Origin of the sequence: Acidiphilium cryptum JF-5 (assembly GCF_000016725.1) — a bacterium.
In the GTDB taxonomy this organism is placed as follows: domain Bacteria; phylum Pseudomonadota; class Alphaproteobacteria; order Acetobacterales; family Acetobacteraceae; genus Acidiphilium; species Acidiphilium multivorum.
This window is the reverse complement of record NC_009484.1, coordinates 285308-741899: the sequence shown is the minus strand read 5'-3', so window position 1 is coordinate 741899 and position 456592 is coordinate 285308. Positions and strand designations below refer to the sequence as shown.

The 456592-nt window shown below is 67.4% G+C and carries 411 protein-coding genes, 4 tRNA genes, 5 pseudogenes and 2 riboswitches (2 of these 422 cut by a window edge); of the genes and pseudogenes, 196 read left to right on the top strand and 224 right to left on the bottom strand.

What is annotated here, in order from left to right; genetic code table 11:
* The 6 genes from rodA to ACRY_RS05715 all read right to left on the bottom strand — a co-directional run.
* Positions 1-804, bottom strand: the 5' portion of a protein-coding gene (rodA, locus tag ACRY_RS05740) for a rod shape-determining protein RodA (RefSeq protein ID WP_007422915.1). 357 nt of this gene lie to the left of the window's left edge; 804 of the gene's 1161 nt are visible here — the first part of the coding sequence; its start codon is at positions 802-804; its stop codon lies beyond the left edge, outside the window.
* Positions 801-2681 (bottom strand): penicillin-binding protein 2, encoded by a 1881-nt coding sequence (gene mrdA, locus ACRY_RS05735; RefSeq protein WP_231295352.1) that lies wholly within the window; start codon positions 2679-2681, stop codon positions 801-803. The genes rodA and mrdA (ACRY_RS05735) overlap by 4 nt, the downstream gene beginning before the upstream one ends.
* Before the next feature lie 7 nt (positions 2682-2688).
* The gene (locus ACRY_RS05730; RefSeq protein WP_007422913.1) at positions 2689-3216 is read right to left on the bottom strand and encodes a hypothetical protein; all 528 of its coding nucleotides are present in this window, start codon (positions 3214-3216) and stop codon (positions 2689-2691) included.
* A 19-nt stretch (positions 3217-3235) separates the two neighbouring features.
* Positions 3236-4093 (bottom strand): rod shape-determining protein MreC, encoded by an 858-nt coding sequence (gene mreC / locus ACRY_RS05725; RefSeq protein ID WP_007422912.1) that lies wholly within the window; start codon positions 4091-4093, stop codon positions 3236-3238.
* Between the two features lie 94 nt (positions 4094-4187).
* A complete protein-coding gene (locus tag ACRY_RS05720; RefSeq protein ID WP_011941673.1) occupies positions 4188-4604 on the bottom strand; it encodes a hypothetical protein in 417 nt (138 codons plus the stop codon).
* A gap of 30 nt (positions 4605-4634) precedes the next feature.
* Complete coding sequence (locus tag ACRY_RS05715; protein ID WP_007422910.1) at positions 4635-4994, bottom strand: DUF883 family protein; 360 nt, start codon at positions 4992-4994, stop codon at positions 4635-4637.
* Between the two features lie 157 nt (positions 4995-5151).
* Between ACRY_RS05715 and ACRY_RS05710 the strand changes: the two genes are divergently transcribed.
* Genes ACRY_RS05710 through ACRY_RS05680 form a run of 7 tightly spaced genes read left to right on the top strand, consistent with a single transcriptional unit; the run spans position 5152 to position 12392 of the window.
* On the top strand, positions 5152-6096 hold the full coding sequence (locus ACRY_RS05710; RefSeq protein WP_011941672.1) for a LysR substrate-binding domain-containing protein: 945 nt from the start codon (positions 5152-5154) through the stop codon (positions 6094-6096).
* Positions 6093-6812 carry a lysophospholipid acyltransferase family protein gene (locus tag ACRY_RS05705; protein ID WP_011941671.1) on the top strand — a complete coding sequence of 240 codons (720 nt, stop codon included), beginning with the start codon at positions 6093-6095 and terminating at the stop codon, positions 6810-6812. Before ACRY_RS05710 ends, ACRY_RS05705 begins: the two co-directional genes overlap by 4 nt.
* On the top strand, positions 6797-8035 hold the full coding sequence (locus ACRY_RS05700; protein ID WP_011941670.1) for a 3-deoxy-D-manno-octulosonic acid transferase: 1239 nt from the start codon (positions 6797-6799) through the stop codon (positions 8033-8035). Before ACRY_RS05705 ends, ACRY_RS05700 begins: the two co-directional genes overlap by 16 nt.
* Positions 8035-8982 carry a tetraacyldisaccharide 4'-kinase gene (lpxK, locus tag ACRY_RS05695; RefSeq protein ID WP_011941669.1) on the top strand — a complete coding sequence of 316 codons (948 nt, stop codon included), beginning with the start codon at positions 8035-8037 and terminating at the stop codon, positions 8980-8982. Before ACRY_RS05700 ends, lpxK begins: the two co-directional genes overlap by 1 nt.
* Positions 8979-9866 (top strand): lysophospholipid acyltransferase family protein, encoded by an 888-nt coding sequence (locus ACRY_RS05690; RefSeq protein WP_007423147.1) that lies wholly within the window; start codon positions 8979-8981, stop codon positions 9864-9866. Before lpxK ends, ACRY_RS05690 begins: the two co-directional genes overlap by 4 nt.
* 52 nt (positions 9867-9918) lie before the next feature.
* Entirely contained in the window at positions 9919-11328 is a 1410-nt protein-coding gene (locus ACRY_RS05685; protein ID WP_007423148.1) for an APC family permease, read from the top strand.
* Positions 11328-12392, top strand: a complete 1065-nt coding sequence (locus tag ACRY_RS05680) for a tartrate dehydrogenase (protein ID WP_011941668.1) — start codon at positions 11328-11330, stop codon at positions 12390-12392. Before ACRY_RS05685 ends, ACRY_RS05680 begins: the two co-directional genes overlap by 1 nt.
* A 6-nt stretch (positions 12393-12398) precedes the next feature.
* On the opposite strand, the gene ACRY_RS05675 is transcribed toward ACRY_RS05680, so the two are convergent.
* From ACRY_RS05675 to ACRY_RS05665, 3 genes are read right to left on the bottom strand one after another with little or no spacing between them, the layout of a single operon-like run.
* Positions 12399-12839 carry a GNAT family N-acetyltransferase gene (locus tag ACRY_RS05675; protein ID WP_011941667.1) on the bottom strand — a complete coding sequence of 147 codons (441 nt, stop codon included), beginning with the start codon at positions 12837-12839 and terminating at the stop codon, positions 12399-12401.
* A complete protein-coding gene (locus ACRY_RS05670; RefSeq protein ID WP_011941666.1) occupies positions 12836-13606 on the bottom strand; it encodes an inositol monophosphatase family protein in 771 nt (256 codons plus the stop codon). Before ACRY_RS05670 ends, ACRY_RS05675 begins: the two co-directional genes overlap by 4 nt.
* Complete coding sequence (locus ACRY_RS05665) at positions 13603-15027, bottom strand: c-type cytochrome (RefSeq protein ID WP_007423152.1); 1425 nt, start codon at positions 15025-15027, stop codon at positions 13603-13605. Before ACRY_RS05665 ends, ACRY_RS05670 begins: the two co-directional genes overlap by 4 nt.
* A gap of 92 nt (positions 15028-15119) precedes the next feature.
* Between ACRY_RS05665 and ACRY_RS05660 the strand changes: the two genes are divergently transcribed.
* The 4 genes from ACRY_RS05660 to ACRY_RS05645 all read left to right on the top strand — a co-directional run bounded on the left by ACRY_RS05660 (position 15120) and on the right by ACRY_RS05645 (position 19208).
* The gene (locus ACRY_RS05660) at positions 15120-15863 is read left to right on the top strand and encodes a 3-deoxy-manno-octulosonate cytidylyltransferase (RefSeq protein ID WP_007423153.1); all 744 of its coding nucleotides are present in this window, start codon (positions 15120-15122) and stop codon (positions 15861-15863) included.
* On the top strand, positions 15860-16723 hold the full coding sequence (locus ACRY_RS05655) for a prephenate dehydratase (protein ID WP_007423154.1): 864 nt from the start codon (positions 15860-15862) through the stop codon (positions 16721-16723). The genes ACRY_RS05660 and ACRY_RS05655 overlap by 4 nt, the downstream gene beginning before the upstream one ends.
* A 183-nt stretch (positions 16724-16906) precedes the next feature.
* The gene (locus ACRY_RS05650; protein WP_011941665.1) at positions 16907-18691 is read left to right on the top strand and encodes a Hint domain-containing protein; all 1785 of its coding nucleotides are present in this window, start codon (positions 16907-16909) and stop codon (positions 18689-18691) included.
* Between the two features lie 223 nt (positions 18692-18914).
* Positions 18915-19208, top strand: a complete 294-nt coding sequence (locus ACRY_RS05645; protein ID WP_007423156.1) for a hypothetical protein — start codon at positions 18915-18917, stop codon at positions 19206-19208.
* Between the two features lie 19 nt (positions 19209-19227).
* On the opposite strand, the gene ACRY_RS05640 is transcribed toward ACRY_RS05645, so the two are convergent.
* Genes ACRY_RS05640 through ACRY_RS05615 form a run of 6 tightly spaced genes read right to left on the bottom strand, consistent with a single transcriptional unit; the run spans position 19228 to position 25094 of the window.
* Positions 19228-19827, bottom strand: coding sequence for a ribonuclease HII (locus ACRY_RS05640; protein WP_011941664.1), 600 nt, complete (start codon positions 19825-19827; stop codon positions 19228-19230).
* Positions 19820-20314 carry an NADH-quinone oxidoreductase subunit B family protein gene (locus ACRY_RS05635; protein WP_007423158.1) on the bottom strand — a complete coding sequence of 165 codons (495 nt, stop codon included), beginning with the start codon at positions 20312-20314 and terminating at the stop codon, positions 19820-19822. The genes ACRY_RS05640 and ACRY_RS05635 overlap by 8 nt, the downstream gene beginning before the upstream one ends.
* Positions 20307-21590, bottom strand: a complete 1284-nt coding sequence (locus tag ACRY_RS05630) for a Ni Fe-hydrogenase III large subunit (protein ID WP_011941663.1) — start codon at positions 21588-21590, stop codon at positions 20307-20309. The genes ACRY_RS05635 and ACRY_RS05630 overlap by 8 nt, the downstream gene beginning before the upstream one ends.
* A complete protein-coding gene (locus ACRY_RS05625) occupies positions 21587-22900 on the bottom strand; it encodes a hypothetical protein (protein ID WP_011941662.1) in 1314 nt (437 codons plus the stop codon). Before ACRY_RS05625 ends, ACRY_RS05630 begins: the two co-directional genes overlap by 4 nt.
* Entirely contained in the window at positions 22897-24156 is a 1260-nt protein-coding gene (locus ACRY_RS05620) for a hypothetical protein (protein ID WP_011941661.1), read from the bottom strand. Before ACRY_RS05620 ends, ACRY_RS05625 begins: the two co-directional genes overlap by 4 nt.
* Before the next feature lie 53 nt (positions 24157-24209).
* Positions 24210-25094 (bottom strand): sulfite oxidase heme-binding subunit YedZ, encoded by an 885-nt coding sequence (locus ACRY_RS05615; protein WP_013639870.1) that lies wholly within the window; start codon positions 25092-25094, stop codon positions 24210-24212.
* 249 nt (positions 25095-25343) lie between these two features.
* Here ACRY_RS05615 and ileS point away from each other — a divergent pair, with 249 nt between their 5' ends.
* From ileS to ACRY_RS05595, 4 genes are all read left to right on the top strand, one after another.
* Entirely contained in the window at positions 25344-28172 is a 2829-nt protein-coding gene (gene ileS / locus ACRY_RS05610) for an isoleucine--tRNA ligase (RefSeq protein ID WP_011941660.1), read from the top strand.
* Positions 28169-28702, top strand: a complete 534-nt coding sequence (lspA, locus tag ACRY_RS05605; protein WP_007421835.1) for a signal peptidase II — start codon at positions 28169-28171, stop codon at positions 28700-28702. Before ileS ends, lspA begins: the two co-directional genes overlap by 4 nt.
* Positions 28699-29268: a DUF3035 domain-containing protein gene (locus tag ACRY_RS05600; RefSeq protein ID WP_011941659.1), complete on the top strand. Its 570-nt coding sequence runs from the start codon at positions 28699-28701 to the stop codon at positions 29266-29268. Before lspA ends, ACRY_RS05600 begins: the two co-directional genes overlap by 4 nt.
* Positions 29269-29359: 91 nt before the next feature.
* Entirely contained in the window at positions 29360-30589 is a 1230-nt protein-coding gene (locus ACRY_RS05595) for an MFS transporter (protein WP_007421837.1), read from the top strand.
* Here ACRY_RS05595 and ACRY_RS05590 read toward each other — a convergent pair.
* Positions 30549-31457, bottom strand: a complete 909-nt coding sequence (locus ACRY_RS05590) for an alpha/beta hydrolase (protein WP_011941658.1) — start codon at positions 31455-31457, stop codon at positions 30549-30551. The genes ACRY_RS05595 and ACRY_RS05590 overlap by 41 nt on opposite strands.
* 59 nt (positions 31458-31516) lie before the next feature.
* Between ACRY_RS05590 and mutL the strand changes: the two genes are divergently transcribed.
* Positions 31517-33265 carry a DNA mismatch repair endonuclease MutL gene (gene mutL, locus ACRY_RS05585; RefSeq protein ID WP_011941657.1) on the top strand — a complete coding sequence of 583 codons (1749 nt, stop codon included), beginning with the start codon at positions 31517-31519 and terminating at the stop codon, positions 33263-33265.
* A 145-nt stretch (positions 33266-33410) separates the two neighbouring features.
* Here mutL and ACRY_RS05580 read toward each other — a convergent pair.
* The 10 genes from ACRY_RS05580 to ACRY_RS05535 form a co-directional block, all read right to left on the bottom strand.
* Positions 33411-33485: transfer RNA gene (locus tag ACRY_RS05580), tRNA-Val, on the bottom strand.
* A gap of 62 nt (positions 33486-33547) precedes the next feature.
* Positions 33548-34315, bottom strand: coding sequence for an SDR family NAD(P)-dependent oxidoreductase (locus ACRY_RS05575; RefSeq protein WP_011941656.1), 768 nt, complete (start codon positions 34313-34315; stop codon positions 33548-33550).
* A gap of 35 nt (positions 34316-34350) precedes the next feature.
* Positions 34351-36072 (bottom strand): AMP-binding protein, encoded by a 1722-nt coding sequence (locus ACRY_RS05570; RefSeq protein ID WP_011941655.1) that lies wholly within the window; start codon positions 36070-36072, stop codon positions 34351-34353.
* 41 nt (positions 36073-36113) lie between these two features.
* Positions 36114-37013, bottom strand: coding sequence for a 3-hydroxyisobutyrate dehydrogenase (mmsB, locus tag ACRY_RS05565; protein ID WP_011941654.1), 900 nt, complete (start codon positions 37011-37013; stop codon positions 36114-36116).
* A gap of 75 nt (positions 37014-37088) precedes the next feature.
* Positions 37089-38186, bottom strand: coding sequence for an enoyl-CoA hydratase/isomerase family protein (locus tag ACRY_RS05560; protein WP_011941653.1), 1098 nt, complete (start codon positions 38184-38186; stop codon positions 37089-37091).
* Positions 38183-39358, bottom strand: coding sequence for an acyl-CoA dehydrogenase family protein (locus tag ACRY_RS05555; RefSeq protein WP_011941652.1), 1176 nt, complete (start codon positions 39356-39358; stop codon positions 38183-38185). The genes ACRY_RS05560 and ACRY_RS05555 overlap by 4 nt, the downstream gene beginning before the upstream one ends.
* 27 nt (positions 39359-39385) lie before the next feature.
* Positions 39386-40300, bottom strand: coding sequence for a methylisocitrate lyase (gene prpB / locus ACRY_RS05550; RefSeq protein ID WP_007424086.1), 915 nt, complete (start codon positions 40298-40300; stop codon positions 39386-39388).
* Between the two features lie 10 nt (positions 40301-40310).
* Positions 40311-41462, bottom strand: coding sequence for a bifunctional 2-methylcitrate synthase/citrate synthase (gene prpC / locus ACRY_RS05545; RefSeq protein WP_007424085.1), 1152 nt, complete (start codon positions 41460-41462; stop codon positions 40311-40313).
* A 19-nt stretch (positions 41463-41481) separates the two neighbouring features.
* Positions 41482-42981 carry an MmgE/PrpD family protein gene (locus ACRY_RS05540; RefSeq protein WP_007424084.1) on the bottom strand — a complete coding sequence of 500 codons (1500 nt, stop codon included), beginning with the start codon at positions 42979-42981 and terminating at the stop codon, positions 41482-41484.
* Between the two features lie 124 nt (positions 42982-43105).
* Complete coding sequence (locus tag ACRY_RS05535; protein WP_011941651.1) at positions 43106-44746, bottom strand: fatty acid--CoA ligase; 1641 nt, start codon at positions 44744-44746, stop codon at positions 43106-43108.
* 118 nt (positions 44747-44864) lie between these two features.
* On the opposite strand from ACRY_RS05535, the gene ACRY_RS05530 reads away from it, so the two are divergent.
* The gene (locus ACRY_RS05530; protein ID WP_011941650.1) at positions 44865-45641 is read left to right on the top strand and encodes an SDR family oxidoreductase; all 777 of its coding nucleotides are present in this window, start codon (positions 44865-44867) and stop codon (positions 45639-45641) included.
* Between the two features lie 7 nt (positions 45642-45648).
* Here ACRY_RS05530 and ACRY_RS05525 read toward each other — a convergent pair whose 3' ends face one another.
* On the bottom strand, positions 45649-46830 hold the full coding sequence (locus ACRY_RS05525; RefSeq protein ID WP_043509076.1) for an FAD-binding domain-containing protein: 1182 nt from the start codon (positions 46828-46830) through the stop codon (positions 45649-45651).
* Between the two features lie 74 nt (positions 46831-46904).
* On the opposite strand from ACRY_RS05525, the gene ACRY_RS05520 reads away from it, so the two are divergent.
* The 6 genes from ACRY_RS05520 (at position 46905) to rfbD (ending at position 56036) form a co-directional block, all read left to right on the top strand.
* Positions 46905-48548 (top strand): amidase, encoded by a 1644-nt coding sequence (locus ACRY_RS05520; RefSeq protein ID WP_011941648.1) that lies wholly within the window; start codon positions 46905-46907, stop codon positions 48546-48548.
* A 15-nt stretch (positions 48549-48563) separates the two neighbouring features.
* A complete protein-coding gene (locus tag ACRY_RS05515) occupies positions 48564-52307 on the top strand; it encodes a glycoside hydrolase family 99-like domain-containing protein (protein ID WP_011941647.1) in 3744 nt (1247 codons plus the stop codon).
* Positions 52308-52644: 337 nt separating this feature from the next.
* Positions 52645-53700 carry a dTDP-glucose 4,6-dehydratase gene (gene rfbB, locus ACRY_RS05510; RefSeq protein ID WP_043509074.1) on the top strand — a complete coding sequence of 352 codons (1056 nt, stop codon included), beginning with the start codon at positions 52645-52647 and terminating at the stop codon, positions 53698-53700.
* Positions 53697-54578: a glucose-1-phosphate thymidylyltransferase RfbA gene (gene rfbA / locus ACRY_RS05505; RefSeq protein ID WP_011941645.1), complete on the top strand. Its 882-nt coding sequence runs from the start codon at positions 53697-53699 to the stop codon at positions 54576-54578. Before rfbB ends, rfbA begins: the two co-directional genes overlap by 4 nt.
* On the top strand, positions 54575-55129 hold the full coding sequence (gene rfbC, locus ACRY_RS05500; protein WP_011941644.1) for a dTDP-4-dehydrorhamnose 3,5-epimerase: 555 nt from the start codon (positions 54575-54577) through the stop codon (positions 55127-55129). The genes rfbA and rfbC overlap by 4 nt, the downstream gene beginning before the upstream one ends.
* 1 nt (position 55130) lies before the next feature.
* The gene (gene rfbD, locus ACRY_RS05495; RefSeq protein ID WP_011941643.1) at positions 55131-56036 is read left to right on the top strand and encodes a dTDP-4-dehydrorhamnose reductase; all 906 of its coding nucleotides are present in this window, start codon (positions 55131-55133) and stop codon (positions 56034-56036) included.
* Between the two features lie 215 nt (positions 56037-56251).
* Here the strand turns inward: rfbD and ACRY_RS05490 are convergent, their stop codons facing one another.
* The 25 genes and pseudogenes from ACRY_RS05490 to ACRY_RS05375 form a co-directional block, all read right to left on the bottom strand.
* Positions 56252-56668 carry a DUF190 domain-containing protein gene (locus tag ACRY_RS05490; protein ID WP_007421508.1) on the bottom strand — a complete coding sequence of 139 codons (417 nt, stop codon included), beginning with the start codon at positions 56666-56668 and terminating at the stop codon, positions 56252-56254.
* A 30-nt stretch (positions 56669-56698) separates the two neighbouring features.
* A complete protein-coding gene (locus ACRY_RS05485) occupies positions 56699-57046 on the bottom strand; it encodes a DUF190 domain-containing protein (protein ID WP_011941642.1) in 348 nt (115 codons plus the stop codon).
* 121 nt (positions 57047-57167) lie between these two features.
* The gene (locus tag ACRY_RS05480) at positions 57168-59144 is read right to left on the bottom strand and encodes a hydrogenase 4 subunit B (protein WP_011941641.1); all 1977 of its coding nucleotides are present in this window, start codon (positions 59142-59144) and stop codon (positions 57168-57170) included.
* The gene (locus ACRY_RS05475; RefSeq protein ID WP_011941640.1) at positions 59134-59928 is read right to left on the bottom strand and encodes a 4Fe-4S binding protein; all 795 of its coding nucleotides are present in this window, start codon (positions 59926-59928) and stop codon (positions 59134-59136) included. Before ACRY_RS05475 ends, ACRY_RS05480 begins: the two co-directional genes overlap by 11 nt.
* 13 nt (positions 59929-59941) lie before the next feature.
* Positions 59942-61372 carry an NADH-quinone oxidoreductase subunit D gene (locus ACRY_RS05470; RefSeq protein WP_011941639.1) on the bottom strand — a complete coding sequence of 477 codons (1431 nt, stop codon included), beginning with the start codon at positions 61370-61372 and terminating at the stop codon, positions 59942-59944.
* A 2-nt stretch (positions 61373-61374) separates the two neighbouring features.
* Complete coding sequence (locus ACRY_RS05465) at positions 61375-62895, bottom strand: proton-conducting transporter membrane subunit (protein WP_011941638.1); 1521 nt, start codon at positions 62893-62895, stop codon at positions 61375-61377.
* A gap of 1 nt (position 62896) precedes the next feature.
* Positions 62897-63577, bottom strand: coding sequence for a hypothetical protein (locus ACRY_RS05460; RefSeq protein WP_007421502.1), 681 nt, complete (start codon positions 63575-63577; stop codon positions 62897-62899).
* On the bottom strand, positions 63577-64530 hold the full coding sequence (locus ACRY_RS05455) for a respiratory chain complex I subunit 1 family protein (RefSeq protein ID WP_007421501.1): 954 nt from the start codon (positions 64528-64530) through the stop codon (positions 63577-63579). Before ACRY_RS05455 ends, ACRY_RS05460 begins: the two co-directional genes overlap by 1 nt.
* A gap of 86 nt (positions 64531-64616) precedes the next feature.
* Positions 64617-64679: riboswitch (Fluoride riboswitch) on the bottom strand.
* 209 nt (positions 64680-64888) lie between these two features.
* Positions 64889-65710 carry a Coq4 family protein gene (locus ACRY_RS05450; RefSeq protein WP_011941637.1) on the bottom strand — a complete coding sequence of 274 codons (822 nt, stop codon included), beginning with the start codon at positions 65708-65710 and terminating at the stop codon, positions 64889-64891.
* Positions 65711-65758: 48 nt separating this feature from the next.
* A complete protein-coding gene (locus ACRY_RS05445; protein ID WP_231295407.1) occupies positions 65759-66496 on the bottom strand; it encodes a L,D-transpeptidase in 738 nt (245 codons plus the stop codon).
* Between the two features lie 360 nt (positions 66497-66856).
* Positions 66857-67411 (bottom strand): SCO family protein, encoded by a 555-nt coding sequence (locus ACRY_RS05440; RefSeq protein ID WP_007423979.1) that lies wholly within the window; start codon positions 67409-67411, stop codon positions 66857-66859.
* On the bottom strand, positions 67411-69024 hold the full coding sequence (locus ACRY_RS05435) for a methyl-accepting chemotaxis protein (RefSeq protein ID WP_011941635.1): 1614 nt from the start codon (positions 69022-69024) through the stop codon (positions 67411-67413). Before ACRY_RS05435 ends, ACRY_RS05440 begins: the two co-directional genes overlap by 1 nt.
* A 383-nt stretch (positions 69025-69407) precedes the next feature.
* Positions 69408-69758 (bottom strand): annotated as a pseudogene (locus tag ACRY_RS20165) (hypothetical protein); the annotation flags it as partial.
* A gap of 447 nt (positions 69759-70205) precedes the next feature.
* The gene (locus ACRY_RS05430; protein ID WP_011941634.1) at positions 70206-70976 is read right to left on the bottom strand and encodes a cephalosporin hydroxylase family protein; all 771 of its coding nucleotides are present in this window, start codon (positions 70974-70976) and stop codon (positions 70206-70208) included.
* A 126-nt stretch (positions 70977-71102) separates the two neighbouring features.
* Complete coding sequence (locus ACRY_RS05425) at positions 71103-71945, bottom strand: NAD-dependent epimerase/dehydratase family protein (protein WP_011941633.1); 843 nt, start codon at positions 71943-71945, stop codon at positions 71103-71105.
* 150 nt (positions 71946-72095) lie between these two features.
* A complete protein-coding gene (locus ACRY_RS05420; RefSeq protein WP_231295406.1) occupies positions 72096-73082 on the bottom strand; it encodes a hypothetical protein in 987 nt (328 codons plus the stop codon).
* Positions 73083-73260: 178 nt separating this feature from the next.
* Positions 73261-74484: a class I SAM-dependent methyltransferase gene (locus tag ACRY_RS05415; RefSeq protein ID WP_011941631.1), complete on the bottom strand. Its 1224-nt coding sequence runs from the start codon at positions 74482-74484 to the stop codon at positions 73261-73263.
* Positions 74481-75032: a dTDP-4-dehydrorhamnose 3,5-epimerase family protein gene (locus tag ACRY_RS05410; protein ID WP_011941630.1), complete on the bottom strand. Its 552-nt coding sequence runs from the start codon at positions 75030-75032 to the stop codon at positions 74481-74483. The genes ACRY_RS05415 and ACRY_RS05410 overlap by 4 nt, the downstream gene beginning before the upstream one ends.
* Complete coding sequence (gene rfbG, locus ACRY_RS05405) at positions 75032-76108, bottom strand: CDP-glucose 4,6-dehydratase (RefSeq protein ID WP_011941629.1); 1077 nt, start codon at positions 76106-76108, stop codon at positions 75032-75034. The genes ACRY_RS05410 and rfbG overlap by 1 nt, the downstream gene beginning before the upstream one ends.
* The gene (gene rfbF / locus ACRY_RS05400; protein WP_011941628.1) at positions 76105-76875 is read right to left on the bottom strand and encodes a glucose-1-phosphate cytidylyltransferase; all 771 of its coding nucleotides are present in this window, start codon (positions 76873-76875) and stop codon (positions 76105-76107) included. The genes rfbG and rfbF overlap by 4 nt, the downstream gene beginning before the upstream one ends.
* A 5-nt stretch (positions 76876-76880) precedes the next feature.
* On the bottom strand, positions 76881-78023 hold the full coding sequence (locus ACRY_RS05395; RefSeq protein WP_011941627.1) for a glycosyltransferase: 1143 nt from the start codon (positions 78021-78023) through the stop codon (positions 76881-76883).
* A gap of 194 nt (positions 78024-78217) precedes the next feature.
* Positions 78218-78829 carry a hypothetical protein gene (locus ACRY_RS05390; protein ID WP_011941626.1) on the bottom strand — a complete coding sequence of 204 codons (612 nt, stop codon included), beginning with the start codon at positions 78827-78829 and terminating at the stop codon, positions 78218-78220.
* A gap of 242 nt (positions 78830-79071) precedes the next feature.
* Positions 79072-80811, bottom strand: coding sequence for an ABC transporter ATP-binding protein (locus tag ACRY_RS05385; protein WP_007424207.1), 1740 nt, complete (start codon positions 80809-80811; stop codon positions 79072-79074).
* A gap of 30 nt (positions 80812-80841) precedes the next feature.
* On the bottom strand, positions 80842-82317 hold the full coding sequence (locus tag ACRY_RS05380; protein ID WP_007424209.1) for an MFS transporter: 1476 nt from the start codon (positions 82315-82317) through the stop codon (positions 80842-80844).
* 5 nt (positions 82318-82322) lie between these two features.
* Positions 82323-83498, bottom strand: a complete 1176-nt coding sequence (locus ACRY_RS05375; protein ID WP_011941625.1) for a DUF2125 domain-containing protein — start codon at positions 83496-83498, stop codon at positions 82323-82325.
* 124 nt (positions 83499-83622) lie between these two features.
* Here ACRY_RS05375 and ACRY_RS05370 point away from each other — a divergent pair, with 124 nt between their 5' ends.
* The 3 genes from ACRY_RS05370 to ACRY_RS05360 all read left to right on the top strand — a co-directional run bounded on the left by ACRY_RS05370 (position 83623) and on the right by ACRY_RS05360 (position 86004).
* On the top strand, positions 83623-84555 hold the full coding sequence (locus tag ACRY_RS05370) for a glycosyltransferase family 2 protein (RefSeq protein ID WP_007421493.1): 933 nt from the start codon (positions 83623-83625) through the stop codon (positions 84553-84555).
* 61 nt (positions 84556-84616) lie between these two features.
* Positions 84617-85078: a MaoC family dehydratase gene (locus ACRY_RS05365; RefSeq protein ID WP_007421492.1), complete on the top strand. Its 462-nt coding sequence runs from the start codon at positions 84617-84619 to the stop codon at positions 85076-85078.
* Complete coding sequence (locus ACRY_RS05360) at positions 85075-86004, top strand: bifunctional riboflavin kinase/FAD synthetase (protein ID WP_011941623.1); 930 nt, start codon at positions 85075-85077, stop codon at positions 86002-86004. The genes ACRY_RS05365 and ACRY_RS05360 overlap by 4 nt, the downstream gene beginning before the upstream one ends.
* A gap of 49 nt (positions 86005-86053) precedes the next feature.
* Here ACRY_RS05360 and recF read toward each other — a convergent pair whose 3' ends face one another.
* A complete protein-coding gene (recF, locus tag ACRY_RS05355; protein ID WP_011941622.1) occupies positions 86054-87193 on the bottom strand; it encodes a DNA replication/repair protein RecF in 1140 nt (379 codons plus the stop codon).
* Positions 87194-87236: 43 nt separating this feature from the next.
* A complete protein-coding gene (locus ACRY_RS05350; RefSeq protein WP_011941621.1) occupies positions 87237-88691 on the bottom strand; it encodes a helix-turn-helix domain-containing protein in 1455 nt (484 codons plus the stop codon).
* Positions 88692-88846: 155 nt separating this feature from the next.
* On the opposite strand from ACRY_RS05350, the gene ACRY_RS05345 reads away from it, so the two are divergent.
* Positions 88847-89668: a hypothetical protein gene (locus tag ACRY_RS05345; RefSeq protein WP_011941620.1), complete on the top strand. Its 822-nt coding sequence runs from the start codon at positions 88847-88849 to the stop codon at positions 89666-89668.
* Position 89669: 1 nt separating this feature from the next.
* Positions 89670-89849, top strand: coding sequence for a hypothetical protein (locus ACRY_RS05340; protein WP_043509070.1), 180 nt, complete (start codon positions 89670-89672; stop codon positions 89847-89849).
* 9 nt (positions 89850-89858) lie between these two features.
* Here ACRY_RS05340 and ACRY_RS05335 read toward each other — a convergent pair whose 3' ends face one another.
* Positions 89859-90320, bottom strand: coding sequence for a PH domain-containing protein (locus ACRY_RS05335; protein ID WP_011941619.1), 462 nt, complete (start codon positions 90318-90320; stop codon positions 89859-89861).
* 280 nt (positions 90321-90600) lie between these two features.
* Between ACRY_RS05335 and ACRY_RS05330 the strand changes: the two genes are divergently transcribed.
* Positions 90601-92499, top strand: coding sequence for a hybrid sensor histidine kinase/response regulator (locus tag ACRY_RS05330; RefSeq protein ID WP_011941618.1), 1899 nt, complete (start codon positions 90601-90603; stop codon positions 92497-92499).
* 15 nt (positions 92500-92514) lie between these two features.
* On the opposite strand, the gene ACRY_RS05325 is transcribed toward ACRY_RS05330, so the two are convergent.
* Complete coding sequence (locus ACRY_RS05325) at positions 92515-93237, bottom strand: response regulator (RefSeq protein ID WP_007423090.1); 723 nt, start codon at positions 93235-93237, stop codon at positions 92515-92517.
* Positions 93238-93429: 192 nt separating this feature from the next.
* Between ACRY_RS05325 and ACRY_RS05320 the strand changes: the two genes are divergently transcribed.
* Positions 93430-94137, top strand: coding sequence for a helix-turn-helix domain-containing protein (locus tag ACRY_RS05320; protein ID WP_007423091.1), 708 nt, complete (start codon positions 93430-93432; stop codon positions 94135-94137).
* 524 nt (positions 94138-94661) lie between these two features.
* The gene (locus ACRY_RS05315; RefSeq protein ID WP_011941616.1) at positions 94662-95414 is read left to right on the top strand and encodes a response regulator transcription factor; all 753 of its coding nucleotides are present in this window, start codon (positions 94662-94664) and stop codon (positions 95412-95414) included.
* Between the two features lie 121 nt (positions 95415-95535).
* Here ACRY_RS05315 and ACRY_RS05310 read toward each other — a convergent pair whose 3' ends face one another.
* Entirely contained in the window at positions 95536-95814 is a 279-nt protein-coding gene (locus ACRY_RS05310; protein ID WP_050751090.1) for a hypothetical protein, read from the bottom strand.
* 768 nt (positions 95815-96582) lie between these two features.
* On the opposite strand from ACRY_RS05310, the gene ACRY_RS05305 reads away from it, so the two are divergent.
* The 5 genes from ACRY_RS05305 to ACRY_RS05285 are packed head-to-tail and all read left to right on the top strand — an operon-like array spanning position 96583 to position 105785.
* Positions 96583-98853: a cellulose biosynthesis cyclic di-GMP-binding regulatory protein BcsB gene (locus ACRY_RS05305; protein WP_043509068.1), complete on the top strand. Its 2271-nt coding sequence runs from the start codon at positions 96583-96585 to the stop codon at positions 98851-98853.
* Positions 98850-99584 (top strand): cellulose biosynthesis protein BcsS, encoded by a 735-nt coding sequence (gene bcsS / locus ACRY_RS05300; RefSeq protein ID WP_007423095.1) that lies wholly within the window; start codon positions 98850-98852, stop codon positions 99582-99584. Before ACRY_RS05305 ends, bcsS begins: the two co-directional genes overlap by 4 nt.
* A 13-nt stretch (positions 99585-99597) precedes the next feature.
* Positions 99598-100719, top strand: a complete 1122-nt coding sequence (gene bcsZ / locus ACRY_RS05295) for a cellulose synthase complex periplasmic endoglucanase BcsZ (protein ID WP_231295349.1) — start codon at positions 99598-99600, stop codon at positions 100717-100719.
* Positions 100716-102992 carry a UDP-forming cellulose synthase catalytic subunit gene (gene bcsA / locus ACRY_RS05290; RefSeq protein WP_011941613.1) on the top strand — a complete coding sequence of 759 codons (2277 nt, stop codon included), beginning with the start codon at positions 100716-100718 and terminating at the stop codon, positions 102990-102992. Before bcsZ ends, bcsA begins: the two co-directional genes overlap by 4 nt.
* A gap of 9 nt (positions 102993-103001) precedes the next feature.
* Positions 103002-105785, top strand: coding sequence for a glycoside hydrolase family 3 C-terminal domain-containing protein (locus ACRY_RS05285; RefSeq protein ID WP_011941612.1), 2784 nt, complete (start codon positions 103002-103004; stop codon positions 105783-105785).
* Positions 105786-105858: 73 nt separating this feature from the next.
* On the opposite strand, the gene ACRY_RS05280 is transcribed toward ACRY_RS05285, so the two are convergent.
* Positions 105859-106992 (bottom strand): sensor domain-containing diguanylate cyclase, encoded by a 1134-nt coding sequence (locus ACRY_RS05280; RefSeq protein WP_011941611.1) that lies wholly within the window; start codon positions 106990-106992, stop codon positions 105859-105861.
* Positions 106993-107461: 469 nt separating this feature from the next.
* Complete coding sequence (locus ACRY_RS05275; protein WP_007423100.1) at positions 107462-108190, bottom strand: orotate phosphoribosyltransferase; 729 nt, start codon at positions 108188-108190, stop codon at positions 107462-107464.
* Positions 108191-108305: 115 nt separating this feature from the next.
* On the opposite strand from ACRY_RS05275, the gene ACRY_RS05270 reads away from it, so the two are divergent.
* Complete coding sequence (locus ACRY_RS05270; RefSeq protein WP_007423101.1) at positions 108306-109535, top strand: NADP-dependent isocitrate dehydrogenase; 1230 nt, start codon at positions 108306-108308, stop codon at positions 109533-109535.
* Positions 109536-109620: 85 nt separating this feature from the next.
* Entirely contained in the window at positions 109621-110634 is a 1014-nt protein-coding gene (locus tag ACRY_RS05265; RefSeq protein ID WP_011941610.1) for an LLM class flavin-dependent oxidoreductase, read from the top strand.
* 4 nt (positions 110635-110638) lie between these two features.
* On the opposite strand, the gene ACRY_RS05260 is transcribed toward ACRY_RS05265, so the two are convergent.
* From ACRY_RS05260 to panC, 9 genes are all read right to left on the bottom strand, one after another.
* Positions 110639-112198, bottom strand: coding sequence for an efflux transporter outer membrane subunit (locus tag ACRY_RS05260; RefSeq protein WP_011941609.1), 1560 nt, complete (start codon positions 112196-112198; stop codon positions 110639-110641).
* Positions 112188-113738, bottom strand: coding sequence for a DHA2 family efflux MFS transporter permease subunit (locus ACRY_RS05255; protein WP_011941608.1), 1551 nt, complete (start codon positions 113736-113738; stop codon positions 112188-112190). Before ACRY_RS05255 ends, ACRY_RS05260 begins: the two co-directional genes overlap by 11 nt.
* The gene (locus tag ACRY_RS05250; protein ID WP_011941607.1) at positions 113735-114781 is read right to left on the bottom strand and encodes an HlyD family secretion protein; all 1047 of its coding nucleotides are present in this window, start codon (positions 114779-114781) and stop codon (positions 113735-113737) included. The genes ACRY_RS05255 and ACRY_RS05250 overlap by 4 nt, the downstream gene beginning before the upstream one ends.
* Positions 114782-115652: 871 nt before the next feature.
* Entirely contained in the window at positions 115653-116579 is a 927-nt protein-coding gene (locus ACRY_RS05245) for a glycerophosphodiester phosphodiesterase (protein WP_011941606.1), read from the bottom strand.
* A gap of 15 nt (positions 116580-116594) precedes the next feature.
* Positions 116595-118361: an ABC transporter ATP-binding protein/permease gene (locus ACRY_RS05240; RefSeq protein WP_007421454.1), complete on the bottom strand. Its 1767-nt coding sequence runs from the start codon at positions 118359-118361 to the stop codon at positions 116595-116597.
* Positions 118358-118840 (bottom strand): DUF1499 domain-containing protein, encoded by a 483-nt coding sequence (locus ACRY_RS05235; RefSeq protein WP_007421456.1) that lies wholly within the window; start codon positions 118838-118840, stop codon positions 118358-118360. Before ACRY_RS05235 ends, ACRY_RS05240 begins: the two co-directional genes overlap by 4 nt.
* Complete coding sequence (locus tag ACRY_RS05230) at positions 118840-119172, bottom strand: DUF3253 domain-containing protein (protein ID WP_011941605.1); 333 nt, start codon at positions 119170-119172, stop codon at positions 118840-118842. The genes ACRY_RS05235 and ACRY_RS05230 overlap by 1 nt, the downstream gene beginning before the upstream one ends.
* A gap of 51 nt (positions 119173-119223) precedes the next feature.
* Positions 119224-120126 (bottom strand): EAL domain-containing protein, encoded by a 903-nt coding sequence (locus tag ACRY_RS05225; protein ID WP_158320258.1) that lies wholly within the window; start codon positions 120124-120126, stop codon positions 119224-119226.
* 114 nt (positions 120127-120240) lie between these two features.
* Positions 120241-121077 (bottom strand): pantoate--beta-alanine ligase, encoded by an 837-nt coding sequence (panC, locus tag ACRY_RS05220; protein ID WP_011941603.1) that lies wholly within the window; start codon positions 121075-121077, stop codon positions 120241-120243.
* A 201-nt stretch (positions 121078-121278) separates the two neighbouring features.
* On the opposite strand from panC, the gene cydD reads away from it, so the two are divergent.
* On the top strand, positions 121279-122961 hold the full coding sequence (gene cydD / locus ACRY_RS05215) for a thiol reductant ABC exporter subunit CydD (protein WP_043509066.1): 1683 nt from the start codon (positions 121279-121281) through the stop codon (positions 122959-122961).
* Positions 122961-124604: a thiol reductant ABC exporter subunit CydC gene (gene cydC, locus ACRY_RS05210; RefSeq protein ID WP_011941601.1), complete on the top strand. Its 1644-nt coding sequence runs from the start codon at positions 122961-122963 to the stop codon at positions 124602-124604. The genes cydD and cydC overlap by 1 nt, the downstream gene beginning before the upstream one ends.
* Before the next feature lie 40 nt (positions 124605-124644).
* On the opposite strand, the gene lpxC is transcribed toward cydC, so the two are convergent.
* A complete protein-coding gene (lpxC, locus tag ACRY_RS05205) occupies positions 124645-125595 on the bottom strand; it encodes a UDP-3-O-acyl-N-acetylglucosamine deacetylase (RefSeq protein ID WP_011941600.1) in 951 nt (316 codons plus the stop codon).
* Positions 125596-125850: 255 nt separating this feature from the next.
* Between lpxC and ispD the strand changes: the two genes are divergently transcribed.
* Entirely contained in the window at positions 125851-126546 is a 696-nt protein-coding gene (gene ispD / locus ACRY_RS05200; protein WP_007421375.1) for a 2-C-methyl-D-erythritol 4-phosphate cytidylyltransferase, read from the top strand.
* Positions 126547-126576: 30 nt separating this feature from the next.
* On the opposite strand, the gene ACRY_RS05195 is transcribed toward ispD, so the two are convergent.
* Entirely contained in the window at positions 126577-127500 is a 924-nt protein-coding gene (locus ACRY_RS05195) for an EamA family transporter (RefSeq protein WP_011941599.1), read from the bottom strand.
* A complete protein-coding gene (locus ACRY_RS05190; RefSeq protein ID WP_011941598.1) occupies positions 127497-128285 on the bottom strand; it encodes a creatininase family protein in 789 nt (262 codons plus the stop codon). The genes ACRY_RS05195 and ACRY_RS05190 overlap by 4 nt, the downstream gene beginning before the upstream one ends.
* Before the next feature lie 85 nt (positions 128286-128370).
* Between ACRY_RS05190 and ACRY_RS05185 the strand changes: the two genes are divergently transcribed.
* Positions 128371-129813 carry a mannose-1-phosphate guanylyltransferase/mannose-6-phosphate isomerase gene (locus ACRY_RS05185; protein ID WP_011941597.1) on the top strand — a complete coding sequence of 481 codons (1443 nt, stop codon included), beginning with the start codon at positions 128371-128373 and terminating at the stop codon, positions 129811-129813.
* An 88-nt stretch (positions 129814-129901) separates the two neighbouring features.
* On the top strand, positions 129902-130990 hold the full coding sequence (locus ACRY_RS05180; protein ID WP_011941596.1) for a PA0069 family radical SAM protein: 1089 nt from the start codon (positions 129902-129904) through the stop codon (positions 130988-130990).
* Between the two features lie 12 nt (positions 130991-131002).
* Here the strand turns inward: ACRY_RS05180 and ACRY_RS05175 are convergent, their stop codons facing one another.
* Genes ACRY_RS05175 through ald form a run of 5 tightly spaced genes read right to left on the bottom strand, consistent with a single transcriptional unit; the run spans position 131003 to position 135724 of the window.
* Positions 131003-132364 (bottom strand): glutamine synthetase family protein, encoded by a 1362-nt coding sequence (locus ACRY_RS05175; protein ID WP_007421370.1) that lies wholly within the window; start codon positions 132362-132364, stop codon positions 131003-131005.
* A gap of 1 nt (position 132365) precedes the next feature.
* Positions 132366-133742 carry an aspartate aminotransferase family protein gene (locus ACRY_RS05170; RefSeq protein ID WP_011941595.1) on the bottom strand — a complete coding sequence of 459 codons (1377 nt, stop codon included), beginning with the start codon at positions 133740-133742 and terminating at the stop codon, positions 132366-132368.
* A gap of 56 nt (positions 133743-133798) precedes the next feature.
* Complete coding sequence (locus ACRY_RS19615; RefSeq protein WP_138919125.1) at positions 133799-133942, bottom strand: capsid protein; 144 nt, start codon at positions 133940-133942, stop codon at positions 133799-133801.
* 52 nt (positions 133943-133994) lie between these two features.
* Entirely contained in the window at positions 133995-134606 is a 612-nt protein-coding gene (locus ACRY_RS05165; protein WP_007421368.1) for a cupin domain-containing protein, read from the bottom strand.
* Positions 134607-134608: 2 nt separating this feature from the next.
* Complete coding sequence (gene ald / locus ACRY_RS05160) at positions 134609-135724, bottom strand: alanine dehydrogenase (RefSeq protein WP_007421367.1); 1116 nt, start codon at positions 135722-135724, stop codon at positions 134609-134611.
* Positions 135725-136147: 423 nt separating this feature from the next.
* Here ald and ACRY_RS05155 point away from each other — a divergent pair, with 423 nt between their 5' ends.
* From ACRY_RS05155 to ACRY_RS05120, 8 genes are all read left to right on the top strand, one after another.
* Positions 136148-137221 (top strand): ABC transporter ATP-binding protein, encoded by a 1074-nt coding sequence (locus tag ACRY_RS05155; protein ID WP_231295348.1) that lies wholly within the window; start codon positions 136148-136150, stop codon positions 137219-137221.
* A complete protein-coding gene (locus tag ACRY_RS05150) occupies positions 137218-138150 on the top strand; it encodes an ABC transporter permease (RefSeq protein ID WP_007421365.1) in 933 nt (310 codons plus the stop codon). Before ACRY_RS05155 ends, ACRY_RS05150 begins: the two co-directional genes overlap by 4 nt.
* Positions 138151-138157: 7 nt before the next feature.
* Complete coding sequence (locus tag ACRY_RS05145) at positions 138158-139000, top strand: ABC transporter permease (protein ID WP_007421364.1); 843 nt, start codon at positions 138158-138160, stop codon at positions 138998-139000.
* 72 nt (positions 139001-139072) lie between these two features.
* Positions 139073-140149 carry a polyamine ABC transporter substrate-binding protein gene (locus ACRY_RS05140; protein WP_011941593.1) on the top strand — a complete coding sequence of 359 codons (1077 nt, stop codon included), beginning with the start codon at positions 139073-139075 and terminating at the stop codon, positions 140147-140149.
* A gap of 135 nt (positions 140150-140284) precedes the next feature.
* Positions 140285-141625: a glutamine synthetase family protein gene (locus ACRY_RS05135; RefSeq protein ID WP_007421362.1), complete on the top strand. Its 1341-nt coding sequence runs from the start codon at positions 140285-140287 to the stop codon at positions 141623-141625.
* A gap of 5 nt (positions 141626-141630) precedes the next feature.
* Positions 141631-142890, top strand: a complete 1260-nt coding sequence (locus ACRY_RS05130) for an NAD(P)/FAD-dependent oxidoreductase (protein ID WP_007421361.1) — start codon at positions 141631-141633, stop codon at positions 142888-142890.
* Between the two features lie 60 nt (positions 142891-142950).
* Positions 142951-144432, top strand: coding sequence for a glycosyltransferase family 39 protein (locus tag ACRY_RS05125; protein ID WP_043509064.1), 1482 nt, complete (start codon positions 142951-142953; stop codon positions 144430-144432).
* Positions 144429-145325, top strand: a complete 897-nt coding sequence (locus ACRY_RS05120) for an alpha/beta fold hydrolase (protein WP_011941591.1) — start codon at positions 144429-144431, stop codon at positions 145323-145325. Before ACRY_RS05125 ends, ACRY_RS05120 begins: the two co-directional genes overlap by 4 nt.
* A 110-nt stretch (positions 145326-145435) precedes the next feature.
* Here ACRY_RS05120 and ACRY_RS05115 read toward each other — a convergent pair whose 3' ends face one another.
* From ACRY_RS05115 to folK, 6 genes are all read right to left on the bottom strand, one after another.
* Complete coding sequence (locus ACRY_RS05115; protein WP_007423002.1) at positions 145436-147010, bottom strand: 2-isopropylmalate synthase; 1575 nt, start codon at positions 147008-147010, stop codon at positions 145436-145438.
* 240 nt (positions 147011-147250) lie between these two features.
* On the bottom strand, positions 147251-148339 hold the full coding sequence (locus ACRY_RS05110) for a class I SAM-dependent RNA methyltransferase (RefSeq protein WP_011941590.1): 1089 nt from the start codon (positions 148337-148339) through the stop codon (positions 147251-147253).
* 4 nt (positions 148340-148343) lie between these two features.
* Positions 148344-148748 (bottom strand): holo-ACP synthase, encoded by a 405-nt coding sequence (gene acpS, locus ACRY_RS05105; protein WP_007421787.1) that lies wholly within the window; start codon positions 148746-148748, stop codon positions 148344-148346.
* A 45-nt stretch (positions 148749-148793) separates the two neighbouring features.
* On the bottom strand, positions 148794-151043 hold the full coding sequence (locus ACRY_RS05100) for a RelA/SpoT family protein (protein WP_011941589.1): 2250 nt from the start codon (positions 151041-151043) through the stop codon (positions 148794-148796).
* A gap of 37 nt (positions 151044-151080) precedes the next feature.
* A complete protein-coding gene (rpoZ, locus tag ACRY_RS05095) occupies positions 151081-151491 on the bottom strand; it encodes a DNA-directed RNA polymerase subunit omega (protein ID WP_007421785.1) in 411 nt (136 codons plus the stop codon).
* Between the two features lie 102 nt (positions 151492-151593).
* Entirely contained in the window at positions 151594-152100 is a 507-nt protein-coding gene (folK, locus tag ACRY_RS05090) for a 2-amino-4-hydroxy-6-hydroxymethyldihydropteridine diphosphokinase (RefSeq protein ID WP_043509063.1), read from the bottom strand.
* Between the two features lie 101 nt (positions 152101-152201).
* On the opposite strand from folK, the gene ACRY_RS05085 reads away from it, so the two are divergent.
* The 5 genes from ACRY_RS05085 to ACRY_RS18955 all read left to right on the top strand — a co-directional run bounded on the left by ACRY_RS05085 (position 152202) and on the right by ACRY_RS18955 (position 158412).
* Complete coding sequence (locus ACRY_RS05085; protein WP_007421783.1) at positions 152202-152774, top strand: NYN domain-containing protein; 573 nt, start codon at positions 152202-152204, stop codon at positions 152772-152774.
* 6 nt (positions 152775-152780) lie between these two features.
* Positions 152781-153416 (top strand): uracil-DNA glycosylase, encoded by a 636-nt coding sequence (locus ACRY_RS05080; RefSeq protein WP_011941587.1) that lies wholly within the window; start codon positions 152781-152783, stop codon positions 153414-153416.
* Between the two features lie 47 nt (positions 153417-153463).
* Positions 153464-156244 (top strand): ATP-dependent DNA helicase, encoded by a 2781-nt coding sequence (locus ACRY_RS05075; protein ID WP_011941586.1) that lies wholly within the window; start codon positions 153464-153466, stop codon positions 156242-156244.
* Between the two features lie 184 nt (positions 156245-156428).
* Complete coding sequence (locus tag ACRY_RS05070; RefSeq protein ID WP_011941585.1) at positions 156429-157640, top strand: outer membrane beta-barrel protein; 1212 nt, start codon at positions 156429-156431, stop codon at positions 157638-157640.
* A 181-nt stretch (positions 157641-157821) separates the two neighbouring features.
* On the top strand, positions 157822-158412 hold the full coding sequence (locus ACRY_RS18955; RefSeq protein WP_011941584.1) for a hypothetical protein: 591 nt from the start codon (positions 157822-157824) through the stop codon (positions 158410-158412).
* A gap of 19 nt (positions 158413-158431) precedes the next feature.
* Here ACRY_RS18955 and ACRY_RS05065 read toward each other — a convergent pair whose 3' ends face one another.
* The 3 genes from ACRY_RS05065 to ACRY_RS18950 form a co-directional block, all read right to left on the bottom strand.
* A complete protein-coding gene (locus tag ACRY_RS05065; RefSeq protein WP_043509062.1) occupies positions 158432-159019 on the bottom strand; it encodes a hypothetical protein in 588 nt (195 codons plus the stop codon).
* Positions 159020-159302: 283 nt separating this feature from the next.
* Entirely contained in the window at positions 159303-162590 is a 3288-nt protein-coding gene (locus tag ACRY_RS05060; protein WP_043509060.1) for an EAL domain-containing protein, read from the bottom strand.
* Positions 162591-162805: 215 nt separating this feature from the next.
* Positions 162806-163129 (bottom strand): hypothetical protein, encoded by a 324-nt coding sequence (locus tag ACRY_RS18950; RefSeq protein ID WP_011941581.1) that lies wholly within the window; start codon positions 163127-163129, stop codon positions 162806-162808.
* A gap of 80 nt (positions 163130-163209) precedes the next feature.
* Between ACRY_RS18950 and ACRY_RS05055 the strand changes: the two genes are divergently transcribed.
* Together ACRY_RS05055 and ACRY_RS05050 are read left to right on the top strand one after the other, a co-directional pair.
* The gene (locus ACRY_RS05055) at positions 163210-165120 is read left to right on the top strand and encodes a methyl-accepting chemotaxis protein (RefSeq protein WP_011941580.1); all 1911 of its coding nucleotides are present in this window, start codon (positions 163210-163212) and stop codon (positions 165118-165120) included.
* Positions 165121-165329: 209 nt separating this feature from the next.
* Positions 165330-165860, top strand: coding sequence for a flavin reductase family protein (locus tag ACRY_RS05050; protein WP_011941579.1), 531 nt, complete (start codon positions 165330-165332; stop codon positions 165858-165860).
* Positions 165861-165929: 69 nt separating this feature from the next.
* Here the strand turns inward: ACRY_RS05050 and ACRY_RS05045 are convergent, their stop codons facing one another.
* Together ACRY_RS05045 and ACRY_RS05040 are read right to left on the bottom strand one after the other, a co-directional pair.
* Positions 165930-166325: a DUF2784 family protein gene (locus ACRY_RS05045; RefSeq protein WP_007422136.1), complete on the bottom strand. Its 396-nt coding sequence runs from the start codon at positions 166323-166325 to the stop codon at positions 165930-165932.
* Positions 166326-166457: 132 nt separating this feature from the next.
* Positions 166458-167282 carry a sulfotransferase domain-containing protein gene (locus ACRY_RS05040; RefSeq protein WP_011941578.1) on the bottom strand — a complete coding sequence of 275 codons (825 nt, stop codon included), beginning with the start codon at positions 167280-167282 and terminating at the stop codon, positions 166458-166460.
* 184 nt (positions 167283-167466) lie between these two features.
* Between ACRY_RS05040 and ACRY_RS05035 the strand changes: the two genes are divergently transcribed.
* Positions 167467-167997 (top strand): DUF488 family protein, encoded by a 531-nt coding sequence (locus ACRY_RS05035; protein ID WP_011941577.1) that lies wholly within the window; start codon positions 167467-167469, stop codon positions 167995-167997.
* Between the two features lie 165 nt (positions 167998-168162).
* Positions 168163-168777, top strand: coding sequence for a septal ring lytic transglycosylase RlpA family protein (locus tag ACRY_RS05030; protein ID WP_011941576.1), 615 nt, complete (start codon positions 168163-168165; stop codon positions 168775-168777).
* A gap of 68 nt (positions 168778-168845) precedes the next feature.
* Here ACRY_RS05030 and ACRY_RS05025 read toward each other — a convergent pair whose 3' ends face one another.
* The 3 genes from ACRY_RS05025 to ACRY_RS05015 all read right to left on the bottom strand — a co-directional run bounded on the left by ACRY_RS05025 (position 168846) and on the right by ACRY_RS05015 (position 171197).
* Positions 168846-169754: an alpha/beta fold hydrolase gene (locus tag ACRY_RS05025; protein ID WP_011941575.1), complete on the bottom strand. Its 909-nt coding sequence runs from the start codon at positions 169752-169754 to the stop codon at positions 168846-168848.
* Between the two features lie 45 nt (positions 169755-169799).
* Complete coding sequence (locus ACRY_RS05020; RefSeq protein WP_011941574.1) at positions 169800-170477, bottom strand: HAD family hydrolase; 678 nt, start codon at positions 170475-170477, stop codon at positions 169800-169802.
* Positions 170478-170609: 132 nt separating this feature from the next.
* Complete coding sequence (locus tag ACRY_RS05015; RefSeq protein WP_231295345.1) at positions 170610-171197, bottom strand: TetR/AcrR family transcriptional regulator; 588 nt, start codon at positions 171195-171197, stop codon at positions 170610-170612.
* Between the two features lie 158 nt (positions 171198-171355).
* Between ACRY_RS05015 and ACRY_RS05010 the strand changes: the two genes are divergently transcribed.
* The 5 genes from ACRY_RS05010 to ACRY_RS04990 all read left to right on the top strand — a co-directional run bounded on the left by ACRY_RS05010 (position 171356) and on the right by ACRY_RS04990 (position 177304).
* Positions 171356-171853 (top strand): (2Fe-2S)-binding protein, encoded by a 498-nt coding sequence (locus ACRY_RS05010; protein ID WP_011941572.1) that lies wholly within the window; start codon positions 171356-171358, stop codon positions 171851-171853.
* Positions 171850-172893 carry an FAD binding domain-containing protein gene (locus ACRY_RS05005; RefSeq protein WP_011941571.1) on the top strand — a complete coding sequence of 348 codons (1044 nt, stop codon included), beginning with the start codon at positions 171850-171852 and terminating at the stop codon, positions 172891-172893. Before ACRY_RS05010 ends, ACRY_RS05005 begins: the two co-directional genes overlap by 4 nt.
* A complete protein-coding gene (locus tag ACRY_RS05000; protein WP_011941570.1) occupies positions 172886-175132 on the top strand; it encodes a xanthine dehydrogenase family protein molybdopterin-binding subunit in 2247 nt (748 codons plus the stop codon). The genes ACRY_RS05005 and ACRY_RS05000 overlap by 8 nt, the downstream gene beginning before the upstream one ends.
* A 78-nt stretch (positions 175133-175210) precedes the next feature.
* Entirely contained in the window at positions 175211-176194 is a 984-nt protein-coding gene (gmd, locus tag ACRY_RS04995) for a GDP-mannose 4,6-dehydratase (protein ID WP_011941569.1), read from the top strand.
* A gap of 213 nt (positions 176195-176407) precedes the next feature.
* Complete coding sequence (locus ACRY_RS04990; protein WP_011941568.1) at positions 176408-177304, top strand: GDP-mannose 4,6-dehydratase; 897 nt, start codon at positions 176408-176410, stop codon at positions 177302-177304.
* 106 nt (positions 177305-177410) lie between these two features.
* Here the strand turns inward: ACRY_RS04990 and ACRY_RS04985 are convergent, their stop codons facing one another.
* From ACRY_RS04985 to ACRY_RS04970, 4 genes are all read right to left on the bottom strand, one after another.
* On the bottom strand, positions 177411-177680 hold the full coding sequence (locus tag ACRY_RS04985; protein ID WP_007422124.1) for an HU family DNA-binding protein: 270 nt from the start codon (positions 177678-177680) through the stop codon (positions 177411-177413).
* 131 nt (positions 177681-177811) lie between these two features.
* Positions 177812-178822 carry an ABC transporter permease gene (locus ACRY_RS04980; RefSeq protein ID WP_007422123.1) on the bottom strand — a complete coding sequence of 337 codons (1011 nt, stop codon included), beginning with the start codon at positions 178820-178822 and terminating at the stop codon, positions 177812-177814.
* A gap of 25 nt (positions 178823-178847) precedes the next feature.
* Positions 178848-180353, bottom strand: a complete 1506-nt coding sequence (locus ACRY_RS04975) for a sugar ABC transporter ATP-binding protein (protein ID WP_007422122.1) — start codon at positions 180351-180353, stop codon at positions 178848-178850.
* Complete coding sequence (locus ACRY_RS04970) at positions 180350-181447, bottom strand: substrate-binding domain-containing protein (protein WP_231295344.1); 1098 nt, start codon at positions 181445-181447, stop codon at positions 180350-180352. Before ACRY_RS04970 ends, ACRY_RS04975 begins: the two co-directional genes overlap by 4 nt.
* 254 nt (positions 181448-181701) lie before the next feature.
* On the opposite strand from ACRY_RS04970, the gene xylB reads away from it, so the two are divergent.
* Complete coding sequence (gene xylB / locus ACRY_RS04965; RefSeq protein WP_011941565.1) at positions 181702-183192, top strand: xylulokinase; 1491 nt, start codon at positions 181702-181704, stop codon at positions 183190-183192.
* 135 nt (positions 183193-183327) lie between these two features.
* A complete protein-coding gene (locus ACRY_RS04960; protein ID WP_043509056.1) occupies positions 183328-184326 on the top strand; it encodes a LacI family DNA-binding transcriptional regulator in 999 nt (332 codons plus the stop codon).
* A gap of 58 nt (positions 184327-184384) precedes the next feature.
* On the opposite strand, the gene ACRY_RS04955 is transcribed toward ACRY_RS04960, so the two are convergent.
* The 4 genes from ACRY_RS04955 to ACRY_RS19610 all read right to left on the bottom strand — a co-directional run bounded on the left by ACRY_RS04955 (position 184385) and on the right by ACRY_RS19610 (position 187697).
* Positions 184385-185326 (bottom strand): sulfurtransferase, encoded by a 942-nt coding sequence (locus ACRY_RS04955; protein WP_011941563.1) that lies wholly within the window; start codon positions 185324-185326, stop codon positions 184385-184387.
* A gap of 58 nt (positions 185327-185384) precedes the next feature.
* Positions 185385-186557, bottom strand: coding sequence for a YeeE/YedE family protein (locus ACRY_RS04950; RefSeq protein WP_011941562.1), 1173 nt, complete (start codon positions 186555-186557; stop codon positions 185385-185387).
* Positions 186558-186858: 301 nt separating this feature from the next.
* Entirely contained in the window at positions 186859-187509 is a 651-nt protein-coding gene (locus ACRY_RS04945; protein ID WP_039887739.1) for a DUF6969 family protein, read from the bottom strand.
* Positions 187473-187697 carry a hypothetical protein gene (locus ACRY_RS19610; protein ID WP_043509055.1) on the bottom strand — a complete coding sequence of 75 codons (225 nt, stop codon included), beginning with the start codon at positions 187695-187697 and terminating at the stop codon, positions 187473-187475. Before ACRY_RS19610 ends, ACRY_RS04945 begins: the two co-directional genes overlap by 37 nt.
* Positions 187698-188046: 349 nt before the next feature.
* On the opposite strand from ACRY_RS19610, the gene mrdA (ACRY_RS04935) reads away from it, so the two are divergent.
* The 4 genes from mrdA (ACRY_RS04935) (at position 188047) to ACRY_RS04920 (ending at position 193000) form a co-directional block, all read left to right on the top strand.
* Positions 188047-189885: a penicillin-binding protein 2 gene (gene mrdA / locus ACRY_RS04935; protein WP_231295343.1), complete on the top strand. Its 1839-nt coding sequence runs from the start codon at positions 188047-188049 to the stop codon at positions 189883-189885.
* Between the two features lie 388 nt (positions 189886-190273).
* Positions 190274-191422, top strand: a complete 1149-nt coding sequence (locus ACRY_RS04930) for a patatin-like phospholipase family protein (RefSeq protein ID WP_011941559.1) — start codon at positions 190274-190276, stop codon at positions 191420-191422.
* Between the two features lie 17 nt (positions 191423-191439).
* Positions 191440-192177: an acetoacetate decarboxylase gene (locus ACRY_RS04925; protein ID WP_007422113.1), complete on the top strand. Its 738-nt coding sequence runs from the start codon at positions 191440-191442 to the stop codon at positions 192175-192177.
* 40 nt (positions 192178-192217) lie between these two features.
* On the top strand, positions 192218-193000 hold the full coding sequence (locus tag ACRY_RS04920; protein WP_011941558.1) for a 3-hydroxybutyrate dehydrogenase: 783 nt from the start codon (positions 192218-192220) through the stop codon (positions 192998-193000).
* A gap of 104 nt (positions 193001-193104) precedes the next feature.
* On the opposite strand, the gene ACRY_RS04915 is transcribed toward ACRY_RS04920, so the two are convergent.
* Positions 193105-194052: a GlxA family transcriptional regulator gene (locus ACRY_RS04915; protein WP_007422111.1), complete on the bottom strand. Its 948-nt coding sequence runs from the start codon at positions 194050-194052 to the stop codon at positions 193105-193107.
* Positions 194053-194130: 78 nt separating this feature from the next.
* Between ACRY_RS04915 and ACRY_RS04910 the strand changes: the two genes are divergently transcribed.
* Positions 194131-194826: a DJ-1/PfpI family protein gene (locus ACRY_RS04910; RefSeq protein WP_007422110.1), complete on the top strand. Its 696-nt coding sequence runs from the start codon at positions 194131-194133 to the stop codon at positions 194824-194826.
* Positions 194827-195223: 397 nt separating this feature from the next.
* On the opposite strand, the gene ACRY_RS19875 is transcribed toward ACRY_RS04910, so the two are convergent.
* Both ACRY_RS19875 and ACRY_RS04900 read right to left on the bottom strand, forming a co-directional pair.
* Positions 195224-195553, bottom strand: a complete 330-nt coding sequence (locus ACRY_RS19875; protein ID WP_196796278.1) for a hypothetical protein — start codon at positions 195551-195553, stop codon at positions 195224-195226.
* Positions 195554-196048: 495 nt separating this feature from the next.
* Complete coding sequence (locus ACRY_RS04900; protein WP_011941556.1) at positions 196049-198277, bottom strand: putative bifunctional diguanylate cyclase/phosphodiesterase; 2229 nt, start codon at positions 198275-198277, stop codon at positions 196049-196051.
* A 587-nt stretch (positions 198278-198864) separates the two neighbouring features.
* Here ACRY_RS04900 and ACRY_RS04895 point away from each other — a divergent pair.
* Entirely contained in the window at positions 198865-199395 is a 531-nt protein-coding gene (locus ACRY_RS04895) for a DUF4142 domain-containing protein (RefSeq protein WP_007422107.1), read from the top strand.
* Positions 199396-199447: 52 nt separating this feature from the next.
* Here ACRY_RS04895 and ACRY_RS04890 read toward each other — a convergent pair whose 3' ends face one another.
* Positions 199448-199849 carry a hypothetical protein gene (locus ACRY_RS04890; RefSeq protein ID WP_196796277.1) on the bottom strand — a complete coding sequence of 134 codons (402 nt, stop codon included), beginning with the start codon at positions 199847-199849 and terminating at the stop codon, positions 199448-199450.
* Positions 199850-200207: 358 nt separating this feature from the next.
* On the opposite strand from ACRY_RS04890, the gene ACRY_RS04880 reads away from it, so the two are divergent.
* Positions 200208-201461 (top strand): ISL3 family transposase, encoded by a 1254-nt coding sequence (locus ACRY_RS04880; protein WP_011930454.1) that lies wholly within the window; start codon positions 200208-200210, stop codon positions 201459-201461.
* Here ACRY_RS04880 and ACRY_RS04875 read toward each other — a convergent pair.
* From ACRY_RS04875 to ACRY_RS04855, 5 genes are all read right to left on the bottom strand, one after another.
* Positions 201407-201976: a transporter gene (locus ACRY_RS04875; RefSeq protein WP_231295342.1), complete on the bottom strand. Its 570-nt coding sequence runs from the start codon at positions 201974-201976 to the stop codon at positions 201407-201409. The two genes, ACRY_RS04880 and ACRY_RS04875, sit on opposite strands and share 55 nt — an antisense overlap.
* Positions 201977-202171: 195 nt before the next feature.
* Positions 202172-203644, bottom strand: a complete 1473-nt coding sequence (locus ACRY_RS04870; RefSeq protein ID WP_007422105.1) for an ATP-binding cassette domain-containing protein — start codon at positions 203642-203644, stop codon at positions 202172-202174.
* Positions 203641-204561 (bottom strand): branched-chain amino acid ABC transporter permease, encoded by a 921-nt coding sequence (locus tag ACRY_RS04865; protein ID WP_007422104.1) that lies wholly within the window; start codon positions 204559-204561, stop codon positions 203641-203643. Before ACRY_RS04865 ends, ACRY_RS04870 begins: the two co-directional genes overlap by 4 nt.
* Complete coding sequence (locus tag ACRY_RS04860; protein WP_007422103.1) at positions 204561-205436, bottom strand: branched-chain amino acid ABC transporter permease; 876 nt, start codon at positions 205434-205436, stop codon at positions 204561-204563. Before ACRY_RS04860 ends, ACRY_RS04865 begins: the two co-directional genes overlap by 1 nt.
* A gap of 77 nt (positions 205437-205513) precedes the next feature.
* Entirely contained in the window at positions 205514-206752 is a 1239-nt protein-coding gene (locus ACRY_RS04855; protein WP_007422102.1) for an ABC transporter substrate-binding protein, read from the bottom strand.
* A 283-nt stretch (positions 206753-207035) separates the two neighbouring features.
* Here ACRY_RS04855 and ACRY_RS04850 point away from each other — a divergent pair, with 283 nt between their 5' ends.
* From ACRY_RS04850 to paaK, 5 genes are all read left to right on the top strand, one after another.
* Positions 207036-208481, top strand: a complete 1446-nt coding sequence (locus ACRY_RS04850; protein ID WP_231295341.1) for a type II and III secretion system protein family protein — start codon at positions 207036-207038, stop codon at positions 208479-208481.
* Between the two features lie 5 nt (positions 208482-208486).
* Entirely contained in the window at positions 208487-208840 is a 354-nt protein-coding gene (locus ACRY_RS04845) for a hypothetical protein (RefSeq protein WP_011941552.1), read from the top strand.
* Positions 208837-209634 carry a tetratricopeptide repeat protein gene (locus ACRY_RS04840; protein ID WP_007422099.1) on the top strand — a complete coding sequence of 266 codons (798 nt, stop codon included), beginning with the start codon at positions 208837-208839 and terminating at the stop codon, positions 209632-209634. The genes ACRY_RS04845 and ACRY_RS04840 overlap by 4 nt, the downstream gene beginning before the upstream one ends.
* Before the next feature lie 173 nt (positions 209635-209807).
* Positions 209808-210269, top strand: a complete 462-nt coding sequence (gene paaI, locus ACRY_RS04835) for a hydroxyphenylacetyl-CoA thioesterase PaaI (RefSeq protein ID WP_011941551.1) — start codon at positions 209808-209810, stop codon at positions 210267-210269.
* Positions 210270-210273: 4 nt separating this feature from the next.
* On the top strand, positions 210274-211557 hold the full coding sequence (gene paaK / locus ACRY_RS04830; RefSeq protein ID WP_011941550.1) for a phenylacetate--CoA ligase PaaK: 1284 nt from the start codon (positions 210274-210276) through the stop codon (positions 211555-211557).
* Here the strand turns inward: paaK and ACRY_RS04825 are convergent, their stop codons facing one another.
* From ACRY_RS04825 to ACRY_RS04795, 7 genes are read right to left on the bottom strand one after another with little or no spacing between them, the layout of a single operon-like run.
* Positions 211558-212517: a 2-hydroxyacid dehydrogenase gene (locus ACRY_RS04825; RefSeq protein ID WP_011941549.1), complete on the bottom strand. Its 960-nt coding sequence runs from the start codon at positions 212515-212517 to the stop codon at positions 211558-211560. It abuts the gene before it with no gap.
* Positions 212514-214133 (bottom strand): NTP transferase domain-containing protein, encoded by a 1620-nt coding sequence (locus ACRY_RS04820; protein WP_011941548.1) that lies wholly within the window; start codon positions 214131-214133, stop codon positions 212514-212516. Before ACRY_RS04820 ends, ACRY_RS04825 begins: the two co-directional genes overlap by 4 nt.
* On the bottom strand, positions 214130-214816 hold the full coding sequence (locus ACRY_RS04815) for an XdhC family protein (RefSeq protein WP_011941547.1): 687 nt from the start codon (positions 214814-214816) through the stop codon (positions 214130-214132). The genes ACRY_RS04820 and ACRY_RS04815 overlap by 4 nt, the downstream gene beginning before the upstream one ends.
* Positions 214813-215145, bottom strand: a complete 333-nt coding sequence (locus ACRY_RS04810; RefSeq protein WP_011941546.1) for an XdhC family protein — start codon at positions 215143-215145, stop codon at positions 214813-214815. The genes ACRY_RS04815 and ACRY_RS04810 overlap by 4 nt, the downstream gene beginning before the upstream one ends.
* Positions 215142-216353: a vWA domain-containing protein gene (locus ACRY_RS04805; protein ID WP_007424299.1), complete on the bottom strand. Its 1212-nt coding sequence runs from the start codon at positions 216351-216353 to the stop codon at positions 215142-215144. Before ACRY_RS04805 ends, ACRY_RS04810 begins: the two co-directional genes overlap by 4 nt.
* Positions 216350-217252 (bottom strand): AAA family ATPase, encoded by a 903-nt coding sequence (locus ACRY_RS04800; protein WP_007424298.1) that lies wholly within the window; start codon positions 217250-217252, stop codon positions 216350-216352. The genes ACRY_RS04805 and ACRY_RS04800 overlap by 4 nt, the downstream gene beginning before the upstream one ends.
* On the bottom strand, positions 217249-217890 hold the full coding sequence (locus ACRY_RS04795; RefSeq protein ID WP_011941545.1) for an SRPBCC family protein: 642 nt from the start codon (positions 217888-217890) through the stop codon (positions 217249-217251). Before ACRY_RS04795 ends, ACRY_RS04800 begins: the two co-directional genes overlap by 4 nt.
* A gap of 112 nt (positions 217891-218002) precedes the next feature.
* Here ACRY_RS04795 and ACRY_RS04790 point away from each other — a divergent pair, with 112 nt between their 5' ends.
* Positions 218003-219277 (top strand): sodium:proton antiporter, encoded by a 1275-nt coding sequence (locus tag ACRY_RS04790; protein WP_007424296.1) that lies wholly within the window; start codon positions 218003-218005, stop codon positions 219275-219277.
* Positions 219278-219284: 7 nt separating this feature from the next.
* On the opposite strand, the gene ACRY_RS04785 is transcribed toward ACRY_RS04790, so the two are convergent.
* The 10 genes from ACRY_RS04785 to ACRY_RS04740 all read right to left on the bottom strand — a co-directional run bounded on the left by ACRY_RS04785 (position 219285) and on the right by ACRY_RS04740 (position 230578).
* Positions 219285-220628 (bottom strand): sugar porter family MFS transporter, encoded by a 1344-nt coding sequence (locus ACRY_RS04785; RefSeq protein WP_007424295.1) that lies wholly within the window; start codon positions 220626-220628, stop codon positions 219285-219287.
* 56 nt (positions 220629-220684) lie between these two features.
* Positions 220685-221320: a bifunctional 4-hydroxy-2-oxoglutarate aldolase/2-dehydro-3-deoxy-phosphogluconate aldolase gene (gene eda / locus ACRY_RS04780; protein WP_007424294.1), complete on the bottom strand. Its 636-nt coding sequence runs from the start codon at positions 221318-221320 to the stop codon at positions 220685-220687.
* Positions 221317-223131, bottom strand: a complete 1815-nt coding sequence (gene edd / locus ACRY_RS04775; RefSeq protein WP_011941544.1) for a phosphogluconate dehydratase — start codon at positions 223129-223131, stop codon at positions 221317-221319. Before edd ends, eda begins: the two co-directional genes overlap by 4 nt.
* Positions 223132-223173: 42 nt before the next feature.
* Positions 223174-224673, bottom strand: a complete 1500-nt coding sequence (gene zwf, locus ACRY_RS04770; RefSeq protein ID WP_007424292.1) for a glucose-6-phosphate dehydrogenase — start codon at positions 224671-224673, stop codon at positions 223174-223176.
* An 80-nt stretch (positions 224674-224753) separates the two neighbouring features.
* Positions 224754-225527, bottom strand: coding sequence for an L-iditol 2-dehydrogenase (locus ACRY_RS04765; protein ID WP_011941543.1), 774 nt, complete (start codon positions 225525-225527; stop codon positions 224754-224756).
* A 7-nt stretch (positions 225528-225534) separates the two neighbouring features.
* On the bottom strand, positions 225535-226308 hold the full coding sequence (locus ACRY_RS04760) for an SDR family NAD(P)-dependent oxidoreductase (RefSeq protein WP_007424290.1): 774 nt from the start codon (positions 226306-226308) through the stop codon (positions 225535-225537).
* Between the two features lie 36 nt (positions 226309-226344).
* Entirely contained in the window at positions 226345-227442 is a 1098-nt protein-coding gene (locus ACRY_RS04755) for an ABC transporter ATP-binding protein (protein ID WP_011941542.1), read from the bottom strand.
* A gap of 9 nt (positions 227443-227451) precedes the next feature.
* Positions 227452-228282 (bottom strand): carbohydrate ABC transporter permease, encoded by an 831-nt coding sequence (locus ACRY_RS04750; RefSeq protein WP_373856279.1) that lies wholly within the window; start codon positions 228280-228282, stop codon positions 227452-227454.
* A gap of 1 nt (position 228283) precedes the next feature.
* Entirely contained in the window at positions 228284-229195 is a 912-nt protein-coding gene (locus ACRY_RS04745; RefSeq protein WP_011941540.1) for a carbohydrate ABC transporter permease, read from the bottom strand.
* A gap of 72 nt (positions 229196-229267) precedes the next feature.
* Positions 229268-230578, bottom strand: a complete 1311-nt coding sequence (locus ACRY_RS04740) for an ABC transporter substrate-binding protein (protein WP_011941539.1) — start codon at positions 230576-230578, stop codon at positions 229268-229270.
* Positions 230579-230959: 381 nt separating this feature from the next.
* Here ACRY_RS04740 and ACRY_RS04735 point away from each other — a divergent pair, with 381 nt between their 5' ends.
* From ACRY_RS04735 to ACRY_RS04720, 4 genes are all read left to right on the top strand, one after another.
* Positions 230960-231859 (top strand): DeoR family transcriptional regulator, encoded by a 900-nt coding sequence (locus tag ACRY_RS04735; RefSeq protein ID WP_007424285.1) that lies wholly within the window; start codon positions 230960-230962, stop codon positions 231857-231859.
* The gene (locus ACRY_RS04730; RefSeq protein WP_011941538.1) at positions 231856-232797 is read left to right on the top strand and encodes a sugar kinase; all 942 of its coding nucleotides are present in this window, start codon (positions 231856-231858) and stop codon (positions 232795-232797) included. Before ACRY_RS04735 ends, ACRY_RS04730 begins: the two co-directional genes overlap by 4 nt.
* A 27-nt stretch (positions 232798-232824) precedes the next feature.
* Positions 232825-234468 (top strand): FGGY-family carbohydrate kinase, encoded by a 1644-nt coding sequence (locus ACRY_RS04725; RefSeq protein ID WP_011941537.1) that lies wholly within the window; start codon positions 232825-232827, stop codon positions 234466-234468.
* 65 nt (positions 234469-234533) lie between these two features.
* Positions 234534-235190, top strand: coding sequence for a DUF1345 domain-containing protein (locus tag ACRY_RS04720; RefSeq protein WP_007424282.1), 657 nt, complete (start codon positions 234534-234536; stop codon positions 235188-235190).
* Positions 235191-235392: 202 nt separating this feature from the next.
* Here the strand turns inward: ACRY_RS04720 and ACRY_RS20160 are convergent.
* A pseudogene (locus ACRY_RS20160) lies at positions 235393-235768 on the bottom strand (IS21 family transposase); the annotation flags it as partial.
* Positions 235769-236440: 672 nt separating this feature from the next.
* Here ACRY_RS20160 and ACRY_RS04715 point away from each other — a divergent pair.
* Complete coding sequence (locus ACRY_RS04715) at positions 236441-239320, top strand: autotransporter domain-containing protein (RefSeq protein WP_011941536.1); 2880 nt, start codon at positions 236441-236443, stop codon at positions 239318-239320.
* Between the two features lie 15 nt (positions 239321-239335).
* Here ACRY_RS04715 and ACRY_RS04710 read toward each other — a convergent pair whose 3' ends face one another.
* The 3 genes from ACRY_RS04710 to ACRY_RS04700 all read right to left on the bottom strand — a co-directional run bounded on the left by ACRY_RS04710 (position 239336) and on the right by ACRY_RS04700 (position 242983).
* Entirely contained in the window at positions 239336-240658 is a 1323-nt protein-coding gene (locus ACRY_RS04710) for an MFS transporter (RefSeq protein WP_081432870.1), read from the bottom strand.
* 165 nt (positions 240659-240823) lie between these two features.
* A complete protein-coding gene (locus ACRY_RS04705; RefSeq protein ID WP_011941534.1) occupies positions 240824-242290 on the bottom strand; it encodes a sensor histidine kinase in 1467 nt (488 codons plus the stop codon).
* 9 nt (positions 242291-242299) lie between these two features.
* Positions 242300-242983 (bottom strand): response regulator transcription factor, encoded by a 684-nt coding sequence (locus ACRY_RS04700; RefSeq protein WP_011941533.1) that lies wholly within the window; start codon positions 242981-242983, stop codon positions 242300-242302.
* 1062 nt (positions 242984-244045) lie between these two features.
* Between ACRY_RS04700 and ACRY_RS04695 the strand changes: the two genes are divergently transcribed.
* Genes ACRY_RS04695 through ACRY_RS04680 form a run of 4 tightly spaced genes read left to right on the top strand, consistent with a single transcriptional unit; the run spans position 244046 to position 246085 of the window.
* Positions 244046-244468 (top strand): HPr kinase/phosphorylase, encoded by a 423-nt coding sequence (locus ACRY_RS04695; RefSeq protein WP_011941530.1) that lies wholly within the window; start codon positions 244046-244048, stop codon positions 244466-244468.
* Positions 244465-245376 carry an RNase adapter RapZ gene (gene rapZ, locus ACRY_RS04690; RefSeq protein WP_011941529.1) on the top strand — a complete coding sequence of 304 codons (912 nt, stop codon included), beginning with the start codon at positions 244465-244467 and terminating at the stop codon, positions 245374-245376. Before ACRY_RS04695 ends, rapZ begins: the two co-directional genes overlap by 4 nt.
* Entirely contained in the window at positions 245373-245795 is a 423-nt protein-coding gene (locus ACRY_RS04685) for a PTS sugar transporter subunit IIA (protein WP_011941528.1), read from the top strand. The genes rapZ and ACRY_RS04685 overlap by 4 nt, the downstream gene beginning before the upstream one ends.
* A complete protein-coding gene (locus ACRY_RS04680) occupies positions 245792-246085 on the top strand; it encodes an HPr family phosphocarrier protein (RefSeq protein ID WP_013639469.1) in 294 nt (97 codons plus the stop codon). Before ACRY_RS04685 ends, ACRY_RS04680 begins: the two co-directional genes overlap by 4 nt.
* 92 nt (positions 246086-246177) lie before the next feature.
* Here ACRY_RS04680 and ACRY_RS04675 read toward each other — a convergent pair whose 3' ends face one another.
* The 6 genes from ACRY_RS04675 to ACRY_RS04650 all read right to left on the bottom strand — a co-directional run bounded on the left by ACRY_RS04675 (position 246178) and on the right by ACRY_RS04650 (position 251251).
* Positions 246178-246948, bottom strand: a complete 771-nt coding sequence (locus ACRY_RS04675; protein ID WP_007422286.1) for a Bax inhibitor-1/YccA family protein — start codon at positions 246946-246948, stop codon at positions 246178-246180.
* Between the two features lie 140 nt (positions 246949-247088).
* Positions 247089-247358, bottom strand: a complete 270-nt coding sequence (gene rpsO, locus ACRY_RS04670; RefSeq protein WP_007422287.1) for a 30S ribosomal protein S15 — start codon at positions 247356-247358, stop codon at positions 247089-247091.
* Between the two features lie 23 nt (positions 247359-247381).
* Positions 247382-248317 carry a tRNA pseudouridine(55) synthase TruB gene (gene truB / locus ACRY_RS04665; protein WP_007422288.1) on the bottom strand — a complete coding sequence of 312 codons (936 nt, stop codon included), beginning with the start codon at positions 248315-248317 and terminating at the stop codon, positions 247382-247384.
* 75 nt (positions 248318-248392) lie between these two features.
* Entirely contained in the window at positions 248393-249280 is an 888-nt protein-coding gene (locus ACRY_RS04660; RefSeq protein WP_013639467.1) for a prephenate/arogenate dehydrogenase family protein, read from the bottom strand.
* Positions 249273-250367, bottom strand: a complete 1095-nt coding sequence (gene hisC / locus ACRY_RS04655; protein WP_011941526.1) for a histidinol-phosphate transaminase — start codon at positions 250365-250367, stop codon at positions 249273-249275. Before hisC ends, ACRY_RS04660 begins: the two co-directional genes overlap by 8 nt.
* On the bottom strand, positions 250364-251251 hold the full coding sequence (locus tag ACRY_RS04650; protein ID WP_011941525.1) for a chorismate mutase: 888 nt from the start codon (positions 251249-251251) through the stop codon (positions 250364-250366). Before ACRY_RS04650 ends, hisC begins: the two co-directional genes overlap by 4 nt.
* A 105-nt stretch (positions 251252-251356) precedes the next feature.
* On the opposite strand from ACRY_RS04650, the gene metX reads away from it, so the two are divergent.
* The 10 genes from metX to ACRY_RS04600 are packed head-to-tail and all read left to right on the top strand — an operon-like array spanning position 251357 to position 259039.
* The gene (metX, locus tag ACRY_RS04645; RefSeq protein WP_007422292.1) at positions 251357-252502 is read left to right on the top strand and encodes a homoserine O-acetyltransferase MetX; all 1146 of its coding nucleotides are present in this window, start codon (positions 251357-251359) and stop codon (positions 252500-252502) included.
* A 35-nt stretch (positions 252503-252537) separates the two neighbouring features.
* Positions 252538-253152 (top strand): methionine biosynthesis protein MetW, encoded by a 615-nt coding sequence (metW, locus tag ACRY_RS04640; RefSeq protein WP_035185074.1) that lies wholly within the window; start codon positions 252538-252540, stop codon positions 253150-253152.
* A gap of 22 nt (positions 253153-253174) precedes the next feature.
* Entirely contained in the window at positions 253175-253912 is a 738-nt protein-coding gene (locus ACRY_RS04635; RefSeq protein ID WP_007422294.1) for an ABC transporter ATP-binding protein, read from the top strand.
* Positions 253909-254709 (top strand): ABC transporter permease, encoded by an 801-nt coding sequence (locus ACRY_RS04630; RefSeq protein ID WP_007422295.1) that lies wholly within the window; start codon positions 253909-253911, stop codon positions 254707-254709. The genes ACRY_RS04635 and ACRY_RS04630 overlap by 4 nt, the downstream gene beginning before the upstream one ends.
* A gap of 37 nt (positions 254710-254746) precedes the next feature.
* Positions 254747-255361 carry a histidine phosphatase family protein gene (locus ACRY_RS04625; protein ID WP_231295339.1) on the top strand — a complete coding sequence of 205 codons (615 nt, stop codon included), beginning with the start codon at positions 254747-254749 and terminating at the stop codon, positions 255359-255361.
* Between the two features lie 57 nt (positions 255362-255418).
* Complete coding sequence (locus tag ACRY_RS04620) at positions 255419-256147, top strand: lipid-binding SYLF domain-containing protein (RefSeq protein WP_007422297.1); 729 nt, start codon at positions 255419-255421, stop codon at positions 256145-256147.
* A 38-nt stretch (positions 256148-256185) separates the two neighbouring features.
* On the top strand, positions 256186-256662 hold the full coding sequence (locus tag ACRY_RS04615; RefSeq protein WP_011941523.1) for a YcgN family cysteine cluster protein: 477 nt from the start codon (positions 256186-256188) through the stop codon (positions 256660-256662).
* Between the two features lie 8 nt (positions 256663-256670).
* Positions 256671-257396, top strand: a complete 726-nt coding sequence (locus ACRY_RS04610) for a M48 family metallopeptidase (RefSeq protein ID WP_011941522.1) — start codon at positions 256671-256673, stop codon at positions 257394-257396.
* A 41-nt stretch (positions 257397-257437) separates the two neighbouring features.
* Entirely contained in the window at positions 257438-258445 is a 1008-nt protein-coding gene (locus ACRY_RS04605; protein WP_007422300.1) for a zinc-binding alcohol dehydrogenase family protein, read from the top strand.
* Complete coding sequence (locus ACRY_RS04600) at positions 258446-259039, top strand: Maf family protein (RefSeq protein WP_011941521.1); 594 nt, start codon at positions 258446-258448, stop codon at positions 259037-259039.
* Here the strand turns inward: ACRY_RS04600 and ACRY_RS04595 are convergent.
* Positions 259015-259368, bottom strand: a complete 354-nt coding sequence (locus ACRY_RS04595) for an accessory factor UbiK family protein (protein ID WP_011941520.1) — start codon at positions 259366-259368, stop codon at positions 259015-259017. The genes ACRY_RS04600 and ACRY_RS04595 overlap by 25 nt on opposite strands.
* 59 nt (positions 259369-259427) lie before the next feature.
* Between ACRY_RS04595 and rfaD the strand changes: the two genes are divergently transcribed.
* The 5 genes from rfaD to ACRY_RS04570 are packed head-to-tail and all read left to right on the top strand — an operon-like array spanning position 259428 to position 263878.
* Complete coding sequence (gene rfaD / locus ACRY_RS04590; RefSeq protein WP_011941519.1) at positions 259428-260408, top strand: ADP-glyceromanno-heptose 6-epimerase; 981 nt, start codon at positions 259428-259430, stop codon at positions 260406-260408.
* Entirely contained in the window at positions 260405-261235 is an 831-nt protein-coding gene (gene lgt / locus ACRY_RS04585) for a prolipoprotein diacylglyceryl transferase (RefSeq protein WP_007422304.1), read from the top strand. The genes rfaD and lgt overlap by 4 nt, the downstream gene beginning before the upstream one ends.
* Positions 261232-262206: a class I SAM-dependent methyltransferase gene (locus ACRY_RS04580; RefSeq protein WP_007422305.1), complete on the top strand. Its 975-nt coding sequence runs from the start codon at positions 261232-261234 to the stop codon at positions 262204-262206. The genes lgt and ACRY_RS04580 overlap by 4 nt, the downstream gene beginning before the upstream one ends.
* Positions 262203-262946 (top strand): peptidoglycan editing factor PgeF, encoded by a 744-nt coding sequence (pgeF, locus tag ACRY_RS04575; RefSeq protein ID WP_011941518.1) that lies wholly within the window; start codon positions 262203-262205, stop codon positions 262944-262946. Before ACRY_RS04580 ends, pgeF begins: the two co-directional genes overlap by 4 nt.
* A complete protein-coding gene (locus tag ACRY_RS04570) occupies positions 262943-263878 on the top strand; it encodes a hypothetical protein (RefSeq protein WP_011941517.1) in 936 nt (311 codons plus the stop codon). The genes pgeF and ACRY_RS04570 overlap by 4 nt, the downstream gene beginning before the upstream one ends.
* Here the strand turns inward: ACRY_RS04570 and ACRY_RS04565 are convergent.
* Together ACRY_RS04565 and uvrC are read right to left on the bottom strand one after the other, a co-directional pair.
* Positions 263808-266024 (bottom strand): Hint domain-containing protein, encoded by a 2217-nt coding sequence (locus ACRY_RS04565; RefSeq protein WP_011941516.1) that lies wholly within the window; start codon positions 266022-266024, stop codon positions 263808-263810. The genes ACRY_RS04570 and ACRY_RS04565 overlap by 71 nt on opposite strands.
* 96 nt (positions 266025-266120) lie before the next feature.
* Positions 266121-268025 carry an excinuclease ABC subunit UvrC gene (uvrC, locus tag ACRY_RS04560; RefSeq protein WP_043509049.1) on the bottom strand — a complete coding sequence of 635 codons (1905 nt, stop codon included), beginning with the start codon at positions 268023-268025 and terminating at the stop codon, positions 266121-266123.
* Positions 268026-268418: 393 nt separating this feature from the next.
* On the opposite strand from uvrC, the gene ACRY_RS04555 reads away from it, so the two are divergent.
* From ACRY_RS04555 to ACRY_RS04530, 6 genes are all read left to right on the top strand, one after another.
* Positions 268419-269810, top strand: a complete 1392-nt coding sequence (locus ACRY_RS04555) for a M17 family metallopeptidase (protein ID WP_043509275.1) — start codon at positions 268419-268421, stop codon at positions 269808-269810.
* A 219-nt stretch (positions 269811-270029) separates the two neighbouring features.
* Complete coding sequence (locus ACRY_RS04550) at positions 270030-270419, top strand: MarR family transcriptional regulator (RefSeq protein WP_007422310.1); 390 nt, start codon at positions 270030-270032, stop codon at positions 270417-270419.
* 18 nt (positions 270420-270437) lie between these two features.
* Positions 270438-271058 carry a LolA family protein gene (locus ACRY_RS04545; protein ID WP_011941513.1) on the top strand — a complete coding sequence of 207 codons (621 nt, stop codon included), beginning with the start codon at positions 270438-270440 and terminating at the stop codon, positions 271056-271058.
* Between the two features lie 94 nt (positions 271059-271152).
* A complete protein-coding gene (locus tag ACRY_RS04540) occupies positions 271153-271908 on the top strand; it encodes a gamma-glutamyl-gamma-aminobutyrate hydrolase family protein (RefSeq protein ID WP_043509048.1) in 756 nt (251 codons plus the stop codon).
* 28 nt (positions 271909-271936) lie between these two features.
* Entirely contained in the window at positions 271937-272620 is a 684-nt protein-coding gene (locus tag ACRY_RS04535) for a fumarylacetoacetate hydrolase family protein (RefSeq protein ID WP_011941511.1), read from the top strand.
* Positions 272617-273420: an exodeoxyribonuclease III gene (locus ACRY_RS04530; RefSeq protein WP_011941510.1), complete on the top strand. Its 804-nt coding sequence runs from the start codon at positions 272617-272619 to the stop codon at positions 273418-273420. The genes ACRY_RS04535 and ACRY_RS04530 overlap by 4 nt, the downstream gene beginning before the upstream one ends.
* On the opposite strand, the gene ACRY_RS20155 is transcribed toward ACRY_RS04530, so the two are convergent.
* The 5 genes from ACRY_RS20155 to def (ACRY_RS04505) all read right to left on the bottom strand — a co-directional run bounded on the left by ACRY_RS20155 (position 273387) and on the right by def (ACRY_RS04505) (position 276938).
* Positions 273387-274043 (bottom strand): hypothetical protein, encoded by a 657-nt coding sequence (locus ACRY_RS20155; protein WP_011941509.1) that lies wholly within the window; start codon positions 274041-274043, stop codon positions 273387-273389. The two genes, ACRY_RS04530 and ACRY_RS20155, sit on opposite strands and share 34 nt — an antisense overlap.
* 16 nt (positions 274044-274059) lie before the next feature.
* The gene (gene infC / locus ACRY_RS04520; protein ID WP_035185014.1) at positions 274060-274599 is read right to left on the bottom strand and encodes a translation initiation factor IF-3; all 540 of its coding nucleotides are present in this window, start codon (positions 274597-274599) and stop codon (positions 274060-274062) included.
* 103 nt (positions 274600-274702) lie between these two features.
* Positions 274703-275470 (bottom strand): tRNA pseudouridine(38-40) synthase TruA, encoded by a 768-nt coding sequence (truA, locus tag ACRY_RS04515; RefSeq protein ID WP_007422317.1) that lies wholly within the window; start codon positions 275468-275470, stop codon positions 274703-274705.
* On the bottom strand, positions 275467-276372 hold the full coding sequence (gene fmt / locus ACRY_RS04510; RefSeq protein WP_011941507.1) for a methionyl-tRNA formyltransferase: 906 nt from the start codon (positions 276370-276372) through the stop codon (positions 275467-275469). Before fmt ends, truA begins: the two co-directional genes overlap by 4 nt.
* Positions 276372-276938: a peptide deformylase gene (def, locus tag ACRY_RS04505; protein ID WP_007422319.1), complete on the bottom strand. Its 567-nt coding sequence runs from the start codon at positions 276936-276938 to the stop codon at positions 276372-276374. The genes fmt and def (ACRY_RS04505) overlap by 1 nt, the downstream gene beginning before the upstream one ends.
* A 116-nt stretch (positions 276939-277054) precedes the next feature.
* Between def (ACRY_RS04505) and ACRY_RS04500 the strand changes: the two genes are divergently transcribed.
* Positions 277055-277558 carry an Hsp20 family protein gene (locus ACRY_RS04500; protein WP_007422320.1) on the top strand — a complete coding sequence of 168 codons (504 nt, stop codon included), beginning with the start codon at positions 277055-277057 and terminating at the stop codon, positions 277556-277558.
* 1 nt (position 277559) lies between these two features.
* Positions 277560-277817, top strand: coding sequence for a DUF1150 family protein (locus ACRY_RS04495; protein WP_007422321.1), 258 nt, complete (start codon positions 277560-277562; stop codon positions 277815-277817).
* A gap of 59 nt (positions 277818-277876) precedes the next feature.
* On the opposite strand, the gene msrA is transcribed toward ACRY_RS04495, so the two are convergent.
* From msrA to ACRY_RS04465, 6 genes are all read right to left on the bottom strand, one after another.
* Entirely contained in the window at positions 277877-278554 is a 678-nt protein-coding gene (gene msrA / locus ACRY_RS04490; protein WP_011941506.1) for a peptide-methionine (S)-S-oxide reductase MsrA, read from the bottom strand.
* Between the two features lie 24 nt (positions 278555-278578).
* A complete protein-coding gene (purF, locus tag ACRY_RS04485; RefSeq protein WP_007422323.1) occupies positions 278579-280060 on the bottom strand; it encodes an amidophosphoribosyltransferase in 1482 nt (493 codons plus the stop codon).
* Between the two features lie 80 nt (positions 280061-280140).
* Positions 280141-280704: a CvpA family protein gene (locus tag ACRY_RS04480; protein ID WP_007422324.1), complete on the bottom strand. Its 564-nt coding sequence runs from the start codon at positions 280702-280704 to the stop codon at positions 280141-280143.
* A complete protein-coding gene (gene radA, locus ACRY_RS04475) occupies positions 280704-282104 on the bottom strand; it encodes a DNA repair protein RadA (RefSeq protein WP_011941505.1) in 1401 nt (466 codons plus the stop codon). Before radA ends, ACRY_RS04480 begins: the two co-directional genes overlap by 1 nt.
* Before the next feature lie 29 nt (positions 282105-282133).
* On the bottom strand, positions 282134-283207 hold the full coding sequence (locus tag ACRY_RS04470) for a hypothetical protein (protein WP_011941504.1): 1074 nt from the start codon (positions 283205-283207) through the stop codon (positions 282134-282136).
* Positions 283208-283231: 24 nt separating this feature from the next.
* Entirely contained in the window at positions 283232-283747 is a 516-nt protein-coding gene (locus ACRY_RS04465) for an adenine phosphoribosyltransferase (protein WP_011941503.1), read from the bottom strand.
* A 225-nt stretch (positions 283748-283972) separates the two neighbouring features.
* Here ACRY_RS04465 and ACRY_RS04460 point away from each other — a divergent pair, with 225 nt between their 5' ends.
* The 10 genes from ACRY_RS04460 to kch all read left to right on the top strand — a co-directional run bounded on the left by ACRY_RS04460 (position 283973) and on the right by kch (position 293151).
* Complete coding sequence (locus tag ACRY_RS04460) at positions 283973-284578, top strand: DsbA family protein (protein ID WP_231295337.1); 606 nt, start codon at positions 283973-283975, stop codon at positions 284576-284578.
* 7 nt (positions 284579-284585) lie between these two features.
* Positions 284586-288083 carry a chromosome segregation protein SMC gene (gene smc, locus ACRY_RS04455; protein ID WP_011941501.1) on the top strand — a complete coding sequence of 1166 codons (3498 nt, stop codon included), beginning with the start codon at positions 284586-284588 and terminating at the stop codon, positions 288081-288083.
* 84 nt (positions 288084-288167) lie between these two features.
* Complete coding sequence (locus ACRY_RS04450; protein ID WP_007422331.1) at positions 288168-288485, top strand: AtpZ/AtpI family protein; 318 nt, start codon at positions 288168-288170, stop codon at positions 288483-288485.
* Between the two features lie 13 nt (positions 288486-288498).
* The gene (locus ACRY_RS04445; RefSeq protein WP_007422332.1) at positions 288499-289254 is read left to right on the top strand and encodes a F0F1 ATP synthase subunit A; all 756 of its coding nucleotides are present in this window, start codon (positions 288499-288501) and stop codon (positions 289252-289254) included.
* A 72-nt stretch (positions 289255-289326) separates the two neighbouring features.
* A complete protein-coding gene (locus tag ACRY_RS04440; RefSeq protein ID WP_007422333.1) occupies positions 289327-289560 on the top strand; it encodes an ATP synthase subunit C in 234 nt (77 codons plus the stop codon).
* Between the two features lie 25 nt (positions 289561-289585).
* Positions 289586-290155, top strand: a complete 570-nt coding sequence (locus ACRY_RS04435) for an ATP synthase subunit b 2 (protein ID WP_011941499.1) — start codon at positions 289586-289588, stop codon at positions 290153-290155.
* A gap of 6 nt (positions 290156-290161) precedes the next feature.
* Positions 290162-290683 carry an ATP synthase subunit b 1 gene (locus ACRY_RS04430; protein WP_007422335.1) on the top strand — a complete coding sequence of 174 codons (522 nt, stop codon included), beginning with the start codon at positions 290162-290164 and terminating at the stop codon, positions 290681-290683.
* Between the two features lie 129 nt (positions 290684-290812).
* On the top strand, positions 290813-291577 hold the full coding sequence (gene purC, locus ACRY_RS04425; RefSeq protein ID WP_007422336.1) for a phosphoribosylaminoimidazolesuccinocarboxamide synthase: 765 nt from the start codon (positions 290813-290815) through the stop codon (positions 291575-291577).
* On the top strand, positions 291574-291813 hold the full coding sequence (gene purS, locus ACRY_RS04420) for a phosphoribosylformylglycinamidine synthase subunit PurS (RefSeq protein ID WP_007422337.1): 240 nt from the start codon (positions 291574-291576) through the stop codon (positions 291811-291813). The genes purC and purS overlap by 4 nt, the downstream gene beginning before the upstream one ends.
* A 126-nt stretch (positions 291814-291939) precedes the next feature.
* Positions 291940-293151: a voltage-gated potassium channel protein gene (gene kch / locus ACRY_RS04415; protein ID WP_231295336.1), complete on the top strand. Its 1212-nt coding sequence runs from the start codon at positions 291940-291942 to the stop codon at positions 293149-293151.
* 203 nt (positions 293152-293354) lie between these two features.
* On the opposite strand, the pseudogene ACRY_RS20150 reads toward kch, so the two are convergent.
* Both ACRY_RS20150 and ACRY_RS04410 read right to left on the bottom strand, forming a co-directional pair.
* Positions 293355-294215 (bottom strand): annotated as a pseudogene (locus ACRY_RS20150) (transposase); the annotation flags it as partial.
* 61 nt (positions 294216-294276) lie between these two features.
* Positions 294277-296997 carry a ribonuclease E/G gene (locus ACRY_RS04410; protein WP_011941495.1) on the bottom strand — a complete coding sequence of 907 codons (2721 nt, stop codon included), beginning with the start codon at positions 296995-296997 and terminating at the stop codon, positions 294277-294279.
* A gap of 558 nt (positions 296998-297555) precedes the next feature.
* Here ACRY_RS04410 and ACRY_RS04405 point away from each other — a divergent pair.
* Positions 297556-298971, top strand: a complete 1416-nt coding sequence (locus tag ACRY_RS04405) for a glycosyltransferase (RefSeq protein WP_011941494.1) — start codon at positions 297556-297558, stop codon at positions 298969-298971.
* A 124-nt stretch (positions 298972-299095) separates the two neighbouring features.
* Here the strand turns inward: ACRY_RS04405 and ACRY_RS18935 are convergent, their stop codons facing one another.
* From ACRY_RS18935 to ACRY_RS04355, 10 genes are all read right to left on the bottom strand, one after another.
* Positions 299096-300493 carry a glycosyltransferase family 2 protein gene (locus ACRY_RS18935; RefSeq protein WP_011941493.1) on the bottom strand — a complete coding sequence of 466 codons (1398 nt, stop codon included), beginning with the start codon at positions 300491-300493 and terminating at the stop codon, positions 299096-299098.
* Between the two features lie 73 nt (positions 300494-300566).
* Positions 300567-301127 (bottom strand): hypothetical protein, encoded by a 561-nt coding sequence (locus ACRY_RS04395; RefSeq protein WP_231295335.1) that lies wholly within the window; start codon positions 301125-301127, stop codon positions 300567-300569.
* Positions 301128-301387: 260 nt separating this feature from the next.
* Positions 301388-301771 (bottom strand): hypothetical protein, encoded by a 384-nt coding sequence (locus ACRY_RS04390; RefSeq protein ID WP_007422344.1) that lies wholly within the window; start codon positions 301769-301771, stop codon positions 301388-301390.
* A gap of 241 nt (positions 301772-302012) precedes the next feature.
* Positions 302013-304016 carry a glycosyltransferase family 2 protein gene (locus tag ACRY_RS04385; RefSeq protein ID WP_011941491.1) on the bottom strand — a complete coding sequence of 668 codons (2004 nt, stop codon included), beginning with the start codon at positions 304014-304016 and terminating at the stop codon, positions 302013-302015.
* Between the two features lie 167 nt (positions 304017-304183).
* Positions 304184-306718: a glycosyltransferase 61 family protein gene (locus tag ACRY_RS04380; RefSeq protein WP_011941490.1), complete on the bottom strand. Its 2535-nt coding sequence runs from the start codon at positions 306716-306718 to the stop codon at positions 304184-304186.
* Positions 306719-306801: 83 nt separating this feature from the next.
* Positions 306802-307422, bottom strand: a complete 621-nt coding sequence (gene thiE, locus ACRY_RS04375) for a thiamine phosphate synthase (protein WP_007421324.1) — start codon at positions 307420-307422, stop codon at positions 306802-306804.
* Positions 307419-308333 (bottom strand): class I fructose-bisphosphate aldolase, encoded by a 915-nt coding sequence (locus ACRY_RS04370; protein ID WP_011941489.1) that lies wholly within the window; start codon positions 308331-308333, stop codon positions 307419-307421. Before ACRY_RS04370 ends, thiE begins: the two co-directional genes overlap by 4 nt.
* A gap of 52 nt (positions 308334-308385) precedes the next feature.
* The gene (locus ACRY_RS04365; RefSeq protein ID WP_011941488.1) at positions 308386-308796 is read right to left on the bottom strand and encodes a hypothetical protein; all 411 of its coding nucleotides are present in this window, start codon (positions 308794-308796) and stop codon (positions 308386-308388) included.
* Complete coding sequence (locus ACRY_RS04360; protein ID WP_011941487.1) at positions 308777-311206, bottom strand: DNA translocase FtsK; 2430 nt, start codon at positions 311204-311206, stop codon at positions 308777-308779. The genes ACRY_RS04365 and ACRY_RS04360 overlap by 20 nt, the downstream gene beginning before the upstream one ends.
* Positions 311207-311329: 123 nt before the next feature.
* The gene (locus ACRY_RS04355; RefSeq protein ID WP_197535788.1) at positions 311330-312604 is read right to left on the bottom strand and encodes an ammonium transporter; all 1275 of its coding nucleotides are present in this window, start codon (positions 312602-312604) and stop codon (positions 311330-311332) included.
* A gap of 294 nt (positions 312605-312898) precedes the next feature.
* On the opposite strand from ACRY_RS04355, the gene ACRY_RS04350 reads away from it, so the two are divergent.
* Complete coding sequence (locus ACRY_RS04350) at positions 312899-314089, top strand: UbiH/UbiF/VisC/COQ6 family ubiquinone biosynthesis hydroxylase (RefSeq protein WP_011941485.1); 1191 nt, start codon at positions 312899-312901, stop codon at positions 314087-314089.
* On the opposite strand, the gene ACRY_RS04345 is transcribed toward ACRY_RS04350, so the two are convergent.
* Together ACRY_RS04345 and def (ACRY_RS04340) are read right to left on the bottom strand one after the other, a co-directional pair.
* The gene (locus ACRY_RS04345; protein WP_011941484.1) at positions 314058-314714 is read right to left on the bottom strand and encodes a COQ9 family protein; all 657 of its coding nucleotides are present in this window, start codon (positions 314712-314714) and stop codon (positions 314058-314060) included. The genes ACRY_RS04350 and ACRY_RS04345 overlap by 32 nt on opposite strands.
* Positions 314714-315268 carry a peptide deformylase gene (gene def / locus ACRY_RS04340; protein ID WP_043509046.1) on the bottom strand — a complete coding sequence of 185 codons (555 nt, stop codon included), beginning with the start codon at positions 315266-315268 and terminating at the stop codon, positions 314714-314716. Before def (ACRY_RS04340) ends, ACRY_RS04345 begins: the two co-directional genes overlap by 1 nt.
* 218 nt (positions 315269-315486) lie before the next feature.
* Here def (ACRY_RS04340) and rpsU point away from each other — a divergent pair, with 218 nt between their 5' ends.
* Positions 315487-315690, top strand: coding sequence for a 30S ribosomal protein S21 (gene rpsU / locus ACRY_RS04335; protein WP_007421557.1), 204 nt, complete (start codon positions 315487-315489; stop codon positions 315688-315690).
* Positions 315691-315752: 62 nt separating this feature from the next.
* Here the strand turns inward: rpsU and ACRY_RS04330 are convergent, their stop codons facing one another.
* A complete protein-coding gene (locus ACRY_RS04330; protein ID WP_013639423.1) occupies positions 315753-316127 on the bottom strand; it encodes a DoxX family protein in 375 nt (124 codons plus the stop codon).
* Positions 316128-316248: 121 nt separating this feature from the next.
* Between ACRY_RS04330 and ACRY_RS04325 the strand changes: the two genes are divergently transcribed.
* Together ACRY_RS04325 and ACRY_RS04320 are read left to right on the top strand one after the other, a co-directional pair.
* A complete protein-coding gene (locus ACRY_RS04325; protein ID WP_011941482.1) occupies positions 316249-316890 on the top strand; it encodes a 2OG-Fe(II) oxygenase in 642 nt (213 codons plus the stop codon).
* Positions 316891-316921: 31 nt separating this feature from the next.
* On the top strand, positions 316922-318136 hold the full coding sequence (locus ACRY_RS04320; RefSeq protein WP_011941481.1) for an MFS transporter: 1215 nt from the start codon (positions 316922-316924) through the stop codon (positions 318134-318136).
* Between the two features lie 130 nt (positions 318137-318266).
* Here the strand turns inward: ACRY_RS04320 and pnp are convergent, their stop codons facing one another.
* Positions 318267-320417, bottom strand: coding sequence for a polyribonucleotide nucleotidyltransferase (gene pnp / locus ACRY_RS04315; RefSeq protein ID WP_007421553.1), 2151 nt, complete (start codon positions 320415-320417; stop codon positions 318267-318269).
* Between the two features lie 293 nt (positions 320418-320710).
* On the opposite strand from pnp, the gene ACRY_RS04310 reads away from it, so the two are divergent.
* Positions 320711-321472 (top strand): enoyl-CoA hydratase/isomerase family protein, encoded by a 762-nt coding sequence (locus tag ACRY_RS04310; protein ID WP_011941479.1) that lies wholly within the window; start codon positions 320711-320713, stop codon positions 321470-321472.
* Between the two features lie 3 nt (positions 321473-321475).
* Here ACRY_RS04310 and ACRY_RS04305 read toward each other — a convergent pair whose 3' ends face one another.
* The 6 genes from ACRY_RS04305 to ACRY_RS19590 all read right to left on the bottom strand — a co-directional run bounded on the left by ACRY_RS04305 (position 321476) and on the right by ACRY_RS19590 (position 328269).
* Positions 321476-322354 (bottom strand): NAD(P)-dependent oxidoreductase, encoded by an 879-nt coding sequence (locus ACRY_RS04305; RefSeq protein ID WP_007421551.1) that lies wholly within the window; start codon positions 322352-322354, stop codon positions 321476-321478.
* A 122-nt stretch (positions 322355-322476) separates the two neighbouring features.
* Positions 322477-324402 (bottom strand): ATP-dependent zinc metalloprotease FtsH, encoded by a 1926-nt coding sequence (gene ftsH / locus ACRY_RS04300; protein WP_007421550.1) that lies wholly within the window; start codon positions 324400-324402, stop codon positions 322477-322479.
* 189 nt (positions 324403-324591) lie between these two features.
* Positions 324592-325905 (bottom strand): tRNA lysidine(34) synthetase TilS, encoded by a 1314-nt coding sequence (tilS, locus tag ACRY_RS04295; protein WP_231295334.1) that lies wholly within the window; start codon positions 325903-325905, stop codon positions 324592-324594.
* Positions 325806-326711, bottom strand: coding sequence for a tetratricopeptide repeat protein (locus ACRY_RS04290; protein ID WP_013639418.1), 906 nt, complete (start codon positions 326709-326711; stop codon positions 325806-325808). The genes tilS and ACRY_RS04290 overlap by 100 nt, the downstream gene beginning before the upstream one ends.
* 180 nt (positions 326712-326891) lie before the next feature.
* Positions 326892-327395, bottom strand: a complete 504-nt coding sequence (locus ACRY_RS04285; RefSeq protein WP_007422749.1) for an OmpA family protein — start codon at positions 327393-327395, stop codon at positions 326892-326894.
* Positions 327396-328083: 688 nt separating this feature from the next.
* Positions 328084-328269, bottom strand: a complete 186-nt coding sequence (locus tag ACRY_RS19590; protein ID WP_148360972.1) for a hypothetical protein — start codon at positions 328267-328269, stop codon at positions 328084-328086.
* Positions 328270-328284: 15 nt separating this feature from the next.
* Here ACRY_RS19590 and pheS point away from each other — a divergent pair, with 15 nt between their 5' ends.
* Together pheS and pheT are read left to right on the top strand one after the other, a co-directional pair.
* Complete coding sequence (gene pheS, locus ACRY_RS04280; protein ID WP_007422748.1) at positions 328285-329358, top strand: phenylalanine--tRNA ligase subunit alpha; 1074 nt, start codon at positions 328285-328287, stop codon at positions 329356-329358.
* Complete coding sequence (pheT, locus tag ACRY_RS04275; RefSeq protein WP_011941476.1) at positions 329355-331838, top strand: phenylalanine--tRNA ligase subunit beta; 2484 nt, start codon at positions 329355-329357, stop codon at positions 331836-331838. The genes pheS and pheT overlap by 4 nt, the downstream gene beginning before the upstream one ends.
* Before the next feature lie 195 nt (positions 331839-332033).
* On the opposite strand, the gene ACRY_RS04270 is transcribed toward pheT, so the two are convergent.
* A tRNA-Gly gene (locus ACRY_RS04270) sits at positions 332034-332108 on the bottom strand.
* 410 nt (positions 332109-332518) lie between these two features.
* Between ACRY_RS04270 and ACRY_RS04265 the strand changes: the two genes are divergently transcribed.
* Genes ACRY_RS04265 through ACRY_RS04245 form a run of 5 tightly spaced genes read left to right on the top strand, consistent with a single transcriptional unit; the run spans position 332519 to position 337025 of the window.
* Positions 332519-333664: a branched-chain amino acid ABC transporter substrate-binding protein gene (locus ACRY_RS04265; protein ID WP_011941475.1), complete on the top strand. Its 1146-nt coding sequence runs from the start codon at positions 332519-332521 to the stop codon at positions 333662-333664.
* Positions 333665-333695: 31 nt separating this feature from the next.
* Entirely contained in the window at positions 333696-334598 is a 903-nt protein-coding gene (locus ACRY_RS04260) for a branched-chain amino acid ABC transporter permease (protein WP_011941474.1), read from the top strand.
* Positions 334598-335524: a branched-chain amino acid ABC transporter permease gene (locus ACRY_RS04255; RefSeq protein ID WP_011941473.1), complete on the top strand. Its 927-nt coding sequence runs from the start codon at positions 334598-334600 to the stop codon at positions 335522-335524. Before ACRY_RS04260 ends, ACRY_RS04255 begins: the two co-directional genes overlap by 1 nt.
* On the top strand, positions 335521-336306 hold the full coding sequence (locus ACRY_RS04250) for an ABC transporter ATP-binding protein (RefSeq protein ID WP_011941472.1): 786 nt from the start codon (positions 335521-335523) through the stop codon (positions 336304-336306). Before ACRY_RS04255 ends, ACRY_RS04250 begins: the two co-directional genes overlap by 4 nt.
* Positions 336300-337025 carry an ABC transporter ATP-binding protein gene (locus ACRY_RS04245; protein ID WP_408735332.1) on the top strand — a complete coding sequence of 242 codons (726 nt, stop codon included), beginning with the start codon at positions 336300-336302 and terminating at the stop codon, positions 337023-337025. Before ACRY_RS04250 ends, ACRY_RS04245 begins: the two co-directional genes overlap by 7 nt.
* Positions 337026-337032: 7 nt before the next feature.
* Here the strand turns inward: ACRY_RS04245 and ACRY_RS04240 are convergent, their stop codons facing one another.
* Together ACRY_RS04240 and rfaE1 are read right to left on the bottom strand one after the other, a co-directional pair.
* Positions 337033-337905, bottom strand: a complete 873-nt coding sequence (locus ACRY_RS04240; protein ID WP_007422738.1) for an ADP-polyphosphate phosphotransferase — start codon at positions 337903-337905, stop codon at positions 337033-337035.
* Between the two features lie 180 nt (positions 337906-338085).
* The gene (gene rfaE1, locus ACRY_RS04235) at positions 338086-339546 is read right to left on the bottom strand and encodes a D-glycero-beta-D-manno-heptose-7-phosphate kinase (protein WP_007422737.1); all 1461 of its coding nucleotides are present in this window, start codon (positions 339544-339546) and stop codon (positions 338086-338088) included.
* Positions 339547-339690: 144 nt separating this feature from the next.
* On the opposite strand from rfaE1, the gene ACRY_RS04230 reads away from it, so the two are divergent.
* Both ACRY_RS04230 and ACRY_RS04225 read left to right on the top strand, forming a co-directional pair.
* Entirely contained in the window at positions 339691-340653 is a 963-nt protein-coding gene (locus ACRY_RS04230; RefSeq protein ID WP_035186357.1) for an Hsp33 family molecular chaperone HslO, read from the top strand.
* On the top strand, positions 340650-341330 hold the full coding sequence (locus ACRY_RS04225) for a hypothetical protein (RefSeq protein WP_007422736.1): 681 nt from the start codon (positions 340650-340652) through the stop codon (positions 341328-341330). Before ACRY_RS04230 ends, ACRY_RS04225 begins: the two co-directional genes overlap by 4 nt.
* A gap of 118 nt (positions 341331-341448) precedes the next feature.
* Here ACRY_RS04225 and ACRY_RS04220 read toward each other — a convergent pair whose 3' ends face one another.
* Positions 341449-342021, bottom strand: a complete 573-nt coding sequence (locus ACRY_RS04220; RefSeq protein WP_043509042.1) for a hypothetical protein — start codon at positions 342019-342021, stop codon at positions 341449-341451.
* A 159-nt stretch (positions 342022-342180) separates the two neighbouring features.
* Here ACRY_RS04220 and ACRY_RS04215 point away from each other — a divergent pair, with 159 nt between their 5' ends.
* Positions 342181-343176: a HoxN/HupN/NixA family nickel/cobalt transporter gene (locus tag ACRY_RS04215; RefSeq protein WP_011941468.1), complete on the top strand. Its 996-nt coding sequence runs from the start codon at positions 342181-342183 to the stop codon at positions 343174-343176.
* Here the strand turns inward: ACRY_RS04215 and ACRY_RS04210 are convergent.
* From ACRY_RS04210 to ACRY_RS04195, 4 genes are read right to left on the bottom strand one after another with little or no spacing between them, the layout of a single operon-like run.
* Positions 343079-343771, bottom strand: coding sequence for a DUF6969 family protein (locus ACRY_RS04210; protein WP_043509041.1), 693 nt, complete (start codon positions 343769-343771; stop codon positions 343079-343081). The two genes, ACRY_RS04215 and ACRY_RS04210, sit on opposite strands and share 98 nt — an antisense overlap.
* The gene (locus tag ACRY_RS04205; RefSeq protein ID WP_011941467.1) at positions 343768-344337 is read right to left on the bottom strand and encodes a YeeE/YedE thiosulfate transporter family protein; all 570 of its coding nucleotides are present in this window, start codon (positions 344335-344337) and stop codon (positions 343768-343770) included. The genes ACRY_RS04210 and ACRY_RS04205 overlap by 4 nt, the downstream gene beginning before the upstream one ends.
* Positions 344334-344858, bottom strand: coding sequence for a YeeE/YedE thiosulfate transporter family protein (locus ACRY_RS04200; RefSeq protein WP_013639350.1), 525 nt, complete (start codon positions 344856-344858; stop codon positions 344334-344336). Before ACRY_RS04200 ends, ACRY_RS04205 begins: the two co-directional genes overlap by 4 nt.
* Before the next feature lie 14 nt (positions 344859-344872).
* Complete coding sequence (locus ACRY_RS04195) at positions 344873-345817, bottom strand: sulfurtransferase (protein ID WP_231295333.1); 945 nt, start codon at positions 345815-345817, stop codon at positions 344873-344875.
* Here ACRY_RS04195 and ACRY_RS19585 point away from each other — a divergent pair.
* The 6 genes from ACRY_RS19585 (at position 345816) to ACRY_RS04170 (ending at position 352230) form a co-directional block, all read left to right on the top strand.
* Complete coding sequence (locus ACRY_RS19585) at positions 345816-346061, top strand: hypothetical protein (RefSeq protein ID WP_196796296.1); 246 nt, start codon at positions 345816-345818, stop codon at positions 346059-346061. The genes ACRY_RS04195 and ACRY_RS19585 overlap by 2 nt on opposite strands.
* A 103-nt stretch (positions 346062-346164) precedes the next feature.
* Entirely contained in the window at positions 346165-348360 is a 2196-nt protein-coding gene (locus ACRY_RS04190) for a molybdopterin-containing oxidoreductase family protein (protein ID WP_011941465.1), read from the top strand.
* A complete protein-coding gene (locus ACRY_RS04185) occupies positions 348360-348902 on the top strand; it encodes a 4Fe-4S dicluster domain-containing protein (RefSeq protein ID WP_011941464.1) in 543 nt (180 codons plus the stop codon). Before ACRY_RS04190 ends, ACRY_RS04185 begins: the two co-directional genes overlap by 1 nt.
* A gap of 27 nt (positions 348903-348929) precedes the next feature.
* Positions 348930-349967 (top strand): NrfD/PsrC family molybdoenzyme membrane anchor subunit, encoded by a 1038-nt coding sequence (gene nrfD, locus ACRY_RS04180; protein WP_011941463.1) that lies wholly within the window; start codon positions 348930-348932, stop codon positions 349965-349967.
* A gap of 16 nt (positions 349968-349983) precedes the next feature.
* Complete coding sequence (locus ACRY_RS04175) at positions 349984-350661, top strand: rhodanese-like domain-containing protein (RefSeq protein ID WP_011941462.1); 678 nt, start codon at positions 349984-349986, stop codon at positions 350659-350661.
* Between the two features lie 30 nt (positions 350662-350691).
* Positions 350692-352230: a prenyltransferase gene (locus tag ACRY_RS04170; protein ID WP_011941461.1), complete on the top strand. Its 1539-nt coding sequence runs from the start codon at positions 350692-350694 to the stop codon at positions 352228-352230.
* Here ACRY_RS04170 and ACRY_RS04165 read toward each other — a convergent pair.
* Positions 352212-352658: a type II toxin-antitoxin system RatA family toxin gene (locus ACRY_RS04165; protein WP_007422462.1), complete on the bottom strand. Its 447-nt coding sequence runs from the start codon at positions 352656-352658 to the stop codon at positions 352212-352214. The two genes, ACRY_RS04170 and ACRY_RS04165, sit on opposite strands and share 19 nt — an antisense overlap.
* 9 nt (positions 352659-352667) lie before the next feature.
* Entirely contained in the window at positions 352668-353063 is a 396-nt protein-coding gene (locus ACRY_RS04160) for a nuclear transport factor 2 family protein (protein ID WP_011941460.1), read from the bottom strand.
* A 152-nt stretch (positions 353064-353215) separates the two neighbouring features.
* On the opposite strand from ACRY_RS04160, the gene ACRY_RS04155 reads away from it, so the two are divergent.
* From ACRY_RS04155 to hypB, 9 genes are read left to right on the top strand one after another with little or no spacing between them, the layout of a single operon-like run.
* Positions 353216-354337, top strand: a complete 1122-nt coding sequence (locus ACRY_RS04155) for a hydrogenase small subunit (protein ID WP_011941459.1) — start codon at positions 353216-353218, stop codon at positions 354335-354337.
* A gap of 50 nt (positions 354338-354387) precedes the next feature.
* Positions 354388-356130 (top strand): nickel-dependent hydrogenase large subunit, encoded by a 1743-nt coding sequence (locus ACRY_RS04150; protein ID WP_249296427.1) that lies wholly within the window; start codon positions 354388-354390, stop codon positions 356128-356130.
* 33 nt (positions 356131-356163) lie between these two features.
* The gene (cybH, locus tag ACRY_RS04145) at positions 356164-356898 is read left to right on the top strand and encodes a Ni/Fe-hydrogenase, b-type cytochrome subunit (RefSeq protein WP_011941458.1); all 735 of its coding nucleotides are present in this window, start codon (positions 356164-356166) and stop codon (positions 356896-356898) included.
* Positions 356895-357470, top strand: a complete 576-nt coding sequence (locus ACRY_RS04140) for a HyaD/HybD family hydrogenase maturation endopeptidase (RefSeq protein ID WP_011941457.1) — start codon at positions 356895-356897, stop codon at positions 357468-357470. Before cybH ends, ACRY_RS04140 begins: the two co-directional genes overlap by 4 nt.
* On the top strand, positions 357470-357868 hold the full coding sequence (locus ACRY_RS04135) for a hydrogenase (protein ID WP_011941456.1): 399 nt from the start codon (positions 357470-357472) through the stop codon (positions 357866-357868). Before ACRY_RS04140 ends, ACRY_RS04135 begins: the two co-directional genes overlap by 1 nt.
* A 2-nt stretch (positions 357869-357870) precedes the next feature.
* Entirely contained in the window at positions 357871-358701 is an 831-nt protein-coding gene (locus tag ACRY_RS04130) for a hydrogenase expression/formation protein (protein WP_011941455.1), read from the top strand.
* Positions 358698-358895, top strand: coding sequence for a rubredoxin (locus ACRY_RS04125; RefSeq protein WP_011941454.1), 198 nt, complete (start codon positions 358698-358700; stop codon positions 358893-358895). Before ACRY_RS04130 ends, ACRY_RS04125 begins: the two co-directional genes overlap by 4 nt.
* Complete coding sequence (gene hypA, locus ACRY_RS04120) at positions 358888-359229, top strand: hydrogenase maturation nickel metallochaperone HypA (RefSeq protein WP_011941453.1); 342 nt, start codon at positions 358888-358890, stop codon at positions 359227-359229. Before ACRY_RS04125 ends, hypA begins: the two co-directional genes overlap by 8 nt.
* On the top strand, positions 359226-360113 hold the full coding sequence (gene hypB, locus ACRY_RS04115) for a hydrogenase nickel incorporation protein HypB (protein ID WP_043509039.1): 888 nt from the start codon (positions 359226-359228) through the stop codon (positions 360111-360113). The genes hypA and hypB overlap by 4 nt, the downstream gene beginning before the upstream one ends.
* A 6-nt stretch (positions 360114-360119) precedes the next feature.
* Here hypB and hypE read toward each other — a convergent pair whose 3' ends face one another.
* The 10 genes from hypE to ACRY_RS04065 all read right to left on the bottom strand — a co-directional run bounded on the left by hypE (position 360120) and on the right by ACRY_RS04065 (position 369822).
* A complete protein-coding gene (gene hypE / locus ACRY_RS04110) occupies positions 360120-361136 on the bottom strand; it encodes a hydrogenase expression/formation protein HypE (RefSeq protein WP_011941451.1) in 1017 nt (338 codons plus the stop codon).
* A complete protein-coding gene (gene hypF, locus ACRY_RS04105; RefSeq protein ID WP_011941450.1) occupies positions 361133-363397 on the bottom strand; it encodes a carbamoyltransferase HypF in 2265 nt (754 codons plus the stop codon). Before hypF ends, hypE begins: the two co-directional genes overlap by 4 nt.
* Positions 363398-363407: 10 nt before the next feature.
* Positions 363408-364535, bottom strand: coding sequence for a hydrogenase formation protein HypD (gene hypD / locus ACRY_RS04100; RefSeq protein ID WP_231295332.1), 1128 nt, complete (start codon positions 364533-364535; stop codon positions 363408-363410).
* Entirely contained in the window at positions 364516-364743 is a 228-nt protein-coding gene (locus tag ACRY_RS04095) for a HypC/HybG/HupF family hydrogenase formation chaperone (RefSeq protein WP_011941448.1), read from the bottom strand. Before ACRY_RS04095 ends, hypD begins: the two co-directional genes overlap by 20 nt.
* 187 nt (positions 364744-364930) lie before the next feature.
* Entirely contained in the window at positions 364931-365770 is an 840-nt protein-coding gene (locus ACRY_RS04090; protein ID WP_011941447.1) for a PhzF family phenazine biosynthesis protein, read from the bottom strand.
* Positions 365767-366396: an NUDIX domain-containing protein gene (locus ACRY_RS04085; RefSeq protein WP_011941446.1), complete on the bottom strand. Its 630-nt coding sequence runs from the start codon at positions 366394-366396 to the stop codon at positions 365767-365769. Before ACRY_RS04085 ends, ACRY_RS04090 begins: the two co-directional genes overlap by 4 nt.
* A 66-nt stretch (positions 366397-366462) precedes the next feature.
* Positions 366463-367230 carry a pyrroloquinoline-quinone synthase PqqC gene (pqqC, locus tag ACRY_RS04080; RefSeq protein WP_007424114.1) on the bottom strand — a complete coding sequence of 256 codons (768 nt, stop codon included), beginning with the start codon at positions 367228-367230 and terminating at the stop codon, positions 366463-366465.
* 87 nt (positions 367231-367317) lie between these two features.
* A complete protein-coding gene (locus ACRY_RS04075) occupies positions 367318-368133 on the bottom strand; it encodes an alpha/beta hydrolase (protein WP_011941445.1) in 816 nt (271 codons plus the stop codon).
* Complete coding sequence (locus ACRY_RS04070; protein WP_011941444.1) at positions 368130-369374, bottom strand: flavin-dependent oxidoreductase; 1245 nt, start codon at positions 369372-369374, stop codon at positions 368130-368132. The genes ACRY_RS04075 and ACRY_RS04070 overlap by 4 nt, the downstream gene beginning before the upstream one ends.
* Before the next feature lie 7 nt (positions 369375-369381).
* A complete protein-coding gene (locus tag ACRY_RS04065; RefSeq protein WP_007423909.1) occupies positions 369382-369822 on the bottom strand; it encodes a cupin domain-containing protein in 441 nt (146 codons plus the stop codon).
* A gap of 180 nt (positions 369823-370002) precedes the next feature.
* Between ACRY_RS04065 and ACRY_RS04060 the strand changes: the two genes are divergently transcribed.
* The 3 genes from ACRY_RS04060 to ACRY_RS04050 are packed head-to-tail and all read left to right on the top strand — an operon-like array spanning position 370003 to position 372927.
* Entirely contained in the window at positions 370003-370851 is an 849-nt protein-coding gene (locus ACRY_RS04060) for an ATP-binding cassette domain-containing protein (protein WP_007423908.1), read from the top strand.
* Entirely contained in the window at positions 370848-371882 is a 1035-nt protein-coding gene (locus ACRY_RS04055; protein WP_007423907.1) for an ABC transporter permease, read from the top strand. Before ACRY_RS04060 ends, ACRY_RS04055 begins: the two co-directional genes overlap by 4 nt.
* 49 nt (positions 371883-371931) lie before the next feature.
* Positions 371932-372927 (top strand): substrate-binding domain-containing protein, encoded by a 996-nt coding sequence (locus ACRY_RS04050; RefSeq protein ID WP_011941443.1) that lies wholly within the window; start codon positions 371932-371934, stop codon positions 372925-372927.
* On the opposite strand, the gene ACRY_RS04045 is transcribed toward ACRY_RS04050, so the two are convergent.
* Both ACRY_RS04045 and ACRY_RS04040 read right to left on the bottom strand, forming a co-directional pair.
* Entirely contained in the window at positions 372921-374129 is a 1209-nt protein-coding gene (locus tag ACRY_RS04045; RefSeq protein ID WP_011941442.1) for a diaminopropionate ammonia-lyase, read from the bottom strand. The two genes, ACRY_RS04050 and ACRY_RS04045, sit on opposite strands and share 7 nt — an antisense overlap.
* A 90-nt stretch (positions 374130-374219) precedes the next feature.
* Positions 374220-376049: a chloride channel protein gene (locus ACRY_RS04040; RefSeq protein WP_007421614.1), complete on the bottom strand. Its 1830-nt coding sequence runs from the start codon at positions 376047-376049 to the stop codon at positions 374220-374222.
* A gap of 85 nt (positions 376050-376134) precedes the next feature.
* Here ACRY_RS04040 and ACRY_RS04035 point away from each other — a divergent pair, with 85 nt between their 5' ends.
* Positions 376135-376596: a MarR family winged helix-turn-helix transcriptional regulator gene (locus ACRY_RS04035; protein ID WP_011941441.1), complete on the top strand. Its 462-nt coding sequence runs from the start codon at positions 376135-376137 to the stop codon at positions 376594-376596.
* Complete coding sequence (locus ACRY_RS04030) at positions 376596-377495, top strand: helix-turn-helix transcriptional regulator (protein WP_011941440.1); 900 nt, start codon at positions 376596-376598, stop codon at positions 377493-377495. The genes ACRY_RS04035 and ACRY_RS04030 overlap by 1 nt, the downstream gene beginning before the upstream one ends.
* Positions 377496-377519: 24 nt before the next feature.
* Here ACRY_RS04030 and ACRY_RS04025 read toward each other — a convergent pair whose 3' ends face one another.
* Together ACRY_RS04025 and ACRY_RS04020 are read right to left on the bottom strand one after the other, a co-directional pair.
* Complete coding sequence (locus ACRY_RS04025; RefSeq protein WP_011941439.1) at positions 377520-378929, bottom strand: sensor histidine kinase; 1410 nt, start codon at positions 378927-378929, stop codon at positions 377520-377522.
* Entirely contained in the window at positions 378926-379660 is a 735-nt protein-coding gene (locus ACRY_RS04020) for a response regulator transcription factor (RefSeq protein ID WP_011941438.1), read from the bottom strand. Before ACRY_RS04020 ends, ACRY_RS04025 begins: the two co-directional genes overlap by 4 nt.
* 97 nt (positions 379661-379757) lie before the next feature.
* Between ACRY_RS04020 and ACRY_RS04015 the strand changes: the two genes are divergently transcribed.
* The 11 genes from ACRY_RS04015 (at position 379758) to ACRY_RS03965 (ending at position 395538) form a co-directional block, all read left to right on the top strand.
* Positions 379758-381119 carry a TolC family protein gene (locus tag ACRY_RS04015; protein ID WP_011941437.1) on the top strand — a complete coding sequence of 454 codons (1362 nt, stop codon included), beginning with the start codon at positions 379758-379760 and terminating at the stop codon, positions 381117-381119.
* A 4-nt stretch (positions 381120-381123) separates the two neighbouring features.
* Positions 381124-382173 (top strand): efflux RND transporter periplasmic adaptor subunit, encoded by a 1050-nt coding sequence (locus ACRY_RS04010; RefSeq protein WP_011941436.1) that lies wholly within the window; start codon positions 381124-381126, stop codon positions 382171-382173.
* Positions 382170-385226, top strand: coding sequence for an efflux RND transporter permease subunit (locus ACRY_RS04005; RefSeq protein ID WP_011941435.1), 3057 nt, complete (start codon positions 382170-382172; stop codon positions 385224-385226). The genes ACRY_RS04010 and ACRY_RS04005 overlap by 4 nt, the downstream gene beginning before the upstream one ends.
* A 116-nt stretch (positions 385227-385342) precedes the next feature.
* Positions 385343-386584: an efflux RND transporter periplasmic adaptor subunit gene (locus tag ACRY_RS04000; protein WP_011941434.1), complete on the top strand. Its 1242-nt coding sequence runs from the start codon at positions 385343-385345 to the stop codon at positions 386582-386584.
* Positions 386585-386597: 13 nt separating this feature from the next.
* On the top strand, positions 386598-388721 hold the full coding sequence (locus ACRY_RS03995; RefSeq protein ID WP_011941433.1) for an ABC transporter permease: 2124 nt from the start codon (positions 386598-386600) through the stop codon (positions 388719-388721).
* A 160-nt stretch (positions 388722-388881) separates the two neighbouring features.
* Complete coding sequence (locus ACRY_RS03990; RefSeq protein ID WP_011941432.1) at positions 388882-390126, top strand: anion transporter; 1245 nt, start codon at positions 388882-388884, stop codon at positions 390124-390126.
* A gap of 59 nt (positions 390127-390185) precedes the next feature.
* Positions 390186-390247: riboswitch (Fluoride riboswitch) on the top strand.
* Positions 390248-390380: 133 nt separating this feature from the next.
* Entirely contained in the window at positions 390381-390758 is a 378-nt protein-coding gene (gene crcB / locus ACRY_RS03985; protein ID WP_007424139.1) for a fluoride efflux transporter CrcB, read from the top strand.
* Between the two features lies 1 nt (position 390759).
* The gene (locus tag ACRY_RS03980) at positions 390760-391083 is read left to right on the top strand and encodes a DUF190 domain-containing protein (protein ID WP_007424138.1); all 324 of its coding nucleotides are present in this window, start codon (positions 390760-390762) and stop codon (positions 391081-391083) included.
* A gap of 102 nt (positions 391084-391185) precedes the next feature.
* Positions 391186-391938, top strand: a complete 753-nt coding sequence (locus tag ACRY_RS03975; protein WP_011941430.1) for an ABC transporter ATP-binding protein — start codon at positions 391186-391188, stop codon at positions 391936-391938.
* 6 nt (positions 391939-391944) lie between these two features.
* A complete protein-coding gene (locus ACRY_RS03970; protein WP_011941429.1) occupies positions 391945-394308 on the top strand; it encodes an ABC transporter permease in 2364 nt (787 codons plus the stop codon).
* 6 nt (positions 394309-394314) lie between these two features.
* Positions 394315-395538, top strand: coding sequence for an efflux RND transporter periplasmic adaptor subunit (locus ACRY_RS03965; RefSeq protein WP_011941428.1), 1224 nt, complete (start codon positions 394315-394317; stop codon positions 395536-395538).
* Here the strand turns inward: ACRY_RS03965 and ACRY_RS03960 are convergent, their stop codons facing one another.
* The 5 genes from ACRY_RS03960 to ACRY_RS03940 all read right to left on the bottom strand — a co-directional run bounded on the left by ACRY_RS03960 (position 395539) and on the right by ACRY_RS03940 (position 402643).
* Entirely contained in the window at positions 395539-396588 is a 1050-nt protein-coding gene (locus ACRY_RS03960; RefSeq protein WP_011941427.1) for an ABC transporter ATP-binding protein, read from the bottom strand.
* The gene (locus ACRY_RS03955; protein ID WP_011941426.1) at positions 396585-398141 is read right to left on the bottom strand and encodes an ABC transporter permease; all 1557 of its coding nucleotides are present in this window, start codon (positions 398139-398141) and stop codon (positions 396585-396587) included. The genes ACRY_RS03960 and ACRY_RS03955 overlap by 4 nt, the downstream gene beginning before the upstream one ends.
* 25 nt (positions 398142-398166) lie before the next feature.
* Positions 398167-399189, bottom strand: a complete 1023-nt coding sequence (locus ACRY_RS03950; RefSeq protein WP_011941425.1) for an ABC transporter substrate-binding protein — start codon at positions 399187-399189, stop codon at positions 398167-398169.
* Between the two features lie 166 nt (positions 399190-399355).
* Positions 399356-400081, bottom strand: coding sequence for an energy transducer TonB (locus ACRY_RS03945; protein ID WP_013639310.1), 726 nt, complete (start codon positions 400079-400081; stop codon positions 399356-399358).
* Between the two features lie 201 nt (positions 400082-400282).
* A complete protein-coding gene (locus ACRY_RS03940) occupies positions 400283-402643 on the bottom strand; it encodes a TonB-dependent receptor (protein ID WP_231295330.1) in 2361 nt (786 codons plus the stop codon).
* Positions 402644-403904: 1261 nt separating this feature from the next.
* Here ACRY_RS03940 and ACRY_RS03935 point away from each other — a divergent pair.
* From ACRY_RS03935 to ACRY_RS03910, 6 genes are read left to right on the top strand one after another with little or no spacing between them, the layout of a single operon-like run.
* Entirely contained in the window at positions 403905-405269 is a 1365-nt protein-coding gene (locus tag ACRY_RS03935) for an FkbM family methyltransferase (protein ID WP_011941422.1), read from the top strand.
* Complete coding sequence (locus ACRY_RS03930) at positions 405266-405910, top strand: acetyltransferase (RefSeq protein WP_011941421.1); 645 nt, start codon at positions 405266-405268, stop codon at positions 405908-405910. Before ACRY_RS03935 ends, ACRY_RS03930 begins: the two co-directional genes overlap by 4 nt.
* Positions 405907-406956, top strand: coding sequence for a glycosyltransferase family 4 protein (locus tag ACRY_RS03925; protein ID WP_011941420.1), 1050 nt, complete (start codon positions 405907-405909; stop codon positions 406954-406956). Before ACRY_RS03930 ends, ACRY_RS03925 begins: the two co-directional genes overlap by 4 nt.
* On the top strand, positions 406953-407990 hold the full coding sequence (locus ACRY_RS03920) for a glycosyltransferase family 4 protein (RefSeq protein ID WP_011941419.1): 1038 nt from the start codon (positions 406953-406955) through the stop codon (positions 407988-407990). Before ACRY_RS03925 ends, ACRY_RS03920 begins: the two co-directional genes overlap by 4 nt.
* Positions 407991-408001: 11 nt before the next feature.
* Positions 408002-409273, top strand: coding sequence for a glycosyltransferase (locus tag ACRY_RS03915; RefSeq protein ID WP_011941418.1), 1272 nt, complete (start codon positions 408002-408004; stop codon positions 409271-409273).
* 22 nt (positions 409274-409295) lie between these two features.
* Positions 409296-410399, top strand: a complete 1104-nt coding sequence (locus ACRY_RS03910) for a DegT/DnrJ/EryC1/StrS family aminotransferase (RefSeq protein WP_011941417.1) — start codon at positions 409296-409298, stop codon at positions 410397-410399.
* A gap of 275 nt (positions 410400-410674) precedes the next feature.
* Here the strand turns inward: ACRY_RS03910 and ACRY_RS03905 are convergent.
* A pseudogene (locus tag ACRY_RS03905) lies at positions 410675-411280 on the bottom strand (IS630 family transposase); the annotation flags it as partial.
* A gap of 84 nt (positions 411281-411364) precedes the next feature.
* Here ACRY_RS03905 and ACRY_RS03895 point away from each other — a divergent pair.
* The gene (locus ACRY_RS03895; protein WP_011941416.1) at positions 411365-412588 is read left to right on the top strand and encodes an IS256 family transposase; all 1224 of its coding nucleotides are present in this window, start codon (positions 411365-411367) and stop codon (positions 412586-412588) included.
* Here the strand turns inward: ACRY_RS03895 and ACRY_RS20565 are convergent.
* Both ACRY_RS20565 and ACRY_RS20145 read right to left on the bottom strand, forming a co-directional pair.
* Positions 412548-412889, bottom strand: coding sequence for a hypothetical protein (locus ACRY_RS20565; protein ID WP_407921941.1), 342 nt, complete (start codon positions 412887-412889; stop codon positions 412548-412550). The two genes, ACRY_RS03895 and ACRY_RS20565, sit on opposite strands and share 41 nt — an antisense overlap.
* A 7-nt stretch (positions 412890-412896) precedes the next feature.
* Entirely contained in the window at positions 412897-413094 is a 198-nt protein-coding gene (locus ACRY_RS20145) for a hypothetical protein (protein ID WP_013639299.1), read from the bottom strand.
* Positions 413095-413248: 154 nt separating this feature from the next.
* Here ACRY_RS20145 and ACRY_RS18925 point away from each other — a divergent pair, with 154 nt between their 5' ends.
* Positions 413249-414871, top strand: a complete 1623-nt coding sequence (locus ACRY_RS18925; protein WP_155856344.1) for a hypothetical protein — start codon at positions 413249-413251, stop codon at positions 414869-414871.
* 53 nt (positions 414872-414924) lie between these two features.
* Here ACRY_RS18925 and ACRY_RS03890 read toward each other — a convergent pair whose 3' ends face one another.
* Positions 414925-415467: a transposase gene (locus ACRY_RS03890; RefSeq protein ID WP_011941414.1), complete on the bottom strand. Its 543-nt coding sequence runs from the start codon at positions 415465-415467 to the stop codon at positions 414925-414927.
* Positions 415468-415533: 66 nt separating this feature from the next.
* Positions 415534-415872, bottom strand: a pseudogene (locus ACRY_RS03885) (transposase); the annotation flags it as partial.
* A 273-nt stretch (positions 415873-416145) separates the two neighbouring features.
* On the opposite strand from ACRY_RS03885, the gene istA reads away from it, so the two are divergent.
* Both istA and istB read left to right on the top strand, forming a co-directional pair.
* The gene (istA, locus tag ACRY_RS03880; protein ID WP_081432832.1) at positions 416146-417672 is read left to right on the top strand and encodes an IS21 family transposase; all 1527 of its coding nucleotides are present in this window, start codon (positions 416146-416148) and stop codon (positions 417670-417672) included.
* Between the two features lie 17 nt (positions 417673-417689).
* Positions 417690-418436: an IS21-like element helper ATPase IstB gene (gene istB, locus ACRY_RS03875; RefSeq protein ID WP_011930761.1), complete on the top strand. Its 747-nt coding sequence runs from the start codon at positions 417690-417692 to the stop codon at positions 418434-418436.
* 395 nt (positions 418437-418831) lie between these two features.
* On the opposite strand, the gene ACRY_RS03870 is transcribed toward istB, so the two are convergent.
* From ACRY_RS03870 to ACRY_RS03820, 11 genes are all read right to left on the bottom strand, one after another.
* The gene (locus ACRY_RS03870; protein ID WP_011941412.1) at positions 418832-419323 is read right to left on the bottom strand and encodes a GNAT family N-acetyltransferase; all 492 of its coding nucleotides are present in this window, start codon (positions 419321-419323) and stop codon (positions 418832-418834) included.
* A 1-nt stretch (position 419324) separates the two neighbouring features.
* The gene (locus ACRY_RS03865; protein WP_013639295.1) at positions 419325-419627 is read right to left on the bottom strand and encodes a DUF1778 domain-containing protein; all 303 of its coding nucleotides are present in this window, start codon (positions 419625-419627) and stop codon (positions 419325-419327) included.
* A 72-nt stretch (positions 419628-419699) separates the two neighbouring features.
* Positions 419700-420782: a tyrosine-type recombinase/integrase gene (locus ACRY_RS03860; protein ID WP_013639294.1), complete on the bottom strand. Its 1083-nt coding sequence runs from the start codon at positions 420780-420782 to the stop codon at positions 419700-419702.
* Positions 420783-420786: 4 nt separating this feature from the next.
* Positions 420787-422844, bottom strand: a complete 2058-nt coding sequence (locus ACRY_RS03855; protein ID WP_011941409.1) for a tyrosine-type recombinase/integrase — start codon at positions 422842-422844, stop codon at positions 420787-420789.
* Entirely contained in the window at positions 422841-423101 is a 261-nt protein-coding gene (locus tag ACRY_RS03850; protein WP_231295329.1) for a helix-turn-helix domain-containing protein, read from the bottom strand. Before ACRY_RS03850 ends, ACRY_RS03855 begins: the two co-directional genes overlap by 4 nt.
* Positions 423102-423434: 333 nt before the next feature.
* Positions 423435-424073: a hypothetical protein gene (locus ACRY_RS03845; protein WP_011941407.1), complete on the bottom strand. Its 639-nt coding sequence runs from the start codon at positions 424071-424073 to the stop codon at positions 423435-423437.
* Positions 424070-425293, bottom strand: coding sequence for a tyrosine-type recombinase/integrase (locus tag ACRY_RS03840; protein WP_011941406.1), 1224 nt, complete (start codon positions 425291-425293; stop codon positions 424070-424072). The genes ACRY_RS03845 and ACRY_RS03840 overlap by 4 nt, the downstream gene beginning before the upstream one ends.
* A gap of 144 nt (positions 425294-425437) precedes the next feature.
* A tRNA-Ser gene (locus tag ACRY_RS03835) sits at positions 425438-425527 on the bottom strand.
* A 13-nt stretch (positions 425528-425540) separates the two neighbouring features.
* A complete protein-coding gene (gene gabD / locus ACRY_RS03830) occupies positions 425541-427019 on the bottom strand; it encodes an NADP-dependent succinate-semialdehyde dehydrogenase (protein WP_011941405.1) in 1479 nt (492 codons plus the stop codon).
* Positions 427020-427080: 61 nt separating this feature from the next.
* The gene (locus ACRY_RS03825) at positions 427081-428670 is read right to left on the bottom strand and encodes a PhoX family protein (RefSeq protein WP_011941404.1); all 1590 of its coding nucleotides are present in this window, start codon (positions 428668-428670) and stop codon (positions 427081-427083) included.
* Positions 428671-428674: 4 nt separating this feature from the next.
* The gene (locus ACRY_RS03820; RefSeq protein WP_007421753.1) at positions 428675-429172 is read right to left on the bottom strand and encodes an outer membrane protein assembly factor BamE; all 498 of its coding nucleotides are present in this window, start codon (positions 429170-429172) and stop codon (positions 428675-428677) included.
* An 82-nt stretch (positions 429173-429254) separates the two neighbouring features.
* On the opposite strand from ACRY_RS03820, the gene ACRY_RS03815 reads away from it, so the two are divergent.
* The 7 genes from ACRY_RS03815 to ACRY_RS03785 all read left to right on the top strand — a co-directional run bounded on the left by ACRY_RS03815 (position 429255) and on the right by ACRY_RS03785 (position 433440).
* Positions 429255-429776 (top strand): DUF177 domain-containing protein, encoded by a 522-nt coding sequence (locus ACRY_RS03815; RefSeq protein ID WP_013639290.1) that lies wholly within the window; start codon positions 429255-429257, stop codon positions 429774-429776.
* A 155-nt stretch (positions 429777-429931) separates the two neighbouring features.
* Positions 429932-430135, top strand: a complete 204-nt coding sequence (rpmF, locus tag ACRY_RS03810; RefSeq protein WP_011941402.1) for a 50S ribosomal protein L32 — start codon at positions 429932-429934, stop codon at positions 430133-430135.
* Between the two features lie 156 nt (positions 430136-430291).
* Entirely contained in the window at positions 430292-431365 is a 1074-nt protein-coding gene (gene plsX / locus ACRY_RS03805) for a phosphate acyltransferase PlsX (RefSeq protein WP_013639289.1), read from the top strand.
* Between the two features lie 5 nt (positions 431366-431370).
* On the top strand, positions 431371-432333 hold the full coding sequence (locus tag ACRY_RS03800; RefSeq protein ID WP_011941400.1) for a beta-ketoacyl-ACP synthase III: 963 nt from the start codon (positions 431371-431373) through the stop codon (positions 432331-432333).
* Positions 432334-432414: 81 nt separating this feature from the next.
* On the top strand, positions 432415-432729 hold the full coding sequence (locus ACRY_RS03795; RefSeq protein WP_007421756.1) for an integration host factor subunit alpha: 315 nt from the start codon (positions 432415-432417) through the stop codon (positions 432727-432729).
* Positions 432726-433316, top strand: coding sequence for a MerR family transcriptional regulator (locus ACRY_RS03790; RefSeq protein ID WP_011941399.1), 591 nt, complete (start codon positions 432726-432728; stop codon positions 433314-433316). Before ACRY_RS03795 ends, ACRY_RS03790 begins: the two co-directional genes overlap by 4 nt.
* A gap of 47 nt (positions 433317-433363) precedes the next feature.
* Positions 433364-433440: transfer RNA gene (locus ACRY_RS03785), tRNA-Pro, on the top strand.
* A 525-nt stretch (positions 433441-433965) separates the two neighbouring features.
* On the opposite strand, the gene ACRY_RS03780 is transcribed toward ACRY_RS03785, so the two are convergent.
* Genes ACRY_RS03780 through ACRY_RS03765 form a run of 4 tightly spaced genes read right to left on the bottom strand, consistent with a single transcriptional unit; the run spans position 433966 to position 438954 of the window.
* On the bottom strand, positions 433966-435294 hold the full coding sequence (locus ACRY_RS03780; RefSeq protein ID WP_011941398.1) for a dihydroorotase: 1329 nt from the start codon (positions 435292-435294) through the stop codon (positions 433966-433968).
* The gene (gene asnB, locus ACRY_RS03775; RefSeq protein WP_011941397.1) at positions 435291-437036 is read right to left on the bottom strand and encodes an asparagine synthase (glutamine-hydrolyzing); all 1746 of its coding nucleotides are present in this window, start codon (positions 437034-437036) and stop codon (positions 435291-435293) included. Before asnB ends, ACRY_RS03780 begins: the two co-directional genes overlap by 4 nt.
* Positions 437036-438061 (bottom strand): glycosyltransferase, encoded by a 1026-nt coding sequence (locus ACRY_RS03770; RefSeq protein WP_011941396.1) that lies wholly within the window; start codon positions 438059-438061, stop codon positions 437036-437038. The genes asnB and ACRY_RS03770 overlap by 1 nt, the downstream gene beginning before the upstream one ends.
* Positions 438058-438954, bottom strand: a complete 897-nt coding sequence (locus tag ACRY_RS03765) for a glycosyltransferase family 9 protein (RefSeq protein ID WP_011941395.1) — start codon at positions 438952-438954, stop codon at positions 438058-438060. The genes ACRY_RS03770 and ACRY_RS03765 overlap by 4 nt, the downstream gene beginning before the upstream one ends.
* Before the next feature lie 48 nt (positions 438955-439002).
* Here ACRY_RS03765 and ACRY_RS03760 point away from each other — a divergent pair, with 48 nt between their 5' ends.
* Together ACRY_RS03760 and ACRY_RS03755 are read left to right on the top strand one after the other, a co-directional pair.
* Positions 439003-439830, top strand: a complete 828-nt coding sequence (locus tag ACRY_RS03760; protein ID WP_011941394.1) for a YgfZ/GcvT domain-containing protein — start codon at positions 439003-439005, stop codon at positions 439828-439830.
* Positions 439827-440492 carry a glutathione S-transferase gene (locus tag ACRY_RS03755; protein ID WP_007423669.1) on the top strand — a complete coding sequence of 222 codons (666 nt, stop codon included), beginning with the start codon at positions 439827-439829 and terminating at the stop codon, positions 440490-440492. The genes ACRY_RS03760 and ACRY_RS03755 overlap by 4 nt, the downstream gene beginning before the upstream one ends.
* Before the next feature lie 7 nt (positions 440493-440499).
* On the opposite strand, the gene ACRY_RS03750 is transcribed toward ACRY_RS03755, so the two are convergent.
* Both ACRY_RS03750 and mbfA read right to left on the bottom strand, forming a co-directional pair.
* Positions 440500-441456 (bottom strand): NAD(P)H-dependent flavin oxidoreductase, encoded by a 957-nt coding sequence (locus tag ACRY_RS03750; protein ID WP_011941393.1) that lies wholly within the window; start codon positions 441454-441456, stop codon positions 440500-440502.
* 31 nt (positions 441457-441487) lie between these two features.
* Positions 441488-442444, bottom strand: a complete 957-nt coding sequence (mbfA, locus tag ACRY_RS03745; RefSeq protein ID WP_011941392.1) for an iron exporter MbfA — start codon at positions 442442-442444, stop codon at positions 441488-441490.
* 131 nt (positions 442445-442575) lie between these two features.
* Here mbfA and ACRY_RS03740 point away from each other — a divergent pair, with 131 nt between their 5' ends.
* The 7 genes from ACRY_RS03740 to ACRY_RS03710 all read left to right on the top strand — a co-directional run bounded on the left by ACRY_RS03740 (position 442576) and on the right by ACRY_RS03710 (position 453162).
* On the top strand, positions 442576-444456 hold the full coding sequence (locus ACRY_RS03740) for a tetratricopeptide repeat-containing sulfotransferase family protein (protein WP_011941391.1): 1881 nt from the start codon (positions 442576-442578) through the stop codon (positions 444454-444456).
* On the top strand, positions 444453-445826 hold the full coding sequence (locus ACRY_RS03735) for a tetratricopeptide repeat protein (protein WP_011941390.1): 1374 nt from the start codon (positions 444453-444455) through the stop codon (positions 445824-445826). The genes ACRY_RS03740 and ACRY_RS03735 overlap by 4 nt, the downstream gene beginning before the upstream one ends.
* A complete protein-coding gene (locus ACRY_RS03730; RefSeq protein WP_011941389.1) occupies positions 445826-446824 on the top strand; it encodes an ABC transporter substrate-binding protein in 999 nt (332 codons plus the stop codon). The genes ACRY_RS03735 and ACRY_RS03730 overlap by 1 nt, the downstream gene beginning before the upstream one ends.
* 98 nt (positions 446825-446922) lie before the next feature.
* Positions 446923-449019, top strand: coding sequence for a 3-hydroxyacyl-CoA dehydrogenase NAD-binding domain-containing protein (locus tag ACRY_RS03725; protein WP_011941388.1), 2097 nt, complete (start codon positions 446923-446925; stop codon positions 449017-449019).
* Positions 449016-450719, top strand: coding sequence for a dicarboxylate--CoA ligase PimA (gene pimA, locus ACRY_RS03720; protein ID WP_011941387.1), 1704 nt, complete (start codon positions 449016-449018; stop codon positions 450717-450719). Before ACRY_RS03725 ends, pimA begins: the two co-directional genes overlap by 4 nt.
* Before the next feature lie 102 nt (positions 450720-450821).
* Positions 450822-452033, top strand: a complete 1212-nt coding sequence (gene pimC / locus ACRY_RS03715) for a pimeloyl-CoA dehydrogenase large subunit (RefSeq protein WP_011941386.1) — start codon at positions 450822-450824, stop codon at positions 452031-452033.
* Between the two features lie 10 nt (positions 452034-452043).
* A complete protein-coding gene (locus ACRY_RS03710) occupies positions 452044-453162 on the top strand; it encodes an acyl-CoA dehydrogenase family protein (protein ID WP_011941385.1) in 1119 nt (372 codons plus the stop codon).
* A gap of 38 nt (positions 453163-453200) precedes the next feature.
* Here ACRY_RS03710 and era read toward each other — a convergent pair whose 3' ends face one another.
* From era to lepB, 3 genes are read right to left on the bottom strand one after another with little or no spacing between them, the layout of a single operon-like run.
* Positions 453201-454088 carry a GTPase Era gene (gene era / locus ACRY_RS03705; protein ID WP_011941384.1) on the bottom strand — a complete coding sequence of 296 codons (888 nt, stop codon included), beginning with the start codon at positions 454086-454088 and terminating at the stop codon, positions 453201-453203.
* Positions 454085-454750 (bottom strand): ribonuclease III, encoded by a 666-nt coding sequence (gene rnc / locus ACRY_RS03700; protein WP_007422139.1) that lies wholly within the window; start codon positions 454748-454750, stop codon positions 454085-454087. The genes era and rnc overlap by 4 nt, the downstream gene beginning before the upstream one ends.
* Positions 454747-455505: a signal peptidase I gene (gene lepB, locus ACRY_RS03695; RefSeq protein ID WP_011941383.1), complete on the bottom strand. Its 759-nt coding sequence runs from the start codon at positions 455503-455505 to the stop codon at positions 454747-454749. Before lepB ends, rnc begins: the two co-directional genes overlap by 4 nt.
* Positions 455506-455674: 169 nt before the next feature.
* Between lepB and ACRY_RS03690 the strand changes: the two genes are divergently transcribed.
* On the top strand, positions 455675-456592 hold the 5' portion of the coding sequence (locus tag ACRY_RS03690; RefSeq protein WP_007422141.1) for a D-alanyl-D-alanine carboxypeptidase family protein. Its footprint extends 315 nt past the window's final position; 918 of the gene's 1233 nt are visible here — the first part of the coding sequence; it begins with the start codon at positions 455675-455677; its stop codon lies beyond the right edge, outside the window.

The following is a 456592-nucleotide window of genomic DNA, read 5'->3' as shown; positions in this document are numbered from 1 at the left end:
GAAGTTGAGCTGGTTCTGCGAGCCGTGCAGGAACCCCTGCCCCCACATGCCGCCCGAGCCGAGCGCGATCTTCGACTGGATGATGTTGTACCCCGCACCGAGCGGATCGCGCCCGGGATGGAGGAAGGTGAGGATCCGTTCCTTCTGGTAGCCGTGCAGGTGATGATAGGCGAAGGGCGCGATGACCGCGACGAGCCCGATCACGATCGCGAATTTCCACCAGCGCACGCCGGCGCCGAGCATCACCGCGCCGCCGATGCTCATGGTGATCACGGCGGTGCCGAGATTGGGTTCCTTGAGGATCAGCCCGGCGGGAACAAGGATCGCGAGCGCCGGGGGGATGAGGAAGAGCGGATTGCCGACCCGTTCGTGGCTGGCCCGGTGGAACCACGATGCCAGCGCCATGGCGAGGAACAGCTTCATCAGCTCGGAGGGCTGCACGTGCACGCCACCGAGGTCGAGCCAGCGCTTGGCGCCAAGCCCCACATGGCCGAATTTCCACACCGCGACCAGCAGCAGCACGCCCACCCCGTAGAGCGGCCAGGCGAGTTTCGCGATCAGCCGGATATCGACCATCGCGATCGCGATCATCATGATCAGCGCGGCGAAGAAACGCTCGATCTGCGGCGTGGCATAGGGCTGGCCGTGGCCGCCGGCCGCCGAATAGAGCGCCGCATAGCCGATCCCCGCCACCGCGCAGCATGCGAGAACGAACAGCCAGTTCACCCGCAGCAGCTTGGCGGCGATGCCGGTGCCGCGCTCGTAATAGGGCTTGTAGGTCTTGTCGGTCAGCAGCGTGTTCATGCCGGCCCCTCCACTACGAGCTTCGCCTGCGGCGCCTCGATCACGGTTCCCGGCGGTGCCGCGGTCAGGTCCCGGGTCAATGCGGCGGTGACCAGGTCACGGGCGATCGGCGCCGATGCCGACGCGCCCTCGTTGCCGTGCTCGACCGCCACCGCCACGGCGACGCGGGGGGCGTGCACGGGCGCAAAGGCGATGAAGAAGGCGTTGGGCCGGAATTTCCAGGGCAGCGTCGCGTCGTCCAGATTGGCCTTTTCCTCGGCCTGGGTATTGTCGTGCACCTGTGCCGTGCCGGTCTTGCCCGCCATGAACACGCCCGGCAGGGCGAGGCGCGAGGCATAGCCCGTGCCCTTCGGCGTGTTCACCACATCGAACATGCCCTGGCGGACCGCGGCAAGGCCACGCTCGTCAAGGCCGAGATGCGGCCAGCGATCCGGCATGTCCTCGTGCAGCAGATCATGCCCGATCCCGCGCGCGATATGCGGCTCCACCGCCCGCCCGGTGGCGATCCGCGCCGTCATGGTCGCAAGGCCAAGCGGCGTCACCTGGGTATAGCCCTGCCCGATCCCCTGGATGACGGTGTTGCCCTTGGTCCAGACCAGCCGGCGCTTCCGCGCCCAGGCGGTCGTCGGCAGAAACCCCTCGGAGACGGCGGGCAGCCCCAGCGGCAGCTTGCCGATCAGCCCGAGGCGCCGCCCCATCGCCGCGATCCGGTCGATCCCGACCGCCAGGGCGACGTGATAGAAGAACACGTCGCAACTCTGCTGCAGGGCGCTGACCACGTTGACATGGCCGTGGCCGTAATGATCCCAGCAGTAGAAGACATGATCGCCGAGCTTGAGATAGCCGGGACAGAAGAAGGTCGTGTCCGGCGTGATCGCGCCGCATTGCAGCGCCGCGAGCGCGGCGCAGGGCTTGAAGGTCGAGCCGGGCGCGTAAAGCCCCCTGGTCGCCCGGTCGCTCATCGGGTGGCGCGGGTCCGACATCCAGGATTTCCACACCGATTCGGGAACGCCCGTGTCGAAGAGCGACGGATCGAAACTCGGCTGGCTCGCCATGGCGAGGAGCTCGCCGTTGATCGTATCGATCATCACGGCCGCGCCGGACTGCCCGCTCAACCGCTGCGCCGCGATCGTCTGCAGCCCGGCGTCGAGCGTGGTCTGCACCGTCCGGCCCTGCACCCCGTTGTCGCGGTCGAGCACGCGGACGACCGATCCGTGCACGTTCACCTCGGTCTGCACGATCCCGGGCGTCCCCCGCAGCACGTCGTCGCGCACCCGCTCGACGCCGGCGCGGCCGATCCGCATCCCCGGCAGCGCGAGAACGGGATCGGAGGCGGCTTCCTTCTGGGTGGGGCGGGCGACATAGCCGATGAGATGGGCCAGCTGCGCGCCGAACGGATAGACCCGCGATGCGCCGACATCGACGAACACCCCCGGCAGATCGGTCGCGTTCACCTCGATCCGCGCCATGTCGTTCCAGTCGAGATAATCTTTCAGAAGCAACGGGATGTAATGCGGCTTTCCGACCAGATCGCGCATGATCCGGGCGGTTTCGCCCGCATCGAGGCCGACGATGCGCGAAAACCGCTCGACCACCGCCCGCGGGTCCGGCGCCTCGATCATCATGAACATCGCCCGCCAGTGCCGCTTGTTGCCGGCGAGGACGGTGCCGTAGCGATCGGTGATCAGCCCGCGCAACGGGGCGACCAGGCGTTCGTTGATCGAGTTGTGCTTGGCCAGCGTGGCGTATCGTCCATGCTCCAGCACCTGCATCCGATACAGCCGCAGGCCGAGCAGGCCGAACACGCCGAGTTCCGCCGCCCCGAGCAGCAGGGCCCGGCGGGTGAAGATCGGCCGCAACTGGCGTTCGCGCTTCATGCCCGCCTCAGGCCTGTTCCGGCGCGGCCGGGCCGGCATGCGCGCGCGACAGCGGCACCGCCACCAGCGGATAGAACAGAATGCTGATCCCCGCCTCCATCAGCGCGGGCGCGATGGGCAGCAGCGTGAGATCGAGCGTCGCGCGGATCACCCATTCCAGTGCGACGACAATCGCGACGCAGCCGGCGAAGGCCAGCCAGACCAGCATGAAACCCTGCCTGAGCAGGAGGCGGCGGGACATTCCCACCGCCGCCTGTTCCAGCAGCAGCAGGACCGACCAGACGCCGAGCGGCACGTTGCCCAGCAGCCCGAGCAGGACGCCGATCAGCGCGACCACCGGCGCCGGCAACGCGCCGGGGCGATACAGCGTCCAGAAGAATACCGACGACATGACGAACCCGGCGCGCAGTTCCGCCTGGGCGGGCAGCAGCCCCGGCAGGGCCAGCAGCACCATCACCACGACGATCGCCGCAGTCGGCAGCATGTGGCGCGCCGCCCGGTCGAGCGCGCGCCAGAGATCCATGAAGTCGATCATCGATGGACCCGCCTTCGGGTCACCGCGCCTTGGCGATCGTTGCGTTGGACGCCACATCGGTCGAGCCGCCGGTGCCGTACTCGAAAATGCGCAGGACCCGCAGACTGTCGAGCCGGGCGAACGGCACCACCTCCGGGTCGTTCCGTCCGGCGTAATGGACGATGCCGACCGGCAGCCCGTTCGGGAAAATGCCGCCGACGGCGCTGGTCAGCACGATCGCCCCCTCGCGCGGCGGCTTTCCCGGCGTCCAGTACAGCAGCCGCGGCGACGCGGTATTCTGCCCGACCATGATCGCCCGCTCGCCGTCCCGCCCGATCGCGACGGGCACCTTGCTGTTCAGGTCGGTGATCAGCAGGACGCGGGCGGAACGCGACCCGGCCTCGATCACCCGGCCGACCACGCCGGCGCCGTCCATGGCCACCGCGTCGCGGACATCGCCGGGGTGGCGCGGCAGCGTCACCATCACCGAACGCGCATAAAGCCCGCCGAGATCGGCAATGACGCGGGCGGTGAAGAAGCTCGGCGTCGGCGTCGGCACATAGTGCAACTGGGATTTCAGCGCCTCGTTCTGCGCCTCGAGCGCCAGGGCGACGGCCCGCCACCGCCGCAATTCGTGATTCTGGACCCGCAGCGCCGCGTTCCGCGCGCGCAGGTCGAACCATGTGCCGACCGCGCCGCGATCGGTCTCGACCGCGCGGACAGGCGCCGCCGCGGCCCGGTAGAGCGGCGCAAGCGCGTCATCGACCTGGGTGCGGAGGAACACGCCGAGACGGCGATCCGCCCGCCCGGCCAGAACCAGCGCAAGCGACATCATCAGCATCACGGGAAGAGTCAGCCGCGAGAGAGCTGTTCTGACAGGCATGGACAGCCGCAGCATGCGGCAAGCTCCGCTTAGCAAAGGGATACGATGCGGATCGTCTTACGCCAATCGCAGCCCGAGTCCAAGAACGGGTTTTCCCTTTCCCCGCGAATCACGAATTTTCGTCGGGTTTGTCCTCGCGTTTTTGCAGGTATTCGGCCAGCGCCCCGAGGACGAGCCCGGCGAAGACCAGTCTCGCCGGCTCACGCCGCAACAGCGCGGCGAACACCGCCAACCCCTCGCGCACCACCCCGGCCCGCGCCGCGGCGGCGAGCGGCCGCGGCCGGCTGCGCCAGGCATAGGTGCCGATCCCATACAGCAGGGCGGAGAGCAGAACACAGGCTCCTGCGAACACGAGCGGCGCGTAAACCGGACCGATCGCCGCGGCCACCGCCTGTTCGGCGGCGACAAGCAGGAACACCAGCCCGATCAGCAGCACGACGATGGCGGCAACGCCGAGCCCGACCCTCAGGCCGAGCCGCCGCATGGTCGCGCCGTCGAAGAAGAGTTCGGTCAGGAAGCGCAGCACGTCAGCGCCCCGCCGGGGGCGGCACGCGGGTCACCGCGCGCGGCGCCGGCGAAACAGATGCGCCGCGACGAACCCGAGCCCGGCGGCGACGGCCAGCGCCGCCAGCGGCTTCTCCCGCACCGACTGCCCGATCCGCCCGGTCACCGCCCCGCCCTGCAGGCGCAGGTCGCGGCTCAGCGCATCGAGTTCGCGCTCGATCACCGCCAGCCGGCCATCGAGCGCGCCGCGCAGTTCCGTCAGCTTCTGCGGTCCGTCGCCGAAATCGCGCGCGGCCTCGCCGGCAAGGCGGCCCAGCCTGGTGCGCAGATCGTCGAACTCGTGCTGGAAGCGGCCGAATTCGCTTCCCAGCATGTCCGCCGCCTCTTTCCGCCTTGCATTCCAGTCCGCCATCCCGGCCTCCTTTCGCGCTATTCGACGTGATCGATGATTCAGGAATGGGAAGCCGCGCCGGGCGCTTCAAGCGGCCAGGCCGGACTCGTCCGGCTCCCGATAGGCAATCTCGATACTCAAGCTTCCGTCATTCGGAAATTGTGATTACACGACCGCGATGGCGTCTCCGCACCCCGACCTGCCCCGATCCCTCGCCGGGCTCTCGCTCCGCGATCTCGAATATGCCCAGGCCGTCGCCGAACTCCGTCATTTCGGCCAGGCGGCGGAACGCTGCGGCGTGTCCCAGCCGGCGCTGTCCGAGCAGATCCGCAAGCTCGAGGCCATTCTCGGCGTCACCCTGTTCGAGCGGACCCGCCGCCGGGTGACGCTGACCTCGGCCGGCGTCACGCTGCTGGCCCAGATCGAACGGGTGATGGCCGAAGCGCGACATCTGCTCAGCCTTTCGCATGAACAGCCGCAGGGGCTCGCCGGCACGGTCGGCCTGGGCGCGATCGAGACGCTCGGGCCCTATTATCTCCCCTTCGTGCTCCGGCTGCTGCGCGCAACGCGGCCGGGCCTGTCGCTCCGCCTCGCCGAGGGACGCACCGCGCGCCTGCTCGACCGCCTCGCCGAGGGCGCGCTCGACATGGTGCTGCTCGCCGCCCCCGTGCCACGCGGACATTTCAGCACCGCGCCGCTCTTCTTCGAGCCATTCCAGCTCGCCGCCCCGCCCGGCCACGCGCTCGCCGGACTGCGCCGGCTGGTGCTCGACGACCTGCCGACGCAGGATCTCCTGCTGCTGGAAGAGGGCCATTGCCTGCGCGACCACGCGCTGTCGCTGTGCGACGCGAAGCCGGTGACGCGCCACGCCACCGGGCTTGAAACGCTATGGCAGATGATCGCCGCCGGCGAGGGCTATTCCCTGCTGCCGGAACTCGCCGTCTCCGCCCGCCCGGAGCTGCGCGACCTCGTCGTCTGCCGCCGGCTCGACGATCCGGATGCGGGCCGCACGATCGTGCTGGCCTGGCGGGCATCGGACCCTCGCGAGGCGGCCTTCCGCGATCTCGCCGGCCAGCTTGCCGCGAACCGGCCGCCCTGCACCCATGCCCCGGCACAAGGATGACGCACGCCCCGGCAGGTGCTACCGCCACCGCGATGATCCGCGCCTTCAAGTCCCGCACCCAGTCGCCCGCCATCCAGGCCAGGATCGGCGCGATGGTCGGCGCCGCCCTCGGCTTCAGCCTGCGGACGACGCGCTGGCGGATCGACGCCGATACCTTCATCGACGTGCTCCGCGGCGGCGCGCCGGCGATCGTCGCCTGCTGGCACGAATGCCTGCCCTCGATGCCCGCGGCGATGCACGCCCTGCGCCGCCCGGCGGATGCGCCGACGGCCTACATGCTGGCGAGCCGCCACCGCGACGGCCAGCTCGTGGTCAACGCGCTGCGCCGCTTCGGGCTCGAGGCGATCTCGGCCTCCTCGTCGCGCGGCGGCGCGGCGGGGCTGCTGGAACTCGCCCGGCTGGTGCGCGCCGGGCATCCGGTCGTGATCACGCCGGACGGCCCGCGCGGCCCGCGGCGGCGGGCGGCGGCGGGTGTCGCCCAGCTCGCGGCGCTGACCGGCGCGCCGGTCTTCTGCGCCGGTGCGGCCACCAGCCACGCCTTCCGGCTCGACAGCTGGGATTCGATGCGCCTGCCTTTGCCCTTCGGCCGCGGCGCGCTGGTCGCCTCGGCGCCGATCGCCGTCTCCCGGGACGACTGGGCAACCGCGCTGCCGCAGATCGAGGCCGAGATGAGCCGCACGCTGGACGAGGCGCTCGCGCGATGCCGGCAGGCCTGACCGCCTATCGCCTCGCCACCGCCGGCATCGCCCCGCTGCTGCCGTTCTGGCTGGCGCGGCGGGCGCGGCGCGGCAAGGAAATCGCCGCCCGCCTGCCGGAGCGCTACGGCATCGCCGGGCTGGCGCGGCCGCCGGGCCGGCTCGTCTGGGTCCATGCCGCCAGCATGGGCGAGACGATGTCCGCCCTCGGCATGATCGACGCCCTGGCCGACCGCGCAACCGTGCTGCTGACCACCGGCACCCGCACCGCCGCCGCCCTTGCCGAATCGCGGGCGCGGGCGCTGCACCAGTTCGTCCCGCTCGACGTCGCCGCCCATGCCACGCGCTTCCTCGACCATTGGCGGCCGGACGCGGCGGTGTTCCTCGAATCCGAGATCTGGCCGAACCTGCTCGCCGGGCTCGACGCGCGGCGCATCCCCCGCTTCCTGTTCAACGCCCGCCTCTCCGCCCGCAGCGCCGCGCGCTGGCGCCGCGCCCCCACCCTCGCCCGCGCCCTGTTCGGCGGGTTCCGGCTGATCGCCGCGCAATCGGCGCCGGATGCCGCTTCGCTGCGCGGCCTCGGCCTCACCCGCGTCGAGACCTGGGGCAACCTGAAATTCGCCGCCCCCGACCTGCCGGACGATCCCGCCGCCCGCGCCGCACTCGCCGCCGCCGCAGCCGGCCCGTTCATCCTCGCCGCCAGCACCCATCCGGGCGAGGATGCGCCGGTGATCGCCGCGCATCGCATTCTGCGCGAAACCCGGCCCGGCCTCGTCACCATCATCGCGCCGCGCCATCCCGAACGCGCCGACGCCATCGCCGGTCTCGCCGGCGATCTGCCCGTTTCCCGGCGCTCGCGCGGCGAGGCGCCCGCCGCCGGCGGGCTCTACATCGCCGACACGCTGGGCGAACTCGGCCTGTTCTACCGTCTCGCCGCCGTTTCCTTCATCGGCGGCTCGCTGGTCCCCATCGGCGGCCACAACATGATCGAGGCGGCGCAGCTCGGCTGCCCCGTGCTCACCGGCCCGCATCTGGCGAATTTCGCCGAGGCCGCGGCAACGCTGCGCACGGCCGGCGCCCTTGCCGATCTCGCCGGGCCGGACGACCTCGCCCCCGCCGTCGCCGCCCTGCTCGACGATCCCGCCCGCCGCGCCGCGATGGCCGCATCCGGCCGCGCCGCCTGCGCCGGGCTCGCCGGCCTGCCCGCCCGGCTGGCCCGCACCGTTCTCGACGAGGCTCCCTGATGCGCGCCCCCGCCTTCTGGACCACCGACGCCTTCCCGGCGCCGCTCCTCGCCCCGCTCGGCGCGATCACGCGCGCGCTGACCGCCCGGCGCGTCGCCCGGCCGGGATTCCGCTCCGGCGCGCGCGTCTTCTGCGCCGGCAATGCCGGGGTCGGCGGCGCCGGCAAGACCATCCTCGCGCGGCACCTGCTCGCCCGCCTCGCCGACCGGGGCGAGACGGTCTTCGCCCTCACCCGCGGGCATGGCGGGCGCCTCGCCGGGCCGCTGCGGGTCGACCCCGCCCGGCACGGTGCCGCCGAGGTGGGCGACGAGGCGCTTCTCCTCGCCGCGACCGCGCCGACCATCGTCGCCCGCGACCGCGCGGCCGGCGCCGCCTTCGCGGTCGCCGCCGGCGCGACCGCCATCGTCATGGATGACGGGCTGCAGAACCCCGATCCGGTGAAAACCGCGTCGTTCCTCGTCATCGATGGCGGGGCCGGCTTCGGCAACGGGCGGCTGCTGCCGGCAGGGCCGCTGCGCGAGCCGGTCGAAGCAGCCGCCCGGCGCTGCGCCGCGGCGGTGCTGATCGGCGCCGACCGCACCGGCGCCCGCGCCGCGCTGCCGCCATCCCTGCCGGTGCTCACCGCCCGCCTCGTCACCGATGCCGGGCAGCTCGCCGGCGCCCGCGTGCTCGGCTTCGCCGGGATCGGCCGGCCGGAGAAATTCTTCGAATCACTCAGCGATGCCGGCGCCGAGATCGCCGGCACGCTGCCCTTCCCCGACCATCACGCCTATCGCCCGGCCGATCTCGCCCGGCTCGACGCCGAGGCAAGCCGCCTCGGCGCCCGCCTCGCCACCACCGCGAAGGACGCGGTGAAACTGCCGCCGGCATTCCGCGCACGCTGCGCGGTGATCGAGGCGGGGCTTGCCTTCGACGACCCGGCCGCGCTTGATCGGTTCCTGACATGAGCCTCCTGCACAAGATCGAAACCACCGCGGCACGCGCCTTCCTCGGCATCTTCCGCGCCCTTGGCCCGCGTGCCGCGAGCAACCTCGCCGGCGCGCTCGGCCGCGGCATCGGCCCGCTGATCCCCACCTCGCGCGTCGCCGATCAGAATCTCCGCCGCGCCATGCCGGAACTCGACGAGGCCGCGCGCCGCCGCATCATCCGCGAGGTGTGGGAGAGCCTCGCCCGCACTGCCGGCGAATTCCCGCATCTCGCCGCCCTGCGCGAAACCGATGCCGGCCCCGGCTACGAGATCGTCGGCCGCGAGCATTGCCTGGCCCTCGCCGCGCAGGGCGGCCCGGCGCTCATCTTCACCGCGCATTTCGGCAACTGGGAGCTGATCCCGCCGGTGCTGCACCGGCTCGGCGTCAGGCTCGCCTTCTTCTACCGCGCCGCCGCCAACCCGGCGGTCGACCGCCTGATCCTCGACCTGCGCGAGCAGGCCACCGGCGAGCCGGTCACCATGTTCGCCAAGGGCGCCGCCGGCGCGCGCGGCTCCTATGCCCATCTGGTGCGCGGCGGCATTCTCGGCATGCTGATGGACCAGAAGCTGAACGACGGCATCGCCTCGCCGCTGTTCGGAATCGACGCGATGACCGCCCCGGCGCTGGCCGTCTTCGCCCGCAAGTTCCGCTGCCCGATCCTGCCGGTGCGCGCGGAACGCATCGGCCCGGCGCGCATCCGCATCGTCTTCGAGAAGCTGCACCGGATCGAGGTCACCGACGACCGCGAGGCCGACATCGCCGCCGGCACCGCCTGGATGAACGCGACGATCGAGCGCTGGGTGCGCCAGCGTCCCGGCCAGTGGCTCTGGCTGCACCGGCGCTGGCCAAAGCCGGTGGCCTAACGCCCCCCTGTCGGGTAAGATGAACGCACAATAATCAAAACCGGGAGCCATCATGTCTGTTCTGGGTTCGCATCATCGACTGAAGCGCGACGCGCTGGGCCTGCCCCAGATCGTCGCCTCGACGCTCGCCAACATCGCGCCGGCGATGAGTTTCTTCTTCGGCTTCGGGCTGATCGTCAGCGGTGCCGGCGTCGCCGCCCCGCTCACCATCCTGGTCGCCATGGTGGTCGTGCTGTTCCTGACCAACACCCTCGCCGAATTCTCGAAATACCGGCCCTCGACCGGCTCCTTCGTCACCTTCATCGGCATGGCGTTCGGCCCGGCGGCGGGGGCGGCGGCCTCGATCTTCGTGGTGTTCGGCTATGTCGTCGCCGCCTCCTCGGTGGTGGTGATCTCCGGCGGCTGGGCGCATGACACGCTGAAGCTGTTCCTCGGCCTGAACATTCCCTGGCAGCTGCTCAGCCTGCTCGAAACCGGCCTGGTCGGCATCCTGGTCTCGCGCGGCGTCGCCCTCTCGACCACCTGGGCCGCCGTGTTCTTCTATTTCGAGCTGGCGCTGCTACTGATCGGCGCGATCACCATGCTGGTGGTCAATGCCGGCCATCTCAGCCTCGCGCCGTTCGAGTGGAGCCACCTCTCCGGCGGGCTCAAGGGCATCGGCCTCGGCTTCCCGATCGCGATCTATCTCTTCATCGGCTGGGAGAACTCGGCAACCCTGGCCGAGGAAACCCGCGACGCGCGGCGCAACATCCCGCGCGCGCTGATCATCGGCACGCTGTCGATCGGCATCCTCTACATGTTCCTCGCCTACGCCACCGAAATCGCCTTCCACAACAACGCGACCGCGATCGGCAAGGCGGACATTCCCTTCGTCGACGCGTTCAAGGCCTCGGCGGCATCGTTCCTGATCATCGCCTATCTCGCCGGCGTCACCAGCATCTTCTCCTCGCTGCTGGGCCTGACCAACAGCCAGGCGCGCATCCTGTTCAGCTCCGGCCGCGAGGGGCTGCTGCCGCGCTTCTTCGGCAAGATCCACCCGCAGCACCGCACGCCCTTCGTCGCGATGTGGAGCTATGTGCTCGTGGCCCTCGGCATCGTCATCTTCTTCGGCTGGAACATCAAGCCGGTCGATCTCTTCGGCGAGACCGGCTCGCTCGGCACGATCCCGGTGATCCTCACCTATCTCGTCACCAACATCGCGCTGCCGGTCTACATGCTCCGCCACCACCGCAACGAGTTCAACCCGGTGAAGCACGCGCTGATCCCCATCGTCGGCACGGTCCTGATGCTGTTCCCGCTCTGGGGCCTGATCCAGCCGGGCCAGCCCTACCCCTACAACATCTATCCCTGGGCGGCGCTCGGCGTGCTGATCCTCTCGATCATCTACGGCCTGTCGCTCGCGAAGCGCGATCCCGATCTCGTGCAGAAGATCGGCTCCTACGTCGCCGACGAGGAATACTGATGTCGCGTCGCCACCGCATCGCCGTCATCGAGGGTGACGGCATCGGTCGCGAGGTGATCCCGGCGGCCCGCACGGTCCTCGACCGTGCGGCCTCCGCCTGCGGCTTCACGCTCGACTGGCGCGATTTCGACTGGAGCTGCGAAACCTGGAAGGCCACCGGGCGGATGATGCCGGAAGACGGCATCGCCCGCCTCGCCGACCATGACGCGATCTTTCTCGGCGCGGTCGGCTATCCCGGCGTGCCGGACCACATCTCCCTCTGGGGCCTGCTGATCCCGATCCGCCGCGAGTTCGACCAGTATGTGAACCTCCGCCCGGTCCGCCTGCTGCCCGGCGTGCCCTGCCCGCTCGCCAACAAGCAGCCCGGCGACATCGATTTCTGGGTGGTGCGCGAGAATGTCGAGGGCGAATACAGCCAGATCGGCGGGCGGATGTTCGCCGGCACCGAGCGCGAGTTCGTCGAGCAGACCGCGATCTTCACCCGCGCCGGCACCGACCGCATCCTGCGCTACGCCTTCGACCTCGCCCGCCGCCTCGGCCGCCCGCACGTCACCTCGGCGACCAAGTCGAACGGGATCTTCCACTCGATGCCGTTCTGGGACGAGCGCTTCGCCGCGATCGGCGCCGAATACCCCGAGATCCGCGCCGACCAGTACCATATCGACATCCTCGCGGCGCGCTTCGTGATGAGCCCGGAGCGGTTCGACGTGGTGGTCGGCTCGAACCTGTTCGGGGACATCCTTTCAGACCTCGGCCCCGGCGTGACCGGCACGATCGCCGTCGCCCCCTCGGCCAATCTCAACCCGGAGAAGAAGTTCCCCTCGATGTTCGAGCCGGTGCATGGCTCCGCCCCCGACATCTTCGGCCAGCGCATCGCCAATCCGGTGGGCGCGATCTGGGCCGGCGCGATGATGCTCGATCATCTCGGCGAGGCCGAGGCCGCGGCGCTGGTTCTCCGCGCGATCGAGACCGCCCTCGGCGATCCCGCCTCGCCGCGCACGCCCGATCTCGGCGGCACCGCGAAGATGGACGATCTCGCCGCGGCCATCACCGCCGCGGTCTGATCCCGCTCAGCGGAGCGGCTTGGCGAAGCCGAACAGGGTGATCGCGAGGCCCTCGCGGAAATAGAACCGGTGCGCCCGCTCGCGGTGGGTGCCGGATTCGAGCGTCAGGCGGTCGCAGCCGCGCTGGCGCGCCTCCGCCTCGCACCAGCCGAGCAGGGCAGCGCCATGCCCAGCGCTGCGGCAGTCGGGATCGGTGACGAGATCGTCGATATAGAACCGATACCCGTTCGCCGTGTCGTGAAAGGCGCGGAACACCGCCAGCGCGCGTGGCACCGCCGCCTCGTGCAGCAGCGCCATCTCGGCCCCCTCGGCCAGGATCGTGCGCATCGCGCCTTCGTAGTCGGCCGGAAGCTGCGGGCGAAGCACCCGGTGCAGCGTCTCGCCCCGGCCGAGCCATTCGGCCAGATCGTCCGAGCGCGCGGTGAGATGGACGATCGCCGGCGTCATCCGCCGAGCAGCGCCACGGCATCGCCGAGCAGGGCGGGATTGCCGAGCGCCAGCGCGGTGCCGTCGCTCTCCAGCGTGAGCTCAGCGCCCCGCCAGTCGGTCATCGCCCCGCCCGCCGCCTCGATCACCGGCGCCAGCGCCGACCAGTCCCAGGGCTTGAGATCGGCCTCGGCGACGACGTCGATCTGCCCGAGCGCCAGCAACCCGTAGCCATAGGCGTCGCCGCCATAGGTCACCCGCCGGCAGGCGCCGGCAAGCCGGCGAAAGCCGCCGAACTGCGGTTCGGTAAACATGTCGGGCGAGGTGCAGGACAGTTCCGCCTCCGCCAGCGACGCCACCGCCCGCGTTCCCGGCGCGCCGCCATGCGGGCCGGAAAAGCGCAGCTCGCCCTCATGGGCCAGCCACCGCTCGCCGAGCACCGGCTGGTCAATCAGGCCGAGCACCGGCCGTCCATGCTCCAGAAGCGCGATCAGCGTGGCGAAGACCGGCCGGCCGGTGATGAAGGCGCGCGTGCCATCGATCGGGTCGATCACCCAGGTGAAGCGCCCGCCTGCCTTGCCGCCCATCTCCTCGCCGATCACGGCATGGTCCGGGCAGCGTTCGGCCAGAACGCGGCGGATCGCGGCTTCGGCGCCGCGATCCGCCAGCGTCACCGGACTGGCATCCGCCTTGGTATCGACGTCGATCCGCGCGCGGAAATGCGCGCGGATCACCGCCCCCGAGGCATCCGCCGCGGCCGAGGCCACGGCGACCGGATCAAAGCTCATTTGAAGGTTTCGGGATGGTCGGACTGCTGGTTGAGATAGGCGATCATGTTGGCGCGGGCGACGTTGTTCTTGATGCCCGGATAGGCCATGTGCGTGCCCGGCACCGCCTTCATCGGATCGTAGAGCCACTCGTTCAGCTCATGCGCGGTCCAGTCGCCGGTCGCATGCTTCTTCGCGGCCGAGGAGAAGCTGTAGCCCGCCGCCGCGAACATTTTCGCGCCGACCACGCCGTAGAGATTGGGGCCGACGCCGTTGGCACCGCCCTTGTTGATCGAATGGCAGGCCGAGCACTGCTGCTGGAACATCGCCTGGCCCTTGGCCGGCGCGGCGCTGGCCAGCAGCGTCTTGACCGAAGGTGCGCTGGAATCGAGCCCGGTCGGCGCCGCACCGGCGGCCGTCGCCGTCGTCGCGGCGGGGCCCGCAGCGGCGGCGAGGTTCACCGGATGGTCGGACTGCTTGTTGAGATAGGCGATCACATCCGCCCGGGTCTGGTTGTTCTTGATGCCCGGATAGGCCATGTGCGTGCCCGGCACGGCCTTCGTCGGCGCGTAGAGCCATTCGTCGAGCTCGTGCGGCGTCCACTTGCCGTCGGCATGCTTCTTCGCCGCGCCGGAGAAGGTGTAGCCGGCCTTGGCGAACATCGGCGCGCCGACGACACCGTAAAGGTTCGGCCCGACGCCGTTCGCCCCGCCCTTGGTGACCGTGTGGCAGGCCGAGCATTGCTGCTGGAAGAAGGCCTCGCCCTTGCTGGCATCGGCGCTGGCATAAAGGGTGGTGATCACCGGCGCGCCCGAATCGAGGCCCGCTGGCGCCGCCCCCTTCGAGGCGACGGCCGAACCGCCGGCGCCCGGCTTGGGCAGCGGGATCGGGTTGTCCGAGAGGGTGCGCAGATAGGCGATCGCGTCGGCGCGGACATTGTCGTTCTTGATGCCCGTGTAGCCCATGCGGGTGCCCGGCGCGAATTTCTGCGGGTCATCCAGCCACTCGTTCATCTTCTGGTAGGTCCACACGCCGGAGGCCGCCTTCGTCACCGCGCCGGAGAAGGTATAGCCGGCCTTCTTGAACATCGGCTCGCCCATGACGCCGTAGAGATTCGGCCCCACGCCGGCCGCGCCGCCCTTGTTCAGCGTGTGGCAGGCCGCGCATTGCTGCTGCACGAAGGCCTCGCCCTTCTTCACGTCGGCCTTGACGATCAGCCCGTCGATGGAGGGAATGCCGCTGGTCTTGGCCGCGACGGGCGCCTCGGCGGTCTTGATGACCGGCTTCTTGACCTCCTTCTCGCCGGTCATCACGCCAGCGATATGGATCGCGATCCAGACCAGGAGCCCGGCCGAGAGAATGCCACCGGCAATCTTGTTCAGCAGCAGCGGGTCGCGGCCCTTGCCGCCGTGTCCGGAAGACGGGTGGTTCTGATCACTCATAAGCGCGGTCCCTCCAAAGCTTTACGGACGGATGTATAGCGATTTAGGAAAGTGCGACAAGCGATAACAGTCGCGTTCGCCATGCGACCTTCATGGAGGCAGACATTCCGGCTCCCATCGTTCTGATCCCGGCACGGCTCGGCTCGACCCGCCTGCCCGGCAAGCCCCTCGCCGATATCGGCGGAATTCCGATGATTGTCCATGTCCTCCGCCGCGCCGGGGAAGCGGCGATCGGCCCGGTCGCGGTGGCCTGCGCCGAATCCGCGATCGCCGACGCCGTCCGCGCGGCCGGCGGCACCGCGGTGCTGACCGACCCCGACCTGCCGAGCGGATCGGACCGGATCCACGCCGCCCTCGCCACGATCGACCCGGCTTGCGTTCATGACATCGTGGTGAATCTCCAGGGCGATCTTCCGGGCTTCCCTCCCGAATCGCTGCGCACCCTGATCGCCGTGCTCGACGATCCGGGCTTCGACATCGCCACCCTCGTCGCCCCCGTCACCACGGCGGAAGAGGCCGCCTCCCCCTCGGTGGTCAAGGCGGCCTGCGGCTTCGGCGAGGGGATCGCCGCCCCCGCGCTCTATTTCTCGCGCAACCCGATCCCCTCGGGGCCGGGGCCGCTCTGGCACCATGTCGGCGTCTACGCCTATCGCCGCGCCGCACTCGACCGTTTCGTCGCGGCACCGCCCTCGCCGCTCGAACTGCGCGAAAAGCTCGAACAGCTCCGCGCCCTCGAACTCGGGATGCGGATCGGCGCGGCGCGGATTGACCGGGCCCCGTTCGGGGTCGATACCCCGGAAGACCTCGACCGCGCCCGCAGGAACCTTGCCGCATGACAACCCGAATCGCCTTCCAGGGCGCGCCCGGCGCCTATTCCGACCTCGCCTGCCGCACCGCCTATCCCGGCATGGCCACCCTGCCCTGCCAGACCTTCGAGGCGGCGATCGAGGCGGTGAAGACCGGCGAGGCCGAATTCGCCATGCTGCCGACCGAGAACTCGCTCGCCGGCCGGGTGCCGGACATGCACGCCCTGCTGCCCGAGTCCGGGCTTTCGATCATCGCGGAGCATTTCCAGCGGGTGGAGCACTGCCTGCTGGCGCCGCGGGGCGCCAGCCTCGCCGGCATCCGTCAGGTGCATTCCCATGCCGTCGCCCTCGGCCAGGTGCGCGCGCTGATCCGCGAGCTCGGGGCCCAGGCCGTGGTCGAGGCGGATACCGCCGGCTCGGCCGAACTCGTCGCCCGCTGGAACGATCCCACCCGCGCCGCGATCGCCTCCTCCCTCGCGGCCGAGATCTACGGGCTCGACATCCTCCGCCGCAACGTCGAGGACGCGGCGCACAACACCACCCGCTTCTACGTCATGGCCCGCACGCCCCGCCTGCCGCCGCCGGACCAGGCGGACCTGATCACCTGTTTCGTCTTCCGCGTGCGCAACGTGCCGGCCGCGCTCTACAAGGCGCTCGGCGGCTTCGCCACCAACTCGGTGAACATGACGCGGCTGGAGAGCTACATGGTCGGCGGCCAGTTCGCCGCCACCCAGTTCCTGAGCGAGATCGACGGCCACCCCGAACAGCGCCACGTGCGCCTCGCCCTCGAGGAGCTCGATTTCTTCTCGCGCGAAATCCGCATCCTCGGCGTGTATCCGGCGGCGCCGTTCCGCCTCCAGCAGCGCGCGACCGGGCCCGCCGCGGATTGAAACCTCTGGTGGAAAAATCGGAAAATATTCGTCAATTTCAGGATTTTTCCGAAAATCGAGCCATATTTCGTTTGTCATGACGGAACAGTTCTGCTAACGCGCCTTTAAATTCGGGCGTAAAAACCACGCCTCCTTGGCGGCCGCCGGCTCATGATGACCGGGCCGGGCCGTTGGAGATGCGCGATGGCGGACCACCCGACGACAGAGTTCTTCCGGCCGGACACCACCCCGTCCGCCGACTGGGGCGCGGCCGGCAACTGGAGCGGCGGCACCGTTCCCTCCGCCGGCGTCACCGCCGAGATCGTCGGGCTCTTCGCCTCGATCGACCCGACCATGACGATCGAGACCGCCATCCGCCTGGAGGGTGGCGCGGACGCGGCCGGGCTGGTCGGCAACGGCGGCGCGGTTGCCCTGGGGCGAAACTCCTGGCTCGACGTCGCCGCCGCCGCCGACCTGTTCGCCTATGATTCCGCCGTCGGCATGGGGACCATCTCGCTCGCCTGCGACGCGACGCTCAATGTCGTGGTCGATCTCGGCGCCCTGACCGGGTTGCCCGGCGCGGCCCCGCCCAGCTTCGGCAATGACGGCACGATCGATATCGGCGCCGGCGCGCTGGTCGAGATCGGCGGCACGGCATTCGACAATCGGGGCACCGTCGATATTGCCGCGGGCACGCTCGCCGTCGAGGGCGGCGCCGTGCAAGGCGGCGGGCTGATCGCCCTGAGCGGCGGCGCCTCCGCCCTGCTGGCCGACGGCGTCGCCGGCCAGACCTTCCTGTTCGGCCCCGGCGGCGGGACGCTGACGCTCGAAGATCCCTATCTCGGCCGTGGCGTCACGATCGCCGACCTCGCGCCCGGCGACACGATCGTCCTGCCGACGCTGCGCAACGGCGAGGTCCGCGAGACCGGCGATGCCGTGAGCCTCATCGACGCCGCCGGCCATGTCGACGGGCAGTTCGTGCTCCGGGACGCGGCCGGCTTCCATGTCGAGACCGGCTCCGGCGGAACGACGATCAGCGGCGGCGCCTACGATCCCCCCTGTTTCGCGCGCGGCACCCTTATCCTGACCCGCGAAGGGCTTCGCCCGGTCGAAACCCTCGCCGCCGGCGACGAGGTCGTCACGGCCGACGGAAAGCTCGTGCCCGTCATCTGGACCGGTTCGCGCACGCTCGATCTCGCGATGCACCCGGCGCCCGAGAAGGTGAAACCCGTCTGCTTCGCGCCCGGATCGATGGCCGACGGCGTCCCCGCCCGCCGCCTGCGGCTTTCGCCCGATCACGCGGTCTGGTTCGACAACCTCCTGATTCCCGCCAAGTTCCTCGTCAACGGCGCGACCATCACGCAGGACGAGGCCTGCCTCGCCATCACCTACTACCATGTCGAGCTGGCCCGGCACGACGTGATCCTGGCCGAGGGCGCGCCATGCGAGAGCTACCTCGACACCGGCAACCGCGCCGGCTTCACCACGGCGCAGGCCTGGCCGGTCCGCGATCTCCGCTGGGACCGGGATGCCTGCGCGCCGCTCTGCACCGGCGGGCCGGCGCTCCTCGCGGTGCGGCAGCAGCTGCATCATCGCGCGCTGTCCGAAGGCTTCCGGGTCGGCACCGTCCGGGACGCCGCGCTGTGGACAGGAGGCGTGATCCTGCCCGTCGAAACCGCAGACTGGCTGTCCCTCCCTTCCGGGCATGACGGCAGGGCCATTCTCCGGTCATCGTGTTTCGTGCCGGCCTGCGTCGATCCCGCGTCCGATGACCGGCGCACCCTCGGCGTCGCCCTCGCCGCGCTGCAGACCGACCTCGGCGAGATTCAGCTCGACAACTGTGCCGTCCAGGGTTTCCACAATCGTGCGTCAGGCGACGCGGCAAGATGGACCAATGGCCGTGGCGAAATCATGCTGCCACGCCAGGCTCGGCGCATCCGTGTCTGCCTCGAAGCCTTCCCGCGCCTCTGGCAGCGGGCCGGCGGATAGCATAGGAATCGTCGCAGCCGGTGAGATGTTCAATCTTTAATGTAATATTAACTTTTTCGGAGACCGCCTCGTCCAAATTTCAGCTTCGCAACCTGCTGATTCTCGCTTACGAACATCACAAAGGGTGAATTTTTTTTACTCAATTTGATTTAGATCATAAAAAAGTTTTGAATTTCGATTACTATTTGGTAATATACTCTTAGGAATGACAGGAATCGCTGCAATGGCCCTCACCGACACCGACGCCCCCGATTTGACCACGGAAGATGCCGGTAAGACCGAGCGTTCGCCGACGCGGTACAGCCGCCGCCTGTCGGACAAGATTCTCATCGCCTTTCACCATGCCTGCGACCAGGACGATTACGAGATCGCCGAGGATCTGCTGGCGATCCTGGAGCGGTTGCTGACCCGGCGCTCGATCCATCCGGACGCGAACCGGCGCAAGAGCATCGAAAGCCTCGTCGCCGCGCATGAGCGGCTCTGGCACCTGCGCCACCCGGAGCGGAAATACGGCTGACCGGGCCCGCCCGCGCCGCTCAGGCCGGCGGCAGCAGCGGTCCGAATCCCCGCCGGTGATGCGGGGTAATGCCGAGACCCAGGATGGCGTCTCGATGCGTCTTCGTTCCATACCCTGAATTCCGCGCCCACCCATATCCCGGATAGCGCCGGTCGAGCCGGCTCATCGCCCGGTCGCGCACCAGTTTCGCCGCGATCGAGGCCGCCGCGATCGAGAGCGAAAGCCCGTCGCCGCCTACCACCGGCGTGCAAGGCATCGGCAGATCCGGCGCCACCTGCCCGTCGACCAGCACATGATCCGGCCGAACCGCCAGGCGCGCCACCGCCCGCCGCATCGCCAGCAGGCTCGCCTGCAGGATATTGAGCCGCGCGATCTCCGCGACGGAGGCCGCCGCCGCCGAGATCGCGGCGCCGGACTCGATCAGCGCGGCCAGCGCCGCCTCCCGCTGCGCCGGCGAAAGACGTTTCGAATCATCGATCAGTGCCGCGATCTCCGGCGGCAGGTCGGCGGGCAGGATCGCCGCCGCCGCCACGACCGGCCCGGCGAGCGGCCCGCGCCCCACCTCGTCCACGCCGGCCACCACGCCGCCCAGCGCAAGCTCGCGGCTGAAATCAGGCATGCGGCTCGACCCGCGCCCGGCGAGGTTCGCGCGCATTCGCCTCGACCAGCGCAACCAGCCCCGCGAGAATCTGCCGTGGCGCGGGCGGGCAGCCGGCAATCAGCAGATCCACCGGAATCACCGCCTGCACACCGCCGAGAACCGCCGGCACGCCCTTGAACACGCCGCCATCGAGCGCGCAGTCGCCGGCAGCGACGACGAAGCGCGGCGGCGCCATCCCGGCGAGGCTCTTGCGCACCGCCTCGGCCAGGTTGCGCGTCGCCACCCCGGTGACGAGCAGGATATCGGCGGCGCGAAGATCCTCCACCATCGCGATTCCGTGCGCCGCCATGCCGCCGCGCAGCCGGCGGCAGGCCGCGATCTCGATCTCGCAGCCGCCGCAACTGCCGGCATCGACATGCCGCACCGCAAGGCTGCGGCCGAGCAGCGCCTGGCCGGAGGCCGCCAGCCGGGCGCTCAGCACCCGGACGGGATCATCCTCATCCATCGATCGCCCCCGGCGGCAGCGCGTAACATTCGGCCAGCATGGCGAACGCCTCCATTTCCAGCCCGACGGCCGCATCCTCCAGCGCGCGGAACCGCCCCGCGGCGGGATCGATCAGCGCGGCGGCGGCAATCTGCCCGTCATGCAGCTTCACCCAGTGATGCACCATGCCCCGGGCGCAAGCGGCGGAGCCGAGTCCGCGGGCGCTCACCGGCGGCAGCGGCGCGACGATTTCCCCCGCCGGCGCGGCGTCGATCGCGGGCGCGATGCCGGGCGCGAGGGCGATGATGGCCCGCGCCCGCTCCCGCGCCAGCGCCGAAGCCGGCCCGAGGGCGTGGCGCACCCCGAACCCGCCGATCCGCCGCGCCGCCGCCGCCGCATCGTTCAGGGCCGAGGCCAGCGCCGGCAGCGCCTCCATCCGGGCATCGACATCGATCCCGCCGGGAATGACGACATCCATCATCAGCCGGTGGCCGAACAGCACCGCGACGGCGGCGGCGATATCGTCCCGCGCCCGGCCCAGCCGCGCGGCAAGGCCGGCATGACCGGCGATGTCCAGCGTCCCCGCCAGCGCGAGCAGATGCGCCGTCACCTGCTCGATCTCCAGCATCGCGGCGCGCAACGCCGCGGCGCGGGGCGGGGCGGCGCCGTCGCCCGCCGCCTCGGCCGCGCGGGCGAAGGCGAGCGCGTGCGCGACCACGGCATCGCCGGCCAGGCGCGCCGCGAAACGCGCGGCCGCGCGCGGCGACTTGCCGTGCAGCAGCGCGGCGACATCGCGATGGGCATAGCCGTGCCGATGCTCGAGCCGGGCGATCCGTCCCGCCTCGATGGTGAAGCGGCGATGAACCGGCCGGGCGATCAGCCCCGAAACCGGCCCCTGCCCGACCTGAAACGCCCCCTCGCCCGCCGGTTCGGCGAAGCGCGGCCAGGCGGCGTCGCCCTCGCCGTGGCGGACGGCCGGGCGCGTGTCGGCCGCGCCCGTCGCAATCGCGCCATCGCGCTCGGCGGCCAGCCGCTCGAACCAGGAAGCGGCGGGAATGGACGGGGACAGGGCGGGAAACGCCTTGTCCGCCAGCGTCACCGCGACCAGCAGCGGCGCGGCGCGGAAGAACAGCGCATGGGCGCGGCCATCGGCCACGAACAGGCCGGCGAAATCCGCCGGATCCACCAGCGTCGCCAGGTGCTGCCAGTCCGCCGGCGTCAGCAGATGCAGCGCCGCCCCGCCGCAGGGCTCGACCGTGGATGCGGCCAGCAGGCCGGCGATCTCGGCGTCCCTCATCGCAGCCCCGCCACCGGCGCCGCCCCGAGCACCACCATCAGGAGGAGCAGGCCGAGCACGGCCGCCCCGCGCATCGGCACGCTCTCCGCGCCGGGTGGCGCGGGTGCCGTCAGCGCGCGCGCGCCGCCCGCGCCGATCAGCGCGACGAGGGAGGCGGCCAGCAGCGGCGACAGGGAAGCGGCCGCGCCAACGATGCGGAAATCGCCGGCGAACACGCCGAAGGGCGGCAGGCCGGCCAGCGCCGCGATCGCCCAGATCCGCAACCCGCCCGCGCCGGATAGCGCGACGGCGACCCGCCCGAGCGCCACACCCACGAGAATCGCGATCGCCCCCTTCACATCGCCCAGCCCGAACCCGACCATCGCCGCGCCGCCCTGCAGCAGCGCGAGCGCCTCCTCCGCCGGCCAGCGCCGCCAGAGCAGGGCCGCACCTCCGATCACGCCGAGCAGCCCCGCCGCGAGGCCGAGCCGATCCGGCGCCACCCCACCCAGCAGGGCCACCCCCAGCGCCGCCAGCGCGAGGACGATCCCGGTCCGCGGCGCGCCGCGCGGCAGGACCAGCCGCAGCGCCCCCAGGACCGCCGCCGCGATCAGGAGCTTCGCGGCATAGACCGCGATACCCTCCGGCCAGCCCAGCGGTGCCGTGGCATGCGCGAGGCCGGGCGGCGCGACGAGGGCGACCAGCAGCGCAAGGGCAGCGGCCCGGCGCAGCATGGCTTCGACAACGAAGACCGCGCGGTCCGGCCCCGCATAATCGCCCGGCACCGGCGCGGAACCGGGCCAGGTCAGCAACACCCCGAGCACCGCGAGAACGGCTTCCGGCGTCGCCCCGCGCGGCGCGGCGGCGAGCGCGGCAAAGGCGAGCAGCCAGGCGAGATCGGCGCCGAGACCGGATGCGGCCAGCCGGGCGGCGGCGAGGCCGGGCATGGCCGCCCCGGCGTCGATCCCCGCCATCACCCGCATCGCCCGCCCGAGCGCGAGCAGGCCGATGAACAGCGCCGGGCCGGCGCGCCCGGCGGTCAGTTGCCCGGCCGCGAAACCGGGGATGACGACGATCAGCATGACCGTCGCCGCCAAGGCGGCCAGCGGCCAGATGCCGTGCAGCGGCGAGGCAAAGGCAGGGCGGATGCGGCGCTTTCGCGCAAGGCGGCGGAGATCGCGCAAGGGCTGCGCGAAGGTGACACCTGGCGCCCCGGCCAGCTGCCCCGCCAGCCGGGCGCGGGCGCATTCGAGCAGCACCGCGAACCCCGCCAGCAGCGCCATGTTCATCCCGGTCGCGATGGTCCGGCTTGCGAGCAGCGCCGGGCTCATGGCCGCCGCCAGCCCCGGCGCGAGATCCGGACCCGCCGGACGAACCACGATGCGGCCCCCCGCAGCGGCGCGGCAAATCCCGTCGCGTTGATCTGCGTGACCGGATCGCCGAACGGCAACCATGCGGGCGGCCGGGCGAACCCGTCCTCGAAGGCCGGCGCCTCGATCGGCCCGGCGCGCAGGCTCCAGCGCCACAGCCCCAGCAGCACGCCGAGCGGGATCAGGAGCAGGAACGGCGCGGTGACGAGGGCAAGCGCGGCGACGGCGGCGGCCGGCAGGCCGAGCGCGACGAGATCACGGCGCGGCAGATCCTCGGCGGCGGCGGCGCGCAGGCTGCGCGGCCGGCCGAGGCAGACCAGCGCGAAGAGCCCCACCGAACCGAACCCGGCCAGCGCGAAACCGCCGGCAAGGGCGATGGCGGCCAGCGCGCCCGGCCAGCCGGCCCGCAGCGCTGCCGCGAACACGCCCTGAAACGCGACGAAGCCCGGCCCCGGCGGCAGCAGGCTCGCCCAGAAGGCCGCACCGCCGAAACACAGCGCGAAGCCGGGCATGCCGCGCGCGAGCCCGCCCAGCCAGTCCGGCGCGCGCGAACCCGTCACGTCCTCGATCCGCGACGCCGCAAGCGCCAGCGCCGGCGCCGCCAGCGCGCCGGTCTCCAGCGCAAGCCGCATCGCCCCGGCATCGCCGAGCCCGGCCGCCATCAGCGCCAGCCCGGCAAGGCCAAGCGCCGCGCCCTGGGCGAAGCGGAGCAGATCCCCGCCCAGCGCGGCGAGGAGATAGCCGGCCGGGAACAGCGCCGCTCCGGCCGCCAGCAGGATGCCGGGCTGCCCGAGCGTCTCCGCCACCGCGAGCAGCGTCGCCGGCAGCACCGCCAGCGCAGCGGGCGCCGCGGCGCGGTGGCGAGCGGCCAGGAAACCCACGATCAATGCCGCAAAAACAAGCGTGTAGAGATTATTGGCGAGAATTGCGATGAGGCCGGCGAGCATCAGCACCGCGGAAACGCCCAGACCCGGCGCCGCCAGCAGGCCGGCGGCGCCCCCCGCCAGCACGGCGGCGATGAGGCCCGCCCGGCCCGGATCGACGGCCAGCGCCAGCCCGCCCGCCGGACCGAGTTCCGGCACCGAGACCGCCAGCCGGCCGGTCAGCACAACCGCGCCCCCCAGCGCCAGCACCGCCCCGGCCAGCGCCAGGCCGGCAGCAGGAACGGGCGCGATCGACGACAGTCGCGCGAGCGGACGGGGCGCGGGGCGTGCCATGTCCCCTTGCTAGCAGGGCCCGGCCGAGTCGGGTATGTCGTGGATGTGACCGTTCAGCCCGGAGCCGCGTGGCGCTGCAACCGCCGCGCGGCCACCAGCACCGCCAGCAGCGCGAGATCGGCCGCGACGAAGGCCGCCGGGCTGATCCGCGCGGTCGAGAGATTGGCATCGAGCACGCGCCACGGATCGATCCCGGAATTGAGCGCATACCATCCCGCCTCGCCGCCGGCGGTGATCGCCACGGCGCCAAGGGCAAGGACGAGAATGCCGGCCAGCGAGCGCCGGAACCCCGGCGGCGCCAGCCGCCAGAGCATCAGCCAGACGAACAGGCCGAACGGCACCATCGCCGCCGAGACGTCGATCTTCTGGGTGAGGAAGAAATGCCAGATCGAGAGCGCGGCGATCGGATAGACCAGCCGGTGCAGCGCCTTCCACCGCCGCCCCAGCCGCGCCATCGCCGCATCGGTCGAGGTCGCGGCCAGCGCCACAAGCCCGATCGTCGCGATGGTACCGAGGATGAGGTAAAACACCGTAAACATCTGATTCAAAACGAATCCGATGGCATATCCCTCATCCGCCGCGTACAGGATCACATGCGCGAAGGTGTAGAATGCCGCCGCGAGGCCCAGCATTCGCCGCAACATCGCCAGCCGCATCCAGTCGAACACCGCCCGCGCCGGTGTGATGGCGAGGCCGAGCAGCAGGAAACGGATCGCCCAGAAGCCGGTCTGCAGCATCAGCTCATGCGTCGGCCGTCCGCCGAGATGTCCGGTTTGCCGCTCCCACAGCATATAGGCCGCCGGCGCGGTGCAGAGCGCGAGGGCAATCGTCTTCAGCCAGGAAAACCGCCCGGCCGGCGTGCGCCAGGGCGCGCCGAAGACGCGGGCCTGGCGTTTCGGGCGAACGCGGACTTCAGCTTGCGGGGCGGCATTCGGCATGGCGGCTCGGATTCCGGTGTGGGAGCAGAAATATGCCCTGAATTCGCCTCGCCACCCCCATCCGGATGCGGATGAGAGCAAAATTCCGTTCAACATTCCGCGCTTGACCGTTCGGGGTGGCGGCTCGCATAACCTCTCGCCATGACATCCGCACGGCGCGCCGCCTGCCTGGTCCCGCGAATTCGCCGCCCGGTCCTGATCTAGGGCCGGGATCGCACGCCTGTCCTTTCCTCCGCCGGAGCCTTTTCGATGAACGACCTGCCGTCCAGCCCGCGTGACTACCGCGCCACCGTCTTCCTGCCGCGAACCGGCTTTCCGATGCGCGGGGACCTGCCGAAGCGCGAGCCCGAGGCGCTGGCCCGCTGGGAGGCGATGGGCCTGTTCGGCCGGCTGCGCGCCGATGCCGCCGGCCGCCCGCCCTTCATCCTGCATGACGGCCCGCCCTATGCGAACGGCAACCTGCATATCGGCCACGCGCTGAACAAGATCCACAAGGACCTGATCAACCGCGCCCGCCAGATGGCCGGGTTCGACGCCAACTACGTCCCCGGCTGGGACTGCCACGGCCTGCCGATCGAGTGGAAGGTCGAGGAAGGCTACCGCAAGGCTGGCAAGAACAAGGACGAGGTGCCGATCCTCGAATTCCGCCGCGAATGCCGCGACTACGCCCAGCACTGGCTCGACGTGCAGGCCGAGGAGTTCAAGCGCCTCGGCGTCGAGGGCGACTGGGCGAACCGCTACGCCACGATGGATTTCGCCTCCGAAGCGGCGATCGCCGCGGAAATCCACAAATTCGCCGCCTCCGGCGCGCTCTATCGCGGGCTGCGGCCGGTGATGTGGAGCCCGGTCGAGAAGACCGCTTTGGCCGAGGCCGAGGTCGAGTATCAGGACCGGCGGGATACCGCGATCTGGGTCCGCTTCCCCGTCGTCGGCGGCGATCTCGACGGTGCCGCGATCGTGATCTGGACCACGACCCCCTGGACCATCCCCGGCAACCGCGCCCTCGCCGCCGGGCCGGAATTCGACTATGTCGTGATCCGCATCGCCGATGCCACCGAGCACAGCCTCGCCCGCAAGGGCGAGCGCCTCGTCGTCGCCGCCGAACTGCTCGACGCCTTCGCCGCCGAAACCGGCATCACCGCGCACGAGGTCGAGCAGACGCTGCGCGGCAAGGATCTCGGCGCCCTCGTCTGCGCCCACCCGCTGCGCGGCCAGGGCTATGACTACGATGTCCCGCTCCTGCTCGGCGACTTCGTCACCACCGAGGCCGGCACCGGCTTCGTCCACATGGCGCCCGCGCATGGCGAGGACGATTTCTTCCTCTGCCGCGCCCACGGCATCGCGGTGCCGGAAACGGTGAACGACGACGGCACCTACGCCGCCGACGTGCCGCTCTTCGCCGGCCTGCACGTCTACAAGGCGGCGGACCCGGTCTGCGCCGCGCTCACCGCGGCCGGCGCCCTGCTCCGGCGCGAGGAATTCCTCCACTCCTATCCGCATTCCTGGCGCTCCAAGGCGCCGCTGATCTATCTCGCCCGGCCCAACTGGTTCATCCGGATGGACGGCGAGGAGGCGATCCGCGCCCACGCGCTGGAGGCGCTCGACCGCACCGCCTTCGTCCCCGACCAGGGCCGCAACCGCATCCGCTCGATGGTCGAGGCGCGGCCGGACTGGTGCATCTCCCGCCAGCGCGCCTGGGGCGTGCCGATCGCGATCTTCGTCCGCCGCGACGACAAGTCGATCCTGACCGATCCGGCGGTCTTCGCCCGCACCCGCGCCCTGTTCGAGGCCGAGGGCGCCGATGCCTGGTACGCCCGCCCCGCCGCCGACTTCCTCGGGCCGGACCACGACCCCGCCGATTTCGAGCAGGTCTTCGACATCGTCGATGTCTGGTTCGAGAGCGGCTCGACCCACGCCTTCGTGCTGGAGGCGCGCGGCATGCCCTGGCCGGCGGATCTCTATCTCGAAGGCTCGGACCAGCATCGCGGCTGGTTCCAGGCCTCGCTGCTGGAGGCGGTCGGCACCCGCGGCACCGCGCCGTTCAAGGCCATCGTCACCGACGGCTTCGTGCTCGACGAGCAGGGCCGCAAGATGTCGAAATCCCTCGGCAACGTCACCGCGCCGCAGCAGGTGATCGACCAGTACGGCGCCGACATCCTGCGCCTGTGGGTGATGAACTCCGACATCCACAACGACCTGCGCATCGGCAAGGACATCCTCAAGCAGCAGGCCGATCTCTACCGCCGCATCCGCAACACGCTGCGCTGGGTCCTCGGCGGGCTGGACGGCTTCACCGAGGCCGAGGCGATGCCGGCCGCCGACATGCCCGACCTCGAGCGCTACGTGCTGCACCGCCTCTCCCGGCTCGACGCGATGCTGCGCCGCGCGGTCGAGACGCATGACTGGACCGGCGTCTATCCGGCGATCCACCAGTTCTGCAACAACGACCTCTCCGCCTTCTATTTCGACATCCGCAAGGACGCCCTCTATTGCGACGTCCGGCTCGATGCCGAGGGACGGCTCGTCGCCCAGAGCGAGACGCGGCGCGCCTGCCGCACCGTGCTCGACATCCTGTTCCGCTGCCTCGCCACCTGGCTCGCCCCCGTCCTGCCCTTCACCGCCGACGAGGCCTGGCGCGCCCGCCATGGCGAGGAGGCCTGCGTGCATCTCGCGCAGTTCCCCGAGCTTCCCGCCGCCTGGCGCGACGACGCGCTGGACGAGGCCTGGACCGGGATCCGCGCGGTGCGCCGCATCGCCAATGCGCGGATCGAGGAGGCCCGCCGCAACGGCGACATCGCCGCCTCGCTGCAGGCGAAGATCGTCCTGACCTTCGCGGTCGATGCGCCGGAAGCCCTGCGCGCGGCGGACTGGGCGGAGATCATGATCACCTCGGCGGCGGAAACCGAGATCGCCGCCGAGCCCGCAGGCGCCGGCGCCAGCGCCCCGCTGCGCGCCGAGCCGGTGGTGGAGATCGCCCCCGGGGAGAAATGCGAGCGCTGCTGGAAGGTGCTGCCCGAGGTCGGCGGCAACCCCGCGCATCCCGGCCTGTGCCGCCGCTGCTGCACGTATGTCGAATGACCGGCGCATCTCGCGGTAACGCAAGCCGCCGCACGCTCGGCGCGCTGATGGCGCTGGCGGTGCTGGCCATCGACCAGGCCTCGAAGGCCTGGATCCTCTACGGACTCGACCTGCCGCGGAAGGGCAGCGTGCCGGTCCTGCCGGTGCTGAACTTCACCATGGTCTGGAACCACGGCGTCACCTTCGGCATCCTGGCCGGCGACGACGCGCGGCTGCTGCTGATCGCGGTCGCGATCGCCGCCATCGCCGGGCTCTCGGTCTGGCTCTGGCGCACCCCCTCGCTGCTCGCGGCGCTCGGCCTCGGCGCCATCATCGGCGGCGCCGCCGGCAACGTCATCTCGCGAATCGCCTACGGCGCGGTGGTCGATTTCGTCGATGTCCATGTCGGCAACCTGCATTGGTACGTCTTCAACCTCGCCGACGCAGCGATCGATGGCGGCGTCGCCGCGCTGATCATCGAAAGCCTGTTCAGCCGCGACCGCGCCGGTCACTTGCCGCCTCCCGCGCGCGAGGATAAGGAAGCGCCATGATCCGTTCATCGCGCGCGACCCTTCCGTTCCTGCTGCTCGGCCCGCTGCTGCTGGCCGGATGCAGCAATCCGTCGAAGACCTTCGGGCTGACGGTCACGCCCCCCAACGCGTTCGATGTCGGTACCGAGGCTCCGCTGTCGATGCCGCCGGATCTCCAGGCCCTGCCCACCCCCGTGCCCGGCGAGCCGCGGCCCCAGCAGGTCTCCTCCTCGACCGAGGCGCAGAGCATCCTCTCGCCGCAGAGCGCCCTGCAGAACGCCAGCACCACGATGGGCCCGGCGCAGCAGGCGCTGCTCGAACAGGCCGGGCCGACGCCGCCGGCCAATATCCGCGCGACGATCAACCATGACGCCGAACAGGAAAGCCGCAGCCCCGGTTTCGTCGGCTCGCTGATGTCCTTCGGCAGCTCGTCGAAGGGCGCCAAGGTGGTGAACGCGCCGGCCGAGCAGAAGCGCCTGCAGGAAAACGCCGCCCTCGGCGAGCCGGCAACGAAGGGCACGACGCCGGCGACCGCGCCGGGCCAGGCGCAGAAGGGCGTTGTCGGCCGGTTCCTCGACCTGTTCTGAGTCGGCGGCGCCGGCAAGGGGCTGGCGCTCATGGCTGGCCGGCATCGCCTCGGCGGTTGAACACAGGCCTGCGAAGGGCATATCGGCTTCCATGTCGGAATGTATCACCGCGTCCCCGGCCGCCGTCGCGAAGACCGATGCCGCCCCCTCCTCCGCGCTGACCACGCTGTTCGCGGTCGCGACCGGCGCGGTCGTCGCCAACATCTATTACGTCCAGCCTCTGGTCGGCACGATCGCGCCGGATATCGGCCTGCCGGCGCAGGTCGCGAGCCTGCTGGTGACGCTGACGCAGCTCGGCTACGCCGCCGGCCTGCTGCTGCTGGTGCCGCTGGGCGACCTGCTGGAGAACCGCAAGCTGATCGCGCGCATGGTCGGCGCCTCCGCCATCGCCCTCGGCCTCGCCGCCATCGCCTGGAACGGCACGAGCTTCCTCGCCGCCTCGCTGCTGATCGGCGTCAGCTCCGCGGCGGTGCAGATCATGGTGCCGATGATCGCCTCGCTGACGCCCGATGCCATCCGCGGCCGCGTGGTGGGCAATGTGATGGCCGGGCTGCTGCTCGGCATCCTGCTCGCCCGGCCGATGGCGAGCTTCGTCGCCTGGCTCGCCGGCTGGCGGGCGGTGTTCGGCATTTCGGCGGCGGGCATCGCGCTGCTGGCGGTCCTGCTGCGGCTCAAGCTGCCGCGCGTCACGCCGAAGCTCGATCATCGCTATGGCGAGCTGATCGTCTCGATGCTCGGCCTCTACCGCACCGAGCCGACGCTGCGCCGCCGCGCCGCCTACCAGACCTGCGCCTTCGCCGCCTTCACCCTGTACTGGACGGCGGCGCCGCTGCTGCTGCTGCATGAATTCCACTACACCCAGTTCGGCATCGCGATCTTCGCCCTGGTCGGCGCCGCCGGCGCCGCCGCCGCGCCGATCGCCGGGCGGCTGGCCGATGCCGGATACGGCCGCCCCGGCACCGCGACCGCGCTGGCGCTGATCGCCCTCTCCTTCCTGATCTCGGGCTACGGTGCCGCCATCCACAGCGTCGTCCTGCTCGCCGGCGCCGGCGTGCTGCTCGATTTCGGCGTGCAGGCCAACAACCTGTTCGGCCAGCGGGCGATCTACGCCCTCGCCCCCGAGCGGCGGGCCCGGCTGAACGGCGCCTACATGACCGCCTTCTTCCTCGGCGGCGCCGCCGGCTCGGCGGTGGCGAGCGACCTGCTGATCCGCGGCGGCTGGACGCTGGTCGCCATCGTCGGCGGGGTGCTGCCGCTGCTCGCCCTGACCTATTTCGGCATCAACGAAGTGCGGCGGGCGGCGGCGCGGCACCACGGATGAAGGCGGCGCTCTCGTCGAGCGCCGCGCGCCCCTCGGGCAGGATCGCCTGGAAGATCGGCCAGGCATGCGGCACGACGGGCCAGATCCGGAGCAGGCTATCGACGCCGGCGGCCAGCGCCTTCTCGTGCAGCCGCACCGAATCGTCGAGCAGCACCTCCCGCGCGCCGACATGGACCAGCATCGGCGGCAGGCCGGCGAGATCGGCGTAGAGCGGCGAGGCGAACGGATTGTACGGATCGGTGCCGGCGAGATAGGGGCGCGCGCCCTCGGCGATCCGGCCGCCCTGGATCATCGGGTCGCACCGCCGGTTCTCGACCGCGCTGCGGCCGGTGCCGGCAAGGTCGGTCCAGGGCGAGAACAGCACCAGCCGCGCCGGCATCGCCATGCCCGCCTCGCGGACCCGCAACGCCACCGCGAGCGCGAGGCCGCCGCCCGCCGAATCGCCGGCGATGGCGAGGCTCGCCGGATCGTGCCCCTGCGCGACGAGCCCGCGGAAGGCGGCGAAGCCGTCATCGACGGCGGCGGGAAAGGGATGCGCCGGGGCGAGGCGGTAATCGGCGGCGAAGACACGCAGGCCCCGGCGCGCGAGGCCGCCGGTGACCGGGCGGTGCGACTCGGCGGAGCAGACGACATAGCCGCCGCCATGCAGGTAAAGCACGGTCATCGCCGGCGGGGCGCCGAAGGCGGGCTCGACCCATTCGCCCGGCACGCCGCCGATGATCGAGGGGGTGTACCGCACGCCGCGTGGGGTCGGCATCGGCGAGCGGAACGCCTTGCGGAGCGACTCGGCGTCGGTCGCGCGGGCGAGCTTGCGCTTGACCTGCACACGCAGGACCGGATTGATCAGGTGGGCTGCGAGGCTGGCCATGGGTCTGTGTCGGGCTCCGGGTGCATGGCGGAAGAGGCTTGTTGCTGTAAGATGGGGCCATGCCGATCCGCCGCCTAGACCCGACCACGATCAACCGGATTGCCGCCGGCGAGGTCATCGAACGGCCGGCCGCCGCGGTCAAGGAACTGGTCGAGAACGCGCTCGATGCCGGGGCGCGGCGGATCGGGGTGACGATCGAGGGCGGCGGGATCGGCCGGATCGAGGTGACCGATGACGGTCACGGGATTCCCGAGGCCGAACTGCCGCTGGCGATCGAACGGCACGCCACGTCGAAACTGACCGACGAGGCGCTGGTCCGGATCGCCACGCTGGGGTTCCGGGGCGAGGCGTTGCCGTCGATCGGGGCGGCCGGACGGCTGACCGTAACGTCCCGCCCGGCGGGGCAGGATTCGGCGGCCAGGATCGTGGTCGATGGCGGGGCCGTCCGCGAGGTCGAGCCGGTGGCCGGGCCGGTCGGGACCTGCGTGACCGTCGAGGACCTGTTCCACGCGACGCCGGCGCGGCGCAAATTCCTGCGCAGTGCCGGTTCGGAGGCGGGGTCCTGCGCCGATGCGGTCCGGCACCTGGCGCTGGCGGCGCCTGCGGTGGGGTTTTCGCTGACGATCGACGGGGCGGCGAGTTTCGACCTGCCGCCGCAGGACCGGCGGGAGCGGGTGGCGGCGATCTATGGGCGGGCGGATGCGGAGAAGCTGCTGGAGATCGAGGCGGTTCGCGAAGAGGTGGCGCTGCGGGGGTTCATCTCGCCGGCGAGCCTGACGCGGGCGGCGGCGCGGCACCAGCACATGGTGGTGAACGGGCGGCCGGTGCGGGACCCGCTGCTGCGGATGGCGCTGCGGCTCGCGTATCGGGAGCGGATTCCGGCGGGGCGGCATCCGCTGGCGGCGCTGTGGCTGGAGATTCCGGCGGAGATGCTGGATGTGAACGTGCATCCGGCGAAGGCGGAGCTGCGGTTCGCGACGCCGGACGCGGTGCGGTCGCTGATGATCGGGGCGGTGCAGCGGGCGCTGGCGACGCCGGCAGACCTGGCGGCGGCCCCCTCGGTGTCGATGCCGCGGACGAGCTGGGCGGCTTCCTCGCCGATGCCGCGGTATCCGCAGGCGGAGAGCCGGGCGGCGCGGGGGTTCGCGGAGGCGGAGTTGCGCGGGCTGGATTTGCCGCCGGCGCGGGTGGCGCCGGAGGTTCTGCCCGAATCGCGGCCGGACTATCCGCTGGGGACGCCGATCGCGCAGGTGTTCGACACGTATATTCTCGCGCAGAGCGGGGACGGGACGCTGGTGCTGGTGGACCAGCACGCGGCGCATGAGCGGCTGACCGAGATCAGGCTGCGGGCGGAGCGGGATTCGGGGGCGATTCCGGCGCAGGCGCTGCTGGCGCCTTCGGTGGTGGAGCTGCCGGCGGAGGATATCGCGCGGCTGCTGGGGGCGGCGGAGCGGCTGGCGGGGCTGGGGCTGGAGATCGAGGCGTTCGGGCCGGGGGCGGTGCTGGTGCGGGCGGTGCCGGCCGCGCTGGCCAAGGCCGACCCGGCCGCGCTGGCGCGGGATGTGGCGGACACGCTGGCGGAGAGCGGGACGGCGATGGCGCTGGAAGCGAAGCTGGACGCGGTGCTGATCCGCATGGCGTGCCACCGTTCGGTGCGGGCGGGGCGGCGGCTGGCGTTCGCCGAGATGGAGGCGCTGTTGCGGGCGATGGAGACGACCCCCCTCGCCCAGACCTGCCCGCACGGGCGGCCCACGGTGCTGCGGCTGAGCCGGGGCGATCTGGAACGGATGTTCGGCCGGGCCGGCTGAGACCATCCAGATCGTTCTTCCCGAACGGCCCGCACCCGCTGAAAACGTGGCTTTGTCCGGTAGCTGTCTGGTTGCTACGAGGCCCAAGCCCACGGTTCATCACCGTGATGCCACTCAAAAAACGGTGTGATTTCAGGGATTTGAGTGGTGGGCGCGACAGGGATTGAACCTGTGACCCCTGCCATGTCAAGGCAGTGCTCTCCCGCTGAGCTACGCGCCCGCCGTTGCGGTGCGACGGGTATTACAGGCCGCCGCCCCGCGATGCAAGAGGGCCGGAGCCGGTCAGCGCGGCGCCATCCGCAGCGCGCCGTCGAGCCGGATCGTCTCGCCGTTCAGCATGGTGTTCCCGATGATATGGCACACCAGCGCGGCGTATTCCGCCGGCCGCCCGAGCCGCGGCGGAAACGGCACGGCGGCGCCGAGCGCGCGCTGCGCCTCGTCCGGCAGGCCGGCCATCATCGGGGTTTCGAACACGCCGGGCGCGATCGTCATCACCCGGATGCCGCTGCGCGCCAGTTCCCGCGCCAGCGGCAGCGTCATGCCGGCCACCCCGGCCTTCGAGGCGGCATAGGCGGCCTGGCCGATCTGGCCGTCGAACGCCGCGATCGAGGCGGTGTTCACGATCACCCCGCGCTCGCCGCCCTCATCCGGCGCCCCCTCCGCCATCGCCGCGGCGGCGAGCCGGATCATGTTGAACGTGCCGATGAGGTTCACCGAAATCACCCGCGCGAACCGCTCGAGCGAGGCCGGTCTCTCGCGCCCCAGCACCTTCTCGCCGAGCACGATTCCGGCGCAGTTCACCAGCCCGTGCAGCCCGCCGAACGCCGCCCGCGCCGCCGCCACCGCGGCCTCCGCCTGGCCGGCATCCGTCACATCGGTCCGCACGAAGCGCGCGGCGGCGCCGAGTTCGGCCGCGAGCGCCATGCCCGGCGCCTCGGCCACATCCGCCAGCACCACGCGCCCGCCCTCCGCCACCAGCGCCCGCGCCGCGGCGGCGCCAAGCCCGGAGCCGCCGCCGGTGATCAGAAACACCCTGTCGCGAATGTCCATTTTTGCTCCGCCCCGTCAGATTGCCCGGCGCGCCATCACGCCGGGCCGCCGCCCTCGCCCGAGGCCAGCTCGGGAAACGCGCTCTCGGCGAAGCGCACCACCTCGCCCGCCAGCCCGGCCTCGCCGCCCGCCTCGCCGCGCCGCAGCTGCACGCGCCGGATCTTCCCCGAAATCGTCTTCGGCAGGTCGGTGACGAACACGATCTCGCGGATGCGCTTGAACGGCGCCAGCCGCGCCCGCGCATGCCGGAAGATCGACAGCGCCGTGGCCCGGTCCGCCGCCGTCCCCGGCACCAGCGCGACATAGGCCACCGGCACCGAAAGGCGGATCTCGTCCGGCTTCGGCACCACCGCCGCCTCGGCGACGCTTCCGTGCTCGATCAGCACGCTCTCCAGCTCGAACGGGCTGATCCGGTAATCCGACGACTTGAACACGTCATCCGCCCGGCCGACGAAGGTGAGATAGCCGTCGGCGTCGATCTGCGCGACATCGCCGGTCCGGTAATAGGCGCCGTCGGTGCCGCGCAGCGCGCCGGTCTCGGCGTCGACATAGCCGCGCATCAGCCCGGCCGGCCGCGCCGCGCCGAGCGGCAGCGCCACCTCGCCCTCGGTCACCGAATCGTTCGCCTGGTCGAGTATGGCGATGCGGTAGCCCGGCAGCGGCCGGCCCATCGACCCCGGCTTCACCGCCTGGCCGGGCGAATTGCCGATCTGCGCGGTCGTCTCGGTCTGGCCGTAGCCGTCGCGGATCGTCAGCCCCCACATCGCCCGCACCCGGTCGATGATCTCGGCGTTCAGCGGCTCGCCGGCGCAGGCCAGCTCGCGCAGCGCCACCTTCCATTGCGCGAGATCGTTCTGGATCAGCAGCCGCCAGACCGTCGGCGGCGCGCACAGCGTCGTCACCCCGCAGCGGACCAGCGTATCGAGCAGCGCCTTCGCCTCGAAGCGCGGCTGGTTGACGATGAACACCGTCGCCCCCGCGTTCCAGGGCGCGAAGAAACTGCTCCAGGCATGCTTCGCCCAGCCCGGCGAGGAAATGTTCAGATGCACATCCCCCGGCCGCAACCCGATCCAGTACATCGTCGAGAGACTGCCGACCGGATAGGAATAATGCGAATGCAGAACGAGTTTCGGCTTCGCCGTGGTGCCCGAGGTGAAATAGAGCAGCAGCGGATCATCCGCCCGGGTCGGCCCGTCCGGCGCGAAATCGTCACTCTCGCCCTCGGGCGCGTAGGGCGTCCACCCATCGGGCGCGCCGCCGATCGCGATCCGCTGGAACGTGCCGGCCACCGCGTCGAACTTCGCCGCCTGGTCCGCCGTCGTCACCACGAAACGCGCCGCCCCGCGCTCCACCCGGTCCTGCAACTCCTCGGGCGTCAGCAGCGTCGTTGCCGGAATCACCACCGCGCCGAGCTTGATCGCCGCCAGCATCACCTCCCACAACGGCACGATATTGCCGAGCAGCAGGATCAGCCGGTCGCCCCGCCGCACGCCCCGGGCGCGCAGGAAATTCGCCGTCCGGTTCGACCGGGCGGACAATTCAGCGAAGCTCAGCCGCACATCCTCCCCGCCCGCCGGATCGGCGATCCACAGCGCCGGGCGCCGCGCGCTGCCGGCATCGCGGGCGAGATGCGCATCGAACCAGTCGAGCGCCCAGTTGAAATCCCGCGCCTCCGGCCAGCGGAATCCGGCGGAGGCGGCGGCAAGATCGGTCCGGTGGTCGAGAAGGAACTGCCGCGCGGCGATGAAGTCGGTCATGGACGTTTCCTTTTTTTCTGGTTCCGCGCCTCCCGCGCCGCTCAGGCGGGTTTCGACGCCGCCGAGATCGCCCGGAAGATCGCGGAAAAATCCTCGCCGCCATGCCCTGATTCGGCGAACGCGGCGTAGATGTCGCGCGCATGGCGGCCGAGCGCGGTCTCGGTGCCGGTCGCCGCCGCCGCCTCCATCGCGAGACCGAGATCCTTCAGCATCAGCGCGGCGGCGAAGCCCGGCCGGTATTCGTGATTGGCCGGGCTCGCCGGCACCGGTCCCGGCACCGGGCAATACGAGGTCAGCGACCAGCACTGGCCCGAGGCGGTGGAGGCCACGTCGAACAGTTTCTGCCGGTCGAGCCCCAGCCGGTCGGCCAGCGCGAAGGCCTCGCTCACCGCGATCATCGAGATGCCGAGGATCATGTTGTTGCAGATCTTCGCCGCCTGCCCGGCCCCGGCGCCGCCGCAATGCACGATGCGCCGGCCCATCGCCGCCAGCAGCGGCTCGCCGCGCTCGAACGCCTCGGCGCTGCCGCCGGCCATGAAGGTCAGCGTCCCGGCGCTGGCACCGCCCACCCCGCCGGAGACCGGCGCATCGAGCGCAAGCATCCCCCGTCCCGCCGCCATCGCATGCGCGGCGCGGGCGGAGTCGACATCGATGGTCGAGCAGTCGATGAACAGCGTGCCGGCCCGCGCCGCCGGCAGGATGCCGTCCGCCGCCTCATAGACCGCGCGGACGATCGGGCCGGAGGGCAACATGGTGATCACCGCATCCGCGTCGCGCGCCGCCTCGGCGGCAAGCTCCACGATCGTCACACCCGCCGCCGCCGCCGCCTCGCGCGCCGCCGGCACGGTGTCGAAGCCGAGCACCGCATGGCCCGCGCGGACCAGATTGGCGGCCATCGGGCCGCCCATGTTGCCCAGGCCGATGAATCCGATCCGTGCCATGCGTATCCTCCTGTCAGTGCGTTAGAGCATCATCCGATCGGATAAAGATGCTCTAATTATCAATATGATAGAGCACTACATCCGATCCGAAAGGATCGGAAAGTGCTCTAGTGCGTCGAGCCCCAGCTCATCGGCGCCGAGCGGCGCGAAATAGGCATCGAGCGCTTCATCATCCACGCCATCGAGCGTCGCCGGCTGCCAGCGCGGATTGCGGTCCTTGTCGACGAGCTGCGCCCGCACGCCCTCGACGAAATCATGCGCGGCGACGCAGCGCACCGCGACGCGGAACTCGCGGTCGATCGCGGTCTCCACCTTCGCATCGCCCCGCGCCGCGCGCACGAGGCGCAGGCTGAGCTTCACCGAGGTCGGCGACATCCGCCTGATCGTCGCCGCCGCCTCGCGCGCCGCCGGTTCGGCATGCGCCTCCAGCGCCGCGACGATCGCCTCGGCCGTCGGCGCCTTGTAGCAATCGTCGATCCAGGCGCGCTCGGCGAGCAGCGGCGAGTCCGGCGCCGGCGTCGCGAAGGCGGCGATGCAGTCATCGACATCCGCGCCATCCACCAGCGCCGCCAGCGCCGCCGTCAGCGCCGGCAGATGCCGGCTTTCCACGTAATGATCGGCGATGCCGCAGGACACCGCATCGGCGCCGGTCATCCGGTGCGCGGTGAGTGCGGCGTGAATGCCGGTCTCGCCCGGCATCCGCCCGAGCAGGAAAGTGCCGCCGACATCCGGCACGAAGCCGATGCCGACCTCCGGCATCGCCAGCATCGTCCGCTCGGTGACGATGCGGTGCGACCCGTGCGCCGAAATGCCGACGCCGCCGCCCATCACGATCCCGTCCATCAGCGCGACGAAGGGCTTCGGATAATTCGCGATATGCGCGTTCATCCTGTATTCGTCGCCAAAGAATGGAAACGCCAGGCGTTCGCCGCCGCTCTTCGCCGCGTCGTACAGCGCGCGGATATCGCCGCCCGCGCACAGCCCGCGCTCGCCGCGCCCGTCCACCATCACGAAGGCGACGGAAGGATCGTCCGCCCAGCGCAGCAGCGCCGCGTCGATCGCCACTTCCATGTCGTGCGTCAGCGCGTTCAGCGCCCGCGGCCGGTTCAGGCTGATCCGGCCGACCCTGCCCTCGATCCGGATCTCGACATCCGCGGTCGTCTCCCCGCTCATGCGTTCCGCCCGATGAGGCCGCGCGCGACGATCAGTCTCATGATTTCGTTCGTCCCTTCCAGAATCTGATGCACCCGCAGATCGCGCACGATCTTCTCGATGCCGTATTCGGCGAGATAGCCATAGCCGCCGAACAGTTGCAGCGCATTGTTGGCAACGTTGAAACCGGTATCGGTGGCGATCCGCTTCGCCATCGCGCAGCGCCGCGTCGCGTCCGCCTCGCCGCGGTCGAGCGCTGCCGCCGCGGACCACAGGAAGAGCCGCGCCGCCTCCAGCTCGGTCGCCATGTCGGCAAGCCGGAACTGCAACGCCTGGAAATCCTCCAGCCGCCGGCCGAACGCCTCGCGCTCGCCCATGTAGCGCTGCGCCTTCTCCAGCGCCGCCTGCGCGCCGCCGAGCGAACAGGCGCCGATATTCACCCGCCCGCCATCGAGCCCGCTCATCGCGATGCGGAACCCCTCGCCTTCCGCGCCGAGCCGGAACCGTGCGGGAATGCGGCAGGATTCGAACACCACCTGGCGCGTCGGCTGCGCGTTCCAGCCCATCTTCCGCTCGTTGGCGCCAAAGCCCAGGCCCTTCGCATCCTTCGGCACCAGGAACGAGGAAATCCCGCGCGGCCCGGCGCCGCCGCTGCGCGCCATCACCAGATAAAGGTCGGTCGCCCCCGCGCCCGAGATGAACTGCTTGACGCCGTCGAGCACGTAATCGTCGCCATCGCGCACGGCCTTCGTCTTCAGCGCCGCCGCGTCCGATCCCGCCCCCGGCTCGGTCAGGCAATAGCTGGCGAGATGCTCCATGCTCACCAGCGCCGGCAACACGTCCCGGCGCTGCGCGTCGTCACCGAACCGGTCGACCATCCAGGCCACCATGTTGTGGATCGACATGTAGGCCGAAACCGCCGGGCAGCCGGTCGCCAGCGCCTCGAAGATCAGCGCCGCGTCGAGCCGCGTCAGCCCCGACCCGCCGCTCTCCTCGCGCACATAGATCCCGCCCATGCCGAGGGCTGCGCCCTCGCGGATCACGTCGAGAGGAAAGTGCCGCGCCGCGTCCCACTCCAGCGCGTGCGGCGCCAGCCGCTCGTCGGCGAAGCCGCGCGCCATCTCGGCAATCGCGCGCTGCGCCTCGTCGAGCGCGAATTGCGGCGTTGCGTCGGATGGCGTCGTGGCGTTCATCTCTTCCTCCCGAAAGCGGCGTCTCCGTCAGCCGATCGGCGCCGGCACGACGGTCTTGACGATCGTCGCATCCAGCGCCTCGAACCCGGCATAGTCGATGGTCTCGTAGAGCTCGGCGCGCGTCTGCATCGCCTCGACGCAATTCTGCGCACCGCCATCGCGCCGGATCGCGGCGTAGAGATTTTCCACCGCCTTCGCCGAAACCCGCAGCGAGGTCACCGGCCAGATCACCATCCGGTAGCCCATCTCCTGGAACTCGGCGGCGGTGAAGAACGGCGTGCGGCCGAACTCGGTCATGTTGGCGAGCAGCGGCACGCCCGGCATCCGACGGGCGAATTCGCGGAACATCTCGGCGTTGTAGAGCGCTTCGGGGAAAATCGCGTCGGCCCCGGCCTCGACATACATCTTCGCCCGCGCCACCGCGCCGTCCATCCCCTCGCTCGCCGCGGCATCGGTGCGCGCGATGATGTAGAGGTTCCGCCGCGCATGCGCCGCCGCCGCCACCTTCGCCGCCATGTCGCGCGCATCGGCGAGCTTCTTGTCGTTCAGGTGGCCGCATTTCTTCGGCAGCAGCTGGTCCTCGATATGCACGGCACCCGCCCCGGCATCCTCGAAGCTGCGCACCATGTGCATCACGTTGAGCGCCTCGCCATAGCCGGTATCGCCATCGACCAGCACCGGCAGGCCCGAGGCCCGCGCCACCTGGCGGACGAAGAAGCACACCTCGTCGACGGTGATGATGCCGAGATCCGGCAGCCCCATCGAGGCGGTCATCGCCGCCCCGGAAAGGTAGCACGCCTCGAACCCGGCCCGCATCGCCTGCCGCCCGGCGAGCCCGTTATGCGCGCCCGGAATCTGCACGATCGGCCCACGTTCCACCAGTTCGCGAAAGCGCAGCCCGGCGGGTCGATCCGGCAGGCCGGATGCTTGCAGATAGCTCATCGAACCCTCCTCAGCCGCGCTTGTCGAGCGGCACGAACTTGCGATCCTCCGGCCCCACGTAGCTGGCCGAGGGACGGATGATCTTGTTGTCGGCGCGCTGCTCCATCACATGCGCGCTCCAGCCGGTGGTCCGCGCGATCACGAAGAGCGGCGTGAACATCGCGGTCGGCACGCCCATCATGTGGTACGACACGGCCGAGAACCAGTCGAGATTCGGGAACATGCGCTTCGCGTCGTGCATGACGCTCTCGATCCGCTCGGCGATGTTGAACATCTTCATCGATCCCGCCTGCTCCGAGAGCGAGCGGGCGACGCGCTTGATCACCACGTTGCGCGGATCGGCGATGGTATAGACCGGATGGCCGAAACCGATGATCACCTCGCGCGCCTCGATCCGCCGGCGGATATCCGCCTCCGCCTCGTCGGGGTCGGCATAGCGCTTCTGCACCTCGAAGGCGAACTCGTTGGCGCCGCCATGCTTCGGCCCGCGCAGCGCGCCGATGCCGGCGGTGATCGCCGAGTAGATGTCCGAACCCGTGCCGGCGACGACGCGCGAAGCGAAAGTCGAGGCGTTGAATTCATGTTCCGCGTACAGAATGAGCGAGGTGTGCATCGCCCGCACCCAGGCATCCACCGGCCGGCGCCCGTGCAGCAGGTGCAGGAAATGCGCGCCGATCGACTCGTCGTCGGTCTCGACATCGATGCGCCGCCCGTTGGCGCTGTAGTGATGCCAGTAGAGCAGCATCGAGCCGAGCGAGGCGATCAGCCGGTCCGCCACGTCGCGCGCGCCGGCCGGGTTGTGGTCGTGCGCCTCCGGCAGCACGCAGCCCAGGGCGGAGACGCCGCTGCGCATCACGTCCATCGGGTGCGCGGCGGCCGGCAGCGCCTCCAGCACCTTGCGCACCGCATCCGGCAGCCCGCGCAGCGCCTGCAGCTTCGCGAGATAGGCCGAAAGCTCCGCCGCGTTCGGCAGCGTGCCGTGGATCAGCAGATGCGCGATTTCCTCGAAGCTGCACGTCTCGGCGATATCGAGAATGTCGTAGCCGCGGTAATGCAGGTCGTTGCCGCTGCGGCCGACGCTGCACAGCGCCGTGTTCCCCGCGGCAACCCCCGAAAGGGCGACCGACTTCTTCGGCTTCGGCGCCGTCGTGGTCTCGCTCATGCTGTCTGCTCCTTGCGTCTCAGAAGATGCCCGGCTTGCCCTCGAGCAGCGCGCCCGCGGGCAGGGCGACGTTCAGCCGGTCGAGCTCGCCGGCCGGCAGGCGCGGCAGTTCCTGCACCGCCTCGAGGAAGCGGGCGGCCTCGCGCGGCGAGATGATGCCGTCGGTCAGCGTCTCGAACTTGCGGATGTAATCGGCCCGCTCGAACGGATGCGCGCCCAGCGAATGCGCGTTCGCCACCGCCAGCTCGTCGACCAGCGTGCTGCCATCCTTGAACCGGATCTCGACGCGCCCGCCGAACGCCTTCTCGGCCGGATCGGTGGCGTGGTAGCGGCGCGTCCACTCCGGGTCCTCGGCGGTCTCGATCTTGTGCCACAGCGCCACCGTGTCCGCCCGCCGCGCCCGCTTCGGCGCGTAGCTGTCGACATGGTGCCAGGTGCCGTCCTGCAGCGCGACCGCGAAGATGTACATGATCGAATGGTCGAGCGTCTCGCGGCTCGCCTTCGGGTCCATCTTCTGCGGGTCGTTCGCCCCCGTTCCGATCACGTAATGGGTGTGGTGCGAGGTGTGGATGGTGATCTTCTCGATCGCGTCGAAATTCTCGATCTGCTCGCGCATCCGGAAGGCGAGGTCGATCAGCGCCTGGCTCTGGTATTCGGCCGAGTGCTCCTTGGTGTAGCTGTCCATGATCGCGCGCTTGGCCTCGCCCTTGCCCGGCAGCGGCACGTGATAGACGGCATCCTTGCCGCCCAGCATCCAGGCGATCACGCTGTCCTCGCCCTCATAGATCGGGCTCGGCGCGCCCTCGCCGCGCATCGCCCGGTCCACCGCCTCGATCGCGAGCTTGCCGGCATGGGCGGGCGCGAACGCCTTCCACGAGCTGATCTCGCCCTTGCGGCTCTGCCGCGTGGTGAAGCTGACATGCACCGCCTGCTGCACCGCCTGGAAGATCGTCTCCTGCTTCAGCCCGAGCAGCGCGCCGATGCCCGCCGCCTGCGCCGGGGCGAGATGCGCGATGTGGTCCTTCTTCCATTCATGCAGGCAGATCGCCCGCACGAGGTTGATCTGGATCTCATACCCCGTCGCGATGCCGCGGATCAGGTCGCGCCCGGAGCGCTCCATCACCTGGCCCACCGCGAGGATCGGCGGAATGTTGTCGCCCGGGTGCGAATAGTCGGCGGCGAGGAAGGTGTCGTGGTAATCGAGCTCGCGCACCGCCGTGCCGTTCGCCCAGGCCGCCCATTCCGGGCTCACCGTCTTGCGCGCCGGCAGGCCGAACACCGTCGCCCCGCCGCGCTTCGCATGGCCGAGCGCCATCGCCCGGGCCGAGACCACCGGCCCGCGATTGACCGAGGCCACCGCCACCGCCGCGTTGTCGATGATCCGGTTGATGATCATCGCCGTCACGTCCTTGTCGACGGCCACCTTGTCCGCCGCCACGCCGGCGATCTTCCACGCCAGCTGGTCGTCGCGCTTGAGCAGGGATTTGGATGGATGAACACGGACTTCGTGAAGTTTCATGGCGGTTGCGCTCGTGGTTGCTGAAGGTGGTTTGGCCCCGCAATAGCCGCTGGACTTCGCAGTCACAAGCGAATTGCGGCAAGTTGGATCGAAGCCGGGACGGTGAATTGCGAAGTCTGCGAACTCACGCCGCCCCTCCGGTGGCGCGCGCGCGCATCGCCTTCTTGTCCAGCTTGCCGACCGAGGTCTTGTCAAGGGTCTCGACCAGATGCACCCGGTCCGGCACCGCGTAGCGCGAGATCGCGCCGGCATCCGCCCGCGCCTGCACATGGCCGCGCAGCGCCTCCTCGTCGGCCTCCATGCCCGCGCGCAGCACGACGAAGGCCACCGGCCGCTCGCCCCAGCGCTCGTCCGCGACCCCCACCACCGCCGCCTCCGACACCGCCGGATGGGTGAGCAGGATCTCCTCCAGCCCGATCGAGGAGATCCACTCGCCGCCGGTCTTGATCACGTCCTTCACCCGGTCGACGATGCGCAGATACCCGTCGGCGTCGATCGTGCCGATATCCCCGGTATGCAGCCACCCGCCCCGCCAGAGCGCCGCCGAGGCCTCCGGGTTGCCGGCATAGCCCGGCGTCAGCGCCGGGGTGCGCGTCACCACCTCCCCGACCGACTTGCCGTCATGCGGCACATCGTTCATCGCCTCGTCCACGATCCGGACCTCGACCAGCGGCCCCGGCAGGCCAGCCGCCATCCGGTAGCCGATCTCCGCCTCGGCGCGATCGGGCAGCCCGTCGAGAATGTCGCCGCGCAGCTGCGCCAGCGTCATCACCGGGCAGGTCTCCGACATGCCGTAGCCGGCGAAGATGTCGATCCCCCGCGCCAGCGCCTGCTCGCAGAGCGGCCGCGGCAGCGCCGAGCCGCCGATCACCACCCGCCAGCGCGACAGGTCGATCGCCTTCGCCGCCGGCGCGTTCAGGATCATGTGCATGATCGTCGGCACGCAGTGCGACACCGTCACCCGCTCCTCGACCAGCAGCCGCAGCACCACCTCCGGCAGGAACCGCCCGACATAGACCTGCTGCATCCCCAGCATCGTCGCCGCGTAGGGAAAGCCCCAGGCGTGAACGTGGAACATCGGCGTCAGCGGCATGTAGACGTCCTCGCGCGACAGCCCGCCATTCAGCCCGGACATGTTGATACCGGTCAGCACCATCAGCGTGTGCAGCACGAGCTGCCGGTGGGTGAACATCACCCCCTTGGGCAGGCCCGTCGTCCCCGTCGTGTAGAAGGTCGTCGCCAGCGTGTCCTCGTCGAATTCCGGAAACGCGTCGAGCGGCGCCGTCGCCGCCAGCATCGTTTCATACTCCCCGCCGAAGCCCTCCGGCACCGCCGTCTCGTCGTCGCGGATCAGCACCACCTGGCGCAGCTTCGGCAGCCGCTCGCGGATCGCCGCCAGCACCGGCAGGAAATCCGCGTGCACGAACAGGATTTCCGCGCCGGAATGATCGATCGTGTAGGCGATCTGCTCCGGGCTGAGGCGGATGTTCACCATCATCAGCACGGCGCCCGCCATCGGCACCGCGAAATAGGCCTCGAGGTAGCGGTGGCTGTCCCAGTCCATGAAGGCGACGCGCGTGCCCATCCCGGCGCCGAGGTCGCGCAGCACGCCGCCGAAGCGGTGCACGCGGGCGGCAAATTGCGGATAGGTCAGCCGCGTGTCGCCGCGATAGACGATCTCCCGCCGGCTCGCCTGCGCGATCGGCATCTTCAGCAGCTGCCCGATCAGCAGCCGGTAGCGGAACGGTTCCGTCACCTCGGTCATGTCTCGTCTCCTCCAGGTCGCGTCCCCGTTGGCACGGGGGCTTGTGCACCATAGGATAGGCGCGTATCGCGCCCGTCAACCCCGCCCGGAACGGGCCAGCAACGATGAGGAAACCCGAATGACCGCGTTGAAATCCCTGTTCGACCTGACCGGCAAGCGCGCCCTGATCACCGGCGGCTCGCGCGGCCTCGGCCTGCAGATCGCCGAGGCGCTCGGCGAGTTCGGCGCCACCATCGCGATCTCCGCCCGCAAGGAGGACGAGCTGGACGAGGCGGTGAAGCACCTCGCCGGCCTCGGCATCGCCGCCACCGCCCATGTCAGCGACCTCGGCAAGGACGACGGCCCGAAGACGCTGGCCGACGCCGTGCTGGCCTCAGGCCCGGTCGACATCCTGGTGAACAATGCCGGCGCCACCTGGGGTGCCCCGGCGGTCGACGTCACGCCCGAGGCCTGGGCGCGGGTGATGAACCTCAACGTCAACAACCTGTTCTTCCTCACCCAGGCGATCGCCGCGCGCTCGATGATCCCCCGCAAGTCCGGCAAGGTGCTCAACATCGCCTCGATCGCCGGGCTGCGCGGCCATCACCCGGACATCACCGGCACCATCCCCTACAACACCTCGAAGGGCGCGGTGGTGAACATGACCCGCGCGCTCGCCGCCGAATGGGGCCCGCACAACATCACGGTGAACGCGCTCGCCCCCGGCTTCTTCCCCTCGAAGATGACGCGCGGCATCCTCGGCCAGTTCGAGGAAAAGATCCTGGCGAAGACGCCGATGAACAAGCTCGGCAACGACGCCGACCTGAAGGGCGCCGCCCTGCTCTTCTGCTCCGCCGCCTCCGGCCACATCACCGGCCAGATCCTCGCGGTCGATGGCGGCTCCGGCGTGATCTGACCCGCGCTCAGCCCCCGGACGCGGCGGCCACCGCGTCGCCGATCCGGGGGCGGAAGCCGAAGAACCCGCGCCCCGCATGCGGCCACAAGGCGCGGTCCCAGGCGCGGGCAACCCGCACCGCCCCCACATCCGCCGCCGCCAGCGCCTGCGCGACCGGCCCGATGGGCGGATGCGCGGTCACCACCTTCAGCCGGTGCGCCGCCGCCCAGCCGGCGAGATCGTCCACTTCCAGCAGCACCGGCCGGACGCCGAACCGCGCCGCCGCCCGTCCCATCGCATCCACCAGCGCGCCATGGGCGAAGCCCGCCACCGCCGGCGCCACGCCGCCGCGCGCCCGCGCCTCCGGCATCGCCACCGCCGCCACCGCCCGCACCGTGCAGCCGGCAAGATCGAGCGTCTCCACCGCGCAATCCTCCTCATGCAGCAGCAGCACGACCTCGCCCGAAGGCGGCGGATCGAATTGCGGCGGAAGCGCCGGCCCCGGCCGCACCGCCTCGGTGAGCGGTTCCGCCGCCTCGTCGAGCAGCCCGCGCGGATCGAACCGCCCGCCGGTGAAGCGCGCGATGTTCTCCGCCCGCGCGAGATAGTGCTTGCCCGGCGTGTGCAGCCCCGCCACCCACCGCCACGACAACGTGTTGGAGGCGATGTCGCCATCCAGCAGGTGGCGGAGAAAGAAATCCGCCCCGAGTTCCCAGGGCAGCCGCAGCGTGAAGATCCAGATCGAGGCGAACCACATCCGCGCATGGTTGTGCAGGTAGTTCCGCGCGACGATCTCCCGCGCCCAGGAATCGAAACAGTCGATCCCGGTCTGCCCGGCGCAGGCATCGTGAAACGCGCGCCGCAGCCCCTCCTCGGTCGCGAGCCGGTTCTCCGCCCGCCGCAGCCCGGCGCGATAGAGATCGTACACGCCGGGCCGCTGCTCCAGCCAGCCCTTCCAGTAGGTCCGCCAGCCGACCTCCTCGATGAATTTCGCGGCCGCCTCGCCATGCGCCGCGAACGCCGCCCGCGCCACCTCCGCCTCGGTCAGCAGCCGGTGCCGCAGCCAGGGCGACAGGCGCGAGACCGCCCCTTTCCGCTCCGGTCCGGGATCGGTATTCCGCCCCGCCGCGTAAGCCGCCCCGGCGCGCGGCAGGAAGGCGGCAAGGCGGTCGAGCCCGGCGTCGCGGGTGGGAATCGGTTCGGCATCCATGCCCCGCAAATGGCGCCTCGGCCGCTCTTGGCAATGCCCGCCGGATCGGCCAAACAGACTGACAGGAGGTTTGGGTGGACAAACAGGCCGTGACCAGCGCCGACATCGCCGCCGCCGAGCGCGTTCTCGGCATCGCCCAGACCAGGCCGGAACGCGACCTGCTCGCCGGCGCCCTCGCGGCGCAGATCGACCTGGCCCGCGCCCGCCGCGCCGTCCCGCTCGACGAGCAGCTGGCCCCCGCCTGCGTGTTCGACCCGCGCCTCCCCGGCTTCGCGCCGCCGCCGGCGGCACCGCTGCGCCTGCCCGCCGCCGACGCCCCGTTTCCCGGCGACGACGATGCGGCGATCGCCTTCGCCCCCGCCCGCCTTCAGGCGGCGTGGGTCCGCGCCGGGCACCTCACCGCGACCCGCCTGGCCGCGATCTGCCTCGACCGCATCGCCCGGCTCGATCCCGCGATCGGCGCCTTCGCCCGCCTCAACCCCGCCGCGCTGGACGAGGCCGCCGAACTCGACGCCCGCGCCGCCCGCGGCGACTGGGCCGGCCCGCTGCACGGCGTGCCCTGGGGCTGCAAGGACCTGATCGACACCGCCGGCCTCGTCACCGATCGCGGCGCCGAACCCTTTCTCGGCCGCCTGCCGGAACAGGATGCCGTCGCGGTCCGCCGCCTGCGCGCCGCCGGCGCCGTGCTGCTCGGCAAGACCACCGTCGGCGCGCTCGGCTACGGCGATGTCTGGCATGGCGGGCGCACCCGCAACCCGTGGAACACGGACGAGGGCGCCTCCGGCTCCTCCGCCGGTTCCGCCGCCGCCGCCGCCGCCGGGCTTTGCGGTTTCGCCCTCGGCACCGAAACCCTCGGCTCGATCGTCGCCCCCGCCGCGCGCTGCGGCGCCGTCGGCCTGCGCCCGAGCTTCGGCCGCATCGCCCGCACCGGCACGATGCCGCTCTGCCCGAGCCTCGACCGTCTCGGCCCGCTCTGCCGCGATGCCGGCGACGCCGCGCTGATCCTCGCCATCCTCAACGGCGCCGACCCCGACGATCCCTCCAGCCTCGACATCCCCTTCGGCGGCGATGCCGGGCGCGACCCCGAAGGCCTGCGGCTCGGCATCCTGGCGGCGGATTTCGCCGACCCCTCGGCGGAAGCCGCCCGCGCCGCGATCGAGCATTGCCGCGCCCTCGGCGTCGTCCCGGTGCCGGTCGAACTGCCCGCGCTGCCTTGGGAAAGCCTGGTCTCCCTGCTGATGGCCGAGGCGGCGGCGAGCTTCGAGCCGCTCACCCTCTCCGGCGCCGACGACCTGCTCGCCCGCCAGGACGAATCCGCCTGGCCCAACCAGTTCCGCCTCGCCCGCTTCCTCTCGGCGGTCGACCACATCCAGCTCGACCGGCTGCGCCGCCGCGGCATGATGGCGATGCGCGACCTCCTCGCCGGGGTCGATCTCCTCGCCGCGCCCTTCGGCGTCGGCGCGCTGCCGACGCTGGCCGCCTTCACCGGCCATCCCTGCCTCTGCCTGCCGGTCGGCTTCACCCTCTCGCCGCCGCGCCCCTCCGCCGGCATCGCCGCCGACGCCCCGGCCGACGCCCCGGCGCGCCGCGTCCCCGCCGCGCTCTGCCTCTGGGGCAGGCTGTTCGACGAGGCGCCGATGCTCGCCCTCGGCCACGCCCTCGCCCGGCGCTGCGCGCTCGACCTCCGCCCGCCGCACGGCCTGACCGGCGCCACATAAGGACAAACGCGCCGCATGACCCGGACCCATCCCCCCGCCGAAGACCCCGACCTCGCCGGCGACATCGCCGCGATCCGCCCGAGCGGCCTGTTCGATCCCGGCCATTACGCGCTGCAGGCGCAGGACATGCCGGCCGGCACCGACCCGCTCACCGATTTCTGCCGCCGCGGCTGGCGCGCCGGGCATCGCCCCAACCCCTATTTCGACCCCGCCTTCTACCTCGCCCGCAACCCCGACATCGCCGCCTCCGGCGCCAACCCGCTGCGCCACTACATCGATTTCGGCGACCGCGAGGGCCGCGACCCCTCGCCGCTGTTCCACGCCGGCTGGTATCGCGAGACCTATGGCATCCCCGATGGCGCCAACGCGCTGGCCGATTTCCTCTCCCGCCGCCGCACCGGCAAGGTCAGCCCGGTCCCGCTGTTCGACCCGCAATGGTATCTCGACAACAACCCCGACGTCGCCGCCGCCGGCAGCGATCCGTTCGAGCATTTCTGCGCCTTCGGCGCCGCCGAGCGGCGCGACCCGAGCCCGGATTTCGACATCGGCTTCTACGCCGCCCGCTATGCCGACGAGATCGCCGGCGGCAATCCGTTCCTGCACTATCTCGCCCATCGCGGCGGCGGCTTCCACCCGCGCCGGCCGGCCGGCGAGCGGCTGATCGCCGGCGCCATCCGCGCCGCCACGCGCCCCGCCCCCGCCTTCGAGCCGCGCCAGCCCCTGCCGCCCGGCGCGCCCCGCCTCGCCACCGTGCTCGCCTATTACCTGCCGCAATTCCACCGCATCCCCGAGAACGACGCCTGGTGGGGCACCGGCTTCACCGAATGGACCAACCTCGTCCGCGCCACCCCGCGCTTCGCCGGCCACTACCAGCCCCGCGCCCCGCGCGATCTCGGCTTCTACTCGCTCGACGATCCCGCGGTGATGCCCCGCCAGATCGCGATGGCGAAGGAGGCCGGGCTCGGCGGCTTCGTCTTCTATTACTACTGGTTCAACCGCCGCCGCCTGCTGGAGCGGCCGGTCGAGCGCTTCCTCGCCGATCCCGCGCTCGACATGCCCTTCTGCCTGATGTGGGCGAACGAGAACTGGACCCGGCGGTGGGACGGGCTGGAACGCGAGATCCTCCTCGCCCAGGACTACCGGCCGGAGGACGACGCCGCGCTGGTCGACGACTTCGCCCGCCATTTCGCCGATCCGCGCTACATCCGGCTCGATGGCCGGCCGCTGCTGATGATCTACCGCGCCGCCCTGATCCCCGACCCGCCCGCGACCATCGCCCGCTGGCGCCGCCTCTTCGCCGAGCGGCACGGCGAAACCCCGCTGCTCTTCATGGCCCAGAGCTTCCACGACTACGACCCCCGCCGCCACGGGCTCGACGGCGCGGTGGAATTCCCGCCGCACAAGCTGGTGGTCGGCGCCCCCAAGCTCGACACCGCGCTCGACCTGTTCGACCCCGCGTTCTCGGCCGATGTCTACCGCTATGACGACATCGTCGCCGCCTCCCTCGCCGACCCCGACCCCGCCTATCCGCTGATCCGCACCGCCGTCCCCGGCTGGGACAACGACCCGCGGCGCGAGGGGGCCGGCGTCGTGCTGCACGAGGCGACGCCCGCCGCCTACCAGGCCTGGCTCGCGGCGCTGATCGAGCGCGCCCGCCGCGCCCCGGTCCATGGCGAGCCGATCGTCTGCATCAACGCCTGGAACGAATGGGCCGAGGGCGCCTATCTCGAACCCGACCTGCATTTCGGCGCCGCCTTCCTCAACGCCACCGCCCGCGCCATCACCGGCCGCGCCGATGCGGCGGACGCGCAGAACCTCCTCCTCGTCGGGCACGACGCCCTGCCCCACGGCGCGCAGATGCTGCTGCTCCACCTCGCCCGCACCCTGCGCCGCCAGCATGGCATCGTGCCGCGCATCCTGCTGCTCGGCGGCGGCGATCTGGTCCCCGACTACGAGGCCGAGGGCATCGTCGACCTCGCCCCCAACGAACCCGCGCTGCAGCACCATGTCGCGACCTACCGCGCCCAGGGCATCACCGCGGCGATCGTCAACAGCCTCGCCTCGGCGCGGGCCTGCGCGCCGCTCGCCGAGGCCGGGCTGCGCAGCATCCTTCTGGTCCACGAGATGCCCCGCCTCGTCGATGAGCGCGCCCTGCGCGGCGTCGCCCGCCAGGGGATGCGCGCCGCCGCCGCCACCGTGTTTTCCTCGGCCCATGTGCGCGACGCGCTGTGCGCCGCGCTCGAGGCCACGCCGGCGGCCCATGTCATCCCCCAGGGGAACTACCAGGGCGTGCGCTTCGATGCCGCCGCCCGCCGCCGCTTCCGCGCCCGGCTCGGCCTCGCGGTGGATGCCTTCGCCGTGCTCGGCGTCGGCTTCGGCGACCTGCGCAAGGGGTTCGACCTCTTCCTCCAGGCCTTCCGCCTGCTCGCCGCCGCCCGGCCGGACATCCATTTCGTCTGGCTCGGCGAGACCCATCTCTGGATCCGCGACTATCTCGGCGCCGAGATCGAGGCCGCCCGCGCCACCGGCCGCTTCCACCTGCTGCCCTTCGACGAGGATGTCGCCCCCGCCTATTGCGGCGCCGACCTCTACGCCCTCACCTCGCGCGAGGACCCGCTGCCCACCACGGTGATCGAGGCAATGGCCGCCGGCCTGCCCGCCATCGCCTTCGCCGGCTCCGGCGGCATCCCCGACCTGCTGCGCGAGACCGGCGCGGGCGAGAGCGTCCCCGCCGGCGACGTCGCCGCCTTCGCCGCCGCGATCGCCGCCCGGCTCGACCATGAAGCACTCGCCGCCGCCCGCCCCCGCATCGCCGCCGAGGCCGCAACCCGCTTCGATTTCGCCGCCTATGCCCGCCGCCTGCTCGCCCTCGCCAGCCCCGGGCTGATCGGCGTCTCCTGCTTCGTCACCAACTACAATTACGAGCGCCACCTGCCCCGCCGCCTCGCCGGCATTTTCGGCCAGACCTACCCGCTCGAGGAGGTGACGCTGCTCGACGACGCCTCGACCGACGGTTCGGTGGCGGTGGCCAGGGAAACCGCCGCCGGCTGGCGGCGCAGTCTCGCGGTGCGCCGCGCCCGGCGCAACAGCGGCTCGCCCTTCGGCCAGTGGCGCCGCGCCGCCGAGTCCGCGCGCGGCGACTTCGTCTGGATCGCCGAGGCCGATGACGACACCACCCCCCGCTTCGTCGCCCGCCTCGCCGCCGCCCTCGCCGCGGCGCCCGGCGCGGTGATGGCGATCGCCGATTCCCGCGCGGTGGACGACGAGGGCCGCACCCTGATGCCGGACTACCGGCGCTATTATGCCGAATCCGGCGCCGCCGACCTCGCGACGACGATGACCCTCGATGCGCGCGACTTCGCCACCCGCTTCCTCGCCACCCGCAACCTCATCCTCAATGTCAGCGCCGTGCTGTTCCGGCGCGACGCGCTGCGCGCGAGCCTCGCCCGCCTCGGCGACGAGCTGGCCACCTTCCGCCTCGCCGGCGACTGGCGGCTCTATATCGACCTGCTCGCCCATGCCGCCGGCCCGGTCGTCTGGGTCGCCGAGCCGCTGAACGTCCACCGCCGGCACGAGGGCGGAGCGACCGCCTCGCTCGACGGGCGGACCCATCTCGCCGAGATCGCCCGGGTGCAGGCGATCGCCGCCGACACCCTCGGCCTCGACGATGCCGCCCGCGCCGCCCAGCGCGCCTGGCGCGACGACCTCGCCGCCCGGCTCGGCCTGTCTCACGCCCCGCGCACCCGTAAAAAGATCTGAGCCGAACTCGGCGAACGTCTTTATTTTCCAATCGATTCTTCGTTCGTGAAATTTTATCAGGAAAATACTATCTAACATCATTTATATTGTTAGTTCTAGTTTCTAATAAAAAACTCACCGTTTACGAAAAACCCTGTAAATACCTATGAAATAAATCTGTTTTGATGCCGATTCATGAGATGATTCCGGCTATCAAAGCTGTTATATTACTTTGGCGTTAGGGGCCGCATCCGTCCCCGTCGCATCACGACACGATTCCGACGTTCCGCATTTGCAAACATCTTGCGCGAAGCAGATTTCCTGATCCGCTCTTTTTGAGATTATGCCTGATCCAACCTTGCGATTTCTGATCACCGGGGGCTGCGGCTTCATTGGTTCTGCGGTTGTCCGTCGGCTTGTGGCGAGCACGCCGCACGAGGTCGTCACCGTCGACAAGATGACCTACGCCGCCTCGGAGGACGCGCTGGGCGCTGCGCTGGGGCATCCGCGCCATCGCCTGATCCGCGCCGACATCACCGATGCAGCGGCGATGCGCGCCGCCTTCGAGGCGCACCGGCCCGACATCGTCATGCATCTCGCCGCCGAATCCCATGTCGACCGCTCGATCGACGGGCCGCGCGATTTCATCGACACCAACATCACCGGCACCTTCGTCCTGCTCGAGGCCGCCCGCGCCTGGTTCGCCACCCTGGACGAGCCCGCCCGCCGCCGCTTCCGCTTCCACCACATCTCCACCGACGAGGTGTTCGGCGCCCTCGAACAAGGCGATCCCCCCTTCACCGAAACCACCCCCTACGACCCCCGCAGCCCCTACGCCGCCAGCAAGGCCGCCTCGGACCATCTCGTCCGCGCCTGGCGGCACACCTACGGCCTGCCCGCCATCGTCTCCAACACCACCAACAATTACGGCCCCTGGCAGTTCCCCGAGAAACTCATCCCGCTGGTGCTCATCAACGCCCTCGAGGGCCGCCCCCTGCCCGTCTATGGCGACGGCTCCAACCTGCGCGACTGGCTCTTCGTCGAGGATCACGCCGAGGCGCTCCTCGCCATCGCCCTCACCGGCACGCCCGGCGAGACCTACGCCATCGGCGCCCGCCAGCCCCGCTCCAATCTCGACGTCGTCCGCGCCATCTGCCGCCTGCTCGATGCCCGCCGCCCCGATCCCGCCGGCCCGCGCGAGCGGCTGATCACCTTCGTCGCCGACCGCCCCGGCCACGATTTCCGCTACGAGATCGACCCCGCCCGCAGCGAGGCCGCCCTCGCCTGGCGCGCCGCCCACGATTTCGAGGCCGGACTCGCCCGCACCGTCGACTGGTATCTCGCCAACGAGCCCTGGTGGCGCGCCATCCGCGCCCGCCGCTATGCCGGCCAGCGCCTCGGTACCGCCGCATGATCCGCAAGGGCATCATCCTCGCCGGCGGCTCCGGCACCCGCCTGCACCCCTCCACCCTCGCCGCCTCGAAGCAGCTCCTCCCCGTCTACGACAAGCCGATGGTCTACTATCCGCTGTCGACCCTGCTGCTCGCCGGCATCCGCGACCTGCTGCTGATCTCCACCCCGCAGGACCTGCCCCAGTTCCGCCGCCTGCTCGGCGACGGCGGCCAATACGGCATCCGCATCGGCTATGCCGCCCAGCCCTCGCCCGACGGTCTCGCCCAGGCCTTCCTGATCGGCGCGGACTGGCTCGCCGGCGAGGCCTGCGCCCTCGCCCTCGGCGACAACCTCATCCACGCCGATCATCTCTCGCTCGCGCTGCGCCAGGCCGCCGGCCGGGAGGCCGGCGCCACCGTCTTCGCCTACCAGGTGCGCGATCCCGAGCGCTACGGCGTCGTCACCTTCGACAGCGCCGGCCGCGCCATCGACATCGTCGAGAAACCCGCCGCCCCCGCCTCCAGCTGGGCGGTCACCGGCCTCTATTTCTACGACCGCCGGGTCACCGAATTCGCCCGCCGCATCCGACCCTCCGCCCGCGGCGAGCTCGAGATCACCGATCTCAACCGCCTCTATCTCGACGACGGCTCCCTCGCCGTCGAGCGCCTCGGCCGCGGCACCGCCTGGCTCGACGCCGGAACCCCCGACTCCCTGCTCCAGGCCGCAACCTTCGTGCAGACCATCCAGGCCCGCCAGGGGCAGCTCGTCGGCTGCCCCGAGGAAGTCGCCTTCCGCATGGGCTTCATCGACGCCGACACCCTGCGCCGCCACGCCGCCCGCCTCGGCAAGACCGAGCTCGGCCGCGTCCTGCGCGAACTCGCCGACGGAGAGGCCGCATGATCGAGCCGCTCGACCTGCCCGGCGTCATGCTCATCACCCCGCCCCGCTTCGCCGATTCCCGCGGCTGGTTCAGCGAAACCTGGAACCAGGCAAGGCTCGCCGCCCTCGGCTTCACCGAAACCTTCGTGCAGGACAACCACTCCTCCTCCACCCGCCCCGGAACCATCCGCGGCCTGCACTGCCAGCTCGCCCCCTTCGCCCAGGGCAAGCTCGTCCGCTGCATCCGCGGCGCGATCTGGGACGCCGCCGTCGACATCCGCCACGGCTCGCCCAGCTTCGGCCGCCACGCCGCCGCCGAGCTCTCCGCCGCCAACGGGCGCCAGCTCTGGATCCCGCCCGGCTTCCTGCACGGCTTCTGCACCACCGAGCCCGATACCGAGGTCGTCTACAAGGTCACCGCCCCCTACGACAAAGCCTCCGAACGCGGCGTCATCTGGAACGATCCCGATCTCGCCCTGCCCTGGCCCGTCCCCGCCGGCACCGCCCTCCTCTCCGACAAGGACAATCTCCTGCCCCGCCTGGCCGAGGCCGAACCCTGGTTCAGGCTCTGACATGCCGCCCCGCCCGATCCTGATCACCGGGGCGAGCGGCCAGCTCGGCCACGCCCTCGCCGCCCGCGCGCCCGCCGCCGGGCTCCCCGCCCGCGCCATCGGCCGCCCCGGCTTCGACTTCGACGCCCCGGAAACGATCGCCAGGGCCCTCGCCGCCGCCGATCCCGCCCTCGTCGTCAACGCCGCCGCCTGGACCGCCGTCGACGCCGCCGAGACCAGCGCCGACGCCGCCTTCCGCGCCAACCGCGACGGCCCCGCAACCCTCGCCACCCTCTGCCGCGCCCGCGGCATCCCCCTCATCCACGTCTCGACCGACTATGTCTTCGACGGCACCAAGGGCGCGCCCTACACCGAAACCGACCCGATCGCCCCGCTCGGCGTCTACGGCCACAGCAAGGCCGCCGGCGAGGAAGCCATCCTCGCCGCCGGCGCCGACGCCATCATCCTCCGCACCGCCTGGGTCTTCTCCGCCACCGGCAAGAACTTCGCCCGCACCATGATCGCCGCCGCCCGCCGCCTGCCGGCGCTGCGCGTCGTCGCCGACCAGCGCGGCACCCCCACCGCCGCCGAAGACCTCGCCGACGCCATCCTCGCCATCGCCGCTCGCATCCTCGCCGAAGGCTGGCAGCCCGGCTTCGCCGGCATCTTCCACGCCACCAGCGCCGGCGACACCTCATGGCACGGCTTCGCCACCGAAATCCTCGCCCTCGCCGCTCGCCACGGCACACCACACCCCGACATCATCCCCATCGCCACCGCAGACTGGCCCACCCCAGCCCGCCGACCCGCCGACTCCCGCCTCGACACCACAAAACTCAGCCAAACCTTCGCCCTCGCCCTCCCACACTGGAAAGACGCCACCGCCCGCATCGTCCCCGCAATCCTCGCGCAGGACGAAACACCGTGATCACCATCCTCGACAGACCGTATTGTTCGGCGCGGCGCGACTCTCGGAATGCCCGCCGGCACCGAAATTCCGTGCCGTCATTCACGCGTTTCAGCCCGTGCGCCGGCAACCGACATTCCATCCGCGGGCGCGCGTAGGCTGCCTCCGCGATACCGGCAGAAAGGATCGCGCGGCCCTGATCCTGCGTTGCGGGCGCGGGCGCGAGACGCCGGAGGTCAGTTCAGCCCGACCCGCGCCTGTGCCGCCGGCGGGGGAGAGGCCGGGAAGAACTGCTGGCGGACACGTTCAAGCCAGCCCGGCCTGTGGCGCCCGTATTGCAGGACGCGCGCGCGTTCGATGGTGACCAGGCCGCTCTGCATCATCGAATCCAGAACCGGCAGGAAGGCCTCGATCCTGTCGGTGGCATCGACAATCTCGATGATGACGGGATGATCGTCGGAGAACGGCAGAAGATGCCCCTCATGCAGGCGCCCCGTATGGCCGAAGCCGAGCGGGCCGCGCAGCACGGTGGCGCCGGCAAGCCCGTGATCCCGCGCCGCGTGAACGATCGCGATGAACAGCGGCGTCCCGCCATGGCGGTCGGCCGAGCTGGTATAGATCCGCAGCAGTGAAGCCTCGTGTGGAACATCCATCGCCGTGTCCTCCTCGCTTTCTCGTCCGCCTCAGGCCTGGGCCGGCGAACCGGGAACGATCTTCCGCATCTTGAGTGCCTCCAGCGTGACCACGCCCGACGGAATCATCGGCTCGATCAGCGGCAGGAACGCCTCGATCCGGTCCGGCCGGTCGATGATCTCGACGACGATGGGCTGATGCGCCCCGGCATCGACGTTGATGCCCGTCCTGATTCCGCGCGAGCCGCCAAAGCCCATCGGGGCCGGCAGCGCCGTGCCGCCGGCCAGCCCGGCCCGCATCGCCGCCTCGAGGATCGCGCGATAGAGAGGCTGGCCGCCGGCCATGTCGTCCTCGCCCAGGAAAACCCTGAGCAGCAGGGCATCTTCCATGATGCGCATCGAGGTCCTCCTCGGCGTTCGGGTCGAACCGGCCCGGACAACGACGCTACACCGAGACTAGCGCCGATCCGCCGGCCCTGTCAGCAAGAAATGACATCCTCCCGATCGTGCGAGCCGCCGGTCAGAACAGGGCGACAACGAGAATGGCGACGAGCAACAGGCCGATGATGCCGAGATAGAGATTGAGGGAGCCGGACTGCAAAACCCGGCCCCGCCGGGCGAGGCCATGCACCAGCCGCACCACCGGGCCGAACAGGGCGGGGCCGAAGATCGGGGCAACATCGTGCTCGAAACGCAGATGCTTCACGAAATACGGCGACAGGCTGGTTTCCACGCCGGTTTCCGCGCGCGGACGATAGACGAAGCTGTAGAACGTCCTGAGCGAATTCGAGAAGGTCAGGGCCGTGGTCGCATTTCGCCGGTCGAGGCGCGGCGAGCCGCCATACCAGACGGGAACGCGCCGCGCGGGCCGGCGTCTGCACAGCAGGATCGCCGCCACCGGCACCAGGGCCAGCAGCGGCATCACGATGACCAGCTTCGACGGCGAGATGAAGGCGAAGCCGGCGCTCAGCGGCACCAGGATCCATCCGTCGGTCATGTGCGCCGCGGCGTCGATGGCGTCGTGCGCGGGCCAGGCGCGGGCAAGCGCGCCGAGCCAGACCGGCATGCCCACGGCCAGCGCGAGCACGGCCAGGCCGAGCGCGCCGACCGCGGATTGATGCCGCGCGGGAAGCCGCGCGCCGCCGTCTGCCGCGCGCCCCTGCAGGCCGACGCCGAACAGCTTGACGAAGGTGGCGAAGGCGATCGCCGCCGTCAGCGCAAGCCCCGCGCCGGTCAGCACAAGCGTGAGGCGCTCCGCCAATCCCGGCAGGTGGAACCCCTGGAACACGGTCTGGAACATGAACCATTCCGAGACGAACCCGGCCTGGGGCGGCATCGCCGCCAGGCTCATCGCGGCGAACAGCGCCCCCATGCCGAACGGGGGCGTGTTCGCGCGCAGCACGCCGTCCTGCCGGATGGCGTAGCCGCCGGTGGCGGCGAACACGCCATCCGCGGCGAGAAACAGCGCTCCCTTGGCGAGCGCATGGGCGGCGAGATGCAGCAGCGCGACCGTGAACGCCAGCCCGGCGAACAGCGGCAGGTGCCCCGCCTCGAACAGCAGCGAAGCGCCGAGTGCGGTCACCGCCACCGACGCGTTCTCCGCCGAGGAGAAGGCGAGCAGCGCCCGCCAGTCCTCCTGCTGGAAGGCGTAGAGCGTGGTGAGGATCGCGCTGATCACGCCGATGGCGCACAGCGCGATGCCGAACCCCTCGTCCACCCCGCCCGGCAGCCAGACCAGCAGGCCTCGCGCCAGGCCGAAGAACGCCGCGTTGAGCACGACGCCGGACAGCACCGCCCCGGTCGCGCCCGAGCCCGCCCCATAGGCGCCCGGAAACCATTCGTAGAACGGCAGCAGCCCGAGCTTGGCGCCGAACCCGACGAGCAGGAGCCCGCCGGCGATCGCCGGACCATAGAGCGCCGCCCCGCGCCAGGCCCCGGCGAACCCCGCGAAGCCCAGGGAGCCGGACGCAGTCCCCAGGACCAGAACCGCCGCGAGCAGCGCCACGGCCCCCACCTCGAGCAGGCCGAGCATGAACAGCGCGCGGCTTCCCGCCCCTTCGGCCAGCCGTTCGCCAAGGATCATCGCCGCGCCGCCCAGGCTCATGACCTCCCAGGCGACGAGGAATGCGGCTCCCTGCGTCACCCCGAAGACGCCGAGCGCGCCGATCAGGCTCATCGACAGTCCGAACAGCCAGAACCGCCCGCCCCGCCCCGGCGAGCCGAGCCAGGCCGCCAGCATCGCCGGCGCCAGCCCGAAGCCGAACAGCCAGAGCGCGGCCGGGGAGAGCGTGAAGCCGGAGCCTTCGTCGGCGATGCGGAAGACGGGCAGCGCCACCGGCGGACTGGCCCCCGGCAGCGCCAGGATCGCGGCGATCATGCCGGCAAGGCAGCCCAGCCCGGCCAGCCCGCGGCCGAGCACGACCCCCCTGCCCGCCAGCGCGATGAGGCCGGCGACCAGCCAGAACAGGGTGGCGAGGCCGATCAGGTCATTCGCCATCGATCCGTCCTCCGCGCACGCGTTGCGCCCGGCGCCCGAGGAACATCAGCAGCGCCTCGATGATCGCCGCCGGATTGGGCGGGCACCCCGGCAGGTACAGGTCGACCGGCAGCGCCTCCTCGAGGCCGGACAGGCACGGCCCGCCCGGCGCGATGCCGCCGGATACCGCGCATGTGCCGCTGGCCATGACCCAGCGCGGCGCCGGCATCGCCTCCCAGGTGCGGCGCAGCGGCTCCAGCATCGCCCGGGTGACCGGGCCGGTCACCAGCAGCAGATCGGCGAAGCGCGGCGAGGGCGTGAAGAAGATGCCCAGACGGTGCAGGTTGTAGAACGGGTTGTTCAGGGCCTGCAGCTCGGATTCGCAGCCATTGCAGGAGCCGGCATCGACATGCCGCACATGCAGGCTGCGCCGGAAGCCGCGCCCCGGACCATCCGCCGCGGCCAGCGCCGCCATGCCGGCGGCTTCGATGCCGGTCCTGAGATCGTCGCGCGTCCGCGCGCCGAACGCCCAGTCCCTGCTCTCGGCCAGCGCGCCGGTCGGGCAGGTTTCGACGCAACGCTGGCAGACGACGCAGCGCCCGTAATCGAGCGCGATCCGCGCGCCGGCGAGACCGATCGCCCCGGTCGGGCAGGATGCCGCGCATACCTCGCATCCCGCCTCGCAGCGCCCAGGGTCGAGCCGCGGCATCCCGACCACGCCATCCTGGCCGTCCGGCCCCGGCTTCAGCGGCCACGACGTGGTCGCGGATCCCTCAAGCAGGCCGATCAGCGTCCAGAGTGCCATCCGCACCTCCCCCTCATCGCGCGCATCCGGCGATGGTCAGGCCGAAACTCGCCTCGTTGATCGCGTAGTCCATCATGTTCGTGCCGTGCACGGTGTAGGGAAACACCCGCCAGTTGGAGAAGGAGGGCGACTTGATCTTGACCCGCGCGAGCCGCCCGTCGGGCCCGACATGCACGGCATAGATCAGCGTGCCGCGCGGCGATTCCGCCCAGCCCATTGCCTCGGCGCCGGCCGCCGGCGCGCAGGCGACCCGGATTGCGCCGCCGGGCGTCAGCGCGATGGCGCGCACGATCATCAGCAGCGCATTCTCGATCTCGGCGATCCGCACGCGAGCACGGGCGTGGGCATCGCCGTCGGTCCCGGTGGCGACGGCGAGGGCGAGGTCGGGATCGTCGTAGGCGGCATAGGCATGGTCGCGCCGCAGGTCGCGGTCGAGGCCGGAGGCACGGGCAACCGGCCCGGTCGCGCCCTGGTCGAACGCCACCTCGCGGGGCAGCACGCCGGTCGTCGCCAGCCGGTCGAAATGGCTTTCCGAGGCGTCCAGCCGCGCGATGTAGCGGCGGATCGGCGCGCGCAGGGCATCGAGCGCCCCGGCAAGACCCTCGACGCGCAGCTCCCGCCGCAGCCCGCCCGGCGCGATCACGCCGCGCAGGAACCGGCTGCCCGTCACCCGGGCGCCGATCTGCTTGACCCGCTCGGCAAGCAGCGCGCCTTCGGCGTGGGCCACCTTCAGCGTCGTCGTATCGGCAAGATGGCCGAGATAATGAAGATGATTGTAAAGCCGCTCGAGCTCGGCGACGATCACCCGCTGGTAGCGCGCGCGGCCGGGAACGGCCACCTGCGCGGCGGCCTCCATCGCCTGCGCATAGGCAAGGGCATGCGCCACGCTGCCGACCCCCGAAACGCGCTCGGCCAGCACGAGCCCGGTCTCCGGCGTCTGGTCGACGAAGCGGTCTTCCATGCCGCGATGCTTGAGGAACAGATGCGGCACGTAATGCAGGATCGCCTCGCCGACATAGAAGAAGCTGAACTCGGCCGATTCGACCACGCCGGCCCGCACCGGCCCGAACGGCAGCACCTGCACGGCATCGCCGGACAGCCCCGGCAGCCGGCGCAGATCCGCCTCCTCATCGGCTCGCAGCGGCGCGATCAGCGAAAACGGCTCCGGCTGCCCGCTGAAGGCGATGCCGCGATGATCGGCCGTCTCCCGCTCGTACCATCCCAGCAGCGGCCAGATCGTGGCGATGCTCGGCACCGTTCCCCCGGCCGGAACGCTCCAGACCTCGAAGCCGGCGATCCCCGGGCGCGACGACACGTAGCGCAGCGTCTGCCGCCCGTCAGCCTCCGGGGCCGCATAGACCATGATCATCCGGCCCCCCGCAGCGCGCAGCGCGCCGGCCGCGGCCTCGATGGACGAGGGGTCCATGCCGCGCCTCGACGGCATGTTCACGACGCCCTCCGCGCATCCGGCATGCGGGCCGAGGCGCGCGCGGCAGGCGCCGGCGCGGCGGCCGGACGCTCGATCACCTGTTCGACCGTCTGGAAATCGCGCCACATCGCGCGCGGCCACCACAGGCCCAGCACCAGCAACGGGATCAGCGCGAGCCACATCGGCGCGACGGTCCAGGCCCCGAGCCGCGCCGGCCTCGGCGCGTCATCCCCGGCCGGCTCGAAATACATGACGCGAAAATGATCGAGGAAGCCGATGAAGATCAGGATCAGCAGAACCAGCATCACGATCGCCGCCCAGAGCCCGGCGCCGCGGAAACCGGCGCGCAGGATGGTCAGCTCGCTGGCGAACAGGCCGAAGGGCGGCGCGCCGGTGATCGCGACGGCACCGGCCAGCCAGAGTGCTGCGGCGACCGGAAAGTGGCGCGCATAGTCGCGGATCCGCGTCATCGACCGGGTGCCGAAACTGCGCATCGCGTTGCCGGCGCCGAAGAACATCAGCGACTTGTTCAGGCTGTGGTTGAGCATGTGATACATCGCGCCCGCGACGCCGAACGGCCCGCCGAAACCGAAGCCGAGGGCGACGATGCCCATGTGCTCGACGCTGGAATACGCCATCAGCCGCTTCACCCCGCGCTGGCGCACGATGAACAGCGCCGCCACCAGGAGCGAGGCGGTGCCGAACACCGCAAGGATCTGGTCGGGCAGCATGAACAGCCCGGCCCGGTGCAGCACCGCGAGATAGCGCACGATGCCCGCCATCGCCGCGTTCAGCAGCGCGCCGGAGAGCATCGCCGAGACCGGCGCCGGCCCCTCGCTGTGCGCATCCGGCAGCCAGGTGTGCATCGGCGCCAGCCCGACCTTGGTGCCGTAGCCCACCAGCACGAGCAGGAACCCGAGCACGAGCAGCGCGCGGTCCATGTGCGGCGCGGCATGCCGCAGGACGCGCCAGGTCATGTCGTAGGTCGGCCCCAGGCTGAACGTCCCGGCCCAGTAGAAGATCACCGTGCCAAGAAGCGCCAGCGTGATCCCGGCCGAGACGATGATGATGTATTTCCACCCTGCCTCGATCGCCTCCGCCGCCTGCTCGAACGCGACGAGGAAGGTGCTGACCACGGTCGTCATCTCGATCGCGATCCAGTAAAGCCCGGGATTGTTCATCAGCGGCGCGATGAAGATGGTCAGCGCGAACAGGGCGAAGAGCTGGTAGAACCGCGGCAGCCGCGCTTCCTCTCCCGGCATCCGCATGTAGCCGCAGGCATGGATCGAGGCGAGCAGATAGACCACCGCGGCGCACAGGATGATCCAGGCGCCGAGCGGATCGACGATCAGGTAGCGCCCGAGATAGCGGGCGCCGGCGGCAGGGGCGGAAACCGTCATCGCGACCGCGGCGATGAAGCAGAGCCCGGCCGCGGCGAGGTTGAGCCGCTCCGCGAGACGCGGCCGCGGCGCGGCCAGCATCGCCAGCACCGCGAGTGCCGGCGCGCCGATCAGGACCGATGTCGCGATCCCGGTCATCTCAGCCCACCAGCCGCCGCAGTTGCAAGGCACTCGTGCTGCCGACCTGCCCGACGAGATAACGCACCAGCACGCCGAAGCAGACGACGACGATGAGCAGGTCGAACAGGATCACGAGTTCGAGCAGCATCGGCATGCCGGGCACGAGAATCTGCGTGCCGAGGAAAATGCCGTTCTCGAGGACCAGCAGCCCGAGAACGTGACTGACCGCCTCGTGCCGCACCGCGAGCATCAGATAGCCGATCAGCTTCATCGACAGCATGACCGTCAGCGCCAGCACGACGACCTCGGCCGTCAGGTGCAGCGCCTGCGTCATCCGCGCGGCGACGACGAGCGAGAACACGACGGCGCCGGCGCCCAGCACCAGACTCGACCCCGGTCGCAGCAGCGGCTCGAGTTCCCGCTCGATCGTCAGCCGCCGGATGATGCGGAGCAGCAGGTAGGGCAGCAGCGTTCCCCGGAACGCCAGGGTCAGCAGCGCGATGACATAGAGTTCGGGATAATGGTCGATATACCCGACCGCCGCCGAGAGCAGCGCGATCGCCCACGATTCCGCGGCGAAGGCGATGAGGTAATGCCGCAGCCAGCGCGAGCCGAGCATGACGAAGGCAAGCAGCAGGCTCGCGATGGCGAGAACGCCGAACAGCGAGGCTTCGACCGGCGTCGCGTGAAACCCGTGCATCACCCGAGTCCGATCTGCGTGCCGATGATGGCGAGGACCGCCAGCAGGAACGAAACCGCGAGCGGTTCCTGATAGCGGTAGAAGCGCAACCGCGCCTGGATCGTGTCGACCGTCACGATGGCACAGGCGACGATGACGAATTTCACGATCACGCCGGCGGCGCTGCCGAGCACGCCCGGCGCCAGCCCGCGCGTGGAGAGGAACCACGGCATCGTCAGCACGTTGCAGAAGATCGTGTAGAGGATGAACTGCTTCATCATCGACGCCCATTTGAGCAGGGCGTGCAGCGGGCCGGCATATTCGAGCACGCGCGCCTCCTCGATCATGTAGACCTCGATATGCGTGCTGGAATGGATCGGCAGCCTGTCGGTCTCGACCGTCAGCAGGATGAAGAACGCGGCGACCAGGAACAGATGCGCGGGACCGAGATAGACCGCCGGGCTCGCCACCAGCAGGTGGTTCACCACGAAGGGCAGCATCGACCGCGCGAACAGGGTGATGCCGACGAAAACGAGGATCAGCGTCGGCTCCGCGAGAATGCCGATGACCGCCGCGCGGCTGGACCCGATCCCGCCATAGGCACTGCCGGTATCGAGCCCGGCCAGGGTGATCATGAAGGAGCCGAGCGTCAGGATCAGCCCGCCGCCGAGAATGTCCCCCATGTTCGAGAGCGGCAGCGGATAGTTTGTCAGCACCGGAATGAGGATCGGCACCGTCATCATGCAGGTGAAGGCGACGACGGGCGTCACCCAGAACAGCCACGAGGCGGTCTCCGGCACGACGATGTCCTTGTGGAACAGTTTCCACAGATCCCGGTAGGGCTGCAGCACCCCCGGGCCGTGCCCGCGCTGGATCCGCTCCTCGAACTGGACGATGCACCCCTGGATGAACGGCGCCGCCGCGATCGTGAACGCCACCTGGCAGGCCTGCAGAATGGCGTCGCGCACGGTCATGAGCGCAACCGATGGTTCCGTCGGGCTGAATGAAGGCAGTTCCGGCCAATACGCACCATGGCACCCGTCCTCTTCCGCTGTAGCGGATATGAACAGGAGTCATCGGCCCCACGGGCGGTTACACGGTGAACTCCATCACCGGCATCGGAATGCGATACAATCCAACCCTCGCCTGTCCGCCCACGCCTGTCAATCGGAATCGTCGAGGCCGAAGCACAGGGGGGCCGGACGGCGCGATCTCTTGGCCTGTCCTCTACCGCAACGCACCGTCATCAATGTGGCGGATCCGCGATCAGCCCGGTCGGCTGCGCACCGACCGCTTCCGCGGGAGGCCGCGCCAGCGCCGGCGGATCAGAAATCAGACCGTCCGCGCCAGCGCGGAGAACGGCCCGCTGTTCCAGCCCGTCGCCGTTCGGATGCGGGCGATCACCGCGCGATAGGCCACCGGTTCGGCGAGGTTGAGCCGGGCGCGCAGTTCGTCGAGATCCTCGGCCAGCAGCGCCTCGATATCGAGGCTCGGGATCCACGCCGCCGCGCGCCCGATCCGCCGCGCCTCGCGCACGGCGGCGAACACACCATCGCCGTCGAGCCCGGCCTTGCGCAGATAGCGCCGCACCACGAACGGGCCGGTCGTGCTGATCAGGCGGAAGGCGCGGATGCGAAGCTGCTCGTAACTCACCGCGAGCACACAGACCTCGCCCAGTTCGTCGCGGCCATAGCCTGTGAGGACATGATAGAGATCATGCATGTCGCGCGACGTGTAGCTGGAAAAGAGCCTGATCGGCTCGGGCAGTTCGCTGAGCTTCCGGGTCACCGCCGGCGTCGCCTCGATCAGGCCGCGCGCGGACAGCCCCTCGCGCTCCATGAAGGCGAGATAGTGCCGCCCGAGCGAATTCGGCTTCAGGGTACGCAGGTAGTCGTGATCATCGAGCGTGCGGGCGAGCGACCGCTTCTCGCGGATCACCGCCTGCCCGGCGGGAAACGACACGAAGCGGCGGAACACCCGGCGCTGCGAACGCCCGGCCAGCGCGATGCCCATCAGCGCCACCTGCTGGGTGTCCTCCGGGTCGCGGGCCAGGCGGATCAGCGCGCGCATCGCATCGAGCGGCCGGATGCGCTGCCGCGGAACGGTCGCCAGAACGGCGTCGATATCCTCGGGCCCGATGATGCTGGCGGTCATGCTTGTCCTCCGCGAACGGGGCTGGTGTTAACTTTGAAACGCTCATTATCATTTTTTAGCAATTTCTGAAAAATCAAGATTGCCTGGCCCCGTGCTGGGGCCGGGAATGCGGCGCAGGCCGCCCACCCCCCGCGTGATCATCACCAGCGCGCCCGGCAGGATCATCCGCGCGAGGCGAATGACCGCGCCGGGCGCCATCTGCACGCACCCCCGCGATGCCGGCCGGCCGAGCATGCCGACATTGGCCGTCCCGTGGATGAAGATATCGCGCGCCAGCGTGTCGACATCGCCGCCCTGGTTCCAGCCCGGCTGCAAACCCTCGAGCAGCAGGATTCGCCCGACGATCAGCCGGCTCGCGGCAAGGTGACCCGGCGCGAGGACCGGCTTCGCGAACCGGCCCGTTGGCCCTGCGGCATTCAGGACCTGGTCCGCCGGCCCGCCCCGCCCGAGTTCGCCGACGACGCGAAATACCCCAACCGGCGTCCGGTCGCTGCCGCGGCGCTGGCCGACCCCGAAGCGGGAGGTCGAAACCCGCCAGCCGGCGCGATACCGCCCGTCGCGAAACAGGTCGAGCCGCTCGCGCGCGATGTCGACGACGATGAAATCCCGATCGCCCGGCGCCGGATACCGCCGCGCCAGCCGGCGCCAGTCGGCCGCGAAGGCCCGCCGCCGCCACCGCGCGCGCAGCGCCGCAAGGTCGCGCCGAACCCGCGCCGGTAACCGCCGTTCCGCGACCCGCGCCTCGCCCGCCGCCGCTTCCGGCCCCCCACTCCGCCGCGCGGGCACCGCCAACGCGCTTCCGGCGGATCCCAGCGCCAGCGCAACTGCCAGTCCATATCCGATCGCCCGAAGCCTCATCACCTCGCCCCGAAACCCTACGGAATCACCACAACTTGTGGGAGATCGGCATCTCCGCCGGCCACATCAAGTTCAGCCGGCGGGTAGGCGCGAACAAATGCCCGGCACGCCCCTTGCGGATGATCGCAAAAGCGGGCGTTCCATCCCTGTCCGAGAGCAACATGGTGTTGAGACCAACCGGGGGCGTCACGGGCTGGCGCACCTGGTGGCGGCCGAGGTGCGGTCAGGACGATGAACGACCTCTCGGAGACGGACGGCAGCGGATCAGATCATGGCATCGACCAGGGTTCACTCCCTGCCGGGCTTCGGAACCGGATATCGCCGCAGCGCGCTGGCGAGCGCATCGGCGGAAAGCCCGTCGGGCAGCACGGTTGCCAGTTGCCCCGACGGCGACAGGAGATAGATCAGGCCGCCATGGGTCGGCTGCCCATTCGGTCCGTTCGGCCAGGCCACATACACATGGAATGCTGCGATCGCTTCGTTTACCTGCCGTTTGCTCCCGCCAAGGCCTTCAATACGGGGAGAAAACAAAGAGGCGTAATGCGCCGCGGCCTTCGGACGATCATGCCGGGGATCCACCGTGATGAAGACCGCATCGAAAATCCTGTTGCGCGGATCTGCCATTTCCAGCGCCCGCGCGAGGTGCGTCAAGGTTGTCGGGCAACGATCTGTGCATTTCGTATAGCCGAAGACCACCAGCAGATATCGCCCACGGAACCGCGCCTGCGTCACCACCTTCCCGGCGCCGTCCTGCAGGGCGAATCTGAAAGCCGGCGGCGGTGCCGCGATGCAGGCGGCGGGCCAACCAGCCAGTCCGGCAAGAAGCGCCCGACGGCCAGGCATCAGGCCATTTCCTTCGCTGCCGCCGGCCGATACCGCGATGGGGGAGCCGCGGCATCGTCGACAACGAAGCGTTGCTGAAGTGTCATCATATGCCGCGCCTCAGCAAGAAGGCTATTGGCCGCGGCGTTCGCCTCTTCCACCATAGCGGCATTCTGCTGCGTTACCTGATCCATGTCGCCGACGGCCTGGCTGACCATTTTCAGTGACGAGGCCTGTTCGTTCGCGGTATCGCTGATCCGCCGGACCATTTTGTCGATGTCGTTGACCTGCGACGCCAGGCTCGCCAGCACGGCACCGGTTCTGTCGACGGATTCAACACCTGATCTGACCTGGGTTTCGGCCGTGGCGATCAGCTCCCTGATTTCCTTGGCGGCATCGGAGGTCAGTTGGGCAAGAGCGCGTACTTCCGAAGCGACCACCGCGAAGCCCCGTCCCGCATCGCCTGCGCGTGCGGCCTCCACACCGGCATTCAATGCCAGCAAGTTGGTCTGGAAGGCGATGTCGTTGATCACACCGATAATTTGCGCGATCTGCCGGGACGATTCATCGATCCGTCCCATCGCTGTCATCGCCTCATTCACGACTTCGCTTGACGCACGGGTCATTTCATGCGCCTTGCCGGCCAGATCGCGCGTGCTCACCACGTCATCCAGAGTCCGGCTGAGCCCCTGCGAAACTTCGGCGACCGTCGCCGCAGTTTCCTCAAGCGAAGCGGCCTGCCGTTCGGTCCGCCGCGCCATGTCTTCCACGGCAGTGGCAATCTCTGCTGAGCCACTTTCGACCGTTCCCGCCTGAACCACCAGGTCACGAATCACGTCATTCAACTGCTGCGCCGCAGAGTTGAAGTCACGACGCAGGACATCGTATTCGGAAGGAAACGCATCAGTCAGCCTCTCGTTCAGCTTGCCGTGCGCAAGGCCGGATAATCCGCCGGCCAGCGCATCGACAACGTCCTGAAGCCGTGCGGCCTCCTGCTCGCGGGCTCTTGCCTGCGCCGCCTGTTCGGTTGCGCGGGCAGAACGTTCATCCAGTGCCTCCCGTCCTGCTCGTTCAGCTTCCTGCGAGGCCAATTCGGCCCGTCTGACGCTGTTTTCGCTGTCCTCGAACAGGGCATTAATCGAATTTGACATCAGTATGAGCGAAGCCGCTTCGGCGACGAGGATCGAGGCATGCAGAATAACCCGCCGGAAATCCGCACCGTCAGGAAACACCAAAGCCGGAGCGATAAAGTTCAACAAGAGGTGATGAACCGCGACAGCACCCGTCGCCATGATGATTGCGTCGCGGTCGCAGCTGGCCGCAATGACAGCAAGGGCTGCAAAATAGTACATGTGCAGATCAATCTGCATTTCGCTGCCTCGCGCGGCCGCAACCATCACCGAAATGACCGCAACGAATGCGACCGCGGTCGTCAGGCGCGAGGACTTGCCCAATGGCGCCACTTTCCAGCAAATGTGGCAGATGCCGGCAAGCACGATGCCCATGATCAGCGGCTCAATCAAGCCATTGTCCGAGAGATATCCGGTGAGAGCTGCAGCGCCGGCATTCGCCCACATCCAGATGACCAGAAGGCGGCTGACGGAAAGGCGCAAGGTACTGATCTTGTCAGTCATGACCGAGTGTCCTTCACGGGGATGACCGAACACCCGCCGAGATAACGCGAATCGAATACGGCCCACGCACCGGTTGAAAGAGGCGCCATCCCGCCAGACGCGGGTGCGAGGACGACGATATTCTTGGACAGCCCAAACCGGACCACAGACCCCGCCTTCATGGCGGCAAGAAAGATCTGTGTTGTGGTCCACCACGGCGGATACAGAAGCGCGACCGTACGACTACCCGGCACAGGCCTTAGTTCCAGCCAGATACACGCCAGCGCCGAAATCACCATAAGTCCGAGCCCGGGAAGCCATTGAATCAGACGAGAAGCCATAAATATTATCTACTTGTTTCGATAAATAACTCCGTCAATCTGATAGAGCCAACCATTTTAACGTTAGGTAAAAGGGCCAAAATTTCCGTGTGTTACATTCTGTTCCGACTCGGACATGCAACGAGCAAACCCTCGGGCAAGGAGCATGACGGAGGCGGCATAGAGGGGGATTTCGGCTAAGGTGACGGTTGCCTCGAAGTCCTTGGCAAGCCGACCGTTCCGATTGATAGGTGCGAAGTAGCGTTCACCGACCAACCGCCAAGCTTGGACGGCGAAGCCGCCTTAGTCCTTGGGTTTGCACACCGTGGCGATCGTGATTGGACTTGCGGAGGCAACGCGATCACCGGCATATCCGGCATGGGCGTAAACGAGTGCCACGAACGGCCTGCGGCCCCGCGAAGCTCGCAATGCCGGGCGGTCCCTTCACCATCCGTAACCATCCGGCGGATGGCCAGATCACCAAGCTCGAGCCTGCAAAGTGGGAGATGTACGGCATCGGAGAGCTCGGCTTGCTCCAAGCACATCTCATCGGTCTAATGTGAACCAGGCCCGACCAACATCGCGCCAGAGCCCCTATTCCACGCCGAGCCCCGATTCCAATTCAGTTCCGTTTGACACGCAACAAGCCGTTAGCATTGAAACACGGCGTTGATGCTCATGTGCCGCAGGCCATAAAAATATTTATCAAGCGATTTAAACTCACCAGCAAAAACTTGACTACAATCGGCCCACTCGATGATTACGCTTCCAGCCGTCAAAATCTGATAATCGCATCACATTCAAACCCGATTTGAACAAAGACACACCATGCGACCTTGTGATATTCAGATCATTGCCCGACAAAACTCGCTACCAGGATCATCAACATGTGCGTCTGAGCCAACCATCATGGGCAACAGTAATCATAAGCTTGTCGGGGATCAATTTATCAATCTGGAACTCGGGATGGTTCTTTAGGTAGGCATGGACAGCGGTCTTCGGATTATTACCCACCCCCCAAGGCCGGTCAGGATAGGCGTCCGGTTCCATATCCTCGATCAGTGTATCAAAAACCACGCAGTAACTACCGACGGAAACGAGCGATGCATAGGCCTCAAGCTCGGCATAGACATGGTCGTGGGTGTGATTGCTGTCGAGGCACACGAGAACATTCCGATGCGCCGACGCGATGCGGCCCACCTCGGCAATCACGTCCGCCGAAATCGATGATCCCTCGATCATCTCGATCCGCGATCGCATCGGATGCGCATCGATGGCCGTCCGATTATGGGCGCGAATGTCGATATCGATACCGAGGACTTTCCTGCGGGATACAGCCGGCTCCAGTGGCTCGCCTGCCTCGATCGCCTCACACATATCCAGAAGCGCCAGCATCGACGCTGAGAAGATGAGGGACCCCCCATGAGCGATACCGCACTCGACAATTAGGTCAGGCTTTACCTCCCAGATCAACTCTTGCATCGCGATCACGTCGGTCGGGTACTGGATGATCGGTCGCCCCAGCCAATGAAAATTATACGAATATTGGCAAGGCACCGAGGCGCGGAGAAATTCAACCGCCGCCGCGGGCAGACGCCCATTGGCTTGCATCGCTGCAACGCGATCGGGAATCTCGGATTTGAAATCACTCATGGCGATATCTCGACATTAATGCATCTGCTCCACTCCACCACTCCGACCTCCGCACGATTGCAAAACTCCCCTGTCTTCGTCGCCAATATTTCGGAAGGTGGCAGCCTCCGATGGCAACCGCGCCCCTCACGCCTCCGCCCCGGAGTCGCGCAAGCCGACGACCAATGGCGGGTCGGTCAAGTTTTCCGGACGGGCGCCAAAATGCAGGAGATCTCTGCGGTCGTAGATGTCAGCGATACTCTCCGCCAGCGCGCGCACCGTAATTCCTTGCCCACTCGATATGTTAACTGCCCCGATACGCGTACTCTCAAGTTCGTCGACCAGCAGACGCGCCGCCTCACGCACATCCATGAAGTCGCGCACCTGCTCTCCCCTCGTCAATTCCACCGGCTTGCCGAGGGCCAACTGTCGGTGAAGATGAGACACCAGCCGTCGTTCATCCTCCCCGGGCCCGTAAAGATAGAAAAGTCGTGCCCAAAGAAACGAAACTCCCTGTCTTGGCAGCCACTCGCGCAACGTCAAATAGGCTGCGGCCTTGGCAGCCGCGTATGGCGTCGTCGGGTCCAATGGCGTCATATGTGTGAGATAGCCAGGGGAAAGATCGTATTCGAAGCATGTTCCGACGCCGACAAATCGCCCTACTCCCGCACGTGCGACTCCCTGGGCTATGCGCAGGGTGCCTGCGAGGCAGTCGACATTCTTCCCGGACGTCAGGTATTTCCCCGGCTCCGCATACCAAGCCGCGTGCAGGACAATGTCAGTCTCGGCAGCCACTTCGGACCACCATTCAGAAGTTTCGGCAAAAAGATCCGGCGTCTCCACCACTTCATCACTAATTCCGAGCCCAACCAGGCGCCCCACGGTCCCGGTCCGCACCACACAGCGAAGATCGTTCCCCCGTGCTTTCAGGACCTGAGCCGCCGCCCTGCCAACAAAACCTGTCGCACCCGTCAGCAGAATCCGAGCCATCAGAAAATTCCGCCCCCCTCATCGGACTGCACAATCCACGCCCTGCTGAACGCCACATTTTCCGGTCGTCCCGATCCTGTAACAGGAGACCCAAGCCCGACCTCCAGTATTTGCGTCTTCACAAAAGCAGCCCAGCTGGATATTCGAAGCTCACAATGTCATCGTCTGATTGAACAAATTCTGAAACATGACACATCCCTCCGAGTTCAACCACTTCGAATTATTGACGACATCTGCAATATCATCTCGATTCAGGCCTACTTCCGGATCCAATAGATTCGCGTACACAAGACCATCATATCGTTCCATATTAAGCCGCACGATTTCTTTGGATAACAACGGAAGAAGGTCCGGTGCGATGACATCACGGATATAAGACAAGCTCAGGTGTAGCGGAATTGCCTTTGCCCATGGCATGAATGCCTGGAAGGGCATCGTCTTGATGTCCCGTAGCTCGCGGGCGATGAGATCGAGGACGTTCGTCGTATCGCGCAATAGTACTGAGGTTTCCGATGATCTGAATTTGTATTCAGCCATGAGTGCGGCAACGAAAGTCCAATCACAGGCAGGAAAAAGACAGGCCATGAATGGCATATGTTTACTAAGTACAGTCCTATATTTATCTTTATTGAATATTCCGTAAAAAATGCTGTTGTCCGACGGCAACGGCGCCGAGAGATAACGAACAAGCCGCTCTTCCTTCGTATCGTGGCAGAACTCGAAATGCGACGATATCGCAACCGTATGGATGTTCTCGATCAGTTCATTAACCGTCGTGCCTGTCGAACGTAGCGTCTTCGGACTGATGGAGATCACGTCGTCGGGCATGTCCTCGATTTCACGTCGGTCGAGACTCAACAGGAAGTCGTCGTCCGCGACCAATACGAAATTCCTTGTCGTGGTCATGTCGAGCGCCCGCTCGATTCTCCGGAAGAAACACTCCTCCAGTCGAAAATGCCTGACGAACCTGTTTTCGAGCGCGCGCCGGTAGCCAGGTTCGATTTCACTGGCGACGATGATGGAAAAGTCGTCGCCATACTCACCGGCCAGGAGATCGACGTGATATTCGATCCAGGCTGAAATATCCCGCTCCCCTCTCGTCGGCAGAATCAGTGTCAGCCCATCCTCGCAACTCATATCGCCCACTTCCCTTCGCTCTCCCCGCATGGCGTGGTCACCATCCTTCTGGAAGCCGCCAGATGTGCAGGGACGATCATGCCACGGCCGTCGCCGCACGGTACTCGACCCGCCATCGCGCAGATCCGCAACAGCACCGGCCCTCCGTCACCCCCACGGATCCTGTTCGAAAGGACAGTCATAGAAATGCGATCTCCGGCACCGCCACGGCGAATCGTCCTCCCCAGTCGCGAACATAGCTGTGACGCTCGACGATCTCATCCGCGATGTTCCACGGCAGGATGAGGACAATATCCGGTCGTCGCTCGCGCAGGGCCGCCGGCGGGACCACAGGCAGGTGGCTTCCCGGCAGGAATTTCCCCTGCTTCGATTCCGCAGCATCAACGACATAGGGGAGAAGATTCGGTCGTATGCCGGCGAAATTCAGCAGCGTGTTGCCCTTCGCCGCCGCCCCGTATGCAGCGATACGGGTCGACCGCCGCCGCTCGTCGACCAGAAAGCCCAGCAGATTGTTCCTGATACCGTCCGCAATCGCCTGAAATTCCGCATATGTTGTCCGCTCGAACAGGCCGAAGGCGCGTTCGGTCGCCATCATCCGGCCGACGCTTTCAGCCTCGGGGCGCGCGTCCTCGGCGTGACAGCCGTAGATCCGCAGACTTCCCCCGTGGGTCGGCAGTTCCTCGACATCCCAGATCCGCAGCCCGTGGCTGTGAAAGATCCGCGCGACGGTGGTGAGTGAGAGATAGGAGAAATGCTCGTGATAGGCGGTATCGAATTGTCGCCCGGCAATCATCCGCAGGAGATGAGGAAACTCCAGCGTGATGACCCCGTCCGGCTTGAGGGCTGCCTGCAGTCCGGCGGTGAAATCGTTGATGTCGGAGACATGGGCGTAGACGTTGTTGCCGATGATCAGGTCCGCCCGGCGCCCCTCGGCCGCGAGCCGTTCGCCGAGTCCGCGCCCAAAAAAGGCACGCAGGACCGGAATTCCAATGCGTTCCGCCGCTTCCGCCGTGTCCCTCGTCGGCTCGATCCCGAGGCAGGGAATGCCGGCTGCAACGAAATTGCGGAGCAGATAGCCGTCGTTCGATGCGACTTCGATGACAAGGCTGTCTCCGTCCAGGGCAAGACGCCTGGTGATCATCTGCGCATAATGTCGCGCATGGTCGAGCCAACTCGACGAGGTCGAGGAGAAATAGGCGTAATCGGCCGCGAAAAGGTCTTCCGGTGCGGCGAAATCCTCGGTCTGGACCAGCCAGCACCTGGTGCATACGAAGAGCCTGAGTGGCAACGTGATTTCCGGTCGCCGCAGCTGTTCGGGTGTCAGATAGGCATTCGAAGGCGGAGCGAAGCCGAGATCGAGAAATCCCTGATCGAGATCGGCGGCGCAGTGGCGGCACATCATTGTGGAAATCCCGTGAACAGGGCAGGCAGCATCGGCAGAGCGCGGTCGCGATCGGAAAGTCCGCCGACCATCATCGGCCAGTCTATGCCAAGTTGCGGATCGTCGCAGCGCACGCCTCCTTCGGCCGCATGCGCGTAATGCGCGGTGTGGATATACAATAACTCGCTGTCATTTTCGAGCGCCTGAAACCCATGCGCGACCCCCTCGGGGATCACCAGCATCCTGCCGTTGGCCGCAGACAGTTCCTCGGCGTGCCACCGCAGGAGTTGCGGCGACCCCGCGCGCAGATCGACCGCGACGTCCCAGACCCTTCCACGCAGGCAGCGGATCAGCTTCATTTCGGCATGCGGCGGAAACTGGAAATGCAACCCCCGGACAGTGCCTGAGCGCGCTGTCAGCGAGCGGTTGATCTGCGCGATCTCTCGCGTGCCCAGCAACGGTGCAAGATCGCGCGAACAGAAGCAGCGCTGGAACGCCCCCCGCGCATCGGTGACGACCGGGCTCTCGACAACCACCACGCCGGGCAACGCCGTCTGACGGATATCCATTACCGGCACCACACAGCATCGCCGCGCGCGGCATCCTGTTCGAATTCATCGACCTGGTTTTCGCTGCACGCTAACCCGTGGGTCGCGTGGTGCCGGTACCAGGCCACAGTACGTTCGATGGCCTCGCCAATCTCCCAGACCGGACGCCAGCCGAGTTCGGTGCGTGCCCGCGCGCTGTCGAGGTTGAGTTGCCCGGCCTCGTGCGGCCCCTGCATGTCTTCCGCGCGCCAGCGAAGATCGGGCCAAAGGGCGGCAAAGGCTTCGAGAAACGTGGCAACCTCCAGATTCGCCTCCGGCCCCGGCCCGAAATTCCATGCGGTCGCGAACATGTCGTCGCCTCGCAGCAGCCGGGCGCCCAGCAGCAGATACCCGCTGAGCGGCTCAAGCACATGCTGCCATGGCCGTGTCGCGCGCGGCGAGCGGATCTGCACCTCGGCGCCCGCCGCGATGGCGCGCACGATATCGGGCACCAGCCGGTCCTCCGACCAGTCCCCCCCGCCGATCACATTGCCCGCCCGTGCCGTGGCGATGAGCGCCGCCTCGCCGCCAGCGAAGAATGATCGCCGGTAACTCGCCGCCAGCAGTTCGGTTGCCGCCTTCGACGCACTGTAGGGATCATTGCCACCAAGCGGGTCGGTCTCCCGATAGCCCCAGCACCATTCGTTGTTCTGGTAACATTTGTCCGAGGTCGCGATGACGACTGCTCGCAATCCGCCGACATCACGGCAGGCCTCGAGCAGATTTGCCGTGCCCATGACATTGGTGTTCCATGTCCCGAGCGGATCGCGATAGGACCGCCGCACCAGGGACTGGGCCGCGAGATGAAAGACGACCTCGGGACGCACCTCCCGCACGGCCTCGCGCAGGGCTGCCGCGTTACGCAGGTCGAGGCGACGGGAGTCGATCCCGAGCCCAAGCAGATCCCAATGGCTTGGCGACGTGTCAGGATCGAGCGCGATCCCGCTGACATCGGCGCCGAGGCGCGCGAGCCACATGCTCAGCCAGCTGCCCTTGAACCCCGTGTGCCCCGTGACCAGAACCCGGCGACCGCGATAGGCATCATCGAAGAGGATCATGCCCAGACTTTCCAAGGCGGATCGTGCCGCATCCACAGGCTTTCGAGATGGTTCTTGTCGCGCAGCGTATCCATCGCCTGCCAGAACCCGGAATGCTGGTAGGCCATCAATTCTCCGTCTGTCGCGAGCCGCTCCAACGGCTCGCCTTCCCAGGGCGTCATATCGCTTTCGATATAGTCGAAAACCCCTGGCTCGAGAACGAAATACCCGCCATTGATCCAGGCGCCGTCGCCGGCTGGTTTCTCCTGGAAATTGCGCACCGTCCGGTCATCCAGATTGAGTGCGCCATAGCGGCCCGGCGGCTGGATCGCGGTCAGCGTGGCGAGCTTGCCATGCCCGGCATGGAAATCGAGCAGCGCCGCGAGATCGAGGTCGGTCACGCCATCGCCGTAGGTCAGGCAGAAGGTGTCGTTGCCAAGATATTCGCGAACCCGCCGCAACCGTCCGGCGGTGAGCGTGTCCGCCCCGGTATCGACCAGCGTGACCCGCCACGGCTCGGCGTGGCGGTGATGCACCTGCATCCGGTTATTTCGCATGTCGAAGGTGACGTCGGACATATGCAGGAAGTAATTCGCGAAATATTCCTTGATCACATATCCCTTGTACCCGAGGCAGATGATGAAATCATTGATGCCATGATGGGCGTATATCTTCATGATATGCCAGAGGATCGGCTTGCCGCCGATCTCGATCATCGGTTTCGGCTTGAGGTACGATTCCTCGCTGATCCGCGTGCCGAGCCCTCCGGCGAGAATGACCGCCTTCATGATCGTCACCCGCACCGCATGGCGGCGGGGACGGATCTGCCTCGCGCCGGCGGGATCGCATCGAGCAGAGCGCCGGCGAGCCTGTCGAAACCGACCTCCCGCCCCGCCTGCAGCGCCTGCGCGCGCATCCTCAGCCGTTCCGCCGCCGGCAGTTCGGCCGCCTCGATCATCGCCCGCAGCAGGTCCCCCGTATCGTCGGCGCGATAGACGAGCGCATCCACGCCGGGGCGGACCACATCGAGCAGCGCCGGCAGATCGGGAACGATCGCCGGCCGGCCGAATCCGAAAGCGAGGGCAAGCGCACCCGAGGTCAGAATCCGGCGGTAGGGCAGCACCATGAAATCCGCCGCCCGCACGACATATTGCACCACCGCATCGTCGACGAATCGCGGAATCAGCCGGATGCCCGGCCTTGGCTCAATATAGCGCTGCTCGAAATAGCCGCCCTGGCGCCCTGCCAGCACGAGGCGGGCCGCCGGTATCAGCGCGTTCAGCGCCGTGAAGCCGTCATGCAGCCCGCCGAGATCCTTGTAGCCCCGGTTGGCCCCGAGATTGGCGAACACGATATCCGAGTCCGCGAATCCGAAATAGCGGCGCGCGGCGGCATTGGTGATGTCGTCCGGATAGGCGGGGGCGAGATCCGGATGCCGCACCATGACGATCCGCTCCGCCGGCGCGCCAAGGCCGAGCGCCAGGTCCACCCCGGTCCGGCAATGCACATGAACGACATCCGCAAGCCGCGCGAGTCCCTGGCGCAAGCCGAGCGACAGCGCCGGAAAGCGATCCTCGTGCGGCGCCGCATTATGCACCGTCCAGACCAGCCGCCCGCCGCGGGCGCGGAATGCGGCCAGCCGTTCGAGAGCGTCCGAAATCGTGGCCGCCACCTCGCTTTCGCCACCGGCATCGGCGTAAAGCGCATCCTCCCAGTGCAGATGGAACACGGTCCGCCGCCGTGCCGCCGCCTCGAGCGCCATGCCGATCGTACCCGGCGCCACGTCGGCCCGCCCGGCGAGCGCCTCCGCAAGCAGGCTCTGGTATGGTGAACTGCCCCGATAGTCGGGAAAAAACAGCCAGAACGCGCCGTCTTCCCACGGGGCATCCAGCGCGGCGGAGGATAGCGCGACGGTTGTGGGCCTGTTTTCAACCATGCCGGAAGTCTACCGGCAATTTCCTAATATTCAGCTAACCACAGGTACCGCCACGACAAACAGGAACCTGTCCGCAAAGCCGTTCGCGTGTCAAACCACCCTGAGCGCTGGCGGCATGGACGAAGGCAACCGCTGGCGGGCCGGCATTTTATTTTGAATACGGAACGTTTATGGCGCGGCGGGGCGATGCGGCGTCAGGCGGGTTTTTTGCGGCGGGGCGGGTTGAAGCGGGTGGCGCCGGGGGCGCGGGGCCAGGCGGGGTTTGGCGGCGGCGCAAGATGGTGCGCCGGCGGTTCGGGGCGTGGGGGTAGCTCGGGGGACGGCGCTTCGGGCGGTGGCGCGAGGCGGGGCTGGCGCGGGCGGCGGAGCGGTGCGGGCGGGCGGATGCCGAGCGTGTGGCAGAGCGGGCGGAGGATGCGCCCGGCTTCGGGGGTGGCGGCGATGAGGGCGGCCATGTCCGGCGTGTCGAGCAGGGCGCGGAACGGGGCGGCGACGGAGGCGGTGCCGGGGATGAGGCGGGCGAGCCAGCCGAAGGCGCGCGGGAGCGGGTGCGGCGCGCCGGGGCGGCCGGCGGGCCGGGTGATGCGCGCCCGGGGCGGGGTGGCTCGCGCCCGGGGCGGGGTGGTGACGAGGCGGGCGAAGCGGGCGGCGAGGCGGCGGAGGCGCTGCCAGATGAGGATGATGAGCGGCCCGGCGATGCGGCGTTTCGCGCCCTCCCCCGCGATATGGGCGCAGAGCGCCTCGATGAAGGCGTCGAAGCGGGGGCGGAGCAAAAAACCGGGGGATGGGGCGGAGGGCGCGGTCACCGGGGGAAGAGACCATGGATGGCGCCGGGTGGGCAAGGAAATTGTCAGTTGAACTGACGTCACATGCGTCTTGCTGCCGCAGCCAGGAGCGTCCCGGTCCGATCCGGAAGGATCGGAAAGGGCGCTAGTGGCCTGCTTGTCCCTGAAACTCACCCACGAATTTCAGGGGCAGGCCACTAAACTATTGTTTTTTCCAGTGTCCACTTTGAATCTGAAATCCGATGGATTTCAGATTCGGGACACTAGCCGGCGAGGGCCTGGGCGCGGACGAGGCGGGCGAAGGCGCCATCGCCGGCGATGAGGTCTTCATGCGTGCCGGACTCGACCACCGCGCCATCCGCCATCACCACGATGCGGTCGGCGTCGCGCACGGTGGCGAGGCGGTGGGCGACGACGATGGTGGTGCGGCCGCGGCGCAGTCGGGCGAGCGCTTGCTGCACGGCGGCCTCGCTCTCGGCATCGAGCGCGCTGGTCGCCTCGTCGAGGAGCAGGATCCGCGGGTCGCGCAGCAGGGCGCGGGCCAGGGCCACGCGCTGGCGCTGGCCGCCCGACAGGCGCTGGCCGTTGACGCCGACGCGGGTTTCGAATCCTTCGGGAAGGTCCGCGATGAAGCCGGCCGCCGCCGCCTCGGCCGCGGCGCGGATTTCGTCGATCGAGGCGCCCCTGCGGCCCATCGCGATATTGGCGGCGATCGTGTCGTCGAACAGCAGGGCATCCTGGCCGACATAGGCGATCGCGCCGCGCAGGGAGTCGAGGGAGACGGCGGAAATGTCGGCTCCGTCGATCAGGATGGCGCCGCGATCGGCCTCGTAGAGCCGGGGCAACAGGGCAAGCGCCGTCGACTTGCCGGCGCCGGACGCGCCGACCAGGGCAAGGGTGCGGCCGGGTTCGGCGACGAAGGAGAGATCGCGCAGGCCGGGCCGGCCATCCGGATAGGCGAAGCCGACATGGCGGAACTCGACGCGGCCGGGACCGGGCGGCAGTTCGACCGCATCGGGCCGGTCGGCCACGACCGAGGGTTCGTCGATGACATGGAACACGCGTTCGAGCCCGGCCATGCCTTCCTGCACCGCGGCGTTCATCGTGCCGAGGGCGCGCAGCGGGCGGGAGGCGATCAGCAGGGCGGCGACGAAGCCGGTGAAATTGCCGATGCCCGAAGCGCCCGCCGCGTGCCGCCAGCCGGCGAACCCGATGACGAGGGCGATGGCGAGGCCGCCGAGGACTTCGAGCACCGGGTCGAGCGCGGCGCGGCCGCGGATCATGCGCATCAGGGCGCGGTAGAGATGCTCGAAGGCGCGCTCCGCCCGGCGGCGCTCGTCTTCCTCGAGGCCATAGGCGCGGACGGTGCGGGCCTGGGCGAAGCTCTCGTTGAGCAGGGCGGCGGTTTCGCCCATCCGCTCCTGCATGCCCCCCGAGGCGCGGCGGATGCGGCGGCCGATCTTCTGGATCGGCAGGCCGGCGAGCGGATACAGCAGGGCGGCGATGAGGCTGAGTTCCCAGTCGATCCACAGCATGGTGCCGACCAGGCCGATCAGCGTGAAGAAATCGGCGATGCCGTTCACGGCGCGGCTCATCGCCTCGCGGATCACGGTGGCGTCGGTGGTGAAGCGGGCGGCGAGCGCCGCGGGAGCCTCGCGGTCGATCCGCGCGAGTTCGGCGCCGGTCAGATGATCGAACATCGAGACCTGCAGGCGGCGGATGGTGCCGAGCACGACCTGCTGGGTGAGCAGGGTCTGGGCATACTGGGCGAGCGCCTTGACCAAGGTGACGGCGAGCACGATCAGCGGCACCTGGTAGAGGATGCGCGGGTCGCGCCGGGCGAACATGGTGAAGGCGCGGTCGATCAGCGCGGGGTAGAGCGCCGTGGTGCCCGACATGATCAGCGTGGCGACGATGATGAGCGCGACGCGACCGCGATAGGCGCTGACATGTTGCCGCCACAGCCGCCGCGCGAGCGCGATGCTGCTGCCGGTTTCCATCATGGGAGATCCATTTCCGCTTGCGATGCCCCGTTACTGGCGCGCCGCCGGGTTCGCGTCAATCGCCGGGCCGGCGGGCGGCGGCGCGTGATGGCCGCTGACATCGTCGCCGGCGGCGGGCGAGAGCCTGGCGCAGACCGGCACCGAGAGTCCGCCGATCGCGCTGACGATGAGGAAGGCCCAGCCGTAATCGGCGATCGAGGGCTCGGCGTGGCCGGCGAAGATCGTGGTGAATTCCAGCGCGCCAGCGGCGACCGAGATGCCGAGGGTGAGGGTGATCTGCTGGAAGGTGGCGTAGAAGCTGGTGGCGGCGCTCATGCGGCTGCGCGGCACGTCGGCATAGGCGATGGTGTTGAGGGCGGTGAACTGGAGGGAGCGGAACACGCCGCCGACCAGCAGCACGGCATCGAGCGCGAGTTCGGGCCAGCCGGGGCGGAAGGCGGCGCAGGCGGCGGTGAAGACCACGGCGAGGCCGCCGAACAGCATCATCGCCACGCGGAAGCCGAGGCGGCGGAGGATCGGCTCGGCGAGCGGCTTCATCGCCAGCGCGCCGACCGCCGCGGCGAAGGTGATGGTGCCGGATTTCGCCGCCGAATCGCCGAAGCCGAGCTGGAGCATCAGCGGCAGCAGGAAGGGCATCGCGCCGGCGAGGACGCGGAAGAAGCTGCCGGCGATGGTGGAATTGGCGAAGGTGTCGATCCGCATCAGCGTGAGATCGAGGATCGGGTGCGGGTGGCGGCGGGCATGGCGCCAGTAGGCGAGCGAGGCGACGGCGCCGGCGGCGAAGCAGCCGAGGCTCCAGCCGAGCGGGATGAGTCCGCGGCCGATCGTCTCGAAGCCGGACATCAGCAACGCCATGGCGAGGCCGCTCCAGACGAGGCCGGCAATGTCGAGCCGGCCGGCGTGCTCGGCGTCCTTCACCTCGCGGACGTGGAGGGTGACGGCGACGATGCCGATCAGGCCGATGGGAACGTTGATGTCGAAGGTCCAGCGCCAGGAAAGATAGGTGACGATGAAGCCGCCGAGCGGCGGGCCGATGATCGGGCCGAGCAGCGCCGGCATGGTGAGCCAGGAGGTGGCCGCGATCATGTCGCGCCGGCGGACCGATTTCAGCAGCAGCAGCCGGCCGACCGGCACCATCATCGCGCCGCCGAGCCCCTGGAAGATGCGCGCGGCGATGAGTTGGCCGAGACTCTGCGACAGGCCGCAGAGGATGGAGCCGATGGTGAAGACCAGGATCGCGGCGCGGAAGACCGTGCGGCTGCCGAAGCGGTCGGCGAACCAGCCGGAGGCGGGGATGAAGATCGCGAGCGACAGCAGGTAGGAGGTGAGCGCCAGGCTCATGTGCAGCGGGTCGGCGTGGAAGCTCTTCGCCATCGCCGGCAGGGCGGTGGCGACGATCGTGCCGTCGAGATTCTGCATGAACAGCGCGGTGGCGACGATCAGCGCGGTCAGGCGCATCTGGCTCGGGCTGAGCGTGGCGGCTTCGTCCTCGGGCTCGGTGTCCATCCTCCTCAGCCCTTCGGCGCCGCCTTTCCGGGCACCGCTTGCGGGGATGCGGGCCAGACCAGCGGCGGGACCGTGGTGAGCTTCGTGCCGTTGGCCGAAACGGCGCCATGGGCGAGGACGAAATCGACCGCGAGGCGCTGGCCGCCCTTCGGCCCGCGGGTGAAATAGGGCGCGGCGGCGGTGGTCAGGGCGCTGATGTCGCCGGTGAGGGAGGGATAATGCGTCGAGAGCGCGCCGAGGGCGGCGCCGAGTCCGTCGGCGACGAGATGCAGCCTTCCCTTCGGCTGGGTGCCGGCATCGAAGCCGAAGCTGCCCGTGCCGTGGGCATCGAGCGGGCCGACCGTGAGGCCGAAATCGTAGGTGCCGTGGCCGCCGCCCTGCGCCCAGCGATGCAGCGCCGGGCCGAGCTGCCGCCACAGCGCCGGGAGGTTGGCGGCCGCGCCGGGGGCCAGCCAGCGGGCGCCGGGCGGCAGGGTGAGCCGCGCCGGCAGCGCGGCGGCGGGGCCGAAGAGCGCGAGATCGACGCTGAGCGCGGTGAGCTTGCCGCCGAACGGCAGGTTGCCGAGGGTGACGAAGAGCGGCGAGAGCGCGAGGCCACGCAGCGATTCGTGCAGCGTGGCGGCCATGGAATCCGGCCCGGCATCCGGATTGCGGGTGCCGCTGGCATCGATCGCGGCGATGCTGACCAGGGTGAAATTGGTGTTCTCGCTGTCGACCCGCAGGTCGGTCGCGTGGAAGGCGCCGGCGCGCAGCGGATCCGGCGCGTGGTGCAGCAGGTCCGCGAGATCGAACCGGTCATCGGCGGCGATGCTGCCGAAGCGCAGGGTGAAGGAGGGGCCGCCTTCGAGGGCCATGCGCCAGACGGTGGCGAAACCGAGATCGAGCGTCAGCGGGGCGGCGGGATGCACCACGAGATCGACCGCGGGGATTTCCAGCGTCGGTGCCGGGCCGTCGGCGACGGGCGGCGTCAGGCGGAGATCGGCGACCCGCACATCGGCGACGAACGGCGAGGTGCCGCGCGTGACGGCGCCGTGGCTGACCGTCCAGCCGGCCGCGTGCAGGCGGGCCGCCGCCTGGTCGACGGCGAGGGCGAGCCGGCTTTCGGCATACCACCACAGGCCGAGCCAGCCCAGGGCGGCGAGCACGACGACGAGGGAGAGAAAACGGACAAGCCTCCGCATCTTGCGTCCTTTCATGTGCGCGGGACCAGTCTAGCGGGGGTGCCGGGCAAAGGCCAAACCGGCGGGCCGCACGGTTTACCGGCGGCGCGGCGGCGGTTAAACCGAAAGCGAAACAGGGAGCCGGATGACGATGACGGAACCGAGGATTGCGGTTCTTCTGCCCTGCCATAACGAGGCGGCGGCCATCGGCGCCGTGGTGCGCGCCTTCCGGACCGCCCTGCCCGGCGCGGACATCTATGTGTTCGACAACAATTCGACCGACGATACCGCCGCGATCGCGCGCGGGGCGGGCGCGATCGTCCGGCGGGAGGCGCTGCAGGGCAAGGGCCACGTGGTCCGGCGGATGTTTCGCGACATCCAGGCCGATCTCTACGTGATGGCGGATGGCGACGACACCTATGACGCCGCGCTGGCGCCGGCGATGATCGAGCTGGCCCGGCGGGGGCCTTACGATCTCGTGAACTGCGTGCGGCGGGAGACCGACGCGGCCGCCTATCGCGGCGGCCACAGGCTGGGCAACCGGCTGCTGACCGGGGCGGTGCGGGCGATTTTCGGCGACCGGGTGGAGGACATGCTGTCGGGCTACAAGGTGCTGTCGCGCCGGTTCGTGAAGTCGTTCCCGGTGCTCGCCACCGGATTCGACATCGAGACGGAACTCGCGGTGCATGCGCTCGAACTCGCCCTGCCCATCGCCCATGTCGAGGGCGATTACCGGCCGCGCCCGGCGGGCTCGGAGAGCAAGCTCAGGACCTGGCGCGATGGCTGGCGCATCCTGCGGCTGATCCTGCGCCTGCTGCGGCACGAGCGGCCGCTGGCGTTTTTCGGCGCGCTCGGCGGGGCCGCGTTTCTGGTCGCCGCCGTGCTGATCGCCCCGGTGATCGCGACCTATCTGCGCACCGGCCTCGTGCCGCGGCTGCCGACCGCCGTGCTGGCCACCGGCATCGTGCTCGCCGGGGCGCTGAGCCTGACCACCGGCATCATTCTCGACACGGTGACGCGCGGGCGGCGGGAGACGCGGTTGCTGGCCTATCTGCGGCATGCCGCGCCGGGGCCTTGACCCCGCCCCCCGATCCGGCGCTTTGTGCGCCGCGATACGTTCCACCGCGACGGGAGTTCCCATGCCCAGCTGCGTACCCTTCGACCAGCTCGAACCCGGCCAGACCGCCTCGCTCGGCAAGACCATCACCGAGGCCGACATCCTGCTGTTTTCCGCCGTGTCGATGGACACGAATCCGGTTCACCTGAACCAGGAGCTCGCCGACGAGACGCTGTTCAAGGGACGGGTCGCGCACGGGATGCTGTGCGGCAGCCTGATTTCGGCGGTGCTCGGCACCGTGCTGCCGGGATTGGGGACGATCTATCTCACGCAGTCGATGCGGTTCCGCGCGCCGGTGCGCATCGGCGACACGGTGACGGCGGAGGTCGAGGTTGCCTCGCTCGATCACGAGAAGAAGCGGGCGACCATGCGCACGCGCTGCTTCGTGCGCGGCAAGGTGGTGATCGAGGGCGAGGCGGTCGTGATTCCGCCGACCGAGGCCGTCGTCGCCGTGGCGCAGAACGAGAAGCGCGCCGCCGAATGATCCGCGTCTTCCACGACTGGAGCGGGATTCCTCCGGAGGCGCGCGGCGCCTCGGTGGCGCTCGGGAATTTCGACGGCATGCATCGCGGGCATGTCGAGGTGCTGCGGGCGGCGCATGCGGCGCGGCCGGACGCACCGCGCGCGGCGCTGACCTTCGCGCCGCATCCGCGCGAGTTCTTCCGCCCGGACGATCCGCCATTCCGGCTGATGCTGGAGGCCGAGCGGGCGGCGGCGCTGGAGGCCGAGGGGATCGAGATCCTCTATGAACTCACGTTCGACCGCGCCTTCTCGCTGCTGAGCGCCGAGGCATTCATCGAGGAGGTGCTGGATCGCGGGATCGGGGCGGCGCACCTCGCCTGCGGGGCGGATTTCGCCTTCGGCCACCGGCGGGGCGGCGATGTCGCCATGCTGCGGGCGGCGGCGGAGGCGCGCGGGATCGGGCTGTCGATCGTGCCGCATCTCGACGATGCCGAAGGGCCGATCTCCTCCAGCCGGATCCGCCGGCTGCTGCAGGACGGGTACCCCGAACGCGCCGCGGCGCTGCTCGGCCGGCCGCACGCGATTCGCGGCGTGGTCGCGCATGGCGACGCGCGGGGACGGACGATCGGCTTTCCCACCGCCAATGTCGCGCTCGGGCGGCACCTCGAACCGGCGCGCGGCGTGTATGCGGTGACGGTGCGGCTGGCCGATGGGCGCATGGTCAAGGGCGTGGCCAATATCGGCCGGCGGCCGACCGTGGCGGAGGGGGCGATCTCGCGGCTGGAGGCGCATCTGTTCGACTTCAGCGGCGACCTCTATGGCCAGGAGATCACCGTGTCGCTCCACCGGTTCATTCGCGACGAGCGGCGCTTCGCCAGTTTCGACGAGTTGCGCGCGCAGATCGCGGCGGACGCGGACGAGGCGCGGCGCCTGCTGGCCACGGTCTGAAACAATCGTTCAAAATCAATTGATTAGATAAATATCCTGAGCTGACTTGTCAGGCGTGGCGGAGCGCGCCCTCCCCCACCGTCCAGATCGCGGCATCGCCGAGGGCGGCGAGCTGGTCGCGTTCGGTCGCGGTGCAGAAGACCTGCGCGCCGCCGCGATGCAGGGCCTCGCCGAGCGCCGAGCGGTGGGCGGCGTCGAGATGCACGAAGGGTTCGTCGAGCAGCAGGACCGGGGCGGCGCCGCGGGAAATGGCAACCAGGGCGGCGTGGGCCAGCACGATCGCGACCAGCATCGCCCGCTGCTGGCCGGTGGAGGCCAGCGCGGCGGCGAGGCCGCTGGAAGCGTGTTCGAGGCCGAGATCGGCGCGCTGCGGCGAGAGGGCGGCGACCGGCTCGGCGCGGGTCGCGGCGTAGCGGCCGCGAAGCCACTCCTCCACCGCCAGGGCGGGGCGGTGCGCGAGTTCGGCGCCGATCGGACAGTCGAGCGACAGCCGCGCGGCGGGGAACGGATCGGCGGCGCCGGCGGCGAGCAGCGCGTTCAGCCGCTCGATCACGTGCAGCCGCGCGGCGGTGAGCGCCGCGGCGTGGCGGGCCATCGAATCCTCGATCGTGGCGAGCCAGAGCGGATCGTAGCCGCCGGCCTCGATCAGCCGGTTGCGGTTCGCCGAGGCGGCCTCGAAGGCGGCGACCTCGCTGGCGTGGCCGGGTTCGAGGGCGAGGACCAGGCGGTCGAGGAAGCGGCGGCGGGCGGATGCGCCCTCGGTGAACAGGCGGTCCATCTGCGGGGTCAGCCAAAGGCAGGAAAACCGGGCGGCGACGCGGGCGGCGGCGGCCGGTTCGCCATCGAGCAGCAGGCGGCGGCGCTCGCCCTGCCCCGCCTCGATCCCGGTGCCGATCGCGAACCGGCCTTCCGGCCCGTCGATCCGGGCGGCGACGGCCCAGCCGCCGGAGGCGCCGGGCGCGCGGCGGGCGAGTTCGGCGAGGCGGGCGCCGCGCAGGCCGCGGCCGGGGGCGAGCAGCGAGACGGCCTCGAGCAGGTTGGTCTTGCCGGCGCCGTTCGGCCCCGCGAGGGCGACGACCATGCCGCCGGGCTGCCAGTCGAGCCGGGCGTAGGAGCGGAAATCCGTGAGGCGCAGGGACTCGATCCGCAGCGGCGCGGCGGGATTCACGGGGCTGCCGGGGATCGTCATCGCGCCCTGATAGTCGAGGCCGGCCGTTCCGGCCAGATGGCGCTCACGCGCCGGGCGGCGGGCGGCTGACGCGGTAGGGCACCACGCCGCGCTCGGCGGTGCCGACATCGATCGTGCCGTCGATCGGCGGCATGGCGCGGTGGCGGCAGGCGACGCGCGGGCAGGAGCGGCAACCGGGGCCGATCGGGTCGATCGCGCCGGGGCGGTCGAGATCGAGCCCGGCGGCGTAGACGATGCGCGGCGCGTACTGGATCTCGCAGCCGAGGCCCACCGCGACGGCGCGCGGGCGCGACAGGTAGGACGTGCCGCCGCCGCCGACCGTGCGGGCGATGCTGATATAGGTGGTTTCGCCCGGCGGCTGGGCGAGCTGGACGGAGATTTTCCCCGGCTGCGAGAAGGCCTGGTAGACGTTCCAGAGCGGGCACGGGCCGCCGAAACGGTCGAACCGGAAGCGGGTGGCGCTGCTGCGCTTGAGCACGTTGCCGGCGGTGTCGGTCTTGAGGAAGAAGAACGGAATGCCCTGGGCGCCGGGGCGCTGCAGCGTGCTGAGCCGGTGGCAGACCTGCTCGAAGCTCGCCTGGAAGCGGATCTGCAGGCGCTGGATGTCGTATCGTTCGGCCTCCGCCTCGGCGAGGAAGGCGGCGTAGGGCATGATCAGCGCGCCGGCGAAGTAGTTCGCGAGGGCGACGCGGGCGATGCCGCGCGCGGCGTCCGACGAGACTTTCGCCCGCTCGATCAGCCGCGAGATCAGCCGGCCGTGGCTGAGCAGGCCGATCACGTGGGCGAGCGAGAAGCGGCGGGTTTCGAGGCGCATTTCCTCGGCGATGAGGAGGCGGCGGTTGCGGCGGTCGATCTGCCAGAGGATGCCGTCGGGGAGGAGATTGGCCGAGGGAACGACCTCGATCCGGTGCCCGGCGGCGAGATGGCGTTCGAGGGCGGCGGAATCGGGGCCCAGCGTCGCGTGGATATGCGCGGCGAGGCGCTCGGCCGCGAGGTCGATCTCGTGGAAGTAGTTCCGCTCGGACTGCACCCAGTCGCGCACCTCGTCATAGGGCGGCAGCGGGCCCGGTTCGTCGCGGCCGAGGGCGGGATCGCGCGCGAGGCGGGCCTGCTGGGCGCGATAGGCGGCGTAGAGCGCGATGAAGCGGCGGGCGAGTTCGGGCGTGTCGCGCACGGCGGCGCGGGCCTCGGTGAAGGTGAGGCGACCGGGGCCGAGGGCGGGGTCGAGCGCGGCTTCGAGCAGGTCGCCGGCGCGGCGGACCTCGTCATCGCCGGAGAGTTCGGCGAGGGGAATGCCGAGCAGGTCGCAGAGCGGCGCCGCGAGGCGCGGCGGCACGGGCCGGCGGTCGTTCTCGATCTGGTTCATGTAGCTCGGCGACAGGCCGAGGCGGCGGGCGATGTCGCGCTGCTGCAGGCCGCGCTGCTCGCGGATCTGCCTGATCCTGGCGCCGGCGAAGAGTTTGGGTTCGCGCAAAGGACGGTCCTCGGGCTCGGTCACGCCCCCTGCCCGCCCCGCGCGGCGGCCGCTCGGACGCAGCCTCCGGATCGCTAGCCGCCCCGGCGGGGGCCGTCAAACCGGGCGGCTGCGCTGGATCAATGACCGATCGCCCCGGCGGGTCTATCGCAGCCGGAGCGGAACGGCGGAGGAGCCGGATGAAGGCGCGTGGTGGCGTAACCCTGCTGTGTCTCGTGGTGCTGCTGGCCGGCTGCGCGCGGCCGCCGGTGCGGGCCGCCATTCGCCCGCCGGCGCCGGAACGCGCGGCGGATGCGGCGTTTCGCGCCGAGGTCGCGGCGGCAGCGGCGGAACTGGCCCGGGAGGTGCCGCGGGCGAGCGTGCCCGCGCCCGCGGCCGCGGCGCAATGGATCGCGGCGGCACGGCGCGGGCTGGCGGCGGCCGGGGTGGGTGTGACCCGGAGCCAGCTCATCGTCGTCGTCGATCGCAATCCGCGGGTCCAGCGTCTCTGCATCGTCGCGGCGCGGCCCGCCGGGGCGTGGGACGTGGTCGGGTGCGACGCCGTTTCAACCGGGCAGGCCGGGCGGCGGGGATACTTCATCACCCCGGTCGGCGTGTTTGCCCATACGACGGGCATTCTCGACTACCGGGCGCTCGGCACGTTCAACGAGAACCATATCCGCGGCCTGGGCCTGAAGGGGATGCGGGTGTGGGATTTCGGCTGGCGGGTCGCGGAAAAGGGCTGGCGGAGCGATGGCGAGACCGGCGAGATCCGGCTGCTGGTGCATGCAACCGACCCGGATTACCTGGAACCGCGCCTCGGCCAGACGGCCTCGCAGGGATGCGTGCGGATATCGGCGGCGATGAACCGGTTCCTCGATCGCCACGGCGTGCTCGACGCCGAACAGGAGGCGGCTTCCCGGGACGATGCGCGGATCGCGGCGACGCTGCCGGCCGACCGCGCCCCCTCGCCGCTCGCGGGCGAATTGCTGGTGGTGATCGATTCGACGGAGGGAGCCTGACATGCCGTGGAACGCGGAGGAGGCCGAACGCCATACGCACCGGGCGAACACGCCCGAATTGCGGGAACTCTGGGCGAAGATCGCCAATGAGTGCCTCGCGCGAACCGGGGATGAGGGGCGCGCGATCCGCGAGGCGAACGCCGTGATCGCCCGGCTTGCCCGGCAGGCGCCCCGGGGCTGAGGCGCGGGATCAGGCGGCGGTGATGCTGCTGCGGAACGCGAGGGGGTCGGCGATTCGCGGGAAAGGTTCCCAGGTCGAGCCGGTGCCGCGGACGATGACCGTGCCGTAATTGAAGAGCCGGCCGGCAATGGACTGCCGGACCTCGACGCTCTCGACCTTTTCGAGGCTCATTTCATGGGTGGTGCGGCCGAGGATGCCGCTCTTGTGGATGACCCGGCGGTCGGTCACCGCAAGTTCGGTGGACATGCGCCGGAGCCAGGCGACGAGGAGCAGCCAGCAACCGAGGAGGAAGGCGGCGGCGGCGGCGACGTGCAGGTAGGTCGACGGCCGGCCACCGGCGAGGCCGCCGGCGATGATGAGCGCGAAGGCCAGGACCATGGTGACGATGCCGCGGAGATAGACGAACCAATGAAGATGCGTCCAGCTCATCACGGTTTCGTCGGGCAGCAGGACCTGCTCGATATAGCTCACGGACGATCTCCCGGTGCGGTGGGCCTGGCTGGCGCGCCCGCCGTGACGCCGGCCCGGGCCTCACGATATAGGTCATGTTGATCCGAGATCAGATCAACATGTCGTTCACGACGTCCACCCCCGAATCCACGTATCGCTCGGTTTCGACTTCGCGAGGGGTGCGAACGGCGACGTAGCAGACGCGGCCGGTGGCGGCAATCCGCGGGCGGGGACGCCGCACCCGTTCGGGCCGCCGCAATTGCGCATCGACGCCAGACGCCGCAGCGGGTAAAACCCCCTCATGACTCCGGAGCCCGAAGCCCCCGACGCGCCGCTGGCCTTCGCCCGATCCTTCGAGGCCGCGCTGATCGGCAAGTCGCTCGACGGCATCATCACGTCGTGGAGCGAAGGCGCCGAGAATCTGTTCGGCTATCGCGCGGACGAAATCATCGGGCGCTCGATCCATGTGCTGGCGCCGCCCGGGCGCGAGGCGGAAATGGACGAGCTGCTGGCCCGGACGGCAAGGGGCGAGACCTTCGACCAGTTCGAGACCATCCGCCGGCGCAAGGACGGCACGCTCGTCCGCGTGCTGCTCACGCTCAACCCGGTGCACGATACGGAAGGCTGCATCGTCGGCATTTCCAAGATCGCGCGGGATATCACCGAGCATCGCAGCACCGAGGCCAGGCTCCGCTCGATCCTCGACACCGCGCCGGATGCCATCGTCGTGATCGATCCGCGCGGCACCGTGAGGTCGTTCAGCCAGGCGGCGGAGCGGATGTTCGGCTACGCCGCCGAGGAGGTCGTCGGCCGCAACGTGTCGATGCTGATGGCCGAGCCCCATGCCGCCGCGCATGACGGCTATCTCGCCCGTTACCTCGAAACCGGCGAACGGCGCATCATCGGCATCGGCCGCGAGGTGGAGGCCCGCCGGGCCGATGGCTCGACCTTCCCGATCGAACTCGCCGTCGGCGAGGTCGACCTGCCGGAGACGAGGCTGTTCACCGGCTTCATCCGCGACGCCAGCAAGCGCAAGCGGCTCGAGAACGACCTTGCCCAGGCGCAGAAGATGGAGGCGGTGGGCCAGCTTACCGGCGGCCTCGCCCATGATTTCAACAACCTGCTGGCGGTGATTTCCGGCAATCTCGAAATGCTGGAGAGCCATGTCGCCGGCGGCGAGGCGGCGGAACTGCTCGCCGAGGCCCGGCTCGCCACCGAACGCGGCGCCGAACTGGCGGCAAGGCTGCTCGCCTTCGGCCGGCGGCAGACCCTTCGTCCGCTCGCGATCGACGTGAACGAGCTCGTCGGGAAGATGGCGCCGCTGTTCCGCCGCACGCTCGGCTCGCCGGTCATGATCGAGACCCGGCTCGCCGCCGGGCTGCCACGCACCATGGCGGATCCCGGACAGATCGAGACGGCGCTGCTCAACCTCGCCCTCAACGCGCGGGATGCCATGCCCAAGGGCGGCCGTCTCGTGATCGAGACCGGCCTGCTCCATGTCGACGCCGACTATGCGGCACAACAGGCCGAGACCCTGCCGGGCGATTATGTGGTCCTGGCGGTGACGGATAGCGGGATCGGCATGAGCGCCGAAACGCGGGGCCGCGCCTTCGAGCCGTTCTTCACCACCAAGGCGGTCGGCGAGGGATCGGGGCTGGGCCTGTCCATGGTCTACGGCTTCGTCAAGCAGAGCGGCGGCCATGTGCAGATCTATTCCGAACCGGGCCTCGGCACCACGGTTCGCCTGTTCCTGCCGGCGATCCGGGCCGAAATGCCCGCCGCCGACGACGAGGCGGCCCCCTCCCCGCCGCCGGGCCGGGCGATCGTTCTCGTGGTCGAGGACGATCCCGCGGTGCGGCGCGTTGCGGAGCGCCGGCTTGCCCGCCTCGGCTATTCCACGATCGACGCGGCGACGGGTGCTGCCGGCATTGCGGCGCTGGAAGCCCATCCGGAGATCGCGGTGCTGTTTACCGATATCGTCCTGGCCGGCGGCATGTCGGGCCTCGATCTCGCCATCGCCGCGCGCGCGGCGCGACCCGAGCTTCCGGTGCTGTTCACCTCCGGCTATGGCGATCCCATCGTGCTGAAGGGCCGCGCCCTGCCCGCCGGGGCGATCTGGCTGCAGAAACCCTATGCCGAGGCCGCCCTCGCGAACGCGCTGGCCGCCCTGCTCAGGCCGGTTCGCGACGAGGGCGTCTGACGCGCCGGGCGCGCTTCACCGCTCCAGCTTGCCGGCGAAGACATAGCCGGCGCCGCGCACCGTCTTGATCAGTTGCGGCTGCCCGGGGTCCTGCTCGATCTTGCGGCGGAGCCGCATGACCTGGGTATCGACCAGCCGGTCGAAGGCCTCGAAATCCCGCCCCTTCAGCAGGTTCAGCAACTGGTCGCGGTCCAGAACCCGCCCTGCGTGCCGCAGGAAGACGGCAAGAAGCTCGAACTCCGCGGTGGTCAGCGGAATGTCCGCCCCGTCCCGCCCGCGCAGGGTCCGGCCGAGCGGATCGAGGGCGTGGCCGTCGAAACGGATCACGGCTTCCGGCGGGTCGGGCTCGGCGGGCTCCGGCGTGCCGCGCCCGGTCATACGCCGCTTGAGGGCGCGGATCCGGGCGAGGACCTCGCGCAGGTGGAAGGGCTTGGCGATGTAATCGTCGGCCCCCGCTTCCAGCCCCGCCACCCGGTCGATGACATCGTCCTTGCCGGTCAGCATGATGATCGGGACATCCGAGCGCGCCCGGATGGCCCGGGCGAGCGCCAGCCCATCCTCGCCGCCGAGCATGAGATCGAGCAGCACCAGCGTGACGTCGCCGCCGAGGAGAGCCGCATGCGTTCCGGCCTCGCTGTCGGCTTCCCTGGTCCCGTAGCCCTCACCGGCAAGATAGCGGCGCAGCATCGTGCGGATCTGGGGATCATCGTCAACGATCAGAATTGTCCCCGCGTCCACGGCCCTAATCCATCGATGGTCGAAACAGATGAAGGCACTTATTTATATGAACTTGTCATAAAACGCCACACAAAGCCGCGAAATGTCAACAAAGATTGGCTGTTCCGGCATCGGCGTGTTGCAGTGAGCGTTTAGGAGTGACGGCGCTGAGTCTCGAGCCCTATCAACCCTGGACGCATGAGGACCACGCCAATGTTGCATGTCGCTGCCGAGCCGTCTCGGTCCACGATTGCCAACTGGAGTGCCGCCGGTGAGCCGGGCTTTCGCGCAGGTGCGCTGGAGGCCGGCGCCTCGCTGTTCATCGAAGGCGAAACGGTGGACAAGATCTACGATCTCGTGTCCGGCATCGTCCGGCTGTCGAAGATGCTGCCCGACGGGCGCCGGCAGATCCTGGGCTTCCTGTTTCCGGGCGAAATCTTTACGCCGTCCGGCTTCGCCATCAGCCATGGCGGCTGCGCGACATGCTCCGCGGATGCCGTGACCGCGGTCGAGGTCGTGACGCATCGGCTCAGCAGTTTCGATGGGCTGCTGGCCAGCCGGCCGGAACTGACGCGCAGCCTGCTGGCCACAGCCGCGAAGAGCCTTTTCATGGCGCAGCAACAGATGCTGCTGCTCGGCCGGATGAGCGCGACCGAACGCCTGGTCTGGTTCCTGCTGCGGATGGCCGAACAGCAGGATGTCGAAGCCGGGGAACCGATCCGCCTGCCGATGTCCCGTGTGGATATCGCGGATTACCTCGGGCTGACGATGGAAACCGTCTCCCGCGTCTTCCGCTGGCTGCGCGAGCGCAACATCATCGCCCTCAAGGGGGCGACGGAAATCCGGATCGTCGATCCGGGACGGGCGCGCCAGATCGCCGATTGCGCCTGCAGCGCGACAATGCCGCGCTGCAGGCAATAGGGTCCCCGGATCGGATCAGGATGCTCGCGTTGTCACGACGATGGCGCACCGCGTCCGATCCGGACGGACCGGAAAATGCTCCAGACGAAACAGGTCCCACCATGCCTGACCGCTCCCTCCTTGCAGCCGCCGATACCGACGCCGCGACGTCTCCGCCCTGCGGGCGCGGCCTTGTCGGGCGCCGGAGGGCACGCGGGGCCTGGGAGATCCGGATTTCACCAGTCATGAGTTCCCGCTTCATGCCGGAGCGGTGGCTTTCTTTTCAGAATTTCAGGATCGAGCGAAAAATTTCCTGAATTTCCAATAAAAACCGATAATTGTTCAATATTACAGAAGTCGACAGGCTTTCGGCCGGCCCACATCTTGTGTTTCGCGACGCCGCCGGCCCCAGATCGTCTCCCGGCGAATGTTTTACTTTTTTAATTATTTCAACTTTTTTGAAAAATTTCTCGAAAATTAAAAAATTTTCATTGACCCGTCATTTTTCGGGTTGTATAAACTGATTAGATCAACTGGAGGTTGATATGCGGCTTCTCATTTTTGGTAAAACGTTCGACAGGCACGACAGCCTGAACAGCTTCATCAAGTCGAAACTCGCCGTCATCGACGAGACGGCAGACGTCGACGAAGCGGTCGATCTCTCCCATCATTACGAATATGAAGCGGTGGTGATGCGGGTCTTCGATACCTACAGGATCGAGTTCGACCTGATCCGCCGCCTGCGGAAATCCGGATTTCGCGCCCCGATCGTGGCGGTCGCCAACACGCTGGCCGAGTCCGCCCGCCTGCATATTCTTGAGGCCGGGGTCGACGATCTCATCGTTGGCGCTCCCTCATACGAGGAAACGTTCCTGCGCATCCAGAATCATATACGCAGGAACCGGGGCTTCCAGGACTCTTCGCTTTCCGTTGGCAATATCGAGGTCAACATGAATGCGAAGAAGGTCTTTGTCGGCGCCCGCGAAGTCGCCGTCACGAAGAAGGAGTATCAGATCATCGAACTCCTCGCGCTGCGCAAGGGCTGCGTTCTGAGCAAGGAAGCGATCCTCGATCATCTGTACGGCGGCCTCGACGAACCGAACGCCAAGATCATCGACGTGTTCATCTGCAAGATCCGCAAGAAGCTGCTTGCCGCAGACGGCCAGGACGTGCTCGTCACCAACTGGGGACGCGGCTATATGATGGCCGACCAGCGCCCCCAGAACATGGTTCAGACGGTGACCGCGCCGGGCATCCAAGCCAGGATCAAGACGACTGCAAGCCTTGCAGTCGCTTGACCCTCGAACCCGGGATCTCGCGGCACCTCACTGACCGAAGGCAGCAACGGATGCGGCGATTGGCGCGACCGGCCTGCCCTGGCTTCGGTGACCGGCATTTCCCGAATTCATTTCGGCATCATTACCAGGTCTGATGATGGTGATGGTGGTGATGATGGTGGTGATGATGCTCATCGGCCTGCTGGATCCGGGCGCCACCCTGCTCCGCGCGCTGGCGGGCGAGCGCCGCATCGTGCTCGCGAAGCATGACGGAGGCATTGGGGACCGGGCCGAGAAGTTCAGCATAGGACGCCGCTTCAAAGCGGGGCGCCGGGGGAAGCGACGCGGCGGAACTCATCACCGGGGCGGCGATAGCGGCCCCGACCACTGCGCCGAGAATACAGATTGTGGTCTTTTCCATCTTCGCTCTCCTTTCGATTGGTGAGACACAGGAAAGAGATTGACCGTGGCGTTTCTGTGACGCTGAATTTGTTTGAAACTTTACAATTTCTTTACCCTGCCAAGGTCATGACCCGGATCATGCGGGCTTCGGAGCACATCGGCACGCGCGGATCATCGTCCGGGATGTCGCGTGACGCCTTTTGGTCCTGGGGCGCTTTTTCGAGGACGTGGCTTCAGTCACGGCGTCAATCATTCGCGCGACATGTCATGTGATTGTCGTGTATCCGCGCAATAATCGGATCGCGGCCATGTGCCGGCGAATTCCCCGGCGCGGCGTCATCGGCAGGTCAGGTCGGCGGACCGGCGATCCCGGCCTGATGTCTGGTTCCCGATTCGTCGACTCACAGTCATTTACGGCCGATTGGTGAGACGCACCGGTTGACGAGGCCGATACTCGCAGTCCGCATCGAATTCACGGCACCGCATTGCACAATCGGAACCGATGGATGCTTCAGGACGATCGATCAAGCACAATTTTCGATGATCACAATTCAATTTTTGCTTTTTGTTTCATTATATTTTTATTTGATTTGTTCATTCAAAAATAGTTTTGAACGTTTATAGAATAACGATAAAATATTACAAATGCGTTTTATTCAATTTGATGATCCGATCATTAAATATTTTATGATCATATTTTTGACACAAATTGACGACGATTGCGCCATATCCGCTCCTTGTCTTGGCAGCCATGGACGGACATTCAAAAGACCCACAGTCTCGACACATGCCCTGCCCAGATCGGCCCGGTCATGGGCTGCCTGCCCGCTTCCAGCCCGCACGCTGGGCTGCCGGACTGGCGCTGGCGCTGCCACTCTGCTGCCAACCCGCTCAGGCGCGCCTCGAACACCGCCAGAGCGAGGTCCGGTCCGGGGCAGGCATTCCCGCGACGGCGATTTCCCATCCGCTGGCCTGGTATGACCGCGATCGGGCCCCGATCGTCCTGAAGGGACGCTCGGCTTCGGGCGACATCACGTTCCAGGTGGCCGATCATCGGGAGGTTTCGGCCGCCGAGCTGCATCTTCTCGGCACCAATTCCGCATCGCTGATCGGTGGCGCCTCGCAATTGCTGGTGCTGCTGAACGGCTCGCCGCTGAAACAGATCCCGCTCGACGGCTCGTCGCCGACGATCGACCGGACCATCGGCATTCCACCCGGCGATCTGCGGGATGGAACGAACCAGCTCACCCTGTCGGTCACGCAAAAGGCGGCGCAGGGCTGCGAGGCGTTCGATGACCCCGCGCTGTGGACACGGATTTCGCCGAAGTCGCAACTGTCGATGAGCTACCGGCGGGACTCGGTTCCCCTCACCCTCGCCAGCCTGAAGTCGAGCTTCATGTCGTGGCAGCCGGATACGTCCCACATATTCGTCCTCTACGATCCCGCGCTCGCGCGCGCGCCGGAACCGATCATGGCGATCGCGCGGTCGGTGGCGCGGGCCGACGCGATGCGCGCGGTGTCCTTCGTCGCGCGGCCGCTCGACCGGGTCGGCAAGGCCGTGGCGCAGACATCGGCCGCGACCGTGATCATCCTCAAGCTGGAGAACGGAGCGGCCGCCGGCAGCGGGCTCGACGCCGCGACGCTGTCGATCGCCCGCAATCCGGTCGGTGGGGTCGTGATGACCATTGCCGCGGAAACGCCCCGCGCCCTTACCGGCGCGGCCCGGCTGATCGGGCGGCCCGGAACGGTGTGGCCGAACGAACAGAGCGCCGTCATCCGCGTTCCGGCCGCCACCGGCCACGCGCAGAGCCCGCACGCGCCGGCAGCCAGCCCGACCGATATCAGCTTCCGCGCCACCGGCCTGCCGACACAGACCGAACACGGCCGCAGCAGCCAGTTCGCGCCGGTGACATTCTGGAATCCCAACTGGGACAGCCATGCGATCCTGTATCTCCACATGGCCTATTCGGCCGGTGGCGGGGCGGGGTCGATGATCCAGGCGCTGGTCAACGGGAAAATGGTCAACACGATTCCGCTGACCAATCCCGATGGCGGCACCTATCCCGATTACAAGCTGCTGGTTCCGCAGGATGCCCTGAAGGTGGGGCGGAACCGCCTGGTGCTGAAGCCGGTCTTTCAAATGCAGCACGCGGCGGCCTCCGCCTGCGTCGCCAATGATTTCGGTCACAACCTGGCGGTGACGGTGTTCTCGGACAGCCACCTGACCATCATCGGCGGCGCGCCGGTCGACAAGGACGATCTCGCGGCGATGACCACGGGCGTGTATCCCCTGCGCACGATCGCGATCGCCTCTCCCTCTCCGGCGGCGATCTCCGCCGCCGCCACCCTCGGTGCGAAGCTGGCCCAGGTCACGCCGGATCAGCCGCTGAACCTCGTGCTTGAACCCCACCCCGCCGCGAAGCCGGGGGTGCTGGTCGTCGGCGCGGTCTCGCGGCTGCCGGAGCAACTTCTGTCGGCGAGCGGCATATCGCTCGTGGGCGGCTCGCCCGCCGTGAAGGAGCCCTCCGGCCGGACGCCGCATGTTCCCGACGCGGCGGACCTGGACGACGTGACCGCGTGGCTGGGCCGCATCTTCGGCAACAGGGCCGAAAGCGCGCCCACCGGCAAGACCGGCCACGGCCAGGCCGCCGACGCGACGGTGCAGGGCTTCGGCAATGCCGCGATCATGGCGGTCGCCGACGCTCCCGCGGTGCCCGATGCGCCGGGGCGGCTCGCTCCCGCCATCGTGCTGACGGCGAAGAGCGATGCCGGGCTGGCGCAGGCGATGGGCAAGCTGGTCCACACCGCGACATGGCGGCAGATTTCCGGCCAGGCGATCGTGGTCGCGCCGGCCAAGAGCGAGTTGCAGGTCCTGCCGGCGGAGAACGTGCCGATCGGGCCTTCCGCGCGGCTCGGCTTCCTCGCCACACGCAATCCCCTGACCACCGTATTGGCCGTGCTTGGCACGCTGGTGATCCTGATCCTGCTGGTCCGGACCTTCGTGACGCTCAGGCGGCGGCGGCTGCACCCCTCAGTAAAAGGAGTCGACGAGCGATGAAATCCGCAAGTTTGCGCCGCACCGCGCGGCGCGCGACCAGGGCCGGGATCGTCACCTGCATCTCGACCATCGCGATCACCGCAACCGCGCGGGCCGCCCCGCACACGAACCTGTTCATCGCCGGCGGCCAGTATGCCAACTCGTCGCAGAGCGCGTATCTCGGCGCGATCCTGCCATTGCCGGGCGGAACGCTGGGCAAGGGGTTCTTCGTCTCGCCGTTCGCCGGCTGGAACCGCTACACCTTCCAGAAGAACGGGCAGAGCTTCACCGGAAGCGAGCCGTCCGCGAGTGTCGCCATTGGCCACGCCTGGGACGAGCCGGATTTCAACCTGAGCCTTTCGGTAGCCGGCGGGTATTCGAATACCACAGTGACGCCCTATGCGCCGAAGGGATCGTTCCACGGCGGCCAGTGGTTCGCGGAGCCGGAAATCTATGCCCAGCTCAAGCTTCCGGCCGGGGCCACGGCAACCGTGAACGGCGGCTACCTGACCGGCATGCGGAGCTACTGGAGCAGCGCCTACCTGCTGGTGCCGGTTTCGCCCTCGATCGCGATCGGGCCCGAGGCCGATTTCGGCGGCGGCATCAACTATCGTTCCCGCACCTTCGCGCTGCGCGTTGCCGACAAGCTGACCAGTTCCCTCGATGTCGATCTGTCCGCCGGCGCGACGACGAACCTTCCGGGTCCGTATCACCCGTATGTCGCCCTGAATCTCAGCGTGCCGTTCCGGTAATCGCATGACCGACATGGCGAGACGCAATTTTCTCGGTCTTCTCGGCGCGGCCGCGCTCACGGGCGGCCCGGTGATGATGGCGCGGGAGCTGTGGCAATCGTCCTGGCGCGGCTACCGGCACGGATTCATCGACGGCCAGGGGCGGGTCATCGACTATTCCGCCAACAAGGGATTCAGCACTTCGGAGGGGCAGTCCTATGGCATGTTCCTCAGTCTCGTCGCCGGCGACCGCGCGACGTTCCGCCGCATCCTGAACTGGACGAACACGAACATGGCGGGCGGGCGCCTCGGGGAGGTGCTCGCGGCGTGGAAATGGGGGCTGCACGGCGGCAAATGGGGGGTGATCGGCGCCAACTCGGCGGCGGACGCGGATGCGTGGATGGCCTATTCGCTGCTCGAGGCCGCCCGGATCTGGAAGGATCACAATCTCGGCGCCGAGGGGCACAAGCTGGCGACGCGCATCGCCGATGACGAGAGCGTGGCGATCAACGGATTTGGCCGGGTCCTGATACCCGGCGCCTCCGATTTTCCGGACACGCCGCCCGTCATCGTCGATCCGAGCTATACGCCGCTGTTTCTGGCCCGCGGCATCGCGCGCGCGACCAACCTGCCGAAATGGCAGGCGATCGCGGCCACGCTGCCACGGCTGATGACGACGATCTGCCGCAACGGATTCGCCCCCGACTGGGCCTGGGCGCCGCAAGCCCCCGCCTCGCCGCCGGCGGGCCTGCCGGAGACCGGCACCGGATCGTTCGATGCGATCCGGTGCTATCTCTGGGCGGGCCTGACCGCGCCGGAAACGGAGGGGAGCGCGACCGTTCTCGCCTCGCTGAAGGGCATGGCCCGATACTTGGCCACCCACCGCGCGCCGCCGCAGAGCGTCGATCTCGCGAGCCAGGCGACGCACGGGACGGGCGGGATCGGGTTTTCCGCGGCGCTGCTGCCCTACCTCGCGGCACTCGGGCGCCACCGGCTGCTCCATCAGCAGCTCGGCCGCGTGCTGGCCCAGCGGGAGACCAGCGGCCTGTTCGGCCAGCCCGCCGACTATTACTCGGAAAACCTGATCCTGTTCGGACTTGGCGGACTTTCGGGAAGCATCCGCTTCGACAAGCAAGGAGGTCTGATCACGTCATGATGCGCCATCTCCCCGCGTTGACCAATGGCCTCACCTTCATCGTCGCCGCAGCCGTGGGCTTCGTGCTCATCGCCGCCACGCTGCTGCCCACGACGGGGCCCCTGCCCGATATCGAACAGGGCGTCGTCTTCGGCCTGCTGCTGATCCTCTACAATCTCGATGGCGGATGCCGGAGCCGGCGCAAGCGGCCGATCGTGCGCATCTCCATCAGCGCCCTGACCATCCTGCTGACGTGCCGTTATCTGGACTGGCGGCTGACCGACACGCTGCCGTTCGGGTTCGGCACGATCAACATCGCCCTCGGCATTCTTCTCGTGCTCGCCGAACTGCACGGCATCGGCTCGGCCATCATGGGGCAGATCATCAACGTGCTGCCTCTCGACAGGACGCCTCAGCATTTCACGCTCGACCCCGCGTCCTGCCCCACCGTGGACATCCTCATCCCCACCTACAACGAGGATCCCGAGATCGTCGAAACCACGGTGATCGCGGCAACGCAGATCGACTATCCCGCTTCGAGGTTCAGGGTCTACATCCTCGACGATGGCGGCACGGATGCGAAGCGCGCGAAGCCGGGCGCCGCCGGACGGGAGGCGGCGCGGCGGGCGGAGACGCTGCGCGAGATCGCGCGGAAATTCGGCGCGATCTATCTCACGCGGCCGGAAAACGTTCACGCCAAGGCCGGCAACATCAATCACGCGCTCGGCCAGATCGACGGCGAGCTGATTCTCGTTCTGGATTGCGACCATGTGCCGACGCGGGACTTCCTTTCGCGCACCGTCGGGTTCTTCCAGGCCGATCCGAAACTGTTCCTGCTCCAGACGCCGCACAATTTCGTGACGCCCGATCCGATCGAGCGCAATCTTTCGACCTTCGAGGTGATGCCGGCCGAAAACGAGCTCTTCTACCATGTGATGCAGCCCGGCCTCGATTTCTGGGGGGCGGCGTTCTTCTGCGGCTCTGCGGCCGTCCTGCGGCGCCATGTCCTCGACGAGATCGGGGGGATCTCGGGCAAGTCGATCACCGAGGACGCGGAAACCACCGTGAAGGCGATGTGCCGCGGCTACCGGACGGCGTTCTACAACCGGCCGATGGTCTCCGGCCTGCAGCCGGAAACGTTCTCCGGCTTCATCCTCCAGCGGGTGCGCTGGGCGCAGGGCATGATGCAGATCTTCATGCTCGACAATGTCTGGCTGAAATCGGGCCTGACCTTCATGCAGCGGCTGCTGTTCACCAACTTCGCCTTCTACTGGCTGTTCCCGATCTCGCGGAGCATCCTCCTGCTGATGCCGCCGCTGTTCCTGTTCTTCGGGTTCAACGTCGCGGCGACCACGCCGCGCCAGTTGCTGGTCTATGCCCTGCCCTACTACCTCGCGGCGCTGGTCAACAGCCAGTATTTCTACGGGCGCGTGCGCTGGCCGTTCATTTCCCAGGTCTACGAGACGGCGCAGACCGTCTTTCTTTCGGCGGCCCTGGTCTCGGTGCTGCGGCGGCCGCGCGCGCCGAAATTCAAGGTCACGCCGAAGGGCGAAATGCTGGACAAGGATTTCATCTCCGGCCTGTCCTGGCCTTTCTACTGGCTGTTTGCCCTGGCCTGCGCCTCCCTCGGTATCGGGCTCTGGCGCATCGTGACCCAGCCGCAGCTGCGCTGGGCGCTGATCTTCGTCGTGTTCTGGGTCGTGCTCGACATGATCGCCCTGCTCGGCGTGATCGGCGCGCTGGCCGAACGGCGCCAGACGCGCACGATGCCGCGCATCGGCTGCAAGGGGCCGGCCTGGATGCATCGCGACGGCGGCGGCTGGGTCGAGGCGGCGTTGCACGACCTCGGCCGCGGCGGCGCCGGGTTGGTCCTTGCCGCCGGAACGGAGGGCCCGCAGCCCGGAGACCGTGTGCGCCTGCACGTTCCGGGCCTGCGCGGCGGGCTTCCCGCGGTGGTGCGGCATCGCAAGGATGGCGCACGCAACAGCATCATCGGGCTGCAATACGTATCCGATGGTGTCGCCGAGGCGCGGGCCGCGGTGGACCGGGCGTTCGGCGACAGCGAGCTGCTCGTCCGCAACGCCGCCCTCCGGCACCGGGGCACGAGCATCGCGTATGCCTTCGGCTTTCTCTTCGCCATCGGATTGCGCGGTACGGCGAGGCATTTCCGGATCCTCGCACGCGACGCCGCGATCACGCTGCGGGTGTCGCGCCAGCGCCGGGCCCTGCTTGCCAGCAGCCGGCAGGCCGAGGAGAACGGCGGCCAGAAGGCTCGCCTCGCCCCCTTGTCATAGGATGAACCGATGCGCCGGATGCCCCTTGCCGCTCTGCTGTCCCTCTCGGCGATCCTGGCGGTCCGCGCCGCCCATGCCGCCCCGCAAGCGGCGGGATGCGCCTGGCGCAACGACCATCTTTCGACGGCACGCCGCACGGCGCTGCTGCTCCATGCCCTGACGCCCGGCGACGAGACGGATCTGATTGCCGGAGCGGGAACGCATGAACCCTACGTGTTCTACACCAGGGGACTCAAGCGGTTCTGCATTCCGCCCATGGGTCTCGAGGATGGGCCAGCCGGTGTCGGCGACAAGCTCGGCGGCGTCACGGCCCTGCCCGCCGGCGTGGCGCTCGCCGCGACCTGGGATCCGTCGCTCGCGCGGCGCTACGGGGCGGTGATCGGCGCCGAGCAGAAGGCGAAGGGAACCGCCGTCGATCTCGGGCCGACCGTGAACATCGATCGCGATCCGCGCTGGGGGCGGTCTTTCGAATCCCTCTCGGAAGACCCTTATCTGGCCGCCCGGATCGGCGTTGCCGAGATCCGGGGCATCCAGTCCACCGGCGTCATGGCGCAAGTGAAGCACTTCGCCGTCTACAACCAGGAGACCTATCGCAACACCCCGGAGGACGACGTCATCGTCTCGCCCCGCGCGCTGCATGAAATCTACCTCCCCGCCTTTCGCGCCGCCGTGCGGCGCGCCCATGTGGCCTCGATCATGTGCGGCTATGCGACGATCGGGGGGCATGAGAGTTGCGGCGACAAGGCGTTGCTGACCGGCGTGCTGCGCGCGGACTGGGGATTCCGCGGCTTCGTCACCTCCGACTATCAGGCCATTCACGCAACGGCCGACGCGGCCGCCGGCGCCGATATGGAGCAGCCCTTCGCGACCTATTTCGGCGCGCGGCTGACGCAGGCGGTCGCGGCCGGAAAGCTCGCCCGCAGCGTGCCGGAGACGATGACGCGGCATATCCTCGCCGAAATGTTCCGCTTCAGGCTGTTCGATCATCCGCCCCAGGGCAGCACCACGGCCATCGTCGCGACCCGGGCGGATCGCCTGGCGGCGACCCGGATCGCCGAAGCCGGGACGGTGCTGCTCAAGAATGATGGAAACGTCCTGCCGCTCGATCCGGGCCATGGCGGGACGATCGCGGTCATCGGGCCCGCCGCATCGATCCAGCCTGTCTACGCCGGCGGCGGCAGCGCCAACGTGGTGCCCATGCAGCCGGTCCCGCCGCTCGCCGGCATCGATCACGCGCCGGGGATGACGCGCCACGTCGACTACGTGGCGGGATTGCCCGCCGACAAGGCGCTGACGCCGATCCCGCCCTCGGCGCTTTCGGGTCCGTTCCGGCCCACGCCCCTGCACGGTTCGTTCCAGGCCGTGCTCACCGCGCCGGAGACCGGCACCTACGTGCTCGGCATCACCAACCCGTGCCATTGCTATGCGCCCACCGATCTCTCGCTCGATGGCAGGGAATTGCTGAGCGATCCCGGCACGCCGCCGGTTTCCACCTATTCCGCCGCGGTGCAACTGCGGAAGGGCGAGCGGTACAGGCTCGGCGTCACCGGCGCCGCGTCGCGCCTGACCTGGGCCACGCCATCGACCCTGCGGCCCGATATCGCGCGCGCGGTCGCGGCGGCGCGACGGGCCGCCGTCGCCATCGTGGTGGTGGCGGACGACACCGAGTCGGAAGCGGCGGACAGGCCCGATCTCGACCTGCCGTCCGCCCAGAACCGACTGATCGAGGCGGTGTCATCGGCAAATCCGCACACGGTCGTGGTCATCGATGCCGGAGCGCCGGTCGCCATGCCCTGGCTCGGCAAGGTCGCCGCGGTCGTTGATGCGTGGTATCCGGGCGAGACCAACGGAACGGCCCTGGCCGCGATCCTGTTCGGCAAGGCCGATCCCGGCGGGCACCTGCCGGTCACGTTCCCCGCACACCTCGCCGACATGCCGACCGCGCCGGTGGCGCGCTTTCCCGGCACGGGCGGCAGGGTCGACTATTCCGAGGGAATCGACGTCGGCTATCGCTGGTATTCGGCGCATCATGTCAGGCCGCTGTTCCCGTTCGGGTTTGGCCTCTCCTACACGCATTTCGCGTTCAGCGACCTGAAGGTCGTCTCCGGCCCCGGCGACGGGACACGCCCGGTCGTCGTATCCGCCCTCGTCACGAATGCCGGCAAGGTTGCCGGCAGCGACGTCGCCCAGCTCTATCTCCGTTTCCCGCGCAGCGCGGGCGAGGCGCCCCTCAAGCTCGTCGGCTTCCGCCGCGTCCGGCTTGCTCCGGGGCAGTCGAAGCGTCTCCGCTTCACGGTGACGCCGCGGCAGACCTGGTGGTGGCACGGTTCGGGCTGGACGGCCTCGCCCGGCACCTATCGGCTGTATCTCGGCGATGCCGCCGACGATGCCCATCTCGCGCAACGCGTTTCGTTCCCGATGCCGCAGACGGTCGGCGCCCGGAATGTGCTGGTCGAGGCGCCGGAACAGGCCATCCCCGGCCAGCCCGTCAAGGTGAAGGTGTCGCTCTCGGCCGGCGGCGAGGCGACGCTCCGGCACGTGCGGCTGAGGCTCGACGCGCCGGCGGGATGGCGGGTTTCCGCCATCGGTTCCGCGGCAGGGGAAGGCATCCAGCCTGGAGAGGCGGTTCGCGCGACCTTCACGGTCACGCCCCCCGGCTGGGCGGCGGCGGGGACCTATGCGCTGCGGGCGGTTGCGCAACTCGGCGCGAGACATTGCACCAGGGGGGCCGACGCAGGATGTGTCACGGCGACGCGGGACAGCGGCGCGATGATCACGCTCGCGGCCCGATGAAGGGATGCCGGCGCGGCCGGTTCAGGGGCGGGGCCGCCAGGCCCGGGGGCGTATCACGAAGAGCCTGGGGACATCAGGCGGTCATCGTCAGGTCCCGGCCGAGCTTCTTGGCCTCGTAAAGCGCCGCGTCGGCGCGGATGAATGTCTCGTCCAGGGTTTCGCCGACCAGGAACTCGGCGATCCCGGCCGAGAATGTCGTTCTGGCGCGCAGGCATGACGCCCAGCATTCCGGGCTTGCCATATGCTCGCGCAGCCGGCGAACGATGGTCTGCGCGTCGATCAGCGTGCTGTCCGGCATGACGAGGATGAATTCCTCGCCGCCCCACCGGGCGAAGATATTGTCGGCGCGCAGCACGAGACGCCCCTCGCGGCCGAAGGTGCGAAGCACCTCATCGCCCACGCCGTGGCCAAACGTGTCGTTGATCCGCTTGAAATGGTCGAGATCGAGAATGGCGACGCAGAGCGGGGCACCGCTGCGGCAGGCGCGGGCGGTTTCGCGCTCGATCAACTCAAGCGCGTGGCGGCGATTTGGCAGTCCCGTCAGTTCATCACGCGTTGCGAGGATCTGCACCTGTTTCAGCGCGTCGCGAAGCTGCCGGCGCTGCTGTTTCTGGTCGAGGCGCATCTGGCTCAGCTTGCCGGCGATGCCGGCAATCACCGGCAGGAACGCCAGCATCAGCGCGAACTGGAACACCTCGATACGCGGATCGAAGCGATCCGGAGAGACCGTGGCGCCGATGGCCATCGCGACACCGAAGACCGCGACGGCAAACCAGCCCAGATCCCGGCACCGGCGGGGCGGGAGCTGGAACGCGCCGAATTCGAGGACCAGGGCGGCCAGCATCAGCAATTCGCCGCGTACCTGCGGGTTGATCAGATAGGCGGCACCGAGCAGCGTGATGGCGAAGACCATCTGCGGCAGGCTGAGCGTCGGATCCGGCCAGCGCCTGCTGATCCCGCTCCTGAGCAGCACGTAGAACGCGACTTCGCCGCCCAGCGCCACGATGGTCAGCCATAGCGACTGCGTGGCATCGACTAGATTCAACGAGACGCCGATCCATTCCGCGACCAGGCAGAACAGATAAAGCGCCATCGAAATGAGTGTCAGGCCGATTGCCAGCCGTTCGGCCTGATCGGTCCCCAGTATTGCGGAAAATGGCGGAAGAGGCGCGCGGCGCTCGCGGTAGAAAGCTGTGGACTCGGTCATCCCCCGCCCCAGCGACACTGTCTTGTGATGGCGCCTCGAAACGTTCGGACATGCAGGGAAAAATGGACGATGGAGCCCGCACCGGTTCTTGGCATATCCACACGTTTCATGAGCAGACATTGGGATAATTTTGGATAATTATCCTTTTAGTCTTTAAATCCAATTAAAATTACGAGTCAAAAATTATTTATCGAATTATTCAAATTATCGATAATCGTTTCAAAATTAATCAAATTGGCGACGGCAGACCATCATTGCCTGACGCCAGGCCACGATCGGCGATCGGCCGCGGACGGGGCCGGTTCCGCCACGGCCGTCTTCAGCACGTTCATAAGCTCGGCGGAATTCAGGGTTGCCGCATGACCGCCAGCAAGCCGACGGGTCCGGCGACGGGCCGGGGGGCGCCGGCGTTCCGGTGCCGCGCGAGCCGTGGGGCTGGCAGCATCGGACTCCATCCGGCCCGGGTTTCCTATTTCGACGCCTTGAAGGCCGCGGCCTCCTCCGCGCTGGCGACGCCGCCATGCTTCGCCGACCAGGCCACCGGGTCTTCCAGGAACTTGCGCACGCCGGCCAGGGTCGCCTCGGGGAAGTAGTCGCCGCCGCGGCAGGCTTCCAGCACGTCCCACCAGGTGCAGAGATGGTGCAGCGACATGCCCATCTCGGCCAGCGTGTTCAGGCTGCCGGGGAAGACGCCGTAGTAGAACACCACGAAGACGTGGTTGCAGATCGCCCCGGCCTCGCGCAGCGCGTTGGCGAAGTGGATTTTTGATCCGCCATCGGTGGTGAGGTCTTCGACGAGGAGGGTGTTCCTGCCCTCCGGCACGTCGCCCTCGATCTGGGCGTTGCGGCCGAAGCCCTTCGGCTTCTTGCGGACATAGGCCATCGGCAGGCCCATGCGGTCGGCCATCCAGGCGGCGTAGGGGATGCCGGCGGTCTCGCCGCCGGCGACGGCCTCGATCGTCTCGAAGCCGACATGGCGGTAGAGCTTCTCGACGCCGAGTTCGCAGATCTTGGCGCGGGCGCGGGGGAAATAGATGATCTTGCGGCAGTCGATATAGACCGGCGCCTTCCAGCCCGAAGTGAAGGTGTAGGGTTCCTCGGGGCGGAAATTCACCGCCCTGATTTCGAGCAGGATGCGGGCCGCGGTGAGCGCGGCGTCACGGTCCCAGTCGGTCGCGTGGCCCAGGCCAGACGTCATGATATCCCTCCGGTTCTGGCCGACGTCCTAGAACACCCCTGCCCTGCCGTCCACCGTCTTGCGGCGGGGCGGAGGCGTGGCTAGACCGGCTCAAACTGGCGCAAGGAGCTTCGGAATGGCCAAGATCAAGGTTAAGAACCCGATCGTCGAGATGGACGGCGACGAGATGACCCGGATCATCTGGGGGTTCATCAAGGACAAGCTGATCCTGCCCTATCTCGATGTCGACCTGAAATACTACGATCTCGGGATCGAGAACCGCGATGCCACGGACGACAAGGTGACGGTCGACTCGGCGCTGGCAACGAAGGAATACGGCGTCGCGGTGAAGTGCGCGACGATCACGCCGGACGAGGCGCGCGTCAAGGAATTCAATCTCAAGCAGATGTGGCGCAGCCCGAACGGGACGATCCGCAACATCCTCGACGGCACGATCTTCCGCGAGCCGATCATCTGCGCGAACGTGCCGCGCCTGGTGCCGCACTGGTCGCAGCCGATCGTGATCGGCCGCCATGCCTATGGCGACATCTACCGCGCCGCCGAAACCAAGATCCCCGGCCCGGGCAAGGTGCAGCTCTCCTACATCCCGGCCGATGGCAGCAAGCCGCTGATCCTCGACGTGCACGATTTCAAGGGCCCCGGCGTCGCGCTCGGCATCCACAACACCAAGGCCTCGATCGAGGGCTTCGCGCGGGCGAGCTTCAATTACGGGCTGGCGCGGAACTATCCGGTCTATCTCTCGACCAAGAACACCATCCTCAAGGCCTATGACGGCATGTTCAAGGACGTGTTCCAGGAGATCTTCGACGCCGAGTTCAAGGCGGAGTTCGACAAGCGCGGCCTGACCTACGAGCACCGGCTGATCGACGACATGGTCGCCTCGGCGCTGAAGTGGAACGGCGGCTATATCTGGGCCTGCAAGAACTATGACGGCGATGTGGAGAGCGACATCGTCGCGCAGGGCTTCGGCAGCCTCGGGCTGATGACCTCGGTGCTCATGAGCCCGGATGGCAAGACGGTGGAGAGCGAGGCGGCGCACGGCACCGTGACCCGCCACTATCGCGAGCACCAGAAGGGCCGCCCGACCTCGACCAACCCGATCGCCTCGATCTTCGCGTGGACCCGCGGCCTCGCCTATCGCGGCAAGTTCGACGAGACGCCCGAGGTGACCGAGTTCGCCGAGACGCTGGAGCGCGTCTGCGTCGAGACGGTGGAAAGCGGGTTCATGACCAAGGACCTCGCGCTGCTGATCTCGAAGGACCAGCCCTGGATGACCACGCAGGACTTCCTCGCCAAGCTCGACGAGAACCTGCAGGCGGCGATGGCGAAGCGCCAGGCCGCGTGATGGTGGGGCCCTGGGATCCATCCCCGGATCGCAGGGCCGCACACCGGACAGCATCATTGACTGAAAGACGGGGTGCCTTCCCTATATGGGGATGATGGAAAGCATCCCGTTCTCGGTTCTCGACCTCGCCCCCGTGCCGGATGGCGCGACGCCGGGCGATGCGCTGCGCAACAGCATCGACCTCGCCCGCCACGCCGAGGCCCTCGGCTTCAACCGTTACTGGCTGGCCGAACACCACAACATGCCCGGAATCGCGAGTGCCGCCACATCGGTGGTGATCGCGCATGTGGCGCAGGCGACGACGCGGATCCGAATCGGCTCGGGCGGGGTGATGCTGCCCAACCACGCGCCGCTGGTGATCGCCGAGCAGTTCGGCACGCTGGCCGCGCTGCATCCGGGGCGGATCGATCTCGGGCTCGGCCGCGCGCCGGGCACCGACCCACGCACCGCCCACGCGCTGCGGCGGAACATGGAGGGGACCGAGGCGCGCTTCATCGAGGACGTGATCGAGCTGCAATCCTACTTCCAGCCGGCGGCCGCGGAGCAGAGGGTGCGCGCGGTGCCGGGCGAAGGGCTCGACGTGCCGCTCTGGCTGCTCGGATCGAGCACGTTCTCGGCCGAACTCGCCGCGGCCCTTGGCCTGCCCTTCGCCTTCGCCGCGCATTTCGCGCCCGACCTGCTGGGTGCGGCGCTGACGCTGTATCGCACGCGGTTCCAACCCTCGGCTCGGCTGGCGAAGCCGCATGCGATGATCTGCGTTACGGTCTGCGCGGCGCCGGATGACGGGGAGGCTGAGTTCCTGTTCACCTCGCAGCAGCGCGCCTTCGTCAATCTCCGTCGCGGCCAGCCCGGCCTGCTGCCCCGCCCGGCGCCGCTCGACGGGTTCTGGAGCGAGCGCGAACGTGCCGGGGTGGAGCACGCGCTGGCCTATGCGATGGTCGGCGGGCCGGCACGGGTGGCGGCGAAGCTCGCCGGCTTCGTGGCGGAGTTCCGGCCGGACGAACTGATGATCGCCTGCCAGATCCACGACCACGCGGCGCGCCGGCGCAGCTACGACATCGTGCGCGAGATACGCGGCGGCCTGAGCAAGGCCGCCTGAGGCGTCAGCCGGCCGCCGGCTCGTTTTGCTCCCAGCCGCCGCCGAGCGCCTGGTACAGCGAAACGAGATCGGTCGAGATCTTGGCCTGGCTCTGCGCCTGCGCCTGTTCGGCCGCCAGCTCCGATTGCTGCGCGGTGAGAACCTGCAGGTAGTCGATCAGGCCTTCGCGGTAGCGTTCCTGGGCGAGTGAAAGGGCGCGGCGGGTCTGGGTGACATCGGCCTGCAGCGCCGCCTGGGTCTTTTGCTCCTCGTCATAGGCGGTCAGCGCATTGTCGACCTGGTGGAAGGCGGTGAGCACGGTTTTCGCGTAGTTCACCGCGGCCTCGCGCTGCTGCGCCTTTCGCAGGTGGAGCTCGCCGCGCAGGCGCCCGCCCTCGAAGAGGGGCATGGTGATCTGCGGGCCGATTGCGTAGGTGACGGCGGAGAGCTGGTTCAGGTTCGAGAATTGCAGCGCCTGCAGCGAAACCGAGCCGGCGAGGGAGATGTCGGGAAAGAAGCTCGCCGTCGCGACGCCGATCTCGGCGGTGGCCTGGTGCAGGCGGGCGGTCGCCTCGCGGATGTCCGGACGGCGCTGGAGCAGCTGGGAGGGCAGGCCGATCGGCACCACCGGGGGCACTGGCGGAATCGGCTTCGCGGTCACGAGCTGGGCGCGGAGCGCTTCCGGGCCCTCGCCGAGCAGCAGGCTGAGCTGGTTGATGTCCGCCGCGATCGCGGTTCGCAGGGTGGGGATCTGGGCGCGGACGGATTCGGCCTGGGCCTGGGCATCGGCGACGTCGAGCGCGTTGGCGAGGCCCGCCTGCTCGCGCTGGCGGGTCAGGTTGGCGATGTGCTCGGCGCTGGCGAGGTTGCGCCTGGTGATGGCGAGGACCGCCTGCTGGGCGCGCAGGTTGATGTAGTCGTGCGCCACCTCGGCCTCGGTATTGAGGAGGACGGCGCGGCGGGCATCGCGCGACGCCTGGACGGCGGCGAGCGAGGCCTCGACGGCGCGGCGGTTCTTGCCCCAGAGGTCGAAATCGAAGACCGAGGAGAAGCCGTACTGGAAGAGGTTGAAGGGCTGCAGCTCGGAGCCGGGCAGGCCGCCGCCGCCGATCGATGTCGAGCTGCCGCTGGCGGTGGAGCCGGCATTGGTGCTGGTCGAGGTCGATCCGCCGCCGCTGAGGGCGGTGAACACGCCCTTGTTGCTCGGCTTCTCGCGCGTGTAGGAGCCGGAGAAATTGAGGTTCGGGTAGAGGGCGGCACCCTCGATCTGCGCCTGGGCCTCGGCTTCGGCGAGGCGCTCGGTGGCGGCCTTCACGTCGAGATTGCGGGCGATGGCCTCGTGCTCCAGCGTGGTCAGAGCCGGATCGTCAAAGCTCTGCCACCAGGCGAGGTCGACCTTGCCCTGGCTGACCGTGTCCGGCGAGGTCAGCGCCGGACGATTGGCGAGAAAGGAAGCGGCCGTCCTGGTCCGGGGCGCATGGAAATTCGGCCCGAGTTCGCAGCCGCCGAGCGCCATGGCGGCGAGCATCGCCGTGCCCATGAGGGCGCGCCGGCGCAGGCGGGGAGCAAAAACCTCAGATCTCATAGACGACTCCTTCGGCAGCGGGACTCGACGGGGTGCTCAGCAGCAGCACGACCGGCCAGACCAGCAGGGCCATCAGGCCCAGAATGTGGAACAGGTCAAGATAGCTCATGAATGCTGCCTGATGTTGCACCGCCGCGCCGATCTGCGAAAGGGTCTGACCGTGCAGGCTGGCATACGGTGTGACGGACTCTGCCAGCCTGGCATGGTGGAACTGGGTGCGCCAGGCCAGCAGCGTGGTGACGAAGGAGATGCCGATGCTGCCGCCGATGTTGCGGACCTGGTTGATGATCGCCGAGGCGTCGCCGTTGCGGGCCGGCGGCAGGCCGACATAGGAGAGCGCCGAGATCGGGATGAACAGAAAGGGCAGCGCGATCACCTGCAGGACGCGATCGATCGAGATCGTATAGAACGAGGCATTCGGCGCGAGGTGGGACTGGAAGATCAGCGCGATGCCGGTTTCGACCAGGCCGCCGACCAGAAGCACCCGGGCGGGGATGATCCGGCCGGTGACGACGCCGGCCAGCGGCATCAGCCCGATCGTGGCGAGGCCGCCCAGCGCCAGCGCGAAACCCGCGGTTTCGGAGGAGTAGCCCATCAGCGTCTGGGTCAGCTGGGGCAGGAGCTGGGTGGTGCTGAGCAGGATGAAGCCGATCACGAACATCACGAGGCAGGAAATCGCGAAATTGCGATGGGCGAAGAGGCGCACGTTCACCACCGGCTCGGGGTGGCCCCATTCCCAGACGACCAGGGTGGAGAGCGAGACCGCCCAGACCGCGAACAGGCTGCGAATGAAGAAGCTGCCGAACCCGTCATCGATCGAGAACTTGTCGAGGAAGATCTGCAGCGCGCCGAAGCCGACGGCGACCAGCAGCAGGCCGAGCCAGTCGAAGCGCAGGCCGCCGGCGAGGCGCGCCGCGCGCTCGCGGACCAGAAGTTCCGGCTCGTCGACGAATATCGCGATCAGGGTGAAGGCGATCAGCCCGATCGGCAGGTTGATCAGGAACACCCAGTGCCACGAGAGATGGTCGGTCAGCCAGCCGCCGAGGATCGGGCCGGTGGCCGGGGCGACGATGATGACGAGGCCGAACACGGCGAAGACCTGGGCGCGCTTCTCGGCGGGGAAACTGTCGGCATACATCGACTGGGTGATGGGCTGCAGGCCGCCGCCGCCAAGCCCCTGAAGCACACGGGCGACGATCAGCATGGTCAGCGAGGTGGAGACCGCGCAGAAGACGGAACTCGCGGTGAACAGCGCCACGCAGATCAGGAACAGCCGCTTGCGGCCGACGACGTCCTGCAGCCAGCCGGTGATCGGCAGTATGATGCTGTTCGAGACGAGGTAGGAGGTCAGCACCCAGGTGCTTTCGTCGGGGCTGACCGCCAGCGAGCCGGCGATATGGGTGAGCGCGACATTGGCGATGGTGGTGTCGAGCACCTCCATGAACGGGGCGAGCGCCACCATCGCCACGATCAGCCAGGGGTTGTAGAGCCCCGCAGCCGAACGCGGCGTGTTCGGCCGGGAGGCGTAGAGCAGGCTCATTTGCCGCGGATGCGGATATAGGGCTCGACCGACATGCCCGGGGCCAGCAGGTAGCGGGAGATCCGGCTGTCGTCGAACTCGATGCGGACCGGCACGCGCTGGACCACCTTCACGTAGTTGCCGGTGGCATTCTCGGCCGGCAGCAGGGAGAAGATGCTGCCGGTGCCGTGCTGGATGCTGGCGACCCGCGCGTGGAAGGCGACGCCCGGCACGGCATCGACATAGACATTCACGCTCTGGCCCGGGCGGATGGCGCCCAGCTCGGTTTCCTTGTAATTCGCGGTGACCCAGACATGGTCGCCGACGACGGCCATCATCGCGGTGCCCGCGCCGACGACATTGCCGGTGCGGACGGTCTTCTTGGCCACCCAGCCGGAGACCGGGGCCCGGATCTCGGTATAGCCGAGTTCGAGCCGGGCATTCTCGACCGCGACGCCGGCGGCCTTCACCGCGGCGTCCGCCGCGGCGACGGCGGCCTGCGCGGCCTTGACCTGCTGGCGCGCCGCATCGGTGCGGGCGACGGCGGCGCGCAGATCGGCCGCAATGGCGTCGCGCGTCGTGGGCGTGACCGCGCGGGGGTCGACCTTCGCGTAGCGCGCCTCGTCGCGCTTCGCCCGGAAGAGGGTCGCGTCGGCCACCTCGACATTGGCGCGCGCCTCGGCGAGATCGGCCTCGCGGGCGCCGAGCTGGGCCTGGGCCTGGGCCCGTTCGGCCTCGGCCCGGTCGAGCGCCACTTTCTGCGTGCCGTCATCGAGGCGGACCAGAAGCTGGCCGCGGACGACATGCTGGTTGTCCTTGACGAGCACGGCGACGACCTGACCGGAAATGCGCGGGGCGATCTGGTGGATCGAGCCGTCGATCTCGGCGTCGGTGGTCGAGGCGAAATCCCTGGTGCGCCACCAGTAGACGAGGCTGGCGCCGGCGAGGCCAAGCAGCACCAGGACCAGAATGATGAAGGGCCGGCGGCTCCTGCGCGAGCCGTCGACCGGTGTGGCCCGCGAGACCGCTGGGCGATTCTCGCTTCTCTCCTTCAATTCGTTCATGGAATGACCTTATCCCATCGCCGGATCGGCTGTCACCGGGCGCCAAGGCGCCATGGCCTGGCTCCACCCGCACAGCGCGCGGAACGATGCTTCCGTAACGGGAATGGCGCGGCGCGTCGATGGAAAATCCATAAATTAATAAAGTTTTAGCCTCAATGCCGATTCGGCTTGCAAACCGAACCGGGAGACATGATACTACCTAAGGTAGTAATTTGCAGTGTGCTACTATCGGGATGGATGAAAAATGACGCATTTTCAGACGATGGACGCTTTCGTGCGCGAACGGATCCGGGCCTGGCCGCAGACGCCTCCCGGCCTCGAACACGCGGATCCGCGCGGCCGCGGCGTGTGGCTCAAGGCCCGGCCGGGGCCGGCGATGGAAAACGACGCCCCGTCCCTGAAAATTCCCGGCGCCTCCCGCATGCGGACCTTCCCGGACGGGCTGTGGCTCTGGTTCGGCGGAACCGGCGCCGATCCCTATGTGGACATTTTCGCCGTCGAGGTCTGCGGCAGCCTGCAGAACCTGCTCGACAAGCGGTCCCGCTACACGCCGAGCCTGCATTCGCTGCTGGTCTCGTGCCCGGCCGTGTGGCTCCGCCGGCCGGTCGACGAGCGCGACGCGACGCCGCGCTGGGAGCGCGCCGGCCTGTTCGACACCGCCCCCGAGACCGCAATTGCCTTGCCGGTGCGCGACATGCGCGTGCTCTACGCGCTCAAGACCAAGCATTTCCGGGAGTTCGCGGCATGCAATATCGCCCATGCGCATGAGCTGTTCGCGCCGGTCGACATTCTGCTCGACGAGGACGGCTGGCGGGCGCCGGCGCTGCGTCAGTTCCTGTTCCACGCCGCGCGGCGGGCGAATTTCTGGGATTCAGCGTGCCATGGCAGCGACGAAGCCGGGGCCGGCGACCTGCAGGCCGGCGCGCCCGATAGCGGCGCGCGCGAGATCAGGCCGGTCGGAAATCATGCCGTCCACGCCAAGCCGGATCATCCGGTCAAACGCCTCCGGCGCATTGACCGTCCAGGGCAGCACGGCGAGGCCGAGCGCATGAGCCTCACGGACATCGTCCTCCTCGAGCGTGGCATGAAACGGCGCCCAGCACACGGCACCCGTGGCAGCCACGGCGCGCGGGAGATTGCCGCCAAATGCGCCTAGGTCGCAGCCATCGAGCCAGAGCGGGCCGGCGCTGACCGTCTCCGGCTCGGTCAGGCAGCAGCGGCGCAGCGCCGGCGCCGCCGCCGCCGCCGCACGCAGCACCCGCCAGTCAAAGGCGAAGAGCACGGCCCGGTCGAGCGCGTCGTGCCGGTTGAGGCAGGCGATCACCGCCTGGGCGATCCGCTCGGGCGGCGCGGTGAGGCCGGGACGGTCGGGGAAGGTTTTCACCTCGATCAGCAGATCCCGCCCGGACAGCGCGGCGATCACGGCATCGAGGGTGGGAATTCGCGCGCCGTCGGCGGGCGTCTGCTCCGGGTAGCGCGCCGCGTAGTCCGATCCCGGCCGCAGGCGGCCGACATCGAAGCTGCCTAGATCGGCGAGGGTGCGCTCGCGCAGCAGGGGGGCGGCATCCGGCGCGAGCCAGGCGCCGTCGGCATCGCGCGCGATATCGGGATTGAGGCGGGGATCGTGATGCACGACCGCGACGCCGTCGGCGGTAAGGCCGACATCGAATTCCGCGCCGGTCAGGTCGAGCGCGGCGATGCTCGCGAAGCCCTCCAGCGTGTTCTCCGGCAACAGGCCTCGGGCGCCGCGATGGCCGAACAACGCCATGGGGCGCGGGGAAGGCATTCGCTCATTCATGCGGTCGCTCCGTGATCAGGCTGTTTCGGCTTCGTCGACACGGGCATGGCCGCCCTCGCCCCGCCTGACCCGCAACCGCCGCGGGTGCAGGCGAATGACGCTGTCATGATGGGCGATCGAGACGATCTGCGTCGCCGGCAGGCGGGCGCGCAGCATCGCGAAGAGGCTGGCGGCGGCCTCCTCGTCGAGCGCGGACAGCGCCTCGTCGAGGAACAGCCAGTCCGGCTTCGCGACCAGCACGCGCGCGAGAGCGAGACGCTGCTGCTCGCCGCCGGACATGCGGAGCGACCAGTTGTCGACATGTTCAAGGCGCAGGCCGAGCCCGCCGAGACCGACATCATCGAGCGCGGCGCGCACCGCCTCGTCGTCCACATCGTATTCCTGCTGCGGATAGGCGACGGCGCGCTTGAGCGAGCCGAGCGGAAAATAGGGCTTCTGGGGAAGGAACATCGCCGTGCCGGACGGCCGGGAGACCCGGCCTCGGCCGAACGGCCAGATGCCGGCGAGCGCGCGGAACAGGGTCGATTTGCCGGTGCCGGAGGGGCCGGTGATCACGACCGGTTCGCCACGCTCGATCGCGAGGTTGGCGCCGGCGAACAGCTCGCGCCCGTCGGGCAGGGAGACGGTCAGGTCCTCGGCGTGCAGCGCGGCATCCGCCGCCACGGCGACGTGGTCGGGCCGGTGCGCGTGCGCCAGCTTCACCGCGCGCTCGAACCCGTCGAGACGCTGCACGGTGGCGCGCCAGCCGACCAGTTGCGGGTAGGACGAGACGAACCAGGAGAACGAACCCTGCACGTTGCCGAAGATGTTGTTGATCTGCAGCAGCAGGCCGAGGGTGAACAGGCCGGAGAAATAACCGGGGGCGGCGATCAGGATCGGGAAGATGATCGCCACCTGGCTGAAGCCGATGGTGAAGAAGTTCAGCGCCTTGGTGCGCTTCATGATCTTCCACCAGTTCAGGTAGATCGCATGGAAGCGCTGCTTGAGGCCGACGCCTTCCTCGGCCTCGCCGCCATAAAGCGCGATCTGCTCGGTGTTCTCGCGCACGCGGATCAGGTTGAAGCGGAAATCGGCGTCGACCTGCTGCTGCTGGAAGCTCAGCGGGATCAGTTTCCAGCCGATCACATGGGTCAGGTAGGTGCCGACCAGCGAGTAGATGATCGCGATCCAGACCAGGTAGCCGGGGATGACCAGACCAAGGAGATGCAGCGGCGGCACCAGGAACCAGAGCACGAAGATGAAGCTGAGCAGGTTCACGATGTTCGAGATGAAGCTGATGCCGAGCGAGAGGTTGTTCGAGACGAAGCTGCGCAGGTCATCGGCGATGCGCTGGTCGGGGTTGTCGAGCGGGCTGCCGGCCTCGGCCTTCAGGCTGAGCTGGTAATGGGCGCGGTTGCCCAGCCAGTCGGTGACGAAATTCTCGGTGATCCAGCGGCGCCAGCGGATCTCCAGCATCTGCTGGAGGTAGAAGGCGTAGACGCCGACCAGGATGTTGAAGGTCGCGATCTCGGTGAAGCCGGGGACGAACCAGGGATAGCCCTTGATCATCTTGTAGGTGAAGATCGACTGCCAGAAACCCGCGGCGTCCTTCGCCTGCAGCGCGTTGTAGAAGATCTTGTACCAGTAGGAGAACAGGACGTTGAGATAGACCGAGATCAGGTTGAGCGCGATGATGGTGCCGAGCAGGGCCAGCGCCGCCCAGCGTTCTTCCGAGCTGAAATAGGGCTTGGCGAGGCGCCAGGCATCGGCGAGCGCGGCACCGACCGCTCGGAGGAATTTCATGGATGGGCCTCCGCCGCCCGGCCGATCGCCGAGAGCCAGCGCTGGAGGCGCGCCGCGTTCGTGCCGAAATCGGAATAGCCGTAGATCGAGTGGGAATAGAGAATGAGATCGCTGCCGCCGGCCGGGTCGGGGCGGATCTGGGCGATCACCACGTCGGGGAAATTGGCCGCCGGCGTGCGGGCCACCCAGGCCTGCTGCAGCCGGTCGGGAAAGGCGTCGAGCGTGTAGGTGCGTGGCTCGGCGCCGGCGACACGCGCGACCAGCGCGTAAAGCGCGGCAGGGGGCAGAGCGTAGCGCGGCGTGTCAAAGGCGGGTTTCGGGATGAAGCCGGCGGGGGCTGCAAGCGCCTTGTTCGGCGATGACGGCAGCGTGAGATGGGTGAAATCGACGAAACCGGGCGGCTTGACCCCGGCAGCCCCGGCCTTGCCGCAGGCAGGGAAGATCAGACTCAGCAGCAGCGGCAGGATGCCAACGGCCATCAGGTTTCCTCCGTTGTTTCGGCCTCGACGCCGGGCAGGCGCAGACGGATCACGCCGCGCATCGCGTCGGGGTCGACGGCCCTGCCCTTGCGAAGGATGATGATTTCGCCCCGGCGCGCAAGATCCCCGGCGGCACGGCGGACGGCGGCAAGATGGCGGCGCCAGGCGTCCGGCGCGGTTTCGCCGCGCGCGGCGGCGATCTGGCGGGCGGCATCGGTCGGACAGATCGAGGCGCCCGGACGGCGGTCCGCAAGGGTGGCGCGGATGGCGCGGCCAGCCTCGTCGGGAGTCGCGGGGGCGGAAGGCCTGGCGGAATGCGGAACGACGGTCATCGCGCATTCTCTGGCCCGGATCGGGGCCTCGGGCAAGTTCCGGTGGCGGGTTCAGCCGTTCAGCCGCAGCCGCGCGCGCATCACATCCGCCGGCAATGCCGGGCCGACCCACGGTCCCTGAGCTTGGCCGATGCCGAGTTCGCGGGCCTTCTGCAATTCCGTCTCGGTCTCGATCCCGTCGATCGAGACGAGGACGTCGTAGCGGCGCGCAATATCGATCGCGGCACGGATCAGCACCACGTCCGGTCCGGCCGGATCGTTCACGAGCGCATGCGCCAGCCGGCGATCGAGCTTGAGGCCGGTGAACGGGAGCCGGGAGAGCAGCGCGAGGCCGCCGAACGCGTTCCCAAACCCTTCGAGGGTGACGCCGATTCCGGCTTCGCGCAGGCTGGCGATCTGCTGTTGCAACAGATCACCGCCGATGACGAGTTCGGCCTCGTCGATCAGGATGTCGATCCGGTGCGGCTCGATGCCCAGGGGATCCAAGGTCTGCAGCGCGACCTCGCCGATCAGGCCGTCCGCCAGCGCATGGCCGGACATCGGCACCGAAATCTGCCAGCGCGGCGGCCCGCAGGCCAGTTCTTCCGCCGCGATGCGCAGCGTGTGGCATAACATCTCGTGGCGAAGCGGCGCGCGGTCGATCCCGCGGAGGAGCGGCGCCACGGGCATGAGCCCGCGGCGGCGATTCGGCAGGCCGAGCCACAGTTCGGCCGAGACGAAGCCATCGCCGGGGGACGCGAGATCGAGCCGCGGCAGGTAGCGCAGAACAAAGCTGTCATTGCGGAGAGCCTCGGCGAGGCGGGCGGCGCGCTTGCGCTGCTCGCCCGCCTCGAGACGGCGAAGCGAGGCGCGTTCCCGACGCTCCGACTCGGTCCGCCCGGCGACAGGACGGCGCGACTGCACGGGCATCAGGCCAGAGGACGGCTGAAGGTCCGGAGACTGGGGTAAACTCAAGCGCCTTTGCTCCATCACGGCTGAACACCTGGCAGTGATGATGGCGCAGCGAGGTAAAATATAGCTTAACGGTGCAACATAAATGCGACCATCATCCTGCGGCGTCTCGATTTTTCAGACTGCGACCGTGTCGAGCAGGCGGGTCGTGCCGAGCCGCGCGGCGGCGAGAAGACGGGCGCCGTCGTCCGGAGCGGTCAGCGGCGCGAGGGTCCCGGCGTCCACCAGTTCGAGATAGTCGACGATGAAGCCGCCCTCAGCGAGCGCCCGCCGGCCGGCGGCCAGCGCCGCCGCCGCGGGCTCGCCGTCACGCAGCGCGGCGCGCACCCGGCGGAGCACCTGGTGGAGAAGCGGGGCACGGGCGCGGTCCGCAGGGTCGAGATAGCGGTTGCGCGATGACATGGCGAGGCCATCCTTCTCGCGCAGGGTGGGGCCGACAACGATCTCGACCGGCAGGAACAGGTCGGCCGCGACGCGGCGGATTACCTGCACCTGCTGCCAGTCCTTCTCGCCGAAATAGGCGGCATCGGGACGGACCTGGCCGAGGAGCTTGACCACCACCGTCGCGACGCCGCGGTAGTGGCCGGGACGGACCGCGCCCTCAAGCACGACGGACAGGCCGGCAACCTCGACCGAGGTGGCATCGCCGGGCGGATACATCGTGGAGACCTCGGGCAGCCAGGCCAGCGCGCACCCGGCTTCGGCGAGCAGGGCGCAGTCGCGCTCGGGGTCGCGCGGGTAGCGGGTGAAGTCCTCGTTCGGGCCGAACTGGGTGGGGTTGACGAAAATCGACGCCGCAACGACGTGGCCGGCCTCGCGCGCGGCGCGGACGAGCGAGAGATGCCCCTCATGCAGCGCGCCCATGGTCGGCACCAGGGCGAGGCGGGCGCGGCCACCATCCGTCAGCGCCGCGCGGGCGGCGCGGAGGTCCGGAACATTGCGGACGATCTGCATGCTGTCTCTCCGTGAACGGCCACGAGTTGCCGGGGGTTTTTGGGCGAAACCGGTCGCGGCGTCCATGCCCGGCAGCGGGCATGCGGCATGACGGAAGCGGCGGCGTGACATATTCGTGAAAACATAAACAATCCGCGAGCCAACCGACCGGCAGGAGATGCCGCGCTTTTGAAATGGGCGAACTGCTTATATGTAGCCAGCATGGCACGGCAATCGTCTCCCGCGAAACAGTGGATCCGTCAGGAAATCAGGCTTGGAGGACGGCGCGCGCGGCTCGCGATCGGGCTCGGCGTCGCCTCGGTGCTGGTTGCGATCGGGCAGATCGCCTGCGCGGCCGGGTTGCTTGCCGCCGCGATCGCACCGGGGCGGCTGCCGACGGCGCTCCTTGGACTCGGCTTCGTCACCGCCGCCCTGGTGCGGGCCGCGCTGATCGTCGGGCAGGAACACGAGGCGAGCCGGCTCGGCATCGCCGCGCGCCGGCGGCTGCGCAGCGATACGCTGGGACGGCTGATGAGCGCCGGGCCGGGGCTGCTGCGCGGGCGGCATTCGGCAGAACTCTCGATCATCGTCGTCGACCGCATCGAGGCGATGAACGGGCTCCACGGACGCTGGCTTCCTGCGGCGCGGCTCGCCGCGATCGGGCCGGCGCTCGTCGCTCTCGCCGCGGCGATCGCCGACTGGCGCAGCGGTGTGATCCTCGCATGCGCCGGCCTCCTGGTGCCGATGTTCATGGCGATCACCGGAATTGGCACCGGCGTCGCGGCCCGGCGACAGTTCACCGCCATGACGCGCCTGCAGACCCGCTTCCTGGACCGTGTGCGCGGCATCGCCACCATTGTGCTGGCGGGGCGCGCCGAAACCGAGGCCGCAGCGCTTGGGCGCGCCGCGGACGAACTGCGCCTGCGCACGATGCGCATATTGCGGGTTGCCTTTCTCAACGCCACCGCGCTCGACCTGCTTGCCGCGGCGGCACTGGTTGGAATTGCCATCCGGTTCGCCGGCCCGCTGCTCGCCGGCCAGACGGCGCTGGCGCCGACCGCATTGTTCTGCGTGTTGCTGGTGCCGGAATTCTTCGCGCCGTTCCGCGCCTTCTCGGCCGTGTATCAGGACCGGATGACGGCACAGACCGCGGCCGAAGACCTTGTCGGCCTGCCCGAACCGGCGGTGGCGGCGGTGCCGCCGGACGCGATCCGCAATGTGCCAGCCCAGGGCATCACCATCGCCTTTGAAGGCGTCGGCTTCGCCTGGGACCAGGAACGCGGCCCCGTGCTGCGGGATCTGAGCTTCCAGTTGCCCGCGGGCGAGACGATGATGCTGGTCGGCCCGTCGGGATCGGGGAAATCGACCATCATCGAGCTGCTGCTTGGCTATATCCGGCCGCAATCGGGGCGGATTACGCTGAACGGCGCACCGATCGAGACGATCGTGCCGACAGCGCTCGCCCGCATGACGGCGCTCATCAGCCAGCGGCCGGTGCTGTTCGCCGGGACGATCGAGGAGAACATCCGGCTCGGGCGACCGGAAGCGAGCGAGGCCGAACTGCTGGAGGCGGTGCGCCTTGCGCGCGTGAACGAATTTGCCGAGCGGCTGCCGGAGGGGCTGGCGACGCGGATCGGCGAAGGCGGCTACGGGCTGTCGGGCGGGCAGGCGCAGCGGATCGCCATTGCCCGCGCCTTTCTCAAGGATGCCAGCCTGTTGCTGCTCGACGAACCGACCGCGCAGCTCGACCCGGCGACGGAGCGCGAGGTGGTGGAAAGCCTCAAGCGGCTGGCGATCGGGCGGACCGTGGTGCTGGCCAGCCACGCGGCCTTCGCGCATGAATTCAGCGGCCGCAAGCTCGATCTTGGCGCGGCACAGACCGCGCGGCTCGAGGGGGTGGCGTGATGACGGACTCCGTGCTGGCGCCGCTGCTGCGGGTGATCCTGATCTGGCGGCGGCAGGCGCCGGCGATCGTGTTCGGCGCGCTGGTGGCACTGGCCTCGCTTGCCGCCGGGATCGCGCTGATGGCGGCGGCCGGCCACTATATCGCCGCCGCCGCGCTCGGCATCACCCTCGCGGTACCGGTGGCGCTGGAGGTGACCGGCGTCGCGCGGGTCGTGCTGCGCTATCTTGAACGGCTGACGACGCATGACGCGACATTCCGCGCGCTGGCGGCGCTGCGGCTCTGGTTCTACCGCGGGCTCGCGCGCAGCGCCGCCGGCGGCCTTGGCTTCCGCCGCTCCGGGGATGTGCTGGCGCGGCTGGTGAACGACATCGAGGCGCTGGACGGCGTGCTGCTGCGCCTGCTGATCCCCCTGCTCGGGGCGGCGATGCTGGTGCCGGCGCTGCTGGTCGCGGTCGGGCGCGACGACGATACCGCCGCCGCCCTGGTGCTCGTGCTCTTCGCCGTGGTCGCCTTCGTGATGCCGTGGCGGGCAATGCTCGCGGCGCGGGCGGCCGCGGCGGACGAGACCGAGGCGGGCGGCGCATTGCGGGTTTCGGTTCTCGATACGCTGACCGGACTCCGCGAAATCAAGGTCTACGAGGCCGAGGGCCGGATGCTCGCCGGCGTGCAATGGCAGGAATCGCGGCTGTTCCGGGCCGAACGCGACCTCGCCGCGCGCGGAGGGGCGCTCCAGGGCCTCGCGTTTCTGGCCACCCAGGCGGCACTGCTTGCGGTGCTGCTGATTCATGGCGCGAATCCGGTCGCGGTGGTGGTGGCGGTGTTCGTCGTCGTTGCCGCCTTCGAGGTAGTGGGCGGCATGCCCCGGGCGGGCGTGACGGCGGGCCGCGCCTCCGCCGCCGCCTCACGCGTTCTGCAGGCCGCCGAGGCCGAGCCGCGGGTGCGCGATCCGGCGCGGCCGGCGCCGATGCCGGGGAGCAACGCGCTCGCCTTCGAACATGTCGCCTTCCGCTGGACACCGGAGGGGCAGGCGGTGTTCGAGGATCTGTCGCTCGATATACCGGCGGGATCTCGTATCGCGGTGCTCGGGCCGTCCGGGGCGGGCAAGTCCACACTCGCGGCGCTGGCCCTCAAACTGGTTTCGCCGGATGAAGGACAGATCCGGCTCGGCGGCACCGATATTGCCACGCTGCGCTCGGCCGATGTGCGAAGGCGGATCGCGTGGCTGTCGCAGACGACGCATCTGTTCGCCGACACGATCCGCAACAACCTGCTGATTGGCCGCGACGATGCGGATGACGACGCGCTTTGGGCCGCGCTGGAGGCGGCTCGCATCGCCGATATGGTGCGCGCCCTGCCGGACGGGCTGGAGGCCTGGGTGGGCGAGCAGGGATCGCAGTTCTCGGGCGGCCAGGGCCGACGCCTCGCGCTGGCGCGCACGCTGCTGAGCCCGGCGCCGATCCTGATCCTCGACGAGCCGTGTTCGGGCCTCGATCTCGAGACCGAGCGCGCTTTCCTCGCGACGCTGAACAACACGCTGGAGGGGCGCACCGTGCTGATGATCACCCACCGGCTGACCGGGGTCGAAAGACTAGACCGGGTTTACCGGCTGCAGAACGGCAGGCTGACGCCGGCGGCCAGATGATCAGGAGTTATGGCAGCGCCGCGGGCGGTGGCGCCCCGCGTCACGCAACGGCGGCGAGGTCCGGCTCCGCCACGCCGGCGAAGCGGTAGTTCGCACGATCGGCGAACAGGGCGCGGAGCAGCAGATTGTTGAGCCGGTGGCCGGTGCGGGCACCGACAAAGCGGCCGCGGATCGCGGCGCCAGCGAGGGCGAGATCGCCCACCACGTCGAGCAGCTTGTGGCGGACGAATTCATCCGGGCTGCGCAGGCCCTCGGGGTTGATCACCTCATCGCCGTCGACCACCACGGCGTTGGCGAGCGTGCCGCCGAGGGCAAGCCCGGCCTCGCGCAGGCGATCGATGTCCTGCTTCATGGTGAACGTGCGGGCGCGGGCCAGTTCGGCGGCGAAGCTCTCGGGCGTGATCTCGAGCGAGAGGGCCTGGCGGCCGATGGCACGGGCGGGAAAGTCGATCTGGAGCGCGGCGGAGAAGCCATACTCGCCTTGCGCCGCGGGCCGCAGCTCGGCGAAGGCAGAGCCGTCGCTCACGCGGACCGGGCGGCGGATTTCGATGATGTCGCGCGGCAAGCCTGTCTCGACGATGCCGGAACAGTTGAGAAGGAAGACGAACTCGGCCGCCGACCCGTCCAGGATGGGGATTTCCGGGCCATCGACCTCGACCAGCGCATCGTCGATACCGAGGCCTGCGAGCGCGGCCATCACATGCTCGACCGTGCCGATACGCGCCTCCGGCCGGGCCGGATCGGCCAGCACGGTGCAGAGCCTGGTGTCGGCCACGAGATCGTGACGGGCCGGAATCGTGACGCCAAGATCGGTCCGGCGGAAGCGGATGCCGCTGCCCGGCTCGGCGGCGGCAAAACGCAAATTCACCTCCTGGCCGCCGTGCAGCCCGACGCCGCGGCAGGAGATCGCCGCTCTCAGCCCACGTCGCGGCACCGGGACATCCTGCCCGGGTGCGACATGGCCATGAAACTGTGCGGCGGCATACATCATCTAATAGAAGCCTTGTCGGTGAGCGCAGGATGGCCGACCGCCATCCTTATTGCGCTGCAAACTAGCCCGGTCGGACGTTATGGGGAAATCAATGAATATTTCTGATTATTTCTGTATAAGCCTATGATTTTGTTGTTTTCGTGGCGGGGCTGACATAATCCGATCACAAGCCCGCGCCAGGCGGTTTGCCTTTGCCGGCCGGTTCTGCTTTCAGGGAGCCGAAGCGCGGCGCCGCCGCGCCGAGCCGGGGACCGCATGACCGTTGCACTGATCGTCGCCGCCGGCCGGGGCCATCGCCTCGGCGGGCCCATTCCAAAACAGTATCGCCTGCTCGACGGCGTGCCGATCCTTCGCCGCACGGCGGAGGCACTGCGCCGGCATGCCTCGATGCGCGCCGTGTTCGTGGTGATCAATCCGGCGGACCGCGCGCTGTATGACGAGGCGATGTCGGGGCTTGGCCTGCCGGAACCGGTCGCTGGCGGCGCCTCGCGGCAGGAATCGGTGCGCAACGGGCTTGAGGCGATCGCCAGCGTCGCACCGGAGAGGGTGCTGATCCATGACGGGGTGCGGCCATTCGTGGCGCCGGACGTGATCGGCGCGGTGATCGGCGCGCTCGACCGCGTGCCGGGCGCCGTGGTGGGCGTGCCGGTGACCGATACGCTGAAACGCTGCAGCGGCGCGATCGTGACCGGCACGGTGGACCGCGCCGATCTGTGGCGGGCACAGACGCCGCAGGGGTTCCGCTATGACGCAATTCTCGGCGCGCACCGACTGGCGCAGACGGCGCATCGGGGGCGGGATTTCACCGATGACTGCGCGGTCGCCGAACTCGCGGGGCTGGCGATCGAGATGGTTCCGGGCAGCGAGGAGAATTTCAAGATCACCACGGAGGCCGACCTGCTGCGGGCCGAGGCGCTGCTTCGCGAACGGGCGCGCGCACTCGCGGGATAGGGCCGCCCTGCCCGGCCCCGGCGCGACGCCTTAACCGATTCCGGCCGCCGCGATCAGCACGACTCCAAGCCCGACCAGCACGAGGCCGGTGATCTCGCCGCGTTTGGTGCGTTCGCGCAGGAAGAAATGGCCGACCGCGAGGGTGAACAGGATCTCGATCTGGCCAAGGCCACGCACCAGGGCGACGTTGGTCAGCGCGAATCCGGCGAACCAGCAGCCGGAGCCGAAGGCCGAGAGCACGCCGACCGGCGCGGCGCGGTGCCAGAGGGTGAAGCATTTCGCAAGCTCGGCCCGGTTCCGCAACGCCATGAAGCCGCCCTGTGCCAAGGTTTGCAGGGCGTTGGTCACGGTCAGGGTCAGCAGCGCCTTGAGCAGGACCGGCGTGTCGGCGCCAAGCGTCAGTGTTGCGTTGCGCAGCAGGATCGCGGTGACGGCGAAGCTGAAGCCCGAGCCGAGACCGCAAAGGGCGGCGGGCTGCGCCGAGGCGCGCAGCAGGTCGGCGGCCGAGAATTTCTGGCCGGCGAAGGACAGCGCGAGAACGCCGGCGACGGCAAGCATGATGCCGACGATCGCCTCGGGCGGGATGCGCACGCCAAGGACGAGGACGGAAAAGATGACGAGCTGCGCCGCCTCGGTCTTCGCATAGGCGGTGCCGACCACGAAGTTGCGATGGCCGAAGGCCATGATCAGCAACATGGTGCCGAAGATCTGCGCGACGCCGCCGGCAAGACAATCGAGCACGAAGGCGGGCGGGATCGCCGGCAGGGACCGCCGGAGCAGGAAGAGGGCGGCGCCGAGCAGCAGGATATCGGCCGGCAGAGCATAGACGAAGCGGACGAAGCCCGCCGCCGGGGCGCTGAGCGCGCCGCGCAGCCGGGCCTGCAGCGCCGTGCGCCAGACCTGGAACAGGGCGGCGGCGATGGTGATCGGAATCCAGGCGGGAACGACGCTCATGTCAGGGAGGCCACATGGGCGCAGAACCGGACGGCGAGGGCGATGAGGTCGGCGATGACGGCGGCGCCGAGGGCGGGATCGGCGCCGGTGGCGTCAGCCGTGGCGGAGGACGGGGCGATTTCGGGATATTCGGCCGGAGCGTCGATCTCGACGTCCTCGAAGCCGATCGTGCCGAAGCCGATGACCGGGCAGCCGAGCAATCTGGCGCCGGGTGCGGGCTTCACCGCGAGGTCGGGGCGCGCGGCATCGGGGCGGAGGGCCAGGGTGATCGAGGCGAGCGGCTCGGCGCCGTGGCCGAACCGGCCGGCAGCGGGGCCGATGCGCCGCTCCATCAGCCGGCGGGCGACCTTCCAGAGGTAGAACGAAGGGATGATCGGCCCGCCGGCGCGGCGGATCGAGAGGGTGACCTCATGCACCAGCGGCGCGTTGCCGCCATGACCGTTGAGGATGACGATGCGGTCGAGACCGGTGCGCCGGAGATCGGCGATCAGGTCGGCGAGTACGGCGCGGAATGTCGCGGGCGCGAGGGCGAGGCCGCCGGGAACCGCGCCGAAATGGTCCGCCGCGCCGAAGGGCAGCGCGGGTGCGGCGAGCGTCAATGTGCCGGCCTCGGTTGCCGCCCGCGCGATCCGCCCGGCCAGGGCGGCGGCGAGGCGGAAATCGCCCATCGGTGCGTGGGCGCCCTGATCCTCCTGGCTGCCGAGCGGCAGGAGCACGAGCGGGCGGCGCGGCAGCAGGGCGCGCAGTTCGGCGCTTGTCAGATCGTCGAGCCCGGTCTTTTCCATTTTTTCATCCTGTTCCACACGACGCCATGCTGGACGCAATGGCGGCCCGCTGGCAATGAAGCTGCGATGATTTGGGGGAGCCTGCATGCCTGATCAGACACAAGCGCGCGACGCCGGAATCGTTCCGGTCATTCTTGCGGGGGGGACCGGCACGCGGCTGTGGCCTGTGTCGCGCAAATCCTATCCCAAGCAATTCTGGCCCCTGATCTCCTCGCGCACCATGTTGCAGGAGACGGCGTCGCGCGCGCAGGGCGAGCTGTTCGCGGCACCCATCGTGGTGGCGAACGACGAGCACCGCTTCATCGTCGCCGAGCAGTTGCGCGGCAGCGGGCACACGGGGGCGCGGATCCTGCTCGAACCCGTCGGGCGCAACAGCGCGCCGGCGATCGCGGCCGCCGCGTTCCTGGTGGCGGAGGGCGATCCGGATCAGGTCATGTGGATCATGGCCGCGGATGCCTCGATCGCGGATGCGGCCGCCCTCGGCCAGGCGCTTGGCATCGCCGCCGCCGCCGCGCGGGAGGGTCACATCGTGACCTTCGGCATGCGGCCGAGCGTGGCCGAGACCGGCTATGGCTATATCGAGCAGGGCGAGGCGCTCGCCGGGCATCATGGCGCGTTCCGCATCGCCCGCTTCGTCGAGAAACCCGATGCCGCGACGGCGGCGACGCTGATCGCCGACGGACGGCATTACTGGAATTCAGGCATGTTCGTCGCCACCGCCCGGACCATGCTGTCGGAAATGGAGCGCCTCGCTCCCGAAGTTGCCCGCAGCGTGCGCGCGGCATTCGACACGCGCCGCCCCGACCTCGATTTCATCCGGCTCGATGCGGAGGCCTTTCGCGGCTCGCCGGAAATCAGCATCGACTATGCGATTGCGGAAAAGACCGATCGCGCCGTGGTCGTGCCGGCCTCGCTCGGCTGGTCGGATGTCGGCTCGTGGTCTGCGATCTGGGAGATCGCGGAGAAGGATGCGGCAGGCAACGCGGCGCTCGGCGATGCGGTGATCGAGGACTCGACGGGTTGCTATGTCCGCAGCGACGGCGCGGTGACGGCGGTGCTCGGCCTCGAGAATACCGTTGTGGTCACAACGCCGGATGCCGTGCTGGTCGCGCACCGCGACAAGGCGCAGAACGTCAAGCGCGTGGTGGACGCGCTCAAGCGGCTGAAGCGCCCCGAGGCCGAGGATCACAACCGCGTCTACCGCCCCTGGGGGTTCTATGAGAGCCTGATCCAGGGCGACCGCTTCCAGGTGAAGCGTATCGTGGTGATGCCGGGCGCGAAGCTCAGCCTGCAAAAGCATTTCCACCGCGCGGAGCACTGGGTGGTGGTGGCCGGCTCGGCGCTGGTGACGCGGGACGAGGAGACGCTTCTCGTGCGCGAGAACGAGAGCATCTACCTGCCGCTCGGCTGCGTGCACCGGATGGAGAACCCGGGCAAGATTCCGCTGACCCTGATCGAGGTGCAGTCGGGCTCGTATCTCGGCGAGGACGACATCGTCCGCTTCGAGGATACATACGGGCGTAGCTGACGGGCGTAGCTGAAACAGTCCATGTTCCGTTTTTGTTCTTGACTTCGCGCCGGAATTCCGGTGTGTTGACCAAGAACGGAACGAGAACATGGAAACGGTCATTCCCCGAAAGCTGCGGCCGGATGGTCGCGGCACAAGACTGGACCCGCCGAACCGGTTCGAGACGGTGCGGCAGGACGCATTCGATGACGGTTGGGGCACGCTGGACGAAGCGCCGCCGCCACCGGCCACCGTGCTGATCCGCGATGCGACGAAATCGGTCATCAGCCGGAACGACAGCCCGGATCTCGGCTTCGATCGCGGGCTGAATCCCTATCGGGGCTGCGAGCATGGCTGCATCTATTGCTATGCGCGGCCGACCCATGCGTGGATCGGCATGTCGCCGGGGCTCGATTTCGAGACGAAGCTGGTCTTCAAGCCGGAGGCGGCGACGCTTCTGGAACGGGAGCTTTCGCGCAAGGGCTACCAGGCGGCGCCGATCGTGCTCGGATCGAACACCGACCCGTATCAGCCGGTGGAGCGGCAGCTGCGGCTGACCCGCGCGGTGCTGGAAGTTCTGGAGCGGTTCGGGCATCCGGTGTCCATCGTCACCAAGTCGGCCGGGGTGCTGCGGGATGTCGACATTCTCGGGCGGATGGCAGCGCGCAACCTGGCCCGTGTGCACCTCTCGGTGACGACGCTGGACGCGCGACTCGCGCGGGCGATGGAGCCGCGCGCGGCGGCGCCGGGGCGGCGGCTCGATGCGATCACCGGACTGAAGGCGGCGGGAATTCCGGTCGGCGTGCTGGCGGCGCCGATGATACCGGGGGTGAACGACGCCGAGCTCGAGCGGATTCTCGAGGCGAGCGCCAAGGCCGGCGCGTCCTGCGCCAGCGCCATCCTGCTGCGCCTGCCGCATGAACTCGGCGCATTGTTCGAGGACTGGCTGAAGCGCACCATGCCCGACCGTGCCGCGCATGTGCTGAGCCTGATCCGCCAGACCCGCGGCGGCGCGCTCAACGATGCCGCGTTCGGCAGCCGGTTCCGCGGCACCGGCGCATATGCCGCGCTGCTGCGCGCGCGCTTCCACCGGGCGGCGCGGCAGTTCGGGCTGAGCGACGCGCCGCCGCCGCTCGATTGCGGGCAGTTCGCGAAGCCGCCGGCGAAGGCGGCATCCGCCCAGCTTTCGCTGTTCTGACGTGGCGCCGGGTCAGGCGTTCTTCAGATAGGCGTCGTACTCGACGTCCGAGATCCGGCGACGGAACTCGGCGATTTCCTGGCGCTTGCAGGCGGCGAAGATGGACTGGAAGCTTTCGCCGAAGATCGCGCGGGTAAGGGGCGAGCTGGCGAAGCGCTCGGTGGCCTGGCTCCAGGCGATTGGCAGGCGCGGCGCGGTGGCGGCCACCTTGTCGCCGAAGGTTTCCTCGCCCGGATCGGCCCCCTCCCCGATCCCCTTGTCCATCGCGCCGAGCAGGGCGGCGAGGACGAGATAGGGATTGCAGTCGGCCCCGGCGACGCGGTGCTCGATGCGGGCCGCGGCGGGGTCGGCATTGATCACCCGGATCGAGGACATGCGGTTGTCGTGCCCCCAGTCGCCAAAGACGGGCGCATGGGTGCCGGGGGCGAAGCGGCGGTAGGAATTGGCGTGCGGGGCGAAGGTCAGCATCGTGTCCGGCATCGCCGCGACGAGGCCGCCGAGCGCATGGTAGAGTGCCGGGGCGGCGCGCGCGGCATCGCCGGTGAAGACGTTGCGGCCGGCGCGGTCGAGCAGCGAAACATGGACATGCATGCCGCTGCCGGCCCAGTTGCCGAAGGGCTTGGCCATGAAGGTCGCGGCGAGGCCGTGCTTGCGGGCGATGTGCTTGACCGAGCGCTTGAACAGCACCGCATCGTCGGCCATGCGCAGCGCATCCGCCGCGTAGTGCAGCGTGACCTCGAACTGGCCGGGGCCGTTCTCGCTGATCAGCGTGTCGAGCGCGATCGACTGGGCGTCCGCCGCGCGCAGAAGATCGCGCAGCACGGGTTCGTAGTCGTGGATCTCCCAGAGCCCCAGCGTATCCGTCTGCCACCCGCGCCAGTGGCTTTCATCGGCGCCGCGCGGGGCGACACGCTGCCCACCGGTCCGGTTCGGGTCGAGCAGGTAGAATTCCAGCTCGATCCCGACCGCCGCGGTGAGGCCGCGCGCGGCGAGGCGGTCGATCACGCGGGACAGCACGCCGCGCGGATCGGCGTAGAAGAGCGAGCCGTCCGGCTCCTGCATGGTGAGCAGCGCCTGGGCGGCGCGGCCCTCGGCCCAGGGCATGATGGCGACGCTGTGCGGCACGGCGAAGCACTTGCCGTCCGGGTCGCCGGTGTCGAAGGCGATGCCGCCCTCGACGATGTCCCGCCCCCAGATGTCGAGCAGGTAGGCCGAGCGCGGCAGGGCGACGCCGCCGGTAAACAGCGCGTCCGCCCGGTCGCGCTGCAGCCACTTGCCGCGGGGAACGCCGTTCACATCGATGATGAACGCCTCGATCAGCTCGCAATCGGCGAGCAGCGCGCGCCGGTCCGCCGACGCCGCCATCGCGTCCATGTCAGACCGCCATCTCGCCGCGCACTTCATCCATCGTCGCGGTGATGGCGCGACGGGCGCGGGCGACCATGTCATCGATTTCCGCTTCGCCGATGATCAGCGGCGGCGCGAACACCATCGTGTCGCGCACCGCGCGCATCACCAGGTCGTTGGCGAAGCAGTGGTCGCGGCAGATCGTGCCGACGCGGCCCGTCTTCTCGAAGGGGCGGCGGGTGCGCCGGTCGGCGGTCAGCTCGATCGCGCCGATCAGGCCGACGCCGCGGATCTCGCCGACGATCGGCAGGTCGTCCAGCGCGGCATGCAGCCTTTCGCGCAGGATCTCGCCGCTGGCGGCGGCGCGGGCGGCAAGATCCTCGCGCTCGATGATGTCGAGATTGGCGAGGGCGACGGCGCAGGAGACCGGATGACCGGAATAGGTGAAGCCGTGATAGAACTCGCCGGTCTCGTTGATCAGCACCTCGGCCACGCGGTCGCCCACCATGACGGCGGAGAGCGGCGCGTAGCCGGAGGTGATGGCCTTGGCGAGGGTCATCATGTCAGGCTGGATGCCGAAGGTTTCGCAGCCGAACATGCGGCCGGTGCGGCCGAAGCCGCAGATCACCTCGTCGGCGATCAGCAGGATGTCGTTCTCGCGGCAGATGCGCTGGATTTCCGGCCAGTAGGTCGCGGGCGGGATGATGACGCCGCCGGCGCCCTGGATCGGCTCGCCGATGAAGGCGGCGATGTTGTCGGCCCCGAGTTCGGCGATTTTCGCTTCCAGCGCGCGGGCGGCGTGCACGCCGAATTCGGCCGGGTCCATCTGGCTGCCGCGGCCATACCAGTAGGGCGGCATGATATGGGCGAAGTCGGGCAGCGCGGCACCCTGGCGGTGCATGTCCTTCATCCCGCCGGCGGCAGCACCCAGCGTGGTCGAGCCGTGATAGCCGTATTCGCGGCCGATGACGATGCGCTTGGCGGGCTTGCCGCGTGTGATCCAGTAGGTGCGGGCCATGCGCAGCGCGGTATCGACCGCTTCGGAGCCGGAGCAGGCGAAGAAGGCGTGGTTCAGGTCGCCCGGCGCCATCGCGGCGAGACGCTCGGCGAGGGCGATGACCGGGCGCGTCGAGGTCTTGAAGAAGGTGTTGTAGAAGGGCAGCGCGCGCATCTGCGCCGCCGAAGCCTCGACCAGTTCCTCGCGCCCGTAGCCGGCGGCGACGCACCAGAGGCCGGCCATCGCATCGAGGACGCGGCGGCCCTGATCGTCGGTCAGCCAGACGCCGTCACCGCCGGTGATGATGCGGACGCGCCCCTCGTGGAGGGATTTGTGGTCGGAAAACGGGTGGAGATGGTGGGCAGCGTCGGCCGCCTGCCAGTCGAAGGCAATGGTCTGGTCGGACATGATCTACTCCGTTGTGTCGTGCGTGGGTGACGGCCGGGGCCGCGTGACGGCAACGATCAGGAGCGGGGCGGGCTGAAACCGATTCGCGCGCAGAGGCGCAGCATCTCGGCTTGCAGGTCGAGGCCGGCGCGCGGGGCGACGAGGCGGAGCGTCGCCGCGCGGCGGGCCGGATCGGACCTGGTTTCACCGAAGCGTGTCATCGCGTGACACAGTATCGGCTCCGGCGGCGCTGTTCAACCGGAATGTGCCGGTTCAGAAGCTCGGCGGTGTGTTGGCGCTGATCACCTCGCAGACCTCGTCGAACGGGTTGCGGAAGCGATGCGGGATCCGGCTGCGGAAATAGTAGGCCTCGCCGGCGCCGAGGGTGCGTTCCTGGTCGCCGACGGTGACGACGATGCGGCCGCGGATGATGACGCCAGCCTCCTCGCCCTCGTGACGGAGCATCGCCTCGCCGGTATCGGCGCCGGGGCTGTAGGTTTCGTGCAGCATCTGCAACGCCCGGTCCTTCAGGCGCCGACCGACCATGCGGAAGGAGATCCGCTCGTCGAAGGCGATTTCGGTAAGGTCGGCGGCGGTGAAGAACACATCCTCCGGCGCGGTCAGATCGAGCGTGAAGAACTCGGCGAGGGACATCGGGATGCCATCGAGGATTTTCTTCAGCGAGGAGATCGACGGGCTGACCCGCCCCTGCTCGATCAGCGAAATGGCGCCGTTGGTCACGCCGGCGCGACGGGCAAGCTCGCGCTGGGTGAGGCCGAAGATCTGGCGCATCCGGCGCAAACGCGCGCCGACGCCCGCATCGGCGGCGGTTGCCGGATCGGATGGATCGGGAGGGTCTGGCGGTTCGGGCGCGTCGGCGTCCATGCTCAGGCGAGAACCTGCTCGACCGGCAGCAGGTCGTGACCGAGGGCGGCCGCGACCGCCGGGTGGACGATCCGCCCGTTAGCGACGTTGAGACCGGCGCGCAGATGCGGATCGGCGCGAAGGGCCTCGCGCCAGCCCTGCCCGGCGAGGCGCAGCGCGTAGGGCAGCGTCGCCTGGGCGAGGGCGAAGGTCGAGGTGCGGGGGACGGCGCCCGGCATGTTGGCGACGCAGTAATGCACGACGCCGTCGACCACGTAGGTCGGGTTGTCGTGCGTGGTGGGCTTGCTGGTCTCGAAGCAGCCGCCCTGGTCGATCGCGACATCGACCAGCACGGCGCCGCGGCGCATGTGGCCGAGCATGTCGCGCGTGACCAGCTTCGGCGCCGAGGCGCCGGGGACGAGGACCGCGCCGATGACGAGATCGGCGTTGAAGACGGTCTGCTCCAGCGCTTCCGTGGTGGAGAACATCGTTTTCAGCCGCGGCCCGTAGAGATCGTCGAGCTGGGCGAGGCGGGCGATCGACTTGTCGAGGATGGTGACATCGGCGCCCATGCCGAGAGCGATGCGGGCCGCGTTAGTGCCGACCACGCCGCCGCCGAGCACGACCACATGGGCAGGCGGCACGCCGGGCACGCCGGCGAGCAGGACGCCGAAGCCGCCTGCGGCCTTCTGCAGCGACACGGCACCGACCTGCACCGCCATGCGGCCGGCGACCTCGCTCATCGGCGCCAGCAGCGGCAGGCGGCCTTGCGCGTCGGTCACGGTTTCGTAGGCGATGGCGATGGCGCCCGACTGCATCAGCAGCTTCGCCTGCTCCGGATCGGGGGCGAGGTGGAGATAGGTGAAGAGGATCTGACCCGGGCGCAGGCGGCGGCATTCCTCGGGCTGCGGCTCCTTCACCTTCACGATCATCTCGGCTTCGGCAAAGACGGTTGCGGCATCCGCGGCGATGGCGGCACCGGCGCGCACATAGGCCGCATCGTCCATGCCGATCCCCTCCCCCGCGCCGGTTTCAACCAGCACGCGGTGGCCGTTTGCGTGCAGCTCGCGCACCGAAGCGGGCGTGAGGCCGACCCGGAATTCGTTGTTCTTGATCTCCCGCGGAACGCCGATCAGCATGGACAGAATCCTTTCGCGACGCTGTAGTGTTTAGAATAATAATCAGAGCCTAGCCGCGCCATCCCGCTCGCGCAACCAGCTTACGCGATCGTCGCTTACATTCCGCAAAGAAAGACCAAATCTTTCAACCGAAATCCTGTGCCGTCCCGGGAAATTTCGACATCATGATATTTTGTCGTTGATTATTCTTGACGACCGTCGCGACTTTCGCGATGCTTTGCGCATTGGGAGCATAAGCCAGCACAAGAACCGAACCGTCCGGCAGGGACCACCTGCCCGAAAGCTGGGAGATCGCATGAAGTGGATTACTGCGCCGGAACGCCGTGGCGCCGCGCGAACGTCATCAACGGGGGCTTGCGGCTGATGGCGGGCCCGGTAGTCTCGGCGGCCATGAAACCGCACGACGCAGCAAGCGAACCGGCCGTGGCCGATCGACGCGGCCAGATTGTCCTCGAAGACATCAGCCGCGTTTTCGCCGCCGATGTCGTTGCCGTAGACCGCATCAATCTGGTGATACATCGAGGCGAATTCTTCACGCTGCTCGGCCCTTCCGGCTGCGGCAAGACCACGTTGCTGCGCATGATCGCCGGTTTCGAGACACCCGATTCCGGACGCATCCTGGTCTCCGGGCGAGAGATGCAGGCGGTGCCGGCGCATCGCCGCCCGGTGAACACGGTGTTCCAGTCCTATGCGCTGTTCCCGCATCTGACGGTGGCGGAGAACATCGCCTTCGGGCTGCGGATGCGGGGGGTCGCGAAGGCCGAACGGCGCGAGCGGACACGGCGGATCATGGAACTGCTGCAGATCGACGCCTTCGCCAATCGCAATCCGGCGCAGCTTTCCGGCGGGCAGCGCCAGCGCGTTGCCCTCGCCCGCGCGCTGGTCAACGAGCCCGAGGTGGTCCTGCTCGACGAACCGCTTTCCGCGCTCGACGCCAAGCTGCGCGCGGAATTGCAGGTCGAGCTGATGCGGATGCAGAAAAGGCTTGGCATGACCTTCATTTTCGTCACCCACGATCAGCACGAGGCGCTGGTGATGAGCGACCGGATCGGGGTGATGCAGCGCGGGCGGCTGCTCCAGGTCGGACCGGTGCTTGATGTGTATGAGCGGCCTTCGAGCGTTTTCGTCGCCGAATTCCTGGGGCTGTCGAATATCTGGCCAGTCACCGCCCTGCCCGGCGGGCTGATTGACACGCCGCTCGGGCCGCTGGCGATCGGCAACCCGGATCCGGCCTCCGGCACGGCGATGATCCGGCCCGAGAAGATCTGGATGTACAGCGAAAGCGGCGCACCGACGGGGCGGCCGAACATGGTTGCCGGCGTGGTGCGCGAGGCGATCTACATGGGCGCCTCGACGCAGTATCGGGTGGAGCTGGAAAATGGCGCGCCGCTGCTCGTCTACGACACCAACAACCAGGCGGCCGAACGCAGCTGGCGGCCCGGCGAGGCGGTGACCTGCGAGCTGAAGCCCGAAAATATCGTGCTCATCGGCTCATGAGCGCAACGACGGCAGACGCACGGCGAGGCAGTGCCGCGCGGGCGGAGCGCCTCGGCCGCGCCTTGCGGCTTTGGGTCACCGCCGGGCCGGGCCTCACCTGGATCGTGCTGTTCCTCGTATTGCCGAGCGCCATTTTGCTCGGCATCGGTTTCTTCACCTCGGGCAGCTATGGTGGACCCGAATTGCCGCTAACCCTGCAGCCGTTGCGCGAGGTTGCCGGCTATTCGATCCTGGGCTGGAGTTCCGGCAACATCACGGTGCTCGTGCGGTCGCTCATCCAGGCAATGAGCGCCGGCGTGCTGACGGTGCTGTTCGCCTATCCGGTCGTGTTCTACATCGTCACCCGCCCGCCGGCGGCGCGGCCACTTCTGCTGCTGTTCATCGTGCTGCCGTCCTGGACCAACCAGGTGGTGCGGACCTATGCATGGATGGAGCTGCTCGGGCCGGAATCGGCGCTGTCGCATCTCGTGCAGTCGCTCGGGCTGCTGCAGCCGCATCTCGGCCTGTTTCCGGGCGTGCTCGCGATGCAGATCGGGCTGACCTACAATTATTTGCCCTACATGGTCGTGCCGCTCTACGCCGCGGCGGAGAAGCTCGACTGGGCGCTGGTCGAGGCCGGGCGGGATCTCTACGCCTCCGGCCCCAGGCTGTTCTGGAACACGGTGTTTCCGCAGACGCTGCCGGGGCTGCTCTCGGGCATCATCCTCGTCGTCATCCCGGCCTTCGGCGATTACGTGGTGCCGACGCTGCTCGGCGGCGGCAAGTCGATGATGATCGGCTCGCTGATCGCCTCGCAGTTCCTGGAAACGCCGAACTGGCCCTACGGGGCGGCGCTGACGATCTTCATGCTGGTGTTCACCTGTGCGGGGCTGCTCGCCTTCCGCGTGCTGAGCAAGCGGCTCGGCGGCGCCGAAGAGAGCATGATGTGAGGCGCGGATGATGGCCATCTCGATGGGAAAATCGACGCGCCGTTCGCTGCTGGCGATGAGCCTGCCGGTCTATCTGCTGCTCTATGCGCCACTCCTTCTGATCGCGATCTTTTCCTTCGCGCCGCCGCCGCTGGCGAAGGGACAGACCTTCTACTGGTATGCCGACCTGCTGCATTCGCCCGAGGTCATCGCGGCGTTCCGGCGATCGCTGACGCTGGCGATCGGCTCCTCGATCCTGGGGACGGCTCTGGGCACGCTGATGGGCTTCGGCCTCTATCGTTACCGCGACCGCAACGCGACCGGCATCGCCAGCGCGCTGCCGAGCCTGATCATCTACACGCCGATCATCATGCCGAGCCTGGTGTTCGGGATTTCGGAGCTGATCTTCTTCAGCTTCATCCACAGCGCGACCGGATTTCTGGCCGCCGGGCTGCTGACGATGGGCATCGCGCATGTCACCTTCGAGGCACCGTTCGTCGCCCTCGTGGTGTTCGCGCGGCTGTCGGGGCTCGATCCGAACATGTTCGAGGCCTCGCACGATCTCTACGCCGATGCGCGGCAATCCTTCCTGCACCTGACCGTGCCGGTGATCCGGCCGGCGATCATCGGCGGTTTCCTGCTCGCCTTCACGCTGTCGATCGACGATTTCACGATCAGCTTCTTCACCGCCGGGCCGGGCAGCACGACGCTGCCGATCTACATCTACAGCGCGGTGGCGCGGAAGGGCGTGTCGCCCGACATCAACGCGCTGGCCACGCTGATGATCGCCACCGTCATCGGCACCGGGCTGCTGCAATACATGTTCACGAGAAACCGGGCGCGAAAGCTCGTCGCGCGACCTGGAGACTGAGACGGACGAGCCGCACAGGCAACGGATGACGACGCGGCAACGCGGATGAATCAACGCTACAGGAGGTTTTTGATGAAGGGACTCATGGGGAAGATCGCGGGAGGTGCGCTTGCCGCGCTCATCGCGATCGGCGGTGGCGCGCCGGCCGCGCATGCCGCGGGCAAGACGCTCTACCTGTTCAACTGGCAGGACTATATCGGCAAGGGCCTGATCAAGAAGTTCGAGGCCTATTGCGGCTGCAATGTCGTGCAGACGTACTACGATTCGAATTCCGAACTCGACGCGAAGCTGCGTGCCGGCGGCGACTCGCAGTATGACGTGGTCGTCCCGTCGAGCTACTACATTCCGCAGCTCGTCCAGCAGGGGCTGATCCGCAAGCTCGACAAGTCCAAACTGCCGAACTTCAAGAATTTGCTGCCGCGCTTCCAGAACGTCAGCTACGATCCGCACGACACTCACGTCGTCCCCTATCAGTGGGGCACGATCGTGATCGGCTACAACAAGGACAAGATCAAGAACCCGCCCGAGAGCTGGGCAGCACTGTTCGACCCGAAATACAACGCGAGCTACCCGTTCTCGATGATGAAGGGTTCGGGGCGCGATCTGATCGGGGCGGCCTGCGCCTATCTCGGCGAGGGCTTCGCCTGCAAGACCAAGGCCGCCTGGATCAAGGCGGCGAAACTGATCGAGAAGCAGGTCAAGCGGCCGAACTTCTCCGGCTTCGTCGATGGCGATCCGACGATGCAGCAGCTCAAGAAGGGCGTCGTCGCGATCGGGATGACCTGGAGCGGCAGCGTCGCGCAGTGCTATGCTGACAAGACCTGCCTCAATATCGGCTGGATCCTGCCCAAGGAAGGCTCGGAGGCCTGGGTGGACAACATGGCGATCCCGACCCACGCACCGAATCCCGAGCTCGCCTACAAGTTCATCAACTTCATCCTCGGCGCCAAGGAGGGGGCGGAGCTGTCGAACTTCAACATGTATCCGAGCCCGAATGCGGCCTCGGAGCCGTATCTCGACAAGGCCATCAAGCAGCCGCTGGTCACGCCGACCGCGGCGCAGATGAAGCGGCTCAGCTTCCTTCCCGCGCTGACGCCGGCGCAGGCCAAGGAATTCGGTGCGATCTGGACCGCGGTCCGCCAGCACTGAACGACGACGGCGCGCCCGAGCCGGGCGCGCCGGAACCGTGGCGGCGGGACCGCGGACCCCACGCCACACATCCGAAACCGGGCATCGTCGCCGGTGGAACATCATGTTCCCGCCGGGACTGCTCCTGAGGCACACATGACCGACCTGGCCGAATGGTTCAACGAACACCGCATCACTGAAGTGGAGTGTCTGGTTCCCGATATTACCGGCATCCCGCGTGGCAAGATCATGCCCGCGCAGAAATTCCTTCGCGGCGGCGCACCTCGCCTGCCGGAGAGCATTTTCATCCAGTCCGTGACGGGAGAATATCCGGAAGACCCGGAAGACACGCTGACCGACCCTGCGATCATCGACATCAATCTGATCCCCGATCCCGCGACCGTCCGCCTCGTGCCCTGGGCGCATGAGCCGACAGCGCAGATCATCCACGACTGCCAGTATTCGAATGGCCGACCGGTGACGATCGCGCCACGGCAGGTACTGCGCCATGTGCTCGAACTCTACAAGGAGCGTGGCTGGCAACCCGTCCTCGCGCCGGAACTGGAGTTCTATCTGGTCGGGCGCAATACCGACCCTGACTACCCGTTAGTGCCGCCGGTCGGCCGCTCCGGGCGGCAGGAAACCGGGCGGCAATCCTACTCGATCGACGCGGTGAACGAATTCGATCCGCTGTTCGAGGAGATGTACGATTTCTGCGAAATGCAGGAACTTGATCTCGACACGCTCATCCATGAGGAAGGGGCGGCCCAGGTCGAGATCAACTTCCTGCACGGCGATCCGCTGAACCGGGCCGATCAGGTGTTTCTCTTCAAGCGCACGGTTCGCGAGGTCGCGCTGCGCCACGACATGTATGCCACCTTCATGGCCAAGCCGATGGGCCAGGAGCCGGGCAGCGCCATGCATGTGCACCAGAGCGTGGTCGACCTCGAAACCGGGCGAAACCTGTTCGCCGACCAGGACGGGCGGCCGAGCCAGCTTTTTCTTTCCTTCATTGCCGGATTGCAGAAATACATTCCGGCGATCATGCCGATCTTCGCGCCGAACGTGAATTCCTATCGCCGGCTCACGCGGTTTTCCAACGCGCCGATCAACCTGCAATGGGGGCATGATAACCGGACCTGCGGCCTGCGTGTGCCTTACGGCGAGGCCGGCGCGATGCGCGTCGAGAACCGCGTGCCGGGGGCGGACGCGAATCCCTATCTCGCCTTCGCCGCCTCGCTCGCCTGCGGTTATCTCGGCATGATGGAAGGGCTGACGCCGACTCCGGCCTTCCGCGGCTCGGCCTATTCGCAACCCTATTCGCTGCCGCGCGAACTCTCGCACGCGCTCGAGATGATGGAACAGGCGCGGCCGCTGATCGACATTCTCGGGCAGAAGCTCGTCGAGGTGTTCGTCGCGGTGAAGCGGCTCGAATACGAGACCTATCTGCGGGTGATCAGCTCGTGGGAACGCGAACACCTGCTGCTGAACGTCTGAACCGCATGGCCCTGTCGAACTACTACGAGACCACGGCGCGGTATGACGCGACGACGGCGCCGCTCGAAGGCGACCTGCGCTGCGATGTCGCGATCATCGGCGCGGGAATGACCGGATGCTCGGCGGCGCTGCACCTCGCCGAGCGGGGCTATCGCGTGGTCGTGCTGGAGGGCGAGCGCATCGGCTTCGGCGCCTCGGGGCGGAATGGCGGGCAGGTGCTGCCGGGCTTCGCCGCCGATCTCGGCAAGCTCCGGCGGCTCGCCGGCGATTCTGTGGCGAAGGCGCTGTGGGAGATGTCGATCGAGGCGGTGGACCTCGTGCACGCGCAGATCGCGCGGTTCGCGATGCCGTGCGACCCGCGGCGGGGCTACCTGCATGTGGCGGTGAAGGACCGGCAGGTGGGCGAGCTCGAAGCCTGGCAGCGGGAGCTCGAGGCGCTCGGGCTGGAGGGGTTCCGGCTGCTGCGCGGTGCGGCGCTGCAGGAGCGGCTGCGCAGCCCGCGCTACCTCGCCGGGCTGCTCGACCCGGTCGCGGGCCATATCCATCCGCTGAACTACACGCTCGGCCTTGCCCATGCGGCGATGGCGGCGGGCGCCGTGATCCATACGGGCACGCGGGTCGCATCGATCACGTCGGGCGACGAGGTGGTGCTGAAGACGGCGCGCGGCAGCGTGCGCGCGGGGCATCTGCTGATCTGCGGCAATGCCTATCTCGGCACGCTGGTGCGGCCGATCGCCGGCTATGTGATGCCGGTCGGCACCTATATCGTCGCGACCGAGGCGCGGGCGGATGTGCGCGATCTCATTCCGCATGACGAGGCGGTGGCGGACCTCAATTTCGTGCTCGACTATTTCCGCCGCAGCGCCGACGACCGGATGCTGTTCGGCGGGCGGGTGTCCTATTCCACGCTGCCGCCGCCCAATCTCGGCGCGGCGATGCTGGCGCGGGCGAAGCGGGCCTTTCCGCAACTCGCGGATGCGCGGGCTGAGCATGTGTGGGGCGGCAATGTCGCGATCACCCGCAACCGGCTGCCACATTTCGGCCGGCTCGGCCGCAACGTGCTGTTCGCCCAGGGGTTTTCAGGACATGGCGTGGCGCTGACCGGGCTTGCGGGCCGGCTGATGGCCGAGGCGGTGGCCGGCCGCGCCGAGCGGTTCGACACCTTCACCCGCATTCCGCATGCGCGGTTTCCGGGCGGCCCGCTGCTGCGGATGCCGACGCTGGTGCTGGCGACGAGCTGGTTCCGGCTGCGGGACATGCTCTGACCGGGTTGCCAGAAACAACAACCTGTGGTTGCTATTCGGGGTAAGCCCGGAGCTGAAGCCATGCGCCCTGCCCGCCTTGCGCCCGCGCTGTGCGGCGCCGCGATCCTGCTCGTCGCGATCGCGTGGCGCCGCGGCGGCGAGTATGACGAGTTCTATTCCGTCTTCCTCGTTGCCGGGCATCCGCGGCCGGACTGGCCCGCCCTGCCCTTCGGCGCCGGCGCGGCGCGGGCGTTCTATCGCGGCCATGCGGGGTTCGGCGCGATTGCGACGGGCTTGCGGCGGGGCGATGTGCATCCGCCGCTGTATTTCTGGCTGCTGTCGCTCTGGCGCGACGCGCTCGGGGTCGGGCTGTTCCGGCTGCGGCTGCTCTCGGTCGTGGAGACGCTGGGCGCGCTGGCGCTGCTCGGGCGGATCGCCTTGCGGATGGGCATCAGCCCGTCCCTCACGATCGCGATCACGACGCTGTTCTACGGCTTCGCCTATACCGGCATCGTGGCGCGGGATTTCGCGCTGGCGACGCTCTGCGCGATGGCGGGGACGCTGCTGGCGATCGACGCGGCGCGCGGCGGCAGCGCCCGCGCCGGGTTTTGCGCCGGCGCGCTGTTGGGGGCCGCGTGTTTCAGCAATTACCTCGCCAGCTTTACCGCGGTTGCGGTGGGTCTCTGGCTGGCCTGGATGACGTGGCGGCAATGGCGAGTGTGGCTGGCGGCGGCGCTGGGCGGGGCGGCGTTCCTGCCGGCGGGGCTGTGGTTTTTTCTCGCCCAGGCGGGGTCGCGGCGGGGGCAGTTTCCACCGTTTCGCCTCGCCCCGGCGCTGGGCGCGCTGGCGCGGGACCAGGCCGGCGCGTTGCTCGGCGCCCTGCCCCGCGAGGTGCCGGCCGCCTTCGCAATGCCGGTTGCGGCGGTGCTGGGGGTGGGGCTGGCCGGGTTGCTGATCCTCGTCCTTCACGACAGGCGGCGGGCGCTCGGGCGGGATGACCGGGCACTGCTCGCGGCGGGGTTCGCGGCACCGCCGCTCGGCCTGCTGGCGTTGGGCGCGGCGTTCGGCAACCAGCCTTTCGAGATGCGCTATGTGTGGCTCGGCCTGCCCTTCGCCGGGCTGGCGCTGGCCGCCTCGCTGCGGCGGCGGCCGTGGGCGCTCGCCGCCTCGCTGGCGGTCGGGGCGGCGTCGATCGCGGGGCTCGCGCTTTCGCCGGCGACGATGCAGCCGGCCGCCCGCATGGTGCGGGCGGCGGCGCGTCTGCCGGCGGGCACGCTGGTCATTGTCCCGTTCGGCAATGACGGGGTGGGCGTGCCGGGACCGTTCGTGGCGGCGGCGCCGGCGCAGATGCACATTCTGGTGGCGCGGGCGGCGGGAGCGGCGGTGCTGGCGGCGGCACGGCCGTATCCGCGCATCGCCGTCGCACGGATCGAGGCGGATGGGGCCAGCCGCGCGCTGGTGCCGCGTCTCGCCGCCCTGTTCAAGGCCGCACCCTGCTGGCACTCTGCGCCGGCGGGACCGCTGCTTGCGGTGTTCGCCAACACATGCCGGGAGCGGAGATGAGCGGGTTTTTCGAGGGGTTCAGCGAATCGACGGCCGATCTCGGCGACGGGCGGCACTTCCGGCTGCGCAGCGGCGGCAGCGGGCCGCCGCTGGTGATGCTGCACGGCATGCCGCAGACCCATTGCATGTGGCACCGGATCGCCCCCGCGCTGGCGGCGCGATTCACCGTGATCTGCCCGGACATCACCGGCTATGGAAACAGCTACAAGCCGGCGGCGAGTGCGGACCACGAAGCCTATTCCAAGCGGCGCATGGCGCAAGACATCGTCGACCTCGCGGCACATCTCGGGATCGGCCGCTTCGCGCTGGTCGGCCACGATCGCGGGGCGCGGGTATCGCACCGGCTGGCGCTCGACCATCCCGACCGGATCTCGCGGCTCGCGCTGCTCGACATCATTCCCACGATCGAGCATTTCGAACGCACCGACATGCGCTTCGCCATGGGCTATTATCACTGGTTCTTCCTCGCCCAGCCGGCACCGCTGCCGGAGGACCTGATCAACCGCGACGCCGGATACTGGCTGCTGTCGCAGACCGCCCGGCACAAGACGGCGCGGGCGGTGTTCGACGAGGCGGCGATGGCGGATTACCGGCGGGCGATGGCCGACCCGGCGACGGTAACGGCGATCTGCGAGGATTATCGCGCGGCGGCGACGATCGACCTCGAACACGACCGCGAAAGCCGGGCGCGGCGGGAGAGGATCGCCGCGCCGTTGAAGGTGCTGTGGGGGTCGCGCGGGCTGGTCGGCGCGCTCTACGATCCGCTGGAGATCTGGCGCGGATATGCGTCAGGCCCGGTGGAGGGGCAGGCCATCGAGTCGGGTCATTTTCTCGCCGAGGAAGCCCCGGAGGCGACGCTGGCCGCGCTCCAGGAATTTCTGGCGGACGGGTAGAGCATCATCCGATCAGATAAAGATGCTCTGTTTATCAATATGATAGAGCATCATCCGATCGATTAGGATCGGAAAATGCTCTATCGCGCCGCCCGCCAGAAGGGGTCGGGTCAGGCGGTCAGCGCCGCCGGTTCCTTGCGCTCGCGCTTGACGATCAGCTTGTTGAGCGCGTGGACATAGGCGCGGGCGGCGGCGACGATCGTGTCGGTATCCGAGCCCTGGCCATCGACGCTCTTGCCGTTTTCCTCGAGGCGCACACCGCATTTCGCCTGCGCATCGGTACCTTCGGTGACGGCGCCGACGGTGAAGAGCTTCAGTTCCGCCTCGTGCGGGCAGATCGCGCGGATGGCGTTGAAGGTGGCATCGACCGGGCCGTCGCCATGCGATTCGTGCACCTTCATCTCGCCATCGACCTCGAGTTCGAGCCGGGCGCGGGGCTTCGCCTTCGAGCCGGCCCAGACTTCCAGCGCGACGAAGCGGATGCGGCTCTGGTCGCGCAGCACCGTTTCGTCGAACAGGGCGGCGATGTCCTCGTCGTAGACCAGCTTCTTGCGGTCGGCGAGGTCCTTGAAGCGGCGGAAGGCGTCGTTCAGCGCGTTGTCGCCGACCTCGCCATAGCCGAGGGCGCGCAGCTTGTCGCGGAAGGCGGCGCGGCCGGAATGCTTGCCGAGCACGAGGCTGGTCTTCTGCCAGCCGACCGATTCGGGCGTCATGATCTCGTAGGTCGCGGCGTTCTTCAGCACGCCATCCTGGTGGATGCCGCTTTCATGCGCGAAGGCGTTGCGCCCGACGATCGCCTTGTTGGGCTGCACGTCGAACCCGGTGATGGTGGCGAGCAGCTTGGAGGTGCGCAGGATGCGCGGCGTGTCGATATTGTTGCGGTAGGGCACCGCGTCGTGCCGGGTGCGGATCGCCATCACGATCTCTTCCAGCGCGGCATTGCCGGCGCGCTCGCCGATGCCGTTGATGGTGCATTCGATCTGGCGCGCGCCGGCCTTGATCGCGGCGATGGTGTTGGCGACGGCGAGGCCGAGATCGTTGTGGTTGTGGGTCGAGAAGATCACTGCATCGGCGCCGGGGACGCGCTCGCGCAGCATGGTGAAGATCCGCGCGATGTCTTCCGGCACGGCGTAGCCGACCGTGTCGGGGATGTTGATCGTCGTCGCGCCGGAGCGGATCGCCGCCTCGACGCAGCGGCAGAGGAAATCGGGCTCGGTGCGGCTGCCATCCTCGGCCGACCACTCGACGTCGTCGGTATAGTCGCGGGCGAGGGTGACGGAGCGGACCACCGCCTCGAGCACCGCGTCGGGCTCCATCCGCAGCTTGTATTTCATGTGCAGCGGCGAGGTGGAGATGAAGGTGTGGATGCGCTTGCGCTCGGCCGGCTTCACCGCCTCGCCGGCGCGGACGATGTCGTCGCGGCCGGAGCGGGCGAGGCCGGCGATGACCGGCCCCTTGATGGTTTCGGCGATGCGGCGCACGCTTTCGAAATCGCCCTGGCTCGCGATCGGGAAGCCGGCCTCGATGACGTCGACGCCGAGTTCGGCGAGGGCTTCGGCCATGCGCAGCTTCTCGTCGAGATTCATCGAGAAGCCGGGCGACTGCTCGCCATCGCGCAGGGTGGTGTCGAAGATGAACACGCGATCGTCGGGGACCGCGCCGAAATTCGGGTGATGGATCGTCATGGAATGCACTCGCTCTGCTGGGGAACCGTTGGGTAGCCTCGTCTTTCTCCCCTGTGCGTGCCGGTTTTCAGCCGGGTGTTACGCCCAGGGGTCGATAAGTCGAAGCGCGAGCGGAAGGCTCCGCAGCACGGTGGCGGCGCGGGGCAGGAAAAGCGCGGAACGGAAAACCGTCTGGCTCATGCAAGGATGAGTAACATGGCGGCTTCGCCGCGCGCAAGGTTTTGCTGCCCCGCGTTCCGGTCAGAGGCCGAGGACGACGACGCTTTCGAGATGGTCGGAGCCGGGGAACTGGTCGATCGGGGTGGAAGCGAGCAGGCGGTAGCCGGCGCGGGCGAAGGGGGCGGCCTCGCGCGCGAGCGCCTCGGGGTTGCAGCTGACATAGACGATGCGCTGCACCTTCGCCTCGACCAGGGGGGCGATTTGCGGGCCGGCGCCATCGAAGGGCGGATCGAGCACGACGCAGGCAGCACCGGCAAGTTCCTTCGCGGTGACCGGGCGGCGGGCGAGGTCGCGCCGCTCGGTGTCGATCCGGCCGGCCTGGCCGCCGGTCCGCGCCGCCTCATCGAGCGCGGCCAGCGCCGGGGCGCTGCCCTCGACCGCATGCACCCTTGCATGGGCGGCGAGCGCGCCGGTGAGGGTGCCGATTCCGGCATAGAGCTCGACGATCCGCGACTTGCGGGTGAGCTTCGGCGGCAGGCCGGCGAGCACGGCGGCGCGGATCGCCGCCTCGCCCTCGAAGCTCGGTTGCAGGAAGGCGGCGGGCGGCGGGAGGACGACGAGGCCGGCGCAGTCGAGCGTGGGCGGGCGGCGGATCAGCACCGGCTCGGCGCCGAGGCTGATCCGCGGCAGGTCGTGTTCCTGCGCGAAGGCGACCAGCCGCGCCCGGTCGGCGGCGGTGGCCTCGCCATCGAGCGCGACCGACACGTCCGCCCCGGCATCGAGGAGGTTGACCCGGACATCGGCACTCTTGCGCAGCCCCTGCAACCGGGCGAGCAGCGCGCGAAGCGGGTCGATCAGCGCTTCGAGCTCGGGCCGCAGCAGGGGGCATTCGGCAATGTCGACCACCGTGCGGGAACGGGTCTCGTGAAAGCCGAGCCGGACGGCGCCGGCGACGCGCGCGACGGCGAAATCCGCCCGCCGGCGGGTGCCCATCGGGATCGAGACCACCGGCGCCGGATGCGGGTCGGCGAAGCCGGCCCGCGCGAGGGCGGCGGCAAGCCGGGCGTGCTTCGCCTCGGCAAGCGCGGCAGGGGCGACATCCTGCGCGCTGCAGCCACCGCAGACGCCGAAATGCCGGCAGACCGGCACGACCGTCGCCGGAGCGGTCATCGCGTCACGCGCCGTCCCGCGCTTCGATGATCACATGCGCGTAGGCGTAGGGATATTCATCGGTCAACGAGAGATGGACAAAGGCACTGCGCCCGGGGGGCGTGAGCGCGGCGAGACGCTCGGCAGCGCCGCCGGTGAGGGCGAGCGTCGGCTGGCCGCTCGGGAGATTCACGACGCCGAGGTCCGACATGAATACGCCGCGGCGAAAGCCGGTGCCGAGCGCCTTGGCGCAGGCTTCCTTGGCGGCGAAGCGCTTGGCGAGGGTCGCGGCGAACTGCGCCGGGCGCCGGGCGGCGCGGCGGCGCTCGGTTTCGGTGAAGACACGCTGGATGAACCGCTCGCCGAAGCGTTCGAGCGTGCGCTCGACGCGGCGGATGTCACACAGGTCGGAGCCGATGCCGATGATCATGCGAGCGTCATAGCCATAGAGGGCGGCAGCGCCAACCCGGCGGGGTCAGGTGCGGGCGCGATCGACCTGGGCAACGCCGCCGGCGGCGCGCAGCCCGGCGATGACCTGGGAGAGATGCCGCAGGTCGCGCACCTCGACATCCATCAGGCATTCGAAGAAATCCTGCTGGCGGTGGATGATCTTGAGATTGGCTATCGCGCCGTCCTGCTTGGCGACCGCGTTGGCGATGTTGGCGAGGGTCGCCGGCGCGTTGGAGGCGATCACGCTGATTCGCCCGGTGAACGGCCGTTCGCGGCCGTTGCCATCGCGCGTGCCTTCCTTGCCTGGGCCGATCTGGGCGTAATCCCAGTCAACATCGATGAACCGCTCCGGCGTGTTGGCGAAGGTCTCGAGGGTGAGGCAGTCGCGCGTGTGGATGGTCACGCCCTTTCCGGTGGCGATGATGCCGACGATCTTGTCGCCCGGCAGCGGGTGGCAGCAGCCGGCGTAATGCACCTCCATGCCGGAAATCAGCCCGGTGATGGGCAGGCCGGTTCCGCGCGCGGGCGGCCGCGGCGCTCGGGCGAGCATGCCGGGCACCATGCGCGGCGCACGGCTTTCGCGCAGATCCGGATAAGCCGCCTGCACCACATCCCGGGCTGCGAGATTGCCGGTGCCGACCGCAACATAGAGGTCGTCGAGGCTGGCCTGCTTGAGCGCCTTCAGCGCAACTTCCAGAACTTTTTCGGAACCGTCCACGCCGTCCTGGCGGAATGCCTTGGCGAGGGCGGCCTTGCCCTGGTCGCGATTCTGCTCGCGCAACTGGCCGGCGATGAAGCGGCGCACCCGCGACCGCGCCTTGCCGGTGACGACGAAACGCTCCCACGACGGCGAGGGCGTTCCGCCACGGGCGGTCAGGATCTCGACCTGGTCGCCGTTCTGCAGTTCGTAGCGCAACGGCATCAGCCGGCCGTTGATACGGGCGCCAACACAGGTATCGCCAATCTGCGAATGCACCGCATAGGCGAAATCCACTGCCGTCGCGCCGCGGGGCAGCTGAATCAGCTGCCCCTTCGGAGTGAAGCAGAAAACCTGATCCTGATAGAGCTCAAGCTTGGTATTCTCGAGGAATTCGTCAGGCGCAGAAGAGTTCTCGAGAATTTCGAGCAGGTCCTGCACCCAGCGGAACTGCTTGACGTCGGCGGCAGAGGCCTCGCCCTGCTTGTAGAGCCAATGGGCGGCGACGCCGTTTTCCGCGATCGCATGCATCTCCGGTGTGCGGATCTGCAATTCGATCTTCTGGTTGCGCGGATGGCGCAACGTCACCCCGGTATGGAGCGACTGATACATGTTCGCCTTCGGGGTCGAGATGTAGTCCTTAAATCGGCCGGCAATGACCGGAAAGGCCGCGTGGATCGCGCCGAGGGCGACGTAGCACTGCTCGCGTGTCGGCACGATGATGCGGAATGCCATGATGTCCGACAACTGTTCGAAGGCAACGTTGCGCCGCTGCATCTTCTCCCAGATGGAGTAGATCGACTTCTCCCGACCGGAGATATCAATGACCTCGACCCCAGCCTCCTTGAGGATCCGACCGAGTTCGGCGCGCACCTCGTCGATGACATCGGCACCCTGGCCGCGCAGGAAGTTCAGCCGGGCCTGGATCGAGTCGTAGGCTTCGGGGTCGAGCACCGCGAAGGCGCGGTTCTGCAGTTCGACCTTCACCCGGTCCATGCCGATGCGCTCGGCAAGCGGCGCGTAGATCTCCATCGTCTCGCGCGCGATGCGCGCGCGGCGCTCCGGTGAGCGGACGAAATGGATCGTGCGCATATTGTGCAGGCGGTCCGCGAGCTTGACGAGCAGAACACGGATATCTTTGCTCATCGCCAGCACGAGCTTGCGGAAATTCTCCGCCTGCTTGGTCCGGTCCGACTGAAGTTCGAGGCGGGTCAGCTTGGTGACGCCGTCGACCAGCCCGGCGACCTCAGCGCCGAAACGGCCTTGCAGCGCCGGGAGGGTAACCTTGGTATCCTCGATGACGTCGTGCAGCAGGGCGGTGACGATACTGCGGGCATCGAGCCGGTAATCGGCCAGGATGTCCGCCACCGCGAGCGGATGGGTGATGTAGGGATCGCCGTTTTCGCGGGTCTGCCCCGCATGGGCCTCGGATGCGACGCCATAGGCGTCGTCGATCAGGGCGATATCGACTTTCGTGTCATAGCCGTTGATCCGGCTGATCAACGGCTTGAGCGCCTCGTGGGTGACGGCGGTGCCCGCGAGACCTTCGGGCGCGAGGAGGGGGTGGTTCACGCCCATCCCGTCAAGCGGCGCGCCCACCGGAAAAAGACCGGTCTCAGCGGCGCGGTCGTCCGCCGCCGAGTTCGGCCTCGATCGCCGCGGCGATGTCCTCGGAGGTCATCTCCTCGGATTCGGCGGCCATCGCTGCGGCTTCCTCCTCGGCGGAGACGTCCTGCAGGCCGAAGATGTTCTGATCGGTCGGGATGAGGTCCTGAACCTCTTCGTCCGCCGGTTCCGGGTCCGGCACGCGAGACAGCGACTTGACGAGATCCTGCTCGAGACCGCCGAAATCGACCGTGGAATCAGCGATCTCGCGCAGTGCGACCACCGGGTTCTTGTCGTTGTCGCGATCGATCGTGATCGAGGCGCCCCTGGAGAGGTTCCGCGCGCGCTGGGCGGCGAGGAGCACCAGTTCGAACCGGTTGGGGATCTGTTCGATGCAGTCTTCGACGGTAACGCGTGCCATGTGGTCACTCCAGCAGGGCGCCCGCAGGCACCCGGAAAACAGAAACAGCTTTGAAAATAGCAGAGCGCCGCCCGGCATGCAACCAAACCGGGACGTCCCTTTCTACCAGAGGCGGATTTCGCCTTCCGCACGTTCCGGCAGCGCGGAGAACAATTCCCTTGCCGGACGTAGCAGCAGAGGATGCACCCAATCAGGCGCGACATCAAGCAGCGGCCGGAGCACGAATGTCCGCAGATGAGCGCGCGGATGCGGCAGGATCGGCGACCCGGTCTCCCGCACCATCCCGTTCACGTCGATCAGGTCGAGATCCAGCGTGCGTGCCGCATTCGGAACCGACCGGACGCGGCCAAACCGAGCCTCGATCTCGTGCAGTGCCTCGAGCAGCGCAACGGGATCAGGCGCTCCCGAAAACCGGACGACACCATTGCAGAAATCCGGTTGCGTCGGATCAGGCGGAACCGGGCGCGTGCGATACCAGGATGAGACAGCCTCAAGGTGAATTGTCTCAATTTTCTGCATCTCTTCCACCGCATGAAAACATGTGTCATACGGTGAGCCGTCATCTGTAAGGGGCAGGTTGGCACCGAGTGCGATCAGGATCATGAACACATAACTATACTAATGTGAAACTTTCGCGTAAACGTTATGTGGCGACCTGCTTTTAACAGATTGATTTATTCCGAAAAATTTTACGTCGAAAGGTTACGGCCATGCGCCTGCTTCCACAAGAAAAAACTGCATTATTCATCGATGGCGCAAATCTCTACGCCGCGTCGCGGGCGCTTGGCTTTGATGTCGATTACCGGCGGCTTCTCGATTTTTTTGACCGGGTCAATCTCGTGCGCGCTTATTATTACTCGGCGTTACTCGATACCGAAGAATATTCGCCGCTCAAGCCCCTCACCGACTGGCTGGCCTATAATGGATATACGCTGGTGACCAAGCCGGCGAAGGAATTCACTGATGGCGCCGGTCGCCGCCGGGTCAAGGGGAATATGGATATCGAGCTCGCAATCGACATGCTGGAAATGGCCCCGCATATCGACCATGCGATCCTGTTCTCGGGCGATTCCGATTTCCGTCGCCTCGTCGAGGCGGTGCAACGGCGCGGCGTGCGCGTATCGGTCATCTCGACGATCAAGACCAGCCCGCCGATGATCGCCGACGAATTGCGCCGCCAGTCTGATCAGTTCGTCGACCTGGCTGACATAGCCAACGAGTTCACTCGGCGGCAGACCGAACCGCGGCCCCGGATGCAGCGCGCCGAAGCGACGCAAGACTGATCCGGCGTGTCGGCGCAACCGGCGCGCGACTGCGCGCTCTGCCCTCGCCTGTCCGGGTTTCGCGCAGCGAACCATGCGAAATTCCCGGGCTGGTTCAACGCTCCCGTGCCGTGTTTCGGGCCGGAGAACGCCAGGTTGCTGGTGGTCGGGCTCGCGCCGGGGCTGCGTGGCGCCAACCGGACCGGCCGGCCCTTCACCGGCGATTTCGCCGGCCACCTGCTGTATGCCACGCTGATCAAGTATGGCCTTGCCATCGGCGTCTATGCCGAGCGGCCGGATGATGGGCTGGAATTGCGGGATTGCCGCATCATCAACGCAGTTCGTTGCGTGCCGCCGGAGAATCGTCCCCTGCCCGCCGAAATCGCTGCCTGCAACGGCTTCCTCGCCCGCGACATCGCAGCGATGACGCAGTTGCGCGGCATTCTCGCTCTCGGCGGAATCGCCCACCAGGCAACGCTGCGGGCCTTCGGCCTGAAGCAGAGCCATGCGAAATTCAGCCACGGCGCGATGACGGAACTGCCGGGCGGTATCGTACTCGCGGACAGCTTCCACGTCTCCCGGCTGAATACCAATACCGGGCGGCTGACCGCGGCGATGTTCGAGGCTGTCGTCGGCGCGCTGCTCGCGCGGATCGCTGCCTGAGTGTCCGGCGCTTTGGCGAAACCGCCACTGCGGGATAGACAAACCGCATGGACACCCCGTCGCGCCTGATTCTTCCCGCCGCGCCGTCGCTGGTGACGGCGCATGGCCGGGCGGCTCTCCTCGATCCCGACGGCGAACTGCGACATCTGACCGTGGCCGAGGCACGCGCCGCGCTGCGCGATCTGCCGCCGCCCCTGGTCGTGCATGAGGCGGCGACATTGCAGCGGCTCGACCTGTCGATCCCCGTCCTCGACCTGCTCGACCTCTTCGCTTTCGTCATGCCGGCGGTGACGGCGGCACCAACACCCTCCGGCCTCGCCCGCGCGCTCGATTTCGACCCGCCGGCAACGATCGAGGCCGCCGCCGCCCTGCTGCCGGACATCGCCATCGCCCTGCTCGGCCGGCTCGACCAGAGCGCCTCGCTGCCGATGAATCGCCGGGCCGCCGGGCTCGCCGCACTGATGGGCGAGGCCGGCTGGCCCTGGGCGAAGCCTGTGGCAGCAGCGCTCGGACAGCCGGCAGCAAGGCCGGATCGCGCGGCGTTGCGTCTTGGCATGATCCTGCCCGAATGGCAGGAGGAGGCGCCCCGGCCGCCGCCCTCTTCCTATCCGGTGCCGCAGGATGCGGCCCGGGGGCGGCTGGCCGACCTGCTCGGCGGCGGCGCAGAACAACGGCCGGCCCAATCCGATTATGCCTCGGCGGCCACCGCCGCCTTTGCGCCGCCCGCCGCCGAGGGCGTGCCGCATTGCGTGCTTGCCGAGGCGGGCACCGGCACGGGCAAGACGCTCGGCTATCTCGCCCCGGCCTCGCTCTGGGCGGAGCGCAACCAGGGAAGCGTGTGGATCTCCACCTATACCCGCCACCTTCAGCGGCAGATCGAGCAGGAGTCGGCGCGGCTGGAACCCGATCCGGCGCGGCGACGGCGGCGGGTCGTGCTTCGCAAGGGGCGGGAGAATTATCTCTGCTTGCTGAATTTCGAGGACGCCGCCGCCGGAGCGCGCGGTTACAATCTGGTTGCCCTCGGGCTGATCGCACGCTGGGCGCTCGCCTCGAGCGATCACGACATCGCTGGAGGTGACCTGCCCGGCTGGTTCGCCGAACTGTTCGGCTCGGGGCTGCTGCCGCAGATTGCCGACCGGCGCGGCGAGTGCATCCATTCAGCCTGCCCGCACTGGAAGCGTTGCACGATCGAACACGTGATCCGCCGCGCCCGCGGTGCCGATCTGGTGATCGCGAACCATGCGCTGGTCATGGCGCAGGCGGTCTGGGGCGGGCTGGACGATTCCAGCGTGCCAACGCGGTATGTGTTCGACGAGGGGCACCACCTGTTCGATGCCGCCGATTCCGCCTTCGCGGCGGAACTCTCCGGCGCGAGCATGGCCGAGTTGCGCCGCTGGCTGCTCGGCGCCGAAGGCGGCCGGTCTCGCGCGCGCGGCCTTGCCCGGCGGCTCGAAGATCTGGTCGCCGCCGATGAACGGCTTGCGGCACCGCTCGACGCGCTGCGCGCGGCGGCACGGGTGCTGCCGGGAGCGACCATGCTGGCACGACTGGGCGAGCCGACCGCAGCGCTCGACCAGATCGGCCCCGGTGCCGCCGAAGCGTTTCTCACCGCCCTCGCCGCTCAGGCCCGCGCCCGTGCGACCGCAGCCGAGCGCGAGTCGAATCTTGATATCGAGGCGGATCTCTATCCGGCCGAGCCGGAACTGGCCGCCGCCGCATCCGATCTCGCGCGGGATCTCGCCAGACTGGAAGCGCCGCTGACCTCGCTGCGCGAGCGGCTCGCGGCGCGACTCGACGAAGAGGCCGGCACCATCGACAGTACTGAACGGCAGCGCATCGAGGCGGCGATTCGCAGCCTGAAGCGCCGCGCCCTCGATCCGGTGGCGAGCTGGCGGCGCATGCTCGCCGCCGTCAACGAAGCGCCACCCGAGCCTGGCGAGCGGCCGTTCCACGTGCTGTTCATCCGCCAGGGGCGCGACATTGCCCTGCTTTCGCATCTGCTCGACCCGACCGAAGCCTTCGCCGACGCGGTGGCGAGTCGGGCGCACGGGCTGCTGATCACTTCCGCGACCCTGCGCGACCGCACCACAGCGATGGATGACGTGGAGCAGGATGCCGAATGGCAACGCGCCGAGTCGCGCACCGGCGCGACCCATCTCGCAGCGCCGGCGATCCGCGCCGCCTTCGCCTCGCCCTTCGACTATCCCGCGCAGACCCGCATCTTCATCGTCCGCGACAATCTGCGCGAGACGCCGGAGGCGCTGGCCTCCGCCTTCCGCGCCCTTTTCCTTGCCTCTGGCGGTGGCGCGCTCGGCCTGTTCACCGCCATCGCGCGGCTGCGCGCCGTGCATGCGCGCATCGCGCCGGCGCTCGATGCCGCAAACATTCCGCTCTTTGCACAGCATGTGGACGCGATGAACAACGCCACGCTGGTCGACAGCTTTCGCGCCGAACAAAATGCCTGTCTTTTAGGCACGGATGCGATGCGGGACGGCGTGGATATTCCGGGCAATGCGCTGCGCCTCGTGGTGTTCGAGCGCACGCCCTGGCCACGGCCCGACATTCTACACCGCGTCCGCCGGACCCACCTCTCGCATGGCGATCCGAAGACCTATGATGACGCCATCGTGCGGCTCCGCCTCAGGCAGGGCTTTGGGCGGCTCATCCGTCGCGCCGGCGACAGAGGCGTATTCGTCCTGCTCGACCGCGCCTTTCCCTCGAGGCTCGAAAGCGCGTTTCCAACCGGCGTCACGGTCAGTCGGCAGGGCCTCGCCGAGACGGTCGCCGCGGTGCGCGAATTTTTTGCCGCAGATCGGGCTTCCGCCTGACTGTAACCAATCTGCCACATTACCATCGAAACTGATTCCACTCCTGGAATGTGAGCGGTTGCGCAATCTTCTGGCATGCGGTTTGCGGCATAATCACGTTGTGCGACGCGAGAGCGGAATCTTCCGTCGTTGAACGATGAAAACTTGTGCAGCAGACACGAAACAAGAGCCTGAAGGAGGCATCATGAGTTTAGACCATTCCAGAACGCCCGGCCGGCGGAACCGCGCGCGGCTGATCGCCGCCTCGTTTGGCGCGGCGATTTCGCTCTGCGCCCTGCAATCGGCGCAGGCATTCAATGGCCCCTCGGCGATCAAGATCGACGGCGGTCCGCTCGGCCCGCTCCAACTCAGCGGCGGCGCCGACGGCTACATGTACGCGCTCTCCGGCACCGGCAACAGCACGAGCGGCGGTCTTCTGGGCACCGACAAGAGCACCGGCGCCGAGTTCATGAACGGGCAGATCGAGGTCCAGAAGACCAGCGGCCTCGTGCAGTTCACCATCCAGGTCGGCTCGAACAACTCGCTGACCCTGGGCACCAAGCCCACGGCGACCTCGGTGCAGACCTTCTCCACCGGCCCGCTCTACGCCGGATATATCACGCTCGCGCCGACCAAGAACTTCTCGATCTCGGTCGGCCAGATCGGTTCGCTCGAAGGTTACGAGTCCGGCATCGACTGGAACAACGCCAACGTGCTGACGACCGACCTCTTCTATGTCGAAAATTCGCAGAGCCGCGGCGTTTCGGCGACCTACACGATGGGACCGGTCAGCGCCAGCGTGACCTTCGGCGACGGGTTCGACACCGGGGTGTTCAACTTCCTGCAGGGATTGGTCACCTACAGCTTCAACGACAACAACGCGCTCTCGGTGTTCGGCGCGACCAATCTGGGTCATACCGGCCTGCTCGCGAATACCTATGGCAGCGCCACAACGCCCTACAACCAGTCGACCGTCGGCTCCTATGGCGCCAACTATATCAACTCCACGATGATCGGCGGCTATTACAGCTACACGCATGGCAACCTCAACCTCGTGCCGGAGGTTCAGTATGTGTACGCGAAGCCTGACCAGAAGGTTGGCATCAGCAAGTTCACGAGCAATTTCGGCGCGGCGCTCTTCGCCGATTACGCGTTCGGCAAAAGCCCCTATTCGCTGGGCGGCTGGGTCGAGTATTTCAGCTCGAACGGCCCCGGCTTCTGGTTCCTCAACCCCGGAGCGCAGGGCTACGGCCTGTCGGTCACGCCGACCTGGCAGAACAAGAACCTGTTCGTCCGCGGCGATCTCGGCCTGCTGCATCTGACCAAGATCAGCAATAACGGCAGCACCGGCTACGGTGCGAACGGCACCGGGCGCAACCAGGCCACCTTCGTGGTCGAGGCCGGCGTGCTGTTCTGATTCCACCCTGGGCGCAATCGCGGGGCCGGGCAGCGGGAGCTGCCGGCCCCCTTTTTGCCCCAGGCAGAATTGATGTTGCGAAACATTGCAGCGTTGATCGGGATCAATGAAAAATCAGACGCGCGCTGTCACGTCGGTGGCTCAGCCGGCAAACGTCCGGTTCACAGAGCAGGAGCCCGATATGATCCCGACCGCATCTGCCCCGCCCTCCATCGCGCAAACCCGTCGCCCGCGTACCCGGTCGGCACCGCTGGGGCTCGCGCTGCTGTTGGCCGCCGGCCTCGGGGCCTGCACCAATCCCTATGATCCCGGCCAGCGCGCTCTTGGAGGAGCCGCCCTCGGTGCCGGCACGGGTGCCGCGATTGGCGCTCTTGCCGGCGGTGGCCGTGGCGCCGCGACAGGTGCCTTGATCGGCGGGGCCATCGGTGCCGTGGGTGGGGCCGCGACCACACCCCCTCCACCCTCGCCGTACGAGGCCGGCTATCCGCCGGCGGCACCCGCAAGCTGGTCGCCAGAGATGGTCTGGCTGCCCTCACCCGGCGTCTATGTGGCTCTCGGCTACAACTATCCGCTCTTCTTCTACAGCGGCTTGTATTACTATTTGTATAGTGGTCGTTGGTATGTCGGCTCGTCGTATAGCGGCCCGTGGCGCATCCACGCGGCACCGCCCCCGCTGCGGCGCTTCCACTCCGGCTACTGGAACAGCTATCAGATGCGCGCCCGCAACTACTATCACAACAACCCGGGTTGGCGACACTTCAGGCCGCGCTGATGCCTGGAACGCGCTATGCTCAGGCCGGAGTCGGCCGTGCGGCGTTCACCTCCAGCGTGGCCATGGGATCGGGCAACCAATCCGCGTCGCGGTCAAGGCTGCGTCGTTCCAGCAGCGATCCCCAGGTGTCCTGCTCGCTCAAGAGGCAAGCCGCGACAGGCCGACGGCTCGCGGCGAATGCGGCTGCTAGCGCGTCCTGACCGCTCATCCGCCGCGCTTCATCGAACCCGCCGCGCATGACCTTGTCGGTCGCGCGCATGAAGCACTCGAGGCCCGGGCGCGCGGCGAGGAAGCGTTGATCAAACACCGGCGCGCCGCCATCCACGCCTATTGCCACGAACTCCGCGGCAAGAAGCGCCGCAGGCATGGGCCCGACCGGCCGAACCGTCAGATCCGCCCAGATGCCGCCGAGTTGCTCAAGCAGGAAAAATCGTATGAGATCGAGTTGCAATGGCACGGGTGCATCGGCGGTCAGCACCTGAGCGACCCACGTAAAACCGCCAACACGACAGAGCGAGAGAAGTTCGTCGAGCGACCAGAGTTTCACTTCGAATCCGGGATGATGCAGGCTCCATTCGAGATGGTTCGCGCGAAGTTCCTCCTGCATGCCCTCTTCCCAGGGAGAACCACCGCCAAAGCGCCTCCGTCGTGCCCGCAACAGGTCAATCAGCCAGAACTGGTGAATCCGGCGAGGTATCATCCGCAACTCCCGATCGGCGCATCATGACGGTCCAGCCTCCGAAAGGCAGCAACGGCCCGCCGGTCCGGTGTTCCGACAATAGTAAAGACTTATTAACATCCGCTTATCGATTTGCGGGCGCCGCGTCCCGCCGGTCAAGCGGTGACACGCCGCCAGCGTGAACGACGTCAGCCGTCGCGATCCGCCAAATCTATCGGCGGGCGTTGGCCACACCGGCGTCCGGCGTGTGAGCGGACCGTTCCAGCCACTCCGAGACGGGTATCGGGCAGGCGAAGAAATAACCCTGCATCCGCGGACAGCCGCGCGCCTTCAGGAAGGCGACATGCTCCGGCGTCTCGACCCCTTCGGCCACCACATCGAGATCGAGCCGCCGGGCCATGGCGAGGATCGCCTCGACGATCGCCACGGAAGACGCATCATCCGGCACCTGGCCGATGAAACCTCTGTCGATCTTGATTTCGTGGATCGGCAACTGGCGCAGGTAGTGCAGGCTTGAATAGCCGGTCCCGAAGTCGTCGACCGAGAAGCGGACGCCGCGATCGGCCAGAATCCCCATGATCCGGGCGATCTCGAATGTATCCCTGATCAGCAGATTTTCGGTAATCTCGAGCGTAAGTCGGTCCGCCGGCACGCCGGAGATGTCGAGGGCCGCAATCACGTCGGTGACGAAAGCAGGATCGCGGAACTGTCGCGGGCTGACATTGACCGATAGCCGCCAGTCCGGCCGGTCGCGATGGGCTCGTGCCAGCAGCGCACACGCCTCGCGCAACAGCCACCGGCCCAGCGGAACAATCAGCCCGGATGATTCGGCAATGCCGATGAACTCGGACGGGACGGCGATGCGACCATCACGATCGCGCAGGCGCAGAAGGACTTCCGCGCCGACGGGCTTCCCCCCCAACTCCACCTGGTCCTGCAACCAGATCTCGAACCGCCCAGCCTTCAGCGCACTCCTGATCTCGTCTTCGATGGCATGGCGCGCCACGATCGACAGATGCATCGACTGCCGGAACATGACGACATCGGCTTCTCCGGCCTTGGCCTGATACATCGCCGTGTCCGCTTCGCGGATCAGGGTATCGATCGTGTCATCCGGCTTCGGAAACATCGTGAAGCCGATGCTGGCGCCGAGATGGTACTCACGTTCGCCAATCGAGATAGGCCTTGCCGTGAGCGCGTCGATCATCTTTCGGGCGATCGTGGCGGCATGATCGGCCGCATCGGCGACCGTGCTGCCGGCATCCGCAATGAGAACGACAAATTCGTCGCCGCCGACACGGGCGATCGTATCGGCCGCGCGGACCGCCTGGCGGAGCCGCTGCGCAGCCTGCCGGAGCGCCGAATCACCCGCCGAGTGGCCAAGCATGTCGTTGATCGTCTTGAACCGATCGAGATCGATGAACAGCAATGCTCCCTGCACGCCGGTCCGGCGCGCCTCGATCAGCACCTCGCGCAAGCGCTCGTTCAGCAGACGCCGGTTCGGCAACTCGGTCAGCGGATCGATATGCGCAAGCCGATAGATCTGTTCCTCCGCCTCCCGGCGTTCGGTGATATCGATCCAGACACCGACGATACCCACCGGATTGCCGGCGGCATCACGCTGCAAGGTCTTCTCGTCATGGATCCAGCGATAGCCGCCGTTCTGGTGCCTGATACGGTAGCGATGAACGAATTGCCCGCTCTCGACCGTGCGCGGGACACCGAGGGCCGCCTGCGGCAGGTCTTCGGGGTGCACGTGGTTTCGCCACCAGTCGAGTCCTCGGATATTCCCCGTGGCGTAGCCGAGCATGTCAACGATATTCTCGCTCATGTCGACCAGAACGGCCTCGTCGCCGTGCAGGGCAAGAGCGTAGAGGACGACGCCAGTCGCGGCGAGCAGCCGGTCGATCCGCCGCTCGCTCATCGAATGGGCCATCAGTGCGTCGTCGCGTTCCTGCCGCGTGGTGAACGCCTGCAAAGCCTTGGTCATGTTCGCGGTCAGTTCCACGAGGAGATCGCGCTCCTCCTCTCCAAAGGCCATCGGGTCCGAGGAATAGAGAGTCAGCGCGCCGGCTGCCGGAATCCCGGCCCCGCCGAACGGCAGCGAAATGCAGGACCGGAACCCGGAGGCGAGCGCCTTGTGCCGCCAGGGCTCGAAACGGGGATCGACCGCAATGTCGCGCCAACGGGAGATCCGGCGTTCGCGGATTGCGGTGCCGGCGGGCCCCCGGCCGTTGGGCACATCCGCCCAGGACAGGCGAAGTTGCGCGACATACCCGGTTCCACGCCCGGCGCTCGCCGCGAGGCTGACCGATTTCTCAGGATCGTGCTGCGCCAGACCGACCCAGCACGTATTGTAACCTCCGGTCTCGACCGCAAGCCGGCAGGCCGCGTCGAACACCGCCTGCGCGGTGGTGGCGTGCGCAAAGGCTTCGGTCGCTTCGTGGATCGTCCGCAGGGCCCGGTTGGCACGCTCGAGCGCGTCCTCCCGCAGCCGCCCGAGCAGAAGTGGGGTCAGGCGGGCGACGAATTCCAGAATCAGGCCGTGCGTTTCCTCCGCGATCGCCGGGCTCCTGAAATCGAGCACCAGACCGAAACGGCGGTCGGCAAGATCGAACGGATGGACGACCTGCCGGCGGATGCCGGCGCGGACCAGTTCGCGCAGGCGCGGGTACGCCGGCCCAGGATCGGCGTCCATCATCGGTCCGCTGTCATACATCCGCCCCTCGACGAGGGCCGCGCCGAAACTGATGGTGTCGACCGGGTGGCCGGCAAACCAAGGGGTCATGTCAAAGTCGGCCAGATCACTGTCTTGAGCGATATGCGACTTGACGTATTCCAGCATCCGGTATGCCGGATGAAACGCGACGAGAAAGCAGATCGCCGCACCGGCGCGTTCGGCGCAACAGGCCAGGGCATGATCGAGAGCGGCGTCGAAATTCGCCGCATCGGCAATCGCCTCGGAAAGGCGGTTCCAGAACGCAAGATCGGCCGATACCTTCGCCTGCTCCCGGTTCAGCCGCCGCAGTTCGAGTTCGGTCATCACCGACTGGGCGAGTTCTGTGAGGAACTTCCGGCTGGACGCATCGAATTCCGCACGCGGCTCAGGCGAGAGCACGCACATGCTGCCGATACGATAGCCGTCCGGCGTGATGATCGGCGCACCCGCGTAAAACCGGATATGGGGAAAATCGGCGACGAGCGGATTGTCACGGAAGCGTTCGTCCTCGCGGGCATCCGGCACTACAAGAGGACTGTCGGTGCCGATCGTGTGCTCGCAAAATACGGTGCCGCGGGGCATGCACTCAAGATCGGTGCCGACCTTCGCCTTGAGCCAGTGACGGGAGGCATCCGCGAAGGATACCGTGGCGATCGGCATGTCGAGCCCATGCGCCGCAAGGCGGGCAAAGCGATCGAAGCTCTCCTCCGCCGGTGTGCCGACGATATCGTAACGGCCAAGGGCGGCCAGGCGCCGCGTTTCCGTATCGTCAGACGGCAAGCGGGCTTCCCCTGCTTTCGCGGGTGACAGGAGGCAAGCTCCGGCGCGCATGGTCAATCTCTAGCGCTCCGATATGCCGCAGCGTCCTTACTATTTCATGATACCACGCCAACACGTGGAAACCACAATCCCGGCGTCTCTCCCTCTTGTTCATCTTTGACCAAAGTTGCATCAACGAACCGAATTGTCTGACCGGTGCCGTGTATGTGGTGCGATCAATCAACCTCTCGATGATGTCGAATTCCACGAACGTCATGATACATTGGGAAAGAAACAATAACAACAAAATTTGAACCAAGGGAAATCCACATCGCACACCAGCCAATATTTATCGCGTTGATTCTGAAAATATTCGCACTTGAACGCCGCCCGAGAAGATATTTTTCTAACAGGTGCAGAAGGTGTTCATAAATTGAGAATAAGTTATATATCCTGCCATAAAAGCACTTCACCGCCCCGCGCTGAGCCGATGACAGGACGGCCGGCACGGGCGACTCGGCCCCGCTGACAGCGGCTGGTTCCGGCACGAGAACCGACACGCGCCTCGTATCGATCCCGGATATTCTTTCTTAATCTTTTGCAGGCAAATGAGGCGCTCGTCGTCGTTGGGAGATTGTTCGTGCTCAAGAAGCTCTCGATCCGCTATCAGTTCGCCATGCTCGGTGCTTTTGGCGTCGCAATCACTGTCGCGGCGGTGGCGTTGAACCTGTTCGACTCATACCAGATGGAGTTACACTCTAAGGAAGCCCAGGCCAGAGCACTGGTCGCGAGCGCCGTCACCTCGACTGAAACCTATGTCCATCTCGCGGATCAGGGAGTGATCACGAAACAGAAGGCCCAGTCCCTCGCTCTCAAGGCTCTGGGCGCGGCGCGCTTCGATCACGGCAACTACTTCTTCGTCTACGACCGGCACGGCGTTGCGCTGGCAAATCCGAAAAAGTCGGTGATCGGGAAAAATCTGGAGAACGTGAAGGATCCATACGGTCATTACGTGATCCGCCCACTGATGCAGGCAGCGGCGAGCGGTCATCCGATCTTTCATGAATATTATTGGCCGAAAGCGGGATCCTCGACTCCCCAGCCCAAGATTTCCTACATGGCGGAGGTGCCGGGCTGGCACTGGATGATCGGGTCCGGTCTTTACATCAGTGATCTCAGAACGAATTTCTGGAACGGGGTGCTGCGTTTCGCCGCGATCTTCATTCCGGTTCTGTTCGCCTTTCTTCTGCTCATGATTTACATGCAGAAAAACATCGCGAACATCCTCAAGCGCATGACCTCGGTGATGAAGGCGCTGTCGACGGGCGATTCCAGCGTTGATGTGCCTTTCACCGACCGGACCGACGAGATCGGCGGCATGGCGAGCGCGGTCGAGATCTTCAAATCCGCGGGCATCGAGAAGGCGCGGCTGGAAAACGATGCCACGGCAGCCGCACGGCAGCGCGAAACCGAGCGTGCTCGTACGGAGGCGGAACGCGCCGCCGCCGCGCAGCAGCTCGCCACGGTGGTCGATTCTCTCGCCCATGGCCTGGAGGAACTCTCGGCCGGCCGGTTGACGTTCCGACTGACCGCCGCCTTCGCAGCGGAATACGAACAGCTCCGGACAGACTTCAATGGCGCGATGCAAAGGTTGCAGGACGCGATGCGCGTGGTTGCCACAAATGCCTCGGCCATTCGCTCCGGCAGCGGCGAGATCTCCAGCGCTGCGGACGATCTGGCTCGCCGCACCGAGCAGCAAGCCGCGACCCTCGAGGAAACTGCCGCAGCACTCGACGAAATCACGACGACGGTACGCAATACCGCGGACGCAGCGGTGCATGCCCGAAATATCGTCGATACCGCGAAGCAGGACGCCGAGCATGGCGGCTCCGTTGTGTCGCAGGCGGTGCGGGCGATGGGGGAAATCGAGAACTCATCGAAGCAGATCGGCAACATCATCGGCGTGATCGACGAGATCGCCTTCCAGACCAACCTGCTGGCGCTGAACGCGGGTGTCGAGGCGGCGCGGGCCGGCGAAGCGGGGCGCGGTTTCGCCGTGGTCGCCTCCGAAGTTCGGGCGCTGGCGCAGCGCTCGGCCGATGCCGCGAAAGAGATCAAGACACTGATTTCCGCCTCCAACCAGCAGGTTGTCGCGGGCGTGGACCTTGTTGACGAGACGGGCAAGGCTCTCGAACGGATCGTCCGCCAGATCGCCGAACTCAACGACTCCGTTGCGAAGATCGCCGCCTCGGCGCAGGAGCAGTCGACCGGGCTGGTGCAGGTGAATACCGCCGTCAGCCAGATGGATCAGGCAACGCAACAGAACGCGGCCATGGTCGAGGAATCAACGGCTGCCAGCCACAGCCTCGTTCAGGAAGCCGAGCAGCTTACCCAGCTGATCGGGCGGTTCGATCTGGGCACATCGCCCGCCCCCGCCTCACCGGGCAGACTGCCGGTAACGCCGCCGCGGCCCGCGGCAAAGCCGGCCCCCTTTGCCGCCCCTAAGCGGCACCTCGAAGGCGCCGATGCCGGCGATTGGGAGGATTTCTGAAGCTGCGACGAACGATCACGGCTGGCCAGGAGGCTTCCGGAATGATCGCCGATGCGCTTCGCCCGCAGCCCCGGCACCGCGCGTCCGGTGAGTTGGCATGAAGATGTCGCACCTGGTTGACGCAAATCATTGCCGCCCGAGGTGTTCGAGGCTCTTTTGCGGGCATACGGCATGACCACGCCGCGCTGAAGCCGTGGAAAGGTACGGCGATGAGGGATCTTCCGCTCGCCAGGGTCTACCAATTCATCGAGCCCGGGCCCGTCGTTCTGCTCACCACAGCAGAGCGGGGACACCTCAATGTGATGACGATGTCCTGGCATATGATGGTGGAGTTCGAACCGCCGCTGATCGCTTGCATTGTCGGCGAGGGCGATTACAGCTTTGCCGCCCTGCGCAGGACGGGAGAATGTGTCATCGCCATTCCAGCGGCGGAACTGGCTTCGACGGTGGTCGGCATCGGCAACTGTTCCGGCCGTGACGTCGACAAGTTTGCGCGATTCGGTCTGACGGCAAGGCCGGCCCGGCTCGTGACCGCGCCGCTGATCGCCGAATGCTTCGTCAACCTCGAATGCCGCGGCATCGATATGCGTCTGGTCAGACGCTACGACATGTTCGTGCTCGAGGTCATCAAGGGGTGGATCGACCCGGCACGCCGGAACGCGCGAACACTCCATCATCGCGGCTTCGGCCGGTTTGCCGTTGATGGCGAAACCATCTCGTTTCGTTCGAGGATGCGGTAGACCAACCCTCTGCAAACGACCGGCAGGTCAGCCCCGATGGCCCCCACACCGGTCGGCTCGCAAGGTGATCTACCGGTTTCGCGTCGCCGTTCCCCAGAACGGCACATAGACGGTCAGCGCCACAACGTAGAGAAACACGGCGCAGTAGAGGATCTGAAAGAACCACATTGGCAGGTTCCAATAGATCAGCCGATCGACCCATTGCATGATCAGCGGGTGCACGGTCCCGGCGCCGCCCGCCAGATCCTGCTGCCAGATGGTCAGGATGCAGGCACGGCCTGCCACCGCCTGGCCGGCAACCACCGCGAGAAGAGCAAGATGAAGCAGCCGGAGCCACGCAACGCGAATGACCCGCCAGCCGAGGCGCGCACCGACAGGGATCACGACCAACCCCGTTACATTGAACAGGATGACGATCACATGCACCGCAAGGATCGCATCCGCGAGCACAAGAATCTCCCGCATGGGTCTCCGGTTGGGCAAATGGAACAAGTTGCCTGATTGCGCACCATGATCCGATTTCATCGACGCAGAAAGCCCAAAGTGATGCCGGAGCCGTCCTGCGCGGGTTGGCGAGGAGCGCTGCCCCGACCTTGTTCAGAGATAGGCGAAGCGGCGCATCTGGGGCGCCTGGGCGTGCTCCACCGCGCGGCTCTGCCGATCCGACAGCACGTCGCGCCACTGTCCGGCGCGCCCGTTGCGGAAGAAGAGCGCCGCCGCCCCCGGCCGTTCGACAAAACCCCGTTCACGTTCCTGTGCGGCGAGGACGTCGAACGCACTGTGTCGGATCGCGCGGGCAAGGCGGGGGGGATCGGGCTCCGCGCCAAGAAAGCGGATCACGTCGCCAAAACCATCGGCCGGATCGGCGAGCAGATCTTCATAGCGCAACACCATTGTCGGCCAGGCGGGGTGCGCGGTCCATGACTCCACATGCCGGTTCCAGGAGCCGACGAATTCGGTCACCTTGTGGACGTTGTCTCCCGACACCGCGCGATCGTCCGTCATCAGATCAATCAATGCGTCATGGCTAACGCCGAGGTGATGCGCATAGGAAACCGCGACATCGCGCGGATCCCGCACCAGATAGATCGCGCGATCGGTGACCCCGGCCGTCACGAGCGGCGTGCCCGCATGGTCGACATTGGCATTGTGCGTCTTGACGAAGACCCGCTGCGGGTCGGCGCCGGCGATCGCGCGGTGAACGGCGGGACGCAGGCGGGCGGCCGCCTCGGCCGACAGCGTCGCATCCGGTTCGGCCATGAAAGGCCGGTAGAGCGATGCTCCGCTCTCGCCGGTCGAAAGCAGGGTCAGCCGATTGATGTCCTGCGGCCGGCCCTCATCGAGGATATAGTTCTGCAGGAAAGCCCGCAGCCAGGTGTTGCCGGATTTCGGATAGGAGGCGAGCCAGATGATGCGTCCCATGTCAGATCGTCCTCCGCCGAGGGCAGCAGGCGCCGCCCCGCCCCGATCGCACTTGTGAAATCGGCCTTTCGCTCAAGTCCGGCAGTCCTGAAAGATAGCCCGTCGCCGCACATATCCGGTGGCAACTCCGGTTTTGCAACCGCCGCCGGCGGCTGGCGGGCTTGGGCAGTTTCCGTGATCGCGGGTGACCGGGCTCGGCGTTCGACTTCGCCGCGCCGGTGTCTATACTCCGCCCATGGACACCGATGAACTGGCCACGATCGGCTACGAAAAATGCGGCTTTGATGATTTCGTGCGGTGCCTGCGCGAAGCCGGCGTTCGCCAGGTGATCGATGTCAGGGACCTGCCTCTCTCGCGGCGCGCGGGTTTTTCGAAGCGACAACTCGCCGCCGGTCTCGATGCGGCTGGAATCGGCTACCACCACCTGCGGGCGCTGGGCACGCCGGCAGCGGGGCGCGAGGCCAATCGTCGTCGGCGGTGGGACGAGTTCTGGCGCATTGTCGACGACCGTCTGGCTACGCCGGAAGCTGCGTTCGCGCTGGCGGAGGCCGCGGAACTGGCCTCGGCGAAGCCATCCTGTCTTCTGTGCTACGAGGCGGCGGTCTGCCAATGCCACCGGCTGCGCGTGGGTGAACGTCTCTCCGCCAGCCATGGGTTCCGGCTTCGGCATCTCCTGGTCCACGGCGCGGTCGGGCATACGCCGCCCTCGCGCTGAACACGCGCCGCCCGGACGCCGACGTTTCCGCCCGCCCAAACCCTGCCACATTTCGGCCATGCATCTTCCTCATAACCTCTGCCCATGGACACATCACCAAGATGCGCCCTTGAGTCGGGAGAGCAGAATGTCGCGGTCGAGCGTCGGTCCGGAGCATGGCTCAGGATGGGCGCGATCATTCTCTGTACGGCAGGGCTTGCCGCATGCGCCGCCAAGGCGCCGCAGGCCAGTCTCGCCATGCCGCCGCCTGCCGAACCGCCTACGCAGGCACTTCCCGCGCTGACCGTCGCAAAACGGCTGAGTACGATGCCTCCCGTCGCGGTGCCGGCCGTTCTCCGCCCGCCGCTCGATCTCTCGGGACGCAACGAGACCGGCAAGGCCTCCTATTACGCCCGCCGTTTTGCCGGCCGGCGCACCGCCGATGGCCAGCGCTTCAATCCGCACGCGCCGATGGCCGCCAGCAAGACGCTGCCGCTCGGCACGGTTGCCAAGGTCGTCAACCTGTCCAACGGCACGAGCACGACCGTCACGGTCGCCGACCGGGGGCCGAATGTCGAAAGCCGCATGCTCGATGTCAGTCCGGAGGTCGCGATCCGCCTCGGCATGATCCGGGAAGGCGTTGCGCGGGTTCTGGTCGAGCCGATCACCATCCCGGAGCCGGATGGCAAGGTGAAGCTCGGCGCGGGCGCGGCGCATGCCTCGAAGGCACAGATCGCGGCCGCCATCGGAACCTCCCGGCGCGTGATGCGCCAGGACGGGATCCGGGTCGCGGACCGGTGAGCCGCGCGCCCCTCGTCTGACGACGTCCTTTCCGCCCGATCGCAACGCTCGCCAAGGTGCCGGCGAGCCTATCTCGCGTGCGCCCTCAACGCGCACATCAGATCGTGCGACCGGTTCACCAGAACCGAGAAATGCCCCTCCCCGTCATAATAGGTGGCGGCGCATTGCCTGAGCCGCCCAGCCATGAGGCGTGCCGCTTCAACCGGCAGGATCCGATCCTCGCCGCCATGCCACAGCAGGACCGGCACGGGCACGTCTCCGATCCTGAATCCCCAGGGCCGGGCCAGCCGTTCGATCTCGGTGCGGTTCGCGGCGCCGCCCTGCAAGGCTGTCTCGGTCATCGTCCGCGCCATCAGGTCGAGCATGGCCGGGTTTCGCATCAGGGCCAGATCCTCGCCGCCCAGCCAGTGCGCCATGCGCATGAGCCGGGCAGTGATCATCTCCCTCGTCGGAATGCCGTCCGGTCGAAACTGCCTGAGCCGGCGCCGCAGATAGCGCGGGAACAGAGACGCGATCCACCAGGCGAGCCGTCGCTTCAGCGGCCCTGAGCGACGCGCGATCGCCGGCGGCGGCAGGGCGCTGACCAGCGAGCACACCGTGATGCGGGCGGGGCAAGCCCTCGCGCAGGCGAGCGCATAAGGCCCTCCGGCCGACATGCCCTGCACCGCGAACCGGCCGATTCCGAGAAGATCGGCCGCCTCCAGAATATCCGCCGGCCAATCGAGAAGCCTGTCGCCCGGTCGGGGGGCGGAGCGTCCGATACCGGGACGGTCGAATGCGAGGATACGAAGGCCGGCCGACCGCGCCGCATCGGCCAGCACGAGGGCCTCCAGCCGCGAAGAACCGTGCCCGTGGAAATGAAAGACCGGTGGACCTTCCGCCGCGCCGACATCGAGATACCCGAGCGCCCGCCCATCGTGCAGCCTCACCGTCGAACCGGGTTCGTTCTCCGGAACGCCGCCTTCAGTGAGGATCATGGGACGGGCACAATCCGGCGGGTCGGGGCCGGTCAGGCACGGATGTCACCGGCGACCACCGATCTCGTCGATATGGCGCAGCAGATCGGCGGGGTCCTCGTAGACCCTGATCGCGCCAGCCTCCCGCAGCTCATGGGCGCCATACCCCCCGCTCAGCAACCCGACACCCAGGGCCTTGCAGCGCGCCGCCGCGAGCATGTCCCAAATGCTGTCGCCCACCACGACCGCCGCTTCGATCGCCGCGCCGAGCCGCTCCGCCGCGGCGAGAAAGAGATCCGGGTTCGGTTTTGCGTGGTTCACCTGATCGCGCGTGATCACCGCCGCCTGCTCGGGGTCCACCTGCAGCGCCTCGAGATTGACCGCGGCCGTCTCCATGCGCCCGCTGGTCGCGATCGCCCAGGGCACGCCGGACCCGGTGAGATGATCGAGAAGTGCCCTCGCACCCGGGAGAGGACGAATCCGTTTCCCGTAACGCCGATATGATTCGGCATGGCCCCGACGGAGGCGCTCGATGCGTTCCGGGCTGATCTCCAGCCCGGTCTCGCGGAGGAGCTGGTTCGTGAAGAGTCCGCCGCTCATGCCAATCTTCCGATGGATGCGCCAGACGGCAAGGTCGATATCCTCGGCATCGAGCGCGTCCTTCCAGGCCAGGACATGCTGGTAAACGCTGTCGACCAACGTCCCATCAAGGTCGAAAAGGAAGACCGGTTCTCTGGGTATCATGGTTTCGTCTTTCTCGTTGTCCTCAACCGGCTCAGGGCATCACGCCGAGATCCGCACGATATCTGGGGACTCTCATGCACGCCGGACAAGACGCGATCATCTCGCGCATCCGGCCGGCAGGCTCGCTGGCGATCAGCCGCCGCGCGCCATCGGAGGCCGCAGCCCGTCGACGAAGATATCGATGATACGGAGCACCTGGACTTTCCAGCCCGGATCGGGCTGGCGCGCGTAACACAGAGCGAACACCGTCGACATGATCTCCTGCGTGGTGACATCCGCCCGCACCGAGCCGTCCGCCTGGGCCCGCGCCACGAGGCGCTCCATCGCGACGATCAGCGGCGCGGACACCTCGGAATACTGTGCCCTCGCCTCCTCCGTCATCGCCACCGACAACGCGCCGATCAGGCCTCGCTTGGTCTCGACCAGCCCGACCATTCCGTGAATCCACGCCCGCAGCGCCTCCAGCCCGTCGCCGGCTGATTCCAGTTCGGTGGCCGTCTCCGTCGCCTGTGCAACCTCGCTGGCGTAGACCGCCAGGAACAGCGACTCGCGCGTCGCGAAATGGCGGTAGAGCGTGCCGATGCCGAGGCCCGCACGCCGCGCGACCGCTTCAAGGCTCGCCTCCGGACCGCCCTGCCCCAGTATCTCCTTTGCCGCCGCGACGAGTCGCTCGCGGTTGCGCTGCGCATCCGATCTTGGCTTGCGACCGGCGATCTGCATCGTGCCGAACTCTCCCATTGCTAAACGGAGGCACGCTCCGTATATTGTCGAAAGCGGCCGACGGATCCGGCTTCGCCGCTCAACGCACCTTTCGGGCACCTTTGCACCGCGCCAGCGCGCCCGTCGATCCATAAACATCCCGAATGATCGGAGACTCCATGCTCCACCCGATACACCTCACGCTCAACGGCATCTGCCGCGACCTGACGCTCGATGACCCGCGCATCACGCTGCTCGACCTCCTGCGCGAGCGGATGGCGCTCCCCGGCACCAAGAAGGGATGTGACCGCGGCCAGTGCGGCGCCTGCACCGTGCTGGTCGATGGGCGTCGGATCAATTCCTGCCTCGTGCTGGCCGTCACGCTCGATGGCGCCGAGATCACGACCATCGAGGGTCTCGCGGAAGGCGGCCGCCTTCATCCGGTGCAAGCGGCGTTCATCGAGCATGACGGGTTCCAGTGCGGCTATTGCACGCCAGGGCAGATCATGAGCGCGCTCGGCCTGATCACCGAGGGTCATGCCGGCGACGACCCGGAGCGCATCCGCGAGGGAATGAGCGGCAATCTATGCCGCTGCGGCGCCTATCACGGCATCACCGAGGCCGTGCAGGACGCCACGAGACGCATGGCGGATACCAGCGCAGGAGACGCCGCATGACCCCCTTCGCCTATCTCCGCCCCGCCACGCTCGATGAAGCCATCGGCGCCTGGGAACCGGGCGCGGCGTATCTCGCCGGCGGGACCAACCTGGTCGATCTGATGAAGACCGGCACGCTGCGGCCGGCCAAGCTGATCGACCTTGCCCGCCTGCCCGGCCTCGACGCGATCGAGACGCTGGAGGACGGCAGTGTCCGGGTCGGCGCGCTGGTGCGGAATGCCGATCTCGCCCATGACATTACCTTCGCCGCGCAGTTCCCGATGGTCGCCGAGGCGCTGCTCTCGGGAGCTTCGGGCCAGTTGCGCAACGCCGCGACCGTGGGCGGCAACCTGCTGCAGCACCCGCGCTGCGCCTATTTCCAGGACCCGCTGAGCGCCTGCAACCGCCGTGCGCCCGGCAGCGGATGCGATGCGCGGGACGGCGACAACGCCGCCCTCGCGGTCATGGGCTGGAGTGAAGCCTGCATCGCCACCAGCGCGTCGGATTTCTGCGTTCCCCTTGCCGCGCTCGATGCCGTGGTCGAAACCGCCGGCCCGGCGGGAGCGCGCGAGATCCCCTTCGCCGAGCTTCATCGGCTGCCGGGCGATTCCCCCGAACGCGCGACCGCGCTTGGGCCGGGTGAACTCATAGTCGCCCTGCGCCTGCCCGCCGCCGCGTCCGCCTTCCGCGCCCATGCGCGCTATCTCAAGCTGCGCGAGCGCACCTCGTTCGCCTTCGCGCTGGTCTCGGCCGCCGCGGCGCTGCGTCTTGATCGCGGCCGGATCGCCGAGGCCAGGCTCGCGCTCGGTGCTGTCGCCGCGAAGCCCTGGCGCAGCCGGGAAGCGGAGGCGATGCTGGCCGGCGCCGCCCCGGCGCCCGAACTCTTCGCCCGCGCCGCCGCCGTGGCGCTTTCCGGCGCCACCCCGTCGGGGGCGAATGCCCACAAGATTGAACTCGCCCGTCGCACCGCGGCCCGGGCTCTGGCGCTCGCCGCCGCGGGTACGCCCGCCCGGATGCCGGCGCTGCCCGCCTCGCCCTTCGGAGACCTCGCTCATGTCTGAGACTTCCATCCGCTTCGGCTCGAACGCCGGCCAGTCCGTCACCCGCCGCGACGGCATCGCCAAGGTTACCGGCGCCGCCACTTTCGCAGCCGACAATCACCCGGAAGGCGTGCTCCACGCCGTCTATGTGCCGGCCACCATCGCGCGCGGGCGCGTCATCCGCCTCGATACTGTGGCGGCCAAGGCCCATCCCGGCGTGGTCGAGGTGTTCACGCCGGAAAACCGCCCGGCGCTGGCCGGCGATCCGGACGCGAAACCCTTCCTGTTCGCCTTCCGCACCGAGGTGCTGCAAAGCGCCGAGATCCGCTATGCCAACCAGCCGATCGCGCTGGTCGTGGCGGAGACGGTCGAGGCCGCCACCGAAGCCGCCCGTCTCGTGGTGCCGCACTACGAAGCCCTGCCGCCGCGCCTCGGGCTTGATGGCGATGCCCCGTACAAGCCGGAGTCAGGCAATTTCGGCAGGCCGGCGGAAACCGTTTTCGGCGATGTCGCCGCAGGCCACGCGGCAGCCCGCCACGCGGTCGACCTGACCTATGAAACACCGGCGCAATATCATAACGCCATGGAGACCCACGCCATCGTCGCCACCTGGGACGGCGACCGACTGGCGCTGGACGTGCCGAGCCAGGCCATCGTGATGTCGCGTGGGGCCTATGGCTACTATTTCGGCATCCCCGCCGAAAACGTGACGATTCGCAGCCCCTACCTGGGCGGCGGCTTCGGCTCGAAAGCGGTGATCAACGGGCCGGCGTTACTCGCCATCCTGGCGGCGCGCGCGCTTCGCCGGCCCGTCAAGCTGATGCTGCGGCGTGAGCAGATGTTCGGCCCGGTCGGCCATCGCGGCGCCACGCGCCAGCGCCTGCGCATCGGCACCGACGATGACGGCCGCATGACCGCGCTCGACCACGAATCGCTCGCCGTCACCTCCACCTTCGACGATTTCATCGAAGGTGCGGCGGACGCGTCCCTGGGGCTCTATGCCACGGAGGCCCTGCGCTCGACGCAATACGCCGTGCGCGCCGATATCGGCACACCGGGGCCGATGCGCGCCCCCGGCATCGCATCCGGTTCGGCGGCGCTCGAATGCGCGCTGGACGAGATGGCCGAGGCGGCGGGACTCGACCCGCTGGAATTCAGGCTGCGCAACTATGCCGAGGTCGAGCCGGGCACCGGCCGGCCCTATTCCTCGAAGGCTCTGCGCGAATGCTACCGGCAGGGCGCCGAGCGATTCGGCTGGGCCGGCCGGCCGCTCGCGCCGCGCCAGATGACCGACGATCGCGGCCTGCTCGTCGGCTGGGGCATGGGCACCGCGCTGTTCCACGCCCCGATGTTCGCGGCGGAGGCACGCGCCACGCTGCGCCCCGATGGTACCGGCCTTGTCGAGACGGCGGCGGCCGACATGGGCCAGGGCGCCTGGACCGCGCTCGCGCAGATCGCCGCCGACGGCCTCGGCCTGCCGCTCGACAGGATCGAGTTCCGCGCGGGCTCTTCCGACCTTCCCGATGGCGGCATCGCCGGCGGCTCGGGGCACACGGCCACCGCGGGCGGCGCGCTTCATGCCGCTGGCAGCGATGCCGTCCGCCGGCTCGGAGAGATCGCCGTGGCCGATCCCGCCTCGCCGCTTTTCGGCGCCAATGCCGGCGTCATCGCCCGCGACGGCCGGCTCTTCGCCCGCGACGATGACAGCCGCAGCGAAAGCTATGTCGAGATCATTGCCCGCGCCGGCGGCGCGGCAGTCCAGGGCACCGGCAGCGCCGCCCGCCCGCCCGAGGCCGCGGAACGCCATGCGATGTATTCGCACGGCGCGGTCTTCGCCGAGGTGAAGATCGATCCCGCGCTCTTCCAGATCCGCGTCACCCGCCTCGTGGGCGCCTTCGCCGCCGGCCGCATCATCAACCCACACCTCGCGACGAGCCAGTTGATGGGCGGAATGATCTGGGGCCTGTCCTTCGCGCTGCATGAAGAGGCTCGCCACGACCGCCGCACCGGCCGGATCGTGAATGCGGACTTCGCGGGCTACCACATCCCGGTCAACGCCGACGTGGCGGGCCTCGACGTGATCACCGTCCACGAAGAGGATCCGCATGTGAATCCGCTCGGCATCAAGGGCGTCGGCGAAATCGGGATCACCGGCACCGTCGGCGCCATCGGCAACGCGATCTGGCACGCCACCGGCACGCGGGTACGGCGCTTCCCGATCCGGATCGCGGATCTGCTGGCGGGCTCGCAATCGATGTAGTGGTCGCGCCTCCGGCCATTAATTTGACATTTTGGCGCATATAGATCCCGCCAAGTTTATTGGCTAAGGGATCGAAGCATGAAAACAGCACTCGTCACCGGGATCACCGGCCAGGACGGCGCCTATCTCTCCCAGTTGCTCCTGGGCAAGGGATACGAGGTATTCGGCGTGATACGGCGCTCTTCGCATCGCGGCGTCGAAGACCATCGCCTGCGCTGGCTCGGCATCGCCGACAAGGTCACCCTGCTTGACGGCGATCTCGCTGATCTTTCCAGCCTCGTGCGCATCGTCAAGGACGTCCGGCCCGACGAGGTCTATAATCTTGCCGCCCAGTCGTTCGTCGCCTCGTCCTGGCGGCAGCCGATTCTGACCGCCAACATCACCGCCGTCGGCGTCACCAACATCCTCGAGGCAATCCGCGCCGAACAGCCGGAGGCCCGCTTCTACCAGGCATCCTCCTCGGAAATGTATGGCCTGATCCAGGAGCCGATGCAGAGCGAGGCGACCCCCTTTTATCCCCGCTCGCCCTACGCCGTTGCTAAACTCTACGGCCACTGGATCACGGTGAACTACCGCGAGAGCTTCGGCATGCATGCCTCTTCGGGCATCCTGTTCAACCACGAAAGCCCGCTTCGCGGCGTCGAGTTCGTCACCCGCAAGGTGACCGACGGCGTCGCCCGCATCAAGCTCGGCCTCGCCGGCGAACTGCGTCTTGGCAATGTCGACGCAAAGCGCGACTGGGGCCACGCACGGGATTACGTGAAGGCGATGTGGCTGATGCTCCAGCAGGACAAGCCGGATGACTACGTCGTGGCCACCGGCCGCACTACCACGGTGCGGGACATGTGTCGTATCGCCTTCGACCATGCCGGCCTCGACATGGAGCGCCACCTCGTCATCGATCCCGCCTTCTACCGCCCCGCCGAGGTCGACGTGCTGCTGGGCAATCCCGCGAAGGCGGAGCAGAAACTCGGCTGGCGGCCGGAAACCACGCTCGAGCAGATGATCATCGAAATGGTCGACGCCGATCTCGAACGCCTGCGCCGCACCACGCCGGGCTGACCTCGCAGATTGCGGCCGCCATGCGAACGTTCCGCGCCGGCGGCGGACTGGCCACCGTCTCCAACTTCCACTAGCGTGCGCCGCCCACAACTAGAGCATCATCCGATCAGAAAGATCCATTTGATCGGATGATGCTCTGATGCTCAATATGATAGAGCACTTTCCGATCCTGCAGGATCGGAAAGTGCTCTAGACGATGGAGACGTCCGGCCCATGGGACAATTGAGACGGATACTTGTCACCGGCGCCGGCGGCTTCGTCGGGCGGCACCTGATGCCTGAACTTGGCCGCCGATTTCCGTGGGCCGAACTGGTCAGCTTCCGCGCCGATATCACCGACCCCGCCGCCACCGAGACCTCGGTGCGCGACGTCCGGCCGGATGCCTGCGTCCATCTCGCGGGCATCGCCGCCATTCCCGAGGCACGGGAACACCCACGCCGTGCCTTCGCGGTGAACCTCGACGGCACGCTGAATCTTGCTCGCGCTCTGCTTGCGCACGCACCTGGCTGCCAACTGATTCATGCCGGTAGTGCCGATTGCTACGGAGCCAGTTTCCGCTCGGGCCAGGCGCTGGACGAATCGGCGCCTCTGGCGCCGCTCAACACCTATGCGGCAAGCAAGGCCGCAGCGGATCTTACCCTTGGTGCCATGGCTGCCGAATCCGGACTGCGCGTGCTGCGATTCCGTCCGTTCAACCATGTGGGCCCCGGGCAGAGCGAAGCCTTCGCCCTTGCCTCCTTTGCTGCCCAACTCCGCCGGATTGCCCGCGGCGATGCAGCACCGGTGCTGCATGTCGGCAACCTCGATGCCGAGCGCGACTTTCTTCACGTGAACGACGTGGTCCGTGCGTATGCGCTGGCGCTGGGACGCTCCGACGACCTGCCGAACGGCACGATCTTCAACATTGCCTCCGGCATTCCGCGCCGGATGCGCGACATGGTCGAGGCGATGATCGTCTCTCTCGGTATCCATGTCTCGGTCGAGATCGATCCGACCCGCCTTCGGCCAAGCGATATTCCGCGCGCGGTCGGCGATGCTTCCCGCGCCGAAAACCTGCTTGGCTGGCACCCGGACCACGGGATCGAGGAGATCGTGCGCTCGGTCCTCTGAGCGCCGCATCTGCGCCCCGAGGCGAAACCAGCCCTGAAGACACGACCGGCAGCCCGGCCGGAAACCGGCGGCAGATTCCGCCGATGCGCCAGACTGCCGCCGCGGGTCAGACGCGTGTCTTGAGCGTCGGCGACGACTTGAAACGCACGGTCTTTCCGGCCTTGACCTTGATGGGCTCGCCGCTGCGCGGATTGACGCCCTTGCGCGCCTTCGTCTTGCGCACCGTGAACGTGCCAAAGCTCGGCAGCGTAAATTTGCCCTTCTTCTTCAGTTCCTTGACGATCGCCTCGATAACGTCCGTAGCCGCCCGGTTCGCGGCGACGCCGGTAATCCCGGTCGAATTCTGAATCACATCCGTTATGAACGCTTTCGACATGGCGACGCCTTTCAATGATTGCAGGAGAATCCTAGCACTGTTCACTGCTCAAACAAAGACGCAAAACGGGGGCCGATGAAACGAAAAACGCCTGGTGTAATTCCGATTTTTACCCCGGCGGTGCGGTGCGATCAGGCGCGGCGCAGTCGGCGCATGAGGGTGCGCAGCAATCCGGTCTTCCACGTATCCAGCATCACCGCGAGCAGGATGACGATGCCGATCACGAGCGGTTGCCAATAGGTATTGAGATCGAGCACATCCATGCCTTCCGTCAGCGTGCCGATCACGATCGCTCCGAGCAGGGCACCGGCAACACTACCGGATCCGCCGAACAAACTCACCCCGCCCACGACCGCCGATGCGATTCCATCGAACAACGACGCGCCGGAACCGGCTGTCGGATAACCGGACGCAAGGCGCGCGGCGAGGATCACCCCGGCAAGACCTGCAATCGTCCCCGAAAGCGTAAAGCAGAGGATCTCGATCCGCGCGATGTTCACGCCAGCCAGCCAGGCGGAATGGCGATTGCCGCCGACGGCGTAGACCTTGACGCCGAACGCGGTGCGGCTGAGCACCACATGCGCGGCCGCGGCGACCACCAGCATCACGAGAACGCCGATCGGAATGATCTTCAGCACGTATCCCTGTCCAAGGGCGTTGAACGTGTTGCTGAAAATCGGAATCGGATTCGCTTGCGTCACGATCAGCGGGATCGATGCGGCGACGCCCAGGGTCGCGAACGTCGTGATGAAGGCTGGAACATTGATGTAATGTGTGATCGAACCATTGATGAAGCCGATCAGCGCCCCGGCCAGGATGCCGCCGAGGATCGCTCCAGGCCAGCCGAGCGGCGTATGGTTGATGACCACGGCGGCCGTTACACCTGACAGCGCCTGGATCGCGCCCACCGAAAGGTCGATGCCGCCGATCAGCAGCACGAAGGTCTCGCTGACCGCCAGCAACCCGATGGTGATCGTGTTGACCAGCAGGGTCGAGATATTGCCGATGGTCAGGAAGTTTCCGGTCAGCACCTCCATCCCGGCCATGATCAGCGCGAGAATGACGAAAATTCCCGTCTCCGGCGGCAGGCGAAGGCCCTTCCGTTGCGGGCTGGCTGTCGTGCTGGTGTCCTGTTTTGCCATGAAGATCGCCCCGGTTGCGGATATGTCAGAGGGATTGTGCGAGAATCGAACGTGCCTCGGCCTCGGCGCGCGGAATCCCTGTGCCCTCGCAGATGCCGTGCCGAAATACATAGATCACGTCTGAAACTTCGAGAATCTCCTCGATCTCCGAGGAGCACACGAGCAGCGTATCGCCCGCCGCGGCCAACTCGCGGATCAGGGCATGGATCTCGGCTTTGGCACCGATATCGACACCTTTTGTCGGCTCGGCGAGCAGCAGGATGCGGCTCCGCGCCGTCACCCATTTCGCGAAGATGACCTTCTGCTGGTTGCCGCCGGACAGGCGCCGCACGCTGGTTCCAAGCGGCGAGCGTATGGCCAGGCGGGCCGCCATGGTGCGCGCCTGCTCCGCCACTGCCGCATCGTCGAACCAGATCCCGCGCGAGAACCGGTCGATGCTGGCGAGCACGATGTTCTTGCCGATGGTCATGTCGGGAATGAAGCCGTTGGCCTTGCGGTCGTCCGTCAGGAACCCGAAGCCTTTTGCCAGCGCGGCGCGCGGCGTTGTCGGCACATACGGCTCACCGGCCAGGCGGATCTCGCCACCCTGCATCGGCCGGACGCCGAACAGCACCTCCAGCAGTTCAACCTGCCCGGCTCCGGCCACGCCGTACAGCCCGACCACTCTTCCAGCATTGATCTCCAGACTCGCCGAGCGGCAATTGCCGCTCGAGAGGGTCTTTATATCGAGCAATGTGGTGCCGCCGAACGCGGTCCGCGGCGAGACCTCGGCGAGCGGCGTGGCATCGCGCCGATGGCCGGTGATGTAATAGGCAAGATCCGCCTCCGAAAGATCGGCGCGCTCCGCATCCAGCACGACATCGCCATCCTTCATCACCACCACATGATCGGCAACCGCCAGCGCCTCGCCGAGCTTGTGCGTGACAATGGCGATCGAGGTGCCGCCCGCCGCCAGCCGGCGGACCGTATCGAGCAACCGGGTGATCTCACTCGCGTTCAGTGCCGACGTCGGCTCGTCGAGCAGCAGGAACCGGCCGCCCTTGTCGAGCGCGATGATGATCTCCAGCATCTGCCGGTCAGCCGGCGACAGCGCTCCCGCAGCCATGTCCGGATCAGCGGCGAGGCCGTAAGTCGCCAGGGCCCTCCTGACATGTTCGTTCATCGCGGTGCGGTCGGTGAATGGCCCGCGCCGCTTCTCCCGGTTGAGGAAGAAATTCTGCGTCACCGTCAGTTTCTCGATGATGCGCAGTTCCTGCCAGACCACGGCAATGCCGTGCGCTTCGGCGATGCGCGGCGTCGTCAGCGTCACGGCCTCGCCATCGAGCAGGATATGGCCGCCGGATGGCTGCTCCGCCCCACCCAGGATCTTCAGCGCCGTCGACTTGCCCGCGCCATTATGCCCAAGCAGCGCCGTCACTTCCCCAGCGCGGAGCGAGAAACTCACTCCGCGCACCACGGGTGCGGAATCGTATCGCTTGACGATTCCCGAAAGGGCCAGGCTGCCAGCCTGGCCGGTGGACACCGTCGTCACGGATAGGCGATTTTCATCATCTCGTGGCAGTTAGCCTTACTGACGGTATAGGTCTTGGTGAGAACCAGTTTGGGAATATTCTTGTCGCCATCGAGATACTTGATGATATTCGCGACCTCGATCTTCGACTCGACCGCGGGGGACTGCAGCGCGCCAGCCTTGTAGACAGAGTTCTGGCAGATCGCCTGCACGGCCTGCTGGCTGCCTGAGAGACCGATCACCGCAACCTTGCCAACCTTGTTGGCGGCGCGGATCGCATCCATCGCCCCAAGACCACTCGGCGCATTGATATCGAAAATCACATTGACGTCAGGATGCGCCGAAAGCATCGCCGCCGTGGCGGACAAGCCGCCCGGCGTGGTCCCCTTGCCATTCAACCTCGATACGACGTGGATGTTCTTGTCACCATCGATGATTTTCTTGAAACCCTTGTCCCGATCCTGGACCGAGGTTGCAAACGGATAATCAATCCATCCCAGCTTCACCGGCGCCCCGTGCAGAGCCGACTTGTCATAGGCGATGACTTCCTTCGCGGCATTCTCGCCAAGCTGGACATTGTTCGACTGGACGAATTCGACGATATGCCCGCCCGCGCGCTTCAGGGTTTTCATGTCGACATTGGTATCGATCGTGAAGACCGGGATATGCGCGTGATTGGCTGCCAGCACGGCGGAGGAGGCCGCCGCCGCATCGGCGGGAGCGAACATGATCGCGTTGACATGCCGCTGGATGAACGCCTCGACCTGGTTGAGCTGCTGCGCCTCGCTCATGTTGCCGCCATAATAGATCAGCTTCGCGCAATCCGCGGCCGCATCCTTGGCGGCGGTTTTCGCCATGGTCTCGAAATACGGATTGGTCAGCGTCATCAACGACATGCCGATCACGTATTTCGGCTTCGCGCAGGTCTGCGCCGCCTCGGCGTGCGGGCCGGCCAGGCCGATCGTTCCGGCGATTGCCATGCCCACTATCGAAAGCCGCTTTGCCAGCTTCATTCCCGTTCCCTCCTGTTTTTGAACAATTCTACTTTTCGGACAAATTTGGCTCATAGATTTGCCCGGAGACCAAAAATTAGATGAACGAAAGCGCTTGCGCAAGCGCTTTCGCTCCCTGTAGTGTTTGTAGGCAGGTCAGGAGAAGATCGACTCGCGGGCCGGCATCGTGCCGCTGCGCATCATCCCCCCGCGTCCGCCAGGGCTCGCCGCATACACGCGATCGTTTTGGATTTCGGTTCCGCACGGAGCAGGCCACATGGGTTGACAGCAAACGCCTCCACGCATGACCTCCGGCGCAGTCTCGTGCGCCGCAGCGCGAGACAGGCAAGCATTGGAAATATCGAGCAGTTGCGAGAATGAGATCTTTCGCCTCCCCCCTCTCACTTGGCATCGACCTCGGGACATCAGGCGTCAAGGCGGTCCTGCTGACCTCATCCGGAGCGGTCATCGGCACCATGTCGGCTGCCGTGCCGACATCGCATCCGCACCCCGGCTGGGCCGAGCAGGATCCCGAGGATTGGTGGATCGCCTGCATGACGGCCCTGCGCGAACTTCGCCGGCAGTATCCCGAAGCTTATGAGGCGGTCAGATCGATCGGGCTGTCAGGACAGATGCATGGAGCGGTCCTTCTGGATCGGCATAACCGAAGCATCCGCCCCGTGATCTTGTGGAACGATGCGCGCTCCACTGCCGAAGCGGCGTTCCTGGCGGAAAATCATCCCTCGTTCATCGAGGCGACCGGCAGCCTTCCGATGGCCGGCCTCACGGCACCCAAGCTGCTTTGGCTGCATGGCCACGAAATCGAATCATTCCGGAAGATCGACTGCCTCCTGTCGCCCAAGGACTATCTCCGGCTCCGGCTGACCGGCGAGCGCGTCACCGATATGTCCGATGCCGCCGGCACTCTCTTTCTTGATGTGCATCGCCGCTCATGGTTCGAGCCGATGATCGCCGCGACCCATCTCGAACCTCGGCAATTTCCCCGCCTGTGCGAGGGAACAGCCGCCACCGGCACCCTGACCCGAAGCGCCGCCGGCGAGCTTGGCCTCGACAGCAAGGTCGTGGTCGCAGGCGGCAGCGCCGACAATCCGGCCTCCGCGGTCGGGATCGGCGCGTCACATCCGGGCGATTCGTTTGTCACCCTGGGAACCAGTGCCGCCGTCGTGTCGATCACCGATCGCCCCCTGGCGCGCATTGCCGGCGGCGTTCACGGCTTCTGCCACGCGCTGCCAGAGAGATGGTACGCGATGGGGGCCATCCTGTGCGGCGCAAATTCGCTGCGTTGGGTATCGAAACTGCTGTCGATGCCGAGCGAACAGGCTTTGCTTGATCGGGTTGCCGCCGAACTGCCACTCGAACGGCCGGTTCCGCCGACAACCCCGCTGTTTCTGCCCTATCTATCCGGCGAGCGTACCCCGCACAACGATCCGAACGTGCGCGGCGGCTTCATGAATGTCGGCATCGAGACCGCGGCGCCGTCATTCGGCTACGCCGTTCTCGAAGGAGTCGCCTTCGCCCTGCGGGATGCCATGGGTTCGGTGGAGGAGTCAGGTTCGGATATTCGTCATTGTTCTCTGGTCGGCGGCGGAGCGAAAAGCGATTACTGGGGACAGTTGCTGGCGAACGTGCTGGGACGCGAACTCCATACGCTGGAAGGCAGCGAACTCGGCGCGGGGATCGGCGCGGCGAAACTCGGTTTCGCCGCGCTCGGAATCGACGAGCCGGTGAACATGTCACTGCCCGTCAGAAAGACCTTCGAGCCGCAAGCGGACCGTCGCGAGGATCTGGACGACCGATATCGAAAATTCCGCACCCTTTACCCTGCGGCGCGTTCGCTCTGCACCTGAAGGAGGGGCCATTTCGTGACTCGCCGCATCATGATTGGACAGTATGGGAACGTCGCCCCGCTCCCATCTCCTCGGTCGGCTGCTTACCGACATCACCGGTCGCCGGATCTGTAAGGGGTCGAGCAATTGGCCACCATGGAAGATGTTGCCCACAAGGCAGGCGTTTCGGTATCAACCGTTTCGCATGTCATCAACGGCACCAGAAAAGTCCGTCCCGCGACGGTCGAAGCTGTAAGGGATGCCATCAGGAAGACCGGCTACGTTCCGAACTCGCTGGCGCAGGCCCTGGCGGGAGCGTCGACGAAAACGATCGGTGTGGCGATCTCGGCCCTGACAAATCATTATTTTGCGGAAACGGTCCGTGTGATCGAATCCGAATGCGCAAGGCGGGGCCTGATGATATTCCTGGCCGACACGCATGACGATCCGGACCAGGAACTGCGGGTCATCAAGGCGCTGCACCAGCGCCGGGTGGACGGCATCATTCTCGCACCGACCGCGGGAACCGACCGACGGGCGCTCGACTACCTGAAGGGCAAGGGCATACCGTCGGTGCTGGTCGATCGTATCGTTCGAGGCGAGTTTGACCAGGTCGGCGTCGAGAACACCGTCGCGTGCCGCGAGCTGATCTCGCATCTGATCGGCCACGGCCATCGCCGCATCGGCTTCGTGGCGGGAGCCCCAGGAATTTCAACATCGATCGAGCGGCTCGAAGGATATCGCGACGCCCTGCATCAGGCCGGCATCCCGTTCGATCCCACCTTGGTGTGTTGCGGAGAATCAGCAAACGAACCGGCACGCCGCGCCGTTCGCGAACTGCTCCGGCTCGACCCACGGCCGACCGCGATCGTGGCCTCCAACAACCTGATGATGATCGGCGCCATGCACGCCTTGCGCGACGCCGGCATAGAGGTGCCTGCGGGAATGGCTCTGGTCGGGTTCGATGATTTCGACTGGGCCGAACTCTTCAACCCCCGGCTCACAGTACTCGCACAGCCACTCGAGGACATCGCCATGAAGGCGGTGGAACTGCTGACGAGACGCATCGCGCGGCCCGATGATCAATTCGAAATCGTGCGTCTCACGCCGGAATTGAGGATCCGGAACTCCTGCGGCTGCCAGGATCAGCGCTGACACCGCCGGGGCCCGGCCAAAGCCTGGCCACGGCGGTGTCACAAGAACGCATCCGAGGTCAGCGCACCTGACGCTCGACGGGCAGCGCGGCGTTGCGCGACCATTGCGACATCGAGCCCGTGTAGAGCTTCGCCTGCTTGTTGCCGAGCAGCTCATAGCTGGCAAACCAGCCGAGCGCCGCCCAGTGCGCGGTATTGCAGAAATTGATCTGCCGACCCGCCATCGGCACCCCTGCCGCCTTGTAGAGTCCGGCAAGATCCGCCGGCGTGCGGAACACGCCGCCATCGTTCACCGTCAACCAGCTTTCGGGAAGGTTGCGCGCTCCGGGAATCGTGCCCGGACGCGTATCCACCGGCGCGAGGTTCACGCCGAGATATTGCGCCGACGGCCGGTCGTCGACCAGCGGAACGTGCGCTTTCATCGCCCGCTCCACCTCGGCCTCCGTCGCCAGCAGGCGCGGCCTGACATGGGCCACGAAGCGTGTCTCCACCGGCTTGACGAAGCCCGCCTGCACCGGATGGGCCGGCGTGCTGCCCCGCCCGACATATCCGGCATAGCCGCCGTTCAGGATGGAGATATTGTTGTCGCCCAGATACTTGAAGGTCCAGAACACACGCGCGGCGCTCGCCATGTCGGTGGCGCTCGTCCCGGCCGTGTAGATGACCACGCGCGTGCGGTTGCCGATACCGAGGCCGCCGATCAGGGTCTCCAGCTCCGCGACGGGCGGCACCATCCCCGGCGCGCCGTCGACATCCTTCCGCCATAGGCCGTTCTGCGAATAATTGCTGTAGACCGCGCACGGCACGTGCCCGTGCATATAGGTCTGCACGTTGCCGCCGCCGATCGGATTGCGGACGTCGAGCATGACGACGCCTGGCTTGCACGCATGGGCCGCGACCCAATCCGCGCTCACCAGCGGCGGCACCGGCTTCGCGGCGAAGGCCGTGCCGCCGAGAACGGCCGCGGCAAGACCGAATGCCGGAATGACTGACAGTTTCATGATGGTCTCCCTGATCCCTGGCGAGGCGCCGGCCTGCGCCGGCCGCCCGCATGTCCATTCAGTCCGGCAGCCCGAACCGTCGTCTGAGCGCGATGCCCACGGGCGTGCCGAGCAGCGCGAAAACAAGCCACTCCCAGCCGTGCAGGCTGGTCGAGGCGATGCCGCTGAACAGGCTGCCGATATTGCAGCCGAAGGCGAGCCGCGCGCCATAACCCATGGCAAGACCGCCCAGCGCCGCGGAAAGCAACGGCAGCGGCTCGAATTTCGTGGTCAGACTGAACCGTCCGCCGATCGCGCTTGCAAGCAGCGCACCGAGAACGATGCTGATATTCATCACCGACGTCTCGTCGGCCAGAATGCCGTGGGAAAGCGCCGCGTGCGGGAACGGCCAGCTCCAGAAGCCGTGCGCGGGCGGCACCCAGCCGAGCAGGCTCGCCCCCTTCGCGCCCCAGAGCGTGAACCCCCAGACGATCGACCAGGGATGCCCGGCGATCAGGAGGGTCAACCAGTTCAGCCCGGCCAGCATCAGCGCGGCGAAAGGGAGCGGCCAGGGGCCACGGAACCAGGCACTCCCTTTCGGCAGCCAGGCGCGCATCATCGGCGAGGCCGGCGGCGCGAACCGCCGCAGTATCAGCGCAAGGCCGCCGAACGCAACGATCTGCAGGGTCGCGCCCGGGCCCCAGCCGATCATGCCACCGAACGAGACCGCGCCAAGCGAAGGCAGGGAAAGCCACCAGGGCAGCTCGAATGTTGCGATGAAGGCTCCCGCGCAAAAGAACAGCAACGCGAGCAACGTGCGCAGATTGCCGCCGCCCGACGCATACAGGCAGCCCGAGGCACAGGCGCCGGACATCTGCATCCCCACCCCGAACAGAAACGAACCGACCGCGACCGGCACGCCCGCTGGCGCGATCGCACCGGCCACGCCGTGGCCGAACACCGCTCCCCGCGCCAGAATGGGGGCGAACAGCACCGTCGCCGCCGCGAGCATGAGAAGATTGGCCATCGCCCCGCTGCCGTCACGGCGCAGGACCAGCGCGCGCCAGCCATAGGCGAAACCGTAGCTGCCGTGGGCCAGCGTCATGCCCATTGCCGCACCGATCAGAACCAGCGCCGGCAGCCTGCCGCCGGTAGCCGGCATGGTCATCGCGAGAAGCCCGACGATGAGGACGCTCGCTGCGGCCAGCAGAGCTCGCGGCGGACGCGGCCCGGTCGCGGCAATCTGGCTCATGCCCCACCCCGTGTGACAACCGCCGGCGAGGCGCCATTCCCGGCATTGCGGCCAGCAGCGATTGCGCCGGCCATTCCGAAACCGCCCGCCTTCATCCTTCCTCCTTCGAGGTCCATCTTGCCCGGGTTGCGCGCCGGACTCGCCGGCCGCGTGATCGTTCGAATTGAAACTTTCGAGACGATTTTTGTGACCTACCAAAGGCCGGTCAATAGTTCCGGAAAAATGAAAATGGGGATGTCGGCAAGGCCTCCTTGGGCAGAACGATTGTCCTGCAAAACACGGTAGCGGAAATGAATGTTTTCTATGCCGCGGCGAGACGCCGCAGGGCGGCGGCGAGGGAAACCCGCGTCTGGCTCGGTATCCGCAACCTGCGATCCTCGAACCGCCGGTCGCCAGGGCCGATCCCCGATCCCATCCGCGCATCCCGGGCGTACAGCAGCGCGACGATGTCCGGTGCAAACAGGACAACGAGATTTTCCAGCCAGCACGCCACATCGCCGGGCGACGCCCCCGCCAGGCGCGGCCGCAAGACGCGTCGTCCGATCGCCGCCGCTGGTTGCCAGGCTTCGTCAGTCACCCAGCGATTGGTTGTGAACAGCCGGATCGGCAGGCCCTGCACGTCAACCGAAATGCCGATCAGATGCGTGAAGCCCATCCCGCCCGCCGGCCCCGGCGTGAAGATGTGGAAATGCCCATGCTCGGCGCGCAACCGCTCACGCACCGCATGGGCATGGTAGAAGAACCGCCAGCCTGACACCGGATCCAACGCCTCTGGCTGCGGATATTGCGCCCATTCGGCGAACCCCTCGGCAGTGCCGGGCAACCGCGCGGGCGCGCTGGTTCCGGCCCGCGCCCAGGCGGCGATCTGGGCTGCCGCGGCGTATCCGGCGCGCGCCCGCCGCCGCGGCGAAACGCCTATTTCTGCGGCGCGCAGGGGTTCTGCGGAGCGCAAGGGTTGCCCGAATTCGTCTGCCCGTTCGTCGCGCCGGATTGCGGCGCGCACGGATTCTGCGGTGCGCAGGGATTGGCCGCGGCGAGAACGATCCCGCTCGCCGCCTTCACCGCCGTCGCATGCGGCAGCGCCGGCGCGAGCGCGGCGGCCAGGGTGAGCATCGACAGGGCACTGTGCTTCGGCTTCATGACGGGTCTCCTCGGTGAATGCGGGCGGGACGGTGCGGTTCGCCCGCGCCGGGCCTCGGTCAACATAGAGTGACAAGCCGCCGTGCCGTCAAGGACGCCATCTGGCCAGTCGCGCGCCCCCATCCGGGCAACGCCCCGGTGGCCAGGACGCAGCGCCGCGGCTTTCCGCCAGAACGACCCCCGCCAGGTCACATGCCCTTGCACGCCGGCCGCCCGGTGCGAAACCCTGCCATGCCACATATGGCGAACCGCCCCGTTTCACGCGGCGGGGAGTCAAAGGCGCGTGAGACCGGCAACGATCATCGAACCGTGTCTTGGCACCGGCCGCGGCGCGAGGCAGACCGCCCGCATGAACGCGCAACGCGACAAGAAGCAGCGTGCCGTCTTCACCCGGCGCGCCATGATCATCGGAGGCAGCCAGGTCGCGCTGTTCTCGGCGCTGACCGCGCGACTCTACGAGATGGAGATCGTCGATCACAGCCGCTACAGCCGGCTCGCCCGCAAGAACGCGGTGAGCGAACGGCTGATCGCGCCGGAACGCGGACTGATCACTGACCGCAACGGCATCATTCTGGCCGGCAATCGCCAGCAATGGCAGGCCCTGTTCCTGATGACGGCGGCGTCTGACCCTGCCGCCACGATCGCGCGCCTGGAACGGATCGTGTCGCTGTCGCCGGCCGATCGCGCCCGGCTTGCGAAACTCGCCACCGGGCCGATCCATTTCCTGCCGATCCTCGTCAAGAAGGATCTCGGCTGGGACGAGATGGCCAGACTCGAAGTTCACAGGCCATCGCTGCCCGGCCTCATCATCGATCGCGGCTTCCGGCGATTCTACCCGCTCGGCCCGCTTACCGCCCATCCGGTGGGCTACGTCGTCCGCCCGGACAGCGCCGATGCGGGGCGCGAGCCGGTTCTCGCCCTGCCGGGTGTGCGCGTCGGCGGCAGCGGCATCGAAAAATCGGCCAATGCCGCGCTCTTCGGATCGCCCGGCATCGTCGAGGATGAGGTCGACGCCGGCGGGGCCGTCGTTCGTGTCATCACGCGACGCCCGGCGCGCGAGGGGCACGCCGTCGGTCTCACCCTCGATGCCGGATTGCAGCGCACCGCTGCCGGCGCCCTGAACGGGCGGCCCGGCGCCGCGGTGCTGATCGACACCAGCACAGGCGACCTGCTCGCCATGGCCAGCGCGCCCTCGTTCGACCCGACCTGGTTCGACGACGGTGTGCCCGATCATGTCTGGCGGCGCTGGACCTCGAAGGCGGCGCATCATCCGCTTACTGACCGTGCGACCGGCGGACTCTATGCCCCGGGCTCATCCTTCAAGCCGACCGTCGCCCTCGCCGCACTCGAAGCCGGCGCGATCACCGGCGACACAAGGTTCTTCTGTTCCGGACACATGAAGATCGGCAACCGGATCTTCTATTGCTGGCTCCGCTCCGGCCACGGCTCGATGGACGTCGCCTCGGCCCTGCAGCAGAGCTGCGACATTTTTTTCTACCACGTCGCGATGCGCACCGGAATCGACCGGATGGCCGCGATGGCCCGGCATCTCGGCCTGACGGGCCGCGAAGCGCTCGCCCTGCCGAATGTCGCCGAAGGCTTCATCCCGACGCGCCGATGGGCGAAACAGCGGCAAATCGACTGGACCAAGGGCGATACGGCGGTTCAGGGGATCGGTCAGGGCTACACCGTCCTGACGCCGCTCGCACTCGCCGTGATGGCGGCACGCATCGGCACCGGCCGGGCGGTTCGCCCGCGAATCATCCGGACGGTCGGAGCGGTCGAGCGAACCCATCCGGCGGCAACCACGCTCTCCCTTTCGGATCGTCACCTGGCCCTGGTCCGCCAGGGTATGGCGGAGGTGGTCAACACGCCCCTCGGCACCGCCTGGGGCGCCCGCCTCGCGCTCCGGGGTGCCAGGATGGCCGGCAAGACGGGCACGGCCCAGGTCATCGGGGAAAGCGCCGAGATGGAAGCCGAAAACTACAACGATGCCGAACTGCCGTGGCAGGACCGGCCGAATGCGCTGTTCGTGGGCTACGCGCCGCTCGACAGGCCACGTTTCGCTGCGGCCGTGGTGATCGAGCATGGCACGCTTCTCGGCCCCGTGAAGATCGCCCGGGACCTGTTCGCGGCCGCCCTCTCCCGACGCCGTCTCGCCTATGGCGACGAGTCCAGACCTGCGTGATGCGGATCGCTCCGGGCATCGTATCGTCCCGTTGCCGATCATGACATCAGGATCCGCGGCCGCAGGTTCACGCCCGCTGCTTCAAGATACGGTGATACAACACCGGCTCCGGAACCAGTGCGTTTCTGGATTGTCCTTGCAGTATCGGCAATTTTTCCGATCGGCCGGTCGCCGACGGCCTCTTCTGACGATGACGTGTTATTGACACGTCATCGCGACCTCTACCGCAGCGCACAAAATCAGGGCAGTCAATATCGGCGGGTCGGCATTCGCATGGCGGGTCACCGGTTCCGGATCGATCCTGCCGCGCGGGCTCAACCTGGCCGCACCTCGCCTGTCGCCACCGCCTTGCCGAACCCTGCCAGGCTCCAATGGAAAGGCTTACCCGATGTCGGTCACGAACAAGCGGAGATCCCGACAGCCCTCCGCCGCCACCCCGGCTTGCGCCACGGGGTTGCGGAACGTCCTTCTGTTGCAGGGCGGCGGCGCGCTCGGTGCCTACCAAGCCGGTGCCTACGAGGCACTCGCGGAGCACGCCTACGACCCCGACTGGATCATCGGCGTCTCGATCGGCGCAATCAATGCAAGCCTGATCGTCGGCAATCCGCCGGAGCGCCGCCTCGAACGGCTTCGCGAATTCTGGAAGCGCGTCACGACCCCACGGCCTGGTTTCATTCCTCCCGCCCTGTCCCTGCACGTCGCCGCCGAGAAGAAGCTCGGCGCGCTCAACGCGGTCCTGTTCGGCCAACCCGGCTTTTTCCGCCCCCGCCATCCAGTCGACTTCATTACGGAAAACCCGCTCAGCTTCTACGATACGGCCCACCTGCGCCAGACTCTCGAAGAACTCGTCGATTTCGACCTGATCAATAGCGGCACCACGCGGCTTGCCGTTGGCGCCGTGCAGATTCGTACAGGCAACATGATCTATTTCGACAATGCCGAGTGCCGGATCACGCCGCAGCACATCATGGCCAGCGGCGCCCTGCCGCCCGGCTTCCCGCCGGTCGAAATCGATGGAGAAGCCTATTGGGACGGCGGGCTCGTCTCGAACACTCCGCTCGAATACATGATGCGCTGCGAACCGCGCGAGAATAGCCTGGTCTTCCAGGTGGACCTGTTTCCGGCCCGTGGGCCAATGCCGAAAACGCTCGATGGCGTCGCCGAACGCGAGAAGGACATCCGCTATTCAAGCCGCACGCGCTATGGCACCGACGCGGAGAAACGCCGCCAGGACCTGCGCCGCCGGGTCTGCGCCTTCCTTGAAAAACTGCCGCCCGAGTTGCGCGACGATCCGATCGCGAAGCATCTCCAAGAATTTTCCTGCCCGGCACAGATCGATGTCGTACACTTGATCTACCGCCCCGAGCATCCGCAGGGCGCCGACAAGGACGTGCAGTTCGACCGTACCACCGCCACGGAACGATGGCGCCACGGTCACGAAGATGCCTCGCGCGCGCTGTCCGCGGCACCGTGGCGCGAACCACACCCGCACGAACTCGGCATGCGGACCTTCGACATCGCCAAAACCGAATCTTGACGAGGAGCATTGCCACGATGGATGCAGCAACGATCAGGGAAACCGCCTTTGCGATGCCGCTGACGAGCCCGGGCTTTCCGAAGGGACCCTATCGCTTCGTCAATCGCGAATACATGATCATCACCTACCGCACCGATCGCGCGGCGCTCGAGAAGATCGTCCCCGAACCGCTCGAACTCGCCGATGACGTGGTGAAATACGAATTCATCCGCATGCCCGACAGCACCGGCTTCGGCGACTACACGGAGTCCGGCCAGGTCATTCCGGTTCGCTACAAGGGCAAACCTGGGGTCTATGTCCATTCGATGTTCCTGAACGACCATCCGCCGATCGCCGGCGGACGGGAGATCTGGGGCTTTCCGAAGAAACTCGCGCGCCCGGTCCTGGAAGTCGAAATCGACACGCTGGTTGGCACGCTCGATTACGGCCGAATCCGGGTGGCCACCGGCACGATGGGCTACAAGCACCATACGCTCGATCACGATCCGGTTCTCTCCTCGATGCATGAGCCGAACTTCCTGCTCAAGATCATCCCGCATGTCGACGGTTCGCCACGCATCTGCGAACTGGTGCGCTATCACATGAGCGACATCGTCCTGAAAGGTGCCTGGACCGGTCCCGCCGCGCTCGCGCTCTATCCGCACGCCCTCGCCCCGGTCGCCGATCTGCCGGTTCGCGAAGTCGTCGCCGCCTCCCACATCCTCGCGGACATGACGCTCGATCTCGGCGAGGTCGTCCACGACTATCTTGCCTGATCGACCCTCCGGATTCCCCTCAAGAGAAAAGGATTTTCCCATGGCCCGTTTCGACGGCAAGGTCGGCATCATCACCGGCGCCGCCAGCGGCATCGGCCGCGCCATCGCTGAACAGTTCGCCAGAGAAGGCGGCCACGCCGTGATCGCCGATCTCGATCTCGACGCCGCACGCAAGACGGCAAGCGCTATCGCGACCTTCGGGCCGGCGCCGCTGGCGGTTGCGATGGACGTCACCAACGAGCAACAGGTGGAGGACGGCGTTGCCGCCGCCGCTGAAAGGTTCGGCCGGATCGATGTGCTGGTGAGCAATGCCGGCATCCAGATCGTCAGGCCGCTTGCCGAGTTTCCCTTTTCCGACTGGAAGAAGCTGCTCTCGATACATCTCGACGGCGCATTCCTGACGACGCGCGCCTGCCTGAAATACATGTATGCGCAGAAAAGCGGCTCGGTCGTCTATATCGGGTCGGTGCATTCAAAGGAGGCGTCGAAGCTGAAAGCGCCCTATGTCACCGCGAAGCATGGGCTGATCGGCCTCTGCAAGGTTCTCGCCAAGGAGGGCGCGGAACATAATGTCCGCGCCAATGTCGTCTGCCCCGGCTTCGTGCGGACGCCGCTGGTCGAAAAGCAGATCCCGGAACAGGCAAAGGAACTCGGCATCAGCGAGGATGACGTCGTGCGCAATGTCATGCTGAAAGACACCGTGGACGGCGAATTCACAACCGTGGAAGACGTCGCCGCCGCGGTGCTCCATTTCGCCGGATTCCCGAGCAATGCCCTGACCGGCCAGTCGATGGTCGTCAGCCATGGCTGGTTCATGCAGTAGCCGCATCCGGTCAACGCGCGGGAGGCCGACCTCCCGCGCGGCTCCTTGCCAGTTGCCGATACGGGAAACAGCCGGCGTGACCAGTCCGGCGTGACCCGTCGCCGTCATTGCGCTTGCGCGCTGCGGCGCAAGGCCTGCGGCGGCTGGCCGAAGGCGCGCAGGAACGCCCGCCGCATGCGTTCCGGGTCGTGAAACCCGACCATCCCGGCAATCGCCTCGATGGGCATGCTGGAATGTTCGACCCGCTCGCGCGCGGTCTCCAGCCGCAGGCGCTCCACCGCCCTCGCCGGACTCATGCCGACCGACCGGCTGAATGCCCGCGAGAAATGCCGTGGACTCATCGCGGCCCGTTCGGCCAGCACCTCGACGGTCAGACGCGCGTCCAGATGGTCGCGCATCCAGCCGAGCAGCCCGGCGAAGCGTCCGTCTCCTCCACCCATCTCGATCAGCGCCGAAAACTGCGACTGCCCGCCCGGCCGGCGATAATAGACCACCATCTCCTGCGCCACGCGCCGCGCCACCGCCTCGCCCAGGTCCCCGGCGATCAGCGCCAGCGACAGATCGATGCCGGCGGTAATCCCCGCCGAGGTCCATATCGCCCCGTCACGGATATGAATGGCATCCGGCTCGACCAGGAGGCGCGGAAACAGCCGCGCCAGTTCCTCCGTCCGTCGCCAATGCGTCGTCACCCGCCGCCCGTCCAGAACGCCCGCCGCCGCCAGCAGGAAAGCACCCGAACAGACGCTGCACAGCCGCCTCGCTCCCCGCGCCTGCGCCACGACGAAGGCACGGATCTCGGGACACTCCATTGCCCGCCGGCAGCCTCTGCCGCCCGTCACGATCAGAGTGTCCAGCGCACCGGCCGCACTGGCGGGTTCGCTGCCCAGCACGGCGCCGGACGATGAGCGGACGGGGCCGCCAGATGCGGAGAGGATCGCCAGCCGATACACGTCCGCCTGATGCCGCGCGGCGATCTCGAACGCCGTGATCGGCCCCGAGGCGTCGAGGATCTGGAAGTCCTGATAGATCAGGATGCCGATATGCCGGGCCATGGCCTGAAATGAGGGATCATGGTCATTTCGTCAATCGTGCCGTCATGGGACACTCGGTCGCATCATCGGAGATACCCCATGTCCCCACCGCCATTTCGTATCCTCTTCGCCGTCTATCCGGGCATGACCCAGCTCGATTTCACGGGTCCGCACCAGTTCTTCATCCGCGCGCCGGGATGCGAGGTCATCGTCGCCAGTCGCGATGGCGGCGATGTGCCGAGCGACGGCCTCGTCTTCGCCCGCACCGCCCGCCTTGCGGACGTTCCCGGCTGTGACCTTCTCTGCGTGCCGGGCGGCACAAACGCGCTCGACGCGGCGCTGGACGACGGCTTTATCTCCGAACTCCGCCGACTTGCCGCCGATGCACGCTACATCACCTCGGTCTGCACCGGTTCGCTGATCCTCGGCGCCGCCGGGCTGTTGCGGGGGCGGCGCGCCGCGTGCCACTGGGCGTGGCGAGACCTGCTGAAGCCGTTCGGCGCAATTCCGGATGACGGCCGCGTGGTGCGCGATGGCAACGTCATCACCGGCGGCGGTGTGACCGCGGGAATTGATTTCGCGCTCGTGGTCCTCGCCGAGATTGCCGGTCCGCAGGTGGCGCAAACCCTCCAGCTGGGCTTCGAATACGCTCCCGCCCCACCCTTCGAGGCTGGGCGCCCGGAACACGCGCCGCCTGACATCCTCGCGGTCTGCCGGCAGGGTCTCGCTCGGCTGGCTGCGACCCGCGAGGCCCAAACCCGCGAAGCAGCATCCCGCCTCGCCACGCAACATTGACTCCGCTGAGGGTGTGAAGCTGTCGATCCTGATGACAACACCAGGCTAGCGGTGGCGCGTTGAACCAGGCCGAGAGACCGCGCAGGCAAGCGGCCTCCCGGCGGGGTTCGTGACCGTAGCCGGTCTGGTGCATCAACTGATGGAGGCGCGCAACTCTACCGACTGGCCCATCACGTCCTCTCCTTGAGATGAACGGCGACAGCTTCCGATTGAGCCAATACCGGGTTCGCTCCGGCGGGCGGAAAGAAGGCCCCGGATCGCTCCGGGGCACACACAGTTGTCGCGAGTGGGCTTGGCTTGCAGAAAACGCGGTAGTCTCGCGCGAGTTCATCATGCCGCCGCCCGGCTCTGCCGCCAGTGGAGACCGCATGTCCTCCCGGACAGACGTTGCGCAGGCCTATCGGCCTCCGCCCCCACCAGCGCCACCACCGCCGGCACCGCCGCCCCCGCCCGCGCCGCTTCCCGACCCGTGGCCGCCCGCTGCGGGGCCTCGGCCAACGCCGATCTGGTCGTGCGTCATGTCGCGGTCGCGGTCACGGTCGAGATCGCGGTCCTGATCGGGATCCTGCAGTTTGTCCTGATCGCGCAGCCGGTCCTGATCCTGGTCCTGCGCCCGGGCCGTGCGGCTGAGGGCAACCAGGCCGGCAGCCAGGCCGGCCAGCCCGGCGGCGCCGGCGACGACGCGCCGGCGGGACATGATTTCCGATGAGTCGATACGTAAGGCCATTGTCTTGCTCCACGCCAAGAAGGTTGCCGCTTATTGCGTGTGTGGAGGCTAGGCAGACCGCATGTGCCGGGCGTTGCGCTGGATCAAGCAGAGAGTCGGGAGAAAGGACAGGGCGGGGCGGCACGTTCAACCGTTCGTACGATCGCCTTCCAACCGGGATCAGACGGTCTTTCGGCATGGAATAAGGGCCAGGTTGTTTGGGGGATCGGCAACGAATCGGGCTCTTGGGGACGCTGGCTCCACAATGGCCCCCATGGACGATATGGGGGCGGAGCCGGGATGTGGTGATGGCGAGGATTACGAAGATTTGGCGGGCATATTTTGGTCAGCGGAAGTCGATCAGGTCATCCGCAGGATCGTCCGGACAGGCGCAAGGCAGCGCGCGATCACTTTCTCAAACCGATCAGGCAGTGTCGGAAATTCTGTATATGGGTGGCAGTTGACAGAGGAGCAGACAGGCAACCTTCCGCGCGTGTCGCGAAGTGCCGCTTGACATCAGGCGGTACGGCCCCGCGGTGCGGGCATATCGTTCGCAGGCGCGTCGTCGGCCTCGACGAGTCTGTCGATTTCGGGGGCAGGTCGCGCCTTCGAGAAGATGAAGCCCTGGAGATCGTCGCAGCCGATCCGCGCGAGGCCCTCGCGCTGTTCCAGTGTCTCGACGCCCTCGGCGGTGACGCGCAGCCCCCGGGCGTGGGCGAGCTCGATGATCGCCCGGACAATGACCTCGTCGCTGTCCTGGTCGCCGAAGCCGTGAATAAAGCTGCGGTCGATCTTGACGCGGTCGACCCGGAGCTGCTGGAGGCGGGCAAGCGAAGAGAAACCGGTGCCGAAGTCGTCGATGGCGATGCGGACCCCCATTGCCCGGAGCGATGCGAGGTTCTCGGCTGCGGTGCCGATCTGGCCGTTGGCGGCGGTTTCGGTGATCTCGATCTCGAGGCGCTGCGGCGGCAGGCCGGTGACGCGCAGGATGGCGGCGACCCGCTCGGCATAGCCGGGATTGGCGAGTTCGGGGCCGGAGGCGTTCACCGCGATGGTGCGGTTCGGCCAGTTGACCGCGGCAGTGCAGGCCTCGCGGAGCACGCGCTCGCCCATCATCTCGATCAGGCCGGCTTCCTCGGCGATGGGGATGAACAGGTCGGGCGAGATCCAGCCGAGCGCGGGGTGGCGCCAGCGCAGCAGCGCCTCGAACCCGGTAATGGTATGGCCGGCGGCGGCGTGAATGGGCTGGTAATACGGCACGATCTCGCCGCTTTCCTGCAGGGCAGCGCGCAGGTCGGCCTCGATTTCGCGGCGAAGGCGGAGCGCGTCGTCCATGACCGGGTCAAAGAACGCAAAGCGGCCGCGCCCGGTGGATTTGGCACTGTAGAGGGCGATGTCGGCCTTGCGGAGCAGGTCAATACGGTCCGTGCCATGATCCGGTGCGAGAGCGACGCCGATGCTCAGCCCGACGAACACACGGTTGCCATTAAGATCGAAGGGGGTGCGGACGGACTCGACGATGCGCGCGCAGAGCTTCTCCACATCCTCGCGCCCGGCAACACCAGCGAGCATGACGGTGAATTCGTCGCCGCCGACGCGGGCGACCATGTCCTCCTCGCGGACCAGGGCGCGGAGGCGTGCGCCAAATTCGCGGATCAGCGTGTCGCCGGCGGGATGGCCCAGCGTGTCGTTCACCTGCTTGAAGCGGTCGAGATCGAGAAAGAGCAGCGCGATCGAGGTCCCGGACAGCGCGGCGAGGGCGGCATCGGCGCTCTCGTTGAAGAAGGTGCGATTGGGCAGGCCCGTCAGCGGATCGTGAAACGCGAGGTGATGGATCCGCACCTCGCTCGCCTGTAGCCGGAGCGAGCGGCTGCGGACGACGGCGAGGAAGCCGGCGACGGTGAGCAGCGCCAGGGCGAGCAGCCCGCCGAGGATCGGCATCGCCCGCGACAGCACCGCCGTGCCGGGGCGGTAGGGGCGCCAGATGAAATAGCCGATTCGCTTGCCGGCATTGTCGTCGACCGGGTAGGCGGCGGCGCCGGGGCCGTGCGCCGGAGTCCAGGCGAAATGCAGGCCATTGAAAAGATAGTCGCGCGTCAGCCGGCGGGCGAAGGAGCCGTCGAGGAAGCGGACGGCGACGTGCAGATATTCGGTGCCGGGCGCCTGCCGGATCTTGCCGGTATCCGAGACGATGGGCTTGACGCTGATGACCGCGGGATGGCCGCTGACAACCGCAAGATCGGCAATGCCGGGCGAGAGGAACTTGCCGCCCTGCCCCGTAGCATGGCCATCGCGCATGTCATGCCGCAGGGCGTGGACGAGCGGCGCGACCTGTCCGCGGATCGCGTCATAGGCGGCGGGGGACGTCATCCTCCCATTGGCGAAGGCGTAGATCGGGCGGTTTTCGGGGTTCAGCACATAGGCGCCGTCGAACCCGAAGTAACTGTGCATCCAGGTGCCGAGATTGTCGTCGATCCAGTGCGTGTCGTCGGCGCGGACCTTCTCCACCGCAGTGTCCCACACCGTCGAGCTTTCCTGGTCGTGCGCAACCTGCGAGCGCAGCTGCGAGACGACGAGGGCGACCAGCCTTTCCTGCCGCTGGAAGGAGACGCGGTCGGACTGATGGGCCGCCCAGGCGAGGAGCAGGAAGGCAAGCCCGCCGGCAGCCAGGGTCAGCAGCAGCGCCGGAACGGCGCGCGTCAGCACGAAGGCGAGGCTCGTTCGATTGTCCTTCCGTTGCAACACGACTGTCTCCGTCCATCGGACCCAGTGTGATCACATGAACGGGAATCGTTAATACTTAATGTAATTTTAGACTCATTACGTAGTATGAATGCATGCCGAAAAAAAACGGCCCCGGATGCTTCCGGGACCGTTCTGGGAGGGGAGCCTCGAACGTCTCTGCATGTCTCAAGGCCCAACGTATGTAACAGAAGAGACGCTGCACACGGGTGACGCGAGCATGTCATTTACGTCAGGTTTGCATCCCTGTTCGCCGGCGCATCGCGAGAACGTAACAGGAACGGGTTAACAAATCCACTCCGCTCCGCGATCATGTGTGGAACACATGAAAATCGGGCAATTTTACCGCCATTCCGCCACAAGGAAATGGCCCCGGAGCGCACCGGGGCCAGGAGGGAAAATGGGAGGAGAGTGTCTCGCCGGAAACAGTCGCGGGAGCCGGCGCCGTCAATATTACAACCATAGCGAGCATATTGCGTCAACGCAACAATAAAATGGCGGCGGACCGGATGCGATGAATCAATGACGGTCGCGAGTCGGCGTGCCAGCGTTATTCTGTAAACGCACGGCTTTCTCATGGAGACAAGATCATGAACCCTGTATTCCGATATGCCGCCCTGGCCGCGATGCTGGCCCTCGCCGGCTGCTCGAGCACGGCACGCGCTCCCGAAAGCGCCGCCCTCGGGCCGGCGGATCTCGCTTTCATCACGAGTGCGTATCAGCTCGTGCAGTTCGACATCGACGCCTGCTCCTTCGTCCGCAAGGGGCCGATCGAGCCCGCGGCGATGCCCGCGGTGGACAAGGTCTGCGCCGATGCAGCGACCTACAAGCCGCAGCTGCGCGCCCTTGCGGCCCAGGAGGGCGTGACGCTGCCGAACACGCTGCCCTTTGACCTCAAGGAAAAGCTCGTCTCGCTCAGCTATCATCCCGAGCCGAACCTGACCGTCGAGTTCCTGCGCGACGAGATCAGCAGCCATGAGAGCGCTATCGCGGTGTTCCAGGGCGAACTGCGCGAGGGACGCAACGCGGCCTTCCGGCAGAAGGCGCAGGAGGCGCTGCCGGTGCTGGAGCGCAACCTCGCCATGCTGCGCGCCGCCCTGCCCACCGGCACCGCGGAATGAGAAAAGCCCGGGCCTGAGGCCCGGGCTTCCCGCCATTCCGAAGGGGGTGAGGTCAGAAGACCTTGCCGACCTGGACCTGGAAGAAGATGTCGTTCTTGGCGCCGCCGCGGGCCTGAACGTCGGTCGCGAGCTGGGCTTGGGCGAAGATCGTCGGCGACAGGAACGAGCCGGCGATGACGCCGATGCGGGTGAAGTTGTTGCGGCTACCGGTATCGAACGTCCCCAGCGGATTTACTTCGGATATCTTGCCGCCGAAGGTTTTCTCGAAGCTGAGGCCGACATAGGCGTCGGTCTGCGGGTGGAAGTAATAGGGCGCGTAGACGATGAACTGCGCAGCCGGGTCGGTCTTGAGGTGGACGCCGGTCTGAACGTTGGTATTGCCGTAGAAATACCCGTCGGCCCAGACCTCTAGATCAAGCCGCTTGCCCTTGGCCTGACCGAAGACCTTGTGCATGTAGCCGATTTCGAAATTGTGCCTCCTCGACGCCGCGAGTGGAACTTCGGCGGTTCCTGAAAGTGGCGTGACCACCACCGCAGGTAGCAGCCCTGCCACGCTGGGGCCAGTTTCTTGGTTCGGCTGGAGTGCCGTTTCTTCGTCCCGGCCTGATCGTGCGCGGGGCGTCGTGCACAGCCGCGGTCAAGAATGGCCGCAGGCCATCGCGTAGCGACGCGCAGCGTTCTTGACGGCGGCGAGCACGGCGCCAGTCTTGAGGCAGACGGGCCGAGCAGCCGCATCCCGCAGTCCGATCGCGCATTGGCGCGGCATGCGGTGCCAGCCCGCACGGGACACTCTGATTGCGCGGAGCACCGCCATGGCAAGCAGCGACATCTTCACCCTCGGCCTCGGACTGACCCCACCCTGGCGCGTGGTCGACCAGCGGTTGGAAACCGACTACCAGCCGCATGAGTTGCATCTGGCCGTCGCCGCCGACCCAGGCGCCCGCTTCCCCTGCCCAACCTGCGGCCGGCTGTGCAAACCGCACGACTGGAAGGAACTGAGCTGGCGGCACCTCAACTTCTTTCAGCACGCCTGCATCATCGAGGCCCGTGTGCCACGCACCGACTGTCCGGAGCACGGCGTACTCCGCATTGCTGTGCCTTGGGCACGTCCCGACAGCGGCTTCACGCTGTTGTTCGAGCAGGCCGCGCTGGCTCTGATGCGCGAGATGCCGGTTGCCGCTGCCGCGCGCATCATCGGCGTCACCGACCAGCGGCTGTGGCGCATTCTGCGGTACTATGTCGGCCGGGCGATCGAGCGGCTCGATCTCAGCGGGGTCGAGGCGATCGCACTCGACGAAACCGCGGCCAAGCGAGGCCACAGCTACGTCACCGTGTTCATTGACCTCGATGCGGCCGAGCGCCCGGTGCTGTTCGTCACCCCCGGAAAGGGTAAGGAATGCATGACCGCCTTCCGGGCCTTCCTGGCGGAGCACGGCGGCGAGGCCCGCCGCATCGCCGAGGTGGTGTGTGACATGTCGGCGGCCTTCCTTGCTGCTGCGGCGGAGAGCTTCCCGCAGGCCTCGGTCACCGTGGACTGGTTCCACGTCGTGCAGATCTTCACCACCGCGGTCGAGCAGGTGCGGCGCGCCGAGGCGCATCAGCACAACCTGCCCAAGGGGGTACGCTGGGCCACGTTGAAGCGACCGGAAAACCTGACCATGGCCCAGCGGCAGGCGCTCGACCAGTTGGAGAACAGCGGCTTCGCCACAGCCGAAGCCTATCGCGCCAAGGAGATGCTGCGCTGGGTTCGCCTGGCCGCAACGCCACAGGCCGCGCGCTGGCGGCTGACCAACTTCCTCAACCACGTCACCGCCCGGCTGGACGATCCCGACCACCTGCTCGATCCTGTTCGACAGGCCGTCGATACCGTACGGCGCAATGCCAAGCGGATCATTCGACGCTGGAAGTCAGGCCATTCCAATGCCCGCCTCGAAGCGCTCAATGGGCTGTTCCAGGCAGCCCGCGCTCGCGCCCGAGGCTATCGCAACACCGCTACCTTCGCGTGCATCATCTACCTGCTCGGCGCGCCCATCAACGCCATGCTCGACGTCTTCCATTCCACTTGAGACGTCGAAGAGCCGAAATTGTTCACCCAGTTGTTGGTGCTCGCGTTGAGCGCGATGCTGGGGTTGTAGGAGCCCGAGGGCGGGCTGAAGAAGTAGGCCAGCACCACGGTTTCATCCTGGCTCGGATGATTGACCGGGTAGAGGAAGGCGGAAAGTTGCGGCTCGGCGAAGCCGCTCTGGTGCGACACACTGCCGCCGCCGACCTCCTGGTTGCCGAGGAAGGAGACATAGGGGGCGATGACCTGAACGCCCCAGGGCATGCCGTCGATCGGGCTGAACGTGTGGACGAAGCGCAGCACCGGCACGTCGGTCTGGATATGGGTGTTGCCGAGCTTGGTGCCGTTCGCCGTGTAGAATGTGCTCGCCGAGGCGAACTGGTTGTAGAGGAAGGCGACGCTGACATTGGGTGGCGGCGCGGGACCGTCATAGGGCAGCGGACCGCCGGCGCGGGCCGGCTGCATCATCGACGAGACGGCAAGCGCCACGCCGAAGGCCGCACCAGCGGCGACGCCCACGGACCTCGTGACTTTTCCTGAAAAGTATTCGAACATTTGGACTGTCTCCTGTTGTTGTTGAGTTATTCTTTTCTGAATATTCATGCCCTCGGCCCATCGGCCCGGCAATGTCCTGTCATTCGACAAGATGGCGAGATTGTAATTTTTCCCTTTTTTGTGTCCATTTTGCCACATAAGACGCTGAATATTCGGTTTTTATAGATAACCCGTACCCGCTTCAGCCGCGAAACGGGTCGGCGTGCCGTCCCAGATGATGCGGCCATGCTCGATCACATAGATGCGATCGGCATGCGGCAGGGCGAAGGTGACGTTCTGCTCGCCGAGGAGAACCGTAATGTCGGTCGTCTCGCGCAGGCGGGACAGTGCCTCGGAGAGCTGGCCGAGGATCACCGGAGCGAGGCCGAGAGTCGGCTCGTCGAGGACGAGCAGGCGCGGCTTGAGCATCAGCGAGCGGGCGATGGCGAGCATCTGCTGCTCGCCGCCGGAAAGGGTGCGCGCCTCCTGGGTGCCGCGCACGCGCAGGATGGGGAACAACTCGTGCAACCAGTCGAGCCGGGACGAGCGCTCACCGGGTGGCAGACGCTGGCCGGCGAGTTCGAGATTCTCGGCGACCGACAGGCGGCCGAACAGCTCGCGGGTTTCCGGGCACTGGACGATGCCGGCGCGGGCGATTTCCGCCGCCGATTCGCGGCCGCGCGTCGCGCCGTCCCAGCTGATCGCGCCGCGGAACGGGACGAGGCCGGAAATCGCGTTGAACAGCGAGGTCTTGCCGGCGCCGTTGAGGCCGACAATGGAGACGAACTCACCCTCGTGAACGGTGAGGGAGACATTCTCCAGCGCCTGCGCCTTGCCGTAGAAGACGCTGACATCCTTGACCTGGAGCAGCACCTTGTGGGCGGCGATCTCGGCCTCGGGGCGTTCGTGGGTCTCGATGCCGCCGCCGAGATAGACGCGGCGGACGGTTTCATCCCGCATCACCTGCTCGGAGGAGCCCTCGGCGATCTTCTCGCCGAGATAGAGGGCGAGCACGCGGTCCGCCAGGGAGGCGATGCTCTTGACGTTGTGGTCGACCAGCATGACGGCGCGGCCCTGGTCGCGGAAGCGGCGGATCAGGGCGGAGAAATCGTGCACCTCGGTGCTGGTCAGGCCGGCGAAGGGTTCGTCGACCAGGACCACGCGGGGGTCGCGCGCGATGGCCTTGGCGAGTTCCATCCGCCGCAGATCGGCGAAGGGAAGCGTCGCCGGCAGGCGGTCGAGCACGTCGCCGAGACCGCATTCCTCGCCGATGCGCCGCGCCGTATCGATCGCGCCGGGCGGTGGGCGGAGGCGGCTGAGACTGTCGGGCAGCAGGCCGAGCAGGATATTTTCCAGCACCGTTTGCAGCCGCAGCGGGCGGGAGTGCTGGAAGACGATGCCGACCCCGGCGCGGGCGATGTCGTAGGTCGGGCGGCCGGCGATGTCCTCGCCGTCGAGCAGGATCTGCCCAGCGGTGGGGCGGACCACGCCCATGATCATCTGCATGACCGTGGACTTGCCCGAGCCGTTCGGCCCGATCAGGCCGAGGATCTCGCCGGGATAGAGGTTGAAGTCGAGCGACTTGACGGCGATCAGGCCGCCGAAGCGCTTGTGCAGCCCGCTGACGGCAAGGCGCGGGGTGGTGGAATTCATGCGCCCCTCCGGTGCGGCAGCAAGCCGAGCAGACCGTCCGGGAACAGCACGATCACCACCAGCGCGATCAGCGCGACGACGAAGGTGGAGAGCTGGCCGATCGGGCGGAGCAGTTCGCCGGCGACGATGAGGAAGACCGAGCCGATGGCGCCGCCGATGATGGTGCGGCGGCCGCCGAGCACGGCGGCGATGATCACGCGCACGCCGATCGAGATGTCGACCACGGCGCTGACCGAGGCGGTGCCGAGATAGAAGACGAGGAAGGCGCCGGCGAGGCCGGAGAACAGCGCGGAGACGGCGAAGGCGAGGATCTTGTGGCGGGTGGCGTTGAAGCCGAGCGCGGCCGCGGCCACCTGGTCCTGCCCTGCGGCCTGCAGGATCATGCCCAGCGAGGAGCGGGAGATGAGGAACAGGATCAGGCCGCTGACCAGCATGAAGGCGAGCGCGTATTCGTAGTTCACGGCGCTGCTGATCGAGAGCACGTCCGGCACCGAGAGGCCGATCTCGCCGCCGGTGACGCCGGCGAAGATGACGATGGCCTGTTGCAGGAGCAGCACCGAGACCAGGGTGATCAGGCCGAGATACGGGCCGGAAAGACGCAGCGCCGGGATGGCCAGGGCAACGCCGCCGGCCACCGCGACGATCGCGCCGACGACGACGGCGAGCGGCACCGGCAGGCCGAGCAGCGCGTTGGACATGCCCGCGCCATAGGCGCCGAGGCCGATCAGGAAGGTCGGGCCGAAATTGACCTCGCCGGCATAGCCGAACAGCAGGTCCCACGACATCGCGAAGACGGCGAAGTAGAAGGCGGTGGTCAGCACGCCGAGGATGTAGCCGTTGGCGCCGAGCGGAAAGAGCGCCAGCACGATGAGGAAGACCGCGAGCGCCACCAGGCGGGATTTCGGAATCGTCGACATCAGCGCCGTCCCAGCAGCCCTTGCGGCCGCATGTAGATCACCACGACGAGAAGGATGAGCGCCGGCACCTCGCGCAGCGAGGGCGAGACCAGATAGGCCGTCAGGGTTTCGATGTAGCCGACGATATAGGCGGCGATCAGTGTGCCGGAGACCGAGCCGAGGCCGCCCAGCACCACGATGGTGAAGGCACTGCCTGTCAGGCCCGGCACGTAGCCCGAGCCCGAGCCGAGGAAGCTGCCGAGCAGCACGCCGGCGATACCCGCGAGGAGGCCGTAGATCACCCAGACGAAGAGATAGATCTGGTCGAGTTCGAAGCCGAGCAGGGTGAGCGCGCGCGGGTTGATCGAGGCGGCGAGCAGGCGGCGCCCGATCCGCGTGCGGTTCACCAGCAGCCACAGCGCGCCCATCACCGCCCAGGCAACGGCGGCGATGAAGATCTCGTTGATCGGGGTGCGCACGCCGAGGATGGACACCGTGCCGGCGATCAGCGGCTGCACCGTGATCGGGCTGTTGGTGAAGGCGTATGACAGCGCCTCCTGGATCATGACACCCCAGAGCAGCGTCGCCGTCAGCACGAAGAGTTCGCGCTCGTGCGCGGGGACGGCGCGCGAATTTTCGATCGGGCGGACGATGCCGCCGTAAGTGACCAGCGCCGCGACAAGGCAGACGGCAAGTCCGGCGGCGGCGCCGACATAGGGGCCAAGGCCGATCGAGGTGCCGACATACCAGGCGATCATCGCGGCGATGACCATCAGGCCGCCATGCGCGAGGTTGAGGACGCCGGAGACGCCGAAGATAAGCGTGAAGCCCAGCGCGCCGAGCGCGTAGAGCGTGCTGATCGCGAAGCCGTCGATCAGGATCTGAATCGCGAGCAAGTCCTACCCTCCCAGGTCAGGCGAAATCGTGCGGGACTCCCGCCGGCGCGGATGCGGCCGGCGGGAGCGCGGGATGGTCAGGACTTCGGCGGCAGCTTGACGAAGCTCGGGAAGACGACCTTCGCATTCGCCAGCTTGAGCGGCCAAACGCATTTCTGCTGACCGTCCTGCCACTGGATGGCGACGCCGGTGACATAGTCCGGCCCATATTTCAGGGCGTGGGCGAACTTGCTCTTGGCGCCCTGGAAGGCGATGCGGCCCTGGGTACCGACCATGTTGGTCTTCTCGAGGGCGTGCACGATGGCAAGCGCCTTGGTCGATTTCGCGCGCTTCAGCGCGTCGGCGAGCGCATAGACGGCATCATAGGTCGAATACGCGGAGTAGGCCGGGGAATAGCCGAACTTCTTCTGGTAGGCGTCGGTGAACGGCAGGGTCTTCGGCGTGATGGCGACGCCGGGGGCCGAGGTGCTGCCGGTGATGACACCTTCGGTCGCGCCGTTGGTTGCCTTCCAGAACACCGAGGAGCCGGCCTGGGCGTTGATACCGGCGAGCGCGATGGGCACCTTCTGCTGCGCCCACTGCACCGTCGGCTGCACGCCGACATGGGCCCAGCCGGCGATGATCACGTTGGGGTTGAGCTTCTCGATCTTCTGGTAGATCGGGGTGAAATCGGACGTGTTCGGCGCGAAGCGGATATTGTCGAGCACCTTGACGCCGATCTTGGGCAGGCACGCATCGTAGCCGGCGTCGAGCGGCTTGGTCCAGGCGGCGTCCTCGCTCATGACCACGGCCGTCTTCATGTGGAACTGGTCGACCAGCGTGTCTTTCGTCGCATCGCAGACGGCCTGGGCGAGATAGGCCGCCGGCATGTAGGCATGGAAGATGTACTGGTGCGCCTTGAAATCCTTGTGGACGTATTCAGACAGCTCGTTGGCGGCGGCGCCTGTGATCAGATAGGGCTCGTGCAGCCGTGCGGCCCAGGGTTCGAGCGCCAGCGCCACCTCGCTGACGAAGGTGCCGACGATGGCGACCGCATGGTCCTGCCGGACCATGCGCTGGAAGGAGCGGATCGCGTCGGTCGTCGAGAGGTGGTCGTCCTCGATCACGAGCTTGAGCGGACGGCCATTGATGCCGCCGGCCGCGTTGATCTGCTCGGCGGCGAGCACGGCACCATTGGCGATGGCCTTACCGGGAATCGTGCCGATTTCCGAGGTGATGCCAACGACGATCGGACTGGCGGCCTGAGCCGCCGGTGCCGCGACCGCCACGGCCGCGCCAGCGATGACCGCGGCGAGCGCTGCTTTCTTTCCGGACATTCTAGTCTCCCCTTGTTGTAGACGGTTTTCAATTTAGTTGACGCGATCATGCCATAGGTTGCCCAATCGGCAAGGGGGTATCGCACACAGGAACGTGGTTTTCGGTTTTCGCCGTGCGAAATGCGCAATGGCAACCATTCGTTAAGGCAACTTCTCTAGAGTCCGTGAATGGCGGGTCCCTTGACCCGGCTCCGGCGCCAGGCGGCGCCGGCCCCATTTGAGGACAGATCGCCTTGGCCCTTCGACTGGACAGATGCTTCCGTCCCGCGCGGCGAGACCCGGCATGAGACGGACCGGCACCGCGCCGACGCAGAGCGGCACTCCCTCCCCTCGCCGGCTTATTCCGGCGCTTCTGGCCGCGGCGTTCGGCGCCGCGCTGGTTCCCGCCGCCGCCTCGCCGGCGCGACACGCCACAATGCGGCCGGCCGAAGCTGCGCGGGCCCGGGGCCTCACGATCGAGCAGGGTAGCGGCAGGCTCATCACCCTCAAAGGGTCGGCGGCAAATGTCTTCGTGGCCGATCCCGGCGTCGTCGCCGTGCGGCCGGCAAGCGCGCACACGCTCTTCGTGTTCGGCACGGCGCCCGGCTTCACCACCGTCGCGGTGACCGACGCGCAGGGCCACGCCGTTGCCACACTGCACGTCGCGGTGACGCCGAAGACCTATCCGGCCGCGGCCATCCGCGCCGGCGCCACGCGGTCGGCGCCCGGCGCCAGGCTCTCGATTTCGAGTGCCGCCAACGGCGTCGTCGTGCGCGGCAACGTGCCGACGCCGGTGCAGGATTACCAGATCATGCAGCAGGCGCACCTGATCGCCGGCACGGGCGCCAAAGTGGTCAACCAGACCGAGGTGCGGCTGCCCCAGCAGGTGGCGCTCAAGGTGCGGATCGCGCAGATGTCGCGCACCATCACCCAGCAGCTCGGCATCAACTGGCAGAGCGCCGGCAACGGCATCTCGGTGGGCAAGTTCCTGTTCGGCTTCAGCGCGCTCGACGTGCTGAACGGCTCGAGCCCGGCGACGCCGGCGGCGGGCAGCTACAATGCGGGGCTTTCGGTGGGCGGCGGCGCGATCGACAGCGTGCTGGACGCGCTGAACAGCGACAATCTCGCGCATATCCTGGCGGAGCCGACACTGACGGCGCTGTCGGGGCAGAGTGCCAGCTTCATCGACGGCGGGTCCTTCCCGGTGCCTGTGCCGGGGCAGAACGGCCAGGTGACGGTGCAGTACAAGAAATTCGGCGTGCAGCTGAAGTTCCGGCCGGTGGTGCTCGACAATGGCAGCATCATCCTGCATGTCCAGCCGACGGTAAGCTCGCCGACGACACAGAACGCCTTCCAGATCGCGGTGGCCGGCACGTCCATCGTGGTGCCGTCGCTGTCGACGCAATCGGCCTCGACGACGGTGGTGATCGGCAGCGGGCAAACGCTCGCCATCGCCGGGCTGCTGAGCAACAGCAGCAACCAGACCGACAAGTCGGTGCCCGGCCTCGGCGACATGCCGGTGCTCGGCGCCGCCTTCCGCGACGACAACTACAACCGCCAGGAACAGGAACTCGTGATCCTGGTGACACCCTACCTCGTCAAGCCCGTGAACAACGCCGGACAGCTGATGACGCCGGACGAGGGCTGGTCTCCCCCCAACCAGATCCAGCGGATCGTCCTGCATCGCGACAGCGGCGGCGCCCGCCGCGAGATCGTCCTGCCCGGCCAGGCCGGCTTCATCCTGCGGTGAGCCCCATGCGCAAGTCACGCCTGATCGTTCTCGTCACCCTGGCGGGCGCGGCCGCCCTGCTGGCCGGCTGCGCCAGCAACGACCCGTTCGCGCAGCCGGGCAACTGGCACGAGAACAACGCGCCGATGCACAATATCGCCGTCGAACTGGTCAATCCGCACGACCTGGTTGGCGGGCATGGCGACGCCAGCTTCACCGGCCCGATCGCCGAGACGGCGGTAGGCAAGGCGCTGAAATCATCATCCTCATCATCCACGTCCGGCGCGGCGGGTAGCGCAGGCGGCGGCGGTACCTCGCTCGGCGGCGCGGGCGGCGGCCTGGCCGCGTCGTCCGGCGGAATGGGAGGGAGCGGACAATGAGCGCCACGGGGAACCGCACCCGGCAGATGCGGGCGGCGGTGCTCGCCCTCGCCGCGGCATCGCTCGCCGGCTGCGCGGCGCCGCAAAGAATGGGTGCGAACGAACCGACGCTCGGCGCCAACACGCTGAACGTTGCCAGAACGGCGCTTGCGGGCAACCGGCCGGATCTCGCCCTGCATGTCGCCAACGCGGTGCTGAAGGTTGATCCTGGCAATGACGAGGCGCGGCTGGTGCATGGCGACGCCGCCTATCTGCTCGGCGACTGCCGGACGGCGTCGGCCGATTACCGGGCGGTGCTGAAGGCCGCGCCACACACGGCGGGAGCGGAGATCGGCCTCGGGCGCTGTGCGCTCCGCACGAATGGTCGGGGCGCGGTTGCTGCGTTCCGGCAGGCGGCGGGCGACGATCCGCACAACGCCGTCGCCTTCAATGATCTCGGCGTCGCCCTTGCCAAGCGGGGCGCGTTCGGCGCCGCGGTTCCGGCATTCCGCAAGGCGCTGGCGCTCCGCCCGTCGTTCGCGGCGGCGCGTGCCAATCTGGGGCTTGCGACCGCGCTCGAAGGACAGCCTGGCGCCGGCGCGGCGATCATCGCGCCGCTCGCGCAGGGGGCGCAGGCCTCGGCGCCGGAACGCGCGAATTACGCCGCTGCGCTGGCGATGGCCGGGGATGAAGCCTCGGCGCAACGCGTGCTGAGCGCAGACATGCCGGCGGCCGAGGCTCGCGACATGGTGGCACAGCTGGCGCGGATCACGACCGTGCCGCATGCCGGTCAACCGCCGCACGCGGCCAATTAACGTGCCGGGCGCCGGCTCGTTGCCGGACGGCGCGGCTATTGTGCAACCGATGATGGCGGAGTGAGGCCTCACACGCGGCTGGCGCAGCAGCGGTGGTTGCGCGATCCGGCTTTTGCGGCACACTCGGGGCAAGCGCCGTGCAACGGCGCGTCCGAGGAGGAACGCACGCCGCCATGACGGAGGAACATCAGCCGCCCCCACCCGAGTCCGCGGACAACATTGCCCGCCATGTCGGCCAGGCGATGTTCGAGGTGGACCGGGCGACGCGGTCGCTCGGCATCGAGCTCGACGAGATCGGGCCCGGTTTCGCGACACTCTCGCTGCGTCTCGGCGCGGCAATGGCCAACGGGCACGGCACCGCGCATGGCGGGCTGATCTTCACCCTGGCCGATTCGGCCTTCGCCTTCGCCTGCAACTCACATGGCGAGCGGGCGGTGGCGGCGCATTGCTCGATCACCTTCCTTGCACCGGCGCGGCCGGGGGAGCGGCTCATCGCCACCGCGCGGGAGGTGGTACGGCGCGGGCGGAACGGAATCTACGATGTTTCGGTCAGCAACGATGACGGAATCGTCGCGGCGTTCCGCGGACAGTCGCGCACGATCGGCGGCTCGTGGCTCGATGACAACGGAAGGTAGCGGGATGGAGCGGGACGTCGAATTCGCCTCGCGTGACGAGGTTGTCGCGCTGCAGACGAGGCGGCTGAGGGAGGCGCTGCGCCATGCCTATGAGCGCGTGCCATTCTATCGCTCGGCGTTCGATGCGGCGGGGGTGCGGCCGGAGGATTTGCAGCGGCCGGAGGATCTGGCGCGGTTTCCGTTCACGGTGAAGGACGATCTGCGGCAGACCTATCCGTTCGGCATGTTCGCGGTGCCGCGCGGCGAGGTGTTGCGGCTGCACGCCTCGTCCGGGACAACGGGACGGCCGATCGTGGTGGGCTATACGCGGGCGGATCTCGATGTCTGGGCCGGGCTGGTCGCGCGGTCGATCCGGGCGGCGGGCGGACGGGCGGGCATGATGGTGCATGTCGCCTACGGCTATGGGCTGTTCACCGGCGGGCTCGGCGCGCATGCGGGCGCGGAGCGGCTCGGCTGCACGGTGGTGCCGGCCTCGGGCGGGATGACCGAGCGGCAGGTGCAGTTGATCGCGGATTTCGGGCCCGAGATCATCATGGTGACGCCGAGCTACGCGCTCGCGATCCTCGACGAGTTCCGCCGCCAGGGGCGCGATCCGCGGGCGACAGCACTGCAATACGGAATTTTCGGCGCGGAACCCTGGACCAATGCGATGCGCGCCGAGATCGAATCGGCGTTCGGCATCGAGGCGACCGATATCTACGGGCTTTCGGAGCTGATGGGGCCGGGGGTGGCGCAGGAATGCGTCGAGACCAAGGACGGGCTGCATCTCTGGGAGGACCATTTCTACCCCGAGATCATCGATCCGGCGACCGGCGCGGTGCTGCCGGATGGGAAGACCGGCGAGCTGGTGCTGACTGCGCTGAGCCACGAGGCGATGCCGATCATCCGCTACCGGACACGCGACCTCACGCGGCTGCTGCCTGGTACGGCGCGGCCGGGGATGCGGCGGATGGAGAAGATCGGCGGGCGGGCGGACGACATGATCATTCTCCGCGGCGTGAACCTGTTTCCGAGCCAGATCGAGGAATTGCTGCTCGCCAACGAATGGGGCAGCGGGCATTTCGTGATCGAGCTGACGCGGCCGCAGCGGCTGGACGAGATGACGGTGCGGGCCGAGTGCCGCCCCGAGCACTGGGACGGCGCCGGGCTCGCCGGCGAGGCCGCCGCCTTTGCGCATCACATCAAGGCGACGATCGGCGTCACAGCGCATGTGGTCATCGAACCGCCTGGGACTCTCGAGCGGTCGGTCGGCAAGGCAAAGCGGGTGCGCGACCTGCGGCCGAAATGATCAGGCGACGAGGTTGGCGGGGCTCCGCCCTGCCAGTACCTCCTCGATCCCGTCGAGCGCCAGCATGCCCATCGCAGTGCGGGTCTCGCGCGTGGCGCTGCCGAGATGGGGCAGCAGGACGACATTCTCGAGACCGAGATAGACCTCGGGCACGGCGGGTTCGGCGGGAAAGACGTCGAGCCCGGCGGCGCCAAGATGGCCGCTGGCGAGTGCAGCGGCGAGGGCTTCATCGTCGATCGTGGTGCCGCGGCCGGTATTGACGACGATGGCGCCCGGCTTGAGGCGGGCGATGCGCGCGGCGTTCAGCCAGTGCAGCGTCGCGGCGCCGCCGGGCAGGTGGATCGACAGCACGTCCGCCGCGGAGAGGAAGTCGGCCTCGTCGGCGATGAAGGCGGCGCCGCCCTCCTGCTCCGGCGGCAGGCGGCGGCGGTTGTGATAGACGACGCGCATCGACAGGCCCTGCGCCATCCGCGCCAGCGCCTGGCCGATGCGGCCCATGCCGAGGATGCCGAGCGTCTTGCCCTGGAGGCTGGTGCCGAGGAGGTAGGTGGGTGTCCAGCCCGGCCAGGCGCGGGCGCGGACGATGCGCTCGCCCTCGCCGGCGCGGCGGGCGGCGGCGAGCATCAGCGTAAGGGCAAGCTCGGCGGTGGCGAAGGAGAGCACGTCCGGCGTGTTGACCACGGCGAGGCCGCGCGATTTCGCGGCGTCGAGATCGATATGGTCGGTGCCGACGGAGAAGGTGGCGAGGACGCGCAGGGTGGCGGGGATGCGGGCGATGGCCGCTGCGTCGAGCCGGTCGGCCGGGGTGATCAGGGCGGCGGCGGCGCCATCGAGTGCGGCGAGGAAGGCGGCGGCGTCGAAAGCGCCGTCCTGCGCGAGGAAGCGGGCGGCGAAGCCCTCGGCGGCGCGAGCCTCGACCGGTGCGGGCAGCACGCGGGAGATGGTCAGTCCTGGTTTCATGGGCGGTCCTTGAGTTCGGCCAGCGCGTCCCGCGTGTCGAAATCGCGCAGGACGGCATCGTCGGGCATTTCGACCTCGGCGATCCGGTCGACATGGCGGGCGAGGATGTGGCGCGCGCCGGCATCGCCGGTGAGGGCGGCGATTTCGGGGAAGAAGCTCCGGTCCCAGAGGATCGGGTTGCCCCGGCGGCCGCGATGGGTGGGGACAACGATGGCGCGGCCCTCGTCGGGGTCGTAGGCGGCGATCATCCGGTCGATCACGGTTGCATCGACCAGCGGCATGTCGCCAAGGCAGATCAGCGCCGCCGCCGTGTCCGCCGGCAAGGCATTGATGCCGGCGGCGAGGCTCGCGGCCATGCCGGAGGCGAAGGCGGCGGCGTGGACGAAGCGGACCGGGCGGCCGGACAGCGCCTCGCGCACCGCATCGTCCTGATGGCCGGTGACGACGAGGACGAGGGCGGCGCGGGCGGCGAGCGCGTGATCGACCGTCGCGGCGACGAGGGCGCGGCCATCCTGCAGGCGGGCGAGGAGCTTGTTCTGTGGGGCGGCGCGCGAGGAACGTCCGGCGGCCAGCACGATGACGGCGATTTTCGGCGCGGTGCGGCGGGTGGCGCGCGGCACGCGGGGTTCGGGGCGGGGGGCGAAATCCTTGAGCAGGCCGCCAATGCCCATCGAGGCGATCAGTGCGTCATCAAGGGGTTCGCCGGCGAAGACGCGGTCGAGCACGAAGTCGATGCCGTTGAGCCTGGGGCTGCGGGCGCAGCCGGGCAGGACGATGGCGGGCACCGCGCCGATGCGGCCGAAGCAGAGCAGGTTGCCGGGATCGACCGGCATGCCGAAGCGGTCGATCCGGCCGCCGGCTGCGGTGATGGCGGCGGGGGCGACATCGGCGCGGTCGGTCACGGCGGAAGCGCCGGCGATCAGCACCAGATCGGCCCCCTGGGCGAGAAGCGCGTCGATCGCGGCGCGGATCGGCGCGGTTTCGTGCGGGGTCTCGATCGGGTCGAGCAGGGCGCCGCCGCGGGCGGCGACGCGCTGGCGGGTGGCCTCGATCGTGTTGCGGATCGCCGCGTCCTTCAGCTGCGGCAGGCGGGAGAGGACGAGGCCGGTGCGCAACGGCCGGAACGCCTCGATCCGCAGCGGCGCGCCCTGGCCGAGCAGGGAGGCGGCGCGCGCCATCACCGCGCCGGGGACAGCGAAGGGGACGATCTTGAGGGTTGCCAGCATGTCGCCAGGGGCGACCGGTGTGGCATCCGGCAGGGTGCCGAGGGCGATCGCCTCGTCGAGCCCGTTGAGGGCGGCGATGGCGGCGGCATCGAGGCGGAACAGGCCGCGGGTTTCGGCGAAGACGTTGACGCGGCCATGCACCGGCGCGGCGACGCGCAGACCGGGGCCGGCGAAATGGGCGCCGAGGCGGCGGGCGGCATCTTCCTCCGGCACATCGCCCGGTTCGAGCCGGGCGACGGTGACCTCGGCATGGCCGGCGGCGCGCAGGGCGGCGATCAGCGCGTCATCGAGCACCGCACCCTTGTGGATCACGCGATCGCGCGTCTTGAGGCTGTGGGCGAGGATGGCGCCGGCGAGATCGGCCGCGAGCGGGGCGGCGCCGAAGATCATGGCGCGGCGAGGCGACCGCGGCGGGCGGCGACGATTTCGGCAATGATCGACAGGGCGATCTCGGGCGCGGTGACGGCGCCGATATCGAGGCCGACCGGAGCGCGGATGCGGGCGAGCGCGGCATCATCGACCCCGGCGGCGCGCAGGCGATCGAGCCTAGCGGCGTGGGTTTTCCGCGAGCCGAGCGCGCCGACATAGAACGGATCGGCGGCCAGCGCCCGGCGCAGCGCCGGATCGTCGAGCTTGGGGTCGTGCGTGAGGGTGACGACGGCGGTACGGGAATCGAGGCCGAGACGGTCCAGCGCCTCGTCCGGCCAGTCGGTCGCGATGGCGACGCCGGGGAAGCGATCCGCGGTGGCGAAGGCGCGGCGGGGATCGACCACGGTGACGGCGAAGCCGGAGGCCAGCGCGAAGGGTACCAGCGCCTGGGCGATGTGCACCGCGCCGATGACGAGCAGCCGGGGGGACGGGTTGCGCGACTCGATGAACCAGGCGTCGTCGCCGATCGTGACGGTGCCGCTGCGGTCGGCGGCGAGCATGGAAGCGGCCTCGGCGGCAAGTGCGGTGGGGGCGGCCTCGTCCGGCAGGATGAAGGCCGCGCCGGTGGCGAGGTTGGTGGCGAAGGCGATCGGGCGGCGGGCGGCGGCGGCTTCGCGCAGGGCGGCGAGATGGGCGGCCTTCACGAGAGCTTTTCCACGAAGACCGAGACCTTGCCGCCACAGGCGAGGCCGACTTCCCAGGCGCGTTCGTCGGTGACGCCGTAATCGAGGCGCTGCGGCGTGCCGGTTTCGATGCTGCGCTGGGCGGCCTCGGCCACCGCGCCCTCGATGCAGCCGCCGGAGACCGAGCCGGCGATGCGGCCGGAGGCGGTGACGGCCATGCGGCTACCGACGCGCCGCGGCGAGCTGCCCCAGGTGCTGGTGACGGTGGCGATGGCCACCTGCTCGCCTTCCTCGTGCCAGGCGGCGGCGATTCCGAGAATGTCCTCGGCGTCGGATGCGGTGTCGCTCATTGGCGGGTCTCCCACAGGGCGGCGGCCTGCAGGCGCGGCGGCGCCTCGCCCGACAGGGCTTGGACCAGGCTGCGCAGGCTGGCCAGGTTATGCACCGGGCGGAACTCGTCCACATAGGGCAGCATCGCCCGTGCGCCTTGCGATTTCGGCGCGAAGCCATCGTAGCGCAAGAGCGGGTTGAGCCAGATCAGCCGGCGCGAGGAGCGGTGCAGCCTTGCCATGTTGTCGGCGAGGCCGACGGCGCCCTCGCGGTCGAGCCCGTCGGTGACGAGAAGGACGACCGCGCCCTGCGCCAGCACGCGGCGGGCCCAGAGCCGGTTGAACTGGCCGAGCGCCTCGCCGATGCGGGTGCCGCCCGACCAGTCCGGCACCGCGCCGGCAACCTGCTCGAACGCCTCTTCCGGGTCGCGCCGGGCGAGCTGGCGGGAGATGTTGGTCAGCCTTGTGCCGAAGAGGAAGGTGGTCACGCGGTCGCGCTCGTTGGCGACGGCATGGAGGAAGTGCAGCAGGATCTGCGCGTAGCGGGCCATCGAGCCGGAAATGTCGCACAGGACGACGAGCGGCGGCGGGCGGGTGAGCGGCACGCGGCGGGCGATGTCGAACACCTCGCCGGAATGGCGCATCGAATCGCGCAGGGTGCGCTTGAGATCGACCCGGCAGCCGCGGGCGGCGAGGCGGAAGCGGCGGGTGCGCCGTTCGTCGAGCGGGAGGGTGAGGCGGGCGATCTCGGCCTTGGCGGCGGCGATCTCCTCGGCGCTCATCGCCTCGAAATCGAGGGATTCGAGGCGTTCCTGGCCAGAGGCGGAGAGCAGCGCGTCGACCTCGCGGCGTTCGTCGGGGCGGGGTTCCTGCTCGCGCGACTTGGCCGCCTGCATCGCCTCGGCAAGGCGGCGGGCGCCGGCGGCGGCCTTTTCCTCGCGCGGGGCGCGGCCATCCATCGCTGCCAGCATCTGGGCGAATTTGGCGGCGTCGGGGTTGCGCCAGAAGACCGAGAAGGCCTGGTCGAACAGCAGCGCGTGCTCGTGCCGGCGCAGCATCACCGCCTGCAGCGCCGCTCGCATCACCCGCCGGTCGGTGATGTCGACATGGGTGAGCGCCTCGGCGGCGGCGATGACCTCGCCGGGGCCGACAGGCAGGCCGGCACGCCGGAGCAGGCGCGCGAAATGCATCACATTCGGCGCGAGCCGTCCCGTATCGGAGGCGCTCATGCCGCCTGGATCGCCTCCCCGGTCAGGCGGGCGGCGGTCTCACCACGGATTTTGGCGATGTCGTCCTGGTATTTCAGCAGGGCGCCGAGCGTGTCCTCGACCGCGGCGGGGGCGAGCTCGACCTCGTCCAGCGCGGCGAGGGCGGAGGCCCAGTCGATCGTTTCGGCGACGCCGGGGAGCTTGAAGATGTCGGTGGTGCGGATGCGCTGGACGAATTCGACCACCTGGGCGGAGAGCTTCGCCGGCACGCCGGGCGCGCGGGCGGCGAGGATGGCGCGCTCGCGGGCGGCATCGGGGTAGTCCACCCACTGGTAGAGGCAGCGGCGGCGGATCGCGTCGTGCACCTCGCGGGTGCGGTTGGAGGTGATGACGACGACGGGCCGGGTGGAGGCGGCGATGGTGCCGAGTTCGGGGATGGTGATCTGGAAATCGCCCAGCAATTCGAGGAGGAATGCCTCGAAGGGCTCGTCCGCGCGGTCGAGCTCGTCGATCAGAAGGACGGCGGGCGGCAGGCCCGGATCGATCGCCGAGAGCAGTGGGCGGCGGAGCAGGAATTCGGCGGAATAGAGCGTCTCGCGAAGGGAGGCGCGGCTGGCACCGCCGGATTCGGCAAGGCGGATTTCCATCAGCTGGCGGGCGTGGTCCCACTCGTAGGCAGCGGCGGCGAGATCGAGCCCGTCATAGCATTGCAGGCGCACGAGGCGCCGGCCGAGCTGCTCGGCCAGCACCTTGGCGATCTCGGTCTTGCCGGTGCCGGGCTCGCCCTCGAGGAAGAGCGGGCGGCCCATGGCGAGGGCGAGATGGACGCTGGTCGCCAGTGCCCGGTCGGCAACATAGTTGCCGCGGGCGAGCAGTTCGGCGGTTTCGGCGACGGTGCGCGGGAGGGAAGTTTCGGTCATCCAAGGAATTTAGAAATGACCAGCGCCACGACAACGGCGGAAATGATGATGGGGACCCAGATTCCGAGGGGCAGCCCGGCGATGACCGGGTTGCTGCGGTCCTCGCCATGGGCGGGATGGGCGTGGTCATGTGCGTGTTCGGCCATGCTGGTCGTCTCCTTGGTGGGGGTCGGCGCGGGTGCGGTTGCGGCTTCGGGCGCGGGCGCGAGCCGTTCGGAAAATTTCGTGAAGAAGGATTCGGCGTAGGATTTCGCCACCGAATCGATCAGGCGGGCCCCGAGCTGGGCCATCTTGCCGCCGATCTGCGCCGAGACCTGATAGGTCAGTTTCGTGCCGCCCTCGGCATCGGCGAGCTGCACCTTCGCCCCACCCTTGGCGAAGCCGGCGACACCGCCCTGCCCTTCACCGGAAATCGTGTAGGCGTTCGGCGGGTCGAGATCGGCGAGTGTCACCTTGCCATTGAACCGCGCGGAAATCGGGCCGATCTTGGCGGCAACGGTCGCGGTCATCTCGGTATCGGAGAGCTTTTCAATGGATTCGCAGCCCTGTATGCACGCCTTGAGGACTTCGGGGTCGTTCAGCGCGGCCCAGACCGCCTCGCGCGGCGCAGCAATCAGCCGTTCTCCCGACATTTCCATGGGGCGTGCTCTCCTTCGTGACCGTGTTCCGTTACCGCATCTTTAGTTTGAGGCCGCCGCGCGCGCAAATCCGCCCTGCCCTGCCTTGCGGCATCTTGAAAGCGGTGCGTCGATGCACCCGCAGGTGAACGAGCTTGCCGCACTCGCACCGTTCTTCGGCACTCTGGCAAGTTTCGCGCTGCTGCCCGGCGCGGCGCCACGAATCTGGCACCGATACATGGTGCGGATCAGCCTGTTCTGGGTGGGGCTCGGCCTCGTGCTTGGGGCCGAGGCCGCCGGGCCGGCGGCGGCGCTGACGCAGCTGTGGCATTCAGGACTGGTCGATTTCCTCCCCTTCATCGCGGTGCTGATGGCACTCTACACTTTGGGCGGCGGCGTGCTGATCGCCGGCGGGCCGTGGGGACGGCCGGGCGGCAACCTCCTGCTGCTGGCGGCGGGCACGCTGCTCGCCTCGGCGATGGGCACGATCGCGGCCTCGCTGCTGCTGATCCATCCGCTGCTGTCGGCGAACGCGGCGCGGCGCGAGGTGCGGCACCTGGTGCTGGCGTTCATTTTCGTCGTCGCCAATGCCGGGGGCGCGCTGACTCCGCTCGGTGACCCGCCGCTGCTGATCGGCTTTTTGCGCGGGGTGCCGTTTTTCTGGCCGTTGTTCAACCTTGCCGGGCCGATGCTGGTGGTGGTCTTGCCTGTGCTGGCCCTCACCTTCGCCATCGACTGGCGACTGGCGCGGCGTGAGCCGGTGCGGCCGGCTGAGCGGATCAGGGTGCGTGGCGGCGCCAATCTGGCGATGCTGGGCATCTTCATCGCGGTGCTCACGGTGGCCGGCATCGTGCCGGGACCGGAGATCGCGATCGGGCCGGCATCGCTGCCGGCGGGGCAGATCGCGATCACGCTGACAGCAATCGTCTTCGTCGCGGCATCCGAGCGGGTCACGCCGCGGGCAATCCGCGCGCGCAACCAGTTCGCCTGGGCGCCGATGCGCGAGATCGCCATCCTGTTCTTCGCGATCTTCGCGACGATTCCGCCGGTGTTGCGCACCGTGACGGCGGCGGGGCTGCCGCAATCGGCGGCGGGGTGGTTCTGGGCCTCGGGCCTGTCCTCGGCATTTCTCGATAGCGGGCCGACCTATCTGATGTTCTTCGAGGCGGCGGGCGGCAACGCGGCGCAGCTGATCGCCCCGCCGGCGACGCTGCTCACGAGCTTCGCCGCCGGCTCGGTGCTGTTCGGCGGGCTGACCTATCTCGGCAATGCGCCGAACCTGATGATCCGCGCGATCGCCGCTCGGCGGGGCGTGCGGATGCCGGGCTTCTTCGGTTATATGCTGGCAGCATCCGCAGTGCTGCTGCCGCTCTTCGCGCTGACGACGCTGATCTTCTTCGCGGGCTGACGCCGCCTCAGGCGAGGCGGCCCTCGCCTTCCAGCGCAGCCTCGATCTGTTCGAGGCTGCGCCCCTTGGTCTCGGGCACCAGGAACCAGGTGAAGACAAGGGTAATCAACGTCATCGCCGCGTAGATCAGGAAGGTCGGGCCGCGGCCAAGACCGTGGACGAGGTCGAGAAAAGTGATCGAGACCAGCATGTTGAACGCCCAGTTGGCGATGGTCGCGAGCGACATGCCGCGGCCGCGCACCGCGAGAGGGAAGATCTCGGCAATCAGCAGCCAGAAGACCGGACCGAGGCCGATGGCGAAGAAGGCGACATAGGCGGCGACCGAGATCACCGTGACCCAGGCGAGGCCACCCTGCATTCCGGCCATGAAGCCGCCGGCGACGGCGAGCAGGGTGACCAGCATGCCCGACAGGCCAACCAGCAGCAGGCGGCGACGGCCGGCGGAATCGAGCAGGCGCATGGCGACGAAGGTCATCACCACGTTCACGAGGCCGACGCCGGCGGTGGCGAGGATGGAGACCGAAGCGGAGGACAGGCCGGCCTTCTGGAAGATGGTGGGCGCGAAATAAATGACCGTGTTGATGCCAGTGATCTGCTGGAACACCGCAAGGCCGATGCCGACGATGAGCGGCATGCGGGCGCGCGGCTCCAGCAGGACGGACCAGGGGGCCGTCGCGCGGCCTTCGCGGGCAAGATCCTGCCGGAGGTCACGCAGTTCGCTCTCGACATCGTGCCCTCCGCGCAGGAAGGCGAGCGATTTGCGCGCAGCCTCACGATGGCCCTTGCCGGCCAGCCAGCGCGGGCTCTCGGGCAAGACCAGCATGCCGGCGAACAGGATGACACCCGGTAGGGCGCCGAGCGCGAGCATCCAGCGCCAGCCATCGCCGCCATGGGAGAACAGGTAGCCGACGCCGTAGGATACCACGATGCCGATGGTGATGTAGGCCTGGTTGATCGTCACGACCGCGCCGCGCTTGTCGCGCGGCGACATCTCGGAAAGGTAGAGCGGCGTGAGCATCGAGGCGACGCCAATGGCGCCGCCGACAAGGACGCGGCCGGCGAGCAGGATTGCCACGCTCCAGGCTGCAGCGGAAAGCAACGCGCCGAGGACGAAGACCGCCGCCGTGACCAGCAGGACGGGGCGGCGGCCGAATTTGTCGGACAGGGTGCCGGCGACGGCAGCGCCTACCGCCGCGGCGCCGAGAGCGATGGCGACGACCACGCCCTGCATTGCCGGGCCGAGGTGAAAGACGTGCCGGATGAACAGCAACGCACCCGAGATCACTCCGGTGTCATAGCCGAACAGAAGTCCGCCGAGACCCGCGATGATGGCGATCACCGTGAAATTCATGGCCTTCTCCCGATCGCCGCCGGGAGGGCGGCTCTATCGGGAGATAGACAGCGAGGCTACCGTTTCAATGCGGCGGCCTGGGCGGCAAGCTTGGCGATTCCCGCCCAGTCGCCGGCGCGCAGCGCGGCGGCAGGGGTGAGCCAGGAACCGCCGACGCAGATCACGTTAGCGAGAGCCAGGTAATCGGGCGCGGTGGTGGGAGTGATTCCGCCGGTCGGGCAGAAGGTGACCTCGTGGATCGGCGCGCCGATTGCCTTCAGCATCGGGATACCGCCGGCCTGCTCGGCCGGAAAGAATTTTTGGTAGCGGAAACCGGCCTCGAGCAGGTGCAGCACCTCGGTCGGCGTTGCGGCACCGGGGAGGAATGGCACGCGGCTTTTCGCCGCCGCGGCATGCACGGCGGGACTGGAGCCGGGCGAGACGACGAATTTGGCGCCGGCTTCCTCGACCTCGCGATATTGCGACGGGGTGAGCACGGTGCCGGCGCCGACGACCATTTCGGGGACCGCTTCGGCCATCGCCGCGATCGCTTCCATCGCCGCCTTCGTGCGCAGCGTGACCTCGACGACGCCGACGCCGCCCTCGATCAGGGCGCGGGCGAGCGGGACGGCATCCGCCGCGTTGTCGATCGTCAGGACCGGGATGACCGGCGAGACGGCGAGCAGGGCATCGAGCCCGTCCTGGCGGTTCATGCGAAGACGCTCGCGCCGAGATCGGCCCCGGCGACGGCGGCGCGGAAGGCGCCGAACAGGTCGCGGCCGATGCCGTGGTGATGCGCCGAGAGATCGACCTCCGGGAGCGGCCGCGCCGCGAATTCCGCCTGATCCACCTGAACCTCCAATATGCCGGCCTCGCAGTCGAGCCTGATCATGTCGCCATCCCTCACCTTCGCCAGCGCGCCGCCGCAGGCGCTTTCCGGCGTCACGTGGATCGCCGAGGGCACCTTGCCGGAGGCGCCGGACATCCGCCCGTCGGTGACGAGGCCGACCTTGAAGCCGAGATCCTGCAACACGCCGAGGGGCGGTGTCAGCTTGTGCAATTCGGGCATCCCGTTCGCCTTCGGGCCCTGATGGGTGACGATGGCGACGAAATCGCGGTGCAGTTCGCCGGCCTTGAACGCCTCCTGCATCGCTTCCTGGCTGCGGAAGACGCGGGCCGGGGCGACGACGACGCGGTGCTCGGGCTTGACGGCGGAGATTTTGGTGACCGCCTGGCCGAGATTGCCGTGCATGATGCGCAGGCCGCCATCCTTGCTGAAGGGCTCGGTCGCATCGCGGAGGATGTCGCGGTTGAGGCTTGCGGCCGGGGCGGGTTTCCAGCGCAAGACCTTTTCCTCCAGCACCGGCTGGTCGCGATAAGCCTGCAACCCGTCCGGGCTCCAGACGGTGCGGGCATCGCCGTGCAGCAGGCCGGCATCGAGCAGGGCGCCAATCAGCACCGGCATGCCGCCGGCGGCCTGAAAATGGTTCACGTCGGCACTGCCGTTGGGATAGATGCGGGTGAGCAGCGGGATGTGTTCGGAGAGATCGGAGAAATCCTGCCAGGTGATGGCGATGCCGGCGGCGCGGGCCATGGCGACGAGGTGGATGGTGTGGTTGGTCGAGCCGCCGGTGGCGAGCAGGCCGATCATGCCGTTAACCACCGTCCGCTCGTCGACCATCTGGCCGACCGGGGTGAATTCGTTGCCGCGGGCGGTGATTTCGAGGATGCGCTTCGCCGCCGCACCGGTCAGCGCGTCGCGCAGCTCGGTGTTGGGGTTGACGAAGGAGGCGCCGGGCAGATGCAGGCCCATGATCTCCATCAGCATCTGGTTGGAGTTGGCGGTGCCGTAGAAGGTGCAGGTGCCGGGGCTGTGATAGGCGCCGATTTCGGACTCGAGCAGTTCCTCGCGGCCGACCTTGCCCTCGGCGTAGAGCTGGCGGACGCGGGATTTCTCGGTGTTGGAAATGCCCGAGGGCATCGGCCCGGCGGGGACGAAGATCGCCGGCAGGTGGCCGAAGGACAGGGCGGCGATGACGAGGCCGGGGACGATCTTGTCGCAGACGCCGAGGAGCAGCGCGCCGTCGAACACGTCGTGCGAGAGGGCGATCGCGGCGGCCATGGCGATGACATCGCGCGAGAAGAGCGAGAGCTCCATCCCTTCCCGCCCCTGGGTGACGCCGTCGCACATCGCCGGCACGCCGCCGGCGACCTGGGCGATGCCGCCGGCCTCGCGCACCGCATGCTTGATGAGGTCGGGGAAGCGGCCGAAGGGCTGATGCGCCGAGAGCATATCATTATAAGATGTGACGATGCCGATATTCGGCTTGTCGTCGCGCTTGAGGTCGTCCTGCTCGGCCTTGGCACAGCCGGCCAGGGCGTGGGCGAGATTGGCGCAGCCGACCGCGCTGCGGTGCACGCCGCGCGAAATCAGCGCACCGGTGCGGGCGAGATAGGCGGCGCGCCCGGCCTCGCTGCGCGCCCTGATCCGGTCGGTGACCCGTGCGATCGCATCCTGAACCATGTCTTTGCTCCTCGCAGTGCGCGCGGCCCGTGCGGGGGCGCGTCAGTCGCCGGCGCCGTAGCCGGCCTGTTCGTCGAACCAGGTGCGGCCGTCGCGGACGATCATCGCCACCGCCTCGGACGGGCCCCAGGTGCCGGCGGTGTAGAGCTTGGGACGGTCGCCGGCGGATTTCCAGGCATCCAGGATGGATTCGGTCCATTCCCAGGCGGCCTCGACCTCGTCGCGCCGCATGAACAGAGTGGCGTTGCCGCGCACCACATCCATCAGCAGGCGCTCGTAGGCATCCGGCATGTGGTTGTTCTTGAAGGTTTCGGCAAAGCTCAGGTTGAGCGGGGCGTTGCGCAGGCGCAGGCCGCCGGGGCCCGGTTCCTTCGTCCACAGATGCAGGCGGATATGCTCGTCCGGCTGCACGCGGATGACGAGGCGGTTCGGCATCGCGTGATCCGAGCCGGTGGGGAAGATCCAGTAGGGCACCGGCTTGAACTGGATGACGATTTCCGAGACCTTCTCGGGCATCCGCTTGCCGGTGCGCAGATAGAACGGCACGCCGGCCCAGCGCCAGTTGCGGACCTCGACCTTGAGGGCGGCGAAGGTTTCGGTGGTGGAGCCGGGGGCGATGTCCTTTTCCTCGGCATAGGATTTCACCGGGCCGCCTTTGATCGCGCCGGCGCGGTACTGGCCACGGACGGATTTTGTTGCGATATCGTCACGGGAAATCGGAGCGAGGGATTTCAATACCTTGATCTTCTCGTCGCGCACTTCCTCGCGGTCGAGCGTTGCTGGCGGCTCCATCGCCACGAGGCAGAGCAGCTGCATCAGGTGGTTCTGGATCATGTCGCGCAGCGCGCCGGTATGGTCGTAATAGCCACCGCGATCCTCGACGCCGACGGTCTCGGCGACGGTGATCTGCACATGGTCTATGCCGTTATGGTTCCAGACCGGTTCGAACAGCGAGTTGGCGAAGCGCAGGACCAGGAGGTTCTGCACCGTTTCCTTGCCGAGATAATGATCGATGCGGAAGATGTTGCGCTCCTCGAACACCGCGCCGACACGATCGTTGATGGCGCGGGCGGAGGCAAGGTCGTGGCCGATCGGCTTTTCCAGCACGATGCGGGTTTCAGGCGTTTGCAGGCCGTGGGCGTGGATGTTGTCGGCGATCGGGCCGTAAAGCTCGGGAGCGGTGGCGAGGTAGAAGACGCGGATCTGGCGCGGTTCGTCGCTGAGCAAAGTGGCAAGTTCAGGCCAGCCGCGCGCGGCCTTGGCGTCGACGGAGACGTAGTGCAGCCGGGCGAGGAAGCGGGCAAGAACCTCGGGGTCGAGCTTGTCGGCGATGAATTCGCGCAGACTGGCCTCAACGAGTTCGCGAAACCCCTCGCCCGTCATGTCGGTTCGGGCAGAGCCGACGATGCGGGACGTTTCCGGCAGTTGACCATCGAGATCGCGGAGGTAAAGCGCGGGCAGAAGCTTGCGGCGCGCGAGATCGCCGGTGCCGCCGAACACCACGTAGTCGAACGGGTCGATGATGGGCTGGGAAAAATTCATGGGTCAAAATAATCCCTGGTTGCCGCTGCCCCGTATAGGCCGGGCCGCCGGTCAACTCAACACCGGCGGTCCGCTTGCGTTCAGTTCATGCAGTTGCCGCCATCGACGTTGAGCGTCTGGGCGACGACGTATTCCGCCTCGTCGGAGGCGAGGAAGATGGCGGCACCGACCAGATCGTCCGGCCGGCCCATCCTTCCATAGGGCACGGCAAGGCCGACCTGACGCTTCTTCTCGCCAACCGGCAGGCTTTCATATTTCGCGAACAGCGCATCGACCTCTTGCCACATCGGCGTGTCCACCACGCCGGGGGAGATGGCGTTGACACGGATGCCGTGGCGGATCAGGTCGAGCCCGGCAGACTGGGTGAGACTGATCACCGCCGCCTTGGTGGCGCAATAGACGCCGACCAGCGCCTCGCCGCGGCGGCCGGCCTGAGAGGCCATGTTGATGATCCGCCCGCGCCGGCCGTTGGCGATCATCTGCCGGGCGACCGCCTGCAGGGTAAACAGAAGGCCCTTCACGTTGACCGCGAAGAGACGGTCGTAGCTTGCCTCGGTGATGTCGGCAATCGGCGCGAGATCGAACACCGCGGCGTTGTTCACCAGAATGTCGAGCCCGCCGCGCGCGGCGGTGAAATCGGTGAAGGCGGCGATCGACGCCATCTCCGCCACATCGAGCGCACAGGCATGCGCCTGCGGCCCGAGTTCGCACGCGGCGGCGGCTGCCGCTTCCAGTGACCGGTCGGCAATGCAGACCGTGGCCCCCTCGGCGATGTAGCCCGCCGCCATCGCCCGGCCGATACCACCGGCCCCGCCGGTGATGGCTGCGTATTTGCCCTGCAGGCGTCCGCTCATCGCTGCCTCACCAGACCGTGTAGCCGCCATCGGCGAGGACGATCGAGCCAGTCATCAGGCTCGACGCGTCGGAAGCAAGGAAGAGCACCACCGAGGCGATTTCGTGCGGCTGGCCGACGCGGTGCATCGGCGTCATGTCGAGCCAGATGCGGTTGAGTTCGGGATCTTCCATGCCGAAGCGGGTCAGCGGCGTGTCGATATAGGTGGGGGCGACGGCGTTGACGCGCACGCCGCGATCGGCCCACTCGCCGGCGAGCGAGCGGGTGAGGTGATGCACCGCCGCCTTCGAGGCATTGTAGAACGACTGCTTCTGCGGCTTGTTCGAGATGAAGCCCGACATCGAGCCGGTGTTAACGATGACGCCGCGCTGGCGGGCGAGCATCGCGCGGCCGAAGGCGCGGGCGCACCAGAACACGCCGTTGAGATTGACGTTGATGACGTCAAGCCAGTGCTCGTCGGTAACATCCTCGGCGGCGACGCCCGAGCGGGCGATGCCGGCATTGTTCACCAGGATGTCGATCGCCCCGAATTTCGCATTCAGGCTGTCCGCCGCCGCGTTCACCGCGTCGGGGTCGGTGACGTCGAGCACGATGGCATCGGCCGAGTAGCCAAGCCTGGCGAGTTCGGCCTTGCCTTCCTCGCAGACATTCGCATCGCGGTCGGCGATGACGACATGCGCGCCGGCTTCGGCCAGAGCGGTCGAACAGGCGAGGCCGATCGCGCGGCCGCCGCCAGTGACGACCGCGTTGCGCCCCTTGAGGTCATATTTCTCGAGATACATGTCCGCTCCTTGTGTTGTCCGGCACTGGCAACGTGCTCAGTGCAGGTGGAATTCGCGCCGCAGCAGCGCCTTGCCGTCCGGTCCGAACAGGACGGCGCGGGCGGATTGCGGTTTCATGCGCACGGGGTCGCCCATGCGCACGCCCGCGAGATCGTCCGCCTTGACGATCATCTGCTTCTCGCCGGGGCGCTTGACGTAGACCAGGGTTTCGTTGCCGAGATGCTCGACGAAATCGGCGGTGCCGCCGATCTCGCCATCGGCGGCGAGCGCGGTGTGCTCGGGCCTGGTGCCGAGGGTGACGCGCAGGCCGGGGGCGGCGGCGATGTTCGCCGCCTCGACACGGATGGTGCCGCCATCATCGAGTTTCACATCCGCACCGGCATCGTCGCGCGCGGCGATCTCGCCTTCCAGCAAATTCATCTTGGGCGAGCCGATGAAGCCGGCGACAAAGAGATTGGCAGGGTTGTGGTAGAGTTCGAGCGGGGAGCCAACCTGCTCGACGATGCCGCCGTTCAGCACCACGATGCGGTCGGCCATCGTCATCGCCTCGACCTGGTCGTGGGTGACGTAGATCATCGTGGTTTCGAGCTGCTTGTTCAGCTTCACCAGCTCGGTGCGCATCTGCACGCGCAGCGCCGCATCGAGATTCGACAGTGGCTCGTCGAACAGAAATCCTTTCGGATTACGAACGATCGCGCGGCCGATGGCGACGCGCTGGCGCTGGCCGCCGGAAAGCGCCTTGGGGCGGCGGGCCAGCACCTTGTCGAGTTGCAGCATCTCGGCGGCGTGGGCGACCTTCTTCTCGATCTCGGCCTTGGGCACCTTTGCCATCTTGAGCGCGAAGCCCATGTTTTCCGCGACCGTCATGTGCGGATAGAGCGCATAGGTCTGGAACACCATGGCGAGGCCGCGCTTGTCAGGCGGGATGTCGTTGGCGCGGACGCCATCGATGCTGAAATCGCCGCCGGTGATTTCCTCAAGCCCCGCGATCATGCGCAGCAGCGTCGTCTTGCCGCAGCCCGAGGGGCCGACGAAGACGACGAATTCGCGATCGTCGATCGACAGGTCCACGCCCTTGATGGCGTGGAAGCCTTCATATCGCTTCTCGACCTTTTCAAGCAGAAGTTTCGCCATGATCCGCTCCTATTTCACCGCGCCGAATGTGAGCCCGCGCACGAGGCGGCGCTGGGTCAGGCTGCCGAAGACCAGAATGGGGGCGACCGCGAGAACCGAGGCCGCCGAGAGTTTCGCCCAGAACAATCCCTCCGGCGCCGAGAACCGCGCGATATAGGCGGCGAGCGTTCCGGCATGGGAGGCGGTGACGTTGATGCTCCAGAACGCCTCGTTCCAGGCGAGGATGACCGAGAGCAGCGCCGTGGAGGCCACGCCGGGACCCGCGAGCGGGAGCAGCAGATGGATCATCTGCTGGCGCGGGCCAACGCCATCGACGCGCGCGGCTTCGAGAATTTCGTGAGGAATATCCTTGAAGAACGAGTAGAGCATCCAGACCACGATGGGCAGATTCATCAGCGTGTCGATGCCGACGAGGCCGAGCCGCGTGTCGAGCAGGTGGACGTTCTTGAGGAAGAGATAGATGGGCATGAGCACGCCAACCGCCGGGAGCATCTTGGTCGAGAGCATCCACATCAGGGTAAATTCCGTGCGCTTGCCAGGGAAGAAGGCGAGCGCGTAGGCAGCGGGAAAGGCGATGGCGATGGCAAGCACGGTGGAGCCGACGCTGACGATCACGCTGTTCAGCGCGAAGAGCAGGTAGCCGGCATTCTGCGTTGCATCGAAGAAGCTCTTGAGCGTGGGCGTGAAGATGAGCAGCGGGGGAATCGCGATGGCTTGGCCTTCGGTCTTGAAGGCGGTGACGAGCATCCAGAGGATCGGGAAGAACATGATGAACGCGGCCGCCCAGGCGAGGATGGCGAGGACAACGCGGCTGGAGAGGGATGGTTTCATCAGCAGCACCTCACGCCTGCAGGGTGCGCGAGACCGCGCGGATGAGGAAAAAGGCGAGGATATTAGCGAGGACGATCGCGAAGACGCCGGCGGCTGAGGCGCTGCCGATCGAGAAATCGTTGAGCGCGCGGATGAAAATCATGTAGGTCAGCGTCGTCGTCGCGTGGCCTGGACCGCCATTGGTTGTGGTGTAGATGACGGCGAAGGCCGAGAGCATGAAGATCGATTCCAGCATCACCACGATCGAGATCGGCCGGCCGAGATGCGGCAGCACGATGTAGCGCAGGCGGGCGAGGCCCTTCGCACCATCCATCCGCGCGGCTTCGAGCTGGTCGGTATCGAGCGATTGCAGGGCGGTGAGCAGGATGAGGGTAGCGAAGGGAATCCAGCGCCATGAATAGATGATCACGATCGAGACCATCGGATAGACGCTGAACCAGGCAATGGGTTTGAAGCCGACCAGCGTCATCAGCCAGCCGGCGAGGCCGCTGACCGGATCGAGCAGCAGGTTCTTCCAGATCAGGGCGGCAACCGGCGACATCACGAAGAAGGGCGCGATCGCCATCAGCCGGGCGATGTTGCGGCCGGGGAAGTCGTTGTTCAGCAGCAGAGCGATGATCGTGCCGAACACGATCGAAGCGACGAGCGTGCCGGCAACCAACACCACGCTGTTCCAGATCGCCGTCCAGGTCGAGGAATCGGTGAAGAGATAGGTGTAATTGAGGCCGCCATTGTAGGCCGAGGGCGGCTCCATCAGATTATAATGTTGAAACGAATAGAGAATCGTCTGCAGGAGCGGCAGGATTGACCAGAGGAGCAGAAGGATCACAGCGGGCAGCAGCAGCGGCAGGGTCCGCACCTGCCGGCGCTGCGTGGCGCCCGATCTGCCCGGTGTTATCGTGCCTGACGTCGGCTGGATCATCGCACACTCCCGCTTTCCGAAGGGGCGGCGGCGCTCCGGTTGACCCGGGGCGACGCCGCCCTGCTGCCGCACTCAGTGGTAACCGGCTTCCTTCATCGTCCGCGCCGTTGCCTTCTGGGCCTGGGCGAGCGCCGCGTCGACCGATTTCTGACCGGCGAGAGCTGCCGCGATCTGCTGGCCAACTTCGGTACCGATGCCCTCAAACTGAGGGATCGCGACGAACTGCACGCCGGTATAGGGGACTTTCTTGAGCGTCGGATTATTCGGATCGGCGCTCAGGATCGCTTCCTTCACTTTCGAGGCGAAGGGAGCGGCCTTGGTGTAGTCGGGGTTGTCATAGGTCGAGATGCGGGTGCCGGGCGGGACCTGGACCCAGCCGAAGGTCTTGCCGACGAGCTTGAGATAGGCCTTCGACGTCGCCCATTCGAGGAACTTCATGTCGTCCGCCTTGTGGCGCGTGGTCTTCGGCATCGCGAGCGCCCAGGCCCAGAGCCAGTGCGCGCCATGAGGCGTGACCGCCACCGGGGCGGATACCATGCCGACCTCGTTCGCGACCTTCGAGGTCTTTGGATCCCAAAGCGTGCCGGCGGCGACCGTGCTGTCGATCCACATCCCGCACTTGCCCTGGCTGAACAGCGCGAGATTCTCGGTGAAGCCGTTCGAGGTAACGTTGGGGGGGCCGTACTTCTTCTCGAGATTCACGTAGAAGTTGGCAGCTTTCTTCCAGGCCGGGCTGTCGATCCGGGGCTGCCACTTCATGTTGAACCAGCGGCCGCCGAACGTGTTCACCAGCGTGGTGAAATAGGCCATGTTCTCGCCCCATCCAGGCAGGCCGCGCAGACAGATGCCGTAGATGCCCTTCGAAGGATCGTTGATCTTGGCGGCAAACTTCTCGATTTCGGTATAGGTCGGATGCGCCGGCATGGTCAGGCCGGCAGCCTTGAAGAGATCTTTGCGGTAATAGGTCGCCGAGCTTTCGGCGTAGAACGGGAGAGCGTAGAGTGTGCCCTTGTAGGACAGCCCGTTGCGTACCGAGGGAAACAGGTCCTTCACGTCGTAGCTCGCCGGCAGGTTCTTGATCGGCGCGAGCCAGCCGGCCTTGCCCCAGATCGGCACTTCGTAGGAGCCGACGGTGACGATGTCGAAATTGCCGGAATTCGTTGCGATGTCCGTGGTGACGCGCTGGCGCAGGGTGTTTTCAGGCAGCACCACCCAGTTCAGCTTGATGCCGGTTTCCTTGGTGAACTGCGGCGACAGCTTCTGCATCTGCAGCATGTCGGGGTTGTTCACCGTCGCGATCGTCAGCGTCGTCGCATGGGCGGCGGTAATGCCGAGGCAACCGAGGGCGAGTCCGCCCACCGCAATCCTGATCTGTCGTTTCACGAGACGTTTCTCCCTCTCGAACAATCCGGTTCATTGAATCAAGCAAGGGCGCCGCCAAACCGCGCGCCGAAGCGTGCGCAGACGGGCTGCGCAAGGTGGGCCCGCAAGGAGCCGGTGCGGATGACAGGGATGCCGGCTTGCGGCCCCGATGCGGGCCGCGACCGGATGGATGAACATCCCCCCGCGCGCTGCGTCCAGGCTTCGGCGCAGCTTGTGATTCGTAGGTAGCGAACTTTCGTTTGATAAGTCAACGGAAAAAATTCACCGCATCGCAATATCCAAAAACACTAATTCATAATGAAAATGCTATAGAATTGGTTAAGGGCAGTCATCATGACATGATTCGGCCGCTTTCGTTTCGAAACCTATGGACTTCCGAGCATGTTGCTGGCATCGATAGCAGATGGGCAGCCTGGGAACATCGACGTGACGCTCGGCGCGAAAAGTGCCGTGCTGCAGCGGCGGCTGAAGATCGCCGACTGGATTCGCCAGTACGGGCAAATGCGCGTTGATGAGCTCAGCACGGCGCTAAAGGTTTCCGAAGTCACCATCCGTGGCGATCTCACTTATCTTGAGGAGCAGGGGCTGATCGTCCGCAGTTTCGGCAAAGCGATAGCGGCGAAATCGGGCGCGCCGCGCGACCGGCCCGCCGGCGCGCCACTGACCAAGGCGCTGCTCGTGCCGATGCTGCGGCGGGCGCAGGCGCTGATCGGACCCGACCAGACCGTGCTGATCGGCCCTGGCCCGCTCGCCACCCAGGCAATTCCTTGGCTTGCGGAAATTCCGGGAGTTTCCGTGGTGCTGACCAGCACCGAGGCGATCCCCCTCGCCCGCACCTGCCTCGATGCGAGGATCTACCTGCTCGGCGGCGAGATTACCGCGGAGAGCGGTATGATCGAAGGCGCAGGCGCCCTCAGGATGCTTGACCATTTTGCGCTGGGCTGGTCGATCCTCGAGGCGGACGCCCTGTCCGCCGATTCGGCGCTGCTGGTGGCCGCCAAGCCCGCCGAACGGCTGGCCGAGGCGGCGATACGGCGCAGTACGCGCAGCATCGTGTTGATCGGCAACCCTGCGCTCTCGCTCGAACGGCGGACGGCGCAGCTCGGCCTTACCGGGATTTCCGACCTGATCCTGCCCGGCATGCCCAGCAACCGTCTGCGCGACATCCTCCTCGGCGCCGGCTTCAGGCCTGTCGAGACCGATGGCGGAACCGAGGCGCATTTCTCCAGCCATCCCGCGCATAGCCGGAGCGGCGCCAGGGCGTTCGGCGAGGCGTCATGACCGGCATGATCGTGACCATGGGTGAAATCCTCGTCGACATTCTCGCCGAGGAAAAGGGCCAGGGCTTCCACGAGCCCGGCCGGCTGCTTGGCCCCTTCCCCGGCGGCGCGCCGGCGACCTTCATCGCCCAGGCCGCACGGCTTGGTGCTGGCGCGGGCATCATCTCCTGCATCGGCGACGACGATTTCGGCTGGCTCTGCGTCGACCGGCTGCGGCGCGAGGGGGCGGATGTGAGCGCCGTGCGGATCGAGCCGGACCAGGTGACGGCAAGCGCCTTCGTGCGCTACCGCGAGGATGGCGACCGCGACTTCCTGTTCAACCTCAAGCGCAGCGCCGCGGGGCGGATCACGATCGACGCCGCCGCACGGGCGATGCTCGCTCAATGCGCGCATTTCCACATCATGGGGTCGTCGCTCTTCTCGTTTCATATCATTGACGAAATGAAAAAGGCGATCGAGCTGGCCAAGGCGAACGGCGCGGTGATTTCCTTCGATCCGAACATCCGCAAGGAAATGCTGATGATTCCGGAAATGCGCGCGGGCCTCGAATTCATGCTCGGCTATACCGACATCTTCATGCCGTCAGGCCCTGAGATCCTGCTGCCGACCGAGGCGAAGTCGGAACGCGCGGCGGTCGAGGAACTGCTCGATCTCGGCGTACGGATGGTAGTGATCAAACGCAGCCGCAAGGGTGTGAGTTTCCGCTCGCGCGATGAACAATTCGACCTGCCGGCGTTTCCGGTGGAGGAGATCGACCCGACCGGGGCGGGCGACTGTTTCGGCGCTGCCTTCGTCACCTGCCTGTTGCAGGGGATGGGGACAAGGCGGGCGCTCGACTATGCCCGCGCGGCGGGCGCGCTCGCCGTCAGCCGCAAGGGCGGGATGGAAGGGGTTGCCGACTTCGCAACGCTCGACGCCTTCATCGCCGCCGCGGGCTGAGCGGCAACCGGAACGAGGAGGACCGCCATGAGCCACCCGGCAAACCATATCGTCATTGGCGTCGATGTCGGCACCGGCAGCGCTCGCGCTGGCGTGTTCGGCCTGGACGGGACGATGCGCGGCAGTGCCGTGCGGGCGATCCGCGCCTGGCGACCGCGGCCGGATTTCATCCAGCAGTCGAGCACCGATATCTGGGCAGCGGTGAGCGATGCGGTGCGCTGCGCAATGGCGGAGGCCGGCAGTGGGCTGGTGGTGCGCGGCATCGGGTTCGACGCAACCTGCTCGCTCGTGGTGCTGGATGAAGCCGGCGCGCCGCTGCCGGTGGAGCCGGACGGCGACCCGGCGCAGGACGTGATTCTCTGGGCGGATCATCGCGCGCAGGCGGAGGCGGACGAAATCAATGCGGGCGGGTACGAGGTGCTGCGCTATGTCGGCGGGCGGATCTCGCTGGAGATGGAGACGCCGAAGCTGCTGTGGCTGAAGCGGCACGCGCCGCAAAGCTGGGCGGCGGCGCGGCATGTCTTCGACCTGCCGGATTTCCTCACCTACAGGGCGACGGGTGCGGCCAGCCGCTCGCTCTGCTCGACCGTGTGCAAATGGACCTATCTCGGCCACGAGGAACGCTGGGACGAGGCGTATTTCCGGGCGATCGGGCTTGGCGAGCTTGCCGATGAGGGGTTCACGCGGATCGGCACCACGATCCTGCCGATCGCGACACCGGTGGGCGGCGGGCTTTCGGCCGAGGCGGCGGCGGCGTTCGGGCTGGCGCCGGGGATTCCGGTCGGCACCTCGGCGATCGACGCGCATGCGGGCGGGATCGGGGTGATCGGCGCCGCACTCGACGGGATGGCGCCGGATGCGGCCGCGCTCGGGCGACGGGTCGCGCTGATCGGCGGGACGTCGTCCTGCCACATGGCGGTGGCGCCGGAACCGCGCTTCGTGCCAGGCGTGTGGGGGCCGTATCACGCGGCGATGATTCCGGGGATGTGGCTGAACGAGGGCGGGCAGTCCGCGACCGGCTCGCTGATCGACCATATGGTGACGACCCATGCCGCCTATCCGGCACTTGCCGCCGCGGCGAAAGCGGAGGGGGTGAGCATCTACGAGCGGCTGAACGCGCTGGTCGGGCGGATGGCGGCGGAGGCTGGATCGGCCGCGGCGTTGACCGAGGGCCTGCACGTGTTTCCCGATTTCCACGGCAACCGCTCGCCGCGCGCGGATGCCACCCTGCGGGGCATGATCTCGGGCCTGCCGCTCTCGGCGGACGAAGCGGATTGCGCGCGGCTCTATCTCGCAACGCTCCAGGCTTTGGCCTACGGCACGCGGCACATCATCGAGACGATGAACGCCAATGGCTACGCGATCGACACGATCATGGCGACCGGCGGCGGGACGAAAAACCCGCTTTTTCTCCGCGAGCACGCGGATGCGACGGGTTGCCGGATCGTGCTGCCGGCGGAGCCGGAGGCGGTGCTGCTCGGCAGCGCCATTCTCGGCGCGGTGGCGGGCGGCGTGTATCCTGACCTGCCGGCAGGAATGGCGGCGATGAGCCGGGCCGGGGCGATGATTGCGCCAGAGGCAGCGAACGCCGGCTTTCATGCCCGCAAATATGCCGTGTTCCGGCGGATGCATGACGACCAGATGGCGTATCGGGCGCTCATGCGGAGCTGACACCGTTCACGGAAAAGCGAAGCGCCACGCCTGCCCTCGCGGCGAAGTTCCTGTATGAAGAACGGATGACGCCTCGCCCGCTTGCCGTGCGCATTGCGCGCGGCCACCCCCGCCTGTTCACTGGCCTCCTCTGCGGAGCCCTCGTCTTCCTGCTGCTGTCGGGCGATCTTGCGCCGACGCTGCGGGTCGTGATCGGCTGGGACATTGCCGTCGCGGTCTATGTCGCGCTCGCCATGCTGCATTTCAGCCGCGCCGACCACACGCGGATCGGCGCCGACGCGGCGCGGCAGGAGGAAGGGGAATGGACGATCTTTGGCCTTAGCCTGGCCGGTGCGCTGATGAGCTTCACTGCGATCGTCATCTTCGCCGCGCGTGGCAAGGGGACCACGGCGCACACGCCCTATGTCGCGCTGGCAGCTGCAACGCTGGTGGCATCGTGGCTGATGACCCAGATCACCTTCACCTATCGCTACGCGCACGAATATTACGCGGCGACCGATAGCGGGCCGGAAGGCGGGCTCGCCTTTCCAGGCGGTGAGGCACCGGACTATCTCGACTTCGTTTATTTCTCGTTCGTGCTGGGAATGACGTTCCAGGTATCTGACGTGAACATCCTCAGCCGCAAGATGCGGCGGCTGGCGACATTGCAGGGCGTGATCGGCTACCTGTTCAATACAGTGGTGCTGGCTCTAGCCATCAACATCGCGGCCGGGCTGTTCTGAGCGATGCCCCGGCGCGGAGCGGCGGTAATGATCATGGCCCGCCGCTCCGCCCGTTCCCTTTACAGCCTGCTGGTTGCCCCGATAGGAAGCCGGTGACGGCAGAAAGGCGGGCTCGTCGGCCGGAGCCACCCGTGGCGCCTGAGAGCATGCCTGTCAGCATCAAAACCGGGATCAAGCATCTAGTTGAGGTCGCCTCGGCATAGGATGCGCCGAGAACCGCGACGAAGATCTGGGCCGCACGCGTCTCGCAGGTAAGTCGTCCAACCACCACCAGCACCGTATCGCCGGCATAATCGACAAACAGCTTCTTATCCGAAGCATGCGTCTGGCGCATTGTCACCGGCAACTTCGCTTCCCAGTTCCGGCAGAGCTCACAGAAGCAGCTATACCGATCCCCCTGGATGCACGGCGAGAGGTGCTTGCGCTGTAACTCCCGGCGGATCCGCGCCCATTCCAGCCGCCTCCAGCCGCCGTAGCGTCAGGCGTACCGTCGATGCGGCAACCTCAATCCGAATCCCCACATGGCAGGTCAGCAGCCCCGCGAACCTCAACCGTTCAATCGCGCGCACGTCGCCCACTGCAATCTGCTCCACAGGCATTCACCCGTTCTCTCGATCAACCAAAGGGATGAGGCTGAACCAGCCGGTAGAGACCTCAATTCGACCCAGCCACCTCCGCCCATCCGCGCGAATAAACGTCGGAATGGTCGAGCAAATGAATCTCGAGATAGGTAGGTGATAATTCCCGGAATATGGGCAAATTAAGCACGGCATCGGCAGCCAGAATATCATCGTTTCGAAATACGTGCGATCTCCACGGAATGTGACTGCCACCTCTGCTATGCGTAGAATAGGAAAGCCGTTGGCTCGCGTTCCGATGTGGTTCGTCGCCGGGCGCGTACAGTCCTCGACGACTCTTGATCCGATTGGATCGGAAGATGTTTTTATCATTTCGGTATCGTTTAATTTTTTAATGATAATAAAATTTAGCGATCGTAATTTTTATTTATTTTAACTTAATTTATATTTTGATTTATTCGATAGTTAGAATTATATCTCAACGATATCGAAAATTTATTTTTTAACACATAATTTAGATTAACTTCGTAGCGTGTGTCACACCATGACACGCATCGACCTTCCTCTAGCTCATCCTGCCCGCCCCTCGGCATGCTCCACAAAGCGTGCCGGCGCTATCGATACCGCGCGTCTTCCAGCACCGGGCCGAGATCATCATGACGGGGAACGGATATGAAGATCTCAAGGCGGTTCTCCCTCCTTGCCGCCACGGCGTTGAGCCTGTCTGCCTGTTCGGGCGGCGGGGGGGGTGGCGGTGGCACCGCCTCGTCGAGCCTGCCCGCGCCGTCATCGGTTTCCACACCAACGTCCCCGACCTCGACGCCTCTCCTGTCGACCTTGCAGACGCTGATCAATCTTGGGACGGCCCAGACCTGGACCTACCCCGCGTATAATCAGTATGTGCCGACCACTGTGGTTACCGCGATACAGGAGGGAGCCACCGGGACTGGCGTATCTATCGGAATCCTCGATACCGGCGCCAATACCGGCGTGCAGGCCCTCCAGGGACGGGTTGCCTGGTTCAACTCATACCTCGCTCAGGGCAATAACACGCTAAATCAGAATAACATCGCGTCAGCGAACGACCCTTATGGTCACGGGTCGATCGTGACGGCGCTCCTCGGAGGAGCGACCCAAGGCACCTACGACAATACGCAAGGGCCAGTGAACTTCTTTGCTGGCGGCGTTGCGCCAGATGCGACGCTTTACGTCGCCCAGACCTGCGATGCCACCGGCGCCTGCACGCTCTACGGCAAGACGTATCAGGACCTGATGGCCAACGGTGTTCATCTGTTCAACCAGTCCCTCGCAGAAAATGCCAGCAGTTTCTCGACGGCCTCGGCCGCCATCCAGGCTTCGCAGCAGATCGGGGCACTATTCGCGCCATTCGGTACCGGCAATCTTTATGTGTGGGCAGCGGGCAACAACCCGCAGTCGCCAAACGATATCAGCGTCGAGGCAGAGGCGCCGGCTTACACGAATTCGTTGCAGCCCCAATGGATCTCGGCGGTGAATGTCGACATCAATAGCCTGGGTCAGGTGAGCGGCCTCGACCCGACATCCAACGCCTGCGGCATCACCGCCCAATGGTGCATTGCCGCGCCGGGTTACGACCAGGTGCCGATCGTCGCCGGGACCTCATTCAATACCGGTTTTGCAGTTGGCACGTCTTTTTCCGCGCCGATCATCACCGGTGTGGCCGCGCTGATCTGGCAGAAATTTCCGTGGTTCACGCCGGCCAATGTCTCCGATACACTCCTGACCACGGCAACGCCTCTCGGCTCGGCGCCCGCCCCCAACACCACCTATGGCTGGGGCCTTGTGAACGCCGCCGCTGCGATCAACGGACCCGCTCAGTTCGCCTTCGGCACCTTCACCGCCAACATTGGCAGCGATCAGGGCACGTTCTCGAACAATATCGGCGGCTCCGGCGGCCTCGTCGTTGACGGCACCACCGGCACGCTCACCCTCACCGGCAATGACGGATATGCCGGCGGCACCACCATCAACGGCGGAAACCTTGCCCTCACGGGTTCGCTCGGCTCGGCCGTCACGATCAACGGAGGCAGCTTCGGCGGCTCCGGCACCGTCAATGGAAGCGTGACAAACGCCGGCGGCACGTTGGTCAGCCAGGCCGCCGCCGGTAGCAGCGGCCTTACCATCAACGGAAACTACGCAACAGGCTCCGGGAGTTCGACGGCGATCGCGATCGGCAATCCGCTGACCGTCAGCGGCAAGGCACAACTCAACGGAACCTTCAAGGTTCTGGCGCCGCCGCAGACCTACCTGCCGCAATCGATCGAGACATTCATCAGGGCCGGCTCGATTCAGGGCGCCTTCTCCAACCAGACCTATGGCGCTGGCGTTTATTATACCGTGAGCAACCTGCAATATGGCGCTCAGGATCTGACGGCGACGGTAACGCGTTCGAACGTCGCCCAGGTCGCTGCGGCCATGCCGGGCGCAACCCCGGTTGCGGTGGCGGCGGCTTCCGGCGTTCAGGGAGCCCTGCAGCAGATCAACACCTGGTCAGCTGGTGAGGCGGCGGCCAACCCGACCTTCCTGAACGCTGTCGCCGCCGTTCTCTCCGCCAGAACCGCCCAGCAGGCACAGGCAAGCCTCATCAGCCTGTCCGGTGAAATCTATCCAACGCTTCGCACGATCACGATCGACGAGGACATGTCGATCAGCCGTGCGATCGCCGGTCATGCGGCCGAACACCAAGCCGGCCCGACGACCTCCGTCTGGGTGCGCTATCTTGGAACCTTCGGCAGCTTCCGTGAGACCGGGACAGATGCCGCCCATTACAACGACAACGGGGTTGTGGTGGGCCTTGACACGCCTATCGCACCGGATTTCACGGCCGGGGTCGCCTTTGCCCATGACCAGGCCAATGCAAGCCTCAACGGCTTCGGCGGGCGGTTCCGCAGCGACCTTGATACCGCAACCGCCTATGCCCGCCTTGGCGGTGCCGCCGGCCCTTACCTGACGGGTCAGGTCAGTTATGGGTGGATGAACGGGCGGGTCGATCGCTCGGTCCTGCTCGGCTACCAGACGGCCCCCGTCAGCAGCGAACCGACGGGAACGATCGGCGGCCTCGCGGCGGAAGCGGGCTATCGCATCGGGGCCTGGACGCCCTATGTTCGACTCGGCGCCGTGCACCTCTATGAACACGCGGTCAGTGAAACCGGCGGCCTCGGGTTCGGCCTCGCGATGCCGGCTGTCGACCAGACAGACGGGTATGTGACGACCGGCCTGCGCGGCCGGACGGTGCTCGATCTCTTCGGCCACGCGATACTGGCCAGCGGGCGTCTGGCATGGCAGCATCGGCTGGGCGGAAGCAGCAATAGTCAGGGTGCCTTCGAAGCGACGCCGGCTGCCACATTCAACCTGTCGGGACAGAACATGCCGGTGAATGTCCTTCGGGCCGGCTTTCAGCTGAGCGGCAGGCTTGACCGGGCATGGAGCTGGAATGCCGGTGTCAGCGTAAATTACGCGCCGTCCGGCATGAATGCCGAGGCCGTCAATGTCGGGCTCAAGGCCCGCTTTTGATCCCCGCATACCCAGTCATTGCGGCAGTGGCTGCCCTTTCGTTTCCGGCATGAACGGCGCGACAATGAGGCCGATGACATAGATCACGGAAAAGGCCAGCGCGACATGTGCCAGCCCGCCCAGCGCGCCAATCAATTCCCCAGCCATCAGCGGACCGAGAAACGCGATAAACCGCGAGGCATTGAAGACAAATGCCGAAGCAGTACCGCGCACATTGGTTGCGAAGAGTTCCGGCAGATAGATCGCGTACCAGGAAAACGCGCCGAGGGTCCAGAAGCCGTTCAGCCATGAGGCGAAGAGCAGCGTGGCGAGGGAATGTGACCATAGATAGACCGCCGGTGTCATGACGAGGCCACCGACGAACAGGAAGACTAGGTAACGCCGCCTGCCCATCCAGTCGGCAAGGAAGCCAGAAACGAGATAGCCAACCACGGCTCCCGCAGTGTAGACGAGCCCGGCAACGCTCGCCCAGTATGGCCCGTGAAGCCCGTGATGGGCAGCGAAGCCCCCGACGAAGCCGGGTATCCAAGTGGCGATTCCCCACCACCCCATCGTCGTGCTGATCGACATCAGGCAGGCCAGCACGGTCCGGCGCCGGCCCTCCGGATCGGCGAAGAGCTGGAAGAGCGTGAAAGGACGCGCCGACTGGCTCAGCCTGCCGGAATTTTCAGTCACGGCCCAGCGCTTCTCGCGAACCGCCCGTGCCCATGCTTCTGAATCGTCGATGCGGCGACGCAGAAACAGCACAAGAAAGCCCGGAAGGACGCCGACCAGAAACATCGCACGCCACGCGTCGGGCCCCAACGGACGCAGCAGGTACCAGACGGCTGCAGCGAGGAAGGCGCCGAACCCGAAGCCGGACTGCAGAAAGCCGGCGCCCTTGGGGCGGGCCTCGTTCGGCCAGGTTTCGGCCAGCAGCGAATTGCCAGTGCTCCATTCGCTACCGAGAAACAGGCCGGTGAGGAAGCGGAACGCCACAAGCATGCCGACCGATGTGCTGAATGCGGTCAGGCCGGTAAACAGACTGTAGCCAACCACCGATATCAGCAGCATCCGCTTGCGACCGACATAATCGGCAGCAATGCCGCCAACCGTTCCACCGGCCGCCCAGCCGAGCAGGGTAATGGCAATGGCAAGGCCGGCGGCGGCATGGATGTGCCCGCGTTCGGGCGCTGGCAGAAGCGCGACCATCGCAGGGCCAATCACGGTGATCAGGGCGTAGGTCTCATATCCGTCGAACACCCAGCCGAAGAAGGCGGCGGTCAACACCCGCCAATGGGCGGGGGTCAGACGCGCGCTCCAGGACGAAGGCGCAGCGGCGCTCGTGGTATCGGTCATGGTCTCATCCTCCCCGGACGCTATGCTGGATGAAGAGATGACGCGGACAGATTGCGCCCCGCACCCGCCGCCCCGTTTCATGGCCCGCATCCCGCAATTGATCACGGTATCGGGACGGCGCGGTCGGATGTCAATCAGAGTCGAAATGAACCGGGAGGCGCGGAATCACGCCATCGATGACGCAGCTTCCTGGCGCGGTGATTGTGGCGGAGCATTGTCCCTCTGGGACAGGATGAGACGCGCCCGCAGGCCCGGCTCGTTGTTTTCCAGGAGCAGCGAACCTCCGTGGAGTTGTGCGATTGCGGAAACAAGCGCAAGCCCCAACCCTGACCCCGGCGTGGAACGCGCCGCCTCGGCGCGATAGAATCGCTCGGTGGCACGTGACAGGTCTGCCTCCGGAATGCCCGGACCATGATCAGCGATCTGGATTTCCACATGGCCACCGCCGGCATGGGCGGCTATGACCACCCTGTCGGTTTCACGGGAAAACTTGATCGCGTTATCCAGCAGGTTGGAGACCGCCTGCTGCAGCATGTCGCGGTCACCAAAAATCGGGATCGATTTCGGCCAGTCACGGACAATGAGAATGCCTCGTTCCTCGGCCAACGCATCGAAAAACTCTGCCAAATCGTCGAGCACAGGCGCGAGATCGACATCCCTGAACGCCGAACGGCGGGCGCCGGCCTCGATCTCGGCGATGCGAAGCAGGGCCTGAAACACGTTAACAATTCCGTCGAGATCCAAGGTTGCCCGCTCGACGGCGCTTTGCAGTTCCTCGGTGGTTCGCGCATGTGCAGCGGCGTCTTCGAGCCTCGCACGGGCGCGTGTAATCGGCGTGCGAAGATCGTGCGCGATCGAATTCGACACTTCGCGGACGCCGTCCATGAGTTTCGCGATGCGATCGAGCATGTCGTTGATCGTTTCAGCAAGTTCATCGAACTCGTCACCGTTGCCCGAGCGGCGGACCCGCCGGGTCAGGTCTCCGCGGGCGATGGCCCGGGTTATGCCGGAAATGTCGGCCAGTGACCGCTTGAACAGGCCGCGAATGACGATCGCTCCGAGCACACCGAGAAACGCCATTGCCGCAAGGGCCCAGAGCAGCCCATCGCGGAGAATACGCCGCAACTGGGCGCGCGTGCTGACATCCCGGCCGACCAGCAGTTGAAACCCACCCGGCAGTTCGTAATAGCGCATCAGAGCCGTCGATTTGCGGCCGCCTCGCTCGAGCGGCACCTGATACCAGACGTGAGCAGTATTGATGCCTTGCGGCCATCGGCTCATGTTGCCGGCAATCCGGTTTCCCAGCGGATCGACCAGCAGGTAGATGGCGTGGTCGTTGATGTCCTCGCTGATCCGACTGTCCAGGGTCAGAACCAGTCCGGTCAACCCGCCTGCCTCGAAATGAGCGGCCAGGCTGCGTGCGTCGACGCGGATCGCCTCATGGGTCTGCCTCCCGAGCAGGCCGATCGTCGAATAGTAGAGCGAGCCGGCCAGAACGATGGCCGAAATCCCGAAAACAAGCGCGTAGAAAATCGCAAACCGAACGCCAGCCGAACGCAATAGGCGATTATGTCGGACGTGCCTCTGGGGCAAGCCTCGCAGTTCTTCGGTATCGGAGGCGCCGCTGCTCACAACGCGTTCTCAGGGTTCCTCGACCCTCAACATGTATCCGGCATTGCGTACCGTATGCAGAAGCGGGGTGTCGAAGGGCTTGTCGATCTTCTGGCGGAGACGGGAGATATGAACGTCGATCACGTTCGTCTGCGGATCGAAGTGATAGTCCCACACTCCCTCCAGCAACATGGTCCGGGTCACGACCTGGCCGGCATGGCGCATCAGATACTCGAGCAGCCGGAATTCACGGGGCTGCAGATCGATCTTTTGTCCGGCCCGCTTCACGCCTCTCGACAGCAGATCCATTTCGAGGTCGCCGACGTTCAGGCGCGTCGCCGGACCTTCGCCCTTGCCACGCCGGGCCATCGCTTCGACCCGGGCCAGAAGTTCGGCAAACGCGAAAGGTTTGGTGAGATAGTCATCGCCGCCGGCCTTGAGGCCCTTGACGCGATCATCCACCTCACCCAGGGCCGACAGGAACAGAACCGGCGTCACGTTGTCCTGCGCACGAAGCGTCTCCAGAAGGCGCAGGCCGTCGATCCCGCCCGGCAGCATCCGGTCGAGAATGATCGCATCGAAATTCTCCGATGCCGCCATGAAAAGCCCATCCCGCCCGTTATCCGCATGCTCGACCGTATGCCCCGCCTCGCGCAGCCCCTTCACCACGAAGCCGCCGACATCCTTATCATCTTCCACCACGAGTATTCGCATCAGTCGCTCCCAAGTTCGCCGGCCTGCGGCCGACCATGACAGACAGGCCAGAGATGTCGCCGTCTCGCATCACCTGCAATGTTCAATATGCGCCGACCGCACCGAGATGAAGGCTCGCATCAACACACCCGCATCATATATCGGAACTCTGTTCATCGCGTGAACGATGTCACCTCGCCGCAGCCCCGGATTCGAGGCAAGTTCAGGGAATTCAACGCCAACCAGCCTCACCCCTGCACTCGTTCCGGCCGATCGATCCCTGATACGCCAGACGGGCCTTATGGAATACAACCATCGGCTGTTGTGCCTGACAATGTGAGAAGGAACAGGTTGGCCACAGCCGCGCGTCACGGTGAACGTCCTGGAAGTCGCCGTAACCAGGCGATTGGTTGCGATGAAGTCTGCGCCGCCTTGATGGAATATCCACGCTTCGCCGGGCCAATCATGACATTGCCGCGACCAGATGCAGGACGCCGAAAGGAAATCCTGCTGGGCTGGATACATTCTCCGGGTCGCCGCCGCGCATCACCGTCGCTGGCAATCGCAAGGCCTGCGACCATGAGCAACGATCCGCCCCGAAAGCGCCGGGCGATATTCACCGGCATGGCTTCGCGGCCGGCCGTGACAAAACGACAGTGCGAACGATGAAGCCGATCAAAAAAGCACGGCATGAAGCCGGCATGGCAATTCCTACTGATTGGGCCAGACCGCCTGCAACATCAGCCGTCTGCAACCTAGGATCGCTCAAGCACCTTTGCATAAGCGTTGCAGCAACGTTACGACGCATGCATGTTTGCATCCGAATTGCTGCCGGAAGCGACAGAAAACAAAAGGAGTCCTTGAACAGCCCACACACCGGATTGCTCGCGTTGAAATTTTTTCATATTTTTGGATTATATTAATTAATTAAATTTTATCAAATCCTTATTTCCTGAAATATCTCGTTTTCTGCCTTTGTTGGCCTCACGGCAATACGTCGAACCGGGCCAGCGGCATCGTCAGAGCGGCATCGTCGGCTGCCCCCTTCCTCTTTCGCCTGAAACTTGCCACAATTAAACTCAAATGCTTTTGCATGGTTCTTGTGCGGCACTAGGCGACGACGCGGTTTTGCTGCTGGGCCCGCCCGGGTCCGGCAAATCTGACTTGTTGCTCAAGCTGATCGACCGCGGCTTCAACCTTGTGGCCGATGATCAGGTGCAGGTCGCCGGGGACCAGGTATCCGCACCGGACACACTTGCTGGCATGATTGAGTTGCGTGGGATCGGGCTGTTCGGCGTGCCAGCAGTCCGCCAGGCGACTTTGAAGCTCGTCGTTCAGCTCTGCGGGATCGAAGAACGTTTGCCGAAACCTCGCACCAATGACATCCTGAACGCACCGGAGATCACCATAAACCCGCATTCCTGCTCGGCACCGATCCGGATTCATTGGGCGCTCGACGCACTTGGCGGCCGCCGTATGCAGTATTGCGGGAGCTTCGTCGAATGAGCGCACGCATGGTGATCGTTACCGGCCTCTCCGGCGCAGGACGCAATTCCGTTTTGCGCGCGCTGGAAGATATCGGTTATGAGGCGGTGGATAACCCGCCGTTGCGGATCGTCGAAACGTTGGTGCGGGGCGACAAGCCGCTGGCAGTCGGCGTGGACGCTCGGACCCGGGATTTTTCGGCCGAGGATGTCCTGTCGACCATCGATCGGCTGCAGACACGGGGATGTGTCCGCCCAGAACTCATATTCATCACGGCGAGCCCAGAAGCATTGCAGCGCCGCTTCAGCGAAACGAGGCGTCGGCATCCTTTGGCATTGGCCGGCACCGTGAGCGAAGGAATCGAAACCGAACAGGCCCTGACCCGCACCCTTCGCAATGCGGCGGACTGGGTTATCGATACCTCCGAACTCTCCCTGGCCGGGCTTCGGCAAATCATTGATCAGCGTTTCGGGCTTGGCGGCCCGGGAATGTCCATCACGCTGGTTTCATTCGGATATCCGTCTGGATTGCCGCAGGAAGCCGACCTTGTGCTCGACACCCGCTTCCTGCGCAATCCCCATTACATACCGGACCTGCGCGACAGGACCGGCCTCGATCCCCAGGTAAGGGACTATATCCGACAGGATCCCGATTTTCCCGAATTCTTCGAGCGGGTCAGCGGCCTGACCGATTATCTGTTGCCGCGTTTTGTTCGTGAGGGCAAGAAATACGTCATGATCGCGTTTGGTTGCACGGGCGGAAAGCACCGCTCGGTCTCTCTCGTGGAGATGCTGGGGAGCCGTCTGCGCAATGCTGACTGGAATGTCCTGATTGAGCATCGCAGCCTCGGCTCCAGATCCGTAGGCGGTGCGTGGAAGGCGATGCCGGGAGCCCATCAAGGTGCTCCGATGCCCGGAGTCCAGAAATGATCGGTATGGTGCTCGTAAGCCATGGCAAGCTTGGCGTCGCTCTCCGCGAGGCGCTGGAGCATGTCGTCGGTCCGCAGAGAAACATCGCGACCGTCTCCGTCGAGGCGGATGCCGATATTGAAACCCAGCGCAAGGAAATTGCCGATCGCGTTGCCGATGTCGATACAGGTGACGGCGTGGTGGTTCTGACCGACATGTTCGGAGGAACGCCGTGCAACCTGTCGATGAGCATGCTGGAGCGCGACGACGTGGAGGTAATCGCCGGGGTCAACCTGCCGATGCTGGTCAAGCTGGCAAAGGTCCGCGGCTCACATAGCCTGGCAGATGCCGTTCATTGCGCGGAAGAAGCCGGTCGAAAATACATTGCCTGTGGATCAGAGATCCTCCACCCCGTCACACCGAAGCGTGCGTGCGGATGAGCGCCGATCATTCGCCCGTTCGCTTGGCCCAGACGGTCACCATCTGCAATGCCCGCGGCCTTCATGCGCGCGCCGCAGCCAAATTGGTGACTTTGGCCGAGAAATTCAGCGCGTCCGTCGAGGTATCCCGCGATGGTCAGTCCGTTTCGGCGCAATCAATCATGGGATTGATGATGTTGGGGGCGGGACTCGGTTCAACTATCGAGATTACCGCCGAAGGCTGGGACGCTAAGGAAGCCTTGGCGGCCGTTGTCGAACTGGTCGAGGCCGGATTTTACGAGAACGGCTGAATTCGTTCCTCTAATCGCGACAGGTCTGAGCAAAAAAACAGGCTCCAGAAATCAACTGGAGCCTGTTCTGCAAGGATTTACAGATCCTGAAATCAGTTCCGACGATTGCCCATGAACTGCAACAGGAAGAGGAACAGGTTGATGAAGTTCAGATAGAGTTGAAGTGCGTCATAAACGCTCCGCTTCGCCGCCATTCCGGCGCCGAACCGGTAACCGTACTGGACATAATCAGCCTTGATCCGTTGCGTGTCGTATGCCGCAAGCCCAGTGAACACCAGCACACCGATCGCGCTGATTGCGAACTGCATGGCCGGAGAGTGAAGAAAGATGTTCACCACCATGGCAATCAGCAGACCGATCACACCCATCACCAGAAAGCTGCCGAATTTCGTAAGGTCGGTTCGCGTCGTGTAGCCGTAGATGCTCATCGCCGCGAAGGTGCCGGCCGTGACGAAAAACGTCGTCAGGATGGACTGCCCGGTATAAACTAGAAAAATATTGGTCAGACTTGCGCCCATCAGACCACAGAATGCCCAGAACAGGGCCTGAGCCTGCGTGGTGCTCAGTTTGTTCACTCCGAAGCTCATCACGAGCATGAACGCCAGCGGTGCGAAGATGCTGATATAGGCAAGGATGCCAGGCTCGCGGATCATTGCGCCGCCGGGCGTCGCAACCAGCGGATAGAACGCGTTGATCAGCCCGGTATGCGAGATCGCATACGAGACAATGGCCGTCAGCAGCAGGCCTGACGCCATCCAGTTATAGACCCGCAGCATATAGGCGCGCAGACCCTCGTCCAGAACGCCTGCACCTGCCGCAACGGTTGCGCTGCGATAGGAACGCATGTCGGGACCCATAGCCATGATTGCTTGATACTCCTCGTCGAGCGGCGGAATGCCGCTGTCGACCCTATTTTGGCCATTCGCGCCCGCCGATCAAGCGGAATCGGCAGGCGGCATGTGAGTTCGGCGTAACGATTTGGAGCGCGAAACGCTCCAGCCGGTCAACGGCGCAGGCCGAGACGGCCGATCAGGGCCTCGTAACGCTTGACGTCCTGGCGTTTCACATAATCGAGCAGTCGGCGGCGACGGCCAACCAGCATCAGCAGGCCGCGGCGCGAGTGGAAATCCTTGGCATGTGTCTTGAGATGCTCGGTGAGGTTGACGATCCGCTCGGTCAACAGCGCGACCTGCACCTCGGGGCTGCCCGTATCATTCGCCTTGTTGGCATATTCGCCGATCAGTTCCTGCCGGCGGTCCGGTGTAATCGACATCGCATAGACTCCTGTTTCTGAAATTAAAGCACACGTTCCGGCTTGAGTTGGCCGTCAGTCAGACGACCTAGCGCCACGAAACGGCGACCCGCCATCAGCCGCGCCAATCCGCCATCGGGATCGCAGGCCAACGGAATCCGACCCATGAACTGGACAAGGCTCAATGCCTGGCCATTTCTAAGGGCAGCGGCTTCCGCTTCGGTCAGGGCCAGGGCCGGGATGTCGTCCAGCGCGGTCTCGACGGGAAGCAGGAAGTCCGGATCGCGGGCGAGGCTATCGCCGGAATCGGCGATCTTGTCCAGCGTCGTCGAGCCCGTTTCGGCAAAGGGGCCAACGGAAAGACGACGCAATGCAGCTATGTGCCCCACAGTGTTCACCGCACGCGCCAAATCGCGCGCCAACGACCGCATGTAGACCCCTTTGCCTGACTCCACCTCGAAAATCGCATGATCAGGGTCGGGCCGGTCGATAAGGTCGAACCGGTCGATCTGCGCCGGGCGAGGCGGCAACTCAGGCGGCAGACCGGCGCGCGCCAGGTCGTAGGCACGCTCACCATCAACCTTGATTGCTGAGAACGCCGGCGGAACCTGCATGATCGTACCGCGAAACGCGACGAGGGCAGCATCGATGTCCGACGTTTCCGGCCGGAAATCGGACGTCATGACTACCGCGCCATCCGCGTCGTCGGTATCACGCGCCTCGCCGAAACGAAGGGTGAAGCGATACCGCTTGGTCCCGTCCATGACATAGGGCACCATCTTTGTCGCCCGGCCCAGGGCAATCGGCAGGACGCCCGTCGCCAACGGATCGAGCGTGCCGCCGTGGCCGACTTTCGCGGCCTGGAGCAATCGCTTGATGCGGGCCACAGCATGCGCACTGGTAATCCCCGGCGGCTTGTCCAGCACGATCCAGCCGTCGATAATACGTCCACGCTTCTGCCGCGTCTGATTCGGCGCCATATTGACCTTCGGATTGCTCGGGTTGTGCGGCTGATAGCGAAGCCGGTGCCCCGTGGCAAACCGGCAAGGCCTCGCTCAGGCCTGATTGATGTCGATCAGCGCCTGGCGGATCTTGCGGCCGCGCAGAACCTTGTCCTCGATGTAAGCGGCATCGCCCCACCGAACGGCGCGTGCCATGGCCTGCGCATCCTCAGTGAAGCGGGCCAGCATTTCCAGTAGTGCCTCGCGATTGTTGAGGAACACGTCGCGCCACATTGTCGGGTCGGACGCAGCGATCCGGGTGAAATCCCGGAAGCCGGAGGCGGCGAACTGCAGCACTTCCTGCCTGGTCTCGTCGGCGAGGTCGTCCGCCGTGCCGCAGATCGTGAAGGCAATGAGGTGCGGCAGATGACTGACAATCGCCACCACCCGATCGTGATGGGCGGCATCCATGACACTGACCATCGCGCCACAGCGCTCCCAGAACGTCCGCATGCGGCTGATCGCATCCTGATCCGTGCCCGGCACCGGAGTAAGAAGACACCAGCGGCCCTTGAACAGACCCGCGAACCCTGCATCGGGACCCGAAAACTCTGTCCCGGCCATCGGATGAGCGGGGACAAAATGCACCCCTTCCGGCAGGTGCGGCCCGATATCGCGGATCACGGACTGCTTGGTCGATCCGACATCGCTGACGATTGCGCCCGGCGCGAGATGGGGGCCAATCGCCTCGGCCAAGGCGGCGTAGGCGCCCACCGGCGCGCAGAAGATGACGCAATCCGCCCCCTGCACGGCGCGTGCGGGGTCAATCTCGCATTCATCGGCAATGCCCAGTTCCATGACACGGTCGAGCGTTGCCTGCGTTCGGGCATTGGCTACGATCGTCCGGGCCAGATCGCCGCGCTCGCGGGCAACCCGCGCGATCGACGAGCCGATCAACCCGATTCCCAGCAGGGCAAGGCGGTTGAACAGCGGCTCAGCCATGGTTTTGGCCGAAATCATCGAGCGCGTCGGCGACGGTCGAGCATTCCTCGTCGGTTCCGATCGTGATCCTCAGGCATTGCGGCAATCCATAGGCCGCCACCTGCCGAACAATGATGCCCCGGCTGCGCAGATGAGTATCGGCAGCGGCTGCACGATCGGCGGTCTCAAGATCGGCCAGCAGGAAATTCGCCTCGCTCGGCCAGACGCGGAATCCCGCTCGTTCGATCCGCGCCGCCAGTTCCGTCCGGGCGCGGGTGTTATGGTTGCGGCAACGCTCGACCCAGCCCGGCTCGGCGAGCGCGGCAATCCCCGCGGCGGCGGCGGGGCCGCTCACGTTGAAGGGCATACGGGTCCGGTTCAGCACATCGACAATCGCGAGTGGCGCATAGGCCCAGCCCAGGCGCACGCCGCCAAGCCCGAACATTTTCGAGAATGTGCGGGTCATCACCGTGTTCTGGCCGGAATCGACCAGTTCGACGCCCGGGTCGTAATCGGCGCGCTCGACATATTCCGCATAGGCTGCGTCGAGGACCAGCAATACATCCGGCGGTAGTTCCGCCCGAAGCCGGGAGACGTCCGAGGCGGGCACGAGGCTGCCGGTCGGATTGTTCGGATTGGCCAGGAACACAAGCCGGGTCGCCGGCGTCACCTCGGCGAGCATGGCATCGATATCGGCCGTCAGATTTCGTTCCGGCGCCTTCCGCACATTCATCCCGGCGAGTCGTGCGGCGATCTCATAGATCAGGAACCCGTGCCGGCTCATCACCAGTTCGGTCCCCGGCCCACCATAGGACTGGATCAGCAGGGCAATCAGGTCATCGGATCCGTTCCCACAAACGATCCGCGCCGGGTCGAGGCAGAAGCGACGACCGATCGCCGCACGCAGCGATGTCGCCCCTCCATCCGGATAGCGATGGGCGATTGCCGCCACTTCGGTCAGCGCCGCGATGGCGCCAGGCGGCGGGCCGAACGCGCCCTCGTTGGACGACAGCTTGATGACCCGGTTCACCCCATCGAGCCTTGATTCGCCCCCGACGTAGGGTGGAACCGAAAAGACGGCGGGGCGCGCGGTGGGCAGACCGCTCATCGCGAGGGACCAGACGCACCAACTGGCGCGGCATACGACCCGAGCACGACAGGCGGCGCGAGGAAACCGGCCAGCGTGCCGAGTCGGGCATCCTCGCGCGGCACATACCCCTCGACGTCAGCCAGCGCATAACCGACCTCCCGCCGCGTAACCCTGCGGAGCAGCAGGGAGCCGACATCGAATCCGGCATCGCGCAACATCCCGACGATCCGCGCCGTGCTGGTATCGGGGACGATCTCAATGCCGATCAGGCTGCGGTCATTCCCGCTTGCGTCCGGCACAAAGGATGAGACGACATAGGCGTCGGCCTGCGGCACACCCTCCCCTCGCCGTCCCCAGAAGGGCAGCTTTGCAACGATGGACAGACGCGGCGGGCCTCCATGCATCAGGCCGACCCACCACGCCGCCTGATCATCGTCCTCATCGGATGGAAGCGGCAAAACCGCTGCATGCGCCGCAGCGCCGGTGACATCGGCGAGGGCCTGGGAGGGCGTGCGGTGGCGGCGCATGGCGGTCAGCGGCCCGAAATGCTCGCGCGCGACGGCCAGCAGTTCGGCCTGCACGCCGTCAGCGACGGCGATGACGAGCCCTCCCTCGATCATCAGGGCGCCGGAAAACAGTTCCCGCCAGATCCTGACGATCGTGTGCTGGGGGAGCGATCCCTGGTGCCGATCGAGCAGGCGGCGCAGGATCGCCGCCTCGCGCCCGGGACGGATCGGCACGCCGCGTTTCCCCCCCTGAGAGGCAACGCGCTCGATGATCTCCGCGCGCTGCATCAGCATGTCGTGGATCCGGTCATCCAGCGCATCGATCTCGGCGCGAAGCCTGGCAAGCGTCTCCGGAGCAGTATCGTTCGGGGTCGGCGAAGGCGGCGTTTCAGACATGATAATCCAACATACTGACTTTCAACCTATCTGATACAGGAGGCACGCCGCACGGCAAGCCCCATCCTTGCCGCCCGCATGGGTTGAGCGCATATCGGGCGGGCCATGGATCAGTCCCCTTTCCCTGACATAGCCCATCAGACGGCATCGTTTTCAGATGGCCTCGTTCTTGACTGCGGCACGACGCTGCAGCGGCTCGAGGTGGCCTACCGCACCTATGGCTCGCTGAACGCCGAGAAGAGCAACGCGATCCTCATCTGTCATGCGCTAACGGGAGACCAGTACGTTGCCGAGCCGCACCCTCTTACGGGAAAGCCGGGCTGGTGGAACGCCCTGGTCGGCGCCGGCAAGCCGGTCGACACTGATCGGTTCTTCGTGATCTGCGCGAATGTGCTGGGCGGATGCATGGGATCGACGGGACCACGCAGCCGACGCGATCACGGGGCCGACGAGCCCTGGTCGATCGACTTTCCTGCGATCACCGTTCAGGACATGGTGCGCGCCCAGAAGAAGCTGGTTGACTGGCTTGGAATCGAACGCCTTTTCGCGGTTGTCGGCGGATCGATGGGGGGCATGCAGGTGCTCGCCTGGGCTTCGCTGTTTCCGGACCGCGTGTTTGCCGCCGTGCCGATCGCGACCGCGCCTTATCATTCCGCGCAGAACATTGCTTTCCATGAGGTCGGCCGGCAAGCGATCTATACCGACCCTGATTTTCATGGTGGCCACTACCGGACACATGGCGTGATTCCCGCCCGCGGCCTCGCCGTCGCGCGCATGACCGCACATATCACCTATCTTTCGGAAGCGGCCCTGACCAGGAAATTCGGCCGCCGGCTACAGCGCCAGAACGCCCTCGCCGCGCCCGTATTCGGTGAACGCTTCGCGGTCGAAAGCTATCTCGAACACCAGGGATCGAGCTTCGTGCGGCGATTCGATGCCAACTCGTATCTCGTGATCACGCGGGCAATGGACTATTTCGATCTCGCCGCCGACCATGGCGGGTCGCTGTCGGCCGCCTTTCGCGGCACGAAGACACGCTTCCTTCTGGTATCCTTCAGTTCCGACTGGCTGTTCCCGACAGCGGAAAGCCGGGCTATGGCGCGCGCACTGAATCAGGTCGCGGCGAATGTCAGCTTCGTCGAGATCGTCAGTGACAAGGGGCACGATGCTTTCCTGCTCGACGAACCCGACTTCCATCGTACCGTCGCCGGCTTCATCTCCGGCGCGGCCGAAGCGGCGGGCCTGCAATGAGCCAGCAAGCGCCGGTGCGGTTCGTCGGCAAGAACATGCGCGTCGACCTCGAACTGATCGCAGAGATGATCCCGCCAGGCTCGCGGGTCCTCGATATCGGCTGCGGCGACGGCGCATTGATCGACCTTCTCGCCCGCACGCGCAGGTGCGATGCGCGGGGCATCGAGATCGACATGGCGGAAGTCACGCGCGCCGTAGCCCATGGCCTGCCGGTCATGCAGGGCGATGCGGATGCGGACCTTATCCACTACCCCGATGCCGCGTTCGATTACGTCGTGCTTTCGCGCACGCTTCAGGCGGTCGAACAGCCGCGGGAGGTGCTGCGCCAGATGCTGCGGGTCGGCACCAGGGCCATCGTCAGCTTCCCGAATTTCGGCCACTGGAGCCTGCGCTGGCAGCTCTTTTCGACCGGCCGCATGCCGATGACGACGACATGGAACAGGATGTGGTACGAGACGCCGAATATCCATCCATGCACGATTCGCGACTTCTTCGACCTCTGCGCGACAGAACACTATCAGGTCGAGCAATGGCTTGCCGCCGACGAGGCCGGCCGCCGTGCCCCCTGGCGGCGCTTTCCACTGCTTGCCAATCTGTTTGGGGAACAGGGGCTTTTCGTGCTGAGGCGCGAGCCGGCGGCGGAAGACTGAAAACGGCCTCAGTGACATCGGCATGGATACGATCAACGTCGAGAACCTGACCAAGAGCTTCGGCGCCGTGCGCGCGGTGGAGGGCGTGAGTTTCAGAGTCGCTCCGGGCACCACCTGCGGCCTGCTCGGGGGCAATGGCGCGGGCAAGACGACAACGATTTCGATGCTTCTCGGCATCCTGGCGCCCGACGCCGGAGCGATCCGCGTGCTCGGCCACGACATGGCGCGCGACCGGTTCGCCGCGCTGGCCCGGATGAATTATTCGTCGCCCTATGTCGCCTTGCCGATGCGGCTGACCGTCGAGGAAAATCTGCGCGTCTACGGTCATCTATACAACGTTCCGCAGCTTGAGCGGCGGATTCGCGAACTGGCCCGGGATTTCGATCTCGAGGCACTCCTGCGCCGCAAGGCGGGCGCGCTTTCGGCCGGACAGAAAACCCGCGTCGCGCTGGCCAAGGCGCTGATCAACCGCCCCGCCCTGATTCTGCTCGATGAGCCAACAGCAAGCCTCGATCCGGATACCGCGGATTACGTCCGCACCGGGCTCGAACGCTATCGCGACGAAACGGGCGCGGCGATCCTGCTCGCCTCGCACAACATGGCCGAAGTGGAGCGGCTCTGTGCCGAGGTTCTGATGATGAAGGGTGGACGCATCGTCGATCGCGGCACGCCGGCCGGGCTGATTGCGCGATATGGCCGCGGTGATCTTGAGCAGGTCTTTCTCGCCATCGCGCGCGGCACGGAGTCCCGGGCATCATGATTGCCGCTCTGCGCCGCATCTGGGGTCTGATGTATCGCCATTTCTGCCTTTACCGGCGGTCCTGGCCGCGCCTGCTCGAACTCGCCTACTGGCCGACGCTCGAATTGCTGATCTGGGGCTTCACGGCGAAATTCGTCGTTCAGGGCCATGCAGACCTGCCGGTACGCGCCGCCGGCGCGCTGATCGGCGGCGTGCTGCTCTGGGAAGTCGCCCTTCGCGCGCAGATGGGGGTAACGATCTCGTTCCTCGAAGAAATCTGGTCCCGTAACCTGGGCCATGTCTTCGTCAGCCCGCTGCGCCCGCGGGAGATGGTCTTCGCGCTGCTCGGTGTCTCCGTCATGCGCTCCCTCGCCGGCCTTGCGCCGGCCGCCGTCATCGCCTTTCTGCTCTACGACTTCAACGTCTTTACATTTGGCCCCGCCCTCATCCTGTTCATGCTGAACCTGTTTCTCATGGGCTGGTGGCTCGCCCTGGGCGTGATTTCGCTGCTGTTCCGCTATGGGGCGTCGGCTGAGGCGCTGGCCTGGACACTGGCTTTCGGCCTCACTCCGGTCGCCTGCGTCTTCTATCCGGCCTCGATTCTCCCCGGCTGGTTACGCCCCGTCGCCGACGCGCTGCCGGCCGCCCACATTTTCGCGGGCATGCGCAGCGCGCTCTACCGGCACGTGACGGATTTCAGCCAACTTGGAATCGCGTTCGGCCTGAATGGCATCTGGATGGCTGCCGCAGCCATGATTTTTGCCGCCCAGTTCAGGGCGGCGCGACGCAATGGCGCGCTGGTCACGATCGGCGAATGATCCCAGCCCGGCCCCACCTCGAATGACGGAACTCGACATGAAACCGACGACCTTCTGGCTGATCCGCCATGCCACCGTCACGCCGGACGCACTCGCCCTTCTCTATGGGCAGATGGACGTGCCGATCTGCGGCGAACGCCGCCTGCGGGACACGCCACGCTATGCCGCGCTCGCCAGCAGCCTGCCCCGCCCGGCTCATTGGGTCGTCACCCCGCTCTCCCGCACGCGGCTGACAGCTGAAGCGATCATGGCGGCCGGATACGGACCGGTCGTCCCTCAGGTCGAGGAAACCCTGATCGAGCAGGATTTCGGGATCTGGCAGGGAATGAACATGTCGGAGTTCAACCGGCGCGGTTCGCCGCATCCGTTCTGGCCGGTGGGCGGAGATGAGCAGCCGCCGGAAGGCGAGAGCTTCGCCCAGTTGCGCGCGCGTGTCGGCGCCGGTCTCGACCGGCTGGGCGACGCGCACCGGGGGAAGGACGTCGTTGCCGTCTCTCACGGCGGAGCAATCCGGGCGGCCGTTGCCCACGCTCTCGACCTCACGGCGCACCAGGCGCTCAGCCTCGCGATCGAGAATCTTTCCGTCACACGGATCGAGCACCACGGTCACGCATGGCGGGTCGTCACGGTCAATGAACAAATTTCCATTTGAACGACAGGCGGATTGAGGCCAAATCAATTTCCCAGATCGTTCAGACGGAGACGGTTGATGATGAAACATAATGACGTGGTTCGCGGCGTCGCTCGCGGAACGACCAGGGTTGGCATCGCAGCGCTGCTGCTCGCGATTCCGCTTGCCTCCTGCGCATCGGACGCGGGAACGCCGAATGCGGCACAGGAACTCGTCGACCGGTCGACGCTCACCATCGAGACCATGCTGGGGTCGGGCACTGCGTCCGCCGGCCAGGCGACTCAGCTGCTACGCAACGCAAAGGCCGTCGTCGTTTGTCCAAGGATCTTCAAGGCCGGATTCTTCGTTGGCGGCGAAGGCGGGAGTTGCGTTCTCGTGTCGCGCGCGGCGGGCGGCTCCTGGTCTGATCCGGCATTCTACACCATGGGCAGCGGCAGCTTCGGCCTGCAGATCGGCGCCCAGGACGCCGAGGTCATCATGCTGCTGATGAACAACACCGCACTGAACGCGTTCCTCAACAGCCAGTTCAAGATTGGCGCCGATGCCGGCGTATCGGTGGCAACCCTCGGCGCCGGCATTGGCGGTTCCAGTGGCACCGCCCTCGGCGCCGATATCGTGACCTTCGCCAAGTCCCGCGGACTTTATGGCGGGATATCCTTGTCAGGCTCGGTTTTCTCGAATGACGCGGCACTAGACCAGCAATATTACGGCCAGACGGTCGGCCCGCGGCAGATTGTTGTGAACATGACGGTCAACAACGCAGGGGCCAATCCGCTTCGCGCCATGCTCGCCAAATACGGCGGATAATGCTTTTCCGGCACGTCCCGCCGGGCTAGGCTGTTGTCATGTCGAAAGCTGGCAACGCACCGTTCTGGCGCACGAAACGCCTCGAAGAGATGACCCCGTCGGAATGGGAGTCCCTTTGCGACGGGTGCGGCCGCTGCTGCCTGCACAAGCTGCGGGACGAGGAAACGAATGAACTTGCGTTCACCAATGTCTCGTGCCGCCTGCTGGATACGGCAACGGGGCGATGCCGAAATTATGAAAACCGGCTTCGCGAGGTGCCCGACTGTTCGGCGCTCACACCCGAGCTTGTCACCGCCATCGACTGGCTGCCGCCGTCCTGCGCGTATCGGCTGATTGCCGAAGGCAAGGATTTGCCGGATTGGCACCCGCTGCTGACGGGTGATCCGGAAAGCACATTTCGTGCAGGCGCGTCGGTTGCGGGACGGGTGCGAAGCGAGACCTCGGTGCATCACCTTGAGGACCATATCGTGAACTGGCCGGCCTGTTGGCCGCGCGCCAGGTGCCACGCCGGATAGGAGCCAACGTGCCGGTCGTCCCGTTCGATGTCGAACCACATGACGGGGCCGAACCCGTAGTGATCGGCGGACTGCAGACATCGATTTTATGGCGACGAAGCGCCCGCGCGCGGCGGATCGCCCTGCGAATCGACCCTCAGGGCGGACGGATCGTGATCACGCTGCCGCCTCGCGGATCGCGGAAAGCGGGCCTGGCGCTGCTCCGCGGCCATGAAATATGGGTTGCCGAACGTCTTGCCGCCCTGCCCGCTCCGGTCATCATCGCGGATGGCAACGAAATCCCGATTTTCGGACGGCCTCACCGGATCATCCATGACCCGTCTCTGCGCGGTGGTGCAATCATCGAACAGGCCGCCATACGGATCGGCGGTCATCCGGAGTTCCTGGCCCGGCGCGTGAGGGATGCGTTGCACGACCTCGCGTTGCGGGAACTGTCGGCCCAGGCGCGCGACAAGGCCGCACATGTCGGCGCCCGCCCCGCGGCCATCCGGGTCAAGGACACCAGGACGCGATGGGGCAGTTGCGCGGCGAACGGGACCCTGATGTTTTCATGGCGCCTGATCATGGCGCCGTCTTTCGTTCAGGACTATGTCGTTGCGCACGAAGCGGCGCATCTGCGCCACATGAATCATGGCCCGGATTTCTGGCGGCTTGCCGAGATGCTGACGCCGCACCGGGTCGCGGCAACATCCTGGCTCGCCGCTGAGGGGCCTGGATTGTTGCGGATTTCCTGAAACGGGCACGGATCTTCCGTCCCCAAAGATGAGGCCAACTCATGAAAGCTGTCGCCTTCACTCACTCTCTGCCAGTCACTGCCGACGAGGCGCTGATCGATATCGAGGCACCCGATCCGGTATTGCGGACTCACGACGTTCTCGTCGAGGTTCGCGCCGTGTCGGTGAACCCGGTAGACACCAAGATCCGGCGGCGTAACGAACCGCTCGGCGAGCCCCGCATCCTCGGCTTCGATGCCGCTGGAATCGTGCGCTCGGTTGGTCCCGGCGTCACGCGCTTCGGCATCGGCGACGAGGTCTTCTACGCCGGCTCCGTTGACCGCCAGGGCAGCAACGCCCAGTTCCACGCAGTCGATGAGCGGATCATCGCCCGCAAGCCGCGCTCGCTGAGCTTCGCCGAAGCCGCAGCCCTGCCGCTGACGACACTCACAGCATGGGAAATGCTCTTCGACCGGTTTTCCATCCCGCGCGACCGCGTGCATCACGATACGTTGCTGATTGTCGGCGGCGCAGGCGGCGTCGGCTCGATGGCGATCCAGCTTGCCTGCCAGTTGACGGGACTCGTCGTGGTCGCGACGGCCTCACGGCCGGAAACCATCAACTGGTGCTCATCTCTCGGCGCGCATCACGTAATCAATCACCACCATCCGCTGGCGCACCAGCTCGAGACATGCGAAGTGAGCGCGCCAAGCTACATATTCTGCACCAACCACGTCGAACGGCACTGGCGCGAATTGTGCCATGTGCTTGCCCCGGAAGGGCGGATTGGGCTCATCGAATCGACGGGGCCGCTTGATATGAACGAAATCTTCAACAAGTCGGCCTCGGTGCACACCGAATACATGTTCGCGCGCTCGCTGCATCAGACAACGCAGATGATCGAACAGCATCACATCCTGCAATCGGTGAGCCGGCTCGTCGACCAAGGTGTCCTCCGCACGACGATGACCGAGAATTACGGCCCGATCACGGCCGCCAATCTACGCCGTGCCCACGCGGCGGTCGAAAGCGGAACCACACGCGGGAAGATCGTGCTCGAGGGATTCTGAGTGCGGGTGATTCTCGCCAGCACCTCGGTCACCCGGCAGTCGATGCTGAAGGCGGCCGGTGTGCTTGCGGATACCGAGTCATCGGGGGTCGATGAAGCGCCCATCAAGCACGCCGGCACGCTGGCCGGCCAGTCGGCTGCGGTGGTTGCGGCCAGGCTTGCCCGGGAGAAGGCTCTCGCGGTGTCTGCCCGTCATCCCGATGCGGTCGTGATCGGCGCCGATCAGATGCTGGATTGCGAAGGCGCATGGTTTGACAAGCCCGCCGACCGGGAGGAGGCCGCCCAAACCCTGCTCCGGCTTTCCGGCCGGACGCACCGGCTCGAGACCAGCATTGCCTGCGTCCGTGACGGCGAAGTGACGTGGTTTCACGGCGAGGCGCCGAGGCTGACCATGCGGCCTCTCTCGGACGCCTTCATTACCGCCTATCTAGCCGCCGAGGGCGAGGCCGCACTGCACTCGGTCGGCGCCTATCGCCTTGAGGGGCCGGGCATTCAACTTTTCGAGCGGATCGAGGGGGATTTCTTCACGATCCTCGGCCTGCCCCTGCTGCCGCTGCTTGGCTATCTGCGTCAGATCGGCGTATTGCCATCCTGATCCGGGACCGCCAGCGGATCCGTTGCCGGCGCCTCGGCCACCCCGTCGGCACCGGCATCGGGTCCGACGGGGCGTGGAGCCGCCGGAATTACCATGTCCTCAAGATGCGCAACACGGGAGGCAAGGGCTTCGGATTCCGCACGCGCCCTGGCCGCAAGCTCCATCACCGCATCGAATTCCTCGCGCCTGACAAGGTCGAGCCGCCGGATCGCCTCGTCGACCCGCGCCCGCACCAGGGCTGAGATTTCGTCGCGCAGGCCGCTGGCCGCCGAGAGCGCGCCGCCGGCAAGGCCTGCCAGATCATCAAAAAACCGCGGTCTCTCGGTCATGCCAATTCTCCTGCAGAGTGGTGATGACGGATCATCTCCGCCTCTCTATAAACGCCTCCATGATACTGGTCACGGGCGGAGCGGGTTTCATCGGCTCCAATCTCCACGCAGCACTGCACGAACGCGATCTGAACGTCGTCATTGTCGACAAGCTCCGCACAACGGGGAAATGGCGCAACCTGCGCGCTCACCCACCGGCGATGATCGTTGAACCGCGTGAACTCGGCGATTTCCTCGCCAGCCAGCCGCCACTCGATGCGGTGATCCATCTCGGCGCGATCAGCGAAACGACCGCCATCGATGGCGATCTGGTCTGGCAGTCGAATGTTGCCCTGAGCCAGATGTTATGGCGCTGGTGCGCGGCGCAGCGGTTGCCCTTCATCTATGCGTCGTCGGCCTCGACCTATGGCGACGGTTCGGCAGGCTTTGACGACGACAATGACCTCGCGGCACTGCGAAGGTTGCGGCCGCTGAACCTGTATGGTTGGTCCAAACACGCTTTCGACTTGTGGGTGGCCGGCGAATGCGCGGCGGGCCGACCCCGACCGCCGCAATGGGCCGGCCTGAAATTCTTCAACGTCTACGGACCCAATGAATATCACAAGGGCCGCATGATCTCGGTCGTCAAGGTGAAGTTCGACGAGGTCGCTTCCGGCAGCCCGGCCCGCCTGTTTCGGTCCGACCGGGCTGATATAGCGGACGGCCAGCAGTCGCGCGATTTCATCTGGGTGGACGATGTTGTCGCCGCGATCCTCTTCCTGCTCGATCATCCCGAGGTGAGCGGGCTGTTCAACCTCGGCACCGGCACTGCGCGCAGCTATGTCGATCTCGCCCGCGCAGTCTGCTCTGCATGTGGCGTCGGCGAGCGGATCGAATTCGTTCCGATGCCGGAGAGTCTGGTCGGGCAATATCAATCCTTCACCGAGGCTCGGATGGACCGCTTGCGCGCGGCCGGCTTCGACCGTCCCTTCACGCCCCTCGAACAGGGCGTCGAGGCCTATATCAGGAACTTCCTCAGCCGGCCGGATCAGTACCGATGAAAAACGTTTATGTCTGGCCGCATTTCGATCCGATTCTTGTCCGGTTCGGACCATTCGCCATCCATTACTATGCGCTGGCCTATATCACCGCGTTGGTGCTTGGCTGGCGGCTGATGCGCCGCCTCGTGCGCGAGGCGCCGGTCGTCGCAACCCACGAGCAGGTGGACGATTTCCTGTCCTGGGCAACTCTCGGCGTCGTCCTCGGCGGTCGGCTCGGTTATATTCTGTTCTATCAGCCGGTCTATTTTCTCGATCATCTGAACCGGACCTATGCCGTGTGGGATGGCGGGATGAGTTTCCACGGCGGCATGCTGGGTGTGGCGGTCGCAATCCTGATCTATTGCCGCCGGCATGGCATCGACCCGTGGCGTTTCGGCGACCGCGTCGCCGTGCCGGTGCCGATCGGCCTGTTTCTCGGCCGCATTGCCAATTTCGTGAACGGCGAACTTTGGGGACGCCCCGCGCCAGCCTGGTTTCCGTTCCGCATGATCTATCCCGAATCCGGGTCGGACGTGCCGCGCTACCCATCCGAACTGATCGAAGCCACGCTCGAGGGGCTCGTGCTGTTCATCGTTCTGCTCATTGCCTCCCGCAACGAGCGGATCCGCAGCCAGCCCGGCTATCTCGGCGGCATGTTCGTCATGGGCTACGGCATTGCCCGCACGACCGCCGAATGTTTCCGACAGCCGGACTGGTTTCTCGGCTACCTCATGTTCGGGCTGACCATGGGACAGTTGCTGTCGATCCCGATGATCGTGATCGGCGCGACGATGATCTGGCGCGCGAAATACGTCGCTCGCCGCCAGGGCGCCCTCGCCACCGCATGATCGAGCGGCTTGACGCCTTCATGGCCCGCGCCAATGCCGCTTACTACGCGAGCCGCGATCCGTTTGTGGATTTCGTGACAGCACCGGAAATCAGCCAGGTTTTCGGTGAGCTGCTCGGCCTGTGGGCTGCCATGGCCTGGAGCATGCTCGGCAGCCCGGCCCCCTTTGCTCTGGTCGAGGCCGGGCCGGGCCGCGGTCATCTGATGACCGACGCGCTCCGCGCGGCAAAGCGGGCCATGCCCGCGTTCGTCGAAGCCGCCGACATTCATCTGATCGAAACCTCGCCCCGACTGATCGGGCTGCTGAAAGACAGGCTGCCGCAGGCGATGTTCCACGCCGATCTGTCGACAATCCCGGATCAATCGATCATCCTTCTCGCCAACGAATTTCTTGATGCCCTGCCGATCCGCCAGTTCGTCCGGCGCGGTCCGGCATGGCGCGAGCGTTACGTCGCCGATGGTGCTTTCGTCGAGGCATCCGCGGAGACGGCTCTGCCAGATGCGCCGGAGGGAACGGTCATCGAGCGGAACGAGACCGCCGAGGCCTTCGTGGCCGCCCTTGCCTCGCGTATCTCCCGCCGTGGCGGCAGCGCACTTCTGATCGACTACGGCCATGATGGCGGCGCTACCGGCGAGTCCCTCCAGGCGATCATGGATGGCCAGCCGGCCGATCCGCTCGCCGAACCAGGCCGGCGGGATCTCACCGCCCATGTCGATTTTAGCCGTCTGGCCATGGCGGCCCGCAACGCGGGGGCCGAGATCCGAGGGCCAGCGGCGCAGGGTGCGTTCCTCGCAGCCTTGGGGATTCATGAACGCACTGCCCAACTCGGTCATCATGCGGGACAGGACGATGCGCTGCGCCTGCTGGCCGCAACACGGCGGCTGACCTCCCCTGAGGCTATGGGGAGCCTGTTCCGTGTGATGGCCATCTGCCCACGAGGGATGGAGCCACTTCCAGGATTTGGGGCATGATTTCGTTCGTCACCGCTTCGCTCGATGTTCCTCACGGGTTCTTCACCCGCGCGGGCGGCGTGTCTCCGGGGCCTTATGCAAGCCTAAATTGCGGCCGGTCCGGGCAGGACGATCCTGCCAACGTCGCGGAGAACCGTGCCCGCGCCGTCATGGCCATCGGCGGCCATCGCGACCGTCTGGCCGGACTGCGACAGGTTCACGGGGCGGTTGCCGTCACCTCCCCCGATCCGGAGGGGCCGTTCCACGAAGCCGACGCCATGGTGACCGACCAGCCGGGCCTCGCCCTGGGAATCATCACCGCAGATTGCGCTCCCGTGCTCTTCAGTTCCACCGATGGCAGGATCGTAGGCGCGGCCCATGCCGGCTGGCGTGGTGCCGCCGCTGGCGTTCTCGAGCAGACCGCCGCTCTGATGCGCCGGATGGGCGCTTCAAAGATTGTCGCCGCAATCGGTCCCTGCATCCACAGGGAGAGCTATGAGGTGGGATTGGACATGAGAACGGCAGTGCTCGCCAGCGGCGCTGAAAGCGAATGTTTTTTCTCGGCCGGTCGTCCGGGCCATTGGCACTTCGACCTTCCGGGTTATTGCGCCGCGCGCCTGGCGATGGTGGGCATCGACGCAGCGATCCTGCCGCACGATACGCTCAGCGATGAAACCGCATTTTTCTCCCACCGCCGCCGAACCCTGCGCGGCGAAGGCGCGGGCGGCCACCAGATCTCGATCATCATGGTGCGGTCATGAGGCGGCGGCTGCTCGTTGCGCTGCCGTTGCTGCTGGCAGGCTGCGGAACGCTTCCCCAGCCTCTTCTGGGGAAGCCCGGGGCGATGGGCGCCCGCCTTGCGGTGCCGCCACCGCCGGTCCTCATCGTCCCTCCGCCGCCGGATGCGCTCCTTGGCAACCGCGCTGCCGATGCCTACGCGCACGATCTTGCCAAAGCGCTTGTCGACCGGAATGTGCCCAGCATCGTCCGCCCGGCGCGTCCCTATGACTGGCAACTGGAAGCAACGGCGCGCACAGCGAATGCGACGGTCATTCCCGGCTTCCGGATCATCGGTCCCGGTCACAAGGAATATGGCCACCTGACAGGCGCCGAAGTGAGCGGAGCCGCCTGGGCCGCGGGGGATCCCGCAACGCTCAGGCAGGCAGCGGATGCGGCGGCGCCCGGCCTCGTGAAACAGCTTTCCGCGATCAATGCCGCCGTGCAGCAAAGCAATCCGGCGTCTCTTGAAAACCGCCCTCCCCGCGTCAGGCTCATTCGCGTGACCGGAGCGCCGGGTGATGGCAACCATGCCCTGAAACTCGATGTCTCCCGGGATCTGCCGAAACTCGGTGTGGTCATGGTCGACCACACGGCCGACGCCGATTTCCTGATCGACGGCGTCGTGAAGGTAAGCCCGGCCAACAAGGACGGCAAACCGGGCGAAAGCGACCTGGTCGAACTTGACTGGACAGTCCGGAACCGGCGCGGCGGATTCATCGGCAAGGTCTCCCAGCTTCACGATCTGAAGCCGAGCGAAATGACACCCTACTGGGGCGACGTTGCCGCCGCCGCGGCCAGTCAGGCGGCGCTAGGCCTGCGGCAGGTCATTCGCAACGCGACACTCAAGCACGATGCCTTACCGAAACACCGCAAGACGGAGCCGGCACCTCCCACACCGGCGCAACAGCCCTGACGGTGAAGGCCAGTTCGCGGGCGCCAGCCGCGTCCATCGTCGCGGTCCCGTCGGTCCAGCGGAACCAGCCATCTCCCGCATGTTCGGGACCATGAAATCCCCGGCCAAAGAATGGTGCCGCGATGTCAACCGGATCGCCGTCCAGCACAGCGTCGCATATGGCGATCCCAAGCCACCGCCAGTCCTCCGAAGCCGGGTCAAGTTCTGCCGGGCGAGAGGCGGTTGACAGCAGTTTGAGGTCGCAAGGCGCGGGCGGCAACCGGTAAATCCGGTGCCGGTCCGCCGACCAGACAGGCGCCACTGTCTTTCCATCTGCAACGACCTGGAAGTTTCCTGCCTTCTGGCGAATGCCACGTGAGGCAACCCGGTATTGCAGACCCGCCCGGATCCGCGCGAGATCCGGGCCACCGTCGACAACCGGCGCATAGAGGCGGCCGGGGTCGCGCGCCAGAGCCCCGAAGTCCGGGAACAGCGAAATGGTGGCGTCGCCATCCTCGAACTGGAAACGATTCCCGCAATCGAGATAGGTCTCCGCCGGCAGCATCTCGGCCAGAACAACGTCGTGGCTTTCCAGTTCGACATGATAATAGGTCACGGTCGGCACCGTTACCTGCCGGATGGACAGGCCGTTGATCAAACGTTTGATCTCGACCAGTGAACCGTCGATCCAGATTGCATGATCGGGCGAGAGATACAGGTCACGGCAGGGTTGCCCGACACCGAAGGCATCTTTTTCGATCAGCACGGGCAACACCGATTCCGGCACAGGATGCCGGCGACAATCAATCCGCCGCCGGCCGCGCCAGGCAATCTGCCGGACCTCTCCACGCAGCGTGATCACCTCATCCCCCTCGGAAAGGGTTTCTACTGGCCGCAGGCCCGAAGGCGTCAGCAGGCGTGTGCCGTGGCGGAAACAAGGCACAACGACCTCGAAAGTCTTCGGGTTCGTGCCGCCGATCGCCACGACGGCAAGTGGTCCAGGCGCCGTTGCAAACGTCACGTAAAGGGGTGCCAGACCGTTATTCAGGGTCAGGACATTACCCGCAACCGTTCCGCTCAGTTGCTGCGACGCGCCAAATCCGGTGATGTCGATCGTATCACCCGGCGTGAATCCTTCGACGGTACCGGAGAACGGATGCGACTGGTTGAACTGCATGAACGAGCCGGGCGCGTTGAAGTCGATCGTCGTGCCGGCGGCAACGGTGTTTGCGAAATCGACAAAACCGCCCGCGAGGTCGATCACTCCGGAGCCGGAAACCGCCGCTCCGAAATCGATCGCATCTCCAGCCTGCACGAGAAGTGTTCCGTCATTCCGGAAGGACGACGATATCGTCGAGATGCCCGCAAGATCCCACGTTGCTCCCGCCGCGATCGAAATCGTATTGAACTGCACGAATTCCTGCGTTGGATTGACGAAGGTGCCTTCCGTCGTCCCGCCAAACACGAGATCGGCGACCTGCCCGCCGATGGCGGCGCCGTCGAACGTGGCACCCGGCAGAACAGTCAGGGTATCGGTTACCGTCATCACGGCTCCGCCAGTGAAGGAAATCGCCGGGCCGGAACTGGCACTCACCAAGCCGCCCTGGACGATGTCCACATAATTCTGGCCGATGGGAACCAGAATGCCAGTCGAGCCGCCAACGGTCCCGAAATTATCGAAACTGGCGACATTGCCGAGAACCACGCCCGCGGCCCCGCCTTCGATCACCCCTCCCGCCTCATTGACGGCTACCGCCGCGCCGATCTGAAGACCGATTCCGGCGTTCCCCGCGGAGATCAGGCCGGCATTCAGCAGGGTGCTTCCCGTCACGCCGCCACTCAGCTTCACCGCATCGCCAGAGGCACTCGCGAGGGTTCCGCTGGCCTCGTTCTGGATGTCGAAAGCACGACCCGACGTGGACAACACGGCATCGCTCGCGGCGGTCACCAGGCCATGATTGTCGATTTGACCGCCTGCAAGAAGCAGAACTCCTCCGTCATCTGATGCGGCGATTGTCCCGGTCACGTCGATTGTCCACGTCAGGGGCGCCACGAGGGCATTTCCCCCAGCCACGTCGATGATGCCTTCGATGGCCACCGGGTCGGCATACTGCGCTGACGATAGGGTAACCCCGGAGAGCACGGTGCCGCTGATCGTGTCTGACATGACCACTCCTTAAGGTGCATCAAATGCAAAATACAACTCTATGGTTGTATTTAACATTAAACCTTAAGTTGTGTCGATGAAATTTTTAACCCGCCGTCAATCTTTCCGGATTCCTCCTGCGGGAAGATCGTCAAATCGAGCATCCGGGTTGAAATAGCCGTAAATCAGTCGGGCCGTCGTCCGGTTTATGCCGGAGACAGCTTCCAGATCCTTCAATCCGGCCTGGCGCACGCCCCGTGCCGAACCGAAATGATTGAGCAGGGCCTTCTTTCGCGCCGATCCGATACCAGGAATGCCATCTAGCTCACTCGTGGTGATTTTGCGGCTGCGACTCGCTCGATGGGTCGTGATCGCATAGCGGTGCGCCTCGTCGCGCAACCTCTGGAGAAAATAAAGCACGGGGTCACGGGGCGGCAGTTGAAAGGGAGAACGGTCCGGCAGATGAAACCATTCACGCCCCGCGTCACGATCGGGCCCCTTGGCGATCGCGACCAGCGGAACATCGCTTACCCCGAGTTCGTCCAGTACCGCGCGCGCCGCCGATAATTGCCCGGCGCCGCCATCTATCACGACAAGATCCGGCCAGGTGCCATCTTCACGCGACGAGTCTTCGGCCGTCGCCCGGACAAAGCGACGCGTCAGCACCTCGCGCATCATTGCGAAATCGTCGCCCGGCGTGATCGGCCCCTTGATCGAGAAGCGCCGATAAGCCGGTTTGATGAAGCCCTCGGGACCGGCAACGATCATCACACCATAGGCATTGGTGCCCATGATGTGAGAGTTGTCGTAAACCTCGATCCGTTCCGGATTTCCCTCAAGACCGAACAGAGCGGCCGTCGCCGCAAGCAGTTTTTCCTGCCCCGCGGACTCCGCCAGCTTTCGCTCGAGTGCTTCCCGGGCATTGGTTGCCGCGTGCTCGACGACATGGCGCTTCTCACCGCGCTGCGGCACCGCAAGTTCAACCTTGTACCCTGCCTTGAGACCAAGCGCATCCTTGAGTAGGTCGGCCTGGGGGACGGTGTTGCTGAGCAAAATGAGAGGAGGCGGTGTCTTGTCGTCATAAAACTGGGCAATGAACGCACCGAGTACATCGCCCGGCGTGGCTCCCTGGGCCTGGGTGGGAAAAAAACTCCGGTTGCCATAATTCCGCCCGCCTCGGATGAAGAAGACCTGAAGACAGGACTGACCCGCCGCCTGATGGATCGCGATCACATCGGCATCGCCAACACTTTCGGGGTTGATCACGTCACCGCCGCGAATGTGCGCAAGGCCACGGATGCGATCCCGGATCGCCGCCGCACGCTCGTATTCCATGACGTCCGCGGCAGCTGCCATTGCGGCGGCCAGATCGTGCTGCACCGTCCCCGCGCGGCCGGACAGAAAATCACTCGCCTGGCGGACCAGCGCCCCATAGGCCTCGGCATCGATGCGCCCGACGCACGGAGCCGAGCATCGCTTGATCTGGAACAGGAGGCAGGGCCGCGTGCGATTGGCGAAGACCGTATCGGGGCATGTACGGAGCAAAAAGACACGCTGCAGCGCCTGGATCGTCTGGTTCACCGACCACGCCGAAGCGAACGGCCCCCAGTAGCGCCCCTTGCGCACTTGTGCGCCGCGGTGCTTCGCGAGTTGGGGAAACTCCCCATCCTCCGTGATCACCAACCAGGGATAGGATTTGTCATCCCTCAGCAGGATATTGTATTTAGGCTTCAACCTCTTGATCAGATTGGCTTCAAGAAGCAGCGCCTCGGCTTCCGTATGGGTGGTGATGATCTCGACGGTGGAGGTTTCCGACACCATGCGCCGCAACCGTTCGGGCAAACGTGCGATCTGCGTATAGGTCGTGACTCTTTTCTTCAGGCTACGCGCCTTGCCGACATAAAGCGCGTTTCCGGAGAGATCGAGCATCCGGTATACGCCAGGCGCCGCCGGCATGGAGACGAGCGCGCCTGAGATCACTTCAATCCCCTTTGGCGCGGGTCGCTGGGTATCACTCATCATCCTGGTCCATTGGCACCGAAAGGTTGTGGATAAGTCTGTGCATGGTTTGCAAGAATGGAGATGTGACTGACCAGTCAACCCCTCTCAGGAAATTTACGGCCCGATCCGATGATCTCTCTAAGTCTCTGATATTAAAACATTCCAGAATTGCCAAAAGTAAAAAAAAGAGGCCTGTGGAAGATGACATCGGAGTTATATGCGTCACATCCAGGAGTGGACAACTTTCCGAACGAAATGATCCAATGTTTTCAGCCTGCTGCGACCGGGCATTCAGGCTTCGATCGATGTCGGTCAAGAGTTGCCGATCACCTGCGGTTTCCGGCATTCTCGCACCGGATTTGCGGCTCAGCAACGACGTGACCGATACGCCTGTTGTAACTTGCGGAAACCATGATGATTCTCCCTCCTGATCCCCAGACATCACATTCCGGTCCCAGGCTACCGATCCGGGCGCTGCGTCCGGATGCCGTGGAACCGTTTCTCGCCACCACAGATACGCCGACCGCAGCATCTGTCCGCATGCAGGGATTTACGGGGCAGGCCTCTGCGGTGGTTCTCCTACACGGCCCGAATGGCTGTTCGGGGGCATTGCTCGGGCTTGGCGACCGACCTACCCAGGCCACGTTCGGCGATTTGCACACGAAGTTGCCGCCGGGCGCCGAATGGTCGCTGCTGCCAGGCGACTACGATCCTGGCCAGGCATGGCTTGGAATTGCCTTGGGCACCTACCGATTCGAGCGGTTTCGTAGGCCGCGGCCTCCTCTGCCTCGGATTTCGGTCGACCACGCGCCCGACCGGGCCCGGCACCTCGCGTCCGCGATCTGCTTCGCGCGCGACCTCATCAATACACCAGCCAATCATCTCGGCCCTTCCGATCTAGCCGATGCGGGAACCACCCTGGCGGAACGCTACGGCGCCGCCGTCAGGCGAATCAGAGGCGCGGAACTTGAAGACGGATATCCCGCGGTGCACGCGGTGGGCGCCGGTTCAGAGCGCCCACCGGAGGTCCTGCAGTTCAACTGGGGCAGCGACAGTTCTCATCCGCTGATCTCGCTTTGCGGCAAGGGAGTTTGTTTTGATTCCGGCGGTTACGACCTCAAGCCGAGCGCCGCAATGTTACGGATGAAGAAGGATATGGGCGGCGCCGCAATTACCCTCGGAGTCGCGCAGGCCGTGATGGCGCTGAATCTTCCGGTTCGGCTCGATGTGCGGATCGGCTGCGTTGAGAACAGCGTGTCCGGACACGCGATGCGCCCCCTCGACATCATCCGCACGCGCGCGGGCCTGAATGTGGAGGTAGGCAACACCGACGCCGAGGGCCGACTGGTCCTGGCCGACCTGCTAGCCGACGCAGCCGACGCAAAGCCCCATTGGCTGATCGATTTCGCGACGCTGACGGGGGCGGCCCGCGTTGCCCTCGGGCCGGATCTGCCGGCACTTTTCTCGAATGATGATGCGCTCGCCAATGGGCTCTTAGCGGCGGGCACGGCCGCCGATGATCCGCTCTGGCGCCTGCCGTTATGGCAAGGTTACGAATCCTGGCTGGACAGCCCAACCGCTGACCTGAATTCGGTCGCCTCGAAGCCGTTCGCCGGGGCGATCATCGCAGCCCTGTTCCTGCGCCGCTTCGTCCCCTCCGGAACGCCCTGGGCACATATCGACACCTACGCGTGGAACGACTCTACCAGAGCGGGAAAGCCTGAGGGCGGCGAGGCGCAGGCCCTTCATGCCACTTTTGGCGCCATCGAAGCCCTTGCCAGCGTATCGACCACGAAACGGCCTTGATAATGACCTATGAATTAAGGCAAATATTCGGCAATGGAATTGCAATGTTTTCATGTTTCAATGTCTTGTGCGTAAGCTTCAGGATTCATAATTGATCTCAGGTTGTCCTCCTGAGACAAGGCTGCACGTAATTCGATCGTCCCTTTTTGGGAGGCCTGAGACCGCCAGTTCCCTCTGGTGATCATGAGCGTCAGACAACCGGAGAGGAGAAAAAGTTGCATGGGCCAGCAAATGAATTCTGAGGAGCTCGTCGGGGTTCTACGAGACACGATCGTTGCTCTGGTGAGACGTGAGGGGGTCGACCTGTCGGCACGACAGCTCGGCGTATTCCTCACTTGTTATCTGAATGATGACGCTCACACCGTCCGCGGGCTTGCGAGCGAACTCAACGTGTCGAAGCCCGCCATCACCCGGGCCCTCGACCGTCTGTCCGATCTCGACCTCGCCCGCCGGAAGGTCGATCCGTCGGATCGCCGCAGCGTTCTGGTGCAGCGCACGACCAAAGGTTCGGCTTTTCTGCGGGAAATCCGTAGCGTCATGACCGAGGTGACAAGTGACGGACGCAGCCGTCCGGAGCAGACGAGCCGCCGTTCGGTCGCGGCAAACTGAGTGGAATACGGGAACGGAATGATTGCCAGAAGAGCTTTGCTGGGCATTGCCGCAACCTGCGTTGCGGCATCCTTTTCCCCTGCGTGGTCGGCCCCCCTTTCGTCCGGCCACACACAGCAGGTCCTGGGTAAAGTTCTCGATTACCTGAACAGCCTGAAGACCGTCACCGCCCGCTTCATGCAGGTTGGCCCCGATGGTTCCGTCCGAACCGGCACCGCCATCGTGCAGCGCCCTGGGAAAATGCGGTTCGAATATGACAAGCCGGACCCTCAACTGCTCGTCGCGGGCTTCGGGTTGCTTGTGTATCACGATCCGCAGCTGGACCAGACAACCAACATTCCGCTGTCGTCCACGCCTCTCGGCATCCTCCTCGCCAAGCACATAACCTTCGGCGGCGATGTCAAGCTCCTGCGCGTCTCGACGCCACCAGGGGAAATCCAGGTCACGCTGACGCGGGCGGGCAGGGAAGCGCAGGGCCACATCACCCTCGTCTTCTCGACCAATCCGATCGAGTTGCGGCAATGGCGGCTTACCGACGCTCAAGACCGCGTGACCCAGGTCAGCTTGTACGACCTGAAGCCGGCCGCACCGTTCCCCGACAAAACCTTCGAATTCGTTCCCGGCTACAACACGAACTGAACCCGTGGAAGCCCAGGCGGCAACCACGGCCGCAACTCTGGCAGTCCCCAGCGCGATGCTGACACGGCGTTCCGGATTTGCGAGAAAGTCGAGCATGATATCGCGGTCATCGAAACTGATCGGCATTTCCTGTTGCCGAAAGCTCTTCGGCGTTTTCGGAATGCTCAATCATGCGGCCTCGGACACATATGTCCGGGCCGTCGACCTGGTCATCGGTGGCGTCCCTGTTCTGATTCCGGCCAATGGCGACCGTTCGCATGTCAACACCCTGCTTGACCGGCTGGACGGGCTGATCCTGACCGGCAGCCGCAGCAATGTGGCGGCGGTGTTCTACGGCGGCCCACCGCAACCGCCGGACGACGCGCCCGAGGATCCGGAACGAGACCGCGTGACGCTGCCGCTTGTCCGTGGCGCGGTCGCACGGGGCCTGCCGGTTCTGGCCATCTGCCGCGGCCTCCAGGAACTGAATGTCGCCCTCGGCGGCACGTTGCATCAGCGATTGCAGGATCTGCCGGGGCGCATCGACCATTCGACGCCGATGCAGCCACACGCCCCGGTGCGAACCGGAAAGGCCCATCACGTCACGTTGCGCTCCGGCGGACGTCTCGCCCGGATCGTGGAAAGCAACCTTCTCTCCGTCAATTCCCTTCACAATCAGGGAATCGACCGGCTGGCCCCCGGCCTGCTGGTCGAGGCCCGCGCCACGGATGGAACCATTGAAGCGGTGACAGGGACCGGTCCCGGCTATCTGGTCGGTGTGCAATGGCATCCGGAATATGATTTCGAACATGATGCGGCATCCCGCCGCATTTTCGAGAGCTTCGGGGCCGCCGTGAACAAGGCGGTCTGATCAGTCACAATAAAGGCAGGAACAGAATATGTCCGAATTCGTGATCGCACCGCCGGCAATACCGGCTGTTCCCGTTGCGGGCGGTGGGCTCTTCCCGGTCCGACGCATCTTCTGTGTCGGCCGCAACTACGCGGCGCACACGCGGGAAATGGGGGGCGATCCGAATCGCGAGCCGCCGTTCTTCTTCACCAAACCCGCCGATGCGATTGCGCTGGGCGACAGCGTCCCCTTCCCTTCGGCAACGCAGAACCTTCATCACGAGATGGAACTCGTCGTGGCGCTGGGCGCAGGCGGCCGGGATATCCCGTCCGACGCGGCGCTGGCCCATATCTATGGCTATGCGGCCGGCGTAGATCTGACCCGCCGGGATCTGCAGGACGAAGCAAAGTCGCTTCGCCGTCCGTGGGACATGAGCAAGGGTTTCGATCTCTCTGCGCCGATCAGCCTCATTGTTCCGGCCGCACAAATTGGTCATCCTGCTGCTGGCCGCATCTCCCTCGCGGTGAATGGCGAGCAGCGCCAAAACGGCGATCTTTCCGACATGATCTGGCCGGTCGCCGACATTATCTCGTTCCTTTCGTCCCTCGTGGAACTGAAGCCGGGCGATCTGATCTATACCGGCACGCCCGATGGCGTCGGCCAGATCCAACCTGGCGACCGCGTTTACGGCGTCATTGATGGCGTCGGCGAACTGGAATTCACCCTCGCATGACCGCTCTGACCGTCGCGACCTGGAACATAAATTCGGTTCGACTCCGTCGGGATCTGCTGCACAGTCTCATGGATCAGGCCGCGCCCGATATCGTTTGCCTGCAGGAAACCAAGGTCCCCGACGACCTTTTCCCGGAAGACCTCGGCACGGCACTCGGTCTGCCTCATGTGCTCAAACGCGGCATGAAAGGTTATAACGGCGTTGCGATCCTCTCCCGCCTTCCGCTTACAGCGGTCGAGGATACGCCCGACTGGTGCATGAAATCGGACTGCCGGCACATTGCCGCGCGAATCGATACCGGAACCGATCCGCTTGTGCTGCACAATTTCTACGTCCCTGCCGGCGGCGATATCCCTGATCGGGCAGAGAACCCGAAATATGGGCACAAGCTCGATTTCATTGCGGAAGCCCGCGACCACTTCGCAATGAACCGCCCGCATCGCACCATGCTGGTGGGTGATCTGAATATCGCGCCGCTGGAAAACGATGTCTGGAGCCACAAGCAGTTATTGAACGTCGTTAGCCATACGCCGCCGGAAACCGAGGGTCTGAACGCCTGGCGGACCGAAGGTTTCATCGACGCCATCCGGCATTTCGTCCCCGATGACCAGAAGCTTTTCACCTGGTGGTCTTATCGGAACAGGGACTGGCGGGCCTCCAACAGGGGCCGGCGACTCGATCACATCTGGGTCTCGACGGACCTGATCGGCAATCTGGCGCGCCATGCCATTCTTCAGGACGCCCGGGACTGGGAACGCGGTTCCGATCACGTCCCGGTGGTGTTGACCCTCGACCTGTAGAACTCGAGCGCGCGCTGCAGAGTCCGGCGCGCGGCGGCGGCTTCACGGCCAAGCGCGATCAGATCCGGGATCTGCGCGGGCCGGCGGAAAACGCTTTTCAGGACCTGTTCGATGGAGATTCGGCCGTCGGGGCCGAGCGCCACGAGGGCAGCCGGCGGCAAACGCCGTCGCGCGGGATCGGCAATCGCGCGCAATACGGCAAAATCCAGACCGTACTCGGCGGCAACACGCGCAACGGCCGCTGATTCGAGATCGATTGCGGCAGCTCCGGTCGACGCGAACAGCACCCGCTTGTGTTCAGGGGTCACGGCCACGCTCCCGCCACCGATCAGGGCATCCACAGTCGCCCCCCCGAACATCTCCGTCAGCCGGAGCTCGCAAGAATACGTAGCCTTTTGTGAACCAAGGACCTTTCGCGGCACAAGAAGCGTTCCCGCCGCAAGGCCCGGATCCAGTCCTCCGGCAAGACCAAAGCTGATCAGCGCCGAAACCGCTTTGTCCTGAGCCAGAGTTCGGGCAGCATGCAGGGCACCGTCAGGAGTTCCGCCGCCGACAACCACCCTGGCTCTTACCCCACGCAGCAGGGCGGCTTCCGCAGTCAGTCCAGTCACAAAACCCAGCATGACGCTGCGCGGGTGCTCAGCGCGGGCTGAGCACCATGATCATCTGACGGTTTTCCATCTTCGGCATCTGCTCGACCTTGGTATCGGTTTCCATATCGAGTCGGATGCGCTCAAGCACCTTCACGCCGAGTTCCTGATGCGCCATTTCACGCCCGCGGAACCGCAGCGTGACCTTCACCTTGTCCCCATCGCCGATAAAGCTCTTCATGGCGCGCAGCTTCACCTGATAATCGTTCTCGTCGATGTTCGGGCGGACCTTGATCTCCTTGATCTCGATCACTTTCTGCTTCTTGCGCGCCTCGTTCTTTTTCTTCTGCTGCTCGTACTTGAACTTGCCATAATCGAGCAGCTTGCAGACCGGCGGGTCCGCGTTCGGGCTGATTTCAACGAGGTCCAGTCCCACCTCGCCGGCGCGGCGCTGCGCCTCTCTGGTGCTCATCACACCCAGCATTTCACCATCCTGGTCGATGAGACGGACCTGGGGCACACGAATGTCTTCATTGACGCGCGGGCCTTCGCGGCTGGGCGGGCTCGGCGGAACGGGTAGTCTGGCTATGTCGCTCTCCTGTCGTTGTGGAAGAAACGCGAATACGAGATCTTCGCTCTAGACGATATCGGGCTGTCAAGGCAACAGAACAAGCGCCATCCCCATCGGGGGGTCAGTTCCGCGGGAACGGATCAACCTCGTAGCGGACCGCGACCAGCACCAGCCCATCCGGCGGTGCGGTCGGCCCCGCCGCCGAACGATCTCGCGCCGCGAGCGCCTCGGCCACGCGACCGACGCGCCAGCGCCCCTCACCCACCAGCTTGAGTGTTCCAACCATGTTCCGCACCTGGTGGTGAAGAAAACTGCGTGCCTCCGCCTCGATCACGACCGTTTCGCCGTCCCGCCGGACATCGAGCCGATCGAGCGTGCGCAGCGGCGAATTCGCCTGGCACGAGCTGGCCCGGAAACTGGTGAAATCGTGGCGTCCCAGCAGCGACTGGGCCGCTTCGTGCATGGCCGGAGCATCAAGCGGCGCCTTCACGTGCCAGACGAACCCATCCCGCAGGGCCGGCCGGGCGGATCGATTAAGAATCAAATAGCGATAGGCCCGCCCGATCGCCGAAAATCGCGGACTCCACGCCGCCGACGGCGCAGGCGCCGCCTCGATTACCGCCACCGCGTGCGGCTTCATGTGGAAATTCAGCGCTTCGCGTACCGCCCGCGCATCGAGCCGGTCCGGTAGTTCCAGCGCCGCGACCTGTCCAGCGGCATGAACACCGGCATCGGTGCGGCCAGCAACCACGCTGTCAGGCACATCGCCGCCACATAGCCGGGATGCGGCCGTCTCCAGCACTTCCTGCACCGACAGCCCGTTCTCCTGGCGCTGCCAGCCCACAAAGCCCCGGCCGTCATATTCGAGCCTGAGCGCCCAGCGCCTCACCCCAGACGCGTCCCGATGGCGACCGGATGGCCGCGCAGGAACGCCTCGGCCTGCATTGCGGCCCGCCCCGCGCGCTGAACAAGAGTCGGCCGTATCGCAGCATCGCCGCAGGCAATGGCCAGGCGGTCATCAAGCACCGTTCCCGGTTCGCCCTGCCCCGCCGCCGGTTCGGCGCGGATAATCTTGAGCGCCTCGCCGTCGAGCCGCGTCTCCGTTCCCGGCCAGGGCCGGAATGCCCGAATCCGCCGCAGAATCACTGCGGCAGATGCCGACCAGTCGATCTCCGCGTCCGCCTTCGAGAGTTTCGGAGCATAGGTCACCCCCCCCTCCGGTTGCGGCACAGGCGGAAAATTCCCGTCAAGCACCTTGATGACCAGCGCGGCACCCAGATCGGCGAGCCGGTCAAGCAGATCCACCATTGTATCCTCAGGGCCGATCGGCACCGCTTCGGCCAGCAGCGTCGCCCCGGTGTCGAGCCCCTCATCCATCTGCATGATGGTCACGCCGGTCTGCGCATCCCCCGCAAGAATCGCGGCATGGATCGGCGCGGCTCCACGCCAGCGCGGCAGCAGACTCGCGTGGATATTGATGCAGCCGCGTCGCGGGGCGACCAGCATGTCCGCTGGAAGAATCTGTCCATAGGCGGCGACGACTGCGGCATCGAGGTCGAGCGCGCGGAAATAGGCCCGCTCGGCATCGTCCCGGCGCAGGCGCTCCGGCGTCCGCACCGTCAGGCCGAGCGCCTCCGCAGCCTCATGAACCGGGCATTTGTGAATGCGATGGCCCCGCCCGACCGGTCGCGGCGGCTGGCAATAGACCGCGACGATATCATGGCCCGCCGCATGCAGCGCCCGCAGCGCCGGCACCGCGAATCCAGGCGATCCCATGAACGCGAGACGCATCAGCGTGCCGGCTTCCGCGCGGCCTTTTCGCGCAGATCCTTCGCGAGCTTGCGCAGGATCATGTTCCGTTTGAGCGCCGACAGATGATCGACGAACAGGACCCCGTCGAGATGATCGATCTCGTGCTGGATGCAGGCCGCCAGCAACCCGTCGGCATCGATCGTTCGCTTCTTGCCGTCCTCGTCCTCGAATGCCACGCTGATCTGCCCCGGCCGGATCACCTCGGCATACTGACCCGGCAGCGACAGGCAGCCCTCCTCGCGCGAGACGAGTTCTTCGCTCCGCGCCGTGATCTCGGGATTGATCATGACCATCGGCTGCTTCTGGTCGTCCGGCGCCAGATCCATCACCACCAGACGCAGCGACACGCCGATCTGCGGCGCAGCGAGGCCGATACCCGGCGCGCGATACATCGCTGCGAACATCCGCGGCACCAGTTCCGCCACGTCGTCACGGTCCGCGCCGACCACACGGCGCGCTTTCATCCGCAGCCGCTTGTCGGGAACAATCAGGATCTCCGGGATTCCGGCATCCGCAATATCGGTCGTCGCACTCATGGCCGGCATGTAGCCCCGCCGCCGCGCCCGATCAATCGGTACTTGCAATGGACGCGATTTATGCCCATTTCGGAGGTGCGAAACGCCGTCCGGGTTTCGCTTGTCTCGCTCGAAAGGAGGAGGCTTTGACAACTCGCGTTTTTACTTCGCCCTTGTTTCTGGGCTTTGATCATCTTGAACAGGTGATCGAACGTGCCGCCAAGACGTCGTCGGAAGGGTATCCGCCCTACAACATCGAGCAACTCAGCTCGACAAGCCTGCGGATCACCATCGCCGTTGCCGGTTTCACGATGGACGATCTCCAGATCACGCAGGAAGACAACCAGCTGGTGATCCGGGGCCGCCAGAACGACGACATGCAGGGGCGTATCTTCCTGCATCGCGGAATAGCCGCGCGTCAGTTCCAGCGGGCTTTCGTTCTCGCGGAAGGTATCGAGGTCAAGGGCGCCTGGCTCGATAACGGGCTCCTGCATATCGACCTCGCCCGGCCATTGCCGGAAGCGAAGATCCGCACGATCGCCATCAAGAAGGGAGCAGGCGGCCAAAACGGCGCCAGCTCAGCACGCACGCTCGACAGTGATGCAGTTGCGTCGCGCATCGTTGGGCGTGAACTTCAGGAGGGTTCCTGACATGAACATCAAGACCCATGACGGTATCGCCGAAGACGCGCCGTTCCAGGCGTTTCTCGATCCGCATCAGATCACCGAGGCCCAGCTCGCCGAACTCGGACTCGAGGAAATTGCCTATGTCCGCCCGATCATGACACCGAACGGACCGGCCTTCGGCGTCTTCGCCGCCAACGGCGTGCCTATGGCCGTCGCAGCCGACAACAGCGTTGCCCGTGCCGCGATCGTCCAGCACGAACTCGCGCCAGTCTCGGTTCACTGAACCAAGCGCCGCAGCCTGCCGGCCTGAAATGATACCTCAGGTTTTCAATCGGCAGGTTTTCAATCGGCGGGCATGACACCAGCGGGACAGGTCACGCCTGTCCCGCCAAGCCCGCAATAACCGTCAGGGTTCTTGGCCAGATATTGCTGGTGATAGGCTTCGGCGAAAAAGAACGTCGGCGCGGGGAGGATTTCTGTCGTGATTCTGCCGAAACCGGCCTCGGACAGCACGTTCTGATACGCGTCGCGGGACAACTCGGCGAGGCGAAGCTGTTCGTCGGACAAGGCGTAGATCGCCGAGCGATACTGCGTGCCAATGTCACCACCCTGGCGCATGCCCTGCGTCGGGTCATGGTTTTCCCAGAACAGCTTCAACAGGTTCTGATATGAGATCGCCCGCGGATCGAACACGACCAGCACGACCTCGGCATGGCCCGTGCGACCGGAACACACCTCCTCATAGGTGGGGTTCGGCGTAAATCCGCCAGCATAGCCGACGGCCGTGACCAGCACGCCCGGCGCTTGCCAGAACTTGCGTTCCGCGCCCCAGAAACAGCCAAGACCGAAGATCGCGACTTCCGATCCTGGCGGATAGGGCTCTGCGAGCCGCGCGCCGCTGACGTAGTGGAATTCCGGAATCGGCATCGGCGTCGCCCGCCCCGGCAGCGCCTCACCGGCTGTCGGCATCCGTGTCTTCATCGCGCTCATAATCGCCCTGATCTGATCCACCAGCGTCATGCACCGTGCTCCGGCGCAACCTTGTCAGGCCAGTTCGGCCAGCAGCGAGAGTTGCGCGTCCCGCGGCTCGGCGTGGTCGGTCAACGGAATGGGATAATCACCGCTGAAGCAGGCATCGCAATAGGCCGGGTCAGCGGCGTCGCGCCCCTGGTGGCCAAGCGCGCGATACAGCCCGTCGATCGAGATGAACGCCAGGCTGTCCACGCCGATCAGCGCGGCCATCTCGGCTTCGCTGTTGCGGGCGGCAAGCAGCTTGCCGCGCTCGGGCGTGTCGATGCCATAGAAGCAGGAATGCGTTGTCGGGGGCGAGGAAATCCGCATATGCACTTCGCGTGCCCCTGCCGCGCGCACCATCTCGACGATCTTCTTCGACGTCGTGCCGCGCACGATCGAATCGTCCACCAGCACGACGCGCTTGCCCTCGAGCGCCGGCCGGTTCGCCGAATGCTTGAGCCGCACGCCGAGATGGCGGATCTGATCGGTCGGCTCGATGAAGGTCCGCCCGACATAATGGTTACGGATAATGCCCAGTTCGAAGGGAATGCCGCTCCGCTCGGCATAACCCATCGCCGCCGGCACGCCAGAATCCGGAACCGGGACGATCAGGTCGGCTTCCACCGGCGATTCCTGCGCCAGTTCGCTGCCTATGCGCTTGCGCGCGGCATAGACCGACATGCCGTCGACGATCGAATCAGGACGCGCGAAGTAGATATATTCGAACACGCAGAAGCGCGGCTTCTGCGGCACGAACGGCTTGAGGCTCCGCACCCCGCCGCGGTCGATCGCAACGATCTCGCCAGGCTCGATATCGCGCACGAACTCGGCGCCGACCATCTCCAGCGCGCAGCTTTCCGATGCCAGCACCCAGCCCGGCCCGCTTCCATCGGCACCGTGCGTGCGGCCGAGGATCAAAGGCCGGACCCCAAGCGGGTCCCTTACGCCAATCAGCATGTCATTGGTCAGGGCAACCAGCGAGTACGCACCCTGGACCTGCTTGAGCGCGTCGATCAGACGGTCGAGCACTGTCGCATAGAGGCTGATCGCGATCAGATGAACGAAAACCTCCGAGTCGGTGGTCGACTGGAACAGACAGCCCCGCCGCACCAGGGCGCGCTTCAGCGTATGGGCATTGGTCAGGTTGCCATTATGGCCGACAGCCAGACCACCGAACTCGAATTCGGCGAACAATGGCTGCACATTGCGCAGAAGCGTTGCGCCGGTCGTCGCATAGCGGTTGTGTCCGATCGCCCGTGTGCCAGGCAAACCTGCCATGACCTTGGCATCGCCGTAATTGTCACCGACCAGGCCAATCCCCTTGTGCGCGTGAAAACGCACCCCGTCATGGGTGACGATGCCTGTCGCCTCCTGGCCGCGATGCTGGAGCGCGTGCAGACCAAGGGCCGTGATCGCCGCCGCATCGGTGACGTTCCAGACGCCAACGACGCCACACTCCTCGTGCAGCTTGTCATCGTCGTCGCGAATGACTGGATTTTCGGATTGTGTCACGCCGCCTGATCCCCTTGCGACCGGAAACTGTCACATAATGCCTAGGTTCGGCCCTGTCGAGGATCGAACCATGCCCAACCTTACTGGCTGGGTCCTGTTCCGCCTGCGGCGGAACTGACCGGCGCAGCGGCCGGCGCCGCCGCAGGGCCGATCCTGTCGACGTGCGGCCGGTAGGCCGCCGGCAAGAACGCCACCAGGAAAGCCGATCCGTTCTCCGCGTAGGTGAGGAATTTCGCCCGCCGGATCGCCGACGGCCATTCGGATGGCTGGAGAAAGATCGAAAGGGCGATATAGGCGAGACAGACGATCACCGCCCCGCGCACGAGGCCGAACGCGAGCCCCAGCGTGCGATCGACGCCTGAAAGCACCGAATCCCGCACCATCGAACCAAGCCATGCGCTCAGGATCGACAGGACGATCAGAACAACGATGAACACGATCCCGATCGACACCGGCAGAACCAGTTTGGGATTTCCCACAATGCCGGTGATCTGGGGTTCGACCAGCGGGTAAGAGACGAAAGCAGCCAGGCCCGCGCCAATCCAGGCGCCGATGCCCAGCACCTCGCGCACAAAGCCACGGGCCAGCGCCAGTAGGCCGGACAAAAGAACGACACCGATCGCGATACCGTCAGCCCAGGTCATCACGCCTCCTCCCCATTGCCGGTCACTGCGCCCATGGCCGCGACAAGATCGCTCAGATGCCCGTATTCCGCGAGAACCATCCCCTCCGGCGCCGACAACCGCCTCGTCCCGCCGGCGACACGACGCGGTAGGGCCGCCCGGCCGAAGCCGAGCTTCGCCGCCTCCTTGAGCCGCAATTCCACCTGCGCCACCTGCCGCAATTCGCCCGACAATCCGATCTCGCCGAAAAACACCGTCTCCGGATCGGCGGGCACGCCGCTCGCGGCGGAGATCAGCGCGGCGGCCACGGCGAGGTCCGCGGCCGGTTCCGAGACGCGCAACCCGCCGGCGACATTGAGATAGACGTCATGCCCGCCCAGTTTCAGGCCGCAGCGCGCATCGAGCACCGCCAGCAGCATCGACAGCCGCCCTTGGTCCCAGCCGATCACCGAGCGCCGCGCCGAGCCCGCGCCATTGGCGGAGAGCAGCGCCTGCACCTCCATCAGCACCGGGCGCGATCCTTCAAGGCCGGCAAACACCGCGCTGCCGGTCACGTTGCCATGCCGCTCGGCAAGAAACAGGGCCGAAGGGTTCGCCACCTCGGCCAGCCCCCGTCCGGTCATCTCGAAGACGCCGATCTCGTCGGTCGCGCCGAACCGGTTTTTTGCACCGCGCAGGATCCGGAACTGGTGGCCGCGATCACCTTCGAAGTGCAGCACCACATCCACCATGTGCTCCAGCACGCGCGGTCCGGCGAGCGCGCCCTCCTTGGTCACATGGCCAACGAGCATCAGCGCGAATCCCTGCGTCTTCGCGGCCTGGATCAGGGCGAAGGCATTGGCGCGCACCTGGCTGACCGTACCGGGCGCAGACTCGACTGTCTCGTCCCAGATCGTCTGGATACTGTCGATCACGACCAGCGCCGCGTCACGTTCGGCGCGCAATGACCCCAGAATATCGGCCAGCACCGTTGCCGAAGCCAGATTGACCGGCGCCGTCTTGAGATCGAGCCGTTCGGCGCGAAGCCTGATCTGCGCGACCGACTCCTCGCCCGACACATACAGCACCCGCCGCCCGGAAGCGGCAAGCCGGGCCGCCGCCTGCAACAGGAGCGTCGATTTCCCGATTCCCGGATCGCCGCCGACAAGAATGGCAGAGGCCGGCACCATGCCACCGCCGAGCACACGATCGAACTCCTCGATTCCGAGCGGAATCCGCGGCGGCGGCGGCGTCTCCCCGGCCAGACCGACGAAGTCGATCCCCCGCCCGGCCTGAACCGCCGCCTTGCGTCCGGTGCCGGTGGGCACGACCGCCTGCGGCTCGAGCGTGTTCCATGCGCCGCAGGCCTCGCACCTTCCGGCCCATTTCGGCGCCACGGCACCGCACTCATTGCAGACAAAACGGGTGGCACTCTTCGCCATTCAGGCTGCCGCCCCGGACGGACCGCGCATCAGCTGGGCCGCCAGCCGAACCGCGTGAACAGGAATTGGCGCAGCGCCAGCAGCGCTTCGGGCGACGCGGCGATCGGCGCCAGCGCGACCGCCGCACCGTTAACGGTCAGGCTGATTGCGCTCGCCGTCGCCGCCGATTGCAAGGCGGATCCCTGAATCGCCCCAAGTGCAGCCTGCCGCCAGAGCGCGACCGACGCCGCCGGCGTCAGATGCGGCAAAACCATGATGAAATCGAGGCGGCTCGCCGCCGCGACGCCCTGGAACGCCCGCTCGAGCGGTGGCGACAGCGCCTTCGCGTGCCGTATCCCGGCAAGCTCAGCAACTGTCGGCACGTTCGCGAAACGCGGATCCCGTACTGTTCGTCCCGCCTGGTCAACGGTACCGAGTGAACAGATCGCCGCGCCACCTTCGGCCTGGAGGGATGCGAGATCGGCAGGAATATCCTCACCAGTCAGCATCACCGCGTCGACTTCGCCAAGCCCGAACGCGCGCGCCACGGCCGTCGTGCCGCGCAGTCCGAAAATCGGCGAAATCGGCACCCCCAAACGCTCGAACGCCAGAATGGCGGCCAGGTCCGGACTTTCCGGCGCGGCGGCGGCGAGGCGGACCGGCGCCGCTTGCGCCAGTCGGCCAGCCCCGCCGCGCAACACGATCACGCCGGAACTGAGTCCGGCGAGGATCGGAATCCACTCACCCGGCCGGAAATGCACGCGCGGATCGCCGGTCAGGAAAGCAATCGACGACTCGCCCGGCAACAGCGCGGCCGTATGACCGTCGGATACCATCAATGTCTGCAGGCGATTTGCGCCGGTCACCCCATCTTGCCCGCCGACGGTCTCGATGCGGAGCGGCGTTCTGGGTGAGAGGATTTTCTCCAGGCCAAGCGCAATCGCGCGCCCCCAGCGATCGGCCTGCCCGCCAGGCAGGCCACCGACAACAATCCGGTAGGACCCGCCAAATGTATCGGCAAAGATCGCGTTGGCAGGCGTAGGGAGATCGCTGGCGCGCGCAAAAGGCAGGGCAGAGCCGGCGATGATCGTTCCAAGCGCACCGAGCGCGGCACGGCGCTTCACGGTTCGAGGCCTCGCGGCCCGAACCTATTGATCGTAGCTGACAAGGGCTTCGAACGGCACATCGAGACGATCCCTGCCTTTCAGGAACGCCAGCTCGATCAACGCGGCGGCGGCCGGAACCTCTGCGCCCACCTTCCGCAGCAGCTTGATACCGGCGGCCATCGTCCCTCCGGTGGCAAGCAGGTCATCGACGACGACAACCCGCTGACCCGGCTGGACCGCATCGGCCTGGATCTCGATCCGGTCCTGCCCATACTCAAGATCGTAGTCGTAGCCGACAGTCGCGCCGGGCAACTTGCCGCGCTTGCGCAGCATGATGAAGCCGCAACCGAGCTTGAGGGCGAGCGGTGCGGCAAGGATGAAGCCGCGGCTCTCGACGCCTGCAAGCAGGTCCGGGTGATGCGCGCGCACCACCTTGGCAAGCCGTCCCATCGCCACCTGCCACGCATCCGCGTGGCGGATCAGGGTCGAGATATCGTAGAAGAGGATCCCCGGTTTCGGGAAATCGGGGATGCCGCGGATATGATCCTTGAGATTCATGGCGCCGGTATAGCCGAGGTATCGTCCGTGGCAACCCGATCCGGTGGCGCACGCTTCAAAACCTGCGCCACGCTGAATTGAAGCGGCGCCGCTCTCGTCACTCCTGGGGCGATCGGCTATGCATCGGACCAGCACAGGCGCCGTTTCCGCTCGACGTGGCGGAACGCTTCCGCTACACAACATATAGAGGTAGATATCGTCATGGACCGTCGTTCGCTACTAGGAATGGTAGGTGGGCTTGCGACCGCAGGCTCTCTGGGGATCGCCTTTCCGGCGGCCGCCGCGGAAACGAAAACCGATTCCCCCTATTCGATCCGCAGCCTCGGCAATCCGAATGCCCCCGTAACCGTCTATGAATATTTTTCCCTCAACTGTCCGCATTGCGCCGAATTCGCCACGCACGCGCTGCCCAAGGTCATCGAAAGCTACGTCAAGCCAGGCAAGGTCTATTACGTCTTCAAGGACTTCCCGCTGAACGAGGACGCACTCTGGGCCGCGCAGATCGCCCGCGCGCTGCCGGCGAAGGCATATTATCCGTTCATCTCGGAACTCTTCCGCACGCAGGATGAATGGGCCTACGCGCCGGGGCTGAAAACGCCCAAGGATTACCAGAACGCCCTGTTCCGCTACGCCGCCCTCGCCGGCATGGACCGCACGACGTTCGACGCCGCCATAGCCAACAAGAAGCTGCGCGCCTTCGTCCTCAACGAACTGAACGACGCCGAGAAGACCTACAAGGTCAATTCGACCCCGACCTTCATCATCAATGGCCGCAAGCGGGAGGGAGCGGTTTCGTTCGACACCTTCTCCTCCTGGCTGAAGGCCGCGTAGGTCCGGCTTGCCCGCGCGTTTCGCCCGCCTGCGGATCAGCGGGTTCAAGAGTTTCGCCGATCCGACCACGATCGACATCCTGCCAGGGCTGACCGGCATCATTGGGCCGAACGGCTGCGGCAAGTCGAACGTGGTCGACGCGCTGCGCTGGGCGATGGGCGAAGCCAGCGCCAAGTCCCTGCGCGGCGGCGAGATGGAGGACGTCATTTTCGCCGGCACGATGGCGCGTGCTGCGCGAAATCTTGCCGAAGTGTCGATCACCCTGACCGACACCGCGGGCCTCGCCCCGGTTCCGTTCCAGAACGAGCCGGAACTCCAGGTCTCGCGCAAGATCGAGCGCGGCAGCGGCAGTTCGTACCGGATCAACGGGCGCGAAGTGCGCGCGCGCGATGTCGCGACCCTGTTCGCCGACCTCGCCTCCGGTGCCCGCAATTCTGCGATGATCAGCCAGGGCCGGGTTTCCGCCCTGGTGAACGCCCGCCCGGACGAGCGGCGCGCCCTGCTGGAGGAAGCCGCCGGCATCACCGGCCTGCACGCCCGCCGGCACGAGGCCGAACTCAAGCTGCGGGCGGCCGAGCAGAACCTTCTCCGGGCCGACGACCTGCGCGCCCAGCAGGAGGCGCGCCTCGCCGAGTTGCGCAAGCAGGCCCGCCAGGCCAATCGCTACCGGAACATCTCGGGGTTGATCCGCGACGCCGAGGCTGAATATCTCGCCATCGAACGCGAGCTCGCCGAACGCCGGCGCCGGGCGGCGCGCGCGCAGTTCGCGGAGGCCGAAGCAGCGGTTGGCCACGCCGAAAAGCTTCGCGACGACGTGCTGGGCCGCGAAACCTCGCAGAACGATGCGCTGCCGGCCTTGCGCGCGCGCGAAGCGGACACGCGCACACGCCTCGAGCGCGCACGGATCCTCGCCGAGCAGATCGATGCCGAGATCGCGCGCCTCGAAGCGGCCCGGCGCGAAGCCGAAGCGCGGGTGGCCACCCTGCGAAAGGACCATGCCGGCGCCGAACGGATCGCGCGCGACGCCGAAGCCGCCGCGATCCGGCTGGAGGCCGAGCGGTCGCAACTCGCCGCCGATCACGAACTGGCTCCCGCCCGAATCGAGCAGGCGCGGCGCGAGGCCGAGGCCGCGTCGGCCGCACTCGCCCAGTGCGAAGCCGCAACCCAACAGGCGACGGAAGCCGCCGCCCGCGCCCAGGCCCAGCGTCAGGCCATGGAAACCCGGCTGACCCAGGCCCGCGGCACCGCCGGCCAGGCGGATCGCCGGGCCCGCGAAGCCGAAGCCGCGCACGCCACAGCACAGGCCGCCCTCGTTTCTCCCGAACGTCTCGCCGCGGCGGAAGCCACCCGCGAGGCAGCCGAACGGGCAGTGGCTGCAGCTGAAACCACCTATGCCGAGGCCCAGAACAGGGTGCAGGGGGCGGAAACGCGGCGCACGGAAGCCCATGCTGCCGCGATCCGCGCCCGCTCTGCCGCAACCGAGGCGGATGCCGCGGCGGCGCGGCTCAAGGCCGAAACCGATGCGCTGAAAGCCCTGCTCGCCCAGAAATTCGGCCGCGACCCCGACCCGGTGCTGGACCGCATCAAGGTTCCCGCAGGGCTGGAAACGGCACTGGGCGCCGCGCTGGGCGCCGAGCTCTCGGCGGGCGAGCAGGCCAGCGCCGCCCGGCACTGGCGCTCCTTGCCGGCCATCGCGTCCGATGCCGCGCTGCCCCGGATCGGCGAAACGATCACCGCGCCGGATGCCCTCCGACGCGCCCTCGATCACATTCTCCTGCTGCCGGATGGCGAAGACGGCGAAGCCTTGCAGGCGACGCTGCGCCCGGGCCAGATTCTCGTTTCGATCGAGGGCGGGGTCTGGCGTTGGGACGGGTTCGTGGTCCGCCCTGGTGCGCCGACCGAGGCGGCAGTCCGCCTCGCCCAGCGCAACCGGCTGGATCAGCTTGACGTCGAGTTCGCCCGTGCGCGGCAGAGCGCCGAGGCCACCCGCGCCGCGCTGCAGGAAGCCGAAGCCGCCGAGCGCGACGCACGGCATGCCGAGGATGAGGCGCGCACAGCCCGCCGCGCCGCCGAATCGGCCATCGACCGGACCCGCAAGGATCTGCGAACGACGGCGGAGACGGCGAGCCGGCTGGCGGCCGAAGCCGAACGGCTAGCCGCCCGCGAGGCCGCGGCGGCCGAAACACGCGCCCGAATCGAGGCCGAGGCCGGAGAAGCACGCGCCGCGCTCGCCGCCATCGAAGCCGAATTCGCGACACTGGACGACGCCCAGGCCTTTCGCGACGCGCTCGATCGCGCGCGCTCCGCCCTGTCCGAGAGTCGCCGGCGCGACAGCGAGGCAACCCAGGCCCTTCAACGCCTGCAGACGGAAGCCGACGCCCGCGCCCGCCGTCTGGACACGATCATCCGCGAACAGTCGGACTGGGCCGAACGTGCGCGCGACGCCAATGACCGCCGCACCGACCTCGGCGCCCGCTTGCACGAGGCCGAAGCCAGCCTGGAAACCCTCGGCGCCGATGGCGGCGCGCGGGAACGGCGGGCCGAGGCGGGCGCCGAACTGGAAGCGGCAGAGTCCGACCACCACGCCGCCGCGCGGGATCTGGCCAGCGCCGAAGAGGCCGCACGGCGGAATTCCGCCGCCGCGCGCGCCGCGGAGCAGGATCTCGCCCGCGCCCGCGAAGCCCGCATCGGCGCTGAATCCGCCGTGCGCGAAGCCGACCACGCCTGGGGCACCGTCGCCGAAAAGATGCTGGAGCGCCTGGGGGTCGATCCCGCTCTGCCCGCAGTCGCCGATCCGTCGCCCGACGCCGCCGAAAAGGCGCGGAAGCGGTTCGAGCGCCTCACCCGCGAACGCGACGAGATGGGTCCCGTCAACCTGCGCGCCGATATCGAGGTCGGCGAGATCGAGACCCGTCTTGCCGCGATCGACCGCGACCGCGAGGAGATCACCAGCGCAATCGCAAAGCTGCGTGGCTCCATCGGCCATCTGAACCGGGAGGGCCGCGAGCGCCTTTCGGCCGTCTTCACCGAGATCGACCGCCATTTCCAGGCGCTGTTCACCCGGATGTTCGGCGGCGGGCGCGCCCATCTTGCCCTCACCGGCTCCGACGACCCGCTCGAAGCCGGGCTTGAGATCTTCGCCGAACCGCCGGGCAAGAAACTCGCAACACTGTCCCTTCTCTCCGGCGGCGAGCAGGCCCTCACCGCGCTGTCACTGATTTTCGCGGTCTTCCGCTGCAACCCCGCGCCGCTCTCCGTCCTCGACGAGGTCGACGCCCCGCTCGACGATGCGAACGTCGAACGCTTCTGCCGCCTGCTGGAGGACATCTCCCAGGATACCGGCACCCGGTTCATCGTCGTCACCCATCACCACCACACGATGGCGCGAATGGACCGGCTCTACGGCGTCACGATGCAGGAGCGGGGCATTTCCCGTGTCCTGTCGGTGGATCTCGGTACCGCGGCGGCGATGGTCGAACCCGCCGGGGCGATCGCCGCGGAATAGATTTCACGCTCGCGATATGTTGACTTGGAACGGCAGCGTCGGTAGCAACCGCTGCCGCCTGTCGGCGGGCGTAAGGGTGTGAAAATGGGTGACGAACCGGCTCAGGGGCCAGATGATCGGAGCGATTTCGATCAGCGCCTTGCCGCTGCGCGCAGCCGCGCCGGGCTCGACAAGCCCGCCGGAAAGAGCGCGGAGCAGGACAAGGGGCCCAATCCGTTCAGCGTCGCAACGCGGCTGGGCGCCGAAATGGTGGCGTCTCTGGTCGTGGCTGTCGCGATCGGCTATGGACTGGATCGTCTTTTTCATTCAGCACCCTGGTTCATGATCGGCTTCGTGCCCATCGGCGCGGCTGCGGGGCTTCGAAACGTGTTCCGGGCCATGGGACCGGGCGACAAGGACTGACCGGAGGATACGGATGGCGCAAGAATCGGGGATCAACGCTCTCGGGCAGTTCCAGCTGACCACCGGATTCGGTGCGTTCGGCAAGGCGATCGAATTCACGAATTCGAACGAGATGATGCTGCTCGCCGCCGTGATCGTCACCTCGCTTTTCGTTGTCGCGCTGCGCCAGCGCGCTCTGGTTCCCGGCCGCATGCAGGGCCTCGCCGAGATCAGCTATGAATTCGTCCACAACATGGTGCTCGACACGATCGGCGAGGAAGGCAAGCGCTTCTTCCCCTTCGTCTTCACCCTGTTCGCCTTCATCCTGATCGGCAACATCCTTGGCCTGTTCCCGTATTTCTTCGCCTTCACCAGCCACATCGCGATCACCGGCGCCCTGGCGCTTTTCGTCTTCGCCCTCTCGACGCTGGTAGGTTTCTGGTATCACGGCATCGGCTTCCTGAAGTTCTTTTCCCCCCCGGGCGTGCCGGGCTGGCTGCTTCCGCTGCTGATTCCGATCGAGATCGTTTCCTTCCTCTCGCGCCCGATCTCGCTTTCGGTTCGACTGTTCGCGAACATCACGGCCGGCCATGTGATGTGGGAGGTGTTCGCGGGCTTCATGCTGATGCTGGTCTCCGGTCTCGGCGCAGTCGGCGTGGTGGCGGCGATCATACCGCTCGGCCTGAACATCGCGCTCACGGCGCTCGAATTCCTGGTCGCGTTCCTGCAGGCCTACGTGTTCGCGATCCTGACCTGCCTTTACCTGCACGATGCGATCCACATGCACTGATCGCCTCGCGCTCTCTTCAACCCGCCGGCCCGACCGGCCTCGCTACCGCTTGAACTGAAAGGAATCCAAGTTATGGCCATTGACACCCTCCTCCTCGCTCGCGACGTCGGTGCGGGTCTTGCGACCATCGGCGTTGCCGGCGCGGGCGTCGGTATCGGCAACCTGTTCGGCGCCTTCGTCGGTGCGGTCGGCCGTAACCCGGCGGCGCGCGACAAGATGTTCCGCGACGTTCTGCTCGGCTTCGCGCTGACCGAGGCGGTTGCGCTCTACGCGCTGGTCATCGCGCTCATCATCCTGTTCGCCTGATCCAACGGCGGGGAAACTTCACGCGATGCGTCGAACCACCATACTGCTCGCCGCCACCGCCCTGGGCCTGACGCCGGCAATCGCCATGGCCGAAGGCAAGATGCCGCAGATGGATTTCTCCAATCCGCTGACCGGTGCGCAGGTCGTGTGGATGGCGGTCATCATGGTCGTGCTCTATTTCGTGCTGGCGCGATGGGCCCTGCCCCGCATCGGCGGCGTGATCGAGAACCGCCACAACCGCATCGCCACCGACCTCGAAACCGCACGCCGCGCCAAGGCGGAAGCCGAACACGCGGTCCGGGAACTCAATCTTGCCATCCAGAACGCGCGGGAGTCGAGCCAGGGCGCAATTGCCGAAGCGGTCAACGCCGCCAAGGAACGTGCCCGCGCGCAAACGGCAGCGCTCAACGACCGTCTCAGCGCTCAAATCGCTTCTGCCGAGGCCGAGATCGACTCCGCGCGCCGGACAGCCGTGGGCGCGCTGGCTCCGATCGCCCGCGATGTGGCGTCGAGCTTGTTGCAACGCCTGATCGGCGAGGCCGTCGAGCCGGGCCGCATCGAGCAGGCGGTATCGGCACTTTCAACCCAAGGGTGAGAGATCATGGAATACGAAGCCCTCACCGGTACGCTTTGGGACAAGGGGACTTTCTGGGTCACCGTCGCGGTCCTGATCTTTCTGGCCTTCTTTGGAAGAAAGATCGTCGGCGCCATCACCACCATGCTCGACCAGCGCAGCGCCGCCATCCAGCACGAACTTGACGAGGCGTCGCGCTTGCGCGCCGAGGCTGAGGCCATGCTCAAGGATGCCGAATCCCGGCGCGAGGCCGCGCTGGCACAGGCCAAGGACATGCTGGCCATGGCTGGCCGTGAGGCCGAACGGCTTGCCGCCGACCTGCTCGCCGAAGCCGAGGCATCCGCCCGCCGGCGCGAGCAGATGGCCCGTGAGCGCATTTCGGCGGCCGAGGCCGCTGCGATCGCTGAAGTGCGGGATGCCGCGGCCGCGCTCGCCGCACGCGCCGCCGAGCAGATCCTGAAAGAGACAATCGACGAGGCCCATGATCGGGGCCTGATTGATCAGGCCATCGGCGGATTGCCCGCTGCGCTCAGACAGAAGGCTGCCTGATACCGGCTGGCGCTGCCACCACGGGGCAGCGTCTGCCTCCGGGCATGGCGCAAACCGCTGCCGGTTGATATACCCGGTCGCGTGCGGCCTCACCGTTTCCCATCAGCCGCCGAGATACGAGGTTCACCCATGGCGCGTCGCCGGCAACTTTATGAAGGCAAGGCAAAAATCCTGTTCGAAGGGCCGGAACCCGGCACCCTCGTGCAGTATTTCAAGGACGACGCCACCGCGTTCAACGCCCAGAAGAAGGGCGTGATCACGGGGAAGGGCGTGTTGAACAACCGCATCAGCGAGTTCCTGATGCAGCGCCTCGGCGAAATCGGCATCCCGACCCATTTCGTCCGCCGCCTCAACATGCGCGAACAACTCGTGCGCGAGGTCGAGATCATTCCGATCGAGGTCGTCATTCGCAACGTTGCCGCGGGCAGCATGAGCACGCGCCTCGGCATCCCTGAGGGTACGCGGCTCCCCCGATCGATCATCGAATATTATTACAAGAACGACGCCCTGAACGATCCGATGGTGTCCGAGGACCACATCACCGCGTTCGGCTGGGCCAGCACCCAGGATATGGATGACATTGTCCATCTGAGCCTGCGCATCAACGACTTTCTCACTGGCCTGTTCCTCGGCGTCGGCATCGTGCTGGTGGACTTCAAGATCGAGTTCGGCCGGCTGTGGGAGAACGACGATATGCGCATCGTCCTCGCCGACGAAATCAGCCCGGACAATTGCCGTCTCTGGGATGCCAAGACCAACGAGAAGATGGACAAGGACCGCTTCCGCCGCGATCTCGGCCGGGTTGAGGAAGCATATCAGGAAGTCGCCAAGCGTCTCGGAATCCTGCCCGAGGCCGGGACACGCGATATGAAGGGCCCGGAGACGATGCAATGAAGGTTCTGGTCGCCGTGAAGCTGAAGGCCGGCGTGCTCGATCCGCAGGGCAAGGCCATCGGCCACGCGCTCGAAGGGCTTGGATACAATGACGTGAACGACGTCAGGGTCGGCAAGCTGATCGAACTCGATCTCGCCGAGACCGACCGTGAAAAGGCCCGCGACGCAGCCGACTCCATGGCTCGCCGCCTGCTTGCCAATACCGTGATCGAGAGTTTCGAAATCACCATTCCCTGACCGGCGGGCGTTGCACCGCTGCCGGTCTGCGCCCATCTGCCTTCCGGATGTCTGGTGTGATGAAATGCGGCAGGGGCCGAGGTCGCCGTGCGTAGGGCATTATCGCTCGTTGCCCGGCAGACGCGGTTGCTCAGCAACCGCTGGTACCGCCGTTTGCGGATGGACCTCTGGTTCCCTCACGTGCCTCTGGCGCTCGCCGTCGGTGTCGCCGGGGCCCTCGCGATTTTGCCCACGATCCAGAAGTTCGCGGCACAATATCTCCACCTCGATCTGGCGAACCTGGTCAGTGCCATCCACCCGATTTCGGGAAACATTCCCGGCCTGATTCTCAACGGTGTGCCGAACGTGGTCGTCGGCGCCCTACAGATCTTGATCGCCTTGGGATTGCTCGGGCGGTCGAGAATCGCCTGGCTATCGGCCATCGGCATCGCGCTGGCCCAACTTCTGCTGACCGTGCATCTGGGAGCTGCAACGCGGCTCGATGGCGAGACGATCTATATCCTCGTCCTCCTGGCGTCGCTCCTGCTGGCGCGCAATCACTTCTCGCGCTCGTCACTCGCCGCCGGAACGCTATTCGCGGTGGCGTCCGTGCTCGTGCTGATGGTCTATGGCGTATTGGGCTCCTTGCTTCTTGGAGCGGGATTCAGCCCGCCGATCACGAATCTGCCCGCGGCAGTTTATTTTGTTATCGTTACAATGTCGACCGTCGGATACGGCGATATTCTGCCCAAAAGCGAGGATGCAAGGCTCTTCGTCGTCTCGCTGATCGTCCTTGGGCTGACGGTATTTGCGACGGCGCTCACTGCGGTGATCGGCCCGGTTCTCCAGAATCGCATCAACCGGACGATCGGTCCACGGAGACAGAAGATGAAACGCGTGAACCACTTCATCATTTCGGGGCATGGCGTCCTTGCCAGGAACACGGCGCGCGAACTCCACCATCGCGGCGAGGCGGTGGTCTTCATCACCGAAACCGAGGATGCTGGCTTCAGCGATGCCGAGACCGTCATCGGCGACCCGACGGATCTCGATACGCTGCGCAAGGCCGGAGGCGAGCATGCGCGGGCGATTCTCGCTCTTTCGGATGATGACTCTGAAAACGCATTCGTGATTCTCGCTGTCCGCGAACTGGGCACCGATGCCAAAAAGGTTGCTGCGGTCAGCACGCGCAAGAACCTGGAACGGGTGCGTCGGGTTCATCCAGACATGATCCTCGCCGCCCCGGTCTTTGGCGGCGAGGTTCTGGCCATGGCTCTCACCGAACAGAAGATCGACGGGGACTGGCTGCTGAGCCGGTTCCTCGACGTCCGCCCTCACGACGCGGACGGCACCTCCTAATGCGCCGGGCCGGACATCCGCCCCGCGCGGCCTGAAGCCGTTCCAGCATTACGGTTGCATTTTGGATTTTTGATAAGTCCGTTCGGGCGCGGCTTGGTGGGTCGGTCGCAAGCACGACCAAGCGATGACGTCGGCGGGTTCGACCCGTCTCTGAGCGCGCTTGTTGGCGATGCGGCGGACTCCCTGAACAGACCAGCGGATCCGCTTCTGCGGGTCGTCATACTCGGCTTTTTGGGGGGCGTCGTATCGTCGGCGCGATATCGGACCACGGCCATCACGGCGAAGCGGGCATCACGAGCGAGACGTGGCGATGCCACTCGTGCCAGGACCGGGTCTCGTTGTGGTCAAGGCAGAATTCGTTCTTCGCGGTCTAGAAGTTGTTTTGATCGCCCAGGGATGGCCTTCGAGACAACCGGGCACCTGTATACTCGCGCCGACCGAGCACCAGATCGGCAAGAATGCAAGATCGCCGTCGCTGATGTTGCGACGCATCAGGAGGCCTCGGGCCCAAAGATCCGTCTTTGTCTCATCATGATCTTCAGCATCGGGATTTGCGTGTCCGCACCAGGCCCGATCGTGAAGCCGGGCGCCATTCGTGCCCTCGATGTCGCCCACGCAGCAGACGGCATCGGCGGCTACCCGTGAATGGAACATCTGTTGCCAGCGAACGCTGGATCATGTCGATCGCCAAGGCGGGCTTCGTGAGGAAAGCGACAGTGTCAGGAACGCAGGTTGCGGCAAGCCCTGCAGGATCGCCGCTCCAACGCTTCGGCAGATAGAGAGCCCGATCGATAAAGGCATGGCATGAGCCGACACATAGGCGGCGAGCATGCCGACCCGGCCGTTGGCAATCTTGCCCGCCGAGCCGGCATATTGTCGCGCGACACCACGTGATGTCTTGCCCATCTTCAGGACGCCGGTCACATCGACAACCGGCACGCCTTCAGGTGTCGCAAAGTTCTCCAGACATAGTCGCGCACGATGTCGGGAAACGCCTCCGCATCCCATCTTCCGCAGCCCAAATTGGCCTGCCGGCGCCAGAGACCGGGATCTCCCGCAGCCTCCTGGCCATGCCTGTCGAATCAGAGTTCCCCCTCAACATGCAACCGGAATATCAGGGTCAAGTCAGGCTGGGCGCTTCCACCAGCCGCGCTTGCGCGCGGCGGTCGGCGTTTCGCTGGCACCAATCAGAACGGGTTGCACCGCCGCCCCTGGTGCTGCCTGCCCTTCATTGGCAACAGGCGCTTCGGCGCCAGCGACATTCCCGGCAGACGCCGAGCCATCCTGCGGCGCGGCGCTCACCTCGGCGACTGCTTCGGTGGTTGCAGGCGCGTCAGCCACCGCAGTCTCCGCTTCCATGGGCCTTGCCTTCGGCCGACGGGTCCGGCGGGGCTTGGGCGCGAGGGCTTCCGCCTGTTCGGCAGCCTCAAAAATATCCGCGATATCGGTGAAGACCGGTTGCTGAACCTCAGGCTCGGCGGCCTGCGACGCAGCGGCGCGCCGCCGCCGGGTCGTCGGGCTACGCGGGCCGGTGGGCGCTCGACGCTTCGGCTTTGTCTCTGCCTCCGCTTCCGGCGCCGGCACTTCGCCGGCAAGGGACGGAGCGGCCTCCGTGGCGGCCGGTGACGTCTCCACGACCTTGGGTTCCTTTGCGGGCTCAGGAACGGCCGGCGCAGTCTCGGCGACGGCCGGCTCCATCGTGACTTCCGGTGCCGGCGCTTCAGCCGCATCGGCACGGGCGGCGGTCGGCAACACGTCGTTCATGCGCGACTCGAACTCGGCCGGTATTCCGGCGATCTCCGGCTGCTCGCCAGTGGGCGCGGACACCAGGTCCTCCCGACGGCCGCCACGGCGGCGGCGGCGGCGGCGGCGGCGGCGTTCGACCTCATCGGCCGCCTTTCCTGCGTTGCCGGCGGCGTCCTCCGTCGCGACCTCGTCACCTTGCTGCTCTGCCTCGACCTCCTCCGTCTCGGCCGGCGCACGGAATGTCGGCGCCGGCGTTTCCTGCGGCCGCGCCGCATGCGCCTTCACCTTCTCGATCTTGAAGGTGGCCGGAACGGTGCCATCCGCGACGAAGACGACCTTCATGCCGAACCGCGCCTCGGTGGCGGCAATCTGCGCACGCTTGTGATTGAAGATATAGAGCGCGACATCCGGAGTCAGGTGCACCAGCAACTCGGCGGCCTGGCGCGCCGCCTCGTCCTCGATCGCGCGCAACACCGCGAGTGCGGTGCTCGCCGTGCTCCGCACATGCCCCACGCCCTGGCAATGCGGGCAGGCGATCAGCATGGTCTCGGCCAGCGACGGCCGCAGCCTCTGGCGGCTCATTTCCAGCAGGCCGAAATGGCTGATACTGCCCACCTGAATGCGCGCGCGGTCGTTTTTCAGCGCATCCTTCAGCCGCCGCTCGACCATCGCGTTGTGCTTGCGGGTCTCCATGTCGATGAAATCGACCACGATCAGCCCCGCGAGGTCGCGCAGGCGCAACTGCCGCGCCACTTCCTCCGCCGCCTCCAGATTGGTCCGCAGCGCGGTATCCTCGATATTCCGCTCCCGCGTTGCCCGGCCCGAGTTCACGTCGATCGCAACCAGCGCCTCGGTCTGGTTGATCACCAGATACCCGCCGGACTTCAGTTGCACCGTCGGCTGGAACATCTGGTCGAGCATCTGCTCGACATTGTGCTTGGCGAACAGCGGCTGCCGCTCGGTCCATTGCTGGACCTTCTTCACATGCGTCGGCATCAGCATCCGCATGAAGTCGCGCGCCGAGCGGAATCCGTCCTCGCCCTCGATCAGCACCTGGTCCACGTCGCGGGTATAGACGTCGCGGATGGTCCGCTTGATCAGCGAGGCCTCCTCATACACCAACGCCGGCGCGATCGAGGCCAGGGTACGCTCGCGGATATCGTCCCACAACCGCAGCAGATATTCGCAGTCGCGCTTGATTTCCGGCTTCGGCCGGTTCGCGCCGGCGGTGCGGACGATCATGCCCATGCCCTGCGGAATCTCGAGCTCGGCGATCGCCTCCTTCAGCCGGCGACGATCAGCCAGCGAGGTGATCTTGCGCGACACGCCCCCGCCATTCGGCGAATTCGGCATCAGCACCGAAAAGCGGCCGGCAAGCGAAATATAGGTGGTCAGCGCCGCGCCTTTCGAGCCGCGCTCCTCCTTCACCACCTGCACCAGCATGATCTGCCGGCGATGGATCACTTCCTGAATCTTGTACGAGCGCAGGGCGCGCAGCCGGCGGCGCTCCTGCGCCTCCTCCGCGCCGTCGACGCCGTCATCCCCGCCGACCTGCTCGGGCGGGGTCGCCGTCGCCTCTGCGCCCTCCCCCGCCCGGTCCTCGCCCGCGCCGGCGCCACTGGCTTCAGGTCCGGAGTCCGCCTCGGCCTCACCGACCTCAGCCGGCGCGGCGGCGGCCTCGGCGTCAACCTGGCCCTCGGCATCCGGCGGCGCGTCGCCGATCGCGATTTCCGTCACCCGCGGCGGCCGCGGCGCCGCGAGCGCCGCCTCCTGCTCGTCCTCGGCATCCTCGGCCTCGACGCGGCGCCTCGCCTCCTCCGCCTCGAGTTCCAGCAGCTTCTGCCGGTCGGCGACAGGGATCTGATAATAGTCGGGATGAATCTCGGCGAAGGCGAGAAACCCGTGCCGGTTGCCGCCGTATTCGACGAAGGCGGCCTGTAGGCTGGGCTCTACCCGGATAACTTTCGCGAGGTAGATGTTGCCCTTGATCTGCTTCCTGTCGGCAGCCTCGATATCGAAATCATCGAGGCGGTTGTTGTCCAACACCACAACGCGGGTTTCTTCCGCGTGGCTGGCGTCGATGAGCATGGTCTTGGTCATGGGGGGAATAACTCCTGCGCGCCAGCGGCGGGACCATCGGGTCCCCTGCCTGCGGGCGCGGATGTTGGCGTGTGGTCGTTCTGATCATCGTCAAAGGCCGGTGCGCTGGTCGCGGGACACGCCGGATGGAAAGGCGCTGCTGTGAAGATATGCGACGGAAAGCGCGGTCATCGGTCCTTGTCTCGTAGGCCGGCTGCGGCATCTCCGCACCCCGGCCGAGGCGTTTCGGCACCTCGCGGCCCGTCAAACCAGACCCTTCGGCGCCCATCTATCAGTGGATAGGGGCCACACGGATTTTTGCTCCGCGGATCAACCCATTGATTCTTTCTCCATGACGCAAACCCGCCCCGATGGCAAGGGTTGCCTCACGAGGCGGCGGGAACGGTCGCCACCGCCCCGCATTGGTCGCTGCCATTGATGATCAAGCCTTGGGCCGCCATCGCCTGCGATGGCGGCCACCGCATCGTTCGATCTTCCGGCAGACGCGGAACTGGGATAAGATTACCTGATAGACGGTTAACAATCTGCCACGAATGCATTTCAGACGGGATTATTAAAATGAAAAATTTGATTTTCGTTACCGGCCTCGCCGCCGATTTCGGAGGAAAGCCATTCAATTTCGCGCATTACATGGCAATTCACTCCGCCATGGCGGTCAATCCCGGTTTCAATACATTGGTATATTACCAATACGAGCCGACGGGACCTTATTGGGATCTGATCAAACCCTTCGTGACAACCGTGGAGACGACCGCTCCCAGCGAGATATTCGGCAATCCCGTGACCCACTTCGCCCACAAGGCGGACGTCATCAGGTTGCAGGCGCTGATCGAGCATGGCGGCGTCTATCTCGATATGGACACGATCTGCCAACGCTCGTTCGAACCCATTCTCTGCGGCAAGACGGTCCTCGGCATTGAATCGGCTCAGCCTGGTATCGCCCAGTGGGACAGTAACGCGGCAATCGGTCTCTGCAATGCGACAATGATCGCGCCGCCCGGCGCAGAATTCCTGAAAATCTGGCTCGATCAATACCGGAGTTTCGACGGTACTAAATGGAATGAACATTCCGTCATCCTGCCCGTGCGTCTGGCACGGCAATACCCGGATCTTGTGCGGGTCGAGCCACCGGAGTCCTTTTTCTGGCCCATTTATCATGAAGAAGGGCTCAAATCCCTGTTCGTGGATGACGGTGCCTTTCCGCACGCCTACTCGATCCATTTGTGGGAGTCCTTGTCGTGGCGATATCTGTCGCAACTTGATTATGATCAGGTCACGAGGATCGATACCGCCTATAACCGTATCGCCCGCCGCTTCATTCACGACGACGCCGAACACCTCCAGGCCATCGCGGCCGCCGAACGGACGGCCCGCCTGCGGCAGTCTCGGGCGACATTCGAGTCCATCTACGCCAACAACGTCTGGGGCGGCGGAAGCGGCAGCGGTTCGAAGCCGGAAACGACGGAGGACTATAGACGCTTCCTGCAGTCATTCCTCCGCGACAACGCCATCCGCTCCGTCATTGATTTCGGCTGCGGCGACTGGGGTTTTACCCATCTGATCGACTGGTCAGGAATTGAATATCATGGCTATGATCTGGTCACTTCGGTAATCGATGCCAATAACCAGCGCTACAGCACACCCGATATTCATTTCAGTTTATTCGAGGACGTCTCGAAACTGCCGCAAGTCGATCTGGTGATCTGCAAGGATGTGTTCCAGCATCTGTCGAATGACAAGGTCGCCTACTTCCTTGATCATCTCCGCAGCAAGGCAAGACTGCTGCTGGTGACCAATGACCTTGAGCCGGCGCGGGACCTCAATCAGGACATTGACGATGGCGGATGGCGCGCCCTGCGGCCCGATCAGGCGCCGTTCAACGTGCCATCCGTCATCGTCCTCTCCTGGGAGATTGGCGCGGGACAAGGGGCGCATCGCAAAGCCACATTCCTGATTTCGGGCAGCACGACCTGACGTACGCGGGACCGGGCCATCCCCCGGTTTCCCGGCCTGCCCAGGGAAATGTCCGCCTTCCGCGCGGCAGCGCTCGCCATCCAAACGCGGAAGACGGGTCGATGATCAGGCTGTCGCGCCGGACTTAACCGAACTGGGCGAGCACATCGCCATAAACCTCCACCTGATCGAGGTGCAGATAGTTTCTCTCCAGCAGGCGCACCCGCACGAACCGGCCGGGGATGGGAATGGAGGGCGCGAAGACGAGCGGATTTCCGTCCACACCGCCAAACGGTTCATCGCTTTCGCGGCGGAATACCTCGATGAAATGCTCGGGATCAAAACCGATATCGATGGCGATCCGGTTCGCCCGTTCCGCGACCGCCGGCTGATCCATCCGGTTGAACAGCCTCACCTCGCGGATGCCGTGCACCACGCCGAGATCGACCCGCCACCAGGGCGCATCTTCAAGATCGGTGTGAAATTTGGCCCGGCCATCAATCACGCCATTCAGTGCACCGGACGCATCCTGCTCCAGATCCCTGACGCAAGACCATTCAGATGTGGTACTTTGAATAGCTCGACAATGATTACTTATCAATGAGCCAGACTCATAATTCCTCAAATCAATTTCGGTTTTATTACAAACTCTAAAGTAAAATGATTTCCAATAATATCTAAATCGATAATCATCAACGGCGTTCATATGGGCCAACATTGCATCAGCTCGGCCATCGTAATATGCCTTTTCATGGTCGGCCTGTTGAGCGAATACATCTGAAACACTTCTACGTGCACGAAGCAAAAAGTCTTCTTTTGATTTAAATGCAAAATGGCACAAAACGGCATTTTTTATAATATTATCAAAATATTTATTATCACTTATATTAATTTTTGTTTGTTCTATATCAGAATAATAACTTCTAGCATCTTCACCCAGAGCATTCACAATATCAAAATCTTTGAAATTTTTTACACCATTCCAATAATGCCAAAAATCAGTCATAGCCCCCTTCTCGATGTATTTATTTTTAATTTTTTCAGATCGAGTAATATGTTTTGTCATGAAATTTGAAAAACCAGATTCTCTCCTATAATAATTTTCTAATACCAACCCTGGGGGACGCGTTTGATTTCCATTATTCCCAAAAAAAAGCCAATTGAAATAGATAACATCTACAATTCTATCACATTTTACGTTAATGTCATTGATAAATTCAGAAATATTCCTTCCATTAGATAACCACAAGAACTCGTCAATATCAAAAAAGCTTACATATTCTGTTTCATTTATATGATTTATTATAAAATGTAAATACATATCAAATTGTTGGCCAATTTTTTTGTGATGATAAAAAGTAACGAAAGGATTTTGTCCTATCAAAAAAGGGCTTAATTTTTCAAGTAATGTGTATGGACAATCATCATTACAGTATAAATATATGTGATCAAAGTCCAGGTTTTTGTAATATAAAACCCACTCTTGTATATAATTTTCTTCCCAACGGGCGCAAGCAACAATTGAAAATCTGTACTTTGACATGATCGATCAATATTTTATGAAAATGAAAACTGGCAGGAAGTCGCAAAAATACGCCGGATCAGACCCTCATGCCTCATTGCCCCAGCAGGCTCGCCAACATCTGCGGCGGGAGGGTAACCTCCGAATAACCCATCGGCGGCTCGAAATCGCCCGCGGGCTGCGGGCCGATATGGAGCGAAAGCGCCTGCACGCTCACCCGCCCGTGCGGGTCGCTGCCGGAAGCCGCGAGGGCAAATCCGTCCGGCGTCAGGCAGGCCGTGCCCGAGGCGTTTCGCCGCAGCACCAGGTAGCGGGTGCATCGATAGCCTGCGATCGTCGCGGTGCCGAGCGGGGTGAAATGCGCGCCCCGCATCGCCATCACCTGTCCCATGGCACCCGACAGGCCGGGAACGTTCACCAGCGCGTGCATCTGCGGCAGCACAAGCTGCGCCCGGCCCGAATGAAGGTCGAGCAGCGCCGTCATCGGCATCGGCGTGCCGGAAAGGCTCGTGGCCCGCACCAGCCCGGCAGCGGCATCGAAGCGGATCCGCCACGTCTGCTCCGGCTTGCCCGGCTGGCTGACCTGGTAGATCGCGCTGGCATCGCGGTCCGGCAAGAGCCGCGGCGTCGCGGCAAAGCCAGGCGCTGTGCTCATCGCCAGCAACAGCAGGCCCGCGCCCGCCCGGCGGCGTGCGCCCGCTTCGTATCCGCGGCGGAAAATGGGGAGAAAACGACTCGTCATGCCCGATGATGACCCGAATCGCCCGCCCCGACAATCGGCGCGTGCGGCGCGCGAATAAGCGGGGAACATGCCCGCGCCCGGAGCAAGGGGGAAACGGGCGACACCCGAGAGCCTGAGCGCCGGCCCGCATGCCTGTGTGCGGGTCGGCGCCATCGCCCCCGACCGGTCCGGGATCAATGCCCGTACTGGCCGCCCGCCAGCGGGAGATTGATGCTGAACGAAAGGGCGGGCGGCGCGTAATAGCCCTGCGTCCCCATCACATGGTATCCCTCGCGGTCATAGTGTGGGTGGCCCCAGCGCTGATGCTGCCAGCCGTTGTTGCCCCAGCCACCATGATACCGGCTGTGCTGGTAATTCCCCCGGTTCTGCCAGCCATGCCGCTGCCAGTTGTTCTGCCGCCGGGGCTGTTGCCACCCCTGCTGCTGACCCTGGCGGTGCCAGCCGCCCTGCGCTTGATAACCCGGATCAGCCAGCGCGGTGCCGCCGAATGCCGCGAGGCCGAGGCCAATCGCGAGTGCGGCAGCGGTGGTGCGGATCATGGATTTGTTGCTACGCATGGTCTTGTTCTCCTTCAACCATGAGCAGAAGAGTGGACCCGCGATTTGTCAGCACGATGCCCCCCAGCGGGCAGGACTGCGGCATGGAGACGAACGGTTTTTCGTTCAACCTGCTGAAAATACGCCTTTCTCTGAACGAATGCCCTGATATGGCCACAAACGCCCCCGCTTGAACTGCCTTTCAGGACAGTCGCCCAGTTGCGGAGGGCACCTCGGCGCCGGCGCTCATTCCGTCCCTATTTCAGCCATGCCGATCCTCACTCATGAATTTGCGGACTGCCCACATATTCCGCTCGGCACGCGCCGCCGAATTTTCATCGTACTGGTCGGGGTTCTTGCTGAAGGTGATGTAGCCATAAACCTGCCGGTTATCGAAATACTGCGGTATCGACGCCTTGCGCGCGGAATCTGACAGGACGACATATTCATGCCGTCCGCTGCCGTCGTCGTAGTTCAGGTGCTCGATGACATCCGCTCGAACGGCATAGGTGCAATGAACCAGGGGGACTTCGATCAGCCCCTGGATGCGGCGCGACATGATCAATTCATATTGCGCGCAGTCCCGGAAATAGCCGTTGTCATCAATCTCCGCGTGCAGGTTCGAATAATAGCTCGATGGCTCGGCATCCCGCAGCAACGGAGCGACGATCGGCAACCCCGTGGCGACAAGTTCGCGCAGCGTGCAGCGCCTGATGAAATTGTCGATGTCGGCGACGAAATACCAGTCGCAGCCATGTTCACGCGTCTTCCTGAGGCTCTCGTTCCGGATGCGGCCGAGAACGCGGAATCGGATCGCGTTCCATTCGTGCGCGCCGAACTGTTCGACCCTTTCGTCGACATCCGATGGATCGAACTCGACGGCGGCATATGAATGGCCGACCCGGGCAATCCACTCGCGCAGGATCTCCTCGGTCCGGTCGGTATTGTTGTTCGTGCGAATATACAGAACAATCGACGACTTCGGGTAATCGAGTGCTTCTATGCAGTCGAGATAGAGCGGGAGGAATTCCTCCTTTTGCTTGGCAAGGATGGCAATCAGCACGCGGGGCGCGGTTGTCGTTCCGCTCCGCAACAAGCGTTTCGGTTTGAGGGCGTGTTGGTCAGGGTAGCTTTCCTGCCCGAGGCGCCCATAATCCGGCGCGGAGGCGGGCCTGACCTTGTCGAGCAATGCCCTGAAATTGCGCGCCAGCCGCGGAAGCTCGTGCGCGGGCACCTTGCCTGATGCAAGAACCTCAAGGGCTGCATTGAAACTTTCGGGATAATGGCCTGCCCAGTATCCGTTCGCCGCGTATTGATCGAGCAAGCCATAATCGTGAATCCACGTCTCCACGAACAAGCCGCCCTCAGGGGCCGGCTTCCCGATCCCATTCTCCGCGATCCGGAACCCCTCCTCGTTACGCCCCTTCGCGAAGCAGTAGCGAGAGGCCGCAAACAACGCCTCGATCCGATGCGGCGCGGCCGCTGCCGCACGGCGATATGCGGCGAGAACCGTCTCCTCGTCGCGCCCGAGCCGTTCCATCATGAGCGCCGCCTGGTAAAGACTCCAGTAGACTTCCTCCTGCCAGAAGCCCATCTCCGCACGCATCAGATAGGCGATCATCGCGCGCTCCTGCTCACCCATGTCCCTGAGGCTCTGCGCGTGATAAAAGACATAGCGGGCCCGAAGCCAGGGATCTTCTTCGACGAAAATCGCGGCCTCGAGAATTGACGCATCGCGCGCATAGGTGGACGGATCGCGCCGCCGGGCGCCGTCGTGATTCCGGCGCATGACGATCGGCAGATGCTCTTCGGAGGCCGGCGCATCGCAGTGCAGAAACTCGTGGAGCACGCCGCGCCAGCGCCAAGGAAGAGCACTCCGCACGATCTGGATGCGCCGATACGCGATGTTCACGTCATGAATATCGAACGTATAGCCATCGGCCGCCAATTCAGGCCGGGCAAAGCCGGGGGGCAGTTCGAGCGCGTCGTCGGCATCGATAATCAATACGTAATCGCCGTGAGGCCTCGCGAGTTCGAGCGCCTCGTTGCGATTATGAGCAAAATCGCGCCATGGGCTCTCGCGCAGTTCACCCGGCACAGCATGCTCTTCGAAGAAGCTTCTTATGATATCCTGGGTGCCGTCCGTCGATCCGGTGTCGCAAATAGCCCAATGATCGATCAGTGGCAGGACCGAGGCGAGACAGCGACGAATAACAGGCGCCTCATTCCGCACAATCATGCTGAGACAAATGCGCGGCCGAATCATTGAATGCTCCATGAAAAGAAAACTGAAATATCGTTCATGTTAGCGCAGCGATCAGCCCATGCAAAGAAACAACGAGGGCGCGGGTTGCCCGGTCTTCTTTGTGTGCCTCGACAACTGCTTGGGTGAAATCTTGCGCGCCGACGAACCGTGCTCGCCGTGTTTGAAGTTCATGCCATGCGCGCGAAATCGACTCCCATTCGGATATCGGACGCCTCGAATCTCGTGCTGAATATATTTTCATGAGACGATGTTTCACCAAAGATATAGCCTGTCTGATGGCCGAGATACTCCCCAATGCCGGCCTGCAGGCCAGCAAACCAGTTGCGCCTGTTCTCATGCAGAACGACGGCAAAAACGGGATCCTGACAAAATATCGTCGAATGAAGCGCGGATCCATGCTGGCCCGCGATCACCTTGGCGCCCCGGACAAGTCGAATTTGCTCAGAGATCGACAACTTTTCCGGCCTTACGATATGAAAATTCAAATCATTAAACAACTTAATAATTTTGTCATGGCCATCTATTTTTCTCCAGGTGAATTCCTGCTCTCTATCGAAATAGAGAAACGTATTGGACACATCACTTTTCGTCTGGATATTTTTGTCAATTCTTTTATTGATGAATTCTGTCGCATTCAAAAACAATGGCGATGTACGGCCGCTCATTCTCAGCAGGGTTGGTACAAACAACGATCTGCACAGGGGCACAATCTCGTTCTGATCATAAATAATCAGATTTTCTTTTTTGATACCGACGAGATTCATAAGATCAATAGCCCAATGACCAACATCCGACGGCATCAAGAATTTTATCTTTGATACGTCTATTCCAATGTAATCCAGAAGGTAAATTTTTGGCAGAAAATCAACAAGCCAGTGACCATATATGTTATGGCCATTGGTCGCGAGAAGAACGCAATCTTCATTTATTTCTAAAAATCTTTTGTTCTCGAATTGAAGTTCATGCAGAGATTTTTCGAGACAGATATCTTGCGGTTGTTCTCCGGCTGGCTGATAGATTTCGTCAATCCGAAATCTGTGACGTTGTGAAACCAGAATAATACCGGCATTGAACCAAGGGCCATGAATTTCAACATCTGAAATCTTGTAAACGGAAATCGGCCATACGGATCTCTCGCGCCTGAAATCATTCATGATGTCCGATGTCACCGGCCCTTTGACAAAGGCCGGTTCAGGCCGCTCGCAAGTATACGCTTTGGCAATTTCGATTGCTTCAATTCCGCTGATTTCGTTCACGGCCCGTTTGATATCAATTGGCTCTATATCGCTTGAAACGCGCCGCGTCGGAAGCCGTTTCTCCGGGCTGTCAATCCTTGGCGGATGCAATGACGGCACAAACCGGACGTGTTCTTCCAGCACTTCTGATATAATTCTGTCGCCGTATTTCTGGAAAAGCGCGTAACGCTCGCGCCAGTGTTGACCGTGATCGTTCAGCCCCCTGGTGCCGACAAAAGCGCGACCGCCATTGATGATTTTTTTTCTGACGTGCGAGAGTGATCTAAGAGAAAAATGATAAATATACCAATCATCACACCCGACCGGTACAACCGAATCGAGTGAATCATTCAATTTTTCAATAAAATGATTTCCATTTTTCAAACTGTAATCAAAGCCGACCCGATACGCGACCTTGGGTACCAGCGGCAAAAGCCGGTACCGCATGACATTGATTTTCTCGAACGGATCATCTTCAGAGCCGAATTCTTCCAGAACTTGCGGCGAAGCCGCATGTATCCAGTGCATCACCATCACACGCGTATCGGGATCGTTGAGCCTCCGCTCCAGGGCCGAGAGCTGTTCGGATGACGGCCTGCTCGTATCGCTCGCGATGAACTCATCGGCATCGATGAAGAACAGCCAATCCAACCTGAGGCCCGCGATTTCAGCATGTCGTTGAAGCGTCTCGGCGTAAACCCTCATCTTGTCGGCCTGGTAATGACCGCGGACCGGATCGTCGACAAGAAGAACGAAGCAATCGTCATGCGAGTCCCGAAACCGCGACACGATCTCGCGTGTATTATCGGTGCTCATATTGTTGAGAACGCAGAAGGCGCGGAAGCCGAGCGCGTAATGATGGCTCAGGTTCTGGCCGATGATATCCTCCTCGTCCTTGACGAGGAGGATCATGCCGGCGCGTTCGAGCGCGGGCACCCGTCCCGGTCGGCGCGGTTGCCAGCCGGGAGAGGCGCGAGTCCAGTCAAAATGATCGAAAGCCGCCCATCCGGCATAATGGCGGGCGATCTCCGCGCGCGATTCGGGCCGCAAACCCTCGTATTCAGCGCGGATATAGTCCCCTCGCTCGCCGACCCTGCCTTCCTGGGCAAGATTCTCCGCCATCGCGAGAACCGGCCAGTGACTGCCGGGATCGATCGCGCGGGCAGCTTCGATATCCGCCTCGGCTTTGCGGAACGCTCCGTGCCTCCGGAAATGATCCGCACGCTGGAGATGCGCGCGGAAGCGGAAATGCGGATCGCCACAGGCGAGAACGTAACCATTGATCGCCAGCCCCCGCGCATCCCGCCCCCGCGCGAACATCCGCTCCGCCAGCATGAGATGCAGTTCGAACTCGCCCGGCCGGCGGAACGCTTCCTGGATCAGGCGGTCAAGAAAAGGTTGCGGGTCGGCGGCGCCGTCAAACTCCGCAAGGAGTTCCCGCCATATCGGGACAATGGGTTCGGACATGAAATACCCGTATGTTCAAATACGTCTCTTTTTGTCCGTTCGGCCTCAAAGCCGCAAGCCTTCAGCCCATCGTTCCGGAACCCTTATGCAAGCTCGGCGCGGAACGCCCGCACGCCGGCCGCGGGCCCGTCCGGATGCTGCCAGACGGCGCCCACAACGGCGAGGAAATCGGCCCCCGCCTCAACCAGCGGCGCGGCATTTCCGGGGGTAATGCCGCCGATCGCGACGCAGGGCACTTCCATCAGTTCCGACCACCAGCGGAGAATCTCCACATCCGCGCGGGCCTTCGGCTCCTTCGTGCCGGTCGGGTAGAAGGCCCCGAAGGCGACGTAGTCGGCCCCCTGCTCGGCGGCCTCCATCGCGAGGTGGCGGCTGTCGTGGCAGGTGATGCCCAGGCTGAGTCCGTCGAGCACGCGCCGCACCCGCGCGAGGCCGCCATGGGCCGCGAGGTCGTCCTGGCCGAGATGCGCGCCGTCGCAGCCGGTTTCGACGGCGAGACGCGGGTCGTCGTTGAGCAGGAAGGCCACCCCGCGCGACTGCGCGACCGGACGCAACGCGTCGATCGCGCGGCGCATCTCGTCCGCTCCCGCCTCCTTGAGGCGGAGCTGGACGCAGGCAACGGGCCCGGCGTCCAGCGCCGCCGCCAGCGCATCGGCGAAATCCGGGCCGAGGCGCGGCGGCGTGATCAGATAAAGCTCGGTCAAGCCTTGCCCTGATAGATACCGACGATCTGCGAGAGCAGCGCCAGCGCCTCGTCCCGCGGGCGGGTAAAGGCGTTGCGGCCGATGATCGAGCCGGAGGCGCCGCCCTCGTTGAGGGCGCGAACGGTCTCGATCAGGCTCGCCGAGTCCGTGGCCTCGCCGCCCGAGAACACCACGAGGCGGCGGCCGTTGAAGCAGGACTGGACGACATGCTCAATGCGCTTTGCCAGGGTCGAGACGTCGACCTTCTCATAGGCCTTCCGCGCGGCATCGAGCCCGATATGCTCGGTCGGCGGCTTGACCTTGATGATGTGCGCGCCGAGCAGCGCGGCCATATGCGCGGCATAGGCACAGATGTCGATCGCGGTTTCCGCCTTCTTGTCGAGCATCGGGCCACGCGGATAGGACCACAGCACCACGGCGAGGCCGGCGGCCTTGGCCTCCTCGGCCAGTTCGCGGAACTCCTCCATCATCGCGAACTGGTGCTCGCTGCCCGGATAGATGGTGAACCCGATCGCCGAGCAGCCGAGGCGCAGCGCATCGGACACCGAGCCGGTCACGGCCTGATCCTTCTCGGTCGCCAGCGAGTTGGAGGAGTTCAGCTTGAGAATGGTGGGGATGCTGCCGGCGAAACTGTCGGCGCCCGCCTCGATCATGCCGAGCGGGGCGGCATAGGCGGAAAGCCCGGCATCGAGGGCGAGCTGGAAATGGTATTGCGGGTCATAGGCGGTCGGATTGCTGGCGAAGCTGCGCGCCGGGCCGTGCTCGAAACCCTGATCGACCGGCAGGATGACCATCTTTCCGGTGCCGCCCAGCTTGCCCTGCATCAGGATGCGGGCGAGGTTGGCCTTGGTTCCGGGATTGTCGCTTTCGTACCAGCTCAGGATCTTCCTGACCCGTTGAGTGACGCGCATTGGGATCTCCCTCTGAAAGAATGCAGTCTGAAAGAAGGCAGGCGGGAAGCCGTTAAGCCGGATTGTCCGCGGCGTCCAGCCAGGCGGCGAGCGCGGCCGGGCCAATCCTGTTCCCCAGATCGAGCGCCGGCGGCGGCGCATCAAGCAGGGTTACGCGGTATTCATCCGCGAGAGCCGCGATGCGGGGAAAGGCCGGCGTCGCAGGGTCGAGAACGAGGCCGCGCAGGCCGATTCGCAGCGCCTCGAGCGCGCGGCCGGCGGCGTCGGCGCAATCGAGCAGCGCCGGGCCGGTGAACCGCTCCGAAGCCAGCAGACTCCGCCACCACAGGCAGCCGGCATAAAGCGCGAAACCGGGCGGCGAGAGCAGCGTGACCGGCCGGCCCGGCGCCAGAGCGCGGGCGACATGCTCGGCATCATGCACGATCAGGGCGGGCGGCAGGCGTTCAGTCGCGGTCGCCGGCAATCAGCACCTCGCGCTTGCCGACATGGTTGGCCGGGCCGACCACGCCCTCCTTCTCCATCTGTTCGATCAGCTTGGCGGCGCGGTTGTAGCCGATCTGCAGATGGCGCTGGATGAACGAGGTGCTGGCCTTGCCCTCGCGCGCGACAAGGGCCACGGCCTGCTGGTAAAGACCGCCCTCCCCGCCCTCGGCGGCGGCAAGGCCGGGCATCGCCGGCGCATCGTCCTCAACCGCCTCGGTCACCGCCTCGACGTAGTCGGGCTCGCCCTGCTCGCGCAGATAGGCGACGACATCCTCCACCTCGCGGTCGGAGACGAAGGGGCCGTGCACGCGGGTGATGCGGCCGCCGCCGGCCATGTAGAGCATATCGCCCATGCCCAGAAGCTGTTCCGCCCCCTGCTCGCCGAGGATGGTGCGGCTGTCGAATTTCGAGATCACCTGGAAGGAGATCCGCGTCGGGAAATTCGCCTTGATCGTGCCGGTGATGACGTCGACCGAGGGGCGCTGCGTCGCCATGATGACATGGATGCCGGCGGCGCGGGCCATCTGTGCCAGGCGCTGCACCGCGGCCTCGATCTCCTTGCCGGCGACCATCATCAGGTCGGCCATCTCGTCGATGACGACGACAATGAGCGGCAACGGTTCGAGGGCCAGCGGCTGGTCCTCGAAAATCGGCCGGCCGGTTTCCGAATCGAAGCCGGTCTGCACCCGGCGGGTAACGACCTCGCCGCGGGCGAGCGCCTCATTCACCCGCTCGTTGTAGCCGGCGATGTTGCGCACCGAGAGGCCGCTCATCGCGCGATAGCGGCGCTCCATCTCGCGGACCACCCATTTGAGCGCGGCAACCGCCTTGGCCGGCTCGGTCACCACCGGCGCGAGCAGATGCGGAATCCCCTCGTAGACCGACAGTTCGAGCATCTTCGGATCGATCAGGATCAGCCGGCATTCCTCCGGCGAGAGCCGGTAGAGCAGGCTCAGGATCATCGCATTGACCCCGACCGACTTGCCCGACCCGGTGGTGCCGGCGATCAGCAGGTGCGGCATCCGCGCGAGATCGGCGATGACAGGCTTGCCGCCGATATCCTTGCCGAGCGCAAGGCCGAGGCGGCCGGTGGTGGCGTTCCAGTCGGCCGATTCGAGAAGCTCGGAGAGGAAGACGGTCTCGCGCCTCGCGTTCGGCACCTCGATGCCGATCACGTTGCGGCCCTGAACGGTGGCGATGCGCACCGCAAGCACGGACAGGCTCCGCGCGATGTCGTCGGCGAGGCCGATGACGCGGGCGGAGCGGATGCCGGGGGCCGGTTCCAGCTCGTAGAGCGTGACGACGGGTCCAGGCCGGATCTCGACGATGCGCCCCTGCACCCCGTAATCACCAAGCACGGTCTCAAGCAGCCGCGCATTCGCCTGCAGCGACTCGGTATTGGGCCCGGTCGCGGCATGCGGCGGCGCCTGCTTGAGCAGTTCGAGCGGCGGCAGCCGCCAGAGGCTGTCGGGCAGCGGCAGGCGTTCCTGGCGCGGCGGCGCCTTGCGCGTCGGCGCCGTGCGGGTCAGCCGCGGGGCGGACGCCGAAGCGGCGGGCTGCGCGACAAGATCGTCCCGGCGCATCGTCGCCGGCCCGGCCTCATCGGCATATGGGTCCATCGCCTCATCCGGCGCACGGGGAATGGCCAGGGCGGAGCGGTCGTCTGCCGCCGGCGGGTCGCTCATCGGCGGCGAGGCGACAATCTCCCTCAGCCAGACCGACATGTTGCCGGCGCCACGGACGGCGCGCTGGCCGTGCTTGGCGGAAGCGGCGGCGGCGGCGGCGGCGCGCCGGCCGGCCAGTCGCCACTCGCCGGATGTCAGGCCGAACGCGAAGGCCGACACCGCGATGCCGATCAAAGCCGAAAGGCCAAGCAGCAGCACGCGCCCGATCACCCCGAGCGCGGAATGCGCGACGACGGCGCCGTAACCGCCGAGCAGCGCGCCGATCGCACCGCCGGGGCCGGCCGCCACCGGCCATGCGGGCGCGAAGGCGGCATTCAGCGCATGAAACACGCCGAACATGCTCGCCAGGCACGGCATGGCGAGCAGGGCGGCCAGCGCGCGCAGCCGCCAGCGCGTGATCTCGCCGCGATTCACCAGCACGAATCCCCAGGCCAGCAGCACCAGCGCCGGCAGCGCGCCGGCCACGCCGAAGCCCTGAAGCAGCAGGTCCGCCAGGATCGCGCCGAACCTTCCCGCGAGATTCTGCGGCGGCAGGCTGGAGGCCGTGTCGAGCGACGGATCGCCGGCATGATACGAGACCAGCGACACCAGCACCGTCAGGCCGGCCAGGACAGCGCAGAGCGCCCCGAGTTCGGCGAGGTGCCGAACGAAGCGCGCCTTCAGGGCCGGCGAGAGGAACTGGCGGGATTCGGTGGTCGCGGACATGCTTCGGTCAGGCTCCGGAAATGCGGCGTGGCGTGAACTATAACCCGAATCACCCTGATCTGACAAAGAAAATGGCCGGAAGCACCGCTCCGGCCATTTCCGCGATCCCGCAGCGCGGCGAAATCAGTAGCCGTGCTGCAGCACCTCGCCGTGCTCGGAAATGTCGAGCCCCTCGCGCTCGGCGTCCGGCGACACGCGCAGACCCATCGTGACGTCGATGATCTTCAGGATCACATAGGAGACGATGCCGCTGTAGAGCAGCGTGACGACGATCCCCTCCGCCTGCAGCACCATCTGGTGCGGATTGCCGGCCAGCAGGCCGTTGGTGCCGCCGATCGACTTCACCGCGAAAACACCGGTGAGCAGCGCGCCGGCAATGCCGCCGAGACCGTGCACGCCCCAGACATCGAGCGCGTCGTCGTATCCGAACATGCGCTTGAACCCGGTCACCCCCCAGAAGCAGACGACGCCGGCGACAAGGCCGATGACCAGCGCCCCGCCGACCGGCACGAAGCCGCAGGCCGGGGTGATGGCGACGAGGCCGGCCACCGCGCCCGAAACGGCGCCGAGCAGGCTCGGCTTGCCCTTGATCATCCACTCCACGAGCGTCCACGAGAGAACCGCCGCGGCGGTCGCGAGATGGGTATTGATCATCGCATAGCCCGCCTGGCCGCCCGAGGTGAGCGCCGAGCCGGCATTGAACCCGAACCAGCCGACCCAGAGCAGCGAGGCGCCGACCAGCGTGTAGCCGAGATCGGCCGGCGCCATGTTGACGCTGCCATATCCCGTCCGCTTGCCGACCATGATGGCCGCGATTAGCCCCGCCGTTGCCGAATTGATGTGCACCACCGTGCCGCCGGCGAAGTCGAGCACTCCCTGGCCGCCGAGGAATCCGCCCGGCCCCCACACCATGTGCGCGATCGGCGCATAGACCGCGATCAGCCATACGCCGAGAAAGACCATGGCCGAGGAGAACTTGAGCCGGTCGGCCGGTCCGCCGAGGATGAGCACCGGCGTGATGATCGCGAAGGTGCACTGGAACATGCAGAACACCGTCTCCGGAATCGTGCCCGACAGCGTGCCCGTGCCATCCCCCATCAGCATCACCTGCGACAGGCCTCCGATGAACGGATTGCCCTTCGTGAAGGCGAGCGAGTAGCCGATCACCACCCAGAGCACCGAAATCAGCGCGGTGGCGAAGAAGCACTGCATCAGCATCGCCAGGATGTTCTTCCGGCGCAGCAGGCCGCCATAATAAAGGGCAAGGCCGGGCACCGTCATCATCAGCACCAGGACCGAGGACGTCAGCATCCAGGCCGTGTCCCCCGAATCCAGCTTCGGCGCCGTATCCGCGAAGGCCGCGGCGTTCCAGCCCATGATCCCGAGGAAAGTGCCCATGCTCCCTATGAGCAATCGTCTCTTCATTCGCCGATGTCCTTCCTGCTCTGCGATGTGCGTTATAGCGATGCAGGCAGGAATGCACGGACTGTGCCAACACCAGAAAGCGCGAATAATCGGCATGTTTAATCATGACCGGATGGATCAGTTTTCAAATGATGCAATTTTTGCCTAAAATTTCATCGTATTGAGAACCAGCCTCGGTCATGACCCAACACGCCGGCAGGCCAGCGCGGGCATGGCTTGCAGGATTCCCCGCAGATGCGACATTTCGGCCATCACAGGAGGCCGGACATGACGAACGACACAGCGGATGTCGCAATCATCGGGGCGGGGCCGGTCGGGGCGGCGCTTGCACTGCGCCTCGCTGCCGGCGGGCAGCGGGTCGTGCTCGTCGACCGGGCGGCGCTGCCGCCGATGGAACATCCGGATTTCGATGGCCGCGCCTATGCCATCGCCTACGGCTCCCGCGACCTGCTCGACCGTGCCGGGCTATGGGACCGCTTGCCCTTTCCGCCCTGCCCGATCGAACGCATCCGCGTCTCGGACGGCAAGCCGGGCCGCCCGCCCTCGCCGCTGTTTCTCGATTTCGATCATCGCGATGTCGGCGACGAGCCGTTCGGCTGGATTGTCGAAGCCCGCTCGCTGCGCATGGCGATCAACCGCGCCCTCGCCGACTCGGCGGTGATCCTGCACGCCCCGGCCACCGCGCGCGTCACCCGCGATGCCGATGGCGCCACGGTCGCGATCGCCGACGGGCCGAGCTATCGCGTGAATCTGGTGGTCGCCGCCGACGGTCGGGGCAGCACGCTGCGCGCCGAGGCCGGCATCGCCGTCACCCGCTATCCCTATCGTCAGAGCGCCGTGGTCTGTGCCGTGGAACACGAACGGCCGCACCACAACGTGGCGCTCGAGCATTTCCTGCCGGGCGGGCCCTTCGCGCAACTGCCGATGAGCGATGCCGATGGCGCCCACCTGTCCGCCATCGTCTTCACCGAAAGCCACGCCAATGCCGCGCGCCTCGCGGCAATGGACGATCCGCGATTCACCATCGAGGTCGCGCGGCGGCTCGGCGCGCATCTCGGCCGCATCCGGCTGGTGGGGCGGCGCTGGACCTATCCGCTCTCGGCGCTGCACGCCCACCGCTATCATGCGACCCGGCTGGTTCTCGTCGGCGATTCCGCGCACGGCGTGCACCCGATCGCCGGCCAGGGGCTCAATCTAGGCCTGCAGGACGGCATCGCGCTGGCCGAGCTGATCGACGCGGCCGCCGATCCGGGCAGCCCGCACCTGCTGGCGCGCTATCAGCGCATCCGCCGGCCGGCCAACATCGCCATGCTCGCCGCGACCGACGCACTCGACCGCCTGTTTTCGACCGACCTGCCGCCGGTGCGCCTCGCGCGCGATATCGGGCTCGCCGCGGTGAACCGGATGCCCCGGCTCAAGCGCCGCTTCATGCGGACGGCGATGGGCCTGCGCGCATAGGGCCGCGCCGCAGCCCGGCAAGCCGCGATTCGATGCGCTTGCGGGTGCGGGTGATCAGCGCGACGCCGGCCAGCCGCCGGTCGAGGAACGCCCTGGTGTCCTCCCCGTTCTCCGAGGCATCGCGCAGCCAGTAGAGCAGCGTCGTCGAATAGACCGCGGCAAGGATCGCCCGCTTCGTATACCAGGAGAAATCGGCGGAGCGGTCGCCCGCCGCATGCCAGATCGCATCCACCGTGCGGCCGGTGATCCGCGCCGCCAGCGCCGCGTTGCGCGGCAGGGCGAGAATGGCGAGGGCGCGGCGGATCGCCTCGCGATGCGGCGCCACGCGATCGAGCCGGAGCAGGATGAGCGCCCGCACCCGCGTCGCAAGCCGGGTTTCGGCAATCGTGCCGGCCGCATCCTCCATGTCCCGGTCGACGAGCGCGGTCCAGGCCTCGATCATCGCCGGCGCGCCGCCCTCGAACAGCAGTTCCGCCTCGTCGGGATCGCGGCCGAGCCGCGCCAGCGCCCGTCGCAGGGCGGTGCGCGTCCAGCCATCGAACGGCACCTCCTCGACCAGGGCGCGCAGAAGCGCATCGTCATCCGCGCGGACCTCGTCCTCGCCGGTCATCGCCGTCTCGTTCATCACAACTCTCCTGCGGCGCGCGCGATCTCGTCGCGGAACCGCGCCACTTCCTCGTTGAATCCCATCAGCCGCGGGTCGCGCAGGCGCTGCGGATAGAGAATGCCGTCCAGATGATCGGCCTCGTGCTGGATCACGCGGGCGTGAAACCCCGCGGCCTCCCGGCTGAACGGCGCGCCGGTCGCGTCTATGGCGCGCAGTGTCAGTCTGGCGGCGCGGGGCACCAGCGCGCTCATGCCGGGAATCGACAGGCACCCTTCCCAGTCCTCGACTGGTTCTCCGGGATGCAGGACGAGTTCCGGATTGATCACCGCCGAAAGACCGCGCGGGCCATCATGCTCGCCGCCGCCGGCGCGGCTCTCCGGCACCCGATAGATGAAGAGCCGCAGCGGCACATGCACCTGTGGCGCCGCAAGGCCGACGCCTCCGGCATCCGCCAGCGTCTCGGCCATGTCGTGCAACAGGCGGGCAATCTCCGGCGCGGCCGGATCCGCGACCGGCTCGGCCTTCGCGAACAGCACGGGATGGCCCAGCCGGGCCAGTTTCAGAAGCGCCATGCCCGACACATGGCGCAATTCCGCCGGATCGCAAAGCGGGATTGCGCTTGCCAGCCCCGACAAGACTGTTGGCAAGCGCGAGGATTTTGCTATAAGGCGAGGGAATGACGGGGCAATCCCGGCATGGGCGACGGCTGCGCCGGAAATGGTGCGGCTTTTTGGCGTTCATCTGCTAGACTAAACGCAAACCGTTCAACCGTTCTGGAGTATCTGGCCAAGTGCAAGTTCTCGTTCGTGACAACAATGTCGATCAGGCGCTGAAGGCGCTCAAGAAGAAGCTTCAGCGTGAAGGCGTGTTCCGCGAGATGAAGTTGCGCCGGCACTACGAAAAGCCCTCCGAGCGCCGTGCCCGCGAGGCGGCCGAAGCCGTTCGCCGCGCCCGCAAGATGGAGCGCAAGCGGATCGAGCGCGAAGGGTTCTGATCGCTCCACGTGAGCGCGACGAGTCGGGGCGCGGCCTTTACGGGCACGCGCCCTTTGTCGTTTCAGCGCCGGTCCAGCGAGAAGCGCCCCGGTCCGGCGGAGGCCAGCAGCAGCAGGCCGCCACAGATCGCCAAATCCAGAAAGAACTGGATTTCCGCCGCCGCCGCGGCCTGGCCCTGCATCAGCCAGAAGCGGTGCGCCAGCCAGTTGGCGGCAATGGTGAACAGAATCAGCACGATCGCGGCCGGACGGGTCCGCAGCCCGAGCATCACGAGGCCGCCGGCCCCGAGTTCGCAGACCACGGCGATCACCGCGCCGAGCGTCGGCGCCGGGGCGTCGAGATGGGTGAGCAGATGCACGATTCCAGGCCAGTGCACGACCTTGCTCCACCCCGCCTGCACGTAGAGTAGCGCCAGCGCCAGCCTGCCGGCGAGCATTCCCAGATCCGATATGCCGCGCTGCATGGTTTTCTTTCGACCCAGACCCTGTAAGTTGTGATTTCTAGATTATCATTGCCGTGGGCACGTCGCCCCGCCGCTTGTTAAACGGAACGCCACCATGACCGCCAGCCCCGTCGTCGATTTCGAAGGCCTTGCCGCGACCGAGACCTCCGCCGACCCTTTCCCGCATCTCGTGATGCGCGGCTTCGTCCGGCCGGAACGCCTGACCAGCGTGGTCGCCGACCTGCCGCCGCTGGGCGCGCGGGGCAGCTTTCCGATCGAATCCGTCAGGCTCGGACCGAACGCCGCACAGCTGATGGACGAGATGAAGGGCGAGCGGATGCGGCAGATCATCGCCGGCAAATTCGGCCTCGACCTCGACGGCGCGCCAGTGATGCTCACCCTCCGCGGCCGCACCGATGCACGCGACGGCAAGATCCATTGCGATTCGATCGCCAAGCGGGTGACCATCCTGCTCTATCTCAACCCGGCCAGCGAGGCCTGGGCACGGCAGGATGGATGCCTGCGGCTGCTGCGCGGGCCGGACGATCTCGAGGATTACGCGGTCGAGGTGCCGCCGGTCGACGGCACGCTGCTCGTCTTCCCGAACGGCCCGACCACCTGGCACGGCCACCGCACCTATGTCGGCAAGCGCTTCACGGTGCAGATGAACTACATGACGACCGATGCCAAGGCGCGTTACGAAATGCGCCGGCATCGCGTTTCGGCGCTGGTCAAGCGCCTCCTGCCAGCCGCCTGAAAGGCTGCGGCCCCGCCGCCGCATCGCACCCATGGCCCCAGACACGAAGACAACGACGGTCACCGCCGCCGCCGACAGCCCCTTTCGGAACCTGCTGCTCTTTGCCGGGATCCTGCTCATCGCGGTGAACCTGCGCGCGGCGCTGGCCTCGGTCTCGCCGCTGCTCACCCCGATCGGCGCGGCCCTCGGCCTCGGGCCGCTCGGGCTCACCGTGCTCGCCACCATCCCCGTCGTCTGCTTCGCGGCACTCGCGCCGGTCAGCATCATGCTGCAGCGGCGGATCGGGCTGGAAGCGGCGATGATGACGGTGCTGGTGCTGCTCGCCGCCGGCCTGCTGATCCGCGTGCTCGGGGGAGCGGCCGCGCTGTTCGCCGGCACGGTGATGGGCGGGGCGGCGATCGCGATGGGCAACGTGCTGCTGCCGGGGCTGGTCAAGCGCGATTTTCCCACCCGCGTCGGGCTCGTCACCGGCTGCTACACCACGGTGATGACGACGATCGCCTCGGTCGCCGCGGCGGTCAGCGTGCCGGTTGCCGATGCCACTCCCTTCGCCTGGCGCGGCGCGCTGGGGCTGTGGGCGGTGCCGGCGATCGTCGCGGCGGCGGTCTGGGCGCCGCAGCTCGCCCATGGCGCCCACCGGCTGAGCCACACGCCGACGTCGGGCGCGTTCCGCAAGCTGGCACGCAGCCCGCTGGCCTGGGCGGTGACGATGTTCATGGGCCTGCAGTCGCTCGGCTTCTACTCGATCCTGTCCTGGCTGCCGGCCATCCTGCACGCCCACGGAATCAACCCGACGATGGCCGGGATCATGCTCTCGACGACGACCCTCGTCGCCATTCCGGCGGCGCTGGTCACGCCGAGCCTCGCCACCCGCAGCCGCGACCAGCGGCTGCTGCTTGCGAGTCTGCTCGCCATCGTCAGTGTCGGCTATGTCGGGCTGATGCTGGCGCCGGCCGCCGCCCCCTGGGTGTGGGTGGTGTTCATTGGCATCGGCCAGGGCGCTTGTTTTCCCCTGGCGCTGACGCTGATGGTGCTGCGCACCGGCGGCCCGGCCGAGGCCATGGCGCTGTCGGCGTTCTCGCAGATGGTGGGCTACGCGGTGTCGATCGCGGGGCCGCTCGGGCTTGGGGTGATCCACACGCTCAGCGGCCATTGGTGGCCGTCGGTCGCGTTCCTGGTGATCCTGCAGGCGCCCACGCTCGGCTTCGGCCTCGCGGCCGCGCGGCCGCGCACGATCCGGTTCTGACGTCCCAGATCTGACCCTGCGGCCGAACGGCGAAACGGCCCCCGCGCGATCGCACGGGGGCCGTTCCTGTCCTCGGTCCGCAACGCGCATCCGGCCAGGTGCTGCCACCTGACCGGGGATTGCCCGTGCGTTACTCGGCGGCGTCTTCGCGCCGGCCGCCCTTGGCGCCGACCTGGTCGGAGATGTCGGCACCGGTCGCCTGATCGACCACCCGCATCGACAGCTTCACCTTGCCGCGATCGTCGAGCCCGATCATCTTCACCTTCACGGTGTCGCCGACCTTGACCACATCGCCGGTGCGGGCGACGCGGCCCTGCGCCAGCTCGCTGATATGGACCAGGCCGTCACGCGCGCCGAAGAAGTTCACGAAGGCGCCGAAATCGGCGATCTTCACGACCTTGCCGGTGTAGATCTGGCCGACTTCCGGCTCGGAGGTCAGCGAGCGGATACGGTCGATCGCCTTCTGCGCCTGCTCGTCCGAGGTGGCCGCGATCTTGATCGTGCCATCGTCCTCGATGTCGATCTTGCAGCCGGAATACTCGACGATCTCGCGGATCACCTTGCCGCCGGTGCCGATCACGTCGCGGATCTTGTCCTTCGGCACGTTGATCACGGTGATGCGCGGCGCGTTGGCGGACACGCCCTCGCGCGCGCCGGTCAGCGCCTTGGACATCTCGCCGAGAATGTGCAGACGGCCGTCCTTCGCCTGATCCAGCGCGATCTTCATGATCTCGGGCGTGATCGAGGTGATCTTGATGTCCATCTGCAGGCTGGTGACGCCCGCTTCGGTGCCGGCCACCTTGAAGTCCATGTCGCCGAGATGGTCCTCATCGCCGAGGATGTCGGAGAGCACGGCGAAGCCCTTGTCCTCCTTGATCAGGCCCATGGCGATGCCGGCCACCGGGCGCGGCAGCGGCACGCCGGCATCCATCAGCGCGAGCGAGGTGCCGCACACCGTCGCCATCGAGGAGGAGCCGTTGCTTTCGGTGATCTCGGAGACGACGCGCAGCGTGTAGGGGAACTTGTCCTTGCCGGGCAGCAGCGGGTGGATGGCGCGCCAGGCGAGCTTGCCGTGGCCCACTTCGCGGCGGCCGGGGCTGCCGACGCGGCCGGTCTCGCCCACCGAGAAGGGCGGGAAATTGTAGTGCAGCAGGAAGCGCTCGCGGTATTCGCCCTCGATCGCATCGACGATCTGCTCGTCCTGCGCGGTGCCGAGGGTCGCGACCACGAGGGCCTGGGTCTCGCCGCGGGTGAACAGAGCGGAGCCATGGGTGCGCGGCAGCACGCCGACCTCGGCGAGGATCGGGCGGACGGTGCGGGTGTCGCGCCCGTCGATGCGGATGCCGTTGTCGAGGATCGCGTTGCGGACGATGTCGGCCTCGAGCTCCTTGAACATGCCCTTGGCCTTCTCGACCGACCGCTCCTCGGCGGCGAGCGTCTCCAGCACCGCGGCCTTCACCGCGCCGATCTTCTCGTGGCGGGCGGTCTTCTCGCGCTCGGCATAGGCGGCGCGTAGGCCCTCGCGGGCGAGTTCGTCGACGCGGGCGGCGAGCGCCTTCTCCTCGTCGCTCTCCTCGACGAGCGGCCAGGGGTCCTTCGCGGCATGCTCGGCGAGCTCGATGATCGCCTGGATCACCGGCTGGAACGCCGCATGGCCGAAGGTGACGGCGCCGAGCATGGTTTCTTCCGACAGCTCGTGCGCCTCGGACTCGACCATCAGCACGCCCTCTTCCGTGCCGGCGAGCACGAGGTCGAGCCGGCTTTCGGCAATCTGCGCGGAGGTCGGGTTCAGGATGTATTCACCGTCGATATAGCCGATGCGGGCGGCGCCGACCGGGCCGAAGAACGGAATGCCGGAGAGGGTCAGCGCGGCCGAGGCGGCGACGAGCGAGACGATGTCCGGCTCGTTCTCGAGGTCGTGGCTGAGCACGTTGACGATGACCTGCACCTCGTTGCGGAACCCGTGCGGGAAGAGCGGGCGGATCGGCCGGTCGATCAGGCGGGAGGTCAGCGTCTCACGCTCGGTCGGGCGGCCTTCGCGCTTGAAGAAACCGCCGGGAATCCGGCCGGCGGCGTAGAATTTCTCCTGGTAGTTCACGGTGAGCGGGAAGAAATCCTGCCCCGGCTTCACCGAGCGGGCGCCGACCACGGTGGCGAGCACCACGGTGTCGCCATAGGAGGCGACGACGGCGCCATCGGCCTGGCGGGCAACCTTGCCGGTTTCGAGGATGAGCTTGCGCCCGCCCCAGTCGAGTTCCTTGCGGAAATACTTGTCAAACATCATTCGGTCCTTGCAACAACAGGACCGGGACGGCCACATCATCGGCGGCGCGGTGCGGGACGCGGCGTCTCGGGCGGCATGGGTCGGGCTGTGGGCGATGTCTCGTCACAGCCACGGGCCATGTGGCCGGAAACGCCGAAGAGACCCCGGCGTTGCGCGCAACCGAACGATCTGAGCCGTTCCGATCACGACCGGGAGACGATCTCCCGGCTGAAGATGCGCCAGCGGCGCACAGCGGTCTTATAGTCCAAATGCCGCCGCTCCGCTACTGCGGGGGCACGGAGGAGATCTGCATGACCGAAACACCCCCGATTCTCGAACGCCACGGCGCCATCGCCCGGCTGCGGCTGAACCGCCCCGCCCTGCGCAACCGGCTCGGCGCGGACGATCTTGCCGTCCTGCTCGGCCATTGCGCCACGCTCGCGGCGGACGATTCGGTCCGCGTCGTCGTGTTCGAGGCCGCCGGACCGGTCTTCAGCGCCGGCTTCGATCTCGATGCGCTCTCGCGCGGCGACACCGGCGATGCCGAGGACGGGCCGGGCGGCATCGGCCGCGTGGGCACGGCGCTCGCCGCCCTGCCCCAGCCGGTCATCGCCCGGCTGCACGGCAATCTCTATGGCGGCGCGGTCGATCTCGCCCTCGCCTGCGATTTCCGCATCGGTGTGACCGGCATGGAACTGCTGATGCCGGCGGCGCGGATCGGCCTGCATTACTACCGCTCTGGGCTCGCCCGCGCGGTCGAGCGGATCGGGCCGGACGCGACACGCCTGCTCTTCGTCTCGGCGCAGACGATCGATGCGGCAACCCTGCTGCGGATCGGCTACCTGACCCAGCTGGCAGCCGCGGACGGGCTGGATGCGGCGATCGACGCCCTCGCCGCCCGGCTGGAAGCCAATGCGCCCCTCGCCGTGCGCGGCATGAAGGCGGCGATCGCCGGGCTCGCAGCCGGCACGCTGGATGGCGAATCGTTCGCCGCCGGCCTCGACGCCGCGCACCGCGACCCGGCCTTCATCGAGGCCATGGGGGCGCTGCGGGCGAAGAAGCGCGGCGGCTGAGCTTCAGGCGCGGAGGTTGAAGGCCGCCAGCGCCGCGAGGTCGCGGTCGCCCCAGCCTTCGCGCACGGCGTCATGCGCCGCGCGGCGGACCGATTCGACCAGTTTCAGGTTGAAGCCGGCGGCATCGCCCGCCTCGTCCATCAAGCGGAGATCCTTCTCGACCGCCTCGAGCGAGAAGCCGACCGACTCGCTGCGCGTGCCGCCCATCTCGGTGATGATCGCGGCGCTGCGAGTGGCAAAGGCAGGTGCGCCGCCGGAACTCTTGCCGATGATGCCGAGCAGCCGTTCCGGCGAAATCCCGTAATCGCGGGTGATCAACGCGGCCTCGCCCAGCGCCTGGAACGCGGCCAGCAACGGCAGGTTGACCGCGAGCTTCATCGCCGCCGCGGCCTGCGGCGTATCAAACCGCTCCATCCGGTCGCACAACTCGTCGAGAACCGGCTTCGCGGCGTCGATCGTCGCGGCGTCGCCGCCGGCAAGGCCGAGCAGCTTGCCCGACCGCGCCGGGCCGACCGTGCCGCCCACGGGGCAGGCCACGAAACGCCCGCCATGCGCGGTGACCGCCTCGGCATTGGCCTGCATGTCGGCGGGCTTCAGCGTGCTCATGTCGATCACGAGGGCCTGCTGCAGATTGGCGCTCAGCAGCCCGCCCTCGCCATGATAGGCCGCGCGCGAGGCCGTCTCGTCCAGCAGCATCACGATAACGTAGTCGGCCGACATGGCCACCTCCGCCGGCGACGCCTTGGCCGCGAGCCCCTGGATCGCTTCGGCCCGCGCCGCCGTCCGGTTCCAGCCGCAGACCTGATGGCCGCGCTCGATCAACCGCGCCGCCATCGCAGCACCCATCCGGCCAAGACCGATCACGCCAATCTTCAGACTCATACCCGTGCTCCTGTTCGAAATAGGTTCGGAACCGCATATGGGCGGCTGGGCACCATGAAAAAAGCCGGAGGCGACCGCCTCCGGCTTTTTCCGTCAACCCGCGGCCCTGCCGGCCGGGCCGTTCAGCCCGGCGCCGGCAGCGGCCCGAGCCCGCCGGATTTCGGCACTTCCGGCTTCTGCGCGGTGGGCACGGAGGCGCGGCGGCTGTCCGGGGCCGGCTCGTCCACCACCTGACGGACCACCGGCTCGCCGCGCAGCACGATCTGGATCTCGTCGCCGTTGAGCGTCTCGTATTCCAGCAGCCCCTTGGCCAGGCGGTGCAGGTCGTCGAGACGCTCGGTCAGGATCCGCCGCGCCTCGGAGTAGGCGTGGTCGATGACCAGCTTGATCTCGCGGTCGATCTCCTGCGCGGTCGCCTCCGACACGTTCTTGTGCTGGGTCACCGAATGGCCGAGGAACAGCTCCTGGCCGTTGTCGCCATAAGCGATCATGCCCAGCTTGTCGCTCATGCCCCATTCGGTGATCATCCGGCGGGTAATGTCGGTCGCCTGCTTGATGTCGCCCGACGCGCCGTTGGACACGTTGTCCGGCCCGAAGATGATCTCCTCGGCGGCGCGCCCGCCCATCGCCTTGACCAGTTCGGAGAGCAGCTTGGCCTTGCTCATCGAGTAGCGGTCGCCTTCCGGCAGACTCATCACCATGCCGAGCGCGCGGCCGCGCGGAATGATCGTCGCCTTGTGCACGGGGTCGCAGTGCTTCTGCGAGATCGAGCAGAGCGCGTGGCCGGCCTCGTGATAGGCCGTCATCTTCTTCTCGTCCTCGCTCATCACCATCGAGCGCCGCTCGGCGCCCATCATGACCTTGTCCTTGGCGTATTCGAACTCGGCCATGGCGACGACGCGCTTGCCCATGCGGGCGGCGAGCAGTGCGGCCTCGTTCACCAGGTTGGCGAGATCGGCGCCGGAAAAGCCGGGCGTGCCGCGGGCGATCACCTTGGGATCGACATCGGCGGCCAGCGGCACCTTGCGCATGTGGACCTTCAGGATGCGCTCACGGCCGTTCACGTCCGGGTTCGGCACCACCACCTGGCGGTCGAACCGGCCGGGGCGCAGCAGCGCGGGGTCGAGCACGTCGGGCCGGTTGGTGGCGGCGATGAGGATGACGCCCTCGTTGCTCTCGAACCCGTCCATCTCGACGAGCATCTGGTTCAGCGTCTGCTCACGCTCGTCGTTGCCGCCGCCAAGCCCGGCGCCGCGATGGCGGCCGACGGCGTCGATCTCGTCGATGAAGATGATGCAGGGGGCGTTCTTCTTGCCCTGCTCGAACATGTCGCGCACGCGGCTCGCGCCCACGCCGACGAACATCTCGACGAAATCGGAGCCCGAGATGGTGAAGAACGGCACGTTGGCCTCGCCGGCGATGGCGCGGGCGAGCAGCGTCTTGCCGGTGCCGGGCGGGCCGACCAGCAGCACCCCTTTCGGAATCTTGCCACCCAATCGCTGGAATTTCTGCGGATCGCGCAGGAAGTCGACGATTTCCTGCAACTCGCCCTTGGCTTCCTCGATGCCGGCGACGTCCTCGAACGTCACCCTCCCCTGCTTCTCGGTCAGCAGGCGCGCGCGCGACTTGCCGAAGCCCATGGCGCGGCCGCCGCCCCCCTGCATCTGGCGCATGAAGTAGATCCATACGCCCACCAGCAGGATCATCGGCGCCCACGACACGAGATAGTGCAGCAGCGGGTTCTCCGGCGGGTTCAGCGGCTTGGCGACGACGCTGACTTTCTTCGAGATCAGCGTGTTGACCAGGCCCGGATCATCCGGCGCATAGGTTTCGAAAGTGGACCCCGATTTGAGGGCGCCCGTGATGTCATGTCCGCGGATGGTTACGTGATCGACCTTGCCCGCGTTGACCTCCGACACGAATGTCGAATAGGCGACCTGGGTGCCGTGGTTGCTCTCTGCGGTCGTGGGCTGGAACATGTTGAACAGCAGCACGAAGAACAGTGCGATGATCACCCATACCAGCAGATTGCGCCCCAGATTGTTCATCAAGCTTCATCCAGTCCTGTTCGCCCCGGCACGCAAGACCGGGGGGCCGGCGGAAACCGGCCGAAATTTCAGGCCAACCCTTACCGCCGTCCATTCTGGCACGGCGGCGGACAGTTCGCCACTCCTAATCGGAAATGGGTATGCCCCCGAATTTTCCTATCCTGCCGGTGAGCGCCACGTGCAGGTCTGTCAGCCACAGGGCACCGGCTCGAACGGGGCGGCCGCGGCCGGCCCCTGCGGCGCGAACACGACCGCCGATGCCGGGCCGCCCGCCAGATGCGGCACGGACAGCACGCCATCCCCGCCGAAGAAGGCCGGCAGCGTGCGCCGCAGCGCGCCGGGAAGGCCCGACCGGCGCCCGATTTCCGCGGCCGAATCACCCAGCGCGCCGATCGTGCGCGCGCCCGGCGGCACGTCACACACCCGAAACCGCCCGTCCCAGACCGCCCCGCGGACGGCGGCGACTGGCGGCGCGCAGGCCGCCGCCTCCCGCACCAGCAGCCAGCCGGGACCATGGCGGCCGGCGGCCATGATCCGCACGCCGCCCAGCGTCGCCGGGCGCAATGCCGGCGTGAGGCGTTCCAGCGCGGCCCGGGCCGGCGGATAGGCCGCGCCGCCGAGAACGCGGAACAGCACGGCCAGCGCCTCCACCGGGAGCGACGCCGCGCGGACGATCGCCCAGCCTTCCGGGCGGAGGGAAACGTTCCGGGCGAGGGTTTCCGCCACATCGCGTTCGGCGGCAGCCCGGCGATCCGCATCGAGCGACGGAGGCACCAAGGCCGCTTGCCGCCGCGTGGCCCGGACCCGGACTCGCTCGAAACGCGCATCGGCATTGGACGGATCCTCGACCCAGCCGATGCCCCGTCCGCTCAGGAATTCCCGCAGCACGGCGGGGTCCGTCCCGAGCAGCGGGCGCAGGATCACGATGTCGTCGCGCGCGGCAAACCCAGCCATTCCCGCCAACCCGCGCGGGCCGCGCGCCGCCCGCATCGCCCGCAATTCATCCTGATCGCCGGCATGATGGCCGAGCAGGAGATGCACGATCCCCGCGCCGCGCGCCGCCGCCGCAAGGGACGCGTGGCGGGCGTCGCGGGCGCGGGCCTGCAGGGCCGGGCCTGGACCGAGCTGAAGGCGGAGGATCCGGTAGCCGATGCCGAGCGCGGCCAGTCGCCGCCCGGTCAGGGAGGCTTCGTCCGCCGACTCCGGACGCAAGCCATGATCGGCGATGAGCCCGAGACAGTCGCCGCCGCGCTCCCGTGCCCAGGAGGCGGCGAGCAAAGTCAGCGCCATGCTGTCCGCGCCGCCGGACACGCCGACCGCCACGCGCGGCGCCGCGCCGAACGGCCCGAGCGCGGCCATCACGCGGGCGAAATGGCGGCCCAGGCCGTCGGCCTCGGCTGCGGTCAGTGGCAGGCGGCCCTTCGCCGCGCCGCCTCGACCCGGGCCTTGAGCGACGGCGACGGCGACGAGAACTGGCTGGTCAGCGAATCGAGCGTGTCGCACGCTTCCTGATTCTGATGGATCGCGGTGAGCGAATTCGCGAGGCCGAGCAGCGCATCGGGCGCGTGCGGCCCGGCCCGATCGGCATTATAGGCATCGTCGAAGGCGATCGCGGCCTCCTGATGCCGCCCCTGATGGAACAGCGACTGCGCGAGAATGAGCGAGGCCTCGCCATGGCCGGCCTGCTTGCCCTGTTTGGCGATCACGGCATGGGCATCGGCTTCCGCCGCCCTGTAGTCGTGATGGGACAGGGCCGCCCTCGCCGCCCCGAGCGAGGCCTCGGCGCGCGCGGGCGCGGCCGTCTCCGGCGTCGGTCGGGCCGGCTCCCGCGGCAACGTGCCAAGGGTGTGCGGCTCTTGCGCCGATGACGGCGCGGCCGGGGGCGCGCCCTCCGCGGCATTCGCCGGCGTCTGGAAGCCCGGCTTGCCGCCCTGCTCGAGCTGGAACTTCAGGTTGCCGATTTCCTGCTTGATCTCGTCATGCTGGGTGGCGACCTCGTGCTCCAGCGTGTCGACCCGGCCGCGCAGGTCCTGAACCTCGCCGTTCAGCGTATGGACGCGATCGAGAAGCGAGGCCACGAGATCGCTCGATGGCGCCTGGCCCGAACGCTCCGGCGCGGAGGGCGCGGGCGCGCCGAGCACCGAGCTGCCATTCCCGCCCCCCGTCTGCATGGTCCGGATCTGGTGCTTCAGTTCCAGGATCTGGTTTTCGAGGGCGATCCCCTCGCGACTCGTGATCATCTGGGCCCGGGCCGCGGCGGGGAGAAGGATCGCCACGGCGACACCGGCGGCGTACAGGGTCTTCAGCATGGGACGGCGCATCGGTTTCCTCGTTCTGCGGGCGCGCCGGAATGCGCCCCGCGCGTATGTAGTGCAACCGGCGGCGGCATTGAAGCACCGGGGCCACGGAAAGCAAATCGGCGGCCCGGATGAGCCGGGCCGCCGATCGATTCCGTCACGCCGTCCGGAGCTTGTGCCCCGGCGGAATGGTCAGTGGCAGTGCTGCGGGTTGAAACCCTGCACCGAGGTGATGGCCACGCGGTCCTGCGCGTAGTCCTGCTCGGTGTTGCCCGGCGAAACCAGGCACGACTTGCCGTAGGAAACGGTCTGGATGCGCGACGCGGCGACGCCCTTGGCGACCAGGTAATCACGCGCGGCATGGGCGCGGCGCGCGCCGAGCGCGAGGTTGTAGGCCTCGGTGCCGCGCGGGTCGGCATTGCCGGCGATCAGCACGTCGACATTCGGGTATTTCGCGAGCCAGCTCGCCTGGCGGTCGAGCGTCGCCTTGTCGGCGCCGGTCAGGTTGGACTTGTTGAAGCCGAAGAAGGCGCGGTCGCCCACGTCGGCCACAAGCTGCTGCTCGCTGCCCGGAGCCGGCCCGGACTGCGCGGCGGTCGCGCCGGAACCAGTCGCCATGGCAGTGGTCTTGGGGGCGTTGGAGCACGCCGCAAGCAGGGCAACAGCCGCGAGTGCGCCCAGAGCTTTGATATTCATGTGTACCGTCCCGATGTTGGGTGCCTGTGATTTGACGCACCGGCGTCATGCCGATACGTGGAAACTGGTAGCCGAGACGCTGGTTCGCCGGCCGACAGCGCAACCTGATCCGCTGCCGGACCAAGCCCCGTCAACCGGTTGAACCAACCGGCGCAAACGTCCGGGCCGATATTTCGGCCTGACCATTTCGCGTAACAATCATCTATTCACATTGCGAAGACCGTTCAAGCGGGCTTTCGGGGCAAAGCCGATCATCCGCCCGTGATTGGATGTCATTTCCCGGCAACGCGACTTTTTTGACACAGCCTGTCAGCAAAACTGCATCTTTGATGACAGAAGGACATGAAATATTCCGCCCTGAAAACTTATTATTAACTTTTGAACACTAAACGGAAAGAGAGGCCGTTGGTCTCCGTTTCCTCCCTGAAAGCTGGCGAAATCTGCCGGCTCGAACTTCGAGCGTGACCGCGTTCTAACCGGTCACGCTCGTTTTTTAAATAAAATTCTGCCTCATATTTTGATATAATTTAGAGAAAATAAAACTGCCTGTCGCCGAGTTTTCTACCTTTGATATATAGATTGATCGCAATTAACGTTCTATCCACCTCCTTAACAACAAATTACCGCGGACTCCGTCCCGAACCGGATGTTTTTCGATACGCGCAGGGGTTGCAACCTCTGGCACACATCAGGGAATATCCCTGGTCCGATCGGTGACCGCGACTTCCGCTGCTTGCAAAACAGGTTTCAATGCCTTCGGTTCTTTTTTAATCGCGATTTTATCAGTTGCTGAAAACCTCCGGGCCTCGTCCGGAGGTTTTTTCTTGCCGCCCGCGCCATGCGCCGCGTTTGCTTGACATTTCGCCCGCTTCACGCTCCCTGCGCGGCCATGTCCGACGATCTGCCGACCATCGAATCCCAAGCCCGCACAGCCATCGCCGCCGCCGGCGATCCGGCTGCGCTCGACGCCGTCCGTATCGCCCTGCTCGGCAAGACCGGGCAGGTCACAGCGCTGCTCAAGACGCTCGGCAGCCTGACGCCGGACGAACGCAAGCGCGTCGGCGCCGAGGTGAACGCGCTCAAGACCGCCATCTCGGCCGCGCTCGATGCGCGCCGGGCGGTGCTGGAGGCGGAAGCCCTCGCCGCGCGGCTCGCCGCCGAGCGCATCGACGTCACGCTTCCCGGCCGGCCCGACCGCGCCGGCACGATCCACCCGATCTCGCGCACCATGGAGGAACTCACCGCCCTGTTCGGCGCCATGGGCTTCGGCGTGAAGGAAGGACCGGACATCGAGGATGACTGGCACAATTTCGGCGCCCTCAACATCCCCTCGCACCACCCGGCCCGCGCGATGATGGACACGTTCTATCTCGACGCTGCGGCCGGCAGCCGCCCCGTCGTGCTGCGCACCCACACCTCGCCGCTGCAGATCCGCACCATGCTGGCCGAGACGCCGCCGATCCGCGTGATCGTGCCGGGCCGCACCTACCGTTCGGACCACGACGCCACGCACAGCCCGATGTTCCACCAATGCGAGGGGCTGGTGATCGACCGCGGGATCACCCTCGCCCATCTCAAGGGCTGCCTGATCGACTTCCTGCGCGCCTTCTTCGAGCGGCCGGACCTCAAGGCCCGCTTCCGCTCCAGCTATTTCCCCTTCACCGAACCCTCGATGGAGGTCGACATCGCCTGGGACCGCAAGTCCGGCGAGATCGGCGGCGGCAGCGACTGGCTGGAAATCCTCGGCGCCGGCATGATCCATCCCAACGTGCTGGCGAATTGCGGGCTCGACCCGCGAGAATTCCAGGGCTTCGCCTTCGGCATGGGGGTCGAGCGCATCACCATGCTCAAGCACGGTATCCCCGACCTCCGTACTTTCTATGAGAGCGACGTGCGCTGGCTCGCGCATTATGGCACCTCGCCGCTGGCGCCGGTGACCCTGCACGAAGGGGACGCACGATGAAATTCACCCTCTCCTGGCTCAAGACGCATCTCGACACCGATGCCTCGCTCGATGCCATCGCCGAAACGCTGTCCGCCATCGGGCTGGAGGTGGAGAGCATCGCCGATCGGGGCGCGAGCCTCGCGCCGTTCCGCATCGCCCGCGTGATCGAGGCGACGCAGCACCCGAACGCCGACCGGCTGCGGGTCTGCCGCGTCGATCCCGGCGACGGCACCGAGGTCAGCGTGGTCTGCGGCGCGCCGAACGCGCGCACCGGCATGCGCGCCGTCTTCGCGCCGCCGGGCAGTTTCGTGCCGGGCACCGGCATCACGCTCAAGGTCGGCGAGATCCGCGGCGTTCCCTCGGCCGGGATGCTGGTCTCCGAGCGCGAACTCGGCCTCGGCGACAGCCATGACGGCATCATCGACCTGCCGGACGACGCGCCGGTGGGCACGCCCTATGCCCGCTGGGCCGGGCTCGACGATCCGGTGATCGAGATCGGCGTCACACCCAATCGCGGCGATGCCTTCGCGGTGCGCGGCGTCGCGCGCGATCTCGCCGCCGCCGGGCTCGGCACGCTGAAGCCCTGGGCGCCGCCGCCTATCGCCGCAGCCGGGGCGAGCTCGATTGCCTGGCAGAACGCCTATCCGGAAGCCTGCCCCTGGGTGCTCGGGCGCACCGTGCGCGGCGTGCGCAACGGCGAAAGCCCGGACTGGCTGAAGCGTCGCCTCGAATCGGTCGGGCTGCGGCCGATCAACGCGCTGGTCGACATCACCAATTTCTTCACCCTCGATCTCGGCCGGCCGCTGCATGTGTTCGACGTCGGCAAGATTGCCGGCGACGCACTCACCCTGCGGCGCGGCGCGGGGGAAAGCTTCCGCGGCCTGCACGGCAGGGACGTGACCGCGACGGCGGATGACTGCGTCATCGCCGATGCGGCGGGCGCGCAGTCGCTCGCCGGGATCGTCGGCGGCGAGGCGACGGGGTGCGACGAGACCACGCGGGACGTGTTCATCGAATGCGCCCTGTTCGACCGGGTGCGGATCGCCCTCACCGGCCAGCGCACCGGCATCCATTCCGACGCGCGGCAGCGCTTTGAGCGCGGCATCGATTTCGCGCTGCTGCCCGCCGCCCTCGATGCGGCGACCGCGATGGTGATCGAGCTGTGCGGCGGCACCGCCTCGGAGATCACCGAGGCGGGGGCGAAGCCCGACTGGCACCGCACCGCGACGATGCGCTTCGAGCGCCTCGCCAGTTTCGGCCACTCGACCGTCACACCCGACCGCGCCGCGGACATCCTCGACCGGCTCGGCTTTACCGGCGTCGCCCGCGATGCGGCGTCGATCACCGTCGCGGTGCCGAGCTGGCGCAACGATATCGCGGCGGCCGACCTGCCCGGCGGCAGCGCGCTCGACCAGCATGGCGGCCTCGCCGCGGCGACCGCCGAGGCCGCTCGCCTCGGCGCACGGACGATCGAGCCGGAAGTCGACCTGATCGAGGAAGTGCTGCGGATCGATGGGCTGGACCGGATCGAGCCGGTCTCGCTGCCCGGCGCGGCACCGGTGCCCTCGGCCTCGCTCACCCCGCGCCAGGCCCGCACGGTGCGCGCCCGCCGCGTTCTCGCCGCGCGCGGCATGGCCGAATGCGTGACCTTCAGCTTCCTCGACCGCGCGACCGCCGGGCGATTCGGCGGAACCCCCGCCACGCTTGCGCTGAAGAACCCGATCGCCGCCGATCTCGACCAGATGCGGCCGACCCCGCTGGCGACCATCGCCCTCGCCGCCGCGCGCAATGCCGCCCGCGGCCATGGCGACCTCGCGCTCTTCGAGATCGGCCCGGCCTATCGCGACGTCTCGCCAGACGGGCAGGATCTCGTCGCCGCGGGGCTGCGCGCCGGACGGACCCCGCTGTCCTGGGTCGAGCCGGCGCGCCCGGCCGATCTGTGGGATGCCAAGGCGGACGCCATCGCCGTGCTCGGCGAACTCGGCGTCCCGCTCGACGCGGTGACGGTGACGGCCGACGCGCCGGCGCATTATCATCCGGGCCGCTCCGGCACGCTGCGCCAGGGGCCGAAGACCCGGCTCGGCTGGTTCGGCGCGCTGCACCCGTCGCTATGCGCCGCGCTCGACCTGCCGGAAGGCAGCGTGGCGTTCGAGCTGGATCTGGGCGCGATCGCCGATCCGAAGCGGCGGCGCAAGGCCGTGCCGTCGCTGCCGCAGTTCCAGCCGCTCCGCCGCGACTTCGCCTTCATCGCCGATGCCACGGTAACGGCCGAGGCCGTGCTGCGCGCGGCGAAGGGCGCCGAGCGCACGCTGATCGCCAACGTCGCGTTATTCGACCGCTACGCCGGCGAGAAACTGCCGGAGGGGAAGGTGTCGCTCGCCGTCGCGGTCACCCTGCAACCGCGCGAGGCAAGCCTCACGGACGCGGAGATCGAGGCCGTTTCGGCGAAGATCGTCGCGGCGGTGGCCAAGGCAACCGGGGCGACGCTGCGCGGCTGACGCGCCGCCCCGGCGCCGGGGTTACAGGCATCGCCCCCTGGCGCGCGGCCGCCCCGCCGCGCGCCGGGCATTCTGCCGACGTGATGAAACTGTCCCACGGGCAGGTGACAGCGCCAGGATGTGACGGCGCGCGAAAACGACGAGCGACATCATCGCAACTCGTTCGCTTCGGATACCGGAAATATGTTTGAAAACTGGAGCGGGCGAAGGGATTCGAACCCTCGACCCCAACCTTGGCAAGGTTGTGCTCTACCCCTGAGCTACGCCCGCGCTCCGTGAAGGCGCTATTACTCAGGTTCGTTCGGCTTGGCAAGCGGTCCCCTCCATCAAAATCGGGCGGCTGGGTCGCGTCCAAGTTTGGCCGATTATATTTAACCATGAGAAACTTCTCGACCTTTCGCGCAGATTTGCCGACATCGCGGATTCGTGAAAAATCTTCCGCCTCGCCCGCAGGATGTGGATCGCGTTTACGTCCCTCGTCGGCTTGTGGTGGCTCCCGGGCGGCACTTGCGGCATCGCCGGTTGCGTCGAACCGGCATTTCCTGCTGGAAGGCCGTCGGGCCGCTTGCGCCCGGCCGCCGGATTGGCGGCCGACCGGGCGGTCGATCCGTGGCTGGAAGGTTGCCAAGCCGATCCTGTTGCGACAGGCTCGGACCAATCAATCAAAAAAGGAGATCAGGATGATTCGTAAGATGGGGATCGGGCTCGCGGCGGCCGTTGCTCTGGCGGCGCCGTATGGCATTGCCCACGCGGCCTCCGGGCCGATCAAGATCGGCGTGCAGGCGCCCATCACCGGCGCCTACGCCGATGAGGGCCAGGGCATCGAGAAGGCCGTGAAGCTGCTCGCCGACCAGCAGAACGCCAAGGGCGGCCTGCTGGGCCGCAAGATCGAGGTCAAGGTCTGCGACGACGAGGGCAAGGCCTCCCAGGCCGCCATCTGCGCGCGCCAGCTCGTGAATGACGGCGTGATCGCCGTGATCGGCTCCTACACCAGCGGCGCGGCACTCGCGGCCGAGCCGATCTATGCGCGCTCGAACGTCATCCAGACCTCGGACGGCACCAGCAACAAGCTGCTCTCGCGCGGCTACAAGACCTGGTTCGGCAACGCGGCGCCGAACAGCGCGGAGGCGAAGTTCACCGCGAAATACCTGATCGATGTCCGCCACTTCAAGCGCATCGCCGTGCTGACCGACCATTCGAGCTTCGCCACCGGCCTCGCCGATGCGGTCATCAAGAACATCAAGGCCGACCATGGCAAGGTGATCGACAAGGCCTTCATCACCGCCGGCTCGCAGAACTTCACCCCGGTGCTGACCAAGCTGAAGGCGCTGAAGCCGGATGCGATCTATTTCTCGGGCTACTATTCGGATGGCGGCCTGATCAAGGCGCAGATGGCCCAGCTCGGCATCACCGCGACCTTCGTCGGCGGCGACGCCAACCAGAACGTCGCCTTCGGCAAGATCGCCGGCTCCGCGGCGAAGGGCGCCATCATCGTCAACGTGCCCGGTCCGGAACAGCTCCCCTACCCCACCGCCAAGGCCTTCGTCGCAGCCTACAAGGCGAAATATCACCAGAGCCCGCCCTCGGTCTTCACCCTCACCAACGCCGACGGCATGCGCGCGGTGATGCAGGCGATCGAGCAGACCAAGAGCGTCAAGCCGGCGAAGCTCGAGCACTACCTGCACACGATGAAGAGCTTCGATGGTCTGACCGGCCAGTTCCGCTGGAACGACAAGGGCGAGCGCGTCGGCAGCCCGTTCACCGCCTTCGAGGTGCAGGCCGACGGCAGCTACAAGATCGTCTATCCGGCGCCCAAGGCCGGCTGACGGGCCGGTCGCGCCGGGGGGAGGTTTCGTCATGGGAACGTTCATCCAGCAGGTCTTCAACGGCCTGACGGTCGGGGGCATCTACGCGCTCATCGCGCTGGGCTACACGATGGTTTATGGCGTGATGCGCCTGATCAATTTCGCCCATGGCGATCTCTGCATCCTCGGCGCCTTCATCGGCCTCACCTTCCTCACCTCGCTCGGCGGTGCCGGCCATCCCGGCGCAGCCCTGCTGATCCTCGCCTTCGTCGCGGCGATCGTGGTGGTGGCGGTGGCCGGCGTCGTGCTCGAACTCGCCGCCTACCGGCCGCTGCGCAAGGCGGATCGCCTCGCCGCCGTGGTCTCGGCACTTGGCGCGTCATTGCTGATCGAGAACGGAATCATGCTGATCTGGAGCCCCCAGGTCAGCGTGTTCCCCTCGGGCCTGCTGCCGACGACGACCTATCACATCGCCGGCGCCTCGATCAGCTTCGTGCAGGTGATGATCATCATCGTCTCCTTCCTGCTGATGGCGGCGCTCTACCTGTTCGTGAACCACACCCGCTTCGGCACCGCGATCCGCGCCGCGGCGATCGACCAGGACGCCGCGCGGCTGATGGGCATCAACGTCAACCGAGTGATCGCCAGCGTCTTCGTCATCGGCCCGGCGCTCGGCGCGGTGGGCGGGCTGTTCATCGGCGTCTATTACCGCGAAGTCTATTTCACCATGGGCTGGACCTACGGGCTCTACGCCTTCATCGCCGCCATTCTCGGCGGCATCGGCAACATTCCGGGGGCGATGCTGGGCGGCATCCTGCTCGGCCTCTTCAACGCCTTCGCCGCCGGCTACATCTCCAGCTCCTGGCAGGATGCGATCACCTTCGCGCTGCTGATCGGGATCCTGCTGGTGCGGCCTTCTGGACTCCTGGGCGAACGCGTCGCGGAGAAGGTGTGATGAGCGCATCCGCAAGCCGCAACACCGGCATCGCCGTCTGGATCCTCGGCCTGTTTCTGCCGGTCGTGCTGAACAGCGCCTGGGTCTCGGTTGCCGCGATCTTCGCGATCTATGGCATCGTCGCCCTGTCGGAAGACATCATTCTCGGCCGCGCCGGCATGTTCGACATGGGGCACGCCGTCTATTTCGGCATCGGCGCCTATGTCACGGCGATCCTGAACGTCACCTTCGACTGGCCGATCTTCCTGACCATCCCCTTCGCCATCCTGCTGGCCGCCGCCTTCGGCGCCCTGCTCGCCGCCCCGCTGATCCGCCTGCGCGGCGACTACCTGCTGGTCGCCAGCATCGGCTTCAACGCGATCTTCGTGCTGGCGATGCAGAACAACCTGTTCGGCCTCACCGGCGGGTCGGACGGCATCACCGGCATCGGCGTGCCCTCGCTGTTCGGCCTGCCGATCGAGAGCCAGAGCGCGATGTATTGGCTCGACTGGGTGGTGCTCGGCATCGTGCTGGTGCTGATGCGCAATCTCGACGGCTCGGAATTCGGCCGCGCGCTGCGCTATCTCAAGCAGGACGAACTCGCCGCGACGACGATCGGCGTCAATCCGCGCAAGGTGAAGACGCTCGCCTTCGCCATCGGCGCCGGGCTCGCCGGGCTCGCCGGCACGCTGTTCGCGGTGCAGCTCTCCACGGTCAGCCCGTCCTCCTTCAAGTTCACCGAATCGGTGACGCTGTTCGCCATCGTCATCGTCGGCGGCCAGGGCTCGATTCCCGGCGTGCTGCTCGGCACCGCGCTGATGTTCGTGCTGCCCCAGGTCTTCCGCGACTTCGCGCAATACCGCTACCTGGTCTTCGGCTTCGCGATGATCCTGGTGATGGTGCTGCGCCCGCAGGGCCTGTGGCCGCGGCGGGGGGCGCGGGCATGAGCGCGCTGCTCGAACTCCACGGGGTCGGCATCCGCTTCGGCGGGCTGCGCGCGGTCGACAGGCTCTCCTTCACCGTCGACAAGGGGCAGATCGTCGCCCTGATCGGGCCGAACGGCGCCGGCAAGACGACCGTGTTCAACATGATCACCGGCGTCTACCGGCCGACCGAGGGCAGCATCCGCTTCGAGGGGCAGGACATCACCGCCCGCCGCCCGCATCTCGTCGCCGCCGCCGGCATCATGCGGACCTTCCAGACCATCCGGCTGTTTCCCGAAATGTCGGTGCTGGAAAACGTCCGCGCCGGCTGCCATTTGCGGGTGCGCCAGCAATGGTGGCAGGGGCTGCTCAGCCTGCCGTCGCAGCGGCGGGAGGAGGCTGAACTGGCCGAGCGCGCGCACGAGATCCTGCGCCGGCTCGATCTCGACCGGTTCGCGCATGACCGCGCGGTCTCGCTGCCCTACGGCGTGCAGCGCCGCGTCGAACTTGCCCGCACGCTGGCGGCCGATCCCAAGATGATCATTCTCGACGAGCCGGCCGCCGGCCTGAACGACAATGAATCGGCCGCTCTCAGCGAGACGATCTTCGGCATCCGCGACAGCGGCATCACCGTACTGCTGGTCGAGCACGACATGAACGTGGTGATGAGCGTCGCCGACAAGATCGTGGTGATCAATTTCGGCCAGAAGATCGCCGAGGGCGGGCCGGACGACATCCGCAACGACGCGCAGGTGATCGAGGCCTATCTCGGGCGCGATGACGACGAGGAGGAGGGCGTATCGTGAGCCTGCTCGAAATCGCCGACCTCAAGGTCAATTACGGTCAGATCGAGGCGCTGAAGGGCGTCTCGCTGCGGGTGGAAACGCGCGAGATCGTGGCGATCCTCGGCGCCAACGGCGCCGGCAAGACCACGCTGATGCGCACGATCTCGGGGCTGCTGACGCCGCGCGGCGGCTCGATCGTCTTCGAGGGGACCGACATCACCCGCCTGGGGGCGGACAGGATCGTGCGCCTCGGCATCGCCCAGTCGCCCGAGGGGCGGCGCGTGTTCGGCACGCTGAGCGTGATGGAGAATCTCCGCCTCGGCGCCTTCACCCGCCCGGCGGGCGAGGTTGCCGGCTCGCTCGACTTCGTGCTGCAGATGTTCCCCCGCCTCGCCGAGCGCCGCGGCCAGCTCGCCGGCACGATGTCCGGCGGCGAACAGCAGATGCTGGCGATCGGCCGGGCGCTGATGGCGAAGCCCCGCCTGCTGCTGCTCGACGAGCCGAGCCTCGGCCTCGCGCCGATCATCGTCCAGGGCATTTTCCGCACCCTGCGCGAGATCGCCAACAGCGGCGTCACCATCCTGATCGTCGAGCAGAACGCCCGCAGCGCGCTGAAACTCGCCGATCGCGGCTATGTGCTCGAGGTCGGCCGCTTCGTCATCGAGGACGACGCGAAGACGCTGCTGACCTCGCCCGAGGTGCAGGCCGCCTATCTGGGTGGCGAGCGCAGGAAGGCCTGACGGCGCGTCAGGATTTCGCGAGATCCTCGCGGATGCGGGCGAGCTCCTTCTTCCGCTTGCTGCTCACCTCGGGATAGTTCATGTCGAGCTCCTGCATCGTCTCCAGCAGGATGTTCGAGATGATGAGGCGGGCGTTGCGCTTGTCATCCGCCGGCACCGCGTACCAGGGCGCCTCGACCGTGCTGGTCGCGTTCAGGCAGTCCTGATACGCCGCCATGTAGTCGTTCCAGAATTTCCGCTCCTCGACGTCGGCGGTGCTGAACTTCCAGTTCTTCGAGGGATCGTCGATCCGGGCGATCAGCCGGCGCAACTGCTCCTCCTTCGAGATGTGCAGGAAGATCTTGACGATCTTCGTGCCGTTCCCGGAGAGGTGGCGTTCGAGATCGTTGATCGAGCGGTAGCGGTGCTCCCAGATCGAGCCGACCCCCGACGGCGGTTCCGGCACGCCCTCGTTGGCGAGGATCTCGGGATGCACGCGCGCGATCAGCACCTCCTCGTAATAGGACCGGTTGAAGATGCCGATCCGCCCCCGCTCGGGCAGGTTGCGCGTCGTGCGCCAGAGGAAGTCGTGCTGGAGTTCCATGGCACTCGGGTGCCTGAAGCTGAAGACCTGGCAGCCCTGCGGATTGACGCCGGACATCACATGCTTGATCGCGCCATCCTTGCCGGCCGCGTCCATCGCCTGGAAGATGATCAGCACGGCATGGCGGTTCGAGGCGTAGAGCAGCTGCTGCATCTCGCTGAGCCGCTTGATGTGGTCATCCAGTTCCGCGCGGTAGTCGTGCTTCGAATCGAAGAGCGGGTCGATGGCTGTCGGCCAGGACGACAGGTCGACGGGAACGCTCGGGTGAATGCGGAACTGCCGGGAATTGACGGCCATGGCGACACTCCGGAATGCGGCGCCGCGACGCGACCGGACGGGACCACCGCAGCGCGGGCTTTCGGCAAAGCCGGCACATGTCCGTGTCCGCCGGATCGTTCCGGGAACGGCGCCCGGTTAACAGGACCAGACACCGATATGGGGGCGGGACGGCGCGGGATGCAAGCGCGCCGGCGCCGTTCAGCTGCGCAGGCGGGTGACCGTTGCCGTGGTGGAATGGCCGGGCAGCAGCTCGGCGAGCATGACGCGCCCGCCCCAGGACTCGACCTCGCGCGCGCCGACCACGGTATCGTGCGTGTAGTCCGCGCCCTTGACCAGGACATCGGGCCGGATCGCCGAGAGCAGGTCGAGCGGCGTGTCCTCCTCGAAGATCACGACGAGGTCGACGCTGGCGAGCGAGGCGAGCACGGCGGCGCGCGCCGCCTCGGGCTGGACGGGGCGCGTCGCGCCCTTGAGCCGGCGCACCGAACTGTCGGCGTTCAGGCCGACGACGAGACGGTCGCACCCGGCGCGCGCCTGTTCGAGCAGGTGCACATGGCCGGGGTGCAGCAGGTCGAAACAGCCATTGGTGAAGCCGATGCGCCAGCCGCGCTGGCGCCAGCGCTCGGCGGCCTCGGCGGCGGCCTGCCTGGTGACGACCTTGCGCAGCGCGCCGGAGGCCGGCTTCACCGCGTCGACCAGGTCGTCCGGCCGGGCGACGGCGGTGCCGACCTTGCCCACCACGAGGCCGCCGGCGATGTTCGACAGCCGCGCCGCGATCTCGAGCGGCAGGCCGCTCGCCAGCCCCGCCGCGAGCACCGCGACCACCGTGTCGCCGGCGCCGGAGACGTCGTAGACTTCCGCGGCCTCGGCCGGATAATGCCGGACCGTATCGACGGTCACGAGGCTCATCCCGTCCTCGGAGCGGGTGCAGAGCACCGCGCCGAAGCCGAAACGGCCGATCACCTCGCGCGCCGCCCCGACGATGGCGGCCTCGTCCGGCAGGTCGCGCCCGACCGCTTCGGCGAGTTCGCGGCGGTTCGGCGTGATCACGTCGGCCTCGGCATAGTGCGACCAGTCCGCCCCCTTGGGATCGACGATCACGGTGCGGCCGATCGAGCGGGCGCTGGCGATCAGGTTGCGCGCGATCGTGGGCGCCAGCACGCCCTTGCGATAATCCGACAGCACGGTGACCGAGGTCGCCGCCATCGCGTCGGAGGCGATCTTGAGCAGGCGTTCGCCGAGCTTGTCGGTCAGCGGCATCACCAGTTCGCGGTCGGCGCGGATCAGATGCTGGCCGGCGGCGATGTAGCGCGTCTTCACCGTCGTCGCCCGGCCGGTTTCCACCAGCAGCCAGGGCTCGACATTCGGCTGGCCGCCGATCAGCGCGGTGAGGTCGGAGCCTTCCTGGTCGTCGCCCACCACCGAGACGAAGGCGGCCGCCGCATCGAGCGCGGTGAGGTTGCGCACCACGTTGCCCGCCCCGCCCGGCATCGCGATCTCGCGCGTCACGGTCAGGATCGGCACCGGCGCCTCCGGGCTGATCCGTTCGACGCGCCCATAGGCGTAGCGGTCGAGCATCAGGTCGCCCACCACAAGAACGTTCGCCCGCGCCAGCCCCCGGATCGCGGCGATCAGATCGCCATCATCATGCTCAGCCATGCTGCCTCGCTAGCTTGCGCGGCGGCGTCGGGCAAGCGGTTTCGTGAGGTCGACCCGCCGCGCCGCCGGCGATTTTGCATCGCAGCATCGCGCGCCGCGCCGTCGGCGATGGCAAAACGGGCGCAGTGCCTCTATTTAACGGCCATGACCGAATTGCCGCCCTTTCTCGATCGCACCCGGCCCGACGTGCCCGATATTGCCGTGCCCCGCGGTGTCACGCCGTTTTTCCTCCCGAATCAGCCGGTTCGCGGCCGGCTGGTGCGGCTCGGCCCGCTCGCCGACGCGCTGCTGACCCGGCACGACCACGCGCCCGACGTGCGCGCCCTGCTCGGCCAGGCGCTGGCGCTGGTCGCCAGCCTCGCCACCGCGCTGAAATTCACCGGCAGTTTCTCGCTCCAGGCCAAGGGCGACGGCGCCGTGCCGCTGCTGCTCGCCGACTGCACCGATGGCGGGGCGCTGCGCGGCTATGCCCGCCTGTCCGACGAGATCGCGCTACCGGAAGAGGCCACCGCGCGGGCGATGATGGGCGACGGCTACCTCGCCTTCACGGTGGACCAGGGGCCGGACATGGAGCGCCACCAGGGCATCGTCTCGCTCGAGGGCGAGAGCCTCGCGGACATGGCGCATCATTATTTCGAGACCTCCGAGCAGCTGCCCTGCCAGATCCACCTCGCCGCCGCCGAGACGCCGGCGGGCTGGCGCGCCGCGGCGCTGGTGATCGAGCGGATCGCCGGCGCCGGCGGCATCGACCCCGCGGTGAGCGAGGCCGAGCAGGAGGAAGCCTGGCGCACCGCGAAGATCCTCGCCGCGACGATCACCGACGAGGAACTGCTGGACGACACGCTGCCGCCGGAGCGCGTGCTCTACCGGCTGTTTCACGGCGAGGGCGTCGCGGTGGACCGGCCGCGGCCGCTCGCCTATGGCTGCCGCTGCTCGCGCGCCCGGCTCTCGGACGTGCTGGGCGGGTTTTCCGGAGACGATCTCGATCACATGACCATCGACGGGGACATCACGATGACGTGCGAATTCTGCAATGTCGATTTCCGCTTCCCGCGCGGCGAGATCGCCGCTGCCGCCTCGGCCGGCGAGCCGGGAGGCGCGTCATGAGGCGCCTCGCCCTCGCCGGGATCGTGCTGGCGCCGCTGGCGCTGTCGGCCTGCGCCACCGAGGCGCCGGCGCCGACGACCTTCGCCCGGCTCGACTATTCCTACCTGCCGCCGATCACCCTGAAGGTCGCCAGCATCCGCATCCGCGACGATTACCGGCCCGGACCGGACGCGGCGAAGATGATCGACCTCGCCCCCGAGCCGCCGGCGCGCGTGCTGGAGCGCATGGCGCATGAGCGGCTGGTGGCGAATGGCAGCCCCGGCTCGGCCTCGTTCGTCATCCGGCAGGCCTCGCTGCACCAGGTGGGCGACACGCTGGTGGGCACCATGACGGTCGATCTCAACGTGCGGACCAGCAACGGCCAGCGCGTCGGCTATGCCGAGGCGACCGTCTCGCGCAGCGAGACCGCGCCGACGAACGAGTCGCCGGACCGGATGCGCGCCGCGCTCTACGACCTGACCAAGACGATGATGAGCAGCATGAATGTCGAGCTGCAATACCAGATCCAGAGGAGCCTGCCCGACTGGCTCGCCTATTCGCCCGCCGGCGAGGTGGGCGGCATGGCGGCGCCGCACTACAGCCCCGACCAGGGGATCAGCGCGCAGCCTTTGCCGAACCCCGATGCCGGGCAGAATGGGCCGGCCAGCGGCACGAGCCTCGGCGGGTCGAACGACTGACCGGGCGGCATTCCGGCCCGGCAGGCGGATGCGGGCCGCGCCCCGAGGGATGCAGCCGGGCGGCGGTTTCGCCGCGATGTCCGGGGAGCGCGGCGCTATCGCCGCGACCTGAAGGCGATCAGGACGGGACCGGCGGCGCGCGGGTGTGAAGCGGGCCGGGCCGGACGGGCCGGCGGGGCGACAGGCGCGGCGCCGGCGCGGGACGCGGCGTGGCGGTAGTCGGCGCAGCGGCGCGAGCTTTGGCGGGCGCGACGGCGGGCCTCGATCGGGGCGGCAGACGCAGGCAGGCGGGCAGCCGGAGGCCGAGCGCGCGGCAGAGCGGACGGAGCAGGCGGCCGGCGCGCGGTTCGGACGCGATGAGGGCGCGGGCTTCCGGGGTTTCGAGCAGGTCGCGCAGCCGGCCGGCGACGGCGCTGGCCTCGGGCACCGGGGCGAGCAGCCAGGCGGCGCGGCGGGGCAGCGCGACGGCGGGAGTCCGCGCCGCCCGATGACGTGGGCGCGATGCGCGCCGGCGGGGCGGCGGCGCGCCGGCGGCGAGGATGGCGAACCGGCGGACGGCGCGGCGCAGCCGGGACCAGAGCAGCACGACCAGCGCGCCGTTCGCGGCGCCGAACGCGCCCTTTGCCCCGCGCGCGGCGACGGCGCCGCAAAGCGTTTCGATCAGGGCGGCGAAGCGGGCGGCGACATCCATGAACGGAACAGGAACATGAAAGCCGGGGGGTGGGCAAGCGGTTTCCGCCGGCGGCACCCGCCGGCTTGACCTGCGTCATCGACAGGAAGCGCCGGTTCCTGCGACTCCTCGGGTGACGGGACCGCGGGCGGCGTGCCGGCGGGATGTCGAGGAGGCCGGATGGCGGCGAAGCGGCAGGCAGAACCGGGCGCGGACGCATCGGCGCGGCGGGTGCTGTGGGGGCTCGGCGCCGCCAATGTCGCCGCCTGGATCTGGGCGGCGGCGGCGTTCGGCGGGGCGCCGCGGCTGCTCGGCATGGCGGGGCTGGCCTGGCTGTTCGGCCTGCGGCACGCGATGGACGCGGACCATATCGCGGCGATCGACAATGCGGTGCGGCGGCTGGCCGGGCGCGGCCGGGCCGCGAGCCTCGCCGGGCTGTTCTTCTCGCTCGGGCATTCGAGCGTCGTCGTGCTGCTGGCGGCGGCGGTCTCGTTCGGCGCGGGGGCGCTGCGGGGGCATCTCGACGCCGTGACGCGCGATGGCGCCTGGATCGGAACGATCGTCTCGGTGGGGTTTCTGGCGCTGATCGCCGGGGCGAATCTCGTGGCGTTGCGGGCGGAGACGCGCGGCGGCGCGGCGCCGGGGGGCGTGCTGAGCTGGCTGGCGCGGCCGCTGTTCCGCCTCGTGCGGCGGAGCCGGGACATGTATGCGATCGGGTTCCTGTTCGGCCTCGGCTTCGACACCGCGACGGAGATCGGGCTGCTCGCGCTCTCGGCCGCGGGGACGGCGCACGGGATCGCGGCGTGGCGGCTGATGGCGCTGCCGGCGCTGTTCACCGCCGGGATGTCGCTGGTCGATACCGCCGACAGCGCGCTGATGACGCGGGCCTATGGCTGGGCGCTGCGCGACGGGCGGGCCCGGCGGCGCTACAACGTGACGCTCACGGCGGTATCGGCCGCGATCGCGGTGGTGGTCGGCGGCGCGGAATTGCTCGGCCTGGCGGGGGACGGGTTCGGGACCGGGGCGGCGCGGGTGGCGGCGATGCTGGACGCGCACTGGTCGGGCCTCGGCATGATCATCACGCTGATGCTGGCGGGGCTGTGGCTGGCCGCGATCCGGCGCGGGCGGGCGGGGCGGATCGCGGAGCGAGCCTCCTCAGCCGCGCCGCCAGGCTGATCCGGCGGCGGCTCGGCAGGCGGAGGCGGTGATCGTCGAGGCGGGCCGGGTCGGCGGCGCCGGACGGGCCGGCGAGCCGGCGGTCGCGCGCGAGGAGGAGGGCGGCGATCTCGTCGGCGAAGAGGATCAGCAGACCGTCGAGCCAGCGGGCGACGTCGGAGGGTTCGGCATCGTGCAGGCCGGGGCGGCGCAGCCGGGCGATGAGCGCGGGCGCGGGCTGCCAGACCTCGCCGGTGACCCAGCGGTTGGTGGTGAAAAGGCGGAGCGGCAGGCCCCGCGCATCGACCGAGATGCCGGCGAGATGGGAAAATCCGCCGGCTCCCGCGGGCGGCGGCACGAAGATGTGGAAATGGCCGTGCTCGGCGGCGGGGCGCTGGCGGGCGGCGTGGGCGTGGTAGAAGAAGCGCCACGCGCTGGCGGGGGCGATGGCGTCGGGCTGCGGGTAGTGCGCCCATTCGACGAATTCGCCGCCGGGGCCGAGCAGGCGGGCGGGCGCGCTTTCGCCGCGCGCGGCCCAGGCGGCGATCTGGCCGACGACGGCCTCGGCCACCGCGGCGAGCGAGGGGGCGGCGAGCGGCGGGGCGGGCGCGGTCATGATGACGCCCGGCCGGCGGGGGCGGCGGTGAGTCGGACGACGGCGACGAGCAGGGCGAGCAGCGCGGGCAGGATGATCCAGGGCGAGAGGTGCAGCAGCTGCGGCAGGGTGAGCGCCGCCTTGCCGGTGCGGGCGTAGGCCCAGGCGCCGATGGCGGGATAGGCGCCGTTGAACAGGATCGTGCCGGCGCCGATGCCGAGCAGGAAGACCAGGCCGTCGAGCCGGCCGGAGGCCAGGGCGACGGCGGCGGTGCCGGGGCAGTAGCCGCCGACGGCCATGCCGATGCCGATCAGGGCACCGCCGAGCAGCGTGCCCCAGAGATAGAGCGAGGGGACGAAGATGCGCCCGAAGGGCAGCAGGCCGAGATCGCGGAACAGGTAGAGCAGCGTCCCGGCGACGATGATCGCGGTGAACATCACCTTGAACACCGTCCAGTCCACGAGGCGGAGCTGGCCGGTGAGGCGCGCCGGGTCGGCGAAGCCGGCGCCCTCGAGGATCGCGCCGAAGGCGAGGCCGATGAGCAGGCCGGAGAGCGAGCCGGTCCAGCCGAGGGGGAGATGGATCATCGCCCGCCCTCCCCGCCCCAGAGCGGCGCGACGAGGCGGCCGGCGAGGAGGCCGGCGGCGAAGAAGCCGATGAGGAACACGAAGCCGGCGACGGCGAGCGGCGCCGAGCCGGACAGGCCCATGCCGCTGGTGCAGCCCATGGCCATGCGCGCGCCGAAGCCGGAGGCGGTGCCGCCGAGCAGGGCGAGGGCGAGACGGACCGGCGAGGCGGCGAGGCGCGGGCCGTCGATGCGCGGGCGCAGGCGGCGGCCGAGGGCGGCGCCGGCGAGGCCGCCGAGAAGCATGCCGCCGGCTTCCCAGACGATCCACTGATCGAGGCCGGCGCGGGCATAGGCGGCGAGGTAGCTGTGCGGCGCGAGCCCGCGCGGCGACGCCGCCGCCAGGGCCGACGCGGTGGCGTAGGTCGTCGCCCCGGTGACGCCGAGCCCGTGGCCGGTGGCGAGGAAGGTGACGAACAGCAGCACCCCCAGCGCCGCCCCGGCGGCATGGGGATTCCACACGGGGCGGGGGCCGGGTTTCATCGCGCGCGGTCCGCTCAGAAGGCCGAGTGGCCGGGGACCATCGGCAGGGCGGGGTTGCGCGACCATTCCGACATCGAACCGTCGTAGAGCCGGACGCGCGGATTGGCGAGGACCTCACGCAGCACGAACCAGTCGGTCGAGGCGAAATGGCCGGTGTTGCAGAAGGTGATCGACGGCGCGCCGCGCTCGACGCCGGCGCGGTGCAGCGCCTGGGCGAGTTCGGGCATCGGGCGCACGCCCTCGCCATCGGCGGTCAGCACCGCCGAGAAGGGCAGGTTGCGCGCGCCGGGCAGCGTGCCGGCGCGGGCATCGACCGGCGCCCTGACCCGGCCCTCGAACTGGGCGGGGGGACGGGCATCGACCAGCTGGGCGGCGTGGCTGTCGAGCGTCGCGCGCACCATCGGCATCGTCGCGAGATATTCGGTGGTGGGATGCGGGACGAAGACGGCGGGGCGGAGGGGAACATTGCCGCGGGCGACCGGATCGGCCGGGTCGGCGAACCAGGCGCGGTCGCCGCCGTTGAGGATCGAGGCGTTGTCGGCACCTTCCATGCGCAGCGTCCAGAACACGCGGGCGGCGGCGTTGAAGTCGCCGCGGGCGCGGCCGGCGGGGACGATGATGACGCGGGTCGCGTTGCCGATGCCGAAATGGCCGATGACGCCGGCGATCTGCTCCGGCGGGGGCAGCATGCCGGGGATGCCGTCGCGCGGGACGCGCCAGCCATCGTTGAGGAAGCCGGTGAAGACGGCGCCGGGAATGTGGCCGGCCTCGTAGGCCGGGCGCTGGGTGGCGGTGTCGTAGACCTCGAGGATGACCTGGCCGCGGTCGTGCAGGTGGGCGCGCAGCCAGGCGGCATCGACCAGCGGCGGCGCGGATGAGGCGGGCGCGGCGCGGGCGGGCGCGGTGGCGGCGAGGCCCAGCACCGCGATGCCGAGTGCCGCGGCGGAAAGCGATGCCATGATCGCGGCGGCCGGCCGGGCCGTGGCCAAGGCGGCTGTTCTCGTCTGCATGTTCATGAAAGTTCCGCTCCTTCCTCGCGCGCCGGGCGGCATTGCCGAGCCGCGGCGCGGCGTTGCGCCGTCATCACGATGCGCGCGGCGACAAATGAAGCCGCAGCAACCGCATCGCGCTGTTCAATATTGGATGCGCGGCGGCAAGGCGTTGACGCAGGTCAATGCGGGCGACGATCGGCGGCTTTATTGACTTCATCCATGCGGATGAGGCGGTTCGGCCGTCGAACGCAAGTTGCCGGCGATGACGGGCGGCGCGCCCGAGCCGCCGGCATCGCGGGGATGGAAAAGGCGGCATGCAGAGACGCGATTTCATCAGGATGAGTTCCGCCGTCGCCTCGGCCGCGCTGCTCGGCCCGACCCTCGCCGGGTGCAGCCGCCCCGCCGAGTGGCAAAGGATGATGACCGAGGCGCCGGCGACGGAAACCCCGACCGTCTGCAATATCTGCTTCTGGGCCTGTGCCGCGAAGGTTCACACGCGCGGCGAGCGGCTGTGGAAGATCACCGGCAACCCGGAGGATGCGCATTGCGAGGGCCGGCTCTGCACGCGCGGGACCGGCGGGGTCGGCGCCTATTACGATCCGAACCGGCTGGTGCGGCCGCTGGTGCGGATGGGCAAGGGGGCGGACCAGCGCTTCGAGGTGGCGAGCTGGGACAACGCGCTGGGGCTCGTGGCCGAGCGGATGGAGAAGATCGCGCGCGAGCACGGGCCGGACCGGCTGGCGGCGCTCGTGCACGGGCCGGGGGCGGCGCATTTCAGCCATCTGGTGCGCGCCTTCGGTTCGGACAGCATCGCCGAGCCGGCCTTCGCGCAGTGCCGCGGGCCGCGCGACACCGGGTTCTTCCTGACGTTCGGCCAGGGCTTCGGCTCGCCCGAGCAGACCGACATGGCGAAGGCGCGCTGCATCGTGCTGATCGGCACGCATATCGGCGAGAACCTGCACAACAGCCAGGTGCGGACCTTCACCGACGGCATCCGCAACGATGCGACGATCATCGTCGTCGATCCGCGCTTCTCGGTCGCGGCGGGGAAGGCGAATCACTGGCTGCCGATCCGCCCCGGCACCGATATCGCGCTGCTGCTGGCGTGGATGAACGTGATTCTCGCGGAACGGCGCTACGATGCCGGATATGTGGCGCGGAACACGGTGGGGCTGGAGGCGCTGTGCGCGCACGTCGCGCCGTTCACGCCGGAATGGGCCTATGGCGAGACGGGGATCGAGCCCGCGCTGATCCGCGAGACGGCGCGGCTGATGGCGGCGGCGGCGCCGGCGACGGTGGTGCATCCGGGCCGGCACTCGACCTGGTGGGGCGACGACACGCAGCGGGCGCGGGCGATGGCGATCCTCGCCGGGCTGCTCGGGATCTGGGGCCGCGAGGGCGGCTATTACCTGCCGGAGAGCGTCGCCCTGCCCGCCTATCCGGTGCCCGCCTATCCGGTGCCGAAGACGTCGTGGCGGGAGATCGCGCTGCCGGTGTTTCCGCTGGCGGGCGCGCCGGTGACCAATGTCATTCTCGACAACGCGCACGGGGCGGACGCGCATTACAAGGGGCTGATCGTCTACGACACCAACCTGCCGATGACGATGCCCGGAATCCGCAGGACGCTGGAGGCGGCCGCGCAGTCGCTGGAGCTGATCGTCGCGGTCGACGTGCAGCCGGCCGAGGTGACCGGCTATGCCGATGTGGTGCTGCCGGAGTGCTCGTATCTCGAACGGCACGACCCGCTGCGCAACAGCGGCGAGCGGTATCCCGCGCTCGCGCTGCGGGCACCGGCGCTGCCGCCGCGCGGGGAGTCGAAGCCGGGATGGTGGATCGCACGCGAGATCGGCACGCGGCTCGGCCTTGGGCGGTATTTCCCGTGGACGGATTACACCGAGGTGATCGACTGGCAGCTGCGCCAGGTAGGCTCCTCGCTGAAGGAGCTGGAGACGACCGGGATCAGGGCCTTCCCGCGGCGGACGCCGGCGTATTTCGCGCCGGGGGAGACGCCGCGCTTCGCGACGCCGAGCGGAAAGATCGAGTTGTTCTCGGCAACCTTGCAGCAGGCGGGGTTCGATCCGCTGCCGCGCTACACGCGGCCGGAGGCGCCGCCGGCGGATCATTTCCACCTCAATTACGGCCGCGCGCCGCAGCACAGTTTCAGCCGCACGCAGAACAATCCCGTGCTCTACCAGCTGATGCCGGAGAACCTGGTGTGGATCCATCCGACGGCGGCGCGGCGCTTCGGCATTCGCAACGGAACCTATGTCCGGCTGGTGAACCAGGACGGGGTGGTGAGCAACAAGGTGCGGGTGCGGGTGACCGAGCGGACGCGGCCGGATTCGGTGTGGCTGGTGCACGGGTTCGGCCACACGGCGCCGGGGCTTTCGCTCGCGCGCGGGCGCGGCGCCGATGATTCGGCGCTGATGACGCGGGTGCTCTACGACCCGATCATGGGCGGCACCGGCATGCGGGGCAATTTCGTGACGTTCCGCAAGGAGAACGCGTGATGCCGCATTTCGCCATGGTGATCGACACGAAGACCTGCATCGGCTGCACCGACTGCGTCGATGCCTGCCGGATGGAAAACAACGTGCCGGAGGGGCTGTGCTATGACTGGGTGGTGGAGATCACCGAGGGGCGGTATCCGGAGCTGAAGACGGAATTCCGCTCGGAGCGGTGCAATCACTGCTCGAACGCCACCTGCGTCGACGCCTGCCCGACCGGGGCGAGCCAGTACTGGAACGGCAGCAACATCGTGGTGGTCGATGCGACGCGCTGCACCGGCTGCAAGGCGTGCATCGCCGCCTGCCCCTACGATTCCCGGCTGATCATGGAACCGCAGGGCTATATCGGCAAATGCACCTTCTGCGTCCATCGGGTGCAGTATGGCGAGGACCCGGCCTGCGTGGCGACCTGCCCGGCGCATGCGATGCATTTCGGGCTGCTGGACGATCCGGGCAGCGCGGTCAGCCGGCTGCTCGCCACGCGCGCGCATTACGTGCTGGCGCCGGAGACCGGCAACCAGCCCAACGTGTTCTACCTGCGTTAGTGCGGATGGCGGACGGAGGACGGGCGGATGCGTGAAGAGGTTCTGGCGAGCGTTCTGGCGAATCCCCGCGTCGAGCCGCATCTGGCGATCTGGGGATGGCAGATCGCGACCTATCTGTTTCTCGGCGGGCTGGCGGGCGGGATGATGCTGTGCTCGGGCGCGGTGATCCTCGGGCGGCGGGACGAGGATGCGCCCTTCGCCGCGCGGCGCGCGCCGCTGGTGGCGCTGGTGCTGCTGGCGGTCGGGCTCGGCGCGCTGTTCCTCGACCTCGAGCGCAAGATCAATGTGTGGCGGTTCTACACGGTCCTGCATGTGACCTCGCCGATGTCGTGGGGATCGTGGATATTGCTGCTGGTGATGCCGGCGCTGGCGGTGATGGCGCTGGGCGGGATCGACGCCGGGTTTCCGCCGCTGGCGCGATGGCTGCGGAGGCTGCCCGCGATCGGCGCGCTGGCGGGGCGGGTGATCGGGCTGAGCGTCGCGGCGCGGCGGGCGGTGGCGGCGGTGAACGTCGCGCTCGGGATCGCGCTCTGCGTCTATACCGGCGTGCTGCTTTCGGGGTTCAACGCGCGGCCGTTCTGGCATTCGGCGCTGCTCGGGCCGCTGTTCCTGGTCTCGGGCATGTCGACCGGGGCGGCGGTGATCGTTCTCGGCGCGCGCACGGCGAAGGAGCGGCACCTGTTCGGGCGGATCGATCTCGGGCTGATCCTGGCGGAGATGGCGCTGATCGGGCTGTTCCTGATCGACATGCTCAACGGCAATGCGTTGCAGCAGGCGGCGGTGGCGCTGCTGCTGGGCGGGGCGCTGACCGGGCTGTTCTGGGTCGGGTTCATGGCGCTCGGCCTCGCGCTGCCGCTGCTGATGGAGGCGGCGAGCTGGCGCCGGCCGATCGCGCTGCTGGCCGGCACCGCCTCGGTGCTGGTGCTGGTCGGCGGGTTCCTGCTGCGCGACATCGTCGTCACCGCCGGGCAGCAGACCGGCTGGCGGAGCTTCCACAACCAGTTTAACGCCGCCCTGCTCGACCGCCTGCGCCATGACGGCGAGAACCCGAACGGCCGCTTCTAGAAGGAACGCAACCATCATGGCCCGCACACCGAAACACGCCCCGCTCCTTTCGCTGCTGACCGCCGCGGCGGCCGCGGTGCCGCCGCTGCCGACGGCGCTCGCCGTGATGGCGCCGGCGGGCGCGGCACTGGCCGCCGCACCGGGCGCGACGGCGTCGACGACGCTGGCGCAGGCGATCGCGCGCGGCGACACGCAGATCGCGCCGGCCGGCGTGCGGGCGCTGATCATGGCGCAGCGGCGGGATTTCACGCTGATCGACATCCGCGCGCCGAAGGAGTTCGCCGCCGGGCATATCCGCGACGCGCGCAACGTTCCGATATCGCAACTTGCTATGCCGCAGGAGATCAACCGCCTGCGCCGCTCGCCGCAGGTGATCTTGTATGGCAACGCCACGGACAAGGCGGCCGAGGCGGCGGTGATGCTCCGGGCCTCGGGGGTGATGGCGCGGGCGATGACGGGCGGGCTCGCGGCGTGGGGACAGGCGCTGGAGGCGGCGGCGGCGCGGCCGGACCAGGCGGCGATGGTGCGGGCGCTCAACCTCTGCCCCGAGATCGTGGCGACGCCGATCGCGCCGGCCCCGGCCGCACCCGAGGCGGCCCCCGCCGCGCCGCAGGCGGCCCCCGCCGCGCCGCAGGCGGCACCGAAGGCGCCGGCCGGAACGGCGCCGGTCAATCTGAACGGCATGTGCGGCTGAGCGCGGAATTCGGGACGACGGGAGGCCGGGATGGACCAGTTCGGCGCCATGCGCCTCGGCGGCAACGCGGAGCGGGCGAGTGCGGACCAGGCGCTGACCGCGCAACTGTTCGACAAGGCGCGGCGGATGGTGATCGCCGGCGCGATCGACGGCAACCCGTCGGCAACACCGCTGCTCTGCGCGCGGGATGGGGAGGACCTCGTCTTCGCCGCCCATCGCGCCTCGCGCCTTGCCGCCCTGCTGTCGATCAATCCGCGGGCGCAGGCGATCGTCGAGACTGACGATCCGTTATTTTCGCTCCTGCTGGAGGTCACGGGCTTCTGCGTCGAGCTGCGGGAGGCGGCGGCGCGGGGGCGGGTGTTGGCGGCACTGCATGGCGGGGCCGGGCCGGATGACGCGGCGGCGCGAGAATTTGCCTGCTACCGGCTGCGGCCGACGCGGCTCGCGCTGGTGGACCGGATGGCGACGCCGCGCTTCGCCTGGCAGGCGCTGCCGCAGAACCGGCGCAGCGACGCGCGGCTGGCGCTGGACGATCTCGGCGGGTGGATGCGGCTGTGGATCCGCACCGTGCGGGCACCGTTCTTCACCGCCGCGATCGTGCCGGTGCTGCTGGGCGGGGCGGTGGCGCGGTTCGCGATGGCACGGGCCGGGACCGGGGCGGACTGGCCGTGGGCGCTGTTCCTCTGGTGCATCGCGGGCGTTCTGCTGGCGGCGGCGGGGACGAACCTGATCAACGATTACGGCGACCACGAGACCGGGGCCGACGAGGGCAACGAGGTTGGCGGCAATCCGTTCACCGGGGGCAGCCGGGCGATCCAGCTCGGGATGGTGGCGGCGTGGAAAGTGCTGCTGGGCAGCGCGATCTGCTTCGGCGGCACGGTCGCGATCGGGCTGCACATCAACGCGGCACTCGCCGGCCACGCGCTGGCGCCGACGCCGCTGCTCGGCTTCGGCGTGATCGGCTGCGCACTCGGCATCATGTATACCATGGGGCCGTTCCGGCTGAGCTATCGCGGGCTCGGCGAGGTCGCGGTGCCGCTCGGCTTCGGGCCGGTGATCGTGCTCGGCACCGCCTATGTGCTGGCGAAGGCGATGCACGTGCCGGTGCCCTGGCTGGCGGGGCTGCTGGCCGCCCTGCCGGTTTCGGTGTTCGTGCTGCTGATCCTGTGGATCAACCAGTTCCAGGACGCGCCGGCCGATGCGGCGGCGGGCAAGCGGACCTGGGTGGTGCGGCTGGCGGAGACGGCGGGCGGCGACATCGATTTCCGGCGGCCGTTCCGCGCCTATCTGGCGCTGGATGCCGCGGGGTTCGGGCTGATCGCGCTGCTCGGGCTGATCGGGCGGGCCGATCCGGCGCTGGCGACACGATATGCGTTCCTCGCGCTGCTGCCGCTGCCGCTCGCCCTCGTCGCTGCGCGCAAGGGGAGCTTGTGGGTGCGGCGCTGGCGGGCGGCGCCGGGCGAGCGGGCGCGGTTGCCGTTCGAGCTGCTCGGGGTGAACGCGATCACCATCGGCGTGCACCTGGCGACGGGGCTGCTGCTGGCGCTCGCCTATCTTCTCGCGGGGTGAGCGGCGCGGCCCCTCGCCTCCCGCTCGAACGCCGCGACCACCCGCCAGAGCAGCACCGGCACGAGGCGCGATGCCATCGCATCGAGCGGGCGGGAGTCGAATTCGACCGCGAGTTCGGCGCGGATCAGCGTTGCCGCCGGGCGCATCTCGCGCAGCGACCAGGACAGGGCGAAATCGCGGAAGGGGTGCGAGGCCGAACGGATGGCGATGCGGTGCGGCGGGTCGAGGGTGGCGGCGGAGACGAAGTCCATCCGCAGGCCCATGATGCTGACGGCCTGGCGCACCGTCATCCGGCGCGCGGTGCGCTCGAGGATGGTCGCGGAGAGCCAGAAGGGGACGAAGCGGGGATAGGATTCGATGTCGGCGATCAGGTCGTAGGCCGCGGCGACCGGGATCGCGAGGCGCCGCTCGATCCGGCAGGAGGCCATGACGCGCCGTCAGTCCGACGGGGCGACGAGCGGGGCGAGGTCGGCGTAGATGCGGTAGTCGGTGATGCCGAGATCGGAGACGCGCCAGATGGTGGCGGCCGGAAGGGAGACCACCGATCCGTCGCGGCGGCGGTAGAGCACGGTGAGCTGGGTGATGACGGAATCGCCGACATGCCAGACATCGATGATGTCGTGCCGCAATTCGCGGATGGCGGCGAAGAATGCCGTGACCGCGGCGCGGATGGCGGCGGGGCCGATGACGGGGGCGGCATTGCCGAAGACAAACATGCCGTTATTGGCGAAGAGCGACGCGAAGGCGGCGGCGTCCTGGCGGTCGATCGCGGCGAAGACCTTCGCCGCATCGGCGAGGTGGGACGGGGATCGGTCGGGCGTCCTGTTGTCCATGGCGACGTCATTACGCCATTCCGCGTTGGCCGGGCTTGACCTAGATCAATGAAGGTTCGCTGTGCCGGCCGCAACATGACGTCATTATTGGGTCGAACAGAAAACACTTCGGCAGAACCAGCCCAGTGGCGCCGGGGCGAGGAGGACCTGTCATGCCGGACGAGTCGCGAACCTTCTATGAGCTGATGCGCGCGCAGGGAACCAGCCGCCGCTCGTTCCTGAAATTCTGCAGCCTGACCGCCGCGGCACTCGGGCTCGACCCGATCTATGCGACGCGGATCGCGCATGCGATGGAGACCAAGCCGCGGATTCCGGTGCTCTGGATGCATGGGCTGGAATGCACGTGCTGTTCGGAATCGTTCATCCGCTCGGGCCATCCGCTGGCGCGGGATGTGATCCTGAAGATGATCTCGCTCGATTACGACGACACGCTGATGGCGGCGGCCGGGCACCAGGCGGAGTCGATCCTCGATGAAATTCCGAGGAAGTACAAGGGCCGTTACATTCTGGCGGTGGAGGGCAACCCGCCGCTGAACGAGGACGGCATGTACTGCATCGTCGGCGGCAAGCCCTTCGTCGAGAAGCTCAAGGCGGTGGCGGCGGATGCGATGGCGGTGATCGCCTGGGGGGCCTGCGCCTCGTGGGGATGCGTGCAGGCGGCGCGGCCGAACCCGACCGCGGCGACGCCGATCGACAAGGTGATCACCGGCAAGCCGATCATCAAGGTGCCGGGCTGCCCGCCGATCGCGGAGGTGATGACCGGCGTGATCACCTACATGGTGACGTTCGGGCGGCTGCCGGAGCTGGACGCGCGGGGCCGGCCGCTGATGTTCTATGGTCAGCGGATCCACGACAAATGTTATCGGCGGCCGCATTTCGACGCCGGCGAGTTCGTCGAGGCGTGGGACGACGAGGGGGCGCGCGAGGGCTATTGCCTCTACAAGATGGGCTGCCGGGGGCCGACCACCTACAACGCCTGCTCGACGACGCGGTGGAATGGCGGCGTGTCGTTCCCGATCCAGTCCGGGCATGGCTGCATCGGCTGCGCCGAGGACAATTTCTGGGATAATGGCCCGTTCTACCAGCGGCTTTCGCATATCGGCGCGGGATTCGGCATCGAGGCGACGGCGGACGAGGTGGGCGCGGTGGTCGCGGGCGCCGCGGGGGCCGGCATTCTCGCGCATGCGGGGGCGAGCGTGGTCAAGCACATGCGGGGCAAGCCGCCTTCCGACGATGCGGCACGACACAGCGGCGATGAAGGAGACAGGCCGTGACCAGCGTCAGCACGCCGAACGGCTTCACGCTCGATGCGGGCGGCAAGCGCATGGTGGTCGATCCGGTGACGCGGATCGAGGGGCACATGCGCTGCGAGGTGAATCTCGACGAGAACAACGTGATCCGCAACGCGGTCTCCTCGGGGACGATGTGGCGCGGGCTGGAGGTGATCCTGAAGGGGCGCGACCCGCGGGATGCCTGGGCGTTCTGCGAGCGGATCTGCGGCGTGTGCACCGGGGTGCATGCGCTCGCCTCGGTGCGGACGGTGGAGGACGCGCTGGGAATCCGGATTCCGGCCAACGCCAACACGATCCGCAACCTGATCACCGCCTCGCTCTGGGCGCAGGATCATCTCGTGCATTTCTACCACCTGCACGCGCTGGACTGGGTGGACGTGGTGAGCGCGCTGAAGGCCGACCCGAAGGCGACGAGCGCGCTGGCGCAGTCGATCTCGCCGTGGCCGAATTCCTCGCCGGGCTATTTCCGCGACGTGCAGACGCGGTTGCAGAAATTCGTGGACTCGGGCCAGCTCGGGCCGTTCATGAACGGCTACTGGGGCAACCCGGCCTACAAGCTGCCGCCCGAGGCGAACCTGATGGCGGTGTCGCACTATCTGGAGGCGCTCGATTTCCAGCGCGAGATCGTCAAGATCCATACCGTGTTCGGCGGCAAGAACCCGCATCCGAACTGGCTGGTCGGCGGGATGGCCTGCGCGATCAATCTCGACGGTCCGCTCGCCGCCGGCGCGCCGGTGAACATGGTGCAGCTCAATCTGGTGTCGTCGATCATCGACCAGACCATCGCGTTCATCGACCAGGTCTATATTCCGGACCTGAAGGCCATCGCCTCGTTCTACAAGACCTGGCAGTACGGGCGCGGGCTGGCGGGGCGCAACGTGATGTCGTACGGCGAGTTCCCGTTCGAGGCGAACGCGTGGACGGACCGGAACCTGATGATTCCGCGCGGCGCGATCGTCAACGGCAACCTCGCCGAAATTCACGAGGTGGATGCGCGCGACCCGGGGCAGATCCAGGAATTCGTCGATCATTCCTGGTACAAATACCCGAACGAGTCCGTGGGCCTGCACCCGTGGTCGGGGATCACCGATCCGGATTTCCGGCTCGGGGCCAAGACCGTCGGCACCAGGACGGATATCCGCCAGCTCGATGAATCGGAGAAATACTCCTTCATCAAGGCGCCGCGCTGGCGCGGCCATGCGATGGAGGTGGGGCCGCTTTCGCGCTTCACCATCGGCTATGCCAGGGGGATGGCGGAATTCAAGGAGCCGGTCGACCGGCTGCTGAAGGATCTCGGCCTGCCCTTCGAGGCGCTGTTCACCACACTCGGCCGCACCGCCGCGCGGGGGCTGGAAGCCTCGTGGGCGGCGCATGCGATGCGCCGGCTGCACGACCAGCTGATGGACAATCTCAAGGCCGGCGATCTCGCCACCGCGAGCACGGCGAAATGGGAGCCGGCGAGCTGGCCGGCGGAGGCGAAGGGCGTGGGGCTGGTGGAGGCGCCGCGCGGGGCGCTCGGGCACTGGATTCATATCCGCAACGGAAAAATCGAGGCCTATCAGGCGGTGGTGCCGACGACGTGGAACGGCTCGCCGCGCGACCCGGCCGGCAATATCGGCGCCTTCGAGGCGGCGCTGCTCAACACGCCGCTCGCCAATGCCGAGCAGCCGCTGGAGATCCTGCGCACGCTGCACAGTTTCGATCCGTGCCTCGCCTGCTCGACGCATGTGATGGCGCCGGATGGCGGCGAGCTGGTGCGCGTGCAGGTGCTCTGAGGGATCGTCGGAAACAGGATCGGGGATCGTGCCATGACGGCAGACACGCAGACGACGCCTACGGATCTCGCGCAGGGGGCGACGGCGAGGCGGGTGAGCGCGCCGGTCTATGTGTACGAGCTGCCGGTGCGGATCTGGCACTGGGTGATGGCGCTGTCGATCGTGATTTTGTCGATCACCGGATTCCTGATCGCCGATCCGCTGTGGCCGTTGCAGGTCGGCCAGCCGAGCCAGCATTTCCTGATGGGCGACATCCGCACGATCCATTTCATCACCGGCGACGTGTTCGCGGTGGCGATGCTGGTGCGGATCTACTGGGCGATCGTCGGCAACCGGTATGCGCGGGAGATTTTCGCGCCCGCGGTCTGGCGGCGGTCGTGGCGGCGCGAGTTCGCCAGGACGATCCGCTGGTACCTGTTCCTCGAACGCGAGACGAGCAAGGAGATCGGGCATAATCCGCTGGCGCAGCTTGCGATGTTCGCGATGTTCACGCTCGGCGTGCTGTTCCAGATCGTCACCGGCTTCGCGCTGTTCGGCGAGGGGACCGGCCATGGCACCTGGGCCTTTGCGCTGTTCACGAGCTGGGTGATGCCGCTCTTCGGCAACAGCCAGGCGGTGCACACGTGGCATCACCTGGCGATGTGGTACCTGATCCTGTTCGCGATGGTCCATGTCTACATGTCGGTGCGGGAGGACATCATGTCGCGGCAGACGATGATCAGCACGATGATCAATGGCTGGCGCTTCTTCAAGGACGACCGGGAATGAGCCGCGGGGCGACGGTGCTCGGGATCGGTAACGTGCTCTGGGCGGACGAGGGGTTCGGCGTGCGCGCGGTGGAGGCGCTGAATGCCGGCTGGACGTGCGGGCCGGAGGTGCGCCTCGTCGATGGCGGAACGCAGGGGCTGGCGCTGCTGCCGGTGGTGGGCGAGGCCGGGCTTCTGGTCATTCTCGACGCGGTGGATTTCGGGCTGGCGCCGGGGACGCTGATGGTGGCGGCCGACGACGATGTGCCGCGCTACCTGACCGCAAAGAAGCTGAGCCTGCACCAGACGAGTTTCCAGGACGTGCTGGCGCTGGCGCAGATTTCGGGGCGGGCGCCGGCGCGGATGGTGCTGGTCGGCGTGCAGCCCTGCGACCTCGACACCTATGGCGGCGGGCTGTCGGCGCCGGTGGCGGCGCGGATCGGCGAGGCGGTGGACCTCGTGCGGGCGCATCTGGCCGGGGCGGGGTTCGCGCTCGCGCCGCGCGCGGCCGGCGAGGAGGCGGAGCCGCTCGGCCCGGCCGCGGTGGCGATGACGTTCGGCGGACCGGCGGCGCAGATAGCGGAGGCATCGTGATGGCGGGATCGGCGGCACTGGCGCGGCTCGCGGCGGCGGAGGGCGTGCGGGAGCTGGGCGGCGACGGGCTGGAGGCGGCGCTGGCCGAGGGCACGACGCTGGTCCTGTTCACCGGCGATCCGGCGCGGCACCGGGAGATCGACGATGTCGCCGTGATCGTGCCGGAGCTTGCGAAGGCGTTCGCGGGGCGGTTCCGCTGCGCGATGGTGGACCCGGACCGGGAGCGGGCGGCGGCGGCGCGGTTCAGGGTGGTGGTCCGCCCGACGCTCGTTCTGGTGCATGAGGGGGCGATGATCGGCAGCGTCGCGCGGATGCGGAGCTGGGCGGAGTATCTGGAGGCGATCGGCGGGATGCTCGACCGGATCGGCGCGCCGGCGGCCGCCGCGATGGAGGCCTGACGATGGACCCGTTCGCCCTGCCCGCGCGATCCGGCACCGCCGAGGCGGGACCGGACTATCTCGCGCTGCCGACGGAGATGCATGTGTTCCGCGCGCCCTCGCTGCCCGACGATCCGGCGGCGCGGGCGCGGTGCCGGGCCTGGCTGCAGCGGATCGGCGCGGCGCTGGAGGCGGCGGCATCCGGCGCCGCGGTGGGGCAGATCGTGCTCGACGAGGCCTCGGCGGCGGATTGCGCCAGTCTCGACGAGATCCTGCTCGATGGCGAGGTGAGCGCGCTGGTGCTGGGCGCGCCGGAATGGCAGATCGGCGAGACGGCCTATACCGGATTGTGGCGGCTGCGGGCGCGCGATGCGGCGACCGGGCGGCGGCTGGACCGGCTGGAGATCGGGCCAATACCGGCGGTGGTGGCGGCGCGCGCCGCAGCTTCCTGGGGGCTTATGGAGCTGCCGGCGCCGGAGGCGATTCCGCCGGAGATGGTCAACGCGCCGCACGTGCTGGCGGAGCTGCGCGCCCGCAGCGCCGCGTTCCGGCCGGGCGGCGCGGCGCATGTGATCAATCTCGGCCTGCTGCCGCTGGCCGAGGCGGAGCTGACCTGGCTGGTGCGCACGCTCGGCGAGGGGCCGGCGATCATTCTCTCGGGCGGGTATGGCACCTGCCGGATCCGCAGCACGCGCCTCGCCGGGACCTGGTGGGTGCAATATTACAACGCGGCGGACGCGCTGATCCTGAACACGCTGGAGATCGCCGCGGTGCCGGCGGTGGCCTGCGCCGCCCAGGACGACGTCGCCGAATCCGCATCGCGCGTGCGGGCGCTGGAGGCGGCCTATCCATGAGCGGGGCCGCCGAGCTTTCCCGCTACGAGTGCCGGATCTGCTGGCATGTGTACGATCCGGCGGCGGGCGACGAGGTGTGGCAGATCGCGCCGGGGACGGCGTTCGCCGACCTGCCGGAGTCGTGGCATTGCCCGAACTGCGACGCCGAGCGCCACCAGTTCCTGCCGCTCGACGCGGAGGACCGCGATGCATGAGATGGCGCTCTGCGAGGGGCTGGTGCAGGCGCTGGAGGCGCAGGCGGGGGCGGCCGCGTTCAGCCGGGTGCATGCGGTGGAGCTGGAAATCGGCGCGCTGGCGGCGGTGGAATGCGAGGCGATGCGGTTCAATTTCGGCATCGTCACGCGCGGCACGCTGGCGGAGGACGCGCGGCTCGACATCGTCGAGGTCGATGGCAGGGCCTGGTGCATGCAATGCGGCACCACGGTGACGCTGCGGCGCTTCGGCGATCCGTGTCCGCATTGCGGCAGCCTGCAATTGCAGGTGCTCGACGGCAAGCAGATCAGGATCAGGCAGATCGAGGTGACATGATGTGCGGCATATGCGGCTGCGGCGATACCGGGGAACACCATCATGAGCATGAGCATGAGCATGGGCATGGGCATGGGCACGGGCACGACCACGGGCATGATCATGGCCACGCGGCGGAGCACGCGCACGCGGCGGGGCTGGCGCCGGCGCGGATGGTGCGGGTGGAGCAGGACATCATGGCGGCGAACCAGCGCCATGCCGATGCCAACCGGACGTATTTCGCCGAGCGGGGCATTTTCGTCGTCAACCTCGTCTCCAGCCCCGGCTCGGGCAAGACCTCGCTGCTGGTGCGGACGGTCGCGGCGCTGAAGGCGGAGATGCCGGTCGCGGTGATCGAGGGCGACCAGCAGACGGAGTTCGACGCCGAGCGGATCCGCGCGGCGGGGGCGCCGGCCTGGCAGATCAATACCGGCAAGGCGTGCCATCTCGACGCGCACATGGTCGGCCACGCGCTGGAGCACCTGCCGGCGCTGGAGGGCGGGATCCTGTTCATCGAGAATGTCGGCAACCTCGTCTGCCCGGCGGGGTTCGACCTCGGCGAGGCGCACAAGGTCGTCATTCTCTCGGTGACCGAGGGCGAGGACAAGCCGCTGAAATATCCGCACATGTTCCACGCCGCCGACCTGATGCTGGTCAACAAGATCGACCTGCTGCCGCATGTGGCGTGCGACATGGAGCTGATCCTCGCCGGCGCGCTGCGGGTGAATCCGGCCATCGGGTCGTTCGCGGTCTCGGCGGCGACGGGAGAGGGATTCGGCGCGTGGCTGGACTGGCTGCGCCAGGGGCGCGAGCGGGCGCGGCGGGCGCAGCACGGGGCGATGCAGGCGCGGCGCGAGGCGTTGCGGCGGGAGCTGGCCTCGATCGACGCGACGCTCGCGGGCTGATCCCGCTCAGCAGATCCGCGGCAGCGGGTCGGATTCCAGTTCGGGCAGGGTCCGCGCGCCGCCGATGCGGGTGCGCAGGAGAACCGGGGCATCGGCCGGGGCGGCCGCGCCGATCGCGCCGATGATCGCGGCCCCCTCCCCTTCGGGCAAGGCGCGCCAGGCGGCGAGGATGGCGGCGGCCGCCGCCGGGGCGGCGACGGCGACGACGCGGCCCTCGCTCGCGAGGTAGAGCGGATCGTAGCCGAGCATGTCGCAGACCGCGCGCGTGGTGCCGCGGACCGGGATCGCCGCCTCGTCGAGCTCGACGGCGCGGCCGGCGCCGCGGGCGATTTCATGGGCGACGGTGGCGAGGCCGCCGCGCGTGGGATCGCGCATGAAGCGCAGGCCGGGCAGGACGGCGATGGCGGCGGTGAGCGGCAGGACGCTCGCGGCGTCGGACACGACATCGCCGCTGAGGCCGAATTCCTCGCGCGCCAGCATCACCGCGATGCCGTGATCGCCCACCGGGCCGCTGACCAGCACGGCATCGCCGGTCTCGATCCGGCCGAGGCCGAGGCCGCAGCCGGGCGGGCGGACGCCGATGCCGGTGAGGGCGAGATAGATCCCCCCGCCCTGCCCGCGCGGCAGGACCTTGGTATCGCCGGCGACGACGCGCACGCCGGCGGCGCGGGCGGCGCCGGCGAGGCTGGCGACGATGCGCTCCAGCCGGGCGATTTCCAGCCCCTCCTCGATCAGCGCGGCCAGGGTGAGATAGAGCGGGCGGGCGCCGGCGACGGCGAGGTCGTTCACCGTGCCGTGCACCGCGAGGGCGCCGATGTCGCCGCCGGGAAAGCTGAGCGGCTGGACGGTGAAACCGTCGGTGGTGACGACGATCTCGCCCGCGGGCAGGGCGACGGGCACGGCGTCGGCCCCGGTGTCGAGCGCGGGGTCGGCGAGGTGGCGGGCGAACACCTCCTCGATCAGCGCCCGCATCAGGCGGCCGCCATTGCCGTGGGCAAGGCTGACATGGGTATCCTCGATCACGCGCGTCCTCCGTATTCGATGATCTGGCCGAAGCTGAGCCCGGCATCGTTGCAGGCGATCGCCTCGCCGAACAGGGTTGCGAAGCCGGCGGCGCGCAGGGCGGGGGCGAGGCGCTCGACCAGGTTCCGGTTCTGGAAGACGCCGCCGGCGAGGCCGATGGCGGCGACGCCGTGGCGGCGGCGGACGGTCTCCGCGATGGCCAGCGCGGTCGCCGCCATCGTGGCGTGGAAGGCGGCGGCGCGGCGGGCGGCGGGGACCGACGCATCGAGCAGCGCCGGCAGGGCGGCGGACCAGTCGGCCTCGATCACGCCGTCCGCGGCGTCGGCGAGGGGGAGTCCGGGCGCGGGGCCGGTGATGTCGTCCGCGGTGTCGGCCAGGGATTCGAGCAGGGCCGGCCCCTGCCCTTCGAAGCTGGCGACACGGCAGAGGCCGAGCAGGGCGGCGGCGGCATCGAACAGCCTTCCGGCGGCGCCGGTGCGATGGCAGTTGAGATCGCGCGCCCAGGCGGCGCGGGCGATGCCGGCACCCTGTTCGGGCAGGAGGCCGGCGGGCGGGTCGATCCCCGCCGCCCAGCAGAGCGCGGCGGCGCTGCGCCAGGGGGCGCGGGAGGCGGCGTCGCCGCCTTGCAGGCGGAACGGGCGGAAGCGGGCGACGCGGCGCCAGGCGCCGGGGCGGCCGAGCAGCGCCTCGCCGCCCCAGAGCGTGCCGTCCGGGCCGAGGCCGACGCCATCCCAGGTGAGGACGAGGAGCGGCGCCGCTCCGGGCGCCATCTCGCCGGCCAGGGCCGAGGCATGGGCGTGGTGGTGCCAGACCGGGACGATGTCGAGCCCGCGCGCGCGGGCCTCGGCGCGGGCCCAGCGGGTGCTGGCATAGCCGGGATGGGCATCGACCAGCAGGCGGCGCGGGGCGATTCCGTAGAGGGATTGCAGGTCGGCCGCCATGCGGGCGAGGCCGGCGAGGGCCGCGGGATCGTCGAGATCGCCGAGATGCGGCGAGATCACCACCCGGTCGGCGAAGCCGAGGGCGATGGTCGATTTCATGTGGCCGCCCAGGGCCAGCACCGGCTCGGCGAGGCGGAACGGCAGGGTGCGCTCGATCGGGCAGAGGCCGCGCCCGGCGCGGAGGATGCGGGGCGCGCCGTCGATGATCCGCAGCACGCTGTCATCGACCGGGCGCTCGATCGGGCGGTCGTGATGGAGGAAGGCGTCGGCGATGCCGGCGAGCGCGGCGGCGGCGGCGTCCGGGTCGGTCAGCATCGGCTCGCCGGAGCGGTTGGCGGAGGTGGCGACGAGGGGCGCGCCGAAGCCCTCGGCCAGCAGATGGTGCAGCGGGCTGTCGGCCAGCATGGCGCCGATGGTGCCGAAGCCGGGCGCGATCGCGGGCGCCAGCGGCGCGCCGGGGCGTCGGGGCAGCAGGAGGATGGGCCGGGCCGGGCCGCGCAGCGCGGCGCGCGCGGCGGCATCGGCGGCGACGCAGGAATCGAGGGTGCGCGCATCGTCGGGGAACAGCACGGCGAAGGGCTTGTCCGGCCGGCTCTTGCGGTGGCGCAGGGCGGCGACGGCGGCTTGGTCCGCCGCGTCGCAGAGCAGGTGATAGCCGCCGACGCCGCGCACCGCGACGATCAGGCCGCGACGCAGGGCGGCGAGGCCGGCGGCGAGCGCGGCCTCGCCGGCGGCGGACGGGGCGCCGGCGGCCTCGAACCGGCAGTACGGGCCGCAATCGGGGCAGGCGACCGGCTCGGCGTGGAAGCGGCGGTTCAGCGGGTCGGCGTATTCGGCGCGGCAGGCGGGGCAGAGCGGGAAGCCGGCCATCGCGGTGTTGGCGCGGTCGTAGGGCAGACGGCGGATCAGGCTGTAGCGCGGGCCGCACTGGGTGCAGTTGATGAACGGGTAGCCGGCGCGGCGGTCGGACCGGTCGGCGAGTTCGCGCAGGCAGTCGGGACAGGGGGCGAGATCGGGCGGGAACGCGGGACGCGCGCCTTCGGTGGCGGCGCTGTCGCGGATGGAAAATCCGGGTTCGACCGCCTCGGCCACCGGGGTGACGCCGAGCAGGCCGGGCCGGGCGGTGGGCGGCGCCTCGGCCAGCAGGGCGGCGGTGAAGCGGTCGAGGATCGCGGGGTCGGCGGCGGCGAGGATTTCCACCGTGCCGAGCCCGTTGCGGACCCAGCCGGAGACGCCGTGGCGCCGGGCGAGGCGGTAGACGAAGGGGCGGAACCCGACCCCCTGCACCCGCCCGCCGAGTTCGATCCGCAAGGCCGGCATCGGGACCGGGTCAGTGCGCCCGAATGCCCGCCTGCCACCAGATGTGGCAGGCGCCTTCGTCCGAGACCATGCAGGGGCCGACCGGGTGGCGCGGCGTGCAGGCCCGGCCGTAGAGGCGGCACTGGTCGGGCTGGCGGCGGCCGAGGACGACGCTGGCGCAGTCGCAGCCCGGCGGCATCTCGCCGGCGCGGCGGCGGGGCGGCGCGGCGATGACGTGGCGGGCGCGGGCGTCGTGCACGCGCCAGCCTTCGCGCAGGGCGAAGCCGGAGCGGGGGATGACGCCGATGCCGCGCCAGGCGGCGTCGGTCACCTCCATCACCTCGTCGAGCAGGCGGCGGGCGGTGGGGTTGCCCTCCGGGCGGACCAGCTCGGGATAGCAATTGTCGAGGAAGGCCCTGCCCTCGCGCTTCTGGCGGAGGACCGAATAGATCGCCGCCAGCAGGCTTTCGGCGGAGAACCCGGCGACCGCGACCGGCAGGGCGTGACGCTCGGCGACGAAGCGCCATTCCTCGGCACCCATCACCGTCGCCACGTGGCCGGGGGCGACCAGGGCGTCCAGCGCGTTGTCCTCCTCGGCGAGCAGCATGGCGACGGCGGGCCAGGTGAGCCGTGCCGCGAGCAGGACCGAGAGATTGTCCGGCACGCCCTCGGCCAGCATGGCGGCGACCGGCGCCGTCGTCGTCTCGAAGCCGGCGACGAAGAAGACGACCGGGCGGCTCGGCGCGGCGCGGGCGATCGCCACCGCGTCCTGCGGCGCGGCGATGGGGCGCACATCCGCGCCGGCGGCGCGGGCGGCGGCGAGCGAGGCGACCTCGCCCTTCGGCGCGTTGATCGGCACGCGCAGCATGTCGCCGAAGGCGACGAGGGTGACGCCGCCGGCCATCGCCAGGGCGATCGCGTCGGCGAGGTCTTCCTCGGGGCAGACGCAGACCGGGCAGCCGGGGCCGGGGATGATGCGCACACCCTCCGGCAGGAGGGCGCGCAGGCCGAGCATGCTGAGGCTGCGCTCATGCCCGCCGCAGACATTCATGATGGCGACCGGCGGGCCCGGCGGCAGGGCGCGGATGCGGCCGAGCCAGAGCCGGGCCTCGGCCTCGCCGCTCATCGCCGCCCCGCGCTCACGGCGCGGCCTCGCCAAGGACGGCGAGCAGCTCCCAGGCGGAGCGGGCCTCGCCCTCGGTCATTTTCCGCAGCGCGTAGCCGACATGGACCATGACATGGTCGCCGGGGGCGACCTCGCCGGCGCCGAGCATGAACAGGCTGACGGTGCGGCGCACGCCCTGGGCCTCGCAGACGGCGTTGAAACCGTCGATCGCCACGACCTGCATGGGGATACCGAGACACATCGGGGCCGCGCTCCTCCGCGAGAGGCCGGCAAGGTTTCGTTACCGGACGGTTCCGAACCTGCCGCCGGACGGCGGCGCGGACAATGACATGGATCAACCCGGCGCAAGCGCCGGGCGGGGACATGGATCAACCCGGCGCGGGCGCCGGGCGGGGACATGGATCAACCCGGCGCAGACGCCGGGCGGGTCAGAGGGCGTGGCCGGCGAACAGGGTGCGGACGGCGCCGCCGACCCAGACCTGGCCCGCCGCGTCCTGCTCGACATGGACGCGGCCGGCGCGGCCGAGCCGGGTGCCCTGCGCCGCGACATAGGCGCCATTCGCACGGCCGCTGGCGAACAGCCACTGGCCGACCGAGGCGTTGAGGCTGCCGGTGACCGGGTCCTCGACCAGCACGCCTTCCGGGTTGGTGAAAAGGGCGCGGATCTCGAACGCGGCGGCACCGCCGGGTTCGTGCGGGCCGACCACGCCGATATCGATGGGCCGGCCATGGTGGCGCGCCGGTTCGATCGCCAGCACCTCGGCGGCGGAGGCGAGCATCGCGCAGATCCAGCCGGGGCCGTTGTCCACCCAGGCGGCATCGACGATGGCGGCGCGGTCGATGCGCAGCACGGCGGCAACCTCGGCGATGTCCGCCTCGTCCGGCGGGCCGCCGCGCAGCAGCGGCGGCGCGGCGAAGGCGAGACGGTCGGCATCGCGGCGGATGGTGACGAGGCCGGCGCCGCATTCCTGCACGATGACGCCGTTCCACTTCGGGACGCCGCCCGCCTCCGCCCAGGCATGGGCGGTGCCGAGCGTGGGGTGGCCGGCGAAGGGGAGTTCGCGCGAGAGGGAAAAGATGCGGACGCGGTAATCGGCGGCGGGGTCGGTGGGCGGGAGCAGGAAGGTGGTTTCCGACAGGTTGAGCCAGCGTGTGATCGCCTGCATCTCGGCGGTGGACAGGCCGTCGGCATCGGCGATCACGGCGAGCGGGTTGCCGGTGAAGGGGGCGGTGCCGAACACGTCGACGAGGCGGAACGGGCGGGTCATGGCGAGGGCTCCTGGCGCGGGGCGGCGGGCGGGAAGAGGTGCAGGGCGGCGTAGTGCAGCAGCATGATCGCCTTGGCGTCGTGGATCTCGCCGGTTTCGATGCGGCGCAGCGCGTCGTCGATGTCGAGTTCGACGGTCTCGATGTCCTCGCCCTCCTCGGGGCAGCCGCCGCCGGGGGCGACGCGGTCGGCCGGGGTGTAGCGGGCGACGAAGAAGAAGAGTTTCTCGGTGAGCGCGCCGGGGCTCATGTAGGCGCTGAAGACGGGGCGGATGCCGGCGATGCGGTAGCCGGTTTCCTCCTCGGTCTCGGCGATGATGCGGGCCTCGGGGTGGGCGGCGTCGAGCTTGCCGGCGATGGCTTCGAGCACGAGGCCGTCGCCGCTCTCGGCGAAGGCGGGATAGCGGAACTGCCGGACCAGGACGACGGTGCGGCGGGCGGGATCGTAGAGCAGGATCGCCGCGCCGTTGCCGACGTCGTAGACCTCGCGGGTGAGGGTCTGCCAGCGGCCGTCGGAACGGCGCCAGTCGAACGTGACCTTGGTCAGCCGGCCCCAGCCGGCGGCGAGCAGCGCCTCGGCGCGCAGGCGGACCCTGTCCGCGAGGTTGTGGGGCCTGTCGCTCGGCATCTGCACGGTCTCCGGCTGGCTTGCGGGCGGGCGGCGCGGCCGGCGCCGGGCGGTGGACCCGGGCGGTCAGGCGGCGACGCCGTAATGTCGTCCCATCTCGTCGTTCATCGTCCACAGAATGTCCAGCTTGAACTTGAGGATCTGCAGGGCGCGCTCCTGCATCGGCCGGGTCGCGAAATGGGCGAGCGTGATCCGCAGGCCGTGGACGACGTCGCGCGGGGCCTGGCTGGTGCGGTTGCGGAAGTAGTCGAGCCCCTCGCTCTCGATCCAGGGATAGTGGCCGGGCCAGGTGGCGAGGCGCTGGCGGTGGATGTCGGGGGCGAAAAGCTCGGTCAGCGAGGAGCAGACGGCCTCCTGCCAGGGCGCGCGGCGGGCGAAATTGACATAGGCGTCGACCGCGAAGCGCACGCCGGGCAAGAGGTGGCGCAGGTCGAGCATCTCCTCGCGCGCGAGGCCGGTGGCGATGCCGAGGCGGAGCCAGGCCTCGATGCCGCCCTCGTCGCGCAGGCGCGAGCCGTCGGGCAGTTCGTAGTCGAACCCGTCATGGTCGAGGAGGCGGCGGATCCAGCCGCGGCGGATCTCGCGGTCGGGGCAGTTGGAGAGGATCGCCGCGTCCTTCACCGGGATCGCGATCTGGTAATAGAAGCGGTTGGCGACCCACATGCGGATCTGCTCCGGCGTCGCCTTGCCGGTGTTGAGCATCACGTTGAACGGATGGTGGATGTGGTAGGCGCTGCCGGCCTCGCGCAGCTTCGCCTCGAATTCGGCGTGAGACCAGGGCGCGCGGCCATCATCGGCTGGTGGCGCCTCGGCCAGGAGATCGGCTCTCATCATTGGACATTCCCCGAAAGCATGAGGCCGGAAAGACGACAGGGGACGGCGGGCGGCGCATTGATCTCGATCATTGCGCGGCGGGGCGGATCAGCGGCGCGGGGCGGCGAGCGGGGCGATGGCGGCGAAGAGCGGCGACGCGGGATCGGCCAGGTGGCGCAGGAGAGAGAAATGATCGGCACCGGGAACGATGATCTCGCGGGCGATGTTGCCGGCGGCGCGCCAGGCCGCGTGCATCGCGCCGGTCTGCGCCCGGAAGGCCGGGGTTTCGTCGCCGCCGACGGCGAAGATCGCCGGCGGCATGCGCGGCTTCACGCGATGCACCGGCGAGGCGGCGCGGGCGGCGGCGGCGTCGAGCCCGAGGCGGTCGTTCAGCGGTGTGGCGCGCAGCGGATCGAGATCGTAGACGCCGCTGAGGCCGACGACGGCGGTGATCGGGCTCGGCCCGTCCCAGTCGGTCAGCGCGAGTTCGGCGGCGAGATGGGCGCCGGCGGAATGGCCGATGGCGACGAGGCCGCCGGTGCCGGCGGCGCGCAGGACGGCGGGGACGGCGCGGCGCACGGAGTCGGTCAGCGCGGCGAGGCTGGCATCGGGGCAGAGCGGGTAGTTCGCCAGCGCGACGTTGAAACTGGCATCGACGAAGGGCGGCGCGAGGAAGCGGAACTGCGCCTTGTCGCGCCCCTGCCAGTAGCCGGCGTGCAGGTAGAGCAGGGTCGCCGCGGCACCGGGGGCGGCGAAGAGGTCGAAGCGTTCGCGCTCATGCGGGCCGTAGGGGATGTCGAGCCGCGGCGCGCGGGCGGCGATGGCGGCCTCGCCCTCGCGCAGGAAGGCCTCGATCAGCGCCGGATGGCCGGGGCGCATCTGCCCGGCGAGATACTGGAAGACGGGGTCGGACGGTTCGGTCATGGCGCGCTGGCGCCGGGTTGCGGCGCCGCGAAGCCGGCGAGCGTGGCGTAGCCGCGGACGATGGCCTCCAGCTCGTCGGGGCGGGCGACGTCGCCGATCCGGGCGAAGCCGTCGGGGGCGCGGGCGGCGACGAGGTCGATGACGCGCTCGGGGCCGCCGACGCGGTTCGAGCGCACGACGGCGGCGGTCGCGGGGCGGCGCTCGGCCTCGTAGGCGGCGAGCGCGGCGGGGATGTCGGCGCTTTCGGCGAGAGTATCGGCGAGGCAGCGCGCGTCGAGGATCGCCTGCGAGGCGCCGTTCGAGCCGACCGGATACATCGCGTGCGCGGCGTCGCCGAGGAGGGTGATGCGCCCCCGCGTCCAGCGCTCCAGCGGATCGCGGTCGCACATCGGGTAGAGGAAGATTTCGCTGGTGGCGCGGGCGAGGCGCCCGACATCGACGAAGGGCAGCGCGAAGCCGGCGACCAGCGGGGCGAACTCCTCCCAGGCGCCGCGGCGCGACCAGCTTTCGCGCGCGGGCGGCGGCGTGCCCTCGGCGCCGGTGCGGGCATAGACGACCCAGTTGGTCAGCCGGGTGCCGTTGGCGGCGGGCTGGCCGATCGGGTAGAAGACTAGCTTGGCGGTGGCGTTGCCGGCGATGATCATCTCGTCGCCGGTGCCGAAGGCCGGCCAGTCGAGCGCGCCGCGCCACATCTGGATGCCGTTCCAGCGCATCGGCGGGTCGGCGCCGAGCAGGAGCGGGCGCAGGGTGGAGTGGATGCCGTCGGCGCCGATCAGCGCGTCGCCGGCGATCGTCTCGCGGGCGCCGGCGGCGTTGGTGAGCGTGACCGCCACCGCGCCATCCGCCTCGGCGGCGGCGGCGACGCGCGCATCCGGGCGCAGGGCCCCCTCCCCCAGCCGCTCGCGCGCGGCGCGCCAGAGCATGTCCTGCAGCTTGCCGCGATGGATGGAGAATTGCGGCACGTCGTGGCCGGCGTGCAGGCCGCGCGTCTCGGTCCAGATCACCTGGCCGCGATGGTTGAGGTAGGAGAGCGCGCGGGTGCGCAGGCCGATTTCGTCGAGCGCGGGCAGCAGGCCGAGGGCGGCGAGTTCGCGGACGGCGTGCGGCAGGATGTTGATGCCGACGCCGAGCGGGCGGATTGCCGGCGCGGCCTCCAGCACCTGGCACTCGATGCCGCGTCGGTGCAGCATGAGGGCGAGGGTGACCCCGCCGATGCCGCCGCCGGCGATGAGCACGCGCATGGCGGGTTCAGCCCGGTGGCAGGAAATGGACCTCGTGCTCGGCCGCGATGCGGACGACCTCGGCGGGGTCGGCGAGGTTGTGGATGCGCTCGAACAGGGCGCGCAGCGAGCGGCTGGGGGCGACCCAGAACACGCATTTCACGTCGGCATCTGAACGGTTGAAGATGCCGTGCGGCCTGTTCATCGGCATACGGACCAGGTCGCCGGGGCCGGCCGACAGATCCTGCCCGTCGAGCCAGAGATCGAATTTTCCCTCCAGCATGTAGATGAATTCGTCCTGCGTCGGGTGGATGTGCGGGGGGACGAAGGTGCCGGGCGGGAAGACCGCGTGCCAGGCCATCGAATGCTCCGACTCCTGCTTCAGCGTGTAGGTCTGGCCGAGGACGTTCCAGACCACGCCGCCGATCCCCTCGTCGGCCCTGGTGATTCCCGGCGGCATTTCGTTCATGGTCGGTCTCCCCTGTTTCGCATGGTTAAATCAGGCGGCGGCGGCGCGGGCAAGACGGCGCGCGGCGGATAGCCGGTGCGGGGCCGCACGGAAAATTGTAGGCCGGCGATAACGGAACTGTTGACTTGACCTGTTTTTCATCGATAATCAACGGCTGGAAACGTCAACGAAAGCCGAAACATGGGCGCAACAGGCAACGCGATCGCAGCTTCCGGCGGCGGCACGCCGAACGAAGACAGGAGGGCGGCCGGCGGCTGGTCCGACATCGTCCGCGCCGAGAAACTCTGCGTCTCGTTCGGCAAGGTCCGCGCCCTCGACAATATAGATCTGGCGATCGGGCGCAACGAGATTGTCGGCCTGATCGGCGATAACGGCGCCGGCAAGTCCACCCTCATCAAGGCGCTGACCGGCGTGGTGCGGCCGAGTTCGGGGCGGCTCTATATTCGCGACGAGGCGGTGGACCTCTACAATTATTCGGTCCGGCGCGCGCATTCGCTGAAATTCGAGACCGTGTACCAGGAGAAGTCGCTCGGCGAGAAGCAGCCGCTGTGGCGGAACTTCTTCGTCGGCCGGCAGATCGTCAACCGCTTCGGCTTCATCAACGTGCGCGAGCAGCGGCGCATCGCCAACGAGATCCTGCAGCGCCAGCTCGGGTTCCGCGGCGTCGGGATCGACGCGGATTCGACCGTCGCCAAGCTGTCGGGCGGCGAGCGGCAGGGCATCGCGATCGGCCGGGCGATGCATTTCGATTCCGACCTGATCATCCTCGACGAGCCGACCACGGCGCTCGCCATCAGCGAGGTGCAGAAGGTGCTGGACTTCGTCCGCTCGATCAAGCGCTCGGGGCGGGCGGCGATCTATATCGAGCACAATCTCGCGCATGTGCACGCGCTGGCGGACCGGCTGGTGGTGCTCGACCGCGGGCGCATCGTCGCCAACATACGGCCGGCGGAGATGACCCTCGAGGATCTCACCCGGTTCCTGATCGACCTGCAACACGGCACGCCGGCAACAGGAGGCCACGCATGAGCGGCAGCGACGTGAGCACGGGACGCCCGGCGGCGCCGAAATCCTCCCCGCGCTGGCACGCGCATCTCGGCGCGGTGCCGATCATCGTCGTGTTCTTCGCGCTGATCGGCATCTATATCGGCTTCGCGCCGGAGGTTTTCCTCCGCTGGCCGATCTACAATTCCTTCCTCGTCACGATTCCGCCGATGCTGGTGCTCTCGCTCGGCCTCACGCTGGTGATCGCGGCCGGGGAGATCGACCTGTCGTTCCCGGCGGTCATCGCGCTGTCGGGCTTCCTGTTCGCGTTCTGCGCCGACAAGCTGCACATGCCCTGGCTCGGCCTGGTCGCCGCGATCGGCGGCGGCGCGCTGGTGGGCGTGATCAATGGCTGGCTGGTCGCCGCACTCGGCATTCCCTCGATCATCATCACCATCGGCACGTCGTTCTTCTGGAGCGGTGTGGCGACCGTGCTTTCGGGCGGCCTGTCCTACGCGCTGAACGACCTGACCGGCACCGTGATCGCGCGGGTGTTCTCGGGGACGCTGCTCGGCGTGCCGGTGGAGGCGCTGTGGGCGGTGGCCGTCGCGGCGCTGATCTGGGCGATCCTGAACCGGCACCGCTTCGGCGAGCACCTGCTGTTCATCGGCGATTCGCGCGAGGTGGCGCGGGTGGTCGGGATCAACACGGTCCGCGAGCGGATCAAGCTGTTCACCCTGATGGGCGCGCTCGCCGGCTTCGCGAGCTTCCTGATGACCGTCGCCAATCTCAGCTATTTCTCGACGCAGGGCCAGGGGCTGCTGCTCTCGGCGCTCGCCGCCGTGTTCATCGGCGGTTCCTCGGTGTTCGGCGGATCGGCCACCGTGGTCGGCAGTTTCTTCGGCGCCATGATCATCGGCATGCTCGATGCCGGGATCGTCGCGACCGGGGTTTCGGGGTTCTGGGTCGAGGTGATCGTCGGCCTCGTGTTCGTCGCCGCGGTGGTGCTGCACACCGGTCTCGGCGACCCGGCGAGGGTGAAGGCTCTGCAGCGACGACTGATGCAACGCGAGTAAAGCCCGCCGGCATGACGGGCACCTCAAGGCAAACAAAGGGAGAGACGGGATGAAACTCAGGATGTCCTTCGCTTCGGCGGCCGCCATCGCGGCGGCGCTGTTCTGCGGCACGGCCGCCGCGGCCCCGCAGCACAAGCTCGGCGCCGGGCTGACCATGTATTTCCAGATGGGCGGCAGCCCCGGCGACGCCTCGACGCTGCCGCGCGAACTCGGCGCCAAGGCGGCGGCCAAGGCGCTCGGCGTGCGGCTGATCTCGCAATATTCCGACTGGCAGCCGGAAAAGATGATCGAGCAGTTCCGCCAGGCCATCGCCGCCGGGCCGCAATGCGCCGAGATCATGGGCCATCCGGGCAACGCCGCCTTCGCGCCGCTGGTGAGCAAGGCCGAGGCCCAGGGCATGGTGGTCACCGCCGGGAACGTGCCGCTGCCCAAGCTCGAGGCGAAATACCGGACCAACGGGTTCGGCTATGTCGGCACCTATCTCGTGCAGGGCGGCGAGACCACCGCGGCGGCGATGGTCAAGGCCGGGCACCTGAAGCCGGGTGACGAGGCGCTCGAATACGGCGTCTTCGCCGAGGGGATCCGCGGCGAATCCGACGAGGGCCTGGTGATGGGGCTGAAGAAGGCCGGGCTCAAGGTCTACAAGCTCAACATCTCGAACGCCGTCAACGCCGATCCGGCGCTGTCGGTGCCGATCCTCGTCGCCTTCATCGAGCGGCATCCGAAGCTCAAGGCGATCGGCACGCAGCAGGGGCTGGTGACCTCGTTCATTCCGAAGGCGTTGCAGGAGGCCGGCAAGAAGCCCGGGCAGATCGTCGTCGGCGGCATCGATCTCGCGCCGACCACCATCGCCGGGGTGAAGAGCGGCTACATCGCCGCGACGCTGAACCAGCAGCTCTACATGCAGGGCTTCCTGCCGGTGGTGCAGTGCGTGCTGACCAAGCGGTTCGACCTCGAGGGCATGAACGTCAACACCGCCGCCGGCACCGACGACAAGGCGCTGCTCGACAAGATCGAGCCGCTGATCAAGAAGGGCTATTACTGATCCGGCGCTGACCCGGCGCCGGCCACGAGCGCCGGGTCGAGGCCGACGAGGTCGCGGTAGCGCGCCGTGTCGGTCGCGCCCTCGGTATTGAAGACCAGGATCCGCGCCTCCGCGCCGCAGCCGAGCGCCTGCCGTGCCCCGGCATCGCCGGCGACGCGGAGCAGGCCGGCGAGACCGGCACCGCCGCTTTCGCCGGCCACCACCGCCATGTCGCCGGCCTCGGGCCGGGCGAGGCGGTTCATCGCCGCGACGGCGTCCTCCTCGCTCACCGTCATGAAGGCGTCGGCGGCGCGGGCGAGGATGCGCCAGGCGACGAGCGAGGTTTCGTAGCATTCGAGCATGGCCATCACCGTTGGCGCGCCGGCGGCGATGCGGACGGGGCGTCCGGCGCGCGCGGTCTCCAGCACGCAGGCGGCGCGGTCGGGCTCGACGACGACGAGCGTCGGCCGCCGCGCGCCGAGGCGTTCGGCGAGATGGCCGGCGACCGCGGCGGCGAGGCCGCCGACGCCGGCCTGGACGAAGACATGGGTGGGCGGCGCCGGCATGGCGGCGAGCGCCTCGTCCACCATCGCGACATAGCCCTGCATGACGAGGCCCGGAATCCGCTCGTAGCCGGGCCAGGACGTGTCGGAGACGACGGTCCAGCCGCGCGCGGCGGACAGGCGGGCGGCCTCTTCCACCGAATCGTCGTAGGTGCCGTCGACGCGGATGATCTCGGCGCCGAGGCCGGCGATCGCCGCCACCCGCGCCGGGCTGACGCCGGCGTGCACCAGGATCGCGCAGCGGCCGCCCAGCATCGCCGCCCCCTGCGCCACCGAGCGGCCGTGATTGCCGTCGGTCGCGCAGGCGAAGGTCATGGTGGCGGCGACGCGGCGGACCTCCGGCGCGGCCATGTCGGCGTAGCCGACGGGGCGGCCGAGGCGGCGGGCGGCTTCCTCCAGCACGAGGCGGACCACGGCGTAGGCGCCGCCGAGCGCCTTGAAGCTGCCGAGTCCGAAGCGGGTCGATTCGTCCTTGAGGTGGAGTGCCGCGACGCCGAGCCGCGCGGCGAGGCAAGGCAGGGCGATGAGCGGCGTCGGGCGGTGATCGGGGCGGTGGGCGAGGTAGCGGGCGAGTTCATCGGCCGGGTCGGCGCCGAGCAGCGCGGCGTCGGCGGCGTCCAGCGGCGCGCCGTGGGCGGGATCGGGGTTCAGGATCAGCATGTCTTTGCTCCCGCCGGAATCGAGGGGCCGGCCTCATGGTCCGCCGCCGTTATGCCGGGGTCGGGGCGGCGCGCCAATCCGGCGGGCGCCTCATGGCACGGCGAGCGGCTCGGGCTTTTGCGCTTCCTTCGCGGCGGCGCGGCGGCGGAAGGGGAAAAAGCGCTCGCGGCGGGTTTCGGCGAGCATGACGCGCTGGTGGACGCGCAGCAGGTCGGCGCGGGAGACGATGCCAAGGAGGCGGCCTTCCGCGTCGACCACGGGGATTCGCGGGGCGTTCCGGGTGAGCATCCGCACCGCGATGGTGTCGGCCATCTCGTCGGGCGCGGCGGTCGTCACCTCGCGGCCGGCGATCATCGCGCGCAAGGGCAGGTCGCGCCGCACCTCGTCGCCGATCCAGTCGAGGATGTCGGCGCGGGAGACGAGGCCGAGCACCAGGCCGTCCGGCGCCGTCACCGGGAAGGCGCGGTGGGCCGCCGCGTGCGAGAGGAAGCGCTCGATCGCAGCCCCCACCGGCAGGTCCGCCGCCAGCGTGTCCACCTCGGTTGCCATGATGTCGCGGATGCGGGTCACCGCCAGCGGGTCGATGCTGTATTCGCGGGTGAGGTGATGGCCGCGCCGGGCGATCTTCTCGGTCAGGATCGAGCGCTTCATCAGCAGGACGGTCACCGCCATGCTGGCCATGCTGGCGGCGAGCACCGGCAGGAGGATGAGGTGGTTGCCGGTGAGTTCGACGGCGAACAGCGTCGAGGTCAGCGGGGCGCGCATGGTGCCGCCCATCATCGCCGCCATGCCGAGCACCGCCCAGAAGCCGGGCGCGGCGTGCGGCATGACGGGGGCGAGGACGGCGCCGAGCGCGCCGCCGATGATCAGCAGCGGCGCCAGCACGCCGCCCGAGGTGCCCGAGCCCAGCGCCACCGACCAGATCACGCCCTTGACCAGGACGAGACGGATCGCGGCCCCGCCGGCGAGCGTGCCGGCGAGCAGGCGCGCGATGTCGGGATAGCCGACGCCGAGGGCCGCCGGGTCGAACACGCCGCCGATGCCGACGACGAGGCCGCCCAGCACCGGCCACCACATCCAGTGGATCGGCAGTGTCTCGAACCCGTCCTCGGCGGCGTAGACGAGCACGGTGAGCAGGGCGGAGCCGAGCCCGGCGGCGAGGCCGAGGCCGAGCCAGCCGAAGGCGTGCAGCGGATCGACGATCACCCCGCCGGCATAGGGAAACAGCGGCGCCGGCGTCATGCAGAAGCGGCGGAGGATGGCGGCGGTGATGCAGGCGACGCCGACGGGGATGATGCTGCGCGGCTTCAGCTCGAACAGCAGGAGTTCGACCGCGAGCAGGAGGGCGGCGACCGGGGTGCCGAAAACCGCCGTCATGCCCGCGCAGGCGCCGGCGACGAGCAGGGTCTTGCGCTCGGCATCGGTCAGGGTGAAGCACTGCGCCATCAGCGAGGCGGCGGCGCCGCCGGTCATGATGATCGGCCCCTCGGCGCCGAACGGGCCGCCGGTGCCGATCGAGATCGCCGACGAGATCGGCTTGAGGATCGCCACCCGCAGGTCGAGCCGGGCGCCGCCGAGCAGGATCGCCTCGATCGCCTCGGGGATGCCGTGGCCGCGGATCTTCTCCGAGCCGTAGCGGGCCATCAGGCCGATCAGCACGGCGCCGCCGGCGGGAACGAGGATCGTCCACAGCGCGGGATGGCCGCCCGGCGCGGCGCCGCCCGGCGCCAGCATCCGGGTCGACCAGACGCCGTAATAGGCGAGATCGTTGATCAGCCCGATCATGCGCAGCAGGATCCAGCCGGCGATGACGCCGAACAGGCCGGCGCAGGCGCCGAAGCCGATCAGCCGGAAGATCCCGCGGTCGGTCGTGAAGTCGCCAAGGCGAACGGGGGGTGGCAGACTGGGCGAAGGTGACATCGATGGCGGACTCCGGGCCGGGGAAGAGCTGGCCATATATCGTAATGCGATATACAACGGCAACCCGCCGGGAAGAGGAGACAGCATGGCTGATGCGCGGTTGACCGACGAGGATTACGAGATGCTGGCCTCGTTCCGCTTCGCGCTGCGGAAGTTCATCGCCTTCAGCGAGGCCGCCGCCCGGCGCGACGGGCTGACGCCGCGCCAGCACCAGGCGCTGCTCGGCATCCGCGCCATGCAGGGCCAGGGCGCGGCGAGCGTTTCCGACCTCGCGGCGTTCCTGATCCTGCAGCACAACAGCACGGTGGAGCTGGTCGACCGGCTGGTGGCCGCCGGTTTCGTGGCGCGGGCGACCGACCCGGAAGACGGGCGGCGGGTGCGGCTGGCGCTGACCGGAAGCGGCGAGGCGCGGCTCGCCGCGCTGTCGCAGACGCATCTGGACGAGCTGGAGCAGATCGGCCCGGAACTGCGGCGGCTGCTCGCGCGCATCCAGCGCTACCGCCGCCGGGTCCGCGGCGCCACGCGCTGCGGGGATGCGGGCGGGTGATGCCGGCGCCGGAGATTTCTGGCATGATCGGCGCGATGAAGGACGACAACCGGTTCGGCGCCTATCTGCGAAGCCGGCGCGCCAGGCTCGATCCCGCCTCGCTCGGCCTGGCCGCGGGCCGGCGGCGGACCGCCGGGCTGCGCCGCGAGGAGGTCGCGCAGCGCGCCCATATCAGCGCCACGTGGTACACCTGGCTCGAACAGGGGCGCGGCGGGAATCCCTCGGCCGAGGTGCTCGACCGGATCGCCCGGGCGCTGATGCTGACCGAGATCGAGCGCGAGCACCTGTTCCTGCTGGGGCGCGGCCATCCGCCGGAGGCGCGCTACCGGGGCGGCGATGCGATCACGCCGCGGCTGCAGCGGCTGCTCGACGCGCTGCCCTTCAGCCCCGCGATCGTGCGGACCGCGACCTGGGACGTGGTGGCCTGGAATCGCGCCGCCGCCGCCGTGTTCACCAATTACGCCGCGCTGCCGGCGGGGCAGCGCAACATCCTGCGGATGATCTTCACCGACCCGCGCGTGCGCGCGGCGCAGTTCGACTGGGCGGCGATGGCGCGGGCGGTGGTCGGCGCGTTCCGGGTCGATGCCGCCCGCGCCGGGGCCGATGCCGAGGTGGCGCCGCTGGTCGACGAACTCTGCCGCGCCAGCCCGGAATTCGCGGCGATGTGGAACGAGAACGAGGTGATGCCGCAGGGCGACGGGGCCAAGCGGCTGCGCCACCCGGTGATCGGCCCCATCGCGCTGGAGTATTCGTCGTTCGCGGTGGATGGACGGCCGGATCTGAGCATGATCGTCTACAATCCGGCGACGCCGGACGATGCCGGGCGCGTGCGCGCGCTGCTGGCGTCCCGCGCCGATCCGGCCGGGCCGGATGCGGTGCTCGACGCCGTCGATAAATAGAGCCGACAAATAGGGCCGACGCGGTCAGCCCGGCCGGGGGACGCCGCCCGCCGGAAAGACCAGGGTGACGGCGAGGCCCGGGCGATCGGCGCCGGGTGCGGCGGCATCGAGCGTGAAGCGGGCATCGTGCAGGTCGGCGATGGCGGCGGAGAGCGGCAGGCCGAGGCCGTAGCCGGGGCGGTGGCGCGCCGGGTCGAGCCGGCCGAAGCGGCGCAGCGCGGCACCCCGGCGGTCCGGCGCGATGCCGGGACCGTCATCGGTCAGGCGGACCGTCACGCCGGCCGGATCGGCGCGGGCGACGAGGCCGATCCGCGCCGCGCTCCCCGCATGGGTGATCGCGTTCTCGATCAGGTTGGCGAACATCTGGTTGAGGAGCTGGGCATCGCCGCGGATGGCGAGGCCTCGCGGGACATGCGCGGCGAGGCGGTGGTCCGCCTCCTCGGCCACTGTCTCGTAGGTCTCGACCAGGCGGTCCAGCAGGTCGGTCAGGTCGATGTCGGAGAAGGAGGCGCGGCGGGCGCCGGTTTCGATCTGGGCGAGGCGGAGAATGGCGCCGCAGAGCGCCAGCGCGCCGTCGACCTGCGCGATCGCCTCGGCGATGGCGGCCCCGGCCGCCGCCGGATCGGGGTCGCGCAGCGCGAGTTCGAGGGTTTCGCGCAGCCGGGCCAGCGGCGAGCGGAGGTCGTGGGCGATGTCGTTGCCGACGGCGCCGAGATTCTCCATCAGGTGCTGCATGCGGTCGAGCATCGCGTTCACGGTTTCGGCGAGGCGGTCGAACTCGTCGCCGGTGCCGGCGAGCGGGATGCGGCGGGACAGGTCGCCGGCCATGATCTCGCGGCTGGCGAGGCTGACCGCGTTCACCCGCGCGAGGGCCTTGCGGCCGAAACCGATGCCGGCGGCGAGGCCGAGGCTGAGGGTGAGGCCGAAGCCGATCAGGAAGCTGCGGCGGATCAGATCGTTCAGCCGGCGGATCATCGTGCCGTCGACGCCGACGAGCAGCGACGCGCCGCCGCGCAGGCGGACCACGAGGACGCGCAGCTCCGTCACGCCGGGGGCGAAGGCGTCGGCCTCCGGCGCGTCCAGCGTGTGCCAGCCGGGCGCCGGCGGCGGGAGGCGCAGATTGCCCGCGAGGGGGGCGCCGTTCGGCCCGGCCAGCGCGTAGAAGATGCGGGACGGCCGCTGCGCGAGGGCGGCGCGGATGGCTATGGCCGCCACCGCCGGCGGCGTCGCCGGCCCTTGCGGCAGGATCTCGCCGATCTCGTTGGTGACCGAGGCATCGAGCGTCTGCCGCAGGGAGCCGAGGGTGCCGTAATAGATCACGACGAAGACGATGACGGCCCCCATCGCCGCCACCGCCGCGCCGAGGGCGGCGAGGCGGACGCCGGAGGTGCGCAGGATCGCGGGTTGGCCGGACGCGGGCCAGCGCCGGGTCATGCGGGGTCGCCGATGCGGTAGCCGGCGCCGCGCACGGTGTGCAGCAGCTCGCGCCCGGCGCCGAGCTTGGCGCGCAGGCGGGAGACATGCGACTCCACCACGCTGGTGCGCGGGTCGAAATGGAAGTTCCAGACATCCTCGAGCAGCATCGTCCGCGTCACCACGCGCCCGGCATGGCGCATCAGGTATTCCAGCACCTCGTATTCGCGGGGCTTGAGGTCGATGCGCCGGCCGGCGCGGGTGACGGCGCGGGTGAGCCGGTCGAGTTCGAGATCCTCGACCCGGAGCACCGGCCCGGAGGGGCGCATCTCGCCGCGCCGGGCCAGGGCGGCGACGCGGGCGGCCAGTTCGGCGGCGGCGAAGGGCTTGACGAGATAGTCGTCGCCGCCGGCGCGCAGGCCCTCGACCCGGTCGTCGATGCCGCTGAGGGCGGTGAGGAACAGCGCCGGCATGCTCAGGCCGGCGCCGCGCAGGGTGCGGACCAGGGCGAGACCGTCGAGGCCGGGCAGCATGCGGTCGACGATCAGCAGGTCCCAGGCCCGGCCCTCATGGCCGGCGGCGGCGCGCAGCAGGCCGTCCCGGCCATCGGCGGCGACGGCGACGAGATGCCCCTCGGCGCCGAGCGCGGCGCGCACGAGATTGGCGGTCAGCTCGTCGTCCTCGACCAGCAGGATGGCCAGGCAGGGTTGCGTCATCGCATCGGTCCGGTCATGCACGAAGCCGAGGATCATGGTACCGGCCCGCCGGTCAAGCGAGACCGGGAAACATTACCGAATCACAAACTGGATGTAAGCCGCGGGGCAGCCGCGCTGCGGCATCCAGCCGGGCGTGATCCGTTCTCCCCTCGTACGTCTCCGTCGCCTTGCCGGTCTTGGCGCGCTGCTCGGCCTGTCCGCCTGCGCCCGTTTTCATCCCGCACCGCTGGCGCTGCGCCCCTCCCCCGCCGCGTCGCTCGCGGCACTCGACCGCGCGCTGCCGGGCGGCGGGACGATCGCGGCGCGGGGGGCGCTGACGCCCGGCGCCTATGCGGCGCTGGCCGTGCTGAACGATCCGGCGCTGGCCGCCGGTCGGGAGGGCGTGCGGCTGGCTTCCGCCCGGCAGTTCGCCGCCGGACTGCTGCCCGATCCGCAGGTGAGCGGCGGGTTCGCCGCCCTGCTCGGCGGGCCGGGGATCGCGCCGTCGATCTCGGGCGGCATCGCGCAGGATATCGCCGCGCTGGCGACGCGCGGCCCGCGCCTTTCCGCCGCCCGGGCGCGGACCGCCGCGGCGGCGGCGCGGTTCGAATGGCAGGAATGGCAGGTGGCGGCGAAGGCGGAGACGCTGGCGATCGGCCTCTGGGGCGAGCAGCGGCGGCTGGCCGCGCTGGCGCGGGCGCGGGACGCGCTGGCCGGGCTCGACCGGGCGTCGCGCGCGGCGATCAAGCAGGGGGATCTTGCGCTTGGCGCGGGAGCGGCGGCGGCGGCGAGCCTCGCCGGGATCGAGACGGCGCGGGATGCGATCGCGCGGCGGGAGCAGGCCGACCACGCCGCCCTCGCCGCCTTGCTCGGCCTCGCGCCCGGTGCCGCGCTGCCGGTTTCTGAACCGGATTCGGCACCGCTGCCGGCGCGGCGGGTGGCGGCGCTGGTCGGCAGCCTCGCCCGGCGGCGGCCCGACCTGATCGCCCTGCGCTATGGCTACCGGGCGGCGGATGCGGATCTGCGCGCCGCGATCCGCGCGCAGTTTCCGCTGGTCTCGCTCGCGGTGAATGGCGGGACCGACACGACGCGGGTGGCCAGCCTGGGGCCGACGATCACGCTCGACCTGCCGCTGTTCGATGGGCATCGCGGCGCCATCGCGGTGGCGCGGGCCTCGCGCCGGCAGCTTGCCGCCGCCTTCCGCGCGGCACTCGACCAGGCGGCGGGACAGGCGGAGGCGGCGCAACAGGCGCTGACGCTGCTTGACGCGGAATATCGCCGGGCGGTGCGGGGCGCGGCGATCGCCCGGCGCGATGCGGCGGCGGCGCGGCGGGCCTACGCGGCCGGGCTGATCGATGCCCGCGCCGAGGCCGACCTGATCGACGCGGCGGCCAACCGGCGGGCCGAGGCGATCGACCTTCGGGCCCGCATCGCGGCCGGGCGGGTGTCGCTGCGCACGCTGCTCGGCGCCGGGCTGCCGGTGATCCGCTCACTCTCCGCTTCCGGCAAGGACTGATGCGATGACACGATTTTTTGGCTCCGGCGCGCGGCGCCTTGGCTTGCTGCTGGTGGCCGGTGCGGGGTTCGCGGGCCATGCCGCGCTGGCCGAGGGACCGAGCGTGCTGGTCACCACCGCGCCGGTGACGCAGGGGGCGCTGGAGCGGAGCGTGACGGCCTATGGAAGGATCGCGCCGGGGGCGGGCGCGGCGCGGACGCTCGCCACCGCCTATGCCGCGACGGTGACGGCGGTGGAGGCGCGGCCGGGCATGAGTGTGCGCAGGGGGCAGGTGATCGCCCGGATCGAGACCGCGCCGGCGACCCGCGCCGCCTATGCGCAGGCCGTCGCCACGCGGGATGAGACGCTGCGGGTGCTCGCCCATACGCGCGCGCTGCTGGCCCGGCACCTCGCCACGCGGACCCAGTTCGCGCAGGCGGAACAGGCGGCGCGGGCGGTGCTTGCGGCGCTCGACGCGCTGAAGCGCGAGGGGGCGGATCGGGCCATGGCGACGGTCGAGGCGCCGTTCGCCGGCATCGTCACCGCGATTTCGGCCGCGCCCGGCGCCGCGTTGCCGGCGGGGACGGCGATCGCCACGGTGGTGCGGCGGGCGGGGCTGGTCGCGGTGGTCGGCGTCGATCCGGGCGACGCCCGGCGGCTTGCCGCCGGCCAGGCGGCGCTTGTGCAGGTGTTGGGCGGTGCGGCGCTGCGCGGGCGGATCGACATGCTCGCCGGCGAGGTCGATCCGCGCACCGGGCTGGTGGATGCGACGGTCGGGCTCGGCGGCGCGCCGGCGCTGGTCGGCGCCATGGTCCGCGCGCGCATCGATACCGGCACGGTGCGCGGGGTGATCGTGCCGCGCGACGCCGCGCTGCCGGCGGCGGGGCGCGACGTGATCTGGCAGGTCAGGGACGGGCATGCGGTGCGCGTCGTGGTGCGGGTGCTAGCGAGCGCGCGGGGGCGGAGCATCGTCGCCGGGCGGATCGATCCGGCGCTGCCGGTCGTGGTCTCGGGCAATTACCAGCTGCGGCCGGGCATCGCCGTGCGGATCGCGCGGCCGGGACAGGGCGGATGATGGGGGGATTCGCCGCGTTTCTCGGCCGCCAGCAGAAGGCGATCCTGTTCCTGATGGCGAGCCTCGCCCTGGCCGGGGCGGTCGGCGCGCTGTCGCTGCCGGTGGGGCTGTTTCCGCGCACCTCGTTCCCGCGGGTGCGGATCAACATCGATTCGGGGGCGCGGCCGGCGCATGAGATGATGTTGCAGGTGACCCAGCCGGTCGAGCAGGCGCTGCGGGCGATTCCGGGCGTGCGGGGGGTGCGCTCGACCACCTCGCGCGGGTCGATGCAGGCGTTCATCGATTTCGACTGGGGCACCAACATGCGGGCGGCGACGCTGGAGGTCGACGCCGCGCTGGCCCAGCAATTGCCCGACCTGCCGAAGGGCACGCGCTACGTGGTGCGGCGGATGGACCCGACGGTGTTTCCCATCATCGCCTATGCGCTGATCTCGCACAGCATTTCCGAGGCGGAGCTGCGAACGATCGCGCGGTATCGCATCGTGCCGGTGCTGGAACGGATTCCGGGTGTCGCCAAGATCGGCGTGCAGGGCGGCGACACGCCGGAGGTGCATGTCATCGTCGATCCGGCGAAGCTCGCCGCGATGCATGTGACGCTGGCGAGTGTCGAGCAGGCGGTATCGCGGTCGAACGTGCTCGCCTCGGTCGGCCGGCTCGCCGATCACGACAGCCTCTATCTGGTGGTGCAGCAGAACACGCTGCGGACCATGGCGCAGGTGCGGCGGATCGTGGTCGGCGGCGGGCCGGACGGGGTGGTCCGGCTCGGCCAGGTGGCGCGGGTCGAAATGGGCCGGGTGCCGCGCTACGACCGGGTGAGCGAGAACGATCACCGCGCGGTGACGTTGCAGGTGTTCCAGCAGCCCAGCGGCAACGCGGTGCAGGTGGACGCGGCGGTGCGCCGGGCGCTGGCGGCCTACGAGACGCGGCTGCCGGCGGGCGTGCGGCTGGTGAAATGGTACGACCAGAGCACGCTGGTGACCGCCGCCGCCGGCTCGGTGCGCGATGCGATCGCGATCGGCGTGGTGCTGGCGGGGCTGGTGCTGATCGGCTTCCTGCGGAGCTGGCGCGTCACGCTGATCGCGCTGCTGGTGCTGCCGGCCTCGATGGCGACCGCGGTGCTGATCCTCACGCTGCTGGGGATGAGCTTCAACATCATGACGCTGGGCGGGCTCGCCGCCGCGGTGGGGCTGGTGATCGACGATGCGATCGTGATGATCGAGCATGTCGCGCGGCGGGCCGGGCGCGCGGGCGGGATCGCGGCGCGCGGCGCGGTGCTGGCGGCGGCGGAGGAATTCCTCGCGCCGCTCGCCGGCTCCTCGCTGGCGACGCTGATCGTGTTCGTCCCCCTCGCCTTCCTCTCCGGCGTGACCGGCGCCTTCTTCAAGGCGCTGTCGATCACCATGGCCTCCACGCTGGTCGCCTCCTGGCTGTTCTCGGCCTTCGCGGTGCCGGTGCTGGCGCGCTGGCTGATCGATTTCGACAAATGGCACGATCCGGTCGCCGGCGGCGGAGCGCGGGAGTCGCTGCTGGCGCGGGCGCACGGGTGGCTGCTTGACCTCGTGGTGGCGCGGCCGGCCTGGCTGCTCGTGGCGCTGATTCCGTTCGTGCTGGCCGGCGCCTATGCCTATGCGGTGGTGCCGACCGGCTTCATGCCGCGGATGGACGAGGGCGGGTTCGTGATCAACTACCAGGCGCGGCCCGGCACCTCGCTGGCCGAGGGGGCGCGCGAGATCCGGCAGGTGGGGGATATTCTCCGCGCCGATCCGGCGGTGGCGACATGGTCGACCCGGCTCGGCGCCGGGCTCGGCGGCGACCTCAACGAGCCGTATCAGGGCGACATCTTCGTCCAGCTCCGCCCGCTCGGGCAGCGGGCGCCGATCTGGACGGTGATGGACCGGGTCCGCCGGCGGATCATCGACCGCGTGCCGGGCATCGATTTCGACGAGTCGCAGCTGATGTCCGACCTGCTGGGCGATCTCGTCAGCCAGCCGGAGCCGATCGAGATCGAGCTGCATGGCGACCCGGCGCGGCTGGATGAAACCGCGAAGAGGGTGGCGGCGGCGATCGGGCGGATACCGGGCGTGGTGGGCGTGCAGGACGGCGTGGTGATCGCCGGGGATTCGATCGACATCCATGTCGATCCCGCGAAGGCGGCGATGTTCGGCTTCGATCCCGCCGCGGTCGAGCGGATGGTGGCGACGGCGCTGCGCGGTAGCGTGGTCACCGCGCTGCCGGGCCAGGAGCGCTTTACCGGCGTGCGGCTGGAACTGCCGCGCGACGCCTTCGCGCAGACGGGCGACCTGCTGCGGCTGCCGCTCGCCGCGCCCTCGGGCGCGCTGGTGCCGCTCGGGGCGATCGCGACGCTGAGGACGGTGTCGGGCCGGCCGGAGATCGACCGCGACAATCTGCGCCAGATCGTCGCGGTGACGGGGCGGATCAGCGGCGGCGGCATTTCCGCCGCGATTGCCTCGGTGCGCCGCGTGCTGGCGCGGCCGGGCCTGCTGCCGCCGGGCATGAGCTACCGGCTCGGCGGGCTCTACCGGCAGCAGCAGAAGGCGTTCATCGGGCTTGCCCGCGTGTTCGTCGCCGCCGTGCTGGCGGAATTCGTGCTGCTGCTGTTCCTCTACCGCAGCTTCGTCATCGCCGGGGCGATCGTCGCCACCGCGCTGCTGTCGAGCCTCGCGGTGTTCATCGGGCTCGATCTCTCGGGTGTGGCGCTCAACATCACCGCGCTGATGGGGATGACGATGATCGTCGGGCTCGCGACCGAGATGGCGATTTTCTACATCTCGGAATTCCGGAGCCTCGCCGGGTACCAGGACCGGCGGGAGGCGCTGGTGGTGGCGAGCCGGAACCGGCTGCGGCCGATCGCGATGACCACGCTGGCGGCGATCCTGACGCTGCTGCCGCTGGCACTCGGCATCGGCCAGGGCAGCGGGATGCAGCAGCCGCTCGCCATCGCGGTGATCTCGGGGTTCGTGGTGGCGTTTCCGCTGGTGCTGTTCGGCCTGCCGGCGCTGCTGCGGCTCGTGCTGCGGGGGCCGGAACCGTAGGCGACCCCATGCGGGGATGCCGGGGTCAGGGAGCGTTGATCTGCGTCATCGCCGCCTGCCCCGCGCGGTCCTAGGTTCGAGCCGATCCGGACGGGCACGCGCCCGAAGGAAGCACCATGACGGTCTCACCGAACCCGCCAGCGAACACGCAGCGCCCACCGCCTTCCGCGCCGCCGGAACCGGCAGCCGCGCCGCGCCGCCGGCGCGTCCGGCGCGGCGCCGTGCTGGCGGCGCTGGCGGTGGGGGTGGCGGCGGCGATCGCGATCGGCTGGCGGACGGTGGGGGCGCCGCCGCCGGTTCACTACGTGACGGCGAAGGTCGGGCGCGGCGACATTACGCGGGCGGTGACGGCGACGGGGACGGTCAACCCGATCCTGACGGTGATCGTCGGCTCGGCGGTGTCCGGCATCATCCAGGACATCAGCTGCGACTACAACACGATCGTGAAGCTCGGGCAGATCTGCGCCCGGATCGACCCGCGGCCCTACCAGGCGGTGGTGGACCAGGACCGGGCGGCGGTGGCCGTGGACCAGGCGCAGCTGCGCAAGGACGAGGCGAGCCTCGACTATGCGCGCGGCAATTACCGCCGCCTCGCCTCGCTGGTGCCGCAGCGCTACGCCTCGGAGAACGCCGCCGACAGCGCGAAGGCGACGTATCGGCAACTGGAGGCGCAGACCGCGCTCGACCGCGCGGTGATCCGGCAGGACGAGGCGAAGCTCGCCGCCGCGCAGGCCAATCTCGGCTATACCGACATCGTCTCGCCGGTGAACGGGATCGTCGTCTCGCGCAATGTCACGATCGGGCAGACCGTCGCCGCCTCGTTCCAGACGCCGACGCTGTTCCTGATCGCCACCGACCTGACGCGGATGCAGGTGGATACCAATGTCAGCGAGGGGGATATCGCGGATATCCGCAAGGGCGAGGCGGCGCGGTTCACCGTTCTCGCCTTTCCGGGCGAGACGTTCGACGGCACGGTGACGCAGGTGCGCCAGTCGCCGCAGACGGTGCAGAACGTGGTGACCTACGACGTCGTCATCGAGGTGGACAACCGCGACCTGAAGCTGAAGCCGGGCATGACCGCGTCGGTGCGGATCATCACCGCGGCGCGGGCCGGCGTGCTGCGCGTGCCGGACCAGGCGCTGCGCTTCACGCCGCGCCTGGCGAAGGCGGCGCCGGCGGGGGGCGGGGCGCGCGTGTGGGTGCTGCGGCAGGGCAAGCCGGCCGCCGTTCCGGTGGTCACGGGGCTCGATGACGACACCAATACGGAGATCGTGAGCGGCGGACTGCGCGACGGCGACGAGGTGATCACCGGCGAGCGGCGGGCGCGGGCGGCGACGCCCTTCGTGCCGCGGTTCTGACGGGGCGCGGGCGATGCCGGGGGCGGTGCCAGGGGCGGTCATCGAGCTGCGCGGCGTTTCGCGGACCTACCGGAGCGGCGATGTCGAGGTGCAGGCGCTGCGCGAGGTCGATCTCGTGATCGGGCCGGGCGAGTTCGTCGCCATCATGGGTTCGTCGGGGTCGGGCAAGTCGACGCTGATGGCGATTCTCGGCTGCCTCGACCGGCCGAGCCGGGGCGAATACCGGTTCGAATCCGTCGACGTCGCCCGGCTGGAGGAGCCGGAGCTGGCGCGGGTGCGCAGCGCGCGCATCGGCTTCGTGTTCCAGAGCTTCAACCTGCTGGCGCGGACCAGCGCGCTCGACAACGTGGCGCTGCCGCTGTTCTACGCCTCGGACGGGCCGGTGAAGGGCGGCTCGCGCACCGCCCGCGCGCTGCGGGCGCTCGGGCAGATGGGGCTGGCCGGAAGGGAGGGCAACACGCCCTCGCAGCTTTCGGGCGGGCAGCAGCAGCGCGTCGCCATCGCCCGCGCGCTGATCAACGCGCCGCGCCTGCTGCTGGCCGACGAACCCACCGGCAATCTCGACACGAGGACGTCGCACGAGATCATGGAAACGCTGGCGGCGCTCAACCGCGAGCGGGGCACGACGATCCTCGTCGTCACCCACGAGCCGGACATCGCCGCCTATGCCGATCGGGTGCTGACGATGCGCGATGGGCGGATCGTCGGCGACGAGCGGCGGGAAAAGGCGCGGGGAGAAGCGGCGCCGGCGGTGGCAGAGGCCGCGCCAGACGCCGCGCCCAATGAAACGCCGGATGCCGCGCCGGCGCGGCGGCGCGCCGGCATCGCCTGGGCGTTCGGCGCCATGATCGTCGGCGCCGCGGTGCAGGCGCTGGCGCGCAACCGGCTGCGCTCGGCGCTGACCATGCTCGGCGTGTTCATCGGCGTCGCCGCGCTGATCACCATGGTCGCGGTGGGCCAGGGCGCGAACCAGGCGATCCGCAAGCAGATCGAGAGCCTCGGGACCAACCTGCTCGTGGTGCTGCCCGGGGCGACGACGGCCGGCGGCGCGCGGGCGGGGTTCGGCAGCGCCTCGACCATCACGGTGGACGACGCGCGGGCGATCCTGCGGGAAGACCCGGCGGTGAGCCGGATCGGCTATCTCATCCGCGCCGCCGGACAGGTGCGCTATGCGAGCCAGAACTGGACCACGGCGATCGCCGGCGTCAGCATCGACTATCCGGCGATGACCAACTGGCGCGTCGCCGAGGGGCGGCCGATCGGCGCGCAGGACGAGAGGAACGGCGCGCTGGTCGGGCTGATCGGCCAGACCGTGCGCCAGCAGCTCTTCGCCCCCGGCGAGGACCCGGTGGGGGCGACGATCCTGGTGAAGGGCACGCCGATCCGGGTGATCGGCGTGCTGGCGGGCAAGGGGCAGACGGCGTTCGGCACCGACCAGGACGATATCGTGATGCTGCCCTTCAGCACCGCCGAGCAGCGGGTGCTCGGCACCGCGACGCCCAGCCGGCAGGATGCGCCGCTGAACTGGGCCTATCCAGCCTGGCCCAACCCCTACGGCCTGCAACTGCGGCTGACCGGGTACGTGAACCAGCTGTTCGCCCAGGCGGTCTCGCCGGACGCGGTGGCGGAGGCGATGGAGCAGATCAGCGGCACGCTGTCGGTGCGCCACCGCATCCAGCCGAACGGGCTCAAGGATTTCTCGGTGCGCAATCTCAGCCAGATCGCCGCGGCGGCGCAGGGGTCGAGCCGGATCATGTCGCTGCTGCTGGCCATCGTCGCGTCGATCTCGCTGCTGGTGGGCGGCATCGGGATCATGAACATCCTGCTCGTGTCGGTGACGGAGCGGACCCGCGAGATCGGGCTGCGGATGGCGATCGGGGCGCGGCGGCTGCATGTGCTGCTGCAGTTCCTGGCCGAATCGGTGTTCCTCAGCGTCACCGGCGGGCTCGGCGGGATCGTGCTCGGGGTCGCGCTGTCCGGCGGGATCACGCTGTTCGCGGGCTGGCCGGCGCCGGTTTCGCTGCTGGCGGTGGCGGGCGGATTCCTGTTCTCGGTCGCGGTGGGCGTGGCGTTCGGGTTCTACCCGGCGCGGAAGGCGGCGCGGCTCGATCCGATCGAGGCGCTGCGCTACGAGTGACGCCGGCCGGCCACGGGGCCGCGTGCAAAACCCGGCCGCCTCGCCTATCCTTCCGCCATGAGATGCAGGATTCGATACGGGCGGGCACGGCCGGGGCAGCGACGCGGCCGGCAGGCGGCGTACCTTCTCCGCCGCGGCCGCTGAGCGCAAGGTCCGCGCCATGCACGGCGACCTCTTCGGATCATGGCAGCCGGCCGCGACGGTGGTCATCTTCGCGCTGACCTACGCCGGGGTGGCGCTGGGCCGGTTGCCCTTCTTCCGGCTCGACCGCGCGGGGATCGCCTTCGTCGGCGCGGTGCTGATGGTCGCGAGCGGGGCGCTGACGCTCCGGCAGGCGGTCGCCGCGATCGATTTCGACACGATCGCGCTGCTGCTCGGCATGATGATCCTCGCCGCGGCGCTGCGCCGGGCCGGGTTCTTCGAGCGGATCACCGGGGCGGTGCTCTCGCGCGCCTCCGGCACCGATGCGCTGCTGGCGCTCACCGTCGCGATGGCCGGGCTGCTCTCGGCGGTGCTGGTCAACGACACGGTCTGCGTCGTGCTCACGCCGCTGGTGCTCGAAGCCTGCCGGGCGGGGCGGAAACAGCCCCTGCCCTATCTCGTCGCGCTGGCGACCGCCTCGAATGTCGGGTCGGTGGCGACGATCACCGGCAACCCGCAGAACATGATCATCGGCAGCCTCTCCGGCATCGGCTATGCCGCGTTCGCCGGCGCGCTGGTGCCGGTCGCGCTGCTCGGGCTGCCGATCGTCTTCCTCGTCATCCGGCTGCTGCATCGCGCGGGCTTCGAGGCGCTGACGGCGCCGGCGGCATCCGCCGCGCGGCGCCGGCCGCATGGCGGGCTCATCGGCAAGTCGGTCGTGCTGCTGGTGCTGTTCGTCATCGCCTGCCTCGGCGGCATGCGCCCGGCGGAGGCGGCGCTGGTGGCCGCCGCGCTGATCATGCTGACGCCGGGGGTGAAGAGCCAGCGCCTGCTCGCCGGCGTCGACTGGTCGCTGCTGCTGATGTTCGCGGGGCTGTTCGTCGTCGTTGCCGCGTTGCAGCGCGAGGTGATCGGCGCGGCGGTGATCGGGCGCGTCGCAGCCCTGCATCCGGGCCGGCCGGCGGTGCTGGTGCCGCTCACCGCGATCCTGTCGAACCTGGTCAGCAACGTGCCGGCGGTGCTGGTGCTGCGCCCCTTCATCGCCCATCTCGCCGACCCGCGGCAGGCGTGGCTCATCGTCGCCATGGCATCCACCCTCGCGGGCAACCTGACGCTGCCGGGATCGGTGGCGAATCTCATCGTCGCCGAGCGGGCGCGCGCCGCCGGCGTGCGGATCGGCTTCGGCGACTATCTGAAGTTCGGCCTGCCCATCACGGTTCTCACGATCGCGCTCGGCACCGCCTGGCTCGTCGGCATCGGCTAGGTGGTTCGGGGCGGATTGACAGCCCGGACCCGGCATCGCAAACACGTCCCGTGCGGTCCGGCCGCGCCGGCGATGGGGTTCGCCGTGAACCGCCCGCGGGGCTGATGACTCCTGTTTCGATCCGTCAACCGCGGAGGGACAGGCGCGCGCGTTTTCGACATTTCCGATCCGGCCATGGCCGGCAGGCTTCCGCCCTGCCCCGCCGCCATCCCCTCGACATTCCCGACATTTCCGCCACAACAAGAAGGCGTTTCATGATCAAGACACTTGCGGCCATCGCCTTTTTCGGCTCGCTCGGCTGCTGGGCGCGCTACGGCCAGACCATCTTCATGCAGAACCTGTTCGGGCGCGGCTTTCCCGTCGCCGTGCTCAGCATCAACGTGCTCGGCTCGTTCCTGATCGGCTTTCTCTTCGTGCTCACCGCCGAGCGCGTCGCCATCGATCCGGCGATCCGCACCGGCGTGCTCACCGGCTTTCTCGGCGGCTACACGACATTCTCGACCTTCGAGCTCGAAACGCTCATGCTGGTGGAGAACGGGGAGATCGTGAAGTCGGCGCTTTACGTGCTGCTGTCGGTCGTGCTCGGGTTCATCGGCGCCGTTCTCGGCGTCTACATCGCAAGGAATGTCTGACATGGAAGAACAGGTCACGCTGGTGCGCATCGCGCTGAGCGAAACCGATCACGGGCGGCGGCGCCACCTGATGGAGGACATCCTGACGCGGCTGCGCGACGATTTCGATCTCGACGGCGTGTCGGTATTCCGGGGCATCGCGGGGATGAACGGGCAGAAGATCATCCATGCCGCCGACCTGCTGCATTTCGATGTCGACCTGCCGCTGATGATCGAGATCTGCTGCGCGCCGGACACCGCGATATCGGTGATCGATTCGCTCGCGGATCTGGTGCCGGACGGCCACATCATTTCCTGGCCCGCCACCCGCCATCGCCGCGCGTAGCGCGAAGCGGGGCGCTCCCGCCTCCCCCGCTTGATCGACGTCAATGATGGGGGAGCGCGCGGCGGCTAGGGTTCCGGCCGGTGATGCGTGCGGAGGCGCGGCATGGAACCTGTCGCCGGCGGGGTGGCGTTGCCGGACGAGGAGCGGGCGGCGCCGGTCGCGCTGGTGGCGCGCGGCCTGGCCAAGATCTACCGGATGGGTGCCGTCGAGGTGCCGGCGCTGCGCGATGTCGACCTCACGCTCCGCGAGGGCGAGCTGGTCGTGCTGCTCGGCCCCTCGGGCAGCGGGAAATCCACGCTGCTGAACATTCTCGGCGGGCTCGACACGCCTTCGGCCGGCGAGGTGCTGTTCCGCGGCCAGCCGATCGCGCAGGGCGGCGAGCGGGGGCTGACCCGCTACCGGCGCCGGCATGTCGGCTTCGTCTTCCAGTTCTACAACCTCATCGCCAGCCTCACCGCGCGGGAGAATGTCGCGCTGGTGACCGAGATCGCCGAGGCGCCGATGGCGCCGGAGGCGGCGCTGGAGCTGGTCGGCCTCGGCGACCGGCTCGATCATTTCCCCGCCCAGCTCTCCGGCGGCGAACAGCAGCGGGTGGCCATCGCCCGCGCCATCGCCAAGTCGCCGGACCTGCTGTTCTGCGACGAGCCGACCGGCGCGCTCGACAGCCGCACCGGCATTCTGGTGCTCGAGGCGATCCTGAAGGTGAACGGCGAACTCGGCACCACCACGGCGCTCATCACCCATAACGCGGTGATCGCCGACATCGCCGACCGCGTGCTGAGCTTTGCCGACGGGCGGATCGTCGGCACGCGGGTCAACCCGGTCCGGCACAGCCCGGCCGGGCTGGTGTGGTAGCGCTCGGTGTCGAGCCTCGACCGCAAGCTGCTGCGCGATCTGTGGCGGCTGCGCCTGCAGGCGCTGGCGATCGCGCTGGTGATCGCCTCCGGCGTCGCGCTGATGGTGATGGCGCTGACCACGACCGAATCGCTGGAGGCGACGACCAGCGCCTATTACGAGCGCGCGCGCTTCGCCGATGTGTTCGCCCGGCTGAAGCGCGCGCCGGACTCGCTGGAGGCGCGGATCGCCGCGATTCCGGGCGTGCGGGTGGTGGAGACGCGAATCGTCGAGTCCGGTCTGCTGGATGTCGCGGGGTATCGCGAGCCGGTGGTGGCGACTCTGGTCTCGCTGCCGAAATCCGGCCCGCAGCGGCTCAACGCGCTGGTCCTGCGCGCGGGCCGGCTGCCGGCGCCTGGCCGGCTGCGCGAGGCGGTGGTCGGCGAACCCTTCGCCGAGGCGCATCACCTGCGGCCGGGCGATACGATCGGCGCGGTGCTGCGCGGCCGGCGCGTGGCGCTGCGCATCGTCGGCACCGCGCTCAGCCCGGAATTCGTCTATGCGATTCCGCCCGGCGGGCTGATGCCGGATGACCGGCGGTTCGGCGTGATCTGGATGGGGCGCGACGAGCTTGCCGCCGCCTTCGGCCTGAAGGGCGCGTTCGACGATGTCTCGCTCGCGCTCTCTCCCGGCCAGCGCCCGCAGCCGGTGATCGCCCGGCTCGACGCGCTGCTCGCCCGTTATGGCGGCACCGGCGCCTATGACCGCGCCGAACAGGTCTCGAACTGGTTCCTGAGCAACGAGATCGCGCAGCAGAAGAACATGTCGCGGCTGATGCCGGCGATCTTTCTCGGCGTCGCCGCCTTCCTCACCAACATGGTGATGGCGCGGCTGGTCGCGACCGAGCGGCGGGAGATCGGCCTGCTCAAGGCGTTCGGCTATGGCGGCGGGGCGATCTTCTGGCATTACGCGAAGCTGGTGCTCGCCATCGCCGCCGGCGGCATCGTGCTGGGCGCGGTGCTCGGCGCCGCGCTCGGCAACTGGAACACCAGGCTCTATCGCGAGTTCTTCCGCTTTCCGTTCCTGCTCTACCAGCCGGGGCCACGGAGTTTCGCGATCGCCGCCGCGGTGAGCCTGGCCACCTCGCTCGCCGGCGGCATGGGGGCGGTGGGCCGCGCCGCGCGGCTGCCGCCGGCGATCGCGATGCAGCCGGCGCCGCCGGCGGTCTATCGGCGGTCTCGCCTCGGCCCGGCGGCGCTGGGGCGGTTCCTCGACGGGCCGAGCCGGATGATCGTCCGCCGCCTGCTGCGCTGGCCGCTGCGCGCCTTCCTGGCGAGCGCCGGCCTCGCGCTCTCGGTCGGCGTGCTGATCCTCGCGCTGCAATGGGTCGATGCGGTGAACGCGCTGGTCGAGACGCATTACGAGCGCGGCCAGCGGCAGGACGCGACGATCACCTTCAACGACCTGCGGCCGCGCGGCGTTCTCGACGATATCCGGCATCTGCCGGGCGTGCTGGCGGCGGAGCCGTTCCGCATCGTGCCGGCGCGGCTCGCGCGCGGCCGGGCCGAACAGCGCGAACCGGTGATCGGCGTGCCGGCCGGCGCGCGCCTCGCCCCGGTGCACGACGTGGCGCGGGGGCCGATCGACATGCCGGCGGACGGGCTGGTGCTGTCGCGCCAGCTGGCGGGGCTGCTGCATGCCGGCATCGGCGATCCGGTCCGCGTGCAGTTGCTCGAAGGGCGGCGCGCGGTGCTGATGGTTCCGGTCGTCCGGCTGTTCGACACCTATATCGGCAAGCCGGCCTACATGAACCTTGCCGCGCTCAACCGGCGGATGGGCGATGGCAGCGTGCTGTCCGGCGTTCATGTCACGCTCGATGAACCACGGCGCGCGGCGTTTCTCGCCCGGCTGCGGACCCTGCCGGGGATTGCCGCGATCCAGTTCCGCCGGGCGGCGATCGACACGTTCCACCGGACGATGGGCGAGACCATCGACATCTTCCTTGGTTTCTTCATCGGGTTCGCCTCGGCGCTGTCGGTCGGGGTGATCGTCAACGCGATCCGCATCGCGCTGTCGGAGCGCGAGCGCGAACTGGCGACGCTGCGGGTGCTCGGCTTCAGCCGCGCCGAGGTGGCCTATATCCTGCTCGGCGAGATCGAGCTGCTGGTCTGGATCGCCATTCCGCTCGGCTGCGGGGCGGGGACGCTGCTCGCCTGGTATTTCGGCAAGGCGTTCGAGACCGAGCTGTTCCGGGTGCCGCCGGTGATCTACCCGTCGACCTACGGCACCGCGGCGCTGATCATGATCGCGACGGCGGCGATTGTCGCCGCCTGGCTGCGGCGGCACCTCGACCGGCTGGACATGATCGCCGTGCTGAAGACGCGGGAGTAGGAACCCATGCGCCCCTTCGTCCGGCGGATCGTGATCTGGGGCGTGCTGGCCGCGGCGGTCGGCGCCGGGATCGTCTACAGTTTCCGCCCGCGGCCGGTGGCGGTGGATGTCGCCACCGTTGCCAGAGGCATGCTGCGCGTGACCATCGACGATGACGGCGAGACCAGGGTGCGCCACGTCTACACGCTGCAGGCGCCGCTGACCGGGGATCTCGACCGGATCACCGCCGATCCGGGCGACCCGGTGACCGCGGGACGGACGGTGCTGGCGCGGATCGTGCCGGCGCCGCCCTCGATGCTCGATACCCGCACGATGGCGGAGCGGGAGGCCGCGGTGGGCGCGGCGCTGGCGGCGAAGGCGCAGGCGGCGGCCGAGCGGGACCGGGCGGAGACGACGCTGGTCTTCGCCCGCACCGAGCGCGACCGCGCCCGGCGGCTGCTGCCGCGGCGGGCGATTTCGCAGCGCGAGGCGGACGATGCCGAGCGGGCCTTCCGCGCGGCGGAGGCCGGCCTCGCCGCGGCGCGGGCGGCGCTCGAACTGCGCGACCAGGAACTCGCCGCCGCCCGCGCGCGCCTGCTGCCCCGCGACGCCGCGCGCCGCGCGGCGCCGGCCGGCGAGGTGGTGCGGGTGACGGCGCCGGTCAGCGGCGTGGTGCTGCGGGTGATCCGGCGCAGCGCCGGCATCGTCGCGGCGGGGGCGGCGCTGCTCGATATCGGCGATCCGCACCAGCTCGAGATCGTCATCGATCCGCTCTCGGAGGATGCGGTGAGGATGCGCCAGGGCGAGGCGGCGATCGTCACCGGCTGGGGTGGGTCGGACCTGCACGCGGTGATCCGCCGGATCGATCCGGTCGGGCGGATGAAGGTCTCGGCGCTGGGGATCGAGGAGCAGCGCGTCGATGTCGTGCTCGACCTCACCGATCCGCCCGCGCGCTGGCAGGCGCTCGGCGACGGGTATCGGGTCGATGTGCACGTGATCACGTTCCAGGGCGATGTGCTGCGGGTGCCGCTCGGCGCGCTGGTGCGGATGGGGGATGGCTGGGCGGTGTACGTCGATGACCGTGGCGTGGCGCGGCGGCGGGCGGTGACGGTCGGCGCGCGCGGCGGGCTTGAGGCCGAGATCCGCGCGGGGCTCGCGCCGGGGCAGCGCGTGGTGCTCTATCCGGGTGAGCGGATCCGCGACGGCACGCGCATCGCAATCCGCCCCGCCGGCGCGGAGGACGGGTCGTGACTATCCGCTGAACGGAAACAGGTGCAGCCGGTCGGCCGCGACACGCAGGGCGACGGCGCCGCGCGGCGGCGGGGCCGCGCACTGAACCGGAACCGGCGCGGCGAGTCCGTCGAGCCGCAGCAGCGCCTGCCAGTGCCCGGCCTCGAAATGCGCGCCGATGCAGGTGGCCGGCACGCCCTCGGCGGCGAGGGACAGCGCGCCGCGCGGCCAGAACAGCAGCGCCTGCGCGGCACCGGCGAGGCGGGCGGCGCCGCCGGGGATGGCGAGCTGCGCGCCGCCGAGGGCGATGGCGGCATCACTCCCCTCCCCGCGCGCCGGCACCCTCACGCCCCCGCACAGCCCGGCGAGGCGCGCCGCGTAGGGGGTTGCGGGCCGGGCGAACATGGCGTCCGGCGTGGTGCAGGCGGTCAGGCGGCGGTCCTCGAGGACGGCGACGCGGTCGGCGAGGCGCGCGATATCGGCCGGGTCGTGCGAGATGCAGAGCGCGCTCAGCCCGGATTCGACGATCAGCGCGCGCAGTTCGGTGCGCAGGGTTTCCCTCGTCTCGACATCGAGGCTGGAGAACGGTTCGTCGAGCATCAGCAGGCGAGGTGCAGCGGCCAGGGCGCGGGCGAGGCCGACGCGCTGCTGCTGCCCGCCGGACAGGGTGGCCGGCAGGCGGCCGGCGCAGGACGCGACGCCGAACCGGTCGAGAAGGGCCAGCGCCTTGCGATCCCGCCCGGCGCGGTCGCGGATCACCACCGCCACGTTTTCCAGCACCGACAGATGCGGCCACAGCGCGAAATCCTGGAACACCATGCCGAGGCCGCGCGATTCGGGGCGGATGAAGGTGGCGGCGGCATCGTCGACCACGGCGCCGCCGATGCGGATGGTGCCGCGGGCCGGGCGGTCGAGCCCGCCGATAACCCGCAGCAGGCTGGTCTTGCCCGATCCGGACTCGCCGGCCAGCACGACGCATTCGCCGTGGGCCAGGCCCAGAGACGCCTCCTCGACGACCAGGCGGCCGCCGCGCTGCACGGCGACGCCGTCGATGGCGAGTGCGGCGCTCATGCCGGGCGCAGGCGCCGCGGCGCGGCGAGCAGGGCGACACCGGCGGCGAGCAGAAGGGCGAGCCCGGCCATCGCGCCGAGGCCGAACAGGGCGAGCCGCGCCGAGGCGGCGTAGTCGCTCATCTGGTCGAGGGTGACGATGGCGACGCCGAGCGGCGTGGCGCCCGGCGGATAGAGCAGTTCGGAGACCGGCAGTTCGAACATGATCGCGGCGGCGACCAGCAGATAGGCGTAGGTGAAGGGACGGATCAGCAGCATGCCCTCGATATCCACCAGCCGCGTCAGGCGCGGCAGGCCGTGCAGCCGCGCCGCCGCCACGAGATTGGGATCGAGATCGTCCAGCGCGCCCTGCATCATGCGCAGGGCGAGCGGGGCCATGCCCGCGGTATACCCGATCAGCAGCAGGAGCCGGGTGCCGTAGAGCGGGAGGAGATCATTGTTGAAGGCGACGATGTAGCTCGCGGCGAGCACGAGGCCGGGCACCGCCATGTTGGCGACCAGGGCGACATCGAGCACCGCCGTCATCCGGCGGGCGCCGGCGGCGCGCAGGCGCAGGGTCAGCACGGCGACGCCGAGCGACATCGTCGCGCCGACCATGCCGAAGCCGAGCGAGCGCAGCACCGCGCCGGGATGCGGCATCGACGCGGTCAGCGGCTGGAGCGCGCGCACGAACAACGCCGCGACCGGAATGACGATGCCGACCAGGGCGAACAGGCAGGTGAGCGCGGCGAAGGCCAGTTCGCGCCGCCGGGCGGGGCGCTGGCGCGCGGGCGGGCGCATCCGCCCATGCTGGATCGCCGCGCCCTGCCGGCGGCAGGCCATGGCGAGGCCGCCGAACACCGCCGCGACGGCGATCAGGCGCCAGCACAGGATCGAGGCGCCGGCGAAATCGGTGAGGGTTTCGGCGAGGTGCTGGTAGATCGCGTAGGTCAGGATCGGCACGTGGCTGGTGACGCCCAGCGTCGCCGGGATGCCGAATTCCTGCATCGTCTCGATCACCGCGATGGCGAAGCCGACCGCCATGGCCGGCGCGAGCAGGCGCAGGCCGATCCGCACGCGCGGGATGAAGGGAACGCCGTGGATGGCGGCGGCCTCGGCCGGAGCCGAATCGGCGGCGGCGAGGGTCGCCCGCGCGACCAGGGCGGAAAACGGCAGGGCCTTGACGACATAGAGCATCAGCAGGCCGCCGACGCCGAAGAAGGCCTGCCCGGCAAGCGTGGCGCGCAGGGCATGGCCGCTGAAGATGATCATCCAGCCGGTCGTCAGCATGTAGCTCGGCGTCAGGAACAGGCCCCAGAGCGTCAGCGTGGCGGCGCGGGCGACCGGGCCCGCCGCCGTCGTGGTGAAGAGGGCGAAGAGCGCGCCGAGCGGTGCCGCGACGATCGCCGTGCCGACCGAGAGCAGCAGGGAGACGGCGAAGGCCGGCCAGTCGCCCGCCGCGCCGTGACCGGAGAGGAACGGCATGACCAGCAGGCGGAGCAGCGGGTAGACGAAGAAGGTCGCGATCAGCCCTGCCATGATCGCGGCCCGAAGGCCGGCGGCGCCAACTCTCATCGGCAGCCGGTTCCGCACTGCGGGATCAAGAGCCGGCCCCATCGATCGCGTGGGCGAACCAGGCCAGCACGGTCTTCTCGCGCGCGCCCCAGCGCGCCGCATCGAGCGTTGCGAGATCGAGCGTCGTCAGCGGCGGCAGGGCGTGGCGGGGCGCGGGAAGCGCGGTGACCGGCCAGTAATAGCTGTCGCCCTCGCCCTCGCGCTTGCGGATGGCCTGGCCGGCGGGGCTTTCGACGAAGGCGATGAAGGCCTTCGCCTCGCGCAGCGCGCGGCCGTGCAATCCCTTCGGCAGGACGATGACGTTCGGAAGCACGTAGGCGGGGCGCGGATAGATGACGGTGAGGTGATGGTCGATATTCCGCGCCACGTTGACGGCGGCGGAGGACTGGACGATCGCGAGCTTGATCGTGCCGTTCCGAAGGGCGGCCAGCGTCGCATCGTTCTTGGCGAAGACCTGCAGCCCGTTGGCCTTGAGCGCGGCGACGAAGCCCTTGCCCTGCGGCCAGCCGCCCGCCTGCTTGAGCATGCCGGCGAGCGCGGGGTAGGTCGGCCCGGAAATCGCGGGGTCGTTCATGCCGACGACGCCGTGATAGAGCGGCGCGGTGAGATCGTTCCAGGTTTTCGGCGGCTTCAGGGTGGATGCGTTGTTCATCACGAAAACGCCGGCCAGGGTGAAGCCGGTGGGGATATAGGCGCCGTCGGGCGGCAACATCGAGCGGCCCGTCGCGGTCAGCGGTACGGGCGGGCGCAGGCCGTGGGCCAGCAGGCCGGCCGTATCGAGCGAGACGGCGGCGGTCGCGCCGTCGAACCAGCCGATGTCCCAGTCCGGATGATGGCCCTCGGCGGTGATCCGCGCCAGCAGCGCGCCGGTCGACAGGCGGATGACGCGGACGGGGATTCCGGTCTTTTTCGTGAAGGCCTTGCCGATGGCGGGCGCGTAGTCGAGCGCGGCGTAGAGCACGAGTCCCCGCGCCGGTGCCGGCCAGAGCAGCACCGCCGCAATGATGATGATGGCCACGCCAAACCCAGCCGCAATCACTCGTCGCATGACGATCTCCGTGACCTTCGCTTCAATTTCTTCAATTCCGTCACCGAGCGTCTAGTTGGCGGGACGCCGGCGGACAATCGCCAGGGTTGCCCGCCTCAAGAAGATGTCAGAGCCGGCGACAAGTTTCATCGTAGTGTCATCAAATCGGGGCTCTTCGCGCGCACCGTCAGTTGGTGCGCAGACGGATCGAGATGTCCACGGTGATCGGGTGATGCGGCATCGTCGCGCCGAAGGGCGGAAACCGGGTTGCCCTGACCGCGGCCAGCGCCGCCCGGTCGATCGGCGGCGCGCCGGAAGACCGGATCACCGAGACGCCGAGAAGCTGTCCGCTCGGGGCGATGCGGAGCGCGAGTTCGGTCACGCCGGACAGATGCAGCATCTTGACCATCTCCGGCACCTTGAGATCGCCCTGCACGGCGGCATGCACGGAGCCGGCATAGGCTTCGAGCGCGTTCTCCTGGACGGCGGCGGGAACCGGTTGCGGCTTCGGCGGTGTCGGCGCCACGGGCCTCGGCACCTGGTGCGCCACCGGCTTTGGCCGCGGCGCCGGCCGATGATGCACCACGGGCTTCGGACGCGGCTTGGGCACGGGCTTCGGCAACGGCTTCGGGACCGGAACTGGCAGGGGCGGCTTCGGGATCGGCGGTGGCGGCGGCACGTGCGGCTTGGGCGGTTGCACGGGCTTCGGCGGCGGGGGCAGCGGCTTCGGCGGGACGGGTTTCGGCTTCGGCGGGGGGGCCAGCATCCTGATCCGCGTCACCTGCGGATGGCGCGCCGCCGGCACGGGATTTGGCGGCATGCTGGCAACCAGAACGACGAGAACGACTTCCACGATCAGCGCCGCAACGAGCGCGATAGGAAATGACAGGCGACCTTCAGGCAGGGGATTCATGCCATCACCAGCGCCGCGAAGAGTGTTCATGGATGTCCGATCGAGCAGTAGCGATACGAAGTCTGGCGTCGCGGCGATCGGCCATCAGGCGGCCGATCGCCGACGACGCGGCAGGGAGAAAGGAAACCCGCGGCAAACGCGTTGCCTCGACTTGTCTAACGGCGGGATACCGGCGCGGGCACATGGACCCGCGCCGCAACCTCAGAAGTGGAAGCCGACACTGCCGTAGATGGTGAACGGCGCGCCGGGATAGGCATAGGTGAAGCCGGAGGCCGGGACGGTTCCGGAATAGTTGAAGTAGCCGCCCGTGCCGATGTATTCGTAGGCATTGTATTGATTGTTCGTGATGTTCAATGCCGTCAGCGACACATCCATGCTCTTGTGGCCCACGTAAGGCAGGGTCACCGGGACAGTGAGCTTGGCGGACATGTTCAGCGTGCCATAGCCGGGCATTTTCCGGTTGCTCGGCGCGCCGGTGTTGTTGTTGAACATGTACTGGCTGCCCGTGTACTGATACCACATGCGCGGTTCGAGCAGCATCGATCCGATCGGGATGTCGTAATAGGCGCCGATATTGAAGTTGACCGAGGGCACGTACGGCACATGCCGCCCACCATAGGAGGTGCCGCCGGTGATGTAGGTCTGGTATTTCGCATCGATGAACGAGGCGTTGCCGAAGACGTAGAGATTATAAAGCGGATTGTCGTCGGCGAACATGTTCACGCCCTGGTAGATCGACGATCCGGAGGCGAACAGGGCGTTGCCGTTGGCGAGCTGCGTGCTGAGCGACTGCTTGGCATAGCGCAGGTGGAAATAGTCGACCCCGGCGACGAAGTGATGCAGGAACCGCCCATTCTCGACATGGAATTTCGCGCCGATGTCGTAGTACTGGCCGAGCTCGAGCTGATAGCCGGTCGTCGGGTTGATCTTCTGGAACAGGCCGCCGCCGCCGCCAACGCTGGGGGTGCGCAACGCCTCGCCATACGAACCGTACAGCGCCATCCACGGCATGACCTGCAGGTTCGCCGAGATGGACGGCTCCACGCCGTTGCGGCTTACATGCGATCCGCAGGATGAACCCTGATCGGTCGCCTGCGTGGTTCCGCTGGTCGCGGTGCTGCCATCCAGCACGCAATGCGTCGAAAGGCCGACACCCGGGGCGAACGCGAAATCCTGCAGCGCCGAGTCGGAATAGGTGGTCTGGAAGCTGACGAAGCGGATGCCGGGGATGATGTGCAGCGCCCTGACCGGATGAATGTCATCCTGGAGGAACATCGCGAAATTATCGACATTGAAGTAGGATGACCGGATCTTGCCGCCGGCATTGACCACGCCCTTGTTGCCGCCCAACACCGTGTTATAGAAATTGTTCCGGCTGTTATAGAGCGTATGGATGTAGTAGCCGCCGAAATTCAAGGTATTGAACGGCAGTTTTTCGGTCAGCCACAGCTTGTCGCCGATGACGTTCGTGTACGGGTTGTTATATTCATAGCGCTGCGGGCCAACGCTGCCGAAATCATACAGGCGCGAATGCGTGCGCGTGAAGTTCTCGTAATAGGTCAGGTTGTGCAGCGTGGTCGAATCATCAAGTTCGATGTTCTCGCGCGCGAAGACCATCCACAGCGCGTCGGTATCGAATTTTTCGTAGTAGTTGTAAGGAGGCGCGCTGTAGAAGCCTGATGTCTGCTGGCTGTAGAGCGGCGCGCCCGCGTTTCCGCTGATCGTGACGCCCGGGATCGGGGAGGTCGGGATGACCGGCACGCGATAGCCGGCGCTGCGCGCGAAGTAACCGCCGAAGGCGAAATTGCCGGCGCTGAAGTTCTTCACGGTCTTGAGGTAGATCGAATAGTCGTTGGACGGGCTCTGGAAGCCGTCCGGCGACTTGCGGAAGCTGTTGCCGTCGCCGGCGCCGCCGGCAATGACCGTGGACCAGCCGTGATAGTTGCCGGTGCGCAGGTCGAACTCGATGTTCTTCTGACCGTAGCTGCCATAGGTCAGGTTGATGTCGCCGCCGGGCTTGGCCGTCGGCTGCACCGGGGTGAACTCGATGGTTCCGGCGAGGTTGTTGTACCAGCGGTCGGCGGCGTTGCCGGGGCCATAAGTGGTTGTCACGCTCTGGATCATTCCGCTCTGCGGAATCATGTTCGACTGCCAGAGATCGCTGCCCGGATCGACGACCGGAACACCGTCCAGCGTCACGCCGATGGCGCCGTCGCCAGTGAAGCCGCCGAAGCCGCCCCAGCCCTGCTGCACGCCATTCAGCGTCACGGTATATTTGGACGCGCCGGTGTTGCCGTAGCCGGTGATCTGCACGCCGGGGGCATAGGACAGCATCTGCGCGGCGCCCGCGACGGGGCCGGCGGCTTCGAGGAGCTTGCGGTTCAGGACGCGGGTCGTATTGCCAGACTTGAAGACCTTCTTCTGGCTCGGCGCGGTCGTGACGCCGGGCAGCGACAGCGCGCTGGACGCGCTCACCTCGCCGGCGCTCACTGTTTGCGCGTATGCCGCGGCGGGAATGAGACAACTGGTGGACAGCAGAAGCGCCATGAGCGAAAGCTGCATGACTCGATCAGTATGACGAACGCCGGAGGAAAGCCGCACTGTTGAGATCCCTTTTCCATTCGATCAGTCATCGAATCGCGTTCTCGCCGGACTGATTGCCGGCGGGCACGCTCGATGTTGGGCGGGGAGTAACCAGACGGGTTCCTTAAACACAATGTAACCAACAGTGTTCGGGACCTGTTTTCATCAAAGCTTCAGCAAAGCGACTCACGATTGTCATATTCGCATCACAGCGCGGTGAACGGCCAATTCGTGACCTGCCGCCTTCTGAGTGGTCCGGGCTTGTTTCAGATTTTGGCCCGAGGGAGGAGGAGAATTGGAATGGCGCGAAATCACAAGCCGGAAGAGATCATCGGCGGGTTGCGCGTGGCTGAGATTGCGCAGGTGCACGGTTGTGGATGTATATTTTTGTTAGGATTTCAATATTATATGTTGGGGCATAGCGCCACGTCTAGCCTTTAATCAAACTCATTTTCGTTCGGAGAGCCCCGGTGCGTCGATCTAACAGGCTGCTGCAAGAGGTCTGTGAGAGGAACTCCTTCCTCGGCATGGTCGGCCTGGTGAGGCATTTTCCACTCGGGTGCGGTCCGAGTGCATTTTTTCCGGCTCAGGTGCCGCTGCGGCCTTGCCTAGCCGGGGCGCCGGGTGGTTCTGCCTTCGATGGCGGAGCGCCGAGACTTCCGGGCGGCTTGCAGCGTGACCACCATCTGGCGCAACTCGGCGGTGAAAGGATGAAAATTAAGAAATTTCAGTTTGTAACATGGCGTATATGGCGGATGGGGTGTCCGCTGCAATTGGCATGAAATATAAATAAAACAATATGTTATATCTGACTTTGATTGCGTGAAACTCAAATTCACCCACAAATTTTGGGCGACTCGTCATATCAACGGTGTTGTCGGTGTGACTCCCGTGAGCAGGACAAATGGAATTTTTGCCCCGGCCAGAACCCCGTGGTCGCTCACTGACGGGACGGCGGCGAAGGGTCGATCCTTGACCGGCCCCCAATGAGTGGTCCGTGTTGGAAGTTAGTGCATTGTTGTCTCCACCGCCATGGCTGGCCGTCGGTGGAGCGAAGCTGAACCGGAGGGCGGCCGTGGCGGCGGAGGTGAAAATGCACCAAATTCGACCTTGGACCACTCATCGGGGGCCAATCAGGGCCGAGTAACTCCGGGGACAAGCCCAAACGGCCCGGCTCTAGGAAATTTTACAATTTTCTCTAAAATGATATGAACCATACAATGAAGTGGATCACGGAGTGATGACACCGCTGCTGCGTACAGGGCGCGGCTCCGCTGTCCTGTCAGGACAGGTTGCAGCTGCACTCGCTGATACTTTGAAAGGGGACGATGAATCTGCGGCCGAATTGACCGCCATCTCCCATCCTGAAGCGCCTGTGGGTGTGGAACGCTCACGTGCCGCAAGACTGCTGTACCGCGCCGCGTTGGCTGCCAAACCCTATCTGCGGCCGGTGCTGTACCGAGTAGAAGCACGCATTAGCACCGCAGTGAATAGAGCGGGCAGCGTCGTCAGCCTTCAGAGCGAGATCGCTGCGCTGCGCGCCACTGTCGAACAGTCAGATAGCGTCGCTCGCCTTCAGAGCGAGATCGCTGCGCTGCGCGCCACTGTCGAACAATCAGATAGCATCGCTCGCCTTCAGAGCGAGATCGCTGCGCTGCGCGCCACTGTCGAACAATCAGATAGCATCGCTCGCCTTCAGAGCGAGATCGCTGCGCTGCGCGCCACTGTCGAACAATCAGATAGCATCGCTCGCCTTCAGAGCGAGATCGCTGCGCTGCGCGCCCATGTTGACCTGCTGCTCCAAAGATCCATTTTCCCGATCCGCGAGGGAATGCTGGCCTCGCGCAACTGTTATGGTTTCCTTGTCCTGCCCACGGCAGATCTCGCCAATGTAGGCTATCTTTCCAATGGCACTTTGCCCGAACAAGGTTCGCGTGCCGTGCTCGATAAGTTGCTCGCGCCCGGCGATGTCTTCATCGATCTTGGCGCCAATGTCGGTCTATTCACCTTGGCAGGGGCGCGGCGAGTAGGGCCGGCAGGGCGTGTCCACGCGGTCGAGCCAGCACCTGATCTTGTTACCGCGCTGCGCCTGATGACTGCACTGAATCAGATTGCCAATTGTGTTACCATCCATCCGTTTGCCGCCGGCGCGATGGAAAGTGAAACTGAACTGTTTCTCGCTCATACGTCGGGTCATAATTCCTTGTTCGCAGAGGAGGAAGGGCTCGCCGCAATCAAGGTGCGCCTCGCCCCGCTCGACGCACTGATCGCGCCGGGTGCAACGGTGAGTGTCGTCAAAATTGATGTCGAGGGCGCCGAGCTGCAGGCGCTCGCCGGCATGGCTCGCATCATCTCCGATAATCCGCAGATCGTCATTCTTAGCGAGTTTAGTCCCTCAATCATCCGTCGCGTGGGCGGCACGCTCGAGAGCTGGATTGCGAGCGTGCACAACATGGGCCTCGACATTCTCGAAATCGACGAGGCTGCCGGAACGTTGGCACCGCTGCGCGCTGAAGGGCTGGAGGAGTTGGTGTGGATCAATCTGGTGTTGCACCGCCCCGAGGGCCGCGCCCGGCTTGCCCCGCTTCTGCCCGGTGCCGCGTGAGCACACTTTTGCTCGTGGGCGGAGGCGGCCACGCCAAGGTTGTGCTCGACATAGCGCATGCGGCCGGGTTTTCGGTCGTCGGCTTTCTCGACCCTGATCCGGCTGCGCCGCCCATAGGCGAGGTCCGGCGTCTGGGTGACGATGCAACTGCCGCTGCATTGCGGGCGCAGGGACTTACCCTGGCGTTTGTCGCGCTCGGAGACAACCGGCTGCGCCGTAAAATCGGCGAGCGACTGCGCGCCGAGGGATTTCGGCTCGCCACGCTCGTCCATCCCAGCGCTGTCGTCTCGCCAAGTGCATCGATCGGAGAGGGGACCGTGATAATGCCGCTTGCCGTTGTCAATGCCGCTGCGCGCATCGGCGAGTATGTGATCGTCAATACTGGTGCGATCGTCGAGCATGATTGCGTGCTGGGTGATGGCGTCCATGTCGCACCCCGCTCAGCCTTGGGCGGGTGCTGCACGCTCGGCGAGGAGGTGTTTTTCGGCCTCGGCGCTTGTGCGCGGCCGCTCTCGCGCATCGGTGCGGGCGCGATCGTGGGCGCGGGCGCGGTCGTCGTCGGCGAGATTATGGCCAACATCGTCGTTGTTGGTGCCCCCGCCCGTCCGCTCCCCGGCGTCGATTCCGAGGCAATCCTATGAAAATCGCTCTCGTCTCCTCGGTTGAGCCCTTCGTGAACGGGGGCTATCGCAACATCGTCAACTGGCTCGTCGAGCCGCTGCAGGCCGCCGGCCATCAGGTTGAGACGATCTGGCTACCCTTTTATGATGAATCAAATCCGCTCGAACAGATGTGGGCCTATCGGCTCATGGATCTTGAGAGTTCTTGCGACCGGATCGTCTGTTTCCGCCCGCCCGCCCATCTCATTCCGCATACAAAGAAGATCGTCTGGTTTATCCATCATTTTCGCATCTTCTACGATCTTTGGGGCACACCCTATTCGCCCATTAGTGACACGCCCTCGACACGCGCCTTGCGCGATGCGGTCATGCGCATGGATGAAGCCGCCTTGGCAGAGGCCCGGCTCACCTTCGCCAATTCCCATGTCGTCGCCGATCGGCTGAAGCGCTTCAGCGGCGTCGAGGCCAAGGTTCTTTTCCCGCCCGTTGAATCCCCGGAATGTTTTCACTGCCAGGATTATGGCGAGGAAATCGTTTCGGTCTGTCGATTTGAGAGCCATAAGCGCCAACATCTTCTGGCCGAGGCCATGGCACTGACACGGACTCCGGTGCGCCTGCGCCTGTGCGGACGGTCGCAGAATGATAGCTATTTTGCGTCCGTGCGGTCTGCCGCCGGGTCGGCAGCAGATCGGGTAACGATCGAGGCGCGCTGGATCTCCGAGGCCGAAAAAGTCGAGCGCCTCGCCGGTGCCCTCGCCAGTGTCTACGCGCCATTCGATGAAGACAGCTACGGCTACCCTACGATCGAGGCCGCCCACGCCAGCAAGGCAACGATAACGACGACAGATTCCGGCGGTGTGTCGGAATTCGTGATCGATGGGGCCAACGGAATGATCGTTCCACCCACGGCTGAGGCGCTCGCGCATGCATTCGACACGCTTTATGCCGATCGTGCACTCGCCCGCCGGCTTGGCGAAGCGGCGCGCGCCCGCGTCGCCGAATTGGGTATCAATTGGCCCAGCGTCGTCGCCGCGCTCACCGCGCCACTGCCGGGAGACGCGCCATGAAGGTCATTGTTCTCAACAATGCCAGCCCCTTCACATGGGGCGGGGCGGAGGAACTGGCGGACCATCTGGTTCGCAACCTGCTTGCCAGCGGTGCTCAGGCCGAGCTGTTGCGCATTCCCTTCGCCTGGAACCCACCCGAGCGTCTAATCGAACAGATGGTGATGAATTTTTCCTTTCGTCTCGACCAGGCGGACCGGGTAATCCCGCTGAAATTTCCGGCCTATCTAATCCCCCACCGGGACAAGGTCTTCTGGCTACTGCATCAATATCGCCAGGCTTACGATCTATGGGATGCCGGCCAATCCAATATCCCGAATACGCCTGAAGGATCGAAAATCCGCGCCGCTATCAGCGCCGCGGATACGCAGACCTTCGCGGCAGCTACGCGGATCTACACGAATTCGCGTGTCACTGGCAAAAGATTGCTAGATTACAATGGTTTTGACTCTGAAGTTTTGATGCCTCCGCTGAACGATCCAGAAATTTTCGTGAATCAGGGCGATGAGGGCTATCTACTCGCCGCCGGCAGAGTAAACGCCGGCAAACGGCAGACGCTTCTGGTCGATGCACTCGCTTATCTGCCGCCCTCGATCCGCATGATCGTGGCCGGACCGCCCGACTCACCCGCCGATGCCCAAGAACTTGTTCGCCGTGTCGCGGCGGCGGGTCTGCAGGACCGGGTCAAGCTCGACTTGCGTTTCCTCTCTCGCCGTGAACTGGCCGATTATGTCGGCCGGGCGCGCGCAGTCGCCTATGTTCCTTTCGATGAGGATTCAGTCGGCTATGTGACGATGGAAGCCTTCCAGGCGTCCAAGCCGGTGGTGACGACAACGGATTCCGGCGGCCTGCTCCAAATCGTGCACGATGACCATACCGGCACCGTCGGCGCCCCAACGCCCAGGGCACTGGCGGAGGCGATCGCCAAGTTGATGGACGATCCGGCCCGCGCCGCCAAGCTCGGGCAGGCCGGTCACAAAGAATGGAATGGACTCGGCATCACATGGCCACACACCATCGAGAAACTTCTCACGTAAGGAATGGGCCGATGCGGATCCTGTGGGGAACACCGTATAATGTGAAATCCGCAATTGCACGCTATAGCCGTATGGTCACGCGCGCGCTCGTTGCGGACGGCCATACTGTCGAGATCTTGCGCCTCGAGGACAAAACGGCCCTTGATCATGACATTCTTGACCATAATCTGCCGGTCCACGTGCCGTATACGTTCGATTTCGCGCGGCTGCGGCACGATTACGATGTCTGTGTGATCAATTACGGCGATTACTTTCCTTTCCATGCCGGCGCTCTAGACTTGGCGGCTGCGACGCCGGCCGTTGCGGTGTTCCACGACGCCAATCTGGACGGGTTTCTCGGAGGAGCACGCCAGATTCACCCCAAACTTGACGCTCTATTGAATCGTTGGCCGCCGCCTGGGCTCACTTTACCTGAAAAATGTACGCTGCCCAAACAGGATCTTTCTTTTTTTGCGGCTTTGGCCTCAGGCTGCGTCGTGCACGGCTCGCATTATGTCGATGATGTGGTCGCTACTTGCCCCGGCCCGACGGTCCAGATGCCGCTCTGCTATCCCGATGTCGGAGCCGTTCCGCCAGCGCCAGACGGCTCGGGGGCCTTCATTGTCACGTGCTTCGGTATGATCAATCCCAACAAGCAGCCCGAACGTATCCTGCGTGCGCTTGCCGTCGATCCGAAGCTGCGTACGCACGGGCGGATGCATTTCGTCGGGGCAATTGACGAGGGCTACCGGACCCGGCTAGCAGCGCTCGCGGCGGATTTGGGCCTGGCGGCACCGGAGTTCACCGGCTGGGTCGATGATGCACATTTGTGCGCGTCACTAGCCCAAGCACACCTCGTGTGCTGCCTGCGCCATCCCATGACGGAAGGCCACTCTGCCTCCATTATTACGGCGCTCTATGCAGCGCGCCCCATCGTGGTGAACGATGTCGGCTCCTATGCCGAGATTCCAGACGGGCTGGTGCACAAAATCGAAGCCGGCGAGGCGCCGGCGCCGCTCGCGGCCGTGATGGCGGAGATTGCTCGCGATCCGCAAGCCGCCGAAGCTGCAGCCGCAGGGGCGGCAGCCTGGGCCCGCGTGCGCTATTCGGCCGCGAGCTATGTTGGAGGTCTGATACCGCTGCTTGAGGCTGCTATAGCCTGCCGCCCGGGGCTAGAGGCTGGCAGGGGTATGGCGCGCCGTCTAACTAGCTTAGGTATGAATTTTGATGATAGCGAGACTGGTCTTCCAAGAAGTTTTCTAGGTTGTGCCGGACGGCCCCTAATGCCGACGATGTCAGAATGAACCAAGTGAGGGTATTGCCGTCATGAACGTCGATTTTCTTCCCGTTTACCGTCCAGATCTGTCCGGCAACGAGAAGCTCTATGTTAACCAGTGCCTCGATACGACGTGGATTTCGTCGATCGGTGACTTTATCGACCGGTTCGAGGGTGGTTTTCGTGAGATTACCGGTGCCCCTTATGCTTGGTGTGTGTCCAATGGCACCGTGGCACTGCATCTAGCTATCCATTGTCTTGATATCGGTCCGGGGGACGAGGTCATTGTTCCTACCTTTACATACATTGCCTCCGTCAACACGATCGCCCAAACTGGCGCAAAGCCAGTGTTTGTCGAGTGCCGATCGAGCGACTGGCTAATCGATATAGACGATGTCGAGGCCAAGATCACGCCGCGCACCAAGGCAATCATGGCCGTACATCTTTACGGCGCCGTCTGCGACATGCCGGCTTTGTCGGCACTGGCGAAATCGCGCGGCCTCCATCTGATCGAGGATTGCGCCGAGGCGCTGGGCTCGACCTATGATGGCAAGCACGTCGGCTTGTTTGGCGATGTCGGCACGTTTTCTTTCTTCGGCAATAAGACCGTCACCACCGGCGAGGGAGGGATGGTTGTGTGTAAAGACGAGGCGTTGGCCCGGCGTCTCAAGACCGTCAAGGGCCAAGGTCAGTCACCAACCCAGCGCTATTGGCATGTGGAACTCGGCTTCAATTACCGTATGACGAATATATGCGCGGCCATAGGTCTGGCGCAGATCGAACGCTTGCCGACGATCCTCGCGCGTAAGCGCGCGATCGGCGACCTCTACCGGCGCCTGTGCGCCGAGCGTTTGGGCAATATTGTATCCTTCCAGAAGCTTTCCGCCAATGTGGTCAGCTCCGACTGGCTCGTCAGCCTGTTGCTGCCTGAAGGGACGGACCGTACTAAGGTGATGGGCCGCATGCAGGAGAACGGCGTGGATACACGCCCGGTCTTTTATTGCGCGCACCAGATGCCAATGTATTCGAATTCGGAGCATTTTCCTGTCTCCGAGGCGATAGCCGCGCACGGGATCAGCCTGCCGAGCTACCCCACCCTCTCGAGCGCGGATGTTGCGCGCGTCGTTGAAACGTTAGCTAACGCGCTCGTATAACGTGGGCGCTACCCGATCAGCTAAAGGGAGAAAACCTGAATGAGCTAGCATAGACCTCAAGCCGACTTGTCAAACCCAGCCCGCCTGGGCGAATAAAAGTCGGAATCGGCGGGCTGATTAATCTCGGAATCCCGGGCGAATAACGCACCGATGTCTTCCGCTTTTCCATTGCTCCATCCGGCTCAAGAGTTGGATGCCTCCCTCCGGGGTTCTCGGCGCGATTCAAACACTAACAACCCCCGTTGCGACGGCGTCGGCATTAGAGCGTATTCCGATCATTCCGGGTCATATCCGCATGAGCTGAAGTAGTTGGCGCATTCGCGGTGCTGGAAGCTGTCGACGAGCCTGCCGATCAGGTCCCATAGGCCGGAGACGGTTCGCTCTCCGATCTTTCTGAGGATGGCCTTGAGGCGCGCGAACGCCTTCTCGATCGGATTGAAGTCGGGACTATAGGGCGGGAGGAAGCGCAGGGTTGCGCCGGCCGCTTCGATCCGTTCACGCACCGCGTCACGCTTGTGGCTCGACAGATTGTCCATGATGACCACGTCGCCGGGCCGCAGTTCGGGTGTGAGAACTTTGGTGACATATGCCTCGAACCAGTCGCCGTTGATGGGGCCGTCCAGCACCATCGGCGCGACCATCCCGGTCATGCGCAGCCCCGCCACCAACGTGGTGGTCTTGCGGTGACCGTGTGGGAAGCCCATCCGCAGACGTTCGCCCCTGGCGCAGCGGCCATGGCTGCGGGTCATGTTGGTGGCGGTCCAGGTTTCGTCGATAAAGACGAGGCGATCCGGGTCCAGATCGAACTGGCTATCGAACCAGTCCTGGCGCTGTTTCAGGATATCGGGGCGATCCTGCTCGATGGCGTGGCCTGTCTTTTTTTACGCGTCATGCCGCGGCGGATGAAGAGGCAGTGTGCTGAATTTCGTGTGTGAGTGGCATAGCGGGTAGAAAGGAAGACCCATATGGCACGACGGAGAGCGCCGGCGATCCCGGACGAATTGCTGGACCAGCTTCTGGCTGGGGGAGACGCGGCGGCAGCGCTGAATTCCGGGGATCTGGTGAACGCGCTGAAGAAGGCTCTGGCGGAGCGGGCCCTGAGCGCGGAGATGGATTACCATCTGAGTGACGAAGCGGAGGCGGAGAACAGCCGCAACGGCTATGGCCGCAAGTCGGTATCGACCGGCACGGGGAAGATCGAGATTGCGATCCCGCGAGACCGTGCGGGTAGCTTTGATCCGCAGTTGATCGCCAAATGCCAGCGCCGGTTTCCAGGCTTCGATGACAAGATCATCTCGATGTATGCGCGGGGGATGAGCACCCGGGAGATCGCGGAACATCTGCGCGAGATCTACGGCATGGATGCCTCGGCGGAGCTGATCAGCACGATCACCGATGCGGTTCTGGACGAGGTGACATCCTGGCAGCAGCGTCCGCTGGACCCGGTCTATCCGCTGGTATTCTTCGATGCCATCCGGGTGAAGATCCGCGACGAGGGCGTGGTCCGCAACAAGGCGATCCATATCGCGCTGGGGGTTATGGCCGACGGGACGAAGGTCGTACTCGGGATGTGGATCGAGCAGAACGAAGGCGCCAAATTCTGGCTGCGCGTGATGAACGAGCTGAAGAACCGCGGCGTCGAGGACATCCTGCTGGCGGTGGTCGATGGCCTCAAGGGGTTCCCGGAGGCGATCACGGCCGTCTTTCCCGAGACGATCGTGCAGACCTGCATCGTCCATCTGCTCCGGAATTCGATGGATTTCGTGTCCTACAAGGACCGCAAGGCGGTGGCCACCGCCCTCAAGGACATCTACCGGGCCGTTGATGCCAGGGCCGCCGAGGCCGCTCTCGCCGATTTCGAGGCCGGTCCATGGGGCCAGAAATACCCCGCCATCGGCCAGAGCTGGCGCCGGGTATGGCAGGAAGTCATCCCTTTCTTCGGCTTTCCGGGCGACGTTCGTCGGATCATTTATACAACGAACGCCATAGAAGCTTTGAATTCCAAGCTGCGCCGGGCCATCCGCGCGCGCGGCCATTTCCCCAGCGATGAGGCCGCGGCCAAGCTGCTCTATCTGATCCTGAACCGATCCGAAAAAGAGTGGGTGATGCCACCTCGAGAATGGGCTATGGCAAAGGCTCAGTTCGCCGTCATCTTCGGCGATCGCTTCGTAAGAGCCCTGGCGGCCTGATGTTCAACCGCCGCCCATACACGGAATTCCTGACACTGCCGATGAAGAAGCGGTGAAGCCCGGCCACCGAGACGTGCAAGCCGACCTCGATCAGCGCCAGGCGCAGCTCTGCAAGCGAGATGTCCTTACGCGTTTCCCAGATTGCGAGAATGTCCGCCCGCCGTTCCTCAACCCGACGTGAGCGCGTGTCGCCACCCTGAGGCTTCGGAGCAAAGCTGCCGGTATCGCGACGCTGCGCTCGCCAGCGGATTGCCGTCGCCGGCGCCACTCCAAAGCGGGCTGCCGCTGCCCGGCAACTCATCCCCTCATCAATCGCCGCCAAAAGCCGCCGACGAAGATCCATCGATAGTGGTTGGCCCATCCATGCCGGCCTCCTTCACCAGCACCGATTCTGAATCAGAAATCAACGCCAATGGGAATCCCTCGCGATTCAGACCGGTCGAAAGCCGCTCTAACGGTTCAATGAAGGCCCATTCGGCATCGGTGAGGTCTCTTGCGTAGCGCAATTCGGCCCTGCAATATCGTTGCCGGGCGATTTTAGTCTAGGCCATCGTGTCTCCGCTCGTCATCGCAAACGAACTGAATCATAACCTACTAAAATCGTTCAACTATCATTTTTCAGTCCGACCTTCAGTCAGGACGAGAGCACTGGGAGACAGCATGCATCGAATTACCGTTTCGTTTGGTCGGATTCGCCCGGTTGCCTCCGTGATAATCGGCATGACTGTTCTTTTAACGAATGCAGCGGTTGTGTGCATAATTGCTAGGTCACTCGGCGCCGACATCAATTGGGACCTCTTGAATTATCATTTCTACAATGGGTATCTTTGGGCGCATGGAAAATTGATACAAGACTCTCTATGCACAGAACAATCATATCTAGACCCTAGATTAAATTTCTTCTATTATTTACTTATTAGAAATTTTGCTCCATTGACGGTAAATCTAATTATCGCCGGATTTCAATCATTAGGAATTTCTGCTGCTTGGCTGCTCTGCTTTCATCTACTCAAAATATACAATATTCGTACGCGGCTTATCCTATCATCTGTCGCGGCAATATCGGCGATTATTGGTCCCATTTTTTGGTCAGAAATTGGGGGCACTATGGGTGATACCTTACTCGCTTCACCCATTATACTTGCAATTTTTTTTTCATTGATCAGTCAGGAGCGGGATAGACTGATATACCTTTTCTTCGCCGGGCTCCTTGTGGGCTTTGTGGCCGGATTAAAATTCACCAACATGATCTATGCAGTTGGCTTTGTTTTCGCTTTCATTCTGACCACCCTCTATCGATACAAATTTAATATTCGTCGACTCGTCATAGTTGAAACTATATTCTGTTTTTCATTTTTATCTGGATTCGTTTTATTATATTTTAATATAGGATATTTACTTTTTGTGACGTACAAAAACCCTATATTTCCGTATTTTAATAATATATTTCATTCTCCATATATTGGCAACTATGCGATTCGTGATGAGCGTTGGTTTCCTCAAAATTTAATTGGATATATTACTTTGCCATTCGAATTTGTTGTTCGTCATCATCCGAAACCAAATCAACAACATATAATAGGCATGGAAATTCCATTTAGAACAATTTTCCCTGCTCTTTATTTTATAATTTCTCCATCAATATTATTGTATTTATATTTCAAAAAAATCAAGAATAATGAACTATATGATATATTTTTTGTTCTTAGTTTTTTTGCTGGATCTTTCTTTGTTTGGGAAGAAGTTTTTTCATATTATCGATATTTTGCTGCCGCTGAAATGATTTTCCCAACTATTCTCTTGGTCCTGCTGGTTCGATGGGGCAGATTAATCATGCATTGGCGACATCACAGCATGACCTATGTGGCTGCAGCCTTACTTGTGGCCACAGCCGCGGCCTATAGCTTGCCTGATTCTAACTGGGGTCGTGAGGCATTCTCTTCGTCATACTTTGGCGCAAGTAAGAGAGAATTTAAGTCATACAACAATGCTCTTTTAATTGTTGGTTTTCGTCCGTTAGGGTTTATACTTCCCTATTTTCCGCTTGATGACAGGATCATCGGATTACCAGAACATCTCGGAATAACCCAGAAGTTTCAGAAAAAGTATCTAAGGCCTCTCCTTGATTACAAGAATATATATTATTTGACGGATGCCGCAGAAATAAAAAATGATCGCGAATTGCCAGCACATTATGGCGTTACAGTCAATTACGAGAATTGCTCAATATACAAGACATCTATATATCCCGTAGCAGTGTGTCCGGTTCAGCATACCCCCTAGGTTCCGTACCTATTGCCATGACTAAGGGGGGGGGGGGGACTCCCCACCAATGATCAAGCTGATTTTGGGCGATCGGTGGGCATCTTCTCGGGATCGAACATGGTTCGGTTGGTGAGCATGACGCATGCAATGCCCAGCAGGCGATCGGCAACGGTTCTGAGGGCGGGGCCGTGAGAGTGGCCACGTCCTCGGAGGGCGGCGTAGCGGCTGCGACTGCGGGCGTCGTGCTGGGTGGCGACGCGGGCCCAGTGATAGACGACGGTTCGCGGGCGGCCAGAACATGCCTGACGCATCTCCACACGACAGGATCTGCCGCTCCGCTTCATGACCGGGGCCACACCGGTCAAGGTGCGCAAAGCCTGGTAATCTCGCGCCTGGAGGGCTTGATGAGCCTCCGCGAGCAGCGTGGCGAGGACAATCCTTCCCACCCCCGGCAAGGAGCGCAGGATTGCCGCGTCGCGCTGCTCGGTATCTTGCCCCGGCTCGGTCTCCGGTCCGGCAAGTTGTTCGACCAGACCATCGATCCGCTGTAGGACAGTCTTGATCTGCCGATTAACGAGGTTAAGGCGCTCAGTCACGCCCGGGTTCGCGTTCATGAGGCAGACGTGAGGAAAGTCTGTCTATTTTCCGGCGGATTTTCGATACGGAATCAGGGCGTGTATCTATGAGGCGGCCTTGGCCTGCGGCGGCTCGATGACTGTAAGCAGCTTCTTTGGCTTTGATATTCCGAGGTTTTTCAGGATCTCGGCAGCTTCGGGGCTGATTTTCGTGCGCTGAACAATAGTCCGGCCGGCGATCTGATAGCGGACCGCCTTGAGGCCGGCTAGGATGTGGGCGATCCGCGCCCAGGGAAGGCCGCAGCGCAACTCCGCCGAGCGCTGTATCTGCAGGGCAAGGACGCAGAGCCGGACATGCGCCTCGATCCGGCGCGGGCTCCAGTGATACATCGGCCGGACCTCGAGCCCGGTCTGCTTCATCCGCCGGAAGCAGGCTTCGATGATGTGAATCGCCCCGGGTTTGCCGAAGGCTCCAACTCCCAAATAAGATGTGCTGATTCCGGGCTCAATTCGCCCGGGATTCCGATATTAACTCGCCCGGGATTCCGGGAATTATTCGCCCACCTATTCCGAGATTAATTCGCCCACCTGTTCCGACTTTTATTCGCCCAGGCGGGCGGGGTTGGCCGGGTCGGATTGAGGTCTCTGCTGGCTGGTTCAGGTTCCCTCCCTTTGTCTGATCGAGGGAGTGGATGAATGCCAGTGGAGCGGATTGCGATGCGCGATGTGCGCGAGATTGTCAGATTGAGGATGGCGGGGCTTTCGACCCGCCAGGTAGGGATCCGGGTCGGGGTTGCGGCATCGACGGTGCGCTTGACGCTGCGGCGACTGGAGGCGGCCGGGCTCGATGGGCCAGGGGCTCTGGCGCTGTCCGAAGCGGCCTTGGAAAGGCGCTTGTTCGAAGGCTCGGCGGGCAAGCGGCCGGGGCATCGACGTGTGGATGAGCCGGACTGGGGGCGTATCCGCCGCGAGTTGCAGCGCAAGCACGTGACGCTGTCGATCCTGTGGGACGAGTATATCGCCGAGCACCCGGACGGATATCGCTACAGCCGGTTCTGCGAGCTCTACCGGAGCTGGGAAGCCCGGCTACCGGTGACGATGCGCCAGACCCACGCATCGGGCGAGAAGCTGTTCGTCGATTATGCCGGCGACACGGTGCCGGTGGTGATCGACCGACTCACCGGCGAGACGCGTGCGGCCCAGATCTTCGTCGCCGTTCTCGGCGCATCGAGCTTCACCTATGCTGAGGCGACCTGGACCCAGACCCTGCCGGACTGGATCGAGGCGCATAATCGCACTCTGGCAGCAATTGGCGGCGTGCCGGCGCTGCTGGTGCCCGACAACGCCAGGGTCGCGATCATCCGCGCCTGCCTCTACGATCCACAGGTCAACCGGACCTACACCGATATGGCGCGCCATTACGGCACGGCCATTCTCCCGGCGCGGCCGCGGCGGCCGCGTGACAAGGCGAAGGTCGAGGTGGCGGTTTTGCTGGCGGAGCGGTGGCTGCTGGGCAAGCTGCGCAACCGGGCATTTTACAGCCTCGCCGAACTGAATGCCGCGATCGCTGAATTCTGCCGCTGGCTGAACGAGGAGCGGGTCGTCCGTCGCCTGGGGGCGACAAGACGGCATCTGCTGGAAACACTCGATCGTCCCGCGCTGAAGGAACTGCCGGCCGAACCCTATGTGCTGGCGCAATGGCGGCGCCGGCGGGTCGGCATCGATTATCACGTCGAGATCGAGAAGCATTTTTACTCCGTCCCCTACCGGCACGCCCGCGCCGAGGTCGAGGCCCGGTTCACCGTGCGCACGGTCGAGATCTTTCTCCGTGGCGAGCGGATCGCCGTGCATGCGCGCGGGTCGGGCAACGGCAAGCACACGACGATCGCCGAGCACATGCCCTCGAGCCACCGGCGTTACGGCGACTGGACCATCGCGCGGATCCATCAGGAAGCCGCACGGCTCGGCCCGTCGGTCGCGACACTCTGCACCCTGATCCTCGAACGCCGGCCTCATCCGGAGCAGGGGTTCCGCGCCTGCATCGGCATCCTTCGCCTGGCCCGCAGTGTTGGCGCCGACCGGCTCGACGCCGCAGCCGAGCGCGCGCTCACCATCGGCACCCTGACCTACGGCTCGGTCAAATCCATCCTCGATCACCGGCTGGAGCGAGCCGCCGGCACCGCCAGTCCCGATCCCACCCCGATCCGCCACCCCAACATCAGGGGCGGCGGATATTTCCACTGATGACAAGGAGAAGCCTCATGCTGAACCATCCGACCCTCGATCAGATCCACCAGCTCGGTCTTGCAGGCATGGCCCGCGCGTTCACCGAGCTGCACGCCAATCCCGAAACCCCCAGCCTCAGTCACGCCGAATGGCTCGGCCTTCTGCTCGACCGCGAGATCACCGTCCGACGTGACAAGCGGTTGAGCACAAGGCTGCGCCATGCCAAGCTGCGCCATGACGCTGCAATCGAGGATGTCGATTACCGGAGTGCCCGCGGCCTCGATCGGGCTCTGTTCCAGAAGCTGATCCAGGGTGAGTGGATCGACGCGCACGACAATCTCGTCCTGAGCGGGCCGACAGGGGTCGGAAAATCCTGGCTGGCCTGCGCCCTCGGTCACAAGGCATGTCGTGATGACAGGAGCGTGCTCTATCAGCGCGCGCCGAAACTCTTCACCGAACTCGCACTCGCCCGCGCCGAAGGGCGGCACGGCCGGATGATCCGCACTCTCGGCACCGTCAATCTGCTGATCCTCGACGACTTCGGCCTTGCACCGCTTGACGCCAGCGCCCGTCACGACCTGCTCGAGATCGTCGAGGATCGCTACGGCCGTCGCGCCACCATCATCACCAGCCAGATCCCTCCGGCGCATTGGCATGAGCTGATCGGCGATCCGACCTACGCCGACGCCATTCTCGACCGTCTGCTCCACAATGCCCACCGCATCGAACTCACCGGTGAAAGCCTGCGCAAGACCCGCAAGCAAACCCCAAAAACCGCTTGACCCAACAAGAACAGGAGAGCAACGAAATCAACAGCCACAGAGACCGCTACCCGGGCGAATAAATCTCGGAATCCCCGGGCGAATAAACGTCGGAATCGTGGGCGAATTAAAATCGGAATCCATGGGCGAATTCTCCGGAATCCGCAAAGATGGAGCCATGGCGAGTCCGACCACAAATAAATTTTCTACTGAAGTCCGCGAGCGGGCGGTGTAAATTCCTGCTATTGCTTCGAAACATCCCGCGATATCAGCACAAAATTGGACAAAATGACGAATTTTGTTATTTTATATTTTACTCAATTGTAGGCAATATTTATACTTCTTAAGTATATTTCTAAATATTATTGTCAAATTATATCAAAAATCTAAAAAATTATAGATTGATTACTCAATTTCTATAATGCCGCTCTCACATCCTTGAGCGTGACCATCAGCGTCATCGGATCGAGCGGCGAGGCTTCGAAGCCGAGGGCGAGGTAGAAGGCTTTGGCCTGGTCGGAGATGGCATGCACCACGATGCCTCTGATCCCCAGCGTTTCGGCTGCGTTCAGGATGCGGAGGGTGGCGTCGCGGAAGAGGGCGCGGCCGAGGCCTTGTCCCTGGGCGCTGGTGGCGATTGCGAGGCGGGCGAGGACGGCGACGGGGATCGGGTCGGGCATGTTGCGGCGGAAGCGGCCGGAGGTGCCGTTCGGGCTGATGGCGCCGGAAGCGATGGCGTAATAGGCGACGACGCGGCCGCTTTCGGTCACAACGAAGGTACGGGTCGCGCCGCCGGCCTGGTTGGCGCGGGCCCGGCGCCTCAGCCAGTCATCCAGTGAGGCGATGCCGCAGTTGAAGCCGCTGATGTCGTGATGCTCGGCGAGCGGTTCGGGCGGGGTGAGGGCCACGTCATTCCCAGGGCGGCGTTGTCTTCAGGGCGCGCTGGAGGCGGGCATTCGGCAGCGGCGGTTCGTCGAGGCGCGCGCGGAAGGCGTCGAACGCATCCGGAGTTGCGAGAAACAGCGTGCGGTCGAGCAGGGCGTCTTCGGCGGCGCGGCGGGCGGCGTCGATCACGAAGTCCGTCTTGGTCTTGCCGGTCAGGGCGGCGGCGCGGTCGATCAGCCCGCGATCGTCGCTTTTGATCCGCAGGTTGAGCGTGTCGCGGCGGGAGGATGGCGCAGAGGCTTGCTTGGCGGGATTCATGATCGGCATTCTAGGACGCCGTAACGCGATTGTCATTACATTTCTGCGTCCGGGTGGGGACGCTCCGTTGCTTCGGCATGATCAGAGCCCCCTGCGCTTGCGGGTCAGCTTGCGCAGCCATAGCCGCGAAATCTCCTGATCGCCCGATCGCGTGTATGTGCCGTGGACCATCTGTTCGCTGGTATGGCCGAGTGCCGCGGCGGCGAGGTCGGCATCGGCCGGATTGCGCAAGACGGTCGTCACCGCGAAGGCGTGGCGGAAGACGTGGCTGTTTAGGGAACGGCCCAGATGAAGCCGGCCGAATTTGGCGATACCCATGGCGATCATCTTCTCAAGAGGCGGCTTGCCGCCGCGCGCGATCCACAGGAAGCCATGATCGAGGCGGTTGCCGAGAAGGGCGATGCGCCAGGCGCCGAGATAGGTTTCGAGCCGTTGCGCGAGTTCGGGGGGAACGTCGAAGAGCAGCAGGGCGTCGTTCTTGACGCCGCAGGGGAACATCAGCCGCCAGCGCGATCCATGCTGGCGCAGGTGTTCGCCGAGCCGGATCCGCGCAAGGTCGCTGAGCCGCAGGCCGAACAGGTCGCAGAACGCGACCATCAGGGCGTTGCGCGCAGCCTGCGAGGTGTCGGTATCGCGTTGCATGACGGGCAGCGCATCGAAGGCGCGATAGGCGGCGGCGAGAACGCGGGCGGCGTCCGGGCGGTCGATCGGCTTGCGGGAGGCGAGTACTTCGGCGCGGGTCGGCTTCAGAGGGAGCGAATTCATCCAGCCGAGCTCCACGCCGGGGAGCATAATACCGAGGCCGGCGCGCAGGCGGCGCAACTCCTCATGAACGGAGCCCGCCCGCAGGCATTTGCGCATGACGCCGACATAGTCGTTCACCAGCTCGGGCGAGAGGAGGGTGCCGATCGACGCCGCGGGCGTCATCGCCCGGACATGGAGCAGATAGGCAAGGAAGCGGCCGACGGATTGTTCGAGCCCGCGGACTGTCGGTGTCTTGAGGTCATGCAGGATGGCCTGCCGGTCGAACAAGCCTTGCTTTTCCTTCACACGCTGCCAGCGCGCCCGATCTTCGGGCGGCCAGGTTGCCAGAGGCAGGCTCCGATGCTGTTCCTTGTTGCCCGGAACGGCATCGGGGCGGGGGGTTGGAGGGATGGTGGTCACGGACCTAGTCCTCGACATTCATCCGCAGCCGCCGGCGCCGGCGCTCGATCAGCTCGGCGTAGTGGCGGTTTGCGGCGCGGCCGCGTTGCGCGGCGTAGAATTTCAGCGTCGTCGTGGCGTTCTGGTGCCCGAGAACGCGCTGCGCGAGCGCCACGGCGCGTGGGTCTTCGTCGAGTATGACGGTGCCGACATAGGAGCGCACCAGATGCGAATTGACGTCGACGCCGAGCTCGCGGCCGATCAAAGCCCGGATCTGCGTGGCCATCGATTTGGAAACCAGATGGCCAGCTTCCTGCCCCGGGAAGAGCGAGGTCGACTCGTCATGCAGCAGGGTCGGGCGGAATCTGGTGACGTAGGTCTCCAGCATGCGCACCGTCTGCGACGACAGCGCGCCCTCGACCATCGGCGCCCGCTTGGAGGCGCGACCATAGGCGATTTTGACGCCGGTGATCTTGCCCTTCGCATCGCGTGCAAAATCGAGGGCGAGATCGAGGATCGAAAGATCGGCGACGCGCAGGGGTTTGTCGAACAGGATCGCCAACGCGAGGGCGTATTTCGCGGTATCAGCGGCGCGCTTCATCTTGCCGGCCTTGGCGAATCTCAGCGCCTTGCGCCAAAGTGTTTCAGGAAGCTGCAGGAATCGCCGCTCGATCTTTGGATCGTCGAATTGCGCGAGGCGTTCGAGCTTCTTGGCGGTGAAGCCGCGATGCTTCGCCCGCACCTCACGGCAGATGTCGAGAACCTGCTCCAGTTCGGCGACCGGTAATTTGCCCCATTGGCGCGCGGCTGCTGCGAGAGCCTGCGCCGTGGCTTCCGCGCCGAGAGTCCATCCGCTCTCCGCGCAGTTCGTGTCCCAATAATCGGTCAAGATCGCCTCGACCGCTGTGGGGGTGAGGATGGCGGCGAGAGAGGTCAGGGTTGCCGCGGGCCAGCCGCGTTTCACCAGCCGATGGGGCGCGAGGGCAAGGATATCGCCGCGTGTTCGCACGGTGCTCTTCGCGGCAGGGCCCGTGAACCCCTTTTCGAATGGTCCCGGCTTCCGCAGCTTCGCGATATAGGCATTCAGGTCTGCCATGAAGCTCGGCGGGATGCCGTTAGCGTCATCGCGGATCGTGTTCGGGTTGCGGCGGGCGGGCAGTTCCTGGCCAGGGAAGGATTCCTGCTCGCGGCACAGGCGGTTCCAGCGCGATTTTATTGTTGTCACCGTCTGGTCCGGCGCCTTGGCATTCGTGGCGGCGAGGGCGTCGTGATACGCGTCGAGGTGTTCGAGCGCGACATCCCCGGGTGCGACATTGCGTTCTTCACAGAAGACCGCGAAGCGCCGCATTGTGGCACGGCTGAGATCGCCATCGCTCATCATGCCGAGCAGGCTGGCCCAGGCGGTCGTCGTGATCGGCCGGCGAGGCGCACGCGGCGGGAGCCAGCCCGTCTTGCGCTGAATCGCGGCGAGCGACGACTTGATATTATAGAAGCGCTTAGGCCCGGTTTTCTTCCTATCAAATTTCAAGCTCTTCAGGATCGGCCGCAGTGCGGCGGGATCGCACGGCAAGGGGGCTGCCACGGAACCATCGCGATTGCGGGGGCAGTGATCTTCTATCCATGCAACATCGCGCCGGAGATCCTTGAGCCTCGCCGCCGGCAGGGTATCGCTGGCCGCGAGCAGTTCGAGCGCCTCGGCGAATGTGGCCGGAGGTGTCGCGCAGACAACGGTATCGCCGGCGACCCGGGCGCGTGCGTTGGCCGGGAGCGAAATTGTTGTCGGGTCGATGATTGCGCCGTCGACCGGCTCATCCAGCGCGCCACCACCGTCGTTGCACGCGGAGTGTTCAGCGGCCATCGGTTCACGGATGCCTGTTTTGGAGGCGAGGTCGCTGGTCTCGGCGCAAAGCGCGCCGAAAAGGTCATCTTGCATCACGCGCGCCCTCCTGCGCTCACCCGAGTGCGTGCGCATGCGGTTGCGTTCATTCGGGACAGCGTCGGCCGGCAAAGGCTCTCCATATTGCGTGTGACGGTGGCCCGTGTTCGGCCCGAAGCCAGTGAACTCCAGCTGTTCGGCGATCATGATTCTGCTCCACGGCTGGCGGCCAAGAAGGCAGCGAGGTCGGTCTGCGAGATGCGGATCGCGCGGCCGATGCGGTGCACGCGGAGCGCGCCCTCGGCGATGCGGCGACGCAGGGTTGAGGGCGAGACGTCGAGAATATCGGCGACATCGCGCAGCGTCATGAACTGAGTACCGGACGCACTCTCGGCGCTGTGCTGCTTAGTAGCACTGTCTATCTCCGGAGACGCCGACTGACCGAAAATCAGGGGGGCATTCATCAAACCAACTCCCCATGCGGCCGCTTCGTAACCGACACGGCGATCTTCGGTGCCGGCTGCTCGTCCAGCCACGCGAGTCCAGCCCTGAGGTCGATCAACGTGCGGCGGCCGACTTTACGCGCCGACAACTCCCCTGCGGCAATCAATTCGTATGTCCGCGAGCGAGAGATGCCCGACCGTACGACCCAATCTGAGATTGCAACATAATGAGGTATAACTTCGTCCGGCATTGTGGCTGCTCCATTCGAAATGAAGCCAGACAATCGCGGATATGCGGGGACCGCGGGATTACGGCACGCCCGTTGATTTTCTCTTTTCTCGGCGTCGTCGGCCCTATTTTCGGGTGGGCCGAGGCCGATGTGTCGCGAGGATTTGCCTGACCCGCTGCACAGTTATCGCGTGACCGTCACGGGCCAGGAGCTTGGTGATGACCGAGGCGCGGTTGCGAGCCGGCAAGGAGAGAGTGTCATAGAGCTGGCAAACCCTATCGGCGATTTCGGTTGCCTGTAGCGATCGCACACTCGCTGAGCGACTGGCGGCCGTGCTCTGCCAATGCAGCAGAGTGGACACCTGTTCGACTTCGTTCACCGCCCGGGCGAAATCCGCCTCGGCCTGCTCGATTGCCTGTTCCGACCGCATCCTGAGCCGGCCTGGGCCATGCTTTTCACCCGGTTCGCGAAACCGCAGGCGTCCGTCCTTGTCGCACTCGGCCCTCTCCGGGCTTCTTGCCGCGCCGGTTTGCGGATCGATCTCGGCTTCAAAATGCCGCAGATCGACCCGGCCGAGCCATGCCTTGGCCTCGTCCAAGGACAGAGGCCGGCCACCCTCTTTGAGAACGGCGCGGATCTCTGCCAGCGCCGCATCCGGATTGTGCCGGGGATCGCGCATCGATTCCGGCAGTGTCTTGATCCGCGGCGCGCGCGGGCGGCGGTTGCGGGGCTTCGGTGCCTGTTCGTCTTCATCGCGCGTCATGATGCGGAACCCTCCGAATCGGCGGAGGAAAGAGCATAGCGCGCCCAGTCGACCATGAGATCCCGGCGGCGGTCGAAGAAATCGGTGCGTCGATAGGCGGCGACGACCTTGTCGCTCACCGTGTGCGACAGCGCGGCCTCGACCACTTCATGCCGATAGTCCGTCGCCTCGGCCGCCCAATCCCGGAAGGTGGAGCGGAACCCATGGGTCGTGATGTTCTCCCGCCCCATGCGGCGGAGCAGAATCAGCATCGCCATGTTGCTCAGTCCCGTGCCCGTCTTGCCGCCTGGGAACACGAACGCGGCCGGTGCCGGCGTTCCGGCCGCTGCCCGCATTGTGGCGAGGATCGCAAGCACCGGATCGGTCAGCGGCACGCGATGATCGCCCTGCCGCTTCTTCAGCCGCCATTCCGGGATCGTCCAGATTTTCGCGGCCAGATCGATCTCGCTCCAAGTCGCGCCGATGGTTTCGCCCGAGCGGGATGCCGTGAGGATCGTGAACGCCAGCGCCCGCGCTGCCACGCCCTCCTGCTGCGCCAGCTCGGCCATGAAGGGCGGCAGATCGCGCCATTTCAGCGCCGGGTGATGCGCGACCCGGGCGATCCGCCCCTTGGCCGGCAGCACGTTCTCGAGCAAGCCCTTCCATCGCGCCGGATTGTCGCCCTGCCGCCACCCCTTGGTGGTGGCGTAGTCGAGGATTGATTCGATCCGCCCGCGCAGGCGGCTCGCGGTCTCCGGCTTGTCGGTCCAGATCGGCTTGAGCGCCTTGACCACGAGATCGAGGTCGATCGCGCCCACCGGCGTCTCGGCGAAGACCGGGTAGGCATAGGTCGCGAGCGTCGCCCGCCACTGCCCGGCGTGCTTTGCGTTGCTCCAGCCGGCCTGGTGCGCCTCGATATAGGCCTCGGCGCAGGTGGCGAAGGTCTTGCCGCGGATGGTCTTGGCCTCACGCTGCGTCTGGCGGTGCTCGATCGGGTCGATCCCGTCGAGCAGCAGGCGCCGGCACTCGATGGCGCGCATCCGGGCCTCGGCCAGGGACATCAGGGCGACGGGGCCGAGCCCCATCTCGCGCGCCCGACCACGTATCATGAACCGGAACGACCAGGATTTCGCACCTGAGGGGGCGATCTGGAGGTAGAGATTGTTGCCATCGCCATAGAGGCCGGGGGCGGTCAGCTTGGCGACCTTGAGCGGTGACAGCTTGTTGACGACTCGGACCATGACCGAATCTTACCCACAAAGTCACCCACGTGGAAACTCCGGATTCGGGCAGATCGGGGTGGATGGGCGTGGACGGAAATCTGGCTTAATGCACTGATATTTAATACTTTAGAGGATGGTGCCGGACAGTGCTGGACGTAGGGGTGGCGGATGGGGTGGGATTCGAACCCACGATACGCTTTCACGTATGGCGGTTTTCAAGACCGCTGCCTTAAACCACTCGGCCACCCATCCTGGCAGCGCCGGTTTAGCCGCCCAGGCCGCCGAGCGCCAGATACTTGATCTCGAGATAATCCTCGATCCCGTATTTCGATCCCTCGCGGCCGAGGCCGGAGGATTTGACGCCGCCGAAGGGGGCGACTTCGGTCGAGATCAGGCCCTCGTTGATGCCGACGATGCCGTATTCCAGCGCCTCGGCAACGCGGAAGATGCGGCCGACATCGCGGGCGTAGAAATAGCTGGCGAGGCCGAATTCGGTATCATTCGCCATCGCGATCGCCTCCGCCTCGGTGTTGAAGCGGAACAGCGGGGCGACCGGGCCGAAGGTTTCCTCGCGGAAGATCAGCGCGTCATGCTTCACGTCGGCGATGACGGTCGGCGTGAAGAAATTGCCGCCCCGCTCGTGGCGCGTGCCGCCGGTGACGATTCGGGCACCGCCGGCCACCGCGTCGGCGATATGCGCCTCCACCTTCTCCACCGCCTCGCGGTTGATCAGCGGCCCCTGGGTGACGCCAGGCTCCATGCCGTTGCCGACCTTCAGCGCCTCGACCGCGACCTTCAGCTTTTCGGCAAAGAGCTCGAACACACCGTCCTGAACGAGGATGCGGTTGGCGCAGACGCAGGTCTGCCCGGCATTGCGGAATTTCGAATCGATCGCCCCCTTCACCGCGGCGTCGAGATCGGCGTCGTCGAAGACGATGAAGGGGGCGTTGCCGCCAAGTTCCATCGACGTCTTCTTGATGGTCGGCGCGCACTGGGCGAGCAGCTTCGCGCCGACCTCGGTGCTGCCGGTGAAGGAGAATTTCCGCACGATCGGGTTGGCGGTGAGTTCAGCACCCATCGGGCCGGAGGGGCCGGTGATGATGTTGCACACGCCCGCCGGCATGCCGGCGCGCTCGGCAAGGACGGCGAGGGCAAGGGCGGAGAACGGGGTCTGGCTCGCCGGGCGGATCACCCCGGTGCAGCCCGCCGCCCAGCCCGGACCGGCCTTGCGGGTGATCATCGCCGAGGGGAAGTTCCACGGGGTGACCGCCGCGAAGACGCCGATCGGCTGTTTCTGCACGATGATCCGCCGGCCGGGGGCGTTCTGCGGGATGGTGTCGCCGTAGATCCGCTTGCCCTCCTCGGCGAACCACTCGATGAAGCCGGCGGCGTAGGCGATCTCGCCCTTCGCCTCGGCCAGCGGCTTGCCCTGCTCGGCCGTCATGATCGCGCCGAGATCGTCCTGGTTGGCCATCATCAACTCGTAGAGGCGGCGGAGGATCGCAGCGCGCTCCTTCGCCAGCATCGCCCGCCAGCCGGCCAGGGCGCGGCCGGCCGCCTCGATCGCGCGGCGCGTTTCCGCGGCGCCCATCGCCGGCACCCGGCCAACGAGTTCGCCCGTCGCTGGATTCAGGACGTCGAGGGTCTTCCCGCTCTCCGCCTGCACCCATTCTCCGTTGATGTAATTGGCTTCCCGCAGCAGCGCCGGGTCTTTCAGCCGTACCGTTCCGGTGGTGTTCAGCATCCTGCCCTCCTCGTCATGTTCAAAAGCGTCATGGCTTCAGGTACGCTGGCCGGGGCCGGATTCAATCCGGGGCGAGCGACACCATCGTGGTCTGCGGCGGCATGCCGGGGCGCACCGTCGGCCAGCGCGTGGCCGGATCGGCGAAATCGGCGTCGCGCGTGGCGCCGGGATGCCGTGCCACGGTGAACAGCGTCTTCCCTGCCGGATCGGCCGCGGCCCCGCCCACGGCACCCCCGACCGGCGCGCTGTAGAGCAGATCGAGCCCGCCATGCGGGTGCATCGCGAACAGCCCGTCCGCCGTGTCGGTCACGGCGCCGCGCTGGTCGGTGCCGATGAGGAGCCGGCCGCTGCCGTCGAGATCGAGGGTCGAGGGCGCGCGCAGCCAGGCTGTCGAGCCAGGCGCGTAGCGCGAGGAGGAATCATGCGCAGGATCGCCGCCGAGCAGCACCACGCGACCGGCAAAGCGGCGGGCGCCGGGATCGCCGCCCTCGGGGGCGAAGGCCAGAATGTGGCCGGCGCCGTTGCCGGCGCGCGGGTTGAGCGGATCGATCTGGCTGATCCCCCGCCCCGGATTACCGCGGCAGGCGAGGTAGAGCGTGCCGTCCGGGGCGATCGCCATGCCCGAAGGGGCATCGAAGCCGGAACCCCGGCGGCCGGCCGATGCCGTCGCGGTCAGCGAGGGCAGGCCGGCGGGCAGGTCGTGCCAGACGATGTGCGAGTGCTCGATCACCGCGACGGCGAGCGTGCCGGCATCGAGCGCGCCCTCGCCGGTGCCGGCCGGGGCGGCGCCCTTGAAGCGGAACAGCCGCCCCATCGGCCCGTCCTCGCTCATGAAGACCACGGCGCTGCCATCGGCGGCGAGCCCGCAGGCCACGCCCGCGCGGGGCAGCCGGCCGAGGGCGGTGCGCTTCACCGGAAAGGACATCGGATTCGCGGCGTCGAGCTCGACCACCCAGCCGAAGCCGGCGCCCACGGTCGGGCTGCCGAAACCGGGCGCATGGCCGGCCAGGCGCCGGATCCAGCCCGCGGTGTGGCCCTCGGGCAGCAGCACCGTGTTCCAGGGCGTCACACCGCCGATGGAGGGCGCCAGCACGCCCTGGACCGTCTGCCCGACCGAAGCGGCGGCCGGGCCGGCGATGCGGCACAGCGTGCCGTCGGTGATGCGGCGGGACTGGTAGCCGCCGGCGACCACCACCCAGCGCCCGTTCTGCATGGCGAGGTTGAGCACCGAGGCGCCCTGCATCTTGCCGGCGACGGTCGCGGCGCCGCGGCCGCGCGGAAACGCCATGCGCATCTCCACGTCGGGGTGGGTGACGACCATCAGCAGCCGGCGCACGCCGTCGTCGGCCGGCGGCATCTTCACCAGCCCGGCAATGATCGCATCCCAGCCGAATTGCTGGCTGGCGGCGGCGAGGGTGACTTCGCCCGGGCGGAAGGGCGGCGCGGATGGCAGCACGGCGTCGCCCCAGCGGATCAGCACGTCCCGCCGCCAGCCGGGCGCGACGACGTCGTTCAGTTGCGGGGCCTCCGACCCTGGCGGCAGGCTGGTGACCGGCTCCGCCGTGCCAAGCACAGACGTCGAGGCGCGGGCGGTGCCGGCCATCGCCAGCGCCGCCACGCTTCCGGCCATCACGCCGCGCCGTCCGATCATGGGATCAGAAACCGCTCCCTCCGCCGAGGCCGCCGGCCGATCCGGCGCCGAGGCCCGGATTATAGTGCCCGACGCCACCGACGAGCTGCTGCAGGAAACTTGCATGGCCGCCCGGCGCATGCGTCCTGCCGCCGGCCATCGCCACATGAACCGCCTGCTTCCCGCCGACCCGGCGGATCGATTTCAGCACGCCGTTGCCGGTGAAATCGAGCACGACGACCTGCTGCTTCTCGACGCCAAGGGTCTGGCCGATGCGCGGCTTCGTCACCTGGCTCACATAGAGCCAGTCGTGATCGTGGAACGTTTCGCGCAGCGTCGGCGAGCCGAGCAGCGCGGTCGCGTCCGCCTCGGTCGAGACGCCGGGGGTGAGCTGCTTGAGCTGCGCCTCGGTTACCGCGGTGCCGCGATAGCGTGGCTGGGCCGTGAACAGGGCGCAGCCGGCCAGCGCCGGCAGCAGCAGGAGGGGAAACAATGGGCGGAGCTTGGTCGCCAATCTGCGCACGCGGCTGGATCCTCGGGTTGCGGCTGGTCCCGGTTCTATGGGCGAGCTTCCATCGTCGTGCAAGATGCGCCAGTATTTCATGATGACTGACGCCCCTCCGTTTCCGCTGTCGCGGCACTTCGATCTCGCCCGCCTCGGGGATGCGGCGCAGGAAGTGACGATCGATGCCGACGCCGAGGCCCGCGCCGCGATCGCCCGGCAATTCGGCATTCCGGCGGTCGAGGCGCTGTCCGGCAGGTTCCACATCAGCCGCATCGGGCCGGACCAGGCCGAGGCCAGGCTGGAGCTTGCCGCCCACGTCATCCAGAGCTGCGTCGTCTCGCTCGAGCCGGTGGAACAGACCATCGCCGAGCGCACCAGCTTCCGGCTGCTCGCTGGCGGCGAGCCGGACGATGCCGGCTCCCTCGATCCCGATGCGCCGGACGACATCGTCGCCGACGGCACGGTGTTCGATCTCGGCGCGCTGCTCGTCGAACAGCTGGCGCTGGCCCTCGATCCGTATCCGCGCCGGCCGGGCGCCGAGCCGCCCGCGGCCTCCGGGACCGGCGCCAAGGATGAGGCGCATCCCTTTGCCGCGCTCGCCCGGCTGCGCCGGCCCGACTGAGCAACCGGCATGTGGCAGTCCCGCGCCGGACAAACTTGCCGTGGGCCCGGCGCTCTGCTAGAGGGCCGCTTTCCAATCCCCCCGGTCAGCGGGGCGTCACCCGCTGGCGCGCCGCGACCCGTCGCGACGTAACACAAGAGAACCGAGAGTCGACCATGGCCGTACCCAAGCGCAAGACCTCCCCCTCCCGCCAAGGCATGCGCCGCAGCCATCATGCGCTGGGCCAGCAGGCTCATGCCGAGTGCAGCAATTGCGGCGAGCTGAAGCGCCCGCATCATGTGTGCGGCCATTGCGGCCATTACGACGGGCGCGAAGTCGTCGCGGCCGGCAAGGATCTCAAGGGCACGGTCAGGGTCTGATCCGGTCGTGTCCGCGTCGGCGCCGTACGTGCCTTCAGGCCGCCGATGACAACCGGATCAACAGCCGCAGCCGCCTCCCCTTCCGCCATGCCAAGCCCGCCCCCGACGCCGGAAACGGCGACCGCATCCGATCGGACCGCAACGCCGGCGCCGGGGATGCCTATCCTCGCGGTGGATGCCATGGGGGGCGACAGCGCCCCCGGCATGGTCATCGCCGGGCTCGACATCGCGGCCGAGCGCCATCCCAATGCGCGATTCGAGGTGTTCGGCGATGCGGTGCAGATCGATGAACTGGTGCGGCTCAGCAAGCGGCTGCGCAACCGGGTCTCGATCCGGCCGACCACCGAGATCATCCCGAACGAACTGAAGCCGACCGCGGCACTGCGCCTGCGCGACGCCTCGCTGCGCCGGGCGATCGACGCGGTGGCGAACGGCGAGGCCGCGGGCGTGATTTCCGCGGGCAATACCGGCGCGATGCTGGCCCTGGCCAAGATCGTCCTCAAGACGATGAGCGGGATCGACCGCCCGGCCATGGCGGCGATCGGCCCTTCGGCCCGCGGCGACGTCGTGATGCTCGATCTCGGCGCCAATGTGGTCTGCGACGCGCGCAACCTCGTCGAATTCGCCGTGATGGGCGAGCTGTTCGCCCGGACGGTGCTCGGCCTGCCGCACCCGACGATCGGCCTGCTCAATGTCGGCTCCGAGGAAATGAAGGGCGACGAAACCCTGCGGCGCGCCGCCGAGGCGTTGCGCGAAAGCCCGATCGGGCCGCAGTTCCGCGGCTTCATCGAAGGGCATGACATCGCCGGCGGGACGGTCGACGTCGTCGTCACCGACGGGTTCACCGGCAATGTCGCGCTGAAGACCGGCGAGGGCGCGCTGCGCCTGGTCGGCGACCTGCTGCGCCGGGTCTTCTCGGCGAACATTGCCTCCCGCCTCGCCTATCTCCTCGCCCGGCCGGGCCTGACCCGGCTGCGCGAATGGCTCGACCCGCGGCGCTACAACGGCGCCGTGCTGCTGGGACTCAACGGTGTCGTCGTCAAGTCGCATGGCGGCGCCGACGCCGAGGGGTTCGCCCATGCGGTCGATGTGGCGATGGACATGATCGTCAACCGCTTCAACGACCGCATCCGCGACGATCTCGGCCGCCACGCCGACCGCGAACGCCTCGCCAGCGACGCGTTCCGCGCCACACCGCCCGCTTCCGCCACCTCCGTGACAACCGGCTGACCGACATGCAACGCACCGTTCTCGAAGGGGTCGGCAGCTACCTGCCGGAACGCATCGTCACCAATCACGAGCTCGCGACGCGGATCGACACGTCCGACGCGTGGATCCGCGAGCGCACCGGGATCGGCCAGCGGCACATCGCCGCCGCGCATGAAACCGCGACCTTCATGGGCGCCGAGGCGGCGCGGCGAGCACTTGCCGCCGCCGGCGCTTCGGCGGATTCGGTCGATGCCGTCATCGTCGCGACGTCCACGCCGGACCAGGGCTTTCCGGCCACCGCGGTGAGCATCCAGGCCGCCATCGGCATGACGCGCGGCTTCGCCTTCGATCTCTCGGCGGCCTGCTCGGGCTTCGTCTACGGCGTTTCGGTGGCCGATGCGATGATCCGCGCCGGGCAATGCCGCAGCGCGCTGGTGATCGGCACCGAAGTCTATTCGCGCATCCTCAACTGGGAGGACCGGGGCACCTGCGTGCTGTTCGGCGACGGCGCCGGCGCCGTGCTGCTGCGCGCCGGCACCGGCGAGGACGATCGTGGCGTGATCTCCACCCATATCCATTCCGACGGGCGCTACGGCGACATCCTCTTCATCGACGGGGCGACCGGCCAGGACGACCGGCCGCAGCACCTCGTGATGAACGGGCGCGAGGTGTTCCGCCACGCCGTCAGCAAGCTCGCCGGCGCGGTCGACGAGGCGCTGGCGGCCAACGATCTGACCCAGGCGGATATCGACTGGCTGGTGCCGCACCAGGCCAACCGGCGAATCATCGACGCGATGGGCAAGCGGCTCGGCCTCGCGCCGGAGCAGGTCGTGGTCACGGTTGACCGGCACGCCAATACCTCCGCCGCGTCGATCCCGCTCGCGCTGGACGAGGCGGTGCGCGACGGGCGCATCCGTCGCGGCCATCTCGTGCTGATCGAGGCGCTTGGCGGCGGGCTGACCTGGGGTTCGGCGCTGATCCGCTTCTGAACCGCCGGCGCGCATGGCTCCGGCCGCTGCCCGCAGCCTGTTCCGTGTTGACCCGACAGGCTTTCTTGCTAATCTTGAAAAATGAGCACGTTGACACGCGCAGGTCTGGCTGAGTCGATTTACGCGGCGGTTGGGCTGTCGCGCAATGAATCCGCGGCACTCCTCGAGGCTGTGCTCGACCGCATGAAGCAGGCGCTGGCCGAAGGCGAATCCATCAAGATCAGCGGGTTCGGGACGTTTTCTGTCCGCCAGAAAGGCCGCCGGATCGGGCGCAACCCCAAGACGGGACGTGAAGTGCCAATCCTGCCGCGCCGCGTGCTGGTGTTCCGGCCGAGCCAGATCCTCCGCGACGCCGTCGATACCGGCCAGGTTCCGTCGGCGGCAGGCCAGTCTTGACCGACGAGCCGCATCGCCACGAATCCACGCCGGACGAGCACGGCCGCAACCGGGTCCGCAAATCCGCCGAAGCCTACCGCACGATCAGCGAGGTGGCGGACGAACTGCATGTGCCGCAACATGTGCTGCGGTTCTGGGAAACCAAGTTCCCCCGCATCAAGCCGCTCAAGCGGGGCGGCGGACGGCGCTATTACCGGCCCGACGATGTCCTGCTGCTGCAGCGCATAGCCGACCTGCTCTACATCCAGGGCTACACGATCAAGGGCGTTCAGCGCCTGCTTCGCGAAAGCGGCGGGCTGCTGCATGATGAAATTCCGCCAGCCTCGGAGGAGGAGCGCGCCGCCTCGGCCGCCGAGCGGGCGCGGGCCGACATTCCGGCCCCGCCGGCCCCGCGGCCCGACCGGCTGCCGGAACTGCCGATCGATCCCGCACCGGCGACTTCCAACCCTGGCCACGCGCCCGCTGCCATGCCGGACGCCGACTCGGCGCCACTCGAACGGGCCCGCGCCGCGACTGCGCTCCTGCGCGCGGCAATGGCGAGCGTGCTTGCCGAACTGGAAGACCTGCGTGCCAGCCTCGATAAGTGATGCGGGTCGATTGCCTCGCCCCGCGTCACTTGCTAAGACGCCGGGGTCGGAGCGTAGCGCAGCCTGGTAGCGCATCAGTCTGGGGGACTGGGGGTCGTGGGTTCGAATCCCGCCGCTCCGACCATTGATTTCCAAAAATTTTCCCCTTCCCTCCCGGCTCTCATTTTCACGGCGTATCCTGAACGGGTCGCTGTTTCGGCGAGCGTGGAAGCCGGCTGAATTGAGCCCTGCTGGCGCGAATGACGTCCGCAATGTCTGATCGGTCCAGATCATCGAGCTTCGGCGTTCCGGTTGCAAATGGCTCGCCTGATGCTCCAGGGCACGATCCGCCGCCGGCGCGCCCTCGCAAAGGAACCAAGTCTCCCGGACAATAGGCTGGATCGGCACGGCCGAACCGGCCGGCCAGGCAACAGCAGGACTGCATCGCGCCGGTGGCCCCCGGCAGCCGCGTGCTGGCCGCGATGCCGAGACTCGACTCTCACCGCGCCTACAGGCCACTGCTGTTCGGCGACTCCGCGCAATATCCGGTCATCGTCCGGCGCGGCGCGGCATCTCGGCGGCTTCATGCCGGGGCGGCTCAGGCTGGTCGATCGCTCGGCCTACTGCGCCCTGTTCGAAATCCGCCACGCCGGCAGCGTCGACGGCGCGGCTACGAGCGGAAGGTAACCGAACGGCCGGCGGGCGAGCCCTGCACCGCGCCGTCGCGCATCGCGACCTGGCCGCGGATGATCGTCATCACCGGCCACCCGGTGACGCGCTCGCCCTCGAACGGCGACCAACCGCAGGGGCTGGCGAGCCAGCCCGCCTCGATGCGCTGCTGGCGGCGCAGGTCGACCAGGGTGAAATCGGCGTCATAGCCGGCGGCGATCCGCCCCTTGCCGACCGCGCCGTAGATCCGCGCCGGCCCGGCCGCCATGAGATCGACCAGCCGGGTCAGCTTCAGCCGCCCCTTCGCCACCTGGTCGAGCATCACCGGGACCAGCGTCTGCACGCCGGTCAGCCCGGCCGCGGTTTCGGGCCAGGGGCGCTCCTTCGCGGCGCGGGGATGCGGCGCGTGGTCGGAGCCGATCGTGTCCACCAGCCCGTCCGCCACCGCGCGCCATGCCGCCTCGACATGGCGCCGATCGCGGATCGGCGGGTTCATCACCGCATAGGCGCCAAGCCGGTCATAGGCGTCGGGCGCCATCTGGGTCAGGTGGTTGACCAGCACCTCGACGCTGGCGACATCGCGGAAATCGCGCAGATAGGCGAATTCCTCCTCGGTCGAGACGTGCAGGATATGCGCCGGGCGGCCGGTGCGGCGGGCGAGCGCCATGATCCGCCGCGTGCCCAGCGCCGCGCATTCCGGATCGCGCCAGATCGCGTGGTTCGCATAGGCCATGCCGGTGGAAAATTCGCCGCGCCGCGCCTGCAGGCGGTATTCGTCCTCGGAATGGAAGGCGATCCGCCGCCTTCCGGCGCGCATCACGCGCTCGATCGAGGCATCGTCCTCGACCAGCAGGTTGCCGGTGGAGGAACCGGCGAAAACCTTGATCGCGCAGACGCCGGATTCGGCCTCAAGGGCGGCGAGTTCGCCGATATTGTCCTTCGTCGCGCCGACATAGAGGCCGACATCGCACCAGGCCCGGCCGGCGAGCGACTCCCGCTTCGCCGCCAGCGCCGCCTGTCCGGTGGCCGGCGTGCCGGTGTTCGGCATGTCGAAGATCGCGGTGATGCCGCCGAGCACGGCGCCGCGCGTGCCGGTTTCCATCGTCTCGACCGCCGGCAGCTCGCCGCTGCCGGAATCGCGGAAATGCACATGCGGGTCGATCAGCCCGGGCAGGACGTGCAGGCCGCGGGCGTCGATCGTCTCGGCCGCATCCCCTGTGGCAGCGAGGGTGGTGATTCGGCCGTCCCGCACGCCGATCCGCCCGGTCGCCTCGCCCCAGGGCAGGATCAGCGTGCCGTTCTCGATGATCAGGTCGTAGCGCTCGGTCATGCCCGTTCTCCCAGTATTTCGAACACATCGCCATCGACGGCGCCGCCCAGCCCGTGGCGATGATGCCACAGGGCGAGGAACAGCAGCCGCCAGCATGCCACGCCGGCCCGGCGGTCGGTCGCGCGGCCGAACAGGTCGCGCACCCGCGCCGGATCTGCCACCTCGGCGATGACCGGCGCGCGCGACACTAGCTCGCCGAGGCGCTGGCCCTGCCCGGCGATCCAGGCGGCGACCGGCACGTCGAACCCCTGCTTGCGGGCGAAGGGACGCGCCGCCGGCAGGTTCGCCTCCAGCCATTTGCGCAGCAGATATTTGCCAAGCCCCCGGCGCGCCCGCAGCCGGTCCGGCAGGGCGAAGGCGAAGCGCGCCACCTCGCGGTCGAGGAAGGGCGTGCGGCCCTCGACGCCATGCGCCATGAGGCAGCGATCGAGCTTGAGCAGCAGATCGTCGGGCAGCCAGGTCGCCACATCCTCGCGCTGCGCGCGGGCGAGGCCGCTGCCGCCTGCCGCCTGCCGCGCCCGCAGGAGGCCGGCGCGCCAGCCTTCGCCGCGATCGCGCAGCAGGTCGAGCCCGTCGAACGCGCCGCGGGCGCGCATCGGCCGGGCGAAGGGCCAGGGCCGCGCCGCCGCGCGATAGCGGCCGTAGCCGGCGAACATCTCGTCCCCGCCCTCGCCGGACAGCACGACCTTGACGCTCCCGCGCGCGTGGCGGGCGAGGAACCATGTGGGGATGATCGCATAATCGGCGGCCGGGTCGTCCATCGCGGCGACGATGGCGGGCAGGTACCGCCAGGTCATCGCCTCGGTGATCTCGATCCGCTCGTGCCGGGCGCCGACGGCGCGGGCGGTCGCCTCGGCATCGTCGCGCTCGTCGGCCACCGTGGCGCGGTCGAACCCGGCGGTGAAGGCGAGCACCGGCGTCTCGTTCAGCCGCGCCATCAGGGCGAGGATCGCGGCGCTGTCGATCCCGCCCGAGAGGAACATGCCATACGGCACATCGCTGCGCTGGTGGAGCTCGACCGATTGCGCCAGCACGGCATCGAGCGCGACGAGGGCCGCATCCTCATCGCGCGGCGCCTCGCCCGGCTCGATCGGCGGATGGTCGAGCAGTGCCGCCTCGGCGCCATCGCGCAGGGTGAGCAGCGCGCCGGGCGGCACCCGCTCGATCCCGGTGAAGACGGTTGCGGTGCCGGCGGTGAATTGCAGTTGCAGCAGCTCGACGAGGCGCGCCGTGTCGATCCGCCGCCTCGCGAGCCCGGCGGCGAGCAGCGCCTGCGGCTCGGAGGCGAAGGCGGTGCCCTGGTCGGCGGCGCAGCGGTAGAGCGGCTTGATTCCGAACGGATCGCGCGCCAGCGTCACCACGCCGCGCTCGGAATCATCGATCGCGAGCGCATACATCCCGCGCAGCAGAGGCACGAAATCCGCCTCGGCGCGGGCAAGATGCAGCGGCGGCTCGCAATCGCTGCCGGTGCGGAAGGGCACAAGCGGCAGGGCGGCGCGCAATTCGCGGTTGTTGTAGATCTCGCCATTGCCGATCAGCGCGGCACCGGCACCGAACAGCGGCTGGTCGCCGGTCGCGAGATCGACAATGGCGAGGCGGGTATGCACCAGCGCCGCGCGCTCGCTGACATGGGTGCCCGCACCATCCGGCCCGCGATGGGCCAGCGCGCGGGCGAGCGCCGCGAGGGTTTCCGGCGCGATCCGCGCCCCCGGCTTCAGCGCGAGTCCGGCGATGCCGCACATCAGCGCCGCACCCCGGCGAGGTAGTCGCGCCAGGTTGCCATCACGACCGGGGCGGCGAACTCCGCCTCGAACCGCGCCCGTCCGGCGGCGGCGAGATCGGCGCGGCGGGCCGGATCGGCGAGCAGGGCCGCGATCGCGGCGGAGAGAGATTGCGTGTCGCCGAGCGGCACCAGCGCACCGTCCACCCCGTCGCGGATGATTTCGCGCGGCCCCTCGGCGGCGACCGCCACCACCGGGGTCGCTGCGGAGAACGCCTCCAGCACCATGTTGCCCAGCGGTTCATGGCGCGAGGACGAGACGAACAGGTCGGCCGTGCGCAGCAGCGCGCCGACATCTCGCCGCCAGCCGGCGAGATGGACCCGCCCGCCAAGCCCGCGCGCGGCGACCAGCGCCTCCAGCGCGGCGCGTTCCGGCCCCTCCCCGGCGATCACCAGATGCGCGCCGGCAACCGGTTCGATCGCGCGGATCAGATCGTCGAATCCCTTGACCTCGTGCAGCCGGCCGAGGGCGAGAACCAGCGGTGCCGCCGCCGGCACGCCGAGCCCCTCGCGCGCGGCCGGCGCCTCGGCGGCGAAATCGGCCACGAAATTGGGAAGATAGGCGATGCGCTCGCGCGGCCAGCCCTGCTCGCCAATCCAGCGCACGATATCGCGCGTGTTGCCGACCAGATGATCGCAGCGGCGGAAATATTTCAGCGGATAATAGCCGCCGAGCCGGCCGACCAGCGCCCAGTCGCCGCGCGGCGCGTGAAAGGCGGCGCGGCTCATCCAGGCCATCGCCACCTCGGCGCCGAAGCCGCGCAGCGCCGCCCCCGCGCGCGGGCGGGTGAGACAATCGAGCGGCCCGCCATAACGCAGGCCAACCGGGTCGAGCCCCGCCGCGCGCAACAGGTTCATCCGCGCCGGATCGGGGCGGATCACCGGCAGCACCGCCTCGCCGGCCTCGTGCAGCGCCAGCGTCATCCGCTCGAAGAAGAGTTCGGCGCCGCCGTTCGCGGCACCGGCCATCAGCTGGGCGACCCTCATGCCGTCCCCACCCGCGCGGCGAGTTCGCGCGCCGCCGCGATCACCGATTCCACGCTCAATCCCTCCATCGGCGCCTCGCCCTCCAGGCCCGGCGCCGCGACGAAGCCGGCGCAGCGGCCCGCGGGCGCGTATTCCGAGGCGCGGGAGCGGCCGAACAGGCCGAGCGTCGGCGTGCCGGCGGCAGCGGCAAGGTGCATCAGCCCGGAATCGTTGCCGACGAACAGGGCGCAGCGGGCGAGGCAGGCGGCGGCCTCCACCACCGAAACGCGGCCGACGAGGTCGATCGCGCCGGGCAGCGCCGCGAGCACCGGGGCGGCGCGCGCCGCCTCGGCCTCGCCCGGGCCGCCGAAGACGGCGATTCGCCGATAGTCCAGCGCGCGGGCCAGGGCGACGAAGCGCCCGGCCGGCCAGATCTTGCCGTCCCAATTCGCGGTCGGGCCGAGGCCGAGCACCGGCGCGCCCTCGGGCAGCAGGCCGGCCGCGATGGCGCGGTCCTGAGGCGCGGTCCAGACCACCGGCAGCGGCGCCGGATCAAACCCGCAGGAGGCGCCGATCTGCCGGTAGCGCCGGCCCGGCCGCCGGCCGCCGCGCACCACGATCCGCCGCCCGGCGCGCAGCGTGTAGGCCAGCGCCGAGCCGCGAAAATCCACCACCACCTCCCAGCGATCGCGCACCAGCCGGCTCCAGAGCGAGAGCCAGTGGCGATCCTGACGCTGCTTCTCGAAGATGATCAGCCGTTCCAGCCCCGGCAGGCGCGCGAACACGCCGGCGGAAGCGGCGCCGCAGGCCACCGTCAGCCGCGCGCCCGGATGATCGTGCCGGATGCGCTCCATCGCGCCGGAGGAAATCACCGCGTCGCCGATGCGGGACGAGGCTATGAACAGGATTCTCATGCTGCGGTGGCTGTAGCACGGCTTGCCGCCGCACGGCCAAGGGGCCACATGCCGGTCATGACGACGATCGCATATCTTCCCGCGCGCGGCGTGATCGGGATCGAGGGGCCCGACCGCGTCGCCTTCCTCCAGGGCCTCGTGTCGAACGACGTGACGAAGGCGGAACCGGGCCGGGCCGTCTGGTCCGCGCTGCTGACGCCGCAGGGGCGCTACCTGGCCGAGTTCTTCATTCTCACCGACGGCGAGTCGCTCCTGCTGGATGCGCCGGGCGTGGCGGTTCCGGACCTGATCCGCCGGCTGTCGCGCTTCCGGCTGCGCAGCCAGGTGGCGCTGCGCGACCGGTCGGACGAATTCGCGGTGCATGCCGCATGGGGCGGCGCGCCGTCCGCCCCCGGCGCGATCGTCGCCGCCGACCCGCGCCTGCCCGCAGCCGGCCACAGGCTCCTCGCGCCGGCGCCGCTGGCCGGAGCGGCGGATGAAACCGCCTATCGCGCGCACCGGCTGGCGCTCGGCCTGCCCGACCATGACGATCTCGAACCGGAAAAGACCCTGCTGATGGAAGCCGGCTTCGGCGATCTGCACGGGATCGACTGGGACAAGGGCTGCTACATGGGGCAGGAACTCACCGCCCGCACCCGCTACCGGGGGCTGGTGAAGCGCCGGCTCGTCCCGGTCGATGCCGAAGCGGACCTGCCCGCCGCCGGGGCGATCACCGCCGGTGAGCGCGAAGTGGGCACGCTGCGGACGAGCCTCGGCCGGCGCGGCCTCGCGCTGCTGCGGCTCGATGCGCTGGATGCCAGGCTGAGTCTCGACGGCATCGCGCTGACGCCCGACATTCCATCCTGGATGACCCTGCCGGAGACCGCGACCCCATGATCGTCGTTCATCATCTCGAAGCGTCGCGCTCGCAGCGCGTGCTCTGGCTGCTCGAGGAACTCGGCCTCGAATACGAGGTGCAGCGCTATGACCGCGACCGGAAGACGAGGCTTGCCCCGCCGTCGCTGCGCGCGGTGCATCCGCTCGGCAAATCCCCCGTCATCACCGATGGCGGGATCACCGTCGCCGAGACCGGCGCGATCGTCGAATATCTCATCGGCACCTACGGCAAGGGGCGGCTGATCCCGCCCGAAGGGACCGACGAGCGGCGCCGCTACACCTACTGGCTGCACCACGCCGAGGGGTCGGCGATGCCGTTCCTGGTGATGAAGCTGGTGTTCGACGAAATGCCCAAGCAGGCGCCCTTCGTGCTCAAGCCGCTGATGCGCGCCATCGGCAACAAGGTGGGCGATGCGTTTCTCGACCCCAATCTCGGCGCCAATATCCGGTTCTGGGAAGACGCGCTGGCCAACTCCGCCTGGTTCGCCGGCGATGCGCTGACCGGCGCCGACATCATGATGAGCTTCCCGATCGAGGCGGCGAACACAAGGGGGCTGCTGCGCGGCAATTACCCGCGGCTCAACGCCTTCCTCGCGGCGATCCACGCGCGGCCGGCGTGGCAGCGGGCGCTGGAGCGCGGCGGCCCCTACCCGTTCGCCTGAGCCGCGCTCAGCCGCACAGGGCGGCGCGCGCCGCGCGGTATTCGGCGATCAGCCGCGCGACCCGCTCGCCTGCCGGCACCACGGCATCGACCGCGCCGATCCCCTGCCCCGAGCCCCAGATGTCCTTCCACGCCTTGGCCTTCGCGCCCTCGTGGAAATTCATCGCCGAGGCATCGCTCTGCGGCAGGTTGTCGGGATCGAGGCCGGCGGCGACGATGCTCGGGCGCAGGTAGTTGCCATGCACGCCGGTGAAGAGATTGGTGTAGACGATGTCTTCCGCGCCGCTGGCGACGATCGCCTGCTTGTAGGCACTGGCCGCGTTGGCCTCCTCGGTGGCGATGAAGGCCGAGCCGATATAGGCGAAATCGGCCCCCATCGCCTCGGCGGCGAGCACGGCGCGGCCAGTCGCGATCGCGCCGGACAGAGCGAGCGGCCCCTGGAACCAGGTGCGGATTTCCTGCACCAGCGCGAAGGGCGAGAGCGTGCCGGCATGGCCGCCGGCGCCGGCGGCCACGGCGATCAGCCCGTCCGCCCCTTTCTCGACCGCCTTGCGGGCGAAGCGGTCGTTGATGATGTCGTGCAGCACGATGCCGCCATAGCCATGCACCGCCTGGTTCACCTCCGGCCGCGCGCCGAGCGAGGTGATGACCAGCGGGGCGCGGTATTTCACGCAGAGTTCGAGATCCTGTTCGAGCCGCGCGTTGGAGCGGTGCACGATCTGGTTGACCGCGAAGGGGGCGGCCTTGCGGTCCGGATGATCGCGGTCCCACGCCGCCAGGGTTTCGGTGATTTCCGCCAGCCATTCGTCGAGTTGGGAGGCCGGCCGGGCGTTCAGCGCCGGAAACGAGCCGACGATGCCGGCGATGCACTGGGCGATGACCAGTTTCGGGTTGGAGATGATGAAAAGCGGCGACCCGATCACCGGAATCGCCAGCCTGTTTCGAAGATCCTGTGCGGCGCTCATCCCCCGACTGTGCCGAGGGTTTCCCTAAACGTCAACTACTGCCGATCGCAACGCCCACGGCGAAGACGATGGCCCCGCCGAGTGCGACCTGAAGCGCCGCCTGCAGCGGCGGCGTGTCCATGTATTTGGTGCGAATCCACGAAATCGCCGCGAGTTCGACGACGACGACGGCGAAGGCCAGCACCATCGCGGTCCAGAAATTCGGGATGAGGAAGGGCAGTGTGTGGCCGAGGCCGCCCAGCGTCGTCATCGCGCCGGTGATCGCGCCGCGCATCAGTGGCGAGCCGCGGCCGGTGAGGCTGCCATCGTCCGAGAGCGCCTCGGCGAAACCCATGGAGATGCCGGCGCCGAGCGAGGCGGCGATGCCGACGATGAAGGCCTGCCAAGGACTGCCGGAGGCGAAGGCGGCGGCGAAGACCGGCGCCAGGGTGGAGACCGACCCGTCCATCAGCCCGGCGAGACCGGGCTGGACGTAGCGCAGCACGAAGTTGCGCCGCGCCGTATCGTCCTCGGCGGAGCGGACTTCCTCGGTCAGGTTCTCGCGCGCGAGACGGTCGGCGAGGCGCTCGTGATCGGCCTCCGCCTCGGCGAGGTCGCCGAGCAGCTTGCGCGTTGCGGTGTCGCTCGTACGGCTGGCGGCGAGGCGATAGAAATTCTGGGTTTCCGCCTCCATGCTCTCGGCGAGCTTGCGCACATCGTTGATCGAGGGCGTCGGCAGCTGCCAGACCGGCTTGCGGGCAAGGAAGCCGCGCACGTCCTGCCGGCGGATCAGCGGGATATGGTCGCCGAATTTCTGCTGGTAGAGGTCGATCAGCGAGCGGCGGTGTTCGCTCTCCTCCGCCGCCATCTCCGAAAACACCTTCGCCGAGGCCGGATAATCGGTCCGCAGCGATTCGGCGATGTCGGCGTAGATCCGGCCGTCCTCTTCCTCGGCGCCGATCGCCAGGGCCAGGATTTCGCGGTCGGACAGTTCTGAAAAGTTGCGCATGCGCAAGACATGGCGGCACCGCCGGACAAGGTCAAGGTCCTTGTTTTACTTGAGATTTATTTGCAATTGAGGGTGTCCGGCCGAGGCGGCCCGGCCCTTGCGCGGGACCGCAAACCCTGCATGATCCGCCCATGAGCGCCGCATCGCCCTCTCCGGCTCCCCGCCCCGATCCCGCTCCGTGTGCCTGCGGGTCCGGGCTGCGGGCGCGGCGGTGCTGCGCGCTCGATGGCGGCGGACCGCCGGACCCCGCCCATCACGCACTGGTCGCGCCGCAAGTGGAGCAGGCGCGCGCGGCGCGGACCGCCGGGCGCAACCGCGAGGCCGAACGCCTGCTGCTGCAGGTGCTCGATCTCGCCCCGCTGCATCGCGAGGCGCTGCGCCTGCTCTACGAGATTCGCCACGCCGAGCGGCGGATTCCGGCGGCCATCGCCCTCGTTGCGCGCATCGCCGCGCTGCCGCCGGAGACGCCGGCGGCGCACGTCCAGCACGCCCAGCTCCTGATCGGGCAGGGCCGCCACGCCGAGGCCGAGGCGCCGGCGCGACGCGCACTGCTGCTCGCCCCGCGCGACCCGTCGGTGCATCACCTGCTCGGCATGATCCAGACCGAAACCGGCCGCCCGACCTCCGGCGAGCGGCATTACCGCATGGCCGAGGCGCTGATCGAGGCGCCGAACCCGACGCTGCTTGGCAATCTCGCCTGGAATCTGCGCCAGCAGGGCCGGCTCGACGAGGCGGCGGCGGTCTACGGGCAGGCGTTGTCCGGCCCTGCCCGGCCGGTGCGCGCTCTGGCCGGGCTGGCGCAGGTCGAGGCCGGGCGCGGCCGTTTCGACGCGGCGGAAGCGCTGCTGGCCGAAGCCGGGACGTCCGCCGCCGCCCCGGGCGACCGCATGGTCGCGGCCCTGATCGCGCTGTCCCGGCTGCGTGCGGGCGATGCCGAGGCCGCGCTCGACCGCATCGCCGCCACCGAGGCGGCAATCGCGCCGCAACCGCTGCTCACCACCGAACTGGCGATGCGCGGCCGCGCGCTGGAACGCCTCGGCCGCCACGACGAGGCCTGGGCCGCCTATCTTGCCGGCCGCGACTTCCAGCGCGAACGCGCCCGCCGCCGGTTCGATCCCGCGCCGATCGAGGCCCGGCTCGCCGGCATCCGCGAAACGTTCAGGGCCGACCGTCTGGCAGGGCTGCCGCGGCCGGCGCCAGTGGCGAACGCGCCGGTGCCGGTCTTTCTGCTCGGCACGCCGCGCTCCGGATCGTCCCTGCTGGAACACCTGCTGGCCCAGGCGGCGGAGATCGACCCCGCGGACAACCGCGCGCCACTGCCCGGCCTCGGGCGGCTGCTGCCCAGGCTGGTCGAGGGGTTTGGCGGGCCGACGCTCGACTTTCCGGCCGCCCTCGAGGGCACGGTGGCCGGCGAGGCGCAGGACATTCCGGCCATTCTCGCCAGCCGCTATGTCGCCCTGATCCGCGCCGCCGGCATTGTCGGGCCGCAGGCGCGGTTCGTGACCGACCGCCATCCCGAACTGCCCTGGCTGCTCGGCCTCGCCAACACGCTGTTCCCGGGGGCGCCGGTGATCCATGTGCTGCGCCACCCCCTCGACGTGGTACTGTCCGGCTTCGCGCAGGACCGGCTTTACGAGGGCAATGCCGGCGTGACGCTGGCCAGCCTCGCCCGGCTCTACGACGCGCAGATGAACGCCATCGCCCATGTCCGCGGACAGACCACCATGCGCTACCTGCCCGTCCGCTACGAGGATCTCGTCACCGACACGGAGGCGACGCTGCGCCGCGTGCTCGACTTCATCGGCCTGGCCGCCGACCCCGCCGCGATGATCGCCGCCCCGCCGCGCGCCGTCCCGCGCGTTCCGGCCTATCGCGCCGAGCTGGAGCCGCCGCATCGCCGGGGTGTGTTCCGCCACCGCCGCTTCGGCGACGTCTTCGGCGAGGCGATGCCGGTTCTCGCCCCCTGGATCGAGCGCCTCGGCTATGCCGCCACGCCGGAGGGCGCGGCATGAGCGCCGCGCCGCAACCGACGGCGAAGATCACGGTCGGCGAGGTGCTGGCCGAGATCACCGCGCTCGAACGGGACGGCAGGCTGGAGGACGCCGAATCGCTCGCCGAGCGCGCGGTCGCCGCCTCGCCCGGGCATCCGCACATCCTGCATCTCTCGGGGATCGTCGCCTACCGGCGCGGCAACATCCCGCGCGCGATCGAGCGGATCGAGAAATCCCTCGTCCTGGCGCCGGAGGTCGCGATCTATCCGCGCAACGCCTGCGAGATCTATCGCGGCGCCGGGCGGCTCGACGACGCGCTGGCGATGGCGTTGCGCGCCGTCGAACTCGCGCCGGAGGAGCGCGCCGCGCATTTCAATCTCGCCCTGATCCGCTACGAGCGCCACGAGCTGGACGCGGGCATCGAGGCGGCCGACCGCGCCATCGCGCTTTCACCTGATTTCGCCGAGGCGCATTTCGAGCGCGCCGAGCTGCTGCTGATCGGCGGAAGGCTGACGGAAGGCTGGGAGAGCTACGAATGGCGCTTCAAGCTGAAGCAGGCCGACGGCATGCTGCCGAAGACCGACAAGCCGCAATGGGACGGCAGCCCGATGCCGGAGGGGCGGCTGCTGCTGGTCGCCGACCAGGGCTTCGGGGACTGCATCCAGTTCGGCCGCTATATCCCCTGGGTCGCGGCGCGCGCGCCGAAGCCGGTGATCGCCTGTGGCGGTGATCTCATGCCGCTGCTGCGGCAGTTCCCTGAGGTGGGCCGGTTCGCGAACAGCTGGGCCGCCGCCGGCGAGTATGACGCCTTCATGCCGCTCTCCGGGCTGCCGCGCCTCGCCGGCACGACGATCGCGACGATTCCGGCGGACATCCCCTATCTGCGGGCCGATCCACGCAAGGTGGAGGCGTGGCGCCAGCGCCTCGCCGCGCTGGTGCCGCCGGGGCTGAAGCGCATCGGCCTGGTCTGGGCCGGGCGGCCGACCCACAAGAACGACCGCAAGCGCACGGTGCGGCTGGAGCGTTTCGCGCCGCTGTTCGCGCGGCCGGACATCGCGATCGTCACCGTGCAGAAAGGCGACCGGATCGACGAGGTGGGCGGGTATTTCGGCCCGGCGCCGCTGGTCAATCTCGGGCCGTCGATCTTCGATTTCACCGATACGCTGGCGATCCTGCAATGCCTCGACCGGCTGGTGACGATCGACACCTCCGTCGCTCATCTGGCCGGCGCCTCGGGCGTGCCGACCTCGATCATCCTGCCCTATGCGCCCGACTGGCGCTGGCTGCTGGACCGCGAGGACACGCCCTGGTACCCGTCGCTGCGCCTGTTCCGCCAGGAGCACCCCTCCGACTGGTCCGGCGTCGTCGAACGGGTTGCCGGGAGTCTCTGATGCGCCGTCTCGCTTCGCTTGTTCTCGCCTGCCTGTTCGGCATGCCCTTCGCCGCGCACGCCGCATCGCTCACGCTGTATTCGCGGCTTGATTATGCGCCCGCCGTCGCCCGCGCCTTCACCGCGAAGACCGGGATCGCCGTGCGCGTGCGCCGCCCGCCGCCGACCGGCCTCGCCGACCGGATCGAGCGCGAGGGCGCGCACCCGCGATGGGCGCTCGCCTGGTTCGCCGGCACGCCGAACGCCGTGGCCCTCGACGCGCGGGGGCTGCTGGCGCGCCATCTGCCGGTGCCGGCCGGCCTCTCGCCCCGCGCCGCCGCCCTCATTCCGGCGGATGGCAGCGCAATCCCGACCGGACTCGAACTCGGCGGCGTGGTGCTGATGTCGAAATCGGCGCCGTTCACGCCGCCGCTGCACTGGCACGGCCTGCTCGCGCCGGCCCGCCGCGGACTCACGGGCATGGCCGACCCGACGACGGACGACGCAGCCTGGGGCGGCCTCGCGAGCCTGCTGGCCACCGAGGGCTGGCCGGACGGGCGCCGCTTCGTCACCGCGCTCGGCGGCGCCGGGCTGCATATCTACGCCACCACGGCGGACACCGTCGCCGCCCTGCGCAGCGGGGCCATCCAGCTCGCCCTCGTCCGCTCCGCCGTGGCCTTCCACGTCGCTTCCCGAATCGATCCCTCGCTCGAAGCCGTCGTGCCGGCTCCAGCCGTGCTGATGCCGAGCCTGATCGTGATGCCGCGGCACATGACGCCGGCCTTGCGGCGGGCGGCGTCGGCGTTCATCGCCTTTGCCTGCTCGCCCGCCGGCCAGCGCGCGGCGCTCGCGTCCGACGACATGGATTCAGCCTTCTGGCCGGTGAACGCGACGGTGCCGCCGCCGCCAGGCCTGCCGGACCTCGCCGCCCTCGCCCCGCGCGATCCGGCCGCGGTCGCCGCCAACCCGCTGCCGGCGATCGCCTGGTTCGCGCGCGAAATGGTCGGCCCCGGCCTCTGACACCGCGAAGGCGGGCCGGGGGTCTTGCATCGCCCCCGACCGCAAGCGATAAACGCTTAACCAATGGTGCAGGCTGCGGCCATCCAAGCGGAGGAAACATGAGCGAGCAGAAAGTCGGGCTCGAAATCGCCAACGGCGTCGCCGTGATCTCGATCGACAACCCCCCGGTGAACGCACTCGGCCATGCCGTGCGGGCCGGGCTGGTCGAGCAACTCGCGGCGGCGGAGGCGGATGCCTCGGTCCGCGCCATCGTGCTCGCCTGCAAGGGACGCACCTTCTCGGCCGGCGCCGACATCACCGAATTCGGCAAGCCGCCGCGCGCGCCGGGCCTGCACGAGGTGATCGAGCGGTTCGACAACTGCCGCAAGCCCGTCATCGCCGCGCTGTTCGGCACCACGCTCGGCGGCGGGCTGGAACTGGCACTCGGCTGCCATTATCGCGTCGCCGTCGAGTCGGCCCGGATGGGACTGCCGGAAGTCAAGCTCGGCCTGCTGCCGGGCGCCGGCGGCACGCAGCGCCTGCCGCGGCTGATCGGGCCGGAAAAGGCGGTGGCCGCCATCGTCTCCGGGAAGATGATCGGCGCGAAGGCTGCGCTGGCGGACGGGCTGATCGACGCGATCGTGTCCGACCCGGTGCAGGGCGCGATCGACTTCGCCCACACGGTCGATCCCGCGAAGCTGGTCCGCGTGCGCGACCGGAGCGACAAAATTGCCGCCGCCAAGGCCGATCCGAGCGCGTTCGAGGCCGCCGCCGCCGAGGCGACGAAGCGGCTCAAGGGCGTCGAGGCGCCGGCCGCCTGCGTCGAGGCCGTGCGCAATTCCTTCACCCTGCCTTTCGACGAAGGTGCCAGGGCCGAGCAGCAGGCGTTCATGCGCCTCGTCGTCGGCGACCAGTCGCGTGCCCAGCGGCATGTGTTCTTCGCGGAGCGCGAGGCGCAGAAGATCCCCGGCATCGGCCCCGAGGTGAAAGGGGCGAAAATCGGCCGCGCCGTCGTCATCGGCGGCGGCACGATGGGCGGCGGTATCGCGATGAATTTCGCCAATGCGGGCATCCCGGTCACCATCGTCGAAACCGACGAGGCGGCGCTGGCCCGCGGGCTCGACCGCGTGCGCGGCACCTACGACGTCTCGGTCCAGCGTGGCGCGCTGCCGGCGGGAACGACCGAGAAGCGCATGGCCCTGTTCTCCGGCAGCACCGACTGGGGCGTGATCGCCGAGGCTGACATCGTCATCGAGGCGGTGTTCGAGGAACTCGGGCTCAAGAAGGAGGTCTTCGCGCGGCTCGACGGCATCGCTCGCCCCGGCGCGCTGCTCGCGACCAACACCTCGACGCTGGATGTCGACGCCATCGCCGCCGCGACGAAGCGGCCGGGCGACGTTCTCGGCATGCATTTCTTCTCGCCGGCCAACGTGATGAAGCTGCTGGAGATCGTGCGCGGCAAGGAAAGTTCCGCGCAGTCGATCGCCACCGCCATCGCGGTGGGCAAGACGCTGGGCAAGGTGCCGGTCGTGGTCGGTAATTGCGACGGGTTCGTCGGCAACCGCATGCTGGCGCGCCGCACCATCGAGTGCGAGCGGCTGATGCTGGAAGGCGCGCTGCCGCAGCAGGTCGATGCCGTGGTCAAGGCGTTCGGCTTCCCGATGGGCCCGTTCGCCATGGGCGACCTTGCGGGGCTCGATGTCGGCTGGCGGATCCGCAAGCATCGCGGCGCCACAGCACCGGTGTCCGACGCGCTGTGCGAGATGGGCCGCTTCGGCCAGAAGACCGGCCGCGGCTACTACGTCTATGAAAACGGCAGCCGGGTGCCGACGCCCGACCCCGAGGTCGAGGCGCTGATCAGTGAAAAGGCGGCAGCGCTCGGCGTCACCCGGCGCGCGATTTCCGACCAGGAAATCCTCGAGCGCATGACCTACCCGATGATCAACGAGGCGGCCCGCATCCTCGAGGAAGGCATCGCCATCCGCCCCTCGGATGTCGATGTCGTCTGGGTCTATGGCTATGGCTGGCCGGTCTGGCGCGGCGGGCCGTGCTTCCACGCCGACCTGGTCGGGCTGAAGGAGATCGCCGCCCGGCTGGAGCATTACGCAACGGCGGTGGGCGACGAAACGCTCGCCCCCTGCGCCCTGCTGCGCCGCCTCGCGGATGCCGGCCAAGGGTTCGCGGCTTTCGCCCAGGATGCGAAAGCCGCTTCATGAGCACCCGGCCGTTCCCGTGGGAGCGGAATTATCCGCCCGGTCTGGGCTGGGACATCGACATCCCGGCCGAGACGATCCCGGCCATGATCGCGCGCAGCGTTGCCGAAAACGCGGCGCTGCCCGCGCTGGAATATCGCGACCGTGAAACCGGCTTCGCCGAGCTCGGCGAAGCCATCGGCGAGGTTGCCGCAGGGCTCGCATCGCTCGGCCATGCGAAGGGCGAGCGCATCGCGCTTTATCTGCCGAACGTGCCGGCGCACCCGTTCTGCTTCTACGGCGCGCTGACGGCGGGGCTCGTCGTCGCGCATCTCTCGCCGCTGGATGCGGAGCGCGAGCTTGCTCACAAGCTGCACGATTCCGGCGCACGCACGCTGGTGACGACCAATCTCGGCGCGATGCTCGGCATGGCGCTGAAACTGCTCGATGCCGGGCATGTGGAGCGCATCATCGTCGCCGACGACGCGGCGTTCGGCGAGATCCCCGGCATGGCGCACCCGCCGATCCCGACGGGCGATCCGCGGGTGATGACGCTCGATGCCCTGCGCGCGCGGGGACGGGCATTCGCGTTCGAGCCGCCCGCCATCGCGCCGGACGATCTGGCGCTGCTGCAATATACCGGCGGCACCACCGGCCTGCCCAAGGGGGCGATGCACACGCACGCGACGCTGCGGGCGGCGGTCGCGATCTACGCCACCTTCTTCGACGGCCAGAACCGCTTCCCGCCGGGGCAGAAATTCCGCGCGATCTGCGTGCTGCCGCTGTTCCACATCTACGCGCTGGTCGTGCTCTGCCTGTTGCAGCTCTCGCGCGGATCGACGCTGCTGCTGCGGCTGAAATTCGATGCCGAGACCACGCTGCGCGACATCGAGGTGAAGAAGGCGAGCTATTTTCCCGGTGTGCCGACGATGTGGATCGCGCTCGCCAACGTGCCGGATCTCGACCGGCGGGACCTGTCGTCGCTTCGCCTCGTCGGCTCGGGCGGCGCGCCGCTGCCGGTGGAAATCGGGCAACGTTTCGAGCGGCTGACCGGCATGCGCCTCGGCGGCGGCTGGGGCATGACCGAAACCGCCTCGGCCGGCACCGGCAACCTGCTCGACGGGCTGTTCAAGTTCGGCTCCGCCGGCATGCCACTGCCCGGCATCAAGCTCGACGTCGTCGCCCTCGACGATCCGTCCCGCGTGCTGCCCTATGGCGAAACCGGCGAAATCCGCATCCGCTCGCCCAACACCTTCATCGGCTACTGGCAGAACCCCGAGGAAACCGCCCGCAGTTTCGTCGACGGCCATTTCCTGACCGGCGATGTCGGCTATATCGACGAGGACGGCATGGTCTTCCTCGTCGATCGCAAGAAGGACATGATCCTCTCGGGCGGCTTCAACGTCTACCCGACCGTGATCGAGAGCGCGATCTACGAACACCCCGACGTCGCCGAGGTCATCGTCGTCGGCGTGCCGGACGACTATCGCGGCCAGTCGGCCAAGGCCTTCATAACGCTGAAGCCGGGTGCGGCGGAATTCACGATCGAGTCGCTGCGCGACTTCCTCGCCGACAAGCTCGGCAAGCACGAACTCCCCGCCGCCGTCGAATTCCGCGAGGCCCTGCCGAAGACATCGGTCGGCAAGTTCTCGCGCAAGGAACTCGCGGCGGAGGAACGCGAACGGCACGCTTCCGCCAGAGCTTCAGGTGCTGCGGCACCATGATCCCGCCCACCATCGCCGTCGCCCCGCGCGGGCGGATGGACACCCCCACCGGCACCCGCAAGGACAGCGCCGGCCGTTTCGAGAACAACTGAGGAGAGCGCCATGGAACTCAGCTTTTCGCCCGAGGAAATCGCGTTCCGCGACGAGGTGCGCGCCTTCATCCGCGACAACCTGCCCGGGGATGTGCAGAAGCGCCTGATCGAGGGACGCGAGATCGGCAAGCAGGACATTGTCGACTGGCAGCGCAAGCTGAACGCGAAAGGCTGGGCAGTGCCGCACTGGCCGCGCGCCTGGGGCGGGCAGGACTGGAGCCCGGTGCAGGAATTCATCCTGCTCGACGAGTTGCAATCGGCCCCCGCGCCCAGCCCGCTGCCGTTCAACGTCTCCATGGTCGGCCCGGTGATCGCGACCTTCGGCAATGACGAGCAGAAGCGGAAATTCCTGCCGGCGACGGCCAACCTCGATATCTGGTGGTGCCAGGGCTTCTCCGAGCCGGGGGCGGGATCGGATCTTGCCGGCCTCAAGACCACGGCCCGCCGCGAGGGCGATCACTACATCATCAACGGCCAGAAGACCTGGACGACCCTTGCCCAGTATGCCGACTGGATCTTCGTCCTCGCCCGCACCGATCCGGGTGCGGAGAAGAAGCAGCAAGGCATTTCCTTCATCCTTGTCGACATGAAGACGCCCGGCATCACCGTCCGGCCGATCCAGCTGATCGATGGCGGGCACGAGGTCAACGAGGTCTGGTTCGACGAGGTGAAGGTGCCGGCGGAAAACCTCGTCGGCGAGGAAAACAAGGGCTGGGACTACGCGAAGTTCCTGCTCGGCAACGAGCGCACCGGTATCGCCCGCGTCGGCGCCTCGAAGCAGCGCCTGCGTCGCATCCGCGAACTCGCCACGATCGAGCGCGCCGGCGATGCCAGGCTGATCGACGCGCCCTGGTTCCGCGAGAAGCTCGCGGATGTCGAGATCGATCTCAAGGCGCTGGAAATCACCCAGCTCCGCGTGCTCGCCGAGGCGCGCAAATCGGGCAAGCATGGCCGGCCGGATCCGAAATCCTCGATCCTCAAGATCAAGGGTTCGGAAATCCAGCAGGCGACGACCGAGCTTCTGCTCGATGTCGTCGGCCCGCTCGCCATGCCGTTCCAGGGCTCGACCGATCCGGATGACGATGGCAACGCCATGCCGATCGGGCCGGACGACGCGGCCGAGGCGGCGCCCACCTACTTCAACTGGCGGAAGATCTCGATCTACGGCGGCTCGAACGAGATCCAGCGCAACATCATCGCCAAGGCGATCCTGGGGTTCTGAGGACAAGACAATGGATTTCGATTTTACCGAAGAACAGCGCCTGCTGCGCGACAGTGTCGGCAAGCTTTTTGCCAGCCGCTATGCCGATTTCGAAAAGCGCAAGGCCTATGCGAAACTTCCCGAAGGATTCGACCGCGCGGTCTGGGCCGAATACGCCGAGGCCGGGCTGCTCGCCCTGCCCTTCGACGAGGCGCAGGGCGGCTTCGGCGGCGGGCCGGTCGAGACCATGATCGTCATGGAGGAGATCGGCAAGGCGCTGGCCCTCGAACCCTATCTCGCCGCGATCGTCTTCGCCGGCGCCGTCCTGCGCCACGGCTCAAGCGCGGCCGTGAGGGACGAGGTGATTCCCGCACTTGCCGCCGGCGAGACGATCGTCGCCGTCGCCCATACCGAGCGCAGTTCCCGCCACGACCTCGAAGACGTGACCACCACCGCGAAGCGCGACGGCGATCATTTCATCCTCGAAGGCGAGAAGTCGGTGGTCCTCGGCGGCGATACGGCGGACTGGCTGATCGTCAGCGCCCGCCTTGCCGGCAGCCGGCGCGATCGCGACGGGATCGGCCTGTTCCTGGTCGATGCGAAGGCCGAAGGCGTCTCCCGCCGCGGCTATCCGATGCAGGACCTGCTGCGCGGCGCGGAAATCTCGCTCGCCAGCGTGCGGGTTCCGGCCGCGCGGCAGATCGGCGATCTCGCGGTGCTGGAGCGCGCGCGCGACGAGACGATCGCCGCCCTCTGCGCCGAGGCGGTGGGCGCGATGGAGGCCCTGGTCGGCCTGACCGTCGACTACATGAAGCAGCGCAAGCAGTTCGGGGTGGCGATTTCCGTCTTCCAGGCGCTGCAGCACCGCGCGGTGGACATGTATGTGGCGCTGGAACAGGCGCGCAGCCTCGCCATCTTCGCCGCCCTCTCGGTCGCCGACGACGATGCCGAAGCGCGCGGCAAGGCGATGGCGCTGGCCAAGGCCGGGGTGGGCAAGGCGCTGCACTTCGTCGGCCAGCAGGCGATCCAGCTGCATGGCGGCATCGCGATGACGATGGAATACAAGGCCGGCCACTATTTCAAGCGGCTGACCATGATCGACACGATGTTCGGCAACGCCGACCACCATCGCCGCCGGCTCGCCGCCTGACGTTCTGAACCGGCGCCGGGCCAACCCGGCGCCGGTGTTCAGCCGTCGAGGCCGAGGGCGCGCAACCGCGCGGCCTCCTCGTCCCAGCCCGGGCGTTCCTTGACGTTGAGAAACAGGTGCACCCGCCGCTCCAGCTGGCGCTCGAGATCCCGCCGCGCCCGCGAACCGATCGACTTGATGCGCGCCCCGCCCTCGCCGAGCACGATCTTCTTGTGGCCGGCACGCGCGACATAGACGGTAACGTCGATCCGCACCGATCCGTCCTTCCGCTCGCTGAAACTCTCGGTCTCGACGGAGGCGCCGTAGGGCACCTCGTCGCGCAGCTGGAGAAAGATCTGCTCGCGCACCAGCTCGGCAGCGAGCATTCGCTCGGTCTGGTCGGTCAGCTCGTCCTCGGGGTAGAGATGCGGGCCTTCGGGCATCGCCGCGGCCAGCGCGTCGAGCAGGCGATCGACGCCGTCGCGCTTCAGCGCGCTGATCATGAACACTTCCGCGAACCCGCCCTGCCGCGCCAGCGTTTCGGCCAGCGGCAGCAGCTTGTCGCGCGGCAGCAGGTCGATCTTGTTGAGGATCAGCCAGCGCGGCCGCCCGGTCGCGGCGAGCGCCTCGATCGGCTCGGCGAGATCGTCCGGGTCCGCCTTCGCGGCATCGACGATCAGGCAGGCGAGATCGGCGCCGGCAACGCCCTCCCACGCCGCCGCGACCATCGCGCGGTCGAGCCGCCGCTTCGGCGCGAAGATGCCTGGCGTGTCGACCAGCACGATCTGGTCGCCACCGCGCATGACGATGCCGGAAATGCGGAACCGCGTCGTCTGCGCCTTGGGTGTGACGATCGACACCTTGGCGCCGATCGCCTGGTTCAGCAGGGTGGACTTGCCGGCATTCGGCCGTCCGAGAAGGGCGACATAACCACAGCGGGTCGTCATTGCAGCTGCTCCAGCAGGTCGCGCGCGGCGTTCTGCTCCGCCTCGCGCTTGGTTCCGGCAAGTCCCTCGGCGGTGCGGCCGGCGACCGTCACGCGGATGCGAAAGCGCGGCGCGTGCGAGGGGCCAGTCCGCTCCACCAGCTCATAGGCCGGCAGAACCGGCCCGCGCGCCAGCGCATATTCCTGTAGCGCGGTCTTCGGGTCCTTGGGCGGGGCGCTCGGCTGGCCGTCGATCCGGGGCGCGAAGATGCGGCGGATGAACAGCCGCGCCGGCTCCAGCCCGCCATCGAGATAGAGCGCGCCGATCAGCGCTTCCAGCGCATCGGCCAGCACGGTCGCGCGGTTGCGCACCCCGCGCCGGCTCTCCCCCGGCGAGACCGACAGCAGCCCGGCAATCCCGCCATGCTCGGCGATTTCCGCCAGCGACTGGCGGGAGACGAGATGCGCCAGCCGCGGCCCCAGCCCGCCCTCGCGCTCATGCGGGAAGCGCTCGATCAGCCATTCGGCGATCAGCAGGCCCAGCACGCGGTCGCCGATGAATTCCAGCCGTTCGTTCGACCCGAGACCACCCTGCCCGACCGCGGAGCGATGGGTCAGGGCCTGGGCGAGCAGGTCAGGTCGCGCGAAGCGATGCCCGAGCAGCGCTTCCGCCGCCTCGCTCAATGGATGACCGTGAACAGCCGGTCCCAGCGGATATCGACCGGCCAGTACCAGAATTCCCACCACGGATGATCGAGCCGGATGGAGAACCAGATGATCCGCGCCCGGCCGACGAAATTCGCCAGCGGCACGTAGCCGACGGCATCGAGATAGCGCGAGTCCTCGGAGAAATCGCGGTTGTCGCCCATCATGAACAGGTGGTCGGGCGGGACGTGATAGACAGGCGTGTTATTGGCGAACCCCCGATTCGTCGCCTTGGCGATCAGATGGGTCACGCCGTCCGGCAGGTGCTCGCGATAGAGGCGCACCTTGATGGGCACGCCCTCCCCCGAGTCGAGTGGCGTCTCGACATAGGTGCCGGCCGGGGTGCGGGGCACCTCGCGCCCGTTGATGTAGAGCTGGCCGTCGGTCACCTGGACCGTGTCGCCGGGTTCGCCGATTACCCTTTTGATATAGTCGATCGACGGGTCGCGCGGCAGCGCGAACACCGCGATCTGCCCCTGTTTCGGCAGCGAGCCGAAGATCCGCCCCTTGAAATCCGGCTCGCCGAAGGGGAACGACCAGCGCGAATAGCCATAGTTCCACTTGGTCACGAGTACGAAATCGCCGGGCAGCAGCGTCGGCGTCAGGCTGCCCGAGGGAATGAAGAACGGTTCGAACAGGAATGAGCGGATGAAGACGGCGATCACCACGACATAGACGAGAGTGACAACCCATTCCCTGATCGAGCCTGCTACCGAGTCCTTCGTCTGCGCCATGTCCGCCCGTTCTGATATTGTCTGCCCGCTTCAAACCGTGCGGGGGGCGCGAAGTCAAGGAAGTGCGGCGAAACACCACCGTGAACGCGACGCACGGCCTCGCGATTTGCCACGGCACGGGGGCGATTGTATGCCTCTCGCCATGCCAACAGTCCGGACTTCCGCCACCATGAAGCGCCGCCTTTCACTTCTCACCCTCGCCCTGTTCACCGCTACGTCCTACGCCGCCGGGCGCACGCCCGCGCCGGGCAAGGGCGCGGCACACGCAACCGCCGCGGCGACAACCGCGCCGCAGGACGCGGGACCCGCGCCAGTGGCGCCCCTCGCCATTCCCGGCGTGCCGATGCCGCCGACCCTGCCGCAGCAGGCCTCCTATGTGCTGATGGACGCCGATACCGGCGCGGTGATCGCCGCCAAGGCGCCGGACCAGCCCTGGCCACCGGCCAGCCTGACCAAGCTGATGACCGCCTATCTGACCTACCAGGCTGTCGCGCACGGTTCGCTGAAGATGGACCAGACCGTGCCGGTCAGCGTCTCGGCCTGGCATACCGGCGGCTCGCGCATGTTCATCTCGCCGGGCATGACGGTCACGGTGGACCAGTTGCTACACGGGCTGATCATCGACTCGGGCAACGATGCGGCCGTGGCGCTCGCCCAGGCGGTGGCCGGCAGCCGGAGCGGCTTCGTCGGGCTGATGAACCATGAAGCCAAGGCGCTTGGCCTGAAGTCGACCCACTACACGAACGTGGACGGCCTGCCGAACCCGGACCTGCGCACCACGGCGATGGATGTTGCAAAACTGTCGCGCGACATCGTCCGTACCTATCCGCAGTTCCTGAAGATTTCGGTCAAGAAGCACTTCACCTTCGACAAGATCCGCCAGCGAAGCTGGAACCCGGTGCTGTTCCACGACCCGACGGTGGATGGGCTTAAGACCGGCCGCACCAAGGAAGCCGGGCACTGCATCGACGCCACAGCACTGCGCAACGGCCGCCGCCTCATCGCCGTGGTGCTCGGCGGGCCGAGCTGGACCGTCAGCACGCACGATATCGAGGCCCTGCTCGATTACGGCTACCAGTTCTACGCC

Excerpts from the sequence above, each read along its gene's own strand:
- ACRY_RS05275 (WP_007423100.1), bottom strand. The coding sequence starts at position 108,190 with ATGACGTCTGGCCTGGGCCACGCGACCGACTGGGACCGTGACGCCGCG.
- ACRY_RS03730 (WP_011941389.1), top strand. The coding sequence starts at position 445,826 with ATGCGCCGTCTCGCTTCGCTTGTTCTCGCCTGCCTGTTCGGCATGCCC.
- ACRY_RS03925 (WP_011941420.1), top strand. The coding sequence starts at position 405,907 with ATGAAAATCGCTCTCGTCTCCTCGGTTGAGCCCTTCGTGAACGGGGGC.
- ACRY_RS04290 (WP_013639418.1), bottom strand. The coding sequence starts at position 326,711 with ATGCTGAAGACCCTGTACGCCGCCGGTGTCGCCGTGGCGATCCTTCTC.
- ACRY_RS05560 (WP_011941653.1), bottom strand. The coding sequence starts at position 38,186 with ATGAGCGGGGAGACGACCGCGGATGTCGAGATCCGGATCGAGGGCAGG.
- ACRY_RS04895 (WP_007422107.1), top strand. The coding sequence starts at position 198,865 with ATGAACCCTGTATTCCGATATGCCGCCCTGGCCGCGATGCTGGCCCTC.
- ACRY_RS04090 (WP_011941447.1), bottom strand. The coding sequence starts at position 365,770 with ATGACCCGCCCGTTCCGCCTCGTCGACGTGTTCGGCACCGCCCCCTTC.
- ACRY_RS05665 (WP_007423152.1), bottom strand. The coding sequence starts at position 15,027 with ATGAGTGATCAGAACCACCCGTCTTCCGGACACGGCGGCAAGGGCCGC.
- ACRY_RS05540 (WP_007424084.1), bottom strand. The coding sequence starts at position 42,981 with ATGAAACTTCACGAAGTCCGTGTTCATCCATCCAAATCCCTGCTCAAG.
- ACRY_RS05270 (WP_007423101.1), top strand. The coding sequence starts at position 108,306 with ATGGCCAAGATCAAGGTTAAGAACCCGATCGTCGAGATGGACGGCGAC.
- ACRY_RS04160 (WP_011941460.1), bottom strand. The coding sequence starts at position 353,063 with ATGGACAACAGGACGCCCGACCGATCCCCGTCCCACCTCGCCGATGCG.
- ACRY_RS04195 (WP_231295333.1), bottom strand. The coding sequence starts at position 345,817 with ATGGCATCGCTTTCCGCCGCGGCACTCGGCATCGCGGTGCTGGGCCTC.
- ACRY_RS03800 (WP_011941400.1), top strand. The coding sequence starts at position 431,371 with ATGCAACGCACCGTTCTCGAAGGGGTCGGCAGCTACCTGCCGGAACGC.
- ACRY_RS19585 (WP_196796296.1), top strand. The coding sequence starts at position 345,816 with ATGATCGCGGCGGCCGGCCGGGCCGTGGCCAAGGCGGCTGTTCTCGTC.
- ACRY_RS05620 (WP_011941661.1), bottom strand. The coding sequence starts at position 24,156 with ATGGCACGCCCCGCGCCCCGTCCGCTCGCGCGACTGTCGTCGATCGCG.
- ACRY_RS04980 (WP_007422123.1), bottom strand. The coding sequence starts at position 178,822 with ATGGCAAAACAGGACACCAGCACGACAGCCAGCCCGCAACGGAAGGGC.
- pimC (WP_011941386.1), top strand. The coding sequence starts at position 450,822 with ATGGAACTCAGCTTTTCGCCCGAGGAAATCGCGTTCCGCGACGAGGTG.
- ACRY_RS04580 (WP_007422305.1), top strand. The coding sequence starts at position 261,232 with ATGATCGAGCGGCTTGACGCCTTCATGGCCCGCGCCAATGCCGCTTAC.
- ACRY_RS03765 (WP_011941395.1), bottom strand. The coding sequence starts at position 438,954 with ATGAGAATCCTGTTCATAGCCTCGTCCCGCATCGGCGACGCGGTGATT.
- plsX (WP_013639289.1), top strand. The coding sequence starts at position 430,292 with ATGCCTATCCTCGCGGTGGATGCCATGGGGGGCGACAGCGCCCCCGGC.
- ACRY_RS05195 (WP_011941599.1), bottom strand. The coding sequence starts at position 127,500 with ATGAGCGTCGTTCCCGCCTGGATTCCGATCACCATCGCCGCCGCCCTG.
- ACRY_RS05285 (WP_011941612.1), top strand. The coding sequence starts at position 103,002 with ATGCGCCGGATGCCCCTTGCCGCTCTGCTGTCCCTCTCGGCGATCCTG.
- ACRY_RS04055 (WP_007423907.1), top strand. The coding sequence starts at position 370,848 with ATGAGCGGCAGCGACGTGAGCACGGGACGCCCGGCGGCGCCGAAATCC.
- ACRY_RS04460 (WP_231295337.1), top strand. The coding sequence starts at position 283,973 with ATGGTAGGTGGGCTTGCGACCGCAGGCTCTCTGGGGATCGCCTTTCCG.
- ACRY_RS05450 (WP_011941637.1), bottom strand. The coding sequence starts at position 65,710 with ATGACCGCCAGCATCATCGGGCCCGAGGATATCGACGCCGTTCTGGCG.
- ACRY_RS04870 (WP_007422105.1), bottom strand. The coding sequence starts at position 203,644 with ATGAATTCCACCACCCCGCGCCTTGCCGTCAGCGGGCTGCACAAGCGC.
- ACRY_RS05180 (WP_011941596.1), top strand. The coding sequence starts at position 129,902 with ATGGAAACGGTCATTCCCCGAAAGCTGCGGCCGGATGGTCGCGGCACA.
- ACRY_RS04240 (WP_007422738.1), bottom strand. The coding sequence starts at position 337,905 with ATGGCCGTCAATTCCCGGCAGTTCCGCATTCACCCGAGCGTTCCCGTC.
- ACRY_RS05040 (WP_011941578.1), bottom strand. The coding sequence starts at position 167,282 with ATGGGACGCATCATCTGGCTCGCCTCCTATCCGAAATCCGGCAACACC.
- ACRY_RS04850 (WP_231295341.1), top strand. The coding sequence starts at position 207,036 with ATGAGACGGACCGGCACCGCGCCGACGCAGAGCGGCACTCCCTCCCCT.
- ACRY_RS04215 (WP_011941468.1), top strand. The coding sequence starts at position 342,181 with ATGGCGGCGAAGCGGCAGGCAGAACCGGGCGCGGACGCATCGGCGCGG.
- ACRY_RS05475 (WP_011941640.1), bottom strand. The coding sequence starts at position 59,928 with ATGGCACTCTGGACGCTGATCGGCCTGCTTGAGGGATCCGCGACCACG.
- pimA (WP_011941387.1), top strand. The coding sequence starts at position 449,016 with ATGAGCACCCGGCCGTTCCCGTGGGAGCGGAATTATCCGCCCGGTCTG.
- ACRY_RS05000 (WP_011941570.1), top strand. The coding sequence starts at position 172,886 with ATGTCTGAGACTTCCATCCGCTTCGGCTCGAACGCCGGCCAGTCCGTC.
- ACRY_RS04880 (WP_011930454.1), top strand. The coding sequence starts at position 200,208 with ATGGCAAGCAGCGACATCTTCACCCTCGGCCTCGGACTGACCCCACCC.
- ACRY_RS04390 (WP_007422344.1), bottom strand. The coding sequence starts at position 301,771 with ATGCGTAGCAACAAATCCATGATCCGCACCACCGCTGCCGCACTCGCG.
- pheS (WP_007422748.1), top strand. The coding sequence starts at position 328,285 with ATGTCCGACGATCTGCCGACCATCGAATCCCAAGCCCGCACAGCCATC.
- ACRY_RS05440 (WP_007423979.1), bottom strand. The coding sequence starts at position 67,411 with ATGCCTGGCCGTCGGGCGCTTCTTGCCGGACTGGCTGGTTGGCCCGCC.
- ACRY_RS04985 (WP_007422124.1), bottom strand. The coding sequence starts at position 177,680 with ATGTCGAAAGCGTTCATAACGGATGTGATTCAGAATTCGACCGGGATT.
- ACRY_RS04125 (WP_011941454.1), top strand. The coding sequence starts at position 358,698 with ATGAGCGGGGCCGCCGAGCTTTCCCGCTACGAGTGCCGGATCTGCTGG.
- ACRY_RS04675 (WP_007422286.1), bottom strand. The coding sequence starts at position 246,948 with ATGGCTATGGGTCCCGACATGCGTTCCTATCGCAGCGCAACCGTTGCG.
- bcsS (WP_007423095.1), top strand. The coding sequence starts at position 98,850 with ATGAAATCCGCAAGTTTGCGCCGCACCGCGCGGCGCGCGACCAGGGCC.
- crcB (WP_007424139.1), top strand. The coding sequence starts at position 390,381 with ATGATCAAGACACTTGCGGCCATCGCCTTTTTCGGCTCGCTCGGCTGC.
- ACRY_RS04020 (WP_011941438.1), bottom strand. The coding sequence starts at position 379,660 with ATGATCCTCGGCTTCGTGCATGACCGGACCGATGCGATGACGCAACCC.
- ACRY_RS04150 (WP_249296427.1), top strand. The coding sequence starts at position 354,388 with ATGGTGGTCGATCCGGTGACGCGGATCGAGGGGCACATGCGCTGCGAG.
- ACRY_RS05150 (WP_007421365.1), top strand. The coding sequence starts at position 137,218 with ATGAGCGCAACGACGGCAGACGCACGGCGAGGCAGTGCCGCGCGGGCG.
- ACRY_RS04720 (WP_007424282.1), top strand. The coding sequence starts at position 234,534 with ATGACGCCTCGCCCGCTTGCCGTGCGCATTGCGCGCGGCCACCCCCGC.
- ACRY_RS05485 (WP_011941642.1), bottom strand. The coding sequence starts at position 57,046 with ATGCGCATCATGGAAGATGCCCTGCTGCTCAGGGTTTTCCTGGGCGAG.
- ACRY_RS05430 (WP_011941634.1), bottom strand. The coding sequence starts at position 70,976 with ATGAGTGATTTCAAATCCGAGATTCCCGATCGCGTTGCAGCGATGCAA.
- ACRY_RS04800 (WP_007424298.1), bottom strand. The coding sequence starts at position 217,252 with ATGACCGAAACTTCCCTCCCGCGCACCGTCGCCGAAACCGCCGAACTG.
- ACRY_RS04170 (WP_011941461.1), top strand. The coding sequence starts at position 350,692 with ATGGACCAGTTCGGCGCCATGCGCCTCGGCGGCAACGCGGAGCGGGCG.
- ACRY_RS05025 (WP_011941575.1), bottom strand. The coding sequence starts at position 169,754 with ATGATCCTCACTGAAGGCGGCGTTCCGGAGAACGAACCCGGTTCGACG.
- ACRY_RS04910 (WP_007422110.1), top strand. The coding sequence starts at position 194,131 with ATGTCCCCACCGCCATTTCGTATCCTCTTCGCCGTCTATCCGGGCATG.
- ACRY_RS04730 (WP_011941538.1), top strand. The coding sequence starts at position 231,856 with ATGACCGGCATGATCGTGACCATGGGTGAAATCCTCGTCGACATTCTC.
- ACRY_RS03995 (WP_011941433.1), top strand. The coding sequence starts at position 386,598 with ATGCCGGGGGCGGTGCCAGGGGCGGTCATCGAGCTGCGCGGCGTTTCG.
- ACRY_RS03710 (WP_011941385.1), top strand. The coding sequence starts at position 452,044 with ATGGATTTCGATTTTACCGAAGAACAGCGCCTGCTGCGCGACAGTGTC.
- ACRY_RS04805 (WP_007424299.1), bottom strand. The coding sequence starts at position 216,353 with ATGAGCGCCTCCGATACGGGACGGCTCGCGCCGAATGTGATGCATTTC.
- ACRY_RS03855 (WP_011941409.1), bottom strand. The coding sequence starts at position 422,844 with ATGATCGCCGAACAGCTGGAGTTCACTGGCTTCGGGCCGAACACGGGC.
- ACRY_RS05435 (WP_011941635.1), bottom strand. The coding sequence starts at position 69,024 with ATGACTGACAAGATCAGTACCTTGCGCCTTTCCGTCAGCCGCCTTCTG.
- ACRY_RS19615 (WP_138919125.1), bottom strand. The coding sequence starts at position 133,942 with ATGACACGCTTCGGTGAAACCAGGTCCGATCCGGCCCGCCGCGCGGCG.
- ACRY_RS05240 (WP_007421454.1), bottom strand. The coding sequence starts at position 118,361 with ATGAAATTCCTCCGAGCGGTCGGTGCCGCGCTCGCCGATGCCTGGCGC.
- ACRY_RS04030 (WP_011941440.1), top strand. The coding sequence starts at position 376,596 with ATGCCGGCGCCGGAGATTTCTGGCATGATCGGCGCGATGAAGGACGAC.
- purS (WP_007422337.1), top strand. The coding sequence starts at position 291,574 with ATGAAGGTTCTGGTCGCCGTGAAGCTGAAGGCCGGCGTGCTCGATCCG.
- ACRY_RS05185 (WP_011941597.1), top strand. The coding sequence starts at position 128,371 with ATGCCTGATCAGACACAAGCGCGCGACGCCGGAATCGTTCCGGTCATT.
- ACRY_RS04355 (WP_197535788.1), bottom strand. The coding sequence starts at position 312,604 with ATGGGCACTTTCCTCGGGATCATGGGCTGGAACGCCGCGGCCTTCGCG.
- ACRY_RS03760 (WP_011941394.1), top strand. The coding sequence starts at position 439,003 with ATGCCGGTCATGACGACGATCGCATATCTTCCCGCGCGCGGCGTGATC.
- lgt (WP_007422304.1), top strand. The coding sequence starts at position 260,405 with ATGAAAAACGTTTATGTCTGGCCGCATTTCGATCCGATTCTTGTCCGG.
- ACRY_RS05525 (WP_043509076.1), bottom strand. The coding sequence starts at position 46,830 with ATGGATGCCGAACCGATTCCCACCCGCGACGCCGGGCTCGACCGCCTT.
- cydD (WP_043509066.1), top strand. The coding sequence starts at position 121,279 with ATGGCACGGCAATCGTCTCCCGCGAAACAGTGGATCCGTCAGGAAATC.
- prpC (WP_007424085.1), bottom strand. The coding sequence starts at position 41,462 with ATGAGCGAGACCACGACGGCGCCGAAGCCGAAGAAGTCGGTCGCCCTT.
- ACRY_RS05315 (WP_011941616.1), top strand. The coding sequence starts at position 94,662 with ATGCGGCTTCTCATTTTTGGTAAAACGTTCGACAGGCACGACAGCCTG.
- zwf (WP_007424292.1), bottom strand. The coding sequence starts at position 224,673 with ATGAATTTTTCCCAGCCCATCATCGACCCGTTCGACTACGTGGTGTTC.
- ACRY_RS03735 (WP_011941390.1), top strand. The coding sequence starts at position 444,453 with ATGAGCGCCGCGCCGCAACCGACGGCGAAGATCACGGTCGGCGAGGTG.
- ACRY_RS04890 (WP_196796277.1), bottom strand. The coding sequence starts at position 199,849 with ATGCACAAGGTCTTCGGTCAGGCCAAGGGCAAGCGGCTTGATCTAGAG.
- recF (WP_011941622.1), bottom strand. The coding sequence starts at position 87,193 with ATGACGATCCCCGGCAGCCCCGTGAATCCCGCCGCGCCGCTGCGGATC.
- ACRY_RS05535 (WP_011941651.1), bottom strand. The coding sequence starts at position 44,746 with ATGACCGAGGTGACGGAACCGTTCCGCTACCGGCTGCTGATCGGGCAG.
- ACRY_RS04200 (WP_013639350.1), bottom strand. The coding sequence starts at position 344,858 with ATGAAACCCGGCCCCCGCCCCGTGTGGAATCCCCATGCCGCCGGGGCG.
- ACRY_RS03910 (WP_011941417.1), top strand. The coding sequence starts at position 409,296 with ATGAACGTCGATTTTCTTCCCGTTTACCGTCCAGATCTGTCCGGCAAC.
- ACRY_RS05235 (WP_007421456.1), bottom strand. The coding sequence starts at position 118,840 with ATGGCCGTTGGCATCCTGCCGCTGCTGCTGAGTCTGATCTTCCCTGCC.
- ACRY_RS04840 (WP_007422099.1), top strand. The coding sequence starts at position 208,837 with ATGAGCGCCACGGGGAACCGCACCCGGCAGATGCGGGCGGCGGTGCTC.
- ACRY_RS05640 (WP_011941664.1), bottom strand. The coding sequence starts at position 19,827 with ATGCCTGATTTCAGCCGCGAGCTTGCGCTGGGCGGCGTGGTGGCCGGC.
- ACRY_RS05595 (WP_007421837.1), top strand. The coding sequence starts at position 29,360 with ATGTCGGAATGTATCACCGCGTCCCCGGCCGCCGTCGCGAAGACCGAT.
- ACRY_RS04330 (WP_013639423.1), bottom strand. The coding sequence starts at position 316,127 with ATGCTCGCCGGCAGGCTGGCGCTGGCGCTACTCTACGTGCAGGCGGGG.
- ACRY_RS05600 (WP_011941659.1), top strand. The coding sequence starts at position 28,699 with ATGATCCGTTCATCGCGCGCGACCCTTCCGTTCCTGCTGCTCGGCCCG.
- ACRY_RS04865 (WP_007422104.1), bottom strand. The coding sequence starts at position 204,561 with ATGTCGACGATTCCGAAATCCCGCCTGGTGGCGCTCGCGGTCTTCCTC.
- ACRY_RS05470 (WP_011941639.1), bottom strand. The coding sequence starts at position 61,372 with ATGCCGTCGAGGCGCGGCATGGACCCCTCGTCCATCGAGGCCGCGGCC.
- ACRY_RS04950 (WP_011941562.1), bottom strand. The coding sequence starts at position 186,557 with ATGAGCCAGATTGCCGCGACCGGGCCGCGTCCGCCGCGAGCTCTGCTG.
- purC (WP_007422336.1), top strand. The coding sequence starts at position 290,813 with ATGGCGCGTCGCCGGCAACTTTATGAAGGCAAGGCAAAAATCCTGTTC.
- ACRY_RS05670 (WP_011941666.1), bottom strand. The coding sequence starts at position 13,606 with ATGAGCTTTGATCCGGTCGCCGTGGCCTCGGCCGCGGCGGATGCCTCG.
- ACRY_RS04165 (WP_007422462.1), bottom strand. The coding sequence starts at position 352,658 with ATGGCCTCCTGCCGGATCGAGCGGCGCCTCGCGATCCCGGTCGCCGCG.
- ACRY_RS05365 (WP_007421492.1), top strand. The coding sequence starts at position 84,617 with ATGCCCAGCTGCGTACCCTTCGACCAGCTCGAACCCGGCCAGACCGCC.
- ACRY_RS05065 (WP_043509062.1), bottom strand. The coding sequence starts at position 159,019 with ATGCAGGAGGAACTTCGCGCGAACCATCTCGAATGGAGCCTGCATCAT.
- mreC (WP_007422912.1), bottom strand. The coding sequence starts at position 4,093 with ATGCTGCGGCTGTCCATGCCTGTCAGAACAGCTCTCTCGCGGCTGACT.
- rfbC (WP_011941644.1), top strand. The coding sequence starts at position 54,575 with ATGATCGAGCCGCTCGACCTGCCCGGCGTCATGCTCATCACCCCGCCC.
- ACRY_RS04615 (WP_011941523.1), top strand. The coding sequence starts at position 256,186 with ATGTCGAAAGCTGGCAACGCACCGTTCTGGCGCACGAAACGCCTCGAA.
- ACRY_RS05705 (WP_011941671.1), top strand. The coding sequence starts at position 6,093 with ATGACGCACGCCCCGGCAGGTGCTACCGCCACCGCGATGATCCGCGCC.
- gmd (WP_011941569.1), top strand. The coding sequence starts at position 175,211 with ATGAAAACAGCACTCGTCACCGGGATCACCGGCCAGGACGGCGCCTAT.
- ACRY_RS05415 (WP_011941631.1), bottom strand. The coding sequence starts at position 74,484 with ATGATGTGCCGCCACTGCGCCGCCGATCTCGATCAGGGATTTCTCGAT.
- uvrC (WP_043509049.1), bottom strand. The coding sequence starts at position 268,025 with ATGATGAGTGATACCCAGCGACCCGCGCCAAAGGGGATTGAAGTGATC.
- def (WP_043509046.1), bottom strand. The coding sequence starts at position 315,268 with ATGGCGCTTCTGAAACTGGCCCGGCTGGGCCATCCCGTGCTGTTCGCG.
- ACRY_RS05015 (WP_231295345.1), bottom strand. The coding sequence starts at position 171,197 with ATGCAGATCGCCGGTCGCAAGCCAAGATCGGATGCGCAGCGCAACCGC.
- cydC (WP_011941601.1), top strand. The coding sequence starts at position 122,961 with ATGACGGACTCCGTGCTGGCGCCGCTGCTGCGGGTGATCCTGATCTGG.
- ACRY_RS04855 (WP_007422102.1), bottom strand. The coding sequence starts at position 206,752 with ATGTCCGGAAAGAAAGCAGCGCTCGCCGCGGTCATCGCTGGCGCGGCC.
- ACRY_RS04155 (WP_011941459.1), top strand. The coding sequence starts at position 353,216 with ATGCCGGACGAGTCGCGAACCTTCTATGAGCTGATGCGCGCGCAGGGA.
- ACRY_RS18955 (WP_011941584.1), top strand. The coding sequence starts at position 157,822 with ATGATCCCGACCGCATCTGCCCCGCCCTCCATCGCGCAAACCCGTCGC.
- ACRY_RS04810 (WP_011941546.1), bottom strand. The coding sequence starts at position 215,145 with ATGAGCGACACCGCATCCGACGCCGAGGACATTCTCGGAATCGCCGCC.
- ACRY_RS03725 (WP_011941388.1), top strand. The coding sequence starts at position 446,923 with ATGAGCGAGCAGAAAGTCGGGCTCGAAATCGCCAACGGCGTCGCCGTG.
- ACRY_RS03960 (WP_011941427.1), bottom strand. The coding sequence starts at position 396,588 with ATGAGCGCCGCACTCGCCATCGACGGCGTCGCCGTGCAGCGCGGCGGC.
- ACRY_RS04555 (WP_043509275.1), top strand. The coding sequence starts at position 268,419 with ATGATTCTCCCTCCTGATCCCCAGACATCACATTCCGGTCCCAGGCTA.
- istB (WP_011930761.1), top strand. The coding sequence starts at position 417,690 with ATGCTGAACCATCCGACCCTCGATCAGATCCACCAGCTCGGTCTTGCA.
- asnB (WP_011941397.1), bottom strand. The coding sequence starts at position 437,036 with ATGTGCGGCATCGCCGGACTCGCGCTGAAGCCGGGGGCGCGGATCGCG.
- ACRY_RS04545 (WP_011941513.1), top strand. The coding sequence starts at position 270,438 with ATGATTGCCAGAAGAGCTTTGCTGGGCATTGCCGCAACCTGCGTTGCG.
- ACRY_RS04960 (WP_043509056.1), top strand. The coding sequence starts at position 183,328 with ATGGAAGATGTTGCCCACAAGGCAGGCGTTTCGGTATCAACCGTTTCG.
- ACRY_RS04620 (WP_007422297.1), top strand. The coding sequence starts at position 255,419 with ATGATGAAACATAATGACGTGGTTCGCGGCGTCGCTCGCGGAACGACC.
- ACRY_RS04350 (WP_011941485.1), top strand. The coding sequence starts at position 312,899 with ATGACGAACGACACAGCGGATGTCGCAATCATCGGGGCGGGGCCGGTC.
- ACRY_RS05380 (WP_007424209.1), bottom strand. The coding sequence starts at position 82,317 with ATGGACACCGAGCCCGAGGACGAAGCCGCCACGCTCAGCCCGAGCCAG.
- ACRY_RS18925 (WP_155856344.1), top strand. The coding sequence starts at position 413,249 with ATGCATCGAATTACCGTTTCGTTTGGTCGGATTCGCCCGGTTGCCTCC.
- eda (WP_007424294.1), bottom strand. The coding sequence starts at position 221,320 with ATGAACCGCCAGGACGGGCTCGATGCCCTGCTCGCCGTCTCGCCGGTC.
- ACRY_RS05230 (WP_011941605.1), bottom strand. The coding sequence starts at position 119,172 with ATGACCGTCGTTCCGCATTCCGCCAGGCCTTCCGCCCCCGCGACTCCC.
- rpoZ (WP_007421785.1), bottom strand. The coding sequence starts at position 151,491 with ATGGCACGCGTTACCGTCGAAGACTGCATCGAACAGATCCCCAACCGG.
- ACRY_RS04785 (WP_007424295.1), bottom strand. The coding sequence starts at position 220,628 with ATGAATTTCACGGTGATCGCCATCATCGCGGGTCTCGGCGGACTTCTG.
- radA (WP_011941505.1), bottom strand. The coding sequence starts at position 282,104 with ATGGCGAAGAGTGCCACCCGTTTTGTCTGCAATGAGTGCGGTGCCGTG.
- ACRY_RS04255 (WP_011941473.1), top strand. The coding sequence starts at position 334,598 with ATGAGCGCATCCGCAAGCCGCAACACCGGCATCGCCGTCTGGATCCTC.
- ACRY_RS05135 (WP_007421362.1), top strand. The coding sequence starts at position 140,285 with ATGACCGACCTGGCCGAATGGTTCAACGAACACCGCATCACTGAAGTG.
- ACRY_RS04185 (WP_011941464.1), top strand. The coding sequence starts at position 348,360 with ATGCCGCATTTCGCCATGGTGATCGACACGAAGACCTGCATCGGCTGC.
- ACRY_RS05075 (WP_011941586.1), top strand. The coding sequence starts at position 153,464 with ATGGACACCCCGTCGCGCCTGATTCTTCCCGCCGCGCCGTCGCTGGTG.
- ACRY_RS04630 (WP_007422295.1), top strand. The coding sequence starts at position 253,909 with ATGATTGCCGCTCTGCGCCGCATCTGGGGTCTGATGTATCGCCATTTC.
- rfaD (WP_011941519.1), top strand. The coding sequence starts at position 259,428 with ATGATACTGGTCACGGGCGGAGCGGGTTTCATCGGCTCCAATCTCCAC.
- ACRY_RS04345 (WP_011941484.1), bottom strand. The coding sequence starts at position 314,714 with ATGAACGAGACGGCGATGACCGGCGAGGACGAGGTCCGCGCGGATGAC.
- ACRY_RS04715 (WP_011941536.1), top strand. The coding sequence starts at position 236,441 with ATGAAGATCTCAAGGCGGTTCTCCCTCCTTGCCGCCACGGCGTTGAGC.
- hypB (WP_043509039.1), top strand. The coding sequence starts at position 359,226 with ATGATGTGCGGCATATGCGGCTGCGGCGATACCGGGGAACACCATCAT.
- ACRY_RS05020 (WP_011941574.1), bottom strand. The coding sequence starts at position 170,477 with ATGATACCCAGAGAACCGGTCTTCCTTTTCGACCTTGATGGGACGTTG.
- ACRY_RS04065 (WP_007423909.1), bottom strand. The coding sequence starts at position 369,822 with ATGAACGAAATGCCGCCGGGAATCACCAGGGCCGACGAGGGGATCGGC.
- ACRY_RS04435 (WP_011941499.1), top strand. The coding sequence starts at position 289,586 with ATGCGTCGAACCACCATACTGCTCGCCGCCACCGCCCTGGGCCTGACG.
- metW (WP_035185074.1), top strand. The coding sequence starts at position 252,538 with ATGCGCGTCGACCTCGAACTGATCGCAGAGATGATCCCGCCAGGCTCG.
- ACRY_RS04605 (WP_007422300.1), top strand. The coding sequence starts at position 257,438 with ATGAAAGCTGTCGCCTTCACTCACTCTCTGCCAGTCACTGCCGACGAG.
- ACRY_RS04925 (WP_007422113.1), top strand. The coding sequence starts at position 191,440 with ATGGATGCAGCAACGATCAGGGAAACCGCCTTTGCGATGCCGCTGACG.
- ACRY_RS03845 (WP_011941407.1), bottom strand. The coding sequence starts at position 424,073 with ATGACGCGCGATGAAGACGAACAGGCACCGAAGCCCCGCAACCGCCGC.
- ACRY_RS04680 (WP_013639469.1), top strand. The coding sequence starts at position 245,792 with ATGAGCGCCGATCATTCGCCCGTTCGCTTGGCCCAGACGGTCACCATC.
- ACRY_RS04845 (WP_011941552.1), top strand. The coding sequence starts at position 208,487 with ATGCGCAAGTCACGCCTGATCGTTCTCGTCACCCTGGCGGGCGCGGCC.
- ACRY_RS19875 (WP_196796278.1), bottom strand. The coding sequence starts at position 195,553 with ATGGCCTTACGTATCGACTCATCGGAAATCATGTCCCGCCGGCGCGTC.
- ACRY_RS04595 (WP_011941520.1), bottom strand. The coding sequence starts at position 259,368 with ATGACCGAGAGACCGCGGTTTTTTGATGATCTGGCAGGCCTTGCCGGC.
- ACRY_RS03750 (WP_011941393.1), bottom strand. The coding sequence starts at position 441,456 with ATGAGCGCCGCACAGGATCTTCGAAACAGGCTGGCGATTCCGGTGATC.
- ACRY_RS05375 (WP_011941625.1), bottom strand. The coding sequence starts at position 83,498 with ATGCGGAGGCTTGTCCGTTTTCTCTCCCTCGTCGTCGTGCTCGCCGCC.
- ACRY_RS05330 (WP_011941618.1), top strand. The coding sequence starts at position 90,601 with ATGACTCCGGAGCCCGAAGCCCCCGACGCGCCGCTGGCCTTCGCCCGA.
- ACRY_RS05465 (WP_011941638.1), bottom strand. The coding sequence starts at position 62,895 with ATGACCGGGATCGCGACATCGGTCCTGATCGGCGCGCCGGCACTCGCG.
- ACRY_RS04930 (WP_011941559.1), top strand. The coding sequence starts at position 190,274 with ATGTCGGTCACGAACAAGCGGAGATCCCGACAGCCCTCCGCCGCCACC.
- pgeF (WP_011941518.1), top strand. The coding sequence starts at position 262,203 with ATGATTTCGTTCGTCACCGCTTCGCTCGATGTTCCTCACGGGTTCTTC.
- gabD (WP_011941405.1), bottom strand. The coding sequence starts at position 427,019 with ATGCTGAACACCACCGGAACGGTACGGCTGAAAGACCCGGCGCTGCTG.
- ACRY_RS05340 (WP_043509070.1), top strand. The coding sequence starts at position 89,670 with ATGCCGTGGAACGCGGAGGAGGCCGAACGCCATACGCACCGGGCGAAC.
- lpxC (WP_011941600.1), bottom strand. The coding sequence starts at position 125,595 with ATGATGTATGCCGCCGCACAGTTTCATGGCCATGTCGCACCCGGGCAG.
- ACRY_RS04250 (WP_011941472.1), top strand. The coding sequence starts at position 335,521 with ATGAGCGCGCTGCTCGAACTCCACGGGGTCGGCATCCGCTTCGGCGGG.
- ACRY_RS04380 (WP_011941490.1), bottom strand. The coding sequence starts at position 306,718 with ATGTCCGAACCCATTGTCCCGATATGGCGGGAACTCCTTGCGGAGTTT.
- nrfD (WP_011941463.1), top strand. The coding sequence starts at position 348,930 with ATGCGTGAAGAGGTTCTGGCGAGCGTTCTGGCGAATCCCCGCGTCGAG.
- ACRY_RS03815 (WP_013639290.1), top strand. The coding sequence starts at position 429,255 with ATGACTGACGCCCCTCCGTTTCCGCTGTCGCGGCACTTCGATCTCGCC.
- paaK (WP_011941550.1), top strand. The coding sequence starts at position 210,274 with ATGGAGCGGGACGTCGAATTCGCCTCGCGTGACGAGGTTGTCGCGCTG.
- ACRY_RS05530 (WP_011941650.1), top strand. The coding sequence starts at position 44,865 with ATGACCGCGTTGAAATCCCTGTTCGACCTGACCGGCAAGCGCGCCCTG.
- ACRY_RS03865 (WP_013639295.1), bottom strand. The coding sequence starts at position 419,627 with ATGCCGATCATGAATCCCGCCAAGCAAGCCTCTGCGCCATCCTCCCGC.
- mmsB (WP_011941654.1), bottom strand. The coding sequence starts at position 37,013 with ATGGCACGGATCGGATTCATCGGCCTGGGCAACATGGGCGGCCCGATG.
- msrA (WP_011941506.1), bottom strand. The coding sequence starts at position 278,554 with ATGACGCTGGTGGATCAGATCAGGGCGATTATGAGCGCGATGAAGACA.
- ACRY_RS03940 (WP_231295330.1), bottom strand. The coding sequence starts at position 402,643 with ATGCAGCTTTCGCTCATGGCGCTTCTGCTGTCCACCAGTTGTCTCATT.
- ACRY_RS03740 (WP_011941391.1), top strand. The coding sequence starts at position 442,576 with ATGAGCGCCGCATCGCCCTCTCCGGCTCCCCGCCCCGATCCCGCTCCG.
- bcsZ (WP_231295349.1), top strand. The coding sequence starts at position 99,598 with ATGGCGAGACGCAATTTTCTCGGTCTTCTCGGCGCGGCCGCGCTCACG.
- ACRY_RS04395 (WP_231295335.1), bottom strand. The coding sequence starts at position 301,127 with ATGAGCACAGCGCCTGGCTTTGCCGCGACGCCGCGGCTCTTGCCGGAC.
- ACRY_RS05045 (WP_007422136.1), bottom strand. The coding sequence starts at position 166,325 with ATGCGGGAGATTCTTGTGCTCGCGGATGCGATCCTTGCGGTGCATGTG.
- ACRY_RS05120 (WP_011941591.1), top strand. The coding sequence starts at position 144,429 with ATGAGCGGGTTTTTCGAGGGGTTCAGCGAATCGACGGCCGATCTCGGC.
- ACRY_RS05310 (WP_050751090.1), bottom strand. The coding sequence starts at position 95,814 with ATGGAAAAGACCACAATCTGTATTCTCGGCGCAGTGGTCGGGGCCGCT.
- ACRY_RS03955 (WP_011941426.1), bottom strand. The coding sequence starts at position 398,141 with ATGAGAGTTGGCGCCGCCGGCCTTCGGGCCGCGATCATGGCAGGGCTG.
- ACRY_RS05130 (WP_007421361.1), top strand. The coding sequence starts at position 141,631 with ATGGCCCTGTCGAACTACTACGAGACCACGGCGCGGTATGACGCGACG.
- ACRY_RS04450 (WP_007422331.1), top strand. The coding sequence starts at position 288,168 with ATGGGTGACGAACCGGCTCAGGGGCCAGATGATCGGAGCGATTTCGAT.
- ACRY_RS05260 (WP_011941609.1), bottom strand. The coding sequence starts at position 112,198 with ATGAGATCTGAGGTTTTTGCTCCCCGCCTGCGCCGGCGCGCCCTCATG.
- ACRY_RS05280 (WP_011941611.1), bottom strand. The coding sequence starts at position 106,992 with ATGACCGAGTCCACAGCTTTCTACCGCGAGCGCCGCGCGCCTCTTCCG.
- def (WP_007422319.1), bottom strand. The coding sequence starts at position 276,938 with ATGCCGGCCATGAGTGCGACGACCGATATTGCGGATGCCGGAATCCCG.
- ACRY_RS04530 (WP_011941510.1), top strand. The coding sequence starts at position 272,617 with ATGACCGCTCTGACCGTCGCGACCTGGAACATAAATTCGGTTCGACTC.
- ACRY_RS03825 (WP_011941404.1), bottom strand. The coding sequence starts at position 428,670 with ATGATCGGACGGCGCGGCGTGATGGCCGGAAGCGTGGCGGCGCTGGCG.
- lspA (WP_007421835.1), top strand. The coding sequence starts at position 28,169 with ATGACCGGCGCATCTCGCGGTAACGCAAGCCGCCGCACGCTCGGCGCG.
- truB (WP_007422288.1), bottom strand. The coding sequence starts at position 248,317 with ATGGCGCCGAATCAGACGCGGCAGAAGCGTGGACGTATTATCGACGGC.
- fmt (WP_011941507.1), bottom strand. The coding sequence starts at position 276,372 with ATGCGTCTCGCGTTCATGGGATCGCCTGGATTCGCGGTGCCGGCGCTG.
- ACRY_RS04225 (WP_007422736.1), top strand. The coding sequence starts at position 340,650 with ATGAGGCGCCTCGCCCTCGCCGGGATCGTGCTGGCGCCGCTGGCGCTG.
- ACRY_RS03795 (WP_007421756.1), top strand. The coding sequence starts at position 432,415 with ATGAGCACGTTGACACGCGCAGGTCTGGCTGAGTCGATTTACGCGGCG.
- ACRY_RS05030 (WP_011941576.1), top strand. The coding sequence starts at position 168,163 with ATGGGCGCGATCATTCTCTGTACGGCAGGGCTTGCCGCATGCGCCGCC.
- ACRY_RS04040 (WP_007421614.1), bottom strand. The coding sequence starts at position 376,049 with ATGTCACCTTCGCCCAGTCTGCCACCCCCCGTTCGCCTTGGCGACTTC.
- ACRY_RS04760 (WP_007424290.1), bottom strand. The coding sequence starts at position 226,308 with ATGTATCTCGAGAAATATGACCTCAAGGGGCGCAACGCGGTCGTCACT.
- ACRY_RS04820 (WP_011941548.1), bottom strand. The coding sequence starts at position 214,133 with ATGATCTTCGGCGCCGCCCCGCTCGCGGCCGATCTCGCCGGCGCCATC.
- bcsA (WP_011941613.1), top strand. The coding sequence starts at position 100,716 with ATGATGCGCCATCTCCCCGCGTTGACCAATGGCCTCACCTTCATCGTC.
- acpS (WP_007421787.1), bottom strand. The coding sequence starts at position 148,748 with ATGATCATCGGCATCGGCTCCGACCTGTGTGACATCCGCCGCGTCGAG.
- ACRY_RS04070 (WP_011941444.1), bottom strand. The coding sequence starts at position 369,374 with ATGCGCGTGCTCATCGCCGGCGGCGGCATCGGCGGGGTCACCCTCGCC.
- ACRY_RS05175 (WP_007421370.1), bottom strand. The coding sequence starts at position 132,364 with ATGGACGCGATGGCGGCGTCGGCGGACCGGCGCGCGCTGCTCGCCGAT.
- ACRY_RS05420 (WP_231295406.1), bottom strand. The coding sequence starts at position 73,082 with ATGAGTTGCGAGGATGGGCTGACACTGATTCTGCCGACGAGAGGGGAG.
- ACRY_RS05675 (WP_011941667.1), bottom strand. The coding sequence starts at position 12,839 with ATGACGCCGGCGATCGTCCATCTCACCGCGCGCTCGGACGATCTGGCC.
- ACRY_RS04765 (WP_011941543.1), bottom strand. The coding sequence starts at position 225,527 with ATGAGCGGACGCCTGCAGGGCAAATACGCAGCCATCACCGGCGGGGCC.
- ACRY_RS05085 (WP_007421783.1), top strand. The coding sequence starts at position 152,202 with ATGCGCCTGCTTCCACAAGAAAAAACTGCATTATTCATCGATGGCGCA.
- ACRY_RS04540 (WP_043509048.1), top strand. The coding sequence starts at position 271,153 with ATGATATCGCGGTCATCGAAACTGATCGGCATTTCCTGTTGCCGAAAG.
- ACRY_RS04535 (WP_011941511.1), top strand. The coding sequence starts at position 271,937 with ATGTCCGAATTCGTGATCGCACCGCCGGCAATACCGGCTGTTCCCGTT.
- panC (WP_011941603.1), bottom strand. The coding sequence starts at position 121,077 with ATGCAGATCGTCCGCAATGTTCCGGACCTCCGCGCCGCCCGCGCGGCG.
- ACRY_RS04495 (WP_007422321.1), top strand. The coding sequence starts at position 277,560 with ATGAACATCAAGACCCATGACGGTATCGCCGAAGACGCGCCGTTCCAG.
- ACRY_RS05710 (WP_011941672.1), top strand. The coding sequence starts at position 5,152 with ATGGCGTCTCCGCACCCCGACCTGCCCCGATCCCTCGCCGGGCTCTCG.
- ACRY_RS05615 (WP_013639870.1), bottom strand. The coding sequence starts at position 25,094 with ATGCCGAATGCCGCCCCGCAAGCTGAAGTCCGCGTTCGCCCGAAACGC.
- ACRY_RS05730 (WP_007422913.1), bottom strand. The coding sequence starts at position 3,216 with ATGATCGACTTCATGGATCTCTGGCGCGCGCTCGACCGGGCGGCGCGC.
- ACRY_RS05170 (WP_011941595.1), bottom strand. The coding sequence starts at position 133,742 with ATGTCCGACCAGACCATTGCCTTCGACTGGCAGGCGGCCGACGCTGCC.
- pnp (WP_007421553.1), bottom strand. The coding sequence starts at position 320,417 with ATGTTTGACAAGTATTTCCGCAAGGAACTCGACTGGGGCGGGCGCAAG.
- rfbD (WP_011941643.1), top strand. The coding sequence starts at position 55,131 with ATGCCGCCCCGCCCGATCCTGATCACCGGGGCGAGCGGCCAGCTCGGC.
- ACRY_RS04135 (WP_011941456.1), top strand. The coding sequence starts at position 357,470 with ATGGCGGGATCGGCGGCACTGGCGCGGCTCGCGGCGGCGGAGGGCGTG.
- xylB (WP_011941565.1), top strand. The coding sequence starts at position 181,702 with ATGAGATCTTTCGCCTCCCCCCTCTCACTTGGCATCGACCTCGGGACA.
- ACRY_RS03935 (WP_011941422.1), top strand. The coding sequence starts at position 403,905 with ATGACACCGCTGCTGCGTACAGGGCGCGGCTCCGCTGTCCTGTCAGGA.
- ACRY_RS05395 (WP_011941627.1), bottom strand. The coding sequence starts at position 78,023 with ATGGTTGAAAACAGGCCCACAACCGTCGCGCTATCCTCCGCCGCGCTG.
- rfaE1 (WP_007422737.1), bottom strand. The coding sequence starts at position 339,546 with ATGGCTGAGCATGATGATGGCGATCTGATCGCCGCGATCCGGGGGCTG.
- rfbG (WP_011941629.1), bottom strand. The coding sequence starts at position 76,108 with ATGATCCTCTTCGATGATGCCTATCGCGGTCGCCGGGTTCTGGTCACG.
- ACRY_RS18935 (WP_011941493.1), bottom strand. The coding sequence starts at position 300,493 with ATGTCAAAGTACAGATTTTCAATTGTTGCTTGCGCCCGTTGGGAAGAA.
- ACRY_RS04385 (WP_011941491.1), bottom strand. The coding sequence starts at position 304,016 with ATGATTCGGCCGCGCATTTGTCTCAGCATGATTGTGCGGAATGAGGCG.
- ACRY_RS04825 (WP_011941549.1), bottom strand. The coding sequence starts at position 212,517 with ATGAAACCAGGACTGACCATCTCCCGCGTGCTGCCCGCACCGGTCGAG.
- ACRY_RS19610 (WP_043509055.1), bottom strand. The coding sequence starts at position 187,697 with ATGAAGCCGAAGCACAGTGCCCTGTCGATGCTCACCCTGGCCGCCGCG.
- ACRY_RS04955 (WP_011941563.1), bottom strand. The coding sequence starts at position 185,326 with ATGAAACTGTCAGTCATTCCGGCATTCGGTCTTGCCGCGGCCGTTCTC.
- ACRY_RS04305 (WP_007421551.1), bottom strand. The coding sequence starts at position 322,354 with ATGAGTCTGAAGATTGGCGTGATCGGTCTTGGCCGGATGGGTGCTGCG.
- ACRY_RS05050 (WP_011941579.1), top strand. The coding sequence starts at position 165,330 with ATGAGGGATCTTCCGCTCGCCAGGGTCTACCAATTCATCGAGCCCGGG.
- ACRY_RS04480 (WP_007422324.1), bottom strand. The coding sequence starts at position 280,704 with ATGACCTGGGCTGACGGTATCGCGATCGGTGTCGTTCTTTTGTCCGGC.
- ACRY_RS03945 (WP_013639310.1), bottom strand. The coding sequence starts at position 400,081 with ATGAATCCCCTGCCTGAAGGTCGCCTGTCATTTCCTATCGCGCTCGTT.
- rapZ (WP_011941529.1), top strand. The coding sequence starts at position 244,465 with ATGAGCGCACGCATGGTGATCGTTACCGGCCTCTCCGGCGCAGGACGC.
- ACRY_RS05250 (WP_011941607.1), bottom strand. The coding sequence starts at position 114,781 with ATGAACGAATTGAAGGAGAGAAGCGAGAATCGCCCAGCGGTCTCGCGG.
- ACRY_RS04035 (WP_011941441.1), top strand. The coding sequence starts at position 376,135 with ATGGCTGATGCGCGGTTGACCGACGAGGATTACGAGATGCTGGCCTCG.
- ACRY_RS05190 (WP_011941598.1), bottom strand. The coding sequence starts at position 128,285 with ATGGAAAAGACCGGGCTCGACGATCTGACAAGCGCCGAACTGCGCGCC.
- ACRY_RS04175 (WP_011941462.1), top strand. The coding sequence starts at position 349,984 with ATGGCCCGCACACCGAAACACGCCCCGCTCCTTTCGCTGCTGACCGCC.
- ACRY_RS04285 (WP_007422749.1), bottom strand. The coding sequence starts at position 327,395 with ATGAATATCAAAGCTCTGGGCGCACTCGCGGCTGTTGCCCTGCTTGCG.
- ftsH (WP_007421550.1), bottom strand. The coding sequence starts at position 324,402 with ATGAACAATCTGGGGCGCAATCTGCTGGTATGGGTGATCATCGCACTG.
- mutL (WP_011941657.1), top strand. The coding sequence starts at position 31,517 with ATGCCGATCCGCCGCCTAGACCCGACCACGATCAACCGGATTGCCGCC.
- ACRY_RS03890 (WP_011941414.1), bottom strand. The coding sequence starts at position 415,467 with ATGAACGCGAACCCGGGCGTGACTGAGCGCCTTAACCTCGTTAATCGG.
- ACRY_RS03850 (WP_231295329.1), bottom strand. The coding sequence starts at position 423,101 with ATGAATGCCCCCCTGATTTTCGGTCAGTCGGCGTCTCCGGAGATAGAC.
- ACRY_RS05385 (WP_007424207.1), bottom strand. The coding sequence starts at position 80,811 with ATGATGGAAACCGGCAGCAGCATCGCGCTCGCGCGGCGGCTGTGGCGG.
- prpB (WP_007424086.1), bottom strand. The coding sequence starts at position 40,300 with ATGAGCTATCTGCAAGCATCCGGCCTGCCGGATCGACCCGCCGGGCTG.
- ACRY_RS05005 (WP_011941571.1), top strand. The coding sequence starts at position 171,850 with ATGACCCCCTTCGCCTATCTCCGCCCCGCCACGCTCGATGAAGCCATC.
- ACRY_RS04725 (WP_011941537.1), top strand. The coding sequence starts at position 232,825 with ATGAGCCACCCGGCAAACCATATCGTCATTGGCGTCGATGTCGGCACC.
- ACRY_RS03840 (WP_011941406.1), bottom strand. The coding sequence starts at position 425,293 with ATGGTCCGAGTCGTCAACAAGCTGTCACCGCTCAAGGTCGCCAAGCTG.
- hisC (WP_011941526.1), bottom strand. The coding sequence starts at position 250,367 with ATGAGCGGTCTGCCCACCGCGCGCCCCGCCGTCTTTTCGGTTCCACCC.
- hypF (WP_011941450.1), bottom strand. The coding sequence starts at position 363,397 with ATGCCGGCCTTGCGGATCGAACTCGGCGGGCGGGTGCAGGGGGTCGGG.
- ACRY_RS04625 (WP_231295339.1), top strand. The coding sequence starts at position 254,747 with ATGAAACCGACGACCTTCTGGCTGATCCGCCATGCCACCGTCACGCCG.
- ACRY_RS04700 (WP_011941533.1), bottom strand. The coding sequence starts at position 242,983 with ATGCGAATACTCGTGGTGGAAGATGATAAGGATGTCGGCGGCTTCGTG.
- ACRY_RS04325 (WP_011941482.1), top strand. The coding sequence starts at position 316,249 with ATGACCGCCAGCCCCGTCGTCGATTTCGAAGGCCTTGCCGCGACCGAG.
- ACRY_RS04045 (WP_011941442.1), bottom strand. The coding sequence starts at position 374,129 with ATGCTGATCCTGAACCCCGATCCCGCCCACGGCGCGCCGCTGGACGCC.
- mbfA (WP_011941392.1), bottom strand. The coding sequence starts at position 442,444 with ATGCGCAACTTTTCAGAACTGTCCGACCGCGAAATCCTGGCCCTGGCG.
- ACRY_RS03915 (WP_011941418.1), top strand. The coding sequence starts at position 408,002 with ATGCGGATCCTGTGGGGAACACCGTATAATGTGAAATCCGCAATTGCA.
- ACRY_RS05635 (WP_007423158.1), bottom strand. The coding sequence starts at position 20,314 with ATGGATGAGGATGATCCCGTCCGGGTGCTGAGCGCCCGGCTGGCGGCC.
- ACRY_RS04190 (WP_011941465.1), top strand. The coding sequence starts at position 346,165 with ATGCAGAGACGCGATTTCATCAGGATGAGTTCCGCCGTCGCCTCGGCC.
- lpxK (WP_011941669.1), top strand. The coding sequence starts at position 8,035 with ATGCGCGCCCCCGCCTTCTGGACCACCGACGCCTTCCCGGCGCCGCTC.
- ald (WP_007421367.1), bottom strand. The coding sequence starts at position 135,724 with ATGCTGATCGGCGTTCCGCGGGAGATCAAGAACAACGAATTCCGGGTC.
- ACRY_RS04010 (WP_011941436.1), top strand. The coding sequence starts at position 381,124 with ATGACACGATTTTTTGGCTCCGGCGCGCGGCGCCTTGGCTTGCTGCTG.
- ACRY_RS04570 (WP_011941517.1), top strand. The coding sequence starts at position 262,943 with ATGAGGCGGCGGCTGCTCGTTGCGCTGCCGTTGCTGCTGGCAGGCTGC.
- ACRY_RS05100 (WP_011941589.1), bottom strand. The coding sequence starts at position 151,043 with ATGGGCGTGAACCACCCCCTCCTCGCGCCCGAAGGTCTCGCGGGCACC.
- ACRY_RS04220 (WP_043509042.1), bottom strand. The coding sequence starts at position 342,021 with ATGGATGTCGCCGCCCGCTTCGCCGCCCTGATCGAAACGCTTTGCGGC.
- ACRY_RS04205 (WP_011941467.1), bottom strand. The coding sequence starts at position 344,337 with ATGATCCATCTCCCCCTCGGCTGGACCGGCTCGCTCTCCGGCCTGCTC.
- ACRY_RS04025 (WP_011941439.1), bottom strand. The coding sequence starts at position 378,929 with ATGACCCGGCGCTGGCCCGCGTCCGGCCAACCCGCGATCCTGCGCACC.
- ACRY_RS04360 (WP_011941487.1), bottom strand. The coding sequence starts at position 311,206 with ATGTCCGCGACCACCGAATCCCGCCAGTTCCTCTCGCCGGCCCTGAAG.
- lepB (WP_011941383.1), bottom strand. The coding sequence starts at position 455,505 with ATGGCGCAGACGAAGGACTCGGTAGCAGGCTCGATCAGGGAATGGGTT.
- ACRY_RS04650 (WP_011941525.1), bottom strand. The coding sequence starts at position 251,251 with ATGTCTGAAACGCCGCCTTCGCCGACCCCGAACGATACTGCTCCGGAG.
- ACRY_RS05115 (WP_007423002.1), bottom strand. The coding sequence starts at position 147,010 with ATGACGATCCATCACCCGAATTTCGGCGCGGTCCCCGACGATCGCGTG.
- ACRY_RS05690 (WP_007423147.1), top strand. The coding sequence starts at position 8,979 with ATGAGCCTCCTGCACAAGATCGAAACCACCGCGGCACGCGCCTTCCTC.
- istA (WP_081432832.1), top strand. The coding sequence starts at position 416,146 with ATGCGCGATGTGCGCGAGATTGTCAGATTGAGGATGGCGGGGCTTTCG.
- ACRY_RS04735 (WP_007424285.1), top strand. The coding sequence starts at position 230,960 with ATGTTGCTGGCATCGATAGCAGATGGGCAGCCTGGGAACATCGACGTG.
- ACRY_RS04660 (WP_013639467.1), bottom strand. The coding sequence starts at position 249,280 with ATGGCTGAGCCGCTGTTCAACCGCCTTGCCCTGCTGGGAATCGGGTTG.
- ACRY_RS04795 (WP_011941545.1), bottom strand. The coding sequence starts at position 217,890 with ATGGAAATGTCGGGAGAACGGCTGATTGCTGCGCCGCGCGAGGCGGTC.
- ACRY_RS05305 (WP_043509068.1), top strand. The coding sequence starts at position 96,583 with ATGCCCTGCCCAGATCGGCCCGGTCATGGGCTGCCTGCCCGCTTCCAG.
- ACRY_RS04140 (WP_011941457.1), top strand. The coding sequence starts at position 356,895 with ATGAGCCGCGGGGCGACGGTGCTCGGGATCGGTAACGTGCTCTGGGCG.
- ACRY_RS04230 (WP_035186357.1), top strand. The coding sequence starts at position 339,691 with ATGACCGAATTGCCGCCCTTTCTCGATCGCACCCGGCCCGACGTGCCC.
- mrdA (WP_231295352.1), bottom strand. The coding sequence starts at position 2,681 with ATGAAGCGCGAACGCCAGTTGCGGCCGATCTTCACCCGCCGGGCCCTG.
- ACRY_RS05265 (WP_011941610.1), top strand. The coding sequence starts at position 109,621 with ATGGGGATGATGGAAAGCATCCCGTTCTCGGTTCTCGACCTCGCCCCC.
- ACRY_RS20155 (WP_011941509.1), bottom strand. The coding sequence starts at position 274,043 with ATGCTGGGTTTTGTGACTGGACTGACTGCGGAAGCCGCCCTGCTGCGT.
- rpmF (WP_011941402.1), top strand. The coding sequence starts at position 429,932 with ATGGCCGTACCCAAGCGCAAGACCTCCCCCTCCCGCCAAGGCATGCGC.
- ACRY_RS05680 (WP_011941668.1), top strand. The coding sequence starts at position 11,328 with ATGTCGCGTCGCCACCGCATCGCCGTCATCGAGGGTGACGGCATCGGT.
- rfbA (WP_011941645.1), top strand. The coding sequence starts at position 53,697 with ATGATCCGCAAGGGCATCATCCTCGCCGGCGGCTCCGGCACCCGCCTG.
- ACRY_RS04920 (WP_011941558.1), top strand. The coding sequence starts at position 192,218 with ATGGCCCGTTTCGACGGCAAGGTCGGCATCATCACCGGCGCCGCCAGC.
- edd (WP_011941544.1), bottom strand. The coding sequence starts at position 223,131 with ATGGTTCAGGATGCGATCGCACGGGTCACCGACCGGATCAGGGCGCGC.
- ACRY_RS04095 (WP_011941448.1), bottom strand. The coding sequence starts at position 364,743 with ATGTGTCTCGGTATCCCCATGCAGGTCGTGGCGATCGACGGTTTCAAC.
- ACRY_RS05630 (WP_011941663.1), bottom strand. The coding sequence starts at position 21,590 with ATGAGGGACGCCGAGATCGCCGGCCTGCTGGCCGCATCCACGGTCGAG.
- ACRY_RS04260 (WP_011941474.1), top strand. The coding sequence starts at position 333,696 with ATGGGAACGTTCATCCAGCAGGTCTTCAACGGCCTGACGGTCGGGGGC.
- ACRY_RS05655 (WP_007423154.1), top strand. The coding sequence starts at position 15,860 with ATGACAACCCGAATCGCCTTCCAGGGCGCGCCCGGCGCCTATTCCGAC.
- ACRY_RS04465 (WP_011941503.1), bottom strand. The coding sequence starts at position 283,747 with ATGAATCTCAAGGATCATATCCGCGGCATCCCCGATTTCCCGAAACCG.
- ACRY_RS03755 (WP_007423669.1), top strand. The coding sequence starts at position 439,827 with ATGATCGTCGTTCATCATCTCGAAGCGTCGCGCTCGCAGCGCGTGCTC.
- ACRY_RS04310 (WP_011941479.1), top strand. The coding sequence starts at position 320,711 with ATGACCGAAACACCCCCGATTCTCGAACGCCACGGCGCCATCGCCCGG.
- ACRY_RS04075 (WP_011941445.1), bottom strand. The coding sequence starts at position 368,133 with ATGACCGAACCGTCCGACCCCGTCTTCCAGTATCTCGCCGGGCAGATG.
- ACRY_RS04000 (WP_011941434.1), top strand. The coding sequence starts at position 385,343 with ATGACGGTCTCACCGAACCCGCCAGCGAACACGCAGCGCCCACCGCCT.
- ACRY_RS03780 (WP_011941398.1), bottom strand. The coding sequence starts at position 435,294 with ATGACCGAGCGCTACGACCTGATCATCGAGAACGGCACGCTGATCCTG.
- rfbF (WP_011941628.1), bottom strand. The coding sequence starts at position 76,875 with ATGAAGGCGGTCATTCTCGCCGGAGGGCTCGGCACGCGGATCAGCGAG.
- paaI (WP_011941551.1), top strand. The coding sequence starts at position 209,808 with ATGACGGAGGAACATCAGCCGCCCCCACCCGAGTCCGCGGACAACATT.
- ACRY_RS05410 (WP_011941630.1), bottom strand. The coding sequence starts at position 75,032 with ATGGATATCCGTCAGACGGCGTTGCCCGGCGTGGTGGTTGTCGAGAGC.
- ACRY_RS05685 (WP_007423148.1), top strand. The coding sequence starts at position 9,919 with ATGTCTGTTCTGGGTTCGCATCATCGACTGAAGCGCGACGCGCTGGGC.
- pheT (WP_011941476.1), top strand. The coding sequence starts at position 329,355 with ATGAAATTCACCCTCTCCTGGCTCAAGACGCATCTCGACACCGATGCC.
- ACRY_RS03975 (WP_011941430.1), top strand. The coding sequence starts at position 391,186 with ATGGAACCTGTCGCCGGCGGGGTGGCGTTGCCGGACGAGGAGCGGGCG.
- ACRY_RS04320 (WP_011941481.1), top strand. The coding sequence starts at position 316,922 with ATGGCCCCAGACACGAAGACAACGACGGTCACCGCCGCCGCCGACAGC.
- ACRY_RS05145 (WP_007421364.1), top strand. The coding sequence starts at position 138,158 with ATGATGGCCATCTCGATGGGAAAATCGACGCGCCGTTCGCTGCTGGCG.
- ACRY_RS05070 (WP_011941585.1), top strand. The coding sequence starts at position 156,429 with ATGAGTTTAGACCATTCCAGAACGCCCGGCCGGCGGAACCGCGCGCGG.
- metX (WP_007422292.1), top strand. The coding sequence starts at position 251,357 with ATGGATCAGTCCCCTTTCCCTGACATAGCCCATCAGACGGCATCGTTT.
- ACRY_RS04060 (WP_007423908.1), top strand. The coding sequence starts at position 370,003 with ATGGGCGCAACAGGCAACGCGATCGCAGCTTCCGGCGGCGGCACGCCG.
- ACRY_RS20565 (WP_407921941.1), bottom strand. The coding sequence starts at position 412,889 with ATGAGTTGCCGGGCAGCGGCAGCCCGCTTTGGAGTGGCGCCGGCGACG.
- ACRY_RS05590 (WP_011941658.1), bottom strand. The coding sequence starts at position 31,457 with ATGGCCAGCCTCGCAGCCCACCTGATCAATCCGGTCCTGCGTGTGCAG.
- pqqC (WP_007424114.1), bottom strand. The coding sequence starts at position 367,230 with ATGATGAGAGCCGATCTCCTGGCCGAGGCGCCACCAGCCGATGATGGC.
- ACRY_RS05010 (WP_011941572.1), top strand. The coding sequence starts at position 171,356 with ATGCTCCACCCGATACACCTCACGCTCAACGGCATCTGCCGCGACCTG.
- ACRY_RS04790 (WP_007424296.1), top strand. The coding sequence starts at position 218,003 with ATGCACCCGCAGGTGAACGAGCTTGCCGCACTCGCACCGTTCTTCGGC.
- ACRY_RS04210 (WP_043509041.1), bottom strand. The coding sequence starts at position 343,771 with ATGACCGCGCCCGCCCCGCCGCTCGCCGCCCCCTCGCTCGCCGCGGTG.
- ACRY_RS05255 (WP_011941608.1), bottom strand. The coding sequence starts at position 113,738 with ATGAGCCTGCTCTACGCCTCCCGGCCGAACACGCCGCGTTCGGCTGCG.
- ACRY_RS03770 (WP_011941396.1), bottom strand. The coding sequence starts at position 438,061 with ATGAGGGTCGCCCAGCTGATGGCCGGTGCCGCGAACGGCGGCGCCGAA.
- ACRY_RS05460 (WP_007421502.1), bottom strand. The coding sequence starts at position 63,577 with ATGCACGGGTTTCACGCGACGCCGGTCGAAGCCTCGCTGTTCGGCGTT.
- ACRY_RS04050 (WP_011941443.1), top strand. The coding sequence starts at position 371,932 with ATGAAACTCAGGATGTCCTTCGCTTCGGCGGCCGCCATCGCGGCGGCG.
- ACRY_RS05700 (WP_011941670.1), top strand. The coding sequence starts at position 6,797 with ATGCCGGCAGGCCTGACCGCCTATCGCCTCGCCACCGCCGGCATCGCC.
- ACRY_RS05345 (WP_011941620.1), top strand. The coding sequence starts at position 88,847 with ATGAAGGCGCGTGGTGGCGTAACCCTGCTGTGTCTCGTGGTGCTGCTG.
- ACRY_RS04685 (WP_011941528.1), top strand. The coding sequence starts at position 245,373 with ATGATCGGTATGGTGCTCGTAAGCCATGGCAAGCTTGGCGTCGCTCTC.
- ACRY_RS04005 (WP_011941435.1), top strand. The coding sequence starts at position 382,170 with ATGATGGGGGGATTCGCCGCGTTTCTCGGCCGCCAGCAGAAGGCGATC.
- cybH (WP_011941458.1), top strand. The coding sequence starts at position 356,164 with ATGACGGCAGACACGCAGACGACGCCTACGGATCTCGCGCAGGGGGCG.
- ACRY_RS05650 (WP_011941665.1), top strand. The coding sequence starts at position 16,907 with ATGGCGGACCACCCGACGACAGAGTTCTTCCGGCCGGACACCACCCCG.
- ACRY_RS05320 (WP_007423091.1), top strand. The coding sequence starts at position 93,430 with ATGTTGCATGTCGCTGCCGAGCCGTCTCGGTCCACGATTGCCAACTGG.
- ACRY_RS05555 (WP_011941652.1), bottom strand. The coding sequence starts at position 39,358 with ATGAACGCCACGACGCCATCCGACGCAACGCCGCAATTCGCGCTCGAC.
- ACRY_RS03965 (WP_011941428.1), top strand. The coding sequence starts at position 394,315 with ATGCGCCCCTTCGTCCGGCGGATCGTGATCTGGGGCGTGCTGGCCGCG.
- ACRY_RS05645 (WP_007423156.1), top strand. The coding sequence starts at position 18,915 with ATGGCCCTCACCGACACCGACGCCCCCGATTTGACCACGGAAGATGCC.
- ACRY_RS05425 (WP_011941633.1), bottom strand. The coding sequence starts at position 71,945 with ATGGCTCGGATTCTGCTGACGGGTGCGACAGGTTTTGTTGGCAGGGCG.
- ACRY_RS04430 (WP_007422335.1), top strand. The coding sequence starts at position 290,162 with ATGGAATACGAAGCCCTCACCGGTACGCTTTGGGACAAGGGGACTTTC.
- ACRY_RS04405 (WP_011941494.1), top strand. The coding sequence starts at position 297,556 with ATGAAAAATTTGATTTTCGTTACCGGCCTCGCCGCCGATTTCGGAGGA.
- ACRY_RS05515 (WP_011941647.1), top strand. The coding sequence starts at position 48,564 with ATGACCCGGACCCATCCCCCCGCCGAAGACCCCGACCTCGCCGGCGAC.
- rpsO (WP_007422287.1), bottom strand. The coding sequence starts at position 247,358 with ATGTCGATTACACCGGACCGCCGGCAGGAACTGATCGGCGAATATGCC.
- ACRY_RS04370 (WP_011941489.1), bottom strand. The coding sequence starts at position 308,333 with ATGCGCGTCACTCAACGGGTCAGGAAGATCCTGAGCTGGTACGAAAGC.
- mrdA (WP_231295343.1), top strand. The coding sequence starts at position 188,047 with ATGAACGCGCAACGCGACAAGAAGCAGCGTGCCGTCTTCACCCGGCGC.
- ACRY_RS04265 (WP_011941475.1), top strand. The coding sequence starts at position 332,519 with ATGATTCGTAAGATGGGGATCGGGCTCGCGGCGGCCGTTGCTCTGGCG.
- ACRY_RS04710 (WP_081432870.1), bottom strand. The coding sequence starts at position 240,658 with ATGACCGATACCACGAGCGCCGCTGCGCCTTCGTCCTGGAGCGCGCGT.
- ACRY_RS05245 (WP_011941606.1), bottom strand. The coding sequence starts at position 116,579 with ATGAATGAGCGAATGCCTTCCCCGCGCCCCATGGCGTTGTTCGGCCAT.
- ACRY_RS04445 (WP_007422332.1), top strand. The coding sequence starts at position 288,499 with ATGGCGCAAGAATCGGGGATCAACGCTCTCGGGCAGTTCCAGCTGACC.
- ACRY_RS03980 (WP_007424138.1), top strand. The coding sequence starts at position 390,760 with ATGGAAGAACAGGTCACGCTGGTGCGCATCGCGCTGAGCGAAACCGAT.
- ACRY_RS04410 (WP_011941495.1), bottom strand. The coding sequence starts at position 296,997 with ATGACCAAGACCATGCTCATCGACGCCAGCCACGCGGAAGAAACCCGC.
- ACRY_RS05360 (WP_011941623.1), top strand. The coding sequence starts at position 85,075 with ATGATCCGCGTCTTCCACGACTGGAGCGGGATTCCTCCGGAGGCGCGC.
- ACRY_RS04745 (WP_011941540.1), bottom strand. The coding sequence starts at position 229,195 with ATGATCCAGCCGACGTCAGGCACGATAACACCGGGCAGATCGGGCGCC.
- ACRY_RS04085 (WP_011941446.1), bottom strand. The coding sequence starts at position 366,396 with ATGCCGAGCGACAGGCCCCACAACCTCGCGGACAGGGTCCGCCTGCGC.
- ispD (WP_007421375.1), top strand. The coding sequence starts at position 125,851 with ATGACCGTTGCACTGATCGTCGCCGCCGGCCGGGGCCATCGCCTCGGC.
- ACRY_RS05140 (WP_011941593.1), top strand. The coding sequence starts at position 139,073 with ATGAAGGGACTCATGGGGAAGATCGCGGGAGGTGCGCTTGCCGCGCTC.
- ACRY_RS03950 (WP_011941425.1), bottom strand. The coding sequence starts at position 399,189 with ATGCGACGAGTGATTGCGGCTGGGTTTGGCGTGGCCATCATCATCATT.
- ACRY_RS05490 (WP_007421508.1), bottom strand. The coding sequence starts at position 56,668 with ATGGATGTTCCACACGAGGCTTCACTGCTGCGGATCTATACCAGCTCG.
- ACRY_RS04550 (WP_007422310.1), top strand. The coding sequence starts at position 270,030 with ATGGGCCAGCAAATGAATTCTGAGGAGCTCGTCGGGGTTCTACGAGAC.
- ACRY_RS03920 (WP_011941419.1), top strand. The coding sequence starts at position 406,953 with ATGAAGGTCATTGTTCTCAACAATGCCAGCCCCTTCACATGGGGCGGG.
- ACRY_RS03895 (WP_011941416.1), top strand. The coding sequence starts at position 411,365 with ATGGCACGACGGAGAGCGCCGGCGATCCCGGACGAATTGCTGGACCAG.
- ACRY_RS04440 (WP_007422333.1), top strand. The coding sequence starts at position 289,327 with ATGGCCATTGACACCCTCCTCCTCGCTCGCGACGTCGGTGCGGGTCTT.
- ACRY_RS05715 (WP_007422910.1), bottom strand. The coding sequence starts at position 4,994 with ATGGCGGACTGGAATGCAAGGCGGAAAGAGGCGGCGGACATGCTGGGA.
- ACRY_RS04990 (WP_011941568.1), top strand. The coding sequence starts at position 176,408 with ATGGGACAATTGAGACGGATACTTGTCACCGGCGCCGGCGGCTTCGTC.
- hypA (WP_011941453.1), top strand. The coding sequence starts at position 358,888 with ATGCATGAGATGGCGCTCTGCGAGGGGCTGGTGCAGGCGCTGGAGGCG.
- ACRY_RS04695 (WP_011941530.1), top strand. The coding sequence starts at position 244,046 with ATGCTTTTGCATGGTTCTTGTGCGGCACTAGGCGACGACGCGGTTTTG.
- era (WP_011941384.1), bottom strand. The coding sequence starts at position 454,088 with ATGACGACCCGCTGTGGTTATGTCGCCCTTCTCGGACGGCCGAATGCC.
- ACRY_RS05660 (WP_007423153.1), top strand. The coding sequence starts at position 15,120 with ATGGAGGCAGACATTCCGGCTCCCATCGTTCTGATCCCGGCACGGCTC.
- ACRY_RS05480 (WP_011941641.1), bottom strand. The coding sequence starts at position 59,144 with ATGGCGAATGACCTGATCGGCCTCGCCACCCTGTTCTGGCTGGTCGCC.
- ACRY_RS05110 (WP_011941590.1), bottom strand. The coding sequence starts at position 148,339 with ATGACCGCTCCGGCGACGGTCGTGCCGGTCTGCCGGCATTTCGGCGTC.
- ACRY_RS04915 (WP_007422111.1), bottom strand. The coding sequence starts at position 194,052 with ATGGCCCGGCATATCGGCATCCTGATCTATCAGGACTTCCAGATCCTC.
- ACRY_RS04565 (WP_011941516.1), bottom strand. The coding sequence starts at position 266,024 with ATGTCAGACACGATCAGCGGCACCGTGCTCTCCGGGGTTACCCTATCG.
- ACRY_RS04130 (WP_011941455.1), top strand. The coding sequence starts at position 357,871 with ATGGACCCGTTCGCCCTGCCCGCGCGATCCGGCACCGCCGAGGCGGGA.
- ACRY_RS05165 (WP_007421368.1), bottom strand. The coding sequence starts at position 134,606 with ATGGACGCCGACGCGCCCGAACCGCCAGACCCTCCCGATCCATCCGAT.
- ileS (WP_011941660.1), top strand. The coding sequence starts at position 25,344 with ATGAACGACCTGCCGTCCAGCCCGCGTGACTACCGCGCCACCGTCTTC.
- ACRY_RS05125 (WP_043509064.1), top strand. The coding sequence starts at position 142,951 with ATGCGCCCTGCCCGCCTTGCGCCCGCGCTGTGCGGCGCCGCGATCCTG.
- ACRY_RS05570 (WP_011941655.1), bottom strand. The coding sequence starts at position 36,072 with ATGACCGACTTCATCGCCGCGCGGCAGTTCCTTCTCGACCACCGGACC.
- ACRY_RS05455 (WP_007421501.1), bottom strand. The coding sequence starts at position 64,530 with ATGACCGTGCGCGACGCCATTCTGCAGGCCTGCCAGGTGGCGTTCACG.
- ACRY_RS05370 (WP_007421493.1), top strand. The coding sequence starts at position 83,623 with ATGACGATGACGGAACCGAGGATTGCGGTTCTTCTGCCCTGCCATAAC.
- ACRY_RS04755 (WP_011941542.1), bottom strand. The coding sequence starts at position 227,442 with ATGGCGAAACTTCTGCTTGAAAAGGTCGAGAAGCGATATGAAGGCTTC.
- ACRY_RS04635 (WP_007422294.1), top strand. The coding sequence starts at position 253,175 with ATGGATACGATCAACGTCGAGAACCTGACCAAGAGCTTCGGCGCCGTG.
- ACRY_RS03990 (WP_011941432.1), top strand. The coding sequence starts at position 388,882 with ATGCACGGCGACCTCTTCGGATCATGGCAGCCGGCCGCGACGGTGGTC.
- ACRY_RS05625 (WP_011941662.1), bottom strand. The coding sequence starts at position 22,900 with ATGAGCCCGGCGCTGCTCGCAAGCCGGACCATCGCGACCGGGATGAAC.
- ACRY_RS05575 (WP_011941656.1), bottom strand. The coding sequence starts at position 34,315 with ATGGACATTCGCGACAGGGTGTTTCTGATCACCGGCGGCGGCTCCGGG.